Source organism: Gammaproteobacteria bacterium (assembly GCA_029882975.1).
Taxonomy (GTDB): domain Bacteria; phylum Pseudomonadota; class Gammaproteobacteria; order SZUA-152; family SZUA-152; genus JAJDNG01.
Map to the genome: position 1 here is coordinate 1 of JAOUJW010000001.1, position 392968 is coordinate 392968.

Annotated in this window: 340 protein-coding genes, 1 pseudogene and 1 riboswitch; of the genes and pseudogenes, 146 read left to right on the forward strand and 195 right to left on the reverse strand. The window is 48.5% G+C overall.

Annotated features, from left to right (window positions below; translation table 11 throughout):
• Positions 1–553 precede the first annotated feature (553 nt).
• From OEY58_00005 to OEY58_00035, 7 genes are all read left to right on the forward strand, one after another.
• Positions 554–1063 carry a cbb3-type cytochrome c oxidase subunit I gene (locus OEY58_00005; protein MDH5323821.1) on the forward strand — a complete coding sequence of 170 codons (510 nt, stop codon included), beginning with the start codon at positions 554–556 and terminating at the stop codon, positions 1061–1063.
• The gene (locus tag OEY58_00010; GenBank protein ID MDH5323822.1) at positions 1060–1566 is read left to right on the forward strand and encodes a hypothetical protein; all 507 of its coding nucleotides are present in this window, start codon (positions 1060–1062) and stop codon (positions 1564–1566) included. The genes OEY58_00005 and OEY58_00010 overlap by 4 nt, the downstream gene beginning before the upstream one ends.
• A 103-nt stretch (positions 1567–1669) precedes the next feature.
• On the forward strand, positions 1670–2224 hold the full coding sequence (locus tag OEY58_00015; protein ID MDH5323823.1) for a DUF1439 domain-containing protein: 555 nt from the start codon (positions 1670–1672) through the stop codon (positions 2222–2224).
• 58 nt (positions 2225–2282) lie between these two features.
• Complete coding sequence (locus OEY58_00020) at positions 2283–3254, forward strand: zinc metalloprotease HtpX (protein ID MDH5323824.1); 972 nt, start codon at positions 2283–2285, stop codon at positions 3252–3254.
• A 129-nt stretch (positions 3255–3383) separates the two neighbouring features.
• Positions 3384–4844, forward strand: a complete 1461-nt coding sequence (locus OEY58_00025) for a TolC family protein (protein ID MDH5323825.1) — start codon at positions 3384–3386, stop codon at positions 4842–4844.
• Positions 4845–4938: 94 nt separating this feature from the next.
• The gene (locus tag OEY58_00030) at positions 4939–5463 is read left to right on the forward strand and encodes a DUF1439 domain-containing protein (protein MDH5323826.1); all 525 of its coding nucleotides are present in this window, start codon (positions 4939–4941) and stop codon (positions 5461–5463) included.
• 233 nt (positions 5464–5696) lie between these two features.
• Positions 5697–6440 carry an OmpA family protein gene (locus tag OEY58_00035; GenBank protein ID MDH5323827.1) on the forward strand — a complete coding sequence of 248 codons (744 nt, stop codon included), beginning with the start codon at positions 5697–5699 and terminating at the stop codon, positions 6438–6440.
• 161 nt (positions 6441–6601) lie between these two features.
• On the opposite strand, the gene OEY58_00040 is transcribed toward OEY58_00035, so the two are convergent.
• The 18 genes from OEY58_00040 to OEY58_00125 all read right to left on the reverse strand — a co-directional run bounded on the left by OEY58_00040 (position 6602) and on the right by OEY58_00125 (position 21337).
• Positions 6602–8590, reverse strand: a complete 1989-nt coding sequence (locus tag OEY58_00040) for a serine protease (protein ID MDH5323828.1) — start codon at positions 8588–8590, stop codon at positions 6602–6604.
• Between the two features lie 175 nt (positions 8591–8765).
• A complete protein-coding gene (locus OEY58_00045; GenBank protein ID MDH5323829.1) occupies positions 8766–9209 on the reverse strand; it encodes a hypothetical protein in 444 nt (147 codons plus the stop codon).
• Positions 9172–9543, reverse strand: coding sequence for a cytochrome c (locus OEY58_00050; protein ID MDH5323830.1), 372 nt, complete (start codon positions 9541–9543; stop codon positions 9172–9174). The genes OEY58_00045 and OEY58_00050 overlap by 38 nt, the downstream gene beginning before the upstream one ends.
• Entirely contained in the window at positions 9527–9976 is a 450-nt protein-coding gene (locus OEY58_00055) for a hypothetical protein (protein MDH5323831.1), read from the reverse strand. The genes OEY58_00050 and OEY58_00055 overlap by 17 nt, the downstream gene beginning before the upstream one ends.
• Positions 9977–9978: 2 nt before the next feature.
• Positions 9979–11283 carry a 4Fe-4S binding protein gene (locus tag OEY58_00060; GenBank protein ID MDH5323832.1) on the reverse strand — a complete coding sequence of 435 codons (1305 nt, stop codon included), beginning with the start codon at positions 11281–11283 and terminating at the stop codon, positions 9979–9981.
• 72 nt (positions 11284–11355) lie between these two features.
• Complete coding sequence (locus tag OEY58_00065) at positions 11356–13815, reverse strand: fused MFS/spermidine synthase (GenBank protein ID MDH5323833.1); 2460 nt, start codon at positions 13813–13815, stop codon at positions 11356–11358.
• Between the two features lie 238 nt (positions 13816–14053).
• Positions 14054–14413 carry a hypothetical protein gene (locus tag OEY58_00070; protein MDH5323834.1) on the reverse strand — a complete coding sequence of 120 codons (360 nt, stop codon included), beginning with the start codon at positions 14411–14413 and terminating at the stop codon, positions 14054–14056.
• A gap of 80 nt (positions 14414–14493) precedes the next feature.
• Entirely contained in the window at positions 14494–14745 is a 252-nt protein-coding gene (locus tag OEY58_00075; GenBank protein MDH5323835.1) for a hypothetical protein, read from the reverse strand.
• 51 nt (positions 14746–14796) lie between these two features.
• Positions 14797–15873, reverse strand: a complete 1077-nt coding sequence (locus tag OEY58_00080) for a formylglycine-generating enzyme family protein (protein ID MDH5323836.1) — start codon at positions 15871–15873, stop codon at positions 14797–14799.
• 5 nt (positions 15874–15878) lie between these two features.
• A complete protein-coding gene (locus tag OEY58_00085; GenBank protein MDH5323837.1) occupies positions 15879–16385 on the reverse strand; it encodes a hypothetical protein in 507 nt (168 codons plus the stop codon).
• Positions 16382–16870 (reverse strand): cytochrome c, encoded by a 489-nt coding sequence (locus OEY58_00090; protein MDH5323838.1) that lies wholly within the window; start codon positions 16868–16870, stop codon positions 16382–16384. Before OEY58_00090 ends, OEY58_00085 begins: the two co-directional genes overlap by 4 nt.
• A gap of 15 nt (positions 16871–16885) precedes the next feature.
• Positions 16886–17161, reverse strand: a complete 276-nt coding sequence (locus OEY58_00095; GenBank protein MDH5323839.1) for a hypothetical protein — start codon at positions 17159–17161, stop codon at positions 16886–16888.
• Positions 17162–17199: 38 nt separating this feature from the next.
• Positions 17200–17514: a hypothetical protein gene (locus OEY58_00100; protein MDH5323840.1), complete on the reverse strand. Its 315-nt coding sequence runs from the start codon at positions 17512–17514 to the stop codon at positions 17200–17202.
• A 173-nt stretch (positions 17515–17687) separates the two neighbouring features.
• Positions 17688–17822, reverse strand: coding sequence for a hypothetical protein (locus tag OEY58_00105; GenBank protein ID MDH5323841.1), 135 nt, complete (start codon positions 17820–17822; stop codon positions 17688–17690).
• A gap of 27 nt (positions 17823–17849) precedes the next feature.
• Positions 17850–18479 carry a hypothetical protein gene (locus OEY58_00110; GenBank protein ID MDH5323842.1) on the reverse strand — a complete coding sequence of 210 codons (630 nt, stop codon included), beginning with the start codon at positions 18477–18479 and terminating at the stop codon, positions 17850–17852.
• Between the two features lie 12 nt (positions 18480–18491).
• A complete protein-coding gene (locus OEY58_00115) occupies positions 18492–19442 on the reverse strand; it encodes a cbb3-type cytochrome c oxidase subunit II (protein ID MDH5323843.1) in 951 nt (316 codons plus the stop codon).
• 31 nt (positions 19443–19473) lie between these two features.
• A complete protein-coding gene (locus OEY58_00120) occupies positions 19474–20880 on the reverse strand; it encodes a cbb3-type cytochrome c oxidase subunit I (GenBank protein MDH5323844.1) in 1407 nt (468 codons plus the stop codon).
• Between the two features lie 199 nt (positions 20881–21079).
• The gene (locus OEY58_00125; protein MDH5323845.1) at positions 21080–21337 is read right to left on the reverse strand and encodes a hypothetical protein; all 258 of its coding nucleotides are present in this window, start codon (positions 21335–21337) and stop codon (positions 21080–21082) included.
• A gap of 428 nt (positions 21338–21765) precedes the next feature.
• Between OEY58_00125 and OEY58_00130 the strand changes: the two genes are divergently transcribed.
• Positions 21766–21969 (forward strand): hypothetical protein, encoded by a 204-nt coding sequence (locus OEY58_00130; protein ID MDH5323846.1) that lies wholly within the window; start codon positions 21766–21768, stop codon positions 21967–21969.
• A gap of 29 nt (positions 21970–21998) precedes the next feature.
• Here the strand turns inward: OEY58_00130 and OEY58_00135 are convergent, their stop codons facing one another.
• The 5 genes from OEY58_00135 to OEY58_00155 all read right to left on the reverse strand — a co-directional run bounded on the left by OEY58_00135 (position 21999) and on the right by OEY58_00155 (position 24965).
• On the reverse strand, positions 21999–22451 hold the full coding sequence (locus OEY58_00135; protein ID MDH5323847.1) for a hypothetical protein: 453 nt from the start codon (positions 22449–22451) through the stop codon (positions 21999–22001).
• Positions 22452–22988, reverse strand: a complete 537-nt coding sequence (locus OEY58_00140; protein MDH5323848.1) for a thioredoxin family protein — start codon at positions 22986–22988, stop codon at positions 22452–22454.
• Positions 22985–23506 carry a cbb3-type cytochrome c oxidase subunit I gene (locus tag OEY58_00145; GenBank protein ID MDH5323849.1) on the reverse strand — a complete coding sequence of 174 codons (522 nt, stop codon included), beginning with the start codon at positions 23504–23506 and terminating at the stop codon, positions 22985–22987. The genes OEY58_00140 and OEY58_00145 overlap by 4 nt, the downstream gene beginning before the upstream one ends.
• Complete coding sequence (locus OEY58_00150; GenBank protein MDH5323850.1) at positions 23507–24091, reverse strand: cytochrome c; 585 nt, start codon at positions 24089–24091, stop codon at positions 23507–23509. It lies immediately after the preceding gene.
• Positions 24092–24224: 133 nt separating this feature from the next.
• Positions 24225–24965, reverse strand: a complete 741-nt coding sequence (locus OEY58_00155; protein MDH5323851.1) for a c-type cytochrome — start codon at positions 24963–24965, stop codon at positions 24225–24227.
• A gap of 823 nt (positions 24966–25788) precedes the next feature.
• On the opposite strand from OEY58_00155, the gene OEY58_00160 reads away from it, so the two are divergent.
• The 4 genes from OEY58_00160 to apaG all read left to right on the forward strand — a co-directional run bounded on the left by OEY58_00160 (position 25789) and on the right by apaG (position 29623).
• Positions 25789–26775, forward strand: a complete 987-nt coding sequence (locus OEY58_00160) for a MotA/TolQ/ExbB proton channel family protein (GenBank protein MDH5323852.1) — start codon at positions 25789–25791, stop codon at positions 26773–26775.
• 30 nt (positions 26776–26805) lie between these two features.
• Positions 26806–27591 carry a phage scaffolding protein gene (locus tag OEY58_00165; GenBank protein MDH5323853.1) on the forward strand — a complete coding sequence of 262 codons (786 nt, stop codon included), beginning with the start codon at positions 26806–26808 and terminating at the stop codon, positions 27589–27591.
• A gap of 105 nt (positions 27592–27696) precedes the next feature.
• Entirely contained in the window at positions 27697–29181 is a 1485-nt protein-coding gene (locus tag OEY58_00170; protein ID MDH5323854.1) for a hypothetical protein, read from the forward strand.
• A 52-nt stretch (positions 29182–29233) separates the two neighbouring features.
• Positions 29234–29623 carry a Co2+/Mg2+ efflux protein ApaG gene (apaG, locus tag OEY58_00175; protein ID MDH5323855.1) on the forward strand — a complete coding sequence of 130 codons (390 nt, stop codon included), beginning with the start codon at positions 29234–29236 and terminating at the stop codon, positions 29621–29623.
• Between the two features lies 1 nt (position 29624).
• On the opposite strand, the gene OEY58_00180 is transcribed toward apaG, so the two are convergent.
• Together OEY58_00180 and rnd are read right to left on the reverse strand one after the other, a co-directional pair.
• Entirely contained in the window at positions 29625–29798 is a 174-nt protein-coding gene (locus OEY58_00180; GenBank protein MDH5323856.1) for a hypothetical protein, read from the reverse strand.
• Between the two features lie 70 nt (positions 29799–29868).
• Positions 29869–31017 (reverse strand): ribonuclease D, encoded by a 1149-nt coding sequence (gene rnd / locus OEY58_00185; protein MDH5323857.1) that lies wholly within the window; start codon positions 31015–31017, stop codon positions 29869–29871.
• Between the two features lie 103 nt (positions 31018–31120).
• On the opposite strand from rnd, the gene OEY58_00190 reads away from it, so the two are divergent.
• The 4 genes from OEY58_00190 to OEY58_00205 all read left to right on the forward strand — a co-directional run bounded on the left by OEY58_00190 (position 31121) and on the right by OEY58_00205 (position 34335).
• Positions 31121–31642: a hypothetical protein gene (locus OEY58_00190; protein ID MDH5323858.1), complete on the forward strand. Its 522-nt coding sequence runs from the start codon at positions 31121–31123 to the stop codon at positions 31640–31642.
• An 84-nt stretch (positions 31643–31726) separates the two neighbouring features.
• Complete coding sequence (gene mpl / locus OEY58_00195; protein ID MDH5323859.1) at positions 31727–33106, forward strand: UDP-N-acetylmuramate:L-alanyl-gamma-D-glutamyl-meso-diaminopimelate ligase; 1380 nt, start codon at positions 31727–31729, stop codon at positions 33104–33106.
• Between the two features lie 17 nt (positions 33107–33123).
• On the forward strand, positions 33124–33735 hold the full coding sequence (locus tag OEY58_00200) for a UbiX family flavin prenyltransferase (protein ID MDH5323860.1): 612 nt from the start codon (positions 33124–33126) through the stop codon (positions 33733–33735).
• A 3-nt stretch (positions 33736–33738) separates the two neighbouring features.
• Positions 33739–34335, forward strand: coding sequence for an LON peptidase substrate-binding domain-containing protein (locus OEY58_00205; GenBank protein ID MDH5323861.1), 597 nt, complete (start codon positions 33739–33741; stop codon positions 34333–34335).
• Positions 34336–34372: 37 nt separating this feature from the next.
• Here the strand turns inward: OEY58_00205 and OEY58_00210 are convergent, their stop codons facing one another.
• The 5 genes from OEY58_00210 to OEY58_00230 all read right to left on the reverse strand — a co-directional run bounded on the left by OEY58_00210 (position 34373) and on the right by OEY58_00230 (position 39798).
• Positions 34373–35221, reverse strand: coding sequence for a phosphate/phosphite/phosphonate ABC transporter substrate-binding protein (locus tag OEY58_00210; protein MDH5323862.1), 849 nt, complete (start codon positions 35219–35221; stop codon positions 34373–34375).
• Between the two features lie 417 nt (positions 35222–35638).
• The gene (locus OEY58_00215) at positions 35639–36952 is read right to left on the reverse strand and encodes a DedA family protein (protein MDH5323863.1); all 1314 of its coding nucleotides are present in this window, start codon (positions 36950–36952) and stop codon (positions 35639–35641) included.
• 27 nt (positions 36953–36979) lie between these two features.
• The gene (hemL, locus tag OEY58_00220; GenBank protein ID MDH5323864.1) at positions 36980–38260 is read right to left on the reverse strand and encodes a glutamate-1-semialdehyde 2,1-aminomutase; all 1281 of its coding nucleotides are present in this window, start codon (positions 38258–38260) and stop codon (positions 36980–36982) included.
• Positions 38261–38311: 51 nt separating this feature from the next.
• The gene (gene thiE, locus OEY58_00225; GenBank protein ID MDH5323865.1) at positions 38312–38962 is read right to left on the reverse strand and encodes a thiamine phosphate synthase; all 651 of its coding nucleotides are present in this window, start codon (positions 38960–38962) and stop codon (positions 38312–38314) included.
• Between the two features lie 38 nt (positions 38963–39000).
• The gene (locus OEY58_00230; protein MDH5323866.1) at positions 39001–39798 is read right to left on the reverse strand and encodes a hydroxymethylpyrimidine/phosphomethylpyrimidine kinase; all 798 of its coding nucleotides are present in this window, start codon (positions 39796–39798) and stop codon (positions 39001–39003) included.
• Between the two features lie 268 nt (positions 39799–40066).
• Between OEY58_00230 and OEY58_00235 the strand changes: the two genes are divergently transcribed.
• Positions 40067–40585: a DUF5063 domain-containing protein gene (locus OEY58_00235; protein ID MDH5323867.1), complete on the forward strand. Its 519-nt coding sequence runs from the start codon at positions 40067–40069 to the stop codon at positions 40583–40585.
• Here the strand turns inward: OEY58_00235 and OEY58_00240 are convergent.
• From OEY58_00240 to OEY58_00265, 6 genes are all read right to left on the reverse strand, one after another.
• Positions 40572–40994: a CopD family protein gene (locus OEY58_00240; GenBank protein ID MDH5323868.1), complete on the reverse strand. Its 423-nt coding sequence runs from the start codon at positions 40992–40994 to the stop codon at positions 40572–40574. The two genes, OEY58_00235 and OEY58_00240, sit on opposite strands and share 14 nt — an antisense overlap.
• A gap of 17 nt (positions 40995–41011) precedes the next feature.
• Complete coding sequence (locus OEY58_00245) at positions 41012–42718, reverse strand: chloride channel protein (protein MDH5323869.1); 1707 nt, start codon at positions 42716–42718, stop codon at positions 41012–41014.
• A 493-nt stretch (positions 42719–43211) separates the two neighbouring features.
• Positions 43212–45362 carry a hypothetical protein gene (locus tag OEY58_00250; protein ID MDH5323870.1) on the reverse strand — a complete coding sequence of 717 codons (2151 nt, stop codon included), beginning with the start codon at positions 45360–45362 and terminating at the stop codon, positions 43212–43214.
• 117 nt (positions 45363–45479) lie between these two features.
• Positions 45480–47246, reverse strand: a complete 1767-nt coding sequence (locus OEY58_00255; protein MDH5323871.1) for a hypothetical protein — start codon at positions 47244–47246, stop codon at positions 45480–45482.
• A gap of 45 nt (positions 47247–47291) precedes the next feature.
• Positions 47292–48899 carry a cytochrome C gene (locus OEY58_00260; GenBank protein ID MDH5323872.1) on the reverse strand — a complete coding sequence of 536 codons (1608 nt, stop codon included), beginning with the start codon at positions 48897–48899 and terminating at the stop codon, positions 47292–47294.
• An 11-nt stretch (positions 48900–48910) separates the two neighbouring features.
• Positions 48911–49876: a hypothetical protein gene (locus OEY58_00265; protein MDH5323873.1), complete on the reverse strand. Its 966-nt coding sequence runs from the start codon at positions 49874–49876 to the stop codon at positions 48911–48913.
• Between the two features lie 521 nt (positions 49877–50397).
• Between OEY58_00265 and OEY58_00270 the strand changes: the two genes are divergently transcribed.
• The gene (locus OEY58_00270) at positions 50398–51756 is read left to right on the forward strand and encodes an NAD(P)-binding domain-containing protein (GenBank protein MDH5323874.1); all 1359 of its coding nucleotides are present in this window, start codon (positions 50398–50400) and stop codon (positions 51754–51756) included.
• 66 nt (positions 51757–51822) lie between these two features.
• Here the strand turns inward: OEY58_00270 and OEY58_00275 are convergent, their stop codons facing one another.
• Entirely contained in the window at positions 51823–52863 is a 1041-nt protein-coding gene (locus OEY58_00275; protein ID MDH5323875.1) for a glycosyltransferase family 9 protein, read from the reverse strand.
• 6 nt (positions 52864–52869) lie between these two features.
• Positions 52870–55689, reverse strand: coding sequence for an ankyrin repeat domain-containing protein (locus tag OEY58_00280; GenBank protein ID MDH5323876.1), 2820 nt, complete (start codon positions 55687–55689; stop codon positions 52870–52872).
• A 265-nt stretch (positions 55690–55954) separates the two neighbouring features.
• On the opposite strand from OEY58_00280, the gene OEY58_00285 reads away from it, so the two are divergent.
• Both OEY58_00285 and OEY58_00290 read left to right on the forward strand, forming a co-directional pair.
• Positions 55955–59821 carry a DUF3683 domain-containing protein gene (locus tag OEY58_00285; GenBank protein MDH5323877.1) on the forward strand — a complete coding sequence of 1289 codons (3867 nt, stop codon included), beginning with the start codon at positions 55955–55957 and terminating at the stop codon, positions 59819–59821.
• A gap of 23 nt (positions 59822–59844) precedes the next feature.
• A complete protein-coding gene (locus OEY58_00290; GenBank protein ID MDH5323878.1) occupies positions 59845–60372 on the forward strand; it encodes a DUF615 domain-containing protein in 528 nt (175 codons plus the stop codon).
• Here OEY58_00290 and OEY58_00295 read toward each other — a convergent pair.
• From OEY58_00295 to leuS, 18 genes are all read right to left on the reverse strand, one after another.
• Entirely contained in the window at positions 60344–61351 is a 1008-nt protein-coding gene (locus OEY58_00295) for a hypothetical protein (protein ID MDH5323879.1), read from the reverse strand. The two genes, OEY58_00290 and OEY58_00295, sit on opposite strands and share 29 nt — an antisense overlap.
• 54 nt (positions 61352–61405) lie before the next feature.
• Positions 61406–61840, reverse strand: a complete 435-nt coding sequence (locus OEY58_00300; protein ID MDH5323880.1) for a hypothetical protein — start codon at positions 61838–61840, stop codon at positions 61406–61408.
• Positions 61841–61888: 48 nt separating this feature from the next.
• Positions 61889–62419 (reverse strand): hypothetical protein, encoded by a 531-nt coding sequence (locus OEY58_00305; GenBank protein ID MDH5323881.1) that lies wholly within the window; start codon positions 62417–62419, stop codon positions 61889–61891.
• 130 nt (positions 62420–62549) lie between these two features.
• On the reverse strand, positions 62550–64055 hold the full coding sequence (locus tag OEY58_00310) for a twin-arginine translocation signal domain-containing protein (GenBank protein ID MDH5323882.1): 1506 nt from the start codon (positions 64053–64055) through the stop codon (positions 62550–62552).
• Between the two features lie 40 nt (positions 64056–64095).
• Positions 64096–66306: a LamG domain-containing protein gene (locus OEY58_00315; protein MDH5323883.1), complete on the reverse strand. Its 2211-nt coding sequence runs from the start codon at positions 66304–66306 to the stop codon at positions 64096–64098.
• Between the two features lie 112 nt (positions 66307–66418).
• On the reverse strand, positions 66419–67594 hold the full coding sequence (locus OEY58_00320; protein ID MDH5323884.1) for a hypothetical protein: 1176 nt from the start codon (positions 67592–67594) through the stop codon (positions 66419–66421).
• Between the two features lie 726 nt (positions 67595–68320).
• Positions 68321–69235 (reverse strand): methylenetetrahydrofolate reductase, encoded by a 915-nt coding sequence (locus OEY58_00325; protein ID MDH5323885.1) that lies wholly within the window; start codon positions 69233–69235, stop codon positions 68321–68323.
• Between the two features lie 201 nt (positions 69236–69436).
• Complete coding sequence (locus tag OEY58_00330) at positions 69437–70282, reverse strand: carbon-nitrogen hydrolase family protein (protein ID MDH5323886.1); 846 nt, start codon at positions 70280–70282, stop codon at positions 69437–69439.
• 104 nt (positions 70283–70386) lie between these two features.
• Positions 70387–74400 (reverse strand): YhdP family protein, encoded by a 4014-nt coding sequence (locus OEY58_00335; protein ID MDH5323887.1) that lies wholly within the window; start codon positions 74398–74400, stop codon positions 70387–70389.
• 76 nt (positions 74401–74476) lie between these two features.
• Entirely contained in the window at positions 74477–75946 is a 1470-nt protein-coding gene (rng, locus tag OEY58_00340; GenBank protein ID MDH5323888.1) for a ribonuclease G, read from the reverse strand.
• A 9-nt stretch (positions 75947–75955) separates the two neighbouring features.
• Positions 75956–76627 carry a Maf family nucleotide pyrophosphatase gene (locus OEY58_00345; protein ID MDH5323889.1) on the reverse strand — a complete coding sequence of 224 codons (672 nt, stop codon included), beginning with the start codon at positions 76625–76627 and terminating at the stop codon, positions 75956–75958.
• A gap of 12 nt (positions 76628–76639) precedes the next feature.
• Positions 76640–77107: a 23S rRNA (pseudouridine(1915)-N(3))-methyltransferase RlmH gene (gene rlmH / locus OEY58_00350; protein MDH5323890.1), complete on the reverse strand. Its 468-nt coding sequence runs from the start codon at positions 77105–77107 to the stop codon at positions 76640–76642.
• Between the two features lie 3 nt (positions 77108–77110).
• Positions 77111–77458: a ribosome silencing factor gene (gene rsfS / locus OEY58_00355; protein MDH5323891.1), complete on the reverse strand. Its 348-nt coding sequence runs from the start codon at positions 77456–77458 to the stop codon at positions 77111–77113.
• A gap of 85 nt (positions 77459–77543) precedes the next feature.
• On the reverse strand, positions 77544–78176 hold the full coding sequence (gene nadD, locus OEY58_00360; protein ID MDH5323892.1) for a nicotinate-nucleotide adenylyltransferase: 633 nt from the start codon (positions 78174–78176) through the stop codon (positions 77544–77546).
• A gap of 61 nt (positions 78177–78237) precedes the next feature.
• Entirely contained in the window at positions 78238–79494 is a 1257-nt protein-coding gene (locus OEY58_00365) for a glutamate-5-semialdehyde dehydrogenase (GenBank protein ID MDH5323893.1), read from the reverse strand.
• 15 nt (positions 79495–79509) lie between these two features.
• Positions 79510–80550, reverse strand: coding sequence for a DNA polymerase III subunit delta (gene holA / locus OEY58_00370; GenBank protein ID MDH5323894.1), 1041 nt, complete (start codon positions 80548–80550; stop codon positions 79510–79512).
• Positions 80550–81206 (reverse strand): LPS assembly lipoprotein LptE, encoded by a 657-nt coding sequence (gene lptE / locus OEY58_00375; protein MDH5323895.1) that lies wholly within the window; start codon positions 81204–81206, stop codon positions 80550–80552. Before lptE ends, holA begins: the two co-directional genes overlap by 1 nt.
• Positions 81207–81242: 36 nt before the next feature.
• The gene (leuS, locus tag OEY58_00380) at positions 81243–83729 is read right to left on the reverse strand and encodes a leucine--tRNA ligase (protein ID MDH5323896.1); all 2487 of its coding nucleotides are present in this window, start codon (positions 83727–83729) and stop codon (positions 81243–81245) included.
• 188 nt (positions 83730–83917) lie between these two features.
• On the opposite strand from leuS, the gene OEY58_00385 reads away from it, so the two are divergent.
• The 3 genes from OEY58_00385 (at position 83918) to OEY58_00395 (ending at position 87388) form a co-directional block, all read left to right on the forward strand.
• The gene (locus OEY58_00385; protein MDH5323897.1) at positions 83918–84433 is read left to right on the forward strand and encodes a zinc ribbon-containing protein; all 516 of its coding nucleotides are present in this window, start codon (positions 83918–83920) and stop codon (positions 84431–84433) included.
• Between the two features lie 159 nt (positions 84434–84592).
• On the forward strand, positions 84593–85762 hold the full coding sequence (locus tag OEY58_00390) for a response regulator (GenBank protein ID MDH5323898.1): 1170 nt from the start codon (positions 84593–84595) through the stop codon (positions 85760–85762).
• A 126-nt stretch (positions 85763–85888) separates the two neighbouring features.
• A complete protein-coding gene (locus OEY58_00395; GenBank protein MDH5323899.1) occupies positions 85889–87388 on the forward strand; it encodes a B12-binding domain-containing radical SAM protein in 1500 nt (499 codons plus the stop codon).
• Between the two features lie 8 nt (positions 87389–87396).
• Here OEY58_00395 and lnt read toward each other — a convergent pair whose 3' ends face one another.
• The 15 genes from lnt to OEY58_00470 form a co-directional block, all read right to left on the reverse strand.
• On the reverse strand, positions 87397–88926 hold the full coding sequence (lnt, locus tag OEY58_00400) for an apolipoprotein N-acyltransferase (protein ID MDH5323900.1): 1530 nt from the start codon (positions 88924–88926) through the stop codon (positions 87397–87399).
• 81 nt (positions 88927–89007) lie between these two features.
• A complete protein-coding gene (locus OEY58_00405; GenBank protein MDH5323901.1) occupies positions 89008–89898 on the reverse strand; it encodes a CBS domain-containing protein in 891 nt (296 codons plus the stop codon).
• Positions 89895–90422: an rRNA maturation RNase YbeY gene (gene ybeY, locus OEY58_00410; GenBank protein MDH5323902.1), complete on the reverse strand. Its 528-nt coding sequence runs from the start codon at positions 90420–90422 to the stop codon at positions 89895–89897. Before ybeY ends, OEY58_00405 begins: the two co-directional genes overlap by 4 nt.
• On the reverse strand, positions 90400–91371 hold the full coding sequence (locus OEY58_00415) for a PhoH family protein (protein MDH5323903.1): 972 nt from the start codon (positions 91369–91371) through the stop codon (positions 90400–90402). The genes ybeY and OEY58_00415 overlap by 23 nt, the downstream gene beginning before the upstream one ends.
• Before the next feature lie 43 nt (positions 91372–91414).
• A complete protein-coding gene (gene miaB / locus OEY58_00420) occupies positions 91415–92767 on the reverse strand; it encodes a tRNA (N6-isopentenyl adenosine(37)-C2)-methylthiotransferase MiaB (GenBank protein MDH5323904.1) in 1353 nt (450 codons plus the stop codon).
• Positions 92768–92988: 221 nt separating this feature from the next.
• A complete protein-coding gene (locus OEY58_00425) occupies positions 92989–94179 on the reverse strand; it encodes an ammonium transporter (protein ID MDH5323905.1) in 1191 nt (396 codons plus the stop codon).
• A 291-nt stretch (positions 94180–94470) separates the two neighbouring features.
• Complete coding sequence (locus tag OEY58_00430; GenBank protein MDH5323906.1) at positions 94471–95820, reverse strand: multiheme c-type cytochrome; 1350 nt, start codon at positions 95818–95820, stop codon at positions 94471–94473.
• A gap of 35 nt (positions 95821–95855) precedes the next feature.
• A complete protein-coding gene (locus OEY58_00435; protein MDH5323907.1) occupies positions 95856–96560 on the reverse strand; it encodes a sel1 repeat family protein in 705 nt (234 codons plus the stop codon).
• A gap of 131 nt (positions 96561–96691) precedes the next feature.
• Positions 96692–97150 (reverse strand): sigma D regulator, encoded by a 459-nt coding sequence (locus tag OEY58_00440; GenBank protein MDH5323908.1) that lies wholly within the window; start codon positions 97148–97150, stop codon positions 96692–96694.
• Between the two features lie 171 nt (positions 97151–97321).
• The gene (locus OEY58_00445; protein MDH5323909.1) at positions 97322–97696 is read right to left on the reverse strand and encodes a response regulator; all 375 of its coding nucleotides are present in this window, start codon (positions 97694–97696) and stop codon (positions 97322–97324) included.
• Positions 97697–97717: 21 nt separating this feature from the next.
• A complete protein-coding gene (locus OEY58_00450) occupies positions 97718–98860 on the reverse strand; it encodes a response regulator (protein MDH5323910.1) in 1143 nt (380 codons plus the stop codon).
• A 230-nt stretch (positions 98861–99090) separates the two neighbouring features.
• Positions 99091–100443 (reverse strand): MATE family efflux transporter, encoded by a 1353-nt coding sequence (locus OEY58_00455; GenBank protein MDH5323911.1) that lies wholly within the window; start codon positions 100441–100443, stop codon positions 99091–99093.
• A gap of 101 nt (positions 100444–100544) precedes the next feature.
• Complete coding sequence (locus tag OEY58_00460; protein MDH5323912.1) at positions 100545–101726, reverse strand: alanine--glyoxylate aminotransferase family protein; 1182 nt, start codon at positions 101724–101726, stop codon at positions 100545–100547.
• Between the two features lie 110 nt (positions 101727–101836).
• Positions 101837–102919, reverse strand: coding sequence for a glycolate oxidase subunit GlcE (glcE, locus tag OEY58_00465; protein ID MDH5323913.1), 1083 nt, complete (start codon positions 102917–102919; stop codon positions 101837–101839).
• A 10-nt stretch (positions 102920–102929) separates the two neighbouring features.
• Positions 102930–104375: an FAD-binding protein gene (locus OEY58_00470; GenBank protein ID MDH5323914.1), complete on the reverse strand. Its 1446-nt coding sequence runs from the start codon at positions 104373–104375 to the stop codon at positions 102930–102932.
• A gap of 232 nt (positions 104376–104607) precedes the next feature.
• On the opposite strand from OEY58_00470, the gene OEY58_00475 reads away from it, so the two are divergent.
• Positions 104608–106080 (forward strand): serine protease, encoded by a 1473-nt coding sequence (locus OEY58_00475; GenBank protein ID MDH5323915.1) that lies wholly within the window; start codon positions 104608–104610, stop codon positions 106078–106080.
• A 45-nt stretch (positions 106081–106125) separates the two neighbouring features.
• On the opposite strand, the gene OEY58_00480 is transcribed toward OEY58_00475, so the two are convergent.
• Positions 106126–106581, reverse strand: coding sequence for a TerB family tellurite resistance protein (locus OEY58_00480; GenBank protein ID MDH5323916.1), 456 nt, complete (start codon positions 106579–106581; stop codon positions 106126–106128).
• Positions 106582–106681: 100 nt separating this feature from the next.
• Here OEY58_00480 and OEY58_00485 point away from each other — a divergent pair, with 100 nt between their 5' ends.
• Complete coding sequence (locus tag OEY58_00485) at positions 106682–107188, forward strand: DsrE family protein (GenBank protein ID MDH5323917.1); 507 nt, start codon at positions 106682–106684, stop codon at positions 107186–107188.
• Between the two features lie 3 nt (positions 107189–107191).
• On the opposite strand, the gene OEY58_00490 is transcribed toward OEY58_00485, so the two are convergent.
• The 6 genes from OEY58_00490 to OEY58_00515 all read right to left on the reverse strand — a co-directional run bounded on the left by OEY58_00490 (position 107192) and on the right by OEY58_00515 (position 116587).
• Positions 107192–110308 (reverse strand): efflux RND transporter permease subunit, encoded by a 3117-nt coding sequence (locus OEY58_00490; GenBank protein ID MDH5323918.1) that lies wholly within the window; start codon positions 110306–110308, stop codon positions 107192–107194.
• Positions 110309–110343: 35 nt separating this feature from the next.
• Complete coding sequence (locus OEY58_00495; protein ID MDH5323919.1) at positions 110344–111471, reverse strand: efflux RND transporter periplasmic adaptor subunit; 1128 nt, start codon at positions 111469–111471, stop codon at positions 110344–110346.
• 121 nt (positions 111472–111592) lie between these two features.
• Positions 111593–111952 (reverse strand): hypothetical protein, encoded by a 360-nt coding sequence (locus OEY58_00500; GenBank protein ID MDH5323920.1) that lies wholly within the window; start codon positions 111950–111952, stop codon positions 111593–111595.
• 243 nt (positions 111953–112195) lie between these two features.
• On the reverse strand, positions 112196–114253 hold the full coding sequence (locus OEY58_00505) for a transglutaminase-like domain-containing protein (GenBank protein MDH5323921.1): 2058 nt from the start codon (positions 114251–114253) through the stop codon (positions 112196–112198).
• Positions 114250–115608, reverse strand: a complete 1359-nt coding sequence (locus OEY58_00510; GenBank protein MDH5323922.1) for a DUF58 domain-containing protein — start codon at positions 115606–115608, stop codon at positions 114250–114252. Before OEY58_00510 ends, OEY58_00505 begins: the two co-directional genes overlap by 4 nt.
• Before the next feature lie 10 nt (positions 115609–115618).
• Positions 115619–116587: a MoxR family ATPase gene (locus OEY58_00515; protein MDH5323923.1), complete on the reverse strand. Its 969-nt coding sequence runs from the start codon at positions 116585–116587 to the stop codon at positions 115619–115621.
• A gap of 216 nt (positions 116588–116803) precedes the next feature.
• Here OEY58_00515 and OEY58_00520 point away from each other — a divergent pair, with 216 nt between their 5' ends.
• The 4 genes from OEY58_00520 to OEY58_00535 all read left to right on the forward strand — a co-directional run bounded on the left by OEY58_00520 (position 116804) and on the right by OEY58_00535 (position 118561).
• On the forward strand, positions 116804–117088 hold the full coding sequence (locus OEY58_00520) for a DUF427 domain-containing protein (protein MDH5323924.1): 285 nt from the start codon (positions 116804–116806) through the stop codon (positions 117086–117088).
• A gap of 77 nt (positions 117089–117165) precedes the next feature.
• The gene (locus OEY58_00525; protein ID MDH5323925.1) at positions 117166–117447 is read left to right on the forward strand and encodes a hypothetical protein; all 282 of its coding nucleotides are present in this window, start codon (positions 117166–117168) and stop codon (positions 117445–117447) included.
• A gap of 65 nt (positions 117448–117512) precedes the next feature.
• Positions 117513–117836 (forward strand): hypothetical protein, encoded by a 324-nt coding sequence (locus OEY58_00530; GenBank protein MDH5323926.1) that lies wholly within the window; start codon positions 117513–117515, stop codon positions 117834–117836.
• 2 nt (positions 117837–117838) lie between these two features.
• On the forward strand, positions 117839–118561 hold the full coding sequence (locus OEY58_00535; protein ID MDH5323927.1) for a CPBP family intramembrane metalloprotease: 723 nt from the start codon (positions 117839–117841) through the stop codon (positions 118559–118561).
• 193 nt (positions 118562–118754) lie between these two features.
• Here OEY58_00535 and OEY58_00540 read toward each other — a convergent pair whose 3' ends face one another.
• Positions 118755–119219: a hypothetical protein gene (locus tag OEY58_00540; GenBank protein ID MDH5323928.1), complete on the reverse strand. Its 465-nt coding sequence runs from the start codon at positions 119217–119219 to the stop codon at positions 118755–118757.
• Between the two features lie 288 nt (positions 119220–119507).
• On the opposite strand from OEY58_00540, the gene OEY58_00545 reads away from it, so the two are divergent.
• The 14 genes from OEY58_00545 to OEY58_00610 all read left to right on the forward strand — a co-directional run bounded on the left by OEY58_00545 (position 119508) and on the right by OEY58_00610 (position 130021).
• A complete protein-coding gene (locus OEY58_00545) occupies positions 119508–120203 on the forward strand; it encodes a hypothetical protein (protein ID MDH5323929.1) in 696 nt (231 codons plus the stop codon).
• A gap of 2 nt (positions 120204–120205) precedes the next feature.
• Positions 120206–121072 carry an urease accessory protein UreD gene (locus OEY58_00550; GenBank protein MDH5323930.1) on the forward strand — a complete coding sequence of 289 codons (867 nt, stop codon included), beginning with the start codon at positions 120206–120208 and terminating at the stop codon, positions 121070–121072.
• Between the two features lie 72 nt (positions 121073–121144).
• Positions 121145–121447 carry an urease subunit gamma gene (ureA, locus tag OEY58_00555; protein ID MDH5323931.1) on the forward strand — a complete coding sequence of 101 codons (303 nt, stop codon included), beginning with the start codon at positions 121145–121147 and terminating at the stop codon, positions 121445–121447.
• Positions 121448–121467: 20 nt separating this feature from the next.
• Positions 121468–121791 (forward strand): urease subunit beta, encoded by a 324-nt coding sequence (locus OEY58_00560; GenBank protein ID MDH5323932.1) that lies wholly within the window; start codon positions 121468–121470, stop codon positions 121789–121791.
• A 95-nt stretch (positions 121792–121886) separates the two neighbouring features.
• Complete coding sequence (ureC, locus tag OEY58_00565; protein MDH5323933.1) at positions 121887–123590, forward strand: urease subunit alpha; 1704 nt, start codon at positions 121887–121889, stop codon at positions 123588–123590.
• A 9-nt stretch (positions 123591–123599) separates the two neighbouring features.
• The gene (gene ureE, locus OEY58_00570; protein ID MDH5323934.1) at positions 123600–124088 is read left to right on the forward strand and encodes an urease accessory protein UreE; all 489 of its coding nucleotides are present in this window, start codon (positions 123600–123602) and stop codon (positions 124086–124088) included.
• The gene (locus OEY58_00575; protein ID MDH5323935.1) at positions 124081–124797 is read left to right on the forward strand and encodes an urease accessory protein UreF; all 717 of its coding nucleotides are present in this window, start codon (positions 124081–124083) and stop codon (positions 124795–124797) included. The genes ureE and OEY58_00575 overlap by 8 nt, the downstream gene beginning before the upstream one ends.
• 63 nt (positions 124798–124860) lie before the next feature.
• Positions 124861–125478, forward strand: coding sequence for an urease accessory protein UreG (ureG, locus tag OEY58_00580; protein MDH5323936.1), 618 nt, complete (start codon positions 124861–124863; stop codon positions 125476–125478).
• Positions 125479–125783: 305 nt separating this feature from the next.
• Positions 125784–126191, forward strand: coding sequence for a rhodanese-like domain-containing protein (locus tag OEY58_00585; GenBank protein MDH5323937.1), 408 nt, complete (start codon positions 125784–125786; stop codon positions 126189–126191).
• Between the two features lie 58 nt (positions 126192–126249).
• Entirely contained in the window at positions 126250–127200 is a 951-nt protein-coding gene (locus OEY58_00590; protein MDH5323938.1) for a hypothetical protein, read from the forward strand.
• 36 nt (positions 127201–127236) lie between these two features.
• Positions 127237–128202 carry a hypothetical protein gene (locus OEY58_00595; protein MDH5323939.1) on the forward strand — a complete coding sequence of 322 codons (966 nt, stop codon included), beginning with the start codon at positions 127237–127239 and terminating at the stop codon, positions 128200–128202.
• A 2-nt stretch (positions 128203–128204) separates the two neighbouring features.
• Positions 128205–129041: a DNA alkylation repair protein gene (locus tag OEY58_00600; protein ID MDH5323940.1), complete on the forward strand. Its 837-nt coding sequence runs from the start codon at positions 128205–128207 to the stop codon at positions 129039–129041.
• Between the two features lie 23 nt (positions 129042–129064).
• Positions 129065–129535, forward strand: a complete 471-nt coding sequence (locus OEY58_00605; protein ID MDH5323941.1) for a thioesterase domain-containing protein — start codon at positions 129065–129067, stop codon at positions 129533–129535.
• Between the two features lie 3 nt (positions 129536–129538).
• A complete protein-coding gene (locus OEY58_00610; protein ID MDH5323942.1) occupies positions 129539–130021 on the forward strand; it encodes an NUDIX domain-containing protein in 483 nt (160 codons plus the stop codon).
• A 243-nt stretch (positions 130022–130264) separates the two neighbouring features.
• On the opposite strand, the gene OEY58_00615 is transcribed toward OEY58_00610, so the two are convergent.
• A complete protein-coding gene (locus tag OEY58_00615; GenBank protein ID MDH5323943.1) occupies positions 130265–131068 on the reverse strand; it encodes a Fic family protein in 804 nt (267 codons plus the stop codon).
• A gap of 316 nt (positions 131069–131384) precedes the next feature.
• Here OEY58_00615 and OEY58_00620 point away from each other — a divergent pair, with 316 nt between their 5' ends.
• The 7 genes from OEY58_00620 (at position 131385) to fnr (ending at position 139025) form a co-directional block, all read left to right on the forward strand.
• The gene (locus OEY58_00620) at positions 131385–132062 is read left to right on the forward strand and encodes a TorF family putative porin (protein ID MDH5323944.1); all 678 of its coding nucleotides are present in this window, start codon (positions 131385–131387) and stop codon (positions 132060–132062) included.
• A 137-nt stretch (positions 132063–132199) separates the two neighbouring features.
• Positions 132200–133477, forward strand: coding sequence for an urea ABC transporter substrate-binding protein (urtA, locus tag OEY58_00625; GenBank protein ID MDH5323945.1), 1278 nt, complete (start codon positions 132200–132202; stop codon positions 133475–133477).
• A 156-nt stretch (positions 133478–133633) separates the two neighbouring features.
• A complete protein-coding gene (gene urtB / locus OEY58_00630) occupies positions 133634–135346 on the forward strand; it encodes an urea ABC transporter permease subunit UrtB (protein ID MDH5323946.1) in 1713 nt (570 codons plus the stop codon).
• 2 nt (positions 135347–135348) lie between these two features.
• Entirely contained in the window at positions 135349–136518 is a 1170-nt protein-coding gene (urtC, locus tag OEY58_00635) for an urea ABC transporter permease subunit UrtC (GenBank protein MDH5323947.1), read from the forward strand.
• Positions 136515–137393: an urea ABC transporter ATP-binding protein UrtD gene (gene urtD, locus OEY58_00640; protein ID MDH5323948.1), complete on the forward strand. Its 879-nt coding sequence runs from the start codon at positions 136515–136517 to the stop codon at positions 137391–137393. Before urtC ends, urtD begins: the two co-directional genes overlap by 4 nt.
• Positions 137394–137409: 16 nt before the next feature.
• A complete protein-coding gene (gene urtE, locus OEY58_00645) occupies positions 137410–138105 on the forward strand; it encodes an urea ABC transporter ATP-binding subunit UrtE (protein ID MDH5323949.1) in 696 nt (231 codons plus the stop codon).
• Between the two features lie 128 nt (positions 138106–138233).
• On the forward strand, positions 138234–139025 hold the full coding sequence (gene fnr / locus OEY58_00650; GenBank protein ID MDH5323950.1) for a fumarate/nitrate reduction transcriptional regulator Fnr: 792 nt from the start codon (positions 138234–138236) through the stop codon (positions 139023–139025).
• 270 nt (positions 139026–139295) lie between these two features.
• Here fnr and OEY58_00655 read toward each other — a convergent pair whose 3' ends face one another.
• The 6 genes from OEY58_00655 to OEY58_00680 all read right to left on the reverse strand — a co-directional run bounded on the left by OEY58_00655 (position 139296) and on the right by OEY58_00680 (position 144098).
• Positions 139296–139904, reverse strand: a complete 609-nt coding sequence (locus tag OEY58_00655; GenBank protein MDH5323951.1) for a DNA-3-methyladenine glycosylase I — start codon at positions 139902–139904, stop codon at positions 139296–139298.
• Between the two features lie 12 nt (positions 139905–139916).
• Complete coding sequence (locus OEY58_00660) at positions 139917–140204, reverse strand: YciI family protein (GenBank protein MDH5323952.1); 288 nt, start codon at positions 140202–140204, stop codon at positions 139917–139919.
• 26 nt (positions 140205–140230) lie between these two features.
• On the reverse strand, positions 140231–140833 hold the full coding sequence (locus tag OEY58_00665; GenBank protein MDH5323953.1) for a TetR/AcrR family transcriptional regulator: 603 nt from the start codon (positions 140831–140833) through the stop codon (positions 140231–140233).
• Between the two features lie 90 nt (positions 140834–140923).
• Entirely contained in the window at positions 140924–141454 is a 531-nt protein-coding gene (locus OEY58_00670; GenBank protein ID MDH5323954.1) for a GNAT family N-acetyltransferase, read from the reverse strand.
• 170 nt (positions 141455–141624) lie between these two features.
• A complete protein-coding gene (locus tag OEY58_00675; GenBank protein ID MDH5323955.1) occupies positions 141625–141903 on the reverse strand; it encodes a hypothetical protein in 279 nt (92 codons plus the stop codon).
• Positions 141904–141968: 65 nt separating this feature from the next.
• Positions 141969–144098 (reverse strand): cytochrome C peroxidase, encoded by a 2130-nt coding sequence (locus OEY58_00680; protein MDH5323956.1) that lies wholly within the window; start codon positions 144096–144098, stop codon positions 141969–141971.
• 482 nt (positions 144099–144580) lie between these two features.
• On the opposite strand from OEY58_00680, the gene OEY58_00685 reads away from it, so the two are divergent.
• Complete coding sequence (locus OEY58_00685; GenBank protein MDH5323957.1) at positions 144581–146191, forward strand: hypothetical protein; 1611 nt, start codon at positions 144581–144583, stop codon at positions 146189–146191.
• Between the two features lie 11 nt (positions 146192–146202).
• On the opposite strand, the gene OEY58_00690 is transcribed toward OEY58_00685, so the two are convergent.
• The 4 genes from OEY58_00690 to OEY58_00705 all read right to left on the reverse strand — a co-directional run bounded on the left by OEY58_00690 (position 146203) and on the right by OEY58_00705 (position 151196).
• On the reverse strand, positions 146203–146610 hold the full coding sequence (locus tag OEY58_00690) for a GFA family protein (GenBank protein MDH5323958.1): 408 nt from the start codon (positions 146608–146610) through the stop codon (positions 146203–146205).
• Between the two features lie 113 nt (positions 146611–146723).
• Complete coding sequence (locus OEY58_00695; protein MDH5323959.1) at positions 146724–147077, reverse strand: hypothetical protein; 354 nt, start codon at positions 147075–147077, stop codon at positions 146724–146726.
• Positions 147077–147535, reverse strand: a complete 459-nt coding sequence (locus OEY58_00700) for a hypothetical protein (protein ID MDH5323960.1) — start codon at positions 147533–147535, stop codon at positions 147077–147079. The genes OEY58_00695 and OEY58_00700 overlap by 1 nt, the downstream gene beginning before the upstream one ends.
• Before the next feature lie 199 nt (positions 147536–147734).
• The gene (locus OEY58_00705) at positions 147735–151196 is read right to left on the reverse strand and encodes a DUF6531 domain-containing protein (GenBank protein MDH5323961.1); all 3462 of its coding nucleotides are present in this window, start codon (positions 151194–151196) and stop codon (positions 147735–147737) included.
• A gap of 403 nt (positions 151197–151599) precedes the next feature.
• On the opposite strand from OEY58_00705, the gene OEY58_00710 reads away from it, so the two are divergent.
• Complete coding sequence (locus OEY58_00710) at positions 151600–152166, forward strand: c-type cytochrome (protein ID MDH5323962.1); 567 nt, start codon at positions 151600–151602, stop codon at positions 152164–152166.
• A 35-nt stretch (positions 152167–152201) separates the two neighbouring features.
• On the opposite strand, the gene OEY58_00715 is transcribed toward OEY58_00710, so the two are convergent.
• Both OEY58_00715 and OEY58_00720 read right to left on the reverse strand, forming a co-directional pair.
• Positions 152202–153722, reverse strand: a complete 1521-nt coding sequence (locus OEY58_00715; GenBank protein ID MDH5323963.1) for a YifB family Mg chelatase-like AAA ATPase — start codon at positions 153720–153722, stop codon at positions 152202–152204.
• Positions 153723–153777: 55 nt separating this feature from the next.
• Positions 153778–154026 carry an accessory factor UbiK family protein gene (locus tag OEY58_00720; protein MDH5323964.1) on the reverse strand — a complete coding sequence of 83 codons (249 nt, stop codon included), beginning with the start codon at positions 154024–154026 and terminating at the stop codon, positions 153778–153780.
• A 463-nt stretch (positions 154027–154489) separates the two neighbouring features.
• On the opposite strand from OEY58_00720, the gene glnK reads away from it, so the two are divergent.
• From glnK to OEY58_00735, 3 genes are all read left to right on the forward strand, one after another.
• Positions 154490–154828, forward strand: coding sequence for a P-II family nitrogen regulator (glnK, locus tag OEY58_00725; GenBank protein MDH5323965.1), 339 nt, complete (start codon positions 154490–154492; stop codon positions 154826–154828).
• A gap of 24 nt (positions 154829–154852) precedes the next feature.
• Positions 154853–156094, forward strand: a complete 1242-nt coding sequence (locus OEY58_00730; protein ID MDH5323966.1) for an ammonium transporter — start codon at positions 154853–154855, stop codon at positions 156092–156094.
• Positions 156095–156254: 160 nt separating this feature from the next.
• A complete protein-coding gene (locus tag OEY58_00735) occupies positions 156255–156704 on the forward strand; it encodes a DUF4124 domain-containing protein (GenBank protein MDH5323967.1) in 450 nt (149 codons plus the stop codon).
• A gap of 8 nt (positions 156705–156712) precedes the next feature.
• Here the strand turns inward: OEY58_00735 and speE are convergent, their stop codons facing one another.
• The gene (speE, locus tag OEY58_00740) at positions 156713–157603 is read right to left on the reverse strand and encodes a polyamine aminopropyltransferase (GenBank protein MDH5323968.1); all 891 of its coding nucleotides are present in this window, start codon (positions 157601–157603) and stop codon (positions 156713–156715) included.
• A 157-nt stretch (positions 157604–157760) separates the two neighbouring features.
• Here speE and speA point away from each other — a divergent pair, with 157 nt between their 5' ends.
• Positions 157761–159647 carry a biosynthetic arginine decarboxylase gene (gene speA / locus OEY58_00745; protein MDH5323969.1) on the forward strand — a complete coding sequence of 629 codons (1887 nt, stop codon included), beginning with the start codon at positions 157761–157763 and terminating at the stop codon, positions 159645–159647.
• Positions 159648–159718: 71 nt separating this feature from the next.
• Here speA and OEY58_00750 read toward each other — a convergent pair whose 3' ends face one another.
• The 5 genes from OEY58_00750 to OEY58_00770 all read right to left on the reverse strand — a co-directional run bounded on the left by OEY58_00750 (position 159719) and on the right by OEY58_00770 (position 167790).
• Positions 159719–160444: a hypothetical protein gene (locus OEY58_00750; GenBank protein ID MDH5323970.1), complete on the reverse strand. Its 726-nt coding sequence runs from the start codon at positions 160442–160444 to the stop codon at positions 159719–159721.
• Between the two features lie 157 nt (positions 160445–160601).
• Complete coding sequence (locus OEY58_00755) at positions 160602–163184, reverse strand: cyclic nucleotide-binding domain-containing protein (protein ID MDH5323971.1); 2583 nt, start codon at positions 163182–163184, stop codon at positions 160602–160604.
• Between the two features lie 213 nt (positions 163185–163397).
• Entirely contained in the window at positions 163398–164192 is a 795-nt protein-coding gene (locus tag OEY58_00760; GenBank protein MDH5323972.1) for an SPOR domain-containing protein, read from the reverse strand.
• Positions 164193–164200: 8 nt separating this feature from the next.
• Positions 164201–165433, reverse strand: a complete 1233-nt coding sequence (locus tag OEY58_00765; GenBank protein MDH5323973.1) for a hypothetical protein — start codon at positions 165431–165433, stop codon at positions 164201–164203.
• Between the two features lie 101 nt (positions 165434–165534).
• Positions 165535–167790, reverse strand: coding sequence for a primosomal protein N' (locus OEY58_00770; GenBank protein MDH5323974.1), 2256 nt, complete (start codon positions 167788–167790; stop codon positions 165535–165537).
• Positions 167791–168570: 780 nt separating this feature from the next.
• Here OEY58_00770 and nth point away from each other — a divergent pair.
• The 3 genes from nth to OEY58_00785 all read left to right on the forward strand — a co-directional run bounded on the left by nth (position 168571) and on the right by OEY58_00785 (position 171338).
• Positions 168571–169206, forward strand: a complete 636-nt coding sequence (gene nth / locus OEY58_00775) for an endonuclease III (protein ID MDH5323975.1) — start codon at positions 168571–168573, stop codon at positions 169204–169206.
• A gap of 63 nt (positions 169207–169269) precedes the next feature.
• Positions 169270–169692, forward strand: coding sequence for a DUF1841 family protein (locus tag OEY58_00780; GenBank protein MDH5323976.1), 423 nt, complete (start codon positions 169270–169272; stop codon positions 169690–169692).
• Positions 169693–169958: 266 nt separating this feature from the next.
• Positions 169959–171338 carry an MFS transporter gene (locus tag OEY58_00785; GenBank protein MDH5323977.1) on the forward strand — a complete coding sequence of 460 codons (1380 nt, stop codon included), beginning with the start codon at positions 169959–169961 and terminating at the stop codon, positions 171336–171338.
• 273 nt (positions 171339–171611) lie between these two features.
• On the opposite strand, the gene gloA is transcribed toward OEY58_00785, so the two are convergent.
• The 7 genes from gloA to pdhA form a co-directional block, all read right to left on the reverse strand.
• The gene (gloA, locus tag OEY58_00790) at positions 171612–171998 is read right to left on the reverse strand and encodes a lactoylglutathione lyase (GenBank protein ID MDH5323978.1); all 387 of its coding nucleotides are present in this window, start codon (positions 171996–171998) and stop codon (positions 171612–171614) included.
• A gap of 32 nt (positions 171999–172030) precedes the next feature.
• A complete protein-coding gene (locus OEY58_00795; protein MDH5323979.1) occupies positions 172031–174463 on the reverse strand; it encodes an EAL domain-containing protein in 2433 nt (810 codons plus the stop codon).
• Between the two features lie 324 nt (positions 174464–174787).
• Positions 174788–175999: an argininosuccinate synthase gene (locus OEY58_00800; GenBank protein ID MDH5323980.1), complete on the reverse strand. Its 1212-nt coding sequence runs from the start codon at positions 175997–175999 to the stop codon at positions 174788–174790.
• A 204-nt stretch (positions 176000–176203) separates the two neighbouring features.
• The gene (locus OEY58_00805) at positions 176204–176710 is read right to left on the reverse strand and encodes a cyclic nucleotide-binding domain-containing protein (protein MDH5323981.1); all 507 of its coding nucleotides are present in this window, start codon (positions 176708–176710) and stop codon (positions 176204–176206) included.
• 108 nt (positions 176711–176818) lie between these two features.
• Complete coding sequence (locus OEY58_00810; protein ID MDH5323982.1) at positions 176819–179890, reverse strand: FAD-dependent oxidoreductase; 3072 nt, start codon at positions 179888–179890, stop codon at positions 176819–176821.
• A gap of 64 nt (positions 179891–179954) precedes the next feature.
• Positions 179955–180935 carry an alpha-ketoacid dehydrogenase subunit beta gene (locus tag OEY58_00815; protein ID MDH5323983.1) on the reverse strand — a complete coding sequence of 327 codons (981 nt, stop codon included), beginning with the start codon at positions 180933–180935 and terminating at the stop codon, positions 179955–179957.
• Positions 180936–181925 carry a pyruvate dehydrogenase (acetyl-transferring) E1 component subunit alpha gene (gene pdhA, locus OEY58_00820; GenBank protein ID MDH5323984.1) on the reverse strand — a complete coding sequence of 330 codons (990 nt, stop codon included), beginning with the start codon at positions 181923–181925 and terminating at the stop codon, positions 180936–180938.
• Positions 181926–182774: 849 nt separating this feature from the next.
• Here pdhA and OEY58_00825 point away from each other — a divergent pair.
• The 4 genes from OEY58_00825 to OEY58_00840 all read left to right on the forward strand — a co-directional run bounded on the left by OEY58_00825 (position 182775) and on the right by OEY58_00840 (position 188503).
• Entirely contained in the window at positions 182775–183965 is a 1191-nt protein-coding gene (locus tag OEY58_00825; protein ID MDH5323985.1) for a hypothetical protein, read from the forward strand.
• Between the two features lie 188 nt (positions 183966–184153).
• Complete coding sequence (locus tag OEY58_00830; protein MDH5323986.1) at positions 184154–186940, forward strand: response regulator; 2787 nt, start codon at positions 184154–184156, stop codon at positions 186938–186940.
• Between the two features lie 11 nt (positions 186941–186951).
• Positions 186952–187299: a response regulator gene (locus OEY58_00835; GenBank protein ID MDH5323987.1), complete on the forward strand. Its 348-nt coding sequence runs from the start codon at positions 186952–186954 to the stop codon at positions 187297–187299.
• 10 nt (positions 187300–187309) lie between these two features.
• Positions 187310–188503 carry a hybrid sensor histidine kinase/response regulator gene (locus tag OEY58_00840; protein ID MDH5323988.1) on the forward strand — a complete coding sequence of 398 codons (1194 nt, stop codon included), beginning with the start codon at positions 187310–187312 and terminating at the stop codon, positions 188501–188503.
• A gap of 93 nt (positions 188504–188596) precedes the next feature.
• Here OEY58_00840 and OEY58_00845 read toward each other — a convergent pair whose 3' ends face one another.
• The 5 genes from OEY58_00845 to OEY58_00865 form a co-directional block, all read right to left on the reverse strand.
• Complete coding sequence (locus OEY58_00845) at positions 188597–189193, reverse strand: rhodanese-like domain-containing protein (GenBank protein MDH5323989.1); 597 nt, start codon at positions 189191–189193, stop codon at positions 188597–188599.
• A gap of 105 nt (positions 189194–189298) precedes the next feature.
• Positions 189299–190267, reverse strand: coding sequence for a tetratricopeptide repeat protein (locus OEY58_00850; GenBank protein ID MDH5323990.1), 969 nt, complete (start codon positions 190265–190267; stop codon positions 189299–189301).
• 141 nt (positions 190268–190408) lie between these two features.
• Entirely contained in the window at positions 190409–191233 is an 825-nt protein-coding gene (locus OEY58_00855) for a DUF2797 domain-containing protein (GenBank protein ID MDH5323991.1), read from the reverse strand.
• Positions 191234–191487: 254 nt separating this feature from the next.
• The gene (locus tag OEY58_00860; GenBank protein ID MDH5323992.1) at positions 191488–191964 is read right to left on the reverse strand and encodes a DUF4442 domain-containing protein; all 477 of its coding nucleotides are present in this window, start codon (positions 191962–191964) and stop codon (positions 191488–191490) included.
• Positions 191965–191986: 22 nt separating this feature from the next.
• Entirely contained in the window at positions 191987–192733 is a 747-nt protein-coding gene (locus OEY58_00865) for a 16S rRNA (uracil(1498)-N(3))-methyltransferase (protein ID MDH5323993.1), read from the reverse strand.
• Between the two features lie 87 nt (positions 192734–192820).
• Here OEY58_00865 and pyrC point away from each other — a divergent pair, with 87 nt between their 5' ends.
• Both pyrC and rnt read left to right on the forward strand, forming a co-directional pair.
• Positions 192821–193858: a dihydroorotase gene (gene pyrC, locus OEY58_00870; protein ID MDH5323994.1), complete on the forward strand. Its 1038-nt coding sequence runs from the start codon at positions 192821–192823 to the stop codon at positions 193856–193858.
• An 8-nt stretch (positions 193859–193866) separates the two neighbouring features.
• The gene (rnt, locus tag OEY58_00875) at positions 193867–194502 is read left to right on the forward strand and encodes a ribonuclease T (protein ID MDH5323995.1); all 636 of its coding nucleotides are present in this window, start codon (positions 193867–193869) and stop codon (positions 194500–194502) included.
• A 101-nt stretch (positions 194503–194603) separates the two neighbouring features.
• Here the strand turns inward: rnt and grxD are convergent, their stop codons facing one another.
• The 8 genes from grxD to OEY58_00915 form a co-directional block, all read right to left on the reverse strand.
• Positions 194604–194939 carry a Grx4 family monothiol glutaredoxin gene (grxD, locus tag OEY58_00880; protein ID MDH5323996.1) on the reverse strand — a complete coding sequence of 112 codons (336 nt, stop codon included), beginning with the start codon at positions 194937–194939 and terminating at the stop codon, positions 194604–194606.
• Between the two features lie 71 nt (positions 194940–195010).
• Complete coding sequence (locus OEY58_00885; protein ID MDH5323997.1) at positions 195011–196789, reverse strand: N-acetylglutaminylglutamine amidotransferase; 1779 nt, start codon at positions 196787–196789, stop codon at positions 195011–195013.
• Positions 196790–196805: 16 nt separating this feature from the next.
• Complete coding sequence (locus tag OEY58_00890) at positions 196806–197675, reverse strand: hypothetical protein (protein MDH5323998.1); 870 nt, start codon at positions 197673–197675, stop codon at positions 196806–196808.
• A 436-nt stretch (positions 197676–198111) separates the two neighbouring features.
• On the reverse strand, positions 198112–198324 hold the full coding sequence (locus OEY58_00895) for a DUF3330 domain-containing protein (protein ID MDH5323999.1): 213 nt from the start codon (positions 198322–198324) through the stop codon (positions 198112–198114).
• 415 nt (positions 198325–198739) lie between these two features.
• Positions 198740–199702, reverse strand: a complete 963-nt coding sequence (locus OEY58_00900) for a beta-propeller fold lactonase family protein (protein ID MDH5324000.1) — start codon at positions 199700–199702, stop codon at positions 198740–198742.
• A gap of 49 nt (positions 199703–199751) precedes the next feature.
• Positions 199752–200345 carry a DUF3379 domain-containing protein gene (locus OEY58_00905; GenBank protein ID MDH5324001.1) on the reverse strand — a complete coding sequence of 198 codons (594 nt, stop codon included), beginning with the start codon at positions 200343–200345 and terminating at the stop codon, positions 199752–199754.
• Positions 200335–200907 carry an RNA polymerase sigma factor gene (locus tag OEY58_00910; protein MDH5324002.1) on the reverse strand — a complete coding sequence of 191 codons (573 nt, stop codon included), beginning with the start codon at positions 200905–200907 and terminating at the stop codon, positions 200335–200337. The genes OEY58_00905 and OEY58_00910 overlap by 11 nt, the downstream gene beginning before the upstream one ends.
• Before the next feature lie 246 nt (positions 200908–201153).
• On the reverse strand, positions 201154–201798 hold the full coding sequence (locus OEY58_00915; protein MDH5324003.1) for a thioredoxin domain-containing protein: 645 nt from the start codon (positions 201796–201798) through the stop codon (positions 201154–201156).
• 256 nt (positions 201799–202054) lie between these two features.
• Here OEY58_00915 and OEY58_00920 point away from each other — a divergent pair, with 256 nt between their 5' ends.
• Positions 202055–203251, forward strand: a complete 1197-nt coding sequence (locus tag OEY58_00920) for a sel1 repeat family protein (GenBank protein ID MDH5324004.1) — start codon at positions 202055–202057, stop codon at positions 203249–203251.
• A 15-nt stretch (positions 203252–203266) separates the two neighbouring features.
• On the opposite strand, the gene OEY58_00925 is transcribed toward OEY58_00920, so the two are convergent.
• Positions 203267–204835 carry a hydantoinase B/oxoprolinase family protein gene (locus tag OEY58_00925; GenBank protein MDH5324005.1) on the reverse strand — a complete coding sequence of 523 codons (1569 nt, stop codon included), beginning with the start codon at positions 204833–204835 and terminating at the stop codon, positions 203267–203269.
• A 323-nt stretch (positions 204836–205158) separates the two neighbouring features.
• Between OEY58_00925 and OEY58_00930 the strand changes: the two genes are divergently transcribed.
• The 4 genes from OEY58_00930 (at position 205159) to OEY58_00945 (ending at position 209016) form a co-directional block, all read left to right on the forward strand.
• A complete protein-coding gene (locus OEY58_00930) occupies positions 205159–205647 on the forward strand; it encodes a urate hydroxylase PuuD (protein MDH5324006.1) in 489 nt (162 codons plus the stop codon).
• A gap of 137 nt (positions 205648–205784) precedes the next feature.
• Complete coding sequence (locus OEY58_00935) at positions 205785–206960, forward strand: acetylornithine transaminase (GenBank protein MDH5324007.1); 1176 nt, start codon at positions 205785–205787, stop codon at positions 206958–206960.
• 17 nt (positions 206961–206977) lie between these two features.
• A complete protein-coding gene (gene argF, locus OEY58_00940; GenBank protein MDH5324008.1) occupies positions 206978–207877 on the forward strand; it encodes an ornithine carbamoyltransferase in 900 nt (299 codons plus the stop codon).
• Between the two features lie 71 nt (positions 207878–207948).
• Positions 207949–209016: an ABC transporter ATP-binding protein gene (locus OEY58_00945; GenBank protein ID MDH5324009.1), complete on the forward strand. Its 1068-nt coding sequence runs from the start codon at positions 207949–207951 to the stop codon at positions 209014–209016.
• Positions 209017–209146: 130 nt separating this feature from the next.
• On the opposite strand, the gene OEY58_00950 is transcribed toward OEY58_00945, so the two are convergent.
• On the reverse strand, positions 209147–209800 hold the full coding sequence (locus OEY58_00950; protein MDH5324010.1) for a c-type cytochrome: 654 nt from the start codon (positions 209798–209800) through the stop codon (positions 209147–209149).
• 350 nt (positions 209801–210150) lie between these two features.
• On the opposite strand from OEY58_00950, the gene OEY58_00955 reads away from it, so the two are divergent.
• A complete protein-coding gene (locus OEY58_00955; protein ID MDH5324011.1) occupies positions 210151–210831 on the forward strand; it encodes a TIGR04211 family SH3 domain-containing protein in 681 nt (226 codons plus the stop codon).
• Positions 210832–210915: 84 nt separating this feature from the next.
• Here the strand turns inward: OEY58_00955 and ilvD are convergent, their stop codons facing one another.
• The 5 genes from ilvD to OEY58_00980 all read right to left on the reverse strand — a co-directional run bounded on the left by ilvD (position 210916) and on the right by OEY58_00980 (position 215564).
• On the reverse strand, positions 210916–212769 hold the full coding sequence (gene ilvD, locus OEY58_00960) for a dihydroxy-acid dehydratase (protein MDH5324012.1): 1854 nt from the start codon (positions 212767–212769) through the stop codon (positions 210916–210918).
• An 88-nt stretch (positions 212770–212857) separates the two neighbouring features.
• Positions 212858–213883 carry a glycosyltransferase family 2 protein gene (locus OEY58_00965; GenBank protein MDH5324013.1) on the reverse strand — a complete coding sequence of 342 codons (1026 nt, stop codon included), beginning with the start codon at positions 213881–213883 and terminating at the stop codon, positions 212858–212860.
• Between the two features lie 69 nt (positions 213884–213952).
• Positions 213953–214336 (reverse strand): DUF302 domain-containing protein, encoded by a 384-nt coding sequence (locus tag OEY58_00970; protein MDH5324014.1) that lies wholly within the window; start codon positions 214334–214336, stop codon positions 213953–213955.
• 75 nt (positions 214337–214411) lie between these two features.
• Positions 214412–214900 carry a cytochrome c gene (locus OEY58_00975; GenBank protein ID MDH5324015.1) on the reverse strand — a complete coding sequence of 163 codons (489 nt, stop codon included), beginning with the start codon at positions 214898–214900 and terminating at the stop codon, positions 214412–214414.
• Positions 214884–215564, reverse strand: coding sequence for a DUF2231 domain-containing protein (locus OEY58_00980; protein ID MDH5324016.1), 681 nt, complete (start codon positions 215562–215564; stop codon positions 214884–214886). Before OEY58_00980 ends, OEY58_00975 begins: the two co-directional genes overlap by 17 nt.
• Before the next feature lie 212 nt (positions 215565–215776).
• Between OEY58_00980 and OEY58_00985 the strand changes: the two genes are divergently transcribed.
• Positions 215777–216304: a hypothetical protein gene (locus tag OEY58_00985; GenBank protein ID MDH5324017.1), complete on the forward strand. Its 528-nt coding sequence runs from the start codon at positions 215777–215779 to the stop codon at positions 216302–216304.
• Between the two features lie 84 nt (positions 216305–216388).
• Here OEY58_00985 and OEY58_00990 read toward each other — a convergent pair whose 3' ends face one another.
• From OEY58_00990 to OEY58_01020, 7 genes are all read right to left on the reverse strand, one after another.
• A complete protein-coding gene (locus OEY58_00990; protein MDH5324018.1) occupies positions 216389–216661 on the reverse strand; it encodes a TMEM165/GDT1 family protein in 273 nt (90 codons plus the stop codon).
• Between the two features lie 13 nt (positions 216662–216674).
• Positions 216675–219791 (reverse strand): efflux RND transporter permease subunit, encoded by a 3117-nt coding sequence (locus OEY58_00995; protein MDH5324019.1) that lies wholly within the window; start codon positions 219789–219791, stop codon positions 216675–216677.
• A gap of 378 nt (positions 219792–220169) precedes the next feature.
• Positions 220170–221726: an efflux RND transporter periplasmic adaptor subunit gene (locus OEY58_01000; GenBank protein MDH5324020.1), complete on the reverse strand. Its 1557-nt coding sequence runs from the start codon at positions 221724–221726 to the stop codon at positions 220170–220172.
• Positions 221726–222991, reverse strand: coding sequence for a TolC family protein (locus tag OEY58_01005; GenBank protein MDH5324021.1), 1266 nt, complete (start codon positions 222989–222991; stop codon positions 221726–221728). Before OEY58_01005 ends, OEY58_01000 begins: the two co-directional genes overlap by 1 nt.
• 286 nt (positions 222992–223277) lie before the next feature.
• Complete coding sequence (locus OEY58_01010) at positions 223278–223631, reverse strand: copper-binding protein (GenBank protein ID MDH5324022.1); 354 nt, start codon at positions 223629–223631, stop codon at positions 223278–223280.
• Between the two features lie 455 nt (positions 223632–224086).
• Entirely contained in the window at positions 224087–224497 is a 411-nt protein-coding gene (locus OEY58_01015; GenBank protein ID MDH5324023.1) for a hypothetical protein, read from the reverse strand.
• 270 nt (positions 224498–224767) lie between these two features.
• The gene (locus OEY58_01020; GenBank protein MDH5324024.1) at positions 224768–225016 is read right to left on the reverse strand and encodes a hypothetical protein; all 249 of its coding nucleotides are present in this window, start codon (positions 225014–225016) and stop codon (positions 224768–224770) included.
• A 249-nt stretch (positions 225017–225265) separates the two neighbouring features.
• On the opposite strand from OEY58_01020, the gene OEY58_01025 reads away from it, so the two are divergent.
• Positions 225266–225553: a hypothetical protein gene (locus tag OEY58_01025; GenBank protein MDH5324025.1), complete on the forward strand. Its 288-nt coding sequence runs from the start codon at positions 225266–225268 to the stop codon at positions 225551–225553.
• Positions 225554–225643: 90 nt separating this feature from the next.
• Here the strand turns inward: OEY58_01025 and OEY58_01030 are convergent, their stop codons facing one another.
• From OEY58_01030 to OEY58_01055, 6 genes are all read right to left on the reverse strand, one after another.
• Positions 225644–226336: a MopE-related protein gene (locus OEY58_01030; protein ID MDH5324026.1), complete on the reverse strand. Its 693-nt coding sequence runs from the start codon at positions 226334–226336 to the stop codon at positions 225644–225646.
• Complete coding sequence (locus OEY58_01035; GenBank protein ID MDH5324027.1) at positions 226337–227158, reverse strand: class I SAM-dependent methyltransferase; 822 nt, start codon at positions 227156–227158, stop codon at positions 226337–226339. It abuts the gene before it with no gap.
• Positions 227155–227928, reverse strand: coding sequence for an ABC transporter permease (locus OEY58_01040; protein MDH5324028.1), 774 nt, complete (start codon positions 227926–227928; stop codon positions 227155–227157). Before OEY58_01040 ends, OEY58_01035 begins: the two co-directional genes overlap by 4 nt.
• A complete protein-coding gene (locus OEY58_01045) occupies positions 227928–228860 on the reverse strand; it encodes an ABC transporter ATP-binding protein (GenBank protein MDH5324029.1) in 933 nt (310 codons plus the stop codon). The genes OEY58_01040 and OEY58_01045 overlap by 1 nt, the downstream gene beginning before the upstream one ends.
• Before the next feature lie 70 nt (positions 228861–228930).
• Complete coding sequence (locus tag OEY58_01050) at positions 228931–229620, reverse strand: MBL fold metallo-hydrolase (GenBank protein MDH5324030.1); 690 nt, start codon at positions 229618–229620, stop codon at positions 228931–228933.
• Positions 229621–229637: 17 nt separating this feature from the next.
• Entirely contained in the window at positions 229638–230204 is a 567-nt protein-coding gene (locus OEY58_01055) for a hypothetical protein (protein MDH5324031.1), read from the reverse strand.
• A 107-nt stretch (positions 230205–230311) separates the two neighbouring features.
• Between OEY58_01055 and OEY58_01060 the strand changes: the two genes are divergently transcribed.
• Both OEY58_01060 and dinB read left to right on the forward strand, forming a co-directional pair.
• On the forward strand, positions 230312–231433 hold the full coding sequence (locus OEY58_01060; GenBank protein MDH5324032.1) for a TIGR04283 family arsenosugar biosynthesis glycosyltransferase: 1122 nt from the start codon (positions 230312–230314) through the stop codon (positions 231431–231433).
• Positions 231430–232614, forward strand: coding sequence for a DNA polymerase IV (dinB, locus tag OEY58_01065; GenBank protein MDH5324033.1), 1185 nt, complete (start codon positions 231430–231432; stop codon positions 232612–232614). Before OEY58_01060 ends, dinB begins: the two co-directional genes overlap by 4 nt.
• A 21-nt stretch (positions 232615–232635) precedes the next feature.
• Here the strand turns inward: dinB and OEY58_01070 are convergent, their stop codons facing one another.
• Together OEY58_01070 and pepN are read right to left on the reverse strand one after the other, a co-directional pair.
• Positions 232636–233025 (reverse strand): hypothetical protein, encoded by a 390-nt coding sequence (locus tag OEY58_01070; protein ID MDH5324034.1) that lies wholly within the window; start codon positions 233023–233025, stop codon positions 232636–232638.
• Between the two features lie 24 nt (positions 233026–233049).
• Positions 233050–235728 carry an aminopeptidase N gene (gene pepN, locus OEY58_01075; GenBank protein ID MDH5324035.1) on the reverse strand — a complete coding sequence of 893 codons (2679 nt, stop codon included), beginning with the start codon at positions 235726–235728 and terminating at the stop codon, positions 233050–233052.
• Between the two features lie 186 nt (positions 235729–235914).
• Here pepN and OEY58_01080 point away from each other — a divergent pair, with 186 nt between their 5' ends.
• Positions 235915–236388: a YchJ family metal-binding protein gene (locus tag OEY58_01080; protein MDH5324036.1), complete on the forward strand. Its 474-nt coding sequence runs from the start codon at positions 235915–235917 to the stop codon at positions 236386–236388.
• On the forward strand, positions 236385–236801 hold the full coding sequence (locus tag OEY58_01085) for a hypothetical protein (GenBank protein MDH5324037.1): 417 nt from the start codon (positions 236385–236387) through the stop codon (positions 236799–236801). Before OEY58_01080 ends, OEY58_01085 begins: the two co-directional genes overlap by 4 nt.
• Here the strand turns inward: OEY58_01085 and OEY58_01090 are convergent.
• Positions 236782–237111, reverse strand: a complete 330-nt coding sequence (locus tag OEY58_01090) for a hypothetical protein (GenBank protein MDH5324038.1) — start codon at positions 237109–237111, stop codon at positions 236782–236784. The genes OEY58_01085 and OEY58_01090 overlap by 20 nt on opposite strands.
• Before the next feature lie 137 nt (positions 237112–237248).
• Between OEY58_01090 and OEY58_01095 the strand changes: the two genes are divergently transcribed.
• The 3 genes from OEY58_01095 to tal all read left to right on the forward strand — a co-directional run bounded on the left by OEY58_01095 (position 237249) and on the right by tal (position 241675).
• On the forward strand, positions 237249–239429 hold the full coding sequence (locus OEY58_01095; protein ID MDH5324039.1) for a YgiQ family radical SAM protein: 2181 nt from the start codon (positions 237249–237251) through the stop codon (positions 239427–239429).
• Positions 239430–239594: 165 nt separating this feature from the next.
• Positions 239595–240707, forward strand: coding sequence for a response regulator (locus OEY58_01100; protein MDH5324040.1), 1113 nt, complete (start codon positions 239595–239597; stop codon positions 240705–240707).
• Positions 240704–241675: a transaldolase gene (tal, locus tag OEY58_01105; GenBank protein MDH5324041.1), complete on the forward strand. Its 972-nt coding sequence runs from the start codon at positions 240704–240706 to the stop codon at positions 241673–241675. The genes OEY58_01100 and tal overlap by 4 nt, the downstream gene beginning before the upstream one ends.
• 200 nt (positions 241676–241875) lie before the next feature.
• Here the strand turns inward: tal and OEY58_01110 are convergent, their stop codons facing one another.
• Entirely contained in the window at positions 241876–242871 is a 996-nt protein-coding gene (locus OEY58_01110; GenBank protein MDH5324042.1) for a 2-hydroxyacid dehydrogenase, read from the reverse strand.
• 158 nt (positions 242872–243029) lie between these two features.
• Here OEY58_01110 and OEY58_01115 point away from each other — a divergent pair, with 158 nt between their 5' ends.
• The 7 genes from OEY58_01115 to OEY58_01145 all read left to right on the forward strand — a co-directional run bounded on the left by OEY58_01115 (position 243030) and on the right by OEY58_01145 (position 254754).
• Positions 243030–243932, forward strand: coding sequence for a MipA/OmpV family protein (locus tag OEY58_01115; protein MDH5324043.1), 903 nt, complete (start codon positions 243030–243032; stop codon positions 243930–243932).
• Between the two features lie 133 nt (positions 243933–244065).
• On the forward strand, positions 244066–245640 hold the full coding sequence (gene gshA / locus OEY58_01120) for a glutamate--cysteine ligase (protein MDH5324044.1): 1575 nt from the start codon (positions 244066–244068) through the stop codon (positions 245638–245640).
• A gap of 73 nt (positions 245641–245713) precedes the next feature.
• The gene (locus OEY58_01125; protein ID MDH5324045.1) at positions 245714–246250 is read left to right on the forward strand and encodes a TlpA family protein disulfide reductase; all 537 of its coding nucleotides are present in this window, start codon (positions 245714–245716) and stop codon (positions 246248–246250) included.
• Between the two features lie 283 nt (positions 246251–246533).
• Positions 246534–249290 carry a type I DNA topoisomerase gene (gene topA / locus OEY58_01130; GenBank protein ID MDH5324046.1) on the forward strand — a complete coding sequence of 919 codons (2757 nt, stop codon included), beginning with the start codon at positions 246534–246536 and terminating at the stop codon, positions 249288–249290.
• Positions 249291–250038: 748 nt separating this feature from the next.
• Positions 250039–251961 (forward strand): PrkA family serine protein kinase, encoded by a 1923-nt coding sequence (locus OEY58_01135; GenBank protein MDH5324047.1) that lies wholly within the window; start codon positions 250039–250041, stop codon positions 251959–251961.
• A gap of 25 nt (positions 251962–251986) precedes the next feature.
• Entirely contained in the window at positions 251987–253255 is a 1269-nt protein-coding gene (locus tag OEY58_01140; GenBank protein MDH5324048.1) for a YeaH/YhbH family protein, read from the forward strand.
• A complete protein-coding gene (locus tag OEY58_01145; GenBank protein ID MDH5324049.1) occupies positions 253252–254754 on the forward strand; it encodes a SpoVR family protein in 1503 nt (500 codons plus the stop codon). The genes OEY58_01140 and OEY58_01145 overlap by 4 nt, the downstream gene beginning before the upstream one ends.
• Positions 254755–254798: 44 nt before the next feature.
• Here OEY58_01145 and OEY58_01150 read toward each other — a convergent pair whose 3' ends face one another.
• Positions 254799–255389, reverse strand: coding sequence for a hypothetical protein (locus tag OEY58_01150; protein ID MDH5324050.1), 591 nt, complete (start codon positions 255387–255389; stop codon positions 254799–254801).
• 214 nt (positions 255390–255603) lie between these two features.
• Here OEY58_01150 and OEY58_01155 point away from each other — a divergent pair, with 214 nt between their 5' ends.
• A complete protein-coding gene (locus OEY58_01155; protein ID MDH5324051.1) occupies positions 255604–257004 on the forward strand; it encodes an HTTM domain-containing protein in 1401 nt (466 codons plus the stop codon).
• 291 nt (positions 257005–257295) lie between these two features.
• On the opposite strand, the gene thiC is transcribed toward OEY58_01155, so the two are convergent.
• The 5 genes from thiC to OEY58_01180 form a co-directional block, all read right to left on the reverse strand.
• The gene (gene thiC / locus OEY58_01160; GenBank protein ID MDH5324052.1) at positions 257296–259194 is read right to left on the reverse strand and encodes a phosphomethylpyrimidine synthase ThiC; all 1899 of its coding nucleotides are present in this window, start codon (positions 259192–259194) and stop codon (positions 257296–257298) included.
• Between the two features lie 118 nt (positions 259195–259312).
• Positions 259313–259408, reverse strand: a riboswitch (TPP riboswitch).
• 178 nt (positions 259409–259586) lie between these two features.
• Positions 259587–260105: a hypothetical protein gene (locus OEY58_01165; GenBank protein ID MDH5324053.1), complete on the reverse strand. Its 519-nt coding sequence runs from the start codon at positions 260103–260105 to the stop codon at positions 259587–259589.
• Between the two features lie 388 nt (positions 260106–260493).
• Entirely contained in the window at positions 260494–261495 is a 1002-nt protein-coding gene (locus OEY58_01170; protein ID MDH5324054.1) for a hypothetical protein, read from the reverse strand.
• Positions 261495–262865 (reverse strand): metallophosphoesterase, encoded by a 1371-nt coding sequence (locus OEY58_01175; protein ID MDH5324055.1) that lies wholly within the window; start codon positions 262863–262865, stop codon positions 261495–261497. Before OEY58_01175 ends, OEY58_01170 begins: the two co-directional genes overlap by 1 nt.
• A complete protein-coding gene (locus OEY58_01180; protein ID MDH5324056.1) occupies positions 262862–264940 on the reverse strand; it encodes an LTA synthase family protein in 2079 nt (692 codons plus the stop codon). The genes OEY58_01175 and OEY58_01180 overlap by 4 nt, the downstream gene beginning before the upstream one ends.
• Before the next feature lie 264 nt (positions 264941–265204).
• On the opposite strand from OEY58_01180, the gene OEY58_01185 reads away from it, so the two are divergent.
• The 4 genes from OEY58_01185 (at position 265205) to OEY58_01200 (ending at position 269497) form a co-directional block, all read left to right on the forward strand.
• Complete coding sequence (locus OEY58_01185; GenBank protein MDH5324057.1) at positions 265205–265876, forward strand: protein-L-isoaspartate O-methyltransferase; 672 nt, start codon at positions 265205–265207, stop codon at positions 265874–265876.
• An 81-nt stretch (positions 265877–265957) separates the two neighbouring features.
• On the forward strand, positions 265958–267289 hold the full coding sequence (locus OEY58_01190) for a TolC family outer membrane protein (GenBank protein MDH5324058.1): 1332 nt from the start codon (positions 265958–265960) through the stop codon (positions 267287–267289).
• 16 nt (positions 267290–267305) lie between these two features.
• Positions 267306–268214 carry an LpxL/LpxP family Kdo(2)-lipid IV(A) lauroyl/palmitoleoyl acyltransferase gene (gene lpxL / locus OEY58_01195; GenBank protein MDH5324059.1) on the forward strand — a complete coding sequence of 303 codons (909 nt, stop codon included), beginning with the start codon at positions 267306–267308 and terminating at the stop codon, positions 268212–268214.
• Positions 268215–268240: 26 nt separating this feature from the next.
• Positions 268241–269497 carry a 3-deoxy-D-manno-octulosonic acid transferase gene (locus tag OEY58_01200; protein ID MDH5324060.1) on the forward strand — a complete coding sequence of 419 codons (1257 nt, stop codon included), beginning with the start codon at positions 268241–268243 and terminating at the stop codon, positions 269495–269497.
• On the opposite strand, the gene OEY58_01205 is transcribed toward OEY58_01200, so the two are convergent.
• Positions 269473–270240, reverse strand: a complete 768-nt coding sequence (locus OEY58_01205) for a 3-deoxy-D-manno-octulosonic acid kinase (GenBank protein ID MDH5324061.1) — start codon at positions 270238–270240, stop codon at positions 269473–269475. The genes OEY58_01200 and OEY58_01205 overlap by 25 nt on opposite strands.
• A gap of 247 nt (positions 270241–270487) precedes the next feature.
• On the opposite strand from OEY58_01205, the gene OEY58_01210 reads away from it, so the two are divergent.
• Together OEY58_01210 and OEY58_01215 are read left to right on the forward strand one after the other, a co-directional pair.
• Positions 270488–271435 carry an SDR family oxidoreductase gene (locus tag OEY58_01210; protein MDH5324062.1) on the forward strand — a complete coding sequence of 316 codons (948 nt, stop codon included), beginning with the start codon at positions 270488–270490 and terminating at the stop codon, positions 271433–271435.
• Positions 271436–271438: 3 nt separating this feature from the next.
• Entirely contained in the window at positions 271439–272506 is a 1068-nt protein-coding gene (locus tag OEY58_01215; GenBank protein ID MDH5324063.1) for a glycosyltransferase family 9 protein, read from the forward strand.
• A 13-nt stretch (positions 272507–272519) separates the two neighbouring features.
• On the opposite strand, the gene OEY58_01220 is transcribed toward OEY58_01215, so the two are convergent.
• A complete protein-coding gene (locus OEY58_01220) occupies positions 272520–273092 on the reverse strand; it encodes a D-sedoheptulose 7-phosphate isomerase (protein ID MDH5324064.1) in 573 nt (190 codons plus the stop codon).
• A 121-nt stretch (positions 273093–273213) separates the two neighbouring features.
• On the opposite strand from OEY58_01220, the gene OEY58_01225 reads away from it, so the two are divergent.
• Genes OEY58_01225 through OEY58_01235 form a run of 3 tightly spaced genes read left to right on the forward strand, consistent with a single transcriptional unit; the run spans position 273214 to position 276082 of the window.
• Positions 273214–274236: a glycosyltransferase family 9 protein gene (locus tag OEY58_01225; GenBank protein MDH5324065.1), complete on the forward strand. Its 1023-nt coding sequence runs from the start codon at positions 273214–273216 to the stop codon at positions 274234–274236.
• Positions 274233–275120 carry a glycosyltransferase family 2 protein gene (locus OEY58_01230; protein ID MDH5324066.1) on the forward strand — a complete coding sequence of 296 codons (888 nt, stop codon included), beginning with the start codon at positions 274233–274235 and terminating at the stop codon, positions 275118–275120. Before OEY58_01225 ends, OEY58_01230 begins: the two co-directional genes overlap by 4 nt.
• Positions 275117–276082, forward strand: a complete 966-nt coding sequence (locus tag OEY58_01235; protein ID MDH5324067.1) for a class I SAM-dependent methyltransferase — start codon at positions 275117–275119, stop codon at positions 276080–276082. The genes OEY58_01230 and OEY58_01235 overlap by 4 nt, the downstream gene beginning before the upstream one ends.
• A gap of 95 nt (positions 276083–276177) precedes the next feature.
• On the opposite strand, the gene OEY58_01240 is transcribed toward OEY58_01235, so the two are convergent.
• Genes OEY58_01240 through glnE form a run of 9 tightly spaced genes read right to left on the reverse strand, consistent with a single transcriptional unit; the run spans position 276178 to position 286961 of the window.
• The gene (locus OEY58_01240; protein MDH5324068.1) at positions 276178–276936 is read right to left on the reverse strand and encodes a glycosyltransferase family 2 protein; all 759 of its coding nucleotides are present in this window, start codon (positions 276934–276936) and stop codon (positions 276178–276180) included.
• Between the two features lie 25 nt (positions 276937–276961).
• Positions 276962–277978, reverse strand: coding sequence for a lipopolysaccharide heptosyltransferase II (waaF, locus tag OEY58_01245; protein MDH5324069.1), 1017 nt, complete (start codon positions 277976–277978; stop codon positions 276962–276964).
• A gap of 32 nt (positions 277979–278010) precedes the next feature.
• Entirely contained in the window at positions 278011–278796 is a 786-nt protein-coding gene (locus OEY58_01250) for an aldo/keto reductase (GenBank protein MDH5324070.1), read from the reverse strand.
• Between the two features lie 24 nt (positions 278797–278820).
• A complete protein-coding gene (locus tag OEY58_01255) occupies positions 278821–280020 on the reverse strand; it encodes an FAD-dependent oxidoreductase (GenBank protein MDH5324071.1) in 1200 nt (399 codons plus the stop codon).
• 4 nt (positions 280021–280024) lie between these two features.
• Positions 280025–281512 (reverse strand): bifunctional D-glycero-beta-D-manno-heptose-7-phosphate kinase/D-glycero-beta-D-manno-heptose 1-phosphate adenylyltransferase HldE, encoded by a 1488-nt coding sequence (gene hldE, locus OEY58_01260; GenBank protein ID MDH5324072.1) that lies wholly within the window; start codon positions 281510–281512, stop codon positions 280025–280027.
• Between the two features lie 57 nt (positions 281513–281569).
• Complete coding sequence (locus OEY58_01265) at positions 281570–282850, reverse strand: O-antigen ligase family protein (GenBank protein ID MDH5324073.1); 1281 nt, start codon at positions 282848–282850, stop codon at positions 281570–281572.
• Positions 282851–282890: 40 nt separating this feature from the next.
• Entirely contained in the window at positions 282891–283082 is a 192-nt protein-coding gene (locus OEY58_01270) for a zinc-finger domain-containing protein (protein MDH5324074.1), read from the reverse strand.
• 45 nt (positions 283083–283127) lie between these two features.
• On the reverse strand, positions 283128–284060 hold the full coding sequence (locus OEY58_01275) for a branched-chain amino acid transaminase (GenBank protein MDH5324075.1): 933 nt from the start codon (positions 284058–284060) through the stop codon (positions 283128–283130).
• A 30-nt stretch (positions 284061–284090) separates the two neighbouring features.
• Positions 284091–286961 (reverse strand): bifunctional [glutamate--ammonia ligase]-adenylyl-L-tyrosine phosphorylase/[glutamate--ammonia-ligase] adenylyltransferase, encoded by a 2871-nt coding sequence (gene glnE / locus OEY58_01280; protein ID MDH5324076.1) that lies wholly within the window; start codon positions 286959–286961, stop codon positions 284091–284093.
• A 236-nt stretch (positions 286962–287197) separates the two neighbouring features.
• On the opposite strand from glnE, the gene OEY58_01285 reads away from it, so the two are divergent.
• A complete protein-coding gene (locus OEY58_01285; protein ID MDH5324077.1) occupies positions 287198–288346 on the forward strand; it encodes a PilT/PilU family type 4a pilus ATPase in 1149 nt (382 codons plus the stop codon).
• 62 nt (positions 288347–288408) lie between these two features.
• Here OEY58_01285 and OEY58_01290 read toward each other — a convergent pair whose 3' ends face one another.
• The gene (locus tag OEY58_01290) at positions 288409–290925 is read right to left on the reverse strand and encodes a penicillin-binding protein 1A (protein MDH5324078.1); all 2517 of its coding nucleotides are present in this window, start codon (positions 290923–290925) and stop codon (positions 288409–288411) included.
• Between the two features lie 218 nt (positions 290926–291143).
• Between OEY58_01290 and OEY58_01295 the strand changes: the two genes are divergently transcribed.
• The 12 genes from OEY58_01295 (at position 291144) to OEY58_01350 (ending at position 307300) form a co-directional block, all read left to right on the forward strand.
• Complete coding sequence (locus OEY58_01295; protein MDH5324079.1) at positions 291144–292205, forward strand: pilus assembly protein PilM; 1062 nt, start codon at positions 291144–291146, stop codon at positions 292203–292205.
• Positions 292205–292783, forward strand: a complete 579-nt coding sequence (locus OEY58_01300; GenBank protein MDH5324080.1) for a PilN domain-containing protein — start codon at positions 292205–292207, stop codon at positions 292781–292783. The genes OEY58_01295 and OEY58_01300 overlap by 1 nt, the downstream gene beginning before the upstream one ends.
• A complete protein-coding gene (gene pilO, locus OEY58_01305) occupies positions 292780–293412 on the forward strand; it encodes a type 4a pilus biogenesis protein PilO (protein MDH5324081.1) in 633 nt (210 codons plus the stop codon). The genes OEY58_01300 and pilO overlap by 4 nt, the downstream gene beginning before the upstream one ends.
• A gap of 18 nt (positions 293413–293430) precedes the next feature.
• On the forward strand, positions 293431–293952 hold the full coding sequence (locus OEY58_01310; GenBank protein MDH5324082.1) for a pilus assembly protein PilP: 522 nt from the start codon (positions 293431–293433) through the stop codon (positions 293950–293952).
• 133 nt (positions 293953–294085) lie between these two features.
• The gene (locus OEY58_01315; GenBank protein ID MDH5324083.1) at positions 294086–296164 is read left to right on the forward strand and encodes a type IV pilus secretin PilQ; all 2079 of its coding nucleotides are present in this window, start codon (positions 294086–294088) and stop codon (positions 296162–296164) included.
• A 123-nt stretch (positions 296165–296287) separates the two neighbouring features.
• Positions 296288–296806 (forward strand): shikimate kinase AroK, encoded by a 519-nt coding sequence (aroK, locus tag OEY58_01320; protein MDH5324084.1) that lies wholly within the window; start codon positions 296288–296290, stop codon positions 296804–296806.
• 8 nt (positions 296807–296814) lie between these two features.
• The gene (gene aroB, locus OEY58_01325) at positions 296815–297903 is read left to right on the forward strand and encodes a 3-dehydroquinate synthase (protein MDH5324085.1); all 1089 of its coding nucleotides are present in this window, start codon (positions 296815–296817) and stop codon (positions 297901–297903) included.
• A 2-nt stretch (positions 297904–297905) separates the two neighbouring features.
• Complete coding sequence (locus OEY58_01330; protein ID MDH5324086.1) at positions 297906–299066, forward strand: deoxyguanosinetriphosphate triphosphohydrolase; 1161 nt, start codon at positions 297906–297908, stop codon at positions 299064–299066.
• Positions 299067–299146: 80 nt separating this feature from the next.
• Positions 299147–299398 carry a WGR domain-containing protein gene (locus tag OEY58_01335; GenBank protein MDH5324087.1) on the forward strand — a complete coding sequence of 84 codons (252 nt, stop codon included), beginning with the start codon at positions 299147–299149 and terminating at the stop codon, positions 299396–299398.
• A gap of 81 nt (positions 299399–299479) precedes the next feature.
• The gene (locus OEY58_01340; protein MDH5324088.1) at positions 299480–301027 is read left to right on the forward strand and encodes an AAA family ATPase; all 1548 of its coding nucleotides are present in this window, start codon (positions 299480–299482) and stop codon (positions 301025–301027) included.
• A 363-nt stretch (positions 301028–301390) separates the two neighbouring features.
• A complete protein-coding gene (gene gltB, locus OEY58_01345; protein ID MDH5324089.1) occupies positions 301391–305848 on the forward strand; it encodes a glutamate synthase large subunit in 4458 nt (1485 codons plus the stop codon).
• 42 nt (positions 305849–305890) lie between these two features.
• Positions 305891–307300: an FAD-dependent oxidoreductase gene (locus tag OEY58_01350; GenBank protein MDH5324090.1), complete on the forward strand. Its 1410-nt coding sequence runs from the start codon at positions 305891–305893 to the stop codon at positions 307298–307300.
• 429 nt (positions 307301–307729) lie between these two features.
• On the opposite strand, the gene OEY58_01355 is transcribed toward OEY58_01350, so the two are convergent.
• Positions 307730–308335: a response regulator transcription factor gene (locus OEY58_01355; protein ID MDH5324091.1), complete on the reverse strand. Its 606-nt coding sequence runs from the start codon at positions 308333–308335 to the stop codon at positions 307730–307732.
• Between the two features lie 21 nt (positions 308336–308356).
• On the reverse strand, positions 308357–310804 hold the full coding sequence (locus tag OEY58_01360) for a PhnD/SsuA/transferrin family substrate-binding protein (protein ID MDH5324092.1): 2448 nt from the start codon (positions 310802–310804) through the stop codon (positions 308357–308359).
• A 299-nt stretch (positions 310805–311103) separates the two neighbouring features.
• Here OEY58_01360 and OEY58_01365 point away from each other — a divergent pair, with 299 nt between their 5' ends.
• The 7 genes from OEY58_01365 (at position 311104) to OEY58_01395 (ending at position 322035) form a co-directional block, all read left to right on the forward strand.
• A complete protein-coding gene (locus tag OEY58_01365) occupies positions 311104–312015 on the forward strand; it encodes a hypothetical protein (GenBank protein MDH5324093.1) in 912 nt (303 codons plus the stop codon).
• A gap of 335 nt (positions 312016–312350) precedes the next feature.
• Positions 312351–315482 carry a filamentous hemagglutinin N-terminal domain-containing protein gene (locus OEY58_01370; GenBank protein MDH5324094.1) on the forward strand — a complete coding sequence of 1044 codons (3132 nt, stop codon included), beginning with the start codon at positions 312351–312353 and terminating at the stop codon, positions 315480–315482.
• Positions 315483–315532: 50 nt separating this feature from the next.
• Positions 315533–317206, forward strand: a complete 1674-nt coding sequence (locus tag OEY58_01375) for a BamA/TamA family outer membrane protein (protein ID MDH5324095.1) — start codon at positions 315533–315535, stop codon at positions 317204–317206.
• A gap of 243 nt (positions 317207–317449) precedes the next feature.
• Positions 317450–320164 carry a filamentous hemagglutinin N-terminal domain-containing protein gene (locus tag OEY58_01380; GenBank protein MDH5324096.1) on the forward strand — a complete coding sequence of 905 codons (2715 nt, stop codon included), beginning with the start codon at positions 317450–317452 and terminating at the stop codon, positions 320162–320164.
• A 20-nt stretch (positions 320165–320184) separates the two neighbouring features.
• Complete coding sequence (locus tag OEY58_01385) at positions 320185–320445, forward strand: hypothetical protein (GenBank protein MDH5324097.1); 261 nt, start codon at positions 320185–320187, stop codon at positions 320443–320445.
• Between the two features lie 330 nt (positions 320446–320775).
• A complete protein-coding gene (locus OEY58_01390; protein MDH5324098.1) occupies positions 320776–321342 on the forward strand; it encodes a hypothetical protein in 567 nt (188 codons plus the stop codon).
• Between the two features lie 321 nt (positions 321343–321663).
• Entirely contained in the window at positions 321664–322035 is a 372-nt protein-coding gene (locus tag OEY58_01395; GenBank protein ID MDH5324099.1) for a hypothetical protein, read from the forward strand.
• 1580 nt (positions 322036–323615) lie between these two features.
• Here the strand turns inward: OEY58_01395 and nfi are convergent.
• Complete coding sequence (gene nfi / locus OEY58_01400; GenBank protein MDH5324100.1) at positions 323616–324299, reverse strand: deoxyribonuclease V; 684 nt, start codon at positions 324297–324299, stop codon at positions 323616–323618.
• Positions 324300–324425: 126 nt separating this feature from the next.
• Here nfi and uvrA point away from each other — a divergent pair, with 126 nt between their 5' ends.
• The 5 genes from uvrA to OEY58_01425 all read left to right on the forward strand — a co-directional run bounded on the left by uvrA (position 324426) and on the right by OEY58_01425 (position 334938).
• Positions 324426–330026, forward strand: coding sequence for an excinuclease ABC subunit UvrA (gene uvrA, locus OEY58_01405; GenBank protein MDH5324101.1), 5601 nt, complete (start codon positions 324426–324428; stop codon positions 330024–330026).
• Between the two features lie 118 nt (positions 330027–330144).
• On the forward strand, positions 330145–330849 hold the full coding sequence (locus tag OEY58_01410; GenBank protein MDH5324102.1) for a P-loop NTPase: 705 nt from the start codon (positions 330145–330147) through the stop codon (positions 330847–330849).
• A gap of 144 nt (positions 330850–330993) precedes the next feature.
• A complete protein-coding gene (locus OEY58_01415; GenBank protein ID MDH5324103.1) occupies positions 330994–331851 on the forward strand; it encodes a PhnD/SsuA/transferrin family substrate-binding protein in 858 nt (285 codons plus the stop codon).
• A gap of 9 nt (positions 331852–331860) precedes the next feature.
• On the forward strand, positions 331861–333120 hold the full coding sequence (locus OEY58_01420) for a diguanylate cyclase (protein MDH5324104.1): 1260 nt from the start codon (positions 331861–331863) through the stop codon (positions 333118–333120).
• 333 nt (positions 333121–333453) lie between these two features.
• Complete coding sequence (locus tag OEY58_01425; GenBank protein MDH5324105.1) at positions 333454–334938, forward strand: phospholipase D family protein; 1485 nt, start codon at positions 333454–333456, stop codon at positions 334936–334938.
• 160 nt (positions 334939–335098) lie between these two features.
• Here OEY58_01425 and OEY58_01430 read toward each other — a convergent pair whose 3' ends face one another.
• The 9 genes and pseudogenes from OEY58_01430 to OEY58_01470 form a co-directional block, all read right to left on the reverse strand.
• Positions 335099–335695: an alpha-ketoglutarate-dependent dioxygenase AlkB gene (locus tag OEY58_01430; protein MDH5324106.1), complete on the reverse strand. Its 597-nt coding sequence runs from the start codon at positions 335693–335695 to the stop codon at positions 335099–335101.
• Between the two features lie 22 nt (positions 335696–335717).
• On the reverse strand, positions 335718–337811 hold the full coding sequence (locus tag OEY58_01435) for a DUF3488 and transglutaminase-like domain-containing protein (GenBank protein ID MDH5324107.1): 2094 nt from the start codon (positions 337809–337811) through the stop codon (positions 335718–335720).
• Between the two features lie 21 nt (positions 337812–337832).
• On the reverse strand, positions 337833–338924 hold the full coding sequence (locus tag OEY58_01440) for a DUF58 domain-containing protein (GenBank protein MDH5324108.1): 1092 nt from the start codon (positions 338922–338924) through the stop codon (positions 337833–337835).
• A 24-nt stretch (positions 338925–338948) separates the two neighbouring features.
• Positions 338949–339944, reverse strand: coding sequence for a MoxR family ATPase (locus OEY58_01445; GenBank protein MDH5324109.1), 996 nt, complete (start codon positions 339942–339944; stop codon positions 338949–338951).
• Positions 339945–340544: 600 nt separating this feature from the next.
• Positions 340545–340667: pseudogene (locus OEY58_01450) on the reverse strand (prepilin-type N-terminal cleavage/methylation domain-containing protein).
• A gap of 530 nt (positions 340668–341197) precedes the next feature.
• Complete coding sequence (locus tag OEY58_01455; GenBank protein ID MDH5324110.1) at positions 341198–341683, reverse strand: DUF5658 family protein; 486 nt, start codon at positions 341681–341683, stop codon at positions 341198–341200.
• Positions 341684–341870: 187 nt separating this feature from the next.
• Entirely contained in the window at positions 341871–342446 is a 576-nt protein-coding gene (locus OEY58_01460; GenBank protein MDH5324111.1) for a hypothetical protein, read from the reverse strand.
• A 171-nt stretch (positions 342447–342617) separates the two neighbouring features.
• Positions 342618–342986, reverse strand: a complete 369-nt coding sequence (locus tag OEY58_01465) for a sel1 repeat family protein (protein MDH5324112.1) — start codon at positions 342984–342986, stop codon at positions 342618–342620.
• 373 nt (positions 342987–343359) lie between these two features.
• Positions 343360–344724, reverse strand: coding sequence for an NAD-dependent succinate-semialdehyde dehydrogenase (locus OEY58_01470; GenBank protein MDH5324113.1), 1365 nt, complete (start codon positions 344722–344724; stop codon positions 343360–343362).
• A gap of 269 nt (positions 344725–344993) precedes the next feature.
• Between OEY58_01470 and OEY58_01475 the strand changes: the two genes are divergently transcribed.
• On the forward strand, positions 344994–345989 hold the full coding sequence (locus OEY58_01475) for a complex I NDUFA9 subunit family protein (GenBank protein ID MDH5324114.1): 996 nt from the start codon (positions 344994–344996) through the stop codon (positions 345987–345989).
• Between the two features lie 329 nt (positions 345990–346318).
• On the opposite strand, the gene OEY58_01480 is transcribed toward OEY58_01475, so the two are convergent.
• A complete protein-coding gene (locus OEY58_01480; protein MDH5324115.1) occupies positions 346319–347368 on the reverse strand; it encodes an aminopeptidase in 1050 nt (349 codons plus the stop codon).
• A 124-nt stretch (positions 347369–347492) separates the two neighbouring features.
• On the opposite strand from OEY58_01480, the gene OEY58_01485 reads away from it, so the two are divergent.
• Entirely contained in the window at positions 347493–348722 is a 1230-nt protein-coding gene (locus OEY58_01485) for a multifunctional CCA addition/repair protein (GenBank protein ID MDH5324116.1), read from the forward strand.
• Between the two features lie 98 nt (positions 348723–348820).
• Here the strand turns inward: OEY58_01485 and mamK are convergent, their stop codons facing one another.
• Both mamK and OEY58_01495 read right to left on the reverse strand, forming a co-directional pair.
• Positions 348821–349924 carry a MamK family actin-like protein gene (gene mamK / locus OEY58_01490; protein MDH5324117.1) on the reverse strand — a complete coding sequence of 368 codons (1104 nt, stop codon included), beginning with the start codon at positions 349922–349924 and terminating at the stop codon, positions 348821–348823.
• Complete coding sequence (locus OEY58_01495) at positions 349854–351173, reverse strand: N-acetylmuramoyl-L-alanine amidase (protein ID MDH5324118.1); 1320 nt, start codon at positions 351171–351173, stop codon at positions 349854–349856. Before OEY58_01495 ends, mamK begins: the two co-directional genes overlap by 71 nt.
• Before the next feature lie 375 nt (positions 351174–351548).
• Between OEY58_01495 and OEY58_01500 the strand changes: the two genes are divergently transcribed.
• A complete protein-coding gene (locus OEY58_01500; protein MDH5324119.1) occupies positions 351549–352157 on the forward strand; it encodes a sigma-70 family RNA polymerase sigma factor in 609 nt (202 codons plus the stop codon).
• Positions 352154–353401 (forward strand): hypothetical protein, encoded by a 1248-nt coding sequence (locus tag OEY58_01505; GenBank protein ID MDH5324120.1) that lies wholly within the window; start codon positions 352154–352156, stop codon positions 353399–353401. The genes OEY58_01500 and OEY58_01505 overlap by 4 nt, the downstream gene beginning before the upstream one ends.
• Before the next feature lie 28 nt (positions 353402–353429).
• Here the strand turns inward: OEY58_01505 and OEY58_01510 are convergent, their stop codons facing one another.
• The 3 genes from OEY58_01510 to ilvB form a co-directional block, all read right to left on the reverse strand.
• Entirely contained in the window at positions 353430–353744 is a 315-nt protein-coding gene (locus tag OEY58_01510; GenBank protein MDH5324121.1) for a DUF4389 domain-containing protein, read from the reverse strand.
• A gap of 67 nt (positions 353745–353811) precedes the next feature.
• Positions 353812–354171 carry a hypothetical protein gene (locus OEY58_01515; GenBank protein ID MDH5324122.1) on the reverse strand — a complete coding sequence of 120 codons (360 nt, stop codon included), beginning with the start codon at positions 354169–354171 and terminating at the stop codon, positions 353812–353814.
• A gap of 96 nt (positions 354172–354267) precedes the next feature.
• Positions 354268–355956, reverse strand: coding sequence for a biosynthetic-type acetolactate synthase large subunit (ilvB, locus tag OEY58_01520; protein MDH5324123.1), 1689 nt, complete (start codon positions 355954–355956; stop codon positions 354268–354270).
• A gap of 359 nt (positions 355957–356315) precedes the next feature.
• Between ilvB and OEY58_01525 the strand changes: the two genes are divergently transcribed.
• The 4 genes from OEY58_01525 (at position 356316) to OEY58_01540 (ending at position 359274) form a co-directional block, all read left to right on the forward strand.
• On the forward strand, positions 356316–356660 hold the full coding sequence (locus OEY58_01525; protein ID MDH5324124.1) for a hypothetical protein: 345 nt from the start codon (positions 356316–356318) through the stop codon (positions 356658–356660).
• Between the two features lie 3 nt (positions 356661–356663).
• The gene (locus OEY58_01530; GenBank protein ID MDH5324125.1) at positions 356664–357752 is read left to right on the forward strand and encodes a hypothetical protein; all 1089 of its coding nucleotides are present in this window, start codon (positions 356664–356666) and stop codon (positions 357750–357752) included.
• A 196-nt stretch (positions 357753–357948) separates the two neighbouring features.
• Positions 357949–358623, forward strand: coding sequence for a hypothetical protein (locus tag OEY58_01535; protein ID MDH5324126.1), 675 nt, complete (start codon positions 357949–357951; stop codon positions 358621–358623).
• A 174-nt stretch (positions 358624–358797) separates the two neighbouring features.
• Entirely contained in the window at positions 358798–359274 is a 477-nt protein-coding gene (locus tag OEY58_01540) for a cyclic nucleotide-binding domain-containing protein (protein MDH5324127.1), read from the forward strand.
• Here the strand turns inward: OEY58_01540 and OEY58_01545 are convergent.
• The 12 genes from OEY58_01545 to OEY58_01600 all read right to left on the reverse strand — a co-directional run bounded on the left by OEY58_01545 (position 359271) and on the right by OEY58_01600 (position 371017).
• The gene (locus OEY58_01545) at positions 359271–359645 is read right to left on the reverse strand and encodes an FHA domain-containing protein (protein MDH5324128.1); all 375 of its coding nucleotides are present in this window, start codon (positions 359643–359645) and stop codon (positions 359271–359273) included. The two genes, OEY58_01540 and OEY58_01545, sit on opposite strands and share 4 nt — an antisense overlap.
• A gap of 239 nt (positions 359646–359884) precedes the next feature.
• Entirely contained in the window at positions 359885–360202 is a 318-nt protein-coding gene (locus OEY58_01550; protein ID MDH5324129.1) for a hypothetical protein, read from the reverse strand.
• Positions 360203–360343: 141 nt separating this feature from the next.
• Positions 360344–362566 carry a GNAT family N-acetyltransferase gene (locus tag OEY58_01555; protein ID MDH5324130.1) on the reverse strand — a complete coding sequence of 741 codons (2223 nt, stop codon included), beginning with the start codon at positions 362564–362566 and terminating at the stop codon, positions 360344–360346.
• Between the two features lie 40 nt (positions 362567–362606).
• Complete coding sequence (locus OEY58_01560) at positions 362607–362978, reverse strand: hypothetical protein (protein MDH5324131.1); 372 nt, start codon at positions 362976–362978, stop codon at positions 362607–362609.
• A 121-nt stretch (positions 362979–363099) separates the two neighbouring features.
• Entirely contained in the window at positions 363100–363654 is a 555-nt protein-coding gene (locus OEY58_01565) for a hypothetical protein (GenBank protein ID MDH5324132.1), read from the reverse strand.
• A 41-nt stretch (positions 363655–363695) separates the two neighbouring features.
• Entirely contained in the window at positions 363696–365030 is a 1335-nt protein-coding gene (locus tag OEY58_01570) for a nickel-dependent hydrogenase large subunit (protein ID MDH5324133.1), read from the reverse strand.
• 6 nt (positions 365031–365036) lie between these two features.
• Positions 365037–365822 (reverse strand): sulfhydrogenase subunit delta, encoded by a 786-nt coding sequence (locus OEY58_01575; protein MDH5324134.1) that lies wholly within the window; start codon positions 365820–365822, stop codon positions 365037–365039.
• Positions 365823–366662, reverse strand: coding sequence for an FAD/NAD(P)-binding protein (locus OEY58_01580; protein MDH5324135.1), 840 nt, complete (start codon positions 366660–366662; stop codon positions 365823–365825).
• A complete protein-coding gene (locus tag OEY58_01585) occupies positions 366646–367758 on the reverse strand; it encodes a 4Fe-4S dicluster domain-containing protein (GenBank protein MDH5324136.1) in 1113 nt (370 codons plus the stop codon). Before OEY58_01585 ends, OEY58_01580 begins: the two co-directional genes overlap by 17 nt.
• Before the next feature lie 189 nt (positions 367759–367947).
• Positions 367948–369729 (reverse strand): sensor histidine kinase, encoded by a 1782-nt coding sequence (locus OEY58_01590; protein ID MDH5324137.1) that lies wholly within the window; start codon positions 369727–369729, stop codon positions 367948–367950.
• A gap of 206 nt (positions 369730–369935) precedes the next feature.
• Positions 369936–370265 (reverse strand): DUF1244 domain-containing protein, encoded by a 330-nt coding sequence (locus OEY58_01595; protein MDH5324138.1) that lies wholly within the window; start codon positions 370263–370265, stop codon positions 369936–369938.
• A 17-nt stretch (positions 370266–370282) separates the two neighbouring features.
• Positions 370283–371017 carry a macro domain-containing protein gene (locus OEY58_01600; GenBank protein ID MDH5324139.1) on the reverse strand — a complete coding sequence of 245 codons (735 nt, stop codon included), beginning with the start codon at positions 371015–371017 and terminating at the stop codon, positions 370283–370285.
• 224 nt (positions 371018–371241) lie between these two features.
• Here OEY58_01600 and OEY58_01605 point away from each other — a divergent pair, with 224 nt between their 5' ends.
• Positions 371242–372792, forward strand: coding sequence for an EAL domain-containing protein (locus OEY58_01605; protein MDH5324140.1), 1551 nt, complete (start codon positions 371242–371244; stop codon positions 372790–372792).
• Between the two features lie 13 nt (positions 372793–372805).
• On the opposite strand, the gene OEY58_01610 is transcribed toward OEY58_01605, so the two are convergent.
• The 3 genes from OEY58_01610 to OEY58_01620 all read right to left on the reverse strand — a co-directional run bounded on the left by OEY58_01610 (position 372806) and on the right by OEY58_01620 (position 376743).
• A complete protein-coding gene (locus tag OEY58_01610) occupies positions 372806–374050 on the reverse strand; it encodes an McrC family protein (GenBank protein ID MDH5324141.1) in 1245 nt (414 codons plus the stop codon).
• 21 nt (positions 374051–374071) lie between these two features.
• A complete protein-coding gene (locus OEY58_01615; protein MDH5324142.1) occupies positions 374072–376363 on the reverse strand; it encodes a DUF3578 domain-containing protein in 2292 nt (763 codons plus the stop codon).
• 176 nt (positions 376364–376539) lie between these two features.
• Positions 376540–376743 carry a cold-shock protein gene (locus tag OEY58_01620; GenBank protein ID MDH5324143.1) on the reverse strand — a complete coding sequence of 68 codons (204 nt, stop codon included), beginning with the start codon at positions 376741–376743 and terminating at the stop codon, positions 376540–376542.
• Positions 376744–377248: 505 nt separating this feature from the next.
• Between OEY58_01620 and OEY58_01625 the strand changes: the two genes are divergently transcribed.
• Genes OEY58_01625 through OEY58_01640 form a run of 4 tightly spaced genes read left to right on the forward strand, consistent with a single transcriptional unit; the run spans position 377249 to position 379987 of the window.
• Entirely contained in the window at positions 377249–377854 is a 606-nt protein-coding gene (locus OEY58_01625) for an EF-hand domain-containing protein (GenBank protein MDH5324144.1), read from the forward strand.
• A gap of 20 nt (positions 377855–377874) precedes the next feature.
• Positions 377875–378486, forward strand: a complete 612-nt coding sequence (locus OEY58_01630) for a sigma-70 family RNA polymerase sigma factor (GenBank protein ID MDH5324145.1) — start codon at positions 377875–377877, stop codon at positions 378484–378486.
• Positions 378483–379043: a hypothetical protein gene (locus tag OEY58_01635; GenBank protein MDH5324146.1), complete on the forward strand. Its 561-nt coding sequence runs from the start codon at positions 378483–378485 to the stop codon at positions 379041–379043. The genes OEY58_01630 and OEY58_01635 overlap by 4 nt, the downstream gene beginning before the upstream one ends.
• Positions 379040–379987, forward strand: coding sequence for a hypothetical protein (locus tag OEY58_01640; protein ID MDH5324147.1), 948 nt, complete (start codon positions 379040–379042; stop codon positions 379985–379987). The genes OEY58_01635 and OEY58_01640 overlap by 4 nt, the downstream gene beginning before the upstream one ends.
• Before the next feature lie 75 nt (positions 379988–380062).
• On the opposite strand, the gene OEY58_01645 is transcribed toward OEY58_01640, so the two are convergent.
• A complete protein-coding gene (locus OEY58_01645; protein ID MDH5324148.1) occupies positions 380063–381637 on the reverse strand; it encodes an alkaline phosphatase D family protein in 1575 nt (524 codons plus the stop codon).
• A 406-nt stretch (positions 381638–382043) separates the two neighbouring features.
• On the opposite strand from OEY58_01645, the gene OEY58_01650 reads away from it, so the two are divergent.
• Positions 382044–382436 (forward strand): DUF6455 family protein, encoded by a 393-nt coding sequence (locus tag OEY58_01650; protein MDH5324149.1) that lies wholly within the window; start codon positions 382044–382046, stop codon positions 382434–382436.
• Positions 382437–382498: 62 nt separating this feature from the next.
• Positions 382499–382924, forward strand: coding sequence for a DUF3592 domain-containing protein (locus OEY58_01655; GenBank protein MDH5324150.1), 426 nt, complete (start codon positions 382499–382501; stop codon positions 382922–382924).
• On the opposite strand, the gene OEY58_01660 is transcribed toward OEY58_01655, so the two are convergent.
• Positions 382917–383381, reverse strand: a complete 465-nt coding sequence (locus tag OEY58_01660; GenBank protein MDH5324151.1) for a hypothetical protein — start codon at positions 383379–383381, stop codon at positions 382917–382919. The genes OEY58_01655 and OEY58_01660 overlap by 8 nt on opposite strands.
• A 212-nt stretch (positions 383382–383593) precedes the next feature.
• Between OEY58_01660 and OEY58_01665 the strand changes: the two genes are divergently transcribed.
• From OEY58_01665 to OEY58_01705, 9 genes are all read left to right on the forward strand, one after another.
• A complete protein-coding gene (locus OEY58_01665) occupies positions 383594–383968 on the forward strand; it encodes a hypothetical protein (protein MDH5324152.1) in 375 nt (124 codons plus the stop codon).
• Positions 383969–384074: 106 nt separating this feature from the next.
• Positions 384075–384992: a hypothetical protein gene (locus OEY58_01670; GenBank protein MDH5324153.1), complete on the forward strand. Its 918-nt coding sequence runs from the start codon at positions 384075–384077 to the stop codon at positions 384990–384992.
• A 181-nt stretch (positions 384993–385173) separates the two neighbouring features.
• Entirely contained in the window at positions 385174–385572 is a 399-nt protein-coding gene (locus tag OEY58_01675) for a hypothetical protein (protein ID MDH5324154.1), read from the forward strand.
• Positions 385569–386078, forward strand: coding sequence for a hypothetical protein (locus OEY58_01680; GenBank protein ID MDH5324155.1), 510 nt, complete (start codon positions 385569–385571; stop codon positions 386076–386078). Before OEY58_01675 ends, OEY58_01680 begins: the two co-directional genes overlap by 4 nt.
• Complete coding sequence (locus OEY58_01685) at positions 386075–388438, forward strand: helicase-related protein (protein MDH5324156.1); 2364 nt, start codon at positions 386075–386077, stop codon at positions 388436–388438. The genes OEY58_01680 and OEY58_01685 overlap by 4 nt, the downstream gene beginning before the upstream one ends.
• A 603-nt stretch (positions 388439–389041) precedes the next feature.
• The gene (locus OEY58_01690) at positions 389042–389938 is read left to right on the forward strand and encodes a restriction endonuclease (protein ID MDH5324157.1); all 897 of its coding nucleotides are present in this window, start codon (positions 389042–389044) and stop codon (positions 389936–389938) included.
• A gap of 142 nt (positions 389939–390080) precedes the next feature.
• Positions 390081–390659, forward strand: coding sequence for a zinc ribbon domain-containing protein (locus tag OEY58_01695; protein ID MDH5324158.1), 579 nt, complete (start codon positions 390081–390083; stop codon positions 390657–390659).
• An 840-nt stretch (positions 390660–391499) separates the two neighbouring features.
• The gene (locus tag OEY58_01700) at positions 391500–392213 is read left to right on the forward strand and encodes a hypothetical protein (protein ID MDH5324159.1); all 714 of its coding nucleotides are present in this window, start codon (positions 391500–391502) and stop codon (positions 392211–392213) included.
• Positions 392214–392395: 182 nt separating this feature from the next.
• Positions 392396–392764: a hypothetical protein gene (locus OEY58_01705; GenBank protein MDH5324160.1), complete on the forward strand. Its 369-nt coding sequence runs from the start codon at positions 392396–392398 to the stop codon at positions 392762–392764.
• Positions 392765–392968: the final 204 nt, after the last annotated feature.

Genomic DNA, 392968 nt, shown 5'->3' on the forward strand with positions numbered 1-392968 from the left:
AAAGTCTCTGCTGCCAGTGACCCGCGCTACGAAGGACAGGCGCTTGTGAAGTAAATATTTGATTTACCAGGAATTTCTTCGGGCCAAATAACTTGCACCGCTGAGACTGATTGGTTAGACTAGCGCTTCGAATTCTGTGATCCCGGGGGGGATAGGTTGAATTTGATACTGTGTCACTCCTTGTCCACCAAGTGAATGACGCAACTGATTGAAAACCGCGGATTTTTAATCAGCAACCGGATAAAAATAACTGGCAAGACCAACTAATTAGCAAAACTAACGAAGGGAGAAATCCATCATGGCAAGTCTTACACCGATCATTCTTTTTGGCGCTTTGGTTATTGGAGCTATCGTTATGGGTGGCGCAGCAATGGACATGGCCGCTGAAAACCGCAAAAACCAATAATCCACTGACCTAACCAAACCTAAACAAGCACTATAAAACAAAAGTTACTGGTTCGGTATTAACGGTTAGAGTATTTCAGTATTGAAAAAACCCGGTTAATCCGGGTTTTTTTTTAATTTTCATACAAGTTGAAAAAGAGTTATTAGCATGAGCACCGGGGAAAACCGACATCTGGTCAAATTCATTATCACTTCCGCAACCTGTTTTTTCATAGGCACCGTGCACGGGGTCTTACAAGTCATCCGCCCCATACGCGCCTGGCTGGACTCTATTGGCAGTCCCTACGGCGGTCCCGGCCATATGATCGACCCATTGGCCCATGCCCATATTAACGTCGTGGGTGGGGTGGTGATCTTCATTATGGGTGCTTCATATTACTTGCTCCCAAAAATGCTCAACGCGCCCATTTATTCACGCAAATTGGTGAGCCACACCTATTGGTGGACCACTTTGGGGATAACCGGTTTCTACAGTACACTGATGATATTCGGCATTTTGGAAGGCCAAGCTTTACTGGCGGACCCTACGGGCACGGAAGCTGCTGCCATACATCAATATTATGGTCGCACCATCGCCATCGTGGCTACCGTGATGGGTATGGGTTTTTGGATATTCTTTACCAACCTGTTCCTGACCATGAAACACAATCGCGCATGAGTCAGTGCTTTTGTCCGGAAACGACGCCTGATTGGCATGAACAGGATGTAGATCTGAGCGGACATGCGGCGCATATTCTGCCCATTGCTGCTTTTTTGAAAATGCCCTTGTCGTACGGTACTTATTTGCAAAAACAGCAATATCAAATAGAGGAGCTGGAGTTGCAGGAGCCCTGGCCCGGTCTGGTACTGACTCAAACCGGCATGTGGGGCGGCAAAATCGTCCGCCTGCTCACGTCGTCTCAATCCCCTTCCCGCTTTGTCAGCAACCTGGAAAACAACTTTACCGTGCGCGGTTTTCTACACCCCGGCGGTATCGGCACCATTCGTGACAGCATGCGCAAATTGCAAAACAGCTTGTTTGACATGGGGCGGATGCCCGGCGACATTTACCTTTGTCATCTCACCTGCCCGGAATGCGAGCAACGCAAAGGGGGCGACAAAATTCTATTGCTGCGCCGCTGGAAAAGCAGCTCTACGCTGGAGAAGCGCTTAAAAAAATAGCCTAAACACCGTATTGTTTTACCGTTGGGGTGTTGCCCAGCGTTCATTTTGACTATCCTTTTGTGCTATCTATCATTCCCGAATTCGGACGATTAAAAGCACTATGAAAACACTGATCCGCTTTTTTCTCATGAGCAGTTTGCTGCACGGCTTTACTGCCACCGCCATGACCTTTACATTCTCCGAAGCGCAATTGCAAAATCACCTGGCGGCACAAATGCCCATCCAGCGCCAGGAAATGATGCTTACTCTGGTGGTGAGCCGACCTCAATTAAAACTGTTGGCGGAAACCAACCGGATTCAGGTGGATAGCGAGCTGCAGGCCCAAATGTTGGGTTTAAGCGCAACCGGTACAGTTCGGGTGAACGGATCAGTAAGCTACAACCCTACTCAAGGTACGTTTTATTTCAACAATCCTAAAGTCGTTGAAATACAGATCGATCAGCTACCCCATAATCTGCAATCCACGGTAAAAAAACTGACCGAACAAATCATCATAACCAATCTGCGGGAGCAAGCCTTGTTCAAGCTTGATAAGAAAAACACACGGCACAAATTACTGCAATCGACCTTAAAATCCATCCAAATCAAAGACCGGCAATTGGTGATCGTTTTCGACACGGATACAGCCGGGAAAAAAGAATTCGTCAAAAAATAATCCCACAACCCCATCACCTTGAACCCTTGCCCGATTACCCCCATACTTTTACTAAATTATGCAAGCTATCAATCTGGATACCTGGGAACAACATGCCGGTTTAAACCGATTACAAACCCTGTTGTTGTTCGCTTTCATGGCGGGCTTTCTCGGCCTGTTGGGCTGGATATTGTGGGGCTTCAGCGGCATTATCATACTGGGACTATTGGCCCTGCTGTTTTTTAGTCTAAATCCTGCACTACCACCGCAATTGATTATGCGCCTGTACCAGGCAACCCCTATCCGGCCGCAACAAGCCCCAACACTGTATGGCATTACCCGCGAACTGGCACAACGCGCCCAACTACCCGTCTCACCCACGCTGTATTATATTCCCAGCCAAACGGTAAACGCGTTTACCGTGGGCAACCGCAATCAATCCGTGATCGCCATCACGGACGGTTTACTGCGCACCCTGAATACCCGTGAGCAAACCGGTGTACTGGCCCATGAAATCAGCCACATTCGCAATAACGACTTGCGCGTCATGAGCCTGGCGGACACTTTCAGTCGCCTGACGGCATTAATGTCCTTATTAGGGCAGTTCCTACTGTTGATTAACCTGCCCCTGATTCTATTCGGCATGGTCAGTATTAACTGGTTAGCCATAATGGTACTGATCTTCGCTCCCTCCGTCAGCGCTCTGGCGCAACTGGGGCTGTCGCGGGTGCGGGAATACGATGCCGACCTAAATGCTGCCCGACTCAGCGGCGACCCCGAAGGCCTGGCCCGCGCCCTGGAAAAAATCGAAACGACACAGCGTCACTGGCTGCAACGCCTATTCTTACCCAGTCACCAACAAACAGAACCATCCCTGCTGCGCACGCACCCGCCCACCGAAGAACGCATTCGCCGCCTTCTGGCCCTGCAACGCGACCGTTACCGCCCGATTCAACTGGACCCGGAAATCAGCCGGCTCATGGAATTGCTCAATCGTGAGGCTATACGCAGACGGCCGCGACGGCATCCGTTTAGTGGTTTGTGGCATTAAGCAGTTCCATACCCCTGTTTTTGTGTTTTTCCCTTTGGCAATATAAAATGAGGCAAAACTTTGTCTTACAAAGGTCTTGCAAAGAGACTCGCAACGAGTCATCCATAAATATAAAAACGGTAGGTTTTCATGAAGTTAACAGCCTTTCCCATACTCAGCGAATTCGTTTGCTCGGTGATACTTTGCACCACACTAGCCAGCGGTGCAGCATTCAGTGAACCTTTAGAAACCACGACAGCGACAGAAACCGTCAGCCTGCAACAGCTATTCGAGCACTATCAAAAAACGCATCCGGCGTTTACGTCGACGGAACACCGAAACCGCTTAGCCGAAAACTCTCTAAGCTCTATCAAAAGTGGGAACGATTGGAATTTTTCTATAAACAGCCGTTACTTCAAGCGCGAATCCAGCAGGGAGATTTCCAACAGCGCTGGGACGCTTTTAGAAGTGAGCGACTATGAAAACAGTTCACATTCCATAAGACTGCGAAAACGTTTATGGGATCTAGGGGCATCCGTTTCAATTTCCCAATCTTACCGGCGCTATCCAAACAATCTAAGTGAACACGATAATGATCTGAGCATCAATTTTGACATGCCGTTGTGGAGAGGTAGAGGAGGTTTAAATTACAAATCTTCCTACGACTCAATGGAGCTATCCGCTAAATCCACGTCGCTTTCTGTTGAAGACCAACGCGAGTCCTTGCTTGGCTCTCTTGGGGCGCGCTTTGTCCGATGGTCCCACGCTGAAGAACTTCATCAAATCCGAAAACAACATTTAGAACAACTTAACCAGTTAAAATCGCGAGCCAATCGAGAGATTTCACAAAGAGAGCAATTGTATTTTAAACATGCTATTCAAACCAACAATCAAGAATTAGCATTAACCCACACCAGACTAAACTCCATAAAAGAGGCATTATCCCAATACGCACAAATGCCAAACATAAGCTCAGCAAGCCCCAGCTATGATTTGTATGAAATAAAAACTCTTCCTGATGTTGCGAATAAAAACGCTATTCATAACACTAGAATCGTACAAATTGTAGATATACAAGGCAAGATTCTGCAAAACAGAATTAAAGTAGCAACTGATGATTTGAATCCTTTTTTAAGCTTATCCCTAAGTCAAACCTACTCTGGTTCTGATTCTGAGTTTGATCAGTCCTACGACTTCGATAGTGAGTCATATAGCCTTATGCTCAGACTAAATAGACCCATAGAAAACAATTCCGCCAAAACTCGACTGGAAAGTGTAAAAATACAACAACAAATGCAAAAAGATGGGGAACAAAACTTAGAATTAAACCTTACTGCTGGGTTACTCGATTTGACCGGACAACTAAAAGGCCTTTCCACTGCAATGTCTTCCAAAAACCAAGAACTGAATACGGCTAGCGAGTTAATGGAAAATGAAATTTCACTATTTATCAAAAACAAACTTGATATAAGTATTGTCTTAAGCACCTTGAACCGTTTCATCGAAAGTAAACTGGAATATGCCGATATGGCCACTGAATACCAAACTCGCTATCTGAGTTACCAAACACTTACAGATCAACTGTGGCAACCAAACAAGAAACCCGAGTAAAATCGAGTTTCGTTCGAGTGGGTACAGCGCTCTTTTAAAGAACCGTGCCTACCCTGCCACTCTCTCCAACAACGAACCCTGCAAAGGAGATGTCATGGTAAAAGTGTTAATATTGCTTCTACTGGCCAATCTTGCCTTGGCTTCCAATGCGCTGGCTTATACGTTCAAATTTACCGAAGCCGAATTGCAAGAGAAAGTGAGCGCCATGATGCCGCTGACGCGGAAGAAATTCATGGTGACGGTGGTGGTTAGCAATCCTAAATTGCAATTACCCACAACCGGTAATCTCATACAAGTCACCGTTGATTTACAAGCCACCATTCCCGGCGGCTTAAAAGCCAATGGCACGGCGCAAGTGAGTGGTACCATCAATTACAATCGAGAGAAAGGGTCGTTTCACCTGAAAAACCCCGAAATCCAACAACTGGACATACATGGGCTACCGCAAAAGATGCACGGCACCGTGAAGAATCTGGCACAAAACGGCCTGATTCGCACCATGCATAAAAAACCCCTATACACCCTCAAAGACGATAAGCTCAAACACAAAATGGCCAAAGCTACCTTGAAGTCGGTCTCTGTTAAAGACGGCGTCTTGCATGTGGAAATGGGTTGGTAACTCGTTTGTGGCTTGTAGATACCATCTTCCTCACTCAATCACAAACCCTCTAGCGGGGGCTTGTGATTGAGTGAGGAAGATGGTATCTACCCCCCGAACGGCATGATTGCCATTTTTCATCATAATCTATCCTCACACTATCAGCTTGTACACGCCTTGCCTCCATGTTTCTTGTGTTTAATTAGAATCAAGCAACACGCTAACCCATTTTATTTAACTCAGGAGATAGGACCATGAACTTACGAACTGTAAAAATTTTGAAAGCCGCCGGTTTTACGATTTTACCTTTGGCTTTGGCCGTGGGCTGTACCAGCAATGGTGTTAAAACTACTTCGATTGAAACCGTGGAAAAGGAAGTCGTCGTTGAAAAATCCCTGGACGATATGTTCAAGGACATTAGCGACAATTTGATCAGCGAATCCATGAACAGCGAAAGTGTTACTGTGGAAAACCAAATCAAAGCTGAAGAAATCGCTTCCAGTGAAGCAGCTATGGAGCCTTCTGCCTTAGAAGATACATTGACCCATACAGACACCAATACGGCGGCGGTGGAGACCGAATCCGACGGTTTTATGCAGGTCAATCTGTCAGAACCGGATACCGGTCTGATGAGTCTGCCTGAAAAAACGCTGTTTAACTTTGGCGCCAATCAGTCTCAAATCTCCGAAACGGATATTGAGATCCTGCAACAGCATGCAGCATATTTGATGACCAATCCCGGTAAGCGTCTGGTAGTTGAAGCTCATTCCGACGCTCAAGGTTCTGCTGCTTACAACTACAAGCTCAGTGGCAAACGTGCCGAGTACATCGTCAATATTTTGGTAACCCATGGTGTGCCTAGTGATTTAATCAAGGTGAACAACTATGGTGAATCTTTCCCGCTGCACGATGAGAAAAACTGGGATGAGAACCGCCGTGTAGAGATCAAATACGAAAACACGGACAGTGCTGACGACTTACTGGTCAGCGCTGAATAATCCCCCTCTTGCTTGCCCTCCTGTTATGCCTGCTCCCGGTCCCGGTTGCAGGCATTTTTTTAACACCCAATCTCCACTACATGGCAGCACGAGTATATACAACGTAAAACGGGTGACTTGCACAGTACAAGCCACCCGCCCACAAAAATCCCAAGCGTCAGCTATCGATCGCTTATGGTCAGCCGCTTCATAAAGGACTGCAATTTTTCTTCCGCTGCCTGTTGTTCGATTTTGCCGTCTATGGAATAGGAAACGGAGAACAAGGCCGGTTGGTTCACACGCTCATCACTCGGCACCTTACGCGCATACAAAGCACTGATGCTGGTGGAGCGGTTTTTGAAAAAGGATTCCCCATTATAGGGAAATTCCTCATTCGCCAGTTTCTTCCAACGGCTTTTATCCGAATCATTCATCTGGTCGCTGGGTTTGATATTCATGGTAACATCAAAATAGCGACCACTATTAATCTCCTCACCAACTGCCACTCGGGTGATCCCCCAGTCCACCTTATCGCCCTGTTTTAAATAAGACATATTGAGGAAAATGTCACTCTTATCCGTAATATTCATAAGTTCGGCATCATAGCTGAACGACACACTGTCGGATTTAAACTCCACTACTTGCCCTGCCTTATATTTCAAAACTACAGTATTGAATGCTTCCGGTAACAGATCTTTGCGTGCCAGGAACTGATCCCATTCAGACAAGCTACCGTAATAAGACAAATACAGAAAATCCGACAACACTTTCATATCATCCGCATGAGCTAAAATCTGTGAAGTAGCGGAACGCCGTAACATGGAAACATTGCCGTTAGGAGTTGGCAGGGACATCATCACAATAGATGAGTCATCGTACGGAATATCCCACACCCTGTAAAACCATTTGCGCTTGTAACGATCTTGATAAATCTCATCTACCCGAGGTCCGCCCATGGACAGGATACGAATACTTTCGCCACCCACATTTCGCGTAAACGGTATGGCCTTGAGAACCAGGTCCAATAAGGTTTTTCCGTCTTTCAAAAATGTGGAGCTTTGCAGATCGTCGGGTTTTCGGATTTGCATCATCACGGTACTGCGCAAATTGCCAATTTTCAAGTAACCATTACTACCCAGATCTGACTTGCGTATATCTGTGGGCAAATACGGCGCCCATGTACGATCACCCTTTTGCCATACTAAGTGGGGAAACTCAGCCGCATAAGTACGATGCAACAAATCGCGGGACCCCTCACCATTGGGAAAAATATCTTTGGCATTTTCTGCCAGCATTTTTTTAGACAAACTCAAGGTAAATTCATTGTTCGCCTTTATCAAACGCTTACTGAGTTCGGCGAAGCTCAGAGGCAACTTGTCCTTAAAAGTAAATCGCTCAGTATAGGAGTAATCCATATTGTCGATACCATAACGAAAAAGTGCGTTGTCGGTAGCCAGGTTCTTTGGAGCCGCGGACACCAACTTAATGGGAAGAGCATAATTCAGGTTTTCGTTTTCGGATTTGCGCAATACAATTCCCACAACTTGACCTTTGCTATCCAACAAGGGGCCACCACTGTTGCCGGGAGAGGCCGCGGCGGAAAAGCGCATCCAATTCCATTCGCCCGACTCCTGTTCCGGGGTATTGGACGTGTACAAACCGTCTCGAATGACAACCCCTTCTCCCAATGCATTTCCCACAGAATATACCGCTTCGTTCAAATCCAGCTTCTTGTTTAACTTAAGAAACTTCTTAACCTTGTGAGATTTCAAGGAAAAAACAATAAAGTCTTTTTTTCCGGAATATTTGCTTACTGTGCCCACTTCATAGACCTTACCTTTAGTGTCGCGCAGATAGTAGCCTTCATATTGGCTGTCTCGGCTTAACATGAATACATGAGCGGCAGTTACAAATGTATTTTTACCGATAGCAAACGCTGTACCTATGGACCAGTATTTATCATTGCGAATATGAAAGGGAATACGATCCATCGGCAATGGCTTTTCATATTCCAATGCCCCTTCACCCACTTTTTTCACAACCACTTCAAAAGTAGAAGCGTACACCGTATCCAAGATTTTTTTGGGAAGTGATTTAGCAGCACTGATGGGGGCCCAGAGCAGGAAACTGAGAGTAAGAATAATAGAGGGATGACGCAACATTGTTAACATATACTTTCCCCGGGTTCGGCCATGCCATTGCCAATCGGCAAGAACACAACATGTTGAAATAGTTAATCTTTTCTTGAGCCGTGAGTCGTTCGGAAAGTTGGCTCTAAATGTATGTCGGACTTGAAAAGTGAATCTTTAGTAACCCGGTCGAATTACAGGGATTTAGTGGAGGGAGCTATTTAGGTACTAGAGGAAAACTCAACACAGTTTTTTGTTTTCTATCGTCTAACTCAACCAGCAACACGTCTGTTTGAGGATCGTTAACTCGAACGGCACGGCGATACACACCGGAATGTCCATCCTGGATACTTTGGCGCCATTCGCCAAGACCTTTCATTTTTACAGATACAATATAGTCCTTGGCTGGAATCCGATTTTTCTTAGTGGCCACCACAATAAATTCATTCATACCTACACGCGGTGCACCCGGGCGGATTTCCACCAGTACGTCCACATCCTCATGAGTTTGTGGCCCAAGAATATAGGCCTTTTCCCCACTGCAGGCTGATAGCAGTATTAGAAACAAAATCAATTTGAGATTACGATTTATCATAAGTCTGGTGCCAATGGTTTGTGGATCGTTAATCCTGCTCGGAACGGTGTTTGGATTGTTTGCCATGTTTTTGCAAATACTCCACTAATAGGGACAACTCTACATTACTCAGTTGTTGCACGCCTTTGCTTTTCATGCGCATTTGCATCCTTTGGAGTATTGCGGGCCACAACCGAGCGCTGTGTTTACCCGGGGCCGGAGCAGCATGACAAGTAGAACATTTTTCAAGATACAAAAGCGCTGAACTGGATTCAGGTTCGGGCAGCTCTAGTGATGTTTTCTGATCCCGCGACTCACCACAAGATCCCATGACTATCGCCAGCACCCCTAACAGCAGTCTCCCCTGTATCCCTGATGTTTTGGGAACCTGAGATTCCCCTTCTTCAAGCCCGTTTGTCATCCTCATGGGTGCTGTCCGTATTAGTAATGTCATTATGGGGGGAATCATTAGTAGAAGTCGGCTCTTCTATGCCGTCCACACTAGGGCTGTAATGATTAACCATAAGATAAACAAAACCACCGAATACAGCGATATACAAAATCGCCGCGCCAAAGCCCCAATCTATCCATTCACGTTCATAACCGGGCCGATCACCCCAGAATGGAAAACTCAAACCCACTGCTACCAACAAAACAGCAACAACCACTGCGAGAAACCACTTCGGTACTCCTTTTTGTGATTGCGGAATTTTTTCCACTAGTTCCCAGTCTTCTAATCCGCGCTTGGCCCTGCGTTCTTCATCAGAAGCATAACCAAAGTTGTCCTTGGGTATTTCACCCCAATTTTTTTCTTTGATGCCCTCAATGGGGGTTTCTGTTTTGTTTGTGCTCATAATTACGTTCTGCCTACAAAGTGTTGCACTCGGTACCGCGCCTGCCAACCATCCGTTGATTGCACCCGTACAAAAAAACTGTGCAAACCCTGAGGCATAGCAGCGGAAATCCGCAATTCCAGATCGATACGCCCCGCCGCGGTAAATTCCACGCTGGGTTTGGTAATACTATATGCATCCCTATCCAAGCCTTCTATGCTAACAGATAGACGGGCATTTTCGTATCGCTTGTTAAAAACCGCCACCCGATAGTCACGAATGGCACTACCATGATTCTGGTCAGCCCGGTACACGGATAAGTGATAGGGTTCATAGGAGTACAAACCCCAAACGAACATCAATAAACCTAAGGTCGTAAAAGGTAATGTCCAACGCACTCGCGTGGATAATCCGGCCAGTCGTGTACTTACATTGGCCATTTTATCGGGGTTGGTTTGTCCGATTTTGAAACTTAACAGAGCCGGTTTGGACTTTTTGGCTTGCAATCGTGCACAAGCAGTTATGCACTCACCACAGTTGACACAGCTGTCATAGACATTGGTTTGCTTGGGGTCCAGTTCCAAAAAACAGGCCGTGGTGCAAAAATTACACTTTTTGCATTCTGTGGAGCGTGTTTCATCGTAGTGTATATGCAAGGTCTGCTGCGTCTTGAAACCGTGCTGCCAAACTTTGTAAATACACATAAATCGACACCAAAAATGGCGAATAAAAGCCACATCCAACAATACCAGCAGCACAAAAATTATATATATATAATGTAGAGATGCGGCCAAACCCGCGTTATCCTGTACAGTGATAAAAGCCCAGATTATTTGAGGCGGATAAAAATAAAGTAAGGGTATAAGCGCAAAAAACGCGGAAACCAACAACATCATACCGGATAAAACACCCCAGTTTAGCCAACGGTTTTTACGCGAGGCCAGTGCCATTTTCCGCCCCTCTAAACTGATTTCAGCCCGTTTCCCCAAGAGCTTTTTGGTCATGGCGTTGGCCCATTCCGACAAACTGTTTTGAGGACAGGACCACCCACAGAACGCCGTACCTAGGGTGGAATACACCAATACCAAGGCGCTGGCCAATAAAATCCACATACCAAAAATAAGGAAAAAATCGGACCACCAGATTTGACGTCCCAAGATCACAAATGCCCCGGCAATAGGGTCGATGCGCAACAATCCCGTGAGAGGCACCAAAACCAGCAGAGTGACGGTCAGTATTTGCACCGCCCGCCGTTGCCAATGCAGGCGATTGACAGGGCCCGGCACCACCGTAATGGGAATATCTTTTAACGAATCCTGGTTATTCATTGTGCAATCATATCACAGCAGCCCTAGAAGCCATAAGCCGTGTTTTTGATAAATAGTATTAAAATCCTCACCTTAAAATTTGCCCAACTGAGTATCAAATGGATTAATTCGCTTCAAATCCAGTAACATTTTATTTGCAACCGGAGTATTACCGGCAGCGTGTTCCAGTTGCCACAATTGTTTCAGGGCTCCAATATGGTCGGGCCGAATTTTTAGCACAGACTGCAATAACTGCCGTTTTTCCACTTCCACAACTTGCTGCGCATTGGCCATCACACCATCGGCGATGGCGTAAGCAACCCAACGATCTTTGGGGTTGGCTTGATAGGCAAATTTCAATAACCGTTGTTGCTCCGCTCCTCCAGTCAACTGAGCCAACCAGCTTCGCTGTGACAGCTCGGTGGCCGCATACGCCCGTTCAAAAGCTTCAAGTTGTGCCCGAGGTATTTGTAATTGTGCTTGAGCCTGTTGCATATTTGGGCGCACGGACAACAGATAGCGTAACAACTCTGCCAGGTCCAACTGACCGTTATATCGCGCCTGGGGTAATTTGAATTCGATCTGTGGCGCCCACTCGTCCTGGGTCACCCCCTCAGTCAAAGCCAATGGCCCCCAATAACGTCCCAGCCAGGTCCAAACCCCCTCACCGCCACTGACCTGATACTGCTGTTGCTCTGAGAGTCTTGCCATATTGTTCAAGGCCTCTAGTGCATTCACAGGCCCGTCCTGCCGTCCCACCAACGCCACCCGGAATCCATCCGCGAACAAAACCGCTTGTGGAAACACTTTCTGAAAACTGCGTAGAACAATCTCCAATGACTCTTTGTCAAACTGATTCAGCGCCAACCATTGAACAAACAAACCCTTTTCAGCTAAACGCTGCTTTGCCCTTTGGAACTGCTGCACAGACAGTAGGGCACTGCGTCCTACTAAGTCGGGATGAAACAAATCACCGATTATGACATCATAATTTTGCCGGCTCCCCATGAGAAAACGTCGTGCGTCATCACGCACCACATTCATGTACACAGAAACATCACCATTAACCGGTGCAAACCAAGAGGCCGCAGCTTCAATAGCACCTTGTGACAGTTCCACCGCAGTACGTTGTAAATCGGGATAGGCAAGAGAACCGGCAGCAGATATGCCTGTCCCCAAACCCAGAAACAAAACGGATTTAGGATAGTGGTGCAGTAATAGTGGTAAGCGCGTTTGGTTTTTCTGCACTTCCACTGCAGTCGGGTCTGAGGAAGCATCCATTCGTTGCAAATCCGCCAACAACAGTCTTTCACCACTTTCGCGTTCAACCACGTGGGTAATGTTCACGGCATCTTCCCGATAAGCCAGATCCCGACTATGAGCGTAAGCCTGCGGTAACAGCATACTGACAGAAGGCATATTCCAAATGGGTATAGCCAGTAAAACAAACAAAGGCAAAGCCAACCATGCCCGCCGATTCTCACTCCAACGTAAGCCCAAAGCCAACATCATCAGGCTTGCAATAACAACGGCAGCGCTGCTGCCAACGGTCGGGGTTAGAACAAACGCGGCTAATAACCCTCCCACGGCTCCACCGACTGCATTAGCGCCGTACAGCATGGAACCGGCAGTACTATTACTGCGCAATTTCCTTGTCAACCAGGGAAGCCAAGCTCCCAAACACAAGGTCACCGGCAAAGTAAGTAGAACCACTGCCGTACCCTGTTGCAAGATAGCCAGCGGTAAAGACTCGGCTTCAAGCACTGCCATTTTGTTTAGTAACCAGGGCGTTAACCACAATCCCGCCAAACCGAATGAGCATACCAACAATGGTAAGGCAGTCCCGATGATATGGTGTTGCAACCGATGAGTAATCAAACTGCCCAATGCCATTCCCAGCAAAAACACAGCTAATATCAACGCCAATACATATTCGGTTCGTAGCAACAACATTCCGAATAAACGTGTCCACGCCACTTCTAAAATGATGGCTGCCGCCCCAATTCCGGCGTAGGTAATCAAGGAAGCCACATCAAAACCAGGTACAGTGGCTTGCTCCACCGGCGCACTCTGGTTAACCGGGGACTTGCTATACAGTAACCACGCACATAAGGCGACGACCGCACCGCAAATGGCCACAAACCTCATGGCGTCCACCCAACCCAGGGTTGGTAACAATAGCAAGGGAAGTAGCGCCCCCAGCGCGGCCCCCAGAGTGTTTATCCCATACACCTTTCCGACGTGATTTACCCCAACCACCCGAAGCACCATAGGGAAACCCGCGCCCATTAAAAACGCCGGGATAAACAATATAACCGCCACGGCCATAAACTGCAGTGCGTACCAGGTACCCAGATCGGTGACCTGAGCTAACAGAGCCAGCGCCGGTTCCAACTGCTGCAAAAGCCACGGCGTCAGCAAGGCCATAATGGCGACACCCAATTCAAATAACGCAAAAAATTTCAACGGGCTGCCCAAGCGACGAAACCACCGTGCCCCGACCAAACTACCCAAACCCAAGCCCAACATAAAAGTGCTAACGGTGATTGCCACTCCAAAAATGCTCACCCCGAACTGAAGGGACAGCATTCTTGCCCACAATACTTCGTAGGCCAGGCTGGTTAACCCGGAAATAAAATAGAGTAAAAAGAGACTACGACGAAAAAATAACGCTGAATGGGAAGAGAAGCTTTCCTGAATCTGTGACACCACCGGCAACGACCAACTCAGAAACCCGGCCGCAGTAACCAGCCTGAAATTAGATTGTTACGCATCATGAGCCTGTACCTGTTCAAAACGGATAAAACCACACCACACCCGCCACAGCATGAGCCAATGCCAGAGTCATACTGAGTCCGGCGCAGACCATGTGGGCGACGAAAACAGGTTTGCCGTATACTCCCATAGCGATACCCAGGGCGCCGGTCGCTAACAACAGTAGCAGCAAGGGTACCCCCATAAAAAACATTACCTGACGTTTACGTTGGTCGCTAACCGCTACAATCTCACTGAGTTCATCCTGATTTTCTGTAAACCCTCGTAACACATGGGCGTTTTCAGATGGAGCGGTAGCCCCCATCCCCGCCTCAGGTTCTGCGAATGTGCACAGCGGGAATATAAGCAAACCAATTAATAATGTAACTATTTTCATTACAAAATCATGTTCCAAAAAAGGTTTACGAACTTCGCCTTGGTTCGGTTATGTAAAAGCAAAGTTACTTACTGTTTTTCCTATTGAGGATCCGCATCCACTACGGAGTTGTCATCTGATGGGGGCGTGTTGCCAGGCTTCTTAAAAGCGAAATACCAATACAAAATCGCCATCAGGACAAAGGGGAACAATATAATGAGCAACAAAAAGATGAAAATCATCCAAGGCGTATCAATGCTCACATGTAAATAACGATAACTATCGGCCAAACAGGGCGTAGCAAGCAGCAATGCCCAAGCAAAAAATGCGATTCGAGAATATAGTCTGATCATAATCTGTACCTGTGTTGTTCTTTGTACTGCGACTTATCCTAGTACGCCCGTTTATTTCTCACCTATCGTATCACTGTTCTTTGCACATCGAAATCCAAAAAAATCCGATGCGTAATACGGTAGGGAAAAATTTCGATGATAAGCAGCCGTGGCAAACGGATCACTTTTCCATGAGCCTCCACGACGCACTTTGTATACACCTTTTTCAACGGGCACCAAATCAGCCACTTTCAGCGCTCGGTCTTGAGCCGTTTGAGCCACAACCACTTTCGGTTTAAACAAATCACCGGGAGCATCGGAGCCGGAGTAAGGCTTAAAGTCACTGCCGGTCCATTCACTCACATTACCTGCCATATCGAATACACCGTATGGGCTGACAGCTTGAGTGTACTTATCCACGACAGTGGTAGCACCCACGTTGTAGTAGGTGTTTAATTTCGTTGGATCCATTTCGTTGCCCCATGGCCAGCGAACCCCAGTTTCACCGCGCGCGGCTTTTTCCCATTCTGCTTCGGTGGGTAAACGTTTACCCATAAACTCACAATAATTTCTCGCATCATACCAGGACACCATAGTTACAGGGTGTAAAACTTTTTGATCCGGAATTCGTCCCTGCTTCCAGTCCGATGGTGGCCGATAGTTGGTTTTTGCCACGAATCGGGCATATTGTGCGTACGTCACCGGATATTTATCAATATAATAAGCATCCGTCCAAACCTTGTGTTGAGGTTTGTTTTGCGGGTCGGCACGTTCACTGTCCGTCCCCATGGAAAAGTAGCCTGCTGGAATTTTGACTTGTGAATCCACATCCTGCCATTTTTCCGATGTTAGCAAGGTGCTAATTTCAGTTTCTGCGTAAGTAATTTGAGCTTCTTTCTGAAGCTCGTGTTGCTTATGTAACTCTATATCTTCACCTGCGGCACGTATATGTTTGTCTACATCCTTTAAATCGTAGCCTGCTTTGGAACGCATATCTGCCATGCGGTTAGAACCCAGTTTTACAACATGAATAGTCCCAAATACCATGGCTAAGGCTATACAAGTAATCAGGGTGGCTCCCAAAAAGAACTTACGTTTTTGTTGTTCTTCCGGTGTTAGTGCAAAACTACGTTGGCCACGCTGGTTCACTGGTTTCACCCTTTAGCGCCAGAATCGTGATTCTGTAATTCGTCCACGTTGGATCCCGCTTCCGGTTGATTTTGACCTGGCTGGATTAATTTACGTTTAGCATCTTCTGGGGAAGTTCGCCCATAGATACGTTTGATCCAAATTTCTCCCAATACACCACCAATTGCAGCACATTCCACAGCCAAAATCACATAAAACAACCACCAACCCACAGGCATTAACTCTGCCCCCTGTGGTATTCCTATCAGGTATTGAGTCTCAAAATACGCCACGGACCTAACAATAAATGGAGGGAAATAACACAACCATTTACCACCGAGACCGAAGATGGCTGAGACCGAAATCCCCACCACAACAGGCCAAATAAATAATTGCAGGAACCATAAGAAATTAAAGGTTTGCAGCCCCCAAAACAACTCAATACGAACCCCAATTACACGGTCTCCCAGGTAGTTCACCAGGCATCCCACGATAATTGCCAAAGTACCGGCCCAAAAACGTTGTCTATTCATGGTTGATACGGTGTTCCTGTGAGTTTTTCATGTTCTGATTTCCTGGCTTGTTCCAGATACCAATCTTCGACCTTAAGGCTATCCATATACATTGCCAGCAAACGACGATCGCTTTCATCTAGCCCCGCATAGGAAGGCATTTGAAATTCTTTTTTAAGTCGTGACGGGAGTACCGCTTGCGGATTTTCAGCAGAAAAATATTTATAAAACCAGGATTCCTCGCGAATGGAGCCGATACCATCCAATGCAGGTGCCGGTACCGATTGCATGATGTTTTTTAAGCCACCGTAAGCATGACAACGTCGACAATCCAGTTTTCGCATGAGCAATAAAGCTTGCGATTCTTGTTCCTTGGCGGCTGTCGAATAAAATGGTATACCTCTATCCGGTTGCGTATCCTTGGACATGGACAGAGTTTTTAAGCCTGCCCCAATTAATACCGACACGCCAATCACGGCCAGTATAATAACCTCACCCCTCTTCATACCGCTTCACCTTGATTAGGACGCCTTTTTCTTTTCTTGACGTTCTTTTTCCAGATATTCCTGCCGCAAATCTTCTTGTTCCTTATTTACCTGCATAGCTTTTTCATAATCTTCCTTGGACATTTTGTCTTTGTCAGATTCATCAAATACGACATATTTAATATCTTCATCAAACTGATCATTTTTTGCAGCCCAACGGATAGCAATGATAGCAGCAACAATTATACCTACACCGGCAACCAACCATAAATAAATGGTCCAACCGTCTTCAAGTGAATTCAAGAATTCCATACCTAACTCCCACAATCGCACGTATGTGCGTTAGAAACCTAAAACAAAAACCCATGCATCATTTGCGCAGCACCAAAGACGATGGCCACCAAAACCCCAAACATAATCCAGGCAAACATCCATTTTTCACCGGTTTTTAATTTGGCTCCACCTTCCTTTTTTCCATTGTCCTTGAACATAAACATCAAGGTGATTCCAACAAAAACCAGAATAGCAACAATAAGAAAGTAGAAAATTCCCACGCTGAACTGCTGTGAGCTCATACTCTCGATACTCATATCGATACCGAACGGCCGGGCTTTCTCTTCTGTACCAAGCAACGGGATTAAAAACTGTGCAGCCTGCTCCAACATAATAAACCTATTAAATTTCCGGTCAAATCACTGCAGATTATATCATTATTATCCAGAACGGGGACGAAAAAACTCATACCAAAGCGGTTAGTTCTACAGCAAATATACTTGTGAATAAATAGAAAAAGCCATGTTATTCAAACGAATAACATGGCTTTGTTTTCCCGACAAAATTACTTGGAATAGGTGTCAATACCTTCTTTGTCTTTGTCGTATTTATCGACGAAAAAGCTGTAGATAAATGGAGCGGTGTATACCGTCAGTACCCAAATTAACATTGCAAATGGGCCATTATCCAAATCAATCATAATAGTTCTCCTCTGATTTGCTCTGTTTTAGTGGGACTTGCTATGGTCCGGTACGTAACTGTAGTTAGGCAACCGCTTAACCGTAATCATTACACTCACACAGAAAATAATGATAAAGAAGATATCAATGGTGTAACCCTTATCCCACCAGGGCTGCACACGTTCACGAGTTCCATCCTCGCGCCAGTTACCTTCAAAGTTAGCCAGCACCAGGCGGTTACCCAGAACTGTGTACTCTTCCAAATGAGCCTTTTTATTTTGCAGCTCAATGATAGCATCTTTGATCAGACGTAAATCATCCATATCGATAGGATGACGGTCCAACAAAGGAACCCACTTAGAACCTTCCGCTCTGGCTTTATTGACCATATGCTCCATTTTTTTAGCATCGTCTTTAATCGCCATCACTTCAGCGGAATCCATCCATTTAACGTAATCCGCATAAATCGCAGCGCTGGGGCGTTGGCCCCACAAAGGTGCTGTAATTAAGAATGCAGTTACGATGGTCAGAATCAACAAACCCACCACAGGCTGTGGCAAACGGTTATTGTTTTCTGCGATACCACCGAGGCTCTCGCCTTCCCATGTTTTCTTTGCTTCTTCGTTCTGGTCGTCAGTTGTCATACTGAACAAAGGATTATCAAACTTCCACGCCATGTCTCAGCTCCCTTATTTCAGGTTAAGTACAAAATCGATTAAAGCACGAGCTTCACTATCAGCTGCCGGTACCGGCACCTCAGGTGGATAAACTCGCTCGTTGGATACGTATTTGTTGTATTCAGTACGCCAGCCATCGAAATCGATCGTGTTACCTTTCGCGTCCTTCTCACCCCAGAGGTAATCATAGCGAGGCATGATTGAATGGGGTTGAACCAGACGAGGATTGAAGAAATGCATAATCATCCACTCTCTGGAAGAGTTACGCGAGCCCACGTGAGTCAAGTCAGGCGCTTTTCGGTCAGATCCAAATGCAGTGGGTGATTCACCATTAAAGTCACCGAGCATTGGAGGTGCACCAAAATACTGCCAGTCTTGGGTTTGCTCAGGCAGCAATGTGTGACACCACCAGCAACCTTCGCGAACAAACATGATTTTGCCTTTACCTACCAACATGGTGTTTTCTTCGGTCGCCACTTTCATGGTAGCTTCCGGAGACCAACCGCGGGTAGCCGTGGCATTCTCAATGTAAGGAACAGCCTCACCATCACGGTCTTCTGTGCGAATAACAAATACCGCACCTTTGGTGTCGTCAGCCGCCAGGATTTTACCCTTGTTTACACTCAGATCCTGGGGTTTGGCACCCAATATAATGGGGTGACGAATACCGTTAGGGAACGGAGCGTTCGCTGGATAAACAAATGCACGTGTTGGCTCTATAGGAGCACCGGTTTTCGGGTCTTCTGAAATATGAACCGTAGCAGGCTTGGCTACACCCGTCATAAAGGGGTCTTCATAAGAGAAGCCACCCATTCGACCGAAGGCCAACTGTCGATCCAAACCAACTTCCGTTACCGATACATTCCTGATGTCAGTCGCCGGCATATACAGCGTAATGAACATCGAGGACCCGAAGGCGAGACCAAACATTCTCGCCCCGATTGTATATTCTCTAAATGCCATGGATTATTTCCTCCCAATACTTTTCTAATTATTAGCGTTCGTAAGCAAGTTCGTGCGGCAAACGTCCGGCAGGAATCAGAGTTCCTTCACGCATCGTTTTCCACATGTTAACCAGCCATACGCAGTTACCGAGGAATACCATGGTGCCACCCACCCAGCGTGCAATCATGTATGGGTGTTCAGCGATAACAACGTCAATGTAAGGCACTTCGTAGATCTTCCCTGCACCTTGAATCAACCCGGCAATGGTCATGGATACCCAGTAAGTGGAGAATCCGATCAGCAACATCCAGAAGTGGAAGTTAGCCAGAGCCAGAGAGTACAGTTTTCTGCGCAGCAATGTTTGCAGACCGTAGTAGACAGCAGCCGCTTCCAGGAATGTTGAGAACCCCAACAAAGCCAAGTGAGCATGAGCCACGATCCAACCGGTTCCGTGGATGTACCAGTTAATGGCACGAGTTTGCTGGAAACCGCCTTGCATGTTCAACGGAATGGCGAGCAATACACCGGTGATGGTGAATTTGATCTCGATATTCTCAACGAACATTTTCCACTTGCCAGACATGGTCAACAGCAAGTTGGATACGAAAGCGATAGCAGGTACCAGAATCAATACACCCTCTACAGAGGCGAAAGATTTCAACCACTCTGGCAGCGGAGCAGACATCAAGTGATGTGCAGCCGGTGTAGAGTAGAACACGACAACTGACCAGAAGTGCAAGTGGCCAATGCGGTGAGAGTACAAAGGATTACCAGTTACTTTAGGTACGATGTAGTAAGAGATCGCAGCCGCAACCGGAGTAATCCACAAGCCCAATACGTTATGAGCAAACCACCAGGTTAGATAGGCTTCGGTCAAACCGGTCAACTGGAAAAATTCAGGTGAATTACCCACGGTGAATACAATGATTACCATGAAAGTAGCAGCACCGAAGAACCAGTTGGTGGTGTAGATACCTTGGGTACGGCGGGTTTTGATAGTCATCCACACGTTGATACCCAGAGGCAGCAGAATACCGAAAATGATAGCCAGATCGATAGGCCAGATCATGTCAGAGTATTCACGACCGGAGCTAATACCGAACCACAACAGGGTCAGGCCCAGAGCCAAACCAATATTCCAGATCAGGCAGTTCCATACACCCAGTTTTTCAGACCATAGTTTGGTGTTACCCAACGCAGGTGTGATGTACATCATTGCCATAGCGAAAGCCATGGAGATCCAGCCTAAAATTACAGCCAGTACATGCACCTGACGCATGTGTCCGAAAGAAAGCATTTCGATACCGGTAACGAAGTCCGGAAATGCCAGTTTAGCAGCATTGAAGGAACCCAGACCGGTGCCCACAATAAACCACAATATTGAAGAAAAACCGAAGAATATCGCAGCAGAACCTGCTGGGATGTCTTCTTCTTTTTTAAATAAATACTTAACCATTTTTAATCACCCCTCCCCAAAAATATTCTTCGCGATCATATCTGATTCTTTAAACTGTCACGCGGCATCAATAAATACCAACCAAACCACATGCTGGAAAACGCCAGCGCTATGCAAAAGATAGATGCAAACATTGCCATGGTTACAATCCCCTTTATTTAATTAATTAAAATGATTATTTCCGTTTAGCAAAATCAGCTTATGCTTTTGCTTCCAGTTGATTATGACGATTCACAGCGATGTGTAATGTCAGATAGAACGCCAGGCCGAAAATGATCATGGCCCAATCAACAAAGCCCGTGAAGGTAGTAGGATCATAGGCGGTACCGAACCAGCCACCCCAGTCATCGAATTTTCCTCGGCCCAAAAAGCACATCAACGCAGCTCCGAATACGCTGCCGTTGCCCATACCGGTGACCACGCCTGATATAAAACATAGTATAAATGGATTTCTCATCCCCAAAACCTCCTCACTTTGCCTATATTCTAATTTTATTTAGTTGAAACGTTTCGTTTTTTAAGGGGCCGATAATGGAAAGCGCTTAGATCCATTCCAAAGACGGTCCAGTTCCCCAACTACACCAAACTTACCCTTATTATTCGCTTAAGGTTTTAATGGCACGAAATCGTGTCACATGTGGTACATCAGGTCAAGCATTTTTGCCCGACTTATTGACCACCCTGTTAATACCCAGTTTGTCACTGCGATTATATTGGCTATTTCCTAACCTGCCACATTAAGTGTCTGTTTTATATTCTGCAATACAGCGATATAATGCATTTCTTTATTTACAATACTGTTGCAATTTACTGCGTGTCTACGCTTGACCCGAACCCGACCACACGTTAGGTGTTCCACGCTCTCTTGATATTGAGACCTAGACTATGTCCGGTAAAGAAATCGTTATTTTATTAATCGTTGGATTCAGCTCCCTGTTTATTTTGGGCTATTCCGTTCACATGTTTATCGGCGGACTGGTGGCCCCGGAAACCGAAAAATGGGCCATTATTATCGCCTGCAGTATTGGCGCTGTGGTATTAGCCTTTCTAGGCGCTGACATCGTCAAACAGCGTCGCAAGAGCTCGTGACAGCACTCCTGCCGTAAACCACGCAAAGATCAGGCAAACACCTTAAGCTGGCCACCGATTTTGTTGAACTCGTTCTGATCGACAAACTGGCCCTTGTGAAACACGAATTGTTTTTTCACGCCCGACAAATCCAGACCGGTTAAACCAAACGACTTGCCGGCATAATCGGAAAAATAACGCACATTTTTTACCAGCTCGATTTTCTGGTGGTTGCGCAATTCCAGAACCACCCGTTGTTTGGAGATTTCCACAGCCTTAGGCGTGCCGGGAAGCAGTAACAAACGCCCCATAATACGATTGACCGCCTGGAACAAAAAGAAACAGGACAAAAACAACAACAAATAAGTGAGGTTCTGATTTCCGCTATACCACATAATGGAAGCCCCAATACCCAAACCCCCTACGGTAGGTACGTACATCAAAAGATCCCACACCATACCCTTCTTGTCAGGAACAAGATTATACCGTTCAAACTTCGCCATTTAACCGGCCTCCGCTACTTTCTCTAAATCCTGCTTGGAAGCATTGGCTGCCTGCATGGTACGTAAAATCAAATCCAACTCGCCATACAGCATTCGCCCAGCCTGCTTAAAGCGCACTACTTGATTCGCGTCAATAATATAAGTCCAGGGGTCGCCGATAACCCCAAAAGCCTTAAACGCCTGCGGATTTTGGTACTGATCCATATGCAAAAAGATCACATCATCTTCATATTTAACCAGTAGGGCCTTGAGCATTTGCAACTGCTTGTCGCAGACCGTGCAATGGCCGGGGGTAGCAAATTCTAAAACGATAGTCTTGCCTGAATTTAACGCCACATCCAGTGACAATTGATACATCCGCTTATCCGGGTAACGGTACGTGGTAATACGGCTGAAATCACCCCCTACATCAGCCAGAGTTTTTGTTGGCAGACTGGGCGCTTTCATGCCGATTTTCAGGGAACTGTCATCAATGGAACAACCCACCATAGCACTTAGGAATAGCAGACTCAGTACAAGCTTGGGTAGCACGTTCATAATACTTTTCTCCATCCGGCACAGGTTTTAAACAGATTGTACGCCCAAATGAAGTTCGCTGTTAATACCAGAGTCCCAAATATTCCCATGGTTGCCAATAAGGGTTTCACCATGGCCTCAACCTGCTCCATTGTGTGGGTTTCACCGGCTATACCTCCGGTCACCCCGGCGGTGGTAAAAAATACGACCATACCGATTAACCCAAAATTGTGTACCCAAAAATGCCATTTAACTAGAGCCATGCTGTAAATTGGTTTGCGCACTAAGCGCGGAATCACATAGTAAACAGCACCAAAAATCGCCATTTCCACCCAACCTAAAAGGTTAATATGAGTATGGGCACGAACAATCAGATTACCGTGGACTCGATGATCCACAAAATACCTTAACTCGGAGATACCGCCCATCAGGGCACCCCAGGTAAATCCAATCAAGCTATAGATGATGCAGGCGTAGATAAACCAAAGTGTATACTTGGTGTATTCCGGATCATCCCACCCGTGTTTTTCGGTAGACACTTATTTATCCTCCTTCGGCGGTATGTTTTTCTCGCGCACATCCTCGTACTTATTTTTCCATTCTTTTGGAGCCCAGGTTTTGACCATATCATCAATAAACTCAGATCGCCCTTCCGGCGGCATGGCAGCTGAGGAAGACCCCTGCTCTGCTTTCAACTCGGAAATAAACCGAGCTATGGCCTGTAACTGTTCATCCGGCATTTTGGCTACATAAGCCCCTTCTTTGGGTGACGGCCCATGATCGAAAGTTTTAGCCCCATAAGTGTTTTCCGGATCTTTTAGAAAACGATAAAGCCAATCATAGGTGCGTACCGACCCTACCCCGTCCAGAGACAAACCCATATTGGTGCCATTTCTCAACGCGCGATGGCAAGAGGTACAGCGTGCGTGGCGAAACAGCTCAGAACCCTTGGCACCCTGCTCAGAAAAATCAAAACTGGTCTTGGTTTCAAACATGGGCTTATTGGAACTTAAGCGATAAGTTTCCAAAACCACATAGGCTATTGTGGCGACAACAATAAATACGGCCACAATGCTTAATAATACTTTTTCACCGGTTTTTAACGGCTGCTTTTTTGTACTCATAACTTCACATCACACCAAGCTGAATACTGCAATCTCCCGCTCTTGTTATGTGTAGATGGCGGATTTTTTGCAGTAGGTACTGACTAAAAAAGGGCGGGAAAACCCGCCCTTTTTTAACTGTAGACACTAAAGATTAGTACTGATCCGGAATCCGGCTGTTGCCCACCGTGGTGTTCTCAGCGGAAGTCAGGAACGTAGCAACATTATAGATGTCTTCATCAGTCATTTTGCTGGCTACTTTTCTCATTTGAGCCATGGGATCGTTAGCACGGCTACCATCACGCCATTTTTTCAGCTGATTGACCATGTAAACGTATTTCTGTCCGCCCAGCATGGGATATACAGGAAATGCGCCGCGGCCATTGTATCCGTGACAGGAATGACAAGCCGGGATGCCGCGCTCCGGAGCTCCGTGTTGCGCCAGACCTTTACCCAAATAGCGCACACCGACAGGAACGCTGCCCAGGTTCTTTACGGCAGCCATATCAGAACCAGCAATGGGTTGCTTCATGCTGGCTGCAAAGGCAGAAACATCACGACGCTCTTGAGAAGTCAAACCCTTGGCATTGGTATTCATGATGAACATGGTTTTGTCTTCGCGCTTATCAGTAGCGAAATCTTCCAATTGTTTTACCAGGAAGTTATAACCCTGACCCGCCAGACGTGGCGTACCCATATTGTCGTCACCCAGGCCTTCGTTGCCGTGACAGCCAGTGCAAGCCGGTACAGTATCGCCTTTACCGTTCATGAATATCTTTTTACCATTTTCCAAGTCGCCCAGATCACTGTAGCTCACACTGCCACTAGCGAGTACTGATGCAGATGACACCATGGTTATCACTGCTAACGCGACTCTTATTTTTGTACGTTGCATAAAACACACCCTCCCGTATTATAAATTCTATTCCGGCCAACTGGATTCGTTTACGTGTTTATTACCCAGATGTACCTCTCCCCGATAACTTAACACCTTATTTCACTACTCTAATACACGTCTCTCATAGCTTCTCATGATTCTCACTCTTCCAGCATCCAGGCACCTCGCCCTTTGAACAACAAATAACCAGAACAACAAACAACCAGAGCACGCCGGCAATTGCCGGAACTATTCTCCAGTCTGGTTATGCATGATACTCACAGAATCGGGGACAGCGATGCTACGAGAATTCTTTAGGAATTCTTTTTGAGCATGAAAGCTGCTACACCAAACGCGACTATGGATACTACTAAGTAAACGACGCCTATCTCACCTGTTGTTAACACGACAATTCTCCTCCAATTGATATGCCTTTATTTTAATTGTGCAACTATATATCACTCACGGATACTTCTGGCAAGTTTGTGGGGCAAGAATATAACATTCATCCACGTCTAGGCCAAGTTTTAAGTACGCTTTTTGTGACCGGATAAAATCTTTTTGACTGTGTCTAATAACCTCGTATTCAACTCCTCCTACCTACCTAAATAACCGCATTTTAACCATGAACTTATGGAAAAACCCCTACAATAGCGCTTATTTGACCTGACACCGCAATTCAAACCATACTATACGCGCCATTAAATGGGGAAACCTTGTGTTGCACTAGGTTAATTAGGCGAAATAATTAAGCAGAACCGGTGATTAAATCACCGGCGGAAATCCGTTCTTTTCTTATTCTGCAATTCAAATAATAAAGTGGTAATTGTAAGGGATAAAAATGGTTCAAAGAGGGTATCGCGCACTGGTATTGTGGATCGCATGGAGCGCAGCGACCATCGTGATTTACACCGGCCTGTATCAAGACACTGACGTGTGGTCTTTTGTGGGAAGCGACCCATCACGCATCACCTGGGCCATCATAGCGCTATTTGCTGTTGGCGTGGCAAGCAGCTTTGCACTGACCCTATTTCTTACTTTCGAATCTATTACGGTAGACAGAATTGAGCACTCCGCTAAAGCACAGGGCTGGCTGGGCATTGACTATCACAGCAAATACCTACGTATCGCCCATTTTTTCAAATCCTTACAGACCATTGTCAACAATAATGGTGAAATCAATGTAGAAGCCCTGGTGGATGTGGAATTTTCCGTTTACCGACGTGGTGCTCACGCCTTGGAAGTCATTGGCAATCTCTTAATTACTTTAGGCTTGGTGGGCACTGTGGTGGGACTTACACTGACTTTGACGGGTTTAACCAGCTCACTGGAAGCCCTGGGCCAAGACCAGGAGCAGTTGTTACGCGGACTTCGCGGCGCCATGGGAGGTATGGGCACGGCGTTTTACACCACATTGCTGGGCTCGGTATTGGGCGGCGTTTTGCTGCGGGTCTTTGCGCATATTGACGACAACGGTATCGACAGCTTGGAAAATACCCTAACGCGCATTTGCCTGGTGTATTGCTCTGCGGATTTCAAACCTTCCGCACAACGTGATGTACGCGCTTTAAGTAATGAGATCAACAAAATGGACCAACAAATCCAACATCTAAATACCAGCCTGGAACAAGCCAAAACTATGATCTCCGACTACAGGGAAGAGTTGAAAGAATTGGGCTTGACCGAAGTACAAGACAATATACGTCTGCAACAAACCTTACAGCAGCGTGAAAAATACCTAAAATCCCTGCGCGACGAATTCCAACTCAAACGCATGAATCGCGGTGCCTGGTGGCGTGTGTTCACCCGCAGCTTTCGCAAGGAATAAAGGCGCAAGGACTACATTCGGGAATCAATCATGGCACGCAAACACAGAAGATCGCCACCCAATATCCATGAAAGCTTTTCTGACATAGCCTTACTCATGTTGGCCACCTTTGTGTTCCTTTTAGTGACGATTATGATCACCTCCAAAATGGCTGAGCAAAACCAATTGCCCACGCTAAAAAAAGATGTCGCTGACTTACAGAACCAGTTGCAACAGTCCCAAAAAAAGAACCGCCAGTTGATGGCGAATATGGACAATATAGCCAACATGACCGTAGAGTCACAAATGGAGCAGGCCCTGATGACGGCCGGTTTTGGCAAGCAGGGCAAAAACCGCAAAGACTTTGATCTTTTCGTCAGCGGCCTGAAAAACTTACCTGGAGACAGCATTCATTTGATGGTGGATGCCACCGGCTCTATGCATGGGGTCACATCTTTTATAATTCCCATACTGCGTGTGATTGTAATCCGATCCGGCAAACGCTTGGACGCCTTAACTTGGTTTTCTGACAATCGTTCTCAAACCTACCAGGGCAGTATGGGTGATATGTTCGACCATTTGATGAGCGGCGCTCCTTTTATGGGCAGCGAAGAGACAATTGGCCGGGCATTTCGCGACGCTGCCAAGGCAGCCCCCGCCCCCGGCGCATATATTTTGATCGGCGACGAACCCAGCTCGGATCGGATTCATTATTTTCGCATTCCCAGCCCGGTTTTTACTATCCCGCTGGGTCACTCCAATCCCGACACCAATTGGGCATTTCAAAAACTCGCCGATGAAACGGGTGGAAAAATGCTACGCCTGGAACTGAAATAAACCGGCAGCCGATTTCACAAGATCGGGCTGCTTATTGTAGAATTCCGCGCTCACGCTCGCAATGTGCGGCACATCTTATAACAGTACATAAAAAAGGTACGCAGTATGGCACTTGAAATTCCAGCCAAATACCAAGCATTAGTCGGCTTACTCATCTGGGGCGGCGTGATATTATTCTTTAACGTTATCCGTCTGGATACTTACGGCTTAGATGAAGGTGCCGCTATGGCACTGCTGTGGGGCTGGTCCATTTCCGACCAAATCGTCAATCCCGTAACGACATACGGCGGCCCCGATTTTCGTGCCCTGCTGTTTCTGCCCTTAGGTTTGTACTGGTCCGGTAGCATTCTAGCTGCCAAGGTGTTTACGCTAATCATTACTTTCATTGCCGCCATCGGCTTGTATCGCTGGAGTGAACGCTGCAGCGACCCGGAAACCGCCCTGATCGCCACCGGATTGTTTCTCATTGCGCCAATGACGATTTTGCTGGCTGACAGCATGTCTGCGGCTCCGTTTCTGTTATTTCTGTTTAGCGTAGGTATTTGGCTGGATGGAAAATATCGCGCATCGGCCCACAGCATCAGTTCCCTGTATTTCATCCAGCTAATACTCGTGGCAATCACCCTCACCATACACCCCATGGGACTTGCATACCCGCTGGCTTTGGCCTGGCACTGGCACCAAGACGCCAAATCTGAAAAACAAAAGAAACAGGTGTTTGTGGGACTGGGCATAACCGCACTGATCATACTGGCTATGCAATCGGGTTGGGTGGCCATTGAATGGTTTGCCAATCCCCTGGTGGCGTTGGGACAGGCTGTGTTGGGATATAGCGTACTGGATTTACCGGCGACAGCACCGCTGAGTGGGATTTTACTGGCCCTCCTACTGATATTCTTGCTTTACAAGAACTATAAGCAACTGAGCCAAAACCTTATGGGGACTATGTTGCTCTGCGCCATAGTTCTGGGACTGGTCAGCGCCGACCGTAACTGGGCATTAATGGCGACCGTATTGGCTCTTTATCTGGGATTTCCCCTATTGTTAAAACTGAATAAATCTTTGGGTAAAAACAATTTTGCAGGGCAAAGAGGCCTGGTATTCATTGCCCTCATGGTGGTTGCCGTTGTTTTTATGCAGGTGAACAAAGCTCACAGCTTCGATAACCAGAAAGGTCTGTTATCCCCGGCGGATGAACTCATCAAACGCCTTGCTGATGAAGCTGCCGACCCGGATAAACCGTTTGTCGCAGCCAGCCAGTGGCCCGCCAAAACGCTAATCGTCTGTCGCCGTGATGTCTTCAAATTACCTCCTCAAGTAGAATCAGGACAGCAATTGTTGAACATGACCAAAGGCTTGACTCATGTCATGTTTGACCATAAAACCAAGAATAATGAGTCCTTAATTCGCAACTTTACCGAAATCACGTCGGAAACCGAAACCCTGGCAGTGCAATCGGCCGGTGTAATTATTAAATTAAAAGCCAATTATGCCTCTCTGACACAAAAAGCACAGCAGGAAAAACGCGCCAGCCCTGACAAAGTGTTGAAAAATAAAAAGAAAGAACAAGAAACCCCGGGGAATCCGTAATATTCACGTTTACCACATAGCACTTGAATACTTCAGCCAGATCGGTTCAAATATGACCATGGAACCGCACAACGCGCATGATATTCAGGTGAATGTAACCACCACCTACATAGAGGAACAGTCCGATCCGGGATTGAATCGCTATGTGTTTGCCTACACCATTACCATCAGCAATCAGGGTAAGGTGGCCGCAAAGTTGCTGACCCGCCATTGGATCATTAATGACGCCAATGGCAATGTTCAGGAAGTTCACGGTGAAGGGGTTGTTGGCGAAAAACCTTACTTACAACCCGGCGATACCTTTCAATACACCAGCGGCACAGTTATAGAAACGCCGGTAGGCAGCATGGAAGGCACTTATCAAATGTTATCTGATGACGGCACACCCTTCGACGCACAAATTCCGCCGTTTACCCTATCCCTGCCCCATACACTGCATTAATTTATTCCTGCTGTTGAATTTTCTCACGCAGTTTTTCCGCCTGCTCATCGATGGCAGATTGCACCTCTTTGGATTTTTCCAAAGCTTTTTCCTGACTGGAGAGAAAGTGTTCTTCCTTGTCCGAAGAACAAGCGAATAGAGATAGCAATACAATAATGCAAAAAAGGTATTTCATAAGTGGCTCCACCAAGTCATTCGATCTACGGGGAAAACTCCGACTGCGAGAAAATACCAAGTATAGACCATCAAGGGGATAGCGCTGTCACACTCAATTTACCCTGTCGAACACAAACCTGAAACTCGCCTTGCAAAATAGCACTGAGTTCATCACCCAGCAAAGCTTTACGCCAACCGCATAGCAGCGGCGTTTCATGACCGCAAACCAGCGACTCCAAGTCTTTTCGGGTAGCCAACATTGAGGGCGTTACCTGGTTTTCCAAGGCCCGTAAACGGACCACACACATGAGCAAATCCACTAAGGCATCCTGTTCCAAGGTCAGCTTCAAGTAACGAATCTTTTTAGGCCAGGTGTTGGGGTCGCTTGCTTTTGCTTCTTGGATAAGCTGCAGAACAGTTGCATTGAATCGATGCAGGCCATTTTCCCAGCCATGAATGCGATTCAATGCTTCTTCATCCACAGGCATTCGACGGGCCACTTCTAAAAGCACATCATCACGAACCAGCCAGCGGCGGGGCCGGTTTTGTTCGCGGGCAAGGTTTTCACGCCAACGGGTTAAATTCTGCAGTACGACCAACTGTACCCCTTTTAGATTCTTGGCACCTCGCACCTTTTGCCATAAATCCGATTCTTGTGGCGCATAGGTATTAACATCAGTGAGCTGAGCAAAATCCGCTGCCAGCCACGCTAAACGCCCTGCTGCCTGCAACCGTCGCTGCTGCTCATCGTAGATCGCCAACAAATGGCGTACATCATCCATGGCATAATCAATTTGCCCCGGATCCAAAGGACGCCGACTCCAGTCGGTACGAGTATGGGATTTGTCCAGTTTAACACCCAATATTTTCTCCACCAATGCGGCATAACCCACTTGATCTCCATCGCCCAGCAAGGTGGCTGCCAACTGCGTATCAAATAAAGGTTGGGGCAAGCGCCCGGTGAGGTCAAAAAATATTTCCAGATCCTGACGGCCCGAATGCATGACTTTGATTACGGCCGGATCATAAATTATGTCTATAAAAGGACTCAAATCACCAATAGAAAGGGGATCAACACACGCGATCACATCTGCGGCGGCCACCTGGATCAGGCACAATTGTGCATAATAGGTTTTTTCGCGCAAAAACTCGGTATCCAGCGCTATGACTTCAGCTCCCTGCAGGCTTTTGCAAAAAGCCGCCAGCTCGTGGTCAGTATCGATAAAACGATGATTCATTAATTAATTTATTTCCTTTGCTTTTATCTGGACAGGATTACAGGTTAAGATACCGCGCGCAAGGACTGACAAAATAATAAAGGCTTCAACCGGGGAACGGCATATGCTGCAACTTTTCAAACACTTTTTCGATTTGTGCCGTTTTAAGTCCCCTCCGGAACAAACCCCTTACTCCCTGCAACTCATGAGCTGGTCCATTATAACGTATATGGCCATGGCATATCTGGTCTTTAGCCCCAATATGGCCAGAAACATCGTAATTTTGTTGGTTTGCGTGGATATGGCCATGTTATTGGGCTTTGTTTATGCGGGATTGTGGGTCTGCGGTTATGTTAACCGTATGGTAAAAGTGGTTACCGCCGTGGCTGCCAGTGGCTCCATTCTCTATGTGGCCGGATCCCCCATTTTGTATGTCCTGCACCAATATGCAGAGCTTTCCGTCATCCCCACCGGCTTGTTTGCCGTTTGGACCTTGTGGAAGGTTGCCGTCACGGCTTACATCATTCGCCATGGTCTCAGCATTCCTATTTGGCTGAGCGTGGGCGTATCTGTACTTTATGTGTACACATATCTTCGCGTGTTGGCCGCCATCATAATCAGCGGTTTGCCCACTGTGGCCAATTAACCCGGCACTTCAGTGAGATAAACTGGTAAAATCAAGCCATTAGGCTAATCTTCTATTTACTTTGTTAACAAAACATAAAAGCCGATGCACATTCATATTCTTGGTATTTGTGGTACTTTCATGGGCGGTATCGCCTTACTGGCCAAAGAACTGGGCTATGAGGTCAGCGGTTCTGACACCAATGTCTACCCACCCATGAGCACACAGCTGGAACAGGCGGGTATCAGTCTGAGCTCTTTGGACGACATGGCTCAGTTTCAACCTAAACCCGACTTGGTTGTGATTGGCAATGCCATGTCCAGAGGCAAGACTGTAGTCGAGCATGTTTTAAACAATAATCTCCCCTACACCTCCGGACCGGAATTTCTCGCCGATTATTTACTGAAAAACCGCTGGGTGCTTGCGGTTTCCGGAACCCATGGGAAAACCACCACCAGCAGTATGTTGGCCTGGATACTGGAATACGCCGGACTCAAACCCGGATTTCTTATTGGCGGGGTACCGGAAAACTTTGGACTATCCGCCCGCAGCGGCAGCGAACCTTTTTTTGTGGTGGAGGCCGATGAATATGACACGGCTTTTTTTGATAAGCGATCAAAATTTGTTCACTACAAACCCCGTACCTTAATTATGAATAATCTGGAATTTGATCACGCCGACATTTTTCCTGATCTGGATGCGATTAAAAAACAATTTCACCACTTGGTCAGAACGGTTCCCGGAAATGGTTTGATCGTTTATCCGGAAGCCGAAACTCATTTGCAGGAGGTGATCGACATGGGCTGCTGGACCCCCTGTGAAACCTATGCACAATCCCACTCAGCCACAGCTCAATGGACTTTGAACAATATTAAGGAAGATGGCAGTCAATTTGATGTGCTGGTCAATGGCCAGTGCCAAGGCACTGTCGCCTGGCCTTTAATCGGAATGCATAATGTCAACAATGCAATTATGGCTATCGCAGCGGCGCGACATGCCGGCGTCCCCTGCGGTAGTGCAATAGAAGCTCTCAGCCATTTTCAAAACGTTAAACGACGCATGGAGGTGATTGGCGAAGCTCATGGCATAACTGTGTACGATGATTTTGCGCACCATCCAACTGCCATTCAAAGCACTTTAGACGGTCTGAGAAACAAAGTGGGTAATCGTAGGATTATTGCCGTATTGGAACCTCGCTCCAACACCATGCGCATGGGCGTGCACAAAGACACTCTGGCGGGCTCCCTAGAGCTGGCCGACGAGATCTTATTGTATCAACCCCCCGAGCTGGATTGGAACCTCACTGAGGTCGTAGCCCGTCTGTCGGGTAAAGCCCGGCTTTTCAATAGCATCGAATCTATCATCGAACACATAGTCGAGTCAGCCAAAAGTGGCGACCAAGTACTAATCATGAGTAACGGTGGCTTCGGTGGATTACACAAGAAGTTGTTACAACGTTTGGAACAGCTGGAACCCCAATCCTGAAATGAAACGGTCCTGAGATGAAACCCAGCTCTGTCACTTTAGCCATCACAGGCGCGTCCGGGGTTCAATATGGTCTACGCTTATTGGAGTGTTTGTTACAATCTCCAGTGCAGGTAAACCTGATGATATCAAGTGCGGCCCAGGTGGTCATCGCCACGGAAACCGACATACAATTGTCTTCCAAACCACGAGAGATACAACAGCAAATCAGCGACTTATTTGGCACCCCACAAAATTTGCTGCGCGTTTTCTCCAAAGAACAGTGGATGGCTCCCGTCGCCAGCGGTAGTGGCTGCGCTGATGCTATGGTGGTTTGCCCCTGCTCTTCAGCGACTCTATCCGCCATTGCTCAGGGAACCAGTTCCGATCTTATGGAACGGGCTGCTGACGTCTGCATAAAGGAAAAGCGACCTTTAATTTTGGTGACGCGAGAAATGCCCCTGTCGATCATCCATTTGGAGAACATGCTGCGATTGGCACGTGTGGGTGCTGTCATTATGCCGGCCAGTCCCGGGCTATATCACAAACCCACTCAAATCAGCGAACTCATCGACTTTGTCGTCGCCCGGGTTTTAGATCACTTACGCGTGGGGCATCAGTTGGTTCCGCGCTGGGGCGAACCGGACTGAGCTATGGACCAGGAAATCGATAAGCAAATTCCCCTGTTTCCATTACACACCGTACTATGCCCCTCGGGGGTATTAGCCCTGAAAATTTTCGAGCCCCGCTACTTGGAAATGATCAGCAAAAGCATGAAAAACGAATCGGGATTTGGTATTTGTTTAATCCGTCATGGCTCCGAAACAGGCAAGGCGGCAGATTGCTTCGATGCCGGCACTCTGAGCCAAATCAGTTATTTCGATATGTTGCCCGGTGGTTTGCTGCATATCACGGCAACGGGCAAGCAACGTTTTGAAATTCTGTCCAAGCAAGTGCTGCCCAATCAGCTGACCATGGCGGATGTGCGCCTAATTGCCAATGATCCGGAAGTTGAACTTCCCAAATCCCACTCCCCCGCAGCCGCTCTACTTAAAAAACTACTGGAGCAATTGAGCCATCCCTACATCAAAATGGAAAAGAAATATAATGATTGCGGCTGGGTCAGTAATCGCTTGACCGAACTTTTACCCATCAAACTAAATGTAAAACAGACTCTTTTGCAGGAAAACGATCCTATAGAACGTATCAACAAGGTATGGCAGCAAATTCAAAATTTGGGTATTCGCTAAACGGTAAATCTAGGAACGGCATTTAAGAACTCCGGTACTACCAGCCATAGACGACGCCTTCCAACAATAAATTATATAAGGAATAATCTTCTTTTCTGGCGGCAACAAACGACTTGTCACCGGCAAATCGACTGGAGATTTTCCGAGCGGCCACCTTGCCTTCACCTACTGTCAAAGAACGAATTATACGTTTCTTGTTTTCGTTACTGACCTTAGTGCTCACAGAAATCCCTTGATTAGGCAACGGACTGCTTTTGTACAACACCCGCATTTTCTCTCGCTTGTGTTTTGGCAACTTCATATAAAAGTTTGTCCGAAACACTGCTGCTCGACATTGTTTTGCCTCGAAAGCAAGCAAAACTTTTTTGAACCCCCCGGGAACACCCCAGATCACAGGTTGACGTACGGGATTCTTAAACAAATCGATCACTGTTAAGGTTGCCAAGTTAGGAGGCGGGATACCACAAACCTTTTTACCCACCAACTCTTTGACAGACTGGATGGTGTCGCCATTGTCCACAGCAACCACAAACTCCAAAGCACCGGGCAACTTCACTAAAACCTCATGTTTAAGATGCTCTTGGCGCCAGGAAATAAAGTGGGGTCCGTCAAATACGATATCATACCGACCGCGACGCAAATCCCTTTGATATTGCAGCCAGTTTTTGGGATGTTCATAGGAAACTTTCTCTCCCAGCAATTGACTGAGATGGGTCGCTAACGGCCCATATAGTTTCACTCCAGCCTGCTCCGCTTCTCTAGGAGGCGCCGACAAAACCAACTCTGCGCTCACCGGGTTTGAAAAACCAAAACACAGGAACCACAACATCAACTTTATGTGATAACGAAAAAATACGAATATATCGATTCGGGTTAAAAAACGCATGCAACTTCCCCAAAGAATCCAGCCACTGTTACTCGCCCAAACTTCCTGCGGAAATCGGGATTTCACCGGATTGAAACTACCCGGTATTCACATCCTGACAAGTAAATAATTAATCAAACAGGACGCCTGGTTCCTGAGAACCAAACCCTGCAGACCACAGCCGGATAAACCTAAGGTTTTTCATTTCCATGGTTTATACCAAAGCTGTGTGAATCGAAGCTGAACCGGAAGCCGCTGTTTTTAATTAATTTTACCCGGAATCAGTGTGTGGCTGCTGAAATCAAAGTAACGCTCGTCGCTGCAGTACAGCGACACACTCCACTTTAGCAAACAGATTTTCTATTTTGAAGCGAAAAATGGTATTTCGTTTAATAGATAGGAATTATCCTACAATTCCCTTCCCGATTGAGCCAATCTTTAGCTAGGGTCAAAACGAATCAACAATATGGGAAGGATACGCCCGTGCACAATCGCCGATTCCATTTTCCATTGCCACGAGGGATTGGATATCAACAGGTCTTGTTCCTTTTTGGAATTCCACTCGTAATTCAAAGGTAATCTAAAACCATAAAAGGATTTGAGTTTCATAGGACTTATGGTGGCCAACCACAGACCTGCAACCTCCGGGGGGCGCTCGACAATCGGCCACAGCCGCAATACCCACAAGACCTCGCCTATTTGCCGCACTTTCATTAACCTGGGGATTTGTGTGGAGAAATGTTGATTGAATACAGGCAGACGTTCCGGTTGCAAAGAAGGCGACAACCACAATAGTGCATTTTTATAGGACAAACGTTCACCCTCACGCCAATCCGTCTGAGTTAATGCCTGCTGGATTTGAACTTCGCTGCCCCACAACTGAATGGTAAAAGGATCTGGTTCGTTTTGACTCCGGTTTACAAGATAAGAACGCCATTGGCCGTCCCACCATTGTTCAGGTTCGACTATGGGTAATTGCAAGGACAATTCCTGTCGAACGCCGACAGCTAACATAACGCCCACCACAAGGGTCAGCACAAATACCCCGAAGGTGGATTCAAGCAAGTACTTCAACAAAAGACCCGGCATGTGTTTGTAATCCACCCCGCCAAAACGCCGGGCTAACCAGGGCGCAATCAGCCTTTTGTCAATAGTTCGCAGTAGAACAAACAGCCCCCAAAACAACAACATGACTAGCAAAAATAACAACATCAAGCGCCCCGCCAGTTCTGACGCTAAATGCATAGAAGCCCCCACCGCAACCCCCGGCAAAACCACCACCGGCGCCCAGGCTATGGCGGAAATGACATTAACAAGCGTAAATACCCAGGGATTCATGTGCATGATACCGGCAATCGCGGGAATAACCGGACGCACTGGCCCCACAAATCGACCGATAAAAATACTCAATGCACCATGCTTGTGGAAAAAACGCTCGCCGCGGGGTAACAGCTCGGGGTGACGAGTGAAAGGCCAAACGGACCTCAGTTGCCGATCAAAATGACGCCCTACCCAATAACTGATACCGTCACCGGTTATGGCACCGGCCATTGCCCAGAGCAAGGTGGGCCACAAATCCAGGGCACCCAGCCCTACCAATGCCCCAACCCCCAGCATGAGCGCCACACCAGGCACCACAATACCCACTATGATCAACGATTCGGTGCACGCAATAAGAAAGATTGCGAAACCGGCTAAGCCTGGATGCGCTTGCATCCAGGCCAAAAGCACTTGGATTGCGTCGAAGTTCATTGAGATCGGCGCGAACTCCCGACGCTACTACAAAGTCGCAAAAACTTTGTCGGCAGCAGCCACGGTCGCCTCGATATGCTCATTTTCATGGGCTCCGGAGACAAAACCGGCTTCGTACGCGGAAGGTGCCATATACACACCTTGAGTTAACATGCCATGGTAAAATTTCTGAAAACGATCAATATCACATTGGGTAACTTGAGCAAACTCCGTTACCGTTTCCTGTTCGGTAAAGAAAAAGCCAAACATACCGCCAACCTGGTTAGTACACAGTGGAATATTGTGTTTTGCGGCACATTGCTTCAGACCTTCACACAGTTGTTGGGCCTTATGGCTTAAATTGTCATGAAAACCCGCTTGAGATACCAATTTTAATGTGGTCAAACCGGCCGCCATGGATACTGGATTACCCGACAAGGTACCTGCCTGATACACCGGCCCCAAGGGAGCGATTTGCTCCATAATCGCCCGTTTACCGCCAAAGGCACCTACGGGCAAACCACCGCCAATCACTTTACCTAAGGTGGTTAAGTCAGGCATGACATCATAGTGACTTTGCGCACCTCCCAGTGCTACACGGAATCCCGTCATCACTTCGTCAAAAATCAGCACGCTTTTATACTGATCGCAAAGCTGACGCAAACCCTGCAAAAATCCCGGAACGGGGGGAATACAGTTCATATTTCCGGCCACTGGTTCCACAATCACGCAGGCAATTTCTTCACCTACTTGTTCAAATACTTGTTGTACCTGCTCTATTTTGTTGTACGCCACAGTAATGGTCTGCTCGGCCAGTGCTTTGGGTACTCCTGGTGAAGTGGGCACGCCCAAAGTCAAGGCTCCTGAACCCGCTTTTACCAAAAGCGAATCTGAATGGCCGTGGTAACAGCCTTCGAATTTTATAATTTTTTCCCTGCCGGTAAATCCTCGCGCCAAGCGTATGGCACTCATGGTCGCCTCGGTACCGGAGTTCACCATTCGCACCATATCCACCGAAGGTACAATATCACACACCAATTGCGCCATTTCCGTTTCTATGGCTGTAGGTGCGCCGTATCCCAAACCCTGTTCAACCACGGCTTGCACGGCTTGTATCACCTCAGGGTGTTGGTGACCCACTATCATAGGCCCCCAGGAACCCACATAATCGATATAACGCCGGTCATCCTCATCAAATAAGTAAGGACCTTGGCTTTTCTTAAAAAAAACCGGATCCCCCCCTACTCCTTTAAAGGCCCGTACGGGTGAGTTTACCCCGCCGGGAATGACTTTTTGTGCTTGTAAAAACAAATCATGAGAACGAGACATACAAAATCCTTACTTAGTAGGAACCTGTGATTCCACGGCTCCGTTGTGAATTTAACTTTTTCCCCGGATAAAACAGGCACTCAACCGGCGAGCCGCCACATCAATCCGCTCTTGTCCGAACACACCATCAATAACCGCCAACATATCCGCGGCCGCCTGTACCAACGGAAGTGCATTTTGCGCCGTAATACCGCCTATGGCGGCCACTGGAATACCGAGAACCTGTTTTGCCCCGCGCAACAAATCAAGATCGGCTCCCACCGCATCGGGCTTGGTCCGGGATGGAAAAAAACGACCGAAAGCCACATAATCCGCCCCTTGCCTCTCAGCCTCCAGGGCCAATTCCAGGCGATTGTAACAAGAAATTCCGATGATGGCTTGTGTACCTAAAACCTGGCGGGCTTGCGCCAATGCGGTATCACTTTGTCCCAAATGAACCCCGTGTGCACCGACTTCCTGGGCCAGCTCAACTTGATCGTTGATAATAAACCGAGCATCGTAGCTCTCACAAAGATTACGCAATCGCAGCGCCAGGGTAACTTTTTCCGCTGCCGTAGAGTGTTTATCGCGAAACTGCATCACGGCTGCACCACCTTGTAAAGCCGCTTCCACTTGGCGTAACAGTAAATCCGGGTCGTAAAGGGGGGGATTGATAATATATAGACCCTTGAGCCTTGACTGGTGCGCATGAGAGTAAGACATGTGTGTAAAACCTGTTTGCGGTGACTTTCTTACGTTGTTCAGGTCTCGCTCAAAGCCCAAAACAGGCGATTAGGTAAACTTTGCCCCATCCCTAACCGGTAGCCGTGCTTTAAAGCTCCCCATACGTACTCCTGCGCCTCACGCACCGCCGTTAAAGGGTCCAGTCCTTGTGACATCAATCCGGCAATAGCAACCGCCAAGGTACAACCGGAACCGTGGTAACTCCCCGGCAGGCGCTCCCAACGATAGCTTTCAATGCACTGGTGCTCAGTGTACAAGGAATTAATCACTGAAGGGGTATTTTCATGGGTACCTGTAATCAACACGTATTCGCAACCATGCTCCAACAACTCCTGGGCGCAAGCGTCTAAAGTATCCGCTTCCGGTGCAAAAGCACGAGCCTCCTGGCTATTGGGGGTTATGATAGTCGCCAAAGGAAATAACAATTCCACCATGGCGTCGAGTATGTCGTCATCCGCCAACATACCGCCACCTCCCGCTGCGACTACCGGATCCAGCACCACCGGCAGCTCCGGATAATCTCTCAGAATCGTGTGAATGGCTTCCACAATGTCCACACTGCCCAACATACCGATTTTAACTGCAGCAACAGGAATATCCTCCAGCACCGCGCGAGCCTGCTCAATTACCAAACTGGCCCGCAGCGATTCAAAACGCATAATGTTGACGGTATCCTGCACGGTCACTGCGGTAATCACCGGGGTTGCGTGGCAACCCATGCTCAGCAGCGTCTCAATATCCGCTTGCACACCTGCACCACCGCTGGGGTCAGTTCCAGAAAACACCATCACCGCCGCCACGGTCTGCTCTACCATAGTTGCTCCTTACTCTTGATCCGTCTAACCCATGATGTGAAATTTAACAGCATGAATTATCAGTATTTTTGCTAAATGCTAACACTACCACGGAGGTTCACCTAATATGATAGCGTATTTCTCTGCCCCCAACGACTGCTGTCAATACCCGTACTTATCAACCCTGTTTATAACAGCAACAACAGTCTGAATAGTAATTTGACATTTCACAGAGAATTTTGAGCTAAACTTATTCTTTAGTATCCAACTCAGTTTACCTGTGGTCATCATGAAAAACTCCATACCCAATACCGCTATGGCTGCGGCGGTACGTGACTACTGCAGCCTGATTGACGATTGTAACAAGGAGGACGGCAAGTCATATTGGCTACGTCGCATGGCGAAACTGTTGCCCCGTCTACACCTTGCTGTTGTGTCATTGGAAGGAGCCAATCTCATTCAAACTTATGACCTACCCAATGATGACCTACGCTGTGAATTATTCATGAGCTTGAACCAACGCTTGCACCAAGACACTTTGCTCTGGTCAAACCTGGACCGAGCCGACGCCAGGCAATCCATGTGTGAACAACTGGCCGATGATTTTACGGACATTTACTTCGACTTAAAATCCGGATTGGAACTGCACGATCACCAAAACACCACTCTGGCCATGGACAACTGGTATTCCAGTTTTTACAACCATTGGGGTCAACACTTAGTTGATGCTGAAAGTTGGTTACATGCGGTAGAAACCCGGAACTACAACACATGTAAGGTCGCCGTAGAAATATTTAGAACGGCTTAACCACGACCAAAATAACGATCACTAACAAAGGAATAACCGGGAGTTCGTTTATCACCCGGTAAAACTTATGAGATCGAACATTGCGGCCCAATTTGAAATCTTTGACTAATTTCCCACAATAAACATGATAAGCAATCAGTAATGCGGCGAAAACCAGTTTTACGGTAAGCCAATAGCTATCGGCATAGCTGGTCCAGGCATAGCCAAACAACAGCCATAAACCAAAAACGGTGGCCCCGACAGCGCCAATATGGGTCATGATGTACAATTTTCGCTCCATCACCTTGAAGCGTTCATCCCCAGGCTGATCATTACACATGGCATGATACACAAATAATCGAGGCAAATAGAACAGCCCGGAAAACCACACAATCACAAAAATGATATGAAACGCCACCACCCAAAGCATAGGGGGCTCCTTCTCAATTATTTATATCGATAGTGGGATTCTATATCCCCCCTGGTTAAAATACCATGTACTTCCGTTTGTCCCCCTGTTGTACTGCGTCCCACGTACACGGACGTGACAGCGCGCTGCTCCATCAGCTCTAAAGCCTGCTGTAATGTCGCACGTATACTCACCTGGACCGCATCAAAACGATCCGCAGGTATTTCCAATAAGTCCAATTCCTGGGTTTGTTGACTCAAGAAGCGCAGCAAATCTGCAGCGGGCAATAGTGCCACAGGGGTTTTATCGTCCATAACCACCACCCATTGCGGTTCTTTGAGCAAAAGTTGTTGTGCGGTTTCACGCTGAATTAATTGTGGCGACAACACAAAAGAACGACTCATTTTACTGGCCACGCCTACGCGACGTAAAGATTGGGCAACGGGATCATTGCGATAATCCATTCCCTTCGCTTTAAGCAGCATCACAAAAACACCTTCCTTCGCAAACATGTGGCTACTGGTCAAACCGGCAATAACAATCACCAACATACCGGGTAATATGATATGGGTATTAACTGTCATTTCCAACAGAGCCATTAAGGCTGCCAAAGGCGCTTGTAGAGTAGCGCCCATCATAGCCCCCATGCCCAGCATGGCGTAAAACCCTGCCGATGCCATATCACCATCGTATAAACTATTGCCCAACACCCCCACCAAACCGCCTGCCGTTGCGCCAATAACCAGGGTTGGTCCGATCAATCCCCCCGGCAAACCCAGTCCCAGCCCCACACAACTTGCCAGCAATTTAGCCACAACTACCGTCAACAACAACATCATGCTGTACTGACCCAGCATGGCACTGTTTACCGTATCGTAACCAACCCCCATGACTTGCGGCACAAACACGGCAATCGCCCCCACAATTACGCCTGCCAGAGTACTCTTGTGCCAAAACTGCATGTTGGTGGATTTCACCACACAAAATTTCATAATGCTGATAAAAGCCGCAGCCACAGCGCCTATAAAAACCCCCATGACGACCAGTAGCGGCAACTCTGCCATGGACGCTAATTGCAATGCCGGAACGGAAAATGCGGGTTGATCGCCAAACACCATGCGAGTTAAAACCGTTGCGCTGACCGCAGCCAATATGACGGGTGTAAAGCCGGCGATGGTGTATTCCATCACTATCACTTCCATCGCAAAAATAACCCCGGCAATGGGTGTGTTAAAAGAAGCAGCAATGGATGCTGCCGCACCGCAGGCCACCAGCACCCGCAGACAGTTATGTGGTAATTTGAGAAACTGACCCAGTAAACTGCTGCTACTGGCTCCAAGATGTATGACCGGCCCTTCCCTGCCGACAGAATGACCACTGATAATACTGATGGCTGCGCCAACAAATTGCATCAACATATTACCCGCTGACATCTGACCTTGATGATAAGAAAGACGTTCCAACACTTGAGCCACACCAACCGCCCGGTATTCTTTGCGTACCCATTGAAACAATAAACCAATAAGTAAACCGCCGGCTGCGGGAAGCAGAAAACGCGCAGCGACGCCGAGTGACTCATAATTCTCCGGATCTGCATCCGGCAAAAAACTGGCTTGAGTGCTTTCCACCACTAAGCGAAACCCAATAATGACCAACGCAGAAAAAATACCACTAATGATACCCAACACTGAAAGCAATGGTAACGCATCGACACCGGCAAGCTTTAATCGGATGTTTTCCAACATGTGTGTATTTTCCTAGATATCGAAGCCAACAATTCGTCCAGCGTTGCTTATGTTGATATCTCTGTTAATGGAATAGTTTGGTCTTATGTTCACTATACTGGATTTTGCCCGGTTTCCCGAAAAAATAGATAAAAATTCCAATAGCTGGGCCATCCACCTACGTAAACTACGTAGGCGAAATCAAATTCTACAGCAATTAAAGAATCTTAATTGTGAATTATCAGGCAATTAACAGTCTTCCCCAAAAACTGAAACAAAATGAATTATAGGCCAATTGTTCTTAAGGGATCAAAGTAGGAGGCAAACGACTTACTCATAAGCACATAAAACTCTTGACCAAAGGAATAACTCGGAGTAGATTTTACTCGTCCTGCGGGAGGAGAACTTCAGGATTAATAAAAATAATATTGATAAAACCACTGATAGCGACCTCGGTCGCTATTTTTTTTGCGTGGCATTTTCCAGTCATATTGACCTACCTGATTATTTGAAACTATAAAAAGTCCCAACTGTAACCAATATAGTAGTTAACCGACCTGGAGCTGCTTCCCGGCGTATTCCCAGACTGGGATTCCAGACTAAATTCCATATAGTAACGCAAATTCTGTTGTGCCCTATATTGAACCTTCAAACCGGGAACACGTTTGATTAAGCGACTACCATTGGAGCTCTTGCGATCCTTAAATGCGATTTTCGGTTCTACACGATATAAGGACTGGTAAAAATAGCGATAGCTTCCGGAGTAAACCGTAGTAACAAAATCACTACCATCGGTTCGGCGCGTGTTTAACAATAGGGTATCTTTAGGTTCCAACCAGTCCTCTACAATAAGCAAAGCGGATACATCCACTTGCTTTGATTTATCTGTGACAGCCTTGTCTGTCACTACCAAAGGAGCAATTTTGCTCAAGCTGTCGGAACGGGAAATATCCGCCACAAAGTGTACCTTGTCTGAAAAATCGTGACTCACACCCAAGGTAACAATGCGCGAACGACCGGTGCGGTCTTCGGCAATGTTTTGAATTTCTTCTTCGTTAAACTGTCGGACCAACTGTTCTGTGGTTATGCCGGCATTCAGCAAAGCATTGGTCATCTGCAGATTGGGTGATTTACGATAATCCATATACAGATTTATACTGGTCGGTTTAAACGCCGTGTACTGTCCTTGAAACAAGGCTAAGTTCCAATCACCGAAATTAATATCGTAGTCCAACAGACTGAAAAAATTACCCCGATTTTTGTCAAAGTAGCTAAACTCTCCACCGACTGCCCGCCTATCCATCAAGGGACCCGTTTCCTGTTGAATATAGAACGGTGTAATATCCCAACCTCGAATCACGTCATTAAATTCAACATTAAACCCTGCCATAGGTTGGTCGGTCTGAATACTGGTTTTATCACCGATGTCTACAGGATATCCCAGGACCATATTGGTACGGATCTGCGGGTGGAGTCGATAACCCAACAATAAACCATCAAACCGTCCCAACACGCCTGTCGTAGATCCACTTTGACGTCCAACTGTCAATGACAGACCCTGATGAGAATTGCGGATTTTAGAGTACATCGTACCCACTTCAAAACCATCAGTGTCTCCGGAAACGGTCTCGTATTCAAAATTACCAAAGAAATAGTTACGAATATCCCAATCACCCTTGCGTATGCGCCAATTGACGTTAAGGTGGTTATCCAAACCGGTATGGTGTACTTGGCGTGAGGCTCCGGCCAGTAGCACTTTGGAATCGCGATAATCCAAATACTGGGATAAGGTTGCATTGATTCTTGAAGAATCCTTCCTGCTCACCCGCTTGGAACGACTGTCTTCCAGTTTGGCTCGTGGTTTCATCTGTTCCTGAATTAAATCTGCCAACCTCTGTTTTACCCTGACCGCATCATCCCCCAGTGGGTACTGTTTTAAGTAACGTTGATATATAGCCTTAGCATGAGCCGCTTGATTATTACGTTCTCGAGACACACCTAACAGCTCTAAAGAAGCTTTGCTCAACTCATGTTTGGGAAGGCTCAACAATGCGCTGAATATGCCAATCGCTTTTTTATACTGCCGTTTACGTAAGGCGGTACGACCGCTGCGAAACTGCTGTTTGAGTTTAATGACATCTGCGCTGCCGCTTATACCCGGATCCGGAATAGCCGCATCCAAATTACTGTCTGATTTTTCCAAGGGACTTGATTCAAAAGGACTGGGCTCCACCACACTGAGCTTCTCATCAGGCATGAATATCACCAGGCTTTTTATCCCCATTACCTGGGACACATTGAAATTGACATCGTGTTTGAAACGGATTTTTAACACAGGGCGTTGATGTTTATCCGTCATGTAGGTAACTTCATGAACCGGACTGCGGTCTGAATCCGGCGCATTAATCGATTCCAGCAATGGAAGCTCGGAAATATCTTTTACTTCGTTCTTATCAAAGCGAAGCACGATGGACAACTCTTCGCCGTGCCTGGCTGGAAAATGAGCGACATAGTGCACCGGAATGGTAAAATCTACTCTTAAAGCATCTACACCACCTTTTTGCACATAGCTCACATCCGACAACAACGTCCAAGGTGAGGCCAAGGAAACAGATCCAAAGACAAAACTGGCTGTCGCCGCAATAGCTAAAACAATTTTTTTCACGAGCAAACTTTTAACCAAAAAATTCTACGAATAACCGGGCCAACCACCAATGCGACAGCCGATGACTATATAACAAAGTGGCGCACCGAAACCAGTACGCCACTTAGTGTAAACAGACTAAAACTCGCCACGGGTATTGTGTTCACCACTACGCCGCTCAGTGATCACCGAACTGCATTGATCACTGCTGGTCGGATTAGTGCCTGCGGGAACCTGGTACACATGACAGGAGCCGGAACAGTCACGCATCTCGGTGACGGTATACTTGGCGTCTCCACAAGCAGTATGCGGACCAGGACGATAGTCATTGGCGTGACACCCGGCACAAAATGGCTGATGACTGGGGGCACGCCACGTAACGGTCTCCGTGTTTCCGGTATGACAGTGAATACAGCGAACACTGCTGCGGTGGTCCCCTGGATATTGGGCAGAAACATGATCATATCGGGCGGGAACCCAGGCCGTCGTTCGATGGCATTCATTACATTGTTTGGACGTCGCAAAATGCTGGGTTGGTTTATTATGACAACTGCTGCAGGGTTGGGTCACACTGGTATGATCAAAGCGAACATTGAGCCAACTGGTGCTAACATGACAATCCTCGCAGGTATTGGATGACTGTACATGGCCGTTGGGTTTGCTGTGACAAGTACTGCAGGCTGCCGTTGTACTGGAATGATCAAAGTTAACCGAAACCCAACTACGGGTATTATGGCAGTCTTCGCAACGGTTGGTTGATTGCACATGGCCATTGGGTTTACCCGTGGCATTAGTCCCGTTGTGGCAATTGTAGCAATTAGCGACAATATTGCTGTGATCTACCGAAGCAGAGTTCCAAGCCGTGGTATTGTGGCAATCGTCACACGTATTTGATGATTGCATATGCCCTGCCGGCTTGGTATGGCAATTACTGCAGGGGCCGGTCACAGTGCTGTGATCAAACACAACGGACTGCCAGCCTCGAGTATTATGGCAGGCATCGCATTCCTGCGAGGTCATTAGATGACCGCTGGGTTTGTCATTACCGTGACATTGACTGCAAGTGCCTGCGCGTACACTGCTGTGATCAAACCGTGACGCCTCCCAACTGCGAGTACTATGGCAATCCTCACATTGATTGGAAGAAGATACATGTCCATTGGGTTTGTTATGACAGCTGCTGCATCCACTAGTGATGTTAGTGTGATCAAACCCCGCACCATTCCAGCCACGAGTGCTGTGACAGGCATTACACTCCTGCTGAGTTTGGACATGGTTGGACGGTTTCGTATGACAACTGCTGCATGGTGCCGTGATATTGCTGTGATCAAAGTTTGCCGAACTCCAGTTACGAGTATCATGACAATCCTCACACCGCTCAGACGAGGCAATATGTCCCGCCGGTTTGCGGTGACAACTGGCACAAGCACCCGTCACCTTGGAATGATCGAAAAACACGGGCGACCACGCTATGGTCCCATGACATTGATCGCATTCTGCGCTGGTGTTCACATGCCCTGAGGACACTTTATGGCAGTTACGGCAACTGCCTTTAACCGCCGAGTGATCTACCGTAGCCGTATCCCAGGTAAAAGTGGTGTGACAGTCATCACAGGAATTGTTCGTGATGATATGCCCGGAATTCTTCCCCGGAGCGCGCCTGTTGTCGTGACAACCACTGCAGGTTTTTGGTGTACCTTTAAATACACCGCGCTTGTGGCACGAATCGCAACTGACTCGAATATGTTCACCACTCAAGGGAAACCCGGTTGTAAAATGGTCAAAATCACCGTCTTTTTTTGCAAAAGCCAATTCGCTGAATCCAATAGAACTCAGCAAAACAAATATTATAGTTATTATGGAAGATCTCATTGTCGTACCTAAGGCAGCACTAAAAGGTTTCATATCGCAGATCCTCTGGTTAAGGCGTCACTGGTCCAACCAGGATTCCTAAAACGAGCCCATTCGGACTTCCTCAAATTTGGTCTGATTATGACAACGATCACAAACCCGACCAAACCCCCCATCATGCGCATCGTCTGCCGCATGACACCCTACACAAGAATTTGGTAAGCGTAATTCTGAGTGTTTGCTTACCGGATAACGGTGGCATATCAGGCAATCAATGCCTTTATGCGCACCTTTCAATGGAAACTCGGTTCTTTTGTCGTGATTAAAATCCCAAGCCTTGAAATCATTTGACACGTGACACAAACCGCAGCGCGGACCCAATTTGGACTTATGGACATCATCCGCCTTGTGGCAGGCCACACAGCGAAACTCTGCCTCTCGAAAATTGGAAGAACTGTGGCATTCTTCGCACGCCAATGCCGCATGTGACCCCAACAACGGAAAGCGGGCAAGATTATGATCAAACTCCACATCTGCTACCCAGCCCTTTTCCGTGTGGCAATCGTTGCAAGCTTTACCGTGCTCACCACGGTGTACATCGTGGGGCCGGTGGCAAGCGTAGCATTGGGTTTTAACCTTGTCTTTGTACAAATGTCCCGGATGGCAATCGCGACATGTGACTTTCTTATGTTTGTGTTTTAACGGAAAGTCCGTTTTATCGTGATCAAATGTCGTCTTTGACCAGGAGCGTGCACTGTGACAATCCTGGCATTTCTTACCGTATTGTCCTTTGTGCTGATCAGAAAACCGGTGGCAGGAATAGCAATCGGTTTTGAGTTTTTTCTTAAACGGGTTTTCACCTTTTTTATGACACTGCTCGCAAGTCACTTTTTTGTGACGCCCAATGAGTTTAAAGTCCGTTTTGTCGTGATCAAATTTTTCCTCTGTCCAGCCAAAAGGGTTATGACATTCCTTACATTTGTTGCCATATCGTCCTTCGTGCTTATCATCGCTTTTGTGGCAGGAAAAACATTTTGTAGGCACCGACACATATCGCTCTTGCGGATGACAATCTCGACACTCCACGCCTTTATGCTTACCAGTTAAAGCAAACTTGGTTTTGGAGTGGTCAAATTGAAAGTCATTCCAACTGGTTTCACGATGGCAACTGTTGCAAACTTTTCCCAATTTACCTTTATGGGGTTCCTGTTTCTCATGGCAGTCGATACACTGACTTTTCGCCTGATAATATTTCTTGTCCTTTTTGTGACAGGCCTGACATTGGGTCTCCCTGTGCGTTCCGCGCAAAGGAAAATCTGTCTGACCGTGATCGAATGTCTGCTTATCAAATAAAACAATATCCGCTTTTCGACCCAAATGTTCTCTGTGGCAGACTTTACAATCCTTTTTATTGATACCGGGAATTCGTCCGTGGTAACCCCGCTTGGACTGAATGTCTTTCTTAATATTCTTATGATCGTGGCAATTCAAACACAGGGCATTCTGGCTGGACTGGCTGAACATTTTATGACACTCGGTACATTTATCTTCAAATTTCGCATGCGCTTCACTCAGTTCTCCAGGCATCAAGGCTTTTTCCATGGAGTCCAGCACATCCGCGGAAGATACCTTTAACAATGATGCAAATAGAGAAACAGCCATAATCAGCAGCAGCCCAACTTGATTGGGCTTACGACCCCCTAACATTTATCATTCCGTCAATACATGTGGACTGCAATCACGTGAACCACCCCGCTCATAAGCAGTAAATACAAGAGGGGTACGTGGGCGTTGCGCCAGAAGGCAAAAAAACGTTCATACACATGGAACAGGGCCACTTTTTCCAAGGTATCCATATAATCACTCAACTGTTTCTTGAACTCTCGGCGCCTGTATCTCAATTCCTGATTTTTCCAACCGTTGTCGCTGGCCATCATGTTTAAATGTAATCGCATATTTTCTGTCAGCTGAAAAACCAACCAGCGCCGACGCCAACCAAAAGTGGTCAATTCCCAAATCGCATGAGGCAAGGACTCGCGATGACTCAACACCGTGTCTGTAAAATCTTCCAGGCGTGAGGATTTTATCTTACGCCCTGCCAACTTTAATGTTTCCTGCAAATCCTTGACTCGGGCTTTTTGCCCACCCAAACCAAAATGAGTCTTGGAGTATAAAAACCGACCCATGATTCCGCTCATCAAAACCAGCATCATGCTGATTAAGGCAATACCGCCATTGAGGGAGCCAATGGTAAAAGTAGAATGAATCATTACCAAGATAGGGCCGGTAATACCAAAGAAAATATGTATGCCTAGCCAGTGTTTCATGATGGAACGCGTACGCAACATGGGAACATACTTAAATGCTGTGTAGAAAAACGCGGCCAGCATCATCACCCCACCGGTGAGGCCCAGAAAATAGCCCAGACCTTCTTCGGGGGTATAATAGCGCTCGTCATAGAATATACGACCCAATATAAACAGTGCTGCCACAAACAACATCAGACCCACAGCAAAAAATAACTCCGAGCGTCGAGCCAGGCGTTTGAGTTTCTCTTGGGGAATTAGCTTTGCACTCAGCGGCACCGCTGGGGCAGATCGTTCCATGCGAATCAGTCCTTGTGAGTTTTCCGCTGCGGTGGAAATCTCTGACTTATTTAAATTCTTAGCTAAAGCTGGTTGCATAATATCTCACTCGTTTACAAAACAACACTTACTATCCTGTCGACCACTGCGTAAGTGGCAATAGCATACACCAATAGCTGATATTTGGGAATATATTCACAATTTTGAATACCCCTTGCTCAACTACGGATGAACTGAGGTGAACTGAAAAACAGCTATGAATTCAACACAGTTGGGAACTAATAAAACACGGTACACATAAAAACTCAGTAGTGAACCGTTATGAACTGATAAAAGTAGTCCTTACTGACATTGAAAACTGTGAATAGCGTAGAGTTTTTATAATTCTGAGCATCACACTTTTTTTATTCTTCAAACTACATCGCACAAACCGCGCCAAGTATATTTCACAAGCTAATCAATAAGTTACACTCACGCTGCTGAATCGGCTTGTCGTGACTGAGCGACAGAACCTTACAGCATTGTATAAGTCACTAAATTTACTAAACTATTCTTGTCGCTGTGCAGCAACAGACGAAAATCATGAAAACCGCCCGCGTTTTGTTTACAATGATCGCCAAATGGATTTCATCTGGGATGACATGAACTTACACATTGCTACCTCCTTTTCTTCCGGCCAGTACGTACTTCTCTTCATTTATTTACTACCCGTAGCCCTTATTTGGTTTGGCCGCATTTATTTTCGACGTCGATCCAGCGCTAAACACGCCGAAGCCCTACGCCAATCACAGCAGGCAGGACTCACAGAACCGGCTTCCTTGCATCCCCTGATCGACCGGGATTTATGCATCGCCTGCAATGCCTGCGCTAAAGCCTGCCCCGAAGGGGATGTATTGGCAATTATCGGCGATAAAGTAGAACTGATTAACCCCACCCATTGCATTGGCCACGGCGCCTGCGAAGCCGCCTGCCCCGTAAAAGCGATTACCCTGGTATTTGGCACAGAAAAGCGCGGCATCGATATCCCTCATGTGGATAAAACCTTTGAAACCAACATCAAAGGCATTTACATTGCCGGTGAGTTGGGTGGAATGGGATTAATTCGCAATGCTATTACCCAGGGACGTCAGGCCATGGAGGCCATCGCCTCCAGGAATGATATGGGAAAAGAAGCCGAGCACGATGTAGTGATCATCGGCGCAGGCCCTGCGGGGTTTTCCGCCACCTTGTGTGCGGCACAGCACAAATTACGTTATGTCACCATTGAACAGGATTCCTTCGGCGGTACCGTTTCCCACTACCCCAGAGGCAAAATTGTCATGACCGCACCGGTCATACTGCCCATGGTCGGGAAAATGCGTTTTCGAGAAACAACCAAAGAAAAACTTATGGAGTTTTGGACCAAGGTAGTGCAGGAAACGGCTATCAAAATCAACTATGGCGAGCGCATGGAAGCCGTCACCCCCATCGGTAAAAAAGGTTTTATTGTCAAAACTACAAAAGGCAGTTACAAAACCAATACCGTACTTTTGTCCGTGGGACGGCGTGGCACCCCCCGCAGATTGGACGTCCCCGGCGAAGAACAAAACAAAGTGGTATACCGATTGGTGGATCCGGAACAATATCGCAACCAACATGTGTTAGTTGTGGGTGGTGGCGACAGTGCTCTGGAAGCTGCCACCAGCATTGCGGCGGAGGCGGGTACCACGGTGACTCTTTCTTACCGCAGTGGCGCTTTCAGTCGTGCCAAGGAAAAAAACCGCGTTAAGGTGGATCAAGCCCGTGAAGCTGGGCGATTACAAGTTTTGCTAAAATCTACGGTAAAGGAAATTTTCACCGATAAAGTCACTTTGGAGCATGACGGTGAAACTGTCACCATCGACAACGACGCAGTGATTGTCAGCGCCGGGGGTATTGTACCCACCGGCATGCTCAAAGATATGGGAATCCATGTAGAAACCAAGCATGGAACGGCCTAAGAACGACCGGGGAAACAAATCGCGAAGGTCACCTATAACAGGAACCCCCAAAAACCTGGGCACCAATTACGTTGATACAATTTGTGGGGTTTGCGAAAGTACGCGGTTCAGTTTTTCCAATACAACTTCCGGCTGAATCAAAGCCATACACTGATTGTCTGTACATTGCTCGTAACGACTGCTGTGATAACACGGACTGCATTCCAAATTGCTGCTAATGATATGCACCGAATTGTTTCGCGTTTTGTAGGGCGCTGTTCGTCTCGGGTTGGTAGGACCAATTAAAGTTAACACGGGAGCGGCCACAGCGCCGGCAATGTGGGCCGGCCCCGTATCCGTACTGACAACGGCGGCAGCATGCTGTAATAAACCGACCAATTCCGGAAAATCCGTACGACCCACCAAATCCTGTACATTTTCAGGATACGGTTGCAACCGGGTAAAATACTCTTGCTCGTTTTTCCCCCCAACAATCACCACCGTGGTCTCTTTTTCGCTCAGTCGTTTAATGAGTTCCCGCCAATGCGGCACAGGCCAAGCGCGGTAATTCTTTTCAGCCGCCCCGTGGTGACTATTACTAGGCACTAAAACAACATATTTTCCGTGGATAGAGAATTTTTGGCGAATAGTTACCTCGGGGCTGCCTATGAGTGACGGCTCGGCAATTTCCAGGGCTGACTCGGGTAAAAAACTACGATATATAAGTTGTAGATTTTCCACCGCATGGGTTTGCTCAGGCTCTTCGAACAATCGAAATGGCATACCGACCTTTTGTTTTGCCCGGAGTAGCCGCATCATGGAGTTAAACATACTACCCAGCTCCAGATTCACCACCAGATCATAAGGCTGTCGCATGGATTCCAATACCACGGCAAATTTTCCCGGGTTTAGCAGTAACGGGCTCCGACGGCTCTTCAGCTCAAAAATACGGTCAATCCTGGGATCTGCAGCAAAAATCCTCCCCATGCCTCGCTTTGCCACCCAATGGATTTGCACATCCTCACCGTAGATAGCTCGCAGTGGCTCTATAATACTGGAGGCGCAGACCGTATCCCCTAACTGCCCGGCCCTAATCAGCAATATTCTTTTACTTGTTTCCATTTTCATTAAAAATTAAAAAATTGAGAAAAAACTCTTTTTATTTTGTTCCTTAATCACACTCACCACTTTTTGGTGCTTATGAGCTTTGGCTAATGATAACGCGGTTTCTTTTCGTTTGTTTTTTACTGATGCGTCCGCACCTTTTTGTAACAGCAATTCCACCAGCGCATGATGCCCCGAGGCTGCTGCCATAATCAAGGGAGTGTTTCGCACAGTATTTTCCGCATTCACATCGGCGCCGTTAGCCAGTAGGATCTCAGCCACTTTAAGTTGTCCCATATCCGCCGCCAAGTGCAATGCCGTATTACCCAAGCGAGACTTATCATTTATGGCTATTTTCCTCGCCAGAAAATAGTGGACCAAACGTACATGGCCTTCCTTCACCGCAGCCAACCATGCGCTGAACATGGCTTCTTCGCCATCCTGATCTTTTGCTCTGGTGTTAATTCCTTTTTTGACCAGCTCATCCACTACCTTGACCAAACCAAAACGCGAGGCTTGCCACAGCAAGCCCCGTTTTTTTGCATCGACCCAGTTGAGATCTGCACCCTTGTGAATCAAACGTCGAGCAATGTCTTGCTGTTGCCTTTCAATAGCCAGATTGAGCGCTGAGCTACCATCTCCCGCTTTTACGTTAATGTTAGCGCCAAGATCCAACAAAGTGGCCACCGCTTTCTCCTTTGAATCCAATATGGCAAACATCAGGGCAGTACGTCCGTTTTTGTTCTTCGCATTTAATTTGGCACCGTTCGCCCCTAACAGTTGCAACACTTTTACATGCCCCTCTCGGGCGGCTAACATAAGTGCTGTTAATCCTTGGTTTTGCTGCAGATTAATATCAGCGTGGTTTGCTATCAACAGCTTAACAACGGCACCATGCCCCTTCCACGCCGCAAGCATTAGGGCGCTGTAACCATCGCGCTCCTGTGCATTAATTCGATCCAGCCGAATACGCTTTTGCACAGCTTTGATTCTACCTTCCCAGGCGGCGATCATTAATTCGCTCCACCCCTCATACAGAGACTTGGCCGACAAAGCCCCTTTGGACTGTTTTTTGGTTTTTAGCTTAGGCGCAACAGGCAGCTTGTGTTTTACTGCACCACGCGACTCCAGCAATGAGGCCACTTTCTGGTGTTTGTTTGTTTGAGCCAGACTTAAGGCGCTGTGACCACTGCGATTTTTCAGATTGAGCGCAGCCCCTGAACCCGCCAGATCTGAAACCACGCCATAATGACCTTTTTCAGCGGCAAACATTAAAGCGGATTCTTTCATATTGTTTTTTGCATTGATATCCGCGCCGTGTTTTAGCATCAGCTTGACCGCTTCTCGTTTACCGTTTATGGCGGCAAACATCAACGGCGTCCAACCCTGTTTGTTTTGCATGCGCAAATCCGCTTTGTAAGAGAGCAAGCTTTCAATCACTGCAACTGTCCCCTCAGCTGCTGCGATCATAAGGGCTGTGTCGCCATACTCGTTTTGCTTATCCACCCGAACTTTGGATTTCAATAAATAGCTGACAGTATTCCGGTGGCCGTTCTTGGCTGCTAACATTAAAGGTGTCCAACCCCGTTCGTTTTCGAATTGCAGTGGATTACCTGCCGCCACCAAGGCCTGCAAACTGCCCAAAGAACCGTATGCTGCGGCCAAAGTCAGCGCATTCTCCCCGTCCTTGTTTTGTTGCAAGGCATCCGCCCCCTGCGACAACAAAGTTTCACTGATTTCTGTTTTATTGTTAATAACTGCATACATAAGTGCCGTCAGTCCGTTCTTGTCCTGGGTGTTGGCATTGCCGCCGGCTCGAAGTAACAGGCGCATCACACCGGCATCCCCCTGCTTGGCGGCCAGCATGACAGCCGACAAACCGTCTTTATCCTTGCGATTGGGGTCTGCCCCAGCTGCCAATAAGCTTTTCACCGCCTCCGGACTGGGTTTCTTCACTGCCTCCATCAGGGGAGTACGCAAAAATTTATCGCTCGATTGAACTGGCGCCCCCGCCTTGATAAGTAACTGCAACACGCGTTCATGACCATCTCGGGCGGCGAGAATAAGTGCCGAATCCCCTTGGTTGTCTTTTGTGTCCACATGAGCGCCGGATTGCAGTAAAAACTGTACTACGGGTACTTGGTTCTTGGCGGCCGCCTCCATCAGAGGGGTTCGTCCGCGGGAATCCGCCGCGTTATTGGGACTGACACCTCGAGTCACCAGCCGCTGCACCGCTTCCAACTGGCCGCTGCGGGCCGACAAGCGCAACTTTTCACTTGCAGGAATATTGGCCTGTTCCACCGAACTGGTTACCGTTTGACCTAAGCTGGCCAGGCGTTTACGTGAATCTTTGTTGCCTTGAGCTGCGGACTTTTTATACCAATACGCCGCTTTTTTCAGATCCTGTTCCATCCCCCAGCCTTGTTCGTACATGACGGCCACGCTGAACTGGGCCTTTTCATACCCCTGCTGGGCAGCCTTTAAAAACCAATGCCCTGCCTTTTTGGCATCTTTTTTGGCATTCTTGCCCGTGCGGTACAATCGTCCCAGGTTATACTGGGCTTGGGCCAGACCATTGGCAGCACTTTTTTCAAACCAAAACCTGGCCTTTTTATAGTTTCGTTTTACGCCCCGACCTTTTCGATACATTTCCCCCAAGCGGTTTTGTGCCTGAGCATTGTCTTGCTTGGCCAAACGCTTCCAGATTGTGATGGCCTGGGCATACTGACCGTCAGAATAGGCCTTATCGGCATCCTCCAGGGGACCGGCAAGCGCTGTGCTAAACCACAGCAACAATAAGATTAAGATGCCGCTTAGAAAACCATTAAATCTGAATATTGAGAATTTCATGCATGCCCTGTGAGTTTTAGGGATTATGGCCAGTATAGAGTGGAAATTCCGTGTCTGATGTGAACCTTGCCCTATTCTACAACGAAAACCAGGGAATAAAAACGCCGGCAGCTTTTTGCAACCCGCCGATGGCGCTTATGCCGCTGATGGCTCCGAATCCCGCAAATCCCTATTATTAAACCAACCCAAGCTCCTGTATAATTCGCCAACACTCCTACACATTTTGAGTTAAAATCATGCCATTGCGGCCCAAAACAGCTCTATGATCAATCAACAACGCATACGCGAAATACCGTATAACTACACATCCTTCTCCGATAAAGAAATCGTTACCCGATTTCTCAACGAGGAAATGTGGGATGTGCTCAACACCTTGCGCAATTCCCGCAAAACGGGGCGTTCGGCCAGAATGCTGTTTGAGGTCTTAGGGGATATGTGGGTGGTTTCTCGCAACCCTTATATCCAGGATGACTTGTTGGAAAACAAGTCTCGGCGTGACTCCCTCATCCATGCACTAAACCACCGATTGGAACAAATTCTTGCCCGTGCGAATAACAACACTCAAGCCCTGCAACTGGTCCAACACACCCGAGAAGCCGTGGACAATTTCGCTGCCTGGTTTTCTCAGGAATACGATCTGCGCAAGCAAGCTTCAAAACGCTTTGCCCGTCATACGCGCAAGGACAACATTCATTTTAGCGGTTATGCAAAAGTGGCCCATGTTACTGACGCCTCTGACTGGCGCGTTGAATTCCCCTTTGCCGTCATTTGCCCTGATCATGAAAAAGAAATCGTAAAAATTGTTAAAGACTGTATCGCCTTGGATCTGTACATCATACCCCGAGGCGGAGGCACCGGTTACACCGGCAGCGCCGTACCGTTGAATAACCGCTGCGTTATCATTAATACCGAAAAATTAGACCGCATTAAACCCATCGAACATCGAACTCTGGAAGGATTGGAGCAAAGCACCGCGGTGGTGGAAGTGGGTGCAGGTGTGGTGACCCGCCGAGTGGCGGAACACGCAGAAGCGCATGATTATGTGTTTGCGGTAGATCCTACCTCGCAGGACGCCTCCTGTATTGGAGGCAATATCTCCATGAACGCTGGTGGTAAAAAAGCAGTACTATGGGGCACAACCTTGGACAATCTGGTTTCCTGGTCTATGGTAACCCCCGATGCCAAATGGATTGTAGTGGAGCGGATCAACCACAATTTAGGAAAAATTCACGAACAAGAAACGGTAACCTTTCGCATCAATCGCTATAAAGACTACAAGAAAACCCTGGACGGAGAACCGCAACTGCTGCGACTGCCGGGTAAAGAACTCCGCAAACTGGGTTTGGGTAAAGATGTCACTAATAAGTTTCTGGGGGGTATTCCCGGGGTTCAAAAAGAAGGCTGTGACGGACTCATCACCTCAGCAACGTTCGTCCTACATCGCATGCCCAGGTATATTCGCACTGTGTGTCTGGAGTTCTTTGATCCAGACATGCGTCTGGCGGTTCCCGCCATTGTGGAAACCAAAGAATTTCTGGACCAGTCTGAAGGAGTCAAACTGGCGGGCATGGAACATTTGGATGAACGTTACATCCGCGCCGTGCGTTACACCACTAAAGCGACCCGCCGCGACTGCCCTAAGATGATCTTGCTGGTGGATATTATCGGGGACCAGGATGATGTGGTGGCTGATGCCGCATCCCAAGTAGTTCGTATGGCCAACAGCCGTAACGCCGAAGGATTTGTTGCCGTCAGCCCTGAGGCCAGAGCCCGTTTCTGGCTGGATAGAAGCCGCACCGCAGCTATCGCCGCCCACACCAACGCTTTTAAGATCAATGAGGACGTGGTAATACCGCTGGAGCGACTGGCCGACTACAGCGAATACATAGAACGCATCAACATTGAGTTATCCACGAAAAACAAATTATCCATGATAGATGCGGTATTGGACTATTTGGACCAAGATCTGAGCGGTAATGCGCGTATACCCGGCTATGAATCCAGCATGGAACACGATGTTATTATCAGCAGCAAAATAGAATCTGCAAGGGAACATCTCAACCACATCAAAGCCCTGTGGCTGGAGCTACTGGACAATATGAACGCTGCGGCCGCATCTCATGCGCATTTACTCAATAAAGACTTGGTGACAGACAACGAATATTTAAATTCACAAACGCCGGCATCCGAAGAATCTCTGTTTCGCTTGCTGCAACGACGCATACTTCGAGTATCCTATCGCCACAGCGTGGAACGACCCTTAAAAGAAATTTTTGCCGGTCGCGAACTGGAAACTGTTCGCCATGAATTGGATGCGATTCACCAGCGAATACGCAGCAGCCGGTTGTTTGTTGCCACACATATGCACGCAGGTGATGGTAATGTCCACACCAATATCCCGGTACACTCCAACGACTATAATATGTTGCACGAAGCCGAACGAGTGGTAGACCGTATCATGGAAATCGCAGAATCTTTAGGCGGTGTAATATCCGGGGAGCACGGCATCGGCATTACAAAAATTCAATACCTGGAAGACAGCGCTATCGAAGCATTCCGGGCTTACAAGGATCGTGTTGATCCTAAGCACAGATTCAATCCCGGAAAACTGCTGCAAAAAGATCAATTGGATTCTGCTTACACCCCTTCTTTACGATTGGTGCAACAGGAAGCTTTGATTCTTGAGGCCAGCGAGTTGGGTGCCCTCAACGATGAAATAAAAGACTGTCTGCGTTGCGGCAAATGTAAGCCCGTATGCAATACTCATGTACCGCGAGCAAACTTGCTGTATTCGCCACGCAACAAAATTCTGGCGAGCGGACTGATCATCGAAGCCTTTTTATATGAGGAACAAACCCGTCGCGGAATCTCTCTGCGTCACTTTGACGAAATGAACGATGTCGCAGACCACTGCACGGTATGCCATAAATGCCTGTCGCCTTGCCCGGTAAACATCGATTTTGGTGACGTTTCCATCCATATGCGTCAGTTACTGCGTCAGCACAGGCAGAAACATACAAATCTCGGTACCAGCATGTCCATGCTGTTCTTGAATATTACCGATCCCACAGCGATTAAACTCATGCGCAAGCTTCTAATTCAGTGGGGTTATAAGGCTCAGCGCCTGGCCTATAAGTGGTTTCGCTATTTCAAACTGTTAGAACACAACAAACCCCCTGCCGCCACTACCGGAAAAATGACCTTGCAAACTCAAGTTGTGAATCTGGTAAAAAAACCTATGCCGGGACGCATACCCTCACAAACCGCCAGAGCCTTGTTACAGCTGGAAGATGATAAGTACGTCAGCATAATTCGCGATCCAAAAAAAGTCGACGACGACTCTGATGCTGTGTTCTATTTTCCCGGATGTGGTTCGGAACGCTTGTTCAGCCAGATTGGTCTGGCAACTCTGGCCATGTTGTATGAAACAGGAGCTCAAACCGTACTACCTCCCGGTTATCTGTGTTGTGGATATCCACAAACATCCAATGGGGACAGCCTCAAAGGTAAACAAATATCCACAAATAACCAGGTATTATTTCATCGTGTTGCCAACACGCTCAACTATATGGACATCAAAACCGTTATCGTGTCCTGTGGCACTTGCATGGACCAACTGCAAAAATATCAATTCCAACAGATTTTCCCCGGTTGCCGTCTGCTGGACATTCACGAATACTTATTGGAAAAAGGCGTCTCAGCACCACAAACGGACACACGTTATCTTTACCATGATCCTTGCCACAGTCCCATGAAAACTTATACGCCAACACAGGTTACGCTGGGACTCATGAATCAGGACGTTCCTCTCTCTGACCGATGCTGCGGAGAAGCGGGAACTTTAGCCGTGTCCCGTCCAGACGTTTCCACCCAAGTACGTCATCGTAAACTGGAGGAATTGCAAATCAATCTCAATACCATGATCGGCACCAGCGTTAACACAGACAACAAAGTAAAACTGTTAACATCCTGCCCGGCATGTCAGCAAGGCTTGTCCCGTTACCGTCATGACACTCGCCTGGAAACTACCTATATTGTCGTGGAATTGGCCCAGTTGCTACTGGGCAAGGATTGGCAAAAGGATTTTCTTGTTAAAACCCGCAATGGCGGCATTGAACGCGTGCTATTGTAATTAAACGGTCTATGAGGTCTATTGTGTCACGACATGACGATGAAGAAGATGAATTGGAATACGTCAGTAAATCCGAATTAAAGCGGGAAATGCACCGGCGTCAGAGTCTGGGCGAAGAATTGATTAAGCTCAATAATGATCAGCTCAATCAATTCGACTTACCCGATGCCCTGGTCGACGCCATACATTTGGCTAAAACCATACACCAACGCGGCGCCATCAAACGCCAATTGCAATACATCGGTCGACTCATGCGTGATTTGGACCCCGGCCCGATACAGGAAAAACTGGAAACACTCAAAGGCCATTCTAAACAAGCCCACGCCCAATTACACGCAATCGAGCGCTGGCGCGACCGATTATTGGCCGAAGGGGACCACGCACTGGAGCAACTCATTGAAGAACACCCGGAAACCGACCGTCAACGGGTGCGTCAGCTGCTTCGTAGCGCTCACAAAGAGCATAAGGAAAACAAACCACCCAAATCGTTCCGAGCACTATTTAAATACTTACGGGATATTATCAGTCAAGCAGACGATAATAGTGAGTAAGCAACAATCGATTATCAAACTTTTTCAAGACCATTTGAAACTTCCCAGCTTCCAATCGGGGCCGATTATTATGCCCCGAAATGGATAACTTCAAATTCCCGCTGATCTTGGCATGCGTTTCGAATATCTCCCAGCGAACATTGCTCAACTCCAGCTTTCTACTGCGACTTGTGGAAAACAGCTCTAAAAACTCCTGTCGCACTTTGTCTTTGCTGACACCTGAGTTTGAAATTACATGATCGGCGAATAATGCATCAACTAAAATCATTTTTCCCCGTTCGTATGCCCGTGTTAGTTGCTCCAGACTTGCTTGCAACTCCGCTACAGAGACTTGATTGGAATAGGCGCCGACCACTCCCAGAGTTCTTGCAAAAATAACCAAGGGATCTGATGTTTTCCCTGCTCCGAGCAAAACAGCCACCTCCCGCTTAAGCTTAAATTCCAAATACTGATACCAAACGGACTGACGCACAGCTGCTCTGGTTTGGTCGTCTGAATTAGTCCATAATTCCGTAAACTCGCTCATATCACTTACCAGCCAATGGTTCAGCCGAATTGCCCTATAGGCAATTTGTTCGAATTCGGAAACCACACGGGTTCGGCTTGTATGCGTAAAATCTGATTGCAGCTTTTGTGAGTCACCCCCTTCGTCATTGCCTGCTTTTCCATTGATAGTTTGTAGCAGAACTGCAAAAGGCTTTATTCCATACTCCCAAGGAATTGGCATGTACCCCTTACCGAATGCCACTCCAAGCGCCAACAATAAAACAATAAGCGCATATTTTCCCACAAGTCTTGTCGCTGAAATTGCTGCAATATACGCTTTTTCCACGGAATCAAATCCGTAGTGATCCATATTTACATATATCACCGGATCGTTCGCCGCCGCATTTTGCAGCGGAAAGTGAAAGATCTCGGCTGTTTGCAGATTGTAAAGCCCCTTAAGATACAAAATCGGCATTCTGTCAGGTGTTACCATAAGTACCCCCTATAAACCTACAGTTACTTCACAGCAGCTGTTACAGACCATGGATTAAAGCCCTCTTTGCTCTTTGAATTGATGAACTTTTTGAACCTTTCTAAGTAACTCTACCACGCTGTACATCTCTTCGAGCTCGAAAGACACTTTCATGAGCTCGCCACGCCTTTGCGCCGCTTGCAATTCCAAACCCCGCATCTCTTTTTCCAACTCCAAAATTTTCTGCTTCACAACTGTTACTTTTCGCTCACCCTCTTGAACCACATTCGATACGCTGATATTTGCCGACTCTAAAGTTTTCTTTACGACGGATGCTGTCGTATACGGATTAGTGCCCGGCAACCCGCGCATTAATGTCACAACATCTTCAATACCATAAGTTACTGTATCGATAATTTTTTCAGTCTTTTCGGAAACAGCAGCCACCACCCGGACCGTCGCCGGTTTTAACTTGGAATCCTCAGCATCATTTAAGAATTTATTTTCCACAACATCACCCCCACTCACCTATACTTGCACCATAACCTTCGCTCTTGCCTACGCCAATCGAAATCCTTGCTGTACACGATTCATTCCCGTAATAGCCTTCTCCTTGTACCGCTGTAACGGCAACCATTGATAGTGTTCTATTCCCAGCAATTGCGCGAATCGAAAGGCCGGGTTAACTTCAAAAATATCTTCAAATTCATCCAATGTAAAAATCATCCGAAACTCGGTTTGAGCTTCCTGCGTCATCAAATATGGATAGAATGCTGTAATATCCAACAAATCATCTTTTACATAATATTCCGGAGACCATACACTCACATAGCTGCTTTTCAGTTTACCATTGGAGAATAAGTTCACCATCCAGGCGTTATCTTCATCGTAGAGGTAGTGCAACACCACTCCCTTACAATTGGCAGACACCGCCGCCACCAAAGAGCTGGACTCACCTAAGGGTAAAAACGTGACCCAACCATTGGTTTCATGATAGACCACCCCATGCCCACCTATTTTTTGCAATAGTCTGTCAATTTCTCCATTAGCACATCTCCTGAAATGAAAACTTTCTACATGATCGTTCATATGACTTACCTCTTATTTTTGTGAAACTTGTGGGTAACCACATCCATGTGACTTGAACGCTCCATATTCCTTAACCTCCCTACACTCCGTACACTGAATCCTCCCAATACCATCTATCTATCTTTCTTTGCTATACAATGGGTGCGAATGCTATCAAAGCGTCCAAATCCGACGCCGTGGAACCCAAACCATGATTCGGCAGCACAAAAGCAAATCGCCCGGCTTCTCCGTGTAGAGCCATATAGTTAAGCACCACCGCTTCCGCCAGTTGATCAACATTGTTGCTGATAACCGTAGCTGCAGTCTCTATGGAGCCGGAATCCCGGAAATAACCGATTTGCTGATTGTTATTGACTATCTGAGGGATTCCATTTGGGTTATAGACCAGCATCAACGAAGCAGAAGTGGACGAATTATCCCCTTTCCAAATACCTTTACCGGTACTATCAACCGTACCATCGCTGGCAACCGAACCGTCGCTAAACACATATACCATCACCGGTCGACCCAAAAGGCCGGCATATTCCAATATCACACCAATCTCCCTGCCGGCTCTACGATCCCTGGCGTCGCCGGTTGTCCTGGTACTATCGTGATAATCATACCCTCCGAACTGAACCGTACCCGCACCGGCCAGTCCGTTTACCACCAGCTTAGAGACCGCTGCCGTTTTCTCAAAATCGTCTATATCCAAACCTCTGTTGGAAAACACTGAATTCAACAGCGGATCTGCGTCGATATCGGTCCTGCCGGCATCCCCTGACGCGGTAATCGTGCTTTCAAAATAACCACATTCCACCAGCCGTTCAAGAACTGTATCTTCCTGCAATTTGCTGAGCTTTTTCTCACTGATTCTTTCCATAGCCAACATGACATTGCGCGCATCGTTGCCATTGGGAAGGACTTGTGCCAGTTTTCCCGTATCCACCAAACCCCTGGCGTCGTCACCGCTGGAAATCTTGGTGGGTCTCACACTGAGGTCAATCATGGAATCGGGGGCCCTGGAACGTCCGCCGGACTCTGAGCTTCGAGACCCAATCAAAGTGACAACATCCCCATCCGCGCCTGCTTTGTAAATCCCGTACATAGGATTGTGGGGATTGTCTCCTGTATCGTTGGCTGAACGAGCACAGAGGATTGCACCGTTAACATTGTTCAGAGTCGCCTGACTTGCCACGTCCCTAATCCCCCGCAACATGGCACTGTCGGCATGCCACAACAAACCTTGGCCGCCGGCATCCAAGGTGTCGGTTTGTCCCGCCAAACTTGGTAATCGATTAGCCGGCAATCCCAACTTGCTATAACCGGCAGCAGACAAAAACTGAGTCTGCCCGGATGCACCACCCACCAAAACGTTGGATCCGGCAATATTGGCACCACCGGACAAATCCACGGCAATAAACGGAATTTTTCCGTTTGTCGCCGCACCGACGCTGACGCCACAATCTGCCTCGGTCACCGCTGCGTACGCATTGGGGCCTAACAGCCCAAGCAATGACGGCCCTATCGCGCACGCCCCACCGGCTATCAGTCCTCGCCCCAAAAATTGCCGACGACTTACAGGGCGCCCGTGATTTTCAATCTGCAACGGTAAATCAAAGTCCAACTTCTGTATTCGTTTCATTTTCTTAGCCATAATCCAGTCCTCATATATCGAAAGGTTCCGAAGTTTTTTATTAGTGAATCAAAACAGCGGCACTACCTAACACAGCCGCACATGCACCAATAACCACTGCTCTTGTTCTTGTCGCGTCACAATCAGATGCCACGTTACAGCCGGCGGTAAGCTCCGTGATCAACCGATCCAAATCCGGCTGTAGCTCAGCTAATGACGGCTGACTGCTGAGATTGGTGCCAACCATTTTGTTAACCAAGTTGGAAATAATGATATTTCGTTTGACCTGGTTACTAAATGCCGTACTCACCGGGGAACCAAATTCAAAGGTGTTTCCAAAAAATGCCGTCCGCAACGAGGCGCTGCCCACTAAGGCGCTGCAATACTCCAAAGCCAGCTTGGCTATACCTACTTGATTGGCCGACACAAAGGTTCCAAGATCGTGAGTACCGGGTAGCTGCTCACGCAACGCAGCATAAGTAGACTGGGCTACCGACACATCAACTCCGGTAACCGCGGCCATAGTATTATTAATCTGGGCGAAGGTGCGAAGCCCTACGTCCGGTGACCTTGGGTTTACGCTTAGGTCCGGACTGGCCACAGGTTCCTGTTCAATCATCACATCCATATTTGCACCCAAAACCTCAAACACCAGCTTAAATCGATCAACCTCCGGCCCCAGGTCTTTGGGAATCACTGCCCCCAGAGGCGATAACAAGAAGGGCGAATTCGTCACGATTGTATCTACCGTTGCAAACGCTTGTGCCGCAGCAGGCACATTGTTATTGACAGCAATCCGGATATTTTTCAGTGGAAAAGTGGGGGACGGAATGCTTGTGGTTAGAGTGGGTCGACCAAACACGTAGCTGTAGCCATCCAATTCCGCCACTTCCATACTGACAACACTTGTTGTGAAACCTGACGAGTCTAATGAAGAGCTGACATCAAATCGAAGAATATAAGTTTGTCCAAATCCCGCCTGGGTATTTTGTAAAACTTCCGCACTGCTCAAAGCTCGGTTGTGTATGGCAACAAAAAACATTTTTCCCAACCATTGCCTGCGAACTCCATCGGGGACTTCATTACCCAATACGAACTGATAGCTGCTATTCCAATTAGAGATGTCCGCAGGTACGGCCGGATCTGAGTTAACACCGTCATACCCTACTTTCACGCCGTTAATGTAAATATTACGGCCATTACTCGGATCAAATGTGAAAACCAAATGTTGTAACTCAGTCTTCAGATCCCCTGCGTTGTTGTCAGTCTCCAATGCCGGACTGGAACCGTTTGCCCCGGTCAAATTGCTTCGATTACGAAAACTATAGTAGTCGTTTTGCTGCCCCATCATAAAGTTTCTGTTGGTCGCATCTCTGGAATAGCTGACAATTCGAGCCGGGCCGGTTAAAGCAGTACTGGCATTCAATACCCAAGCCTCGATGGTATACTGACGAGTCCCGGTAGGTCCGGCAATGAGATCATATAACTTGACACTGTCTGCCGCTGAACCTACAGCCTTGGTAACTTCAGCAGCATTAGGATCCGTTATCTCTATTCCCTGACCGGACAACCAATTAATGTTATCGCTTAGGGTAAGGTTCAAAGCCGGCGAGACCCCACTGGTATCAAATACTGTGCGCCCGGCTCCCGTTTTAAATTCGTATTTTGCAATGACAGCATCCTCAATACGACCGCTACCCGCTCCCTGTTCACTATCAGACAGACTCAACGAGGTACTGGCAATCAATCCTCCACCACTGCCTCCTCCACTGCCTCCGCCACTATCTGCGATTTGCGCGCCCCAATTACTGATGGCTGTTGAAATTTCCCGGGCCCATGCATCACACGTAGCTCCACAACGGTGTAATTCATTAAGCAATTTCTGCACTAAACGGGAGTTGTTTGGATTACTGAAATTCACCATTGTATTGGATTCCACAACGCCAAACGCAGTAGCCACATCCTCGTGAGCAAAATCCGGAGTGCCGCTGGGACCGCTACTGGCATGACAATCACCACATCGGCTTACCAGAACAGGATATAGCGTGGATTGGAAAACGGACACGGAAGCCGATGAGTTGACACTTCCCCCACCAGCGGCCTCACTTTCTTCCTCACCACAACCGGAGAGCAGAGCCAACAACATCACTAATAAGAATCCAAGCAGCAGAGTGGAACCAGTTCCTGTAATCACTCCGGTTTCAATTCCCTTTTTTGTTCTAATACTGGCTGGATATCCGTTCTTGCCAGAACTGTGCACTAAATCAACCATTACGATACTCCTGTTATAAATTCAGCTATGATGCATTTGAATCAAATCCGTCAGCCCAGCATCCTGTTTGGCTCTTGCACATTCCTTTGACTGCGGCATTCGCAACTTCTAACTAACTCCCCATGCAATAACTGGCCACCTCAGCAAACACACGTTTCATACTGTAGTTGGAGCTTTCAAAAACATCTGCGATGCGGTTAATTTCGTTCCTCTCCATAGGGTTTGCCGGAGCGCGAAAACATATTTCTTTAAAAGCTTTTTTAACCTGACAAGTTGAAAAGGCACGGCTGGATACCAGCTCTTCCCCAAGACTTTTCACTCCAAATCCACTGGCACTGGTGCCACGCCACTCTAAAAGCGCGTTTTTCCCTTTACGCCAATAGTTAATCCATTGATCATTGGCTGTAACGTACCCCAGGGGAAATGTGTTTGCATTAATGAGATACTTGTCTTGCACTGAATTGTTGGTAAACACAACGCGTTCGGCTTCCGCGTCCCATTCATAGTAGGCGAACGCCTGGGTTAAAGGGTCCATACCTGCGTGGCAGCCAACACAAGAATTTAAAAATATAGCGCTGTCTCCGCCAGGGCTACGGCTAACGTCCTGGCGGATGCGATCCGGCGGTCGGGAGACATCATTTAGTTCCGCCATTTCCGAACACAAGTGGTTTTTGAAAGCAAACTCAATCATTCTGCGATTGGTCCCCGCACTCAAGAACGCTTCTCCCGCTGCACGCGTTGTCAGCACTCCCGCCGTCTGGGATGAACTCAACTGTGCATTGGGCAAGGTTGATTGCTGTACTCGTTGCAACACCGCCGGACTCCCCAGGTTCGCATTGCTGTCTTCCAGAGACTGGTAGTGATCGTTGTTTGTATGTGAATACGATGGCAAACCGGCAACGACTCCGATGTACACCACATCGGCCGTTAGAATTTCTTGAAACGAAATATCATCTCTGATAACGCCAATGGCAGTGGCGGTATAATCGTTTAGAGGCGCGAAAACGGTTTCAGAAATATTGGTCCACGGGGTTATCCAGTTTTTTAAGAAGATATTGTAAAAACCGGGATTATTCATGGCTTCCATTGCCGCACCTATACTGTCACCGGCGTCGATCTTGGCTGCCATGGACGCCAAAACCGCCTCAGACGGTGGAGCAGCTGCCAGTCGGTCATGGATTCTTTTCGCTTGATCTCTGGGGCCCGCCATGCCATTGACGCTTACAGCCAATAGTGAAACCAAAATCAATAGGTAATAGCAGTCCCTAAAAACAAATATGTTTTTCATAAACTGTCCTTCAATTGTTAATGCCGGTAAACAGCGGTGTTTTACTGCAATGCGTTCCTACGGATAAAACAACGAGTCTTTGGCGGATGCTTAGTGAATTGTCATAGCCGATACTTCTCCTGCTACCTGACGTCTGATATGAGATTCGTGACACCTTCGAGAATACGTACGTATAAAATAAGTACCACTTAGGTGTTGACCCTAATCCTATCCATTTTTAGAAATGAGTCAATACGTAGTCAAACTTTTTTAGTGATTTTTGTGAACTTTAATTTTGTTCTGTAATAACAGTCTAAAGTGCAGTTGTAATACAGCGACATTTTTTTATGAAATCGGGTAAAACGGGTAACCTGACGCAATCCAAAACTTCACAAAAGTAGGATTACGCCTACGTAGTTCGTTATTGAGATAACAAGGATGCGAAGGGGTTGAATTGGAGGAAAGCAATTAAATAGCTTGTCTCAAACTTTTCGAGCAACTACGGAATAAATACAGGTGATGGACTTGCCCCAGAACGGGTTTCCCGAGGTTTTGTGTTTGCTACAACGAACGGTTTCGTATGTTCTAAATAAACCGCGAATCTGCTGCTCGTCTAGCACCGGAACACCGGGGCCAAAAAACCTCTTTATTTTGGAACTTGAACCGGGGAAAGTGCCAGATTCCCATCCGCGCGAATCTATCGGTGTTCCGTAGCATCGAAACAGTCTAAGATTTCCTTGCCTGGCATCACTGCCAACTTTTACTCACCCGATTGAGCAACTCTATGGATGCCTCCACTTCCACTTTTCGCACTGCGACGCTTTCTATATTGCATCCGATGGGAATATTTTTTTCTTGTGCGAAACTTTTCAGCTCATTCCAGTTTTGTGCCGATAGATGCACGGATTTTTGCAATATATCATCCGAATGACACAAATCGTTTTCAAGCCACTTGGGGATATGAATTCCCAACCACTTCATGAATTGTAATGTTTTTAACGAACCGCAGGGAGTCAAGGTGAATATAATGGGCACTAAGGGAATATTGTTTTCTTTACCGTAATAATAATAGTCTGATAAAAAATCCTTGGATGCATTAACGTCATATACCCCTTGAGAAACAAAAAAAGAACAGCCTTCGGCCATTTTTCCGAAAACCCGAAGGTGCTCATCCCCCTTGGTTTTATGTCGCTCCGGAATAACCACCCCACCCAAACAAATATCATTGTCAATATCCGCACGAAGCTTATACGCTTCGTTAACGGACAAAGTAACTTTTTGCGAGGCTGATGCGGCACCCACAAAAACGGTTAACTCTTTATCCTTTGAGATTTTCTTTAAAAATCGCGACAACTCTTCTTGCGAATATTTACCCACAGCACGATAAATAACTTTGGGAACGGATAATGTCGATAGATATTCATGGCTATACGCGAAGGAATCCAGTGTTTCCATAAAAGGAAACGGTCGTTCTTCCTGTGTGCGGGATAACTCATCTTGGATGTCATAGAGGATTAGCCCATCAATTCCCTTGCCTTGGAGCCGTTGAATTTGCAGATCAGCAATTTGCGCAATTTTATCCGAATCCGTTCCTTGCTTGGGAGGAACAATTCCGTAAACAACTATTCCGCTTTCCCTATTCCTGATTTTTTCTACAAGCACTGATAGGCCCCTATCGATGAATTTGGGCGCATCATACATAATTTTCCCGGACACTGCACCCGACTCACACCGCACCACAAGCTTAATCTCTATATCTAATCTAACCTTTGCCCCACAATCCGGACATTTGAAAGGAATCAGCAAAGGTTCCAAAATCAGAAATCGATAGTTGTGACACGAGGTCGAGACCGCCTATCCGTCTTATATAACGCAACTAAACCTGCGATGCTGCACAACTGGAAATTTCTGCCGGGTATTCGCTTGTATATCCAGGTTAATTTCGGCCATTACGTAGCCCGAACCACTGACCAAGCGATCCAACACGTTACCCCAGGGGTCGACAATCATACTGTCACCGTGGGATTCCCGGCCATTGACATGATAGCCACCCTGATTAGCTGCCACGATGTAGCTTAGATTTTCTATGGCCCGGGCTCGCACCAAAATCTCCCAGTGAGCTTTACCGGTTGTTGCGGTAAAAGCGGCAGGTAAGGCGATAATCTGCGCTCCCTGATCCAACATATTGCGAAACAGCTCCGGAAAACGCAAATCGTAACAAATTGCCACCCCCAGGCGACCAAAAGGAGTGTCGATGACAACCACCTCCTCTCCAGCTTCAATGGTTTCCGACTCCGCATAGTTTTCTTCTGTCGATTCAATCCGCACATCAAACAAGTGCGTTTTGTCATAACGTGCCACCAATTCACCTTCGCTGTTGTATATAAGGCAAGCGGCCTTGATTTTATTATCGCTTTTGGCAACCATGGGGGTAGTGCCTCCCACTAACCAAATACGGTTTTTTTCCGCTTGTTCCGCTAAAAATTCCTGTATAGGACCACCCGCCTCCGATTCCCGTACGCCTACTTTGTCGCTTTCCTTCATTCCCATAATGGCGAAATTTTCGGGCAGGACCACCATTTGAGCGCCGTCTTGTGCCGCCCGGCCAATCCAACGACCTGCCTCGATCAAGTTGGCATTCACATTGGGGCCGGATGCCATTTGCACCGCAGCCACTTTAGGATGTTGTTTTTTTTGCTCTTTACTCACTGTGCATCACTCATACTGATGTTAAAAAAGTCGGAATTGCATCATAGCAATTTTACCATGCAGACAACCTGCCAATGATCATTTTGACCAAGATCCCCTTTGCATCAAGGCGCTTCTTCTTCCGCAACCTCCACGACACGTACCGGTTCCAGTTTGGGACTTTTCCAGTCTCCGGACAATGTATATTGTACACTCAGGGCTTTATTAATGTCCTCTTTGAAAATCTGCGGCAATATAACTGCCCACGGGGTCGCCACGACCAGACCGATAATGGAGGCTATATCGGCTGATTGCGGCATAAAGGTTAACAGTTGGTCATAATCCTGACTGGCCAAACCGATTCTCCCGGCAATCTGCACTTTGGCCCCGGGACCGTCCATAGCAAAGTTGGTGGTGTAAGCATCTCCGCTATCTATACGGAAATCGCCGCTAATAGTATTGAACCTGACGCCATCTTCAAACAAATCGGAAAAATCCAACAATAAGCGCCGGGGCAGGTTTTGCAGACTGAACAACCCAAACAGACGCCCGGCTCCCGGGTCAATCTCCAACAATCTCCCTTCATTGAAATTGAACGATACGGCGCCATTCAAGTGGTTAAGATCCGCTTGAGGCAAAGGACCGTCCCAAGTGATATTGGCCACCAATTTACCTGCACCCTCAGCAATACTGTTGATATACCCTAAATCATTCATGGTGGCCCCAAGATCGCTACTGTCCAGATACAGCTCAAACTGACTGGTTTGCTTACCCCCTTGAACGATCCATTTACCAAACGCGGATATATTAGTGGCCTTGGGTTTTACCAATAATTGTTCAACGCGCAGACCTTCCGCCAGTTTGGTGGTTTCCAGACGTACACTGCCAAAATTCCGGTTTTCATACATAACCGATTTTGCGAACGCCTTGATCGCAGGCAGATCGCGTGGATCGATGGCAGAGGAAGCGCCTTCGGAAGAAGTCAAACGCCAGTTTTCCAATTCCATCTCGATGGCATTGCGCTGTAGATTGCGTGGTATTTTTATTTCACCGTTCAAATCGCTGGATTCGATCTTTGCGGTCAGCTTAGACTCACTTTTGACCAGTAATAACTTCAGTTTCTCTGTTTTTTGACCAAAAAGCTCAAACTGATCAACTTCCAAGTCGGCAGAGTGAATAACATCAACCACATCCCATGTAGGTACCGCAGGTGAGGTCGCAGCGCTACCCGTTTGGATTTGATTTACAAGGGATCGCCATACATCCACCGAAAAATTTTCCAAATGCCCCATTAGACGAAACCCGGATCCCCCGGGCAATACCACGTGTCCTCCACCAAACCGCAACTCACCACGTATGTTGTTCTTATTGTTTTCTTGGGCCACTTCAAATATTCCATCGAAGCGACTCCCGTATTTGGTTTTCAGCTCGAATCTATTGCCCGGAAAAATATTGCCTTGAATCCGAAAATCCAAAGGTTCTTCCACCATTTTGTTAAATGGCTTGGGAAGCTTGACTTCAATTCCTTCCAAGCGCGACCGAACCGTCACCGCAACCGGATCACTGACTCCGGCAATACTTCCGGTGGGTACGGTGGTTGTCACTGTCCAGTCAGAACCTCCGTCCACCAGGTCATTTAATACCGGCAAATACCTTGCACTCAAATCCTTGGCATCAAACCGTCCTGTAGCCTGAACTTCCACAGCACCTTTTGGCTGCTTCTTATAGTCAATGGTGTTTATATTGATACTAGTGGGTTGCCCGAATAGTTGGGTTTTAATGTCCTTCGCCTCCAAACCACCCGAAACAATATGCATAACGCCATTGGCTTGAGTAAATATCTCACCCATTTTTCCGCTGGAAATGGTGTTGTCTACAAATTGGATTCGACCACTGACTTTGGACGTGATTTCCTCCCCCAATAGTAGATTGATGTCCAGATTCAAATCACTGTTACCAACTGCATCCAAATCACTTAAAAAGGCGCCAAACTTACGGCTCAAGGGCGGGCTGGTTACCATGTACTTAAATTTATCTGCTGTCGGCCCGCTGATATCCCCTTTGATACTTAACCGCATGGTTTTGCCACCCAAATTAGGCAACTTTATTTGCGTATTGCGTATTTCTGATGAAAATAAACGACCCGAGTTCAAAGTAATATCCAATTGTTGACCTCGAAACACTACATCGGCATAGGCACTTTGGATAACCGGCCAGTTTTCAGCATAGTTAAACACAGCATCCTGAGTGCTGAAGGAAACCTCAAAAGTCCCGTTCCCGCGGCTAAAAGGAAAGTCCCCTAAACGACCATGAAACACCACACCACCCTTGCTAACAAGTCCATCCAACAATGCGTTATCCAACCAGGAAACCAAACCATGAGGCATGATCGTTATGGGTAGATACTTATGAGTCTGACTGATGTCGCCATCGTCGAATTGAAACAGCAGATTAAGAAAAGGCGACGACCCGTCAGCGGGTATTTCCAGATCAAACAAACCCTGAGAACCCAAATCGTCGTTGGTAATACTTAAATTACGTCCGGTCAGGTAAAACGCCTGCGCTTCGCTTTGCCAACTGACTTCCCCCGTCAAACGATCCATAGGCCAGGGTTTTCGGAAAATCTTAGGGAAAAATATTTCACCGTCGGCACTACTCAACTTCACATATCCCTTGCTCTGGTTTAGCTCTACCGCACCGCTAATATTACTGAAACCCGGTAACTTTCCATTGGGTATGGCGCTGGCATTTTCTATTTCAGCAATAAACCGGTAGCGTGCTTGTACCGGCTCCAAAGACAGACTGTATTCGTATACGTCACCGCGCAAACTGGATTCCTGCAAATTTTCCAGCAAGGGCTGCTGTAGATCCAGAAAACGGACCGCCGGCAACAAATCCTCCAGCCGTAAAAAAGATCCCCGTATGGTGTATTCAGGTCCGGGGTCATTTTCGAGACGAGCATTAACCATGACACGTGTCTGAGGCCAACGGCTGTCGTTATTGCTGATAACAAAGCGATCCAATCCCAGACGCCAACTTTTATCGTCCTTCTCCCAACTGACCCGACCTTCCAAATGCTCATAATTCAAACGCTGCGATGCGGCAGGGGTGCGATGCAGCACCAGGTCGCGAAAGGAAAAATTACCCTCCATTGCCACCAAAGTGGCCTGTTCCCAGTTGGACCAAAATTCAAAACGGGAATCGCCCATAGTGATGCGATAAGGTAATACATTCAGGGTGTTGAGCAGGTCCAACATATTGACACCGGCGCCATTAACATACACTCGCCCGGACCAGGGCTCCCGGGCCAACACGTCTTCAGTCTGTACGGATATGCGTAGCCGTTGGTCTACATCATGAGCCATACCGAATTCAACGCTGATCAAATGGTGATTGAAGCTGTTTTTAAGTTCAAACGCAGCATTTTTGAATTTGTGAACTTTGGGTTTTGCAGTTTTATCAATGTATTTGAGATTCTTGAAAGTAAACCCTATTCGACCCTGCGCCAGTATCCAGTCCATAAGGCTTGAGTCACTATTCGGTTGCTGTGGCGCGGAGCTGTCTTTGGTTACCGGGCTGTCCTTAGACTCAGGGCTGTCCTTAGACTCAGGGCTGTCCTTAGGCTCAGGGCTGTCCTTAGACTCAGGGCTGTCCTTAGGCTCAGGGCTGTCCTTAGGCTCAGGGCTGTCCTTAGGCTCGGGGCTGCCGGCAGCCACTGTGGGATTAAATCCGGGGATGGACAGTTTGCCGTCTTTCTCCCGAATCAGGGTCAAGTCTGAGCCTTCTACACCAAAATGGTTAAAACTCAGTTGCCTTGCGGCAATGGTTTCTACCAAACCAAAACCCAGACGGGCCTTTTCAAATCGTAACAAGGGTTTCTTCGTTTTTTTATCCAGCAATTGCACTTGCTTGAGGACCAAGGATGGCCCAAATCCATGCCACTCAGCATCAAGGGAAGCCACCTTAATGGGATATCCAATCACATCGCCGGCCAGTTGTTCCACTTTGTGTACGGAATCTGTCAACATAGGCAGAAACAGCCGCGCAAGACTGAAGCTGACCGCCACAATAAGAATTAGCCCGGCGAGTAAATACCAGATACTGGCCCAAAGAAAAGAAAAAACACGAGCAGCGCGCATAGTTATCAGCGAGTCACCACCGTCCGCTGTCGACTATCGAGCCGATTCAGCGTGTTTGTGCTGTGTAAATACATCATTACATAAGAACCACATCATACTGTTCCTGGTTGTACATGGTTTCCACCTGGAACTTTATTGGCTTGTCGATAAACTCTTCCAACTCAGCTACCGTATTGGATTCTTCATCCACCATCAAGTCCACTACTTCCTGCGAGGCAATTACCAAAAACTGTTGCGCGTCATATTGGCGAGCTTCGCGTATTAACTCTCTGAAAATCTCATAACATACAGTCTCGGCTGATTTTATCGAACCTCGACCGGCACAAGTGGGACAAACCTCACACATCACGTGTTCCAAACTTTCGCGGGTTCGCTTTCGGGTCATTTCAACCAAACCCAGATCCGACACCTCGCTGATATAGCTCTTGGATTTATCCTGTTCCAGGCTCCTCTCTAAAGCCGACAATACCTGGGAGCGATGCTCCGGGTCACTCATGTCAATGAAGTCTATAATTATAATTCCACCCAAGTTACGCAAGCGCAGTTGATGCACAATGGCCTGCGTCGCTTCCAGGTTGGTTTTGAAAATGGTTTCTTCCAGATTTCGATGTCCCACAAATGCACCTGTGTTCACATCAATAGTGGTCATCGCTTCCGTTTGATCAATAATTAAATAGCCACCGGACTTTAATTCCACTTTGCGTTCCAACGCCTTTTGGATTTCGTCTTCCACTCCATAAAGATCAAAAATAGGACGTTTGCCTGGATAGTATTCAATCCGTGAAACCACCTCCGGAATGAACTTATTGGCGAACTTAACTATTTTTTCATAATTTTCCTTGGAATCGATGCGAATTTTCTCCACCCCTTCGCCACTGCCCACCTGATCACGCATGGTACGCATAATCAAGCGTAGGTCCTCATGAACCAGAGTGCCATCCGCTTGGGTTTTAGATTTTTCCTGAATGTCGTTCCACAATTTTTGCAGGAATTGCATATCGGCTTTTAATTCTTTTTCCGTGGCATTTTCCGCAACGGTACGAATAATGTAGCCGTCTTGGCCAAACTCCAGCGCCAACTCTGACGTCAATCGTTTGAGTCGATTGCGATCGTCCTCATCCTCAATTTTTTGCGAAACCCCAATGTGCTGCAAGGCAGGCATAAGCACCAAATAACGCGCAGCAATGGACAGTTGCGTGCATAAGCGTGCTCCTTTGCTGCCAATGGGATCCTTAATCACTTGGACCAACAGAGATTGCCCCTGATGCACCAACTTGGAAATATCTTCGGTGTGGCGTCCTTCCTCTGTTCCGTTGTTAGGAACATGGATATCGGATGCGTGTAAAAATGCCGTTCGCTCCAATCCAATATCCACAAATGCCGCCTGCATTCCCGGCAACACTCTTGATATTTTGCCTTTGTATATATTGCCCACCAGACCCAGGCGGCTGGCTCGTTCTATAAAGACCTCCGTCAGGACACCGTTTTCCACCATCGCAATGCGCGTTTCCCGTGGCGTTACATTTAACAGAACCTCTTCACTCATGGACAATCCTCATGCCTTACCACTGATCAACAATTCAACACCTAACAGGCGCAAGAGTTCACCGGTCTCATATAAAGGTAACCCCATAATGCCAGAATAACTGCCTTGAATACATCGAATAAACAATGCCCCCCGACCTTGAATCGCATAGGCACCGGCTTTATCTGCCGGCTCCCCCGAATCCCAATAGGCTGTAATCTCTTGATCACTGATGGGACGAAATTCCACACGGCTTTCATTGAGCGCCTGTGCCTCCACTCTTTGACCACAGCTACGCCATTGTAGTTGCAGTGCCTGCTGCGAGCGCGCAGATGGAGCGATTAAGTGAGACGGGCAATCACACACAACAGCAACCGCAGTTAATACCTCGTGCTTACGCCCCGATAGGCGTTGCAATATTTGCAACCCATGCGCTTTACCCTCCGGCTTTCCAATCACTTCGCCATCCAAAACGATACAGGTATCAGCTCCCAGAACGGGAATGCCGCTACCGGCAAGGCCGGATTCATACACTTTAATGGCTTTTTCCAGCGCAAGGCGCTGAACATAAGCCTGGGGACTCTCACCCGAACACCATTGCTCATTGATCGCCGCCACCCGTATTTCATAAACCATCCCCAGTTGCTGCAACAGTTCAGCTCGTCGGGGTGATTGGGATGCAAGATACAGTTGTGTTTTCACTCAGCCCTTTACTTAGCGATGATAGGGGTGGTTAGACAGTATACTCCAGGCTCGGTATAGTTGTTCCGCCACAATAACCCGTACCAACGGATGGGGCAGGGTCAGCGGCGACAACGACCAGTGTTTTTTTGCAGCAAGCTTACATTCCTCCGATAAACCTTCCGGCCCACCGATCAACAGGGCCACATCCTGACCTCCGGCACGCCACTGGTCCAGCTCCCGGGCTAAAGCCGGTGTATCCCAAGACTTGCCCAACACTTCCAATGCAATGAGAAAACTGTTTTGTGGCACAGCAGCCAGGGCCTTGCGCCCTTCCTGCGCAACCACGCGTTGAATATCCGTGTTTTTACCACGCTTACCGGCAGGAATTTCTATGAGATTTAACGCACATTCCGATGGTAGCCGTTTGGCATATTCTTGGTAAGCATCATTAACCCATCGGTCCAGCTTTTGTCCCACGGATACCAGATGTATGCGCATGGATCAGGCTTGACCGGAGCTTTTAACGGTTTCCGTAGACCACAATTTTTCCAATTGATAAAAATCTCGAATGGAAGGCTGCATGATATGCACCACAACATCCACCAGATCCACCAATACCCATTCAGCAGTGCTTTCCCCTTCCACACCTACCGGCTTGATGCCATGAGCTTTGGCATTCTCAATAACGCGCTCGGACAGCGCTTTCACCTGTCGAGCGGAAGTGCCGCTGGCGATCACCATGATATCGGTCACACTGGTTTTATCGCGCACATCCAGGACGTGTATATCCTGAGCCTTAACGTCTTCCAAGGCCTCAACTACAAGCTCCACTAAACGATCTGCATTCATTAAAATTCTCTCACGTAAGCCCGGCAGGTCCTTAGACTGAAACAGGTCCTTGGACTAAAACAGAGCGTTACTTATTACTCCATTATTAACGATATAATTTGTGTTCCTGAATCAGGTGTAACACGGTTTCCGGCAACAAATAAGCCGGATTCCTCCCTTGATTCACCATAGCCCTAATCTTTGTGGCTGAAATAGCCAATTGGGTAACCTCACAAAAATAGATCCCGCCATTCTTACTCTCCTGTAAGGCTGTAACGGATTCAACTTGATGAGTCTCCAGTAATCTTTGCAACTGCGGCGACAGAGTGCTTGCGGTACCGCGCAGCGGTCTGGACATGACCACAATGTGAGCCAAATCTAACAGCCGTTGCCAACGATGCCACTGAGGTAGGTAATTGAAAGCATCTCTACCCAAAATCAAACACAAAGGAATCTCCTCAAACTCCTGCCACAGAGATTCCAGGGTATCCACCATATAAGACGGTCCTTGGCGACGAATTTCCCGATCATCGGCCATAAATTCAGGTACCGGAGCAATAGCCGCCTGCACCATCGCCAGCCGTAATGCAGCGCTGGATAAGGGCATCTCCCGGTGAGGCGGTTGTCCGCAGGGGATAAAACGCACCTGTTGCAATCCCATTTTTTGCAGGATATCCACTGCGGGTCGTAAATGCCCAAAATGGATGGGGTCAAAGGTACCACCAAACACACCTATCACAAGGTTCTCCTACCGTCCCCTCACCTTTTCTCTCCAGCCCTCAGCATCCGCTCCTACAAAGTCAGCGCCGAATATGGCCATCGCCCAAAACGATATATTTTTGAGTCGTCAGGCCCTGCAAGCCCACCGGTCCACGGGCATGAATTTTATCCGTACTGATACCAATCTCGGCTCCCAATCCGTATTCAAATCCGTCGGCAAAGCGAGTGGACGCATTCACCATAACGGAGCTGGAGTCCACTTCGGCCAGGAATCGCCGCGCCAGGGTGTAATCCTCGGTAACGATGGCTTCCGTATGCCCCGAACTGTGGCGATGTATATGCTCCAAAGCTGCATCAAAATCATCCACCAAGCGAATCGACAATATGGGGGCCAAATACTCCGTATCCCAATCTTCCGCTGTGGCGGCTTTAATTCCCGGAAGCAATTGACAGGTAGCTTCACATCCACGTAACTCCACATTCTTGTCGCCATACATTTGCGCCAGCTGCGGCAATACCCCTGTTGCAATATCCCGCGCCACCAACAGCGTTTCCATAGCATTACAGACACCGTAACGATGGGTTTTCGCATTAAACGCAATATCCAGAGCCTTTTGCTTATCGGCTTTGGAATCGATGTACACATGGCAAATACCGTGCAGATGCTTAATGACCGGCACTCGTGCTTCAGAACTAATGCGCTCAATCAAGCCCTTGCCGCCTCGCGGCACAATAACGTCCACGTAATCTTGCATCGTCACCAACTCGCCAACCGCCGCCCGATCTGTAATTTCCACCACCTGAACTGCGTGGACAGGTAAACCCGCCTGTTCCAAACCGATATGTATTGCTGAAGCGATGGCTTTATTGGACCACTGCGCCTCTGACCCCCCCCTGAGAATAGCGGCATTACCCGATTTCAAACACAGACCGGCAGCATCTGCCGTTACATTGGGACGGGATTCGTAGATGATTCCAATCACCCCCAATGGTACTCGCATTTTACCCACCTGAATGCCGGATGGGCGGTAATTAAGATCCGTAATTTCACCCACAGGATCAGGCAAAGCGGCAATTTGACGCAAGCCCTCTGCCATTGCGGAAATACGTTCGGGATTCAATGCCAGTCGATCTAACAAGGCATCATCCAAACCTGCCTGTTTCCCCGCATCCAAATCGCGGGAATTTTCCTGCAGTAAATGCGCTTGCGTCGACTCCAGGGAATCCGCGATGCACAACAACGCCGCATCTTTTGCCTGACTCCCGGACTTAGCCAACTGCCGCGCAGCCGCTTTGGCCTGCACTCCCATATTTGTCATTAATTCTTTGATATTCATATTATTAGAAAATTTTTATCCGTGCGTCCCAATCGGTGCCCGACTCATTACTCGCGCTCCAGCCAACATGACACTTAATTGTAACAATTCATCCCAAACATTGCCTGCTTCCACGCCTTTAATCATGCGATCGATACGTGCAGCCCACTGCAATAAATGCTGCAAAGGCTCCACCCGGTGCCGTTGCAAGGCTTTGCTCACGATAGCAGTACGCTTGGCCCAGACCCTGCCCTGACGCATCACTGTGTCCAAACGTTGGCCTGCCTGCAGTGCCTGCGCCATGGGTAACAAACTTCGAATCTCCCGGCTCAGAGCCCACAAAACCAAAATAGCTTCCGTACCCTCCGCACGCAATCCCGACAGCATACGTACCACGCGCTGCACCTTGCCTTCCAGCGCCACATCGACGAGTGCGTAAATATCATAGCGAGCGCTGTCGGTGACGCAATAAACCACCGCATCGGCGTCGACCGTGCCACTTTCACACAATAAAGCGATTTTCTCCACTTCCTGTGCGGCAGCCAGTAAATTTCCTTCCGCTCTTTCCGCCAGCATTTCCAATGCCTCCGGAGTGACCTTCAAGCCCTTACTTTGCAGGCGCCGTTGCAACCAGCCGGGTAGTTGTCCGACTTCCACAGGCCAAACACTGACACAAGCACCTATATTGTCCAACGCGGTAAACCATTTGCTTTTTTGTTGCGCCTTATCCAGCTTACCGCTGACCAGCAGTAACACCGTATCCTCAGCCGGTCGTTGCGCATATTCCACTAAGGCTTTGCTACCCTTGTCCCCGGGTTTACCCCCCGGCATGCGTAACTCAATAATTCGGCGTGTTGCAAACAGCGACAGCTCACAGGAGGCCGCAGACAAGCGGTTCCAATCAAAGTTTTTGTCCACATGCATTACTTCACGTTCAATGTAGTCATTTGCACGCAGATGCGTCCGAATGGCATCGCAGGCTTCACCCATTTGTAAGGGCTCATCACCGCTGATCAGATAAACCGGCAAGATGGAAGACTTGAGTGAAGCAGCCAAGTTATTAAAATTGATATTCATTACTGCGCGTCAGCACCCTCAGGCTCAGCCGTATCGACTGCAGGACTTGAAGAACTGGTCGAGGTACCCGGTAAAGATTGCGTTACAGGAACTGTGGACACAGCAGACTCATCAGCGGGTGAAGATACCGCTGATGTTGCCGGCACAATGTCCGGCATGGCGTTGACTTGTAGATATTGTATCCTCCGCACCAAACTTGCAGCCGCTTGCTGCTGCAATTCCTGACGAATCAATTGTTCCTCCTTGGACTTACCCAAGGCGGAAGCGACATTGTGCGACATATCCCGCTTTACTATGATAGCGTCAGAGATTCTTTGTTTTTCTCCGTAAGTCATGCTGTACTGAATCACATAGGACAATTCGAATTCCTGCGCTTTTCCCAATGAACCGATAGATAAAACCCGCTTACCGAAGTTTTCCGAGTTCAAACTCAGCACCAATGCCGCCTTAGCTTTATCAGCAAACCCATAACCTAAGCCACGCAGTTCCCCTTCCACGGCATTTCGAAGTGCCGAATCAAAAATACGGTTATCCACATGCACGGACTGGAGCAAAGAAGACACCTCTTGCTTGCCACGCAGATGAAAACCACAGCTACTGTTTAACAGCAATGATAAGGCAAACAAAACTCTTAGGAGATTAGCGTTACGTAACATAATCCATTTAACCATGTCCTGAATTTAACTGCGCCTTCATTTAACAACAATATTGACCAGGCGTCCGGGTACAATGATTATCTTAACCAATTGCTTGCCTTCGAGATGTCGTTTAACATTTTCATCAGTCAATGCCGCAGTTTCAATTTGTTCATTGGCGACATTGCTGGCCAGTGTAATCCGGGCGCGCATTTTGCCATTGACCTGCACCCCCAATGACACTGTATCTGAAACCATTGCGCCTGCATCGGCTACCGGCCAACTCGCTTGACCAATCTCACCCACATAGCCCAATCCCGACCAAAGATTATGACATATGTGGGGCACGATAGGCGCCAGTAAACGCAACAGGATCTGTACCGATTCCGCATACACCACGGCATTCGCTTGGTCGGCCAGATTGTCCTGGACTCCCTGAAGACTGTTAATCATTTTCATGGCAGCAGCGACGACGGTATTAAACTGGTACTTGGCCACATCGCGATTCGCCTGTTCCAGTAAACTGTGGATTTCAGCCCTTAAGTCTTTAGCTTGTGAACTGCCCCCGTTCCAATCCACACTTTTCAAGCGTTCGGGTGTCCAATGCTGCAACAACTCAAAGCGCTGCGGCTGGCTGACGGTACGCCAAAGCTTTTTAAGAAACCGAAACGCGCCTTCCACCGCGTCATCGTTCCATTCCAAGGATTGTTCAGGTGGGGCTGCGAACATGGTAAACAAGCGCACCGTATCGGCACCGTATTGCTCGATAAGCGCCTGGGGATCGACTGTGTTCCCCTTGGACTTGGACATTTTTGCGCCATCCTTTAACACCATACCTTGAGTCAACAGCGCGGCAAAAGGCTCAGAACTGGAAATCAATCCGGCATCTCGCATCAATTTATTGTAAAACCTTGCATACAATAAGTGCAGTATGGCGTGTTCAATACCACCCACATACTGATCCACCGGCAACCAGTAATCGGCTCGCTCATCCAACATCGCGCTGTCATTATCTTTACAGGCATAACGGGCAAAGTACCAGGATGATTCCATGAAGGTATCAAAGGTATCTGTCTCCCGCCGCGCTGCGGCACCACATTGGGGGCAAGAGGTCTGATAAAAATCCGACATTTTGGCCAAGGGGGAGCCTGCCTCTATAGTCACATCTTCAGGCAAGACCACGGGCAATTCGTGTTCCGGTACAGCAACTTCACCACATTGATCACAATGAACGATAGGGATGGGCGCTCCCCAATAGCGTTGTCGTGACACACCCCAATCACGAAGGCGATAATTAACCTTCACCTGACCTTTATTTTGCTCTAGTAAGGCAGCTGCGATTTTATCGAACGCCGCGTCAAACTCCAGACCGTTAAATACCCCTGAATTTACCAAGCGCCCTTTATCGGTAAAGGCTCCCTTTTCCAAATCCACTTCGCTGCCATCCAAGGCTTCTATCACTTGGCGAACCGGCAATTCGTATTTTTGGGCAAACTCCCAGTCGCGCTGATCGTGCGCTGGAACGGCCATAACCGCGCCTTCGCCGTAAGCCATTAAAACAAAATTGGCAACAAAAATGGGAACCCGCTCGCCATTAAGGGGATGCTCCGCAAACAAGCCCGTGGCAACCCCTTTTTTTTCCATGGTTTCCATTGCCGCTTCAGAAGTTTCCATATGGCGACATTCCTCTAAAAACGCTGCCACTTCAACATTAGCCCCCGCGGCTTCCCGAGCCAGTGGATGTTCCGGTGCCACAGCCACATAACTGACCCCCATCAGGGTGTCGGGCCGTGTTGTAAACACCTTCAAGACATCTTCACCCGGTTTGGCGCCAACCACCGTGAAACTCAACTCCACCCCTTGGGACTTACCAATCCAATTGCGTTGCATAACGCGAACCTGCTCCGGCCAGTCCGGTAAATTTTCCAACTCCGCCAGCAACTCCTCCGCATATTGGGTTATTTTCATAAACCATTGGGGTATTTCCTTACGCTCCACCACCGTATCACAACGCCAGCATCGGCCTTCGATCACCTGCTCATTGGCCAATACAGTGAGGTCATGGGGACACCAGTTGACCGGTGCGGTTTTCTTGTACACCAACCCCTTTGCAAACAAACGGGTGAACAACCACTGCTCCCAACGGTAGTACTTCGGGTGACAGGTAGCCAACTCGCGATCCCAGTCGTAAGCAAAACCCAAGCGTTGCAACTGCGAGCGCATATAGTCGATATTTTCGTAGGTCCAACGCGCCGGCGGAACTTGGTTTTTAATAGCAGCATTTTCCGCAGGCAGACCAAAAGCATCCCAACCCATTGGTTGCAATACATTTTTACCCAACATTTTTTGATAACGGCTGATCACGTCGCCAATGGTGTAGTTACGCACATGCCCCATGTGCAAACGACCACTGGGATACGGAAACATGGATAAACAATAGAATTTCTCTTTATCGGGATCTTCCGTGACTCGAAAAGTCCCCTCGTCCTGCCAAAATTGCTGCGCCTGTTCTTCCACCGCCTTGGGATGATATTGTTCATCAATTGCCATGTGCTTTTTTCCGCCGGAACCGTAAATGATAAAAGGCGTAAGAATAACTCAGTCTAAAGCTCGCCCACAACCAATCCGGCCCTTTTACCCGCCTATCCTCTGCTAAAAACTGAGATTTACCCCGTTTTCAGCTTCACAGCAACACATTCTTGAACCACACTTATGGTTGGAGGTAGCGCAATATGAACCGGAAAACTGACGAACACCGCCACATTCGTACCTATAACCAAATATTGAAAAACATTAAGACATTTGTTTCTCAAACGGAAGATGAGATCAGCGCCAAATTCAACCTGGCTCTGGAAAGCGCCAAAAAGACCAGCGCGGAATTGCAGGATTTCACCCGTGAGGAAGTGGACCTTATCAGCGAGTATATCAAGCGGGATATTCACGATGCGGCCCACCATCTGGCGGAAACCGGGGAAGAACTGAGCGACTGGTTACGGTTTGATACTCAATTGGTGGAGGCAAAACTTCTGGAACTCATGAGCCTGGCTGTTGACACAAGCCGGGTGGAACTGGCGCAACTGACTCAACGTGCCCGTCAGGAAAGTGTTTGGGCCAGTGGCGAAACCACCAGTCCCGGCACTTTACAATGCCGGGGCTGCCACCACAACCTACAGTTTCACAACACCAGCATTATTCCACGCTGCCCAAAATGCAATAACGATCAATTTCAGCGTATTATCAAGGATTAACGCAACTGTTGAGAAATACTAAATATTTTTAAACAAGCTAGATTTTAAAAATTGTTGACAAAAGGCCTAAACATTCCCAGACTCTTAGAATTCAGGCGGCTGAGCAACACTTCCCAAAATGCCGACCAATACTCCAGTGCCCCAAATACAGGACCGTTTATGGAAAAAAACGTAATGGAATGGTCTGACGCACGAATTCTGATAGTGGATGATATTCCCACTAACCGCACCTTATTGATTCGTGCATTAACGCCTCTTGGCTACAAAATAGAAGAAGCTGACAGCGGTGAAAGTGCCCTAAAATGCCTGGAACAATCCAGCTACGATCTTATTTTGCTGGATCATCTCATGCCCGGCCTCAGTGGTTTCGAAACATTAAAAGTAATCCGCAGCCGGTATTCTCGCTTGCAATTACCTGTCATTATTGTGACCGCACTTTATGAAACCGAAAACATTATTCAAGGCCTCAACTTCGGTGCAAATGACTACATCACCAAACCCTTTGAGTTTGAAGTCATTCAAGCCCGGGTAGAGGCCCACTTGCAAAGCAAGAAATTACAAAGCGACCTCATTCAGGCTAAAGAAACTGCTGAAGACATCAGCCGCACCAAATCCCGCTTTCTCTCACAAATGAGTCATGAACTGAGAACGCCGCTTAATGCGATATTGGGTTTTACCGAACTTTGCTTCAATAAAGCCAAGCAAAACGGTCACGACCAATATGTAAGCAATCTTCAAATGATCCAGGACTCAGGGAAAAACCTACTGGAAATTATTAACAATCTTTTGGATCTATCCAAGATAGAAGCCGGCAAACTGGAAATCAACATCGAAGCTCTATCTCTAAAAGAGCTTATGAATCATATAAACCAATTGTGTCTGCCCTTATTGAAACAAAACAAGAACCGGATTCACTTTCGCACAGACACCACCTCAGACCTTATAAATAGTGATAAAACCAAACTACAACAGATACTCACCAACCTCGTCGCCAATGCTGCCAAGTTCACTCAAAACGGCGATATTACTGTTGAAACCTGTTTAAACTCCGAAAATACACAAAGTAATCTGGTACTACGGGTACGAGACACCGGCACAGGGATTCGAGCTGATCAACAGGAATTTATTTTTAAGGAATTCTATCAGTGCCACACCCATAAAACCGGCGGTACCGGCTTAGGCCTGGCAATTACCCGTCAACTGTGCGAATTGTTGGGCGGACGTATTCAACTGGAAAGCAGCAGTGATAAAGGCAGTGTTTTTCTCGTGGTTATACCCGTCACGCTTTCACAGCCACAGCCACAGCCACAGCCGGAATCTACCGTATAGTTCCAAGCCCGAACATAACAAAACCGACAGTGCGACAACCATTGCATATGCAAACATCGGATTTTTCATGTATATTTGGATACATGGGTTGGGCTGTATTGTTGGAGTTAACCAGGAACCGTTACTTTGAAAAAAATCACGTTTATCAATCCGCCCTACGAGCGCATTGCTCCGGGCTACGACTTCATTAACCACATCACCAATCGCTCTCCCTCTTTGGGATTATTGCATCTGGCCGCACAAGTCCGTGAAGACGGCTACCTACCTGCCATCATTGAAGGCGATATTGAAAATCTCAATGCCGAACAGGTGGCCAAACGCATTATTCAATCCCGCCCGGAATATGTTGGCATTACCTTGTTTACAGTAGCCGTATGGTGTGCCGCCGAGATCGCCAAAAGAATTAAACAGGAATTACCCGACACCATTATTCTGGTTGGTGGACCCCATATTTCATCTATGGGCATGGAAACCATGCAACGATTTCCCGATTTTGATATTGCAGTGACCAATGAGGGAGAACTGGTCCTAAGTGAATTACTCCCCATCCTGGACGCGGGTAAAACACCACATTCAGTTAAAGGGATTATTTACCGCATGGGCGATCAGTTGATGCAAACCCCTGCAGCCCCCACCACATCCAATCTGGACGAACTACCCGTACCTGCCTGGGATTTACTACCCAACTTTCCTAAAGCGTATTTGCCGGCAATTTATGATTATCCCAAAGGGCCGGTAGCTACCATCGCCGCTTCACGGGGATGCCCTTTCTTGTGTAAATTCTGTGACACGTCAACATTTGGTGCCAAGGTACGTGCTTATTCACCAGAAATGGTATTCAACATGATGCAACATTTACACAATACCTACGGAATACGCCACATCATGTTTGTGGACGATTTGTTCCTCGCCAGCAAAATCCGAACGCTGGCATTGTGCGATATGATCTTAGAATCGGGTTTGGAGATGACCTGGAGTTGTACTGCTCGAGTGGATACCGTAAAACCGGAAGTTCTAAAACGCATGAAACAGGCCGGTTGCTGGGAAATTAGTTTTGGCTTGGAAACCGGTTCTAATGAATTACTGCAAAAAATGGAAAAAGCCGCACGCGTCGAAAAATCAGAGCAGGCTATAAACTGGACCCATGAAGCAGGAATACGCTGCAAAGGCCTGTTTATGCTGGGCTACCCAGGTGAAACCCAGGAAACCATCGAAATGACCAAGGCGTTCTGCCGCCGCATCCCCATGACTACAATGAACTTAACCAAGTTCACCCCCTACCCCGGCTCACCAATTTATCGAGAATTGTATGGTACCAACATCAAAGAAGATCATTGGGAACGCATGAATGGAATGAACTTTGTTTGGGCGCCGGAAGGCATTACCGTGGAGCAATTGGATCGCGAATACCAAAACCTACTTAAAGCTTTTTATCGTCGTCCTGAAGTAGCGCACAAATACCTGTTCGTGTCGCTGCGCTACCCGCATCATTTATACCGTCTTCTTAAATTCGCATTGGGCTTTGCTAAAGCCAAGCTGATAAGTTTTCTCAGTGGCCGCAAAGGGCTATTGGTCAAAGAAGAAAACTACTACCTGGATGCCAACAAAGGTAAAACAGCCAACTGACCGTGCGCTCAGATTTGACGCCGCTGCAAGACCCAAGCAGCGATTAGTGATAGGGTAAAAATAAAAATCACCGGCCAGTTCCCCAAACGGGTGTAAACCGTATTCCCGGTGCGGGGAAAAATATCCGCTGTTAGTACAGACAACTCAAATTGGGGCGATTGCTCAATAATTGCACCGGTGTGATCAATGAGAGCAGAAACACCATTATTGGTGGCTCTCAACATGGGTCTGCCGGTTTCCATAGCCCTCATACGAGCCATTTGTAAATGTTGATGCGGCGCAAATGAATCCCCAAACCAGGCATCGTTACTTACGTTAACCAAGATTTCCGCCTCAGGCAGGGTTTCAATAACCTCTGCGCCAAAAACATCTTCATAACAAATGGATATACCAGCTTTTGTTCCCGCCACCTCCAGCACCTGACGCTCGCCGGGACCGGAGCTAAAATTGGCCATGGGCACCCGAAAAAACAGCAACAAATCACCCAACAATGCTTTGAGCGGTAAATACTCACCAAAAGGAACTAAATGGCGTTTGTGATAAAAATCCGTTTTGCTGCCGATGGCAATCACACTATTGTAATGCACTTTGTAATCATCTTCGTCTACCATAGGGATACCGATGAGCATATCCGTATTGTGGGCTTTGGCTTCTTCACCCAGCCTCAAAACAGCGCGACGTTCGTTTTGAAAAAATGCGGGATACGCCGTCTCCGGCCAAATGATCAAATCACTATCCCAATTCTTTCGTGACAAATCGGTATACAACTGAATGCTGGATTGACGATAGGCCGGGTGCCATTTCAACTCCTGGGGAATGTTCCCCTGAATCAAGGATACTTTAATGGGTTTTTCTTTGGCCTGAGTCCACTCAATGCGACCGCTGGAACTGCTGCCTAAAACAAGCGCTGCAATTAAGGCCACCACGCCAACGCGATAGCGCATGTGCTCCGAGTAGAACAACAGAACCAAGCCACCGGCCACCAGAATAAGCAACCAGGATATTCCGTACACACCCAATAATGGCGCAATACCATGCAAAGGCCCGTCCACTTGGGTATAACCCAGAGACAACCAAGGGTATCCGGTAAACACCCAGCTTCGCGTCCATTCCAAAAAGGTCCACAAAGCCGGTAACAACAGCAACAAACTCAGGGGTAATGACAGGCGGGAAAAAAAGCGTCGCACCAAATAGACCGTCACCGCTGGAAAACAAGCCCAGATGGCAACAAATAAAATCGTTAGAAATACGGACAGGAAAACGCTCATATTTCCAAAGCGGATCATGCTCACGGATATCCAAGAAACACCAATACCGTAGTACGCTAACCCAAATAAATACCCACGCAGAAGTGCCCGCTTTGGCGGACAATATAACCAAGTGACCACAAAAATGGCCGGGGACAGTAACACAAAGACGACGAGATCGTATGGGGCAAAAGCGAATGGCAACAATAACCCCGCAAGTACCGCTACGACCTCCCCCCAATAGCCTTGCATTACGCGTTTACTACTGTCTTGAAAAGCGGATAGTTTCACTTGTTATTATCGGAACCTTGGTATTGTGCTTCCGGGCTCGACAACCCGGTTCATCAGCGGACACAACCCGTATAGACGTTTTTAATTGGATGCCAGATCTTCTACCTGGGTGCCATTACCGTCGTCAACACTCATCTGTAATAAATGCGCTCGACGGCTGTCAGCTCGCAAAACTTTGAACTTGAACCGACCGATGCTGGCTTCCTCCCCTCGTGCCGGCACACGACCGAACTCCTGACTAAGCAACCCACCAATGGTATCAAACTCATCATCACAGAGCGACGTGTCAAATTCACTATTAAACTCATCGATAGGTGTGATCGCTTTGACGGTGTAGCGATTATCGCTGTGCTTTACGATATACAAATCGTGTTCAAAGTCGTGTTCATCCTCAATATCACCCACGATTTGCTCCAGCACATCCTCAATGGTTACCAAGCCGGATACCCCACCGTATTCATCCACAACAATTGCCATATGGTTACGACTGGCTCGAAACTCCCTTAACAGCACATTCAAACGTTTGCTCTCGGGGATAAAAACGGCTGGGCGTAGCATATCCCTGATATTGAACTCCTGCTCCTTGTCGGCAAAATAGGGCAGCAGATCCTTCGCCAACAGTATGCCCACCACTTCATCCCGACTGTCGCCAATCACCGGAAAACGCGAATGCGCTGACTCCACAATAATAGGTAAAAACTCTTCGGGGGGCACATCTTGATTGACCACCACCATTTGAGCACGCGGTATCATGACATCGCGAACCTGCATCTCGGAAACATCCAGAACGCCTTCTATCATGGGCAAGGCATCTATATCCAGCAGGTTACGCTTGCGCGCATTACGCAAAATAGTGATTAACTGCTCTCTGTCCTTAGGTTCTATCATTAAAGCTTGACTGAATCGCTCCAGCCAACTCGGGCGCTGCCTCCCATCCTTGGAGACAGCGCTACTACTATTAATGTCGTTCATGATGCTTCCGACTCCGTATACGGATTAGGAAAGTCTAATTTTGCCAGTATGGCAACTTCCAGGGCTTCCATAGTTTCAGCCTCCTCATCGCTAATGTGATCATACCCCATTAAGTGCAACACACCATGCACAATCATATGAGCCCAATGCTGTTCCAATGACTTATGCTGTTCCAGTGCTTCGCGGCGTACCACAGGAGCACACACCAACACATCGCCCAGTAAGGGTAATGGCAAATCTTCCGGCAATTCGGCCGGGAAGGACAACACATTGGTGGAACCGGTTTTGTTGCGATAGGTTTGGTTCAGTTGCGTCATCTCCGACTCATCCACAACGCGGACTGTCAACTGAATATGGTCATTCGACTTTTTCTCCGGCACCGCCGCCGCAGCGGCTACAATCCAGCGCTCCAGAGTCTTTTGATCCGGCCCTATGGATGCATATTCCGTAGATGCCACTTGAAAATCAAGCTCCACGCACGGTAACGGTTGCGGAGGTTCTTCAGTTTTTTGATTCGTATTCATCGTAAGCGGTAACTATTTTCTGTACCAAAGGATGCCTAACCACGTCCTTGGCAGTGAAAAAAGTAAAGCTAATACCCTCCACCCCTTTTAACACCTCAATCACATGACGTAAACCGGAGTAAGTATTGCGAGGCAGGTCGATTTGAGTCACATCGCCGGTAATAACAGCCGTGGAACCGAACCCAATACGAGTGAGAAACATTTTCATTTGCTCCATCGTCGTGTTTTGAGCTTCATCCAGAATAATATAACTTTCATTTAACGTACGCCCACGCATATATGCGAGCGGCGCAACTTCAATGACATCTTTTTCTATTAATTTAAGAACCCGCTCAAATCCTAACATTTCATATAAGGCATCGTACAGAGGACGTAAATAAGGATCAACTTTTTGCGCCAAATCACCCGGTAGAAAACCTAAGCGCTCCCCTGCCTCCACCGCAGGACGCACCAGAATAATGCGTCGCACTTGATCTTTTTCCAAAGCTTCCACCGCGCAGGCCACCGCCAAATAGGTTTTACCTGTGCCGGCAGGACCGATGCCAAAGTTGATATCGTGGGTAACCACATTGTGGAGATATTGCTGCTGATTAAAACCTCGCGCCTTCACCACACCTCGGCGAGTTTTGATTTCCACTGATGGGTTACCATTGCCTTTTCTTTGATCCAGGCGTGCTTCAATACCGGCTTCCTGTAAAAACAAGTGCACGCGACGCTTGGTCAAGCGAGCCATGGAAGTCTCTTCGTACAAGCTTTTTAGAACCTCACCAGCGGCTTCCACCGACAGCTTCTCGCCAATCACATTAAAAGAATTACCGCGATTATTGATTTCCACTCCGAGACGACTTTCAATCTGGCGTAAATGGGTGTCAAATTCGCCACACAAATTGGCGAGCCTGTCATTATCGTCGGGTTCCAGTGCAAAATTACAGGAGTTAAGGGTATTCAAAATATAACCCGCACGCTGTTGAAAAGGATAAGCAATCTGAACATTAGACCCCGGATGCGACTTGCTGGGATGCTGTCACCGGTTCCGCCCGCAGTGAGTTAGGCAAAGCCTCGGTGATGCGCACATTGATAAATTGACCGACTAGACGCGGGTGTGCAGAAAAATTTACCACTCGATTGTTTTCAGTTCTGCCGCGTAACTGATGGGGATCTTTGCGCGAAGGCCCCTCCACCAGGATGGAATATTCGTTACCAACCATATTTTCACTGATTTGAGCCGCCATCTTGGAGATTTTGGTTTGCAAAATGCTCAATCGCTCCTTTTTCACCTGAATCGGTACATTATCCGGATAGGTTGCAGCTGGCGTGCCAGGACGCGGACTATAGACAAAACTAAACGAGTGATCGAAACCCACGGACTCAATTAAATCCAGGGTCGCCTGAAAATCTGCCTCAGACTCCCCGGGAAAACCCACAATAAAATCTGAAGATAGACTCAAATCCGGACGAATAGCCCGTAAACGACGAATTTTGTCCTTATACTCCAGCGCCGTGTGGCCTCGCTTCATCATGGTTAGAATTCTGTCGGATCCGCTTTGGACCGGTAAATGGAGGTGTCCAACCAATTGCGGAACGGTGGCATAAGCTTCAATCAGTGAGTCGGAAAATTCCACCGGATGAGAGGTGGTGAAACGAATTCGATCGATTCCATCAATAGCTGCCACAAAATGGATCAACAAGGCCAAGTCTGCCACATCGCCATCATGCATGCTGCCTCGATAAGCGTTCACGTTTTGCCCCAACAAGGTCACTTCACGCACTCCCTGCTCGGCCAGCTGAGCCACTTCACTCAAGACGTCGTCGAAAGGACGGCTTATTTCTTCACCGCGAGTGTAAGGCACCACACAAAATGTACAATATTTGCTACAACCTTCCATAATCGACACAAACGCAGTGACTCCCTGCGAACGCGGTGCCGGTAGACAGTCAAATTTTTCGATCTCGGGGAAACTGACGTCCACAATGCCTTTGCCATTGCTTTTTAGGTCGAGCAGCATTTTGGGTAACCGATGCAGCGTTTGGGGGCCATAAACCAAGTCGACAAAAGGGGCACGAGTTCGAATAGCCTCACCCTCCTGACTGGCAACACAACCGCCCACGCCGATGATCAGATGGGGATTCACCGCCTTTAACTCCTTCCAACGCCCCAATAGGGAAAACACCTTTTCTTGCGCTTTTTCACGCACGGAACAGGTATTAAGTAACAGGATATCAGCGTGTTCAGGAGAATCCACCAGAGAAAGATCGTGGGTATCACCCAGCAATTCCGCAGTCTTAGCGGAATCATATTCATTCATCTGGCAACCAAAGGTTTTAATATAAAGCTTTCGCGCCATAAAAGATTGGTCAACTAGTATACAAAATAGAATAGCACATTCAACTGACCGTTTCCCGTCAGACCACCCACTATCCTAACTGTATAAACGCCCCGAGACCTCCGATTATGTTTCACATTCAAATACTTACAACACTCCCTCTATTTTTGACAAAAACGTAAAAATAAAAAGAGTCATCACCCCTGTCATCAACAGGGGTAATACGCCCATAATATTTGATTTTAATCGTAGTTGGGTTCAGACGCAATTTTATGAATGGCTAAATCGGCCCCCTTGTACTCATCTTCTTGAGACAAACGCAGGCCAACGAGCTTTTTGATCACACCGTAGACTAAAAATCCACCGATCAAGGCGATAGCCACGCCCATCAAAGTACCCACGAGTTGAGACATAAACGCGACTTTGCCCGTCCCTCCCAAGGTAACGGACCCGAAGATACCGGCAGCGATTCCGCCCCAGGCTCCGCATAAACCGTGCAAGGGCCAAACACCCAGCACGTCATCAATTTTCCACTTGTTCTGCGCCAGGGTAAATGTCCAAACAAACAGAGCTCCTGCCACCACACCGGTTACCATGGCCCCCAAGGGATGCATAACGTCAGAACCGGCACACACGGCCACCAAACCGGCCAGGGGACCGTTATGGACAAAACCCGGGTCATTATTCCCTACCACCAAAGCGGCCAACACGCCGCCTACCATGGCCATCAGTGAGTTTAAGGCCACCAAGCCACTCACCGCTTCCACAGTTTGTGCCGACATAACGTTAAAACCGAACCAACCCACGGTAAGAATCCAGGCGCCTAAAGCCAGAAAAGGAATACTGGACGGTGGATGTGCAGCGATCACTTTGCCATCTTTACTGTAACGACCGTGGCGAGCACCCAACAGGACTACCGCACCGAGCGCGATCCAACCACCCACGGCATGAACCACCACAGAACCGGCAAAATCATGAAATGGCTGACCAAAGTTGGACTCCATCCATGCTTGAATTCCAAAATTGCTATTCCAGGCAATACCTTCGAAAAAAGGATAAATGAGTGCCACAATTAACACACTCGCCATCAGTTGAGGATAAAATCGAGCCCTCTCCGCAATACCACCGGAGATAATGGCCGGTATAGCGGCTGCAAATGTGAGCAAGAAAAAGAACTTTACCAAGTCATAGCCATTTTTCTGCTGCAGCACGGTGGCACTGTCCATAAAGCCCACACCGTAGGCCACCAAATAACCGATAAAAAAATATGCCAAGGTGGAGACGGAGAAATCGGAGATGATTTTAACAAGTGCATTGACCTGATTTTTCTTACGCACGGTACCGACTTCCAGAAATGCAAAACCGGCATGCATTGCCAACACCATAATGGCGCCCAATAAAATAAATACCACGTCGTGACCGGATTGAGCCATGGCTTTCCCTCTTTGAAGATCGTTTGTTGGATTGCATCGTTTTGATGCAAGTTCAAGCGGGCGTAGTTATATCACAGCCACAAACATTGGGACCAGTGGGCACAAATCCCTGAAAAACCCCGTAAATTCGCCTCGCGCACCAGTAGCGTGCAGGATCGAAGCTGCACGCTTAATGCAGCACCATATACGCACCACTAAGATGCAAGAATACGTTAATCGCACCCAGCCGGGACGATCCTGCGCACCAAATTGGTTCGTAAATTTTTTGAAATTTTTTTCAGCGAACCAGTTTCAATGAGCCACCTTAGGCCAATAGGCTTCCACCGTGAACTCCGGGCTGTGCTTTTGCACATGGCATTGATCGCAAATTTGTTGCTTGGACCAATTTTTGTTGGGCACGGCTTGAGCGCCGGCCGATTCCACATGCCGGCGCCCGGCACCGTGGCACGATTCACATTGCACCCCCAGTAAGTGCGGGGTCATGGTGGTATCGATAAATCCGCCGTCCTGCTCATAGCCCACCACATGGCATTTTATGCAAAAAGGATCAAAGGCCTTATTCACCGCCTCCAATTTTTCGTACGCTGTCGCATGGAGCGAATCAAACCAGCGCTGGTGTTGTGCTGCATGGCAAGTCTTACATGTCTCTTCTCCCATGTATTCTGCAGCACCGGTTTTCAGGCGTTTACGCAATTCGGCCCGCTTTAAATAATCCTGCTTCAACTCCTCGTTATAAGCCTCGTACCAGGCTTGCATGCGTTCTGCATCAGGAATTGTGCCCGGCATGGGGATTACCTCATGTTGCCAACTGCTGATATCTCCTTGAGCCAACTGCAAATGCAGCCTCGCAATGCGCATGCCGCGCGAACCTGCCTGCAATACCAATGTCTTACCCACTTTAACCGGCTCGGAAAAAACTTCATAGGCGGACTCTACAAACAACAAGTCCACATGTCGTAATGGTAAGCGACTTTGCACCTTATCCAATGGTAATGAAGTGATCAACACCGTCACCGCACCTGCGTCATCAGCGTTCTGCAGCAGTTTTTTGATCTCATCCAGGTTTTCGGTGGCAACATTTTCTGCAGCCTGCATTTGTTTTGCAGGTGACTGCTCCGGCTCTAACCAGGAAAAAACCTCCATATTCACCGTCTGCCCCTGAAATCGACGTTCTATGTGAATCCGTTTGTTCACCTCCGGAGAATACCAGTTGCTGGATACCCACGGCAGCGAGGGACGTAGACCGAATTGTTGGCCATAAGCCAAATCACGCCATTGCACGCCAATAGCATCATAAGCAAGAACTTCAAATCCCTTTAATATATATTCCGCTTTAATTATATCGGTAGGACCGTCGCTGCTGATCAACCCTCCCGCGGAAAGTGCCACTAAATCAGGATTATTTTGCCTGAGATTGTCCAACGTAGTCACCCGCCGTTTAATTCCACCCAAATCCCCTTGTTCACTGCAACCACAGGGCTCCAATTCACCGTCCAGGTTACCGGAATACACCAGCTCCAGCGCTGCCCCCTCTTGTTTTGCCGTAGCATCCGAGGGTGGATTAGAGGCAATCCCGGCCAAATGCGGCAAAGTTATGATTAACATAAGGATGATAAAACCAACACTAATCCATTGCTTCATGCTTTTACCTTTTCTGTATTTATCGATTTCAAAATTCAACGATTACTGCGTTGCCGCCAATACTGCGCTTGAACCGAATCCACGCGTCTGCCATATAAGCCCCGCTCGTAAGCCCTAGCCATCGCTGTGGCTGCTTGGATTGAGCCTGCTGCAGCGGCCTTTTCAATCCACTGCATTGCCAGGTGTGGGTTTTTGGCCGTACCCCGACCTGCCAGAATCAACAAGCCCAGTGTTAATTGCGACTTCACTTGCCCTGCCTCCGCTGCTTTACCTAACCAGTAAACCGCTTTGGCGTCATCCTGGGTCGCGCCATCACCGTCCATATACAACAGTCCCAGGTTTTCTTGTGCTTTAGTAAAATTCTGTTGCGCAGCCTGCTGTAGCCATTGATGGGCCTGCACGGGATCCCGAGGTACGCCTAAGCCAAAGCGGTACATAATACCCAGACTGTTTTGCGCTCCGGGATGCCCCTGCTGCGCAGCTTGACGATACCAATGTAAAGCCGTCTCATCGTTTTTCTGCACCCCAAGACCGTGACGGTACATTACCCCCAATTTTCGTTGCGCTTCCACCACGCCGGCTTGCGCTAACGGCTGCAACAGTTTTAGAGCTTTTGGATAGTCACGTTGGCGATAAGCCGTCAAACCCGCATGCAAATCTGAAACGGCTGAAGCCGCTGTAGGCAAGGATAAGATCAATAATAGGATGAAAATGAGTGATTGTTTGTAAGCGTAAGCCACGACAGACCGTCCTTTTTCTCGCCGGATGGCTCGAGCTTACACAAAAAAAGGACGTTGTTAAACCGAAAGGAAGCAAAACAAAGCCGCAGGCTTTGATCTCATCTCGCGCACTTTCCAAACACCGTGACGAATCAGACTCGACGCGGTGTGCGTAGCACTTTAATTAAGCGATCTTCCAACTCGATACGATCCGCCAGCTGTTCCGCCAGTTTGGAAAGATCATCGGCCAAATCAGAAAGATTATCGCAATGGTCTTCACAATCGTATTTATCATTAAAGTCCAAAATCGCCTGGGTGGATTCGGCAACGCGAGGATAGATGTCATTGGCGATTTGCTGCACCGGTGTTCGACGCTCTTTGTCTTCATCGATGTGGCGATAGAGTTGGAAGTGTGCGCTGGCCGTGTAGTCGATCAGTGATTCACAAAAATTTTGCAATAACACCTGGGTTTCATGCTCCGGCTTGAAAGGCTGACGTACCGCTAGATCTCTTAGTAGTGACAATGTGTCAGTTCGACTTTCCACCAACATACCGATGTCCCTATGAGACCGTACTCGTCTTTCGGGAAGTGCCTCGTTGCTAGACTGCATAATCACCTCTTTTATTGTGCTAACCTATACCTGACTATTGCGCGGATAAACCCGTATAATTATCAGGGCGACCATAGGCAACGCCTCTGCGTGCTACTGCATTTTAACAACCACTGCTTTTCTTTGTAAATACTTTAGATCCTGCCTCATATAAGATTTAAAGATTTGGTCTCATTCCGCTTTTTTGTCCAGCAAAGTATTCATTTTCTCTACCAATCGCGGAAAATCGACGGGTTTTGTATCATATTCCTCACAACCCGCTTCCAAAGCTTTCTCCCGATCACCCGACATGGCATGGGCAGTCAAGGCAATCACCGGTATTTTATTTAAATTTTGCTGGCTTTTTATTTGCCGGGTAGCTTCCCAACCATCCATAATTGGCAAACTCATATCCATTAAAATTATGTCAGGATTCTCCGAAGCCGCCAAAGAAACTGCCTGTTGCCCATCCAAAGCAAATACCACGCTAAAGCCCTTGCGTTCCAAACGCCGGGATAACATATCCCGATTCATCTCATTGTCTTCTACCAGCAAAACTTTTACCACTTATTTCCTCCTGAAATTTTCTTATTCGGAGTCTTGAAAGTACTCTCTAACCCTTTTGAATTCGTCTTCCGTAGCAATGAAAGCGTCCACCACTTCCGGATCAAAGTGGTTTCCTGAACCTTCCACCAATATACCCCTACTTTTCTCATGAGAAAATGCATCTTTATAACATCTTTTGGAGGTCAAAGCATCGTACACATCGCCCAGTGCCAGAATCCGCGCCACCAGAGGAATTTCTTCACCCCTCAAACCATAAGGATAACCACCGCCGTCCCAACGCTCATGATGGGCCGATGCAATCTCCACGCCCATTCTGATTAAGGTGTTACCGGGATGTTGCTTATCCACTTCTTTTAAGGTTTCAGCACCAATAACCGGATGCAAGCGCATCACCTGCCATTCGTCAGCGGTTAATTTGCCCGGCTTAAGCAGCACAGAATCATCAATGCCCACTTTACCGATATCGTGCAAGGGGCTGGCTGCGTATATATCAGAAATAAACGCCGCATCTATTTTTTCCTGATATTTGGTTAAACGGCTCAACTGCTGCGATAGAATCCGACAATACTCCCGCATTCGCTCCAAATGTTCACCGGTTTCAGGGTCCCGGGATTCGGCCAATTTAGACATGGCAAAAATAGCCCCTAATTGTGCCTGGGAGATTTCCTGGACTTGTTGTTGCACTCGTTCCTGCAATTGGGAATTGTACATTTCAATTTGGGTACGATAATGGGCTTCCTTGTCGTGTAAACGTTTGCGTTCCAGACAGGCGCCCACACGTGCTTTCAATAAGGTGGGATCAAACGGCTTGGTGAGGTAGTCTTCTGCGCCCATGTCGATACAACGGGCAGCGCTGGAAGAATCGTCTAAAGCGGTTATCATAATAACTGGCACCGTTCTAAGTGTATTATCTTGTTTCATACACTTCAGTACTTCAAAGCCATCCATGACCGGCATCATAATATCCAGTAACACCAAATCATAGGGTTCCCGTTGCAGGGCATCCAGCGCTTCAGCACCATCGGTAGCAGTTTCTACTCGAAAACCCATGGGGCGCAATCGCCGCAACAACATATCACGATTCATTTCATTGTCATCGACCACCAAAATAGCAGCAGGAGTGTCAGAATTGTCCGTGTCGATAGTCATTGCAGGTTGATTCATAAGTAATATACCGGCATTAATAGATTGAATTTATATGAACCATCATCCGGTAATTTACAATTATTCTGTTCGATTAAGTAGTTACCGTTTGAGGCTCCCCTACTGTTATCGGCCACGTTTTACAATGTTTTACCATTTCTATCGCATCCATTTTGCGGTTTTTAGCCTAAGCAAGCGATCAGTTTTCCGTAAACTTTTTGTAATAACTTCAGCGTGTTTCTGCTACCGTTTTATTTTGTCGGCGTAATGCAAGGGAAAAACCGGTTTTGGCGTTGCATTAGCAAAAACAGCAGTCCCATGCTTACAGCCCGAGCCAGCATAAACAGGCAAAATGCCAGCCACAACCCGTGGTTGTGATGGGTTTGTAATAAATACCAGGCCGGCAAGAACACACATACGGTGGAAAACAACATGGTGTTACGCATTTCCGCAGCTTTGGTCGCCCCAATGTAAATACCGTCGAGAATAAAACTCCAAACAGAAATCAAGGGTAGCAATGCAACCCAGGGCAAGTAGTTCGCCGCCAGATGCCGTACCGATTCAATATCACTGATCCAGGCGATAAAAATCTCACCCAGCGCAAAATACATCCATGCGAAAACAGAACTGGCAGCCAAGGCCCAACACAAGGTAACCACAAGGACCGCATCAAACTGTCGTTGGTTGGATGCACCCACGGCTTTTCCGGTCATGGCCTCGGCCGCATGAGCCAACCCATCCAATCCATAAGCCATAAAGGTTTGAAAAGTGAATAACACAGCATTGGCTGCCAAAACCGCGTCTCCCAAGCGCGAGCCCTGTGCAGTAAAAAACGCCAGGGTAAACATCAAACATAAGGTTCGAATAAATATGTCCCGGTTCACCGCCAACAAATGCAATAAACGCGTGCGATCGAGAATCCGCTGCATGTGCCAATGGCCGGGATGTTTGCGTAGCTCCCCGCGTAGCAGCAACAAACCCAGACCTAAACCGCAATACTCGGCAATAAAAGAGGCCCAGGCCACACCATCGGCGGCGGTTCCCAAAACAGTAACAAAAACAAAATCCAACGCCATATTCAGACTGTTAACAAACAACAGTAACAACAAGGGTGCTCTGGCATTGTGCAAACCCAGAAACCACCCTAACAGCACATAATTGGCCAAAGTGGCCGGAGCACTCAATATTCGAATAAAAAAATACAAGCGCGCTTGTTGTTCCACCTGTTCACCGGCGCCTATCAGCTGAAACGCCAACCAGGCAATGGCTTGTTGCAGCCCTATCAGCAACAGCGAAAAAACCATCGCCAAAAACAGCGCCCGCAATAATACCGCACGAATTTCATCGCCATCGCCAGCACCAAAAGCCTGGGCTGTGAACGCTGTGGTACCCATGCGTAAAAAACCAAAACCCCAGAAGACTATGCCGAAAATCATGGACCCCACGGCGACTGCGCCTATGTAATGAGGAGAGTCCAGATGCCCCACCACAGCCGTATCCACTATACCCAACAGCGGTACGGACAGATTGGACAAAATAAGCGGCACTGCAATGCGCCATAGGTCGGAATGGATTTGACGTTGTTTTAGACTTTCAAGAAACAATCGACTGCCCTCTTGCAATGCAGCTCATGGCGTAGAAGCAAGGCAGGAAACAGGAAAACGGCGAGAGACAGGCCCCTCGCCGACTTACCCAAAAGACAAGATCAGGATTGATTCAGAGCGGCTTGTGCTGCCGGCACAGCGGCACCGCTGTTAATCTCTGCACCCATACCGCTTAATACGGTGTCCAAAGCCGCCAGGCAAAACAACACATTCTTGGGATTGCTGGCGTGGCCCATTAAACCGATACGCCAGATTTTTCCGGCCAGAGCGCCTAAACCGGCACCGATTTCCAAATTAAAATCATCCAGCAGACGTTTACGCACCGCCGCTTCATCCACGCCGGAAGGAATACTCACCGCGTTCAATTGCGGCAGGCGATGGGATTCGTTGACAATCAACTCCAGGCCCATGGCTTCCAAGCCGGCTTTGAGAATATTGTGATTGCGTTGGTGGCGAGACCAGGAGTTCTCCAAACCTTCTTCCTCTAAAATCACCAATGATTCATGCAGGCCGTATAATGCGTTTACCGGTGCGGTATGATGATAAGCCCGCTTCGTGCCGGCCCCCCAATAACCCATGACCAGATTAAGATCCAGAAACCAGCTTTGCACCTTGGCTTTACGTGATTTGATGACCTCTACCGCTCGATCACTAAACGTCACTGGAGACAAACCGGGCGCGCAGGAAAGACATTTTTGGCTGCCGGAATACACCGCATCCAAACCCCATTCTTCCACTTTTAGTTCAGAACCGCCCAAGGACGTCACCGTGTCTGCGATAGTGAGACAACCGTGCTTACGGGCTATTTCCGCCAAGGTTCGGGCATCAGATTGCACCCCGGTGGATGTTTCCGCATGAACGAAAGCCACCACTTTGGCATCGGGGTTGGCTTTCAAGGCATCCTCAAGTTTGTTGGGATCCACGGCGGTACCCCAAGCATCTTCCACCATGACAGCCACAGCACCGGCTCTTTCCACATTTTCTTTCATTCGTCCGCCAAATACGCCGTTTTGGCACACTATAACCTTATCACCGGGCTCTATCAGGTTGACAAAACAAGTTTCCATACCGGCCGACCCTGGCGCAGACACAGGGATGGTAAGTTCATAGGTAGTTTTGAAAGCGTACTGGATCAAAGACTTCATATCATCCATTAAATCCACAAACATAGGATCCAGATGTCCGATAGTGGACCTGGCCATGGCGCTCAAAACGCGAGGATGTACGTCAGAAGGACCGGGGCCCATCAATGTGCGAATGGGAGGAACGAAAGATTGGCTCATATCTATCTCTTTATCTCTATGTCTGTTTTACTAAAAAATGAATAAATTACCCTAAGGCGACGCAAAAGTTGATCATTATACTCAAGCATTTCGCTTTCTCAAAACTTGCCTCAAAATGCTGAATACATGCGTCCCCGGTTTAAAATACCATCAGGGTCAAATGTCGCTTTGAGACGCTGGTGCAAGCGTAACAGATGTTGAGGTAATGGATGAAAAATTTCCACTTCCGTATCCGCATAGGCCTGCTTCCCAGAAAACAAGGTAGCATGCCCCCCCTCACTTTCCACCGCTGCCCGGACAATAGCGGCCGAATCATTGGTTTTCAACCAACGTTGTCCACCGCCCCAGTCGTAAAACCATTGACCTCGAAGCGGTAAAGGCAGCGTGGCAGGAGCCACACTAATACGCCAAAGAGGCCTGGGATCACTGAAAAAATAGTGGCTGTGTTCCCGTACTTGTTCCCAAAAACCACTGGAACCCAATACATCGCCGGCGATTTTTTTGCGAGCATCATTAACAGCCAGAGTGGAACCGGACAGGCGCAAACAGACGGATTCCCCATCATAACAGGCCGCCGACAAAGGCAAAGGTTTCGCAGCTCGGGCACACATTACATCAATCGCTTCGGTCTCGCTTAAGGGCATGCACAAGGTCATTTCATCTTCCGGTATGGGCAATACTTTTAGAGAGACTTCGAGCAAAACACCCAGTGTTCCCATCGCACCAACCATTAAACGCGACACATCGTAACCGGCAACATTTTTCATCACTTGACCGCCGAAATTAACGATCTCTCCCTTACCGGTTAACACCTTACAGCCCAACATGAAATCCCGGGCAGCACCACTGAAGGGCCGCCGTGGGCCTGAAAACCCACAGGCCAGGGTACCACCTATGGTGGCTGAGTCACCGAAACCGGGTGGCTCGAAAGGTAACATTTGTTGTTGTGAAGCCAGTAAGGCATCAATCTCTTTCAAGGTGGTTCCGGCCCGCACAGTGAGTACCAATTCGCTGGGTTCGTAGCTGACCACACCTCGATGAGCGCTCAGTGGTAAACTCTCACCTGTAGCCACTCTACCGTAAAAAGATTTAGAGCCTGACCCACAGAGGTTGAGATTTTGCTTTTCCCCACGCGCCGCCAGAATTCGCTGCTGCAAGTCCGGACTAATATCTTTGTCCGCTAATCCTTCCACAAATCCTCCATTAAAACCGCTCCAGATCGGGAAAGGGTAATTCACCGCCATGTATATGCATACGCCCCAGCTCGGCGCACCGATGCAAGGTAGGCACAGCCTTGCCGGGATTCAGCAGGCCCTGTTCATCAAACACCGCTTTGACGGCATGAAAAGTTTCCAGCTCCAGGGGCTGAAATTGCAAGCACATTTGATCGATTTTTTCCTTGCCTACCCCATGCTCGCCGGTAATAGTGCCCCCCACGGCAACGCAGGCTTCCAATATGCGTGCACCAAACTCCTCAGTGCGCTCCAGTTCCCCGGGTTTATTGGCGTCATAGAGAATCAAGGGGTGTAGATTACCATCGCCGGCATGAAATACGTTGGCTACGGGCAACTTGTACTCTTCAGACAATTGCGCAATGGTTTGTAGCACCTGGGGTAAATGACGCCTTGGGATGGTGCCATCCATACAATAGTAATCCGGCGATAGGCGCCCCACGGCGGGAAAAGCGGCTTTGCGGCCTTTCCACAACAATTCGCGCTGCTTGTCGTTTTCGGCCACAACAATTTTCGTGGCTCCCCTGGCATTGGCCAGCTCTTGCACAACGTTCACTTGTTCACTCACTTCCACGCTGGAACCATCCAACTCACACAGTAAGATAGCCTCAGCATCCAATGGATAGCCCGCATGTACAAAGGCCTCTGCCGCTTTAATCGCCGCTTTATCCATCATTTCCAATCCTGCCGGCACCACACCGGCAGCAATCACATCGCTGACCATTTGCGCCGCGTTTTCCAACCGATCAAAAGCAATTAACATTACTTGTACGTGTTGGGGTTTGGGTACCAGCTTTACCACCACTTCCACAATAACACCCAATAAGCCTTCCGAACCGGTAAACAAGGCCAGCAAATCAAAACCGGGAGCATCGGGCGCCGTCGCACCAATGGTGAGTAATTCCCCCTCCATAGTCACAATTTTAATTTCGGCGATATTATGAACCGTTAAACCGTATTTGAGGCAATGTACCCCGCCGGAATTTTCTGCCACATTGCCACCGATAGTACAGGCAATTTGCGACGAGGGATCGGGGGCATAGAACAAACCCATAGCTTCCACGGCCTGACTGATGGCCAGGTTACGTACGCCGGGCTGAACCCGAGCCAGACGATTGGCATAATCCACATCGAGGATTTTATTAAACCGAGCCAGACTCAACACCAAACTATCCTGCAGCGGTAGCGCGCCACCGGATAAACCCGTACCCGCACCCCGAGCCACGACAGGCACCTGCATTTGGCAGCAAAGCTGCATAATCTGCTGCACTTGCTCCACAGTTTCCGGCAATACCACCACCAAGGGCAATTGTTTGTAGGCGGTTAAACCGTCACATTCATAGGGGCGTAATTGTTCTTCGGTGGTTAATACCGAATGAGCAGGAACTATGGCTTTTAATCGATCGAATAGAGACATGTACGTTTTTTCGAAAAAATTTCATTGTTTTTACTCATGTTTTTACGTAAAACCTGAGCTGGTGTATCATATTGATGAACAATTGGGTGGGTCAAGAGCAAAACCACCTTTGAACGAAAAACCATTTGCGCGCTCTTACTAGTTGAACATGCGATAAAAACTCAAATACGGTTGCCACACACGGAAATAGGGCATCGGCGCAAAATACTAACCAGGTAACTTTGGACACTGAATGAACAAATTATTTTCCTGCATTTCTGTGGGCCTGATGGGACTGTTCGTCTCAGCTGTCTCAGCCGAAACCAATATTCACAATAGCATTGTGAAAATTATGGCCACTCACAACCACGCCGATTATAAATCGCCGTGGCAGCGACAGGGCATTCATTCGGTTACCGGTTCCGGTGCCATCATCGACGGCAACCGCATTCTCACCAACGCTCATGTTGTGGCAGACCAAACCCTGTTGGAAGTCCAACGGGAGGGGGCTGGAAACACCTACACGGCTGACGTGAGCTTTGTTTGTCACAGTTGTGACCTGGCTATTTTAACTGTAGCTGATGAAAGCTTTTTTGACGGCGCCAAACCCTTAAAAATAGATGGCCTGCCCAAATTACAATCCCGGGTTAATGTTTACGGCTTTCCTACCGGAGGAGAAACCATTTCCATTACCGAAGGCATTGTGTCACGAATTGAAGTGGACTATTACGTACACTCCGCCGATCGCTTTTTACTGGCTCAGGTAGACGCCGCCATCAACCCGGGAAACAGCGGTGGTCCGGTGATTTCCAAGGGCCAAATTGTCGGCATAGCCATGCAAGCCCTGGAACACGCAGAAAACATTGGCTATATGGTACCTGCTCCGGTGATCAAGCATTTTATGGAGGACATCAAAGATGGCCGTTTTGACGGTTTTCCTGAACTGGATATTTATATTCAGCTCATTGAAAATAAAGCTTTGCGCACTGCTTTAAAATTACCACCTAAATCCGGAGGGCTATTGGTTACCGGAGTTTCCGAGGACAGTGGCTTACTGCAGTTTATCAACCCCGGCGATGTCATCATGGAAATTGACGGCCATGAGATCGGCCGAGACGGCAAAATTAAACTCAACAACGGATTGCGCGTGGAATCTTCCCATCTGGAATACTTGAAACAAGTGGGTGATAACCTGAGTGTAAAAGTTTTTCGCAAGGGAAAAACACTCAGTAAAAAAATCCCGTTGAAAAGCCGTAAAAAGCGTATCAACAACAAAGAATATGACCGGGCGCCCAGTTATTTTGTCTTCGGCGGCTTGGTGTTCCAACCCCTAACCCGAGGATACCTGGCGGCACATCACAATGCCCAGTACAATATGATTCCGCATATTCCTGAATACACATTGCAAGGCTATAAAAAATCCATTCCGAACCGGATCCAGTCCAGCCGAGATCAGGTCATTGTGCTCAGCCGAGTATTGCCCGATGTAGTCAACCACGGTTACAAAAACATGGAAAACACGGTGGTACACTCCATAAACGGCACTGTGGTGAAAGATATGAAACACTTAATTCAATTGATAGAAAAGGCATCTGACAACTACCTTTCGGTAGTGACTGAATTTGGTAATCAACTGGCGCTGGATTTAAAACAATCCCGTAGCCGGAATCAGAAAATTCTGGACAATTATCAAGTGCATGTGGATCGTTCGCCGGACTTGCGGTAATTCGTCTATCGGGATATTCGTCGCTGTTGCGTGAGGCTCGCCGGATCAATCATTCTGCTGTGCCTGCACTCTTAATTTGGCGGCAATAAAATCCTTGTGCGCCACATAAAGCAAATCGGCGATTTTTCGCACTAAGGCTTCTTCGTATTTTTCCAAAAACTGATCGGCAAACACAACTTGCCACATGAGTTCCACCACTTTAATTTTTTGATCGTAATCAAATCCTTGATTGATCAAGGAAGTGAACTCGAAAAAACAAGTGGCGCGATCCATCTCCGACTCGGCCAGTTCCACTAACTCGCGAGTTTGCTGCAGAGATAAGTCAAAGGCTTTGCGAACACAATTGGCCACTTCGGCCATTTCCTCAGGAGTCACGTGGGAATCCGCGCGAGCGGTCTCTATGAGTAAGGCAGCTGTTGCCACCCGTAAACGCTGCTCACTGTCATCCTGACTAGCGGTATGGATATTCTGTTCGAAAAATTTCTTTATGGCGTCGATCATGTAACAATTCCGTTCCTGGTCGGTCTGAGTAATCATACCAGGGAATCTCAATTTTTGCAGATACCGGCTGAGAGTTCATTTTATTGTTTGAGGACACAGTATGTTACGGCTAATGATACGCGGTGTTACTTTTTTCATCACTTCAACGGCTTTCGCCGGCTTCGCATTTACCACGACAGCCTGGGCCCAAAGCGATGCCCAAAAAATCAAAAGCATTTTGGCCGGCGATACGGCGCCGTTTGGCGTGGTGTTTGAAATTGTGGAGAGTAAAGCCGATGATCTTAACTGGGCTATTCCAAAAATTAAAAACTATGTGGAGCAGTTACGCCAGCGCTTTCCCGACATTGGTTTGGCCGTGGTGTCTCACGGCAAAGAAGAGTTCGGACTCATGACTGACAAACAAAAAAAATACGCCCAGGTACACAAAACCGTTAAGTCTCTGGTAGAGGACGATAAAGTGCCGGTCCATGTCTGCGGGACCCATGCTTCCTGGTACAACGTCAAGCCCGATGCCTTTCCAGACTACGTGGATGTCACACCCGCCGGCCCTACAGAAATCGCCAATTATGAAGACATGGGTTATATACTGGTGGTTATCGATAAGTAAAGCCTATACCCGACGCCATACCAACCCCACCCGTTTGGAAAGCCGTTCTATTCCAGCCCCAATGCGGGCCCCTACCGGGACTTCTTCGCCCACACGTAACAGGGCCGGTAACAGTACCAATGTAAACACGGTACTTACCGCCATACCACCCACAATCACAGCCGCAAGACCACGGTACAGTTCGGTACCGGCTCCCGGAAGCACCAACAAGGGCAGCATGCCGAATAAACTGGTTAAGGTACTCATGAGTATGGGGCGTAGACGTAACTGCACGGCCTGATGTACCGCATCGCGACGCCCCATTCCCTCACGCTCGGCGACACGGGTTTGATGCACCAGCAAAATGGCGTTGTTTACCACCAAACCCAACAGGATAATAAACCCCACCATGGTTAACAAATCCATAGACTGATAGCCACCGGATAATGACAGAATCGCGTTAAGCAAAAACAGAATGATCACGCCCCCCACACCCGCAAGAGGGATTGCCAACAACACCAAAAGACTGTCTCGGAACGACTGAAACAAGGCACTCATTAATAAATACAAGATGGCAATAGCCAGAAGAAAACTTCCTCCCATGCTCTTTAAAGCCTGCTCCAATTTGTCGGCACTGCCGGTGTAGTGGATTTCTCCGTCTTCAGGTAGCAGCGGTAAAACCGCAGGCTCCACTTTTTCCTTGATAATACGTAAGGCTTGTTCCAAAGACATGTCATCGGGAGGAGTAATTTCCAGGGTTACGGTGCGACGTCGGTTAATCCGGCGTAACTCGCTGGGGCCTGCCGTACGCTCCAATTTCACCAATTCACCCAACGGCAATACATCACTACCGGGTGTCGCCAAGGGAATGGAGCTTAACTCCTCCGGGGTATACCACTTTTGACCCCGTAACAAAATTTCCAGTCTTTGTTCGCCGTCGAAATAATCGCCCACATAAAGTCCGTCACCCATGGCCCGTACCACATTAGCCATGATACTGCGATTCCAACCGGCTTCAGCGACACGCCGTTCGTCCGGGTTCAGTTGCAATTCCGGTTCGGCTAAATCCAAGCCCGGATGAGGGCGGGGTGGCCGACCCGGCAGATGTTGCATCACGGACATAAACCCCGCCTGGGCCGCATCCAGCAGCTGATTAAGGTTACTACCCTGAATATCCATATTAATGGAGCGTCCGGTCCCAAAACCGCCAAATAAGGAAGAACGCTTGGCAAAAGCAATGGTATCGGGAAATCCGCCGATCAAACTATTAATCAAGGGCACCAACTGATTGGTTTGATCCGGATCTTTAGCACGTGCTCCCATAAACACGCCGGCATGGAAGGCCACAAAGAAATAATTATCCACATGGGGTGACTTCTTGCCTTCAATGTAGGGTTGCATGCGCTTGGCCACCACTTGACCCAACTCCGCTTCCAGAGTATCCACATTAACACCGGGCGGAGGCACCACAAATGCAAACACCAAGTTGCGATTGCCCTGGGGCAAATAATCGCTGTCGGGAAACAACAGGGCGACCAACAATAAGGGCCCGACAATTAAACCGGCTATCCACGCGGTCCGTTGCTTAGGCGTGTCAGTCAAGCGCATCACCAAGGCACTGATTTTGTCCCACCAATGCTCATGCTTGTCGTGCATGTCGATATTTTTGAGCCAACTGGTGGCTGCCGCAGGTAATACTGTCACAGCCACAAGCAGTGATAAGCATACCGCTACGGCAATAGTCAACGCCAGGTCAGCAAACAGTTGGCCTGCCTCATCCCGCAGGAAAACCACGGGCAAAAAGATGGCCGCCGTGGTTGCCGTAGACGCCAACAAGGCGCCCCAAACTTTGCTAGTGCCCTGCAAAGCGGCAGTTTGGCTGTCCACGCCTTTTTCCCGCAAACGCACTATGCTTTCCAACACCACAATAGCCGCATCCAACACCATACCTACGGCAAAGGCCAAACCGGCCAGGGAAATCACATTAATAGTACGTCCGGCTGCATCCAGGACAATAAAAGAAGAGATAACACAAGCGGGTATGGCAATAGCAACCATCATCGTCGCGCGAAAGCGGCGAAAGAACCACCATAAGACAACGACCGCCAGAATAATGCCGAGCAGCAGGTTGGTTTGCACCATATTCATAGAACGATGTATATAGATAGTCTCATCGTATACCTGCTGCATGCGCAAGCCGGCCCGTTGTAACGGCCCCTGCTCCAATTCCTGCGCCGCCTGTTTTAAACCGGCCATGACTTCCAACATGTTAACGCCGGTTTCACGGTGGGCGTTTACCGCCATGGCTCGCTCACCGTTTTGAATCACAAAACTGTCTCGATCACGCAACCGCAACTCCACGGTAGCTACATCGCGCAATAATACCGGTTGGCCATCGCGCCAATCCAGAACCATGTTTTCCAGATCAGCCACCTTGTAAGCCCCGGCGTAACGCACGGTATAACGGCGCTTGCCCACATCGGCGAAACCACCGGAAATATCCTTGGCACCACCTGCCAAGGAAGCCACTTTAGGTAACTCTATACCCAGGCTGGCAGTCTTATAGGGATCAAACGTGATGCGTACTTCCTTTTCGCGCCCGCCGCGCACTTCAGACAAGGCCACGCCAGGCACACGTTCAAACCGGGTTTGCACCACCTCTTCCAGAAAATCGTGATAACTGGCAATTTCGCGATCGTTTCCCTGCACCGGTTTAAAGATAAACCAGGCCACGGCACGACTGCGTCCACCGATAGAACTGATGACCGGCTCTTCGGCATCATCGGGATAACGCGGCACCCGGTTAAGGCGATTCATCACTTCGATTAAAGAGCGGCGCAGGTCCGTCCCTACGCCAAAGGTAATGGTGATTTCGCCACGACTGCGTTGTGCCTTGGCCAATAATTCGGTCATACCGGGTAAACCACGCAGGACATTTTCCTGGGGCTCAACAATTTCCGATTCCACTTCCTTGGGAGCTGCAGCCCGCCATACCGTCGAAATGGTAATTTGAGGACGTTCCACTTCCGGAGTCAATTGAATAGGCAAACGGGACAGGCTGATCAAGCCAAACAAAATGGCCAGGATAACGGCCACCACCACTGCCACAGGATTGCTGAGAGATAAACGTGTCAGGTTCACGCGATTTGCCCTTGCTTTAAGCTACTCTAACGCGCTCAAATTTCATTGCCGTTGATGATGGTCACCGCTTGTCCCGGACGCAAGCGTTCACCGCCCCGAATAACAACCTGATCACCGGCATTGACGTTGCCTATGACTTCTATGAACTCACCGGAGGCAATACCCGTACTAACAGACAATTTTTCCGCTTTACCCTCATGGATTCGAAATACAGACGTGCCATCTCGCCGTAAAACCAAAGCATCTCGGGGTATAGCCATCACCGTGCGAGCCTGGGCCGTAGGCAAGGCTACACGCAAAGGTTGGCCGACACGAAAATTTCCTTTGGGAAATTCCACTCGCAAGTCCAATAGACGGGAACGTCGATCCCCCACCGGTACCAAAGTGCGTACTGTACCCTGTACCAAGGTACCGCTGTCTGCCTTCATTTCCAGTGTTGAGCCTTCTTGCAGGAAACCTAAAGTGGAAATGGGTACCCGAGCCTGCACTTCGATGGCTTCGGGGTCAATTAAATGCACAATATCATCCCCCACCGCGGCGCGCTCGCCGGGATGCATAAAGCGTTCGGCGATGACCCCGGAAAACGGCGCCCGAATCACGTGCCGCGACAACTCTTCCTGCGCCAGTTGCAAACGGGCGCGCGCAATCTCCAAATCATTGCGGGCAACCTCACGATCGGAACGAGTTTGCTCCAAACGCGTCTTGGCGGTGTTGTTTTGCTTAGCCAAACGTTGCAGACGTTTCATTTCCTCACGCAGAAATTCCAAACGGGCTTTCTCCCGCTCCACCGCTGCCCGAGCTTCATCCAGCCTTAACTTCACCATGACGTTATCAATGCGAGCTACCGCTTTACCCTCCACCACCCGCCGCCCCACTTCGGCCACTTGCTGCAGACGGCCGGATACTTCGGCTGCCAAGCGGGCTTCATTACGACTGATCACCGTCCCGGACACCCAAGTTACCGGAGCCATATCCCGGTTTTGTGCTGCGGCAACCACAACCGCCGGGGGTGGTCGTTTACGTGTTTTCTTCTCTTCAGCGGCGAAATTTGCCGTAGACAAGACTGCCAGCAGGCATAGAACAACACCGGTTACGGTAATTTCGTAAACCCGTCGGCGTTGGAAATTTCTCAAAGGATCTTTTTGGTGCTTAGGTGTTAACAACAAAGGACTCCGAAAACTGTAGGGTTAAATCACGTGTTGCATTCTCGTTTTGGAAACTTCGCCGCAAGCAAAGTTCCCACCATTGGCCACGGGTTACAGGTAAAACTCGGCATGGCCCCACTTATTCATTAATTTTATGCCCAACCAGTTTTACCTCGTCACTATCCACCGGGCGCACATAGGTGAGAATATGCTTGACTCTTTTTTGGTCGTGCACGGTATCAAACTGGTAAATATAAAACTTACCGGAATAGCGGGTATCCGCTTGCTTGCTGCGGAAACTCACGGTTTTAACCGGACCGTATTGTTGCAACAAGCCACCTAAACGCTCACGCCACTGGGGTTCGGGACGAGATTTAAAAAAATCCTTAGAATAAAAAGCCATAACCTTGTCCATATCATTATCGTGCAGGGCGGTAAAATACTCCTTGGGAAGATGATCCACTTTTACAGGTTTTTGTGGTGGACTGCAGGCACTCATTAAAACCCAGGATAAGCAAAGCCATGGAAGCCAAAACCGACCCGTTCCGCTTGAGCCCAATCCATCCGGCCTCTTGCGGCCAACAACACGGTTCATACTACAACTCCAATTCCTCAAGAACGCACTACACTACCACAAGTCCCGGAATGGCGAAACAAACCCGACTTCTACGTCAACACCGTTACCTCAGGTGAGCGACAACTACAGCACCATTGCATCACAGTGAACCACATTGAACAAATATCAATCAGTACTCCGGGCATGGTAGCGGCGCAGCCAGTCGGTCACTCCACGCTGCAATTCCTCAGAACCTTTGTGGATTCCGCTATGAAACCGGTATTGATAATGCTGCTGCAGCAAATCCATCAGCGTATCAACCAACTCCGCGGACAACACCGGAGCTTTGGGGTGAATATTGGTATCACGACATATCCGCTGTAACCAATTGCGAGTGGTTTCACCGCCACGGCGCGGCGCCAATTCGATCTCCAGGCAGGTGATAATGGTTTGAAAGGGAGACGCCGAATGGGACGCAGCCTCGTGCGGCGATAAACGCACTAATTTCGGTTTCCAGGACAAGAGGCGGCGCAATCCTAATTGGCGTAATTTTTTCACACCCAGGTAAGCGAACAGTAACAACAGCAAATACAAACCATAGTCCCAAAGTGACCGTGGTTTAGCCCACCACCAATGTGCCACCGCAAAAACACCGTATGACATGACATCATAGACGCTTTCCCACCAGGGTGCAGCCTCATCCTCCATTGCCGCCCAGGTGGATGGGGTGAAATCCACATCGACCCAGCGATTACCCACGTAGACTTGAGTCCAAGCATGGGCATGGCGACTGCGAATAAGATAGGTCTCGCTGCTGGATTGATACTCCGTCATGAGATAACCGGAAGCATAGCGACTGGGTAAGCCTGCAGCGCGCAAAATCAACGCTCCGGCCGTGGCAAAGTATTCACAATGTCCGCTGCGGGATTGGCGCAAGAAATGGTGTATGGGTTGAAAAATCGTATCCATTTCCGACTGCACCAGGGAATAGGTGAAATGACTTGCAAAATATTCTTTCAGTTTTAACAGAGCCTGCTGTGGCGCCAGGCGATCCAAACCCAATTCCTGAACCACCGCCTTGGTCACCTGGTTATAGGCTCGTGGTAACTCCAGATCCAAACGCATAGTTTTTTCCGCCGTAGTAAACCTGTCGTCGTAGTAAACAGTAAAGTCCAATAGACCCGGCGCATTTTTTATTTGCACCGTCCCGAAACGGTTCTTCCAGATCTCCCCGGTACGACGATTTTGCAACAACCTGGATCCACTGGGCAGCGCCAGAAACCCTTCACCCTTGTTTAAATAGGCAGAGATTTGCAACCAAGGTACGCTCGGGAATTTGTCCGATTCATAGGGTGGAGTATTTGTCAGCAGCCATCGATCCTTAGCTACTGGATAGAGTTGCTCAAATTCCGTATCCGCCGCATACCAACTGCCGCCATAGTAACGATTATAGCTGGCCTGCTTTAGCAGACGGCTTCCCGGCTCGCTGCTTTTTACCCGCATCAAAATCCGGTTAGACAATTTTAAACGTCCCAACTGCCCAATCGCAGTGGATTTGCGCGTAGGGTTCTGATGGCTCCAGTCCTGAAACCATTCCATCCCGGCATCCTGTACAATACCCTGCAATTGCTGAATACCCAGCTGCATAAAAAACCCCATGGCAGCGGCCATCATACCTACGGCCAACCACAACAGCGCCGATTGTGTTTTGGGACGTACACACCACAGCCCCCAAAAAAGCAAGGCCATGCTCACCATATAAAAACTGATCTCTCTGGGGGCCGCCATACTCCCTGCAACCAACACCAACAGCAAATAAGGCAGTCGCAAATCCAGGTACTGAGGAAACCCCTGAGCCCGCCCCGGTTTGCGTAAAACAGCCACTACAGCTTTTAAGGGCAGCAAACCCGGACTGCTGTAGAGTTGTCCCAACAAAATCAAAAACAGCAACAGAGGCATCCATTGCATTAAAAGAAAAATACTTTGCTGCATGGAAAATACGAAAAACAAGGTAGTGCAAAGTATCAGAATAATGGTACTGATATTGGCCAGGCGAATAAAATGATTTTCCTTAAGCGGGAAACGAAACGGTAACCAGCGTGGCAACTCCAACAAAATGGCCATAGCAACACCGATGGGCCAAATACCGCAATACCAGCTCCATAACAGTACAGCCACTCCCAAAACACCCATGGGACAGGGGTAGGGAAACAACACGGACGTTTTGCTGGTTGCTTCACTCATGACAACTGCAGTAAATCCTGCTCGATGGATTCCATTGTCAAGGTGATGATCGGTTCGTCCAGAGACATAAAATCAACATCCGGAGCCGCCGCGGAACTCTCACAAACCAATAATACCCGCACATCAATTCCATTTTGCCGAACATTGCGAACCAACTGCCTGCGCATCTCATCCCATTGCAAAAACACAAAGATCACGCTGCTCATGTGCGACAAATGTTGCGCCAGCAATGCATTGAGCCCGGTCATGGAGAACTCCGATCCTGCCTGCACACCGGCGAGAATTTCTAACAAAGAACGGGTATCGCCCATGCCCCGACCAAAGGTAAACTGATAGGCCTTATCTTCCACAAACATCAGGTCCAATAAGGACTCCTGGTCTGTCATGTTTACGGCAATTGAGGCGGCCACACTCACCGCCTCTTCAAATACAGCTTCAGGACTGTTCGCCACACCGGCTGTCATACAGGTATCCAACACCAGGGCGTGCCGCACAAAGAACTCATCCTCATAGGTTTTCACCATGGGCTTACCCTGCCTTGCCCAACTGCGCCAATGGATACGTCGCAAAGGATCACCGTTTTCATACTCACGCAAACCGTGAAACTCACCCGACTCACCCACCGAGGAACTGAGGGCAACACCGCCCTGGTGATGGTTGCGTTTACCGGACAGCTTCAAGGGGGCGACGGAATAGCGTTTGGGCAAGACCAAAACAGAGCCTTCAGAAGGGTTTTCAAAAACCTTGCGAAACAAACCCACAGGATCGGGATAGGCAAAACAACTGCTGACAATACGCACATAGCCACGCCGCAAAGGCGTCATACTTAATTGCAGATCTACACTTTGACCGGCCGGTAAGAAATCAATGATGTGCCGCGGAGCATCCGCGCCGGTTTTGTGACGTAATAAACGGCGCCAGCGCGGGTAACCCACCACCCGATCGAACCAGTTCTCACTACGGGACTCTCTGTCATTATAGCGCTTTAACTCCTGCGCCGTGGGAAACACGTCCTCCAAACGATCCACCAGCAAGACATCGCTGTAATCCGCACTGCCGCGATTATGTACGCGCACTTGGTAGTTAAACGCCTGCCCCACAGTGACCACACTGGGCAAGCTACGTTCACACTGGATTCGGGGTCGGCTAAAACGGCTGAACACCATGGACAGCAGTAACACGGCCACCAACAAGGCGAATATTTGATGACTTAAATTGCGGCTGGTATCGAAGCCCAGCACGCCACTGACCACAATCGCATAAATAAGCAGTTGACCGGTGGCGGTAAAATGCATTCGATACCAGCGATCCACTCGAAACGCGGCTTGAAAATTACCTGCTCTGCCCGATGTCATAGGGAAAACGCTATAAGGGTGGAAGTGTGCTTTGTAAAATTTCCTGTACCACCGCGCGACCGTCGCGGCCGCTGAAACGACTTTGCGGGTCCAGACTCAAGCGATGCGCCAGAACCGCTACCGCCAGTTCCTGCACATGTTCCGGGGTCACAAACTCCTGACCTTCGAACAAGGCCAACGCTTGTGCGGTTTGCATCAATGTCATGGATGCCCGAAAACTGGCCCCCACTTTGACGCCCTGAACCTGTCGAGTTGACGCCACAAGATTGACAATGTAATTTTTGATCGCCTCACTCACTTGCACGGCTTTAATGGCAGTACGCAGCAACAAAACATCGCTGCGATCGGCGCACTGTTGCAACTGTGTCAAAGGATGTTTTTGGGCCTGCGCGGTTAACATGGCCACTTCCTGCTCCGGGGTCACATAACCCAAGGAAAATTGCAGCCCGAAACGATCCATTTGCGCTTCAGGTAAGGGGTAGGTGCCGTGAGATTCCACCGGATTTTGGGTGGCGATGACAAAAAACACCTCATCCAGATCGTAACGTTTTCCATCTGCGCTGACTTGCTGCTCCGCCATGGCTTCCAATAAGGCTGACTGGGTTCGTGGGGAGGCGCGATTGATTTCATCAGCCAACAGAATTTGACTGAATACCGGGCCACGATGAAACTGAAAACTTTGCTCTTGCTGGTTATAAACCGACACCCCCACTATGTCGGAAGGCAGTAAATCCGGCGTAAACTGGATACGCTGAAAATCACAACTCATGGAACCGGCCAGTGCCTTGGCCATGGTCGTTTTACCGGTCCCGGGTACATCCTCGAGCAACACATGGTGCCCGGTAAAAAATGCTGCCAGCAATTTACGCAGTGCCGCATCTTTACCGCTGATGACGCTGCGAATATTATCCAATACCCGCGTATAAATATTGTGGGACTCCTTTATTGGTGCCACGGTAGCCATTTTGTTATCACCCATCACTTACCCGGTTTCCTTCTGATTTATCGACAAAACTGCGCCATTCTGAAACCCTTGAACTTACCCCTCATAGTGTCGGCCAGATATCTTCCCTTTTAAATCAGCAGTTTACCACAGACGCTCTGACACTGGACTTACCCGGCGGTAAAATTAGTATAGCCTTTACTCACAGAGCCACTAATGTTGGCGCCACAACGACAAACAAAGGAAGAGTGTATGAAAGCGATGTGGAAAAATACTGTTATTGCTCAAAGTCAATCCACGGTGGAGTTGGAGGGCAACCATTACTTCCCCGCCGTGTCGGTGGATCAACAATACCTGCGCGAAAGTCAAACCCAAAGCACCTGTCCCTGGAAGGGCCGAGCATCCTACTACCACATTCTTGTTGACGGCGAGACCAATACCGACGCCGCCTGGTACTACCCGGAACCCAAAGCCGAAGCCGCACAGATCACAGACCATATCGCCTTCTGGCGCGGTGTGCAAATCATCTCGGATTAAACCCGGCACCCTGGCATCAACTGGTACAAGCGTGGTATTTTAAAGACTCGTTTCTTCATAGGATTCTACAGGTCGCCATGGCACTGCGCATAATTATCAATGACAAAGAATGTACCAGCCCAATGGTTAAATATGGACTGGCTGTCGCAGTTTTGGTCGGCACAATCGCCATTTCGGCTCTTATCGTTTTTGTTTTTCTACCCATCATCGGCGTGTCCATTGCCGCCACCATGGGATTGGTGATTATAATCGGCGCTGGAATATTTGCCGCAGCCGTCGCGCTCACCTTAGGCACGGTGTTGTTGTCCACATTTTTTGTACTGATGGAAATGATTGTGGGAAAAATTCGGCGCCATTAAACATTGGGAAATTTTCTCCAGCGCCCTATAATAGAAAGACAGCCACAGACATTTCATTAGGCCGCATGAATAACCTCATACGCGAACTCAATCATTCCATGAACCTGTCTCCGGAGCAAATCCAGCAAACACTGGAACAACGGGCACCGCAACAGGCTTTGAATGTAAGCACATGGATTCAGGACGATTCCAGTATGCCCACCGCACTGCGTCACTGCGTGGTCATGTGGATCATGGAAATATGGGCCAAAGAACGCGATGCCTGCAGTGCTAAACAGCTTTTGGATGTAGACAACAAATTCTCCCGCATTCTGCGTGACTATAGCCTGACCGACCTCATTGCGTTTAAAAAAGAACTGGCGCAAACAAATTTCCAGCCGCCGGTATAACAATGCCGTCAACCACGGACCTTATCGTTGTACTGATATTTGCAGTGCTGTTCCCGGCGCTCTCCGCTTATTCCTACCCAAAAATGAAACTGGTCCTGGCGCGCAATCTTCCCGGGGTGCGCAGTAAAGCCTATATGGAAGCCATGACGTGGTTATGGCTGCTGGCCACTCTGGCTGCCGGAAACTGGATCTACCAAGATCGAGAACTCATTGATCTGGGCTTGGGTTGGAATTCACAGCAACCGTTTTGGACAAGTTTAGTACTGGTAGCCATCGCCGCTGCATACCTATTGCGAACCGCTCTGCGCACGAACCAAGACTCGAAGCTACGCTCGCGTATGCTACGCAAAATACATAAGGTCAAAGAAATACTGCCTATCAACAAAAGGGAATTTCAACTGTTTATCCCCGTATCGATTACCGCAGGGATATGTGAGGAATTCCTGTTTCGGGCCTATTTACTCTGGTTCTTACAGCAACAGCTGAATCCGGTCTTAGCCGTGCTCATCGCCTCATTGCTGTTCGGTCTGGCACACAGCTATCAAGGCATTAAAGGTTGTTTTCAAACCATGGCCATTGGCATGGTCTTGTGTGGTTTGTATCTCTACAGCGGCTCATTGTGGCCATGCATCCTATTACATGCACTTATCGATGTGTACGCCGGGTATGTGGGTTGGAAAGTGTTAGCCGAGAATGCGTCTTCAAACGAGTTCACGGAAGTTTAGACCTTCCGGTTTTTGGTGATGAGAAGCACCACAGAACTGCTGCAACACCGCAGTGTGCGGGGCTACTCATAACACACGAAAAGTAAAAGCCTCCATATTAGGGACGCAAAAGCTGTGTGCGATAGATTGACGTCTGTTTGACGGAATACGCTGAAGCTAGCCCACCCTGCCCAGTGGGCTTACCAGTGAACCATCAATTAAAATTACAAATCCCACTTACCCTATTATCACCACGAACTGCTTTATCCGTATCGGGTAAGCTCAAATCACAATCCAGGGAAATGGGGCCGCCCAGTTCCCCGTCTTTATCATAATTGTTTTTCTTATGATTCCAGGCCACGTACTCACTGCCGTCATGACGGATTTTAATGACCTGATCAATTTCGGTCTGGTGTAACCGCTCCACAGTGACGTACTGCGTCACCGCTGTAAAGAAAAACCGGCCTTGCGCATCGGTAGCCACCACTTCCTTGCCACGACGACCGTGTAGTGGAGAAAAAAAAGACTGCTCCACCTCCACGTGGGCCATGGGTTTTCCAGAGAGAGTAATCACACCGTTTACTGCGCTGAACATATAATAGTCACAGAAACATGCCGTGCAACCCTGTAACAAGAAACTCGGCGAAAGCAACAGGGTTAGTCTTAAGCTTTTTTTCATAACACATCATCCGCTATGGTTGAGTAGCGATTATATATCAAGCACGAAAGATTACACGCACAACACCCATCGCGCACCAGAAAAAGGCTTTCACTCAAGCGTTGTGCCCCGCCATGGTGCGGCGCTTTTTTTTCCATTAAAGAAATAACCATAATATCAACCACTTACACAAGCACTCATCTGGCACAAGCCATGCTCTTAGTTTGACAGCACAATAAAAATCTTAGGAGGGGAAGTTGCTCATTCTACCTGTTTGTAGACAAATAGGACTTGGCAGGCTATTTCGGCATGACTGAACCGTCTTTGTTGTCATTGCTGGCAACCGCCTTCGGGCTGGGTTTGCTCCATGCCTTGGATGCAGACCACCTGGCGGCACTCGGCAGTCTGATGAGTGACAAATCCGGCTACAATCGCAGCTTGAAATACTGCACACATTGGTCATTGGGCCATGGATCGGTAATCTTGCTTACCGGCACCTCTGTGTTTATGCTGGGTCTTTCGATTCCACACTCTATGAGTCATCTGGCAGAAATACTCGTTGCTGCGTTACTGCTCGGACTTGGCTTCTGGACACTCTACGATGTGCTGTACCATCAACATAAGCACAGAAACAAATCCAATAGCGTCAAACACCGTCACGGAGCATTATTCATTGGTTGTATACACGGTTTGGCAGGATCGGCGACTTTGCTCGCCATCATTCCCTTGAGCCATTCCGCTTCCCCGTGGCAGGCACTGGCTTACTTAGCAACGTTTGTAGTGACCGTACTACTGGGCATGCTTTGCTTTGGCAGCGTATTCAGCCGTGCTTGGCAAAGATTGAGCGCCCAGAGTGCTATCCGCTTATCTACGCTACGGCTCCTTATTGCATTGTGCTGTGTGGTGGTTGGTCTCGACTTACTGTCCGCAGATCTGGGGAGTGACAATGTAGATCCGGCGAATGCAGAGCTTATGAATGCAGAGCTACTGCACGGAGCAACCTAAACATGGATACCGGTTTAGCACCCTCAAAAACACCCCAAAGCAACCTTTCAACCCCGTCAGCGTCCGGTTGGCTTGCCAAACTGGAGCTGGGTTTTGCTTACAAAAATACGAAAACCGTGGTTCGCCACCGCCACCATCAAGGCCCGTTGCTCATACAAAAACCGTTTTATCCCGAAGGCCCCGTATGCCATGCCATTTTGCTGCACCCGCCTGCAGGAGTGGTTGCCGGAGACCACTTACATCTACAGATACAAGTGGACAGCAAGGCCCATGCACTCATCACCACGCCGGGCGCCAACAAACTGTATCGCTCCGAGGGCGACACGGCCCACATCGAACAACACTTTCATATTGCCGACGACGGTATTCTGGAATGGCTGCCCCAGGAAACCATTGCCTTTAGCGACTGCCAGGTGCAAAGCAACACCCATATACATTTACAAAAAGGCTCAAAATTTTTGGGTTGGGAAATCACCTGTCTGGGTCGCCCCGCTGGTGAACAGTTTTTTTCCCAAGGACTGTACCGGCAAAACTTAAATGTGATGTGCGCAGACAAACCCCTGGTATTGGAACGTAATCGTTTTCAAGCCGGGCCGTTGCTACAACAAGCCTGGGGGTTGAATGGTCATTATTGCAGCGGTTCCTTGTTTGCCTATCCGGCCACAGCAGAACTGTTACAAACCGCCAGAGAGATACCGTGTCCGCAACACTGCCAAACCGGCATTACATTGCTGGAGGACACACTGGTGTGCCGCATTCTAAGCCCGCAAGCCGAAACGGCACGACGTTACTTCACCGCGCTATGGCAAAGCCTACGTCCGCAACTGCTGCAACGCACAGCGACAATACCAAGAATCTGGGCAACTTAGACAATCACTAATAACGGCAATCACCAAATCCGTACAGCCACCAAATCAGAAGTGAGGTAGAGGAGATTATTAATGGAATTATCACCACGAGAGAAAGACAAACTGCTGTTGTTTACGGCCGCCCTGTTGGCCGAGCGCCGTAAAGCCAGGGGCTTAAAACTCAACTACCCGGAAGCGGTGGCCTATATTTCCGCCGCCATTTTGGAAGGGGCCCGCGATGGTCGCAGCGTGGCCGATTTGATGAGTTACGGCAGCACCCTGCTCAGCAGTGAAGATGTAATGGACGGTATCGCGGAGATGATTCCTGAAGTTCAGGTGGAAGCTACCTTTCCCGATGGCACCAAACTGGTGACGGTGCACAATCCTATCTGTTGACAACAAAAAAGGAAACCCATATGAAACCCGGAGAAATGTTCATTGATGCCGGCGATATTCATCTTAACCAAAATCGCGACCGCATCAGCGTCAATGTCGCCAATACGGGCGACCGTCCCATTCAAGTGGGATCGCATTACCATTTTTATGAAACCAATTCTGCCTTGCAATTTGATCGCGCGACCTGCCTCGGCTTTCGCCTGGATATACCGGCAGGTACCGCCGTGCGCTTCGAACCGGGGCAACATCGCCAAGTGGAACTGGTGGCTTTTGCCGGACGACGTCACGTGTATGGATTTACGGGTAAAGTCATGGGCGAGTTGGATGGCGCCAAACAACCATAAATGGAAAGCACAGCCATTAAAAAGTACAGACATTAAAAAAGTACAACCATAAACCAGAACAGCTATAAGAAAGCACAGCATAACGGGACAAGCACATGGCAAAAATCAGTAAACAAGCCTACGCAGAAATGTACGGCCCCACCAGCGGTGATCGTGTCCGCCTGGGAGATACGGATTTAATAATTGAAGTGGAACAGGATCACACCGTTTACGGTGATGAAATCAAATTTGGTGGCGGTAAAGTAATTCGAGACGGCATGGGACAAAGCCAGAGCGTCAGCGCCAACTGCGCCGATGTGGTGATTACCAATGCCTTAATCCTGGATCACTGGGGCATCGTCAAAGCGGACATCGGCATCAAAAATGGCCGCATCAGCGGCATTGGCAAGGGCGGCAATCCCGATACCCAGGACGGTGTCGATATCGTGGTCGGTCCCGGAACGGAAGTGATTGCCGGTGAAGGCTCCATTGTTACCGCCGGGGCTATAGACTCGCACATTCATTTCATTTGCCCGCAACAAGTGGAAGAAGCGCTCATGTCCGGTGTCACCACCATGATTGGCGGCGGCACCGGGCCGGCCACCGGCACCAATGCCACCACTTGCACTCCCGGACCCTGGAACTTACACCGCATGTTACAAGCCGCGGATGAGCTGCCCATGAACCTGGGTTTTTTAGGCAAAGGCAATGCCAGCTTACCGGATGCTTTATCCGAACAAATCATGGCAGGGGCCATGGGCTTAAAACTGCACGAGGACTGGGGCACCACGCCGGCCGCCATCGACAACTGCCTTAACGTGGCTGAATCTTACGATGTGCAAGTGGCCATTCATACGGACACTTTGAACGAATCCGGTTTCGTGGAAGACACCCTGGCCGCGTTTAAGGGCCGCGCCATTCACACCTATCACACCGAAGGCGCCGGCGGCGGACACGCACCAGATATTATTAAAGCTTGCGGAGAATCTTTTGTTCTGCCCTCCAGCACCAACCCCACCCGACCCTACACTATTAACACCGTTGATGAACACTTGGATATGCTCATGGTGTGTCATCATCTGGACCCGGCCATCGCCGAAGACGTGGCTTTTGCCGAATCGCGCATACGCCGAGAAACCATTGCTGCTGAAGATATCTTACATGACCTGGGAGCCTTCAGCATGATCGCCTCCGACTCTCAAGCCATGGGTCGCGTCGGAGAAGTGATTTGCCGCACCTGGCAAACGGCGCACAAAATGAAACAACAACGGGGGGCCCTGCCGGAAGATAACAACCGCAACGACAATCACCGCGCCAAACGCTATATCGCCAAATACACCATCAACCCGGCCATTACCCACGGTGTCGCTCAGGATGTGGGTTCGCTGGAAGTGGGTAAACTGGCGGATATGGTCTTATGGAAACCGGCGTTTTTCGGAGCCAAGCCCTCGCTGATTATCAAAGGCGGTATGATCGTAGCGGCACCCATGGGTGACCCCAATGCCTCCATTCCCACACCGCAACCGGTGCACTATCGCCCTATGTTCGGCGCCTATGGCAAAGCACGCAGTGCCACCAGCATCACCTTTGTATCTCAGGCGGCTATGGAATCGGGCATCAAAGAGCAATTGCAGCTGAGCAAGATAGTACGCCCGGTAAGCAACACCCGCAGCGTGCGCAAACAACATATGATCCACAACACTTATCAACCCGTAATGGAAGTGGACCCGCAGACTTACACCGTGCGAGCCGACGGGGTACTGCTCACCTGTGAACCGGCAGACGTACTGCCCCTGGCACAACGCTATTTTTTATTTTAGGCAACGCATATGACAACAGCACTCAAAGTCACTCGCTTGTTACCAACAAGCGAACACGCCCAAGCCACATTAACACTGCCTTTTGATACACGGCAAAAAAGCCGTTTCAAAGCCCAGCTGGATTCGGGCCAAACTGTAGGCGTAGTACTGGAACGCGGTCACATCTTACGCCATGGGGATTGCCTGCAAACCGATAAGGGCTTGGTGATTCGCATTCATGCCGCCGACGAAGCCGTATCCACACTGCATTGTGACTGCGCGTTACTGTTGTCTCGTGCCGCCTACCATTTGGGTAACCGTCATGTACCGTTGCACATAGACAAGGATTTGCTGCGCTATCAACGCGACCATGTACTGGATGCTATGCTGCAAAACCTGGGCTTAAGCGTGGTGCATGAAATGGCACCGTTTGAGCCGGAGGCCGGTGCATATGCCCATAGCCATAGCCATAGCCATAGCCATAGCCATAACCAGGAGCATACCCACGAGCATGAATAAACCGCTGGCCATAGACTATCACCCGGAAGCCAATTTGCGCTTATGGCAACTGATCAGCCCCAGCCTGCCCATCGGCAGCTATGCCTATTCCCAGGGTTTGGAAAGCGCCTGTGAAGCCGAATGGGTGCACGACCGTGACAGTGCCCACGCCTGGATCAGCGCCGTGTTGGAACAGAGCCTGTGCCGCTTGGATATACCGGTGTTACAGCGTTGCTATGTCGCCTGGGGTCAAGTCGACGGCGAGCAGGCACAGCAATCGCTGCGCGCCTTACACTACTGGAATCAACAAATCCTGGCCCAGCGGGAAACATTGGAAATAAAGAAAGAAGATTTGCAATTGGGTTACGCCCTGCGGCGTCTGTTGCTGGACTTGGGAGAACTGCCTTCCGAGCTGTGGCCGGAGCAGGAACCGCTGAGCTATGTAACATTATTCGCTTACGCGGCTCAGCGCTGGAAAATACCGTTACAACAGGCCGCTCAGGGTTACTGTTGGTCCTGGTGTGAAAACCAAGTAGCCGCCGCGATTAAATTGGTTCCCCTGGGACAAACCGACGGCCAACGCATACTGTCACAACTGCTTCGTCTCATACCGCAAGCTACGAGCATAGGGCTCAGCCTGGAAGATGCAGACATTGGCGCCACCCTGCCCGGTCTGGCCATAGGCAGTGCGCAACATGAAACCCAGTACTCACGCTTGTTTCGCTCTTGAGCGCACTTGAAAGAGCAAAGCACGACAATCCATTAGACCATTAGTAATTAGAAGGAACCCACTATGACTCAAGCAACTTGTTTACGCGTCGGTATCGGCGGTCCGGTCGGATCAGGCAAAACCGCTCTGGTAGAAGCCCTGTGCAAAGCATTACGCGATAAATACAACATCGCCGTGGTCACCAACGATATTTATACCCAGGAAGACGCCCAATTTCTCACTAGGGCCGAAGCCTTGGACGCCCAACGCATCATGGGCGTGGAAACCGGCGGCTGTCCCCACACCGCCATTCGCGAAGACGCCTCCATGAACCTAGCCGCCATCAGCGAGTTACAACAGCGCTTCGACCAGCTGGACGTGGTGTTCGTCGAAAGCGGCGGCGACAATCTCAGCGCCACCTTCAGCCCGGAACTGTCCGACCTCACCATCTACGTCATTGACGTCGCCGCCGGAGAAAAAATCCCCCGCAAAGGCGGCCCCGGCATTACCAAATCGGACTTACTGGTCATTAACAAAACCGACCTGGCCCCCCACGTAGGCGCATCCCTGGAAGTCATGGACCGCGACGCCCGCAAAATGCGCGGCACCCGCCCGTTTATTTTCAGCAATCTGAAAAAAAGCGAAGGCCTAGCGGATATTATTGGCTTTATTGAGCAGGAGGGGATGTTGCAAGCCTCTTAGTTCTTTCTGCTCACGCGATCTTAGCGGCCTCATGGCCGCTAGTTCTCCAATAATCTAAGCTCGCAGCTGTAACACAGCGACAATCCCCCCCTTAAAACCGTGCGAACAATTGGAGACCTCATAACGGTTTGGACTGTTTTGTCCACCCCTGGAACTTACAGAAAACGTCACACACCTTGTGAAAACCGGCAATCAAACTCTGCGGAAGCTTTCAATTTGCTGTGTAATTGGCTATGGTATCGCAACTGCCGCTTTGCACTTTTATATTACACTTTAGACATTCACATTAACGAGAGACAACCCCCGTGAATCCCATTGAATTTTACGAAGCCAAGCTGCTATTTGAAACCGACTCTTGGGATTTATCCGAACTGTTAAAAACAGCAGACTCGGTGATTGTTGTCGATACCCGTTCGGCGCAAGCATATGCCGCCGAGCACATTCCCGGCGCTTTGAACATCCCCCATCGGACCATGTCCGCAGAAACCACCAAACACCTGGACAAATCCAAGCTCATCGTCACCTATTGCGACGGCATAGGCTGCAATGCTTCCACCAAAGGCGCACTCAACATGAGCCGACTGGGCTTTACCGTAAAAGAACTGCTGGGGGGATTAGACTGGTGGAAACGCGACGGTTATGCCACTGACGCCGGCGTTGGAAAAGAAACTAAAGCAGGTTTCGAAAGCGACTCGGGACACTGTAGTTGCTAATTGTCGCCTAGCCCTGGCTTGTTAACCCTGTACCATCGGACCACTGGAACACTATTGAATGAATGATATTGCCTTACAGATCTCCCCCGAAGCCAAATCGGCTTACTATGCGGACTATTTGTCCGTTGCCCAACAAGAGCTGACACAGGTACTGGGTGAAATACCGTTTCGGTATATGAAAACAGGGCCTTTGGAATTTATACAATTAGCCGAAAACGCTGCTGATCCGGAAACCCTGTTGAGCTTGTCCTTTGCCCAGGGACTGTACCGCGTTGAGGGGGATTTGTTACGCCCCTTGGAACTCACCAATGAGTTTCACTTGCATGAAGATTTTGTTTTTGGCAGTAAATACCGCGGTAAAACCAACGAACGTTTAACGCAGATGCTAATCAACATTGGCTTGGCCGTTATCGGCGCCAAAGCAAGTAACAACATCAAACTGTTGGACCCCATGTGTGGCCGCGCCACCACCTTGCTTTGGGCACTGCGTTATGGCCTGCAAGCCAAAGGTATAGAACAAGACGCCGCCGCGTTAACCGATATTCACCGCCATTTAAAAAAATGGACCAAACTGCACAAGCAAAAACACCAGTTATCCGAAGGTTTCATCGGTGGCGGCAAAAAGAAAAACCTGGGCAAGTTTCTGGAATTCAGCACACCGATAAGCAATATGCGAATTATCAACGGCGATTCGCGCCTGGCGGACCAGTTGATTGTTAAAGAGAAGTTCGATTTACTGGTGTGTGACCTTCCTTACGGCGTACAACACCGTACCACAGATAAAACCCGCGACCCCTTAGCCGTCATAGAAGAAAGCATTGCCGCTTGGAAAAACTGCATGAAAAAGAAAAGTGCTATGGTGCTGGCATTTAACCGCAACAATCCCAAAAGGGACACGCTCATTGAAGCCTTTGCTGCGCAAGGGCTGCAAGCTCTACCCTTTAGTGCCCCACATCGAATGAGTGAATCCATTGTGCGTGATGTGGTGGTTTTTGTCCCAGGAAACTAAAGCACATATTACCAAATAAAAAATATAGCAAATATTATGGAAAAAATATTTAACATCACCAATGGCGATAGCACCGTAACCATCATGCAGCAGGCCAAAATACCCGGCGATTATTTTCCCTGGCGAGATATCCTGCATGAAGGCCCAGTTCCTGCCGGTTTGGATTTAAAGCAACTCTCAGGGGTGCGTGCCCAGTATATTACCGAACGCGGCTGGGCTGAATTGGCTGAGGTGCAGCAATCTTTCAGCGAACGCGATGCGACGCTTACCGCACACGGTGATTATGATAAAGTCTTGTTGTGGTTTGAGCACGATTTGTATGACCAATTGCAACTGCTACAACTGCTGGATTGGTTCAGACAACATTTAGCCGAAGGGACACGTTTGTCGCTCATCTGCGTGGATCAATACTTAGGCACCTTAACACCACAGCAGATGACAACCCTGGCCCCGCTTGAACAAGCGGTGACACCGGAACAACTGGAGCTAGCGTCACAAAGCTGGGCAGCATTTCGGGAAAACACACCGATGGCGTTTACCGAAATGCTCAATAAAGACACCGAGGCGCTACCCTTTTTGCACGGCGCTATTCAGCGCATGCTGCAGGAATATCCTTCCTCGAGTAACGGCTTATCCCGCACCCAGCAACAGGCCTTAGGGGCCATAGCAGCAGGCGAATCGCGACCGGCAAGAGTCTTTGGTGACAATCAAAAACAGGAACAGCGCATGTTTATGGGCGACTCCAGTTTTTGGGACCTGCTACGACAAATGCTTTGTTCAAACCCGCCCTTGTTAACGCTGACAGGGAATGACAAACTGACCTTACCGGTGAGCCCGGAACAGCGCTTACACATAACCGCTGCGGGTAAAGCGGTACTGTCCGGGGAAAGCAGCTGGTTAGACTGCCATGTTCCAAATCATTGGTTTGGCGGTGTACACTTAACAGCGGAAAATCTTTGGCGCTGGAACGACATCACATCAACCATGGAAACCACAAACTAACCATGTTACGTATTCCTGACGCCCCCAAATCCATACAAAAAGGCGTTTCTTTAAAAGAGGTTCTGGACACTGAAGCCATCGATTGTCTGGCCCACAATGTGACCACGGTTTACGCAAAATTCGATCAAGAACAATTTCGAACAGCGGCTCTGCATCAATTGGAACCTTTAAGCCTGATGGAACGCGGTGTACATATAGCCAAAGCCTTGCGCCCCTGTTTACCGCAGAAATACGACAAAGCCGTGAAGATACTGTTAAAGTCCTTGACGCCACCGAACAAAGAGACTGAAGGTTTAGGTCTTGCGGTGTTTTTTTACCATCCCCACAGCTGCTTCGTAGCCGAATACGGTTTGGATAAAAGCCACAACGACGATGAAGATCCGTTTGAGATTTCCATGCAGGCGCAATATGAACTCACCAAACGCAATACCTCCGAGTTCTCCATTCGTCCGTTTTTGATTCAAGATCAAAAACGGACCCTGGCGCGATTAAACCAATGGACCTCGGACCCGGACCCGCATGTGCGCCGCCTCTGCTCCGAAGGCACCCGGCCGCGACTACCGTGGGCACCTCGTATTCCCGCTTTTGTTGCAGACCCAACACCGGTACTGCCCATATTGGAAGCCCTGAAGAATGACCCCAGCCTTTATGTGCGACGCAGCGTGGCCAATCATCTGGGGGATATTGGCAAAGATCATCCCCACATGCTGTTTGAGATTTGCGAGCGTTGGTTAGCCAAGGCCGATAAGGACGTAAAATGGTTGATACGCCATGCCTTGCGACACCCGGCCAAAAAGGGTGATAAAACTGCGCTGGCACTTAGAAGTGCAGCGAAATAGCAATTATATCAACCGGAATTAAAATGACTCCAGCATTGAAACCAAAACTGACACCACAACAACTACAGGACTACCTGCACCTTCACATCCCCCTATCTAAAGCAATGGAGGTAAAAGTTGCCCATGCGGACATAGACAAGGTTACACTGACCGCACCTCTGGCACCGAACATTAATCACAAGGAAACGGTATTTGGGGGCAGCGCTGCAGCAGTGGCCATACTGTCCGCGTGGACGCTATTGCACTATCGATTAACACTGGAAAATCTACCTAGCCAAGTCGTCATTCAGCGTAACAGCATGGATTACGACAAACCCATAAGGACAGATTTTTCAGCGACCGCGTTACCTCCGGATATGAAGCAATGGGAAAAATTCTCTACCACCCTGAAACGACGTCATCGAGCCCGATTGTCAATCACCGCCATTCTTTATTGTGAAGAAGAACCGGTGGGGTCGTTAGAAGGTACTTTTGTAGCTCTACGACAGGGATAGCCTATGAAATTTTGTCCGAAATGTGGCCATGAACTTTCCACAGAAATCATAGACAACGTCAACAGACACGTTTGCACAAACCATGAATGCAAAAACATTTTGTGGAATAACCCAATTCCGGTGGTCGCCGCTCTGGTGGAATTGGACGGACACTACGTTATAGCCAGAAACAGAGCCTGGCCTGAGGGTATATTCTCCGTTATCACCGGGTATTTGGAACAATCGGAATGTCCGCAAGAGGCGGTGGTACGAGAGGTTAAGGAAGAGTTGGGCTTAGAAGGACGCGTCAAACGCTTAATCGGCAATTATATGTTTAAAGAAAAAAACCAAATTATTTTGTGTTATGAAGTAATCGCCACCGGTGCGATTGTTTTGAATCATGAGTTAGCTCAGAGCAAAACCTTATCGCCTGCGGAATTGGCAAGTTATGATTTTTCACCTTTGTATATTACGCAAAACATTATTGAAGATTGGAAGCGTGGGTGAATATGCACGATTGTAGGTTGGATTAGTGCAACGTAATCCGACAGCACATCTCGCAGCATGAACCTTTGATAGATAATTATTACGAAACAACATAACAGCGCAATCTTTCGCACGCGTGGGCGACGCAGGTGACATTGGGGACGCCATAAGACCTTTGTGGTGGATTTGCGTTTCGCCCGCGTGAGCACAAAAGGCGTGCGCACCCTACAATTGCGCACCAACTCAACGATGGTGGCTCAACAGTTAGAAAAACCCTTCCCGCAGGCGGCTCAATTGTTTCACTTGATCTTGTAAATGTGATACAAGCCGTTGGGCGATGTACTCGGCTAAGTCATCGACTTTGTTTGTCTGAATGGCTTGTATAGTCAGATTAACATAGCTGTCTTTATGAGACACAGGTATAACCATAGGAGGATATTGGTTTCTTAGCAACTCATAAAGCAGCAGCAAGCGAGCAATACGATGGTTGTAGCGGGCAAAGGGGGAAATGGCGATAAACTTACAGTGCAGCGAAACCGCTCTTATCAACGGATGTGCACTTTGCCCTCTTTTGTTTTTCGAACAGTCAGCAATTAACGTGCGTACGGCATCCGGCAGGCCCGCGACATCAAGTACACCCAGTTCCGGCCACTGACTCAGCAGTTCTTGTTTACGAAAGCCTGGTGCCCCCAGCTTGCCGGTTCCCTTGTTGAATATTTTAAACAAACCCAACACGGTTTTTTCACTCAGCGCGGCCGCTTTGCCGTTTCTTTTGCTGGGGTTTGCAGCGACAGGGTGACCCAACTCCTGCTCCAGCAACAACAACGCCAGCTTATGGTTAACAACATCATTGACTTCCTGTAAGGGTTTTCCCCCTATCATTACCTGACTCATGGCTCTATCGGTTTGACGCAAGTCCAGACTGTTGCCGGATAAGGCATTGCTGTTGTAAACCCATTCCAATATCCAATGTTCCCGTGCCGCACGGGCAATCGCAGCGGGAACGGGTTGCAGCGCCTTCCAGCGCTCTCCCAACTGATCCAATTGCAAGAGTAATTTTTTGTTCATCCGGCATCCAAGTCGTTAATGCACCACTCCAGTGCAGCACCATTGCGAGGCATCGTTAAAAACCACCGCACAAGCACAGTGCAATATTACGCCTTAATCACTCTCACAACAACACTTAAAAAATGCATAAAACACTGTATATATAGATTTTTATCGTGTTGGCACGCCCCATGCTCTGTATAAACAAAGAACAAGACAAAATCTATCTCTTGCACCATGGCAAGTTGTTTATAAAAGCACAACGGCACATGGCAAGCAGCAAAGCGTAGAAATATGAGCTTGTTCCATATTCATAACTTAAGTAGGGGAGAACCAAATGAAAGTAGTACGTAAGTTAGCACCAGTCTGCGCCGCTGTCTCACTGGCCTTATCCGGAACCGTAGCACCACAACTGGCACAAGCGGAAGCCACTGCCAAGCTGGGGATAGCCAGCATGTATTTATGGCGTGGACAAAACGTCAGTCCCGATGGCGCTCAAGTCCATGGAACACTCCAATACGCCAGCAATGGATTTTATGGCGGCATGTGGACATCCAGCGAAACCGGTGGGCACGAAACAGATCTGTATATCGGTTACAGCGGCAAAGCGGGAGAAGTATCCTATGACGTTTCCTACTGGAACTATCTCTACCCTGAGGAAGGCGGCAGCCTAAGTGAAACCGACGCGGCTGAGGTTGTGGGCACGGTGGGCTATGGCCCTGTTTCCGTTGGTCTGTACATCAATGTCGACAGCGATATTGATGACTACACCTACTTCACCCTAGGCGGCAGTTTCGACAAATACACGTTAACTTATGGAATGTGGTCACTGGATCAAGGCTCTATTGCCGGTACTCAGGACGAATACTCTCACTTAACTTTGAGCTATGCAGCGACGGATGCACTGTCTTTTACTGTCAGTAAAGCGTTTTCCGATCTGGACAAAAACGATCCCGCTGCCGTCGAAGAAGACCCGCTGTTCCAAGTCGCTTACGGCTGGGACTTCAAACTGTAACTATTTTTAACCAGAGCAACACCTCTCCATAGTGAACCGGCAAGTTTTTACTTGCCGGATTTTTTAAACACACACACGGACGAGGCTTAGCAACATCCTAACTTAAAAGTTGCATCTCGTTACGGAGGCATAAACCAATGAAACTAAAATTGTCACTATTGATGCTGGCAGTACTGTTATTCAGTGTGGGCGAAGCGTTTGCCGGAAAAACCATTAAAGTGGGAGTTCTGCATTCCTTGTCCGGAACCATGGCCATCAGTGAAACCACCTTGAAAGACACGGTGCTCATGATGATTGATGAACAAAACAAGAAGGGTGGCTTATTAGGGAAAAAGCTGGAAGCTGTGGTGGTAGACCCCGCCTCCAACTGGCCCTTGTTTGCGGAAAAAACCCGAGAGCTGATTCAAAAACATAAAGTGGATGTGATTTTCGGTTGCTGGACCTCAGTTTCACGTAAATCCGTTTTACCCGTCATTGAAGAACTTAATGGCCTGCTATTCTACCCGGTACAGTATGAAGGCGAGGAGTCTTCCAAAAACGTTTTCTACACCGGCGCCGCTCCTAACCAGCAAGCCATTCCGGCAGTGGATTATTTGATGAACGAAATCGGCGCCAAACGCTGGGTTCTGGCGGGTACGGACTATGTTTATCCTCGAACCACTAATAAAATCCTCGAAGCTTATTTAAAAGCCAAAGGCGTAAAAGAATCGGACATTTTGATCAACTATACCCCCTTTGGTCATTCTGATTGGCAAAGCATTGTATCCGACATTAAAAAATTTGGAACCGCCGGCAAAAAAACAGCCGTTGTGTCCACCATCAACGGTGATGCTAATGTGCCCTTCTATAAAGAACTGGGTAACCAGGGCATCTCAGCTGAAGATATTCCCGTCGTTGCCTTCTCTGTTGGCGAAGAAGAACTTTCCGGCATTGACACCAAACCGCTGGTGGGCCATCTGGCGGCGTGGAACTATTTCCAAAGCGTGGAAGACGGCAGCAACAGCGCTTTTGTGAAGAAATGGAAAAATTTCATCAAAAATAAAAAGCGCGTAACAAATGATCCTATGGAGGCCACCTATATCGGTTTTAATATGTGGGTCAAAGCTGTAGAAAAAGCCAAAACCACCAATGTGGATAAGGTAGAGCAAGCCATGATTGGCATTGAAGTTCCTAATCTCACAGGCGGTAAAGCCAAGATGCTGGCCAACCATCACCTGACCAAGCCGGTGCTCATCGGTGAAATCCAGGAAAACGGCCAGTTTCAAGTGGTATGGAACACAGACTCCACTGTCCCCGGTGATGCCTGGTCGGATTTTTTGCCTGGCAGCAAAGATATAATTTCCGACTGGACAGCACCTATTAAGTGCGGCAATTACAACACCAAGTCAAAAACATGCAGCGGTCAAAAATTCTAATCGCTGCGAAAAAAGTAATACCGGCGCAGGTGCACATGATGCCCTGCGCCAATACTAAAAACGACAGAGCAACGGCAACAAACACAAATAACCAGCGCTATCTATAGCAACGACCATTACGCTCCAGCACACATGGATCACTTATTGGGGGAAACGGTGAACACTCAGTTACCGATACAGTTACGTATACAATTACCGACAAAAAGGTTACGCCATTTATTCGCCCTGGCACTTACAATTACCGCGTTCATCCCGACTGGGGCACTGGCTACCGACATTTCCCCATCGAACCCAAGCGAAGCACAAAACGCAACTACGCTGGAACAATTGATTCCGCAATTGAGTGACAAAAGTTTCAAAACCAAAAAGAACGCCATTCGGCAGCTGGAAAACATTGACTCTCCTCGCGTCTTACCCATTTTACAAACGTTTCTGGATGGCGATTTGTACTATCTAAAATCCGACGGCACGGTTGTCATTGCCAAAGCGGAATCGGACAAACAGCGGTTTACTCTGTATCAGGCCCTGGACAACAAAAATCTGGGCTTATACCCAAAAACGGACATTAAAAAAATCCCCACTAATAACTCCTTGCGCAAACTGCTGCGCACCATTATCGCCGGCAAACAGCTCAACGATTCGGATGCGGAAGTCCGCTATCAGGCTGTAAAGCAAATCCTTAAAGGTATCTCCAGCGATGATGAACCTCCATTGCGTCGGGCGTTGATAAAGGAAAAAGATGCCGTAGTTAAGAGTCTGCTGGAAACGGCATTGGCGCTCATCGAATCCGACAGTGATGACCCCACAATCATGATTAAATCAATTAACACCTTGGGTGAAAGCTTGGAAACCGTTGCCCAAAGCCGCCTGAAACGGTTTTTGGAAAAAAACAGTGATGGTACATTTGTGGAACCCAGTAAAGAAGTTGTCAGTGCGGCTCGCTCCGCCCTAAATCGCATCAATACCCGCATGGATAGCTATAAGCTGGTGGAAACGGTTTTCTTTGGCCTAAGCTTGGGCTCCGTTTTATTACTTGCTGCCATCGGTTTAGCCATTACTTTCGGGGTTATGGGCGTCATCAACATGGCCCATGGCGAGTTGATTATGCTGGGAGCCTATACCACTTACACTATACAACAACTCTTACCCAACTACATTGGCCTGGCGCTGATACTGTCTATTCCGGCGGCATTTATAGTTTCCGGCCTATTTGGTATTGCCATAGAACGCAGCGTCATTCGCCATTTGTACGGACGCCCATTGGAAACTCTTTTGGCTACCTTTGGCATTAGTTTGATTTTGCAGCAACTGGTGCGCTCTATCTATTCCCCGTTGAATCGTTCGGTGGAAAGTCCCAGTTGGATGAGTGGCGTATGGGAAATCAATTCTGCTCTATCTCTAACCTTCAATAGGCTCTATATCATTGTGTTCAGCCTCCTGGTGTTTGCCGGACTGATATTGGTTCTGAAGAAAACCGCATTGGGACTGCAAGTACGCGCCGTTTCTCAAAATCGAAATATGGCCAAAGCGCTGGGTGTGCGTTCCGACTGGGTGGATGCCCTGACCTTTGGCTTGGGAGCCGGTATCGCCGGGGTGGCAGGAGTGGCTCTAAGCCAACTTACCAATGTGGGCCCCAATATGGGACAAGCCTATATCATCGATTCCTTTATGGTGGTGGTTTTCGGCGGAGTGGGAAATCTTTGGGGAACCCTCGTGGGAGCTCTATCACTCGGTGTCGTGAACAAGTTTCTGGAACCCTATTCGGGTGCAGTTCTGGCAAAAATTCTGGTATTAGTTTTTATCATTCTCTTTATCCAAAAACGTCCTAAAGGTCTGTTTCCACAAAAAGGCCGGGCAGCGGAACACTAAACATGACAACAAATCCAAACAATGCGCGGCACGGCCTCTTACTGAACCTGTTGCTTCACGATAAAGGCGGCAACATACTCATAGCCATAATGCTGTTACTGGCTGTGTTTGTCCCCTTGTTGAACCTGGCAGTGCCGGAAAATTCGGCTTTCCATGTTTCCACATACACGGTGACGTTATTGGGTAAATACTTGAGCTTTGCCCTATTGGCCCTTGCCTTGGATCTGGTCTGGGGTTATTGCGGCATATTGAGTTTGGGACATGGCGCTTTTTTTGCCTTGGGCGGCTACGCCATGGGCATGTATATGATGCGTCAGATTGGTGATCGGGGCGTCTATGGTCACGCGGAATTACCGGACTTTATGGTATTCCTCAACTGGCAGGAACTGCCTTGGTACTGGTACGGTTTCGATATGTTTTGGTTCGCAGCCATAATGGTCATGGTGATTCCGGGGCTGCTGGCTTTTGGTTTTGGATGGTTGGCCTTTCGCTCCCGAGTCACCGGGGTGTACTTGTCTATCATGACACAAGCCTTAACTTATGCACTTATGCTGGCCTTCTTTCGCAACGAAATGGGTTTTGGCGGCAATAACGGTTTAACCGATTTCAAAGACATCCTGGGATTCAGTTTACAGGATGACGCCACCCGCATCGGCTTGTTTGTGGTCTCCGCCTTGCTGCTGATTGTTGCCTATTGGGCCTGTCGCCGAGTTATCAATTCCAAAACCGGCCGGGTGGTGGTTGCCATACGCGATGCGGAAGACAGGGCCCGATTTATTGGCTATAAAACAGAAAGCTATAAATTGTGGATATTTGTCTTTTCAGCCGTACTGGCCGGCATTGCCGGTGCCCTGTATGTACCCCAGGTTGGTATTATTAACCCCGGCGAGTTTTCGCCTTTGAACTCTATTGAGTTAGTCGTGTGGGTTGCGGTAGGCGGCCGTGGTACTTTATACGGTGCGGTTTTGGGCGCCTTTGTCGTCAACTATGCCAAAACCTATTTTACTGCAGCATTACCGGAAGTTTGGCTTTACGCACTCGGCGCTCTGTTTGTGGTTGTGACTATTTACCTACCCAATGGCTTGGTGGGACTGGTCAAGCAACTAAAGGATAAACGTCACAAAAAGCCTGCCACAAACTACACAACCGCTCGACAGGAGACCGGAACATGAACCTTCACGCAATACAAAGCCGCCTGGATACTGTGCGGGAAGTGATGCGACGGGACCGGGTGTTTGATTTTATCGCCGAGCGCGAATACGCAGCGCAAGGTCGCCGCCCGGTGACACCCGGTAAAGTGGATGTGGCCCACGGACCTATATTGTACCTGGAAAAAGTCAACGTAAGCTTTGACGGTTTCAAAGCCATCAACGATCTGACTTTGTATATTAACGACGGTGAACTGCGTTGCATTATCGGACCCAATGGCGCCGGTAAAACCACCATGATGGACATCATCACCGGTAAAACACGACCCGATTCCGGCCTGGTGTACTTTGGACAGACCATGAACCTGCTGCGTATGAACGAATACGAAATTGCTGCAGCCGGTATTGGGCGTAAGTTTCAAAAACCCACCGTATTCCCTCAGCACACGGTATATGAAAATCTGGAATTGGCTTTAGCCACCAACAAAAACGTCTGGCATTGTTTAGGCGCTTCACTCAGTGGAGAGCAAAAAGATCGTATTGACGAGGGACTGGAATGGATCGGCCTGACTTCACAACGGTTTACCCCGGCCGCATTGCTCTCCCACGGCCAGACTCAATGGTTGGAGATCGGTATGTTGCTCATGCAAAACCCACGGGTGTTATTAGTGGACGAACCGGTAGCCGGTATGACCCACCAGGAAATTGACAAAACGGCGGAATTATTAACTAACTTAGCCGGGAAACATTCGGTGGTTGTGGTAGAACACGATATGGATTTTGTGCGCTCCATTGCCCGTACAGTGACAGTGCTACACGAAGGCAGCGTTTTGGCAGAAGGCAGTATGGATGAGATTCAAAACGATGCCAAAGTCCGAGAAGTGTATCTAGGCAGCTAAACAATACGGAATCCCTATGTTACAAATAAACACGTTAAACCAATACTACGGCGAAAGTCATACACTATGGGACATCGACCTGGAGATAAAACAAGGTTCCTGTACCTGCCTTATGGGGCGTAACGGCATGGGTAAAACCACCTTGCTGAAAACGATCATGGGATTGGTTGCATCACAATCGGGCAGCATCCGGTTTAACAACTCGGACCTGTCGAAGCTTTCAACGGAAGCACGGGCTAAATTAGGAATTGGCTACGTGCCCCAGGGACGGGACATATTCTCACAACTCACGGTAGAGGAAAACCTGCAAGTTGCGCTTAGCGCGCGAACCGACAAAGCGCGTCGCATACCGGAACGCATTTTCGAACTGTTTCCCGTACTTAAAGAAATGTTGCAACGTCGTGGCGGGGATCTATCCGGAGGCCAACAACAACAATTGGCCATTGGCCGCGCCTTGACCCTACAACCGTCCCTGCTCATATTGGATGAACCCTGCGAAGGCATACAACCTAATATTGTGCAGCAAATCGGCGATGTCATCAGCCGTCTTAATCAAGAGGAAAACTTGACTGTTTTACTCGTAGAACAAAAGCTTCCCTTTGCCCGACGCGTTGGCCAGTATTTCAACATCTTAGACAAAGGCCGTATGGTTGCCAAAGGCGACATGGATGACCTTTCCAAAGAGTTGATCCAAAAGCATTTAACCGTCTAGGCAAGATTCACTTCAAAAGTTTCAGTGGACTATTCATCCTGTATTCATGTCCGCTGTTTATAATACACCACATCAATGCAGTGATTCTATCGCGTTGATTTTGTTTAGTATTTTTGCGTGGTGACGTTGTGGAAGTTGTAGTGAACCGGGATAGCAATTCCCATTACCTGTCTCAGGAAAAAATTGCTTGTAAAATGTGCGCCTTGGCCAACCTGTGCTTACCCAAAGGCATCAGCGACGACGAGCTCGAGCAACTCAATAGCGTTATCCAACAGCGCGAGCCAAAAAAACGCGGCAGTCACTGGTTTCATAGCGGTGAAAAATTTCGCTCCATTTATGCGGTACGTTCCGGATGCATCAAGACCTATCGTATTTCCGATTCAGGCGAAGAACAAATCAGCGGCTTCTATCTTCCTGGGGATATAATCGGCCTGGACGCAATAGAAAGCGGTTACTATTCTTGTTCCGCTAAAGTGTTACAAACCAGCTCGGTTTGTGAAATTCCTTTTACGAAGCTGGAACAACTGTGCGAAGAAACACCACATCTTTACCGTCGTTTCATTAATATCTTAAGTCGTGAAATCCTCAACGAGCAGTGGTTGATCACCATTCTGGGCCGAACCACAGCAGAATCCCGTGTCGCCGCTCTGCTTTGCAATATTTCTGAGCGATTTGCGCAACGAGGTTATTCGGCGTTCAGTTTTATACTGGGCATGCCGCGTAGTGACATTGGCAATTATTTGGGTTTGGCCGTAGAAACCGTGTCGCGAGTATTTTCCCGTTTTCACAACGACCAGCTGATCGATGCCAAAGGCAAGCAAATCCGTATCCAGGATCTCGATAGACTGCGTCAAGTGGCAGGACTTCACCGAGCCCTTGCAGAAGACAACAACAAAATTGCTGCAGCTCACTATGGCTGATGGCTCACCATGGCCGGAGGCTCACTGCGGGTTGATTCAGATCAAAAACGCCAGGCTATAGATAGCTATAGTTTTAGCAAGAGGAAAGTTAACGGGAGAAGCATAGATATCTCTTGATACTGCGCTTAAAACTGCGGATCCCCCCCCGGGATGCTTTCCAAGCACCCCATGCTCGAAGCCTGTAGTATATAGGAAGCCAGAAGTCACAGCACTTGAGTAGGCAGAGAGCAAAAACTACGCGGGGCCTTTCAGGCCCCGCGGTTGTTTCGATCATTTAGGGGGCTTGAATGTGCTGCGCGCCTCTTCCACTTTTAATCTGACATCGCATTTCGGCACATGATCGTTGATCAAACCCATCGCTTGCATAAACGCATACACGGTTGTTGGCCCTACAAATTTCCAACCGCGTTTTTTCAGATCTTTGGAAAGTCGGATTGACGCGTCGGAAGTGGACGCACTTTGAGGTTTTCCCAGGGTTTTGGGGTCCGGCTCAAAGCGCCAAATGTATGCCGCAAAAGAGCCATCGCTTTTAACCAATTCGCGAGCGCACTTGGCATTATTAATGACCGCTTCGATCTTACCGCGATGGCGCACAATCCCCTCGTTCTGCAGCAAACACTCTACATCGCGCAAAGTAAAACGAGCGACTTTGTTAAAATCAAAATGATGGAACGCCTGGCGGAAGTTCTCCCGCTTAGCCAGTATGGTTCGCCAACTCAGCCCGGACTGAAACCCTTCCAGGCAGATTTTTTCAAATAAACGAAAATCATCTTTAACCGGAAAGCCCCACTCGGTATCATGGTAGTGAAAAAACTCCGGCGCCGCTTCGCACCAGCGGCATCGCGGTTTACCGTCCGGCCCTTTTACTGTATCGTTCATTACCCTACCCCGCTAGGCAAGCAGAAACTGTAATTTGGAATCCACTTTTGATGGTGAAATTTCCAATATTTCCACACTAACAACATCATTGGCTACAAACGGGTCCTCATTAACCCGAGCTCGGAGCTCTTCTGGAGTCGTATTGCAGGCGATCAAAGCACCACCTAAGCCGACTTGCAAACTCCCCGCCAAAACAAAAACACCATCGTCAAAACCGCGCTGCAACCATTGATTATGTGCTTCCATAAACCGGCCTGCCTCATCTCTATTTTGAGCAAACTTTAGTAACACCACATACACAATTTATCTCCTTATTGCTATTTCTCTCATATCTGCGTTTTAGTTCCTGCGATGATGTTTCGCAGCCAATCTATCATTTCATTGACTTCTCGACGAATGAATGTCTCATCATGCAGTGCGTTGGCCAGTGTAGCCACCCCCTGACTGCGCGCTAACAAATGCATTGCCAACCTATCCGAGTCTTTTTTCAGACCCAACAAACCAAACTGACGCCGCAACCAAACCCGAAACAAAGTATAAAGTTCAGTGGCATCATCAAGTGCAGCGTGACTCAGTTTTGCCAACTCAGCACACAGACTACCAACCGGGCACCCATAATTCTGAATTTTGCCTTTATTGACAATCAATATCTTGATAAAGCTGCCGATGCGTTCCTCAGGCGTAGCACCAGCGATCTCCCATTCTTTAAGCATCTGACGGGTATTGGCCAAGCGTTGTGTTATTACCGCATCCAGAATGTCATCTTTTGATTTGAAATGGTAATAGAAGTTACCACGGGATATATTTACGGTTTCTGCGATATCCGCAAAAGAGGTTTTTTCAAACCCTTTTTCATAAAACAAACGATCCGCAGCTTTTACGATTTTGTCCCGCGTACTTGTATCCCGCGTAATTTGTTCCCGCTCCACAACGCACCCCAATTAGGACAACCATCCTATTTAAACTCTGAGATTAGGACAATCGTCCTATTTTGTCAATGCCTGCGGAAAGGGGGCGGATCAGGAAATTTTGTAAACCAATTCGTTCAGAACTCGACCGGACAGGCTTTGTATTTGAGATTCTCTAAACACAACACCATCCAAAGACTCGGCGATCTTCCGACTGGCAATATTGTCTCTATCACAGGGGTAGACCATGTCTTTTATAGCCAACTGGTCTTTGCCCCACCGTACCAAGCGTTGTATGGCTTCGCGCCCATAGCGGTGGCCATGTGCGCTTTTTTTCAGCCAAATTCCGAGTGCCGGCGCATCAGGAGAACACAGGCCATGCAAACCGCACACACCCAGAAACTCGCGTTGGAATTTTTCTAAAATCACAAACGTGACTTCCGATTTTGCCTCCATGTTGTGTAGGCTGGATTCGATAAAAATCTCCACATCATATATACAGCCCGGTGTTGCCGGAAACATATAGCGTGTAATCTCATCGGTAAATTCCTGGAATATGACTTGCGCATAGCTGTGAGACACAGGCTCCAAAACCAAACGATCACTTTCGATCAACAGTTCTTTGAAATTCATTTTTTCCATGCCCGGCTCACTCTCCGCTCACTTAAGAATCAGACTCTGAAGTTCCACTGCGGGATCATAACCAATCAGCACGACCCTAGGTAGTAGCTAACCTTAAACTGAACCCCCTTACCCGTTACGCAAGAGGGTCCAGCGTATTGGTTTCACTTAAAGGCGGAACGAGTAATGCATCAAACCGCTTCAGCTAAAGCAGCATTACTCCATTTCGCATCTTGAAGCGCCGCATCCAAGTCGGTGCCCATCACTCGGTTGGCAAACACTGCAATGAGTTTATTGGGCATCATCATGATAATATCCAGCACATGTCGTCGAGTGTAGCCCGCGTTGAGAAACCGGTGCAGTTCATTATTACTAACTTCGCAACCGCTGCGGGCAAGTTGGACCGTGAACTTTTGTAAGACATCCAGTTTTGCATCGCTGATGGCTTGGTTCTCGCGCCTGCAACACATCCTCCAGAAACAAAAAAGCCGCGCCGGATATTCCGGCACGGCTTGGATACAACTCAACAGCTGATTTACTGACCCAGGAAAGTGCCAATATCTGCACCACCTTGTGAACCCACTGCCGGGATAACGATCACGTCGTCCACCGCTTTACCGGTACCATCATCCGTGGTGTTAAACTCATCCCCAGGGTGCCCATTGGGAACCACCAACTCCGGATGATCAAACGGCGCTGCGTCAACACGAACGCGAGGATCGGTGGTAGCCTTAATAAACGCCACCAAGTCGGCCTGCTGTTGCGGACTTAAACCCAGCGGGTTGATATCCGGCGGTAAATTGGTGCACACGTCATCGAAACCACTGGTGTCGCCGACTCCGTTAATATTACCCACACCGGTGCAAGGCAAGTCTCTGGCATTGCCACCCCGGTTGTAAAATTCAACCAACGAAGCCAAATCCGCATAACCCCCATTGTGGAAATATGGTCCGGTGAGCTCTGCATTACGAATGGTAGGCACCTTAAACGCACCGTCCACATCTACGCGCTCACCCGGCACAATGGGACCCGGCACTTCAAACAAAGCAGGATCAAAATTGATTACATCAATCTGATTTCCCGTGACCACCTGGCGAGAAAACGAAATGGGGAACCCGGCCAGATCGGCCCCAATTCCCAAATCGTTTAATGTGGGCGTAACACCGATATTATAGAAACCAATATCATATACTGCTGCCGCTGCAGCCAGTTCGGCCGCCGTGGGATTCGCCGGATCTACTGCATTGAGGATGTCCCGCATAGCCATCCGTTCAATGGCGATACCGGCGGGCGCCGGTGGTACACCGGGAACCACTTCCGCACGTAGCGTTGCCGCCGTAAACTCAGGCCCAATGTGACAGTTGATGCACAGACCGGGCCCCACAAACACATCCAGTCCGGCGCGTTCCTGCTCACCAAAACCGGGAACGGGAACGAAAGTCGTGGCATTGGCTTCCATCCACACATCAAAGGGAGAACGATCCGAGACCAGTGTGGCCTCATACATTTGGATAGCCAGCCCCCAGAACAAGGAGAAGTTCACTTCCATTTGGTTATATGTGGGTGTACCGGCAGGAGTCGCACTGGTGACCGGCTCACCATCAGCGGTAAACATTAAACCGCTTCTGTATGAACGCCAGTACTGAGGTTGAAACGCCTGACGAATCAAACCGGAATAGCTTACCCGCAGACCCGGCCCACGCCTGGCACGTAACCCGCCCAGAACGCTGTCACGACGATGCACCCGCTGAAAACGTAAGGGGGTACGGTTGACCATTTTTTTACCTAAATCAGCAAACAGTCGGCCCGCGCAACTCATTTCAAAATCGGATAATGGCGGACCGACCGCTTGTGATGCCAAACTGGCGTTGTCAATCTCCACCGCTACAGTGGATACGGTACCATCTGCGTTGGTGACTAACACGCCGGGATTTGGATCGGCAAGCGATGGCAGATTGCCGCGAAGACCCAAGGGGTTTAAACCATTAAATATATTATTGGCACGACCATCCCAGAAGTTTCGATGATTGAACACGGCATTAATGGTGGTAGGCGTGTTACGCGGCTCCACTTTACGCGTGGCAATACCACCGGAGTGGAATAGGGTCGCATCCGCCGGCCCGCACACATCGCTGGGTGAATCCCGTCGCCCGGTTAATACTTCGCCAAATTGCCCCGCGAATGTACCCTGCGAGGATACCGTATCATTTGTGGTAAACAATATGGCAGAGTTTCTATCCAAGGGGTTTTCCAAACGATGCGTGGGGAAGTCCGCCGGAGTCAACGTACCGTTAGGGCCTTTCACCTCAAACGCAAAATCAGGGTTAGGCGCACGAGTCGGATCCACCACACGAGTTAAACCGGGGTTCACCTGATTCTTGGCGCGACGATCAGCACCGGCATGAAAGTGGCAGCTGGCGCAGGCCTGACCGTCACTGCCCACCTGCATATCCCAAAACAACGCCTTGCCCAAAGCAATCGCTGCGTTTTTATCGACAACAAAATCCCCCAAATTGGTTGGTTCAGGTACGGCAACCGTGGCCAGAGAATCCAACCCAAACGCTCTGGCCTCCGCCGGAGTGTCAATGGCAAACACATTGGCGTTTGCCATTATCATAGTGACCGCTGTCGCCAAAGTCACACCGCCTTTTTTAAGTATTTTCACGTATCGTACTCCTTAAGTTTTTCTAAGTTGTGCTCATTTTATTAGTGGTACCCGCATAAGAATCCTTTAACGGGTTAATTCTTTTAATCCAAAGCCTTAGAATTTCGGTTTAGATTAAGTACAACTCGCAGTCCGAATCTACAATAGGAGATTTAAGTTACGCAACCAATAAATACTTAAATGTGTTACGGTTTGAACAAAACCATACTTAAGAGAAATCTAAGTACTACTAAAGTCTAGCAACACCTCGACTAAGCTGTGATTCACAAGTAAACAGCAGATCTGGCTACTTATATGTTTTGTTACTTTGTTTAGTATTTCTTAACCCGGTATGTCACTGGATTATTGGGAACCATTTCCCAAACAGAGAGAAGATAAACAATCAAAGACTATGCTAAGCTATTGCAATACTCACGGGAGCGGAGCCACAATACAGCTCGCAACAAAAAACTATCGCAATCGCGTCTATGGAGGACCAGGCAATGTTTGAGCTTGCTAAAACACTTAGCAAAGCCTTACCCCTTTCCCTTAATACCATCGAGAAACAAGTTGGAGCAAACGACCTAATTATTGAACCTCTGGAGCATGATCGAGGTAATCGCCTCTGTGTAACCCTCAGCGATATCCACCTCACCGATGGTAGTGTGGGCATTCAGAACCTGCCCGATGATGCTTGGAAAGAATTTTTTACCGAGCTGCTGGAAGATTGTCAAAAATATGACGCCCATGAACTCATATTAATACTTGATGGAGACGTGGTCGACTTGATCCGCAGTGGTGCCTGGTACGAAAACGGCGTGTACCCCTGGGAAAGAAAACGTCCGGAATTTGCGCAAACCGTGGATCAGATTATTCGCAATATCGTCCAAACCCACGCCTATTTTTTCAGTTTACTGCGTAACATGGAAACGCGCTTCAAGCAGCATTGCCCCAATCTTAATCATTGTGAAACACTAATACTGTTAGGTAACCACGACAAAGAACTACTGGCTGTCGATCAAAGTTTGGCGTTCTTTTATGAGCACGCATTGGGAAAAACACCTGCAGACTTTTCCGAACGCGAACGCAAAATCATAGGCCGTATGTACGGCGATGAAGCAAAGTTTTTGGATAAAAACACAGTACCCTATTTCCGTTTCTATTACGGCGACGCAGGCTTTCGCTTCTTTACCACGCACGGGCAATGGCGTGACAGCGAAAACTCTTTCGCCGTCAAAGCCAACACCGGCACACCGGGCTGGTCCGCCGGCGACGGTTGGCGACCGGATATTTGGGAAAAGTTAGGCTATTCGCCTTTCCTGGAACCTTGTTTCGGTGATACCGTCGCTGCCGGTGTGTTATCCAGCTTTATTATGTCCTGTAAAAAACAGTTACAAGAGGCCGCTTGCGCCACTCCGCGGTTGACTCGCATGCTGGATGAGCTGGACCTATACCGCCCCTCTTACCTGGCCCCTCAACGTATTTTGCAGGAAACCCGTTTACTGCGGCAACAAGCCAAGCATGAGCCTGCCGAAATCATCGAAACCACGCTGATTTACTGCATCAACCAATGGCTCAGTTGGGATTTCACTTACCAAAGTGCCTCAAAGAAACTGTGGTTCATATTACACATAGCACGGCCAGTTATGGCTGTAATGAAACTCTTCGGCAGAAACCTGCATCTTAAAGTGATTACCGGAGTATTAAAGGTGTTAAATTTTTTCAGTCATCACGCCAAAGAAGGCGTACCGTTTTCTGATTTAGTAACCTTCCCACCGTTTCTGCCGCAAAATCGTCATTTGAATTTGCAGATTCATGGCGAAGGCCACACCCATAAACCTTTACAAGAGGAACTCCGGCTCAAAGACTCCGTCACCAATTTCACTTACATCAATTTCGGCACCTGGCGTGACCGCATAGTGGCTCGCAAAAAGAACGGCTATCGCCGCCGAGGAGTGTTGCGCTATTTCACCATACTGGATCTGGTATCATCACAAGACCCCAATGCGCGACGATTTGGTTATTTCACCAAAGATGTAATCAAGTGGAGTGATGAGCTCGATAAAATGGATAACAAAGTCACTGCTGCCAAACACGTAGCATCGTCGGTATAGACCGGAAACGACTATTTGCCGCTAATACCTTGAGGCAAACTGAGTAACTCGGCGAGCTCATTGACCCAGGCAAACTGACTCTCGCACCAAAAATTCACTTGGGGCGATATTTCCTGTCGAGCAACCAGCGTCCCCAGATAGATCATGCATAAACCGGGATAGTGGTCATTAGTATTGTATAAAGGCGTTCCACAAGTACCGCAAAAATGCTTATTGGCGGAATCCACGCAATAATGCCTGATCAATTCCTGACCCTGAGTGATTTCCAAGCCATTCAGCTTGGTGACTACATAGGTTGTAAACGCTGCGCCGCTGTGGCTTTTACACACTTTGCAGTGACAGTTCACCACATTCAACACATCTGAACCGGACTGATAATTTACCGCACCGCAAGCACAAGAACCCGTTAATAGAGACATATTCATAGATCCATCAACTTAACCGATTAACCCCATCGGCACAATAGGGTGTTGACAAAACTTGGGTATATTCTATTCACCTCTTCCTCTTTATGTTCTCGTGTTTGGAACACCTAAATATTCAACTCAACCGAAATATCTAAACCGTTTACCTTTTTTACAGTTATCCACCCTGCAGATGCCCAACGCGCAAAAAGAGTTTCATAATCGGCACAAGAAGGCACCACTTCACTTTTATCATGCCCAATCCTTACCATTTTAAGCCCTCTACTATCAGCATTAATAATTTCAATGCCCAATTTTATAACTACCTGAATTGCTTGAGAGGATAACAAGGTGGGTAAATCGTACTCGCAAATATCCAAATCTATGAGGTTTTCAAATACAAACTTCTCAATACAGAAATCTGGGAGATCGTATTCCTTCCATTCATGCTCTAGTTTTTTAGCTGAGTCAGATAAGCGCATCACATTCCCTCACTTATTATCATTCGGCCAATTAATCGATCCGCTGAATTTACCGCGCCAACGTGCAAGTCATCGATATAACTATTTACCTGCGTTGGCGTAAGCAGTTCTCTAGACAATTTGCTATTTAGCCCTTGGAGCTCAAAGTATTCATGATGGAAAATAGCAGTACTTGCTCTATCACTGGAAAGGAGGCTTTCCCTAAGCCTTACGATTGGCACATCCCCATTTGGGTAATAATCATTCCAACCCGCTCTAAAATCCTCTCTAAACTGTCGACCTGGACTGTAGCTAGCAAATTTATTACCAAAATGTTTGTCAAAAACTGAGTCTTCAACCACTTGGTATCGAAGTTTAACCCCACCACCAAATTCTAGCTCAACGGAATTTCCAGAGATAACTCTGTATTCTACTAGGTTACCTCTAAACGCCCCTCTATCATCAACAAAGTTAAGCATATCTTCTAGACTTCTAGGACCTGAAGAATTTTGCTTAAATAAGCCTTCCGTGAGCTGAGGGATTTCCCCTCTCTCTGCATAAACAAAACGTCTTGACGCTCCTCCAAAAACATTAACACTGTCTGGAACAAATAATCGAACTCACGTCCGAAACGATTTTACCGCCCCGCACCTCCCTCAGGAGACAATCAGGGTTTCTTCAGTTTATTTGTCTCAACCAAGCTCTGATTCTGTAGAAATGGGCATAAGGTTTACCCAGGGCTTGCTTTAAGGACCAACGCCATATTTGAAACATGGTGTTTTTGTCAGAACCACCGCGAAACACCGCTGCTGGTTTGACAGGGTTTGGAAGGGGTACGGCGGATTGCCCGTCGGGCCGGGGTATGTTGTAAACGAAAGGAAGGGGCTCTGTCACATCTCGGCAGGAAAGTCCCAGAGGATCCACCCAACGCAGGGGATTGGGAGCATATTGGTAGCTGTTTTCGCCACCGAGCAAACCAACCGGATCCTGGTTGGTAAAGCGCCCTAACTCAGGATGATAGTATCGATTGCGGTTATAATGCAATCCGGTTTCCGAATCCATGTACTGACCTTGAAAGCGGATGGGGTTATCAACAAAGTCATTCTTATATTTGGCAATACCGCCTTGAACCCGATATAAGGCATCCCATACCACCACGCCATTCTTGTCGGTCATGAGCTGTGGGGTTCCCATGTGGTCGTTGTGGTAGTAATAAATGCGTTTGTCGCGAATCTGGCATAAGGGAATAAAGGTACCGGGCTCGTGTACATACGTAACATTAAATCGGTTTCTCTGTTCAGCCAGCAATACATCACCGTCCCACAGATATTCGGTTTCACCGAAGGCGTCCTTTTTCTTTATACGGCGACCAAAAGCATCGTAAAAATATTCGAATACCTGGTCCTGCACCACTGCTTTCGACATAAGGTTTTGATCGTTATAAGAGTAACGTGCGCTTTGTTCACCGTGTTGTTGTATCAAGTTACCCACATCATCGTAATCAAAACGTGAGCCACCCAGCGTCCGAACCTGATACCCTTTGACGGGCGTGGAGCGCCCGGAAACCACCGGAACCATTGCATCGGTTTCCTCCCCCGGCTTATCCACTATATTGCCTGCCGGATCGAAGAAAAACTGCTGCATGGCGAAGCCCATCACCAAGCGAAGTCGGTCTTGAGCGTCATAACGATATTGCGTGGTCCCTCGCTGCGAGTCGTCCAGCCGGGTGAGATTACCGGCTTTGTTGTAACGATAGGCTCGCAAATACAGAGGCTGGTAATCCACCGATAGTTTTTGGCGCACCAGACGCCCCATGGGATCATAAGCAAACCAGGCGCTGGAATTTTTACCCACCTGACGTTTGGTTTCCTTGCCTAAGCCGTTGCGTACCACTTTGGCGATGGTTTTCGCCTTGTAGGCGCCGAGCCGGCTCATATAACTGGCGCAGGTATAGTGACCCGCCGCATCATAGACAAAATAAATCACTTGACCGTCAGGCAACACCATGTGAGTCCTATTTCCAACGGTGTCGTACCGATACTGTATGCGCCGACCATTTTGCATTTCATCGCGGATGCGGCCATAAGCATCATAGCTAATACGCACTTCACTATCGTTGTTCAGTGCACGGCAAATCCGCCCCATCACATCATAGTCCACTTCGGTCCAGCTTCCACTGGACGATTCCATTCGCAACAATCTCCCCAGTGCGTCCCGATCAAATTCAATATAACGGTAACTGCCATCAGTATGGCTAAGCGGGTAACCGGCTTTGTTGTATTGATACTTTTGTACACGACCGTCAAAGCCGATTTCCATCACCAAGCGTTGATCGGCATCGTAACGCAATTCATAGCGGTCATTATTCTGGTTGAGCAGTGCGATAAGATTGCGTTCCGGGTCGTAGATGTAGCGTAAACGCAAGCCATTGGGGTCAATTCGTTCCGCCGGCTGGCTCAGGCCGTCATAACGAAACCGGGTAGTGCGCCCCAAAGGGTCTATATAATGGGTCAGATACCCTTCTGCGGTATACAACATCTGACAATTACTGCCATCCGGCTGGATAATAAAAACCACATTCCCGGCCGCATCGTATTTGTATTGGGTAGCGCGGTTTTTGTCCTGCACCACTCGAATCACACGACCTAATTCATCATAAGTATATTCTGTACAACGCCCCTGCGGATCATACTGACATGCCAGCTCAGAACGTTTATTCCATTCGTAAGTGGTTTCATTACCGCGGGCATCAATAACAGACAGAATATTACCGCTATTGTCATAGCGGTAACGGGTCGCATTACCGTCAGGACCAATTTCAGCGATGAGATTGGACTGTAAATCGTATTCGCGACGCCAATGGCAGCCATCCGGCGTTGTGGTGCAAAGCAACAAACCATTGTCATCGTATTCATAACGGGTGATATGCCCCAAGGCATCTACTTCACACACCAATCTACCCTGGTCGTCATACTCATAACGACTCACCGCGCCTTCCGGGTCAGTCTCGGACAATAGGCGGGCGCAATCATCATATTCCCAGCTGGTCGTCGCGCCCAGAGGCGATATTTCTTTGGTCACCAACCCCAGTTCGTTGTAATGATACTCTGTGGTGTAGCCTCTCCCGTCTGTGCAACGACTGACACATTGCTCCACATCATAGGTAAACTCGTAAGCATAGATATTGCGATCACCCCAGTTGCGTACGCACTTACCGTGAATGCTGTATTCATCCCACTCGAAATAATAATTGAAACCATCTTTCGTGGTACGTTGGACCAGCAAGTGATCCTGATATTTATACTCTTGATTGTTTCCGGCTGCATCAATCACCATTACCAAATCGGATTGATTGCTATAGCGATATTGCACCAATGGCTGACCTTGCGTTTCACCTTCAGCATTTACCAGATGAACTAAGCGCAAATGACCGTTAATATTGTATTCCAGACGCAAGCGCCGACCAACGCTGTCTTTGATGCTACTGAGTCTATTCGTATCACTGTAGTTCAAGCGGATATAAAAACCGTTTCCATTGGAAACTTGCTCCAAACGCTTGCGTTTTTTTGCACCGGCGAATCGACTGGATTCTCCGGCTTCATTCACCAGTCGATATTCCGTGCCTTCATGATAAAGAGTTAAAGACTCCAAAGTGTGTCGGCATCCGGAACCGTTTTGCGGCCGCGTAAACGTTATTTCTCGCCCTTCCCCACTATGGAAGATGACGCGATCTTGTTCTTCTATAAGATAAGCGAACCAGGGACTGCTCCATCCCACTCCCAAACCCACATCACGATCATTACTGCTACGGTAAGTCCGCTGCCAGTTTAAGGCGAGAGGCCCGGGCAGTTGAAAATCCGACTGCGTCAACAATTCTTCCCCACTGACCACGCTGATGGGACAACCGCGAGTCACGGTGCGATGATTGGCTAAGGCAACAAAGCCGTTGCGCAGCTGGGCTGGTGCCGATGAAGTTAATAAGAATTTTTGCTGCGGCCGGTCTAAGACTTTTTGGGCCGAATCCGAAAAATAATCAGCAGCGGCTTCCGCCGGCTTATTGAGTAAGCGGGAAACATAGTCCGGCAGGACCTCTTGGTCTTGCGTCATAAGCTTTTTTTTGGAATCCGGTAACTGTTCCATACTTTTTATTCAATTGGACTGATGCCCTGTCGCCTCGCCGTACTTGTTTAACCCGTTAAATTAGGGTTGCGGTCTTGTTGTACTGTTATTGTACTTTTGCATTGTACTATTTGCGTGTAACAGTTTGTGTGTAACAGTCATAACACTCGGCGCTGCTCAGATTTCGATCAGTGGTGAATATAGGTGACTCCCCTCGGACATATTAATATACAACAAAATCCTCTGGACTGAATGTAAATATTAACATTTATGCAACGCTTGCATTTCTATATTGTCAAACTGGAACAGTTTTAGATATAAAATCGTTTTTTTATCTTTTTTATTTATATACAAACAAACCCAAAGTCATTTTTTGCTATAGTTTGAGGATTTGGGTTTAAAAACATCACTTCGGGATACTGATATGAAAAATGTACTAATTGGGGCTGGGTATTTGTTTCTATTTGCTGCACTAACCGCATGCGATAAACCCAAACAAAACATGCCTGCAACAGATTCGCAATCCGGGACAGCTACGCAAGCACCGACAACAACCGGCAACGACTCCATGACGGACGAGGCAGCAGATCCACCCACAACGACTGAAACGACAGACAGCGCAACCACAACACCGGCATCGGCACCGGAAACCAGCACGACAACAGAAACAAAGACGACGACAGCAGCTACCCCCGCGCCCACAACAACAAATCAAAACTCAGATGATGATATCTTATCCTTGGCGCGGCGCAGCGGCTGTATGGCCTGCCATAAAGTGGAAGTTAAAGTCGTCGGCCCCGCCTGGAAAGATGTCGCGGCACGCTATGCCGGAGTCGCCACAGCGAAACAAACCTTAACCAACAAAATCAAAATGGGCGGTAAAGGAAATTGGACTCAAGTAACGGGCGGTATTGCCATGCCCCCCTATTCCCCTCGCGTCAGCGATAGCAATATCACCATATTAGTGGATTTTATTTTGTCTTTGAAATGAGTAGAGCCTATCTCAGCCCGGAGAATTTTTTCGGCTCAAGCGGGTAACGGTACAGCCACGGCCCGGTCCAAGCGCCGGTAGCCGATGGCTTCGTTTAAGTGAACCGATTGAATACTATCGCTATCACTTAAATCGGCAATGGTTCGAGCCACCTTGAGAATCCGATGGTAAGCTCGGGCCGACAAACCCAATTGATCGATCGCCTGTTCCAACCTGAGACTGTCCTGCTCCTGCAACACACAGACCTGTTCTACCTGTCGATTATTCAATAGCGCATTGTGTATACCGCTACGCTGTAACTGGCGCTCACGACAGGCTTGAACACGATCACGCACCATGGCACTGGTCTCGTTATTGGCCTGCTGCTGTTGCATAATTTGGCGCGGCAGACTGGGCACTTCAATATGCATGTCGATACGATCCAGCAAGGGACCGGAAATTTTGTTGCGATAGCGCTGTACTTGCTCTACCGAGCAATGACAACGGCCATTGGAATGGCCCAAGTATCCGCAAGGACACGGGTTCATGGCAGTGATCAATTGAAACCGTGCCGGAAACTCTGCCTGATGAGCCGCCCGAGATATGGTGATACAACCGGATTCCAAGGGTTCACGCAGCACTTCCAACACCCGCCGGTCAAACTCCGGCAATTCATCCAGAAACAATACGCCATTATGGGCCAGTGAAATTTCACCGGGACGGGGCGAACTGCCTCCACCAACCAAAGCCACACCCGATGCTGTGTGGTGCGGCGCCCGAAAACTGCGCTTGCGCCATTGTGATGTTCTAAATCCGTGATCGCTGATGGAAGCAATGGCAGCCGATTGCAGCGCTTCGGCCTCAGTCATCTCCGGTAAAATGCCCGGCATACGACTGGCCAACATGGTTTTCCCCGTCCCCGGTGGACCTATCATTAACAGACTATGTCCGCCGCAGGCGGCGATTTCCAGGGCTCTACGTGCATACTGCTGCCCCCGAATGTCCTGCATGTCCATAGACAGATCTGCATCGGATTTAAACAACGCCGGGGCATGCGCAGGGATTGCTTTGTGACCATCCAGATGAGCACATACATCCAGTAGATGCGCCGCTCCGAATACAGTGGCACGACTTACCAAAGCCGCTTCGGAGGCATTGTCTCCGGCCACTATCAACTTGCGTTCCTGCTCACTGGCCGCCATGGAAGCAGGTAAAACACCTTTCACACCACGAAGATCTCCACTTAAGGCGAGCTCTCCCAAGAATTCATAATGACCGATAGGCCCGGAAATCTGTTCCGATGCGGCCAAAATACCAATGGCAATGGGCAAATCAAAGCGACCGCCTTCCTTAGGTAAATCTGCCGGAGCCAGGTTAACCGTGATCCGTTGTGCCGGAAACTCAAACTGGGAATTAATGATGGCACCACGAACACGGTCCTTGCTCTCTTTTACCGCAGCCTCAGGCAACCCCACTATGGACATACCGGGAAGGCCGTTGGATAAATGCACCTCCACTGTGACCAGCGGAGCATTAATGCCGGATTGCGCCCGGCTATATACCGTGGCTAAGGCCATAGATCACACTCCTTGTACATAAACAACACACCCACTGTAACCGGACTTACTACATTCACTGTTGTAATTGCCGTTCCAAATCCTGTAGTTGTTTTTCCATCGCCTCCAGTTTGGAGCGGGTCCGGGCCAGCACCTGAGTTTGCACGTCAAACTCCTCACGGGTCACCAAGTTCATTTTGGCGAATGTGCTGTTGAGCAAGCTAAGGATATTTTTTTCCAAATCCGCCTGTGTTTCCTTTAAACCCTGAGGTAACAAACCGGTTAATTTTTGCGTTAATTCGTCCAAATATTTCGGGTCAAGCATGGCATTCCCTCATGTGAGTATGGATTTGGTTTTTTGGCTACTTTATCATAAGCCCGGCCGGGCCGTTAACCACATGCTCCACCACGAACTCGTCTCCCAGTGCTGTCTTTCACTTGTTTTCCTACGGAACAAACGCGAATTTTCGACCCAGCTCAGTAGCAGGCAAAACAAGACCGAACGCACCATAGTGGTGCACCACCCAAGTACACATCTCTTATTTTGGTGCAATCTCTACCCGGAATCAAACCTCAAAATAGTCTCATCCTATTGTTTTTATTTGATTTTTGAGCATGGCACACAGGATGCTTTGAGTAAAGGCGTCAACAAAAAAAGATCAATTCCACATTGGGGAGATTTTCGTGGTTTGAAGGTGCATTACCGCGCCGTCCAAGCGCCAAACCCTCCTCGCACAGCTCCCGGATTGATCCTTCGAAGGCCGGGGCCTGATTTAAGGAGATTAGATATGAAATTAGTCACAGCAATTATTAAGCCGTTCAAACTGGACGATGTGCGTGAAGCCTTGTCCGAGATCGGCGTTCAAGGGATTACGGTTACCGAAGTTAAAGGCTTTGGTCGGCAAAAGGGACACACGGAACTGTACCGCGGCGCAGAATATGTCGTGGACTTCCTGCCAAAAGTAAAACTGGATATCGCGATTAGCGCTGACATGTTAGATCAAGTCATAGAAGCCATATCCAAGTCCGCCAACACTGGAAAAATCGGCGACGGAAAAATTTTCGTGTCCGATTTGGAGCAGGTTGTACGTATTCGTACCGGCGAATCCGGACAAGAAGCTCTTTAACTGTAGAATTAGGAGGAATTTGCCGTGGAAGCAATACCTGAAATTAAATATATCCTTAACACCTTCTGGTTTGTCCTCGCCGGTGCTCTGGTTATGTGGATGGCCGCCGGCTTTGCCATGTTGGAAGCCGGCTTGGTGCGAAGTAAAAATACAACTGAGATCCTGACGAAAAACGTGGCACTGTATTCCATTGCCTGCATCATGTACCTGCTAGTGGGTTATAACCTGATGTATGGCAGCGGTAACAGCTTTATCGGTGGTGGTGCACTTTTAAGCGGAATTGCCGGCCCTGACGGCAAATCCATGTTAGTGGACAATGTCATCCATCACTCTATGCTCTCCGACTTTTTCTTCCAGGTGGTGTTTGTGGCAACCGCCATGTCCATCGTCTCCGGAGCTGTCGCGGAACGCATGAAGCTGTGGGCATTTCTCGCTTTTGCCGTCATCATGACCGGATTCATCTACCCCATCCAAGGCCATTGGAGTTGGGGCGGAGGATTCTTAAGTGAGCTGGGTTACAGTGATTACGCCGGTTCCGGCATAGTACATCTTGCCGGTGCTGCAGCAGCTTTGGCTGGTGTGCTGGTTCTAGGACCTCGCAAAGGGAAATACGGTCCTAATGGCGAGATCCACCCTATCCCGGGTGCCAATATGCCATTAGCCACCTTGGGTACTTTTATTCTGTGGTTGGGTTGGTTTGGCTTCAATGGCGGTTCGGAATTGGCCATGGACAGCAAAGATGCCATAGACAATATCGCTTCGGTTTTTGTCAACACCAATACCGCTGCAGCCGGTGGTCTGGTTGCTGCCCTGATCACGGCCCGCTTACTGTTCGGCAAGTCTGATCTCACCATGGCTTTGAACGGCGCCCTCGCCGGCCTGGTTGCCATTACTGCCGGTCCTGCGACACCTAGTCCCTTGCTGGCCACAATGATTGGAGCCATTGGCGGTGTGTTGGTGGTGTTCTCCATTATTACTCTGGACAAACTGAAAATCGATGACCCGGTTGGTGCCATTTCGGTACACGGTGTTGTGGGTATCTGGGGTGTCTTGGCGGTGTTGCTATCCTCCAGTGATGCTACCCTGATCGGACAAATGGCCGGTATCGGTGCAATTTTTGGCTTTGTATTCGGTCTCAGTCTGCTTATTTGGATGGCCTTCAAAGCGATTATCGGCATCCGTGTTTCGGATGAAGAAGAATATCAAGGAATGGACCTGGTGGATTGCGGAATCGAAGCCTATCCGGAGTTTACCAGCGGTAAATAATCCCAAGTGGGTTTCATTAAAGCGGGTACCTGTACCCGCTTTTTTTATGTGGCTAATACCCAAAAAACGCCAAACCAATTCAAAACTCAGCTTATTTTCTAAAGAGTTTGTGGACTCATCCGACTATAGTTATAGATACCTGTTCGAAAAGGCCGGTCCCATGAAATTACGAAACCTCATAAGCTCTTGCCTGATCGCATGCCTGTTTTGCGCGCCCGCCATGGCAGTGACTGTATATAAATGGGTTGATGAAAATGGCGTGGTACACTACAGCCAGCGCCCGGTTAACAAAGCGGCGAAGTCCATGAAACTCAAGGTACAACGCCCCAGCGCTGATTCCGACTCGGCCGCCAACTCAGAACTCCAGGAACAAGCCCCAGCTTCCGAAGATAAAAAGAGTAAGAAACCTAAAGATGAAGTGGCTTGGGAAAAACAACAAGCGGAAATGAAGAAAAAGAACTGTGAAACAGCCACCCAACACCATGCCTCACTGGCCGCCGGTGGTCGTCTCTATGAAATGAAGGACGGCGAACGCCACTATCTGGATGATTCTGCCCGCCAAGCGAAATTGGCCGTCGCTCGTGAAAACATGAATAAATGGTGTAACTAGCGATACCGCTATTCAGCCGCGATTCCGGCTAACGCCCTCCGTACAAACTCCGGCAATGCGAATGCGGCCTTGTGTATGGCCGTATTGTAATACTCCGTTTCAAAACTTTTTGCAGCCGCGTCTGCCTCCCGAAACCGGGGAACATCCTGACCTGTTTGACCCGTTGTCCGGGGAGTTTTCCAAGCCATGGTGGCGGACCACCATCCGCTGGGATAAACACTTTGGGGATAGTTTAAGGTTGTCATTGAATGCAATCCGCCTTGAGCCATTTGCTCGTACATGGCTTTGAGAATATGCAAATGCAACAACGGCGATTCACTCTGCTGTACCAAAATGCCGTCCGGTTTAAGAATGCGGGCACATTGCTGGAAAAACGGTGCTGAAAACAAACCCTCAGCAGGGCCTATGGGGTCGGTACTGTCCACAATGATAATGTCCAGGCTATTGTCCGCACAGCGTCGGACCCACTCGATACCATCGGTAAACAGCAATTCCGCCCGCTCGTCATTATTGGACTCACACAACTCTGGAAAATGCTGCTCTGCCAATCGTGTCACGCGCTCATCAATCTCCACCTGCCAGACTTTTTTGACGCTGCTATGTCGCAATACTTCGCGTAATGTGCCACAATCCCCGCCGCCAATAATGAGGACTCTCTGTGGATCCGGGTGCGTATATAACACTGGGTGGGACATCATTTCGTGGTACAGAAAATTGTCCCTGCCGGATAGCATGACAAACCCATCGATGACCATCAAATTACCATAGGCCATGGTCTCGAAAATCTCGATTTTCTGGTATGGCGTTTGCTCTTCGTGCAGTTTCTTATTGATTTTTAAGGAATAAGCGGAACCAGCCCGAGCTTCGATCTCAGTGAACCAATCTTCATTCAATGCCATGAGCAAACCTTCGATGCTTTATTGGAAAAAGTGCGCATAATAAAAGATAGTAGCGGGAGTCTTCAAGGACTAATTCATGACAACTTGTATTAACAACAGCTCCAACCGGGTAAAAGCGGTTGGTCTGAATACGCACCAACGAATAGGAACAAGATAATTGCGATCTAAACCACCGATATGGTCCACCCAGCAAGCCCAAAAAACCTACAATGTGGAACACTGGGGCGAAGGATACTTTGATATCAATGACAAGGGTCACATGGTTGCGCGTTTGGCACCACATGTAGACGTAGACCTGTATGAATTGGTGGAACAACTGCACCAAAAAAATCTAACCTTACCCGTACTGGCACGATTTACCGATTTGCTGACTCAACGAATTTCCCGATTAAACCAAGCGTTTGAACAAGCCATCCAAAGCCAAGCTTATAACGCCGGATATACTGCCGTGTACCCCATCAAGGTTAACCAACAGGCCAGCATCGTCGAGGCCATTGTCAACAATGGTCAATATACGGTGGGGCTTGAAGCCGGCAGTAAAACCGAACTCATGATTGTTTTGGCTAAAACCGAGCAGGACGGTGGCATTATTGTTTGCAACGGTTATAAAGACCGAGAATATATTCGTCTGGCACTGATTGGCCGTCGCTTGGGCCACCGAATTTTTATAGTAATAGAAAAACAATCAGAGCTGGACCTGGTATTGCGCGAAAGCGAAACCATGGGTATTCAACCCTTGCTGGGCATACGTGCTCGCATGTCCATCGCCGGCTCCAGTAAGTGGCAAAATACCGGCGGCGATAAATCCAAGTTTGGCTTTACCTCCGCAAAACTTCTGAGCATTATTGAACAGATCCAACGCGCCGGACAATTGCCCAATCTGAAATTGTTGCATTTTCACCTGGGCTCACAGATCGCCAATCTTACCGATATCGAACAAGGTGCTACGGAGTGTTCGCGTACCTTTACCGAATTGTCCAACCTCGGTGTGGCGCTGGAATATCTGGACATTGGCGGTGGCTTGAGTGTTGACTATGATGGCACCCAGTCGCGTAATTACTTCTCCATGAACTACACCATGGAAGAGTACGCTGAACGCGTTGTTACCATTGTCAAATCACACTGCGATCAGGCCGGCCTGGCCCACCCTCACCTTATTACCGAATCCGGTCGTGCCATGACCGCGCACCATGCGGTACTGATCACCAATGTCTTGGACGTGGAGTCCACAGCGGAGCAATCTGAACCGCAAACCGGGCAAATCAACGAATATACCCAAAAACTGCATGATTTTATCAAGCAGGCGCAATCCGGCGAGGGAAAGTTGGTGGAAATACACAACCGCGCCAAACACCATATAGAATTTGTTCACCAATCTTTCCTTTACGGTACAGCAGACCTGGAGACAAAAGCTTTGTGTGAGCAGCTCTACAATGCCCTCTGCCAATCGATCAAAGAGCAGCTCAATCCCACTTCCAGAACCCACCGCGAAGTGTTGGACATTCTCAACGAAAAACTGGCTGACAAATACTTTTGCAATATGTCTGTATTCCAATCACTGCCGGATGTGTGGGCCATCAACCAGGTGTTCCCCATTGCACCACTTCAGCGTCTGGATGAAAAGCCCACTCGCAGGGGAACCTTGCACGATATCACCTGCGACTCTGATGGACGTATTGATCATTATGTGGATTTTGATGGTGTGGAGTCGAGTCTGCCTTTGCATGAACACAACGGCGAGCCCTATTATCTAGGGATCTTTCTTGTGGGTGCTTATCAGGAAATTCTGGGCGACATGCATAATCTGTTTGGGGACACCCACTCCATTAACGTGACCGCTGAAGGTGACCACTATCGCTTGCATGAAGCCGTTCTGGGAGACTCCACATCTTATATATTGAATCACATTCATTTCAATCCGGATGATTTGCTGCAAATCTATACCGAAAAAGTAAAACACTGCATCACTGACGTTAAGCTGCAAAACAATTATCTAAAAGAGCTGGAAAACGGTTTGCGCGGTTACAGCTACCTGGAAGACTGAAAAGAATACGGCCCCGCCAGGGGCCGTTGACAAATAATAGTGGTAAATAGCAGTCTACGGCTGCGCCGGATCTATTCCTGGGACCACTGATTTCTAATGAGATCGGCAGGGTTTCTTTTTGCGGAACTGACAATAGCCTGATCCCGTTCACGACGCATACGCACCATGGCTTCTCTTTGCTTTTGACGACGCATTTCAACGCGTTCCTCAATACCCAAAACGGGTTCATGTTTGGCTTTTGCCGGGTTCGGTATCTTCACAACAGCCTGAACGCTACCTGAGGTGGGGGCCACGGCCGTTTTATCGCCTGACATCGGCAAAGCAACAGTGGACTGAATCGCTTCCGCCGGAAGATAGTTTTTCAGTGCTCCCAAAGTTTTGCTTTTTTGCCAGTCATCCAAAGAAACAAAGAATCCGAAAATGGATGCCAAACATAGCAAAACCACAACCGCCATGTATTTGAATGTGCGCCCTGTCAATATGCGCCAGCCCCGCATTCGAGCCACAACATCGGTGACGTCCTGAGTAGAGACGTGTGGATTGGGTTCGCGAGCTGAAAATTCCGCCGGACGATTATAGTTGGTCGGTTGAGTACTGGGCTGTTTGTAAGACTCTTTTAACGCTCTAGCCAACTCGTCGTCACTGGGAACATCATCCCAGCCTGAATCAAACTCATCAGCCTGCATAATGACCTCTTCAACATCACCGCCCAATGCGGAGTCGCGCTGTCCCAGCGTCATTTCCCACATCGCCTGGTCTGAGAGCCAGGTTTCTTGCTGTTGGTTAGCTTTACTCACATTTAAACCCTCTATATCCGTCACGGGACTATCGGCAGCCCCTATCGCCCTGATTTAACTTTATGTCAGATATCGACCCCGCAACTGAGGCCTGCATCACACTTTTGCGTTTTCCATCGGTATGGAGAACAACAAGCAATTCTCACTTAGTCCTGTCTCATTTCTTGCGTATCAATCGGGTACGGGCCCTGGCCTCCAGTTCCGCTCTTAGAAAACGTTCCTTGGCATCAGAATCCCTTTGTCGCGCTTCCTCTTCACGCCTTCTCTGCGCGGTCTCTGCTTTGAGACGGCGTCGTTCCTGTTCTAACTTTTGACTTTCCGCTTCTCCGCGCTTACGGATCTGTTCTGCTTCTGACTTCATTTGTAACTCCAAGTCACGCCGATGAGCATCCACTTCGGCTTGCAGTTTCTGCTGCATTTCCTGCTGCAATTTGGCTTTGAGTCGCAGGACTTCCTGCTCTGTTGCTTTACGGCTTTGCTCCCGCAACTGCTCCTGAATTAACTGCATTCGTTCCGCCATGCTTTTACGCTCTGACGCGGCTTTCTCAATGTCCGCCAGCAATTGTGCCTGAGCTTGCTGAGTAACTTGCTTAACCTCTTGTTTTAAACGTTCAATTTCCTGTTCGGCTCGAACGCGAGCTTGCTCAGCCTCACGGGCATATTTGGCTTCCGCTGCGGCTTTACGGGCAATTTCACTCAGTTCCTTTTGCATCGCTGCCAAGGTTTTTTGTTCAACGTTCTTACCACCTTGCTTTAAGGCCATCACCTCGTGCCGCAATCGGGCAATTTCCGTTTCAGCGTGTTGCCGGGATTGCTCCGCGTATCGGGCACGCTCGGCCTCCTGTCGGGCGATTTTCATAGCATCTTCGATTTCTGCTTGCTTGTTTGCCAATTCGACAGCCCGCGCTCTAGCCGCTTCGTGCTCAAAATCAGAACGGGCAGCCATCGATTCGAAGGACGGTTTATCGCCTGTAAGTGCCATTACTTGCCCATTATGCTGAGCCGCTGCCGATTTGGCCGCCTCCACTTCACGTTTGAGCCGTTCTATTTCCGCCTGCGCCGCTTCGTGGGCTTGTTCTGCTTCACGAGCACGTTGAGCTTCTTTCTCTGCTATTCGCGCGATTTGTTCATTTTGTTTTTTTGCTTCAACAGCAGCGAAGCGTTGGATGGCCTTGGCGGTTTTACTGGCCTCATCACGCGCTTGCTGCAATGCCAACTGCATTTGCCGCTTCATATTGTCTATTTCTTGCTCTGCCAGTTTCAGGGCTTCATTCGCCTCTGTGGCTCGCTTGGCCTCATATTGCGCTTGGCGTATTGCCTGCTCCATCTCAGCCTGCTTGTAACCCAACTCCAGTTCACTGATACGAGCGGCCTCACGCACCGTTGGCAATACCTGAGGAGATTCCTCTGCTGCGAACTCCGCTTGACGCCTGGCTTCCACAGCCTCTTGTCGCGCTTGCTCGGCTTCACGTTTGAGGCGAACCACTTCCTGCTCCGCTACGCGCCTGGCCCGCTCCGCTTCGCCCAATCGTGCAGCGTGATCAGTGACCCGCGTCTTGGCTTTGCGAAACAACTCCCTCACTTTCGGATCTTGCATCGCTTCGCGCGTGGAATCATTGATAGGTGTAAGCGTTGGAATAGCGTGCTTGGATACGACTTTTTTTACCGATCGGGTTTTCTGGGTTTCGCCGTTACCGCGTTTGACTGAATCCGGTAGATTTTCCAGGCCATAACGCAATACCACGGCATCCAGACCTTGTTGACACAGCAGAAAGGCTGCGGCAGCTGCTCGACTTCCCGTATTACTGCAGACCACATAGCGCTTGTTTGCATCCAGCTTTTTCAGCTTACCCCGAAGCTCACTCAACATCGCAAATAGGCTGCCGTTTATACCGTCACGAATATAGTCGTCGTAGTAACGCACATCCATAAAAATCGTGTTATCCTGATAGGCGACCTCATCGTATCCCACATGAGCAATTAATGGTTCGACCAGTAATTCGCTAAAATCATCTCTGGACAAAACCATTAATTGTCCGTCTTCCATCATCGTAATAGTAGCGCCGCGACGGTTGTGGGTAATGATGGACTCTTCTCCGAAGCCGGATCCGGGCCCCAAAACGGCCAATTCCACTTCATTGTCTTGCGGTGAGTGCTTACGTACGACGCGACAACGACCGCTTTTGATAATGTAGTAGTTTCCATCGTCATCGCCTTGGCGAATAATGACCTCGTTGGCGTTGACCTTTCGTTCCTTTAACCGCATCATTAATGCCTGGATGTTGGTCGCAGGCAGTTTCACGAAAATGCTGGACTGCAGAAAGGCATTCATCCAATCCTGCTCGTTCAATTCCAACTCTCCGACCTCATAGCCGTCGCGGTATCCCATATTGATCACTTCTTCAAATATGGACATATCGATGCTAAGCACACTAACCTTGCCCCGCGCAATGGCTGTCGCTTTACGCGGCTGTACCGGAGTCAACGCATAACGGGACTCCTTGCTGTCTGCCTGAATCCATTTTACATTGCCCTTGGCGTACATCAGTTTGACCTGGCCGGACAGAAGGTAATATGCCTTGTTATCAGTAGTGCCTTTCTTAAATATTTGTTTCCCGGATGCAAAAGTTTCAATACTGTACCGATTGTGTAATTCCTTCAGTTGCGCATCATCCAGGTCACCGAACGGCACCAATGTTCGCAGCAGATTTTCATCCAGTAGGTCTTTTACGGCTGTCATAGGAGTTGCTCTGTGTGTTGACGGGTAATGGTTAATTGAAATTCCAAACTTTCTTACTCGCACATAGCGGCTTGGGTCGCACTCCACACAGAGCACTACCTCACAAAACGATAGAGGGTAAAATGGTGCTTGAATATCTTGTGATTGTGGTCACAGCCGGAGCGTACAAAATACCTGTTTTACGCGGTAATTTTGCTCTACCTTGCCGTTACCTCAAGACTTAACCTTAACGGTAATGGAGGAAATGTTGTTGGACTTTAGCAAGGAACGTACTCTACCCATTTTTTCCACGTCAGCAAATGGGCCCACCCGCACTCGATGCCAAACACCTCGACGCTTCAGGTCTACGCTCACAATCGAAGATTTAATGCCCATCAATGCCAGATTGGCCTTGCGCCGATCCGCCAGCTTAATGTCCTTAAACGCACCGGCTTGAATAAAATAACTGTGAATCCTGTCACTCTTTGCTGATAATAAATTGGAACCGGGTTTGACCGGTGCTAGTACTCTATCACGCTCCATTGATATGTCGGGGTTCGGAGAGTTCAAGGTATTTTCTGTTTTATCAACGGCTACGGTAGTTGAAGCGTTTTCCGAAGCTGTTGGTTTTACGGGTCTGATTCTCAAAGGCAGCAAATCCGACTCCGGAACCACTACCTCCATTTCCGGTAACAGACTGTAAAAATCAAAGGTCTGTTTTGCCCCCTTGGTTTCCGTCGGTTGTTTCTTTTCCGGTGGTCCTTGCTCAGCGCGAACAATTGGAGTCTGCTTGGTCTCCGGTGCTTTAGCAGTTTTGTCCTGGGATACCTTTGGATCCAGTTTGATAGAGCCCACCTGCTCAATTAACTTTTTCACATCAATACTTTTGGTTTCAGTGAGCTGGCCCTTTTCATACTGATCCATATAGATTATCAGGGCTGAAAACCCACTCAAGGCAAGCAGTGCAAAAAGCCAAATGCCTAACGATACAGGCTTGGCATAACCTCGGTTCATTTGCATCGGTTTCATCGTTCGGTTCACTCCGGGGATTGAATCCCCATCACAGCCATCCCTTGTTGGATTTGCTCACGGGATTGTTGTAAAAGCCCTGTCAACAACCCTTGGACCGGCTCCGGCAACTGGGCATTGTAATGAGTCTCTGTAAATTTAGCCAATCTGCACAAATGCGCCATCCAAATACCGGGATCCCACTGTTCCAGAGCCAAGTTTAGCTGTTGTGGGCTGACACGGAGCAAATCCTGCCACTCATGAAAAATGGATTCAATATTTATTCCAATCCCCTCAGTCGGTGCAAAATCTCGATGTTGCCTTGTATGTAGCATGTGAATGGCCGGAGCCGCATGATCTGTAGCAATCTGTAGCGAGCTTTCCAGCCTTTCGGACAACAACTCTGCCTTTACCAAGCCATCGCGACGTAATAGCAACAACTCACGCAAAGTGATCCCATCCTCAGCCGCAATATCGGCTTGCAAAAGCTCCGTCCCAGCAGTGAGATGAAGCTGTCCGGGGTAACCGATTTTGATGTGAACCTGCCCCGAGGCTGGAACCATACCCGCGACAACACGGTGCAAACAGTCGGCTTGTTGCGGGGTATCTGCCAAAAACCAAAAATGCGTATAACCATTACGAAAAACCATATAACAAACTACGATAAAGACTGCTAACTGACTCAGCTGCCCGGCACTTTGAAAAGGGATTTCCTCCTCACCCACCACCAACCAGGTATCCCCGCTACGGTACTGTAGCAAACCCAGCTCCCGTAGAGCCACCACCGCTGCGGATTCCGGCCCACCCTGGATTTGTTGAGCCTCAACGTCACTGCGATAAAACCATAGCGTTGGTTCATTACCGATTTCGCCCAAATGTTTTTGAATGTCCGCAAGTACCGCATCGCGGCCGATGCCGGCTATGACATCCAATTCATCTCCCATCAGTTGCCGCACCTGTGCAGTCAACGCCGCAGCACTGAGAGTAGACCAGCTTGCATCCCAGGTTCGGTGAAACCTATGGCCGTGACACCTGTGCACTGTGGCAGCAAAGTCAAAAACATAGTCCCCGTGGTACATATCATCCGACAACTCTACGGATTCACCGCACAATTCCAAATAGCGCAGCCAGATACTGATGCTAAAAATATCCATGGCAGAACCACAGTCATCCACCAGGAAAGCGGTATCGCAATGCCAGCCCCTGGCCTGCACCATATTCTGGATGGCGTCCATATGCACCTTGAGCCGCCCCGATTGCACACTTAATGGCCCCTGCGCTGAGAGCGATGACAACAGTAAAAACCGGGGGCTCCTATTTTGTTTAGGCTCGGGCGGCGGGCTCTTTTTTTTCCGGGGGCCCATCAGTACATTTCCTGTGGGTCTACGTCAATGGACCAACGGACTTTGCGCCCTGACGCCAGCCCCTCCAAAGCCGCAGCCCAAGGCAGTAACAAGCGATGCAGGGCTTGGCGATTATTACACTGTAATAGCAATTGAGCCCGATAACGGCCGGCCCTCCGCTCCATAGGGGCCGCCACGGGGTCACTGATAAAAATCTCACCCCCGGTAAATAGGCGTGCCTGTTCCGCTGCTTGCGTTAAGAACTCAAAGGGCGGTTCCAGCTTTACGGCTTCGGCACGAAGCAACACCAAGTGGCTGAAAGGAGGTAAACCCGCCGCCTGGCGTTCTTGCAGGGCCAGGGTGGCAAAAGCCTTGTAGCCTTGCGTGATGAGAGTTTGTAACAAAGGATGATCCGGATGATGCGTTTGAATCAACACGCGCCCGGCTTTGTCTCCACGCCCTGAACGACCGGCCACTTGTACCACCAATTGAGCCATACGCTCTGAAGCACGAAAGTCGGCACTGAACAAGCCCTGATCCACATCCATAATGCCCACCAGAGTTACATTAGGAAAATGATGCCCCTTGGCCAGCATTTGTGTACCAATTAATATCCGGCTCTTCCCTTGAGTGATATCTTCCAGCTTTTGTTGCAAACTGCCTTTGCGTCGGGTGCTGTCGCGGTCAACACGATTGAGTTCAACCCCCGGAAAGTGACTTTGTAGACACTGCTCCAAACGCTCTGTACCCTGTCCCAGAGGAATCATGTCCTCGTGCGCACACTCCGGACAGTGAGTTTGCGCCGGACGTTGCGCACCGCAATGATGGCAACGCAACATTTTATGGGATTGGTACAAAGTCATATGACTGTCACAACGCTTGCAACCCGCCACCCAACCGCAAGCATGACACATAAGCACAGGGGCGAAACCGCGTCGATTCAGGAACAACAGAACCTGCTCCCCTTTTTGCAGACACTCTTGAATTGCGCCCAGCATGGCCACGGAAAAACCATCCGGCAGTGGCTGATTGCGCACATCCAATAGTTGAATTTTCGGATTCAGTGCAGTACCGGCCCGCTGCGGCAATTCCAAATGGCGATAACGTTGACTGTACACATTGTGCAAACTTTCCAAAGAAGGAGTGGCCGATCCCAAGAGAACCGGTACATCCAACTGTTGCGCCCGCCGCACCGCAATATCCCGGGCATGGTAACGGAAACCGTCCTGTTGTTTAAACGACAGGTCATGCTCCTCGTCCACCACAATGAAACCCAGGTTTTTAAACGGGGCGAATACAGCGGAACGGGTCCCGATCAACACGGAGGCGCCGGCCTCTGCCACCTGCGTCCACGCCAGCATTCGCTGTCCGGCACTTAAACCGGAATGCATCACTGCCACCCTGTCCTCACCCATTGCCGTTCGAAAACGGGTCAACAGTTGCGGTGTCAACCCAATTTCAGGAACCAGAATCAAAACCTGATAACCTTGTCGCAGGACTTGATGGGTAATGCGCAAATACACTTCGGTTTTACCGCTTCCGGTGATCCCTTCCAATAAAAATACCTGAAACCGGCCCAATGCCTGGGTCACGCTGTCCACAGCATTGCGCTGGGAGTCATTTAGACATAGAGAGTTTGCGTCCGTGCTATCCTGAATTTCCAAGTGCGCACTTTCTGCACGTTCACCTATGCCGGGCTGCCCGAGCGACACCACACGTGTATGCACTTGCACCCACCCTTTCCCCAGCAAAGCTTTCATGGGGACACGCCAGGACTCCAGCAATTCATTAAGCTGTTGCGCATCAAGTCCATCGGGGTGCTCTTGCAGCAATTGGATTAGTAAAGACTGTTTCGCACCACGCACCGACGTGGGTATATTTGCAGGGATCAATTGAAACACGTCAGCACCAGCCTGAGGCATGGCTTTGGCCTTTCTCAGGTTCAAAGGTAAGGCACTATGAAGTACTTCCCCCAAAGGGTGGGCATAGTAGCGACTGGCCCAGAGCAACAACTGCAGAACATCATGGGATAAGCAAGGCTGTTCATCCAACACTTGTAAAATCGGTTTCAGTCGTCCAATTTCCACCCCCGCCTGTTGAACTGTTTCTATCAACACACCCACCTGGACCGTGCGACCAAAAGGAACTTCAATACGAACACCCGGCTCTAAAGCTTTGGCCCCACCGGACTGGGTACCCAGATAATCAAAGCATCGACGCAAAGGCGATGGCACGGCAATACGTAGTATCACTTGGTTAGATTCGGTTTTGGACATAAGCGCACATTATCACTTATTTCCAAGCGTTTGCCCCCATTTACCCTCCCACCATTCCTTTGCTTCCAAAAAGCAATCTTAGCGCAATGTTATTAACAACTAAGATTCAGTTATACGCTTAACGTATTGACTGGCTGTCTTTTTTTTTGTTATCCACATTTTCTGTGGATAACTTTGTGGAAAAGTTGGTGGGAACGAGTTGCAACAGCGGAAAACAAGCCCTGCGTGTCAAAATGTTTACGTTTTAAACAATTGTTAAATGTCATATATTACAATTAGTTACAGATGATTTTAAGCGAGCATCCCAATTTATTGACAGCGGCGTCAGAAAAATCCGAACTTGTCGCTGCTATGTGAATAACCTGTAGCGGCATTTTCCATGGCCTATCAGAATTGACTATGGGAAGCAATATGAAGCGCTAAAATCAAACGTTACGATTATTTTAAACCTCGCTGTGGATAAGTGTGTGGACAATCTGGTAGAAACCCGTAGAAAAAAATAAACAGTCTACTACCGAGATTATTCTTCATCGCAATGCGTATGAATATACTATATAAATAACAGACACTTATACATTTCTTTAGAGCGCATTCCAGACCATAGACTGAGATTGCCAACGATTTGACGCCGACATTTCTTACATGTGAATAATCCTCTCACCTGGCTCACGCCTAGACGACATATTGCCTCTAAGGCCGGGGTATGGCTGAGAGAGGCTAATCGTTGCCATCAGCTTCGTTTCTGTCAAAATAGCAATTTTGCACAAGACAGAATCAGTAATGAATCCAACTATCCGTGCCGAAATATTCGCACGCTTACAAAAACAAAACCCGGCTCCTACCACCGAACTCAACTATTCATCGCCTTTTGAGTTACTTGTGGCTGTGGCTTTATCCGCACAAGCCACCGACAAAAGTGTCAACAAAGCCACAGACAAATTGTTCAAAACGGCCAACACCCCCGAAAAAATCCTGCAACTTGGGGAATCGGGCTTGAAGTCCTACATAAAAACCATAGGCCTGTTTAACTCAAAAGCGAAACACATCATCAAAACCTGCGACATGCTCATCAAACAACACAAGAGCCAAGTACCCACCACACGAACAGAACTGGAAGCACTGCCCGGAGTAGGACGAAAAACTGCAAACGTGATCTTAAACACCGCCTTTGGTGAACCCACCATTGCGGTGGATACTCATATTTTCCGAGTTTCCAATCGCACTCGTCTGGCACCGGGAAATACCGTATTGGAAGTGGAAAAAAAATTACTGAAAGTGGTGCCGCCGGTGTACAAAAGAGATGCGCACCATTGGCTGATACTGCATGGGCGATACACCTGCGTTGCCCGCAAACCCCGCTGCGGCGCCTGTATCATAGAGGATTTATGCGAATATAAACAAAAAACCGATGACTAAGGTAAGTTTAAAGTTCTGGCCAATGACGGCATAATAGTCTTCAGATAAGCGCAAGGTATCAACGTGTACGGACAAGACAGAAATCAGATTCGCCAGGTGTATTTAGACGCCTGGAAAAAACACCGTTCAGGGCAGGCCCTGGATTCCATGCAACAAATTATTGTGGGGATCATACAAAACCATCCTGAATACCACGCCGAATTGGAATCCGGTGTGGCCTTGGAAAAGGACTACACTCCGGAAATGGGGCAAAGTAACCCCTTCCTGCACATGGGTTTGCATATTGCCATACAGGAACAACTAAGTACCGGACAGCCCAGAGGCATTGTCGCAGTGTATCAGCAGCTACAATTGAAATTTCAGGACAGCCACCGGGTGGAACATATGATGATGGATTGTTTGGCGCAATTGATCTGGGAGGCCCAATCTCAAGGACGACAACCTGATCAACAAGCCTATGTAGAAAACCTACGCAAGCTCTTGTGAGCGCAAGCCCTTGCCCAAAATCATCCTCGCATTCCCTTTTGTTTTTTTATGTTTGATCAAATACATAGCCACATTTGTGCCTGAGAACGAAGTTGTCACCAACGCAATAGAATCCTGGCCTTGGAGATTTTGCAGCACGAAACTTGCTTTACCCCTGGTCTGTTGCCAACGTTTGACCCAAAATCTAATACCCTTGAAAACTTTTGGATACCGCGCCGGTCATTTATAACCATTAACTAACCGCCTTTTGTAAATATTTGGAATGTATGGCTCACCGTTTTTCAAACAACCAGGAAACAGATAAAGCATTAAACCATTCGATTCGTGACGGCGTGGCATACTCCGTTATGGCCGGAGCAGGAGAAACTTATCTGTCTGCCTTCGCTTTGTTTTTCAAAGCCAACACGGCTCAAATCGGTTTACTGGCATCCTTACCGGCATTGGTTTCCTCACTTGCACAGTTGTTTTCCGCCTGGCTCAGTCACAAGGGTCCTTCAAGACGCCAGGTGATTTTGGTTGGAGCATCACTGCAAGCACTGGTCTGGATACCGCTGATTATGCTCCCGGTGTTCAGCCCCGAGTTCGCCGTCCCTGCAATTATTCTTTGTGTGATTTTGTATCACGCCTGCGGTAGTGTGGTGGTACCCCAATGGAGTAGTCTCATGGGTGACTTGGTTCCGGAACGCAAACGCGGTCGCTATTTTGCCCTACGCACACGCTACACTTCCGTTGCCTCCTTTTTGGCCCTGATAACGGCCGGCATAGTACTGGATAGATTTGAGGCTCAGGAAGCGACACTGTATGGCTTTATCGCGATATTTACCATCGCGGCCATCGCCCGTGTCGTTTCGGTATACCACTTACTCTATCTCGTTGAACCCGAGCACACTTCAATTAAGCTGGAAACGCCTTTTTCACAATCGCAACGCTGGTGGGTGCGACTGGCTCAATCCCGTTTTGTACAATTTTCTCTTTTCTTTGCCAGTATGCAAACAGTGGTTGCTATGGCTTCACCATTCTTTGCTGTATATATGTTGCGTGATCTGCAATTCACCTATGTTGAGTTTATGGCCACGTCAGCGGCCACCATTTTTATGCAGTTTCTCGCCCTTAATACCTGGGGACGAATCAGCGATACTTTCGGCAATCGCTTGATTCTGTTGGTCACGGGGTTTGCCATCCCAACGATTCCCATCCTGTGGTTGTTTTCCCACAATCTTTTCTACCTCTGCATTGTGCAAATGTTAAGTGGGCTGGTTTGGGCCGGATTCAATCTGAGCGCAACCAATTTCCTCTATGACCTCATTCCCTCTCACCGGCGCTCGGCGTTTCTGGCTTTCCATAATGTCGCGGCAAATATCGGGGTGTTTTGTGGTGCCATGCTAGGTGGTTACTTGGGCACGGTATTACCCAAAAACATTTCCTGGGGCGATACGACATTGACATGGCACAGTGCTTTATTGGGGGTGTTTCTTATCTCGGCGCTGGCGAGATTGACCATTGCATTGATCTTTCTACCCAGATTAAGGGAGGTTCGGGAGGTTCGCCCCATAACCGTAACCGCCTTGATCGTTCGAGCAACCCGGTTTAGTGCGCTATCCGGCTTAATCTATGACATCATCAGCGGTACGAAACGTCCGAAGTAGCCATTCCAAAACAAACGGGGCGAACACGGATAACCGTGATCGCCCCAAGCAAGCGGCCAACAAACCGTCTTGCAGTTTATGGGGTGTAACCATCCGTCAGCGTCAGCAGAAACGTAACAATCGCATCTTCTTCTGCATGAGCAAGGTTTAAATCAACAAGACTGAAGATATACGAAAATTGCCATCTATCCCTGAGTTATTTGGGGCTTTAAAATACAGGGGCTTCACTGAGGCTTCAGAATACCAGGGTTTCAGAGCAGCGATAATTCCGACTTAGGCTTTACGGCCAATCAATTCAATGGCATATCCATCCGGATCTTCCACAAAAGATATGATGGTAGTACCGGCGTTCATAGGACCGGCTTCACGAAGAATTTTACCGCCTTGGCTTTTTATCTCGGCCGTAGCTTTGTATACGTCATCCACTTCCAGGGCGATATGACCAAAACCGCTACCCAGTTCGTAATGGTCCGTACCCCAATTATAGGTCAGTTCGATAACACTGTTTTCTGCCTCGTTACCATACCCCAAAAAAGCCAAGGTAAACTCACCATCGGGATAATCCTTTTGACGCAGCAATTGCATACCCAATACTTCGGTATAAAATTTAATGGAACGCTCCAGGTTTCCCACTCTGAGCATGGTGTGAAGTATTCTCATGACACATTCCTTAACGGCTGATTTCGCATTAGCTACGCAATGATGGCTTCATCGACCACGGTGGGCCACATGGGACGGGGTTTTCCAATTTGAAAACCCTGCACATGATCGACTCCGATTTGCATTAAATGTTGCAAAGCTTCTTCCGACTCCACAAACTCGGCAATGGTCTCTATTCCCATCATGTGACCGATTTGATTGATGGAATCCACCATCGCCCGATCCACGGGATCATCAGCCAAATCGCGAACAAAACAACCGTCGATTTTCAAATAATCCAAATGCAGATTTTTCAAATAGGCATAGGATGAAAAACCGCGCCCAAAATCATCCAAGGAGAACCGGCAACCCATACCCCGTAGTATGGCCATATAGCGAGTGGCCACCATCAAATTGGATATAGCCGTTGATTCAGTAATTTCAAAACAAATGCACTCTGCAGGCACATCGGATTGGTCCAATTGATCAATCACAAAATTCAGAAAGTTTTCATCCTCCAGGGATTGCGCAGACAGATTAATGGAAAACACACCCAACTGATCGGTACGCCCCAAGCGTTCATGCAAAAGATTCAATGTTGTGCGCACCACCCAGCGATCGATGGAAGGCATAAGATTGTATTTCTCAGCAATACCAATAAAACTGGCGGGCTTGTAAACCTCACCGTTTTCATCGATTAAGCGCAGCAAAATTTCATGATGCATCACTTGCTTGTCCTTTTTGGGGGACAAGGGCACGATACTTTGGCAAAACAAACGAAAATGATCCTGATCCAAGGCTCGACGTATTTTATGTATCCAACGGAGTTGATCCCCTTTGTCGGACAAAGCAATGTCGCTGGCTTTGTAGGCATGCCATTTATTGTTGCCTTTGTTTTTAGCCACGTAGCAAGCCGCATCGGCTATACGCATAACATCCCCCAAACCACCACAGGTGGACGTAATGGGGACCAAACCAATACTCACTCGCATAGGGATGGTTTGCTCGCGCCATATGAAACGGGTATGATGAATGGATTGTCTCAATTCGCGGGCAAATTTCTTGGCGTTATCCAAAGAACATTTACGCAACAGCACACCGAATTCATCCCCCCCAATTCGCCCGATGTAGTCAGTGTCCTTGACACTGGAGCTGAGCAATGAAGCAGTATACTTTAACAGCTCATCACCGGCCTGTTCTCCATAGTGTTTATTAATGGATCGAAATCCGCCCATGTCGATATAGCACAGCGCATGATGATGACCATCGTACTTGGCACTGGAAATGGCTTTGGTAAGGCGAGTTTCAAATTCCGTTCGATTGATCAATGTGGTCAATGCATCGTAACGGGATTCGGCATTCATCCAGCGTTCCAGGCTGGTCATATCCCCCACATCCTTAAACACTACAAAGCCACCGATAATAACCCCCTGGTGATCACGAATTGCAGATACAGTTTCCTCAATATTGTATTCCATGCCATCACGACGAAGTAGCACTGCCCTGGGCTGATGTGCATCCAGATCTATTTCGCGGGCACGCCGTAATACGGTATTAACAATGGGCTTACGGGTATGTTCATCCACCAATTGAAACACATCGCTTAACAACAACTGCCTGGCATCGCTGCGGTTCCAGCCCGTCATACGTTCCGCAGTGGGATTTAAATATTCCACGATGCCTTTTTGATCAAAGACAATAATACCATCCGATACTTGCTCAAACACTTTTCGCGACAGTATCTGCTCGGGAAACAACACCGTCGATGCCTGATCCTGCTCGGATATATCCGTGCCGGAACATATAACGCCTTGAAAGGCTTTTGCCTTGTCGTATAAGGGGGTCACACCCCAGGCGATGGTTCTCACCATGCCGTCTTTGGTTTTGACGCGGTTTGTCAGAGTTTGCTGGCGAATAAGCGAGCTGTTTTCCTGTAAATTCAGTTGGATTTTGCTGGGCAAGACAGAGTGTAACCGGGCACCAAACACTTTTTTCGCTGCTGAATTGGCAAAAATAATGCGGCCGTCTACCGCAATCTTGATTAAGAACACACACGAGGATTCCAACAATTCGCGATAGTCCACACCAATTTTGCACACACGGGACTCTTTGAAAACATAGAGCTTGCCCACCATACGCCCACCCTCATACATGGGAAGCGCAATATAAGAAATAGGCAGGGTTTCTCCGTCTTTCTTATTGAGCATGGCCGCCATTTGCAAATGAGAGCAGGAAACACTGTGTAAAGCTGCGCACTTGGATGAGCCTATGGTGGCGGATGCATCCATTTTGAATTTCAGTCGTTGGAAAAAATTATGGCCTTGAAGCTCATCCGAGTTCCAACCCAGAATTTGCTCTGCTTCATGATTCATGAAAACCAGTTCACCACTGGTATCCAATGCAAAAATACCTTCACCGGGAACGGTTTTAAGATGAGTTAGTTCGCCCTTATTGATACCCTTAACAATGTTAAGTTGAGTATACACTCAGTCACCTATGCATAAATGATTTGCCCCGAAGCTGCCAGCAGCATCCCAACCTCACACTACACCCAGAATGCCGACTCACGATACGCACAAACACATACGGAAACTTCTTAAGTTATCGGCTGTAATACCAACAGCGTTGACCAGGATGCCATTTACCCCCATCAAATCGAACTGCAAAATAATTAATCGCAGCGATAACCTAAAGTACAGCAATATGAATACAGCCAGGAATCTCTGCTAATGGATCGAAAGAACCGCGTACAGCGCCCTTTCGCAGCACCACTCCATGCTTAGCAGAGGTTCCCCACTATTTAAAAACAATTAGCGCTTGGATGCAATACGCAATCGTAAGGCGTTAAGCTTTATAAAACCTTCAGCATCTTTCTGGTTATAGGCACCGGCATCGTCTTCAAAAGTAGCGATATTGGCATCAAACAGACTATCCGATGTGGACTCTCGCCCAGTGACAATGACATTACCTTTGTACAAGCTCAATCGTACCCTGCCGTTCACATGTTGTTGCGATTGATCGATTAAAGTTTGGAGCATATTACGCTCGGGACTCCACCAGTAGCCATTGTAGATAAGGCTGGCGTATTTAGGCATGAGATCGTCTTTTAAGTGGGCCGCTTCCCGATCTAATGTGATGGACTCAATAGCGCGATGCGCTTTGAGCATAACTGTCCCAGCGGGAGTTTCGTAGCAACCCCTGGACTTCATACCGACGTAACGGTTTTCGACAATATCGGCCCGACCAATACCATTGGCGCCGGCAACTTTATTTAAGTATTCCATAACTTCTGCCGGTGTCATGGACTTGTCGTTTATGGCAACAATATCACCGTGTCGATAACTTAATACCAGTTCTGTGGCTTGATCCGGCGCCTCTTGTGGTGATACTGTCCAGCGCCACATGCTTTCTTCCGGGGCATTCCAGGTGTTTTCCAGGATATCCCCTTCGTAAGAAATATGCAGTAAATTGGCATCCATAGAATACGGGGATTTGGTGCCGCGCTTTTTCTCGATGGGAATACCGTGTTTTTCCGCATAATCCAGTAACTTCTGGCGAGAGTTTAAATCCCACTCACGCCAAGGCGCAATTACATGCACATCGGGCTTAAGCGCATAATAACCCAGTTCGAAACGCACTTGATCATTACCTTTGCCGGTGGCGCCGTGAGAAACCGCATCCGCACCGGTTTCATTGGCGATTTCAATTTGACGCTTGGAAATTAAAGGCCGGGCAATGGAGGTGCCCAACAAATATTCACCTTCGTAGATGGCATTGGCCCGAAACATGGGAAAAACAAAGTCACGAGCAAATTCTTCTTTTAAATCATCAATATAAATTTCCTTCACGCCCGCTGCTTGAGCCTTGGCGCGAGCCGGTTCCACTTCCTCACCCTGGCCGATATCGGCGGTAAATGTAACCACTTCGCAGCCGTATTCTTCCTGTAACCAACGTAAAATAATGGAAGTATCCAAACCACCGGAATAGGCCAAAACCACTTTGCTGATCTTCTGCTTCACCATGACTACTCTCTATCTCGCTCAAGGCTTTTTGTTCACTGAAGGCTCCTCCTCCATTGAAGGCTTATCCCTCTAAAACAAAAAAATAAACAACAAAAATTGAAGCGGCAACTTTACACCGAATTGGACTTGAACGCCATCGACGTTGAGACGTGCCGGAACGGGTTGGCGTGCAAGGGGTGGAAAAAAAACCGATGAAACAGGGGCTTATATGTAGTCCGCCAGAATACCGGTAGTCTGACGCAGGCGCAGGCTGATTAAACGGGCGACTTTGCGAATCATTTTAATCGCCAAGGCCGGATGGTCCTCAGTAAAAGATTCAAAATTCCGCCGCGTTATCAGTATCACTGTGGTTTTTTCGACAGCGCAGGCAGTCGCTGAAAAAGGCATGTCATCCAATAAGGACATTTCCCCAATGGTTTGTCCGGGACGAACCGTAGTGATGGTTTTTCGTTCACGTAGATGAGACTCTTTGATAACATCAATTTTCCCGCTCACCAAAAAACACATAAAACCGCCTTTTTCACCTTCTAAAAACAGGGTTTTACCGCTTTCCGCTTCAAAAGCCTGAACATAACCGGACAAAATCTCTACTTCGGGCCGCGTAAGGTCGCGGAACATGGGCATTTGTTCCAACATACTGCAAAGTTCGTCACAAAAGGCAGAGCCCTGGCCGAGAAGCTCCAGGTTATTGAGTGCGGCATCCGTTTGCATAGCGTATCCCTTTCTGATGTTGGGGTTGACTATGCATAATCCGGCCCAAGGGGATGGGACCGTGAGAACTGCACCTCTGATTCACGCAGGAATCAGAGGTCGCTTGGACTATTTCTTCTTACTGCGTCTTAACCGCGACAACAAGCGTCGCGCCATTTCCCCAAACATTTCCGTTTGAGTGGGGTGCGGATGAATGGCTTCAGCCACTTGATCCAAAGTCATCTCACCACTGACCATCATCACACCTTCACCAATCAAGGTGTCCGCATGATCCGCAAGAAAATGCACCCCGATGACACGACGATTCTTCTTATCCGCCACGATTTTGATCATGCCGTGAAGCTCATTGGTAATCATGGCCTTGGCATCAATATTCATGGGCATTTTTACTTCTACCGCATCAATACCTTTCGCTTTAGCCTGATCCACAGACAGCCCCACAAACGCCGCTTCAGGGCGGGTAAAAATAACACCACTATCTTTATCTTGATCGTAGCGCATACTCTCACCGAGAATCGTTGCAGCAGCCACCCGACCTTGTTGACCGGCTGTATGTGCCAACATCAAACCGCCAATCACATCCCCCACCGCAAAAATATGCGGTATCGAAGTACGACAGTAAGCATCAGCAGTGATCACGCCGCGGTCCGTTTGCACCCCGGCATTTTGCAGTTTCAGGGGCTCCAATACCGGACGTTTACCGGTAGCCATGATGATATAGTCACAGGCGTAACGCTGATCCTTACCTTCCGCATCCTGATAAACGATTTGAGCCTTACGATTTCCAGCTTTAGGCTTGATTTCAGTGACCTTCACTGACGTGTGTATAGTGAGATTGGGATCCTCATTCAATACCGCCGTGAGGTTTTTGGCAATTTCCGGTTCCACTTCGGCCAGTATGCGATCCTGACCTTCGAACAGAACCACTTCACTGCCAAAATCCTGAAAGATCTGCGCCATTTCCAGACCGATGGCTCCACCACCGATAACCCCCAGCTTTTTGGGCACTTCCGATAATTGCCACACTGTATCCGACGTCAATACCTGGCCCGCTTCCATCGCCAAATCGACACCGGGGATAGGGGGAACAAAGGGCGGCGCACCCGTAGCAATGACGGCAACACCAAAAGTGATATGCTCACCCTGAGAGCCATCCCCCAAGGGAGCTCGTCGGTGCGGATCATCGCTGTTGCCGGAAGTATCCACAAACAAGCGGTGCTCAGTTTCAAAAGAAGCAAATCCCTGAATAACTTTGATCTTGACGCCCATATCGGTTTTCAAAGCCATTTGGCCCCGAGTTTCCAATACGGATCGTCGAGTGGCTTCCAGCTTGGACCAATTCAGTTTGGCCTTAGTCGTACCTTCAACCCCCAAATGCTCATCATGGGCTCGATCGCGCATACGATCTGCCGCCGCACGCCAAGCTTTTGAAGGTATGCAACCGCGCCACAAACACTCGCCACCCGGGAAAGGTGCGTCGTTAATCATGGCCACTTTCAAGCCGTGAGAAGCAATATCTCTGGCACAATCTTCACCGCCGGGACCACCGCCGATGACAACCACATCGTAATCCCAGTCGCCGTCAGGTATCGCCGGACCCAGGGAGCCCATCCAGGTTTCCGGGTGTTCGATGTTGTTTTTCAACGTATTTAAATACTGCGCCACTTCCGCCCCATTAACCACTCGATGGTCAGCGGTGACGGTTAAGGGCATACCCTTATCACCGGCCGAGGATATAGCCAGAATGGCTGCTGTACCCGGTGTCGGGATAGCATCAAAATAGGACACGCCCAACATACCCATATTGGATACCATAAAAGTGGGATTGGCGTATTCTTCCGGGGCCAAACGACGTTTTCTGGCACGCTCCACCAAGCTACCCCAAGACTCATTGAGCTCTTCCAGTGAGCGCGACTCACAATGACGCAAAACCGGCACAACCAGACCACCGCCTTCGGCTGCCACCGCCATACCAATGTCCACTTGGTCCCGTTCCACCAACTTATCCACCGGCTGGTAACACCAGTTCATGGTGGGATGTTTCTTCATAGCCAAGGCACAAGCTTTGGCAATAGCAACCGTAACCGATATACCTTTTTTCTTGGACGCTTTAATGAGCGCATCGGGCTTGGCATCCACCGTCACATGAAAGGTGGGCATAGTCAGTGACGCCGTCATGGAATGACTTACTGCCCGCTCCATAGCGGTCATGGCGCGACCGTGTCCCGGTACTTGTACTTCCGGCATAATATGCGCCGGTGTTTGTCTGGCAATCTCGCTGGGCCGTTCCAACGGTTGGGCTTTGCGTACATCTTCAGCCCGAATCACACCACCTGGGCCGCTGCCTTTTAAAGTATTGAGATTCACATGCAGTGCCGCCGCCAGTTTGCGAGCATAAGGCGTTGCATATTTGTTGTCCGGACGAGGTGCCGGGTGTATTCCGGAAAGATCCTGCTGTCGCGCCGGCGCTTTATGCCCGGGAGCCGGATGTGCCGCAGCGATTTGATGCCTGGGCTCCTGATCCGAGGGACTGGTCACATCGCCCGATGCCGCTTTGCCGGTAACCGTGGCTACTGCGCCTTCTTTCAGCACTTGCTCAGGTTTATCCACCAAGTAGGCCATAGCCTCACCTACCGGCAGGATACTGTCTACCTCGGCGATGGGGCCGGACAAATAACCGTCACGGAACACTTCCACATCCATGATCGCCTTGTCCGTTTCCACGGTGGCAACAACATCGCCGCGTTCAATCTTGTCCCCCAGTTGTTTTTCCCAACTCACCACCACCCCTTCGGTCATGGTATCGGATAACTGTGGCATTTTAATCACATGGCTGGCGCCTTCCGGTTTCGCCGCTGCAAGCAGGGCCGGAGCATCAACAACAGCGGGAGCAGCCGCAACCGGTGCAGCATCGCCGACTTGTTTAATCTCTTCTTTGGACTCCACTAAATAAGCGATGGCTTCGCCCACGGCTACCACACTGTCCACCTCAGCCAGAGGACCGGACAAATAACCCTCACGAAACACTTCCACGTCCATAATGGCTTTATCGGTTTCCACCGTGGCAACGATGTCACCCCGCACCACCTTATCGCCGATGTTTTTCTCCCAACTGACCACCACGCCTTCTGTCATGGTGTCGGACAACTGGGGCATTTTTATCACATATGATTCAGACATAATTCGATTAACTGACTCGTAGGATTATTATTGGCCGACAGCCGGAGGCTGTCGGTCACTTCATTTATTTACCAAACACTTTAAGAACGGCAGCCAGCACATCCTGAGCGTTGGGGATACTGGCTTTTTCCAAGCCACGGTTAAACGGGATGGGCACATTAACAGCCGACACCCTTACCGGAGCAGCATCCAGTTCATAGAAGCATTCTTCATTAATGATAGCCATCACTTCTGAAGCCACACCAACGGCCGGCTCCGCTTCTTCTGCAATCACCACTTTATGAGTTTTGCTGACGGAAGCGACAATTCCGGCCCGGTCTATGGGGCTCAATGCATACAGATCCAGCACTTCGGCCTCTATGCCGTGCTGTTTGGATAATACTTCAGCCGCCTGTAAACACCAGTGTACGGAAATGTTGTACCCGATCAGGGTAATGTCTTTCCCTTCCCGAGTGACTTCGGACCCTTCCAGAGGATGAAAATATTCCTCGTCGGGCACATCACCCTTCATGTTGTACATCAACTCATGTTCGTTGATGTATACGGGATCATTACAGCGCACAGCAGACTTCAGCAGACCATAAGCTTGTTTGGGATTGGACGGAGTGACCACGCGCAATCCGGCTATGCCCATAAACACTTTTTCCATACGCGCCGAGTGTTGCGCACCCAGTTGGTGGGCAGTACCACCCGGAGAACGAATTACCACCGGCGCAGTCAATTGACCACCGGACATGTAGCGAACCTTAGCAGCCGAGTTGGCAATTTGATCCATGGCCAGCCAGGCAAAGTTCACGGACATAATTTCAATAATGGGACGCACACCAATAAAAGAAGCACCAACACCTAAGCCGGTATAACCGTTTTCGGAAATAGGTGTATCGATAACCCGCTCGGGGCCGTATTTATCAAACAAACCTTGAGTGGCTTTGTAGGTACCACCGGCAACACCGATGTCCTCACCCATGCAGATCACCAAAGGATCGCGGGCCATTTCCTCATCGTGGGCACGCCGAATGGCTTCCCAATACATTAATTCAGCCATTTATTTGCCTCCCAATACATAAGGATCGTTGTCCGCCAACACATATTTCTCCAGTTCCTCGACTTTGGGTTCCGGCGACTCTTCGGCAAATTTTATCACTTCGTTTTCAATCTCATCGATAATGCCTTTATCCATCTGATTGTATTCGTCCATGCTGGTCTCACCGGCTTCAATCAGACGATCTCGAAGAATGTAAATAGGATCGCGTTTACTCCAATGCTCTTCCTCTTCTTTGGTGCGATACGCATTGGAATCGGACATGGAATGTCCGCGGTAACGGTAGGTTTTCAGTTCCAAAAAGTAAGGCCCCTTACCGGAACGTACATGATCAACCGCTTTTTGCGCCGCTTCATATACCACTTCAATATCCTGGCCGTCCACTTGTGCTGCTGGCATATCGTAACCGCTCACACGTTTGTACTGATCAATTACCGCTGTGGAGCGATCAATTCGCGTACCGATACCGTACAAATTGTTTTCACAGACAAACAATACCGGCAGTTGCCAAACTTTAGCCATATTCAAGGATTCGTGAAATGAACCTTGATTGTTAGCCGCATCGCCCAGGAAACAAATGGAAATCTCGTCACCGCCTTTGAGTTTAATGCCTTTGGCAATGCCGGCCGCCAAGGGGAAAGGTCCGCCCACCAGGGCATATCCACCCATAAAGTGATGCTCCACATCGAAGATGTGCATGGAACCGCCGCGACCTTTACTGGAACCGGTTTCCTTACCGTACAACTCGGCCATGACTTCTTTAGGATCGGCACCACACAAGATGGCGTGCACGTGATCCCGGTAACCGGTTATAACATAGTCATGACCCGGTCTGGCCGCTTCCATAACACCATGAGCACAAGCTTCCTGTCCGGGATATAGATGTAGGAAACCACCTATTTTTCTTTCTACGTACGCTTCATAGCAACGTTCTTCAAATCGGCGCGCATATAACATGCTGCGTAATAGCCGCTTTTTATCAGCCATATTCATGGGGCTGTCACCTTAATAAACAAAAGTTAATAACCAAAATGGGAATTCAATCCGGCGACTATAACTCCTTCTCCGGGAGGTAGCCGCAAGAAACGCGCTATAATCGTTGTTTTGCCGTCCAAGGTCAAGTTTGATTACTGTGACCGTTTTCCAAAAAAGAATATATTTTACATATATTTCAACAAGTTGAAACCATTGCCTTGATAATATTCCGGCTCTACATATGGCATTTGTCAATAAAGAATGGGGATTTTGCCTTGATTTCAGAACGCACGCAGAGCTGTACCGAACACAAATATGGGCATTTATTAACCAACACCAATCGCTACGGAAGCTAAGCTACTACAAATACCACTAAAAGCACGATTGTTGGATTAGTACCATCTAATCCGATATGACCAACTCTCAGCAAGAACCGTGGCTTGAACAAAGATGGCAATACGAAATGAGACTACAGCCCTTGCTCACCTAATGCTCGATCATAACCAAGCTTCACATCTATACTGGACTCCACTCCAACATCCAACTCTAGGAACCAGAACTAGTATTTTTACTTGGTCGCCCATGTCTAAAAACAACCAAATTGACCACACACTAAACATATAGGGAAATTTTTCACTGGATAAAAATTTTCTTACAGCCGAACAGGCTGAGTTTGTTTACTATACCTTAACTTTCTTTGCTTGAACGACTTCTAGCTGAATCCTTAATCAAACTGAACATTTATAGTGCAGCCACTCTATAAGTTCAGACGCTCAACAAGAAAGGGACTAGCAGCCGCTGCATTTCTAACGTTTTACGAAGGATCTTATGGCAGTGGTTAATAAAAACTCAATATGGAGATTTGCTATGAAAATAAAAAAAATATTATTTTCGGGGGCAGTGTTGTTTTGCGTAGGATATGCGAACAACACTCTGGCAGGCGCTGATAGCGGCCTGTCCGCAAAAGAGCAGTTGGGGCAACTGTTGTACTTTGATGAGAACCTGTCCATCAATAGAAATCAAGCCTGTGCCAGCTGTCATTTTCCACCGGCCTTTGTCGATCCGGCCAACACAACCGACCCGGCTAACAGCGTGGTCTCGCTGGGATCCGACACGTCATTAAACGGCGGTCGCAATACCCCCAGCGCAGGATACGCTGCATTCAGCCCCTTCTTTTTTTGGGAACCGGTGGAAGGATTATACATCGGCGGACAGTTTTGGGACGGTAGAGCCAACAGTCTCACCGAGCAAGCCAAAGGTCCTTTTCTAAACCCGGTGGAAATGGCCATGCCCAGTAAAGCATCCGTATTACAACGCATCGCCGAACGTGACAACCCCAATCGCGACGCCTATAAAGAGCTGTGGAAAAGCGTATATAAGGTTAAACTGAAACAATTGCGCGACCCGGAAAGCGATGTGGAAACCGATGCACTATATGAGATGATGGCGGATGCCATTGCCGCTTTTGAAAAGACACGCGTGTTCAGCCCCTTCAATTCCAAGTTTGATTATTATTTGGCGGGCAAGGCGGAACTGTCAGAGCAGGAGCAACGCGGTCTGACGCTTTTTGAAGGCAAAGCACAGTGTAACGCGTGCCATCCCAGCGAGCCGCTCATTGCCCCTGACGGCAGCATGATGCCTCCCCTGTTTACCGATTTTACTTACGATAATATCGGCGTCCCTAAAAGCAACAATGCCCTGATTGCCAACCAAGCCGTAGACCTTGGTCTGGGTGGGCGACCTGACATCGCCGCACGAGATCCGTCGGGTGCAGAATTGGGCAAACACAAGGTAATGAGCCTGCGTAATATTGCCGCTACAGCACCCTATGCCCACAACGGCTTTTTTGCCACCCTGGAGGAAATTGTTCATTTTTATAACACCCGCGATGTAGAACCTTGGCCGGCTCCCGAGGTAGCTGACAATGTCAACGCCGACGAACTGGGGGACTTGGGACTGAGTACAGAAGAAGAAGCCGATTTGGTTGCTTTTTTAAAGACCTTAACCGATGGTTACGGCCCCATCATTCACACCTTTGCATTCCCACCTATGCCTTAATTTTTGTCAAGCCCCGCCGCCGCCGGCGGGGCATTCGTCAAATAAATGTCGCTTTCTACTCTCAATTTCCCTGGTCTTACAATCAAGTATTGTTGCGTCTATACTCTACGAATTAAACCGCTGTACAAGTGACAAACGCTACATAAGGGCAACAACCCAACCAGCAAATTCAAAAAGGTGTACAGCTTGTGGAACATTTTGTCTTTTTGGAAACCGATAGGAACTTATCCGCCGCTCTGCCGGTAGACTACCATATCCCCCTGGTGCTGCTATCCATTGCTGTAGCAATTATCGCCTCTTACACCGCTTTCCTGGTAACGGAACGCATTGCCCACGATCAACGCAAAGCCATGCATATGCTTTGGGCCGGTACCGGCAGTCTGTGCCTGGGCGGCGGTATCTGGAGTATGCATTTCATCGGCATGTTGGCAGCCGAGACCCAAGCCGCGGTGCAATATGACATTCTCATCACCTTGCTATCCCTGGTCCCCGCCTGTCTCGCCAGCCTGGTGGTTTTGTATAACGGCATAACACCAAGCAAGAAACATCAACTGTTACTACGCGGTGTGATTATGGGCGGCGGTATTGGCCTGATGCACTACATTGGCATGTCTGCTATGCGTATGGACGCCATTGCCCGATTCTCCCCTTCAATAGTGTTGGTATCGGTCATTGTGGCAGTATCACTGGCTTATGTTTCACTAAGAATTAAGACCTGGGTGGACCACAAAAAAAATGCATTAACTGCATATTCACGCATTCTGGCGGCCTGTGCGATGGGGGGCGCCATCTCCACCATGCATTACACCGGCATGAGCGCGGTGTATTTTTTTCCGGGCGAAACCACCACTATTGATCAACCTTCTATGGCACCGGCTACCATTGCACAAATCATTTTTTTTACCGTTGCGCTGTGTTCCGCATTGTTAATCACTGCAGTAATTATCAGCCGACGCCTTGAACTCCTCACGCAATTAACCCTGAGTGAAACACGCATGCGCGGCATACTGGATAACGTAGCCGAGGCCATTGTCACAATCAATAACAAAGGCAGGATAAAGGAGTTTAACAAAGCGGCGGAAACCATCTTCGGATACAGCACCGCTGAAGTCGTCAATAGAAACGTCAACATACTCATGCCGGAGCCTTATCACACAGAGCACGACCAATACCTGGTGAATTATTTGCAAACCGGTGTCGCTAAGGTCATGGGCAAGAATCGCGTCGTCCAAGGCAAAAGAAAAAACGGAGACCTATTAGCCATAGAATTCACATTGACAGAATTTGAGACCAACGGCCAAAAAATGTTTACCGGACTGCTGCGCGATGTGACTGAAAAAATGGCCGCCGATGCGGAGTTACATCGGCATAGAGAACATCTGGAAGAACTGGTACAGGAACGAACCCGGGAACTGACCGCAGCTCGCAACGCGGCTCTGGCTGCCAATACATCCAAAAGCCAATTCCTAGCCAACATGTCGCATGAGTTACGCACTCCCATGAATTCCATCATCGGCTTCACCGGCCGCGTCATAAAAAAAGCCGCGCAAAACCTCCCGGAGAAGCAGTTACGCAATCTGCAAATAGTCCAACGGAACGCGCACCACCTATTGGAACTCATCAACAGCCTTCTGGACTTATCCAAAATTGAAGCCGGTAAGATGGAGGTATTTGCAGAAGAATTCTCTATCAATGAATTAGTCCGGGAGGTAACCGATTTGACCGGCAGTTTGGTCAAAGATAAAGGCCTCACCTGTAACGTGAAACTGCCACAACAGGAAGTGAAACTGTATTCCGACCGGATGAAGCTGAAACAAACGCTGATAAACCTCATAGGCAATAGCATTAAATTTACGGAAACCGGAAACATTGGTATCACAGTGGAAAAAATCAGCGGTAACGACCACGCCGGTTCAACATTTTATCAACCCTATTTGGAATATGTGCAAATCCAGATTGAGGACACAGGTATCGGCCTGAAAGCGGAAGAATTGCAACATATCTTTGAAGCGTTTCACCAGGCGGATGGCAGCTTGTCGCGTAGATCCGGCGGTACAGGCCTGGGGCTGGCCGTATCACAGCGTTTCATACAACTCATGCAAGGACAAATCCACGTCGCCAGCACAGCCGGTGAAGGCAGCACCTTCACCGTCGTTGTCCCGGTCAGCATCGCCGAAACGACTCAACCCCCTATGGAATTAGCGTCAACCCCTCAAACATCCTCCCCGCTGGTCTTGTGCATTGATGATGACCCGGAGTCTATCGAACTGCTGCTCAGTTATTTGGAAGACGAAGGTTTTGCCGCTAAAGGTGTTACCAATGGCCGCGAAGGGTTTGAACTGGCCAAACAACTCAATCCTACGGCGATTACGCTCGACGTCTATATGCCCAGGGAGGACGGATGGTCCATTTTGAAAGCCTTGAAACAAGAACCAAAAACCCGAAATATTCCCGTCATTATGGTCACCATGATTGACAATAAAGCCTTGGGTTATGAATTGGGAGCCATGGACTATTTACAAAAACCCATAGAGCCGGAAATTCTGATCCGTAGTATCAACGCACTATTCAAGCATCAAGTGAAACAAGTACTGGCGGTGGATGACGACCCGGAAGTTCGCGAATTAATTACCCAGGTGCTTGAGGATGAGAATATAGAGGTAACTGCTGTATCAGGGGGAGCCGAAGCTCTGGCGGTGTTACAGCACACCAAACCGGATGTAATCTTACTGGACTTAATGATGCCGCGAATGAACGGCTTTGAATTAGCTCAATTGTTAAAAGAAAATCAAGCTTGGCGCAATATCCCCATCGTCGTGGTCACGGCAAAACAACTCACCGAGAATGAACGCAACATGCTCGGCAAATGGGTACAGTCCATTATTGAAAAACAAGGTATGGATACCGCTCTATTGCTCAAGAGCATCAATAAAGCCCTACACTCAAACCAAGCAACAGCGGAGGTCATGTTGTGAACACCATATTAATCGTTGAGGATTACCCGGACAATATGGCTCTTATCGAAGAAATTCTCGAGGACGAAGGTTACCAGATCCTGAAAGCGGAGACGGCAGAAAAAGGCTTTGCCTTGCTGGAAACCGAAACCACTGATTTGATTTTGATGGACATCTCCCTACCTCAGATGGATGGCTTGGAAGCGACCACATTAATCAAAGCCAACCCCAACACGTCTCACATCCCGATCATTGCTCTGACAGCACACGCCATGACAACAGACCGGGAAATGGCTCTATCGGCTGGGTGCGACGATTACATCACCAAACCGGTGGATGAATCCAAACTATTGTTCGCCATAAGCGAACTACTGCAATAGGCCTGAAACGATGCATTTAATTGATCCCGATTCAAAACCCAAAGTTCTGATCATTGACGATACTCCGGATAATATCGATTTAGTGGAACAAGTTCTGGAAGATCATTATCAAACTTTGTCGGCCCCCAATGGCCATGAGGGACTGAAAATCGCCCAAAAACAGGCTCCCGATTTAGTCTTGCTCGATGTTATGATGCCGGATTTAGACGGTTACGAAGTTTTGCAACAACTGCAAAAAAGTGTCCTGACCCGTGATATCCCTGTTATTTTCCTCACCGCACGCTACAAAGACACTGATCGCATTGTCAAAGGATTAAAATTGGGGGCCTTTGACTACATCACCAAGCCTTTTGAGGACGATATTCTATTGGCCCGTGTGGGTGTCGCCACACGTATCAAGAAAGCCGAAGATGAGATCCGCAAACAAAAAGAAGAATTGATCGCTGCCAATAAAGCAGTAACCGAAGCCACTAGGGCGAAATCTCGTTTCCTGGCAAATATGAGCCACGAATTTCGAACCCCTTTGAACTCCATTATGGGTTTTCTTAGCATTGTTAAAGAAGGTATGGCAGGCCCTATCAATGACGAACAAAGTAAATCCCTGAACATTGCTTACGAAAGTTCAAAACATCTATTACAACTAATCAACGATATTCTTGACCTAGCCAAAATCGAGGCCAATAAAGTCACCGTTATTAAGGAATCCTTTAGCCTGGATACCCTGTTTAGTGAATTGAGTGATATGTTTAAGATCCAGGCCCATTCAAAAGGCATTGCATTTGATACGCAGATAGATACGCCGGAGCTGATGCTGTACACCGACCGAACCAAGTTACAACAAGTACTAATTAACCTTATTGGTAACGCACTGAAATTCACCTCGCGTGGATACATCAAAGTCGCATGCGTAAATCTAAACGATAAACTTCGAATAGATGTGATCGATACCGGCAAAGGAGTATCGGAACGGGATTTGAAAATCATATTTAACGCTTTTGAACAAAGCGAGGAAGACAAACGCCAACATCAGGACGGCGTTGGACTCGGACTGGCGATCAGCAAGCGCCACATTGAAATACTGGGCGGTTACCTTAGCGCCCAAGGCTCTCCCGGTGAGGGCAGCACCTTCAGTTTCACCTTACCCATAGAAATGCCGGAAGAATACAAACCAACGCAACAAAAACAGCTGGACCCAACCACCTAATTGACGACCGACTACCGATATCGCCTTAGTTAAATCCCTATAAAGGCAAAAGCCGGGATAAACCCGGCTTTCAACACAGCATTGATGACCCAATTACGAATCGCCACCCACTTTATACATTTTCGCTTTAACCAGTTTGTAGCTCCAGGGTAATCCGGCATTTTTCCAGCCATTCACCACACGCTGGCCTTTGTGCTTACCTTGCTTGGCTTTGTCACCCTCAAAGCCATCCACAACACTGTAAACTTGGGTGTAACCCAGTTTTGCCAATAGGTCAGCGGCTTTGGAACTGCGGGTACCGGAACGGCAGATGAGGATAATGGGGTTTTGTTTACTCAAGCCTTTCTCCGCAACTTTAGCGGCAACGTCGTCAGCAAAATCCGAGTTCACTTCCATCTTAAAATTCTGATTTTTTTCATTCCATGCATACCACTCGTTTAACTTCATATAGGGAATGTTGGCATCAACCAGGGTGGGAGCCCCTAAAAAGTTCACTTCAGCACGGGTTCGAATATCTAAAAAAACCATGTCATTTGGATTTTTGTTCACCATTTTGTAGGCTTCAGCCGCACTCATGTATAAACCCAAACTGGTTTGTTTCTTCTTCGGTAACTGAGACCAGGACGCAGCCTGAACTATACCGGATAACAAAACTGCCATTGCCATTAGGGCAGCAACTCCAACACGCATAAAATCTCCTTAGATAACAGCTAAATACAAACAACTGTTATTTAGTATATTATTAATTGCTTATTTATTCAACAACTATTTCCCTCATTTACGAACTATTATTGATCAGTGGCTTTGTTTTGTCGGTTCTTGTTTTTTTATTCTTTGTAAAACCGCCAAATTATTTTTAGCCAATCGATGACTGGGTTCCAGAACTACCGCTTTGGTATACGCCTGCTCTGCCTCATCGTAGCGCTGCAAATCTTTGTACAAAACACCCAGATTATTGTGCGCCCAGGCATCTGAAGGGTTTAAACGAATGGCACTGCGATACGCCTTTTCTGCATCCCCATATCGTTTCAACCCACTGTACAAAATGCCCAGATTGTTATAAGTCCAACCGTCCTCCGGATCCAGCTCGATGGCTTTGGTATAAGCTGATTCGGCATCGCCATAGCGTTTCAGTGCGGTAAAAAGATTGCCTAATTTGATATGCGGCCAATTATAGGAAGCGTCTAAGGTGGCTGCTAAGCGATAGTTTTCCTCAGCGGCTTTGCGGTTACCTATGGTCTCATACAGGGAACCCAACAACAGCACCAAAGAGGAATGTACCCGCGCCTCAGGTTTCATGGACAATCCCTGGTTCACATAGCTAAACGCCATACTGTAATCTTTGTCCTGCCAGGCCTGAGTACCCAGTAAGAGAAGATCAGCCGCACTGAGATCCTGGTTCACAGGACTGGAAACGGACTTCGCGTAACCTTTTGCCTTCTCACTAATGACTGCCACCGGCTCCACTGTTGTGGTCTCAACGACCGGGGTTTGTATAGTCTGAGCCGGCGTAGTCGCGGTATGTACAGACTGGGTGTGCTGAACCGACAGTTCTTGCGCCGCAGGGGCCAGGGCCGTATCCGATGACCGCAGAGATAAACCCGGCATCATTCCCACCAATACCGGGCTGAACGCCGCCAGGACGATTAATGCGCTACCCAAACCAATGAAACTGCCTGATTTTTTGTCTTTACTGTGGAAATAAATCCCCGTGACCAGCAATACGCTACCGATAATCGCCAATAGAATTTGTGTGAAATTCATCCCTAGTTCCCGCTTGTTACTGTCACCTACATCGGCTATCGGAAACTGGCGCAAAATATTTAGTCACCGTGAATCCGGAAAATGGTAAACGTGAAGGATTCCCCAGTTCCTTCGTTACACGGTTCTCATCCGTACCGCTTTTTACAGCTTCCAGCCGAACTCAATCTCATACCCGCTAAATTTTCGGATATTGATAACACCTGCATCCAAGATGAGATACTGTCCTTTGATCCCCATCAAAACACCACTCACCTCAGGAGTTTTGTCAAAGTTCAGAGATTTCACTTTCTCCGGAGTCTGTTGCACCGGATATTGAATCTCAGTAACCACACCATCCAGAACGGAAACTGCCTCGCTGCCATGTTCCTCTTGAATGCTTTCGATATCTCCGGCAACTTGCTGCAACAACTTATCCCTTGTTGCCATTAAGTCCACAGATTGAGACTCACCTTTAAGCATTTTGCGCCAATCGGTTCTATCGGAGACATGCTCTTTCATGACCACTTCTACCAGACCGGAGATATAGCGGTTTTTCACTTTAAACACCGGTATCGCTTGTACGGCGCCTTGATCTATCCATCGGGTGGGAACCTGGGTATGTCGAGTAATACCCACTTTCAGTCCGGAAGAATTGGCCAGATAAACAATATGCTCCTGCATGCAGTGGCCCTGTGCCCATTGTTCGTCGCGGCAAGTTCCCTGGTCGAAGTGGCATTGTTCCGGTTTCACTATGCACATATCGCATTCGGCCAGGGAACGTAAACAAGGGAAACAATAACCTTGATTGAAACTTTTATTGGTTTTGCGGCCACAGGCCACGCAATGAATTTGCCCGGTAAACGTCAGGGATATTGTTTTCTCCAAGTAAGGATTGAGAGGAATTTGCTCCGACCCCACCGGCAATAGATACTGCACGGGATTATCCAGGATGGAACTCATTTTTAGTAAATTGCCGGTTATCGTCATTCACACTAACCTTTTTTGTTTTATACGGTGTCCCATTATATGGATAGAGTTCAGTTGCTTCAAAAAGATTGAATTTCAATGCCAAAACCAACGGGAGGGAGTAGGGGTCAAAAGGTAAACTTGGTAGGTCGGATAACAGGGAATTGTTATCAAGGCCACAGGGACGTGTGCCGCTTACCGAGCTTACCTTTTAACCCTTATTCTCGTATTTGTTACTGGAACCATCACATAAACAGCAAACAGCTCTGCGCCATTTAGCGTTTAAGTCTGGATTCTTTGCTGTATCCGTGCGGACGAATTGCAACGGTATTTTCAACTCTGGTGCACAAACGCCCATCATCTCGGTAGAATCCGTACTCAAATACGGGAGTGCTGCGTCCGCGGGTTTCTAAATCCCGACGTATGCGAGCATCCACGGCAGGATCAAAATGGAACCGTAATTCCAGGTCCGAATTGCCTTCCAGCTCAAAGTCCAAACTCATAGCTCGGGTCCAGGCTGAATATTGAGGGAATCGGGCCAGGCACGCCAAGGCCGCGATAGGGTCCGCCAGTGACGCCTGATAACCGCCAAACACCGCATCCCCCAAGTTTCTGGAAAAAAGGTTCAAAGGAAGCTTAAGACGCACCTGTTGCCAATCCACATCTAACTGCAACACTTTCACTCGCATCATAAAAAATGGCGGAAACCATTCAATTCGATGTTGTGCCGACAGCCACCTCGATTTGTGCATTAATTTCAGTATATTCAAATAATTAACCCAGATCCCCCCAAAGGGACTGCAAGATCGCCAACGCCGTCAGCGCAGCTGTTTCGGTACGAAGAATCCGCGGCCCCAAAGCCACAGACTCAAACCCCAAGGGGCTAACTGCGGCTAAATCACTTTGGGTCAAACCGCCCTCGGGTCCCACGAGCAATACCACCCCTGGCGCGAAAACCCGCGGCATCTGCCGCAAAGACAACGCAGCATTTTGGTGCAAAACCAATTTCAATTCATTTTGCAATAACGTTTGGCAACGATCTACCCAGGATGGCAAGGATTCGACCGGATGAACCAACGGCACCCGGTTACGGCCGCATTGTTCGCAGGCACTGGTGACAATGGCCTGCCAGTGTTGGCGCCGCCGTTCCCGCCGCTCTCCCTGCAGGTTCACGCCGGTGCGCTCTGTCGTCACAGGAAAAATCTCACTAATACCCAACTCCGTGGCTTTTTGAATGGTGTAGTCCATACGTTCACCACGGGAGACCCCTTGAACCAAAACCGTTCTTAAGGGTGACTCCAAATCCACTTCATGGCGTTGTAGAATCTGGATACATCCTTCGCGCTTTTCTAACGCGCTAATCTTCCCCGCGTATTCTGCACCGTCACCGTTAAATACGGTCACCGCATCTCCGGGCTTCAGGCGCAGAACCCGGAGCAGATATTGAACCGCCTGGGCATCACAAATCAGTGACTGCCCTACCGCCAAACTTTGTTCTTGAAAAATCCTGGGAATTCGCATGCAAATCCTGCGTGTATAAAAATCATTGATTCAATGGCATAATGCACTATCCAGTAATTATAAACGTAGTTGACCCAAAACTGTCCTGTGAACACACTGACCCTTACTCGACCGGACGATTGGCATTTGCATCTTCGAGATGGTCAAGCCATGCAGGACGTATTGCCCTATACGGTACGACAATTTGCCCGCGCTATTGTCATGCCCAACCTGTCCCCCCCCATAACCACAGTGGATCAAGCCGCAGCCTATCGCCAAAGAATTCTGGATAGTATACCGAATTCGGCAGCCTTCGAGCCTCTGATGACCTTGTACTTGACCGATCGTACCAATGTGAAGGAAATTCACAAAGCAGCTGAGGCCGAGTTTGTACATGCCGTGAAATATTATCCGGCCGGTGCGACCACCCATTCCGACGCAGGGGTAACTCAGTTAAGCCATACTTTTGCTGTGTTAGAAGCCATGCAAGAGGCAAAACTGCCCCTATTGGTGCACGGCGAGTCCACTCGAACCGATGTGGACGTCTTTGACCGTGAAAAAGTGTTTATCGATCAACAATTGGAATCCATTCGGCAACGCTTTCCCACATTACCCATCGTATTTGAGCATATAACAACCAAAGATGCTGTGGATTTTGTCCTTCAATATGAACACACCGGTGCCACCATCACACCTCAACATATTTTGTACAATCGCAATGCTTTGTTTAAGGGCGGTATCAACCCCCATTTTTATTGTTTGCCCGTACTCAAACGTGAACAACATCGTCAAGCGGTACTGTCTGCAGCCACTAGCGGCAATCCTAAATTTTTTCTGGGAACCGACAGCGCACCCCACACTAGAGCCCGTAAAGAAAGCGCCTGTGGTTGCGCCGGTATTTTTAGTGCTCATGCCGCCTTGGAGTTTTACGCCGGCGCATTTGAGGCCGCAGGCGCTTTGGATAAACTGGAAGCGTTCTCCAGCTTCCACGGCCCGGATTTCTACGGCCTGCCACGCAACACCACACACGTTACGCTGGAAAAACAGGAGTGGCAGGTACCCAGCCGTTTACCCATGGGTGGTGAGGAACTGATACCTTTATGCCACGATGAAATACTTTCGTGGAAAATGATCGACTGCGACTAGAGTAAACCATGACCAAATCAAACAAGTCCAACAACGTGCTCGCCAAACGCTTCAGAGGGTTTTTACCCGTTGTTGTCGATGTGGAAACCGGTGGCTTTAACAGCCAAACCGACGCCCTGTTGGAGATTGCCGCAGTGACGGTCAGCTATGATGAACAAGGACAATTAAAACCGGATCCACCCATTTGGACCCACGTGACCCCCTTTGACGGCGCCAATTTGGATCAAGCGTGTTTAGCATTTACCGGAATCGATCCACATCACCCCTTTCGTTTCGCAGTACCGGAACTGGAAGCCTTGCAGAAAATTTTCGAACCCATACGTTACCGCCTCAAAGATGAAGGCTGTACTCGAGCTATTTTGGTAGGCCACAACCCCGCCTTTGACTTGGGATTTTTACAAGCCGCCGTGACACGCAATAAAATCAAACGCAATCCGTTTCACCAATTCAGCACTTTCGACACAGCCACACTAGCAGGTCTGGCTTTTGGGCAGACAGTGTTGGCCCGCGCCATAAAAGCAGCAGGTATCGCTTGGGATAATGATCAGGCTCATTCGGCTCGCTATGATGCCGAAAAAACAGCCGAGCTGTTTTGTAAGATCGTTAATTTGTGGGGTGAAATTCGGATGCTGAATCAAGCCTGAAAAAAAGAAAGCCACCCGAAGGTGGCTGAATCACAAACTCAAAGTTGCATAAGTGCAAAGTTTACAGGAGAGAACGAAAGCTTAAAATTCCTTCAAGGTGATTATTCCGCGACTTGATTCTTTTTTTCCACCGCGCTTTGAACCATGGATTTTAGTTCACCCTGTTGAAACAAATCCAGAGTGATATCACAACCACCAATCAATTCACCATTAATATAGATTTGCGGAAAGGTTGGCCAATCGGCAAATCGAGGCAAATTCTCAAAAATCTCCATGTCCGCCAGGACATTAACATAAGCAAATTCTTCTCCACACGCCTTTAACGCTTCGGCGGCGCGACTGGAAAAACCGCACTGTGGTAATTGTGGAGTACCCTTCATGAATATGACAACGGGATTTTGCTCAACCTGTTGTCGAATTCGGTCTAAAACGTCCATTAAAATTACACCTCGTAGTTGAAACCAATCGTGTGGCCACTATTATACATCAAAATACCCTAGCAAACAAGTCAACAATTATCCACATTGGTCTGTAACCAATACTCCAACAAAGCCAAATGCCACAATTTGCTTCCTTGTAAGCGGGTAAAATAAGCTTCCGGCTGCTTCAGCAAGCGTTGCACCATAGCCCGATCAAATATCCCGCGATGGACGCAAGCATCTGAATTTAATATATTTTTCATAAAGTGCAGGAAGTCTCCCTGGACATATTTCAATGCCGGCATAGGAAAATATCCTTTGGGTCGGTCTATGACGGAATCGGGGATTAAACCTCGGGCGATGGTCTTTAGGGGATGTTTACCGCCGGATTTTAGTTTGATTTCCGGAGGCATGGCAGCCGCCAACTCCACCAATTCATGATCCAAAAAAGGCACCCGAGCTTCCAGGCCCCAGGCCATGGTCATATTATCAACGCGCTTGACCGGATCATCAACGATTAAGGCTGTCACATCCATGCGCAATACCCGATCCATAAAGGTATCACCATTTTGTTGCTGTAATTGCTCACTGACCCAACGAGAGGTGACATCATCCACATGGTACTTTCCGGTCACCGTCTGCAAATACTCATCGTGGTCACGGTCAAAATAGTGTGATGCAAACCGGTGTAAATCCGACCCCGACGCCTGCTGCATTAAGGGATACCAAAAATACCCCGCAAACACTTCATCAGCCCCCTGCCCGCTTAAAACAACCTTGACGTCTTTAGAGACCTGCTCCGACAACAAATAAAAAGCCACCGCATCCTGCCCCACCATGGGTTCCGACATATTCGCTACCGCTTCCGGTAAGCGTTGCAGTACTTGCTCGTTGGGGATATGAATTTTTCGATGCTGAGTTTGAAACCGTTGCACCACTTCATCGGAGTATTCAAACTCACTGCCTTTTTCGTCACCAATATCCTCAAAGCCAATAGAAAAAGTTCGCAAATCCTCCACTCCAGCCTCGGCCAGCATTCCCACCAACAAACTGGAGTCCAGTCCACCGGAAAGCAATACTCCAACGGGCACATCCGCTATCACTTTGCGGCGTTCCACTGCCGTACGCAAAGCCTGGTGAATGGCATCAATCCATTCAATTTCGTGTTTGAAGTTCTGCGGACGCTGTGCGCGCAACTCCCAATAAGCTCGTAATCGGGTGTCACCATCCGCACTGACGGTCATGGTGTGTGCCGGAGGCAGTTTACGGACTCCTTGCAGAATTGTACCGGGAGCCGGCACGACAGCGTGTAACGTGAACTGATGATGCAGACTTACCGGGTCGATACGGGTGTCCACCCCGCCTGCAGCCAATAAGGATTGAATATTGGACGCAAATGAGACGCGTTTATTATCCAAAGAATAATATAGGGGTTTAATTCCCAAACGATCCCTGGCTAAAAACAGCGTCTTCTTTTTCTGATCCCAAATCGCGAAAGCAAACATGCCGTGCAAATGTTCTACACACTGTTCACCCCATTGAGCGTAGGCCTTTAAAATAACTTCCGTATCACCGTGAGAAACGAACCGGTGGCCCTTAGCGATTAATGCCTGACGCAACTGTGGATAGTTATAGATTGCTCCATTAAACACCAAGGACAATCCCAGCGGTGTATCCACCATAGGTTGATGGGACAACTGGGACAAATCGATAACTGACAGGCGCCGATGCCCCATTCCCACCGATTTATCCAGCCATTGACCGCCGCTGTCTGGCCCACGCCGCAGCAAAGGCTGCATCATGGCGTCAATGGATTGCGCCGCCACTGCGTTGGCGTCAAAACGCAGTTCGCCACAAATTCCACACATAATTAGGCTTCCGTTGTTACTTATGTTTTTTAGATATGGGCTTTACATCCAGATTTATAGATGTCAATTCCACGGTTTCCGCTGTGTTACTCACTGGTACCTTTTTGGCATTGGTCTTGGCGGTGTTTTTAGCTTTTGAGCGAGCTTTTGTAGTGCGTTTCGCCTTAGTGTTTGCTTTTGTTTTTTTCTTTGTTTGGACTTGGTCTTGAACCTTTTTTTGATCTATTGTGTTCGCCTCGGCTAACTCGGTCTTATCCATCACCCGAGTGCTAAACGTATCCATCTCGGGAACTTGACGTTCTGCTACCGCCACTTTAGATAAAACCTCCTGAACATCCACAGCGCTCTTTTCAGGTAAAGAGGCTCCGGAATCCTTTAACAAACGCACGCCTTTGATCAAACAGTCCTTGGATTTTACTAATTCAACCAGCCCCACCTCCAACAAGCCGATCTCTTCCTGGCTGTTTTTGATTTTCTGCTTAAAACCATCAATATCCTGTCGCAAACGATTCATTCGGTGCTGAGCTAGGCGCTCTTTTTCAATTGCCTCCTTAATCACGGCTTTAACGTCAACCCCAAAAGATGCAATGGTTCGAATAACCATCACCAATTCAGAATCACTCACCCTGGGAATTACGCTGATGAGTTTCATCACATCGGTAATACTGTAATGATCTTTCCCACGCCGACCGGATTCTATATTTTCGCTGATTAACGCCTCAATGACCGGACTGGTTAGATCCGGAGCAAATATCTCCTGGCGATCCATCATTTTGAAGCCGGTATTTTTTTCAACTTGCAACGGGTCGCGCTGCGCTACCGCCAGGTCGGTATCCTCTCCCGCCACGTCGTCGCGGTTCTTAGAGTTTTTCCGAAACAAGCCCATAATACCCCCATGACTGTTAAATAATTCTCAATGCGTACATTCCAGTGCCTACAAACTATTGTACAACCCAAACCAAGGAAATAAGATATTGGAATAGTCGTCGAAAGACGATTTGGATCAAAACAGAAAATTCGGAATCGCACTGCCGTAGTGAAATTTTACCGTCTCCCACACAGGAAAACAAGTCGAAACCTTTAAGATAACTCATTGTTTTTAATTAATTTATAATCCTACACGAGCGCCCCGAGCGAATCGCAAATCTGCTTTGCAGATGAACCCAGAGAGAGTTTTCAACCAAACTCGTAGTAATTGTTTGCGGTGGATTCGAACCGTGCGGAACCGGTTAATTACAACCGTTCTGTAACATACGCGGGCCGAGAAGAGCAGCGGTGTTAGCGGGATTTCTCTTTTAGCACCGTTCCAAAAATGGGTTCATTTAATCCGGTTTTTGGTTTTGTTGCATCCATTTCGAATAACAATCCACTCCGCAAAAGTGAATCACATAGTCGGTCGTTTCCATGCTTTGGGCTCCTGAAACCGGGATTTCCTTCATGCAAACATCACAAGCCACTTTTTCGCTATCATTGCTGCTTGGACCGCTATCGCCGGACCCACCATTGCCGCTTGGGGTATCTCTTACGTCGCTCACATTACTCACCCACCGTTCATCGTCGCGTCGAATCCGCGACAGAGAATCAGACCCTCTTATTAAAGTTATAGTACGCTTGGAAACTTTTGTACACCATAGATTCGAGCATAGAGAGACGCCCGACTATCTGTGTATAACCGAGTGGTCCGCCGTCATCTACTCTGAAAATTCTAATCCGGCCTTTACCGGCTCGAGGTATACCCATTCGAAAACCCGCAACCGAAAATTGAGATCCGTTGCCGGGATAGAGACCTAATTAACTGCTAAAAACAGGGCTTCGTTAGGAAGGTTTTTTTCATGTAACACTCGGGTAGTCAATTCCTTACCCGTACCCATAGAGACCCCGTTTTTGGCAATACACAAGGCAGCCTAAGCCACCTCATGTACCGCCTTGGATCTGGGCTAACGCCAAAAATCAGGGATTGCCGTTAACCGCAACCCAAAAAGGGAAACTCTCTACTTTGTGATCTTCAACCACTTCCAGGGTGTTGACGTCGATAACAACCACTTTATCGTCCGCGGTCACTGCGACATAGACATAACGGTTGTCCCTTGAGGCACGTACACCGTGTGGACCAAACCCCACTTTAATTTGTTTCACCACTTGCAAGGTATCGGTATCAATCACGGCGACCACATCATCAGCGATAGCGCCGGTGAACACTAACTTACCATTGGGTATTACATCAATTCCGGCATGTCCCTGTCCCACCGTCAATTGTTTCATCATTTTCTCGGAACTCAAATCCAAAACGCCCACCTGATTGGAGGTATCCCGGATAAAGGCAAGCTTCCCATCAGCAGATAAATCCAGGTTGTGAGGCGTATCCAATCCGGGGGTAGGAATGACTTTGAGCATTTTTCGTTTCTTAACATCAATTACCCCTAAACCGGCTCCGCCCTGTAATGTGACGTAAGCCGTTTTACCGTCATCACTGAAACGCACGTTATGCGGCATTTCTTCAGTTGCAATAGTGGCAACCACTTTTTTAGTCTTCAAATCCACCACGCTGACTGTATTCGCGGCTTCATTGCTCACAAACACCTCGCGTCCATCCGGGGAAATTTTCAAGCCTTTTGCCGCTTTTCCGGTTTTTACTTGTCCGGTTATTTTCCCGGACTTGGCGTCGAAAAGGTAAATTCCACCATCCTTAGGACTGCTCACCACCAGAGTCTTACCGTCCGGAGTGACCGAGTTATACAACATTTTTGGACCACCCTTCCAGATCTCACGGCCGGGATACTTGACCACCTGATTGGATTCACGCAAACTGACAAATACCGGCTCGGAGTAAAAATCAGCCGCCGGAGAAACTGAAGACACAATGGCGCCCAGTGTCGCGACACAAACCAAAGCCTGTTTAATATTTTTAACCATAAACTTCAATCCCCATCAACATATTGTTGTTCCCATTCAGATCCAGTATTCACGCATGAAACATCGTACCTAAAAGCGCATCCACTGCATCCGAGCTAATTGTCTCATCATACATAACCAATACAGTCAGGCCGTTTCGAGGACGAATCAGTTTCCAAGGCATACTAACTTCCCCCTGCCCCCCAATCAGAGGCACACTAAACTCACCCTCTTTAATGAACAAATGTACTTTCGCATCCTGCGCAGCATCACCATCCGGCGTTGCACTCACACTAATATGCATAGCCCTGTCGCCACCGAGGTTACAAAACTTGGCTGAGTAAATCGGCATGGACTCAGGAAAGGAATGTAATCCTATGCGCTTAACAAATCCCTTAAATGGCAGACTAATCCCCGGCTTGTGGACTTGTTCTTTTTTTACATCTTCGAAAGCAACACTGAGCAGATCCGGTGTCACGGTAAAATATTGAATAAGTGCCACACCTATCAATATTCCCAACATACCCGCAGCCAGAAAATGCCGGGGCACGGATCGTTCTGACTTGTATTGCTGACTGTGCCAATTCAAGCGAATCCGATGCTCCAAATCCTCGGGCACATGAGGACGTTCCAATTGCTCTCGCAAAGTTTCCCTATTTCTCATACGCAACACCTCGCTTAAGCTTTTTCAAACTAACCACTTTCCCTCCGGTTATCTCCGATACGGATTTCAATGTGTCGCGCGCCCGCGATAAGCGACTCATTACGGTCCCTACCGGAATATTCAGTTGGTCGCTGATTTCTTCGTAGCTGAATCCATGCAAATGGTACAGTAAGAAAGCATCACGCAGCTTAGGCGACAAGGTCTCCAAACTGTCATAAATTTCAATCATGGTATAGGCGTCTGTCATGATGCTTTGGTCCACACCCTGATCCAATTGAATGAGCTCCTGAATGGTTTCCGAATGACGATAGCGACATCGCTGCTCGCGATAAACCGCACGTCTCAGAATGGTCAACAACCAGGGTAAGGCCTTGTCGGGATCTTTCAAAGACCCCATGGCAGTCCAAGCTTGGAAAAAAGTCTCTTGTACCACATCTTCCGCGTTGTCACGGCTGCCAGTCATCCACAGCGCATGTTTATACAGGGCTCGGTGATATAAGCGAATCCAGTCATCAAACTGACTCTTGGACGGCTTTTGCAGCCACTTCAACAACTTATCCATTTTCGCAGGTTCACTTCTGATATTATTTAATGGGTGGAGCCCAACCGTTTGCTCCTCTGTATTGTATATGTACTCTTTGGCCGGATTTTTATTCCATTGCGGAAATTTTTCTTTCAAGTAACAACAGGGGCAGACAGATAGGCACTAGAATGTACCGAACACCCGGAAGCCGGTGTACGGTAACTCTGTAATTAGGAAAATACCGCTACTTTGGCGATGAGCAAGATGGCAAAGAGTAAGATTACCTTAGTAATTTTGACTGATTTGACTCTCGACCAATCGCTGCAAAGGTTCATACCCAAACTGCTGTAACGGTTGTCCGTTTACGAAGAAGCCAGGCGTTTTCGTCACCTGCAAGCGACGCGCATCAGCCATGTCCTGTTGTAGGCGGGTTACCATCATTGGCTTTTCCATATCAGCCTGCGCTTGTTTCAAATTCAGTCCCACCCCTCCCAGCAACATCCACAGCTTCTCAATGTGAGCCTTATGGTTCGATACCCAGATGGGTTGCGACTCGTAAACCGCTTCCAATGTTTCCCAAAACTTATTTTGCAACCGGGCGGCTTCCAATAACTTAACAACCGCATCGGAGCCTTCATGAAAGGCTGCGTATCTTAATACCAAGCGTATTTTTCCAGGATTCTTTGCCATCAACCGTTTTACAAAGGGATAAAACGCTTTACAGGTTCCGCAGGCAGGATCAAAAAATTCAACGATAGTCACTTTGGCATTATCACTTCCTAATGTCGGCGAGTGATCACGAATTAAGCCCGCTGCTTTGTGGTCAAAACCCGTGTTACGCTTTCCCGTTTCGCTGGCCACTACCAAGACAATAGCAATCGCTAAAAGCAGGCCAACCAGAATAATTGGGTTCTTAATGAGTTTGTTCATGAATCATCCTTTTCAATCGGATTCAACCTTAAAGATATGGACCCATAGTTCATATACTGAAATGTTATAGCGAGTGACTTTTATCAATCCAGGCGCTAAAGCGCAGTTTATAACCAAAAGGCCTAAAACAAAAGCACTACCGGTGCATTATTGATCAGACGCTATAAAAACCACACAATATATGCGTGGCCTGATGCAACATCATGGGATACAATAAACCCGGATTAGCTTTTATAATTAGTAGCCGGTCGCCACCATGATTACAAAGATAATAACGATTACAAAAAAAATTGTAACAAAGCGGTACCCATTATTCCTTAGCACCTCAGTACTGTCTTTGCTCAGCGCTTGCTCATGGACAGAATCTGTCATTTCCACAAAACAGCAACTAGATCCCCAAAAAGCCTATGTCTACGGAAAATTTTCTCTGCAACGGGAACATTCCGGCAGACCTGAAAGTGTCGGCATGGCCTTACAGCTGAATTATTTGATGGATCAGAACTTTCAGATCGCCAAATACATTGATTTCAAGGAATCCGACAACGTTTATGCCATTGAACTGCCACCGGGGAAATATACCATTGGCCGATTAGCCTATTTCAAGGAAGGCATAATCCATGAAAGCAAACCTCTACTGGACACTTTCTCCAACGCTACTATAAGCGTGGAAGCGGGAAAGGCTTACTATATTGGTGATTTTGTGGGCTGGGCCAAGAAATCGCCTCCGGTTGAATGGCAGGTGCTATATTCCTGGAAGTTTCATTCGCTCTCTGATGAGTTTATGGACACTACGGAGTTACTCATTGCGCAAAATTCCAATTTTGGCCCAATCGCCAAACTCAATATTTTTAAGTCAATAACCACGCCATCCTTTTCCGGCATACATGAAGAACTGTTGGCGGCTGATGCGTTTTTAAAAGAAAAAATGTTTGATAAAGCTGTCGGCATATTCCGGCACTATGCCTATGAAGGCGTCCCTTACGCGCAATTCAAATACGGAATGATGCATGCTAACGGTTGGGGCGTAAAAACTTCAATTGCCGCTTCCCAAAAGTGGTACCAAAAATCTGCAGATTTGGGCAATACCCATGCTATGCTGTTTTTAGGAAGGACCTTAATTGAACATAGCCGCAAAGCCGAATCCACCCAACAAGCGCAAGACCACCATCGCGGCCGACGTCTCATTGAGGCTGCTGCAAACAACGGCAACCTCGAAGCAATGATGGAAAGCTGCCGGCAATCGGCGGTGGACAAACTGGAAGGCGATCCTCTGGCAAAAACCTATGCCTGGTGCCAAATCGCATTAAAAAAGATTAAAGATACCCCCAAAGAACTGCGTAAACAGTTTCTTTACAAATCTCAATTTGCGGAAAACAAAATGGATGCGCTAACCAAGCGCAAAGCCCGTAACTTTGTGGTTATTTTCCAGAATCGTATGCATCAAGCGAACTAAGCTTTGCCAGATACATCAATTCGACCAGCGACCCCAAGCCCCGCCACCGGGGGTTTTTATGCAAAGGCGATCTCCCCCTTTCACCGTTAAACTGACTTTACCCGGTAGTTTCTTTTCATTTAACCAATTCTCACCGACAGCAGCCGCACCGCCGCCGTTCAAGCCCCAGGGAGCCCGTTTCCTGCGTTCGGTTAACAGCGTAACCGTTGTGTCCGCTAAGAATTGAAATTCACGTACAATACCATCCCCTCCCGCAAAACGCCCCTGCCCCCCGGAACCATGGCGGATTTCATAGCGCAAAATACGCATAGGGTAGTTCATTTCCAACACTTCTACCGGTGTGTTTCGCGTATTCGTCATGTGGGTTTGCACTGCACTGAGACCGCCTCCGCTCGCTCCTGCCCCCATACCTCCTCCAATGGTCTCATAGTAATCCCATGCTTTATGAAACTGATGAGCCCGAGCGCCGGCGGCCACGTTGTTCATGCTACCGTGGCTGGCAGCGGGAATCAGTGCAGGAATAGCTTGCGCCAAGGCCCCCATCACCACATCGACCACCCGGGTGCTGGTCTCTACGTTTCCAGCCGCCACCGCCGCAGGCCGCTCCGCATTCAACAAACATCCCTTTGGCGCCTTCACTTCAATGTTACGGAAAATGCCCTGGCAGGTGGGAGTATACGCAGGCATCAAACAACGAAACACATAATAAACACCGGCAGCGGCAACAGACAGGGGGCAGTTAATATTTCCCGCCGTTTGCGCGCCGGTACCGCTGAAATCCACTACAATACGATCACCCACAACCTCTACTGTCGCTTTGATGAGCACCTCGTCAGCGGAGATACCATCATTATCCATGCTATCTTCAAAGTCGTAGTTACCATCGGGAATGTTTTTCAAAGCGGTAGCGGCCAAGGTTGCGGCATAATCATTGAGCTGATTTAAGCCCTGTTGATAACGATCCACCCCCATTGCCCGGATCAATTGCATGAGGCGTTCCAGACCAGTGCGATTGGCGCTGACCTGAGCAGAAAAGTCGCCCAAAGTCTGATTTCTGTTAGCGGTTTTTCCTGCCAATTCTTCCAGAAAAACCCCATCCAGCACGCCCTGTTGTAGCAACAATGTGGGTGCCAGCAATAGGCCCTCTTGGGCTAGGGTACTGGAAACCGGCATAGACCCTGGGGTTTCCGCACCGATATCGGCATGATGGGCACGATTGGCAACAAAAGCGACCAATTTGTTATTTACAAATAAGGGCGCAACCAAGGTCACATCCGGTAAATGTGTCCCCCCCAGATAGGGATCGTTGAGCAGCAACATGTCGCCCTCTTGCCAGCTTGTCTGGGTAACAATATGGCGCATAGCATACGCCATACTGCCCATGTGCACCGGTATGTGCGCCGCCTGAGCGTTAAGGTCGCCTTTTGTATCAAACACGGCACAGGAAAAATCCAAACGGTCTTTAATATTGGGTGAAAACGCCGAACGCTGTAACACTGCCCCCATTTCGTCGCACACGGCTTCCAGCCGATTGGAGAACAGGCTCAATTCTACGGGTGACAATGCAGTCGAGTTATGCTTCATTCCATTTCCTGCGGTTTTACTGCGGTATATTGGTTAGTTATAATATTGCATAATAATTAAGAATGCTTTACCCTTTGACCCACTAAGGCACTCGGTTAATTGCTGAGAATCGATAGCCATGCCGAATGCAGATAAAACGATTGATTATAATGACATTTTGATGTCACAAGGAAAAGACTATGAACCCACTTGATTCTATTTTAGGTACTATTATTTCCGGTTTTGTACTCACTGTCATTCTGGCTTTTGTTGCCAAAGCGATTGGCGCGTAATACGGCCTAAACAACTACCCATCAACACCAACAAATTAAAAAGGTAATATCATGGAGTACTTAATATTTTTCGAACGCTGGGTGCACTTTATGGCAGGTATTTTGTGGATTGGCCTGTTGTACTACTTTAACTTTGTACAGGTACCGGCAATGGCAACCGCCGCCGCAGACAAAGACGGCCCCGGTCCTGCCGCTATTGGCAAATATATCGCCCCCAAAGCCTTGTTATGGTTTCGCTGGGCCGCAGTCGTTACCTGGATCGCCGGCGCCGGCTTGCTCGGCCCCAATCTTGGTAAAGCCTTCCTGCTGCAAACGGGCTTCGTGAATATTGGTATTGGCGCTTGGTTGGGTACCATTATGTTATTCAACGTATGGGTTTTGATCTGGCCCAACCAGAAAAAAGTGCTGGGAATGGTTCAAGCCAGCGACGAAGAGAAAAACAAGGCGAAAAGAGTGGCCTTGTTGGCGTCGCGAACCAACACCATGTTGTCTATCCCGCTGCTATTCTTCATGGCCGCACAATCTCACGGGGTATTCTAACACCGCTTCTTCATCTATAATAAGCTGTCTGACGACAGCTGGAGGCATTGCCAATTCAGGCAACAGCCTTTACCATAGCGATTTAGTGCAATGGCAGCCTCTCATGGGGCTGCCATTTTGTTTTTGGGATAGAACTTATGGGTGACACATTAATGCACACATACGCCCGGCAGCCGGTTAGCTTCAGCAAAGGCAAAGGCGCTTGGCTCTGGGATGATACGGGAAAACCATACCTGGATGCGCTTTGTGGTATTGCCGTAACGGGTTTGGGTCACGCCCATCCGGCGGTAACAACCGCCTTGTGCGAGCAGGCCTCACAGCTGTTACACACGTCCAATCTGTTTGAAATTCCACATCAACGGTCATTAGGTGAGGCCCTCACGCGCCTGAGTGGAATGGATAAGGCATTCTTTTGCAATTCCGGAGCAGAAGCCAACGAAGCCGCCATTAAAATTGCGCGTTTACACGGCAAGAGCAAGGGCGTGAAGTCTCCGGCTATTATCGTGATGGAAAACAGTTTTCACGGTCGTACCCTGGCCACATTGAGCGCCACGGGTAATCGCAAAGTTCAAGCGGGGTTTGAGCCGCTGGTGCAAGGTTTTGTTCGTGTCCCTTATAATGACCTTGAAGCCGTGCGAACTATTGCAGAGAACAACCAGAATGTTGTAGCCGTATTGGTGGAGCCCATCCAAGGTGAAAGTGGTATTAACATACCCGATGCCGATTATCTGAACAGCCTCCGAGCCATCTGCGATGAACATCAGTGGTTACTTATGTTAGATGAAATCCAATCGGGCATGGGCCGCTCCGGAAAATGGTTTTGTTTTCAGCACAGCAACATCACTCCGGACGTGATGACCTTAGCCAAAAGTCTGGGGAACGGAATGCCTATTGGCGCATGTTTGGCTCGCGGCACCGCTTCGGACCTACTCCAACCCGGTAGTCACGGTACCACGTTTGGGGGCAACCCCCTGGCTTGTCGTGCAGCCCTAGCGGTTATCCAAGCCATGGAGCAGGATAACTTGGTACAGAATGCTGAAATCATGGGCAACAAAATTCTGTCTTTATTGGCTCAGGGTCTAAAAGACAATCCCCAAGTAGAAGACATTCGCGGGCAAGGCTTGCTACTGGCGGTACAGTTAAAAACCAATTGTTCGCAACTGGTGAAGCAAGGATTGGATAACGGCATTGTACTCAACGTCACGAAAGACAAAATCGTGCGCCTGCTCCCTCCTTTAATTATCAATGACAGCGAAGCGGAACAAATTGCGGAAAAAGTCTGCCATTTAGTACACAATTTCCAGGCAGTTTGAAGTATAGGACTAAGGCTATGCAAGTGCGTCATTTTTTAACCTTGAGAGACTTGAGCTCCGATGAATTCCGCCGGCTGATTCAGCGAGCCATCGAACTCAAAACCATGCAGCACGACGGAAAGATTTATCAACCGTTTCAAGGCAAAGTTTTGGGCATGGTGTTTGAAAAATCATCCACTCGAACCCGCGTCTCTTTTGAAGCTGGAATGGCTCAATTTGGAGGCCACGCCCTGTTCCTCTCACCCAGAGACACTCAATTGGGCAGGGGCGAACCTATAGAGGATACGGCGCGGGTTTTGTCCCGTATGGTGGATATCATTATGATTCGCACCTTTGAACACGAAAAGCTGGAACGGTTTGCTCAATTTTCGAAGGTACCGATTATTAATGCCCTAACCGATATGTATCACCCCTGCCAACTATTGGCGGACATGCAGACTTATTTTGAGCATCGGGGTGATATCAAGGGGAAAACCGTCGCCTGGGTTGGTGACGGCAATAACATGTGCCACTCCTATATAAATGCCGCACATATCCTGGAATTTCAATTGAACATTGCAACCCCGCAGGGATACGAACCGAATGCTCAATTGCTGGCATCCACGCAGGCCAAACTGGTACTGAGCAACGATCCGGCCACTGCCATAAAAAATGCCGACTTGGTGGTAACTGACGTGTGGTCCAGCATGGGCCAGGAGGAGGAACAAGCGCAGCGGGAACAGGCATTCAAAAACTACTGTGTCACAACACAGTTGATGCAACTGGCCAATCCAGATGCTTTGTTTATGCATTGCCTACCCGCACACAGAGACGAAGAGGTCACTGCAGACGTTTTGGAGGGCCCGCAAAGCGTCATATGGGATGAGGCAGAAAACCGTTTGCATTCACAAAAAGCCTTACTGGAGTTCCTCCTGTAAATGCTCACGGGTTCCGGTATATTCGGCCTGTCTGCTATGATGGCATCAAGACATTAAGAGCCACCCCAGCAATGAAACCTTTATTGGAACTTAAACAAATTCGCTGTTGCTATCAAGGCAACACCATCGTCGACAATCTTTCTTTACACGTCAATCATGGCAACCTGGTGTGCCTTTTGGGACCCAGCGGCTGTGGTAAAACCACGGTACTCAGAGCTATCGCAGGGTTTGAACCGGTATTTTCCGGCGAAATCCGCATGGGTGGCCAATTGTTATCCAAGAGCGGTTTCACGCTACCCCCTGAAAAACGGCGCCAGGGAATGGTATTTCAAGACTATGCCCTGTTCCCTCATATGACGGTGTTTCAGAATGTCTGCTTTGGTATTCGCCATCAACCCAAAGAAGAACAACAAACAACCGGTCGGCATATGTTAGAACTGGTGGGTATGGACGGATTTCAACATCGTTACCCCCATGAACTCTCAGGCGGGCAACAACAGCGTATTGCTTTGGCTCGATCCCTGGCAGCAAAACCCGATTTAATCCTAATGGATGAACCTTTTTCCAGCCTGGACCCGGACATTCGGGAAAGCCTTCGACTTGAAGTGCGCCAAATTCTAAAGCAAGAAGGTGTCACCGGCATCCTGGTCACCCATGACCAAGATGAAGCATTTGCTCTGGGAGATCAGATTGGAGTAATGAAAAACGGCGAAATTCTACAATGGGACACCCCGTTCAATTTATATCACGAACCTGTGGATAAATTTGTGGCTCGCTTTATCGGTCAAGGGGTATTTTTACCAGGGACAATGTTGTCGCCGGATACCATTGAAACTGAACTGGGAGTACTGAAAGGGGATCGCGCCTATAAGTGGCGACCTGGAACCGCCGTGCAAATCTTATTACGGCCGGACGATGTCATTTCTGATGCAGGCAGTGCCCTATCTGCAGAAATAACTCAAAAAGCCTTTAAAGGTGCAGAAATTCTTTACACGCTGCGCCTTCCCACCGGTTCAAATATTCTGTCTTTATTTTCCAGCCATGAAAACCATGAAATCGGTGACAAAGTGGGCATCAGTGTGGACATGCACCACATGGTAGCGTTTGCGGCACAACAAAGGCCAACAGACCTGCCGTAAACCTCCCATCGAGCCAGGGAAAACTCACCTCCAGGCCATCTCCCACACTTCCCACGCCCGCGAAACGAAAAACGCCCTGCCGATGGCAGGGCGTTGAGCAAACGGATTGTTCAGCTTATATCTATTCAGATTACATCCCGGACAAAAACTCGGCGACATTCTCGATGTCGTTCTTAGACAGCTTCTTGGCAATATCACCCATCATACCGGCAGGATCGTTCTTACGGGTACCGGTTTTGAAATTATTCAATTGCTTAATGATATAAGCTTTCTGCTGGCCACCGATGATGGGAAATAATGAATTGGCTTTGCTTTTACCCTTGCCATTTTTACCATGGCAGTTGACGCAACCGTACACGCCCGCCTTGGGATTGCCTTTTTCAAACAAATTCTTGCCTGCGCTGGATTTTTTGGAGTTACCGCTTTTCCCCGACATGATTTTTTGTGAGGAAAAATAAACTGCAATATCTTTTAAATCGTCCAGACTGGTTACCGTCGCGGCCATAGCGCTCATGGTATCGTCATGACGATTACCCAATTGAAAATCTTGTACTTGCTTGAAAATGTATCCTGCGTACTGCCCGGCAAGATTGGGATAAGTAGTGGGATCTATACTGATTCCATCAACCCCATGACAACCGTGACACAATTCCGACTTGGTTTTGCCGGCTTTGGCATTACCTTCGCCTGGTTTCATTCCACCGGCGATTGGTTGACTGATAGCTCCTCCCGAGAACACCAACAGTGACAGCACTGTCGCAATCATACTGATTCTTTTTATCATGACCTAACCCTTCTAGTTTCTTAACATCCAAAATCCGGTTTGGATAAGCTCCCCCTCATCAAAACCGCGAATCATTCTAACACATGAATTTATATCACAGTGGGCCCCTGCGTCAATTTTGCTCGCAAAACCATCTCGGTGCTCACATAATTTTTTCTAAGATATCAGCCACTTCCCCAAAACAGCGCTATAATTGTTCTAAATGCACTCGACGCGACCAATAGACGGGTGATTTATACCACATTTTTACCAATTTTTCCTTATTTTCACTTCAAGTTGTGGATTTTCTACTAAAATTCCCCTAGCAGACATTAATTTCTGCCAAATAATCATGGAAAAATCGACGCCAAATGACAAAATTAATTTTCAGCAGCCTTTTTATCAGCCTCTTTATCATTTCCCCCGCCACAGCGACTGCGGCAGAGGGCGGTAGTAAATACGTGAGCGACGAAATAATTATTCTGCTACGTGCCGGTCCCAGCAATAAACACAAAATACTAAAAAACCTGAAAAGCGGTGACAAAGTAGAGGCAACCGGTGTTGAGGAAGGTGAGTACAGTCAAATTCGCGTGGGTGACCAGGAGGGCTGGGCCTTGAGCCGTCACTTATCTGCCAAACCGGCTGCCAAATTTCTTTTAGACCGGAATCAGAAAAAACTTGAATCATTGGAAGAAAAATACAGTGATTTGCAACAACAGCTCAAAGACCTGGAAACCGAAAATCAGACCTTAAAAGAAACCTTAGCGTCTACAACCGATGAAAAGACCAAAATGGTCGAAGAATTGAGTCACTTACGCGATGTGGCCGCCAAACCCCTGGAACTATCCAATGTGAACAAAGACCTGACCATGCAAGCGGTTTCTCTGGAAAATCAGGTTGAAATGATGAAACAAGAAATTCAGGTATTGCGCAATGATTCCGACAAGCAGTGGTTTCTCACCGGCGCCGGGGTAATCTTACTTGGCTTGTTGGTGGGGATGGTCATTCCCAAATTTCGACGCCATCGACGCTCCGACTGGTCCAGTCTGTAAGGACGCCGGTGACAATGAATAAACCAAGAAGGCTGAGGGCTCTTTTGTAACGGGCAAAGCGCCCTCGCATTTATCCCCTGGTTCTTATTTGGTTCGCTCCAGCTGTGATACATCCCGCACTGCACCACGCGCCGCCGAGGTGGTCATCGCAGCATAGGCCCTTAAGGCCGCACTGACTTTTCGATCCCTGCCCACGGGCTGCCAAGGCCGTGCACTGCTGTCCATAGCCGTACGCCGCGCTTGTAATTGCTCATCACTCAAGGCTACACGAATACTGCGTTCGGGTATGTTGATTTCAATAATATCGCCCTCTTGCACTAAACCGATGGCACCACCTTCCGCGGCTTCGGGCGACGCATGACCGATGGATAGCCCCGAGGTTCCACCGGAAAAGCGTCCGTCGGTGATCAATGCGCAAGCTTTGCCCAAACCCTTGGATTTCAAATAGCTGGTGGGATACAACATTTCCTGCATACCCGGACCACCACGCGGCCCTTCATAGCGAATAATAACCACATCGCCCGACTGGATACCATCGGCCAATATGGCCTCCACCGCACTATCCTGACTTTCGAACACGCGCGCTGGACCAGAGAATACCAGTATACTTGCATCCACCCCTGCGGTTTTCACCACACAACCATCCAAGGCAATATTGCCGTAAAGAACCGCCAACCCGCCATCCTGGCTATAGGCATGCTCTATGTCGCGAATACAGCCATTCTTGCGGTCCAAATCCAGTTCAGACCAGCGTTTCTCCTGGCTAAATGCCGTTTGTGTCGGCACATTACCCGGTCCCGCTTTATAAAAGACCTGAGTCTCCTCAGCATCGCTGCGACACACATCCCACTGCTCCAGGGCCTGCGCCAAAGTGTCACTGTGTACCGTAGGTCCGGACGTATGGATTAATCCACCACGATCCAGTTCACCCAATAGAGCCATCACTCCTCCGGCTCTGTGTACATCTTCCATATGGTACTGCTGAGTGCTGGGTGCCACTTTACTCAAATGGGGCACCCGCCGGGACAAGCGATCAATATCCGCCATGGTGAATGCCACCTCCCCCTCTTGTGCAGCGGCCAATAAATGCAATATGGTGTTGGTGGACCCACCCATGGCAATATCCAGAGACATGGCGTTTTCAAAAGCCTTAAAATTGGCAATGGAACGCGGTAACACTGAGGCGTCATCTTCTTCATAGTAGCGGCGAGCCAGCGTTACAATTTTCCGCCCGGCTTCCAAAAACAATTGTTTGCGATCGGCATGGGTAGCTAACAGACTACCGTTACCCGGCAAAGCCAAACCCAAGGCTTCGGTCAGACAATTCATGGAATTGGCGGTAAACATTCCGGAGCAAGAACCGCAGGTGGGACAAGCGGAACGTTCCATTTGAACGACTTCATCATCCGATACATTCGGATTCGCCGCGCTCACCATGGCATCAATCAGATCCAGGTGCACTTCCTTGCCTCGAATCACACTTTTACCCGATTCCATCGGACCACCGGAAACAAAAATGGCGGGAATATTCAATCGCATGGCAGCGTTCAACATTCCCGGCGTGATCTTGTCACAGTTGGAAATACACACCAAGGCGTCAGCACAATGGGCATTGACCATATATTCCACAGCATCGCTGATGACTTCTCGGGATGGCAAACTGTACAACATGCCCCCATGTCCCATGGCAATACCGTCATCCACCGCAATGGTATTAAATTCTTTCGCAACACCACCGACTGCCTCTATTTCCGCAGCCACCATTTGCCCCAAATCTTTTAAGTGCACATGTCCTGGGACAAACTGGGTAAAGGAATTGGCAATGGCAATAATGGGTTTGTCAAAATCACCATCTTTCATACCTGTGGCACGCCACAGGGCACGTGCACCGGCCATATTGCGCCCGTGAGTGGTGGTTCGCGATCGATAAACCGGCATTGAAATACTCCTCAAACTGTTTCTGGCGGCCTATTCTAGCAACTTGGGGCCGCCTACCCAAACTTTATAATATTATGACTCACGGCACTTATCCCACCATTAAAAAGTCCTCACCTTGCTCATAGCCATACCGCTCCAACTGAGACGCGATGAGATCTCGGGCTCCATGATTGGTAACATAACTCAGAACCACGGGTTTGCGTGCCCTCACTTTTGTTTGTTGCAGCCACTGCGCCGGTTGCACCAACGCACCCTGAATGCGATTACCAATTTTCTTGGGGTCAATATCAATCCAGGCAAAAGGGTTAAATCCTTTATTAATCAGCAAAGCACTGCGTTGCCGGGTTTTACGTCCCGCCCCCCAGTACACAATGGGGCGGCCACGCTGTAATAAAGGATGTTTTGCCAAATATTCTGCCCGTAGCCAATCAAACCTGGACCGCGCATAACGGGGATCCACTCTGGATGTACGCTCACTGCTTTCGCGCCAATACAATAACACCCGAGGCAATTTACGCATTTTTACCCCGGCATGATTAAGGCGCAACCACAGCTCGTAGTCCTCGGGAAATTCCCCTTGGCGATAAGTACCGTGCTGATCCAGCAATGCTTTACGCAACATCACGGACGGATGAGCCAAAGGAGATTCCACAAACATCTCCTTTGCAATGTCTGCAGGCTCCAAGCATTGATTTTGCCAACGAAGATATTCACGATATCCCGCTTGAACATCTTCACCTGGAAACAGCTCAACCTGACAGGCGACCAGCCCTACTTCCGTATGGCGTTCAAGGTGAGACCATTGCAGCTCCAATCGCTGCGGATGCATGACATCGTCTGCATCCATACGGGCAATATAAGGCGCTTTGGCCTGACCCAGGCCATTGTTCAACGCGTTCACCAGACCCTGCGGTCCCTGGGACACGATTTTGAGACGGAAATCCCTTTGCGCCCAATAGGCGAGTTTTGCAGCACTTCCATCGCTGGAGCCATCATCCACCACAATGACTTCGAAGTTCGTCAGCGTCTGCTCTGTGACGGACTGCAAGCATTCATCCAAAGTCTCCCGTGCGTTTCGCACCGGCAAAACCACACTTACCCGGGGGTGAGACATGCAATCACGGAACTGAAAATGATTTGAGCGGCGATGCGATCCGGGAAAGATGAACCGCAAGAGCCGGGATTAAATCAATGCACTAACACGCTGCAGCTTCTCTCGCACTTGTGCCGCCAGTTGCCCTACCTGATCATTATCAACTAACTGTAAGACCGCTGCCGGATCCATAAATGCAACCGTTATACTGCCGTCATCTTCCTCCCGAACCACCACATTACAGGGTAACAGCAAGCCTATATCCGGCTCAGCATTAATCGCTTGATGGGCTAAGGTGGGGTTGCAGGCACCCAGAATGACATAGGGCTTGCGATCCACATCCAGTTTGTTTTTCAGCGTCTGTTTCACATCAATTTCAGTTAGCACGCCAAAACCCTCAGTTTTTAGGGCTTCTGTTGCCTTTTCGATAGCTTGTTCGAAACTCCCGGAAAAAGTCACTGAAAATCCATACATGATGTTATCCTCTGTGTGTTCAATGAAAGGGGCTCCTCTGATTAGCTCAGGATTTAACCATGAGACTCAAAGGGATTACTTGGCTGAATTTTGTTGCATTTCGTACCAGGCTGCATACACGGGTTCCGGCCAAAGAGATTGGAAATAGCTGATAACCGCATCCACTTCCTCATTGTCCAAACGCCCTTGCCAAGCGGGCATATTACCATTGGGTTTGGTACCGTTGATAATCACATTACGCAGTACCGCCCGAGAATGATGCCAGGCATGTCCCGAGCCATTTAAAGGGGGTGGCGGATATTTACCATCACTCCCCGCTTTACGCCACTGCGGCGCACCCTGGGCCGTCTCGCCGTGACACTGGGCACAATATTTAACGTATACGGCTTTTCCTCGTGCCAACTCCTGGGAAGAAAATGACTGTTTAGGCGCCAAGCCGCTGCTGGCACTGGAAACCTGTGGGTTTTGATCGCAAGCGATCCCCAAAACGGCAATACCACATACCACCAAACCCTGAAAATACTTAGACAGGCATTTTTGCAATGGCTTAATCGATGCTGTCATGCCCACCGGATGCCGGCGTATGCCCGGGAGCCTTGCCTTCGTCATGGCTATGACCACTGTCGTTATGGTCGCCGCCGTGACCGTGGGCCTCTTTGGCATTATCCAGACTGTCATGGTGATCCCCTTTCGACATATCGTGATGTCCGTCAGCGCCGTGACCAGCGCCGCTACCGTGATCATGAGCCACACCTTCAGCATGACTGTGATCGCTTTGATCCGGTAAGGACATCACCCCCAAACCGTGTCGGTAAACCAGTTCTCCACCGTACCAACCCGTGGTCAGCAGTAAGCCGGCCGCAACCACCACCGCAGCTGTCAAAGGCAAGGCAATGGGCTTGGAATTTTTTGCTCGCATAAAAGACCACAATCCTAGAGCTACAAAAACTATAGTAGTGGCCACCGCCCATTTCCTATGTTCTAACATAACCAAATGTGAAGGGGTATCGTGATTAACGGAGTTAAAAGCAAACCATCCGGCAATAACGGTGATCACAGCAAAACCAATCCCAACCCAAAGATTCCAATTAGCAACAGTGGTCAAAGAGCGTTGCGTCGTGGTGTTGCCCACAACGAGTACCAATACATGCAAAACGGCAGCGGTAAGCAACAATCCTATGCTGAAATGAACAAAAAACGGGTGCCAATTTGGTATGATTTCAAACATTTAACTCACCTTTTTTATTTTTTGTTGATATCTTGGCCTATTCATCGTCCCCTATTGTAAACCATCCAAGCCAAAAACCAATCAACTTTATCTCAGGAAGCCAGGCCGGTGGAGCTGTAACTCGATATAAGGTAGACTGTGGTTTGGTTTAGTCATTTTCGAAGCGTCTCCCGTAACCCGGTTTTTTTGCGATTCAGTTTGAAGGATTAAACATGAACAGCCATTGGCCCGCGTTTTGTCTCCTCTGCACCACATTCCTCAGCACTCCCGCCCTTTCACTGGACCCTGACTATCTAAAGCAGCTGGAAATAGAGGCGGAAAACCAAAATCGTGTCGACACCATGGAGCCGGAAAACAAATCCGAGTCTGCCCTAATTCAACAAGTTAACACCTCTATTGATGAGAAAAAACGGCGCAAGGCGCTGTATTTGAAACAGTTGGACGTGGAAGTCAATTCCAACGAGGCAATTTCAGTTCCCGTAAAAATGGCACCGGTGAATGCCTCAAGCAAGAATCAAACCGCTGGAGTTGCAGGCAGTTCCCACCACCTGAGCCTGGCAGAATTTGAAACGTTGATCATCCAAAAACAACCAACCGTGCTGCATTTTTACAACCTTCTAAGCACGGCAGAAAAAAAAGCGGTTATATGGGAATATGAAGAAAATCGCAGTACAGCAGTAACAGCAAAATTCATTCTGGATTTATATTCGGAAAAAATCAAAGACAGGCACTCTCGCTAGTACTTTGCCTTAGCTCATTGGACGTTAGTACGTATTCACGTTTCGCACCAAACTGTCTTCAACCCTAAATCTTTCAATCTCTACTCAGGCTTTAACCAAAGTCCATAAGCCGATAACGATAAAGATCACACCGGCAATACGCGCCATGAGCTTTTCATCGATACTTTGAGACAACAAAGCACCGGCAAACACAGCCACAGCTGTGGCCACAACCAAAGCCAAAGCGGCCGCCGCAAACACCAATAACTTGGCATTCTGGGCATTGGAGGCGAACAGCATGGTTGCCAATTGGGTTTTATCCGCAATTTCCGCCAGGAACACGGTAACAAACACCGTTGAAAACAATTTCAGATCCATCTTTCATCCAGGATTAATGGTATTCGAACTGTCCACGTTTGATTTGGCGGCTACGCCACATGACATACAACACCGGTATCAATACCATGGACACCAAAGGTGCCGTAATCATCCCCCCCAACATGGGCGCTGCAATCCGCTGCATAACCTCGGAGCCTGTACCGGTTCCCATCATAATGGGTAGCAAGCCCGCCAAGATTACCGCCGCGGTCATAGCCTTGGGTCGCACGCGCATTACCGCCCCTTCAATTACAGCTTCGCGGAGTTCCAAAATGGTTCGCGGCTTACGCTCTTTATAGGCTTGATCCAGGTACACCAACATGACCACACCAAATTCCGCCGCCACACCCGCTAAAGCAATCAAACCAACCCCGACGGCCACCGACAAGTTATAGCCCAGTATGTACACAAACCAAAATGCACCTACCAGAGCCAAAGGCACAGACAGCATCACCATCAAGGATTCTGCAAAATTTCTAAAATTCAAATACAACAACAACATAATAATGACCAGGGTCAAGGGCACCACGTACTTGAGCCGTTCTTCGGCACGAACCATGTACTCATATTGACCGGTCCAACCTATGGAATACCCCGAAGGAAGTTTGATTTTTTCCGCCACCACTTGCTGTGCGTCCTTAACATAACTACCCAGGTCACGTTCCCTAATATCCACGTAAATCCAACCGGTGCGCCGCGCATTCTCACTCTTCACCACCCCGGGGCCATCGTCCACACTAATGGTCGCCACTTCGCTCAGAGGCACATAAGCCTTGCCCGAGGTTACGATGGGTAACTGCTCCAGTTGCTCGACGGAATCCCTCACACTTTGGGGATAACGAATGTTGACCGGATATCGCTCCAGGCCTTCAACGGTTTCGGTGACATTACTGCCTCCCACCGCCGTGGCGATAACTTCCTGTATATCCGCTACGTTCAGCCCCAGACGCGCCGCGGCCCGCCGCTTGATCGTGATATTGACATAGCGTCCACCGGCCACACGTTCGGAGAACACGGATCGGGTTCCCGGAATATCGCGCACCGCTTTCTCTATGTCTTCACCAATTTGTTGTATCACCGCCAAATCCTGCCCGGTAACTTTGATACCCAAGGGGGTTTTCACCCCAGTTGAAATCATATCGATACGGGTTTTAATTGGCATAACCCAAGCATTGGTCAAACCGGGAAACTTCACGGTTCGGTCCAGCTCATCCATGATATCTTTGGTGGTTATCCCCGGACGCCACTCGCTCTTGGGTTTTAATTGAATAGTGGTTTCTATCATAGTCAGTGGCGCCGGATCTGTAGCCGTTTCCGCCCGTCCAACCTTGCCGAATACGGTTTCAACCTCTGGAATTGTTTTAATGAGGCGATCGGTAATCTGTAACAACTCTCCCGCTTTACCCACGGAAACACCGGTGAAGGTGGTTGGCATATAGAGTATGTCCCCTTCATCCAACTCAGGCATAAATTCCGATCCCAACTTATCCAAGGGGATAACCAAAGAGGCCACAGTAACCACCGACAATACCACCGTCAAAATAGGCCAAGCCAATACACCGTGTATAACGGGTCGATAAAGGGCAATTAAAAACCTGTTCAAAGGGTTGTTCGACTCAGAAGCGATATGCCCACGAATAAACAGCCCCATTAACACCGGCATTAAGGTAATGGACAAAAACGCCGAAGCCGCCATGGCATAAGTTTTCGTATAAGCCAAAGGTGAAAATAATTTACCTTCCTGAGCCTCCAGCGTGAATACCGGCAAAAAGCTCAAAGTAATAATCAGCAGGGAAAAAAACAATGCAGGCCCCACTTCCGCAGAGGCACGCCGCATAATTTCCCATCGATTGGCATCCGTAATGGGCTGACGCTCCATGTGCTTATGAGCATTCTCCACCATGACGATGGCAGCATCCACCATTGCCCCTACCGCTATAGCTATGCCCCCCAATGACATAATATTGGCGTTTATCCCCTGCGACTCCATGATAATAAAAGATGTCACAATCCCTAAAGGCAGAATAACAATAGCAACCAAGGCCGATCTTAGATGGAACAGAAATACGAGACAAACCACCGCAACCACAATAAATTCTTCCAGCAGTTTGTCGCGCAGATTAATAACCGATCGCTTGATCAGGTCGGAACGATCATAGACCTCAATGATTTCCACGCCGTCCGGCAAGCCCCGCCGTAAAGTTTCCAAGCGTTCTTTTACGGCATCAATGGTATTTAGGGCATTTTCCCCCCAACGCATTACCACAATTCCACCAACCACTTCACCAACACCGTTAAAGTCAGCGATACCGCGACGCATTTGCGGCCCCAGTTTCACCGACGCAATATCTTTCAACAATACGGGAGTACCGTTTTCAGTTTTACTAATGGGAATCTCTTCAAGATCCTCAATTTTCTGGATATAGCCTCGAGCCCGAATCATATATTCAGCTTCCGCCAATTCGATAACGGAGCCGCCTACTTCCTGATTAGCTCTGCGAATCGCCATGCGAATCTTAGATAGGGGTACGGAAAACGCCCTTAATCGATCCGGATCAATCACAACCTGATATTGCTTCACCATACCACCGACGGTGGCCACTTCCGACACGCCGGGAACGGTTTGTAACTCGTACTTTAAAAACCAGTCCTGCAAACTGCGCAGTTGGGATAAATCGTGATTTCCTTTTCGATCCACTAAAGCGTATTGATACACCCAACCCACGCCGGTGGCATCCGGTCCCAAATTGGGTTTGGCCGATGCGGGCAAGGAACCGGTAACCTGGTTTAGATACTCCAGCACTCGCGAGCGAGCCCAGTAAATATCGGTACCCTCTTCAAAGATGACATACACATAGGAATCACCAAAAAAAGAATAACCACGCACGGCGGTGGTACCTGGGACAGAAAGCATTGCGGTGGTAATAGGATAGGTGACCTGATCCTCAACCACTTCGGGTGCTTGACCTGGATAAGAGGTTTTGATGATGACTTGAAGATCGGACAAGTCTGGAATGGCGTCCAAGGGCGTTTGTTTCACCGCAAACAAACCCCAACCGGTAAGAATAACGGTGAAAATTAATACCAGAGAACGGTTTTCAATAGACCATCGAATAATATGAGCGATCACAGTATTATTATTTTTCCTATCACTCTCACACTGCGTCCTTTCCTACCCGGTTGCCTCTAATCAGCCCGCCACCCCAACTGCATTTTAAAAGGGGTCGGATCAAGCCGCCGGTGTGTGTGTTTTACATCAGTGTGCATCCGTAGACACCTTGCCGGAGAACTGCAGCAACCTCAAAGCCCAATCCATCTACCATTGGCTGCCACCGAAGAAGTTAACTTTTTCGATCACCAATCGATATCAGCCCTGGCTATCCAGCCCACCTCCGGCCAATAGCCTTGGAAATAAGCCTGCATGGTTGGTCGTTCTACCGGCGCCCCCGCCAGACCAAGAGTTGTCTTTTTGACAACAACTCCATTTTATTTAAAAACAAGTAGCTTTTTAACCACCACCGGCCATCCGGGCCAAACTGGCTTTCATGCTACTTTCAGAGTCGATAAGGAACTGACTGGAAACCACAACCTCATCGCCTTCATTCAATCCTTTTAGAATTTCCACATTGCCACCTGCCTCCAAACCGACACTGACAGGCATGGGAATGAATTTACCTTCCCCTAGAGCCACAATGACACGTTTTTCCTTACCTGTTCGAATCAAAGCTTCACGCGGAATCGCCAAGGTTGCCTTTTTGGGTTTGGCATAAATTGTCACGTCCGCGTACATATTCGGCTTTAAGGCTTCGTCCATATTGTCAAACCGCAATCGTACTTTGAGACTGCGAGTGGACGCATCCAGGCTGGGATACACGTATTCCACATTGCCTTCCCATGATTTACCCGGCATAAAAGGCAAAGTCGCTTCTGCCCGCTGCCCCACCTTTACCCAATCCGCCTGACGCTCAAACACATCAACCATTAACCAAACACTGGATAGATCCACCAGATTAATAATATTTTGTGAAGGCTTAACATAGGCTCCTTCCCGTACCGTCAGTTTGGAAACAATACCGGACTGCGGCGCATAGATTTTCACCAGGTTTTCCACCACCCCGGTCTGATCCAGGGTATCTATTTGTTCATCAGAAACTCCCAAGGACCGCAACCGCTCCCTGGACGCAGAGAGTAAATCCGTGTTGCTGTGTTGTTTGGCCTGACGGTATTCTTCCTGCGCATTCACCAGCTTTGGCGAATAAACTTCCAGCAACAGCTGACCTTTGACCACGCGCTCACCTTCGGTTTTCACCACCAGATGTTCTACCCAGCCATCGGTACGCAAATTGATACTACGCAAGTTAGTTTCATTCACATTGATGTAACCAACGCTATCGACGCGTCGGTACAAAGTGCGGCGTTTCACTTTGGATGTGCGTACGCCTAAAGAATTAATTACGGTCGGAGTTAACTTAACGACCCCAGCTTCCCCTCCCACTTCCAATGGCACCAAATCCATACCGCAAATAGGACAGATCGAGTTGGGGTCTGTGTCAATAACATCCGGATGCATGGGACAGACATAGTTCTGCTTGGTATGTTTGGCGGCATGCTCCACAGCCGTATCATCCATAACGGCACTCAGGGGTTCCGAGGCACCCATTACCTGGGCTGCCGGCGAAGCACCGTTACTGCCAAAACTCTTAGCGCTGCGGGCATTACCAGATCCTGCAGAGTTTAATACCGTGCCCATGTCATCGGGTTTAGTGAGATAAAAACTGATGGGGACGGCAGCCACGATAGCAGCTACCGCCAATTGGCCAACCGTTTTGCCGAAACTGGCATTGCGTTGTGAATAGCTTCCGGGACCGGGACGATATCCGGCACGGGTCCGATCAAAATTCTGAGTACTCTGATGTCCTGAGGCCTGCTGTGGTGTCATACTGTCCTGCCCCTCGTAGCGTTCGTAACTGCCTGGATGTGGGTATTGCCCCGAAATCTTACGCTTCAACCAACGAAGCGTATCGATCAGGCCAGATCGCCCGTGATAAAACGGATCGGTTTGCATTAAATTCCCCCTGCCAGATACAGTAATTCAACTTGTGCTTTGGCTTTGTCTGCGACCAAACGTAAATGTTGCAACTGACTTGTAAGTTCAGTCAATCGAGCCCTTACCATGATGCCAAATTCTGACACACCGCTTTGGTATGCCTTCAACGCCGCCTCGGCATTTTGTTGCGCCTGTGGCAGCAATTGAGTTTCATACAAGTTTAGCCGTTCATCCGCTTGTTTATACACTGCCAAGCCGATTTCCAGTTTTTCGTAAAATGCACGACGCCTGTCATCATACATTTTCTGGGCTACCACACGGTCCGCTTGACTTGCCTGTAGTAGTCTGTCCTGACGTTTGGACTTGAACAGAGGCATATCAATCATAACCATGCCCGATACCAGATCCGCCCGGTTATTACCGTCACGCTGTCCGTATTGCAAATCCACACTCCATCCCGGCCGACGCTGGGCCTTCGCGTATTCTACACCTTTTTGAGCCGCTTGGACATTACCACGCCCCGCCAACAACCAGGGATGTCGTTCCAAGCCGTTTCTTAAACTGTTGGCTGCTGGAGCAATAGCCAATTTTGGATAGGCCATATCCAGGTCCTGCATCAGGTTTGGATTACCGACCCACTTTTTCAACGTGGCCAAGGATTTTTCCCACATCATATGTATGTTTATTTTCTTGTCTTTTAGTAAACTCTGCTCCAACTGCGCTCGCACCACATCCTGTTGATTGCCCCGACCCGCCCGGTATTGATAGCGAGTGGTTTCTTCCAACTGTTTAAAGACGTTTAGACTGTCCGAAATCAGCTTTCCCGCATGATGACCGTAATAGACTTCCATCCAGGCCATACGCACATTTAACAGGGTTTTCAGCTTTTGATCCTGGATCTCCAATGCCGTCGCATTGGCCATTTCCTCAAATTTTTCCGCCATGGCATCCAGACTGCCCGCCGGTGGTATGCGCTGCGACAAACCATAAACCACTTGCGTCATGGGCTCTTCTGCCAAAATATAGGTTTCACTGTTCAAATTCATGACGCCATACTTAAACTTGGGGTCAGGCCAAGAGTACGCCGCTACGGATTTTTCCTGCAAACTTTCCTGACTCGCTTCCACTTTGGCGATCAGAGGGTCATTTTGAAGCGCCATATTCTCCGCCTGCGACAAGGATAACAGTCCAAATCGCTCTGCTCCTACGCCAACCTCCGCCAACAAGCACAGCCCGCAAAACAGGCCCGCCGATACGGTGTTGTTAATGATAGTACGTTTCATATGCTTAACCTCATCTCATCGCTTTGTATTTCTTGTTATCTCCGATGAGGATACTGGCGATAACATCTGTGGAAACAACGCAGCCCCAGGCCTAGCCGGCCCATAAAGAACCACACCACAGCATTAACGCTACCCCCGAAGCAGATCTCAACTTTTCCACTGAATCTCCGTATACACTGAGTTCAGGCAGCAGAGCCCACAATCTTCTTATCCATACTGTTAACGGGGCAACGGAAACCTCCCGTTGCCCCGCAATCAGTTTATAAAACCTTTGCTTAAAAATTAATTAATGGCTGTGATTATGTCCATCTGAAGACATGGCACCTTTCGCCACCCCCTTGTCTTCGATCTCCATAATAATGAATGTACCCGATTTGTCTTGCTCGATCACAAAACTCACCATATGACCTTCTTCGACCTCATCCAGCATGGAAGGGTCAAATACTTTGAAATCCATAGTCATACCAGACATCCCCATGGACTCAATAGGACCGTGGGAAATGGTCAGCTTTTTATCACCTGATTTGATTTTTTTAATAACGCCTTCAACCGTGTGCGAATCACCGGCAAACGCCGCTGACGCCATACCCATAGCCGCTACCAATAAAGTCAACACCCCCAAGCTTCTTACTATCTTCATTACATGACCCCTTTGTTAATTAAATTGCAAACTATAATGGATTAACGACTTAGATCGTCTTTCCCAGTCGACCTAATACGAATGGCTTGCGTCGAGCGCAGATCCATTTTAATAAGTGCATTACTGCTCACAGGTGGCAGCACCATTTCAGGATGGCCCCCCACCCAAGATTCCCCCTGTATACGCTTTACATTTGAATTTGACGGGCATTTGATTTTGACACAGTCTAAACCAAACTGACAAATGCTTTCACCGGTTCAGCGCCACCCAATTGCGCGAAATGCACTGCCACAGGCTATTACTGTGTATCAAAATTATTCGAGCTTAGCAATGGAAAATATATCCACCGTACTGCTGGAGTTTAACTCCAAACTCCATCGCACAACTCCATTCGTATACTTACGAAAACACACTCAACCCAATGTTTTCAGAAACAAAGAATAGTATTTTTCTACCTAAGAATCAGGAGCCACCAAAGGGAATTTTTTTACCTGTCCCAGCCTGGACTGGGGTTGTGACAAACGTATTTGTAGCTGTCGATCGATGAGATCCAATACCGTGCCACAAATCAAATCTGCATGATTATGGTAAAACCGCAATTGGCACGGAACCGGCGCACACAAACTGACCCTGCCGCGGCTCTGTAGATTAACCCACGCAAAGATAGGCATATCATTTAGGGTTCTATCCACACAAACCCAGGCTTCATTGTCCAACTGTACATCCAAACCACGCAAATTGATCAACTCCAGACGTAAGGGATTACCCAATCTACACAGCGCCAAACGCACCCTGTTATAGTTTGACGCCTCAATGCTGCACGGCATGGCTTTCAATACAGGCACATCGATTAGTTTGGATTTCATGGTTTATTTTCTTTGCTTATATCAAACAAGCCAATTAGCAAAATACTTTATATAAGACTTATCGCTGGTCTCTTTAGTAAGTATATTCCATGGCTCAGCGTGAAACAAAGCAATCCACTACTGACTAAACAATCGATGCGTGGGAAGGGGAAATCTTTATAGTTGCAGGAAAGAAGGAGCCAGATGCAAAGAAGACGCTAAACATACGCTAAACATCCCCGGCCACCCACTGCAGGCAACCGGGATGGTACTTTGATTTACAAAACCCATTCAGGCGGCATTACAAGCGTCCGGGTTCTTCACAACGGATTCAAACGTCATATCGTAATGCTTCTCTAAACCGCGACGAACGTATTCAGCATGAATCAGATCCAATTCCGATCCCGGATCCAATCCGCTTGCGCCACGCTGTTCATTAGCCAGTTTGCGGCAAACACAACGCTTAGCAAATTTATTCAGTTCTTGTTTCGACATCCCTTCCAGTTCTTGTACAAATTGATTCACGGCTTGCAAACTCATAAAAAGACCTCACAACTGGAAAAAAACCATCGCTCTAGGAGCGCCCCTTATACCCTCATAAATATCGTCCATTACCCTATTAACTTTATGGAATTATAAGAACTTCCTTAATTACTTATATTCTTTGGCTTGTAACGTTTTCGTGATACTGTTGTCTTCTCTTATGAAAGCAAAGCGGTTTTGTATGATTTATAATGACGGGATTACACCAAATGTAAGTTCCCCTGTTGCAACTTGGAGGTCAATACTGTGAATACGCGATTACTAAGCAAAATCGTACTAATGGGTGCTTTGATCGCCCCCATTACCACTTGGGCTTGCGATGCCGCAGGACCCAGCACCCACATCGGCAATGTGTTATCCGTGGATGCCGGCAAGAAAACCTTCACCATTCGAGATGCCCAATCCAACAGCCCCATCACATTTGCCGCCAGCAATGAAATTATTGATGGATTGAAGGGTGCCAAAGGCAGTGTAATGGTGAATTATGAAGACAGCGATGACGGTGGTTTAAAAGCGGTTGGCGTCACGTTCTAGAAATACCGTTTGAATAAAAAGGCGGCCCATAAGCCGCCTTTTTTATTAGAAAGCTTTAAGCGCCACGTGAGGTAAGCTTAAGCTCCATGATCAGCAAGACCCGGCAGCACAAATTTCCCCGCCGCAAAAATTATCACAAGCGCCGCAATTATCCGCATCCACCATGGTGTCTATTTCACAACCATTTGCGATCTGTCCGTCACAATCGGCATACCCTTTCTGACAACTTTGCAACTCCAACTTCCCGGAACGACATTGAGCCAATCCATTATCCACTTTGTGCAAAGCGACGTTTTCATCCACTTGGCCATTACAATTATTGTCTATGCCATCACACAGCTCTACTGCTCCGGGGCGAACCGCCTTGTTGTTATCGTCGCAATCTTGAGGTGCGCTCACACCATCCTTATCGTGGTCTGCAAGGGTAGCCTCAGATGGCGCGGACTCTCGGGAACAAAAAACAATCTGCCCAAGATCCTGGGTTTCATCAGCCAAAACGGTGACCCGATTGCGGTTTACGATTTTTCCACCCACTGTATAAACCAACTCCACCTCACCGGGGCTCACCCGTTCAAACAAAAACTTTCCGTCTGCACCCGTAAACAGCACATGGTTTCTGCCGGCGATATAAATCTGCATACCTTCAACACCAGCGGCATTGCAGTGATTTACCACGCCTTTGACTTGCCCCACTGAAGCGCTTGCCAAAACCCCTTGGGTGCTTACAAACATCAGCAGCCCAACAGCGAGGTAAGCGGCACCAACATATTTACAGACCGACATTCAAACTTCTCCCATACAAAATACGACTTGCACATCCAACCATAAGCCCTCCGGCTTTATCCGTTTTGCCACTTGGCCCAGATGATAGGTTTTCAACTGCGCCAACACAAGTGGATCCAATGATTGCAGTATCCTACCCACATCACTGCCCCACAGCACATCCCACCACTGCTCTGGCCCGGAGAGGTGGTAACCAAACTGCCCGACTTGCATTGCAGTCCTTTGCAGCTGCGCCTGCTCCATGAGCTTGAGCCATTGTTCACTGGAGCACAGCCGCTCGGAGGCTAATAATGGGCGGGCATCCACCGTGGTAAATTGAGGTAAGGCAACGCGTAAGTCGTCGAGCAAAGCGCCAAATACGTCACAAGCTAAACCGGTACAAAGGATTTTTCCGCCCGGTTTGGTAACCCGCTTCCAACCTTGCAGCGCGGTAAGCATATCCGGCATGTAGTACAAAGAAAAAGCACTGACAACATGATCAAAATAATCCGATTTAAACTCAAGTGATTGTGCATCCATGGCAAAAAAATCCACATTGGATAAAGCCATTTTGCCGGTGTTTTCCATTGCCTTGGCAAGCATAACCTCGGACAGGTCGATGGCAATCACCCGGCCTTGGTGACGCATCGTTTGCGCCAGCGCTATGGCAGCAGCCCCTGTCCCTGTGCCCACATCCAGAATTTTTTGCCCCGGAGCCGTGCGCAGCAACGGCACGATAGCGTCGGCACTAAAGGGATAAAAGCGAAAAACAGCTTGATCGTAGCGGTCTGCCAATGCATCAAAAAACTCCACCACTTGCTTTGGTGCATCAAAAGCCATCATGTGCGTATTCCGCGACCTTTATCCATCAACCTCAAGCAGAAAACGGTCAACAAGAGAATAAAAAACAGAGTTATACCGTAAGAATAAACCAAACCCATATCACTAATCCCCAAAAACCCATAGCGAAAAGCATTCACCATGTACAGTATGGGATTAAACAAAGATGCGGTTCTCCAAAACTCCGGCAACAGGTCAATACTGTAGAAAACACCGCCTAAATAAGTTAAGGGCGTCAGCACAAATGTTGGCACTATGGAAATATCATCAAAATTGCGGGCGTAAATAGCGTTAATGAACCCTCCCAGTGAAAACAATATCGAGGTTAACAACACCATGGATACAACGACCAGGATATTATGAATCTGAATATTGGTAAAAAAAACAGCGACCAACGTCACCGCCAAACCCACCGTCATTCCCCTGGCCACCCCACCGCACACAAAACCGGCTAGAATAATGTAATTGGGCACCGGAGAAACCAGCATCTCTTCTATGTTTCTGTGAAACCGGGCACCAAAAAAGGACGACACCACATTGGCATAAGAGTTGGTTAACACCGACATAAGAATGAGCCCGGGAACAATATAATCGATGTAGGCCACACCGGACATGGCGCCAATACGTTCGCCAATTAGATTTCCGAAAATCACAAAATACAAAACCGTCGTCATCGCCGCCGGTAATACCGTTTGAATCCATATACGCAAAAAACGGCGAACCTCTTTAAGAACAATGGTTGAAAACGCTGTCAACTTTTCCGAGGCCGTCATTACCCTGCCCCTTTGGAACGATTATCGCCCACCAGGCGCATGAACAACTCCTCCAGACGGTTACGCTTGTTGCGCATACTGAGAACCCGAATCTGTTTTTGCGATAGCAGCTCGAACAAAGGGTTGATGCCCTGCTCCTTGGACACACACACTTCCAAAGTGCAGTCATCCACCCGGCTCACCTCGTAACCCGCCAACTCAGGAATCGAAGCCAAACCGTCGGCCAGATTGAGCACATAGGTTTCCATTTGTAATTGATACAGCAGATTTTGCATGCTGTTTTTTTCGATGATACAGCCATGATCAATTATGGCGATGTTTTTACACAAACTTTCCGCTTCTTCCAGGTAGTGGGTAGTCAAAATTATGGTGGTACCGTTGGCGTTAATTTCCTTTATGAACTCCCACATACTATGGCGAATTTCAATATCCACCCCTGCCGTAGGCTCATCTAAAATCAGCAATTTTGGCTGGTGCACCAATGCCCGAGCGATCATCAGGCGGCGTTTCATCCCCCCGGAAAGCAGTCGTGCACCGTCCTGCCGTTTCTCCCATAATCCGAGTTTCTTCAGGTACTTATCGGCACGGCCGGCTGCCTCACGGGTGGGGATACCGTAATATCCTGCTTGATTGATGATTACCTCACGGATGGGCTCAAAAACATTGAAATTGAACTCCTGCGGCACCAAACCCACATAAGATTTAGCCACCGAAAAATCCCGATCAATATCTTTGTCAAAAATTTGCACCGTTCCCGACGATTTGTTGATCAAGGAACACAGAATACCGATAGTAGTGGATTTACCGGCGCCGTTTGGTCCAAGCAAGGCAAAAAAGTCCCCGGCTTGCACCTCAAGATCAATTCCTTTTAGTGCTTCAAAACCGTTTTTGTAGGTTTTACGTAGATCGCTGATGGCAATAGCCGTGGTCATAGTGTGCTACTGGAATGGTAAAATCGTAAATATGGGGCCGTCGGTACCGCTTCTCAATGCTGATTTTGCCTTAAGCTTTCAGCACCGGACCGTAGGGGGAATGGCGCACTTTATCGTGCTCATGCATACGGTAATGGACAAAATCCTCCACCTGATCAAAGTGCATAAATGGATTTCCCTCGGCTTGTTCTTCCAAGGTAGATGTGGTTTTCTCAGCGTAATTGTGTCCGGGATGCAAAATGGTGTGAGCCGGCAAGTCCGTTTTGATTTTCTTCAAAGTATTGAACATTTCGTGCGGATCTCCGCCTGCCAGGTCACAGCGACCACAACCGAATACAAATAAGGTATCACCGGCGATTAAATGGTCCCCCAATTTGTAGCAAGCTGAGCCGGGAGTATGTCCGGGAGTGTGCAGGATCTCTATTGCAGTTTGCCCCAGTTGGATAATATCGCCGCCATGGTGCGTGGTATCCTGATACTGTCCCCAAAAATCCGCTTCTGCTTTAAGCAAATGCACCTGGGCATCATACCGTTCCCTGACGCCCTGGATGCCATTGATATGATCATGATGACTGTGTGTGAGCAGTATATCGGTGATTTTAACCGCCTTTTTCTCTGCCCACTGCAATATTTCAGGGACTTCCCAGGCCGGATCCACCACCGCTGCGCGTTGCGTGGCATGATCGTGAATCAAGTAAATAAAGTTCTCCATGGGGCCCAGCTCCATGACTTCCAGGCCAAATGGACTGTGTTCGCACATATCAGGTCGACCTCTTTTCAGTCCGTTTCCTCGCCCATAAGGGCCAATTCGTCTTCCGGCTCATCGGCAAATTGCAGATCATCCCCGGAAAGAGCCGCATCACTTTGCAATAGTTGCTTGATAGCGGAAACCTCTGCCAGTTCTGTGCGGTAAAATTCGATTTCATCGCCGCATTTTTTAATGCGACCGCTCAATTCACCAATTTCCTGTTCGAGAAACTGAATCCTCTGAGAGACTCGACTCTCTTTTTGCTCTGCATCGTCTATGATGGCGTCTACATCAATTTGCATGGATTCCAAGGTGTGAATCACAATCCCAACCACGGCACCCAATTCCTGCTGTGGCAGGTCACGCATTAACTCTATGGCTTTATCGACTCCATAGGAAGTTGTAGTTGCTCTCTTCTTACTATATGGCTTTTCAAACTCGGCCTGACGCTTCGCATCCAGGTCCACAGATTCTGATTCCGCACTGGAAAACAAGCCCATTAGATTCACCTCCCCCTTGATTTCACCCTGCCTGCCATCGATTTTCACCAACCGACCGCAATGCCCCCTACTTCCCTTGAGGGGCAATGGTAACACCCGCGGGTCCGACGGGTAAATCCATAGCCCGGAAATGTTTTCTTGCCGGCGCTCGCAGCGTAAGATTAAGCCTGCAATCCGGAGCAATGAGCAGGACATTCCACCCTATGACGCAAGCCCCCACAAAACAACCCACCCCGCCACCCCGCACCAGCCCAGCCGTTACTGCCGCCCTACCGGAGTTGTCGGTTGTCATCCCCACCTTAAATGAACAGGGACATATCGAAACATTGCTAAAAAGCCTATGCGATCAAGAGGATGTGGTACTGCAAATCATTGTCGCCGACGGCGGTAGCAATGATGACACCTTACGAATCTGCCACCAGTGGCAGAACCGCCACCCAAACATTCACATCATCCCATCGGGCCGCGGACGCGCCCTGCAAATGAATACCGGGGTTAAGCCGGCCTTGGCGTCTATGCTTTTATTTTTGCACGCAGACACCCACATCGAAGACACGCGTTTATGCCGACACGGCCTTGCCGCTTTACAACAACGACAACAACACACCACCCCTGAGGTGGCCGGTCATTTCAAGATGCGTTTTCTGCGGCAACAAACGAACTTGCAATGGGCTTATTATTTTTATGAGTGCAAAACCGGCCTGAACCGCATGGACACCGTTAACGGCGACCAGGGAATGCTAATTTCTCGGGATTTTTTTCAATCCTTGGGCGGGTTTGACGAGTCTTTACCATACATGGAGGACGCGAGGCTGGCACGACGTATTTTTGAACAGGGAAATTGGATTACCCTACCCGGCACCGTATACACATCGGCCCGGCGATTTGAAACGGAAGGCCTGAAGCAACGACAGATTCTCAACGCGATTTTGTGCAATTTCATGCACATCGGTTTTCTTGATTTTTTTCCACATGCCACCCAAGCTTACCAACAACAGGACAAAACGCAGGTTCTGCGGCTATTCCCTTTTCTTAAGGAAATCCATAAACAACTTATGAACAAAGGTTGGATACAAGCCGCCAACTACTGGTACGCCACCGGAGCCTATGTGGCCGGCAATTGCTGGCAACTGTTTTATTTTCGGGATTGCCAAAGTAATTTCAAAAGATCCCTGCAACCCGGTACCGGCCCCAGCCCCCGGTTGGATTTTTATGATCGCTGGCTGGCAGGCAGTATACGTCTGGCACCGGCAAAACTATTGGCCACAGGCCTCACCTTGCTGTGGTTTTACATGCTGTTGTTCGCCAGTCGGTTTAAACCATGATTATACATGCGGACATGGATGCTTTTTTCGCATCAGTGGAAATCCGTGAGCAACCTCATTTGGCTGATCAACCGGTGGTTGTGGGTGGATCCCCTCAATCCCGTGGTGTCGTTGCAGCGGCCAATTATATTGCCCGGCGTTTTGGCATACATAGCGCCATGCCCATGAGCATTGCTGTTAAGAAATGCCCTCACCTAGTCATTCTACCTCATCGCCTCGATCTCTATGCACACGTGTCCCAACAAATTCGAGCCATCTTTGAGCGCTATACGCCCTTGGTAGAACCCTTATCCTTGGATGAAGCTTTTTTGGACGTAGCCGCCTCAGAACGCCTGTACGGATCTGCACATAGCATCGGCCGGAAAATCAAACAGAATATTAACGATGAATTGCGCTTGACCGTTTCCATAGGTATCGCTCCGAACAAATTCATAGCCAAAATTGCCTCGGATGTTGATAAACCTGACGGCTTTACCGTGGTCACTCGAAGTCAGGTTCAGGATTTCTTGGACCCATTACCGGTATGGCGCATTTGGGGTGTAGGTAAAGTCACAGAAAAATCGTTGGACAAACTGGGCATACGTACCATCGCCCAGCTGCGAGCCTTTAACGAAGGCTTACTCAAAGACAATTTCGGTGAACACGGTATGCAGTTGTGGCGATTGGCGCGTGGCATAGACCCACGCCCGGTGGTATGCGAGCATGAAACCAAATCCATTTCCCACGAAACCACATTCGCGCATGATATCACTGAACGAGAGATTCTGTTAGCTACTTTGCTACAACTGACTGAGCAGGTAGCCTGGAGACTGCGGCACCATGAATTGCGCGGTCGCACGGTGCAACTAAAAATTCGCTATTCAGACTTCAAAACCGTCACACGGTCCCACAGTTTGCAACAAGCCACAGACCAAACCCAGGTGCTGTGGCAAACCGTGAAACAAATTTTTACCTATAAGTTGCCGCCAAAATTACCGCCTGTGCGCTTAATTGGTATGGGCATTAGTAATTTATCGGAGCCCGCACAAGCAATTCAGCAGGAGCTTTTACAAACGGAGAGCAGCGCGCAAAGCAAACTGGATGCGGTCGCCGATTCCATTAACGCCAAGTTCGGTAAGAATAGTTTGACCCGAGCCCGATCCTTTCAAAGTGAAAAAAAACAGAACCCGCAAGAACCCTGAACCGGGCCGGGTAAGTGACCTTCATACCATATCCTGAAGTGCCTTTGCCAGCTCTTCCTCACGAATGGGGTAGGCCATAGGTGTGAAGTCATCAAACACAGTTTGTAACTTCTGTAGTTGCTGACGATAGTCTTTTTCGTAAAACACCAACACCTTAACAGCCGTTTTACTGTGTTGCGACATTTTCTGCAAAGTAGCCAACAAAGACTCCAGACTGCTGGTACGATCGCGAAAATCCGACTGGTGATTAAACTCAGCGACAATCACGTGCGGTTGATTCTTTTTCAAAAAGGAAATGGCTTTGCGCATATTACGCAAGATAGTTACTTGGTAGTCGCAGCGCTCATATAAGGCTGAAAAATCCGGGTACCCCCCTTGTTCCACGATGGACAACAGAATCCTGCCTGGCATCACGTCAAACCTCGCCTGCACTGTCTAACCAGCACGATTAACAGCCAAGCTCTTGCTGACTATCTCGTACACATCTCTGGACAATTTAGGTTCGGCCAGAATGCGTTCCAATTGTTGCTTCATCAGAGCTTGTCGCGGAGCATCAAAACGACTCCACATGGTAAAGGCTCCGACCAAACGTGCGGCTATTTGCGGATTGAGCGAGTTCAGCTGTAACACATAATCGGCCACAAACTCATAGGCCGCCCCGGAGTCTTCATGAAAATTCACACTATTGGCGCCGGCAAACACTCCGATAAGGGAGCGTACTTTATTGGGGTTCTTTACATTGAACGCACTGTGTCCTACCAACTCCCGCACCCTTGCCAAAGTATCATTGAGCCTGGAGGCCGCCTGAATCGCCAGCCATTTATCGATTACCAGGGCATCGGCTTGCCATTGCCTGTAGAAATGTTCCAGCCAATGTGCGCGTCTGTCCGACGCGACAGACTCGGCATTGCACAAGCTGTTTAAGGCAGCGACGACATCGGTCATATTGTTGGCGCTTTGGTACTGCTGTTCACACTGTTGGATAACTGCCTCTTCACCCAGCTCCATCAAATAAGACAAACACACGTTTTTCAGCGCACGTCGACCTTTGGATACAGAATCAATCCGGTAGCCCCCTTTGTCTTTATTACCTTGATAAACCTGCGCAAAAACCGGCTGTAATTGCTCTGCCAGCGCACGACGAATAAACAGACAAGCGCGATGTATCGCTATGGGATCCACCACTGACATAAACTCTGCCACATAGCTTTCACCTGGCAAGCAGATGGCTTGGGCCGCCAGTGCTTTGTCCAGGTCAGGATTTTCCAGAATCGCGCGGATGGCCTGTGAATAGGCCGGGTTCAGCTCCAACTCACGTCCCTGCTGAATATCCTCCACCAGTGCCAGAATAAGCTTTAGTGCCAGGCGTTGCCCGGCTTCCCAACGATTAAAGTCGTCCTTATCGCAGGCCATTAGATGACACAAATCTGCATCCGACAAATCAAGATCCAGCTTTACCGGCGCGGAAAAACCACGCAGTAAAGAAGGTACCGGTTTACCGGTTACATTTTGGAATACGAAGCTTTGCTCGACTTCCTGAATATGTAAAACCGTGGAATCGCCCAAAGATTGACCATCCAATTGCAACTCCAAATCGTCGCCTTGTGGTCCCACCAAACCCATCGCCACCGGAATATGAAACGGCAGCTTATTGGTTTGCCCGGGAGTGTCAGGACAACTTTGCTTCACGTTCAAGGTACAGGTTTGCGCAACCGCATCGTAATGTGTTCGTACTTGCAGTTGCGGCGTACCGGCCTGGCTGTACCAACGCTTAAACTGCGTGAAATCTGCATCATTGGCATCTTCCAGAGCTTTGACAAAATCATCCGTCGTTACCGCCTGGCCATCGTGGCGTTGAAAATATAAATCCGTACCCTTGCGAAATCCTTCCGCCCCCAACAAGTGATGTAACATGCGCACCACTTCGGCACCTTTGTTATAAATGGTTACGGTGTAGAAATTGTTAATCTCTTGATATTCCTCAGGCCGTACCGAGTGAGCCATGGGGCCGGCGTCTTCGCGAAACTGGTGGACGCGCAGAATGTTTACGTCCTGAATTCGCTTAACTCCCCTCGAACTCATATCGGCACTGAACTCCTGATCCCGAAACACAGTAAAGCCTTCCTTTAAACTCAACTGAAACCAGTCACGGCAGGTGACTCGATTACCTGACCAGTTATGAAAGTATTCATGTCCGATCACCCCTTCAATTGCGTCATAATCCTGATCAGTTGCTGTTTCCGGCTTAGCCAGCACAAATTTGGAATTAAATACATTGAGCCCCTTATTTTCCATGGCTCCCATATTGAAATCATCCACCGCCACGATCATATAAATATCCAAATCGTATTCACGACCGTAGACCTGCTCATCCCATTTCATCGCATTAATGAGAGAACGCATGGCGTGGGTACATTTGTCCTTATTGTGGTGTTGCACATAAATATGCAAATCCACAGCTCTGCCCGACGCGGTGGTAAACTTATCTTTGATACAAGCCAGATCACCGGCGACCAAAGCAAACAAATAAGTAGGCTTGGGAAACGGGTCCTGCCAGACGGCGTAATGTTTCGAAGCGTCATTGTCTACCTCACCCTGTTCGATCAAATTGCCATTGGATAGCAAAACCGGATATTTAGCTTTGTCCGCCACAATTGTAGTGGTATATGTCGCCATGACATCCGGCCGGTCATACATATAAGTCATACGCCGGAAACCTTCTGCTTCACACTGGGTACAAAAGTTACCACCGGAAGTATAAAGTCCGTTTAAAGACGTATTTTCCTGAGGATTTATCCCAGTATGGATCTCCAAATCCATAGTATCGGGCGGCGAAAGAATGCTAAGACCGGATTCATCCACAGTATATTGGGATGACGTCAGTTCTGTACCGTTGACCAGGAGGCTTCGCAGCTCCAAGTCTTCTCCTTGCAATACCAAGGGATTTGTTGAGGGCGTTCCGGGACGGCGACTGATGCGCAGTTTGGAACGAACGATGGTCTCAGTTTCAACCAGGTCAAAGTGCAGTTGCACTTCATGGACAATAAAATCCGTAACACGGTAATCTTGTAACCGGACCGTAACGGGAGTTTGCGTGTGCGATTGATCTGTCATGGAGTTACCTTGTGTTGAACCCTGCATTTCTATGTGATGCAGGACAAAATGTTATGATTATAGCGCGCTACCGCTATAACTTCAGCATGCCCACAAAGAATTGTAAAATACCCTGAGAACCTCTATTGTAACTCACTTTTGTTACTTGCAATTATTATTAACCATTATTGCGACACTGGAGTACCGATGCAGACCGATACTTTGTGCCCTTGTGGCTCCGAATCATCTTACACAGACTGCTGTGGCCCTTATCTGGATGGCAGCAAGACAGCGCCAACCGCTGAATCTTTAATGCGCTCCCGCTACGTTGCCTATAGCCGCAACGACGCCGACTACTTGTTGAAAACCTGGCATCACAGCACCCGCCCTGAACAAGATCCCACCGATAGCAATGTGCAGTGGATAGGATTACAAATATTGCGCACCGAAGCCGGCGGCACTCAGGATGATCGTGGCCTGGTGGAATTTAGAGCACGCTGTCGCATTAATGGTCAGGCCGGCGGTCTCGATGAAGCCAGTGAATTTATTAAAGAAGAGGGACAGTGGTTTTATGTGGATGGCAGTACCATTCAACCAATACGCAATCAGGAAAAACAGGGACGCAATGACCCTTGCGCTTGCGGCAGCGGTAAGAAATACAAAAAGTGCTGTGGTCAATGAACCCGGAGAGCGAAAATTCCCTGCTGCTGTCGGGGCAACCGGCGCTGTTCAAAGAACTGCTCTTGGAACTGCCCCGCTGGTGCAGCCAATTAGGTTACCGTTTGGTACAGATCGACTCGCAACGCAAAACTCTAGCACAAATCAAGCAACTCCGACCCCGAATTATAGCCGCAGAGTTTATCTACCATCCCACCTACGGCTCCCAATTGAGCAATTTTGAATCCCTCATCGCAGCCAATCAAAAAAACCCTCAGCCGGCAGGTTTTCTGGTAATAATCCATAAAGACGATGTACATCACTTCGAACGCTTGGAATTGGACGGTGTGCGCTATGAAATGCTGATTTTGCCGGCAACAGTTGCCACCCTGCGTACTGCCTTGCAAACACTGGCGGCTACTTACTCCGTGGGATGAGTTCTGTTTCGGACATCTCTCCTGCCGTCGCAATGCGAATCATCCCCACATCCGGCAGCCGAGTCAAAATATAACCGGCCAGCAACATGAGTAAGGTTTCGTTTTCCGAGGCAATTGCACCGAGCATTTTATTGGCCGCAATCTGGCATCGCTGGATCAGATTGGGACAATCCACCCATTCACGACTCATTTGCCAACCTTTATCCATGTCCCGATCCATCATTTTGAAAAAATCCTCGCCGTCTTTCAAATCAGCATCACTGATATCCAGGGTTTGTTGCTTATCATCAATATCTATGGTCAATTGCATGGTTATTTCCACATGGTAATTATCGCATGGCTATATTCCATAAAGTTAAATTGTTTAATAGCCAACTGTAAAACATGCCCATAATAACAACTACAGCCCTACTTTCATGTATCCCCTGTGTTATATAATGTCAACGAATGAAATCATCGCCATTATTGTTTTCTTATCGCCCCTACTGGGCCAAACGCTTTGGAACCGCCCCGGTATTGCCCACAAGCCGCGAGGAAATGGATGCCTTGGGTTGGGATGCCTGCGATATTGTTCTGATCAGCGGAGATGCCTATGTAGACCATCCCAGTTTCGGCATGGCGGTTATCGGCAGAACGCTGGAAGCGCAAGGTTTTCGTGTCGGCATAATCGATCAGCCGGATTGGACTGATAATCGTGATTTTATGCGCCTGGGGCAACCGCAGCTGTTTTTTGGCGTGACCAGCGGCAATATGGACTCCATGGTGAATCGATACACCGCCGATCGCAAAATCCGCAGTAACGATGCTTATTCTCCCGGCAATCAAGGCGGCACCCGGCCGGACCGTGCTGTGATTGTTTACGCCCAACGCTGTCGCCAGGCCTATAAAGACACCCCCATCATTTTGGGAGGCATAGAAGCCAGCTTACGCCGGGTTGCCCACTACGATTATTGGTCCGATACCGTCAGACGCTCCATTCTCATGGACTCCAAGGCCGACATACTGGTCTACGGCAATGGAGAACGACAGATTGTTGAAATTGCCCATCGTCTGGCAGCCAAGGAAAGCGTGAAAGAGATACAGGATATTCGCGGTACGGCCTTTATTCGTCAGAACATTCCTGAAGATTGGCAGGTATTGGATGCCTCCAACCTGGATGATGGAAAGGCAAATCCCGACCAAGCATTTTCCAATCCCTACGCCACACAAACAGGCCCCGCCTGCGCTCAAGACAACAATCAGAAGTTGGTGCACCCCCCAAAAACCCGTCGTACCCGCCGAGCCCAGGCCAATACCGTATTGGTATTACCGGGTTACCACGAAGTGAAAACCGACAAATACCTCTACGCCCATGCCTCCCGACTGCTGCATCGAGAGACCAACCCGGGCAACGCTGTGGCGCTGTTTCAATCCCATGGTGATCGTGGCGTTTGGCTCAATCCACCACCACTACCCCTGAGCAGCAAGGAATTGGATCAAGTCTTTGAATTACCTTACACCCGCCAACCCCACCCACGCTATGCCGGGAATGCTATCCCCGCATATGAAATGATTCGCTTTTCCATCAACATTATGCGGGGCTGTTTTGGCGGTTGTACTTTTTGTTCAATCACCGAACACGAAGGCCGCATAATTCAAAATCGTTCGGAAACCTCCATCTTGAAAGAAATAGAAATATTGCGGGATAGTGTTCCCGGTTTCACCGGCATCATATCGGACCTGGGTGGACCCACAGCGAATATGTACCGACTGGCCTGCAAGGATAAAAATATCGAATCCAACTGCCGCCTACCCTCCTGCGTCTATCCTGATATCTGTAAGAACCTCAACACCGACCACAAACCCTTAATTCAACTGTATCGTAAAGCGCGCGCTTTGCCCGGCGTCAAAAAGGTGCTGATCGCTTCCGGGCTGCGTTACGATCTGGCCGTTCAATCCCCAGACTATGTAAAAGAATTGGTAACCCACCACGTGGGTGGATACCTTAAAATCGCTCCGGAACATACCGAAACCGGCCCATTGTCCAAAATGTTGAAACCGGGCATTGGCGCTTATGACAAATTTAAGATTTTATTTGACAAATATTCCTTGGCTGCCGGTAAAGAACAGTATCTTATTCCTTATTTTATTGCGGCCCACCCTGGAACCACTGATGAGGATATGCTGCAACTGGCTTTGTGGCTGAAAAAAAATAACTATCGCGCCGATCAGGTACAGACCTTTCTACCCTCTCCCATGGCAACCGCCAGCGCCATGTACCACACAGAGTTGAATCCCCTGGAAAAAATCAGCCACTCGGGCGAATCGGTTTTTATCCCCAAGGGGCTGAAAATTCGTCAACTACACAAGGCCTTTTTGCGATACCATGCACCGGAGAACCATGCACTGTTACATAAGGCATTGATACGCATGGGCCGGGAAGATCTGATTGGTTACGGCAAACGCCATCTTATCCCGCCCCAGAAAACACAGCCTGGAGCCAACGCCGGTTCCAGAACCCACGTCTTTCGCACCCAGCACGCAGGCGAAATCAACGGGCCCAAACCCACAATAAAGAAAGCATCCCGGCCGAGCCACAAGAAAACCCCGTCAAAACGTAAATCGAGCAAACCCAAGAGACGCCAATAACCGAAACAATTCACAGTTTCGACACACTCTTTAAGCCCGCGCCGGCCCCTTAATTCAAGTCCAAACTTCCTGTGCCGTTAAATCACTCATACCGACAGGCAAGCAACGGTAAGTCTGTACGATCCAATGAAATTTTACCCTTGTATTTTCTAAGCCATGAGTGCAGTGAGATCTACAATACAAACCGAGAAACAGCACAAACTTCTCATCGTGGATGATGCCGAATGGAATCGAGACATGATGCGTATCCAATTGAGTCAATTGGGATTTGACGTGGATTGTGCCGCAGATGCGCCGGAAGCGCTGGAGATGATAAAAAGCTACCCTTACGACCTCATCCTGCTCGATATCATGATGCCGGGAATGAACGGTCTGGAGATGCTCGCCGAAGTCCGGAAATGCCATAGCATGCTGAGTTTGCCCATCATCATGGTAACGGCAGACGACTTGCAGGAACACATCGTTGATGCACTTAATCTCGGTGCCAATGACTATATTGTCAAACCGTTAAGCATGGCTGTGGCAGGCGCACGGGTTCAAACCCAACTTAGCTTAAAAAAGTTGGTTGCGATGAAGGAACAGTTTGTAAAGTTCGCCAGCCATGATTTAAAAAAACCCTTAATCGTAAGTCTGGAAGTGATTAAATCTTTGGAAGACGAATGTAAACCTGGATTGGAATTTACCCCGGACAATGCAGAACTGCTATCTATCGCTTATCAATCCTGCAAGTACATGCAATCCGTGATTGACGGCTTTTTAGGTAATAAAAGTGCCAATGAACCCGATGCCTCGCCCCATGACATCCAATCACTGCTGGAGAAATGTATCCGCAACAACCGGGAATATGCCAAACAAAAACACATACACTTAAAACTCAAATCGGAGCAGAATCTCCCCAAATTTGTTGGGAATGAATTTCAAGTGACCCAAGTGCTGGAAAACCTGATCGGTAACGCCATTAAATTCAGCCCTGCACACACAACTACAACTATTGAAACTCGCTTTGACGATCACTGTGTGTATATCGATATTTGCGACCAAGGTCCCGGTTTCAGCCAACAGGATCTGAAAAAATTATTTACGCCCAATGCGGTATTGAGCAACAAACCGACGGGCAATGAGACCAGCTCCGGTGTTGGACTGGGTTTATCCAAGCACCTGATTGAAGAACAAAATGGCCATATCGGCGCGTTCAACAATCCGGACCAAGGCGCCACCTTTTGGATCAGTTTACCCCGAGAACAAATAAACACCCAAACAGAAAGAGGACTAGCATGATGAATAAACTGGAACAACTCAGCCTGGTGACTAAAGTTGTGGCTGATACCGGCGATATCGACTCTATAAAACAGTATACGCCGATTGATGCAACCACTAATCCATCCTTGCTATACAGTGCCTGCCAAATGCCGCAGTATCAATCCTTGGTTAACAATGCCATCGAATACAGCAGCGCCATTACCGGTTCACCAAGAGAACGCACCGACCTCATTCTGGACAAAATCGCCGTTAACTTTGGTGCTGAAATTCTAAAAACCGTTCCCGGACGGGTGTCAACAGAAGTGGATGCACGGCTCTCCTTTGATACTGCCGCTACGGTAAGACGCGCGGAAAACTTGATTGCTATGTACAAAGAAGCGGGAGTGAGCCGGGAGCGAGTTCTAATAAAGATCGCATCTACCTGGGAGGGCATTCAAGCGGCCGAAATCCTGGAGCGCCAAGGTATTCATTGTAATTGCACGCTTATGTTCCATATGGCTCAAGCAGTCGCTTGCGCCGAAGCGGGAGTGACCCTGATCTCACCCTTTGTGGGCCGCATTCTCGATTGGTATAAGAAAAACCATGAAGTTCATGAATATGCTGCGGAATTCGACCCGGGTGTGGTATCCGTCACTGCGATCTACAATTATTTTAAAAAGTTCGATCACCATACACTGGTCATGGGCGCCAGTTTTCGCAACAGCGATGAAATACTGGAACTGGCCGGCTGCGACCTACTCACCATTTCACCCAAATTAATGGAAGAGCTAAAAAATACAGATGGGAAAGTGGATATCAAACTGAATGCGGGCCAATCCAAAACCATGGATATTCAACGGGTGAAGGTGGACGAAGCCAATTTTCGCTGGTTAATGAACAGTGACGCCATGGCGACGGAGAAACTGGCCGAAGGTATTCGTGGTTTTACCGCCGACACCATCAAACTGGAAAAACTGATTATTGATCAGTTAAGTCAAGCGGCTTAAGGGAAACCCATATCGTAATGCGATGCTAATAGTTCGTCCAGGGATGGACGGCTATTCGCTTTCGCGCACGCGGCCACAAGAAAAGTGCCTACTCTACCATTGCGCACAAGCTCAACGCTGATGATTCGCCGCAAGCTATTCCTCTATATTCCCAGCTCACCCCCCACTCTTTGATGGAAATCCGGCATTGATCGTGAAAACTAAAGCGGTTCAGACAGGTCCGGTAAGACCGCATTACGCGCTTTTCCTACACTGAAATCTCGGATATTGCGGGCCATTTCCTGTACCAGACGCTGTCTTGCCTGGCGGCTGGCCCAGGCAATATGAGGTGTAACTATCAAGTTGGGCAAATCACATTCCAACAATGGATTGCCCTGGGCCGGCGGCTCCACACTTAGCACGTCAATACCGGCACCGGCTATCTTCCGCTCGTGTAAAGCTTGCAATAAGGCGGCTTCATCCACCACACCACCTCTAGCCACATTAATTAATATGGCTTCGCTTTTCATCATGGCCAGTTCCTTAGCACCGATTAAATCCCGGGTGCTGGGTGTCAGAGGACAATGCAGTGTTAACACATCGCTTTGTTGTAACACCGATTCAAATTTCACTCGCCCGGTTCGAGCTGCCTCACGACCGGCTCGCTCTGCCACCAATATCCTCATTCCAAAGGCTTTGGCGGGTTCCACCATCCCTTTACCTAACTCACCGAAACCGACTATACCCAAAGTTTTGCCTGCCAGCTCGTTAATGGGATAGTCCAACAAACAAAACTGTTGTGCTCTTTGCCAAGCTTGATTCGTAATGGCGGTTTGGTAATCTCGAAATGACGTTAGCAAATTCAAGATCAGCATGAAAGCATGCTGCACTACGGAAGGGGTGGCATAGCTGCGTACATTGCTGACCTGTATACCCCGCTCTCGTGCCGCCTCCAAATCAATATTGTTTACCCCGGTGGCGCAAACGCAAATCAGCTTCAAATTCGGTAATTGCTCTATGCAGTAGCGACGAACCGGAACTTTGTTGCATATCAATACTTCCGCATTAGCGGCAAGCTGAACCACATCTTCCTCTCGCACATGCGTATGCGTCGTCAGACCGGACAAACACCCTTGCAGGTCGCTCAAGTCCAGATCATCATTGTCGAGAGACCCCAAATCCAAAAACACAGCCGATAACTTCTTAGTATTTTCCATAGTTTGCCCATTCCCCAATCTCCGGCTCGTGCACCACCGGAAGAAATACAGTAAACTCGTTGATATTATAGCCGAACCCATGCTATGAACGTGCTATGAGTTTGTCTAGCCAAGCCATAACGAGAATCTGACCCAAACCTTAATATAAAGCCACTATTTTGTACCCATCGAATCAACAAACAGCCACGTCGAAACGCACTGCGTTTAAGCACAGCAAAGTCCACCAGTGGCTGCTGCTAGCAGCCGGCCTGTTATTCCTGAATTCGGCCGGCGCCGGACATTTACCTCTGTGGGAACTGGGGGGCGGAATCGGTTTTCTGGACACCCCGCATTACCGCGGCTCCACTCAGTCCGAACAATATTTTGTACCTTTTCCCTACATGGTGTACCGAGGAGAAAAACTCAAAGCAGACCGCGAAGGCATACGAACCGAATTATGGGAAACGGAAGATTTTACACTGGATATGAGTTTTGCGGCTAACGTGCCCGTAGCAGGTGATGCCAGCGAAACCCGTCAGGGCATGCCCGACCTGGACTTGGTCTTGGAAGCCGGGGTATCTGCGGATTTCGGAATCTGGCACCAACACTCACAGGACCTGGAACAGAAATTTCTGCTCAAACTGCCTTTACGAGCGGTGGTATCCATTGGCGATCCGGTCATGACATACCGGGGTTTTGTGTTTTCGCCCTACATTCAGCTACAAAACAAATTAAGTTACGCCAACGCAATCTGGCGTTATTACATCAGCATTGGCCCTATTTACGCGACCGAAAACTACCACGACTATTTTTATGAAGTGGAAAACAAATACGCCACGGCTCAACGTCCCGCATACGATGCCAAGGGTGGATACAGCGGCAGCCGCATTACCCTGTCCTTTACCCGGAATACGGACAAAATATACCTTGGCGTTTTCGCACGCTATGACCATCTGGGCTCTGCAGTCTTTGAGGACAGTCCGCTGGTGCAAACAAACGACTATTTTGTACTCGGCGTGGTCGCTTCCTGGATTTTTACCCGGTCGTCGGAACGCGCGGCTAACCACGGCTCTACTGATTGACACCCGCATTGACACCCGGTTCATTCCGATTGACACATGGATGAGGATTCCGAGTAGTTCCAGGATTACCACCACTTGCAAATCTGCTATTATGCCTCCAGCATAATGCTAATGAGTCTAGACGGCCATCAACGTGCACAAACAAATCGAAAACCGGATTAATCGCATAGAACATCTGCGGGATAATGACCTATTAAAAGGTATCCTGACCGGTTTGGAGAAAGAAAGCCTTAGAGTTTGTTCTGAAGGCACCATTGCACAAACCCCGCATCCTGCCAAGTTGGGGGCAGCCCTCACCCATCCCTATATCACCACGGACTATTCTGAAGCTCTATTAGAGCTAATCACCCCTCCCTTGGAAGGCGTAAATCAGGCCATGGACTTTTTGGACAAAACACACAAGTTTGTCTACTCCACATTAGAAGATGAAATTCTCTGGTCTACCAGCATGCCCTGCATCGTCACCGGCGAAACCAGCATCCCCGTTGCTCAATATGGCAGCTCCAACGCCGGGAAAATGAAAACCGTGTACAGAGAAGGGTTGGGATATCGCTATGGTAAAATGATGCAGGTTATCGCCGGCATTCATTTTAACTACTCCTGGCCGCGACCATTTTGGCAACGTTACCAGGAGATTTGCCAACACAAAGGCGACCTTGACGTCTTTATATCGGCACAATATTTTCACGTCCTGCGTAACTTGCAACGTTTGGATTGGATCATCCCCTACTTGTTTGGAGCGTCACCGGCAATCTGCAAATCCTTTATTAGCGGCCCCGCGGTTGGATTGGAACAATACGATGAATTCACCTATTACCAACCTTACGCGACTTCTTTAAGGTTGGGAGATATTGGATACCAGAACTACAAAGAAGGTATCAGCGGCATTAAAGCCAACTATGACAGCCTCGATGATTATGTCAGTAGTCTCACCCATGCAATAGAAACCCCCTATCCCGACTATGAAAAAATCGGTGTCGTGGTTAACGGCGTATACCGGCAATTGAATGCCAATTTGTTGCAAATCGAAAACGAATACTATAGTACAGTCCGCCCCAAACAAATCGTGGATAGAAATGAAAAACCCAGCCTGGCACTCAAACGCCGCGGGGTACGCTATATTGAGTTGCGCTCCCTGGATTTGAACGTCTTTGAGCCTTTAGGTGTCAATAAAACCCAGCTGCATTTCTTGGAAGCATTGTTATTGTTGTGTTTGTTTGCCGACAGCCCGCCGATTACACCTCAAGAACGCAAAAACATAGACGTGAACCTGAGTACGGTCGCTCACCAAGGGCGCAAACCCGGATTACATCTGCGCCGGGGAGAGTCCGAAGTGTTGCTGAAACAATGGGCAAAGGAGATTTTTTCCATGCTGGGAGGAGTGTGTGAACTCATGGACTCCCTGCAGGAAAGCAGCGACTACGGCAGCGCACTAATGCAACTGCATCGTCTGATCGATACTCCGGAATTGACCCCATCGGCAAGAATTCTGGCAGAAATGAAACAACAAGGCGAATCCTTTTTCCCCTTTTCCATGCGCTATAGCCGCAAGCATTACCGCCATTTTACAGCTGCTGCGCTCGACGCCTCGCTACGGGAGTCCTTCGAAAAAGAGGCAGTTTTGTCACTGCAAAAACAACAACAATTGGAACAAGCGGATAACTTAAGTTTCCCCGACTTTTTGCAGCAATATTTTTCACAGAAGTGAATCCGGACTGTAACAAAATGGCATGTAGCCAGTCTATAAAACCAGTTCGCCGACAAGTTTCTGAGAGGCAAGTATGATTAAAACATTGATCCAAAGCGTGCCCAAAAATGCTCAAACCGGCCTGATAGTCATAGGACTGTTATTGAGCACCGGGGTGTTTGCCGCTATTAGTGGTGTCCTGAAAGACTTTAACGGCAACATCAAAACGCTGGATGACTACACCGGCCAAGGCCAATGGGTTGTTCTGATGTTCTGGGCCTCCGATTGCAGCGTCTGCAATAAAGAGGTGCATCAGTATGTCGCTTTGCATAAAAAGCACTTAAAATCTCATATGCGGGTTTTAGGGGTTTCCTTGGATGGAGATAAAAAAATTGACGCGGCCCGGGATTTTCTAAAAAAACATCAGGTCAACTTTCCTAATCTCATCACCGATCCGGCCACCGGTGCCCGCTTATATGAACTATCCGGTGATAGCTGGATAGGTACACCCAGCTTTATGGTTTTTAAGCCGAATGGCGAGTTGGTGGGCGCACAAACCGGCGCTGTACCGGCCAACGTAATCGAATCCTTCATAACCCGGGAAGTTCAGGCACAGGTGGGCGCGAAATAGAAAAATTTCACAAAAATTGACACTGTGGCAAGGAAGACCGGCATCGCAATGTACAAATAACAAGCAACTCCCATTAAACCAAGCCTTTAAAACGGATCCCTATCCATGCACAAACCCAGAAACACCCCAGAGTCCTCGCCTCGCTCTGGCACAAAATTTGATCATTTATAGCACTTTCGTCACAAAGAACTTGACAGAAATAGTTCTTCTGCCTTATTTCTTATGTTTACTGATTTAAACATAATTGTTGCTTTATTTATTAACTAATTGAACTTAAAGAAAAATGGGAAAATCTCTGGTAATTGTCGAGTCTCCGGCTAAGGCAAAAACGATAAACAAATATCTGGGCAAGGACTATATCGTCAAGTCCAGCATCGGCCATATCCGGGATTTGCCCAGTAGCGGCAGTGCTGGAAAGTCGGCTATGTCACCTGCCGAGCGCGCCAAACTGGCCGCTGAAGCACGCAAACTGCCGCCAAAAAAACGCGAAACGGAGAAGCGCAAACGCGCCTGGACTTCGTTGGTTAAGCGTATGGGTATCAACCCGGAAAAAGGCTGGAAACCCACTTACGAAATCATGCCAGGGAAAGAGAAAGTGGTGCAGGAACTGCAAAAACTGGCTAAAACGGCTGACGCCATCTATCTGGCTACAGACTTGGACCGAGAAGGAGAGGCCATCGCCTGGCATTTGCGCGAAGCGATAGGAGGCGATGACACTCAATTCAAACGTGTGGTCTTCAACGAAATCACCCAAAAAGCCATACAACATGCATTTGATCATCCGACCAAACTGAATCAACACCAGATCAATGCACAACAGACTCGGCGTTTTCTGGACCGTGTCGTCGGCTATATGCTCTCACCGCTATTGTGGAAAAAAATAGCCCGAGGTCTGTCTGCCGGCCGGGTACAATCGGTTGCTGTACGTTTGGTGGTGGAACGGGAAAAAGAAATTAACGCTTTTATCCCGGAGGAATATTGGGAAGTCCATTGTGATCTAAAATCTCCAAAAGAAGATTCTTTTCGAGTGCAGGTGGTTAAACATCACGATCAAAATTTCAAACCGGTAAACAAAGAGCAAACCGATGCAGCATTGGCTGTACTGGAGCATGCCACCTACATTGTCGACAAACAAGAAACCAAACCTTCGAGCAGTCGTCCCAGGGCACCGTTTATTACTTCCACGCTACAACAGGCAGCCAGTACCCGCATGGGTTTTGGCGTCAAAAAAACCATGCTTATGGCGCAGCGACTCTACGAAGCCGGTTACATCACTTACATGCGAACCGACTCCACTAACTTGAGTGCCGAAGCCGTACAAAGTTGCCGGGAGTATATTGAAAAACACTACGGCAGCAACTACCTGCCACCCAAGCCCAATATTTACAGCAGTCGCGAAGGTGCACAGGAAGCGCATGAAGCTATTCGTCCTTCCGACGTCAAGGTGATGAAAACCGATTTAAAAAATATGGACCCGGATGCGGAGCGACTCTACGAATTGATATGGCGTCAATTTGTTGCTTGTCAGATGACCCCGGCCAAGTTTGATGTCACCACCTTGACAATTAAAGCTGAAGATTATTATTTGCGTACCAAAGGTCGAGTGGTTCGTTTCGATGGTTGGACCCGGGTTTTGCCGCCTCAACAAAAAAACGATGATGATCGATTATTACCGGATGTTCAGGAAAACGACATTCTTACATTACTTAAGATCGACCCCTCGCAACATTTTACCAAGCCGCCACCACGCTATAGCGAAGCCAGCCTGGTAAAAGAACTGGAAAAGCGTGGCATCGGTCGCCCCTCCACTTATGCCGCTATCATCTCCACTATCCAGGACAGAGGCTACGTTACCCTGGACAAACGACGATTTTATGCGGAAAAAATCGGCGAAGTGGTCACCGAGCGGCTGACAGAAAACTTTCATGACCTGATGGACTACGGTTTTACAGCAGGCATGGAAGAACAATTGGACACCATTGCTGAAGGAAAAAGCAATTGGAAAAAGGTACTGGACAACTTTTATGCTGATTTTAAAACCAAGCTGGATAATGCCGAGAATGATGATACCGGCATGCGCGCCAACACCCCAGTACCGACGGATATTGTATGTCCCACTTGTGGCCGCGAAATGATGATTCGCGTGGGCTCCACTGGTGTCTTTTTAGGTTGCAGCGGCTACAACCTTCCGCCCAAGGAGCGCTGCAAATCCACGATCAACCTGATCCCGGGTGAAGAAGCAGTCAATGCGGACGAGGACGAAGAAAGCGAAGCCAAGGCGCTGATAGAGAAACACCGCTGCCCGGTTTGCAGCACCGCCATGAATCACTACCTCATAGATGAGAACCGTAAACTCCACGTTTGTGGAAACAGCCCGGATTGCCAAGGCGTGGAAATCGAGCACGGCAAATTTCGCATTAAGGGCTATGAAGGCCCCATCATCGAGTGTGATAAGTGCGGGGCCGAAATGCAGCTTAAAACCGGCCGCTTCGGTAAATATTTCGACTGTACCAATAGCGACTGCTCCAATACCCGCAAACTATTGCGCAACGGCGAGGCAGCACCGCCCAAAGCAGACCCCATCCATATGCCGGAGTTACCCTGCGAAAAAACCGAAGGCTATTTCATCCTTCGTGACGGAGCCGCCGGGATTTTTTTAGCGTCCAGCGCCTTTCCCAGATCCAGGGAAACCCGAGCACCGTTGCTGCTAGAAATTATACCGCACAAAGACGAACTGGATCCCAAGTTTGCCTACTTGTGTGAGGGACCGCTTGAAGATAGTGCCGGTAACCCGACTGTAATTCGATTCAGTCGCAAGAATAAAGAACAGTATTTGATGACCGAGCATGAAGGCAAAGCCACCGGTTGGAGCGCCCATTACCACTCCGGACAATGGGTGATTGAAACACCCAAGGCAGCCGTTAAAAAAGCTGTTAAGAAAAAAACAAAGAAAAAAACCGCCAAGAAAAAAACGGCCAAAAAAAGTACTACAAAAAAGAAAGGCACTGCTAAAAAAAGTATTAAAAAGAAAACCAAATAAAAACCATTCGACTCTTGCCAGTAAACACTAAACTCTTGTTAGTAAAATAGTTATTGCATAATTTTTACTAACAAGAAGGTTTACGCAACCCGCTTATATCCCTGACAAAGTCTCCCCCCCTTCATTTATAAATCAGTAGCCTATATTGTTTACGAGGAACTCTGCACCTTTACGCGAGTCATAACAATACGCGCCATAAATTGCAGCGTAATGAATACTATGCACTATTTACTGAGGAAGCATTGGACGATAAGAGGAATATGGACTTAACTTACTATATTACTCTGTAAATCCAAAAATTAAGAGGATTTATATCGCATACAGAGAGTTTATAAAGAGGCTATAGCCTTTCGACAAGCGGAGTTTATACGATATCAATACACATTTGAGAAAGGCGACAATGATGTATAGACATAAACGATTGGTTTTGAGAGAGGCATGAAGAATATTGGTTACACTATGAACAAAGTTGCACGCATTATAACCCTATTCACTCCAACAGCATCTGTCGCAAGCATATTCTGCCTGCAAGTCACCACCTCTTTTCGGTCACTCCGCACCGTAAACCCTGCCGGCATCGACCGCAATAGCAACTGTTGCATCATGCGTTTGTTAAACATCCGGCGTCAAAAAATACTTTGGCCCATTAATTGCACTTTTCACAATAGTATGCTGTTGTTTTTACATACTTATTACGAAACAACTAAATTTCGTCTTAAGGGTCGTTGAACCTTACCCGGAGGCTGCCATGTCAATCTTTAATCACTACCAAGCTCGATACGAAGGTGCAAAGGAAGAGGAATTTACTCTGCAAGAGTATCTTGAAATTTGCAAATCTGATCCTTCCGCCTACGCAACGGCAGCCGAGCGAATGTTATTGGCTATCGGCGAACCCACCATGCACGACACTCGCAACGACCACAGACTGAGCCGCATCTTTGCCAATAAGGTCATTAAGATTTATCCGGCATTTAAAGATTTTTACGGTATGGAGGAAACCATAGAGCAAATCGTTTCCTACTTCCGCCATGCCGCCCAGGGTTTGGAAGAGAAAAAACAAATTCTGTATTTGTTAGGCCCCGTAGGCGGCGGTAAGTCGTCATTGGCCGAAAAACTTAAGTCATTGATGCAGGCCAAACCTTTTTTTGCCATTAAAGGATCGCCCATTAATGAATCCCCCTTGGGCTTGTTCAGCCCCGAGGAAGATGGCGCCATTCTGGAAGAAGACTACGGTATACCCCGCCGCTACCTTAGCGGCATCATGTCACCCTGGGCCATCAAACGATTGCATGAATTCAATGGTGACGTCACTCAATTTAAAGTCGTTCGCTTAAACCCATCCGTATTGGAACAAGTCGCTGTCGCCAAAACCGAACCAGGCGACGAAAACAACCAGGACATATCCTCCCTGGTCGGTAAAGTTGACATACGGCAGTTAGAACGTTTCGCTCAAAACGATACCGATGCGTATTCTTACTCCGGCGGGCTATGCAAGGCTAACCAAGGTCTGCTGGAATTTGTAGAAATGTTTAAAGCCCCCATCAAGGTCTTGCACCCCTTGCTGACAGCAACGCAAGAAAGCAATTACATGGGAACAGAAGGCTTATCCGCCATTCCTTTTGACGGCGTAATTTTGGCGCATTCCAACGAATCCGAATGGTTGGCCTTTAAGAACAACCGAAATAATGAAGCATTTTTGGATCGTATCTACATCGTCAAGGTACCCTATTGCCTGCGCGTGTCAGAAGAAATCCGCATATACGACAAGTTACTTAACAACAGTTCCCTGCACCAAGCCCCTTGCGCGCCGGGCACACTGGATATGATGGCAGAGTTCTCCGTATTAACCCGCTTGAAAGAGCCGGAAAACTCCAACATTGAATCCAAAATGCGCGTTTATGACGGCGAATCCTTAAAAGACACGGACCCAAAAGCCAAATCCTATCAGGAATACCGTGACTACGCCGGTGTTGACGAAGGCATGACCGGATTATCCACACGTTTCGCCTTTAAAATACTGTCCAAAGTGTTTAACTACGACAATACGGAAATTGCTGCCAACCCGGTACATTTACTTTATGTCTTGGAGCAGCAAATTGAGCAGGAACAGTATCCGCCTGAAACCCGCGAAAAATATATTTCTTATCTCAAAGGTATATTGGCCACCCGTTACGCCGAATTTATCGGTAAGGAAATCCAAACCGCCTACTTGGAGTCTTATTCCGAATACGGTCAGAACATTTTCGATCGCTATGTCACATATGCAGACTATTGGATCCAAAATGAGGAATACCGCGACCCCGATACCGGTGAGAGCTTTGATCGTGCTTCCCTCAACGATGAGCTGGAGAAAATCGAAAAACCCGCCGGCATCAGCAATCCAAAGGATTTCCGTAACGAAATCGTCAATTTCGTCTTACGCGCCAGAGCAAGTAACGACGGTAAAAACCCCGTCTGGACCAGCTATGAGAAAATGCGTGAGGTGATTGAGAAAAAAATGTTCTCCACCACCGAAGATCTGCTGCCGGTTATTTCCTTCAATGCCAAAGCCAGTGCAGAAGACAAAAACAAGCATAAAGACTTTGTCCGACGCATGGTGGATAAAGGCTATACGGAAAAACAAGTTCGTTTGTTATCCGAATGGTATTTGCGCGTACGTAAAGCCTCTTAACCTATACATTGCTTGAGCAGTTATTGTGACGCAAATTATTGACAGACGTACGAGCGGTAAAAACAAAAGCGCGGTGAATCGACGCCGATTTATTCGAAGGTTTCGTGACCAGATTAAAAAAGCGGTATCCGACGCCGTATCCAATCGCAGTATTACGGATATCAATAAAGGTGAAAAAATCAATATTCCCACACGGGACACCTCTGAACCCATTTTTCATCATGGTCGTGGTGGTAAACGCGACATCATTCATCCGGGGAACCAGGATTTTGTTACCGGGGATAAAATTCCACGACCGCAGAAAGGCAAAGGCGGCGGTGCCGGCAGCGGCAAAGCCAGCAACAGCGGTGAAGGCAGTGACGACTTCGTGTTTCAACTGTCGCGCGAGGAATTTCTGGAGTTTTTTTTCGAAGACCTGGAGTTACCCGATCTGGTAAAAACCCAGTTAAAAACCATTGTTGAATACAAAACGCGACGCGCCGGTTTCACCACCAGCGGAATCCCTACCAATATTAATGTCATTCGTTCACTGCGCGGCGCCATGGCCAGACGTATTGCCCTGCGCGCACCTCACACTGATGAACTGGAAGAATTGGAAAAAGAACACAAGAAACTCAGTCGTCATAAGGAGAAAAATAAAGCGCGACTGTTGGTGCTGGACGAAGAAATACAACGCGTGCGCCAACGAATCCAACGCATTCCCTTTATCGATACGTTTGATTTGCGCTACAACAATCGAGTCCAGGAACCCATACCCAGCACCAAAGCAGTCATGTTTTGTTTGATGGACGTTTCCGGCAGTATGAACGAAGAACGCAAAGACATTGCCAAACGATTTTTCATCCTATTATATCTGTTTCTCACGCGAACTTATGAGAATATTGATGTCGTCTTTATTCGTCACCACACCACCGCCAAGGAAGTGGATGAAGAAGAGTTTTTTTATTCGCGCGAAACCGGTGGAACCGTAGTATCCAGTGCGCTTGAATTGATGCGGGATATTATTCTGGAGCGCTACCCCACCGCCCAATGGAATATCTACGCAGCCCAGGCCTCGGACGGTGACAATTGGGAAGGCGATTCTCCTACCTGCGGTGAATTGCTTAACCAGGCAATTTTGCCCTTGCTGCAATACTTCGCCTACGTGGAAATCACCGCTTACGAACACCAAAGCCTGTGGCGCGAATACGAAAAAGTCAAAATGATGCACAGCAATTTTGCCATGCAGGATATAGGCGGATACAACAGCATATACCCTGTCTTTCGAGAACTCTTTTCAAAAGAAACCGCATGAGCCGCAAGAATATCATTTCCGATACATCAGAGTGGAGCGTAGAGTTAATCAACAAATACGACCAGGAGATCGCCCGTGTCGCTGCGGACTTCGGCCTGGACACTTACCCCAATCAGATTGAAATTATCAGTTCAGAACAAATGATGGATGCCTACTCATCTGTCGGTATGCCCGTTGGTTACCATCACTGGTCCTTCGGAAAACAATTTCTCAACATCGAGAAACAGTATAAACGCGGCCAGATGGGACTGGCTTATGAAATCGTAATCAACTCGAACCCTTGCATCGCCTATTTGATGGAAGAGAACACCATGACCATGCAAGCACTGGTTATAGCCCACGCTTGTTACGGTCACAATTCTTTCTTCAAAGGCAATTATTTGTTCCGCACCTGGACCAATGCAGATGCGATTATTGATTATTTACTGTTTGCCAAGAACTATATCGCCAAATGCGAAAAGCGCTATGGCATCGAACAGGTGGAAAATATTCTCGACTCCTGCCATGCCCTGATGAACCATGGGGTAGACCGTTATAAACGCCCCCAGAAACTCTCCACCGAGGAAGAAGAAAAACGACAGCACGAACGTGAGGAATATTTACAATCTCAGGTTAACGACTTATGGCGCACCCTGCCGGTGGTGGATTCGGTTAAGGCGAAAAAGAAAACCGTACGTTTCCCCTCCGAACCCCAGGAAAACATTCTTTACTTCATTGAAAAAAATGCGCCATTGATGGAACCCTGGCAACGGGAGATTGTACGAATTGTACGTAAAATCGCCCAGTATTTTTACCCGCAACGCCAGACGCAGGTGATGAATGAAGGGTGGGCCACTTTTTGGCACTACACCATTTTGAACCAACTGTACGACGAAGGCTTTCTTTCCGATGGCTTTATGATGGAGTTTTTGCAATCACACACCAATGTGACCGCACAACCGCCTTTTAACAGCCCCTACTACAGCGGCATCAACCCCTATACTCTTGGCTTTTCCATGTATACAGATATTCGGCGAGTTTGCGAAGAACCAACCGACGAAGACAAATATTGGTTTCCGGATATTGCAGGTACAGACTGGAAAAAAACCCTGGACTTTGCCATGCGTAATTTCAAAGACGAGAGTTTCATTGCCCAGTATTTATCCCCCAAACTTATGCGCGATTTGAAGCTGTTCTGCGTTTTGGATGACGATGAAAAAGACATGCTGGAAATCAGCGCCATTCACGATGACTCCGGTTATCGCAAGCTACGTCAAAGTCTGGTACAACACTATAATCTAAGTGCCAGAGAACCCAATATTCAGGTTTATAGCGTCAATCATCGTGGTGACCGCAGCCTGACCTTACACCATACCCAGCATGACCGTCAGCCCCTATCAGAATCCTCTGAAGAGGTACTGAAACACCTGGCAAGACTGTGGGGTTTCACGGTGCGCTTGGAATCCGTTTATGAGGATGGCAAAACCGAGCTGCTAGCTGAGTGCAAAGTGGACAACTAATACTCTGTTTGGTGAAGCATAGCTTCGTTTTTTATCATCTTAAGTTACAAATCCAACAAGCGGGCACTATCCGCGGCTTTGGAATAGCGCTTTTTCTCGATTTTGTAATACGACAACAGCAAATCCGCTTCTAAATGCAGGATATGACGCAACTCCGCCAAAGAGCTACCCAGGTAAGGCAGAAAATTGAAACTGTCCAAGGGCTTACAACTGGAGATATACCCCAGGCGAACCGCATTCTTAAACACCTCCACCTCATCAGACCCAAACTGATACACTTTGGGATAAAAATACTGGGAAATAAAGGTATACAGTTTTTCTTCTGTGGTACTCACTTTTTTAGTGGTTCCCATGGTAAATCCAATGGTAAAAGCTTCATCCTTCTCCAGCATGCCCCTCCCCAGAGCAATGTGGATATAGTCATGTTGATCCAGGTCCACGGCCCCATGAAACAGCGTAAACCCCGGCATAGTATATTTGGGGTTTTCCACCAATTGCACCATCAATGGAATTTCCTGTTGTTGTGCCCGCAACTGCTGCATACTGGCAAAGGCCTCCCCTAAGGTGATGTGATCACGAAACAAGGGAATATGCCAATCCCGGTAAGAAATCTTTGCATTCGTGATTGAGGCCATCGCTCCACCGTTGTCAAAGTCAAAAACGGACTTCTCCTACTTTGTATCGGCCACCGCAGCAGGCTTTTTAGACGGTCGACTGCATACCCTTGCGACTGCGCGTACATATCTATATGATTTATTTGATAGTTCTTGGAAAGCAAAAACTTGAAAGGGCCGACGAATTTTAGCGATACTACTAAAACAAAAAACAGTTAAATCAATGATCTGACCCATGCTCTCTAAATTGAGTTTCACACAGTTACAACAAAAAGCCTTGACCCCAGTCAACGGCACATCCATCGCGATTTTTCGCATGGGATTTGGCCTGATTATGCTGTGGGAAGTGTTTAGATACTGGCGTAATGGCTGGATCAGTAAATATTACATCGAACCGGAGTTTTATTTTAAGTATTACGGATTTGAGTGGATTCAACCCTGGGAAGGTGAAGGAATGTATGTTCACTTCCTGGTCATGGGCCTGCTGGCTCTATTGATAACAGTCGGTGCTTTTTACCGTATCAGCATTATTTTATTCACTCTGGCGTTTTCCTATGTTTTTCTGTTGGACCAAACCCGCTACCTGAATCACTTCTACTTAGTGATATTGTTCAGTTGCCTACTGTGCGTGATTCCGGCTCACCAAACCTGGTCCGTGGATGCCTGGCGCCGTGCAAAACAAAGCACCCCCACCCTAACGATGCCAAGCTGGTCAATCTGGATTCTGCGTACGCAAATGGAAATCATGTTACTTTATGCCGGCATTGTTAAGATCAACCCGGATTGGCTGCAATTACAGCCTTTAAAAATGTGGCTGGCAGAACGCGCAGACTTCCCCCTGGGGCTGGGATATTTGTTCACCCAGGACTGGGCTATTGCCGTCGCCGCGTACGGTGTGATCGCCTTACACATTATTGGTGCACCCCTGTTGCTGTGGCAACGAACCCGGTTGCCGGTTTTTTGTATTTATGCTGCCTTCCATAGTTTAAATCACTTCGTTTTCAGTATTGGGATTTTTCCCTGGTTTACCTTATTCGCCACTTTAATCTTTTTTGATCCCCACTGGCCACAACAACTGCGACAAAAACTACAAAATGCACGACCCGTTTCTATCTCTACAGCTGTAGAGACCATTGCGGTTCCCGCCACAACCCGACTTCGAGACAGACTCATCCTGTATGTCTTGGCAATCTGGACCGTATCACAAATTCTCATACCCTTACGGCACGTGCTGTACCCGGGCAATGTAAGCTGGACTGAAGAAGGCCATCGGTTTTCATGGCAAATGAAACTGCGGGATAAGACCGGCTGGGCTCATTTTTATGTGATCCAACCGGGACAACAACAACAAATCTGGCTGGTGACACCCGATGCCTATTTAACCCCTAAACAAAACAGGAAAATGACCACGCGTCCGGATATGTTGTTGCAATTTGCCCATTATCTGGCGCACCGCTGGAAACACGACTATGCCATTGATGAAGTGCAAGTGACCGCAACAGTGTTTGTCTCCCTTAACGGCCGTCCTCACAGCTTGCTCCTGGACCCCAATAAAGACTTAAGTCGCGTAAACCGTTCCTTAAGTAACGCAGACTGGATTTTACCCTTGAATCACTCTTTACCGGGTAAATCCTAAATGCAGTTATTTTAATGCTATTCCGATCCAACCTTGGCGTTGTGACCTCGCAAGATTTCGTCAGAATTCATCCTTGAATCATCCTTTTTGAGCACCCCCTAGAACATTTTGTCGACCGATGCTAATAGGGAAACAAACTTATAAAACAGTTTCAAATGGAGGTGCACTATGATCAGCATCCAAAACGACTACTGGTTCGTCATTACCTTGGCTGCCATCGTTGTGGTAGAACTTTGTGATGTTTTATGAAAACGCACCGGCCTCAAACTTGAGGCCGGTGGCTGTGGAGTGTCAAATCTGTTTGTAAACTTCAGAACCGGTATCGGTAAACTCTCTGGCCTTTTGCTGCATGCCCTTTTCCAAAGCCACGTTTAAATTCTGTTCCCCTTGCTGATTGGCAAACTCGCGAACCTCCTGCGTGATTTTCATAGAACAAAAATTAGGTCCGCACATGGAACAAAAATGCGCGCTCTTGTGCGCCTGCTTAGGCATGGTTTCATCGTGAAACTCCCTGGCACGATCCGGGTCCAGTCCCAGGTTGAATTGATCTTCCCAACGAAATTCAAACCGTGCTTTGGAAAGAGCATTATCCCGAATCTGCGCTCCGGGATGGCCTTTGGCTAAATCAGCCGCGTGCGCCGCAATTTTATAGGTAATAATGCCTTCTTTTACATCATCGCGATTGGGCAGACCTAAGTGTTCTTTAGGGGTGACATAGCACAACATGGCGGTACCGTACCAACCGATCATGGCAGCTCCAATACCGGAGGTAATATGATCATAACCTGGTGCAATATCCGTAGTCAGCGGCCCCAAGGTATAAAATGGGGCTTCGCCACACAAGGCTAGCTGCTTATCCATATTTTCCTTAATCATGTGCATTGGCACATGCCCAGGTCCTTCAATAATGGTTTGAACATCATGCTTCCAGGCGATCTTGGTTAACTCTCCCAAGGCCTCCAGTTCACCAAACTGAGCCGCGTCGTTGGCGTCCGCAATGGAACCGGGACGTAAGCCGTCGCCCAATGAAAAGCTCACATCATAAGCTTTCATAATGTCACAAATTTCTTCAAAGTGGGTATAGAGGAAATTTTCCTGGTGATGCGCCAAACACCACTTAGCCATAATGGAACCACCACGAGAAACAATGCCTGTCATGCGTTTAGCGGTTAAAGGGATATGCCTCAAAAGCAAGCCTGCATGGATGGTAAAGTAATCCACCCCCTGCTCTGCCTGTTCAATCAAAGTATCCCGCATGATCTCCCAACTTAACTCCTCGGCCTTGCCATCCACTTTTTCCAGGGCCTGGTAAATCGGTACGGTACCGATGGGCACGGGGGAGTTTCGAATAATCCACTCCCGCGTTTCATGAATATTCTTACCTGTGGAGAGATCCATAATAGTGTCCGACCCCCAGCGAATTCCCCAGGTCATTTTATCCACTTCTTCTTCAATTGAAGAAGTGACAGCGGAGTTTCCCAGATTTCCGTTAATTTTGACCAGAAAATTTCGGCCTATGATCATGGGCTCCAATTCAGTGTGATTGATATTGGCTGGAATGACGGCACGCCCTCGAGCTACCTCAGAACGCACAAATTCAGGTGTGATTTCTTTGGGGATAGCTGCGCCAAAAGACTGACCGGGGTGTTGTTGCTCGAGCTGTTCACCAAGCTGCTCCCGACGCAGATTTTCACGGATAGCCACATACTCCATTTCCGGTGTAATGATTCCTTTACGGGCATAATGCATTTGCGAAACATTGGCGCCGGATCTGGCCCGCCGCGGAACACTAATATGATCAAAACGCAAGCAATCCAGTGCCGTATCCTGCGCCCGTTGCTGCGCAAAACGTGAACTGGCCTGAGACAATTGCTCGGTATCATTGCGATCCAAAATCCACTGAGATCTGACATTCGGCAAGCCTTTGCGAATATCGATACTCACTTGCGGGTCCGTATACGGACCGGATGTATCGTACACCAATATAGATGGATTCTTCTCCACCCGGTGGGTATTCTGCCCATCTACGGACAATAGCGGCGTATCCTGTAAGGTGATTTCCCGCATGGGAACGCGAATATCCTCACGGCTGCCTTCGACATAGACTTTCTGGGAGTTGGGAAATGGCTCAATGGAAGCTTTGTCGATTTTTGCCGTTTTACTCAGGAATTTCTCTGGAATCGCATTCATAGGTGTTTGCCGTCCTCGAATTATAATAGTGGCGAACACACATTGGCAGGGAAATGACCACCGAGGCGGTAACCACACTGGTACTGTTGTACCATTGTTTTACCGCTGTTGCCCTTAGTGGTGGTCGTAACAGCTTCCCTACGCCGGCTTCGCCCGGATCAGGTTCAAAGGGTGTAATCTCAGCGCGGCCAACCGCGCACCCCCAGCCCACAAGCTTGCGACAGACAGTCGCAACAAAGCGGTAGTATAGCAAGCTTAGCTCGAACCGTTAAGAGCAAAGCTCGAAAAGTGTCCATGACGGGGAAAAGCGCCCACAACCGACCGTTCCAGAGCGCCCAATAAAAAAGGGGGACAAACCCCCTTTTTTAGTCTGCTTTTATTGTGTTTAAAGTTTAACGCCTGCCAAATGACCGGGAATTGCGTTGACCCAAGCCTCGAATTCGGTTGATAAGGCTGGAAACACCGTCGTCGTCGTCGTCATCTTCCTCGGCCTCTCTTTCTCCATCATCATCATCGTCGTCGTCATCGCCACCAATACCCATGCCGATAGACCCCCCAGTAGAACCCATGCCCATACCCGTACCGGGATTGGGTGTCGGCGTCGGTGTCGGTGTCGGCGAGGGTGGCGGCGTATTGGTATTGCCCGGACAAAAATTCGAGAACGTTGCTTGAGACAAAGCCCAACGACCCGCTGCCGTTAAATCATTGACCCCGCGATTAGCGGTGGTGGAGTGGCAGGAAGAACAAGAACTCACGGGTGGCACAGTAGCGGACGGTACACAAAATGCAGCAACGCTGTCAGCAATGGGCCCTGTTGCAAAAACCATAGATACGGGCAAGCTCAGTAGCAGTAAGATCATGGCAGCTTGCAAAGAATACCGCTGATACCGCAGTTTTTTCGATATAACCATTTTTAAAATGCCCCCACACGATACGCAGAAATCACGATTGAAACTTAACGAAACAGACCCGCCCAAACATATTTGTTGTAACGATTCTATGATGCAACTCTTCAGGAATTGGGCGACTTCCTGGTACGACTAACTTCCTTTGTGAGTACCGCTCTGTCGTTGCATCGTTGACGCAACTTGTTTACGACCGCGCTGTATACAAAGGAACCTCTGATATAGGAACAACGAAGCCTCGCTCTGAAACCTGAGCGCAGTCAAACTATAACAGGAAAAACAAGCCACCGCACCGCTTTTTCCTAAATTTTTTACGCAAGTACTGGCTTAAGTCTTACGTACACAAGGGAATTTTGACTGTTTCCAAAACTGTTCTGCTTGCCTAATCGCCGCTTTAAGCCTGTTTTTTCCGAAGCCCACCCCGTACCCAAGGATACAACAAAGGCAACAATAGCAAGACGCGTGCCCATGAATAAGCCAAATTGGCATACAAGGCATAACCCAGCAGCAGGGCCACTGCCAAACTCAGCCATAGCCGTCCACTATGGTCCCTGCCACCCATAGGCAAAAACCACTGAGCTATCGCTCCCCACAATAGACCTGCAACAAAGGCATGTAACGGCGACAGCACCCATTGTGGCCAAATGATAAGCAGTAAACACTTCAATAAAACCAATCCCACCAATAACGGCCATAAAAGCCGTTGCCCAAGATTAACAAGAATTGCCGTAGCCACTCCACCGAAGGACAAACCGAGATATAAAGCCCATTGAGCTTGTACCTGCCAATCCCACACTACAAGGAAAACATCCAGGGCCAGAACAAAACTTACATAGGATGCCATAGGAGGATGGTCCGCCACAGCATCTGCTGTGGTGGACATAGACGCAGGACGCCACACCAATGCGAGCGCCAAAATCATGGCAATCGCCAAAAATCCCACGAACGGAAAATAGCTTGCGGCCAGCCATACCAGGCCGATTATCATTACGGCTCTTGCCGCGGGTCGCCGCGAACCTTGCCCTTGCACTTGATGTATGTACGCAACAGCGGCCAGACTACTCAAGTAAGAACAAACCGTTAACCCGGCCAGCAGGGCGGCCTGTAATAAAGAATGTTCATCCCACACGTGAAAATACAACAACCGAGCGAGCATTAGTGCCAACAAAGCACCCAATAGAGGAGCCACTGTGGAAGTCAGCTTGGATGTAGATTTGATAAAACCCTGTGCCCACGGTATGTGACGATACACTTGATGCAATGCAGGCAAAGACACCAAGGGCAGCAGTGAAATCCACGCCGTACTGCTATCAAAATCGGAACCGTAAACCACCAAACCAATAATCAATAAGGGCAAGTACAACAGTCCGAACTGTAAATACAACAACCAGTACATCACCTCGGCTCCAGTGTTACGGTAGTATCGCTGCGGGCAGGCAAATCCAACAACACTTCGAAGCGCACTTTGTCAGCCAACACCATATAGTCAAGCAAGCGGCCGATACTCGGAACGTAATTGGGATTATCACCAGGCACATGGAACACCACTTTGGCATCCACGAAAGTTTCATTCAATTGATTTTCAACCACCAGATGAGTGTTGCTGATATGGCGCAGCGATAACAAACCGGTGGGCAGGGAACTGCTGGCATCTCGCTTACCATCACCGTCATAATCATAGGTGTAAAATTGCAATTCCCCCTGACGCAAGCGCAACAAACGGTAACCATGGTGCAGGGGCGAGGAGGAATACGGTGGGCGCAAGTCCGCACCGGCAGTGGTTGTCACCACATAGGGTGTTCCATCAAAGCGCCAAGTATCTGTACGTTCACGGCCCAACTCGTCATAAACCGCATCACCATGCCAGTGGCCGGACAAAACCACAGGAATCCCCGCCTGTTTTACTTGTGCCACCACATCATCCACATGTACTTGCAGATAACCCCGCAAACCGGGCTTGTGATGCAAAGGATGGTGTATTTGCAGCAAGGGCACAGCCTGTTCCGGCAACGAGGCCAATGTGTTTTGGAACCAGGCATACTGACTGTGGGTTAACTGATCCTTGCCATGGCCGGAGTTCAAGCTCACGATATGATAGCCACCATAACTCACCACATGATAGGGTTGACCCAATAGTTTAAGATAAGCGCCCCAACCTTCGTATTCGTGGTTTCCAGGCACGGCAATCACCGGCGTGGCAAAATCCAGCATTGCATCCAACAAACGATTGTACTGATCCCAACTGCCACCGTACGCCAAATCTCCGGTAAATAACACCAGATCGGGATTAATGATATTGATTTCGCCAATGATCTGTCGCAGCAAGGCATCGCCACTACCATCCCCCCCCAACACCGGTAAGTCAGCCAACTGCACCAGCGACAACTCCGGCTTAAAGCGTTGAACCACGGTAACGGCATTGGGTCGCTTATAAGATCGCCACCTCCCCTGTGCTTGCAATGTATACATTCCCGCTTGTATGTTTTGGGGTAGACTCACCTGGAGACGATGCCGCAACACCCCAACGGACATGCTTTTAATTTCCAAAGGCACCGACCCGGCTGCGGACTCCAGAGATAAGGCCAAATAGGGCAAATAGAAAGGGATGGAACTTTGCAGTTCCACTTCAAAACTTTGCGAAGGCTGACGTATCACCGGTATTCCCAAGCGCGGCGCCACAATTTCTACGCGCAGGGGTAACATCACTGCGGCAAGTATCACAACAACGATACCCACCGACAACAACCATTGGACCACCCTATTCATTTGTTTGGAGGCTTTTTACTGGGAGAATGGCTGTTGTTAGGGTCGTCGATGCGTTGCTTGTCATTGCGCGGGTTGACGTTACGCGGGTTGTTATACCGCAGGTAACGCGTGGTTTCATAGACACCCCGAGTAATCCGTTCCATCCGCTGCGCTGTTTGCGGAAATTGTGCCAAATGATTTTCTCTGGGTGACTCCGAGTTGATGAGGCTCAACCGTTTGGCTGTCCCGTCTTCCATCATGGAAAAATGATAATCATTGTCAATTAAGCCAATATACATTTGGCGCGATGGCATGGAAAAAAAAGCATAGCGTTGGGAATCAAACTCCGGCGCCAACAGATCCCGCCCCATAGTAGTGTTACGATAGCTTGGCAAAATCATAGCAGCCAAGGTGGGTAGCACATCCACTTCGCCGGCGGGCTTGCTAATCCTACGTGGCTCAGAGATGAGCTTGGGTGCATAGATAACCAAGGGAACGCGCAGAGAGCCCAGCGATAGTTGACCTTCAGCTTTGATGGAATGCTCCCCGGGATTATAGTTGATCCCGTGATCGCCAAAGAAAACAAAAATCGTATTGTCGAAATAGGATTCCTGCCGAGCCAGGCGCATGAAATTTCCCACGCTGTAATCCATAAAGCGGAATGAGTTAAGCTCTTCGTTGGAATGAAACCCAAACCGAACGACCTTCTCCTGCGGCAACTGCAGCAATTCAAAACTGCCCCGGTCTTGCGGAATCGTGTAAGGTCGATGATTGCCGGAAGTTTGGATCACTGCAAAAAAAGGTTTACCGTTGACTTTGCGTAAGACCTGATTGGCTTCCTTGAATAAATCCAAGTCCGATACACCCCAAACATCCACGCGGGGTGAGCTATAACTACCCTCTTCATAAACATGCAATCCACGAATATTACTGGCCAACAAACCCCGTATATTACCCCAACTGGCGCTGCCGCCCAGAAAGTAGAATTTTTCATAGGCGTTAAAGTCATCGATCAAAATATGCTGATTCACCACCAAGGGATTACGGGTGGAGGTTTTGACTTTTTCCACGTCCGCCAGCCCTGTCATGGCGGTAAATACGGAGCGAGCCGTACCGGTGTGCGGCGTAAAAAAATGATCGAAGTACAAACCGGCATCCGCCAATTGCTTGATCTGAGGCGTAGGATCCAGGGGATTACCACTCATGGAGCTTTTATAGTTGGCAAAGGATTCCAAGATAACCATCACCACATTGGGATTTTCACCCACAGGTTTCCCCGAACGCAACCGTTCATAGTTCAACTTCTCCGGGTCCGGCTCTACCACCCCCAGATATCCCACCATATCAACATAGGACGCTTTAACGGCGGCCATATCTATATCCACATCACGATTTTTCAAAGTACTTAACGAGTACAGCACCGGATTAACCGTCACAGCTGTGGCAAACGGATGGGTAAAACTAAAAGCGTCGCTCCAACGCAAAGGATACCAGGACAACTTGCCATACATTCCAAACACAACGATGGCGCAGGAGGCGAGAACAATCATGGTTTTATGAAATCGGCGTAATGCCGGCGCTGCTTGGTCACGCAGGTTATACACCAGCCCGGCAATACTGATGGCGTACAACAGGGTTACAACAAACAAACCCAACACAATCCACACCACCGGATAACTTTGCCAAACCATCAACGCGGAAGTTTGAAAATTATCCAAAAATCGCAGTGCTGTGGCATCTAAAGGGACTTGTAAGTAGGCGTAGTGACCGAAGTTCAATACATAGAACAGCAGAATCAACTGCATCGCCAAACCGAGATAACTGACCCAGATAAAAAAAGCCCAAGAGGACTGAAACGGACTGAAGCGTCGAACCCAGCCCAAGAGAAACACCGGCGCCACCACAAACAAAGACAAGCGCAGATCAAATTTGAAACCCACAAAAAAAGCTTGTTTCAGCGTTTCATCACCCAGAGGATCCTGTGGATCGGTAAAATACCACCAGAACACCAAACGTAGCAGAGAAAAAATAAAAACATTTATAAGCACGATGGGCATAAGCCATCGCAACAATTTGGGCAATCCGACCAATGACATGAAACGACGATCTCGATAGTACTAGCAGTGAGTTAAACCCTGATGTATGTCCGACTTGGTTGAAATACAAGCCGGCGCCCCATATTGTAATAGACAACCGGTATTCAGGTACCCGACTATTTTAGCATGAGCCTTTGAATTTATGCATATTTTACAGTAAAGCGCGGCAAATTTCTTCTCTAAACCTTGCCAGCCAAGGGCAAACCTCGTACCCTTTGCCTGCAGAGTGTCAGTGACTGGTCAAATCTTTAAGGAATAATAACAATGAACCAAACAAACAACCTTGATCAAGCCCGTTTTAACATGGTGGAACAACAAATCCGCCCGGCTGAAGTGCTTGACCCTAATGTGCTCAATGCCATCGACAGCATCCCTAGAGAAACTTTTATTCCCTCTGATTACAAAGGTTTAGCATATTCCGATACCCATATCCCCATCGGTTCGGAGCAAGTTACCATGACCCCCATTCAGGAAGCGCGAATGCTACAAGCGCTGGGGATTCAAGCCACGGATAAAATTTTGGAAATTGGCACCGGTTGTGGTTATTTAACCGCTTTGCTGGCTCACCTGGGGGAGCATGTGACCAGCGTGGAAATTGATGCGAGCTTGAGCGCAGCCGCTCAGAAAAACCTGACGCAAAAAGGCATTGAGAACATCACCCTGGAAACTGGCGATGCCGCCAAGGGTTGGCCTGTGGGAGGCACTGTCACCTATGACGCCATTGCCGTCACCGGTTCTATGCCGGTTTTAGATCCCAATCTCAAAAACCAACTCGCTATAGGCGGCCGCTTGTGCGTGGTGGTGGGTAACGCTCCCATTATGCAATTTATGCTAGTAACCCGGATTGCCGAACAACAATGGCGTGAGGAATGCCTGTTTGAGACCCTCTTGACACCGCTGCAGAATGTGCAATTACCCCCGGAGTTTGTATTTTAAGCCGTTATATATTAGTATTTCCTAATATTCAATGCTTCGCGTTACAAACTCCTTCGCGCGATTGATAAGAGGTTTAACTTTATGATTTTCAAGCAAGTTACCGGAATACTCAGCATAACCGGAATGTTGCTGGCAGTACCGGCCCAGGCAGAAGACCTGGTTCAGGTTTTTCGTATGGCTTTGGACAGTGACCCGGACTATCGTGCCGCTGCTGCTACGCGGGATGCCGCCTATGTCGGCAAAGACCTCAGCAAAGCCAATTTCTACCCTGGAGTTAACCTGCAATACCGCAATTCCAAAACGGACACGGGGAGCTACGATACCAGCAACGGCCCGGAACCCGCCCGTAGCTCAGACAGCAGCGGTTATTCGCTCACACTAAGCCAGTCCATTTTTAACCGGCGTAACTCCGTACTTGAAGACCAAGCCGACATAGACGCCCTCAAAGCAGACAATCAATACGCAGAAGCCAAGCAAAAACTCATTCTCAAAGTCGCACAGCGTTATTTTGATGTCGTGTCCGCCATGGACAATGTGGCATTTTCCGAAGCGGAAAAAAAAGCGGTAGCCAGACAATTGGAACAAACCAAGCAACGCTTTGACGTGGGTTTGGTGGCCATTACCGACGTCCATGAAGCCCAGGCCCAGTACGACCAATCCGTTGCCCAGGGCATCATGGCAGAAACCCGACTCGCCAGTGCCCGCGAGTCCCTGCGAGCCCTCACCGGCCAGTACAACCAACAGTTGGCACGGCTTAGCCGGCAGGCCCCACTGCTCAATCCGTCGCCGGATGACATAGACACCTGGACTTCTATGGCGATGAAACAAAATCAGGAGATTATTGCGGCGCAGTACAATATAGACCGACAAAAGGAAAGCCTGGCCCTGGCACGGGCGGATTTTTACCCCACTCTGGACCTGAATCTGAGTCACAGTGTCAGTGACGATGTCCATTACAACCAGGGTGTTGAAAGTACGACACCGGATTCCACCGTCATTTCCTTAAGCGTGAATTACAATATTTACAACGGCGGTTATGCTTCTGCCAATACCAAAAAAGCTCAATTGGATCTCACAGCCGCCAAAGAAAGACTGGAAGCTGCACGCCGGAATACGCAAAACACGGTACGCAATGCTTATCTCAATGTCATTGCCAACATCAGTCGCGTGCAGGCCTTAAATCAAGCTGTCGTTTCCAGCGAAAGCGCCTTAAAAGCCACAGAAGCAGGCTTTGAGGTTGGAACCCGCACCACGGTAGACGTTTTACAGTCCAGGCGGCAATTGTTCAGCGCCAAAAACGAACATACCAATGCTCGTTATGACTATGTGCTATCCATGTTGGTGCTGAAGCAATCGGCGGGGAGTTTGGGAGAAGCCGACTTGGCCGAACTGAATCGTTGGCTGGACCAGTAAAAACATTCGCGCTCTTATGACTTCCGGTTTTACTGGAATAAAATACTGGCCAATCCGGGCCGGGCTGGGACTGTTGCGCAGTATCAGCTTGCTGCCTTACCGCCGGCAACTGTATTTAAGTCGAAAAATAGGGATTTTGCTGTACTATTTAATGCCACGACGACGCCACATCGCGGCATGCAATATCCGCCTCTGTTTCCCCGGATTGAACACGCAGCAACGCAATCACTTAGTCAAACGAAACTTTCAGTCCACCACCATGACCGTCTTTGAAACTGCGTTAACCTGGTGGGCAACGGATGAAAAAATCCGTCCTTTGTGCCATTTGCACGGCCTGGAACACCTCAAATCTGCGATCGCGAGCGGTCGCAGCGTAATTCTACTCAGCGCTCATTTTACTTGCCTGGAGATTGGCTGCCGCTTATTGTTATTGCACCAGGAATTCGCTGTCATGTACAAAAGGCACCGCAACCCGTTACTGGAGTCGGTAATGAGCCGGGGCCGAGAAGCACATTGTAAAAAAGCCATTCGGCAAGATGATATCCGCGGCTTCTTACGCGCCTTGAAAAATAAAACCGTTTGTTGGTATGCCCCGGATCAGGATTTGGGACTGGATCGCAGCGTTTTTGCTCCGTTTATGGGGGTCAGCACCGCTACCATCACAGCCCCCGGGCGCTTTGCCAAAATGGCAGACGCATTGGTAGTTCCTTACTTCCCCAGTCGTCGCGATAACGGCGAGGGTTACGACATCCACATCCTGCCGGCAATGGAGAACTTCCCCAGTGACGATGATGTGGAAAACGCCACTCGCATTAACCAGCTCATAGAAAACCAAATTGCGCGTACCCCGGAACAGTATTTATGGACTCACCGACGCTTTAAAACCCGTCCACCCGGTGAAGCGGATGTTTACGCCAAGCGCTGACACAAAGGGTCGCACGGAATGCACCTATGAATAACACCAACCCCCACCCACCCCGGCAATATGCGCTAATACTGAGTGTTGCCTGGATACCGGTACTATTGCTGTCCTTATGGCAAAGTCTGCGCCATAAACAACTGCGATTCCTGCTGCAACGATTCGCCATACAAATCCCTAAACAAAGCGTACATCCCGTCTGGGTGCATGCCGCATCGGTGGGAGAGGTAATGGCTGCCATTCCTCTGGTGCAACAGTTGCAAAAGGAATCACCACAGATACCCATTGTAGTTACGACCATAACGCCCACTGGCGCCAACATTGTTCAACACCGTTTAAGCGGCGTACAACATGTGTATCTACCCTTGGATACCCGTGGCAATGTTTGTACTTTTCTACAGCGCATCCGCCCCTTATGCGCCCTGATTATGGAAACCGAACTGTGGCCCCAGTTGTATAGCCAATGTCGCCAACAGCAAGTTCCGCTACTGTGCATTAATGCGCGTCTGTCCGATCGCACCATGAACACCAAGGCCTGGGTGCGCAAACTCTACGCATATACGGTTCGCAACGTCAGCGCCATTCTGGCTAAATCCCAGCAAGATGCAGAGAATTTTTTGCAACTGGGCGCCGATCCCGCCGTCATCCAAGTCATAGGCAATATAAAATTCGCCGCCGTACCACAAACCCAAGATGCGCAGCCTTTGTTGCAGGTTCCTTATGTCTTAGCCGCTTCCACTCATGCTAACGAAGAGGAACTCATTGCCAAGGCCTGGTTAAAGCGTAATCTACCCCAGATACTGGTTATAGCGCCAAGACACCCACATCGCCGCGACAGCATACTCAAACAGTTATCGGTCCTGACATCCCATATCGCCGTACGTAGCCGCGGCGACACCATTAAGAACGACACCCGAATCTATTTGGCAGACACCCTGGGAGAACTCCAGTCTTTTATGGCTTTTGCCCAAGTGGTGTTTATGGGTGGCTCCCTGGTGCCGGTAGGCGGTCACAATATCTTGGAACCGGCACAATTGGCCAAAGCCATACTCTTTGGACCTTATATGCATAATTTTGACGAGGAAAGCACCTTGCTGTTAGAACAGCTCGCCGCTGTGCAGGTAGAAGATGCAGAGGAATTGCTGCAACAGTTGGAGGTCTTACTTCGTTCAGAACCTAAGTGTCAAACCTTGGGGGAAAGAGCTCAAATTCTGGTGCGGCAGCAACAACAGGTACTGCAACGCTATATGGAACAGATTCGACCTTACTGCATTCCCAGACAGGATTGATACCCCTGCAGCAACTGCTCCCAATCTGCGTCAGAAAAACCAAACTGTGCATGCTGATTTTTCAATTTACGCAAAGAACGTAACAAGCGCTGCAGATTTTCCTGTTGCCAGCCTGATGCCCCCGAACGGAAGCGACCTTTGTCAAAATCAATGAGGTAAACTTGGCCACTTGGGTCCAGCAAAATATTATGAGCATTGAGATCGGCGTGATAGACCCCGGCGCGGTGAAATTGCGCCACGACGTGTCCCACACGGCGCCATAGCGTTTTCGCCTCAGATGGATTCGCCAAGAACGCCGGATCCAGGGTCTCATTATCCGCCAAGACCAGGCTCAACGGACGGCTGCCGGGGATTTTCTCGGTCAACAGATCGGCGGAATACCAAAGCCCGTGGCGAACCACCCGAGCGGCAACCGGTGCGGGAACGGGTAATTGCTGTTGCCGCAGTTGCCGCAATAAATGCCACTCCTGCCAGGCCCGGGTCCGATTTAAACCCAACCACCAATACCGATCCTGCACCACATGACGCATCAGGCCACCGCGACGAAAGTGCCGCAGAGCGCACTCACGGCCCGCGATCGCCACAAATTGCACCGCAGCCCGCCCCATCCCCTGACCCAACAAGGTCTGCTGGTTTTCGTGTTCTTCCACAGAGAACAACTCGGGGCGAACCTGGTCCGCCACAAGTACATCTGCGTCGAACAAAAAACATTGATTGCTATGGGTATGTTGTTCCGGGCGCATAAAACTTACTTAATTTACTTGACCTTATCTGACGTCAATCCCCATGAATGTCCATCGGGGTGGTACAAAAACTTTGCTGTCCCCCCAATCCCACGCACTCCACCGCGCCAAAACCGGAGCAAATGTGGTAGGATGCGCTCTGTCAACGCCCTCTGCCGTGGCGTATTATGGCGCAAAAAGGTCCAACCATCCACGGTTTTGCAGTACAGGGCTAAGTGTGAGTTGAAACAACATAAGGTTAATGTAAATGCACATTCGAAAACGTATTCTGATTACCGGCGGCGCCGGTTTCATTGGCTCCCATTTGAGTGAAGCCCTATTGGCTCAAGGCTACGATGTAATCTGCCTGGATAATTATTTCACCGGCACCAAGGACAATGTGGCCCACTTACTCGACAACCCTAATTTTGAACTGTTGCGCCACGATGTTACCTTTCCCTTGTACGTGGAAGTGGATGAGATTTACAACCTGGCCTGTCCCGCCTCCCCCATTCACTACCAACACGACCCGGTTCAAACCACCAAAACCAGCGTCCACGGCGCCATCAATATGCTGGGCCTCGCCAAACGTACACGAGCCAAAATCTTTCAAGCTTCCACCAGCGAAGTCTACGGTGACCCGCAAGTTCATCCCCAAACCGAGGACTATTGGGGCCACGTAAATCCCATCGGTTTCCGTTCCTGTTATGACGAAGGAAAACGTTGTGCCGAGACGCTGTTTTTTGACTACCGGCGCCAGCATAATTTGATTATCAAAGTCGCACGCATTTTTAATACCTATGGACCTCGCATGCACCCCAATGACGGTCGTGTGGTCTCCAATTTCATTGTGCAAGCACTCAGGGGTGAGGACATCACCATCTACGGTGACGGCTCCCAGTCCCGCTCTTTTTGTTATGTGGACGACTTGGTGGACGCCTTTATCCGCCTGATGAATTCCCGTGACGATTTCGCCGGCCCGGTGAATCTGGGCAATCCCAACGAATTCACTATTAAAGAACTGGCAGAACAAGTACTGGAGCAAGTGGGTTCAAAATCCAAGCTGGTGTACAAACCCTTACCTTCGGACGACCCACGACAACGTCAACCGGATATTAGTCTGGCCAAACAAGAACTGGACTGGCAACCCAAGGTGGCTTTAAAAGAAGGTTTAAGCAAAACCATTGCCTATTTTGACGAGCTCTTGAAAAAGTAAGCCATGCCCCAACTGCCATTGTCGAGTGCACCGCAAAGCCTGTGCATTCTGAGGCTGTCGGCCATCGGTGACATTTGTCATACCCTGCCCGTTGTACGCACGCTGCAACGGGCTTGGCCTCAGACCCAATTGACCTGGATTATCGGTAAAACCGAACATCAACTCATCGGCGATATTGAAAACATCGAATTTCTGGTGTTCGACAAAAGCCGCCCCTGGCAGTCCTATAGGTCCCTGTATCGGCAGCTACGCAGACGCCATTTTGACGCCCTGTTGCACATGCAAATGTCCATACGTTCCAGCCTTATTAATCGTTTTGTACACAGCCCCATACGCCTGGGCTTTCATCGGCAGCAGGCCAAAGACTTACAATGGTTGTTTAACAATCACCAGATTGCGGCGGCCAATAAGCAACACGTGATGGACAGCCTGTTTGGCTTTGCCCAGGCCTTGGGTATCAAGGAGCCCTACCTGCATTGGGACATCCCTATTGCTAAACCCGAGCAGGATCATGTGGCCCAACTGCTGAGCGCTGCCCGCCCCGACCAACCCCTGCTGCTCATCAGCCCCAGTTCGTCCATGCCCTACCGCAACTGGCATGTGGCGGGTTACGCTGCGATTTGCGATTACGCCGCCCAGCGTTACGGCGCCTATGTGGTGCTGAGTGGTGGCCCATCGCCATTGGAACAACAGTTGGGAGCAGACATTGAAGCCCAAGCCAAGCACAAGCCCTTAAACCTCATCGGCAAAACCAATTTGAAACAAATGCTGGCACTGCTGCAACGAGCCACCGCTCTGCTATCACCGGACTCAGGCCCGGCCCATATGGCCACGGCCGTGAATACTCCCGTGGTGGGCCTGTATGCCTGCACCAATCCGGACCGCGCCCGCCCCTATTTAAGCGAGGACACCACGGTTAATCGTTATGCGGAAGCGATAGAAAAAAAATTTGGCGTGGCGGTGGATCAAATTCCCTGGGGAACGCGAGTAAAAGACCCGGGTACCATGGATTTGATCAGCATCGAGGATGTGAAACAAAAATTGGACAGTATTTTGGGTTCGGCAAGCTAAACCCTAAAGCAGGCTAAAACAGCGCCTCTTCGATCAAAGAACAAATCACGTGACCAATCGCTATATGCGACTCCTGAATCCGGGCTGTATTGGTGGAAGGAACACGAACACAATAATCACACAGTTCCAGCATATCACCGCCGCTTGCACCGGTCATGCCCACGGTTATGATTCCCGCTTGTTTACAGGCCTGAATCGCCGCCACCACGTTGGCCGAACCACCGGAGGTGGAATAACCAATAAACACATCGCCTTTTTGTCCGAATGCCTCAATTTGACGATGAAAAACCGCATTGTAGCCATAGTCATTGGCGACCGCTGTCATGGTGGAGGAATTGGTGGTCAAAGCCATAGCAGCAATGCCTGCGCGGTCTTTTTCAAACCGCCCCACCAGTTCGGCTGCAATATGTTGCGCATCCGCCGCGCTGCCACCGTTGCCTGCCAGCATCAGCTTGTGCCCGGATCGATAGGCTTCAATACAAACCTGAGCCACTTTCTGTATGGTTTCCAGCATTTGCGTATCGTTCAGCAATTGCTGTTTGGTTTGGATGGAATCCTTAAGTTGAGATTTGATCTGTTCCAGCATGAGGTCGTCACCAGACTGTGTGATACAATAAATTCCCGGATTATACTCGCTTTTGTTCAACAGGTAACCTGCACAGCAGCGAGTTATTTAGCAGGCCGCAAGACACAGTAAATAATAGCCTATGACACAAAACCCTCCCACAAAAATTCTTGTCGTTCGCAATGATAAACTGGGTGATTTCATGTTGTGCTACCCCGCTTTTGCGCTGCTCAAACAGGCCCTGCCGCAGGCCCAGATCCATGCATTGGTACCGCAATACACCCGCGATATGGCTGCAACCTGCCCCAGCATTGATCAGGTTCTCATAGATCCGGACCCAAAAAACGGATCTGCATCGCAATTATGCCAATTACTGCGGGCGGAAAACTTTGATGCCGTCATTACACTCTTCTCTACCACTCGAGTGGCTTGGGCCACGTTTCGGGCTCGCATTCCTTACCGTTTGGCACCGGCCACTAAAATTGCGCAGATCTTTTACAACCACCGTCTGCTGCAACGACGCTCACGCTCGGAAAAACCGGAATATGAATATAATCTAGACCTGATTCGACAATTTCTGCGGGACCATCACATTAAAATCCCAGCCGAGCCGCAAGCGCCGTTTTTGCAGTTTGAACCCGAATTGGTGAACCAGCTGAAACAGGACTTTCTCCGTCAAAATAACATCCCCGCCCATAGCCGCTTGCTGTTCGTCCATTGCGGCAGTGGCGGTTCGGCCAACAATTTGTCTCCACAGCAATACGCCAAACTAATAACCGGCCTGGCAAGTGACGATATTCACTTTGTCCTCAGCGCCGGTCCCGGCGAACTGGAAATGGCTCAGCAGCTACAACAGACCATTGCCCCCATCACCAGTACGATTTATCAATCCAGTCAGGGGCTGATCCCTTTTGCGCAACATTTGCAGTTCGCCGACTTATTCATCAGCGGCTCCACCGGCCCCTTACACATCGCCGGTGCCTTAAACCGTCCCACCGCCGCCTTTTACACCCGCCGGCGCTCGGCCACCCCCTTGCGCTGGCAAACCTGTAACCAGACTGAACGTCGGCTGGCCTTCACCCCGGCCGATGATGCGGAAGAAATGGATATGAGCCGGGTTGACATACCGACGGCCTGTGCAGCAATCCAGGCGCGTTTTCTATGAACACCAATGCATATACCGGTATTAGTGTCATACTGCCCAACTATAACGGTAAACCCTTACTACAAGAAAACCTTCCCTCATTGTTTAAAGCCCTTGAGTTGTCCGACGCAGCCTATGAGGTCATCGTCGTTGATGACTGCTCCCAAGACGACAGTGTTGTGTTTTTGGAACAAGATTACCCAACCATACAAGTGATTCGCAGCCAACAAAACTCCGGATTCTCTCATACCTGTAACACCGGCATACAAGCCGCCAAATTTGACTTTAGCTGTATTGTGAATACGGACGTCACTTTCGAAACAACGTATTTCCAAAAGGCTCTACCCTATTTCCAAAACAATCAGGTATTCGCAGTCAAGGGCAGCATCATTAACTACAAAGGCAGCAAAGACCAGGTTCTTAACATAGAGAATAACGCACGCCTCTTTTATAAGCGAGGGTTTTTAAGATTAGACCGAAACAAACAACGGGATAAAACCGATTTTGATATTCAATTTTCCTTGTTGGGCTGCTGCTTTATTTGCCGCACGGATATCCTCAAACAACTCAAAGGATACGATGAAATTTTCAGTCCGTACTACTGGGAAGATTCGGACTTACCGTTGCGGGCCATAGCCTTGGGATATGAAGTGATATACGCTTCCGAATGTATTGTTTATCATAAAATCAGCTCCACAATCGCCAGCCACGCCAGCGATCGCAAGCGTCAACTGATTTCTCGACGAAACAAGTTTTTATTTACATGGAAACACTTGCAAGGACACAAACGCTGGTGCCAACACATCCTCGTTGTTACGATGTTTGTTGCCTTCAGATGGCTAATACTGGACTGGAAATTCTATACTTCATTGATAATGGCACTACAACGAAAGATAAGCGCATGAACCACCAATGTAGAATCTGCCACAACCACCACCACAACATCTCTTATCAAACCCGTGAGATGATGCTAGGTACGCACGATCACTTTAATTATTTTCAGTGCTCCCAATGCGGCTGCCTTCAAATCGAAATTATTCCAGCGAACCTGGCAGATTACTATCCCAAACAATACTATTCCTACAACGATCAGGAAAAGTTAGCCGGAAGAGCGCTAAGACGGTGGGGGGATCATAAAAGAGTCTTGGATATCACCCAAAACGCGTCCCTGCTGGGAAAATTTTTCAATGCCTTATCAAAGCCCTTAGATTATAAAGACTATATAGTCGCAACAGAGCTATCTAGAGAGGCCAAAATATTGGATATTGGTTGCGGCACGGGACGACTCATCATGCGAATGCATATGGGCGGCTACTATCACGTGGTTGGGTTGGACCCATTCGTGGAGAAAAATATCCAGTACAGTAACGGGGTCAGGATAGCCAAAGAGACCATAGAGAACTTCGCCGATTCCAGTAAAGACAAATTTGACCTGATAATGATGCACCACTCGTTAGAGCATATGCCAGACCAGTTAGCTCCACTGAAGGCCGCCAAGACCATATTAAAAAACACCGGCCACCTTCTAATTCGCGTTCCGCTATGCGACTCCTACGCCTGGGAACATTACAAAGAAAACTGGGTCCAATTGGATGCCCCCAGACATCTTTATTTAAATACTAAAAAAAGCATGGAAATATTGGCCGACACTGCCGGTTTTACCATTCAAAAAATTGAATACGATTCATCTAAATTTCAATTTACCGGAAGCGAACTGTATCTAAAAGGGATTGCGCTCAATGCCCCCAAAAAGGAGAAAGATATTTTCACCAGAAAACAATTATCGCAATTTTCTAAACAGGCAGAAGATCTAAACCTACAAGCTCAGGGCGACCAGGCCTGCTTCTATCTACAACACACCCGTTAACGAATACTCCATTCAAATTACTCACAGTCCTTCGAGTGCGACCTGCATGTCGAACACTGAACCGGGAATCCCCTAACGCTACAACGTTTTCAGATTCAAAATTTACCACGCCTTTGCTGCATGAGCACCTTACTGTATTTCACAAAAACATGCATAAACGACAACACGGACGCCACAAACCCGGCGAAGCCGTCCAGGAAACCTCCGCGCAATATATACATGCGAATGAAAGTCCATTTGGCATGCAATAAAGGCGAGAAAATGGAGACGCGCTTGCCTTTTTTGATAATTTCCTGCGCACCGATTTCCGTGAATTTATCCAGTGTCTGGATATGGCCGGAAATACTGTCAAAGGAATAGTGCAGAATATCGCCTTTGAGTTGATGGATATCTGCCCCGTCGACCAATACTTTGTCGTGAGGATTCACTCCGCCCCAACGAGCCGTGTTGCGATTGAACAAACGGATTTTGCGATCGGGATACCAGCAATGATTCATCCAGCGATAGACATAAAATGTCTTACGGGCCATGCGATAAGCATCGTGCTGCTCCAAAGAGTCCTTAATGGCTTCAATGGATTGACGCAGCTCTTCGGAAAGCCTCTCGTCACAGTCCAAACTAAGAATCCAATCGTTACCGGCTTTGCTCACCGCCAGATTTTTTTGCTCAATATGTCCGAGAAATTTTTGCTCGTAAATTTTATCCGTATATTGAGCGGCAATTTCACGCGTGCGATCTGTACTTAAGGAATCCACCACGATAATTTCGTCCACTAAGCCTTGCAGGCTTTTTAGACAATCCTCAATTCGATGTTCTTCATTGTAGGAGATAATACAAGCACTGATTTTGTTCATTGCCATTCCTCGATCTCTGACATCTTTAGCGGTCAATACGGTCAAGCGCGGACAGTACTCGTTCGACGCTAATGTTATTCAAACAGTTAGTGTGCCCCAAAGGACAGCGGCGTTTAAAACAGGGACTGCACTCCAGTCCCTCATACAAAACCGTCGCTTTGTCGCTTAAGGGTGGCGTATAGTCCGGTGTAGAGGAACCGTATATCGCGATCACATGTTGGCCCACGGCAGCGGCAATGTGCATCAAACCCGAATCGTTGCAGACAACGGCCTGCGGTAAGGACAACAAATCCACTGCATCGGCCAATTGGGTGCTGCCACACAAATTGCGCACCTGTGAATTGCCCTGGGCAATATCATCGCCACCGGACCTATCCTTTTCCGACCCGAATATCCACACATAGCAATCTTTTTGGGTCAACTGTCGGGCCAGTTGAGCATAATACGGCCAACACTTGGCCGGGCCGTATTCGGCACCCGGCATTAAACCCACCACGGGCTTGTCGGTTTGCAAATCCAGTTCGCGCAGCAAACGCTCTGCATTATTTCGATCAATGTTCAAAGTCGGTGGCAGTATGGATGGCGGCAATGGTGCATCCGGCGCTTCGCCTAAAGCGGTAAAACGTTGTACAGTTTGGGTCAAAACAGATTTATCCAAAGGACGAATATCGTTGATCACTCCATAGCGCAGCTCACCACGATACCCCACTCGGTGTTTTATTTTCGCGAAAAAAGGCACCAAAGCCGCCTTATAAGAACGAGGCAAAACCACGGCCAAGTCGTAGTTGACACTGCGCAAGGATTTACCCAATTGGTAGCGTCGCCCTATGGCCAAACGGCCATGCCCCAAGGGCTGTTCGACGCATTGGTGTACCTCGGGCATGCGCTGCAAGATAGGAGCAGACCAGGCCGGTGCCAGCACATCGATTAAGGCTGAGGGATAACGCTGACGCAGGCGTTTAAACAGGCTTTGGGCCATGACCATATCCCCGATCCAAGCGGGCCCGACCACCAGTATTTTTACAACAGGGTTTGTGCTCATCTGCCTTGCTGACTTCTATTAACGACTGCGAATCAGGCCGGAGCTACCTGATTACATATTTCCACATTGTGGCGCAAATGATCCGGATTGATGGTACCGACAATCATGCTGTTCACCCCCGCCTGGTTCAGCACAAACTCAAAAGATTCTTCCACGCCGGCACCGCCCACGGATGCGTCGGCATGGCCGCTTTGCAAACCTTTCTTAACCACCACTCCTTTATTCAGGCGCTGCGCTTCTTCCAATACGGGCAGATCCTGATGTTCGCTTAAATTGCAGGTAGCCATCACCACATCACAGTGCTGTACCACCCACAAACCGCCCTCAAGAGTTTTGGTGGACATACCGAATGCACGGACGTGCCCCTGATCCTTGAGTTTGTTCAAGGCTTCCAAGGCACCGGCATTGTGAATAATATCCATATCGTTACCGTCGGAGTGCACCAAAACCACGTCCACAAAATCTCGTCGTAATCGTTTCAGACTGCGATGCACACTGTCACGGGTTGTTTTGCTTGAAAAGTCAAATAACGACTGGCCGTTCTCAAAGGCTTCACCCACCTTTGTCACAATAACCCAGTCATTGCGATTGGGCAGCAACTGTCCTAAACGCTCTTCACTGTTGCCATAAGCAGGCGCGGTATCGATGAGATTTATGCCCAGCTCTTTCGCCTGTTCCAATAAAGCAGTTACGGCCGCGTCATCCGGAATGGTAAATCCATGAGGATATTTCACCTGTTGATCCCGACCCAGCTTTACTGTGCCCAAACCCAGCACGCTCACTGCAAAACCGGCGCTACCCAATTGTCTTTTTTGCATCGGACTTCCTCTTGTATCCGCACATCAATCCCAACGGTTCGATTCCTGCCAGGGCAATTTTGCCATTTGCGGATGCTGCCATTGCGGTAATGGCACCAGACCCGATGGCCTTATATTTAATTGGCGTAATAATTCCATCACCTCAGCAGCCAGCACCGGAGCCAAAGCCAGCTTAGTGGGCCAGGCGGTAATGACGGTGTTCTCTTGTTGCGCGAAAACCGTATCCGGTCTTTTTCCATCACTGGTTTCAGGTTCCGCGCGATCTATGCTCAAACACGCCCATTGCACTGAAGAAAAATCCAACCAGGAAAACACTTGCTGTAATTCTTTCTTAGCGTCAGCGATTAATTGTTCATCACTCATTGCGGGGCCGTTCTCCGCCAACTGCCCCCCCACATACCAGACGGTATTACCGTGAACATCGAAATGGGAGGTAATGGTGATACGAGGATTAACGCTGGCCCCCAGGCAATGAGCGTAAAGCACTGGAAGATCGCCGCGCAACATCACCATTTTCAAAGGCCGTAATTGCATCCGTGGTGATTGACGACCTAATGCCTGCAACAATGCGGCATTACCCTTGCCGGCGGCTAAAATAACTTGGTTCGCGGATATGCAGAATTGCTGCCCGCCATTGCTGAAGCAAAAATTCCCGGCGACAGCTGTATCAAACGTTGGCACCCCTTCCAGTTTGGCTATAGACTGAGTATGCGGTTCAGCCAGAGTTTGTACAATAGACATGGCATCCAATACGGGTTCGTTCAACTGATACACCTGGCCTTTGAAAGCGGCAGCCTGAAACACCGGTGGACGTTGCTCGTGTTTAACTTCTTGCGTACGGCTGTGCATGGCACGACTGGCAAAAAAACCGCTTAAGCGGGACCCAATACCGCTGGTGGACCACATGTATTGATGTGATGAAAGAATTTTGACTTTGCTAAGATCCAGCTCGCCTTTGCCGGATATACAATCCAACCACAATTTGGGCATGCGGCTGACTTTATCGGCGGCTGAACTCAACTTACCGGTTAAGGCGTATTTGGTACCGCCGTGAATAATACCTTGAGCGCAGCGGGTTTGCCCTGCTCCAAGTTGTTCACTTTCCAGTAATATGGCATTGAATCCTGCTTTTCGCGCCAAAGCCAGCAACCACAACCCGGCAATACCTCCACCAAAGATTGCCAGATCGACTTTTACACTTGTTTCCGGCTTACCTGTATTCATGGTTTCAGTTTTCGTCGGGCTTATTTTTGTTTGCAGCACCGGATTTGTTTGAAGTTTTGGCCGCAGAATCGGAACGTCGGATTTCGCTGATCAAGCCGGTGGTGGATACTTTGTCCACATACGTCATTACTTCTACTCGCCCCCCGGCCCGGCGGACACAATCACCCCCCGGAATATTATTCGGGTCGTTATCTCCACCCTTCACCAGCAGATCGGGAAGCACACGACAAATAACACGAGTAGGGGTATCCTCATAAAAGGGCACTACCCAGTCCACGCATTGCAGAGCACCCAACAAACGCATGCGGCGCTCCATGGTATTAACCGGACGTTCTTCACCTTTTAATCGTTTCACCGACGCATCGTCATTCACCGCCACAATCAACCGATCACCCAACTGCCGCGCCTGCTCCAGATACGTCACATGACCGGCATGGAGAATATCGAAACAACCATTGGTCATGACAATGGTTTCACCGTGAGCTCGTGCTTCTTCCACCAACTCCACCAGCAGTTCTTCGGTGACAACACCTCTTTGGATTTCATCCTGCTCACGCAACGCATGACGTAACTCCGGCACACTGACTGTTGCCGTTCCCAATTTACCCACAACGACACCCGCTGCCAGATTGGCCAGTGCCATAGCTTCTTCCATTTCACGCTCAGCGGCTAACGAGGCCGCCAATACCGAAATGACGGTATCCCCCGCACCGGTAACATCAAACACTTCCCGTGCTTGGGTGGGAATATGCACAGCGGGCTGATCTCGGCGAATCAGACTCATTCCTTTTTCACTGCGGGTCACCAGCAAGGCTTCCAGATCCAACTGGTGCAATAGAGCCTGACCTTTTTGTTCCAATTCCACATCATTGGCACACACGCCGACTATGGTTTCAAATTCCGACAAATTTGGGGTTAACACGGAGGCCCCTCGATACTTGCTGAAGTCTTTGCCTTTGGGGTCAATGATTACAGTTTTACCTGCAGCGCGAGCTTCTTTTATTAGTTCTTGCACGCCCACCAAGCTGCCCTTGCCGTAATCGGACAATACCACCACCTTGAATTGGGGCAACATGGCACGAAACCGCTGCAACAAAACCTGCGAATCAAAGCCGCAAAAACCGTCTTCAAAATCCAGCCGAATTAATTGTTGGTGACGTGAAACGATGCGTAATTTAGTCACCGTGGCATAACCTGCCAAACGTTCCAACTCACAATGGACACCGGACGCGGTCAACTTGGTTTGCAGGGACGTAGCCGCATCATCATCACCGGTTAGGCCGATCACACTCGCTTGCGCCCCCAGGCGGCAAATATTCAAAGCCACGTTACCGGCACCACCGGGACGCTCTTCGATTTCGCCCACATGCACGACAGGCACCGGCGCTTCAGGCGAGATGCGTGAGGTGTTACCGTGCCAATAGCGATCCAACATTAAGTCGCCCACCACCAACACCTTGGCAGTGGTAAATTCAGGAATGTTAGGTTTCATGGGGTTAAACCTTTTTGACTAATCAAATCCGGGTAATCATAACACAGGAATCCTAAGCTAGGATTGGGCCGCTTCGCCCCTGCCATCTTCAGAGCAATTCTCACCCGCATACAAGCTGCTCATAAACACTAATAAGGTCACTGCATAGATATTCATAAACGGGTTGCGAGCCAGCCAGCCTTCACTCAAACCAAACACGGCAAAAGCGACCACCACCGTGAGGCCACCAAAGGCTGCCAGCCGGGCATCTCCATCCTGAGCTTGACGCCAACCGCGATAAAACACCCAAAATGGCAACCCGATGATGCTGAGCAAGAGAATCAATAAACCGATCAATCCCGATGTTGCCAGGGCATGGAAATAAATACTGTGGGCATGCCCATAACCGTAAGCTGGAATGGCTTTACCCTGATCCATCAACTCCAAACGATCCCGCTTAAAATCGCCGAGCCCCGCCCCCAGGATGGGATTCTGTTTAAATAAAGTCAGGCTATCCCGCCACATATTCAGACGTGCGCCTAGTGAGGTCTCTACCGACGGATCTTTTTGATACACCTTCAAATCGTTAATTCCTGCCTCTATTCCTCGCGAAACCGATGCCTGCGTCCAAATCGCCAATGCCGTAACAGCGACCAGAACCAGGCCCAACACGGTAACCAGAGTTTTGGCCGTGATCTTGGAACGATACAACCAGATCCACAACACTATCAGTACCGGAAGCAGCAACCACGCACCTCGAGTTTGGGACAGCACCGACACATATAAACCGGCAACTGCCGCCAATACCCCCAGCAAGTACTGCCATTTTTCATGGGGCTGGAGCAACAATGCGGCGGTGACCAGTGCCGCCAACAGTACGGCTGTATCACCCAACACTATTTTGTGGTACACGCCGTTTACCACCGGATGTCCCATCACCAAATGAAAAACCAAGGATTGTCCCAACAACAGGAAACAACCGGCCACGGCACCCAGTATAAAGGTGTTGACCAGATTCAGACCGAAACGGCGCAACATCACATAGATAGGAATCAGCATCAACAGCCGGACAAACCGTTCCAGTTTGCGTCCGGCACTGGAAAAATCGTCCGTATTGATCAGGGTAATCAGCAACCAGATAAAAAATAAAACCAAACCCAGCAAAAAGCGTTGTTCCCATGGGTCCAATTGCGCCCAAATTTGGCGAGTATTACTGAGCGATCCCAGGCTTAGAATAAATAACAGCGCATAAACAACACTGCCGCCGTTTTTAACACTGACGGCAAGCAGCGGAAACAAAAAAACCAGCAATAGGACTGTTCGGCGCAACCATTCCGGGGCAGCTGTTTCTGTTAACACCAGCCTTAATTCTCCTTGGGAAACGCCGATTCCAGCTGCATCACTTCAACACATAGTCTGCGCCACAATAAGGGCACTTGGCCTTACCGGTATCCTCCACCGGCAAATACACGCGTGGATGCGAATTCCATAAGCTCATGCCATCCATAGGGCAATGCAGAGGCAGATCCGCCCGGGTTACTTCATAGCGATTTTCGGCGTTTGCTTCGATGGTATTGCTGTTTTTATCCATATTCGTCACCGTTGGCAATTTAGCAAAGTTTTCCAAGTATTCTTTTTAGTCACGTACGTACGTTAACCAGGCTTCGTCTTGCGGCTTTAAGTTACGCCCGTGAACCAGGTCAAAATATCGGGTTTGCAGTTTTTCCGTTACCGGCCCGCGCCCACCGGTGCCGATGGCACGATTATCCAGTTCACGTATAGGAGTCACTTCTGCGGCTGTACCGGTAAAAAAGGCTTCATCAGCTACATAGACCTCATCTCGGGTAATGCGCTTTTCCCGAACCTCATAACCCAACTCATTCGCCAATTTCAAAATAGTATCGCGAGTGATACCTTCCAGCGCAGAAGTTAATTCCGGTGTATAGATCACGCCGTCGCGGACAATAAAAATGTTTTCGCCGCTACCCTCTGCCACATAGCCATCCACATCCAACAGCAAGGCTTCGTCGTAACCGCAACTTAAGGCTTCCTGTAAAGCCAGCATGGAGTTGATATAGTGGCCGTTGGCTTTGGCCTTACACATACTGATGTTCACGTGATGCCGCGTGAATGAGGAAGTACGAATACGAATGCCCTTCTCCACAGCGTCTGCACCCAAATAGGTACCCCAGGACCACGCCGCAATGATAGCGTGAACCTTTAAATTGTCGGCGCGTAATCCCATACCTTCCGAACCGTAAAAAAACATTGGCCGAATGTAGGCACTATCCAAATTATTCTCTCGTACAACAGTTCTATGGGCTTCATTTAAGGTCTGCGCATCAAAAGGCGCTTGCATATTCATAATGTGCGCTGAACGCAGCAGGCGATTGGTGTGCTCCTGTAAGCGAAAAATTGCGGTGCCTTTTTCCGCATGATATGCCCGTACGCCTTCAAACACGCCCATTCCGTAATGCAGGGTGTGTGTTAACACATGGACTTTTGCCTCCCGCCAGGGGACCAACTCACCATCAAACCAGATGACGCCATCACGGTCATCCATCGACATACTACTCTCTCCTCCAACAATCTATGTTGTTTACTGCGCCCCCATAACGGTGCGCCAGATCTCATGAATTTTTTGCCCTGCGGCCAGTATTTCCGGGTCTGAGGATAGCACCGGCACCTCCCTCAGGGTACAGCGGTGTATATTGGACCGAAATAATTTATAGGTTTCAGCCAATAATCGGCCGGTTTCCTCATTTATAATCCCTGCGCGTTCCATGGCCAATAACACACGGATATTGTCTGAAAAACGCATCAAATCGGGATGCTCGCTCGCATGAGCTAAAACTGCGTATTGGACCATAAATTCAATGTCGGCGATACCACCTAAACCCTGTTTCAGATCAAATTCCCCATTCTTGGATACATCCAGCTCTTTGCGCATGCGCTCACGCATATCTCGTACTTCGGCTTTAACCTGGTCGTCATTACGGATTTTACCCAAGACCTGACGCCGAGACTCCTCAAACTGCTGCACCACCTGTGCATCGCCTGCCACTGTCCGGGCACGGACTAAGGCCTGATGCTCCCAAGTCCACGCTTTATTGAGCTGATAGTCTTTAAAACTGTCCACATGGGTAACCAACAAACCAGAGGCTCCACTGGGACGCAGACGCATATCCACATCATACAGTATGCCGGCGGACGTCATGGAAGTAAGCAAATGGATCATACGTTGCCCCAAGCGGGAATAGAACACCGCATTGGCCAAGGGCTTGGCGCCATCCGTTTCACCGTTCTGACTACCCTGATATAAAAAAACCAGATCCAGATCCGAACCATAGCCCAACTCGATACCGCCTAATTTGCCATAGGCTACCACTGCAAAACCGCAATCCGGCGCATTCGCGCCCGTGTTCTCCGGCTTGCCATGACGCTGCAACATATAGTTCCAAGCCAGATCCAAAGCCCTGGCTAAAACCAATTCGGCAATATCGGTCAAATGATCACTTACAATCATTAAAGGGACCGCGCCGGATATATCCGCCGCCGCAACCCGCAACACATTTGCTTGTTTAAAATGGCGCAACCCATCCATTTGCCGTTCCAGATCATCCCGATCTATACCTTGCATGCGCTGATCCAGATCCTGGCGTAACTGATGTCGGTTTGGAGGACGATACAGGGTTCGCGGATCCAGCAGCTCATCCAACAGAATAGGTTGCTGTGTTAACTGCTTATTGATCCATGGACTTACGGCGCATAGTTTTACCAATTGGGACAAAGCCATGGGGTTTTCCACCAACAAGGCCAGATAGCTGGTGCGGCGAGACACCGTCTCCACTAATTGCAGCAAGCGCTTTAGCACAACACCGGGTTGCTCCACCACGGCCACCGCACCCAACAACAAGGGGATCAGTTGGTCCATTCGCCGGCGACCGGATTCGGGTAAGGAACCATAACGCGAAGATTGACGCACCGCCTTTAAGTCGCTCAAAGTTTGCTGCGAAGGATCGTATCCCGCCTCATTCAAAACCCCACAGGCATGAGCATCATCCAAGAGCCCCAGCCAAACGTCACTAAATCCGTGGTCCTCCGTTTTGGCATGCTCCACTTGGGGCGCCTCAAACACCTGTTCGAAGTGGGAATGGACTTTGCGACGATGAGCGTTCAATACCTGCTCAAACTCATGCCAATGAGTAAATCCCATACTATACGCCAAGACCGTTCTCCCCGGCTCTGCGCGGGGTAACAAATGCGTTTGCTGGTCAGCAAATTCTTGGATATGGTGCTCGGCAGTACGTAGAAAATGATAAGCACGAATCAACTCATTGACCACGAACTCAGGCAACAAAGCCTTTTGCGCCAACAAGGACAACACTTTAAGCAATTGCTTTTCTTGCAGGTCCACATCCCGTCCACCGCGTATAAGCTGAAAGGCCTGAGCAATGAATTCAATTTCGCGAATGCCGCCGGGACCCAACTTTACATTATCCGACATGCCCTTGCGTGCCATTTCGGCGCTAATGCGGTGCTTCATATCACGCAGGGAATCATAGGCACTAAAATCTAAATAGCGCCGATAGACGAAAGGTCGCAAGCGCTCAAGAATGGGTTGTGCCGCAGCACCGATAGCCCCCGCCTTCACCATGGCATAGCGCTCCCATTCACGTCCATGTATTTGATAATAATGCTCCATCGCATCAAAGCTAAGCGCCAAAGCACCACTATCCCCGAAGGGCCGTAAGCGCATGTCTACGCGAAAAGCAAAACCATCGCCGGTGGCTTGATCCAAAGCCGCAATCAGTTTGCGCCCCAAACGGGTAAAAAAGTCCTGGTGACTGATACTGCGCCTCCCACCTTGGGTTTCACCGTCCTCGGCGTAGGCAAAGATCAAATCAATGTCTGAAGAAAAATTAAGCTCCCCCGCTCCCAACTTACCCATCGCGATAATAGCCAGTTGCACCGGCTCACCCTGCTCGTCAGAGGGCTGCCCCAAGTCATTCACAAGCTCTGCGGTCAAACAGTGTAGAGTCCGCTCCAACAAAACTGCTGCAAGCCGCGACATATCCGCCATGGTTTCCTCTAACCCCGCCCAGCCTGCGATATCCCGCCAGGCGATGCGCAACATTTCGCGGCGCCGCAATTGACGCACAAAGGTATTTAATTCATCGGGCGCAACAGAAGTTGTTTTCGGCCACAGAGAATGACCAGCGATATCATACGTACGGAACAGGTCGCCGGATTCCACAAGATCCCGAAATACATGAGGGTGACGCACACAATTGTTGGCCACAAAATCGCTACACGCCCACACCTTAGCCAGGGTGTCGCAAATACGTGGGTCTTGCGGAAAATACCCTGAATATTTATCCAAAAATACCGTAACCCGCTCCAGCAGGACTTGGGGGAGTGAATCCAGGGACGCTTGTAAGAGGCTGCGCCAGTTTGAGCTTTCTTGCATAAGCCACATTATTACAGGATGAGGCTCCTATGCATAGCCAAGGTTTCAATCACTCTTAACAGAACGCCACATAGCTTTTACTTTTTTCCAACAACCCTCTATTAAGTCAGGTCCATGACTTGCATTGGATCTCATATTCATTGAAGTAGCCTAAAGAAACCCGCCCCGGAACCGATCTATAAGCTGAAATACTACGTTTTGTTGCAACAATTCAAAGCCTTACGGAGACAGCCTCGATGGAGATGCCCGAATATCTCAAGCTAATGGTCAAATATGACGCCTCGGACCTATTTTTTACCACCGGAGCCCCCGTCAGCGCGAAAATCCAAGGGTTTCTTAAGCCGCTGGAAAAAGCCAGCTTGCCGGCGGGCCGGGTCAAGGAACTGGCCTATGAGCTGATGAACGATGAACAGATTGCGGAATTCGAGGAATCTCCGGAAATGAATCTGGCGCATTCCCAGACCGGCGTAGGGCGATTTCGTGTCAATATATTCCAGCAGCGCAACCAGACCGCCATGGTTATACGTAACATCAAAACGGAAATCCCTACTGCGGAACAATTGCAACTCCCCCCTATTTTGAAAAAAATCATCATGCAAAAACGCGGTTTGATTTTATTTGTGGGGGGCACGGGTTCGGGTAAGTCCACATCCCTGGCATCGCTAATCGATTTTCGTAACGCCAACAGTACGGGACATATTATTACCATTGAAGATCCCATCGAATTTATTCACCATCACAAAAAATCCATCGTCAATCAACGCGAAGTCGGTGTGGACACAGATTCCTATGAAGATGCCTTGAAGAATACGTTGCGTCAGGCTCCCGACGTTATACTCATCGGTGAGATTCGTGACAGGGAAACTATGGAACACGCCATATCCTTTGCCGAAACCGGGCATTTGGCTATTTCCACACTGCATGCCAATAACGCCAACCAAGCTTTGGATCGAATCATTAACTTTTTCCCGGAAGACCGACGCAATCAATTACTTATGGACTTATCCCTGAATCTGCGCGCCTTTATATCACAACGCCTTATTCCCACCCTGGACGGCAAACGCTGCGTGGCTGTGGAAGTGCTGCTGGGAACACCGTTGGTATGTGATTTGGTAATTAAAGGTCAGATCCACAAAATCAAAGAAGTCATGGAAAAATCCGTCAACATCGGTATGCAAACCTTTGATGGAGCTCTATTCGAGTTGTTCAAACAAGGAAAAATCTCTCAGGACGAGGCTTTGAGAAATGCCGATTCGCAAAACAATCTACGTCTCAAAATCAGTCTTTCTGAAGGCAAATCTGCTGATGACGCAGGCACCAGCTTTTCTTTGAGCGAAGACGCGGAAGCGGATAACAGCATGAACTTCTCCCTGTCACCGAAGTAGGGGCAACCCCAAGCGCGAGCCGGCGCCAGTTCCTGTCGGCAGCTCAAGCTTAACGCCTTACTTTAAAAAATCTCAGGCGCTTCCTCTACTGTCCCCGCGGTAGTGCCTGATGCAGCCGGGCCCGCATCGTCCGTGCCTGTGGGTACAAATTCTTCCCGAAAAACTTCGAAAATACCGTCACTACCGGGACCGGTTAACAGTCCGGTTTCCTTATCCACTTTGACGGTAACCAATCCGGCCGGCATTTTCGCCGGATGATCAGGCAAATCTTTTAGTGCTTCTTCCATATAGTGAATCCACATAGGCAACGCCGCCTTACCACCTGTTTCTCTATCCCCCAGCGGTTTAGGAGTATCAAAACCTACCCAAGCCGTAGCCACCACATCGGGACTAAATCCGGAAAACCAAGCATCGCGTTGATCATTGGTCGTTCCTGTCTTTCCGGCAATATCGTTACGCTCCAGGCTTTTCGCCCGAATACCGGTACCCCTTTGAATTACATCGCGCATCACACTGGTCATAATGTATACATTTTGAGGTGTTATAATGCGTGGAGCCGGTTTTATTTTTTTCTCCTGAGACACGGTATCCAGTTGCGGTTCCAGAGCTCCGTCTTCCTGACTGACCTTAAAAACCACGGGTTGAGTGTTTTCCGATTCTAAAATCTCGTTCTCCACGACCGTTAAGGCGGGCTCTATAGGCTGGACCTCCAAAGTTTCAGGACATTCTTCACACACAACCATAGGATCAGCACGATACACCACTTCGCCTTCGTCATTTTCTATACGATCAATAAAGTAGGGCTCAATTTTATAGCCGCCATTGGCGAAGCTAGCGTAGCCCGTAACCAATTCCATGGGCGTTATGGCGGCACTGCCCAGGGCCAGCGACAAATCACGCGGCAATTTCTCCGCATTGAAACCAAATTTCTCCAAATATTCAATAGCATAGGAAATACCTATAGAACGCAGTATGCGGATGGACACCAGATTACGGGACGCTACCAGCGCCTCTCGAAATCGGGTAGGACCAAAAACCTTGCCACTGTAGTTTTCAGGCCGCCAAGTACTCTCCAACCCTGCATCCTCAAAGACCACCGGTGCATCATTAATAACGCTGGCGGCGGTATAGCCTTTTTCCAAAGCCGCTGAATACGTGAAAGGCTTGAGATTGGAACCGGGCTGACGCTCCGCCTGCAAAACCCGATTAAAATTACTTTTGGAGAAATCAAATCCCCCTACCAATGCCATCACGGCTCCATCTCTTGACGATAAAGACACCAGTGCCGCTTCTGCATTGGGTATTTGCGCCAAATGCCAGCTATCGTCTTCTCGATGAACAATGCGAATAATATCCCCCAAAGACAACACATCACTAATAAACTTGGGTTCCACACCCGGCTCCAAACCGTCTCCCAACCAGGGACGGGCCCAGGAAACACTGTCCCAGTTCAGTTGCAAACGACCGTAACTGGGTTGGTAAACCACGGCGTGCTCGGCATTAATCTCCACCACCAAAGCCGGCAACATTTCATTTGCAGCTCGATACGGAGCCAACAAGGCGCGCCAATCTTCCTCCACACTGGCTTCGGTAAACTCCACTTTTGCTTCCGGGCCACGATAACCGTGACGCTCGTCGTATTGCATTAAGGCTGCGCGCAAGGCGTCATTGGCACGCGTTTGCAAGCGCGCTGTAATACTGGTAAATACGCGATACCCCTTGGTATAAGCTTCATCCCCATAGCGTTGAAACATATCCGCACGCACCATTTCTGCAATGTAAGGCGCTGACACTTCTTCACTTAGACTATGCAGGGCGGAATCATCCACATAAGCCAGCGCTTCCTGGTGTTCGTCATAGCCGAGAAAACCCAGCGCCTGCATACGATTCAAAATATAGTTACGTCTTTGTAAAGCGCGTTTGGGATTGACTACCGGATTAAATCGGGATGGGGCTTTGGGCAAACCGGCAATCATAGCGGTTTGCGCCACGTTCAATTCGTAAATCGATTTCCCGTAATACACCTGCGCCGCCGCACCAAAACCATAAGAGCGGTTACCCAAATAAATTTTGTTGATGTAGAGTTCCAGGATTTCGTTTTTGGACAGCTCATTCTCAATTTTGAAAGACAATAAAATTTCGTTGAGCTTGCGTAAATAGGTTTTCTCTCGGCTCAGAAAAAAGTTTCGCGCTACCTGCATGGTAATGGTACTGCCACCCTGCCCTTTTTCACCGGTACGCAACAGATAATACACCGCGCGTAACATTCCTTTGTAATCCACGCCGGGATGTTCAAAAAACCGATCATCCTCTGCCGCCAATACGGCATTGATCAATGTTTTAGGCGCATCTTCAATATCCATGGGACTGCGCTTTTTTTCACCAAACTCGGCAATCAAACGCTCATCGCGACTATAAACTCGAAGCGGCACTTGCAACTGTACATCTTTTAAGCTTTCTATATCGGGCAATTTCGGCAGAATTATCAAATAAATACCGGCTAGCATTAGCAGGGCCAACAATACCGAACCACCGCTAAAGAAAAGCATGACACGCAAATTCAAGACTTTTGCAAACATTTTAGGCACGTAATGTGATCTGGTTAATTAAAGTGGATATCGACAAACAGTAAAAGTTCCAATAACATCGACAACTCTATTGTGTGGTTTAGCAAAATCTTCGGCTTGATCGTTTTTTAATCAAACACTTAAGTTTGATGAAGATTTAACCGATATACGCAATTAACTATCCTCTTTACTGAGTAGGTAATAACCAAACAGGAAAAAGTAGTGTGGGTATCTTCCAATTATTTGCACCTAAAAAAACCGCTTTAGTCGGACTGGACATCAGTTCAACAACCGTAAAATTGTTGGAGTTGAGTCAGAGCAGCAACGGTTACAGAGTGGAGGCATACGCAGCAGAGCCATTGCCGCCCAATTCTGTGGTGGAGAAGAATATCACAGATGTGGAGGCGATAGGAGAGGCCATACAACGGGCCGTGAAACGCTCGGGCACCCGGACTCGCACAGCCGCAGTGGCCGTTGCCGGCTCATCTGTGATCACCAAAATCATTACCATGCCCAACTTGAGTGATGATGAAATGGCCAGCCAGATAGAGCTGGAAGCGGACCAGTACATTCCGTACTCCTTGGAAGAAATAAACATGGATTTTGAAGTACTGGGTCCCAACGACAAAAACCCGGATACCGTCGACGTGCTACTGGCAGCGTCCCGCAGTGAGAACGTCGACTCTCGCGTAGCAGCGGTTGAGCTAGGCGGACTCACCGCCAAAGTGGTGGATATTGAAGCCTATACTGTAGAAAACAGCTTTCACCTTTTACAATCCCAGATCCCCAGTGGTTTGGACGATAATACGGTCGCCATCATCGATGTGGGTGCTACGATGACCACATTGAGCGTACTCCATGATGGCAAGATCATATACACTCGCGACCAAGTATTTGGCGGCAAGCAACTCACAGAAGAAATTCAAAGACGCTACGGTTTATCCTATGAGGAAGCCGGCATGGCCAAACGCCAAGGGGGCTTACCCGACAATTATGTTTCCGAAGTTCTGGAGCCCTTTAAAGAAGCAATGGCTCAACAGGTCAGCCGTTCCTTGCAGTTCTTTTTCTCTTCCAGCCACCATAACTCTGTTAACCACATCATCCTGGCCGGCGGCAGTGCGTCCATACCCGGAGTTGATGAACTCATTGAAGAACGGGTCGGCTCTCGCACCTCCATCGCGAACCCTTTCAGCCACATGTCACTGGCTCCCAGAGTGAAAGCGCAGGCGCTTAATAACGACGCCCCGGCTCTCATGATTGCCTGTGGACTAGCCTTAAGGAGCTTTGACTAATGCCACATATTAATCTGCTACCCTGGCGCGAAGCCCAGCGCGCAGAAAAACAAAGGCAGTTCGCTTCAATGGCGGCAGGCGGTGCTATGATAGCGATTTTAGGGGTGGTGCTGATTCATTTGCAATACGCAGGATTAATCGAAGGCCAAAAAGGGCGAAATGAATTTCTGAAAACCAATATCGCTGAAGTTGACAAGCAAATCAGTGAAATCAAATCACTAAAAGCAGATAAAAAAGCATTGTTAGCTCGCATGGAAGTCATACAGAAATTACAAACAAGCCGACCGGAAATCGTACACATATGGGAAGAAGTCGCCAAAGCCACTCCAAAAGGAGTACACCTTACCCGAACATCCCGTAAGAATAGAAGTTTGGCCCTTGAAGGTGAAGCAGACTCCCACGACAGCGTTTCCATTTTTATGCGCAATCTGGACGCATCGGCCTGGTTAACCAATCCCAAGCTGGAGATTATCCAAAGCGTCAAAGGTTCCAGCAAATTCAAATTGGCTTTAGAACAGGCAACACCGGAAACAGAGGCGGATAAAGCCAAAACTGGCAACCCAGGGAAAAAGTCATGAACATTTCTGACATCAATGATTTAGACTTTAACAATATTGGCATGTGGCCTTTGCCCGCCAAATTGGGCGCTATTGCCCTATTGAGCATCGGTATACTATTTGCCGGTTATTGGTTTGACACCAAAGAACAGGTTGCTGAACTGGACCGGGCGATTGCTGAGGAAAGCACCTTAAAAACCACCTTTGAACAAAAACAGGCTGTAGCTGCCAATCTTCAAGCCTACAAAGATCAAATGAAGGAGATGGAACGGTCCTTCGGCGCCTTGCTATTAAAGCTGCCCAGTAAAACCGAAATCGATGCTCTATTAGAAGATGTCACCCGCGTTGGCGTGGAAAGCGGTCTGACATTCACCCTATTTAAACCGGGCAGCGAAACACCCAAAGAATTTTATGCTGAATACCCTATTAACCTTAAGGTCACCGGATCTTACCATCAGCTTGGAAATTTTGTCAGCGGTGTTGCAGCTTTACCTCGAATCGTCACCATCCATGACTTTAGTATCGTGGACGGAAAAGTAAAAGGCGCTGCAGGTAATACCAGTCTGGCCATGGCGGTAACAGCCAATACCTATCGCTATCTGGACAAAGACGAAATTAAGAAAGCTAAAAAAACCAAATCTAAAAATTAGAATGAATTGATTGCAGCCATGAAACGTATGAAACGAACTTTGTTGAGTATAGGTATTGCCATTGGCTTAACGGCTTGCGGAGGCGAGGAGAATTCTGACCTGCATACGTATATCAAAGAAGTTAAAGCCAGAAAGCCGGGAAAAATAGAACCTATCCCAAAACCGCAACAAACACCGCCCTATATTTACCTGGAAGCGGAACTGCGGGATCCATACACTCCGATTATTCGTATAGTGGCGAGACCGGATAAACCCGTGCAAACACCACCCCCGGTACCCAAGCATGATCGTTTTCCCTTGGAAGATTACCCGCTTAATTCTTTGAAAATGGTGGGCAGTGTTGAGAAAAACGGTATCCGCTGGGCCTTAATACAAACCCAGGACGGCACCCTGGTTCGCACCAAGAAAAACGAATATATGGGACAAGACAACGGTAAAATTGTTCGAATTACTGAAGCCGAGGTGGAACTGCAGGAAATTGTGGATGATGGGCTGGGTGGCTGGGTTAAACGCCAAGCAATAATATCGGTTGCGGAGTAAACAAGACCATTGTCACTGATAATTTCGCAGAGGTTTGCGGGAATAGTGGAATCCAGAGTCGGTTAATGAGTAAAATGGAAATAACAATAAATGCCATTGCGTGCAACGCAAATGTAAATAAAGGTGCAAACTAATGGTTTTAAATTCTAGTCAGTCGAAATTAATCGCCGCATTGGCAATTTTTTTGTTCGGCTTCAGTAACTTAGCCTTGGCTGCCAACTCTCAGTTGACCAATATTTCGTTTCGCTCCATCACTGGCGATAAGGTCCAAGTCAAAATCTCATTCTCAGGTCAAGCCGTTGAACCGGGCAGCTTCACCATTAACAACCCAGCTCGAATCGCTTTGGACTTTCCTAATACATCCAGCGGCTTAGGCTGGAAAAACAAGAATATTGGCATTGGTTTCGCCAAAAGTATTACCGCAGTACAAGCCGGTAACCGCACCCGGGTCATCCTCAACCTGGTGCAGCTGGTTCCTTTTGAAACCAGTATTGACGGTCGCAACGTTATTATTACCCTGGCAGGCAGCCGAGCCGCTTCCAGCATTCCCAACGCAGCCAAATCCCAAGCATCCACGGTCGTTCCCGGAGATGATGCGGTTTTCTTGATTAAAAATATCGATTTTCGCCGCGGCTCCAAAGGCGAGGGCCGGGTTGTCGTTACCTTATCCGACTCCAATATTCCAGCCAGCACCGGGGAAACAGGCCGACAAATTTTTGTGGATTTCGGTAATGCTACCGTTGCCCAAGAACTGCAACAACGCCTGGATGTCACCGATTTCGCCACGCCTGTCGCGTTTATAGACACTACGCGTTCCGGTAACCGGGTACGTCTGGCCATTACGGCGCTGGGAGAGTATGAATACCTGGCTTACCAATCCGGCAACGTCTACACCGTAGAAGTGAAAAAACCGGAGAAAGTCGTTGATGAAGAAACCATCAAAGAAGGCGACAAATTCTCCGGAGAGCGCCTCTCTCTGAACTTTCAGGACATCGAAGTACGTGCCGTATTGGATCTGATCGCAGATATTACCCGCCTGAACATGGTTGCCAGTGATTCGGTAAAAGGCAACGTAACCCTACGACTGAACAATGTACCCTGGGATCAGGCCCTGGACATTGTTCTGAAGTCCAAAGGCCTGGATATGCGTCGTAACGGTAATGTTATTTTAGTGGCCCCGGCCCAAGAAATTGCCACACGAGAAAAAGCCGAACTGGAAGCGCGTAAACAAATCGAAAAACTGGAACCACTGCGCAGTGAGTTGATTCAGGTTAACTACGCTAAAGCCACTGACATGGCAACTTTGATCAAATCGCAAAAAGACTCCATATTGTCAGACCGCGGCAGCGCCTCTGTAGACCAGCGTACCAACACGATTATCGCCATAGATACTGCTGACCGATTAGAGGAAATGCGTAAGCTGGTAGCCAAACTGGATGTACCGGTGCGACAGGTTCTGATCGATTCGCGTATCGTCATCGCCAACAACACCTTTGCTCGTGACCTGGGGGTTCGTTGGGGAGCCACTGCGATCAACCCACACCGAATCCGATCGTCTACATCGGCGACCATTGCCGATGCGGACAACGCCATCATTAATCAAGACGTGGTACAACCCAATCTCAACGTCGCCCTACCGGCCTCACCCGCCGCCGGCGCACCAGGACGAATTGCCTTTGCCGTACTGGGCCAGAAAGCGTTGATCGATTTGGAATTGTCCGCGCTACAAACTGAGGGTCGCGGTGAAATTATTTCCAATCCGCGAGTTATTACGTCGGACCAGCAAAAAGCGACCATCAAACAGGGTCGGGAAATCGCCTATGCGGAAGCCTCTTCCAGCGGTGCCGCAGCCGTATCCTTTAAAGAGGCCGTTCTGTCTTTGGATGTCACGCCGCAAATTACACCGGATGACAATATTTTTCTGGATCTGCAAGTTAACCAGGATGACCTGAGTGGTGAAATCTTTGCCGGTGTCCCTGCGATCACCACCAAGGAAGTATCTACCAAAGTTTTGGTTGCCAATGGTGATACCATTGTTCTAGGCGGGGTATATGTGGAAAGAAATGTAGACTCCATAACACGAGTCCCCTTCTTCGGTGATATCCCCTTCCTGGGAGTGTTTTTCCGCAACACCAATACGCAGGACAGCAAAGAAGAGTTGCTGATTTTTGTCACCCCGAAAATCGTCAAAGAAAACCTGAAAGCCAAATAAAAACACGCAACAACCATAAAAAAAGGGAGGAATTATCCTCCCTTTTTTTATGCATTCTATAGTCGCACTCCCAATCTTATTTTTTCTCAGGCAAAATAGGCGTTTTAACTAAAGATCGGGAAAATGCCGCGAAACCTTATTTTTGTTGGTCCCATGGGCGCAGGAAAAACCACCATCGGCCGCATGGTGGCCAAACAACTCAAACGCCAATTTTACGACAGCGACCGAGAGATTGAGCGCCGCACCGGAGCATCCATTCCTTTGATCTTTGAACTGGAACAGGAACAAGGCTTTCGCTTGCGGGAACGCAGTGTTATCCAAGAACTAAGCCAAATGGACCGCATTGTTTTAGCCACAGGTGGTGGTGCCATTCTGGATGAGCAAAACCGCACCGCTCTAAGCCAAGGGGGGCATGTGTTTTATCTCAAAGCCTCCATCAACCATTTGCTGAATCGGACCTCCCGAGACAGCTCCCGGCCCTTACTGCAAACAGATAACCCGCGGCAAAAACTGGAAGAACTAATGCAAATACGCGAACCTCTGTATTGTGAAGTAGCCAATTCAATTATTACCACGGATACCTGTCCTGTTAGGAAAATTGTGGATAGAATCATTAAAATTGTAAAAAACCAGGATTTGTGAAAAGCCTTATGAAAACCCTGAATGTGGATCTGGGCGACAGAAGTTACCCCATTTATATCGGCAACGACTTGCTAACCCAACCGGAATTACTCAACCAGCATATACCCGGCGAGCAGGTGCTGCTGGTCAGCAACGAAACAGTGGCACCACTATACCTGGAACAAGTAAAACAAGGCCTGAGTGCGCACCAGACAGCGGAAGTGATTTTGCCGGATGGTGAACAATATAAGACTTTGGACAGCATCAATCGCATCTATGATGCGTTGTTAAACCGGCGTTTCGATCGCCAATGCACTTTGGTGGCCTTGGGCGGCGGTGTAGTGGGAGATATTACCGGTTTTGCAGCCGCCACCTACCAGCGCGGCGTCCATTTTGTGCAAATACCCACAACCCTGTTAGCGCAGGTGGATTCCTCCGTGGGCGGTAAAACCGGCGTTAACCACCCACTGGGCAAAAACATGATCGGTGCATTTTACCAACCCCGCTGTGTCATCGCCGACACCCGCACTCTGAACACGCTGGATGACAAACAGCTCAGTGCGGGCATGGCCGAGGTGATTAAATACGGACTGATTCGCGATGAAGCATTTTTTTCCTGGCTGGAAAATAACATGCCTGCCCTGTTGCAACGTGATGTTCACACTCTGTCGGAAGCCATAGAGTACTCCTGCCGCTGTAAAGCTGAAGTGGTTGCCGCTGACGAGCGTGAAGCCGGACAGCGAGCTCTACTGAATCTGGGCCACACCTTTGGTCACGCCATTGAATCGGGAATGGGCTATGGTAAATGGCTGCACGGCGAAGCGGTCGCCACTGGTATGCTCATGGCGGCAGACCTATCCCGGCGCAGTGGCTGGCTGGATCAGAACGACGTAAGCCGGATCGAGAACCTCCTCATCGCATCCAGACTTCCGGTCCACGCACCGGCGCTATCGAGTGAGCGTTTTATGGAATTGATGTCCATAGATAAAAAAGTCAAACAGGGAAAAATCAACCTGATACTGATGCATAAACTGGGACAGGCATTTGTTAGTAACGATTACAAACCTGAACTACTGCAACAAACCTTGGAGCAGTTTCCCCGGAAAAAGGTAGCATGATCATGCACACAGCAGCCGAGTACTCACCCCTGGCCGCCACTGACGCCAATACACGTGGCCGGCGTTTTGAGGAACCCGGCCCCAATAACCGTTCCCAGTTTCAACGAGACCGGGACCGCATCGTCCATTGTGCGGCCTTTCGGCGCTTGGAGTACAAAACCCAGGTGTTCGTGAATCATGAAGGAGACATGTTTCGTACCCGCCTGACTCATACCATAGAAGTGGCGCAAATCGGCCGAACATTGGCCAGGGCGCTCCGTATTAATGAAGACCTAACCGAAAGCATCGCCCTGGCCCACGACCTGGGACACACACCCTTTGGTCACGCCGGACAAGAATCACTCAACCACTGCATGCGTGAATACGGTGGTTTTGAACATAATATGCAATCCCTACGCATTGTGGATGAACTGGAAGAAAAATACGCTGAATTTAACGGTCTAAACCTGACGTTTGAAACCCGGGAGGGTATTCTGAAACATTGTTCTATCAAAAACGCCAAACAGTTGGGTGACGTAGGACTGCGTTTTTTGGAAAAAAGACAACCGGGGCTGGAAGCTCAAATCGCCAATATTGCTGACGAAATTGCTTATAACAACCATGATGTAGACGATGGCCTGCGTGCCGGAATGTTAAGCATAGAGCAATTACAAGCGGTTTCCTTATTCCAGGAACAATATGAGGAGGTTTCCCGGCGCTACCCCGACATTTCCGAACGACGAAAGATTCATGAGATTATTCGTCGTATGATCAACGCGCAAATCACGGACTTGTTGGTTTGTACGGAAAATGCATTAAAAACCCGAAACTTGGAAACACGGGAACGACTTTTGCAACTCAATGAACCAATTGTTCGTTTTTCCCCCACCATGCAGGAAAAAACGATTGAATTGAAACAATTTTTACGTAAAAACCTTTACCGACATTACCGTGTTCATAGAATGAGCAAAAAAGCCAACCATATCATCAGCAGCCTGTTTTCCGCTTTTATGGAGGATACCCAGCTACTTCCACCGGAACCCTTAACCAGTGTGGTACTACTCAATGCTCAATCAGGCGAAGCCGGTAAAGCTCGCGCCATTGCCGACTATATTGCCGGAATGACGGACCGATACGCTATCAATGAACATCAGCGTATCTTTCATCCCACACGCCTCACTTAAGTGGGTCGCCAAACCGAGGGATTGGGAATATGGCATGGAAACGATTTGACGTCTGGACATTCAGCGGCGAGGACCGGTAAATGCGCATCTATTTGCAAACTCGTGCCGAACCGGACAAAGCCCCGCGCTTCTATCATATCTGGTTGCAGCAGGATTTGATCGAAGGCTGGACTCTGGTCACCGAATCCGGTCAGCAAGGGTCGTCGGGGCGGGTGAGCAGGCGCCATTTTCAACATTGGGAAGAAGCTGAACAAGCCATGCAGGATTGCCGCGATCGACAAATTAACCGCGGCTATACGGTGGTGTTTGTGCAAGGCCAGGAACGCCGATGAAGATTTGTATTACTGTTCTCTACCGGGGAACAAAGCATAATGAAATATAACATTTTGAAACTAGTGTATATAATGTAAGTTATGAGTGAACCTGAGTACGACAACCGCAATTCTCCCTCCTATTTGGCTCACTACGCCATGACTCGTGCCCCGTTTTCCACCAAGCATGAAGCGGACATGATTTACCCTGAGCCTTCGCGGACTCAACGTCTGGATATCCTCATGCATTTGACCCAATACAGCAATGAAATGTTATTGGTTACGGGCCCAGAGGGCATAGGCAAAACCACCCTGATGCATCAGTTCCTGGACAAGGCACACGATTCTTGGAAGATTTGTTCTGTCGACGCCTACCCTATGATGGACAACGATAGAATGATCCAACATATCGCCAGGGGATTCGGTTTCACACTGGATAACAGTACACGTACCAAATTTGAAAAACTATCACACCAATTGGAATTGCAACTGGCCGGAACCCAAACCGTGGTTGTTGTGGTGGACAATGCCCATACTCTGACAACACGCACACTGGGCCTACTCACCAGTATCTCAAAGATTCACAATGCCAAATCGGCAGCCAATATTCGGGTCATACTATTTTGTGAACCCCAGATTAAGATCCAGTTTGCATCCAGCGACATGGAAAAACACAAACAAAGTGATATCCGCAAGATCGATTTACCGCCGTTTACGGAACAACATACCCGAGGGTTACTGTTACATCGCACCAAGGTAGCCGGACTCAACTCCGAAAATACCTTCACCGATGCTGCCGTTGCCAAGCTTTATAAGCAATCCGATGGCCTTCCCGGCGTTATTGTTGACCTGGCTCATCGTGTTTTATTTGAGATGACCCCCATAAAACGCAGGGTAAAACCCAAACTGGGGCAAAGAAAGGGATCCAGCAAAAGCACTCTGGGGGTCGCTGTGGGAGTTTTGGTATTCATCATTTTACTGCTGATCATTTTGTTTCAAAATGAACTCAATGCCTTGTATCTGTCCCATTTGAGTCGCTCGCCCAATCCCCCGGAGTTATCCCAAGCAAAATCTTCCGTACAACCGCTACGCCCCCAATCGGCAACCCCCAAAGAGCCTAAGGCGCAAAACGCCGAAGCCGTTCCATCGACTATAGTTTCTGCATCAAAAGTTTCTCCATCGAACGTTCCTACGTCTAATACTTCTGAAACAGATACTGCCCTTTCTACGACGAACACCTCTGAAACCACCCTTTCCACCACTGTGGCCACAGGATCTCAGGTACAGATTGCTCAGAATATCTCAATAGCTCCAATGACTGAGGACAAGCGATTCCCCAATAGTGAACAATGGTTGATGCAGCAAAACCCCGATGCCTTTACCCTGCAACTATTAGCTGGATACGAAAAAAGAACCATTGATAAATTTCTCAACCAAAATGACTTGCCTTCCACCAAACTGGCTTATTACCAGAGCACAAACCGGGGAAAGCATTGGCACAGCCTGGTCTTTGGCCTCTACCCCGACTACCGCAGTGCAACTCACGCTGTGGCCCAATTACCCGAACCACTGCAACACGCCAAACCCTGGATTCGGCAGCTAAAAAACATCCAAAAAGACATCCGTTTAGCTAGAGACAACAAGTTTTAAACAATTTCAGCAATAACCCTTGCGGGCACACGTTGAACCCTCCCTCCCAGCCAAGTATAATTTGCAGCCATTTGCCTGAATATCCGAGGAAAGTTTCAGCCAATCCAGCTGACATCCCCAGGGAAATCATGTAAGCTTTTGATTTATAAAGCCGTCCCTAAGTATTCAAGCTGTGGCAAAAGAATTCTGAAAAAACAGCGTAGTTACGGCTCGATTTAACAGCTGACGGCTCACCCCCAGCTGACATTGCCGCTACGCGTATTTCGATTCTGCTTCCTTACTATTAGACCGACCGTTGAATTAAGTCGGCACGGGGGAAGTCTGTGATTAACAACAATTTATTTCATAGAAAACAAGAAAGTGATGGTATCCGTGAACACTGATCGAAGCATGTACAGACCCGAGTTTGAAAAAGACAATTGCGGTTTTGGGTTGATTGTTCAAATGGACAACAATCCCAGTCACTGGTTGGTGAAAACTGCCATTGGCGCTCTGACCCGCTTGACCCACCGGGGTGCGATTGCCGCCGATGGTAAAACCGGTGACGGTTGTGGTTTATTGCTGAAAAAACCGGATACCTTCCTACGACAAGTAGCGACACAAAATTCTTTTGCGCTAAAGGATTTGTATGCCGTTGGCATGATTTTTCTGAACCCGGACAATACTCTGGCTCAGCAGGCGCGATCACGACTGGAAGCGGAGCTGCAACAAGAAGGTTTGGAAGTTTTAGGCTGGCGCCAGGTACCCACCGATGCGTCCGCCTGTGGCGAAGAAGCTCTGAACAGTTTGCCGCAAATCGAGCAAATTTTTGTCAACGCCCCCGATGGCATGGATGAAACCACCTTTGAACGGCATTTATATATCGGGCGTCGACGTGCGGAAAAAGCGCTGATGGATGCAGACGCCACTTTTTATGTCCCCAGCTTATCCAGCCGAGTAGTCTCCTACAAAGGTTTGGTAATGCCGGAAAACCTGCCCATTTTCTATCAGGATCTCAATGATCCTGTGTTGGAATCATCCTTATGCGTATTCCATCAACGCTTTTCCACCAATACCTGGCCCCAATGGCGTCTGGCACAACCGTTTCGTTATTTGGCTCACAACGGAGAAATTAACACCATACAAGGCAACCGTTATTGGTCCGTTGCCCGAGGCCACAAATTTGAATCACCGCACATACCGATGCAAGATGTGCGTCCCCTGGTTTCCATGACCGGTTCGGACTCCAACTCTTTGGATAATATGCTGGAAGCTCTTTTGGCTGGAGGTATGGATATATTCCGCGCCATGCGTCTACTTATTCCGCCCGCCTGGCAAAATATGAGCAACATGGATCCGGAATTGCGTGCTTTTTATGAATACAACTCAATGCACATGGAACCCTGGGACGGCCCGGCCGGGATTGTGTTGACAGACGGCGAACACGCCGCCTGCACCATGGACCGCAACGGCCTGCGTCCGGCACGCTGGGTCATCACCAAAGATCGTCATATGACCCTGGCTTCGGAAATCGGCGTATATAACTATGAACCCGGAGATGTGGTGCAAAAAGGCCGCTTAAAACCCGGTGAGATGATCGCTGTCAACACTCGTACCGGTGAGCTGCTGCTACCGCAGAATATTGATCAGTATTTAAAATCGCAACACCCATACAAGCAATGGTTGGCTGAAAATGCCAAACACATTGAATCGGTACTGGACGATCGTTCCAGCATCATCGTTCCCATGAAAAAAGATAAGCTGCAAGTGGCACAAAAACTTTTCAATGTCAGCTTTGAAGAACGTGATCAGGTAATACGGGTTCTAGCCGAAGGCGGTCAGGAAGCCGTGGGCAGTATGGGTGACGACACGCCCTTGCCGGTATTGTCACGCCACATTCGCTCGCCCTATGATTATTTCCGACAACAATTTGCCCAGGTAACCAATCCGCCCATTGATCCCCTGCGCGAGCAAATCGTCATGTCCCTGGCCACGTGTTTAGGGCGCGAACAAAACATGTTTGAACACAGCGCCAAGCACGCCAAGCGGGTACTGATAGACTCCCCGGTATTGTCTACCAGCAAGTTCAATCGATTGCTGGAACTCGGCGACGATTATGCATACGAAAAAATCAATTTAAACTTCCCTGCCTCAGGCACACTGGAAGAGGCGATTGTGGCTATTTGTCGCCAAGCAGTTGAAGCTGTTACCGGCGGCAAAGTCATGTTGGTCTTATCCGACCGCGATTTTAGCCAGGACAGTGTTCCGGTACATGCCTTACTGGCTACCGGTGCCGTTCACCACGAACTGATTAAACAAGGCTTACGCTGTGACGCCAATATCATCGTGGAAACCGGCACAGCCAGAGACCCGCATCATTTTGCCGTACTGCTGGGTTATGGTGCCACTGCCATTTACCCATACTTGGCTTACGAGTGCATTATGAGCTTGCAGATCTCCGGGGAAATCGAGGAACGCAACAGTATCCATTTAATGCGCAATTACCGTAAGGGCATCAATAAAGGTCTGTATAAAATCACCTCGAAAATGGGAATCTCCACCATCAGCAGCTATCGGGGCGCACAATTGTTCGAATCCGTCGGCCTTAGCGACAAAGTGGTCGCATTGTGTTTTCGCGGCACCACCAACCGTCTCCAAGGTGCCGGGTTTGAGGATCTGGAACAAGATCAACGCCAATTGGCGAAACACGCCTGGAACCCGCGCAAAGCCATTACCCAAGGCGGCTTGCTAAAATACGTACACAATGGCGAGGACCATGCTTTCAACCCGGATGTCGTCAAAGCCATACAGACTGCTGTGGCCAGCGGTTCCTATGAAGACTACCGCACCTTTACCGACATGGTGAATCAACGACCGGTGTTGGCGTTTAGAGATATGTTTGGCCTCAGCAACACCACACCCATATCCATAGACGAAGTGGAACCCGAAGAGGAGATTTTGAAACGCTTCGACTCTGCGGCCATGTCCCTGGGCGCATTATCACCCGAGGCACATAAAACGCTGGCCGAAGCCATGAATCGCTTGGGTGGTCGCTCCAATTCCGGAGAAGGCGGCGAAGACCCCAGCCGTTATAACTCCATAGAGCGCTCCAAAATCAAACAAGTGGCTTCAGGTCGCTTTGGTGTCACACCGGCGTATTTGCGTAATGCCGAAGTCATGCAGATCAAGATCGCCCAAGGCGCCAAACCCGGCGAAGGTGGGCAACTTCCCGGCACTAAGGTCAACGATTTGATTGCGGAATTGCGTTATTGCAAACCCGGTGTAGCGCTCATATCGCCTCCACCACATCACGATATTTACTCCATCGAAGATTTGGCACAGCTGATTTTTGATCTGAAACAGGTCAACCCTGAAGGCTTGGTATCAGTGAAACTGGTGGCCGAAGCCGGTGTGGGCACGATTGCCGCCGGTGTTGCTAAAGCCTACGCGGATTTAATCACTATTTCCGGCCATGACGGTGGTACGGGCGCCAGCCCCCTAACATCTGTGCGCTACGCCGGCAGCCCCTGGGAACTGGGGTTGACGGAAACCCATCAGATCCTGCGTCAAAACAATTTACGTGACAAAGTGCGACTGCAAACAGACGGTGGCTTGAAAACCGGACTGGACGTTATCAAAGCAGCGATGTTTGGCGCCGAAAGTTTCGGCTTCGGTACCGTACCCATGGTGTCCATGGGTTGTAAATACCTGCGCATCTGTCACTTAAACAACTGCGCCACCGGAGTTGCCACCCAAGACAATGTGTTACGCATGGAACACTTCACCGGTAATGTGGAAAAAGTCATGAACTACTTCCGCTTTGTTGCCCGGGATGTGCGCGAATTGTTAGCGCAACTGGGAGTTCGTCGCTTGACAGACATTATTGGGCGCACCGATTTATTGCAGATCAAAGACGCTCAAACCCAAAAGCAGCAGCGCTTGGATTTAAGCCCCCTGTTGGCTAATAAAAACATTACCGATAAACCACAGTATTGCCAGGAACCGCACAATGCGCCCTTTGACAAGGGTGAGTTAGCTGAGCAAATGGTAAAAGAAACCCTGCCCAGCATTGAAGCCATGAGTGGCGGTGAATTCAGTTACGAGGTTAACAACACCAATCGCTCCATTGGCGCACGCCTATCCGGGGAAATCGCCTTGCGTCATGGCAATCTGGGCATGGAAGAAAAACCCATCCATCTGAGCTTGAGCGGCACCGCCGGCCAAAGTTTTGGCGTCTGGAATGCCGGTGGTTTACACATGACTTTGGTGGGTGATGCCAATGACTATGTGGGCAAAGGCATGGCCGGAGGTAAACTGGTGATTCGGCCACCGGAGAACAGCGCATTTAAGAGTCACGAAACCACCATTATCGGCAACACCTGTCTTTACGGCGCCACTGGAGGTAAGCTGTTTGCGGCAGGTACCGCCGGCGAACGTTTTGCGGTGCGCAACTCCGGCGCCATTGCTGTCGTTGAAGGCGTGGGTGACCACGGCTGTGAATACATGACCGGCGGCATCATTACGGTATTGGGCAGCTGTGGCGTTAACTTCGGTGCGGGCATGACCGGGGGCATGGCCTTTGTGTTAGACGAAGACAACACCTTTGTCGATCGCTACAACCATGAACTCATTGATATCCACCGTATAGCCCCGGAGTCCATGGAAGCCTATCGTCATTATTTGTTGGAATTGATCAGAGAATTTACCGCCGAGACCGGCAGCGCCCGCGGGCAGGAAATTCTCAACGACTTTTCCGGCTGGGCATCCAAGTTCTGGCTGGTTAAGCCCAAAGCTGCCGACCTTCCTTCCCTATTGGATGACCTGAGACGCATGGCCGCTTAGGACAAAATACAACTAACAAGCAAGTAAACCGTTAAGTAAAAAATTATGGCAAACAATTTTCAATTTGTAGAAGTGAAGCGGCTGGATCCGTCGAAAAAACCGGCACAGAAACGCATTAAAGAGTTTCGTGAAATTTATGGCCAGTTCGACAGCAAAACCGCTGTGTCGCAAGCCGATCGCTGCCTGGCCTGCGGTAACCCATATTGCGAATGGCGTTGCCCGGTGCATAACTATATCCCCAACTGGTTAAAACTGGTCTCCGAGGGCAATATTGAAAAAGCGGCGGAGCTGTCGCATCAAACCAATTCCTTGCCGGAAATTTGCGGCCGAGTTTGTCCGCAAGACCGCTTATGCGAAGGGGCGTGCACCCTAAACGATGAATTCGGCGCCGTTACCATCGGCTCCATTGAAAAATACATCAGTGACACCGCCTTCGCCCAAGGCTGGATGCCGGACCTAAGCCATGTTCAGGATACCGGCAAAAAAGTCGCCATTATCGGTGCCGGACCGGCGGGATTGGGTTGTGCCGATATTTTAATACGTAACGGTGTCAAACCCGTGGTTTACGACCGCCACGAGGAGATCGGCGGTCTGCTCACCTTTGGCATTCCGGAATTCAAACTGGAAAAGGAAGTCATGATCCGACGTCGTAAAGTATTTGAACAAATGGGCGTGGAGTTCAAACTCAACTGCGAAATCGGTAAAGACATGGGTTTTGATCAACTACTGCAACAGTACGATGCCGTGTTCCTGGGTATGGGTACCTATAACTACATGAAAGGCGGTTTTCCCGGAGAGGACCTACCCGGTGTTTATGACGCCCTGCCCTACCTCATTTCCAATGTGAAACGCTGCATGGAACTGAAACAGGATGAGGCAGACCTCATTGATATGAACAAGCAAAAAGTAGTAGTACTGGGCGGTGGTGACACGGCCATGGACTGCAATCGCACCGCCATCCGTCAAGGCGCTAAAAGTGTTACCTGCGCCTACCGCCGTGACGAAGCCAACATGCCGGGTTCAGCTCGCGAAGTGGCCAACGCCAAAGAGGAAGGGGTGAAATTCAAATGGAACCGTCAACCGGTGGAAATCGTGGGTGACACTAAGGTAACCGGAGTTAAAGTGGTCACCACCCGTATGGGCGCAGCGGACGAACGGGGACGACGCAAGCCGGAAGTGGTACCCGGCTCTGAAGAAATCATACCTGCCGACAGTGTTCTGGTAGCATTTGGGTTTCGTCCCAGCCCACCGGTGTGGTTTCAGGATTTCAATATAGAATTGGACCAACGTGGCCGAGTGGTTGCCCCGGAGAAAAGCGACTATCCGTTCCAAACCAGCAATCCGAAAGTATTTGCCGGTGGCGATATGGTCAGAGGCTCAGACCTGGTGGTCACGGCCGTGTACGAAGGCCGTCAAGCCGCCGAAGGGATATTGGATTTTCTTGAGGTATGACAGAATCTTTAGAAAATTCTGAGTAAAAGCAAAGCCGGGTCCCCTCCTCCTCAGTTGACCCGGCTTAATCTGTCCTTGACGCTACGACTCCCTGCATCTACATAAGCTTGCGGCACAGTGCAAGCGCTAGATGCCCCCTTTCTTTCTAAACCTCTTTGTTATTATTGTTACAGGTGCACTTGCGATACTGCGGTAGTGCCTATGCTATGGTAGTACATGGGTAGTGCATAGATAACGTTGCACTGGTACTTCCGACTGCGGTACTGCGTTACTGCCTGTACTTCTATCCCGTACTTCTGTCCTGTACTTCGGTAATGAGGTTGCGCGAGTTTTCCCTAAGTCTCTGCACATGGATAGTAGAAAAAATTGAGCCTCAAGATAACTGGAGTAAACCCCAGCCTCACCTAGGGAAAACCCTTAAAATTAGATTTACTCTAATCCGGCAATTAAGGCCAGGCGCACCAATTCGGTTACAGACGTAGCTCGCATTTTGGTCATCAAATTAGAACGGTGTAACTCTACTGTTTTAACACTAATACCCAACTCCGCAGCGATAACTTTATTGGCGGTGGACTTCAACACCAGTTTGAGCACCTCATACTCGCGCGGCGTCAAGGCATCCAGCCGGCTTTTAACAGATTCTACACGCTCCTGGGCCTTGCGATTATCCAGATCAAAAGCAATCGCGCTTTGAATCCTCTCCAACATCAGGGAATCGTTGTAGGGTTTTTCAATAAAATCATAAACCCCTGCCTTCATGGCCCTCACTGCCATGGCCACATCCGCATGCCCTGTCATGATAATTACAGGTAAGGTGCAACCTTCCGCCTGCAATTTGGCGTGTAAATCCATGCCGTTAATGTCAGGCATACGCACATCCAGAACCAGACAACCGGCCAACCCGCTCTGGTAGGCTGTCAAAAACGCCTGTCCGGACTCAAAAACCCGAACCGGTAATCCCACAGACTCAATCAACCATTCCAATGACTCGCGTGCCAGCTTGTCATCATCCACTACATAAACCGTAGATTCCATCACAACATACTCTTTTGTTTTTTAATGCACAGGTAACTCAAAGAAAAACTTCGCCCCCGTATCCTCCATATTACGAGCTGAAATATAACCATTATGCGCTTCAATTATGGAACGACTAATGGACAAACCCATGCCCATGCCTTCCGGTTTAGTAGTATAGAACGCATCAAAAATTCGGGAATCCGATTCACTTACCAGACCGGCCCCATAATCCCGCACTGACAAACGCACCTTATCGGGTTCGCACTCTGTTGAGATAATCAGCTGCCGCTTTGACGCTATGGTGGTTTCCATAGCATCCAAACCGTTGCGGATAAAGTTAATCACCACCTGTTCCAATTGCACTAGATTGGCGGAAACATCGGGCAGATCCTCACACAAATCAAAGCTGACCTTGGCTTGAAACCGCTTGATTTCCGCAGATACCAGATCCACAATATTCAGCACGACATGATTGAGATTAATGGACATCCGATCCAAATCACCCTTTTGCACAAATTCGCGTAATTGACGAATAATGTCCGCTGCCAGGGTGGCCCCCTCGACCGTACGTTCCAAACCTTTTATCAGGGTCTGTTCGTCATAATCCCCCTGCTTAAGGCGGCGCAAACAACCACTGCTATAATTAATAGCTCCGGTTAAGGGTTGATTCAACTCATGAGCCAACCCGGCCGCCATTTCACCCATGGTACTCATACGCGCCACCCGAGCCAATTCGGACAGATGTCGCTGCCGTTGTGCCACGGCTTCCTGTTTTTCCATTTCACTGCCAATCCACTGAGCCATAAGTTGCAGGATATTGTGATCCCAATGGGTATAGGGGGCCTCTCGAACCTGGGTATCGGCAAATTCCAACAGACAGTGCGGCTGCCCTTTAACATAAATGGCTGTCGCCAAATAACTGCGCAAACTTTCACAACCACAGCCCGGATTCAGGCATTGGGGGCTGCTCAAATCGGGAATGTCCAAGGGCGTGTCTTTCTGCTCGATCACCTGCGGTACACACTCCCGATGCAAGGGGCCACAATGCTCGCGCACTAAGTGTTCCTGCCCCACCGCTGCACAATTGACTTGATCTTCATTGGTGAGACTGGACAAGCTGGCTACCGCCGACTGGTAGTACTCGCGCCCGGTTTCCAACAGTTGAGTGATTTTCTCTTCATGACTCAGTGCCGGAGCACTGGTAATATCCACCAATTGATGCAAAGCGATTTGACTCTTACGCAAGGCCTGATTGGCCAATTCCAGCTCCCCGGTACGATCCACCACCCGCTGCTCCAGCGTATCTTTGTACTCAGCCAGCTTTCGCTGCGACTGTTTCCGTTCCTGGATCTCGTCACGTAAGTTTTTATCGGTCTCCCGCAGTCTTTGGTTGGTTCGGGAGACATAGACATTGAACATCACCAGCAACGATACCCCCAAGGCTAACACCGTTAACCAATGTGCATATTTGCGCGTAATAGCAGCCAATGAAGTTTCTCGTAAAACTTCATAGGGGCCGATTTGTAATTGCTTCATCAGCTCATGCACGGGAGAGTAGTCCAAGGGCACTGTCCAACCGGCAGTACGTGAGGCATTTGCAGCGGGATGATCCATGGGCATGGCCAGCAGTGCCAACGTTACTTGCGTGGCCAATTCTCGTGATGTGGATTTTGCCTTGGCAAAGGGCCATTCGGGATACAAATGGGTACTCAGGGGTAACGTATGGCCTTCTACGGTTTGCGGGTTCAAAATTCGAAAATCGTCCATCTCAAACCAGCCCGACTCCACCATACGAACCAGTGTTTCCGATCTTAGGGTGGCGGCGTCCACGCGGCCATCATAAACCGCCAGAGCCACCTGATCCTGAGGAAACCCCACAAATTCCAAACGACTGAAGTCACTGAAAGGATCAATATCGTGCTCCTTCAATACCTGCCAGGCCATTTGAAACCCGCCAAAGGCATTGGGACTGACGGCCATAAAGGACTTTCCGGACAAATCCTCCAAACGTCGTACTGAAGTATTGTCCGCATTGGCAATAATAACCGCTCCAAATCGAGTGGCCGTTTGATTAACCAAACGCGATTGCATGGTGGCAATTCGTGAAATCCCATAATTGGATTCCAGTTCCACATAATTCCCCGGACTGGTGAGAACAAAATCCACCTGTTCCGTGGCAACCGCCTGAGCCATTTCGGTGAGGTTTAAAGCTGAAATTTGAAATGAATGACCAGGTAATTGATGACTCAAATAATCCGCTGTCGCCTGCCAACGTTGCAGAGCTTTGTCTTTGCCCCGGTAAGAAAGGACGCCGATAGTCACAGGAGTGCGGTTCAGAACAACCGCCGTCGCTTCCACTGCCGCCGATTTAACCACAGCCGATTTAACCACAGCCGTTTCTGCCACGGTTTCAAGCGCCACTGCCGCTGTCGCCACATGCAGCAGTACAAACAATACCCAAAAACCTATTTTCAGTGCTGATTTCACTTATACCACCAACGATCTTTTCCGGCAGAGGATTCCCCTGCCTTGGGCTGACTTGCCCTATACCCATATGAAATTGCTGAAAATTTAGGCTGCCTTATGGCATCAACTCTGCCATAAAACCACTATCTTATTGTTTTTATAGAATTACATCATTATTTGCTGCGCCATCGCTCAAACCATGATTTTTTCAAAGAACGACGACCATCGGCATATTAATGTACACCAATCACTAAACCACCGGCAACCTATTGGTGTCTCCCCTTATAGATCAACAACCGAACGCAATAGGGGATTAACTTATGGACTATTCAGGCCACACTCAAGCGAGCACTGCGGTAACTCATGTGGCTGAGCACGCCGTGGAAATCATCAGCCCCACTGATTTCATGGTTTCCAGCCGCCCAAAACCCAGAATCCAGGCAAAAACAAAACCCAGCCTGGTGGAACGCCTGGCAACGCCACAACCCATTCGTATTTACACACTGGGCCGATTTTCCATCAACATGCAAAATCAGGATGTGAATTTTTGCAGCAAAGGTCAGCGCAAAGCCCTGGAGTTACTCAAAACCCTAATTGCCTTTGGCGGACGGGAAGTGGGCGAAATCCGTATTTGCGAGGCACTATGGCCGGATTCTGATGGCGATGTGGCTCACACCACATTTTCCGTCACTCTGCATCGACTGCGAAAACTGCTGGGCAACGATACCCTGGTCCTTAGTGATGGTCGTCTCACCCTCAATGCAGAAAAATGCTGGGTCGATGTGTGGTCAGTAGAACGCTTGATCGGTCAAATTCGACAAATTCTAAACAGCAGTCCGGTGGACGCAGGCAAGATTGCAGACCTTGTCCACCAAACCATGTCTATGTATCACGGCCCCTATCTTGGCAACGAAGATGAGCAGCCCTGGTTTTTGTCCTATCGGCAAAAACTGCACACTAAGTTTTTCCGTACCGTCATGCAGGTATGCCGCTATTTGGAACAAAACGATCAGTGTGATGTGGCCGTTAACCTGTATGAATACGGCATCGAAATCGACAATTTATCGGAAACCACATACCTGCACTTGATGAAATGCTACATCAAGCAGGGCAAGTACTCCGAAGCCATGCGGGTGTATCAACGTTGCAGCAATATTCTGCAAGCCCATTTTGGCATGGGCGTGTCTCACGAAATGCGATCGCTTCACCGGTCCCTTAAACAATGTGCCTGATGCACCTCTCCCCAACTCACTCGGCGCATAGAAACTCGTTTACTAAAAGTTGAACTCCGAACAAAAAACGAGAGAGGACCATAAAGGGTTGCCAAGGGGCAACCCTTTTCTTTAGCCCTTTCCACATTACACACTATAACACTGACTTATGTCGAAGTTCTTTACAGTTCGATTATAGATATAAATTCTAAAAAAGCGCCCAATTAGAAGTATTTCGAATACACCCCCTCATTGCCCTTTGTACGGTTGCAGTTTCACCCTAATTAGTAGACATTACGCTGTATTAGATCATGGATTAAGTCATGGTCACCTTCGTATAGCTGTTGAGGTTTATCATGCTTTATACCAAGCAATATACGCAGGGAAAGCAACAGTTACGTAATGGATGCACGCACAAAATAGTAAAATTGTTGTTTATTTCCAACACGGTTCTGCTGGCGCCTTCGGTGGCTGCAGAGGTGATTTTGGATGGGTCAATGGGGAATGCCCAAACAATAGAGGGACCCGACTACAATATTTCCGCAGAATTGGGTCAAATCCACGGCAGTAACCTGTTCCACAGTTTTAGCGAATTCACCATTAATACCAATGAATCCGCCAACTTCTCCGGACCGGACACCATACAGAATGTGATCAGTCGGGTTACCGGCAATAACGCAACCTGGATCGACGGCAGTATCAACAGCTCCATGGCCGGTGCTAATTTTTACTTCATCAACCCTAACGGCCTGTTATTCGGGGCCAATGCCAGCCTCAATATCAGCGGTTCCTTTTATGCCTCCAGCGCAAACTACCTTGCCCTGGCGCAAGACGGCCATTATAACGCCACCCACCCCGAAAACAGTGTGCTCAGCGTGGCCGCACCCACGGCCTTTGGTTTTCTGGATGGCAACGTTGGCAGCATCAGCCTGGACGCAACCCAATTGCGGGTTGATAGTGGCAGAGAGATTAACCTGAGCGGCGGTCACATCCGCATTACCGGTTCGGCGGAACAACAAGCGCAACTGCAAGCCCCCAACGGCGTGATCAGCCTCAACAGCGTGGCGTCTATCGGAGAAGTGCCATTTGCTTCCAGCGATGCCGACACTGATGCCCGCGCCCTGAACGCCTTCGAAAGCGTCGGCCGAATTGATGTGAACAATGCCTGGATCAACACACAAGGTTCCTTAGGCGGCACTATCGTCATCCGTGGCGGACGTCTGGAAATGAACAATAGCACCACCTATAGCAGCACTAACGACCCAACGCCGGATACCGACCTTAACCTCCGTCAGGATAAAGGAACCTTGGTCAGCACGCGTGACACCGTAGTACTGAGTAATGCCTCCCGCATTGGCAGCAATGCCTACGGTACCAATGCTCCAAACGCCAGGGGCGTGAGAGTCGACACGCACACGCTGGAACTCAACAGTCAATCGTCTCTTGAATCCACAGTGTACCCCGGTTCCCATGGAAATACCGATGGCGTCACGGTTAACGCAACCGACGTGCTGCTGAACCAGAGATCCTACATCCGTAGCAACAGTTACGGACCGGGCCGGGCCGGTGGCGTTACGGTTAATGGCGATAGCGTAACTCTGCGTAGTGGTTCCTTTCTCAACGCCACCGCCTGGGCTACGGGGGAAACCGGCGGCGTCACTGTTAACAGTGACATACTCAACATGGACGCATCCTATATCTCCACTACATCTTTCGGAAGTGCTAACGCCGCAGATATCGCCATCAACAGTACGACATTCAACATTCGCGGAGTAAGAACTGAATTCCAGGGACTGTTTGCCAATACCTTGTCCGAGGGCACTGCCGGAGACATTAACATAAACGTCATTGAGAGCATTCACGCAGATCACTACGCCCGCATCGAAGCCGGTTCCGGGTGGGGTGGCACGGGTCACGGTGGCCACATCACCGTTACCACACCGAACTTGGTTATCAGTGACGGTTCTTATATCTCCTCATCAACATTTTTTGGCGGCGGCGGCAACTCGGGCGACGTTTCCATCACCAGCGAGCAAATTAGCATCATTGGTGTGGAGCAATCGTCATCACCATTCCAAAAAGACTTTACCGGCATCCAAACAGCAGCCGGTCCCGCCGGGGGTAATGGCGGACGTCTGCAGATCACAACGGATCAACTGACAATAAAAAACCGAGGCAATATCAACACAGCCACCTACGGGACAGGACGAGGCGGAGACTTACACATTACGGCACAGAACATCGAAGTCCTTAATGGTGGCCAAATCAACAGCGGTGCCTTCGGCAGCGGTAATGGCGGAGATATTTCCATAGAGACAGAAAACCTGCTGGTCAGTGGCGTGCACCCGGATCGTTTCAATCTGTTCGGCGACACCAACAATCCGAATTTAGCCGTATCGGGCATCAACAGTCAGGCCGTCCTGGGTGGAGGCAATGCCGGGGATATACACATCCATGCCAACACAGTGGAACTGGCCGATAGCGGTCGTATCAGCACCGACACCTACGGCCCGGGGCAAGGCGGCTTGATACATATAGAAGCGAAAGAGCTGAATATCCATGGCCAGAACCAAACTTTGAAAACGTTCTTGGAAGAGATTGGCTCCTCGGCAGATGTGAATTCCCGTGCCGGTCTGCATGCCGGGACCAAAAACTTTTACCGCAGTGTTACCGGCAATGCCGGAGAGATTCGTTTGGATGTCAACAGCATTCGTCTGGATCAAGGCATCATCGCATCGTTCACCAACTCCAACGCCCTTGGCGGAAACATCAACATCACCACAGACTTTCTGAGTCTGCAAAATCACTCCCTGGTGACAGCAGAATCTCGGTTTACCGGTGACACCGGTGATATCAATATTAATGCCCGTCAAATTGACAGTCGTAACAGTGACATCAGCACCATGGCTCAACAGGCTGACGGTGGCAATATTAACATTCACAACAATCAAGTGTTGTACTTGAAAAACAGTTCTTTAAGCGCTGCGGTTGCCGCTGCGAATGGTAACGGCGGCAACATCCATATTGATACCCGCACCCTGGCAATGCAAAAAGCCTCTATTGAAACGACGGCGGTTTCAGGCAATGGTGGAAATATAACCATCAGCGCCCAAAACGTTATTCAAACTATGGATTCAGTGATTGATGCCTCGTCCCAAACCGCCGTGAACGGCGTAATCCAAATCCAGCTGGATGTGGAATTAGGTAAGAATCTGGAAATCCAAACGGAAAAAACCGACAATACACCGTTTACCGTTGGTACTGAATGCGATAATGTCAGCAATGAGAACTATGCACAAAGTCGTTTTTCTGTAAGCGCAGATTCATTCGTTTATGGTATAACATCGGGTATTCCGTATAACCCAACAATCTATTTAAACCGGCATGATGGAAATAAGGCCGAGATAAACCCCAAAACCGGCAGTGAATCGGCCGATACAGCCTCACTGAGTTTTCGGGTAAATAACAAACCGGACTGTATGACTTGACCAAAAAACAATCATTAAACAGCAATTCAACCTTAAACCGAACAAAAACAATGAAACCTATTCAGTTGGCATTGATCGGCGCTGCCGTTTTAATCAGTTTCACCCTGCACGCCGCGGATCCGGGAGCCGCCACCAGCCGCCCCGCAGATGAAAAACTACCCCGAGTGGATGAAGAAGCCTTTGGACCGCAAGACAAACCTCAGTTTGAATTACCGCCGGTGCAGCTTCCTCAAGAACAACGCTTATCCACCAAGCTACAAGTACGCCTGAGCAAGATCGAGTTTGTGGGCAATACCGTTTTCAGCCAGGACGTATTGAGCAAACTGACCAATCCTTATTTAAATAAGGACATTGGCTCACTGGAATTGGAGGAAATCCGCCTGGCTGTCACCAACCACTATGTTAACAACGGCTATATCAACTCCGGCGCCACGATCCCTGACCAGGATCTGGAATACGGCGTACTGAAAATGCGCATCACCGAAGGGCGTTTGACCGACATTAAACTAAAACACGACGGTAAACTGAATCCGTCCTATATCACCCAACGCATTTCACCCAAACCCGATCAACCCTTAAACATACTTGAGCTACAGGAAAACCTGCACATGCTGCAGCAAAACCCGCGCATCAAACAAATCAATGCCAACCTGGGTCCGGGGGAACAACGGGGTCAAAGCAATTTGGATATCCGGGTCATCGAAGACAAGCCCTATGAATTGACCCTGGAGATTAACAACCACCGCCCCACCTCGATTGGTGAATGGCAAGGGCGACTGGGCGCCAAACATCGAAACCTCAGCGGTAACGGTGATACCCTGGGCATTGCTTATTCCGGCACCGAAGGCTTACATAGCGGCGAGCTGAATTACGAATACCCCATTGCCCCTGATGACAGCAGCATTAAACTGGACCTGAGTTATTCCGACTCGGAAGTGGTAGATGACAACTTGCCTATCGAAATACTCAACGACTCCTGGTCCGCCAAACTCAGCTGGAGCTTCCCCCTGTATTATCATTTACAGGAAAAATATCTGGTAAACCTGGCCCTGGACCGACGTCACAGCGCCTCTTTTCTGGAAACCGGCACGGTCAATTGCGAACAAAATGGCGGGAATTGCGAAGTCACGGCGTTGCGACTAACCCAGACCTGGCTGCGCCGAACCAATGAAGAAATCATGTCCCTTAGACACACTGTAAGCGTGGGTGTAAATGCCTTTCATTCCACTATCAGCAACAACGGTGGTGCCGACAGTCGCTTTTCCTCCTGGCTGATCCAGGGGCAATGGGCGCAACGCTATCAACCCACCCTGTTACAGAGTATTTTTCGCATGGACCTGCAGCTTACTCAGGATGTGTTACTGCCCATGGAACAATTTGCTCTGGGTGGCGCCAACACCGTACGCGGTTACCGGGAAAACTTTATCATCCGTGATAACGGCTTTCTGGCATCCTGGGAAGGCCGTTTACCCACCATAAAACGAGACTCAAAAGGCAACAGCCTCTACACTATGGCTTTCGTAGATTACGGTTACTCCTGGAATAGCAGTCAAAAACATTTAGCTAAAACCATTTACAGCGCCGGTTTAGGCCTTCGTTTTAACTACCGGGACAACACCGCCTTTACTTTGTATTGGGCGGAACCGCTTACCGATGGCGATACTTTAGACGAAGATAATTTGCAAGACGATGGCTTGCATCTATCGCTTCAGCTCAAGTACTAAGCAATATACAACTAAGCAATACACAACTAAGCAATACACAACTAAGCCACGCAAAAACTACTAACCTTTCGACTAGGATTTTTAAGGAAAACGTCTGGTTTTTTAGACCCATTCCATTTTTCGAAACCGTCAAAACATAAACTAGTAACCCGACTCTGCCGTTTTTGTAAGGGATATGAAACTCCAGCGGGTTACACTGATAGCGACCTATCACCCTGTACGCTCCTGCGCGAAGGATAGTTTATGCACAAACCCAAATCACAGTGGTTCTCCAAGAGTATCATTATCAGCGGCGCCCTGGCCGCAGCAAGCGGCGCTCAAGCAGAAGTCGTACGCAATACCGAATCAGGCGCTGCCGCCATCGACTTAAACACCAACAACGAATACAACATTGAACAGTCCCTTGGCCAAACCCGTGGCAGCAACCTGTTCCACAGCTTTCAACATTTTAATGTCTATGCTGATGAAACCGCCAACTTCCAAGCCGGGGCGGATATTAACAATATTATCGCCCGAGTCACTGACTCTCGCTCCGACATATTCGGTACCGTTAACGCCCCCGCCAATTTGTTTCTGCTCAATAGCCACGGTATCGTTTTTGGAGAAAACGCCACCCTGAACATTAACGGCTCATTTCACGCCAGCACTGCCGATTATTTGCTCATGGAAGACGGCACCCAAGTACAGACCAACGCCCCCGTGAACAGCCCCCTCACCTCGGCACCACCGGCGGCCTTTGGTTTTACCGGCACCAATGTCGCAGCCATCACAGTGAATGGCGAAACCCTGACCAAAACCAACCCCAACTCAACAGACAACGGCGGCACCCTGTCATTGGTTGGCGGCGAGATTAATATTGAAGGCTCCCACGTCACAACACAAAACGGCCACATCCAACTGGCCAGCGTCACTGCCGGGGAAGTATCCACTGATATTAGTAACATCGATATGGAAGATTCCAGCCTGACACTGGGCAGCATCAACATCAACAGCAATGCCGCTGTCGACAGCAGTGGCGCCAGTGGCGGGAAAATTGTGATTCGTGGTGGGCAGTTGATAATGGACAGCGCAGCCCTAGTATCCAATACCGATGGCAGCGCGAATGAATCCGCAACAGACGCCAATATTGACATACACACCAGCGACACCATAGCAATGAATCATGGTGCCAGTATCCAAAACAACGTGACAGCGGACGCCAATGCCGGCGGAATAGCACTACTAACCGCCACCTTAACAATGGATAACTCTTCCCATATATTATCCAGCGACTCAGACAACAGCTCCGGCGATACCGGCAACATTGATATCAATGCCACATCGGCGATTGAAATATCCGGCGGCTCCAAAATCATCACCTCAACACTGCAAGAGGGCAACACCGGAAACATCACCATTAACTCGCCTGACATTTCCATCACGGGACCAAGTGTCGCAGACGATGCAATCTACTTGGATTTCGGTGGAATTTATAGTCGCAAAAGTTTCACTGATAGCTCTGGCGGGAATATAACCATAGGCAGTAACGAATCGAAAAACCAGTCCCTCAAGTTAAGCGGCTTAGCGGAGATATCAACGCATAACTATTCAGATAGTGGTGACGTGGCAGCATCTGATGGTGGAAATATTGATATACATACGAATAATCTAAAACTCGAAGCTGGGGCACAAATATATACGTTAGCTATGGATGATGGAAATGGAGGAAACATATCAATTAATGCACAAGATATTACACTGGAAGGTGCCTATGTAAACCCGAACACCGCACTATCTACTGCAATATTCACGGAAACCAAACCGAGCTTCATATTTACGGCAGGAAAAGCTGGAGACATTCTTATAGACTCAGATAATGTGTCTGTTTTAGACGGCGCCTCCATCCACACAGAATCTTACAACAGCATGAACTTAGGCGGAAAAATCTCCATCGCCTTTAACTCCATGAAAATTTCCGGCACAAATTCAGAATTAGCAAACTTCTTTGAAACGTATGGATACTCACCCTATTTTATCAACCGCAACTCGAGCTCAAACATATATTCTATCAATTATTTCTTCCTGTTCCCTGAATTTTCAATGCCAGGCGGGTTAACGCTAACAGGTGATGAATTAAAACTATCTGATAACGGATTCATTTCAACGGAAAATCGTTACGAAGGAGCTGGTACCGATTTAAACATCAACGTCAAATTTATAGACATTATTGATGGAGGAAATCTAACAAGCACTTCACCAACCGCATCCCAAAACGCGGGAAATATTATTATTGAAGCGGAAGATATTTATATAAAAGGAAACACCACAAACAAAACAGGAATATTCAGCGGATTGAATGACGAAGGGGACGCTGGACGAATCGATATAACAACAGATAGCCTAACTTTAATAGATTATGCCACCATTAGCTCAGAAACCATTGGCCCCGGAAATGGGGGAAATATATCTATCACCTCATCGAGGTTTGTCGCCCTAAAAAACAAATCCAGCATAACAGCAAAATCTTCCAGCGAAGTAGACTCAACAGGTAATGCAGGAAACATACTTTTGGCCACACGCCTTCTAGCACTATCCAACAGCTATATAACTACAACTGCTGTTGCCGGATATGGAGGAAATATAGACATATCTGCTAATACGTTACTACAAACCTCCAATAGCGTGATTAGTGCCGCGTCATCGCAATCGGTAAGCGGCACAGTAAACATTAACACCAAAATTGATATAGGCAAAAAACTTGATTCACCTGCGTACTTTCAATTTGAAACGCCCACATTTCGCAACCATTGCAACTACAACACTAGCAGCAACACTTTCGTTCAACGTTCGCAATTTAATTTTCCAGCATACGAAGCAACCCATAAACCTTTCACTTTAAACTCATCAAAATTCAAGAACCAGCATTACACTCATCTCTCACCACACACTTTGTTAAGAAAATATACTGATTGCATATAAACCATTAGAAGGAGAAACAGATGAATCGATTACTTATAGCCCTATGTATTTTTCTTTTTGCCGGCGGAGTATTAACAAGCTGTCAAAATTCAAAAGAAATATCAACACAAATAAATGTATTGACAACAGAAGTAAAAACTTTAAATACTCGGGTAAATGCTTATAGCGACACAACCTGCGACATTTTAAACCGTATGTTCAAAGGCGATAAAGATGGCTTTGATGCATACAAAGAATCTAAGAAGCCCCATTTGGACTATTGCCAGTGGCAAAATTTGTAAAACACAGGCACAAACCAGCTTGTGGGCACCAATCAAGCCCACAAGCTATAATCCATTACTATTAGATCACACCACACCAAGAAATTGTTCTAACAACATAAATCTCGGTTATATGTCACAACAACTCTGAGACGCACAGCATTCCAAACCCCCACTAATTTTAGTAAACTAACTCCGCCACGATGGCTTTTCGATATCCGCTAAAAAAGGATCACACATGAAAACTTTACTACCCAGCCTATTTGTTTTGTTTATTTTTTATCAGCCTGCGACAACGAATCAAGCAACAACGTTAAACAAGGCCAATTTATAGACAGCGCCGTTCAAGGTTTGCGCTATACCTCGGGGAATTTAAGTGGCACCACGGATGCCAATGGCACTTACAATTACGTGGATGGCAATACCGTACAGTTTTTTGTTGGCGATATTTTGATCGGAGAATCGTTAGGGCAAGATATCATCACTCCATTAGATCTCGCGGGCGAACCGGCTAATCTATCCAACCCGGCAGCTATTAACATCGCCCGTTTTCTGCAAACCCTGGATGACGACGGAAACCCGGACAATGGGATTATTATTCCGGACGCAATCAGTCAAAATGCTTCAGGCGATATAAACTTTAATCAGAGCTTGAGTGTGTTCGAAAATGATAGCAATGTTGAAGCAACATTAACGGAATTAGCATCTCTCACCACAGCAATCTCACCAGACCTAAAACCTGCATTGGATGCGGCGATGCATTTAACCCTTTCTTTGCTCTATAAAGAAGAAATTAAGCGAATTACCATCCAAGTCTATAGTTCAACTTCGAACATATTGTGTGACCTTGTAAATGCTAGATTTAAATATGACAGAGACGCCTTTGAAGCATATAAAGAAAAATACTCCCCCACCTAGACAATTGTGAGTGGAAATGGGGATAACATTACAATGATTCCATAATAGATTTCATAACTTAAATAAAACCATCACATGCTTACGGGCACCTCCGTGCCCGTAAACCCAACGCAACACCTTATACCACTAATGTTTGAATGTATTTCATACAACTCTTTCTGAACCAATCTACTTAGCCCCTAAATGTTTTACAAATTCGATACAGCGATATATTCGATAGTTGTTATACTAATACAAGATTAGCAACCAAGCGTGATCGCTTTTTGATCAAATCGCTTTTAAAAGGATCAACACCAGAAGTCGAAACAGAGGAATGAGCTAATGACGTATCGCACATCACAATCTGTTGCTATTTGGGCTTCCTACGGGCTGCACTTACTCATACTCCCGGCGGTTTTGGGTTTAATCATTAATTATTTCAAGAACCGTCAGTACTCTTACATTGAATACGAAGATGACTCGGAAGACACGGTTCCGGTGTTTCTGCTGCAAAGCCATCATCAATGGTTGATGCGAACCTTTAATTTCCTTTTGATTATGTTCATGGTGGCGGTAGGCACCATGTACTACGGCGTGGGTTACCTCATCGCCATCGCCGCCGTGGTCTGGTGGTTTTATCGAATTTTGCGAGGCATGGTGTCTTTATTAGTCAGCAAACCTATGCCCGGTTACATAGGACAAGACACGTATTAAACAGTTTCTCCAGTCGTTGTTCAGTAGTTGTTTGTGTTAGGTGTCAGTGAAAGCAGTGTTGTATGAAGTAGTAGTTAGGCGTAGTGGTAAGTGTAGTGCAAGGCGTGTTAAGTCACCCTTTGTTCGTTTGGTGGTCGCATTACCGGTACTGTAGATGTTGGTGGCTGTAGAGCGTTCGGCTGTTTGCAAGACACTCTGTGTTACCAGCATCGTTGAAACCCAGAAGTTGGTATTGTGTTAGGTGTCAGTGAAGCAGTAAAAGTTGTACCCATTGTGTTGTTGTTATTGTGTTAAGCAGTGCAGTTTTACCCATTGTGTTGTTGTTATTGTTGTTTGTGTTAGTGCAGTAGTGGTTTTATGCAGTAGGATGTCAGGTTTGTAGTACCGCCAATCCTAAAGCTGGCTAGTTTTTCATAGCTGTGCAGCCTCTCACACTCCCCCTAGTGTGAGAGGTTTTTTTTGTTTTTATGTATCGTTTCCCATCCACTCTTTGTATTTACCCCTTGATTTCCAATAGTATGTTATTGGGTTCTTTTATAAGGACTGGCTTTAAAAAACTAGGGATGTTCTTTTCTATAGTTGGTCGCCGGGTCCCGCCCCGGCAGGCGGGTTCATTTTCTTTGTACGGACAAAGAAAACGAACCAAAGCTTCCGCTCCTGCTCACGCCCCTTGCCTGCATCCATGCAGGCAAAAGAAAACCGCCCGTAAGCACGGAAAGCCTCTGCGCTTCTCGCTTCAATCTGGGAACTGGCCCGACAGGCCATCCATGGCCTGACGAGCCAGTCGCGGCATCCTTGCCGCGACCCGTTGGGTTCACAGCTTGAAACTGCGATGCTCGACCGTGCTCCAACGGGATTCAGGGGTGCGTTCTGGAAGGCTACGGGAAGTATCTTGGTTTTTGTTGCGTTGAGATCTTTGGTGCAAACCAATGCTGAGCACCGGGATAAAAAGTTAGATTGTGACTGCCCTACTTGGAATGTGGCTCTCTTTTTTCTTAAGTGTTACCGATGTTTTTGGATTTACGTATAACCCATATTCGTGTTCATTTTTCAAATAGGGCGAGCACAAACTTGCCAAAGTGACTGTTGCTTAATCTTGGCATGAACAAAAATACATCCGTATCACTAAATAGAGCTACTTAAACCAAACTCTCCGTACGCACCCCGAATCCCGTTGGAGCACGGCCGAGCATCGCAGGTTCAGACTGAGAAGCCAAAGGCCTGCGGCAAGGATGCCGCAGCTCACTCGTCAGGACAGGGATGAAGTCTAAAGACGAACAAATGGTGCAGATATTGAGGATCCAACTATTACTCGCCTGTCGAGTGAGTTCCCAGGCTGAGCCGAGAAGCGCAGGAGCCTTCCGTGCTTACGGGCGGTTTTCTTTTGGTTCGTTTTCTTTGTCCGTACAAAGAAAATGAACCCGTCTGCCGGGACGGGACCCGGCGACCATCTTTAAAAGGGGTACAATCAAATTGTTAAACCCCAATACCAATTTAGCAAATCCCAATTAAGAATTCCTTTTACTTGCTACTTTGGGCTGTATCAAAAACTGCCTAAACCTATAAAAGAGACCAAACTCTCAACCAAACCTCCCTGTCTTATCCGATGCAATCCGATCCGCCCAACGCGTTGTCTCGGGTAAACGATATTTACCCACGCAGGCCATCACCACATCCAATGCCGCCGGCAAATCCACCTTATACCCCGCGGACACATATATGGGCTTAACCCCAACTCGGGTACGCAGAACCGCGCCGATGACCTCGTCACCATCCAGCAACTCCGCATAGCCCCCCTTCTCTACCGGCACCGGACCGTGCTCACCGATGAAGCGGGTTTTGGCTACGCCGATACTGGCTATCCCCGTAAGCACGCCCAAATGACTGGCAATACCCAGACGCCGCGGATGGGCGATGCCCTGGCCGTCGCACAGTAAAACATCCGGTGTCAGCGATAACTGCTCCAGGGCGGGTAAGATGGCCGGTATTTCCCGAAAGGACAAAAACCCCGGCACATAGGGAAAACAGGTTTCGCAGCGAGCGATGCGATACTCCAGCAATTCCAAATCGGGATAGCGCAAAACCGCTACCGCAGCGCGGGTAATGCGATAATTGTCTTCAAATCCCACATCCACACCGGCCACGGTCTGAAGCGGGCTGGGTAGCTGGTTTTGCAAAATCACCTGGGACCGCAGTTGCGACTGCATTTCCCTGGCCTGGGCTGTGGATACTTTCCAGTCTATGTCTTTCCAAGTTTTTTTCATAAGCCTAACCATACCAATGTCAGCAGTTCGTCAGCAAGCATACGATCCAAGCAGCGCAAACCTGGGAACCGGACCTTAAAACCGGGTATCATGCCTGTCCTGAGAAAAACAAACCAAGAGCTGGCAATGAGCAGTAACGACATCCGCATCAAAGGCGCGCGACAAAATAATCTGAAAAATATCGACCTGAACCTGCCGCTCAATGAGCTGACGGTGGTCACCGGGGTCAGTGGTTCCGGCAAGTCTTCTTTGGCCTTCGATACCATTTACGCCGAGGGCCAGCGTCGTTATGTGGAGACCTTTTCCCCCTACGCCCGTCAGTTCCTGGAGCGCATGGACAAACCCCAGGCCGATCGTATCGACGGCATCCCCCCGGCCATTGCCATTGACCAAACCAATCCCGTGCGCACATCCCGCTCCACCGTGGGCACCATGACGGAATTGAACGATCATCTCAAACTTTTATTCGCCCGTGTCAGCCATCTGCATTGCGGCGGTTGCGGTCAAGCAGTCAAGCAAGACAGCGCCCGCAGTATTTATGAGCATTTACGTCAACAGCTGCAACCAGATACGCGCATCGCCGTGGTGTTTAAGGTACCTATTCCGGAGCAATTCAGCGTTGAAGAAATCCAACAATTTCTGGCGCAACAAGGCTACACCCGCTTTCTCAACGCAGACTCCGCTGACACAGTGAAATTGTTAGAAGTGGTGCAAGATCGCCTCAAACTCAACGCCGCCAATAAATCCCGTATTATAGAAGCCCTGGAAGCCGCCTTAAAACAAGGCCGTGGTTTTACCCAAGTGCATTTGTGGGACCAACCCAAAACAAAGCCTTTATTGTTTTCTTCTGACTTGCATTGTCCCGACTGCAATATTCATTACCAGGAAACCACCCCCAACAGTTTTTCGTTTAATTCTCCTCTGGGTGCCTGTGACACCTGCCGCGGCTTTGGCCGTACCATTGGTATTGATTACGACCTGGTAGTGCCGGACACCAATCTATCTCTGGAACAGGGAGCCATCCGCCCCTGGCAAACCGAAAGCTATTACGAATGCCAGGTCGAGCTGTTACGCTTTGCCAAACAACGCGGCATTCCCATAGACACCCCTTGGAAAAAGCTCAACCGCAGCCAACAACAATGGGTGTTACAAGGAGAAGGCGATTTTGACGACAATGTCTGGTATGGCGTCTCCCGCTTTTTTGCCTGGCTGGAAACCAAAGCCTATAAAATGCATATTCGGGTGCTATTATCCAAATACCGCAATTACGCTCTGTGCCCCACCTGCGAAGGTGCCCGGCTAAAACCGGAATCTCTGCTGTGGCGTCTGGGCTCCAAAACCCTGGCGGACAAAGTGAGCAAGCAACGCAGCCGTCATCCCCAGAGTCAACTTAGCGACACTCAAGTGCGGCAGTTACCGGGGCTTAACCTCCATGACGTGCTGCTATTACCCGTGGAACAATGCCACACTTTTTTTCAACAACTCAAGTTGGGCAGCGGCGTGGACGAAGCCACGGATATTCTCTTGGGAGAGATTCGCTCGCGTCTGAATTTTTTGGTTAATGTGGGCCTAGCTTATCTGACCTTGGATCGCCAGTCGCGCACCTTAAGCGGGGGTGAGGTACAACGGATTAACTTAACCACCGCCTTGGGCACGTCTTTAGTCAACACCCTGTTCGTATTGGACGAACCCAGCATTGGCCTGCACCCTCGCGACATGCAGCGCATTATTGAAGTCATGCAACAACTGAAACAAGCCGGGAATACCCTGTTGGTGGTGGAGCACGACCCGCAAATTATGTTCTGCGCCGATCGGCTCATCGACATGGGGCCGGGCCCCGGTGACCAAGGTGGCCGTATCGTGTTTAATGGAGCACCGGATAAAATCCTGCGCAACAAACGCAGCTTGACCGGACGTTATTTAAACGGCGAACTGAGCGTCAGCCCCGAATCCAACCAGCGGAGTAACTCCGGTAAAACACAGCTAGACATACTGGGGGCACAACAACACAATCTTAAAAATCTGGATGTGTCCATACCTTTAGGACAACTGGTGTGCCTCTGTGGTGTCAGCGGTTCGGGCAAATCCACTTTAGTACACGACATCCTTTACCTGGGCTTACGTAAACTCAAAAACAAACCCATTGAAGCGCCGGGCCAACACAAAAAAATCAGCGGCCACCAACACATTGGCGAGGTTATCATGGTGGACCAATCCCCCATTGGCAAAACCACTCGCAGCAACCCCGCCAGTTACGTGGGCGCCCTAAACGGTATTCGCAAACTGTTTGCCACCGAACCTTTGTCCCAGGAACGGGGGTATACACCCGGCACCTTTAGTTTTAATTCCGGTAACGGTCGCTGCCCTACCTGCAGCGGTAACGGTTTTGAACATGTAGAGATGCAGTTTCTCAGTGACGTGTATTTACGTTGCCCCGACTGTGACGGCAAGCGTTTTCGCGATGAAGTGCTGGAAGTAAAACTCTTTCCGCAAAGCCGTAATAAAAGCGCTCAGACTCATGCTCTTTCAATCGCCGATGTACTGGAACTGACGGTGGCACAGGCGCTACAGGTGTTTCAAGACTACGACGAGATCCTCAATGCCCTGCGACCCTTAAGCGCCGTGGGCCTGGACTATCTGGCCCTGGGACAAGCGGTACCCACCTTAAGCGGCGGCGAATCGCAACGTTTAAAACTGGCAGGACACCTGGCCAAACAAAAACAAATCCGCGGCGATGACAAGCCCCATTTGTTTTTGTTTGACGAACCCACCACCGGCCTGCACTTCAGTGATATAAAAAAATTGCTGGGGGCGTTTGACGAATTGATCCAGGCCGGCCACTCCCTGCTCATTATTGAACACAACCTGGATGTGATTCGCCATAGCGACTGGCTCATTGAACTGGGCCCGGAAGGCGGTGCCGCCGGAGGCAAACAGGTGTTTTGCGGCACGCCGGAGCAAATCCTCAAACACAAAACCAGTCATACCGGCCAGGCGCTGTATCAATACCAAAAAGCTTTGGCAAACAGTCAATCTTGGGGCAAAACCAATAAAGCAAAAAACAAGTCGGCTCGAAAAACGGCTCAGGGCAACAGCATCAATATTCATAACGCCAAGGAACACAATCTGCGCAATGTGGACATACATATCCCCAGAGAGAAGTTTACCGTCATCACCGGCGTCAGCGGCAGCGGTAAAAGCACGGTTGCCTTTGACATTCTGTTTGCCGAAGGTCAACGTCGCTATCTGGAATCACTCAATGCTTATGCACGCCAGTTTGTACAGCCGTCGGCACGGCCGGAAGTGGATGCCGTCTATGGCATCCCCCCCACGGTAGCGATTGAACAACGCACCAGCCGTGGCGGCCGCAAAAGTACCGTGGCCACCATGACAGAAATCCAACATTTTCTGCGTTTGTTGTTTGTTAAATTAGGCACCCAACACTGTCCCGATTGCCACTGCCCCATTGAACCCCAATCGGAACAAAGTATTTTCAACCACATCATGAAGCGTTTTCGCAATAAAAAGATTCATTTACTGGCACCGCTGGTCAGTGAACGCAAAGGTTACTACACGGACTTAGCCAAATGGGCTGCGGCTAAAGGCTTTCCATTCTTACGAGTGAACCGGGAATTTATCCCTACCGATCCCTGGCCGCGCTTAGACCGCTATAAGGAACACAATATTGAATGCCCCTCAGAGCTGATCCACGTCAGCGCCAATAAGGAAGCCGAACTGCAGAGCAACTTAGAGCAATTGCTGGCCATCGGCAAAGGCGTGGTGATGGTCTTGTCCGCTGGGCGTACGACCTTATTCTCCACACAGCGAGCCTGCCCTCAATGCGGCCTCAGCTTCAATGAACCGGACCCACGCCAGTTTTCCTTTAACTCCAAGCTGGGCTGGTGTCAGCATTGCCAGGGCAGTGGTTGCGAACCTGTGGAGTCCGAACTGGAAGCGGAGACCGACACGGTCTTGGACCTAAGCTATCATGAAGACTGGGACCAGGAGCGCAATAGTGATGACGTTTGCAGCCATTGCCACGGCGCACGACTTAACCCGGAAACACTGGCAGTCACCTATAAAAACCGCTCCATTGCCGATTTTAATCGTATGACCATCGCTACGTCCTCGCGTTATTTCGACAACATCAAACTCAATGCCCGCGAAAGCATCATTGCGCGGGATATTATCGTGGAGCTTAAATCCCGCTTGGCCTTTTTACAGCATGTGGGCTTGTCTTACATGGGCTTGGACCGCTCTGCACCCTCGCTCAGTGGAGGCGAAGCACAACGCATTCGCCTGGCATCGCAACTGGGATCCAATCTCAGAGGTGTATGTTACATCCTGGACGAACCCACTATCGGTCTGCACCCGCGCGATAACGCCATGTTGTTGAGCACTTTAAAACAACTGCAAACCCAGGGTAATACAGTGGTGGTGGTGGAACATGACGAAGACACCATTCGCAGCGCCGAACACATTGTGGACCTGGGACCGGGAGCCGGAGTACAAGGGGGACATGTACTGGTTAACGGTTCCGTGGCACAACTCAAACGTCATAAGCAATCCAAAACCGGCTTGTTTCTGGCCAAACCGCTACAACACCCCATTATGCCGCGACGGGAAACCCAGCTGCGCGGCAAACACGCAACAGCGGCAATTGAGGTACAACAAGCGACGTTAAACAATTTGAAAAAACTCAACGTCAGCCTGCCCTTGAACCGCCTGGTGTGCATCAGCGGCGTCAGCGGCAGCGGCAAAAGCACTTTGATTCGGCGCATTGTTTACGAGAACTTAAAAGCGCATGTGGGTAAAACGAATGCAAAGAAACGCACTTCGTCTAAAAAAACAGAATTCTTGGGGTGTCACTCCTTATCCGGTTGGGAATCCATCGACCGCATACTAGAAGTAGACCAGACCCCCATCGGCAAAACCCCTCGTTCCTGCCCAGCCACGTACATCGGTTTGTGGGACCACATTCGCCGCCTTTACGCCAATACCAATGAGGCCCGCATTCGCGCTTATGATGCGGGGCGTTTTTCTTTTAACGTCAAAGAAGGACGTTGTGATGCCTGTGACGGTCAGGGTTATCGCAAAATAGAAATGAACTTTTTACCTGATGTCAAAGTAGCCTGCGATGTGTGCAAAGGTGCACGTTTTAATTCGGAAACTACAGCGGTGTTATACAAAGGCAAAAGCATAGCCGATGTATTGGCCATGGACATCGATGCCGCCTGCGAATTTTTCAGCGCCCACAGCTATATTCACCATGCCCTGCAACTGTTACAAGACGTGGGCCTGGGCTATTTAACCCTGGGACAACAAAGCCCCACCTTAAGCGGAGGCGAAGCGCAACGCATTAAACTGGTATCGGAGTTGGCCAAAGCCCGGCCCTCGGAAGACCTTCGCCGCCGCAAAGCACCGCATACTTTGTATGTATTGGATGAGCCCACCGTGGGCTTGCACATGGCGGATGTGGAAAAACTGATTCGGGTACTGCACCGCTTGGTGGATGCAGGCAACAGCGTCTTTGTCATTGAACACAACCTGGACGTGATCGCCGAAGCCGACTGGCTCCTGGATATGGGACCGGAAGGTGGCGACAAAGGCGGAAAGATCTGCGCCATGGGCACCCCAGAGCAAGTGGCACAACAAGCCAAATCCAAAAAATCCATCACCGCCCCCCTATTGAAGCAATTTCTGCAGCAGCGAAAACCGGCCCGGTGAATGCATACATACACTTGGCGTCAGGGATCAAGTACTTAGCATTCCTGCCGTTATAGTGTGAAGTACATCAAATTTCCGGCCTTCCGGCCCTAAACAAACTCTGTCAGCACCCCTTAAAATGCGTAAGATACTGATTTTAAACAGCAAAGGCGGATGCGGTAAATCCACTATTGCCACCAATCTGGCAGCCTATCTGGCCCACAGCGGTCATAGCACCTCACTGCTGGATTACGATAAGCAAGGCTCCAGCATGAATTGGCTGAAGCAGCGCCCGGAACACAAACCTCAAATTCACGGCATAGCTGCCAACAAAAACCGAACCGATGTGACTCTGAGTTTCCAGATGCGTTTACCCGCCAAGGCCGACTGGGTGGTATTGGACGCTCCGGCCGGAGTGACCGGGTTTACCTTGCGTGATTATGTCCGCCGGGTGGACGGCATTATAATTCCGGTTTTGCCCTCCCCCATTGACATTCACGCCACCGCCGGATTTATTAAGGAACTGCTGCTGGTGGGCCGAGCCCGCGCCACGGACACGAAAATTGCCGTTGTCGCCAACCGTGTACGTCAAAATGCCGATGTCTATCAACCCTTGCAACTGTTCCTAAATAGCCTAAAACTGCCGTTCCTGGGCACCCTGCACAGCAGCATGGACTATGTCCGCGCCGCCGAATGCGGCCTGGGTATCCATGAATTGGACAACCCTCGCTGCCCCGAGAGTTGCGACCAGTGGATTCCCATCGCCCAATGGCTTGAGACTCTCTCCGGAAATACCCAAAACCAATCCATTAGCAGTATTTTTCCCAGTTACGCTCATAACTGAATCTCGCCTTCCTCGAACTACACGACGCTCTAAGTCAATATTAAGGTTTGCTTAAGCGCCGCCAATCAGCACCGTATTTGTAAAGAATCTGACACATTTCTCGATAAACTTAGCTAGAGCACTGTTTTAAAGGGTGGAAATAACATGAATAACCGCATCAAAATTCCAATGCTGATTCTATTGATGTTATTAACTCCATCCGTACCGGCAAAATCCAACAACAAGTTAGTATTAACCTTTGGCATATATACCTCCGACAAACCCTCAAAAATGGTCAGGCAATTCCGCCCCATTCTTAACGAACTGGAACAAGCCATGGCGACACAACTGGGCCAGGAGGTTACGATCAAAACCCATGTCGCTCCCAGCTATGAACAGGGATTACAAAACCTGGTGGATGGCCGAGTCGACTTTTCCCGCGTGGGTCCCGCATCCTATGTTTTAGCAAAAAAGGCCGACCCGGCCATCGACTTAGTTGCCATGGAATTGAAAAAAGGCCAAAAGGAATTCTATGGTGTTATCGTGGTTGCACAAGACTCACCCATCAAAACCATCTCCGACCTTAAAGGTAAACGCTTTGCCTTCGGGGATCAAAATTCCACTATTGGCAGGTACTTGTCCCAGCAATATTTATTGCAACACAAAATTCACGCCAAAGACCTGGCTGCCATAGATTACCTGGAACGACATGACGCTGTAGGTGCTGCCGTGGCCTCCGGTTTGTACCATGCCGGTGCATTGAAGCGAAGCACATTTGAACACTTGGTTAAAAAGGGCCACAAATTGCGTGAATTGGCCCGTTTTAGTAACGTCACCAAACCCTGGGTGGCAAAACGGGCACTGGACCCAACCGTTTTCGCCGCTCTGAAAAAATCCCTGCTGGCTCTGAAAGACTCCGCTGGATTAAAACAGCTGAAAAAATCCGGTTTCGCCGACACCACTGACCAAGATTTTGCAGCGATCCACCGCGCTATCGAAGACAACGCATCGTTCTTTCAATAGGCAGGTTCCATGAGATTTTTTAATCGATTTAAACTGTGGCAAATTGCTTTGACCGGCGGGTTCACCTTTGCCGGCCTCACCATGCTTTTATTGCACTGGGCAGCGGTTAACAATGAACTGGAATATCATAAACGCAGTCTGGAACGCAGTTTCAGCGAAATCATTGATGTACTGAGTGCAGGCTCCATGGAAGCCATGATCAGTGAGGACATCCCTTTACTGCAAAGTATTGTAGACCGCAGCATTACCCCGGAACTCGCCAGCGTCATGATTCGCAACGAAGACGGTAACATCCTGGCAAGCCGTAAAAATAAAACACACATAGAATTTCCGTTCAGCATCACCCGAAATGTCCGGTTGGAATCAGAGCTTTTTGGCAGCGTGGAAATCGTCTTTGACCTCAGCAATACTAACCAATCGGTGCACCAACATGTACTGCAGTTGGAATGGCTATTGTTCGGCCTGATTGTTTCCGGCGGCCTGTTGCTTGTCCTGGCCATTCGCCAATTGATGCTGCGCCCCATAGAAAAGCTGCACCAACAAATCAGCTACTTGGCCGAAGGCAACTACACCAAAGCGTTTCAGCTTCATGGCTCGCGGGAATTAACCCAGCTATCTCAGCATATCAATCAATTGGGCAAAATCCTGGAAAACAAACATATTATGGAACAGAATTTTCGCCGGGAACTGCAGAAGGAAGTGGATAAACGCACGGACGAACTGCAAAATCTGTACGAACAAGTTAAGCATCAATCACAACACGACCCGCTTACAGGTCTGGCTAACAGGACATTGTTTTTTGAGCAGTTGGAAAAAAGCATCCTCAAACAACAACACCGTATGGCCATGCTGTTTATCGACCTGGACAATTTCAAAGACATCAATGACCGCCTCGGACACGACCTGGGAGATACCTTTCTGAAGGAAGTCTCAGCACGTTTGAGCAATGCCACCCGACGGGAAGACACTATAGCCCGGTTTGGTGGTGATGAATTTCTGGTATTGCTGAGCAGAATCACTTCCATCTCGGATGCCGTAACAGTTGCGGAAAAAGTCATCAGCACCTTGAACGCCCCTTTCCCCATTGGCGACAATCTGGTGACAACCAGCGCAAGCATAGGTATCAGTCTCTATCCCGACGATGCAGACAATGCCATTGACCTTTTCAAAAAGGCCGACCAAGCCATGTATATGTCTAAACAGGCCGGTAAAGGCGGGTACACTGTGTTTAAGGAAATTCAGTACAATAGATCTAAAAACGGAGACTAACCCGCAAACGGTGGAAAACTCTTTCCGGTAACACACAGAACCGGCCTGTTCGCAGCATATTACCCGGTGACGCCCGGAAAATGTTCATCATCGATGGGCAGTTGCTTATATTCAAAACAGTTCTTTGTTCTCGATTTTTATAGCCGCGCAGCATGGAAGAGCGTCTTTTGCGTATTCCAATGAGCAACATCACGACAACTACTTTGCTATGCTTATGCAAGATGTGGTTTGTTGCTCATCGCCTGTACGGGAGTTACAGATAGGCTCGGCAAAACACGCAAGCTCTGCCCTACGGCTTTGTCAGTGCCCTAACGATCGCTTAATATATCAACCATGAAAAACGAAAACCTGTATAGAATATTATTGGCGCTGTTGCTCAGCGCAAGCTTGCATACCGACGCACTGGCGCAACCACACTCCATAACCACACCCCAGGCAAGGCTGCCAACCACCCCGCACATAGGTCAGAGTGGCAGTTATGTTTTGGAAAAAGGCGAACAGTCCCTGCTTGCCCGTGCCTGGCTCACACAGCGCGCGACTCGCAGCATAGATGTACAATATTTTATCTGGAGCACCGATAACGTCGGCATACTGGCAGCAGAAGCCTTGTTACAAGCCGCTGATCGTGGTGTTAGTATTCGAGTGCTGGTGGATGACTTTCTCATCGATGCCGAAGAACGCACCCTTCTCACACTGGCGGCACACCCAAAGATCCATATTCGCGTTTACAATCCAAGACACCAGGTAGGTGTATCCGCATTCAAACGTTGGATCAATTTGTTCATCGGGTTTCGCCAATCCAACCAACGCATGCACGACAAGGTTTTCATTGTGGACAAACAGACAGCCATCACCGGCGGGCGCAATATGGCCGATGAATACTTTGACTTTGATCATCATTACAATTTTCGCGACCGCGATGTCCTGCTTTCCGGTGAGGTGGTAAACGCCATGAACCAAAGTTTTGAACAGTTTTGGCAGCACGAGCTCAGCGTGCCGGTGGAAACGTTACTGGCCGACGAGTTGAAGAAACTGGACTCTGTAACCATAAACACCGCCTACACCGAGTTACACTCGTATGCGGCAAAACCGGAAAATTTCGCGCCACAGGTGCGCCAAGCACTGACAGACATGGATCAACCCATGCAGCAAATGTTACATCAGCTGCATTGGGGCAAAGTACAATTCGTTAACGATATTCCGGGGAAAAACCCCAACCGGTTCGACCTGGGCGGCGGCGGCCGTTCCACGTCAGCACTGAAACACTTGTTGCTGCAAGCAAAACAAAGCATCACTATCCAATCCCCCTATCTGATTATGCCGGAGGGCGGTATGGAGTTGTTCAAAACACTGCTCGATAAAAAGATAATAATCCGCATTAGCACCAACTCACTGGCGTCCACCGACAACCTTTACGCTTTCAGTGGCTACTTGGCTCAGCGCGAACAGCTGTTGGATCTGGGCTTGAAAATCTTCGAATACAATCCCTTCCCCCATGTCGCCAAGCAACTGTTACGCCCCGAACAACAAGAAAAACCACCGGTTTTCGCTATTCACGCCAAGACCATGGTCATAGACCACCAAACCCTGTATATCGGCACATTCAATTTTGACCCGCGTTCATCCAACCTAAATACCGAAGTAGGCGTTATCATTCACCACCCCGGTTTAGCGCAGCAAGTGGAACAAGCCATAGAAACGGACATGCTACCCGAAAACAGTTGGTCGGCTCATGACAATCCGGACCAACACAGCCCCTGGTGGAAACGAGTCAAGGCGAGGTTTTTTTCCTGGCTGCCTTTGAATCCTGTACTCTAATTGTCCACCGATAATTACCGCTACCGATACAATTGTTGGGTTAGTAACGTAAGCTGAGGGGCGACAGGTAGGCAAATAGCAGATGGTTTGTGTTTGTCGTTAGCTATGGGGATGTGATTCAAGTCTGCCCGGTGGAATACGCAAGCTATTCCACATCGCCCTACAGGTTAACAATATTCCGAAAGGTCAAATTAATACGTGCCTGCTTTTCTATTGCGGTCTTTGGTACGCAGTGTTGCCAATGGTGCTGTAGCTCCCCGGCCATTATTAATAGACTACCACTGTTTAGTTCCAGTTTAACTACCCGTTTGGTTTTTCGATGACGTAATTTGAACACCCGCATCTCCCCCAGGCTCAAGGAAGCGATAAAGGGATTGGGGCCCAACTCCGGTTCCTGATCTGCGTGCCAACCCATGGAGTCTTTGCCATCGCGGTATAAATTGGCCAGCACGCTGTTCAGGGGTTGCTTGCACACTGACTGAATTTGATCGCGCAACTGCAACAACAAAGTATTCCAGGGCAAGGGTGCATGCACAATACCGGAGTAAGCGTAACTGGCGCCTGCATCACCGTACCAGGCTACCCGACGTGGCGCGGCCACCGTTTTCCCATAAATGGTATAGGACTCGGACTGCCACTGCAGGCTTTGCTTTAATTGTTCGAAATAGTCCTGAGAATTTTGCAAAGGTAGAAACTGCGCCACATAAAAGACAAAGCCATCCTCCGCAATTATGTTGTCACCGGGCAAAGTCACCATGCCACGGATTTTAACAAACCAGTTAGAGTTTAAACAGCTTTATGGCTTTTCTATACTGTCGCAATAGCGCCTCTTGAGGTCGGGCGCTGTAGCGCAGGAGATTATACATTTGTGTAATTTGGTAAATGGAAGCGCTCAAATCCGGGCGCACTTTGCACAAGCGTTGAGCGTAGTCCGACGCACTTTCGTGAGCCTGACGAGGCAAACCCACCGACTCCCACAGTCGACAGAAATGTCCATAGGCCTGCACGCATGGATCGGGCTTATGATTGCGGTATTGCAGGGTACTGATTCGACGCAGGCCCAGAAACATAAACCATAACAAAACCGACGACAAACCAAACCAGAACAGACGTAATGCGTTTTCCTTATTTACTACGCCAACCAAGCCTGTCTCCAGCAGTTGCGCCAATTCCCGGGTACGTTGATACCACCATTCAGACAACTGATTCAATATTTGATCCAGTGGCCGGGTCAATGCGTCCTCATCTTGCTTGCGTTGCGGTGGAATCACGGTGGTGGGATCGACGCGCTGCCAACGACCATCCTGCCAAATTTCGGCCCAGGCGTGGGCGCGGGACTGCCGGACTACCACGTAACTTCCATCGCTTCCATCGCTTCCATCGCTTCCATCGCTACTATCCCGGCTCTGGGCTCCCATTGAATCACCACCCATTTTTTCACCACCCATTTTTTCACCACCATAGTAGCCGGTCACCACCCGCGCCGGAACACCGGCGGCACGCATGAGGAACACAAACGCCGATGCATAGTGTTCGCAATATCCGCTGCGGCTTTGAAACAAAAACTCATCCACCGGGTCGCGTGACAGCAAGGGTGCTTGTTTACTGTAAAAAAATGGCTGCGTACGAAAATAATGCAGCACTTGCTGTTTCATCTGTTCGGCTTTATTGGTTGGCGCCAACCCCTGAGCCAGTTGTTGCGCCAAAGTCCGCGCCTGAGGTGCGCCTCGGGAGGGCAGTTGCAAATAGAGCTTGGGATCGGGTAGTGCTTGCCTGCCTGGGTCCAAATACCCCATCCGGTAACTCATGGGTTCAATAAGGCGTCGTGGTAACAGCCACTCACCCTCGCGGCTATAAAACGGTCGCCTCACTCCCTGCAGCTGCAGCCATTGGGAATGGTCCAGACTGTACAGCCAACGCTGCCCATGGGCTTGCAATTCCACCGAATAAGCACCCCTGCCCGAGGCATCGCCGCCCTGCAAAAGATCTTTTATTGAGGACTGCCCGTGACGCGGCATTAAGGTTTCCCTTGAATCCCGACTCCAGGTTTTACCGTCAAACAAAGTCAACACCGGCCCGCGCCAGTACAGTTGCTCCACGGGTTTTGGCGGCGCCTTATCAAAACGCACGCGTAAAGCCACTTCGTTGGATTCCAGCAAACGGCTGATGGTCCCCGGTTGCATACGGTCGCTGATACCGGGTTTTCCCCAATTTGAATCCCAACTCAAAGATGGATCCCACTGCGGTAAGGGATTATTGCGAGGAAACCACGGTGCCGTCACTGCCGTCAGCAGCGCCGCCTGTAACAATACAATAAAAAAGGCGACGCCGTGCGAACCGACACGACCGCGATCGTTCCGCTCCAAATGAGGATATACACTCAGACAATGTATCAACAGTACCTTTTGAGAAGAGGATTGATCCCGTCGAAAAAACAAAGACCCGGCATACAAAAGCAATAACAGCGCAAAAGTTACCAACCAAATAGTGACATAAGAATCGCTGTGTAAAAATGCCAGGATAGCCACCATAAAGCCAAAGGAAAGCACCAGCAACATATCCTTGTCTTGATCCAATCCCAGCAACTTGACAGACAGGGCCAGCACCAGCAAACCCACACCCATGTCCCGACTCATAAAGCCTTCACCGGCAAACAGCACCAGAACAAATCCCGCCACTGTAATCCAGGACAACAGGCGCCGCGTAGGCAATCTACAGTAACCCCATAAAAACCCGGCACGCCATAGAAACAACAGCAGACAGAATAACAAAACCAAGGGAGATAAATTTAAACCATGAGGCAAACAAGCCGCCATCGACCCCGATAACAACATCCATTGTTTGCTGTCACTATCGCGGCGATGCATTTGCATTAACAGGAAACGGGAATAATCTCAAGCCATGGCCAGGGTGCGCAAACACCGGGCCCGGTGCCCTTTGCCCGCGGCCACCTCAATCTGCTTTTCCGGCAACCGCAGTCCAAACGTCAAACCCTGGCGCGAGGCTTTCAATACCGAGTAGGTCATTTGTGACAAACGCCGCTCCGGTTCCAAATTGCTATAATCAGCCCAGTCCACCCACAAGGGTTCCGCTGCGTCAGTATCCCCGGCAGCCGCATTGTCTTTAGGCAAGTCTTTAGGCAAGTCTTTATGCATGTTCTTGGCAGGCACAGGCATGGCTTCCTCGGTCTTTACCATCAAAGATCTGTTCTGTTGAAACAAACTCCAGTGAATCCGCGACACCATATCACCTTGTTGGTAAGGACGCAGTCCCACCAAAGTGTCGTCAGCATCCCGGGTCACCTCAAACTTGGCTTTTGCACGCGGCGTTGACGGTTTGCTGGGAGCAGGATAAACACACTGCGTGGGCAGCGCGGTGGTCAACGTGGACTGAAACAAGGCAAAGGGATAATGACAACGAATTTGCACCGGCCCCAGATCCACTTCACCCCGTTTTGTCGGCGCATACAAAATAGCCCACTGTCCCAAACCGTTCACCAGCGCCACATCATCGCTCTGTTCTTCACCGGCTAAGCGTATTTCCAGGGTTCGATCGCGGCTGAAACCACCGCAATAATCATGAATACCAATCAGCAAAGGAACGGTTTTTCCTACAAACAAATCGGGCTGGGTTAACAAAAACACTTTTAGTTTGCGCACATGGCGCCAACTGTACCATAGAGACAGACCCGCTACGTGACAGGCAAACAGCGTGAACACCACAATCAACGGTTTGCCGTAGTTCACCCCAATGAGTAACAAAGACAGCATCAGAACCAGGAAATACACACCTTCCACGGTCATGCGAATGGATACAGCTGCGGAACCCTCTACAGTGGCCGGTTCAACTGCATTTGTTTCTCCAGCCGGTTGCAACAGGCTGTTTAAGGGCAAAGCGTCTGGCACAATCATATCCGCTTCCGACACCGTATCCTGTTTTGCATGGCTTTTAAAAGAGGGGTCAAACTGTGAGGGACTCAATAACATGACAAGACACTCCGTTAAAGCGGATCAACTTATTGGCATACAGCGCAAGGGCAACATCAATGACTCAGCATCCGTGACTTCATCATCTGCGGCCTGTAAGCGATGCCCCACCACCGTGGGTAACACGGTTTGAATATCTTCCGGTTGAACATGGGTACGCCCATGAATATAGGCCCAGGCTTGAGCGCATTGGCGCAATGCCAATCCGGCTCTGGGAGACAATCCCATTTGATATTGTGAAGACTCGCGACTGAAACGCAGCAATTGTTGCAAATAATCCAGCAGAGGGTCGGCAACAAACACCTGTTCCACTTCCTGCTGCAATTGCAACAAGTTCTCCTGAGTCAGAGCCACGGGTATAGCCGCTGTCTGCGCCCTGCGGCTGCGCGGCGCCCGACCCGCCTGGCCGGACAGCAACAAGCGCTCCGCCGCTTCATCGGGAAACCCCAGCTGCAAGCGCATATGAAACCGGTCCAATTGAGACTCGGGTAAAGCAAACGTACCCAGCTGTTCCTGCGGATTTTGGGTGGCAATCACAAAGAAAGGATCGGGTAAATCGTAGCTGTGGCCATCCACGCTCACTTGCTGCTCTTCCATAGCCTCCAGCAAAGCGCTTTGACAACGGGGTGAAGCCCGGTTGATTTCATCGGCCAGTACAACGGAGGAAAAGATGGGGCCTTTGCGAAATTCGAAATGATGCGCTTCGCCCTGGCGTCGCCCTAATATGACGCCACCGAGAATATCTCCCGGCATGAGATCGGCGGTAAACTGAATGCGGTTGTAACTGAGCCCCAGAGCCTGGGCTAAGGATTGGGCCAAGGTGGTCTTGCCCACACCGGGGCGGTCTTCCAGTAATAAATGCCCCCGCGCCAGTACACAGGCCAGGGCCAGACGCACTTGCCGCTCTTTACCCAGCAAGCGGGCGTTCACCGCCTCGATCACGGCCTCTATCATCATTTGTAGGGGCCGCTGTAAAGCCGCTTGTCTGCTTGTGACGGGAACTTCAGCCGACAGTTTCATAAACCACGTTTCACCTGCGCACGACAAAACAAACACCCCTTTCTTTCTAACTGGAGGGGTGACGAGGGACTACGTGGTTATTGGAGCAAGAAGTGGGCCAGAGAACCCTACATGGTGGTTTGTAACGAAATCTGCGACTCTTCCTCGTCGCAGATTTCCATTACAGATTAGAACTTACCGAAAAGTGGGCCAGTAAGTTGATGGCAAGGTAGTATTTGCAGCATCAATCGCCCAGTTCACTTGAGTACCTGCCGCTGTGCCAATAATAGACAAGGTGTGCCCAGCTAATTCTACAGGAACATCGGAACTCGCTGATCCCGTAATATACTGGCATGCTGCCGGTGTTATGGCTTCAACACCAGTTGGCGTTGCTGCGACGCCCCAAGTTTTCGCAGTCAAACGACCCGTAGTGGCCGATACATTGACGTAAGTTACTGCTTCAACATGGCCGGCACAAGTCGCTGTTCGCGTTGCATCGTTTTCTAAAGCTGTTGTAGGCACCTGCGCAGTGGCTGTTGAAGGCATACTATTAGGATCCATCGCAACTTGAGACTCGAGCAAGCCCTGAAAAGGTCGAAGCGCAGATTGATATGCCATCGCTTCCGTTCGCAGCTGATATGTACGATATTGAGGAATGGCGATTGCCGCCAAAATACCAATAATGGCCAGCACCACCATCAATTCAACCAGGGTAAAACCCTTGTGAGATTTTTGTAATTTCATCGTTGACTCCTATTAAAACCAAAAAAGTTAAAATTAAACTTAACCAGAATAAGAACAAACGACAGGTGGATTGTCAGCGGTGCATTTCGCTTTGATAGTCCGAAATTGATGCAGCACAAGAACATACTAACAACAACTCGAACCGGTCCGGTTTAGTCAGCGAAACACGGAGCTAGAACTCTTAATACTTAGACGTTTATAACCGCTTCACGTCATGGGCCTGTATTTGAAACCACCCTTAAATACATGCCGAGAGTTAACCCAATGCTTCCCTACCCATTCCCCTTCTGTCTTTCCTAGTTACTGATTGCCTAAAGCCTAACGCTTAGGTGATTGTAATATCACTCTACACGCTAAGTCTTGTGTCCTTTTATATTTATTGCCGATTTTGACTTCCTAAACACGGCTTGAAAATAACATAACTATATAACGATAACAACAAACAACACGACGCTGTTATCACGGAGCCATCACACAGTCACGAACGACCATAAAAAAGTTTTGATAGCCTCCACATGCCCCCTACCTTACTACGTAAGTAGCAGGTGACGCAACATGGAAAATTCATAACTGATCAATATCACATAACCCACAACACAAGCCCAGAGCAATTGGGTTCCGTTGACCAGTTTAAACAAGCGATGATGTTTGTGCAGTGCCAGCAAACCGATGCTCATACCGGTAAGTACAAACTTCACGCCCAGAAAGGCATACAGGCTGTGGCCCAGTAACACATCCAAAACCGGGTTCAGTTCACTGCTGCCGTTTTGCAATAAAATGGTGGTGAAAAACGCATCGGTTATAGATAAAGTCATCGCCACCAGGGCCAAGGCGAAAACCTTCGTGCCCATGGTGTCTACGTACGTATTATCGAAACTGTCGTCACCGCGCCGTACTTGCCGGCGGCGTTTACGATACATAGCGTAAATACCGGCTTTTAATACATTTTGACGTCGATCGGTTTTTCGCTGACACGCTGATTGAAAGTTTTCTTCTGCCAATGCAATAGTACTCATAATGCTGTTACCCCGATGCCGCTGAGGCATACTTCTGTGGTCGCCGTTCTGTTGTTATCAGTGGCCAACCATTACTGCTCAATTAATAGCCAAAAATCATACCCCAGGACCTCGGGTCTGTCATGCAATCTTTGCTTTATTTCATAAACAAATATAAGGAACGATTCTTTATTTCTTTATTATTATATCAATCCAGATTACCGGCCAATCGATCGAAGATAAAATCGCTTTGAGAGAGGAAATACCTTTTAAAACCGGGATCAATCTGAGAGCTTTGTTCTACCGTGGCCTTCAGGTTTGAGGATTTGATTTCAGCCACCGCATAAAAACGTTGCTTGGTCGGGTCGCTCCAATAACCAACGATGGGCGGTGTATTGCCACTGCGTTCCACAATACGGCGCACATCCTCTTGCGCCTGTTGTTGAGCGTAACGCCGGCGTTGCGCCACTTCGTTAGCAATATAATCGCGGGACACTACTTGCAGAAAAGATAACAATGCCTGCTGCAAGGCTTGGCGTGCCTGGCGTTCTGCCACAAACGATTGCTGCGCCACCCGACCTTGCAACGGAGCCGACCCGACTCCCTGAAACAAACGGCCCTGGACACTTTGCATGGGGCCACTGCCAAAACTGACCCAATTAGGGCGACCTTGGTCATTGAGATCATTGGATCGAGTGGGCGGGGAGGTACAGGACAGAAGCGCCTGCGCACAAAAACAAAAAAGCAGTAACTCCGGAATTTTCAGAAAAACCGGCCTTGTCACGAAGCCCCCAGTGTATGTTCAGTCCCTTGATGTCAGCTTAGCAGTTTCTAACCCGCAAGCAATGAAGAAATACTCGTCCGTTTCTGAGAAAAAGAAATACCGTTCAAAAACAGGAACAAAAAAAACCGGGCCTTGGCCCGGTTTAATAATCAATCTGATCCAGGCAATCCCTTATTCGCCTAGCTTTTTGCGCCAAAAGGCCGCTTTTTTCTTGTCCTTGGGCAAACCGAACCAACCTTCTTCATAACCGGCTGCCAAATATTCCTGAGCCAGGGGATGTCCCCCTTGCGCTGCTTTTTGGTACCACTCCACCGCTTTTTTCTCATCCATGGGTACACCGGAACCGCTGTGATACAACAAAGCCATATTAAACTGGGCCATGGCATCGCCTTTCTTCGCCAAGGGCTCCCAATTCTTTACCGCTTCCGGATAATCACGGGATTCTGCCGCCAAAAAACCGGCGTTATAATTCGGTTTGGCTACACCCATACCAGCCACACCGGCGAGCATGACACCCACAAGCACACTATGCAATTTCATTGACACTCTCCAAAATACTGAAAATACAGTGAGTTACAACTATTGCTGCCGCAAAACTCACGCACCAGAATTAACTCAACCACTGCTTTTTATATCGGTAAAGCAGCTGTATCTTGAAGCTCAAATCTGTGACGCGGTAAGACAAATTAGGGGATACGTTTTTCCTGAAATCGCATAACTATATATAAGAATGTGATTAGATTGGCTATCGCTTAAATCTGCCCTTTTAACACTGGAAAAAAATGGCAACGCAAAACCAGCGTCTACACGATAATAGAGGCGCTGGGGAAAATCTATCTTCTGCTCGGCGGGTTACGCAGGCTAACCCGCCCTACAAATGCGCACGAACTCAACGATGGTGATTGGACAACAGCTAACGCACCCAAACGGTTTTGGCGTTCATAAACTCCCGCATGCCGTGATGCGACAGCTCTCGGCCATAACCGGAGGCTTTCACCCCGCCAAAAGGCAGGCGCGGATCGCTTTTAACAAAGCCATTGACGAAAGCCGCACCCGACTGTAACTGCAAGGCCACTCGTTCCGCCCGCGCCGTGTTCTGACTCCAGACACTGCCCCCCAGACCAAAGCGGGAGGCATTGGCGACGGCAATAGCCTCGGCTTCGTCTTTCACTCGAATCACGATTGCAACAGGGCCAAACAACTCTTCGTCGTAGGCGCGCATACCCTCACTCACATGATCCAGAATACCGGGCTGATAAAACACCCCTACCCCCGGCAGCGGAGCACACCCGGTCACGGCTACCGCCCCACCAGCGATGCTGTCGCTTACTTGCTGGTGCAACTCATCACGCAAATCGTTGCGGGCCATGGGGGCCAGTGTGGTTGCCGCTGCCATAGGGTCGCCGCTTTGCAACTGCTCCACCGCCGCTTTGAACTGAGCCACAAAAGTGTCAGCTACCGTTTCCACCACAATAAAACGCTTGGCGGCAATACAACTTTGACCACCATTGAGATAACGGGAAATTACCGCGTTTTTCACAGTAAGCTCCATATCCGCATCTTCCAAAACGATGAAAGCATCGGAGCCCCCCAGTTCCAACACCGATTTTTTTAAATGGGCACCGGCCAACGCGGCCACGGCCCGCCCTGCCGTTTCACTGCCGGTCAGGGTCACCGCCGCCACCCTGGGGTCTTCAACCACTCGCCCTACTTTGTCCGAACCAATCATAAGCGTGCGAAACACCCCGGTGGGAAAACCGCACTCATGAAACAATGTCTCGATGGCCAAGGCACATCCGGGCACATTGGAGGCATGCTTTAACAAGGCCGTATTACCCGCCACCATAGCCGGCGCTGCAAAACGAAACACCTGCCAGAAGGGAAAATTCCAGGGCATTATGGCCAGTACCGTACCCAATGGCTGATAGGCTACATAACTCTTACCGGCATCACTTTGAATCACTTCATCCTGCATGAAGGCGGGTCCGTGTTCAGCGTAATATTCACAACCCCCGGCGCATTTTTCAATTTCCGCCTCGGATTCGGCGTAGAGTTTACCCATCTCCCGGGTAATCAATTCGGCCAATGCCTGTTTTTTCTGCCGCAACACCTGGGCCATTTTCGTCACTAATTCACATCGCTGCGATAAGGGTGTTGCCGCCCACGCCGCATTCGTTGCGTAGACCTGAGATACAGTCTGATTCAGTTGGTCGTCGTTCCAGGTCTCGTATTTTTGCAAGGTTTCGTTATTGGCGGGATTAATGGAAACAAAAGACATGACTTCTCCTACGTGAGCACATCAAAGTAAACTGGATTAATGACCTAATTATAATCCGACAGGGACGCAGTTGCGGCCGTTTTTTATCGGGGCGTATCTCAAAATCTATCGAAAAGTGGAGTTTACACGAAGTAAATGCGCATCTAAAAAAGGCGACAACGAAGTATCAACGGAAAAGATTGATTTTGAGATAGGTTCTACCTTGACGTCCGGCTCCAGCTTGCGCACAATTTCATCTCTCCATAACAATCAAAACCGAGGACAGGATAGTGGCTAATACAGGCAGTACCGGTGGTTATTCAACCAAAGCTAAAACCATATGCGTTCTGGGAGGCACCGGCTTTGTTGGCCAACATGTAGTCAATCAGCTCACAAAGAACCGAGTCCATGTCAAAGTCCTCACACGCCGTCGCGAAAACCATCGTGACCTGCTGGTTTTCCCCACCGTAGAATTGATTGAAGCGGACATACACGATGCAGCGCAACTGAAACAACATTTTAAAGGCTGCGACGCGGTGATTAATTTAGTGGGCATTTTATACGAAGGTAGCAAAAAACAAACATTCCAGGCCGCTCATGTGGAACTGGCGCGTAAAGTCATTGATGCCTGCAAGGCAACACGGGTAAAACGCCTGCTGCACATGAGCGCATTGCATGCCGATGCCGGTCGTGGCACCAGCCGTTATTTGCGTTCCAAAGGAGAAGCCGAAAACCTGATACACACCACCAAAAGCCTCAACGTTACCAGTTTTCGTCCTTCGGTTATTTTTGGGCCGGAAGACAACCTTCTCAATCGCTTTGCTGCCTTGCTGCGAATGACACCCAAACCCTTACCCATACTACTGCCTTGCGCCAAAACACGCTTCGCCCCTATCTATGTGGAAGACGTGGCCACGATCATTTGCCAATCCGTAGACAACCGTGCCTGTTTCGGCAAACACTATAATTTGTGTGGTCCTAAGCAGTATACGTTTAAGGAATTGATGCAATATACCGGAGAATTAATTGGCGAGAAACGCATGATATGGGGTTTAGGGGCAGGGCTTTCCAAACTGCAAGCTATTGTGTTCAGCCTGTTACCGGGGCATTTGTTTACCGTCGATAATTATTTATCCATGCGCACCGACAGTGTTTGTAAGGAAGAATTTCCAGCGGATTTTAATCTGACACCCAAATCCCTGGACAATATTGCACCGCTGTATTTAACCCAAGCCCAAGCCCGAGGTCGATTTTTTCAATACCGACAACATGCCAGACGGGATTAAATCAGCCAGCCAGCTCTACAATACCACTCAACATAAGGGTAAGATTGGATTAGTGCGTAATCCGCAATGCCTATGTCGCAGCGTGAACTGCCGTGTGAAAAGCGATGGTAGTAAGAAGTTTCCTAGTCACTTCACCTTTCGCCCGCGTGGGCAAAAAAGCTTGCCCACTCTACAGTTGCACTCTGCACAGCCCCTTCGATGGTGGTTCGACAGTAGGGCATGGGCGGCTTACCCAAAAATACAACGATGCTCAGTTGTTTTGGGGCTTGTGACGATGTGAGTAAGATGGTATCTACGATTTTATTCGCCTATGGCGGAACGAGCGAGATCTACTCAGATAGCAGCGCTTCTATTGCTTTGCTTCGTTCGTCTTTATCCAGGTCGCCGATAGCGGCGGCGGCTTGATAAAACGCACTTAGGTCGTTCCGGTTTTGTTCCAGCAATCGGGTAAAAGCCGGAACGTAATCCTGATAGGTGGCAACGGCACCCAAGCGGGCGTTGTTCACGTCTTTTGCGAACCACTTATCATAACGGTCATCCCCACCCCAGGACTGTTTCAACTGTGCATATTCCTGGTGCATCACTGCAATGATATCGGCTTTACCCTGGCGCTTTTGTTCATCGCTTAGGCTGGAAGCATACAATTGCCTGAGTTTTTTTGTCGTCGCCGCCACCAGTTGCAAAAACTCTTTGCGTAACTTTTGTCGTTTTGCAAAGGCCTGGTTCAACTCAGGCGAGTTACGCTGTTGCAACCAACGTTGTACACCAACGATCTCCACCGTTTTGGCAAAGCCTTCGTTAAAGGCCGTATCACCCTTAACAAACAATTGTTGATGCGCCAATTCATGAAACACCAGCCCGGCCAGGGCTGCTTCGTTGCGTTTCAAAATCGTGCTTAGCATGGGGTCATCGAACCAACCCAGGGTGGAATAAGCCGCTACACCGTAAACCGCAACATCCAAACCCTGCTGCCGCATTTCCTGCCCCAAAGCCTGGGCATCGGCTTCGGCAAAATATCCCCGGTAACGCAGGCATCCCACAATGGGAAAACACCACTCATGCATTTGCAAAGACAACTCCGGCGCGGCTACCACGTTCCACACCACATAGGGCCGGTCCAAGGCCACATACTCGCGATAGCTGTCATTATCCGGCAAGGCCAAACGTTCACTGGCAAAACGGCGTATTTCCAAAACCTGTTGTAATCGTTGTTTCAATTGAGCGTTGGTGGCCTCGTCCTCCAGCAAATCGCTGATTGGCTCGGCATTCCACCACAAACTCAGTTGTCCCATGGCCGATTGACTGTAATAGCCGACGCTGGAACAAGCGCTCAACACGGTTATGGAGAAAATGACACAAAAACCCTGATAAAATTTCATAAGATGCTCGGATGCAATAATTCCACCAAATGGTGACCGGTTCACCAAAGGTCCAAGCAATGTATAATAGCATGGGTTTCCCTTGGATTATTGTGCGCTTTTTGCGCCATTGCAGGATACACACTTGGAGATATATCTGGTCGGCGGTGCGGTACGCGATACCTTATTGGGCCTTGTTCCCAAGGAGCATGACTGGGTGGTGGTGGGAGCCACGGCGGAACAACTGCTGCATTTGGGGTATAAACAAGTGGGACGAGATTTTCCTGTGTTCCTGCATCCCAAGAGCCACGACGAATACGCCCTGGCCCGTACCGAACGCAAAACCTCACCCGGTTACACCGGTTTTGAGGTATTTGCCGATCCTAACGTCACACTGGAACAAGACCTGGAGCGACGCGACTTAACCATCAATGCCATCGCTCAAAGTGAGGATGGCAAGCTTATCGACCCGTTTCATGGCCGACGCGATTTGGAGCAAAAATTATTGCGCCATGTCTCCCCCGCCTTTGTGGAAGATCCGGTAAGAATATTACGAGTAGCCAGGTTTGCGGCCCGTTTTGAAGGTTTTACGGTTGCCCCTCAAACCTTGGAACTGATGCGAGAAATGGTGAACCGGGGCGAAGTAGACGCACTGGTGCCGGAACGGGTTTGGAAAGAACTCTCCCGCGCTTTGCTCATGCCACAACCGCAACGCTTTATTGAAGTGTTACGCGACTGCGGCGCGTTAACACGCTTATTGCCGGAAGTGGATAGACTGTTTGGCGTGCCGCAATCACCACAACACCACCCGGAAGTGGATACGGGAATACACACTTTGTTGGTATTACAACAAGCCGCGCGTTTGTCGGAAGACAGCCGGGTACGGTTTGCCGCCTTGTTACACGATGTAGGTAAAGGTGAAACACCACCGGAACTGTGGCCCAAACATCGGGAACATGAAGCCGCCGGCATTCCTCTGGTAAACGCCTTGTGTCAACGTTTTCGTGTACCCAATGATCACAAAGACCTGGCCCTGCAGGTCACCCGGTATCATTTATTTTTTCATCGCGCTCTGGAGCTCAGTGCAGAAGACATTCTGAACTTGCTGCAAAACCTGGATGCATGGCGAAAACCGGAACGCTATGAGTTGTTTCTGCTGGCCTGCGAAGCGGATGCACGAGGCCGACCCGGTTATGAAACCTTGGACTACCCTCAAGGCCGGGTACTGCGCCAGGCTCTGCAAGCCGCACAAGGGATTAGTGCACAAACCTTAATGCAACAAGGGTTGAAAGGTGCCGCCTTGGGCCAAGCGATAAACCGCTTGCGATTGGAGGCCATAGACACCGCAATTTGCAACACCAAAAGCGAAACCTGATAGGCCACATAAAAAAACCGCCGTGCTCTTTGTCTCCCCTGCTTGTATCAACGAGGAACAAAGAAACGGCGGTTTCTCCAGTCTGATATAGCTGTGACTTATTCTTCAGACAATAGATCTTCCCAGTATTGATCCGGCATATCTTCAGCCAAAGCCAAAGCACCATCGGCACCGGCAAAAATAGGATCATCCACCACGGTGACGGTACACGGCCCATCTTCACTCACGGCTTCTTCAATGGCACGAGCAAAACCGCGAATCTGACTGCCACCACCGGCGAGAATCACATTTTCCCGTACAACCGCCTGGTATTCCGGGTCAAACCGGGAAATCAATTCCAGCGTGTTTTCGATGATAGCCGGCAATACGCTTTCACAAGCTTTTTGCATCTCAGCGGTAATATCGTGGATCATAATACGGCCACTGACCGGGATTTCCACTTCCACCTTACCCTTGGGTTTTCCCACAAAGCTGTATTGCTCTTTCCACAGCCGCACCATATTCATATTGAAATCCGACTCTGGAAATTTTTCCTTGAGCTGATTGAATAAATGCTGATCAATATAATCACCTGCGGCTACAATCGTGCGTTGATCCTCATCTCTGGGCATGGAACCGTGCATGATACAAAAGTCTATCGTACCCGCCCCCATGTCGATGACCACTGCATTATTCAATACCTGGCGGCCATAGGCAGCAGAGAAAGGCTCGGATACCACCATCAAGGAATCCACAAAATCCTGAGCTGCACGTTTAATAGCCAGCTTATTGGATCTTAAAGACTCAGAGGGAACCCCAACAACGGCGTAGACCGTCTGGCTCTCTTTGACTTCCACCAAATCCAATAAATGCGCCACCAACTCGCGCACAGCTTCCTCGTTGCGATTGGATTCTTTGATCACTCCTTGCTCTAAAGGACGGTATAAGTCCAGAGACAAACGGTTCTCACGAGCTTCTTCGCCATATAAGATGGGCACACCGAGCACTTTTTGAGCAATAAAATCTTTGGGCCAACCCACATAACTCTCCACCCACTTACGCTTACCATTGCTGGCAGATATGGCGCTTCTGGATGTGCCCAGGTCAATACCGACCCTCAATACGTTTGATGTGCGTGTAACTGCACTGCTGCTACGGCTTTTCTTTGCCGGGGCGCTGCTTGTGCTTTTTCGCTTGGGCGAGGTTTTCTTTTTCTTCGCCATTCGATCCGCCTCCTGATCCTAATGTAATAGTTTTATTTAAATAGTTTACGATTCCTTTTTCAAGAAACTTCGCAATTTTATCACGGTACACCGAAGATTTTAGACGCCATTCTTCCTGTTCGCTGTTAATACTGGCCACTTCGGTCAATATGCTGGGAGCATCGATGCCCAATAGTACAACAAAGGGGGCCGGTTTGATGCCATGATCCCTGGCTTTTCGATTGACTTTCTTTGCATACGCAAACAAATTCTCTTGCACTGATTGGGCCAACTCCCTGGACTCCTGAAATTTCATGGTATCGGAGACCTTTTTAACCATAGCCTTAAAATCACCGAAATTATAATGTGAATCGGCATTCTCTCGCAAAGCCAAAGCTTCTACAGTTTTATCTTTATTGGGGCCAAAGTAAAAGGTCTCAACAAAATTAACCTGTTCACCGGGAAAATAATTCACGTGTATGGATATAAATAAATCCGCATTGTTGGCATTAGCAAAGGCTACGCGTTGACTCAAGGAGACAAAAGTATCCGCATCCCGCGTCATCAACACATTATATTCACCCCTTGCTTGTAAACGATCCCGCAATTCTAAAGCAATTGCCAAAGCAATGTCTTTTTCAAAAGTACCCAGTTTACCTGTCGCCCCGGGATCTTTGCCACCGTGCCCCGGATCAATCACAATGGTACTCACGCCCAAACCAAACAAATGAGCCAAAGGGACGCCTGGAGAACTGAGACTTTCCAGATGATCCATAGCCTGTTCGTGCTCCTCAGTGTTCAAGCCGGGTACGGGAACATTAGGGTATGGAGATACAGCATCTGTCACGGACGGTCCGTCCTGCATCTGTACAGTTTTTACACTCTCGGAATGCTTTGTTTCCAACCCGGTCTTTATGTGCGCATCCGCCTCGCTTTGTTCCCAGGCGACATCCAATAGATTTTGATCAAAAGGCAATTCCCACTGGGTAATGATGACGCCGGTATACACTGTAGCCACCAACACAGCGGCCATAAGCAACCAAAACGTGGAATTGTTGTTACGGTAACTAAAGGCAGGATAGGGTTTGGGTTTGGGTCGCAAACCGCTGTTTGCGTCCAGATCGATACTTACATTGTTTTCATACAACTGCTGCAGTATCTGATCCCGTGCGTCGGAGCTTATGTTTTGGGAACGACGGTTTTGGGACCGACGGTCTTGAGGATCTATGAGGTTTTGAGGGCGTCGAGGTTTGCGGTTCCAGCCAGACATCGTCAAAATTCACCTCGAACATATTAACCATTGCCTCACACACCAGAACAGCGGTAACAAAACCGTGATCTTACCCAATAGCTTTGTCTTGAAAACGACAAATCGTCAACATTTTGACGCCGTCGCGCAACCCGGGATGATCCTAAGCAACGGATTCCCGGACAGAAAAAGCCAATGCTTATAAAATAGCAAGTTGCAAGCCAAACAAATCGAAGCAACCTCTGATCAAGTTTTAACCCTATTTACTGGGTGTCTGCGTTTATAAATAGTATGTGCCGTCCAACTTCAGTTAAGACTCAAATCCATCCGTTCCTGTACGGCAGTCCGGGCGTAAACGCATACCCGGCTGACAGGATTTACGGTATAGTCTGCTCCTTGAACGATCACACTCGCAAGCGCGTGCTAAACGACAAATCCGACGAACAACTAATGTCCCTGTACCGCCAAGGAAACACAGAGGCTTTTTCAGAATTGTATAGACGCAACAAAGCGCCTCTGTATCGTTATTTCCTACGCCAAACCCGGCATGGCGCTATCGCTGAGGAATTGAGCCAGGACGTCTGGACCAATATTGTGCGATCCCGACAAAGTTACAAATCCACCGCCAAGTTCACCACCTATTTATATCAAGTTGCCCATAACCGACTGGTAGACCATATTCGACGCAGTCAATCGCGCCCCGTTGAAAACTTGACCGCGATCTCGCTAACGCAGGCGACTGATCCAAACAACAAAGATTGCGAACCCAGTCGCAGCAGTGATCAACCGGAACAACAGGCCCAATCCCTGGAAGCCGGCCAACGACTGCTGACCTTGTTGCAACAATTGCCCGAAGAGCAACGGGAAGCGTTTATTTTAAAAGAGGAAGCAGGATTGTCTTTGCTCGAAATTGCTTCCGTTACCGGCGTCAATGTAGAAACCGCAAAAAGTCGCTTGCGCTATGCCGTAGCCAAACTAAAAGAAGGAATGGTTGGTTTTTTATGAACGATACGCCAAACAATTCCAACCATGATGACCATAATGACACTGAGCGTCGTTTGTCGGAGCTGTACCGCCTCACCAGCCGGGAACAACCGTCGGCGCAGCTGGATGACGCCATCTTGAAACGGGCGCAGGCCGAAGCCAAATCCATTAAAAGCAACAGCCCATTTGGCAGTCATTGGAGCATCCCCATGTCCATGGCCGCCGTGTTGGTTTTAAGCGTGAGTATATTATTGACCATAGACCGCGAATCTCCCCAGCTCATAGACCGTAGCCCCGAACCACTGCCGTTGGAAACTTTCAATGAACCCGTATCGCCATCTGCTGATCCGAGCGTTGCAAAAACCGTAACATCTCAGCCGTCTCAACATTTAATGCCGCACACAACACCGGGCCCTGACGACAGTCCGAGCACGGAAGAGAACCAAACATTTCACACAGAGACCCAGCAAGACAAACAAAGTGGCATTATGCAGGCAGACAATCTGGAGCAAACACCGCATGCCGAGATGGCGAAGTCGAAACAAGCGGCCAAGCAAAAACCGGCTAAAGATTCGGATGTGACCGCAGCGTCCCCTCCTGCTTTATCACTAAAAATCCCACACGCGGCGGAATCCAAAAAAAGGGCAAGCACCCAAGCAAGTGAACGCCGGGAGAAAGCACTGACTCGATCTTATGTACCCGGAGAACCCCATACACCGGAACTCAGTCGCAGCCGTGAAGCGAAACAAGATTCAATGGGATTAACACCGCAAACATCGGCACAGCCAACAGCCCCGATACCCAGGGTCACCGCACCGACAAGCATGCTCGAATCCGAGTCTGCGCCCATGGCTGCGGAATCATTTGTTGCAGAGAATCCAGCGTCTGCTTTGGAGTTAACATCAACAGAGTCGATGACACCGGCACCGGCACCGGCACCGGCAACACCACAAACACAAACACAAACACAAGCATTCGCCGCCGCCAATGGCTGCCACCGACTAAGCCAGAGTGCCTGCCTCAACTCCGATCGTTGCGTCTTGGAACAGACAAACCCACGATCCTATCGATGTCGTGCGGCAGGCAATCATTGCGAACTCAATTTCTTCCAAGACCTGGACGAAGCGGCCAGTTGCGAAACTAAACCGGGTTGCGAATTTGTAAAAGCCCGTTGTTATTGTGCTCCGGGAAAAACCTGCTCCTGCACAGGCGGAACGCCGGCACTCTGTCGAGCTAAAAAGAGCCAAGTCAAAAAGAAAGAATAACGGAAGGAAGCCTAAACTTTTGTTATCGTCAGCTTTTGTCGACGTCACCGGGCTCAGACATCGGCTGTTCTGACTTTGGCCATTCATCAAAAGGAAAGGGTTTATCTTCCCGGTTATAGGTAAGAAACAAAAACACCTGATAAACAAACCGGCTCAATTCTTCACCAAAAACCAGCAAGCGCTCGTTCTTTTCCGCACTCAACAACACAAAGCCAAATTGCAGTACCACAACGATGAGCAGGACAACCTCTGCCACCGAATAAATCAAACCAAACAACACCATGAATACGGCTCGTCCCCAAGTACCGCTTTGGCCGATGTTTTCTTTAATATCCGGATCCATTCTACCTTCCTATGCCAAATCCTGAAAAAATCCATTTTACCCCAAACCGGAGCGATCCGTTAACGCCTTAATAGCCAAATTCTCCCCGCCACTGCCCTTTTTTAAAATCAATAGACAACCATTTTGGAGTATAAGGCTTAATATTATGAATAGGAAAATCGGTTAAAGGCGGCGCATCACCCTCAAAGTCCTTCCCGCAAACCTCGGTCATTACCGGGTGAAACGACACTGTCAACCGGTCCGTGACGTCTACGCCATTATCACACGCGGCCGCTTCCTTAAAACGCACTTGTTTTCGAATCAGACAGCTGAAATACAACTCCATTTCCGCACACAGACGGGATTGCCTGCGTCCCAGTTCGTGTTGTGCCTTAGCACTGATACTGATGCTAATGGACTTGCCGTTTAGCTCTATAGTTTGTTGCATAATGTCACCTCCAGGCGTTCGCGCTGAATCTCGGTTCGCACCCAAGCCGGCTTTTCCAGCCGGCTTGGGTGCGCAAGCTAAAGCCTCGGGACTGGCTTAAGCACCGGCACACGCCGGGACAACGCCCGGCTCTATACCGTGTTTATTGGCCGCACCCGGTGGAACCATAGGAAATACCATTTCCTCGGCGGCTATGGGTACATTAACAATGCTCGGTCCGGGGCGCTGCAAAACCTCACTCAGTCCGGCAACCGGATCAGAACATTGCGACAGGTCCACCCCATGAGCCCCCATGGTTTGGGCCAGCGCTGCAAAATCCACGCTATCATTAATACGCACCGCAGAAAAGCGGGAACCGTAAAATAAAGCCTGTTGCTGCCTGACCAGACCCAAATGGCCGTTATTTAACACCACCACAGTAATGTTTAAATCGTGCTCCACGGCAGTGGCCAGTTCCTGGATGTTCATCATCAAACTACCATCGCCGCTAATACACACCACCCTCCGTTGAGGTTGGGCCAAGGCCGCACCTATGGCAGAAGGCAAACCAAAGCCCATGGTGCCCAATCCGCCTGAACTGAGCCATTGTCGCGGCCGACACAGAGGGTACACTTGAGCCGCCCACATTTGGTGCTGCCCCACATCCGTAACCACCGTCACATCATCGCCCAAAAGCCTGCCCAGCTCTAATAATAGCCCATAGGGTTTGAATACATCCTTTTCTCCGGTAACAGGCAGCGGGTACTGGCTCTTGAGCTGTTCAATACGACGGCGCCATGCCGGTCGTTGTACCGGCTCACAACGGGACAACAAAGACCGCATGACAGCAGCGGCATCGGCACACAAAGACAGCACAGGGGTTTTGATTTTACCGATTTCAGCCCGATCAATATCTACATGAATAATTTGCGCATTGGGACAAAACTCAGAAACTTTTCCGGTGGCCCTATCATCAAAGCGAACACCCACACCAAATAAAACATCGCACTCTTCCAAGGCGTAATTGGTGTAACGCGCCCCGTGCATACCCAACATCCCCAAATACAAAGGGTGATTTTTCGGAAATATACCCAAACCCATAAAGGTGGATACCGCTGGAATATCCATAGCTTGCGCATACTCAAGGACTTCACGGTGGCAATCGGCGTGAATCACGCCGCCCCCCACCATTAACAAGGGTTTTTTTGCTGTGGCCAACTTCCACTGTATCTGATCCAAGGTGATCTCATCATCCACTGCAAAAGACGCCTGCGCCGGTACGTTGGGTAAGGTATCCACTTCCAGCGTCTGTAGCTGTACATCCTTGGGTACGTCAATGGCGACCGGCCCCGGCCGGCCCGAGGTAGCCAGTTGAAATGCAGCAGGGAGAACCTCCAATAATTCTTCGGCACTGCGTACCAACCAATTGTGTTTAGTGATCGGCCGCAGTATGCCGCTGGTATCCACTTCCTGAAAGGCATCCGTACCAATCAAGCCGGTGGCCACTTGCCCGGTAATGGCAATTAAGGGAATGGAGTCCAGTTTTGCATCGGCAATGGCTGTCACCAAATTAGTAGCCCCGGGACCGGAGCTGGCGAAGCACACGCCGGGTTTACCTGTTACCCTGGCAAACCCTTGAGCGATAAACCCCGCCCCTTGCTCGTGTTTTGCCAAAATATGCCGAATATTGCTTTTTACCAAAGCATCATACAGAGGCAGATTGGCTCCTCCCGGAATTCCCGCAATCTGCGTTATCCCGTATTTTTCCAGCATTTTTATTATCAATTCCGCGCCGTTACATTGCATCTTGGTTTCCTCTTGCCAGCCACTTATCGCCAGTGCAAAAAAAAACCCCTTCGGCTTGCGCCGAAGGGGTTTTCATGTTTTTTGTTAAACTGAACCCGCTACGGCGTTATGCCGAACACAAACAGCACCACCACCACAGATACCAGGTTTACCTGCTGCAGTTTCTGATTCAATGGGTACTGTAATAATGCGAAGTTCATCTTGTAATCTTTAAATAGACAAATTTACTCAAATATTTTGGTATCGATTCAAATCAGACTAACAAAGCCCCTATACCAAGTCAATCAGGAAACCGGCTTTTTTCTTGCTGGCACGCATGCTGCTATAGACAAGCATTCCCGCATAGCAGGAGCAATAAAATGAGCGACTGGAGCAATAACAATCTGGCGCATCGGTATTGCTGGTACATCACCCGGCGCCTGGGTATTCATACCCTCGGTTTCCAAAAAAGCCGTGACTTAAAGTTACAACAATTTAGCTATTTCCTGGCCGCTGCGACCAAAGCGGAGCAAAAGCAGCGTGCCCGTGCTTTTGCCTCTATATTAATCAACCTCCTCGAAGACTTGGGTGAGGCGGTACGAGAAAAAGGCGTCACTCCAAGCAAAGCCCTTTCCAGTCTCACCTCAGTGTTAAGCAACGGTAACAATAGCCTGATGGACCTGAGCCACACCGTGGATGAGCTGTATTACTTTAAGGGAGAGTAATCCATGCTGACTGACACCCGTGCCCTGAAAACCTCCGCTCTTTACCCTAAAACCATCATTATTTTATGCATGGCTCTGATAATCCACACCTCCACCGTTGAGGCAGCGCCGGCGCGCAGCAGCTTTTTTGATCAACTGAATATAGAGTTAAAAAGCTTCGAAATCGGTAACGGCAGCACCGGTGCCGCACTGGGCTTTAGCTATGCCTATGATGAGCCGGCCTGGGTTGAGCCGCTTCAAGCTCCCACAATGGAAAATCGCTACCGTCGGATTGAATTGATTGCCGGCTTAAGCGCCAACGGCAATATCGCGTTTAACAGCCGCAACAATCCCCGAAGTTTTTTGGATACACGGGTTAACTTGGGGATCTGGTTCGATCGCTCCCCCAAACCGTCCACAGACAAACAAGAGCAACAACTGGCCGAGAAATTGAGCAAGCTGGATAGCGCAGACCCAAAGTACAACTCGCTGAATAAATCCCTGGTCGATTTGCACAGACAATTACCTCCAATATCCGCCTTATCCATGAGTGCACGTATGTATCTGGGTATGGAATCAGACCAGACTTTTTCGCGCCGACAGCGAACAGTGGGGCTGGATTTCAGCACTGCCTATTTATCCTACCATCAAACCGATGATTATTCTCACAGCACACTCGCAGCACAGCTCAACATACTGGACTATCCTTTTGCTTTAATTCGCATGCTTTCCGGCGAGAACTTTGTGCCAAGTGGCGCGGCACTACCTTCATTGCAATTGGGGCTTGCCTGGATTGAACCGGAACACAACGACCCAAGAGCCAGTGTGGGTGATACTTCACCCTATTACCGCGGCAGCGCTTCGCTTGCATTCAAGACTCGCTTAGGGTTCAGCGATAAGAACAACGCCCCCATTTATTTCAGCGCCAATACTCGTTACTATAGGGAACTGGGTGCAAGTGCCATGGTAAAAAACGCAGAACTGGACCTTTATACATACCACGTTTTTATTATCGAATATGGCAGCACCTATGTCAGTTATGCCAAAGGTAAACTACCATTGGATAGCACTGATGACACCGTATATGAAATTGGCTGGAAATCCAATTTGTAACTGAATGGCATTTATACCGGGTTTTGCGACCGGTTTTACTAAAGTGGATCTAAAGTAATGCCGGTTCCTGCCGATTTACGACACAATATTGATACGAATATTGATACGAATATTGTCACCGCCAATATTGAAACAACGATCATCATCCGTTTTGTAAAGTAATGGTTTTGTAAAGTAATTGTAAGTAGAGACTGCTATGGCTGCAAAAAAGAAGGCTGTAAAAAAGAAGGTTGCAAAAAGGAAAACCGCAAAAAAGACGGCTGCGAAACGCGTTGTTACCAAGAAAAAGACCACTGTAAAGAAAAAAGCAACAGCAAAAAAACGTGGTGCAGTCAAAAGCGCCGCTCAAAAGAAAAGCGTCAAGAAAAAAGCCGGTGTTAAGAAATCCGTAAAAAAAGCGGTGCACAGCCCCAAAGGCAAAACCAAAACCGGCGTGAAGAAAAAGGCAACGCCCAAAGCGAAAGCCGCACAAAAATCGAGCGCAGCCTCTCGCAAATCCAGTGCCGACAAGAAAACCACGCAACTGAAACACGCTGCCGTAAAGCAAATCAGCCGAACTTCGGACCGAGCCCGTCATGCAGCCACCCGAGACACTGAACGCGCTATCACTCCACCACGGAAAATCAGTACTGCACCGGTATCCACGGTAGGGAAGAAATTCCCCAAACTACCTAAAGCCCTGTTTAAACCCGGTTCTCGTGTACGCACCACCAAGGGCAACTATGTCGGCACTACGGGAAAAGTTACCCGCCAGGATCCCTGCCTGGGCACTTATTTCATGACTTTTGACCGTTATGAAAGGGACTCCGCTTACCAGGGAATTGAATGGGGCCCTTACTTCGCTTCAGAACTGGAGCCGGTGAAGAAATAGCAAAAAGATAAACAAGAATTTTCAGGAACAGTTTAGTCAATAACGGTTAATATTCCCTTCCTTAAGCGCCCATTGTTTACAGCTGCAAGCGTTGCATTTTCCCCTGACTGAGTCACAATTAAAGTATAAGTCTCATTTAACATAGCGACAAAAACACCAGCGGGGAAAACCCATATGTTGCGTTCAATTCTGGAGTCCATACCTATTTTTTCGTCTCTCGGCGACACGGATTTGAACGCCTTAAGCAATTACGCCTACACCCAAATTGTTCCCAAGGGAACCACGGTGGTTCGTCAAGGAGATCCCGGGGACGCTTTGTATGTCATACTCTCCGGCCGCGTGAAAGTTTACACTCTTGACCACGAGGGTACTGCGGTGACCTTACGGTATATGCAAGCGGGGGACTATTTTGGAGAGTTGTCTGTATTGGACTGCGAGCAACGCTCAGCCTCTGTGGAAACGCTGGAAACTTGTAACCTGGCGATTATCCCCAGCGGAGAGTTTGGTAAAATTTTAAACAAAAGCCCCGCCATGGCCATTCAACTCAGTCTGGAGCTGAGCCGCCGATTGCGCCTGTGCACCCAAACCCTGCACCAACTGCACAGCCGCCACGAGGCCGGGCTTAACCCCGGCAACGACGGAACTCCTTAGGAGAATAAAAACCCGTGTATAAACTTATTCAATTTTTGGGTTTTTTGTAAATCTTCTTGAGGTGGAACGTATTCTTTCGTGGAAAATTTGAGTCGAATCCGACCGATGCGAATAATATCGCCATCTTTAAGTTCGTGTCGTGAAACTTCTTTGTTGTTCACGAAGGTATTATTGGTACTTTTCAGATCTTCAATATAGTACACATTGTCCTGGGTTTTCAGCTCGGACTTTTCCATCACAATTACCGCATGATGCCCACTAACAGCATCGTCTTCGATAATGATTTCATTATCCTGCGCTCGCCCAATTCTCATCTTTGCCAAATTGATAGGGCATTGCGCCTCATCACCAAGTTTTTGTAATGTAGCCATTTTATTTCCTTAATCGAAAACAGAGGGAAAACTTATCGCCGGTCATTGTATTCTATCGGCACAGGAGGGGCTGGACATGAGAAATGGTTCACATTTGCCGAAAATCACCCGGGGGAAGTTTATCTTTAGATGTGCAGAATCCGGGGAAATTCGTCCACTCCTGCCCACACCTTAAACGGCTTCCATGAAAGCAATTACACAGAGTAAACCCAGCTGGACGAAAAATTGATTACGGAGCACTAGTGCAGTGTTTTATCGTCAATTTTGTTCCTTAAACCGGCTTCCAGATTATCCAGATTATCGTTAATACTTTTCAGTGCCGAAACAATTTCATCTTTAACTTTAGCCTGGCTCTTCGCGATATCGCGGCGAATCGCCAACATAACGTAAATAACCCCGAAAATGGGAACTGCCCAAATAACCCTGGTGTATAACTGCTTTTGTTCCGAAGTATGAATTTGAGAATCTTTGACGATGCCTATGGCACTGATGTTCAATACGACCCCAGCCACTAATAAAATCACCACTGCGATCAGCATGGCTACCCACATCACCATCAGCAAAACTTCCTGTTTAGTTTCAAAAAAACTCCCCTTTCAACAGAGTCTTAATATAGCTAAGGCCACACTATAGCAGCTAATTCCGGTCGCTGCATCCGCCTTGCACTGCTCACTCTTACGCCAAAGCCTCACCCCATATCAGGTATAGGGCTGCAACATCCCTGCCACCGCTGCCCGTAACTCCTTAACCGCTTGCGACTTCCCCTGCAGTTGCAAGGCTTGCACTACGGTTTCCCAATCGTGTCTTTGCAGAACTTTGCTTAGCAACAAGTCTTGCTGCAAAGGACTTAATGGGCCGGACGGTAAAGCGCTCTGTTGCAATGTGTTCGCTCCAACAGTGAAATGGTTAAGAGTCAGCTTCCAAATCGATGGGGCTGTTAATTCATAACCGCGCAACTGAAAAGCAAAGGATTGCAAATCCGCCAATTCCCAAGCGGGTAGACCAACGGATTCTATGGGCAAAATTTTCAAACATTCCAATACCAAATGACGATCCAACTGTGCAAAAGTCTCAGCCAGCATAAATGGAAACTGCGAGGCCAATTTACTTTCGGCCTGACGGCTGATCTGTTCGCCTGAAGCGGAAATTGCTTGCATTAATGTCACCGCCTGGGTACCGCTGCTGGCATTGCGTTTTATGCCTATGTGCACCGGATAGAAATTATTCTTACGCCAAAACGCCAACAAATCCGCTGTGGCACCAAATGTTGCACCCACCCCATCCACCCCCTCCCGGCGAGCCTGGTCCAACATGTTTTGCAATAACAAGGAAGCCAAACCGCGACGCTGTAAAGACGGATGGACCGCAATTCTTACAATGCGCCGGTACCGCAGTTGCGCTGCACCCTCCAAACCAACAAAAGTTTCCAAGGTCTGCGGCAACCAATGACCGCGCACCCGGCGCCGGTTTTGGTAAACCTGTTGGCAGGTTGTTGCATCCAAACCGCCTTCCTGCTCGATAAACGCGGTGGCGACGATGTGCCCGGAGAAGCTCAAGGTATACAAACGTAAATCTTTGCCATCCAATAGATAGCGCAAATCTTTTGCCTGAGTCTGGTAATGAGCGATCACCAACAGACCGAACAACTCCTTGAGCCGGGGCTCATCCTGCAACAGTTGATCCCGTTGTAATTGTTCAAAGCTACACGCGTGCGGATGCGCTGCAGCAATATTCGCTTCCGGTGCCGGTGTGGCATTGAGCAGCAAGAGTTCAAAAATGAAAGATTCCAACGGGTCGTTGTTAGACCAACGTATTGGTGTTTCCAACCGTAAGTGTTGCCATCCCGGAGTCAATTGATCCAACACCGCATGGAACCGCACCGCAAAGCCCCTGCCCGTACCTTCGTAGCCGTGTATGGTTGAGCAATAAACCACGCGGCTATAGTTGCGTAATATGTGCTCTAAAATAGGCACGGGTATCGCCGCTGCTTCGTCTACCAAAACCAATCGTGCAGTGTATTTAGTACGGATCAAAACATCCGGTGCCATAAACTCCAGCACCGCCTTATCGTAACGTAACACCCCGTTTTCAAACTGCGCTTGCGGCAACAGCTGCCGGGCATGCTTAAACGCCGGTTGCGCTGTGGCCAGGCTGGGGGCGGTAATCAATATGCGGCCATCACCCCTTGCTAAAAACTGCGCTGCAGCAATCCCCAATGCGGCGGATTTACCCCGGCCCCGGTCTGAGGTGACCACCAGAGGCCGACGCCGATGTCCTTCCAGCACATGCAATACGGCCTCTACGGCAGCAAGTTGATCCGGGGTTGCGCAATGGCCCGGTTTCTCCGGGTTTTGCCAGTCCTGTGCTTTAGGTAAATCCAAAGGAGTGGGTAGTGGTAATTGCAGTGCAGTGGTATTGGGCCCCATCAGCAATACACTTTTAGACCGCTGTAGCAGCAAACGCAGGCGCCGTACAAACCGTCTCTGCATTTGCCTGCCCGAATAGGGCCAAATGGCCATGCGGTTTGCGAAAGGATCATCAAATGCTTCCAACGCCTCAAGCTCGGGTAGCAATAACAACAATACACCGCCGCCACGCACAGCTCCGGAAACGGCTCCAAGCGCATCCGGATCTAAACCGCAATGACCGTCAAACACAATGGCATCATACTCCAAACCTAAAACTTGAGTGGCTTTGTCCATCGCCAAGCCCGGAGCCTGCGGCCAATCGCTGAGCCACAGACACGAGTCTGCAGCAAAACGCTGCAACAACTGCTGTGCCAAAGCCCGGCACCAGGATGCCGGTCCATGCAATACAAGGGGTAAACGATGCTGGTTCCGGCGAGCAGCTTGAATATGGCTCTGAAATATTGGCTCAATCGCGGCGAACTGAGAATCCAAGGACTTAGCGGTTAAAGTCACGGTATTGGGGTATGTGCGGGCCTAGGTTTGTGTTTGCGGGTTACACCGCCACGTCATCCAGTTCTTGAGTATCAAAAGCCCAGTCACCTGATGAATATTCCATAATATCGTCAACAACAAATTCCGTGGGACGGCGAAAACAAATTTCGGCAATTTCCAAACGCATGGCGTTGTAGTCATCACCAAATTGTTGCTCTTTGCAGATACGTTGAAATTCGCTGTGATTACAAAACATGGCGTAGGCATAAGCACTGTGTACCACGGTATCCACAAAGTTATCAGCCAAAGCCTGATCCACTTCCATTTGCGAATAGCTTGCCTTTTTACCGAAGCGCTTTTTTAAGTTATAAGGCAATTTCTTTGCATACAACTTAATCTTGCCTATTTTTTTGATTTCACTGAACTTGCTCAAGCTATGTTCCTCCATCGATCCCGCGGCACATTCTACCTTATCACTATTTCGGCCAAGTGTGTCCAACATATTATAGCCACTGTATACCTATCAGACACAGCAAAACTTAACTTTTTATTTATCAATTGGTTATGGCATTATTATTTTCACACGCTTGCAGTTCCCGGCATAACAAGGCGGCGCAGGAAGGTATGGAACGCAACACTGTCGGTCCCGGAGACTGACCTGCCTGCCACTGACCGAGCTCGATGCCCAATACCTTATTCTTAGGTGGTAAACGTCCCAGGGCGCGTGCCATGGTAACGGCATCAAACAGGGAAAAACCGTGACTGGAAAAACCGGTAAACGCCGGACCGGTTAAGCCCAAACCCAATCCAGGTAGCTCCCGCTGCAAGTCCAGACAATGCAGCGTCCCCACTGCGGCACCGCTTAGGACTGCATCCACAAAAAAGCAGGCCACCGTGTTGGACCGAATTTGCGCTATCCAATCAAACACGGAACGGTCGCTGTAAATAAACTGTACCGACGCTTGTGGCTGTGGGTGCAACTGTTGCTGTGAAGATTCGGTAAAAAGCCTTTGCGCATACTCCAATACCATCCAACCCAAGCGATCATCACCATGAGGCGACCCCATGCCCACCACCACTCTGTGCGCCTTATCCGCTTTGAGTTCCACTGGCGCTTATACTCCCATCCCGCCTATTCCCATGCCAGACATCATTGCCGTTGCACCGACAAATCCAGAAAGTGGGTAGCGCAGGAAATACAGGGATCGTAGTTGCGAATGATCTGCTCAGCGCGGCTCTTGATCTCCCGGTCGTCGCTTAAACCGAAAATCTCCAAACTCTCACGTAGATCTTTTTCTATTTGGGCCTGGTTTTGGCTGGTGGGTGGTACAATGCGGGCACTGACAATGGTACCGTCCTCAGCAACTTCGTAGCGATGCCACAACAAACCTCGTGGCGCTTCAGTACAACCGTACCCCACCCCCGGTTTAACTTGGTAATCAACATAGGAAAAATCAGGTATCGTATAGGATTGCAGCAAACGCTTGGCCTCCTGTACCGCAAAAACAATTTCCGCTGCCCGCGCCAACAAACTGTGGTAACTGTTTTGACTGGGCAATGTCATCATGGAACGGATATCCACAGGTAATTGCATAGAGTGATGGAACAGATTCAGCCGAGCCAAAGGGCCTACCAGGTAAGGCTGCCCCTGAAATAGACAATGTAAGGCCGTGGAATGAGGTACGGCGTGTTCATGGAAGTACTGTTCAAATTCCTCCACTGGCAACCGTAAACCCTGACCGCTACACAGTTCCGTACCCATCATGGGATAAGTACCGGGTTCTTCATCGCCACCGAGGGACTCCAACACCGATACATAATCAAAACGGGTCTGGTCATTACCGCCAAATACGCTGTAGTCAATCGCAGGCAAAGGCAAGGTGCCACACCAGTGCAGCAATGCGACTGCATCCTCTTGCGCTTGTTCCAATTGTTGTAGAATTTCATCAACCGCTGCCACACTCGGTGCCTTATAGAAGCCACCGATTCTCACTCCCACCGGATTAACGGAACGGGCACCAAATAAACGAATTAAGTTATTTCCGACGGCTTGCAAGCGTAAACCGCGATTCACTTCCTCCGGATAGTCCACGGCTAACGCCGGACCACTGCTATAACCAAGAAAATCCGGTAACGCCAGTAAATGAATGTGCAGACTGTGGCTCTCCAGCCACTCACCACAATAGTATGCCCGCCGCATATCCAGCACCCATTGTCCCACATCCACCTGAAACAGTGACTCCAATGCTTGTACGGCGCTCATCTGATACGCCACCGGACAAATACCACAGATACGCGTCACCATATCCGGCACATCGCGACAGTGACGCCCTTGTAGCAACTTTTCAAAAAAACGCGGTGGTTCAAATATACGCAGCTGCAAATCAGTGATCTTACCGGCGTCAATACTGATATCCAAAGCGCCCTCTCCTTCCACTCTCGCCAGTAAAGGTACGCTGATTCGGTTGGTTTTTTTCCTGACCATCAAGTCTTACCCACCGGTGCGCCGCAGTGATTCGGCCACCGTAACAAATTCCGGAGCCTGGGATGTTATCACTTGAAACCGTTGCGCAATTTCCGGTGACACTAAACCAAGCCCCTCAAAACGATTCACTAACGCCTGGGAATTGCTGTTTTCCGCGGGCCCGTAACAGGCATAGCAGGCACGACCAAACTGGGGACACAGGGCACCGCACCCGGTTCGGGTCACCCCCCCCATACAGGGTTCACCCTGAGTCACCATAATACAAACGTTTTGTTGACGCTTGCATTCCAAACAAAGTTTCTCTGCATAATCCACCGGGGTAACGCCACACATCATGGCGTGCAGCAACTGAGAAATCTGGCGTTGATTAATAGGGCAACCCCACAATTGCCAATCCACACTGACATGATCGGAGATGGCCGTGGAGCGTTGCAGCGCGTTGATCACTGTTGCGGACGCATAAATGTCCTGCATCCATTGCTGAATATCATGACCATGGCGTAAGGCCTGAATGCCGCCGCTGGTGGCACAGGAGCCAATCGTGACCAGGTATCGACATTGCTTGCGGACAGCCTGAATACGCGAAACTTCTTCAATGGTAGAGATGCTACCTTCCACCAAGGCCAGATCCACCTGCCGCTCCGGTGCAATGGGTCCGGCTTCAGGGAAATGCACAAAATCCACTTGTTCTGCCAGCTGTAGCAGGGCAGGCCCCATATTCAACAAAGCCAGTTGACAGCCATCGCAGGACGTAAATTTGTGTACTGCAACCGTCAAGCGGGACCTGGCCACTTAAAACCCCCGCCGAGCAAAATAAGGTTTAATATCCACATAGGAAAAAACCGGACCATCCTTACAGATAAACTTGGAACCGTATTGACATCGTCCGCAGTGACCCACAGCACACTTCATATTACGCTCCATGCTCAAGTAAATGTTCTGCTCTCCTACTCGTCTCCCCAGAAGCTCACGCAAACACACCTGCATCATGATCTCAGGACCACACATCATCACCATAGTATCCTGATGAAACTCTACTTGATCAAACAACTCGGTGACCAAGCCGACATGCCAAGGCCAATCGGGAGCACCTTTGTCTGCCGCCAGCAACACTTGAGTGTCTGGCAGTTGCAGCCACTGCGCATAGCGTTCCCGCCATATCAAATCTTTAGGCAATTTTACACCTTGTAGAATACTTAAACGCCCATACTCGGAGCGACGTTTAGTGATGTAATTAATCACCGACACAACAGGCGCACACCCTAAGCCGCCGGTAATCACCAACACATCCCTACCCTTAGCCTCTTGCAGAGGCCAACCCTGACCATAAGGACCGCGAATGCCGATGGTATCCCCATGCTGCAAACCCGCCAAGCCGCGAGTCACGCGACCGACGGCGCGAATAGTGTGATCCAACACATAGGGATCTTTCGGGTCTGAAACGATGGATATGGGCACTTCGCCCGCGCCGTATAAATACAGCATATTAAACTGGCCAGGCTTGAAATCGTATTGGTCACGACAGGCGGAATCCACAAATGCCAAACGCAAAGTGAAGACCGAATGGGTTTCCTGGATGCGCTCCAGCACCTCCGCCGTTTTAGGCAAACTCTGCTCAGGACTGCAGCTCATTGTGAATGTCACTTGCTGTTTGCGTAATATCGATACCCACCGGACACCAACTGATACAACGGCCGCAACCCACACAACCACTGCGCCCATATTGCTGTTTCCAACTAACCAATTTGTGCACAAACCACTGTCGATACTGCAGACTCGTATTGGACCGCACGTTCAAACCGTGCATATAGCTGTGATCCAGGGTGAAGCAGGAGCTCCATTGACGATAATGCAACACCGTATCAGAAGGACTGTGAAAATCCTCTTGCACGTCATAACAGAAGCACGTGGGACAAACCGACGTACAGTTACCACAAGCGAGGCAGCGTTCCGCAACTTCATCCCAACAAGCGCTATCCAACAGTCGATCGCTAATCTGCTCCCCTAGGCTCGGCATCAACCGGGATTGGCTCGCGCCGGCAAAACGAATACGCTCTAATGCTTGTTGCGCTTGCTGTGATGTTACTGCTTGCGTCCATTGTGATATACCCCGTAAAACCGCATCCCCTGCCTCACTCCCGGCGCGCACGACAAACCCCTGCTCCAATTCCGTTAACTGGATATCCACATGGTCCGCCACCTGGGGTCCGTCACCGCTGGACGCACAAAAACAAGTAGGAGAACTGCAACCGCAATTCAATGCCAACAGTAATAGCCCCTGGCGACGCTGGGCATAAGCGGAATCGTTGTTCCCATTCCGCAGAAAGTGTGCATCCTGTAACTGCAAAGCCGCCACATCGCAGGCCCGGACACCTAATACCGCCATTGCCGGCTCCGGTGACTTTTCCGAGTCCGAGTCAAAATGCAACCGCCCGTGTGCATCCTTTTTTACCGTCCATAACACTTCTCGGGACTGGAACAGCAGCGGTTTTAACCCCTGCGGCCCCAAGGTCCAGTCAAACCATTGATTGTTATCTGTTTTGGTCAATACATAGGAACCCGGGGATTGTTGTAATTGCCACCCTTGCGGTAGCTGCCGCACGGATTGCAGCGGCTTAAAGACAATAGCGCCATTTTCGACTTGGGGCCCAAACAGCCGGTAACCTTGTTTGAGCACCTGATCAATCAAGGTTTGAAAATGCGAGCGGGGTAAGAAACCGTTGTCCATCGGTATGTTATTCCTTACGCTGAGCGTTCTTCGATACGTCGATCTCTATTGTCCAGCGGTTCGAGACAGGCCGACTGGTATTGAAACACGACCATCTGATCTATAAGTATGGACCAAATTCGGGGAAAGCGTAGCAATTGACGCAAGGCGTAAATCTGGCAAAACGGAAGAACAAGAGAAAAATAATACCTAGCCCCTGGCATTCTGCTTTGGCGTTACCAGCGGAGTTGTGGGTATGCTAATCGTAAACTCTGAACCAAATCCTGCCACGCTGTTCACCGTGAGGGTCCCTTGCATTAACTCCACAAATTGTTTCGCCAAGGTAAGACCAAGCCCTGTGCCGCCAAATTGCTTAGTGGTGGAACTGTCGGCCTGGGAAAACCGTTCAAATACCCTATCCAACTTGTCCGAATCAATGCCCACCCCCGTATCGCGAACGGAGAACACCGCCCATTCACCGTCGGCATCAAGACATTTGTACACAGTGAGTGTTATCGTTCCATCCCGGGTAAACTTGGCGGCATTGCTGAGCAAGTTTATCAGCGCTTGCTTTAAACGCGTCACATCAGCCTGTATCAGGTTCAGCTCCGGGGCGCAGGAAACAATTAACGTATTATTATTCTGTTTGACCAACAATTGAGTCACTGATTCGAGACTGCCGACTAACTCGGGCACCAGAAACTCCTCATAGTGCAGCTCGATTTTTCCTTCTTCGATTTTAGCCACATCCAAAATATCGTTGATCAATGTCAACAAATGATGCCCGGCCGACTGTATTTTGCCAAAGTCCTCCACCAGCCCCTGTAGTTGATTCGATTCGGCTTCTTCGCGCAACAGTTCACTGTAACCGATAATGGCATTGAGTGGCGTACGCAACTCATGACTCATATTCGCCAGAAAAATGTTTTTGGCACTGGTGGCTGCCAGTAACTTGGCGTTCACACTTTCCGTTTCACGGTTTATTAAATCTTTTTCCTGTAGTGTGGCTTGTAAGGTATCCGCCATATGGTTAAAACTACCGGATAAGGTATGCAATTCCTCGAAATTGGCTTGTTCCACTCGCAAGGCCAAATCTCCCTTAGCTATTTTTTCGGCTGTGTTAGCCACTGCCAGTATGGGTTTGGTTATCTGTCGCGCCAATACCATCCCTATTGCCAATGCCAACAACACAATCAATACCGTAAAACTGATGATCCACCATGCCACCTGTGTCAATGGCTGCATCACTTCGTCCCAGTTCAATTCTGCAACCAGGGTCATACCAATATCGGAAATTTCGCGGGAATATCCCAATACTTTATCTCCGTGGTAATTACGATAGATTCTTGCTCCCGTTTCTGTTTGGTGTAGCTCCCGATATGGCTGTGATACGATCTGCGAATTAGAGTCTCGCTGGGCCGCACCGGCGACTATACGATTATTGGAATCCAGCAAATACGTTTGTGTCGAAGACCCAAAACCGGCCAGATCATATAATATCTGCTGTAAAAACTCCGATCGAAGTGAAAACACCAGCGTCCCAACCCTGGAACCGTGCTGCGATAGCGCAGCGCTTATCTTTAACTCCACCTTTTCGGTTTCCGGGGAATAGCTCAACACCAATGATTCCGATAGAGGGCCCGAGTGATGCTGCCCTGGGGGAAAACTGTACACCGTCTGTTCCATCATCGCGTCCATAACAGTAACGTAAGTGACATTACTGGCGTCATGAAGAATGGGCGCCAAGCCTTTTTGTAAGATTTCACCAGTCTGTTGCCGTTGAACACGTGACAGCGCAGGGTTCAGCAAAACCAAAGCCGGATCTCGAATAACCGGCATTTGCGAAAAATGCAAAACCAGACGTTGCTCCTCCTGCATCCGATAGCTAAGTGCACGTTGTTTTACGTTAGCAATGCCTTGCAGTATCTGCTGTGTGGTTACGATTTGCTGGGTGCGTTCATGCCAGTACACAAACGTGCTTATTGCGCTCACAAAGACCAGCACCAATAACTGATAGGACAGTATCAAACGAAACCGAAGGTTGTTGAAAAAAGAGGTGGAGCTTACGACCATATAAACCCAGGCCCTAACTATTGATTATGGTTTAAATATATTTTCGTTCACCACATCAATATCTTTAACCGATTCCAAACCACTTAACCCTATAATTTCTATTGTTTTCATGCAGTCTACGCCGTTCAATTATGGCCACTGATTTTGGCATGCAGGGGTTTGGTCGATTCAAACCGTTGCATCTGTTCCTCTGAAGCCGGTTCTTGATATTTGGCTTTCCATTCATCAAACGGCATACCGTATATCACTTCCCTGGCGGCATCGTAATCCATATCGATCCCTATTTCCTTGGCAGCACTTAAATACCACTTTGCCAAACAATTACGGCAAAACCCGGACAAATTCATCAAGTCAATATTTTGTACATCCGTACGCTGTTGTAAATGGCCTACCAAGCCTCTAAATACGGCAGCTTCCAACTTTAACTTCCTGATTTCGTCGTTCGTTTCGTCCATTGTTGTTTCGCCTCTGTTTATTTAAACCAATCGGAGAATTCATCATTATCCAAACCGGTAATATCATCATCGTTCAGTTCCAACTCCCCCACTTCCACGTCCTCAATAGAACCTTCTGCAGTGTTGTGAGAACCGGGTGCAGCAATCCCAGCAACCGGCAACCCTGCCAAAGAGGCAAATGGACCGGCGTTTTCTGCTTTAACACTGGAAATAAAGGCTTCAAAACAGGCATCACGTACATAAATAGAAACGCGTTCAACCAAACTGTCCATACGGGCATCCCAGAATCGGAGAATAGCCCTAATCATTGCCTGAGAACTCAAGCCGGCGGGAATTTCTCGCCCACCAGTGCCCAATGCGGGAAAGGCAATAGTGGCCCAATTGTTCGCCTCACACAATAACAGGCTGTTGGTCACTGCCTGTTCTATGTCACGACGCTCATCACCACTACCCATGGTAGGGCTGATAGCGTGAATCAATCCCTTGAACGGTAAATACCCCGCGCTGGTAAAAGTGGCCATACCTGACAAAAATTCACCATACTCCCGTATCAGTTGCTGCAGCTCCACTTGAATCCCGATACCGGCCGCCTCTGATACGACCGCGGCTATTCCGCGATCAGAAGCTAAATCGCCCTGGTTGGAACATACAATCACATCAGATTGGGCGCTTAACAAATCCCCCACTTGAATTACCAGTTCCCGGTCTGCATAACTAAAGGTACAGCTTTGTGTTTCCAACGCTATCTCCATTGATTTACCGCTAAACCCTATCGCCAGAATCCAGCAAGCTCCGCTTAACTGTAATCTTTAACCCGAATAAATCAACATTGAACCGCTTCAAAGCGGATTCTACTGACTCACCTCTTATAATTATCGAATATAAACTTTTTCCAAACCCTAATAACGTAAAGCAAAAGAATCGCTCTGACGGGTCGATAGGTATTGAGTCCCAGTAACAACCATTCCACATACGCATGAGTCACAGACCCTATATTGAACCAAGCATTCGCGTAATCGCCGGTATTTTGGTAATACTCGCCGGCGCCATTGCTGTGTTGCGTCCGGAATGGCAATTGCCGGCGCTGGGATTCTTGATTGTTTTGGGTGTGAGTCTATTTCAATCGGGATTTACAGGGTTTTGCCTGACAGGAAAATTGCTGCAAAGCCTTGGATTTCGAAGCGAAATGGCACAAATACGCGCCATGGCAATTCATGACCCTCTCACCAAACTACCCAACCGAAACTTAATGGAGGACCGCGTACGACTGGCCCTGACTCGAGCCTTACGCAGTGATGAGAAAGTCGGTTTAATGATTATCGATCTGGACGCCTTTAAACATGTGAATGATGTGTACAGCCACAAGGTTGGGGATCAGCTTCTGGTCACGATGGCAAAAACCATCAAAGAAAATATTCGCTCATACGATACCTTATGCCGCTGGGGCGGAGATGAATTCGCTTTGTTACTCCCGGACCTGAAGTCCGCAGCTGAAATACATTATATCGGCAATAAAATCCTGCAGGCAGCAGCAGAAAACAGAGTACCGGAACAGGATGTCAACACCACTTTAAGTATTGGTGCCGCGGTATTTCCTGACGACGCAGTGACTCAAGACACTTTGTTCATGCAAGCGGATAAAGCGCTGCATTATGCCAAAAGAAACGGACGCAACAACATACAAATTTTTCATGCCCTTCCGGAAGCGCAATCCGGTATTCTAAATATTGACCTAACCGCGCGACTCTCGGCAGCCGTACACAACCATAGTTTTAAGGTTTATTTCCAACCCGTTATCGACGCAAAAACCAATCAGGTCTGTCAAATCGAGGCTCTGGCTCGCTGGTACGATCATACCCACGGCTGGATTGACCCAAGCCTGTTTGTACCCATGGCTGAAAATATCGGCTTGATGGAAGACCTGGGTCTGCAAATTATCACCTCTGCGGTGGAATTCTATAAAGACCAGGACTGGAGCCAAAAAGTAAAACTGTCGGTAAACTTATCCGCCAGGGAATTTTTTTCTCGTCCTTTTAAACAAGGACTCAGGCAAATTATCCGCAGCCATAACCTGTTGGCGGAACAATTGATCATCGAAATCACCGATGCAGACTGTCTGGATACCAACAATGCCAAAGAGATTATTACTCAATTGCACACAGAGGGTTTCAACGTCGTATTGGATAATTTCGGTACCGGTTTTTCGCCCATGTCACTGTTGCAGGAATTGGATGTTGAGGCTTTGAAAATTGATCGTGCCTTCATCAGCCAGATAACCAAGCATACTCCGGCCAAACAAGGTGAGGCCATGGTGAAAACCATGATCGAACTGGGCAGAGCCATGCAATTGAAAGTAACCGCAAAAGGTGTCGAAGACAGTCAAACCGCAGATCGCCTGCTCGAGTTAGGGGTGGATTATTTGCAGGGATACTATTTCTCTCCCCCTCTTCCCGGCGATGAATGCAAAGAGTTTGTCGAAAACAATTTCAGCCTCAACGCCCTGGACTCCATCAGCGCAGCTGACTAAGTGGTAGATAGTTTCAGTACAATAGTTCCTCAAAGTACTGGCACTCCAGTTCGTCGGCGGCCACATCGACATACATGACAACCACATCCACCTCGGCACCCTTAACACAAATATTGAAGCTATCTGCCCCTGTTTGCGAACCGGACGGATAAATCAGGAACACTCTTTTCACGCCATAGCCCACCGCATATGCCAGTAGCGGCGCCACGTCCTGCTCCGGTATGTGGGTCCAACGTTTACCGGAGCGCACCCGGTCCCACTGCAGATTAATCAATGACAGCAAACTCCCTTGCTTATTGGAGACAAATACATCCGGTTGCAATGGTACATGCTCCCGACTGCCCATCGAATCCTGTGCTAAAAATTTCTTAGGTCCTTTAAACTTGAACTCCAGAAGGTTTCCCAAACGACTGTTGCGCAGACGGGAAGTCATCGTTTCCTTGAACAAGGAATGCATATGGAAGGCAAAACACAGTGATTTCAGAGAACCACTGCGCGCATCCACCCGACTATGAGACAATAGTCTGCGGCAATGCGCAAAAAGCGTTTCATAACGGCTTGAGTGTCTATCAAAATTCAGGTTTTGCCACGGAATAGACTCTAAAGGTTGGTTGGAAACTGCAGAAAAAACACGCAATAGCTCGGTGACTTTGCGCCGTATTCGCCCCGCCACCGCCAAATGCAGAAACAAAGTTAACATCTGTTTTAACAGCTGATTATAGGCATTATCCACGCTAAGCTCGTCGAACTCACAAACCGACATACCGGACGAGTGGCCGCTTTGCAATTGCTTATCCAGCAACAAGCGCCCTTTCAGCAGCTTCAGCTCGCCGTGATGACTCACATATGAGCGAATCATGCCTTTGCGAATCTGGTACTGTAGATCCTCACAAAACTGGAAAATATACCGATCAAAAAAACTCAGGCTATGCAACCCGGCTGGCCGGTACACCGGCGATTGGGAGGGGTAGTAACCCGCCGCTCGCAGCATCTTTATCGTAACGTCTCTGGAAATTTGCTGTGAAATTTTGTCTCCGGCCAACTGCGGTAAAACTTCCACCGCACAACCCTCAAAATAGAAGAACCCGCAGCGATTGAACGATAAGCGATTAAAACCCCAGTGAACGGCCTCAGCCGGAAAAAGGTGTTCATGTACCAACAGGGCCTGCGCATGATGCGTGGATAAGGTTTTTTTACCGGCTATGGGTCGGTCCTGCACCAGGATAGTTTCACCTTCACGTACCTGCAAACTGTGCATTTGGGTGCTTAATGCTTCAAATTAAATACTGTAGATTTTCCGAATAGCAGCGGGACTGAAATCCTGCTCCCGAACCACCCAGTATTCGATTTGATCATCATAATCATTGTAATCCGCACCCAATGCTTCCTGCTCCCTGACGACTGCGTGGCAAACAATTTGCGGTTCAATTTTTTCACCGTCTGCATCCACATCTCTAAATACCAACTGCAAACGGTGCCAGTCGTCATAAAAGTACTCCTGCAGCAACGGCAGGATCTGAGTCAAAAACACCTGTTTCAAATCAGCAAACGTTTTCACATCGGTAAAATACGCCTGCCCCAACATCTGATCGCGATGTAAAAGAAACCGCAGCCGCTTGTTCAGCGCGTTCAACAAAGTGCGCAAATCAATCTCGCCACCTTCCCCGTCGTCTATCGCACCACTGCCATCACCACCTCGAATCACCGAAGAATCCGGAATCATTTCCAAAAAATTGAATCGACGTCGCAATGCTGAGTCCAGCAAAGCGATAGATCTATCCGCAGTGTTCATGGTGCCGATGATGTCCACATTTTTCGGTACGCTGAATTTTTCTCCGGAGTATGGTAACGCCACTTCCAATCCAGCGGACAAACTGCCATCTGCAGCATAAACTGCCCGCTTGTCCTGCTCTATAAGAGTAATCAATTCACCCAGAATCTTAACCACATTGCCCCGATTGATTTCATCAATCAAAACAGCATAACGGTGAGCCGGATCATGACGGGCTCTGCGACAAACGTCCTTGAACACACCATCCTTAACTTCGTATTGCACCCCATTGCTGCCGCTGGTTGGACGAATCCCTTCCACGAAATCTTCATAACTATACGACTGATGAAAAGTCACCAGTGCATAGCGTTTATGAGCCCCGTCCTCATAATCCTTAAGATACTGCGTTGTTAGTGCGTGGGTTTTACCGGTGCCGGGCGGTCCGTAAATTATCAGATTTTGAGCGTCCGCAATGTCCTCAGGTGCCACCCAAGAATCCATAGGTCCGTGACTCGATAGGTTGCGAACCACTTGAACTACCGAACTTGATGCCACCGGTACAGATTCGCCGAGTCCATCAGAGTCTGCATGCGACATCAGCGATGCCCGTGATGCCTGCAGTGCATCCCATATTCCGGGGTTCGCGGAGCGGGCCGATGCGGCTGCCTGCATAGGCTCCTGCAACACCAGATCCACCTCAGTTTCCGGCTCAGCCGAATCAACCGGCACCTGAGGCTCAATGGAAACATCCGCACCAAGATCGAACTGAGAATCGGCGGTGATCGCGGCCGACTCCACCATTGGTTCCGTTTCCGGCTGTGGCTCTTGTAATGTAAAACCAGGATCTTCCTGCAAAGAGCCTTTGTTGTCGCTTAGCGCGAGTGAAACTGGCTCCGGCTCCTCACGCCCAATAGTGTCGAGTATTTCCGGTTCTACTGCGGATACCTCTGGTACCTCTGGTACCTCTGATACCTCTGATACCTCTGATACCTCTGATACCTCTGATACCTCTGATACCTTTGATACCTCGGCTAATATTTCTTGCGGGGATGGCTCAGCTAACACCAACTCCTCTTTTTCCGCGAGGGACTCAAAATCCATTTCCGGGGTTGAGGATAGCTCCCCATCACCATACCCATCCTGGGCGTCCGATTCCGCCTCAGCTAAATCTGATGACTCCTCCACTGGTGCAACAACCGGTTTTTGCTGCAAATACGCGTCATAACATTTCAGTACGGCATCCAGATCTTTTAAAATTTGCAGATCAATAGGCACCTGATTTTTTTCGTAAAATTTGTACGCAATTGTGGATGCCGCAAAATCATCGGCAACCGAAATGTCTTTACTAACAACAATATTGCCGTCCACCTCAAATCCATAATTTTGTAACAATTCGCAATCATGCCGTAATCGGGCGGCATTTTCTGCAAGCAAATCCCTGCCGTACGCCTTGCCTTTTTTCTCAATCATGGTTGCCAGACCCTGATTTAGGGTTAAATACGCCCCCGACATATCTTCAGCCAACAACAGAAATACAAACACCCCCTCTCGGATGGTATGGGTTTCTCTCTCGTCTCGGAAGAGTATGCCCGGAACACGGGCCCATTCTTGTTCGCCAATGTATTTTTCCACATGTAAAGTAGCTCGACTTTTTACCGGGAGTTTGTCCCGAAACAAGCCTTCAACCGCTTCAAACAACCAACTGAGGCGATTGTCCTCATGAAATGGCTCTCTGGAAATATCTGTTTTGTAGGAATCCAGAATTTCCTCTAAGCCCTGTTGGACGAACCTGATTTTCACGCAAAACCTCGTGTAGTACCAAAATAAAGAAAAGGGAAATAAAGCAATGCACTGGAATGTGCAAAAGTTATACCGAGATGAAAAACAGAAAGAAATCTGGAAAAAGGAGGATGGTAAGACTAGGTAAAGCTGAGGATCGGGCCGGTAAGTGAACACTTACCGGCCACCAGGAATTCTCAGCCGGGTATGACTTTGGAAGCCTGCGGTCCTTTAGGACCAACCTCAACTTCATAGGTTACCGCTTGCCCTTCCGTAACCGTTTTAAAACCAGTGCCTTCAATCGCGGAAAAGTGCAAAAACACATCAGCGCCCCCGTCAGATGGAGCAATAAAACCGAAACCCTTGGCTTCGTTAAACCATTTAACTGTACCAGTTGCCATGAAAACTATCCTCAAAAAAATTTTAATTTATTAAAATTGCAGAACTTGGGAAATAACCAGGAGATACCGGACGGAACTGCTGAAAAGACCTTTAGCACTTGCAATTTGGATTAACTATAAAACCAACCTGAATTGGAAATACACAACTATAATAATTACTTCCGTGGCTGATGTCTATATCAGAAGGCTTCTCGCTCGCTGAACACTCCATGGCGCTTTGCTACGGGTGTACTTGCTGAAAGCGCTGCAGGCCGGTGCTGCGCGTGCGGTGCTGAAAAGTTTACACAAATCGGCAAATCAACCAACACTTGACTTCAGGACCCACAATACAAGCTATTTTTCTTGATCAATCATAGACTTATACCCTAAGCTATGAACTCAAAACCCGGTATTGTGGTAATTTTTCACATTTAAAAATACCACCCCACACGACGGATGCAGACGGCAGCAGCGTTTTTAATAGCAAAGGAAAACGTGCTTACACTTACAGATAAGGGTTTACATTGTGAAAAAACATATACTTACCATTTTCGTGGCCACAGCTTTGGGAGCCGTTCTACCAGCCCAAGCGGGCTCCGGCCAAGGAAGATTTATGCATTTTTTCGATTCCAACCAGGACAACGTGGTTACTTTGGACGAATTCAATGCTGCAGCTATCAAACGTTTTCAACAAATGGACGAAAACAGCGACGGTGTGGTCACCACCTTGGAATTCCGTAACCATATGAGCGATCGCCGCGCGGAAATGCGAACCCATCGCTTTAAAGAAATGGACACCGATACCAGTCACACACTGTCCAAATCGGAGTTTGTGGAGTTCCAGCGGCAACGGGCGGAAAAACGTTTTCAACGCATGGATATCAACGGTGACGGGGAGTTGAGCAAGGAGGAATTTGCCCAGGCCAAGCATCGCAAAAAACACTTTGGCGGCAAAAACCCACGTAACTTTCTGTTTCAGAAACTGGATTTGAACGGCAACGGCGAGATCACCGCAGAGGAAAGTTTACGCGCCTGGACCGACTGGTTCAAACGAATCGACGCCAACAGCGATCAACTCGTGACCGCGGAGGAAGTTAAAAACTACCGCGCCAATAAATGGAAAGTAAAATAATGTCTGCAAGGTCCCTACTTATGACTTCGCCAACCCATTTACCGCAAGCCGAGGAAGCACCCGTGCTGAAAATAAATCCCTGGGCAAATGCCGATGATAAACATCTTATGGAGACAATTGCCCAGGGTAATCAGGCTGCATTTACCGAATTTACCCGGCGTTACCTGGACAAAATCGTCAGTTTTGCTTTCGGCCATATGGGCAAAAAAGCCGATGCCGAGGATGTAGCCCAGGAGGCTTTTATCAAAGTTTGGCAAAAAGCCTCCAGTTGGCGTGATATGAATATTCCGCCGCATTACTGGCTCTACCGGGTCACGTATAACCTGTGTATCGACAAACTGAGAAAACGCAAACCGGAAATCTCCCTGGAAAGCGACCACTATCAAGTTGACAACTTTGCACCGGAACAGGAATTGGCGCAATCGCAAAAAATGGCGAAAATTCAACAAGCACTGCAAACTTTGCCGGAGAGACAACGCAGCGCCATCATGTTTTGCGCCTACCATGGATTTTCTAACCGCGAAGCTGCAAAAATTCTGGAAACCAGTGTCGAAGCCCTGGAATCATTGTTGGCACGAGCCAGGCGCAGTTTACGACCAATCCTTTTGGAATCAGAAGGTACCAGCTTATGAAATCGAAAATGAACACAGAACGAGTGACACAACTACTGGCCAGCTACGGCTCCCATTCGGAACATTGGCCCGAAACCGAACGTGACGCGGCCCTGGAGCTTATCCAACAATCCAGCGGACTGAAATCCCAATGGTTGCAAGCGCAACAACTGGACCAGGCGATGGGTATTTTGCCGATTCAGGCACAAAACAGCGTTGCAGAGGCCGAACACGGTGAGTTGTTATCAAGAATAATGGACAATCTGCCGCCACAAGATAAGCCCCGCGTGCAATCCGCCAGGACGGAATCCACCGTCACCAATCTGGAGACCGGTAAAAAGCCGTGGCACAGCAGCCTGGTTTTCAAAGGCATGATGGCCGCGAGTTTGGCGCTGATTGTGACAGCACTTATTACCTTTAATCCGGAGACATCGACAACAGGTAATACAGAACTGGCACAAAATTCCTTAGACCAATGGTTCTGGGAAGAAATCACCGTCGACGCAAACCAACACAGTGAAACCGCCATCGACCTGATGGCTATGATTGATTTAGAACAATTGGAGGACTTCCAATGATACATAAACGCCCCCAAACCATCGCAGCTTTACTGCTTGCTACATCCTTGGCCCTGTTTGGCAGCACTGCTTGGGCCCATTCCTCGCACAAACATGACCGGGGTGCTGACCGCTTTGACAATGGTCGAGGCGATCACCACTACTACTACTATCCTGAACACGGTGTCTATTTTGATGTAGACCGGGGTTTGTACTTTTATTTCAGCTCCGGCCGCTGGCTGAGTTCACGCGTACTACCCTGGCATATTACTTTATATAAAGATGAACGCTTGGCCTTGCATTTGGATACCAAACGGCCGTATCGCCATAACAAACGCCATCAACAATGGTATCCCAAAACAATGTTTTGGGACCGGGACTATGACCAGGACCAACACCGCCGCAGACACGCCCGCGACCACCACCGGGAGCGTGATCACGCCAGGGATCATCGTAACCGTGACCGCAAACACGCCAGGGATCATCGCGACCGTGACCGCAAACATGCCAGAGATCGTCGGCACGATGATGATCGAGGCCACTCCCGCGATCATCGTCGCGACGACCGCGCCAGGGATCATCGCCGTGACAATGACCGGGGCCATCCCCGCGACCATCGTCGCGACGACCATGCCAGAGATCATCGGCACGATGATGACCGAGGCCACTCCCGCAATCATCGTCGCGACGACCATGCCAGAGATCATCGCCGTGACGATGACCGAGGCCACTCCCGCGATCATCGTCGCGACGACCATGCCAGGGATCATCGCCAAGATACCCGACAAGTCAAAAAACATCGGCACACACATACCGACTCCGGTTCAGCATCTGTCACCACTACCGTGACAGTCCCGGTGCCGCCAAAGGTAACTATTAAAGTACCCAGTCCCAAGGAGGTAAGAGAAGATTTGAAAAATATTCCAACCCCCAAAGAGGTGCTGGACAAATTACTGGACCGCTAAACCAGATTAAAAAACCCGCCGGATGGCGGGTTTTTTTTAATCTCAATATTCTTATCACTTGGAGTTTATCAACCGTTAGTAATAATTCCGGGTCCCCAATCCCTGCTTATCGAACGCAAGAATCTTCTTTTCCTCTACCTCACTCTCGGAATTCAGGCTATCCAACCGCCCCACCACCGCATAGCGTTCCGGTTCCTGTATGGGTTGGGTATTTAGGGTAATGACATGATCTTCCAGCTTGACCCCGTCACTGGAGTAAAACTCGATTTGTAATGTATCTTCCACTACTGAGAGATAAGCAAAGTTACTTTCGCGTTGCACCTTGCTCATACCGCCACCATAGGTCTTGCGTTCCAGCGCCAATTCATTCCGCGGAAATCCGCGAACTTCTTCCCACAAAAAGTCCTGGTTATCCAGGCCTTTGGCAAGGCGGTTAAAGGAGGACGAAACAACACTATACATGCTGTATTGTGACTTTGGAAAAACGGCTTTGGCCACAAAGGAACAATGCACCCCTCCGGACAAGAAAATGACATCTTTAACCTCACCGGTTTTTTGCTTTTCCTCAATAAACTGTAACAATTGCTTGCGCTGATTAGGAAAGGCCGTCCACTTATCCGCCGGCACCCCGAATGGGGGACGAGTATCCGGGAACACCGGTACAGAACTGACAATAAACTTTTTCCGTCCGGGATCGCGTAATAAAAATTCCTGTACGCACTCCAATTGTTGTTTGGAAATCATGCAATGGGGTTCCCTACGCTCAGTGCGCACATCCATCACAAAAAAATCACATTGGCCGTGGTTAAACTCGTACCAAAATGGAATTTCCCCATATCCTTTTTCGCCATAGATGCTCAAACCAATCTCCGGCGCATCAGCTACGCTGCTATCCTCCTTAATGACCGGACTCATATTGGATTGGTAGCTCTGGTAAGCCAAAATAGCTTTGCTGAACAGGCTCATATGAAACCCTTTTTCTGCGGTTTCATATTTACCAATGGACCACTGTCGTTGAATATCATGATCATTGAAAATCATGTAGGCGGGCAGTTTTTTAAGAACCCGCGAAAAATGGGGCGAGGAAAAAGCCTGGCGATATTTCTTAAAGTAAGCTTCTATCTCTGAGGGTGGTCCATTGCCTTTAAAATCTGCAAACACTTGTCCACCGGTCATCAGGATAAAACCCGGTTTAATCGAGTTAGCGCGCATCATTGCATCCATACTGGCAAAAGCGGCATCGCTGTTACCGGAGAACCACCCGCCCGGATGACGACTGGAGCCCATAAGAAACGCGGTCTCTTCGGTAGTCGAACCGGATTTCGGAAACGTCTTAATGTACATCTCAGAGTCCGCAGGCCACTTAAGCTCCAAGTCGGGCACGGACAGCTGTTCAATGGAAGCATTCCTCACGATCCCCATCTGAATGATATAGGTTTCATTGGCTTCCAGTTCCAAATCAACAACACCCGTATTGTCGAATCGACGTTTCAAAGGAAAAGCATGCACATGCACCCGCGTATGTTCCGACTGCTTGTAACGGATAACCCCCACACCTTCACCTTTGGCCCGGCACCAAAACCGGTATTTCGTATCAGAAATAGCGCAAAAGTAAGGACCAATTTGCGGTAAACTAACCTTGTAAGACATCGAAAACTCTCCAGATTCAACAAAACAGTCGACAAAATCTCGTCTGACATTCTTGCAAGCATGGGGCCAGCCACCGGACGTTTTTAAACTAACCCATCCGGGTTCTGCATAAGTAGAAACTTTTGCAAGCTAAACAGGGGGTTGAGAACATTACGTTGCAGCGTCTACAGCTCCATTATCACCGTAGCATCGTCCCTATTTACCTGGACCATTCACAGGGTGTGCCTGGATTTTAAGACCGGCTTTGGAGACTGAAATTCGGCACCAAGGTCGGACTTGCGTCACAAACCCGAACAAAGCCGGGGGTAAGGAACTCCCGCTCTGAACCCACACAGACCTAAAGACTTTTATAACATTATCCGCTAATATAGTTAGAGAGTGCTGCTTTGCAGCAAAGGCGAAAAAAATGTTGACCAGTATACTTTACTATACCTTGTTAACCGCCCTGGCATGCCTGATAGTGCTTGCATGTCGCCAAGGTTGTCGACGCCTTAAAACTATTTCTGACAATAACCCTCAGTTGCAACATACCGTAAAAAACCTCCGCCTTTTCAAAATGCTGCAATTTATAGGCGCCGATTTCCATACCTATTTAAATCGTCTGCCAGAGGAGGAAATACAACTCCACGTACAACGCTGCAAGGCCTGCCCCAACCTGGAATCCTGTGATCACTGTCTACGTGACGGACACCCACCCAAAGACATGTCCTTCTGTCCCAACTATCCACGATTGATAGAACTAAGTCGAAAACTGGGTCCGGATGACCGGTCAAACCCAAAGTATTTCAACAGGTTTTAACAATTCGCTGCTATTAAGGAATATAATGGACCGCCAGATCAGGTGGTTGTGGAGTGTTCACCATGAATCCTTATTCCATTATTTTGACGCTATTTATCGTCTTTGGCGTCGCCGCTTCCGCATGGGGCTGGATTATTATTAGCCGAAGTCGCCGCAGCCTCCAATGGCCCTATGCGCTGGGACAGATTACCGAGAGCCGAGAACAATCCGAGCATGACGCTCTACTGCCGCATGTTACTTATACCTACAGCGTTAACGGTACTCCATATGAAGGTAGACTGGAGTTCCCGGTAGATTTGACACCGACTCAAGAATTCAGTCGCTCTATCGCCGAGAAATACCCCCTTTCCAAAGCCGTCACCGTATATTACAACCCGGAGTTTCCGCAGCAATCCACCTTACAACCCGGCTTGGCTCAGGGCGATTGGCTTGTACTTGCATTAGGACTGGGCTCGGTGCTTGTGGGTGTGGTTTTAATGTTCATCTAGTAAGCGGAACACTCTGCGCATCATACTCAAATAGACCTTTAGCGGCATTCCATTTCAAATCTGTCTTATGACGGCATAACCACTCATGAAAACCGGCTCTGTCTCCAACTGGGTCCAAACCGGCCGGAAGTGGCAACAACACATTTATCACATATTCCAACTGCCGCGTATGCCCACTTTGAGGCATACGTTCCACGATATCCTCAACAACATCCAATCGGCCATAAGTCAACAACCCCACCGCAAAAATAAACAAACCATTGCGCACCCCCGATACAGAACGCGGCGCTTCGCCTTCCAAACCGGCTTGTGCCAATGCCTGCTTATCTGCTTCATAACACCGATCTAAATAGCGGTAGAATTGCTCATCCACATCAACGGATTCATCCGGGCTAAAATGAACACATAATTCTTGTACGATTTCCCGGTAAAACTCGCCTGGACATTGGTGGCGCATACCTTAAACCCCTATTTACAATCGCGTTGTGACACTTTTCAGTTCAACACAGTATTCATATAATGCCAATAGTGAAGCAAAGCTTCCTTACAGTATAATAAATATCCCGAACTTGTACCTGACGAGAACTACTTGTGCTGCCAAAAATTGTTTTAATCAGTTTTACACTATCTCTTCCCCTTCTGTTCCTGTACTTTTTGGAACCACACATCGTGGAAGAAGAAACACGCAGCAGCCAATCCGCCATATCTATAGATGCCATTTACAGCGGCACAGAAACATGCCTCACGTTGCATAGATTGCAGAACAAACAACCGGGCACAGCGATACACCCCGCTTACCCGCAACCCATGGCCCGCCCTGAAACCAAGGAGATAACCAACAATACCCGTATCCGTCTGCAAGGTTACCCCTACCAAAAAATCAGCAGCAATTTACTCAGCAACAAGAAAATACATTCCTACTCACCTCGCTTTGACGTAATCGCCTGGGAAATAATTGATGAAAACCCTCAGAAAAAACAAAGCTCGTACAACAGCAGCGACCATGCTCCCGCACAATTTCAGCGACAAAATAGCTGCAAGTAAATTAGCTGCAAGTTCAGTAGAACTATATTAAGGAATACCAGATTTGCTCTGGATCAATGCGAATGAATAGCTGTACGCCCAGAATTACAGAGTGAGGGCTAATACCATGACCATAAGGCAAACTGCATCCACTTTTCTCAATCCGACGCTTGTACGGGAGAACTCAGTGTCCGCCCAGCTGCAAGCTCTTTCTTCCGTAACCCCAAAAAGTGACGTCGAGGCGACCGCAAAAACTTCCCAAACCAGCTTGCTAACCGACTTTAACACCGTGGAAAAACGCCAGATCGGTGTCAACACTGCCTTCTCCGTGCAATCTGCCGCTACCACCGCACAAACCCTGACAACGGCGTTACAACAACAATCCATTCAGGAAGACCAAGTAAAGTCTTTGACTACAACCAACAACAGAGACAAACTTGTCAACGCGGTCAAATATGGCGTGGACAGCTGGCGATTGCAGGCACACTTTGCCAATATCCAAATCATGGGTCAAACAGCTATTGGTGTACCCGGCTGTTTACAAGGACCGGATCTCAAACCGTGGATCACACAGGCTCCCGGCATTTACAACAGCAGCGGTATGTTTAAAACACTGGCCAACGCCGTGGCCGACGCGGTTTCCGCTTCATTTAAACAATGGCAAGACACTGTTACGGTACCGGGATTACCTTGGTATCCAATGTTCGTCGCCGTAGCCGCACCTTTCGCCCCGCCCACACCCAATATACCCATGCCACTCATTGTGTGCGTTTCCCAGAACTTCTCTAAACTGGCATCCCCATCAACATTGGAATCGGCCATATACGCTAAACTTCCGGCTGAATTTAAGATCGCGGAAATGAATTTGTTTATTTACAACCTGGCAGTGCATTTAATGAATTACTTTGTTTCCTGGATGTCAAGTCAAAATGTCATGATGGTGATGGGTATGGGGCCCGTGCCCACGTTCAATCCCCCTTACGTGCCCGTTGGTTCGGTTCTCAATGGCTACGTCATTCCCTCACCGGGACACTTAGCTTCTTAACCCACGCATTTCACCCCGCCATTTGCTTGCCCAAACCAATTAGTGGTAATGTAGGCAAAATCCGGCAAAGAGTTTTTTTACCTTCAGAGTTTTCTCAATGCGTACGAATAATTCACCCAAAAAATTTGTGTTGAACAATATGTCGCAACTACCGTTTTATTGCCTCCTCGCATTACTGCTTATGGCTACATCCTACAGCGATACCTCTTATGCTAACCAACTGAAACCCTTCACTTCAGACGGCTGCAGTGTTTTCCCTGACGGCACAATAACCCAAAAAGATTTGTGGCTGGCTTGTTGTACAGAACACGACAAAGCCTACTGGCAAGGCGGCACCTATGAGGAACGCGTAACTGCCGATGAGGCGTTAAAAAACTGTGTAGCATCCTTAGGACAAACATTCATTTCAACCATCATGCGCGAAGGCGTTCGCGTTGGCGGCAGCCCCCGTTGGCCCACGAAATTTCGTTGGGGCTACGGTTGGATTGAAAACCGCGGATACCAGGCCTTGACAGAAGACGAAAAAAAGCAAGCAAAAGAATTGTTGAAAAACTCAAAACCGCCCGCCAAACAAAAATGAACGGAACACCTCAAGAGTACAAGGAGCATTACGAAGACGGCGCATTAAAAGTCAAAGGCCAATTGTTAAACGGCACCAAAACCGGAGTGTGGAGCTTTTACAAAAAAAGCGGACGCAAAGTCATGGAAGCCCATTTCAGTAACGACGGTGAAGCCTTGTTTAATTTCTATTTTGATCAACGAGGCAGCATGATTGAACAAGGTCATGTGGTAGTCCCCCATACCAACGGTCAAGTAGCCGAAGAAGGCCTGGTTAAAAATTGCTTAAAACAGGGCCTATGGATCTACTACGATAAAGAAGGTCACAAACGTATCGAAGGAGAGCACAAAAACGGCCTGAAACACGGCCTTTGGCTGTACTACGACATCAATGGCAAACTGGAATGCCAGGGCAACTGCCGAAAAAACCAATGGCACGGCACGGTCACTTTTTACCATCGAGATGGCACCGTAAAAAAACAGTTGCAATACCATGACGGGAAAATCCAATCGCCGACCGAAGCATGAGCAACACCCTTCCCATTGAGCAAATCAAAGATCGGTTCACACAGGCCCTCGACCTTGGACATGTAGTGGTGCAATCCCCCACCGGCAGCGGCAAATCGACCCACCTTCCACTGTGGTGTATGCAAAAGGGTAGAGTCCTGGTGATTGAGCCTCGGCGACTGGCTTGCCGTTCCCTTGCCCGTTACGTCGCCCAGATACATAACAGCGAACTCGGCCAAAGCATCGGCTACGCGGTTCGTTTCGATCAGCAATACGGTAAAAACTCACAGCTCGTTTTTGTCACGCCAGGCATAGCCCTACGCTGGTTCGCCCAAGACAAGCTCATTGAATTCTCGTGTATCATCCTGGATGAATTTCATGAACGCCGCTGGGACACCGACTTGTTGGCTGCACTGCTTAAACGTCATATCCAAAAAAATGACATGCGTCGAATTGTTATCACTTCAGCCACCGTGGATGGGTCCCGGTTGGCACAATACTTAGACGCACAATTATTAACATCACAAGGCCGCACTTACCCCGTCGACGTTCGCTACAGCGAGCAAAGAGACCTGCCACGCCTGAAACACTTGGAAAACCGCATCACTGCCTGTCTAGTTGAGCTGTTAGCCGCTCAACCCGAAGGTGACGTGCTGGTGTTTCTACCCGGTAAAGGTGAAATTCAATCGGTGATAGCTACACTTGGGAACAACCCGGATTTGAAACAGCAATCGATAGAACTCATACCACTGCACGCCGGAGTCGACAGCAAAACTCAAGATAAGGCGTTAACTCCGGGGAAACAGCGCCGAATCATCCTGGCCACCAACGTGGCCGAAACCTCATTGACCATCCCCGGGGTGCGCATTGTGATTGATAGCGGCCTGGAGCGACGCACCCACCACCGCAACGCGCGCACTGTACTGGGCCTGCACCAAATCTCCCAAGCGGCAGCAGATCAACGCAGCGGCCGAGCCGGTCGCACCGCGCCCGGGCTGTGTGTGCGCCTGTGGGGACAACAGGCGCGACTGGAACCTTATACTCCGCCGGAAACCAGCAGAGAAGAACTTACAGAATTAATTTTGGCCGCTGCAGCCGGAGGCAACCCGGTACAACAACTGCAATTTCCCGACCCTTTGCCCGATCACGCGGTACAACGGGCGCTGGACTTACTCAAGGACATGCAAGCTCTCAACGATACCGGACTTTTAACAGAACATGGTAAACGCCTGTTCCCCTTACCTCTGGACCCCCTCTTCTCCCACCTAATCACTGCAATGCCAAACAATGCTCTACGTGCGGCAATGATAGACCTATCTGCCGCACTGAGCGCTGACCGAAACTTGCTCCCTCCCTTGCAACAAGAACATCAACACAAATCGCTCAAGCAGTGGCAACCGTTGAATTGTGATATGTGTACCCTTATAGCCATTATGCGCAACAAAGTTCCGGAAAACATTCCCCTAAACCAAAAAGCCGTGAAAGAAGCACGACAAATCGCAACACAAACACGCAACGCCTTGCAACTGGGAAGCGACAACCCGGAATTTTCTCGTCAAGAGCTGTTAGCAGCTATTATTCAAGCAACACCAGAGCTGGTTTATATACGCCGAGACAAGCGCCGCAACGCCCTGGGCAACGGCTTCAGTGAAGTGGAAATAGGCATGGAATCGCGCTTTAGCGAAGATGACGAAGCCGCTGTCGTATTGGACCAGCATCACGCCCCTGGCAAGGGAACCAAAAAAACCATCAACCGCGCAACTGTTATGGCCCCGGTAACTTTTCAATTTTTGGCCAAACTTAATGTTGGCGACAAGCAATACGCCCAACCTCAGTGGATGGAACACCGTGTATTCACACTGCAGCAGCGCATCTACGCCGGAAGAATAATCCATGAGGAACTCATCGAAGCCAACGGACAAACCGCCAGAGACGCACTTGCGGATCTAATTGTTCAAAAACGCTTACGTCGCCGCTTAAGCCAAACCCTACAAGAAGATATTGATGCCTGGAACCTCTATATTCACCTTAACGATAAGACAGAACGCCCGGTTGACCCTCGAATGTGGTTGAGCCGGCGGCTACAACAACTGGGCGTAGAATCCGGCACCGACATGGAACTGATAGAAGACCATGACCTGAAATTCAGCGGTATCCCCGACTGGGAACGGGAAGAATTCGATCGCAAATACCCACGCCAAGTCAGCCTATCCAACCTCACCATGACCGCGGAATACGAACCGCGCAAAAAAATCGTCACTTTAGTCAAGATTAATGGCACCCGCAAAACAGCACCACAACAGAAAGAACTCCCCCTTTGGGGCGGCTGGGCAATCGTGTTTCGCGATGGTAGTCGTGTATTACAAATTAAAGAACGGTAATCGCCTATATCACTAATTCCCTTTACCCGAGACACACCATTCCCTAACTCAAAATCCCGTCTGCAGCAAGACAAGCAGTGCTTTTATGTGCAGCTTTTTGTCTAAAAAGAATAAGCCTGACTGTTGCAGTATTTTTCAGAATTGCAATACTGACAATATTTCTCCACCGCACCTTTCACCTTTTGTTAATCTATTGTTTTTACGGCGCAATTTTCACACCTCTACCAACCCTACTGCCAATTCCGCAATGTGTTGAAAAAGGGCATATTAAACACAGGTAATAAAAAGTAAAATACAGCAGTTCAATATGCACAATGACACCAAACCCAAAACTGATCGACTAACAACCAAACTTTGTGGACCAATTGATCAAATTACTGGAAGGTGCCACAGAACTGTGCTAAACATAAAGACCATAAACAATTGTTTCTTGGAGATTTACAAATGATCTCAGTAAATACGGTAAGTTGCACAGGGGTGTGCTCAAGAAATGATCGCGTGATTGTGTATATTGACAAAAATAATAAAAGGTATAATTACGTGGACTGTCGAAAACTCTGTTATGTCTATATGAAGGATACACACTAATTGGCGCTAGGTCATATGAAAACTGAACTACCAAAATTTCACGAAACATTTATACCGATATTGGATATTCTGTCTACAGGCGAAGTCATGCATTATAACGAGCTTCGAAAGCGCGTAAGAGATAAGTTTTACTCACATCTTCCAGAAGAGGTTTTGTCTCAAAAAACACAGTCCGGAGATTTATTAATTCTAAATAGAATTGGTTGGGGTAAAGCATATTTAAAGGAAGGTAACTTCTTAATTCAACCAGAACGGGCTATGGTAAAAATAACTGAAAAAGGCATGGCTACATTAAAAAACGGAGTTCTCACGCTAAAACAGTTAAAGAACGACCCGGACTATGTGGAATGCCAGAAAAACAAAGATAAAAACAAACCTGTTTCAGTTGATGAACAGCAACTAGAAAATGCAACTCCCCAAGACTTAATAGACCAAGGATTTTCAATAATTGAAAACGAAATAAAATCAGAGCTTTTAGAAAAATTCAAAGCTATTGACCCTTACTATTTTGAAAAAGTAATTTTAATTTTATTAAAAAAAATGGGTTATGGAGATTTTGTCGAAACAAAAAAGTCTGGAGATGGAGGAATTGATGGAATTATAAATCAAGATCAACTAGGACTTGAAAAAATATTCATTCAGGCTAAACGCTATTCTGAGAATAAAGTGAGAGAAAAAGAAATAAGAAACTTTATTGGCGCAATGAGCGGCGATACAACAAAAGGAGTTTTTGTTACAACTTCATCGTTCGATGAGTCTGCGGTAAAAAAAGCTAAAGAAGCTCACCATAAAATAATTCTAATTGATGGCAAAAAACTCGTAAATTTAATGTATCAATTTGGGGTTGGTGTACAAACCGCAAATATATATGAAATAAAAGAAATAGATAATGATTTTTTTGAAGAAAATTAAAGACATAACAAGGACCATTAACAGCAGACCGTCAAAAGCGGCACTTGTTTTTGCATTTCGCTTCGCTACATTTTTGCAAAAGCAAGCGCCCCTTTTACCGTCTGGTTATGGGCGACGTTAGTTTTTTTAAGGATACGTGTATATGATTTTCGGAACAATTACGGGCTCTACTAAAGACTTGGGTCCAGTTTTGCCTATAGTCTGCCCCAATTGCAGCAATAATTCACCATGGCATTTGTATGAGAACACCTATTGGTTCACTATATATTTTGTTCCCTTGATTCCATATGATAAATTTCATCGTTTGCTTTGCCCGGTTTGTAGCAAAGGAATTATTTTGGATAAAAAGGAAACAAAAAGCGCGTTCAAACTAAAAGAAACCCTATTTAATTTGCAAAGCAAATATACTTCTGAATCAAAAATAAGAGAAGCGATTCGTACATCCGGTTTGCTGCCGCGAGCTGAGTCAATTGTTCCTAAGAATGTCAATATTGACCCAGGAGCAGAATGGAACGAATTAAACGAAAAATTATTTGAAGCAATCGAGCTTAGCAACTATAGGTCTAAAGAAGCGTTAGATAAAATCCAACAAATTCTAGTATGTGGTGTAAATATTAATGCACGCAATAAGAATAACAAAACAGTATTGGGAGTAGCAAAATATTTTGAAGCACCTTTGGCCGTTTTGAACGCGATTGTTATTGCGGGCGGTACTGAATAAGAATGATTAACAAGCTACTATGTGCCATAAACTGAAAACAAGTGACAGTGTATACAATGTTTTCTAACACATCCCTGCACGCGGACACATTGAAGCAGCGCACTTTTTGTGGTGTATACCACAAAAAGTGCGCTGCTTCAATGTGCCGGTGAGGGCTCTCGTTAGAAAAAGTGCTCGCTGTTAGTGGTTAAGAAAAAAGTTGTGGGCTATTAGTAGGTAGGAGCAGTTGAAGCGGTTCAGGCTATTGGGATATAAAATATGGGCGTGAAAATATGAAATATTTGTATTTGATTGTAGTAGTTCTTGCTTTGATTTCGTCGGTTGGCTGTGCAGCACGAGGCGAGGTGGGAGCTGCTTGGGATAACTTTAGGCATTGCGGGAGTTATGAAACGGGGAGCAATGACCATTTATATTGTTTAGAAACGATGCGGGATAGATAAAGTTAAGTGAAACTTTCGGTTCCGCGATGGTGGATTCTATAAAGAGTATTTGATGCATTAAGTGCATCGACTTCGAAACACATTTTTGATCGGTGATAGAGTCATGGGGCAGTTCTCTTCACACCAAGAAAGGCATACGGAATTACTTGGCGGAGTGAGTAGAGATTCTCGCAGTAAAGAGGTTTCAAAAACATTATTGATTGGTGGTAGAGTCATGGGATATATCTCTTTCCACCTAGAAAAACATTCGTATTCTCTTGGTAAAGTTAAATGGAATTCTGGTAGTAAAGTACTACTGTTATTAAAACCTTTTAGGTAAGCTGAGCATGAAGAAATATTCTATAAATAAAGTGATTTCTAACCATCAATTCCACTCGGACATACCTCCGCGGCGCACTTTTTGTGCAGAATCGCACAAAAAGTCCGCCGCTACGGTATGCCGGTGAATTGTGCGTTATTGCAGATGAGTAACAGAGTAATTTTTGTTATCTTTGCTGTGGTATGTTGCTTAATTGCCATGGATGCAAACGCTAGAAGTGCTAGACGTGATTTTGTCGGAGAGCCTATACACAATTTTGAATTAAAGACTTTGGCAGAAAATAGCACCTTTCTATCCAAAGATAGAGTTGGAGATGTTTGGGTGATAGTAGCTTGGAGCTCATGGGTGAAAAAAACAGAAGGTTGGAATGAGCACTGGAAACTACTATTAGAAATGAAAGAATATAGAAATAGGTTATATGGGTTAAATTATAAAGACGAAAAGAATAAAGCGATTCAATATCTGAGTGATTATGGTGACCCATTTACCGCGACACTGTTTGATCGAACTGGGAGAGTTGGTATAGATCTGCAAGTATATGGAATACCCGAATTATTGATTATTGCAAACGACGGAACACTTGCGTATAGACACATTGGTTATTTAGATAGAAGCGAAATTCAAACTCTAACAAAATACATTGATAAAGCAATTAGAGGCGAAAGCATAAAAACTGAAGTGAAATCAAGGAAAGGCATTATGCTAATTTTAGTTGTAGTGGTTGTCCTGCTTACTCTATCAAGTGCTTTTGTCAGATTTTATAGGAAGAAGAAAAAAGCAGAAATATCTACATAAGGTAATCTAAAATGTTTTTTTATAACAAGCCCCTGCACTCGGACGCATTTCCGCGGCGCACTTTTTGTGGTAGATACCACAAAAAGCACCCCACTCCAATGCGCCGGTGAGGAAGTCGTTATGTTTGAGATATGAATAGAGTTCTTTATTCTTGCCTTTTGTGTTTCTGCCCAAGTTATTTATTGGCGGGTGAATTGACCTATTTTGGTTCAATAAGTTATCAATCACAATTAAAATTGAATATAAGTGGGGGTGTTGGCTATGTAATTAGATCTACCCCATCACTTGAAGAGCCATTGTTAGGGCAATTCTATTTTTTTGATATGAGTATTGGAAAAAACGGCGAAAAAATAACATTAGGTTATGGAGAAACTGCTTGTTGTATAGGAAACCTTCGCTATGGATTTAGCTACCTAAAAATTGACGAAGTAGATTATATTGGTGCAGAAGTTATTTTTTCACCGTTGGAGTTATATTTTAGCGCGGGCATATATGGTAATGTCGATTCGGGAAACAGTAAAATAACGTTGGGCGCAGGTATTGGATGGTAATGATGAATAACAATAGCTTAAACCCGGACCATTTTTTCGCTGCACCTTTTTTGTTTCGTTGCACTCTAACAAAAAAGGTGCAGCGAAAAAATGCCCGGTTAAGCTGTCGTTAGTAAGGCGCTGAAAGATCGCATGGGCTAGTTCCGTGCAGCGATGGGGGTTCCAGAGGTTGACTGATGGAGCCCCAATAATGCGAATTCTGTA

Excerpts from the sequence above, each read along its gene's own strand:
- OEY58_00530 (MDH5323926.1), top strand. The coding sequence starts at position 117,513 with ATGAATAACCTCATACGCGAACTCAATCATTCCATGAACCTGTCTCCG.
- OEY58_01135 (MDH5324047.1), top strand. The coding sequence starts at position 250,039 with ATGTCAATCTTTAATCACTACCAAGCTCGATACGAAGGTGCAAAGGAA.
- OEY58_00200 (MDH5323860.1), top strand. The coding sequence starts at position 33,124 with ATGAAACCCAGCTCTGTCACTTTAGCCATCACAGGCGCGTCCGGGGTT.
- OEY58_00015 (MDH5323823.1), top strand. The coding sequence starts at position 1,670 with ATGAAAACACTGATCCGCTTTTTTCTCATGAGCAGTTTGCTGCACGGC.
- OEY58_00805 (MDH5323981.1), bottom strand. The coding sequence starts at position 176,710 with ATGCAAACGGATGCCGCACTCAATAACCTGGAGCTTCTCGGCCAGGGC.
- OEY58_00655 (MDH5323951.1), bottom strand. The coding sequence starts at position 139,904 with ATGAACGATACAGTAAAAGGGCCGGACGGTAAACCGCGATGCCGCTGG.
- OEY58_00165 (MDH5323853.1), top strand. The coding sequence starts at position 26,806 with ATGGCACGCAAACACAGAAGATCGCCACCCAATATCCATGAAAGCTTT.
- OEY58_01210 (MDH5324062.1), top strand. The coding sequence starts at position 270,488 with ATGCACATTCGAAAACGTATTCTGATTACCGGCGGCGCCGGTTTCATT.
- OEY58_01660 (MDH5324151.1), bottom strand. The coding sequence starts at position 383,381 with ATGCGCCACCAATGTCCAGGCGAGTTTTACCGGGAAATCGTACAAGAA.
- OEY58_01225 (MDH5324065.1), top strand. The coding sequence starts at position 273,214 with ATGACACAAAACCCTCCCACAAAAATTCTTGTCGTTCGCAATGATAAA.
- OEY58_00275 (MDH5323875.1), bottom strand. The coding sequence starts at position 52,863 with ATGAAAATGGAAACAAGTAAAAGAATATTGCTGATTAGGGCCGGGCAG.
- OEY58_00020 (MDH5323824.1), top strand. The coding sequence starts at position 2,283 with ATGCAAGCTATCAATCTGGATACCTGGGAACAACATGCCGGTTTAAAC.
- OEY58_00550 (MDH5323930.1), top strand. The coding sequence starts at position 120,206 with ATGGATACCGGTTTAGCACCCTCAAAAACACCCCAAAGCAACCTTTCA.
- OEY58_01310 (MDH5324082.1), top strand. The coding sequence starts at position 293,431 with ATGAAACGTATGAAACGAACTTTGTTGAGTATAGGTATTGCCATTGGC.
- OEY58_01085 (MDH5324037.1), top strand. The coding sequence starts at position 236,385 with ATGAACCCGGAGAGCGAAAATTCCCTGCTGCTGTCGGGGCAACCGGCG.
- OEY58_00590 (MDH5323938.1), top strand. The coding sequence starts at position 126,250 with ATGAATGATATTGCCTTACAGATCTCCCCCGAAGCCAAATCGGCTTAC.
- OEY58_00385 (MDH5323897.1), top strand. The coding sequence starts at position 83,918 with ATGAACCGGAAAACTGACGAACACCGCCACATTCGTACCTATAACCAA.
- OEY58_01585 (MDH5324136.1), bottom strand. The coding sequence starts at position 367,758 with ATGGACAACGGTTTCTTACCCCGCTCGCATTTTCAAACCTTGATTGAT.
- OEY58_00935 (MDH5324007.1), top strand. The coding sequence starts at position 205,785 with ATGGGTGACACATTAATGCACACATACGCCCGGCAGCCGGTTAGCTTC.
- OEY58_01525 (MDH5324124.1), top strand. The coding sequence starts at position 356,316 with ATGAGCGACTGGAGCAATAACAATCTGGCGCATCGGTATTGCTGGTAC.
- OEY58_01570 (MDH5324133.1), bottom strand. The coding sequence starts at position 365,030 with ATGGTCAGGAAAAAAACCAACCGAATCAGCGTACCTTTACTGGCGAGA.
- OEY58_01050 (MDH5324030.1), bottom strand. The coding sequence starts at position 229,620 with ATGTGCGAACACAGTCCATTTGGCCTGGAAGTCATGGAGCTGGGCCCC.
- rnd (MDH5323857.1), bottom strand. The coding sequence starts at position 31,017 with ATGAATCATCGTTTTATCGATACTGACCACGAGCTGGCGGCTTTTTGC.
- OEY58_00595 (MDH5323939.1), top strand. The coding sequence starts at position 127,237 with ATGGAAAAAATATTTAACATCACCAATGGCGATAGCACCGTAACCATC.
- OEY58_00035 (MDH5323827.1), top strand. The coding sequence starts at position 5,697 with ATGAACTTACGAACTGTAAAAATTTTGAAAGCCGCCGGTTTTACGATT.
- OEY58_00900 (MDH5324000.1), bottom strand. The coding sequence starts at position 199,702 with ATGGTTAAAAATATTAAACAGGCTTTGGTTTGTGTCGCGACACTGGGC.
- OEY58_01250 (MDH5324070.1), bottom strand. The coding sequence starts at position 278,796 with ATGCAAAAAAGACAATTGGGTAGCGCCGGTTTTGCAGTGAGCGTGCTG.
- urtD (MDH5323948.1), top strand. The coding sequence starts at position 136,515 with ATGAACCTTCACGCAATACAAAGCCGCCTGGATACTGTGCGGGAAGTG.
- OEY58_01010 (MDH5324022.1), bottom strand. The coding sequence starts at position 223,631 with ATGAAGATAGTAAGAAGCTTGGGGGTGTTGACTTTATTGGTAGCGGCT.
- OEY58_00055 (MDH5323831.1), bottom strand. The coding sequence starts at position 9,976 with ATGAGCACAAACAAAACAGAAACCCCCATTGAGGGCATCAAAGAAAAA.
- OEY58_01395 (MDH5324099.1), top strand. The coding sequence starts at position 321,664 with ATGACGTATCGCACATCACAATCTGTTGCTATTTGGGCTTCCTACGGG.
- OEY58_01545 (MDH5324128.1), bottom strand. The coding sequence starts at position 359,645 with ATGGCTACATTACAAAAACTTGGTGATGAGGCGCAATGCCCTATCAAT.
- OEY58_01535 (MDH5324126.1), top strand. The coding sequence starts at position 357,949 with ATGGCTGCAAAAAAGAAGGCTGTAAAAAAGAAGGTTGCAAAAAGGAAA.
- OEY58_01230 (MDH5324066.1), top strand. The coding sequence starts at position 274,233 with ATGAACACCAATGCATATACCGGTATTAGTGTCATACTGCCCAACTAT.
- OEY58_00085 (MDH5323837.1), bottom strand. The coding sequence starts at position 16,385 with ATGAATAGACAACGTTTTTGGGCCGGTACTTTGGCAATTATCGTGGGA.
- rsfS (MDH5323891.1), bottom strand. The coding sequence starts at position 77,458 with ATGAATGCAGATCGTTTAGTGGAGCTTGTAGTTGAGGCCTTGGAAGAC.
- gloA (MDH5323978.1), bottom strand. The coding sequence starts at position 171,998 with ATGAGAATACTTCACACCATGCTCAGAGTGGGAAACCTGGAGCGTTCC.
- apaG (MDH5323855.1), top strand. The coding sequence starts at position 29,234 with ATGACCATGGAACCGCACAACGCGCATGATATTCAGGTGAATGTAACC.
- OEY58_00110 (MDH5323842.1), bottom strand. The coding sequence starts at position 18,479 with ATGGCGTGGAAGTTTGATAATCCTTTGTTCAGTATGACAACTGACGAC.
- OEY58_01180 (MDH5324056.1), bottom strand. The coding sequence starts at position 264,940 with ATGTCATTGGTCGGATTGCCCAAATTGTTGCGATGGCTTATGCCCATC.
- OEY58_00510 (MDH5323922.1), bottom strand. The coding sequence starts at position 115,608 with ATGACATCGGGCAGAGCAGGTAATTTTCAAGCCGCGTTTCGAGTGGAT.
- OEY58_00690 (MDH5323958.1), bottom strand. The coding sequence starts at position 146,610 with ATGTCTCTATTAACGGGTTCTTGTGCTTGCGGTGCGGTAAATTATCAG.
- aroK (MDH5324084.1), top strand. The coding sequence starts at position 296,288 with ATGCCGCGAAACCTTATTTTTGTTGGTCCCATGGGCGCAGGAAAAACC.
- OEY58_00090 (MDH5323838.1), bottom strand. The coding sequence starts at position 16,870 with ATGAAGAGGGGTGAGGTTATTATACTGGCCGTGATTGGCGTGTCGGTA.
- argF (MDH5324008.1), top strand. The coding sequence starts at position 206,978 with ATGCAAGTGCGTCATTTTTTAACCTTGAGAGACTTGAGCTCCGATGAA.
- OEY58_00855 (MDH5323991.1), bottom strand. The coding sequence starts at position 191,233 with ATGACGATAACCGGCAATTTACTAAAAATGAGTTCCATCCTGGATAAT.
- OEY58_01300 (MDH5324080.1), top strand. The coding sequence starts at position 292,205 with ATGCCACATATTAATCTGCTACCCTGGCGCGAAGCCCAGCGCGCAGAA.
- OEY58_00030 (MDH5323826.1), top strand. The coding sequence starts at position 4,939 with ATGGTAAAAGTGTTAATATTGCTTCTACTGGCCAATCTTGCCTTGGCT.
- OEY58_00070 (MDH5323834.1), bottom strand. The coding sequence starts at position 14,413 with ATGAAAATAGTTACATTATTAATTGGTTTGCTTATATTCCCGCTGTGC.
- OEY58_00100 (MDH5323840.1), bottom strand. The coding sequence starts at position 17,514 with ATGTTGGAGCAGGCTGCACAGTTTTTAATCCCGTTGCTTGGTACAGAA.
- OEY58_00115 (MDH5323843.1), bottom strand. The coding sequence starts at position 19,442 with ATGGCATTTAGAGAATATACAATCGGGGCGAGAATGTTTGGTCTCGCC.
- OEY58_00915 (MDH5324003.1), bottom strand. The coding sequence starts at position 201,798 with ATGAACAAACTCATTAAGAACCCAATTATTCTGGTTGGCCTGCTTTTA.
- OEY58_00205 (MDH5323861.1), top strand. The coding sequence starts at position 33,739 with ATGGACCAGGAAATCGATAAGCAAATTCCCCTGTTTCCATTACACACC.
- OEY58_00700 (MDH5323960.1), bottom strand. The coding sequence starts at position 147,535 with ATGCTTAACTTTGTTGATGATAGAGGGGCGTTTAGAGGTAACCTAGTA.
- ilvD (MDH5324012.1), bottom strand. The coding sequence starts at position 212,769 with ATGCCGGTTTATCGATCGCGAACCACCACTCACGGGCGCAATATGGCC.
- OEY58_00610 (MDH5323942.1), top strand. The coding sequence starts at position 129,539 with ATGAAATTTTGTCCGAAATGTGGCCATGAACTTTCCACAGAAATCATA.
- OEY58_00620 (MDH5323944.1), top strand. The coding sequence starts at position 131,385 with ATGAAAGTAGTACGTAAGTTAGCACCAGTCTGCGCCGCTGTCTCACTG.
- OEY58_00255 (MDH5323871.1), bottom strand. The coding sequence starts at position 47,246 with ATGAAACCTTTTAGTGCTGCCTTAGGTACGACAATGAGATCTTCCATA.
- OEY58_01375 (MDH5324095.1), top strand. The coding sequence starts at position 315,533 with ATGAAACCTATTCAGTTGGCATTGATCGGCGCTGCCGTTTTAATCAGT.
- OEY58_01200 (MDH5324060.1), top strand. The coding sequence starts at position 268,241 with ATGAATAACACCAACCCCCACCCACCCCGGCAATATGCGCTAATACTG.
- OEY58_00210 (MDH5323862.1), bottom strand. The coding sequence starts at position 35,221 with ATGCGTTTTTTAACCCGAATCGATATATTCGTATTTTTTCGTTATCAC.
- OEY58_01040 (MDH5324028.1), bottom strand. The coding sequence starts at position 227,928 with ATGACGGCCTCGGAAAAGTTGACAGCGTTTTCAACCATTGTTCTTAAA.
- OEY58_00130 (MDH5323846.1), top strand. The coding sequence starts at position 21,766 with ATGTCCGGTAAAGAAATCGTTATTTTATTAATCGTTGGATTCAGCTCC.
- OEY58_00710 (MDH5323962.1), top strand. The coding sequence starts at position 151,600 with ATGAAAAATGTACTAATTGGGGCTGGGTATTTGTTTCTATTTGCTGCA.
- OEY58_00955 (MDH5324011.1), top strand. The coding sequence starts at position 210,151 with ATGACAAAATTAATTTTCAGCAGCCTTTTTATCAGCCTCTTTATCATT.
- OEY58_01670 (MDH5324153.1), top strand. The coding sequence starts at position 384,075 with ATGACCATAAGGCAAACTGCATCCACTTTTCTCAATCCGACGCTTGTA.
- aroB (MDH5324085.1), top strand. The coding sequence starts at position 296,815 with ATGAAAACCCTGAATGTGGATCTGGGCGACAGAAGTTACCCCATTTAT.
- hemL (MDH5323864.1), bottom strand. The coding sequence starts at position 38,260 with ATGTCTCGTTCTCATGATTTGTTTTTACAAGCACAAAAAGTCATTCCC.
- OEY58_00840 (MDH5323988.1), top strand. The coding sequence starts at position 187,310 with ATGCATTTAATTGATCCCGATTCAAAACCCAAAGTTCTGATCATTGAC.
- OEY58_00535 (MDH5323927.1), top strand. The coding sequence starts at position 117,839 with ATGCCGTCAACCACGGACCTTATCGTTGTACTGATATTTGCAGTGCTG.
- OEY58_00525 (MDH5323925.1), top strand. The coding sequence starts at position 117,166 with ATGGCACTGCGCATAATTATCAATGACAAAGAATGTACCAGCCCAATG.
- lptE (MDH5323895.1), bottom strand. The coding sequence starts at position 81,206 with ATGTTACGTAACGCTAATCTCCTAAGAGTTTTGTTTGCCTTATCATTG.
- urtE (MDH5323949.1), top strand. The coding sequence starts at position 137,410 with ATGTTACAAATAAACACGTTAAACCAATACTACGGCGAAAGTCATACA.
- OEY58_01365 (MDH5324093.1), top strand. The coding sequence starts at position 311,104 with ATGGACTATTCAGGCCACACTCAAGCGAGCACTGCGGTAACTCATGTG.
- hldE (MDH5324072.1), bottom strand. The coding sequence starts at position 281,512 with ATGAAACCTAACATTCCTGAATTTACCACTGCCAAGGTGTTGGTGGTG.
- OEY58_00310 (MDH5323882.1), bottom strand. The coding sequence starts at position 64,055 with ATGGCTAAGAAAATGAAACGAATACAGAAGTTGGACTTTGATTTACCG.
- OEY58_00600 (MDH5323940.1), top strand. The coding sequence starts at position 128,205 with ATGTTACGTATTCCTGACGCCCCCAAATCCATACAAAAAGGCGTTTCT.
- pdhA (MDH5323984.1), bottom strand. The coding sequence starts at position 181,925 with ATGAATATGGCTGATAAAAAGCGGCTATTACGCAGCATGTTATATGCG.
- holA (MDH5323894.1), bottom strand. The coding sequence starts at position 80,550 with ATGAATATCAATTTTAATAACTTGGCTGCTTCACTCAAGTCTTCCATC.
- OEY58_00985 (MDH5324017.1), top strand. The coding sequence starts at position 215,777 with ATGAACAGCCATTGGCCCGCGTTTTGTCTCCTCTGCACCACATTCCTC.
- thiE (MDH5323865.1), bottom strand. The coding sequence starts at position 38,962 with ATGTCTTACTCTCATGCGCACCAGTCAAGGCTCAAGGGTCTATATATT.
- OEY58_00215 (MDH5323863.1), bottom strand. The coding sequence starts at position 36,952 with ATGAACTTCGACGCAATCCAAGTGCTTTTGGCCTGGATGCAAGCGCAT.
- OEY58_01465 (MDH5324112.1), bottom strand. The coding sequence starts at position 342,986 with ATGAAATTGCATAGTGTGCTTGTGGGTGTCATGCTCGCCGGTGTGGCT.
- OEY58_01155 (MDH5324051.1), top strand. The coding sequence starts at position 255,604 with ATGCTCTCTAAATTGAGTTTCACACAGTTACAACAAAAAGCCTTGACC.
- OEY58_01540 (MDH5324127.1), top strand. The coding sequence starts at position 358,798 with ATGTTGCGTTCAATTCTGGAGTCCATACCTATTTTTTCGTCTCTCGGC.
- OEY58_00190 (MDH5323858.1), top strand. The coding sequence starts at position 31,121 with ATGCTGCAACTTTTCAAACACTTTTTCGATTTGTGCCGTTTTAAGTCC.
- OEY58_00235 (MDH5323867.1), top strand. The coding sequence starts at position 40,067 with ATGAAAAACTCCATACCCAATACCGCTATGGCTGCGGCGGTACGTGAC.
- glnK (MDH5323965.1), top strand. The coding sequence starts at position 154,490 with ATGAAATTAGTCACAGCAATTATTAAGCCGTTCAAACTGGACGATGTG.
- OEY58_01675 (MDH5324154.1), top strand. The coding sequence starts at position 385,174 with ATGGCTACATCCTACAGCGATACCTCTTATGCTAACCAACTGAAACCC.
- OEY58_00095 (MDH5323839.1), bottom strand. The coding sequence starts at position 17,161 with ATGGAATTCTTGAATTCACTTGAAGACGGTTGGACCATTTATTTATGG.
- ybeY (MDH5323902.1), bottom strand. The coding sequence starts at position 90,422 with ATGAATACGAATCAAAAAACTGAAGAACCTCCGCAACCGTTACCGTGC.
- OEY58_01015 (MDH5324023.1), bottom strand. The coding sequence starts at position 224,497 with ATGAAATCCAAACTAATCGATGTGCCTGTATTGAAAGCCATGCCGTGC.
- OEY58_00865 (MDH5323993.1), bottom strand. The coding sequence starts at position 192,733 with ATGCGAATTCCCAGGATTTTTCAAGAACAAAGTTTGGCGGTAGGGCAG.
- pilO (MDH5324081.1), top strand. The coding sequence starts at position 292,780 with ATGAACATTTCTGACATCAATGATTTAGACTTTAACAATATTGGCATG.
- OEY58_00405 (MDH5323901.1), bottom strand. The coding sequence starts at position 89,898 with ATGAACGACATTAATAGTAGTAGCGCTGTCTCCAAGGATGGGAGGCAG.
- OEY58_00305 (MDH5323881.1), bottom strand. The coding sequence starts at position 62,419 with ATGAACGATCATGTAGAAAGTTTTCATTTCAGGAGATGTGCTAATGGA.
- OEY58_01630 (MDH5324145.1), top strand. The coding sequence starts at position 377,875 with ATGACTTCGCCAACCCATTTACCGCAAGCCGAGGAAGCACCCGTGCTG.
- OEY58_01410 (MDH5324102.1), top strand. The coding sequence starts at position 330,145 with ATGCGTAAGATACTGATTTTAAACAGCAAAGGCGGATGCGGTAAATCC.
- thiC (MDH5324052.1), bottom strand. The coding sequence starts at position 259,194 with ATGAATGCGATTCCAGAGAAATTCCTGAGTAAAACGGCAAAAATCGAC.
- OEY58_00315 (MDH5323883.1), bottom strand. The coding sequence starts at position 66,306 with ATGGTTGATTTAGTGCACAGTTCTGGCAAGAACGGATATCCAGCCAGT.
- OEY58_01060 (MDH5324032.1), top strand. The coding sequence starts at position 230,312 with ATGACGCAAGCCCCCACAAAACAACCCACCCCGCCACCCCGCACCAGC.
- OEY58_00005 (MDH5323821.1), top strand. The coding sequence starts at position 554 with ATGAGCACCGGGGAAAACCGACATCTGGTCAAATTCATTATCACTTCC.
- OEY58_01000 (MDH5324020.1), bottom strand. The coding sequence starts at position 221,726 with ATGCAAACCGATCCGTTTTATCACGGGCGATCTGGCCTGATCGATACG.
- OEY58_00850 (MDH5323990.1), bottom strand. The coding sequence starts at position 190,267 with ATGAATTTCACACAAATTCTATTGGCGATTATCGGTAGCGTATTGCTG.
- OEY58_01445 (MDH5324109.1), bottom strand. The coding sequence starts at position 339,944 with ATGAAACTGTCGGCTGAAGTTCCCGTCACAAGCAGACAAGCGGCTTTA.
- OEY58_00480 (MDH5323916.1), bottom strand. The coding sequence starts at position 106,581 with ATGATCGACGCCATAAAGAAATTTTTCGAACAGAATATCCATACCGCT.
- OEY58_01640 (MDH5324147.1), top strand. The coding sequence starts at position 379,040 with ATGATACATAAACGCCCCCAAACCATCGCAGCTTTACTGCTTGCTACA.
- OEY58_01315 (MDH5324083.1), top strand. The coding sequence starts at position 294,086 with ATGGTTTTAAATTCTAGTCAGTCGAAATTAATCGCCGCATTGGCAATT.
- OEY58_01125 (MDH5324045.1), top strand. The coding sequence starts at position 245,714 with ATGATTAAAACATTGATCCAAAGCGTGCCCAAAAATGCTCAAACCGGC.
- OEY58_01505 (MDH5324120.1), top strand. The coding sequence starts at position 352,154 with ATGAACGATACGCCAAACAATTCCAACCATGATGACCATAATGACACT.
- OEY58_01470 (MDH5324113.1), bottom strand. The coding sequence starts at position 344,724 with ATGTCTTTTGTTTCCATTAATCCCGCCAATAACGAAACCTTGCAAAAA.
- OEY58_00605 (MDH5323941.1), top strand. The coding sequence starts at position 129,065 with ATGACTCCAGCATTGAAACCAAAACTGACACCACAACAACTACAGGAC.
- lpxL (MDH5324059.1), top strand. The coding sequence starts at position 267,306 with ATGACTTCCGGTTTTACTGGAATAAAATACTGGCCAATCCGGGCCGGG.
- mamK (MDH5324117.1), bottom strand. The coding sequence starts at position 349,924 with ATGGCGAAGAAAAAGAAAACCTCGCCCAAGCGAAAAAGCACAAGCAGC.
- OEY58_00965 (MDH5324013.1), bottom strand. The coding sequence starts at position 213,883 with ATGTCTCACCCCCGGGTAAGTGTGGTTTTGCCGGTGCGAAACGCACGG.
- OEY58_00155 (MDH5323851.1), bottom strand. The coding sequence starts at position 24,965 with ATGCAACGTACAAAAATAAGAGTCGCGTTAGCAGTGATAACCATGGTG.
- OEY58_01415 (MDH5324103.1), top strand. The coding sequence starts at position 330,994 with ATGAATAACCGCATCAAAATTCCAATGCTGATTCTATTGATGTTATTA.
- OEY58_00945 (MDH5324009.1), top strand. The coding sequence starts at position 207,949 with ATGAAACCTTTATTGGAACTTAAACAAATTCGCTGTTGCTATCAAGGC.
- OEY58_00885 (MDH5323997.1), bottom strand. The coding sequence starts at position 196,789 with ATGTGTGGAATTTGTGGCGAACTGCGTTTTGACGCCAACGCAGTGGCG.
- OEY58_00470 (MDH5323914.1), bottom strand. The coding sequence starts at position 104,375 with ATGTCTCTATTCGATCGATTAAAAGCCATAGTTCCTGCTCATTCGGTA.
- OEY58_01515 (MDH5324122.1), bottom strand. The coding sequence starts at position 354,171 with ATGCAACAAACTATAGAGCTAAACGGCAAGTCCATTAGCATCAGTATC.
- OEY58_00135 (MDH5323847.1), bottom strand. The coding sequence starts at position 22,451 with ATGGCGAAGTTTGAACGGTATAATCTTGTTCCTGACAAGAAGGGTATG.
- ilvB (MDH5324123.1), bottom strand. The coding sequence starts at position 355,956 with ATGCAATGTAACGGCGCGGAATTGATAATAAAAATGCTGGAAAAATAC.
- OEY58_00440 (MDH5323908.1), bottom strand. The coding sequence starts at position 97,150 with ATGCAGTCTAGCAACGAGGCACTTCCCGAAAGACGAGTACGGTCTCAT.
- rng (MDH5323888.1), bottom strand. The coding sequence starts at position 75,946 with ATGAGTGAAGAGGTTCTGTTAAATGTAACGCCACGGGAAACGCGCATT.
- OEY58_00025 (MDH5323825.1), top strand. The coding sequence starts at position 3,384 with ATGAAGTTAACAGCCTTTCCCATACTCAGCGAATTCGTTTGCTCGGTG.
- gltB (MDH5324089.1), top strand. The coding sequence starts at position 301,391 with ATGGTATCCGTGAACACTGATCGAAGCATGTACAGACCCGAGTTTGAA.
- OEY58_01380 (MDH5324096.1), top strand. The coding sequence starts at position 317,450 with ATGCACAAACCCAAATCACAGTGGTTCTCCAAGAGTATCATTATCAGC.
- speE (MDH5323968.1), bottom strand. The coding sequence starts at position 157,603 with ATGGCATTGAATGAAGATTGGTTCACTGAGATCGAAGCTCGGGCTGGT.
- OEY58_00560 (MDH5323932.1), top strand. The coding sequence starts at position 121,468 with ATGAAACCCGGAGAAATGTTCATTGATGCCGGCGATATTCATCTTAAC.
- uvrA (MDH5324101.1), top strand. The coding sequence starts at position 324,426 with ATGAGCAGTAACGACATCCGCATCAAAGGCGCGCGACAAAATAATCTG.
- OEY58_00160 (MDH5323852.1), top strand. The coding sequence starts at position 25,789 with ATGGTTCAAAGAGGGTATCGCGCACTGGTATTGTGGATCGCATGGAGC.
- OEY58_01605 (MDH5324140.1), top strand. The coding sequence starts at position 371,242 with ATGAGTCACAGACCCTATATTGAACCAAGCATTCGCGTAATCGCCGGT.
- rlmH (MDH5323890.1), bottom strand. The coding sequence starts at position 77,107 with ATGCGCATACATCTGGTATCCGTGGGACAAAAGCTGGACCGATGGGTT.
- urtA (MDH5323945.1), top strand. The coding sequence starts at position 132,200 with ATGAAACTAAAATTGTCACTATTGATGCTGGCAGTACTGTTATTCAGT.
- OEY58_01355 (MDH5324091.1), bottom strand. The coding sequence starts at position 308,335 with ATGGAATCTACGGTTTATGTAGTGGATGATGACAAGCTGGCACGCGAG.
- dinB (MDH5324033.1), top strand. The coding sequence starts at position 231,430 with ATGATTATACATGCGGACATGGATGCTTTTTTCGCATCAGTGGAAATC.
- OEY58_01620 (MDH5324143.1), bottom strand. The coding sequence starts at position 376,743 with ATGGCAACTGGTACAGTTAAATGGTTTAACGAAGCCAAGGGTTTCGGT.
- OEY58_00770 (MDH5323974.1), bottom strand. The coding sequence starts at position 167,790 with ATGTCCAAAACCGAATCTAACCAAGTGATACTACGTATTGCCGTGCCA.
- OEY58_01285 (MDH5324077.1), top strand. The coding sequence starts at position 287,198 with ATGGAGATGCCCGAATATCTCAAGCTAATGGTCAAATATGACGCCTCG.
- waaF (MDH5324069.1), bottom strand. The coding sequence starts at position 277,978 with ATGAGCACAAACCCTGTTGTAAAAATACTGGTGGTCGGGCCCGCTTGG.
- OEY58_00705 (MDH5323961.1), bottom strand. The coding sequence starts at position 151,196 with ATGGAACAGTTACCGGATTCCAAAAAAAAGCTTATGACGCAAGACCAA.
- ureE (MDH5323934.1), top strand. The coding sequence starts at position 123,600 with ATGACAACAGCACTCAAAGTCACTCGCTTGTTACCAACAAGCGAACAC.
- OEY58_00910 (MDH5324002.1), bottom strand. The coding sequence starts at position 200,907 with ATGGATAAGTTGTTGAAGTGGCTGCAAAAGCCGTCCAAGAGTCAGTTT.
- OEY58_00245 (MDH5323869.1), bottom strand. The coding sequence starts at position 42,718 with ATGTTGGAAAACATCCGATTAAAGCTTGCCGGTGTCGATGCGTTACCA.
- OEY58_01685 (MDH5324156.1), top strand. The coding sequence starts at position 386,075 with ATGAGCAACACCCTTCCCATTGAGCAAATCAAAGATCGGTTCACACAG.
- nth (MDH5323975.1), top strand. The coding sequence starts at position 168,571 with ATGAATCCAACTATCCGTGCCGAAATATTCGCACGCTTACAAAAACAA.
- OEY58_01690 (MDH5324157.1), top strand. The coding sequence starts at position 389,042 with ATGAAAACTGAACTACCAAAATTTCACGAAACATTTATACCGATATTG.
- OEY58_00050 (MDH5323830.1), bottom strand. The coding sequence starts at position 9,543 with ATGACAAACGGGCTTGAAGAAGGGGAATCTCAGGTTCCCAAAACATCA.
- OEY58_01290 (MDH5324078.1), bottom strand. The coding sequence starts at position 290,925 with ATGTTTGCAAAAGTCTTGAATTTGCGTGTCATGCTTTTCTTTAGCGGT.
- OEY58_00240 (MDH5323868.1), bottom strand. The coding sequence starts at position 40,994 with ATGCTTTGGGTGGTGGCGTTTCATATCATTTTTGTGATTGTGTGGTTT.
- OEY58_01655 (MDH5324150.1), top strand. The coding sequence starts at position 382,499 with ATGAATCCTTATTCCATTATTTTGACGCTATTTATCGTCTTTGGCGTC.
- rnt (MDH5323995.1), top strand. The coding sequence starts at position 193,867 with ATGACCAAATCAAACAAGTCCAACAACGTGCTCGCCAAACGCTTCAGA.
- OEY58_00785 (MDH5323977.1), top strand. The coding sequence starts at position 169,959 with ATGGCTCACCGTTTTTCAAACAACCAGGAAACAGATAAAGCATTAAAC.
- OEY58_00845 (MDH5323989.1), bottom strand. The coding sequence starts at position 189,193 with ATGCGTGTTGGAGTTGCTGCCCTAATGGCAATGGCAGTTTTGTTATCC.
- OEY58_00980 (MDH5324016.1), bottom strand. The coding sequence starts at position 215,564 with ATGTTTGAAATCATACCAAATTGGCACCCGTTTTTTGTTCATTTCAGC.
- OEY58_00970 (MDH5324014.1), bottom strand. The coding sequence starts at position 214,336 with ATGTATGGATTTTCAGTGACTTTTTCCGGGAGTTTCGAACAAGCTATC.
- OEY58_01035 (MDH5324027.1), bottom strand. The coding sequence starts at position 227,158 with ATGATGGCTTTTGATGCACCAAAGCAAGTGGTGGAGTTTTTTGATGCA.
- pepN (MDH5324035.1), bottom strand. The coding sequence starts at position 235,728 with ATGACAGATCAATCGCACACGCAAACTCCCGTTACGGTCCGGTTACAA.
- OEY58_01370 (MDH5324094.1), top strand. The coding sequence starts at position 312,351 with ATGCTTTATACCAAGCAATATACGCAGGGAAAGCAACAGTTACGTAAT.
- OEY58_01440 (MDH5324108.1), bottom strand. The coding sequence starts at position 338,924 with ATGTTATTGAGTCCCTCACAGTTTGACCCCTCTTTTAAAAGCCATGCA.
- OEY58_01495 (MDH5324118.1), bottom strand. The coding sequence starts at position 351,173 with ATGTCTGGCTGGAACCGCAAACCTCGACGCCCTCAAAACCTCATAGAT.
- OEY58_01595 (MDH5324138.1), bottom strand. The coding sequence starts at position 370,265 with ATGGACGAAACGAACGACGAAATCAGGAAGTTAAAGTTGGAAGCTGCC.
- OEY58_01205 (MDH5324061.1), bottom strand. The coding sequence starts at position 270,240 with ATGCGCCCGGAACAACATACCCATAGCAATCAATGTTTTTTGTTCGAC.
- OEY58_00950 (MDH5324010.1), bottom strand. The coding sequence starts at position 209,800 with ATGATAAAAAGAATCAGTATGATTGCGACAGTGCTGTCACTGTTGGTG.
- OEY58_01530 (MDH5324125.1), top strand. The coding sequence starts at position 356,664 with ATGCTGACTGACACCCGTGCCCTGAAAACCTCCGCTCTTTACCCTAAA.
- OEY58_00460 (MDH5323912.1), bottom strand. The coding sequence starts at position 101,726 with ATGAGCCAATCTTTCGTTCCTCCCATTCGCACATTGATGGGCCCCGGT.
- OEY58_00905 (MDH5324001.1), bottom strand. The coding sequence starts at position 200,345 with ATGAGAAATAGGGAAACTTTGCGAGAGCAATTGGAACGTCCTCATGTG.
- OEY58_01030 (MDH5324026.1), bottom strand. The coding sequence starts at position 226,336 with ATGTCGGTCTGTAAATATGTTGGTGCCGCTTACCTCGCTGTTGGGCTG.
- OEY58_00515 (MDH5323923.1), bottom strand. The coding sequence starts at position 116,587 with ATGGGTGATAACAAAATGGCTACCGTGGCACCAATAAAGGAGTCCCAC.
- OEY58_00860 (MDH5323992.1), bottom strand. The coding sequence starts at position 191,964 with ATGCACAAATCGAGGTGGCTGTCGGCACAACATCGAATTGAATGGTTT.
- glnE (MDH5324076.1), bottom strand. The coding sequence starts at position 286,961 with ATGCAAGAAAGCTCAAACTGGCGCAGCCTCTTACAAGCGTCCCTGGAT.
- OEY58_00260 (MDH5323872.1), bottom strand. The coding sequence starts at position 48,899 with ATGTTAGGGGGTCGTAAGCCCAATCAAGTTGGGCTGCTGCTGATTATG.
- OEY58_01680 (MDH5324155.1), top strand. The coding sequence starts at position 385,569 with ATGAACGGAACACCTCAAGAGTACAAGGAGCATTACGAAGACGGCGCA.
- OEY58_00105 (MDH5323841.1), bottom strand. The coding sequence starts at position 17,822 with ATGATTGATTTGGATAATGGCCCATTTGCAATGTTAATTTGGGTACTG.
- OEY58_00230 (MDH5323866.1), bottom strand. The coding sequence starts at position 39,798 with ATGGTAGAGCAGACCGTGGCGGCGGTGATGGTGTTTTCTGGAACTGAC.
- OEY58_01190 (MDH5324058.1), top strand. The coding sequence starts at position 265,958 with ATGATTTTCAAGCAAGTTACCGGAATACTCAGCATAACCGGAATGTTG.
- OEY58_01095 (MDH5324039.1), top strand. The coding sequence starts at position 237,249 with ATGAAATCATCGCCATTATTGTTTTCTTATCGCCCCTACTGGGCCAAA.
- OEY58_00270 (MDH5323874.1), top strand. The coding sequence starts at position 50,398 with ATGGATTTCATCTGGGATGACATGAACTTACACATTGCTACCTCCTTT.
- OEY58_00540 (MDH5323928.1), bottom strand. The coding sequence starts at position 119,219 with ATGAAAAAAAGCTTAAGACTAACCCTGTTGCTTTCGCCGAGTTTCTTG.
- OEY58_00685 (MDH5323957.1), top strand. The coding sequence starts at position 144,581 with ATGTTTGAGCTTGCTAAAACACTTAGCAAAGCCTTACCCCTTTCCCTT.
- OEY58_01635 (MDH5324146.1), top strand. The coding sequence starts at position 378,483 with ATGAAATCGAAAATGAACACAGAACGAGTGACACAACTACTGGCCAGC.
- OEY58_00125 (MDH5323845.1), bottom strand. The coding sequence starts at position 21,337 with ATGAGAAATCCATTTATACTATGTTTTATATCAGGCGTGGTCACCGGT.
- OEY58_00390 (MDH5323898.1), top strand. The coding sequence starts at position 84,593 with ATGGAAAAAAACGTAATGGAATGGTCTGACGCACGAATTCTGATAGTG.
- OEY58_01385 (MDH5324097.1), top strand. The coding sequence starts at position 320,185 with ATGAATCGATTACTTATAGCCCTATGTATTTTTCTTTTTGCCGGCGGA.
- OEY58_01695 (MDH5324158.1), top strand. The coding sequence starts at position 390,081 with ATGATTTTCGGAACAATTACGGGCTCTACTAAAGACTTGGGTCCAGTT.
- nfi (MDH5324100.1), bottom strand. The coding sequence starts at position 324,299 with ATGAAAAAAACTTGGAAAGACATAGACTGGAAAGTATCCACAGCCCAG.
- miaB (MDH5323904.1), bottom strand. The coding sequence starts at position 92,767 with ATGGCGCGAAAGCTTTATATTAAAACCTTTGGTTGCCAGATGAATGAA.
- OEY58_00760 (MDH5323972.1), bottom strand. The coding sequence starts at position 164,192 with ATGAAACCGATGCAAATGAACCGAGGTTATGCCAAGCCTGTATCGTTA.
- OEY58_01150 (MDH5324050.1), bottom strand. The coding sequence starts at position 255,389 with ATGGCCTCAATCACGAATGCAAAGATTTCTTACCGGGATTGGCATATT.
- OEY58_00365 (MDH5323893.1), bottom strand. The coding sequence starts at position 79,494 with ATGAATATCAAAGAATTAATGACAAATATGGGAGTGCAGGCCAAAGCG.
- OEY58_01240 (MDH5324068.1), bottom strand. The coding sequence starts at position 276,936 with ATGAACAAAATCAGTGCTTGTATTATCTCCTACAATGAAGAACATCGA.
- OEY58_01550 (MDH5324129.1), bottom strand. The coding sequence starts at position 360,202 with ATGGTGATGTGGGTAGCCATGCTGATCGCAGTGGTGATTTTATTAGTG.
- OEY58_00180 (MDH5323856.1), bottom strand. The coding sequence starts at position 29,798 with ATGAAATACCTTTTTTGCATTATTGTATTGCTATCTCTATTCGCTTGT.
- OEY58_01335 (MDH5324087.1), top strand. The coding sequence starts at position 299,147 with ATGCGCATCTATTTGCAAACTCGTGCCGAACCGGACAAAGCCCCGCGC.
- grxD (MDH5323996.1), bottom strand. The coding sequence starts at position 194,939 with ATGGACGTTTTAGACCGAATTCGACAACAGGTTGAGCAAAATCCCGTT.
- OEY58_00430 (MDH5323906.1), bottom strand. The coding sequence starts at position 95,820 with ATGAAGCAATGGATTAGTGTTGGTTTTATCATCCTTATGTTAATCATA.
- OEY58_00825 (MDH5323985.1), top strand. The coding sequence starts at position 182,775 with ATGAAAATAAAAAAAATATTATTTTCGGGGGCAGTGTTGTTTTGCGTA.
- OEY58_00045 (MDH5323829.1), bottom strand. The coding sequence starts at position 9,209 with ATGGCAAACAATCCAAACACCGTTCCGAGCAGGATTAACGATCCACAA.
- urtC (MDH5323947.1), top strand. The coding sequence starts at position 135,349 with ATGACAACAAATCCAAACAATGCGCGGCACGGCCTCTTACTGAACCTG.
- OEY58_01170 (MDH5324054.1), bottom strand. The coding sequence starts at position 261,495 with ATGTACTGGTTGTTGTATTTACAGTTCGGACTGTTGTACTTGCCCTTA.
- OEY58_00925 (MDH5324005.1), bottom strand. The coding sequence starts at position 204,835 with ATGAAGCATAACTCGACTGCATTGTCACCCGTAGAATTGAGCCTGTTC.
- OEY58_00320 (MDH5323884.1), bottom strand. The coding sequence starts at position 67,594 with ATGAAAAACATATTTGTTTTTAGGGACTGCTATTACCTATTGATTTTG.
- OEY58_00810 (MDH5323982.1), bottom strand. The coding sequence starts at position 179,890 with ATGTCTGAATCATATGTGATAAAAATGCCCCAGTTGTCCGACACCATG.
- OEY58_01045 (MDH5324029.1), bottom strand. The coding sequence starts at position 228,860 with ATGACCACGGCTATTGCCATCAGCGATCTACGTAAAACCTACAAAAAC.
- OEY58_01185 (MDH5324057.1), top strand. The coding sequence starts at position 265,205 with ATGAACCAAACAAACAACCTTGATCAAGCCCGTTTTAACATGGTGGAA.
- OEY58_00975 (MDH5324015.1), bottom strand. The coding sequence starts at position 214,900 with ATGACAGCATCGATTAAGCCATTGCAAAAATGCCTGTCTAAGTATTTT.
- OEY58_01145 (MDH5324049.1), top strand. The coding sequence starts at position 253,252 with ATGAGCCGCAAGAATATCATTTCCGATACATCAGAGTGGAGCGTAGAG.
- OEY58_00140 (MDH5323848.1), bottom strand. The coding sequence starts at position 22,988 with ATGAACGTGCTACCCAAGCTTGTACTGAGTCTGCTATTCCTAAGTGCT.
- OEY58_01080 (MDH5324036.1), top strand. The coding sequence starts at position 235,915 with ATGCAGACCGATACTTTGTGCCCTTGTGGCTCCGAATCATCTTACACA.
- OEY58_00335 (MDH5323887.1), bottom strand. The coding sequence starts at position 74,400 with ATGCGCGCTGCTCGTGTTTTTTCTTTTCTTTGGGCCAGTATCTGGTAT.
- OEY58_01275 (MDH5324075.1), bottom strand. The coding sequence starts at position 284,060 with ATGTCGATGGATGACCGTGATGGCGTCATCTGGTTTGATGGTGAGTTG.
- OEY58_01020 (MDH5324024.1), bottom strand. The coding sequence starts at position 225,016 with ATGAGTTTGCAAGCCGTGAATCAATTTGTACAAGAACTGGAAGGGATG.
- OEY58_01650 (MDH5324149.1), top strand. The coding sequence starts at position 382,044 with ATGTTGACCAGTATACTTTACTATACCTTGTTAACCGCCCTGGCATGC.
- OEY58_00990 (MDH5324018.1), bottom strand. The coding sequence starts at position 216,661 with ATGGATCTGAAATTGTTTTCAACGGTGTTTGTTACCGTGTTCCTGGCG.
- OEY58_00520 (MDH5323924.1), top strand. The coding sequence starts at position 116,804 with ATGAAAGCGATGTGGAAAAATACTGTTATTGCTCAAAGTCAATCCACG.
- OEY58_00755 (MDH5323971.1), bottom strand. The coding sequence starts at position 163,184 with ATGACAGCCGTAAAAGACCTACTGGATGAAAATCTGCTGCGAACATTG.
- OEY58_01480 (MDH5324115.1), bottom strand. The coding sequence starts at position 347,368 with ATGAAATTTTATCAGGGTTTTTGTGTCATTTTCTCCATAACCGTGTTG.
- OEY58_01255 (MDH5324071.1), bottom strand. The coding sequence starts at position 280,020 with ATGAATACAGGTAAGCCGGAAACAAGTGTAAAAGTCGATCTGGCAATC.
- OEY58_00450 (MDH5323910.1), bottom strand. The coding sequence starts at position 98,860 with ATGAATCAACCTGCAATGACTATCGACACGGACAATTCTGACACTCCT.
- OEY58_00060 (MDH5323832.1), bottom strand. The coding sequence starts at position 11,283 with ATGAATAACCAGGATTCGTTAAAAGATATTCCCATTACGGTGGTGCCG.
- OEY58_00720 (MDH5323964.1), bottom strand. The coding sequence starts at position 154,026 with ATGCTTGACCCGAAATATTTGGACGAATTAACGCAAAAATTAACCGGT.
- OEY58_00295 (MDH5323879.1), bottom strand. The coding sequence starts at position 61,351 with ATGGTAACACCTGACAGAATGCCGATTTTGTATCTTAAGGGGCTTTAC.
- OEY58_00615 (MDH5323943.1), bottom strand. The coding sequence starts at position 131,068 with ATGAACAAAAAATTACTCTTGCAATTGGATCAGTTGGGAGAGCGCTGG.
- OEY58_01110 (MDH5324042.1), bottom strand. The coding sequence starts at position 242,871 with ATGGAAAATACTAAGAAGTTATCGGCTGTGTTTTTGGATTTGGGGTCT.
- OEY58_00675 (MDH5323955.1), bottom strand. The coding sequence starts at position 141,903 with ATGTGTTGCAGGCGCGAGAACCAAGCCATCAGCGATGCAAAACTGGAT.
- OEY58_01510 (MDH5324121.1), bottom strand. The coding sequence starts at position 353,744 with ATGGATCCGGATATTAAAGAAAACATCGGCCAAAGCGGTACTTGGGGA.
- OEY58_00425 (MDH5323905.1), bottom strand. The coding sequence starts at position 94,179 with ATGGCTCAATCCGGTCACGACGTGGTATTTATTTTATTGGGCGCCATT.
- OEY58_00150 (MDH5323850.1), bottom strand. The coding sequence starts at position 24,091 with ATGAGTACAAAAAAGCAGCCGTTAAAAACCGGTGAAAAAGTATTATTA.
- OEY58_00040 (MDH5323828.1), bottom strand. The coding sequence starts at position 8,590 with ATGTTAACAATGTTGCGTCATCCCTCTATTATTCTTACTCTCAGTTTC.
- OEY58_01175 (MDH5324055.1), bottom strand. The coding sequence starts at position 262,865 with ATGAATAGGGTGGTCCAATGGTTGTTGTCGGTGGGTATCGTTGTTGTG.
- OEY58_01270 (MDH5324074.1), bottom strand. The coding sequence starts at position 283,082 with ATGGATAAAAACAGCAATACCATCGAAGCAAACGCCGAAAATCGCTAT.
- OEY58_00265 (MDH5323873.1), bottom strand. The coding sequence starts at position 49,876 with ATGCAACCAGCTTTAGCTAAGAATTTAAATAAGTCAGAGATTTCCACC.
- OEY58_01610 (MDH5324141.1), bottom strand. The coding sequence starts at position 374,050 with ATGCACAGTTTGCAGGTACGTGAAGGTGAAACTATCCTGGTGCAGGAC.
- OEY58_01220 (MDH5324064.1), bottom strand. The coding sequence starts at position 273,092 with ATGCTGGAACAGATCAAATCTCAACTTAAGGATTCCATCCAAACCAAA.
- ureG (MDH5323936.1), top strand. The coding sequence starts at position 124,861 with ATGACTCAAGCAACTTGTTTACGCGTCGGTATCGGCGGTCCGGTCGGA.
- OEY58_01600 (MDH5324139.1), bottom strand. The coding sequence starts at position 371,017 with ATGGAGATAGCGTTGGAAACACAAAGCTGTACCTTTAGTTATGCAGAC.
- ureC (MDH5323933.1), top strand. The coding sequence starts at position 121,887 with ATGGCAAAAATCAGTAAACAAGCCTACGCAGAAATGTACGGCCCCACC.
- OEY58_01645 (MDH5324148.1), bottom strand. The coding sequence starts at position 381,637 with ATGTCTTACAAGGTTAGTTTACCGCAAATTGGTCCTTACTTTTGCGCT.
- OEY58_00485 (MDH5323917.1), top strand. The coding sequence starts at position 106,682 with ATGTTACGGCTAATGATACGCGGTGTTACTTTTTTCATCACTTCAACG.
- OEY58_01330 (MDH5324086.1), top strand. The coding sequence starts at position 297,906 with ATGCACACAGCAGCCGAGTACTCACCCCTGGCCGCCACTGACGCCAAT.
- OEY58_01455 (MDH5324110.1), bottom strand. The coding sequence starts at position 341,683 with ATGAGTACTATTGCATTGGCAGAAGAAAACTTTCAATCAGCGTGTCAG.
- OEY58_00505 (MDH5323921.1), bottom strand. The coding sequence starts at position 114,253 with ATGAGTGAAGCAACCAGCAAAACGTCCGTGTTGTTTCCCTACCCCTGT.
- OEY58_00890 (MDH5323998.1), bottom strand. The coding sequence starts at position 197,675 with ATGGGCTTGTTTCGGAAAAACTCTAAGAACCGCGACGACGTGGCGGGA.
- OEY58_00930 (MDH5324006.1), top strand. The coding sequence starts at position 205,159 with ATGGAGTACTTAATATTTTTCGAACGCTGGGTGCACTTTATGGCAGGT.
- mpl (MDH5323859.1), top strand. The coding sequence starts at position 31,727 with ATGCACATTCATATTCTTGGTATTTGTGGTACTTTCATGGGCGGTATC.
- tal (MDH5324041.1), top strand. The coding sequence starts at position 240,704 with ATGATGAATAAACTGGAACAACTCAGCCTGGTGACTAAAGTTGTGGCT.
- OEY58_01005 (MDH5324021.1), bottom strand. The coding sequence starts at position 222,991 with ATGAAACGTACTATCATTAACAACACCGTATCGGCGGGCCTGTTTTGC.
- OEY58_00815 (MDH5323983.1), bottom strand. The coding sequence starts at position 180,935 with ATGGCTGAATTAATGTATTGGGAAGCCATTCGGCGTGCCCACGATGAG.
- OEY58_00575 (MDH5323935.1), top strand. The coding sequence starts at position 124,081 with ATGAATAAACCGCTGGCCATAGACTATCACCCGGAAGCCAATTTGCGC.
- OEY58_01070 (MDH5324034.1), bottom strand. The coding sequence starts at position 233,025 with ATGCCAGGCAGGATTCTGTTGTCCATCGTGGAACAAGGGGGGTACCCG.
- topA (MDH5324046.1), top strand. The coding sequence starts at position 246,534 with ATGGGAAAATCTCTGGTAATTGTCGAGTCTCCGGCTAAGGCAAAAACG.
- OEY58_00075 (MDH5323835.1), bottom strand. The coding sequence starts at position 14,745 with ATGATCAGACTATATTCTCGAATCGCATTTTTTGCTTGGGCATTGCTG.
- OEY58_01215 (MDH5324063.1), top strand. The coding sequence starts at position 271,439 with ATGCCCCAACTGCCATTGTCGAGTGCACCGCAAAGCCTGTGCATTCTG.
- OEY58_01340 (MDH5324088.1), top strand. The coding sequence starts at position 299,480 with ATGAGTGAACCTGAGTACGACAACCGCAATTCTCCCTCCTATTTGGCT.
- OEY58_01165 (MDH5324053.1), bottom strand. The coding sequence starts at position 260,105 with ATGGTTATATCGAAAAAACTGCGGTATCAGCGGTATTCTTTGCAAGCT.
- OEY58_00715 (MDH5323963.1), bottom strand. The coding sequence starts at position 153,722 with ATGGCCTTAGCCACGGTATATAGCCGGGCGCAATCCGGCATTAATGCT.
- OEY58_01425 (MDH5324105.1), top strand. The coding sequence starts at position 333,454 with ATGAAAAACGAAAACCTGTATAGAATATTATTGGCGCTGTTGCTCAGC.
- OEY58_00670 (MDH5323954.1), bottom strand. The coding sequence starts at position 141,454 with ATGGAAAAAATGAATTTCAAAGAACTGTTGATCGAAAGTGATCGTTTG.
- OEY58_01435 (MDH5324107.1), bottom strand. The coding sequence starts at position 337,811 with ATGCAAATGCATCGCCGCGATAGTGACAGCAAACAATGGATGTTGTTA.
- OEY58_00120 (MDH5323844.1), bottom strand. The coding sequence starts at position 20,880 with ATGGTTAAGTATTTATTTAAAAAAGAAGAAGACATCCCAGCAGGTTCT.
- OEY58_00500 (MDH5323920.1), bottom strand. The coding sequence starts at position 111,952 with ATGAGTGCCTGCAGTCCACCACAAAAACCTGTAAAAGTGGATCATCTT.
- OEY58_01235 (MDH5324067.1), top strand. The coding sequence starts at position 275,117 with ATGAACCACCAATGTAGAATCTGCCACAACCACCACCACAACATCTCT.
- OEY58_00800 (MDH5323980.1), bottom strand. The coding sequence starts at position 175,999 with ATGGTGAAGCAGAAGATCAGCAAAGTGGTTTTGGCCTATTCCGGTGGT.
- OEY58_01430 (MDH5324106.1), bottom strand. The coding sequence starts at position 335,695 with ATGGTGACTTTGCCCGGTGACAACATAATTGCGGAGGATGGCTTTGTC.
- OEY58_00170 (MDH5323854.1), top strand. The coding sequence starts at position 27,697 with ATGGCACTTGAAATTCCAGCCAAATACCAAGCATTAGTCGGCTTACTC.
- OEY58_00695 (MDH5323959.1), bottom strand. The coding sequence starts at position 147,077 with ATGCGCTTATCTGACTCAGCTAAAAAACTAGAGCATGAATGGAAGGAA.
- OEY58_00735 (MDH5323967.1), top strand. The coding sequence starts at position 156,255 with ATGAAATTACGAAACCTCATAAGCTCTTGCCTGATCGCATGCCTGTTT.
- OEY58_00280 (MDH5323876.1), bottom strand. The coding sequence starts at position 55,689 with ATGAAATTCTCAATATTCAGATTTAATGGTTTTCTAAGCGGCATCTTA.
- OEY58_00475 (MDH5323915.1), top strand. The coding sequence starts at position 104,608 with ATGAACAAATTATTTTCCTGCATTTCTGTGGGCCTGATGGGACTGTTC.
- OEY58_01580 (MDH5324135.1), bottom strand. The coding sequence starts at position 366,662 with ATGAGCTGCAGTCCTGAGCAGAGTTTGCCTAAAACGGCGGAGGTGCTG.
- ureA (MDH5323931.1), top strand. The coding sequence starts at position 121,145 with ATGGAATTATCACCACGAGAGAAAGACAAACTGCTGTTGTTTACGGCC.
- OEY58_00545 (MDH5323929.1), top strand. The coding sequence starts at position 119,508 with ATGACTGAACCGTCTTTGTTGTCATTGCTGGCAACCGCCTTCGGGCTG.
- OEY58_01090 (MDH5324038.1), bottom strand. The coding sequence starts at position 237,111 with ATGCAATTGACCATAGATATTGATGATAAGCAACAAACCCTGGATATC.
- OEY58_00920 (MDH5324004.1), top strand. The coding sequence starts at position 202,055 with ATGATTACAAAGATAATAACGATTACAAAAAAAATTGTAACAAAGCGG.
- OEY58_01420 (MDH5324104.1), top strand. The coding sequence starts at position 331,861 with ATGAGATTTTTTAATCGATTTAAACTGTGGCAAATTGCTTTGACCGGC.
- OEY58_00010 (MDH5323822.1), top strand. The coding sequence starts at position 1,060 with ATGAGTCAGTGCTTTTGTCCGGAAACGACGCCTGATTGGCATGAACAG.